368 protein-coding genes, 6 tRNA genes and 3 pseudogenes (1 of these 377 only partly in view) are annotated in these 382,126 nt (G+C 56.2%); 141 read left to right on the top strand and 236 right to left on the bottom strand.

Annotation, left to right across the window (positions count from 1 at the left end; translation table 11 throughout):
- Positions 1–1,084, top strand: a 1,084-nt coding sequence (locus PHA01_RS14715) for an ISNCY family transposase (RefSeq protein ID WP_271896642.1), incomplete at its 5' end; no start/stop codon positions are given.
- A 101-nt stretch (positions 1,085–1,185) separates the two neighbouring features.
- Positions 1,186–1,527: pseudogene (locus PHA01_RS14710) on the top strand (IS30 family transposase); the annotation flags it as partial.
- Positions 1,528–1,705: 178 nt separating this feature from the next.
- Here the strand turns inward: PHA01_RS14710 and mctP are convergent.
- From mctP to PHA01_RS14675, 7 genes are read right to left on the bottom strand one after another with little or no spacing between them, the layout of a single operon-like run.
- A complete protein-coding gene (mctP, locus tag PHA01_RS14705) occupies positions 1,706–3,178 on the bottom strand; it encodes a monocarboxylate uptake permease MctP (protein ID WP_271896640.1) in 1,473 nt (490 codons plus the stop codon).
- Entirely contained in the window at positions 3,168–3,362 is a 195-nt protein-coding gene (locus PHA01_RS14700) for a DUF3311 domain-containing protein (RefSeq protein ID WP_271896638.1), read from the bottom strand. The genes mctP and PHA01_RS14700 overlap by 11 nt, the downstream gene beginning before the upstream one ends.
- 24 nt (positions 3,363–3,386) lie before the next feature.
- A complete protein-coding gene (locus tag PHA01_RS14695; RefSeq protein ID WP_271896636.1) occupies positions 3,387–4,250 on the bottom strand; it encodes an efflux RND transporter periplasmic adaptor subunit in 864 nt (287 codons plus the stop codon).
- Positions 4,247–4,456 (bottom strand): DUF1656 domain-containing protein, encoded by a 210-nt coding sequence (locus tag PHA01_RS14690; protein ID WP_271896634.1) that lies wholly within the window; start codon positions 4,454–4,456, stop codon positions 4,247–4,249. Before PHA01_RS14690 ends, PHA01_RS14695 begins: the two co-directional genes overlap by 4 nt.
- A 7-nt stretch (positions 4,457–4,463) precedes the next feature.
- The gene (locus PHA01_RS14685) at positions 4,464–6,536 is read right to left on the bottom strand and encodes an FUSC family protein (protein WP_271896632.1); all 2,073 of its coding nucleotides are present in this window, start codon (positions 6,534–6,536) and stop codon (positions 4,464–4,466) included.
- A complete protein-coding gene (locus tag PHA01_RS14680) occupies positions 6,533–7,012 on the bottom strand; it encodes a MarR family winged helix-turn-helix transcriptional regulator (protein ID WP_271896630.1) in 480 nt (159 codons plus the stop codon). The genes PHA01_RS14685 and PHA01_RS14680 overlap by 4 nt, the downstream gene beginning before the upstream one ends.
- Before the next feature lie 54 nt (positions 7,013–7,066).
- Positions 7,067–8,647: a CYTH and CHAD domain-containing protein gene (locus PHA01_RS14675; protein WP_271896628.1), complete on the bottom strand. Its 1,581-nt coding sequence runs from the start codon at positions 8,645–8,647 to the stop codon at positions 7,067–7,069.
- A gap of 362 nt (positions 8,648–9,009) precedes the next feature.
- Here PHA01_RS14675 and PHA01_RS29275 point away from each other — a divergent pair, with 362 nt between their 5' ends.
- The 6 genes from PHA01_RS29275 (at position 9,010) to PHA01_RS14645 (ending at position 14,655) form a co-directional block, all read left to right on the top strand.
- The gene (locus tag PHA01_RS29275; protein ID WP_334312023.1) at positions 9,010–9,324 is read left to right on the top strand and encodes a SixA phosphatase family protein; all 315 of its coding nucleotides are present in this window, start codon (positions 9,010–9,012) and stop codon (positions 9,322–9,324) included.
- Positions 9,325–9,482: 158 nt separating this feature from the next.
- Positions 9,483–9,686, top strand: a complete 204-nt coding sequence (locus PHA01_RS14665; protein WP_271896626.1) for a hypothetical protein — start codon at positions 9,483–9,485, stop codon at positions 9,684–9,686.
- 92 nt (positions 9,687–9,778) lie between these two features.
- A complete protein-coding gene (mazG, locus tag PHA01_RS14660) occupies positions 9,779–10,600 on the top strand; it encodes a nucleoside triphosphate pyrophosphohydrolase (protein WP_271896690.1) in 822 nt (273 codons plus the stop codon).
- A 284-nt stretch (positions 10,601–10,884) separates the two neighbouring features.
- Positions 10,885–12,234: a hypothetical protein gene (locus tag PHA01_RS14655; RefSeq protein ID WP_271896624.1), complete on the top strand. Its 1,350-nt coding sequence runs from the start codon at positions 10,885–10,887 to the stop codon at positions 12,232–12,234.
- A 10-nt stretch (positions 12,235–12,244) separates the two neighbouring features.
- Entirely contained in the window at positions 12,245–12,568 is a 324-nt protein-coding gene (locus PHA01_RS14650; RefSeq protein ID WP_271896623.1) for a hypothetical protein, read from the top strand.
- Positions 12,569–12,717: 149 nt separating this feature from the next.
- The gene (locus PHA01_RS14645) at positions 12,718–14,655 is read left to right on the top strand and encodes a hypothetical protein (protein ID WP_271896621.1); all 1,938 of its coding nucleotides are present in this window, start codon (positions 12,718–12,720) and stop codon (positions 14,653–14,655) included.
- Positions 14,656–14,784: 129 nt separating this feature from the next.
- On the opposite strand, the gene hflX is transcribed toward PHA01_RS14645, so the two are convergent.
- The 7 genes from hflX to PHA01_RS14610 form a co-directional block, all read right to left on the bottom strand.
- On the bottom strand, positions 14,785–16,194 hold the full coding sequence (gene hflX, locus PHA01_RS14640) for a GTPase HflX (protein ID WP_417020967.1): 1,410 nt from the start codon (positions 16,192–16,194) through the stop codon (positions 14,785–14,787).
- A gap of 8 nt (positions 16,195–16,202) precedes the next feature.
- Complete coding sequence (hfq, locus tag PHA01_RS14635) at positions 16,203–16,442, bottom strand: RNA chaperone Hfq (RefSeq protein ID WP_008129219.1); 240 nt, start codon at positions 16,440–16,442, stop codon at positions 16,203–16,205.
- 122 nt (positions 16,443–16,564) lie between these two features.
- Positions 16,565–17,431: a D-amino-acid transaminase gene (locus PHA01_RS14630; protein ID WP_271896617.1), complete on the bottom strand. Its 867-nt coding sequence runs from the start codon at positions 17,429–17,431 to the stop codon at positions 16,565–16,567.
- Positions 17,432–17,443: 12 nt separating this feature from the next.
- Positions 17,444–18,547, bottom strand: coding sequence for a lactonase family protein (locus tag PHA01_RS14625; protein ID WP_271896615.1), 1,104 nt, complete (start codon positions 18,545–18,547; stop codon positions 17,444–17,446).
- 8 nt (positions 18,548–18,555) lie between these two features.
- Complete coding sequence (locus PHA01_RS14620) at positions 18,556–19,320, bottom strand: MBL fold metallo-hydrolase (protein ID WP_271896613.1); 765 nt, start codon at positions 19,318–19,320, stop codon at positions 18,556–18,558.
- Positions 19,321–19,431: 111 nt separating this feature from the next.
- Positions 19,432–20,793 carry a nitrogen assimilation response regulator NtrX gene (ntrX, locus tag PHA01_RS14615; RefSeq protein WP_271896611.1) on the bottom strand — a complete coding sequence of 454 codons (1,362 nt, stop codon included), beginning with the start codon at positions 20,791–20,793 and terminating at the stop codon, positions 19,432–19,434.
- A gap of 1 nt (position 20,794) precedes the next feature.
- Positions 20,795–23,059 carry a sensor histidine kinase NtrY-like gene (locus tag PHA01_RS14610; protein ID WP_271896609.1) on the bottom strand — a complete coding sequence of 755 codons (2,265 nt, stop codon included), beginning with the start codon at positions 23,057–23,059 and terminating at the stop codon, positions 20,795–20,797.
- Positions 23,060–23,342: 283 nt separating this feature from the next.
- Here PHA01_RS14610 and PHA01_RS14605 point away from each other — a divergent pair, with 283 nt between their 5' ends.
- The 3 genes from PHA01_RS14605 (at position 23,343) to PHA01_RS14595 (ending at position 25,937) form a co-directional block, all read left to right on the top strand.
- Positions 23,343–24,317 (top strand): aldo/keto reductase, encoded by a 975-nt coding sequence (locus PHA01_RS14605; protein WP_271896607.1) that lies wholly within the window; start codon positions 23,343–23,345, stop codon positions 24,315–24,317.
- Positions 24,318–24,507: 190 nt separating this feature from the next.
- Complete coding sequence (locus PHA01_RS14600; RefSeq protein ID WP_271896605.1) at positions 24,508–25,296, top strand: GGDEF domain-containing protein; 789 nt, start codon at positions 24,508–24,510, stop codon at positions 25,294–25,296.
- A 131-nt stretch (positions 25,297–25,427) separates the two neighbouring features.
- Positions 25,428–25,937, top strand: coding sequence for a DUF1993 domain-containing protein (locus tag PHA01_RS14595; protein ID WP_271896603.1), 510 nt, complete (start codon positions 25,428–25,430; stop codon positions 25,935–25,937).
- 60 nt (positions 25,938–25,997) lie between these two features.
- Here PHA01_RS14595 and PHA01_RS14590 read toward each other — a convergent pair whose 3' ends face one another.
- The 4 genes from PHA01_RS14590 to dusB form a co-directional block, all read right to left on the bottom strand.
- Positions 25,998–26,474, bottom strand: coding sequence for a YfbU family protein (locus tag PHA01_RS14590; RefSeq protein WP_271896601.1), 477 nt, complete (start codon positions 26,472–26,474; stop codon positions 25,998–26,000).
- A gap of 200 nt (positions 26,475–26,674) precedes the next feature.
- Positions 26,675–28,135, bottom strand: coding sequence for a nitrogen regulation protein NR(I) (gene ntrC / locus PHA01_RS14585; protein WP_224506676.1), 1,461 nt, complete (start codon positions 28,133–28,135; stop codon positions 26,675–26,677).
- A 2-nt stretch (positions 28,136–28,137) separates the two neighbouring features.
- Positions 28,138–29,292 carry a two-component system sensor histidine kinase NtrB gene (locus PHA01_RS14580; RefSeq protein ID WP_271896598.1) on the bottom strand — a complete coding sequence of 385 codons (1,155 nt, stop codon included), beginning with the start codon at positions 29,290–29,292 and terminating at the stop codon, positions 28,138–28,140.
- Positions 29,292–30,281, bottom strand: coding sequence for a tRNA dihydrouridine synthase DusB (gene dusB, locus PHA01_RS14575; RefSeq protein ID WP_271896596.1), 990 nt, complete (start codon positions 30,279–30,281; stop codon positions 29,292–29,294). The genes PHA01_RS14580 and dusB overlap by 1 nt, the downstream gene beginning before the upstream one ends.
- 202 nt (positions 30,282–30,483) lie before the next feature.
- Between dusB and PHA01_RS14570 the strand changes: the two genes are divergently transcribed.
- Positions 30,484–31,677 carry a bifunctional 2-C-methyl-D-erythritol 4-phosphate cytidylyltransferase/2-C-methyl-D-erythritol 2,4-cyclodiphosphate synthase gene (locus PHA01_RS14570; RefSeq protein ID WP_271896686.1) on the top strand — a complete coding sequence of 398 codons (1,194 nt, stop codon included), beginning with the start codon at positions 30,484–30,486 and terminating at the stop codon, positions 31,675–31,677.
- Positions 31,674–32,165, top strand: a complete 492-nt coding sequence (locus PHA01_RS14565) for a CinA family protein (RefSeq protein ID WP_271896594.1) — start codon at positions 31,674–31,676, stop codon at positions 32,163–32,165. Before PHA01_RS14570 ends, PHA01_RS14565 begins: the two co-directional genes overlap by 4 nt.
- Positions 32,166–32,174: 9 nt before the next feature.
- Here the strand turns inward: PHA01_RS14565 and PHA01_RS14560 are convergent, their stop codons facing one another.
- The 19 genes from PHA01_RS14560 to tpiA all read right to left on the bottom strand — a co-directional run bounded on the left by PHA01_RS14560 (position 32,175) and on the right by tpiA (position 48,762).
- On the bottom strand, positions 32,175–32,408 hold the full coding sequence (locus PHA01_RS14560; protein WP_271896592.1) for a hypothetical protein: 234 nt from the start codon (positions 32,406–32,408) through the stop codon (positions 32,175–32,177).
- A gap of 76 nt (positions 32,409–32,484) precedes the next feature.
- Entirely contained in the window at positions 32,485–32,937 is a 453-nt protein-coding gene (locus PHA01_RS14555) for a type II toxin-antitoxin system RatA family toxin (RefSeq protein ID WP_112529215.1), read from the bottom strand.
- A 3-nt stretch (positions 32,938–32,940) separates the two neighbouring features.
- On the bottom strand, positions 32,941–33,906 hold the full coding sequence (gene lipA / locus PHA01_RS14550) for a lipoyl synthase (RefSeq protein ID WP_112529217.1): 966 nt from the start codon (positions 33,904–33,906) through the stop codon (positions 32,941–32,943).
- Between the two features lie 10 nt (positions 33,907–33,916).
- Positions 33,917–34,195, bottom strand: coding sequence for a GlsB/YeaQ/YmgE family stress response membrane protein (locus PHA01_RS14545; protein ID WP_271896589.1), 279 nt, complete (start codon positions 34,193–34,195; stop codon positions 33,917–33,919).
- 72 nt (positions 34,196–34,267) lie between these two features.
- Positions 34,268–34,531, bottom strand: a complete 264-nt coding sequence (locus PHA01_RS14540) for a hypothetical protein (protein WP_376772172.1) — start codon at positions 34,529–34,531, stop codon at positions 34,268–34,270.
- 21 nt (positions 34,532–34,552) lie between these two features.
- Entirely contained in the window at positions 34,553–35,998 is a 1,446-nt protein-coding gene (gene lpdA, locus PHA01_RS14535) for a dihydrolipoyl dehydrogenase (RefSeq protein WP_271896587.1), read from the bottom strand.
- Positions 35,999–36,015: 17 nt separating this feature from the next.
- Positions 36,016–36,654 (bottom strand): SGNH/GDSL hydrolase family protein, encoded by a 639-nt coding sequence (locus PHA01_RS14530; protein ID WP_271896586.1) that lies wholly within the window; start codon positions 36,652–36,654, stop codon positions 36,016–36,018.
- Positions 36,655–36,662: 8 nt separating this feature from the next.
- Positions 36,663–38,024 carry a pyruvate dehydrogenase complex dihydrolipoamide acetyltransferase gene (locus PHA01_RS14525; RefSeq protein ID WP_271896584.1) on the bottom strand — a complete coding sequence of 454 codons (1,362 nt, stop codon included), beginning with the start codon at positions 38,022–38,024 and terminating at the stop codon, positions 36,663–36,665.
- 15 nt (positions 38,025–38,039) lie between these two features.
- Positions 38,040–39,428 (bottom strand): pyruvate dehydrogenase complex E1 component subunit beta, encoded by a 1,389-nt coding sequence (locus PHA01_RS14520; RefSeq protein ID WP_271896582.1) that lies wholly within the window; start codon positions 39,426–39,428, stop codon positions 38,040–38,042.
- Positions 39,429–39,441: 13 nt separating this feature from the next.
- Positions 39,442–40,473 (bottom strand): pyruvate dehydrogenase (acetyl-transferring) E1 component subunit alpha, encoded by a 1,032-nt coding sequence (pdhA, locus tag PHA01_RS14515; protein ID WP_224506686.1) that lies wholly within the window; start codon positions 40,471–40,473, stop codon positions 39,442–39,444.
- Between the two features lie 128 nt (positions 40,474–40,601).
- A complete protein-coding gene (locus tag PHA01_RS14510) occupies positions 40,602–40,934 on the bottom strand; it encodes an FtsB family cell division protein (RefSeq protein WP_271896579.1) in 333 nt (110 codons plus the stop codon).
- A 158-nt stretch (positions 40,935–41,092) separates the two neighbouring features.
- On the bottom strand, positions 41,093–42,370 hold the full coding sequence (eno, locus tag PHA01_RS14505) for a phosphopyruvate hydratase (RefSeq protein WP_271896577.1): 1,278 nt from the start codon (positions 42,368–42,370) through the stop codon (positions 41,093–41,095).
- A gap of 149 nt (positions 42,371–42,519) precedes the next feature.
- The gene (locus PHA01_RS14500; RefSeq protein WP_271896575.1) at positions 42,520–42,879 is read right to left on the bottom strand and encodes a PRC-barrel domain-containing protein; all 360 of its coding nucleotides are present in this window, start codon (positions 42,877–42,879) and stop codon (positions 42,520–42,522) included.
- Positions 42,880–42,983: 104 nt separating this feature from the next.
- Positions 42,984–43,817: a 3-deoxy-8-phosphooctulonate synthase gene (gene kdsA, locus PHA01_RS14495; RefSeq protein WP_271896684.1), complete on the bottom strand. Its 834-nt coding sequence runs from the start codon at positions 43,815–43,817 to the stop codon at positions 42,984–42,986.
- Complete coding sequence (locus PHA01_RS14490; protein ID WP_271896573.1) at positions 43,814–44,710, bottom strand: VOC family protein; 897 nt, start codon at positions 44,708–44,710, stop codon at positions 43,814–43,816. The genes kdsA and PHA01_RS14490 overlap by 4 nt, the downstream gene beginning before the upstream one ends.
- A 24-nt stretch (positions 44,711–44,734) precedes the next feature.
- Positions 44,735–46,363 (bottom strand): CTP synthase, encoded by a 1,629-nt coding sequence (locus PHA01_RS14485; RefSeq protein ID WP_112529239.1) that lies wholly within the window; start codon positions 46,361–46,363, stop codon positions 44,735–44,737.
- 146 nt (positions 46,364–46,509) lie between these two features.
- A complete protein-coding gene (locus PHA01_RS14480) occupies positions 46,510–47,190 on the bottom strand; it encodes a L,D-transpeptidase (protein ID WP_271896571.1) in 681 nt (226 codons plus the stop codon).
- Positions 47,191–47,402: 212 nt separating this feature from the next.
- Positions 47,403–47,885: a preprotein translocase subunit SecG gene (gene secG, locus PHA01_RS14475; protein WP_271896568.1), complete on the bottom strand. Its 483-nt coding sequence runs from the start codon at positions 47,883–47,885 to the stop codon at positions 47,403–47,405.
- Positions 47,886–47,997: 112 nt separating this feature from the next.
- On the bottom strand, positions 47,998–48,762 hold the full coding sequence (gene tpiA / locus PHA01_RS14470) for a triose-phosphate isomerase (protein ID WP_271896566.1): 765 nt from the start codon (positions 48,760–48,762) through the stop codon (positions 47,998–48,000).
- Positions 48,763–48,914: 152 nt separating this feature from the next.
- Between tpiA and PHA01_RS14465 the strand changes: the two genes are divergently transcribed.
- The 5 genes from PHA01_RS14465 to PHA01_RS14445 are packed head-to-tail and all read left to right on the top strand — an operon-like array spanning position 48,915 to position 54,355.
- The gene (locus PHA01_RS14465) at positions 48,915–50,804 is read left to right on the top strand and encodes a SurA N-terminal domain-containing protein (protein ID WP_271896564.1); all 1,890 of its coding nucleotides are present in this window, start codon (positions 48,915–48,917) and stop codon (positions 50,802–50,804) included.
- A 12-nt stretch (positions 50,805–50,816) separates the two neighbouring features.
- Positions 50,817–51,836: an anthranilate phosphoribosyltransferase gene (gene trpD / locus PHA01_RS14460; protein ID WP_271896562.1), complete on the top strand. Its 1,020-nt coding sequence runs from the start codon at positions 50,817–50,819 to the stop codon at positions 51,834–51,836.
- 2 nt (positions 51,837–51,838) lie between these two features.
- Positions 51,839–52,657, top strand: a complete 819-nt coding sequence (trpC, locus tag PHA01_RS14455; protein WP_271896560.1) for an indole-3-glycerol phosphate synthase TrpC — start codon at positions 51,839–51,841, stop codon at positions 52,655–52,657.
- Complete coding sequence (gene moaC, locus PHA01_RS14450; RefSeq protein WP_271896558.1) at positions 52,654–53,145, top strand: cyclic pyranopterin monophosphate synthase MoaC; 492 nt, start codon at positions 52,654–52,656, stop codon at positions 53,143–53,145. The genes trpC and moaC overlap by 4 nt, the downstream gene beginning before the upstream one ends.
- 1 nt (position 53,146) lies before the next feature.
- On the top strand, positions 53,147–54,355 hold the full coding sequence (locus PHA01_RS14445; protein ID WP_271896557.1) for a molybdopterin molybdotransferase MoeA: 1,209 nt from the start codon (positions 53,147–53,149) through the stop codon (positions 54,353–54,355).
- Positions 54,356–54,360: 5 nt separating this feature from the next.
- On the opposite strand, the gene PHA01_RS14440 is transcribed toward PHA01_RS14445, so the two are convergent.
- From PHA01_RS14440 to PHA01_RS14415, 6 genes are all read right to left on the bottom strand, one after another.
- Complete coding sequence (locus PHA01_RS14440) at positions 54,361–55,416, bottom strand: Gfo/Idh/MocA family protein (protein WP_271896555.1); 1,056 nt, start codon at positions 55,414–55,416, stop codon at positions 54,361–54,363.
- The gene (locus PHA01_RS14435; RefSeq protein WP_271896553.1) at positions 55,416–56,198 is read right to left on the bottom strand and encodes a ThuA domain-containing protein; all 783 of its coding nucleotides are present in this window, start codon (positions 56,196–56,198) and stop codon (positions 55,416–55,418) included. The genes PHA01_RS14440 and PHA01_RS14435 overlap by 1 nt, the downstream gene beginning before the upstream one ends.
- A 32-nt stretch (positions 56,199–56,230) precedes the next feature.
- Complete coding sequence (locus PHA01_RS14430; protein ID WP_271896551.1) at positions 56,231–57,238, bottom strand: ABC transporter ATP-binding protein; 1,008 nt, start codon at positions 57,236–57,238, stop codon at positions 56,231–56,233.
- Between the two features lie 12 nt (positions 57,239–57,250).
- On the bottom strand, positions 57,251–58,081 hold the full coding sequence (locus PHA01_RS14425; RefSeq protein ID WP_271896549.1) for a carbohydrate ABC transporter permease: 831 nt from the start codon (positions 58,079–58,081) through the stop codon (positions 57,251–57,253).
- A complete protein-coding gene (locus PHA01_RS14420) occupies positions 58,081–59,031 on the bottom strand; it encodes a carbohydrate ABC transporter permease (RefSeq protein ID WP_271896547.1) in 951 nt (316 codons plus the stop codon). Before PHA01_RS14420 ends, PHA01_RS14425 begins: the two co-directional genes overlap by 1 nt.
- A 99-nt stretch (positions 59,032–59,130) precedes the next feature.
- Positions 59,131–60,393, bottom strand: coding sequence for an ABC transporter substrate-binding protein (locus PHA01_RS14415; protein ID WP_271896545.1), 1,263 nt, complete (start codon positions 60,391–60,393; stop codon positions 59,131–59,133).
- A gap of 322 nt (positions 60,394–60,715) precedes the next feature.
- Here PHA01_RS14415 and PHA01_RS14410 point away from each other — a divergent pair, with 322 nt between their 5' ends.
- A complete protein-coding gene (locus PHA01_RS14410; protein ID WP_271896544.1) occupies positions 60,716–61,744 on the top strand; it encodes a substrate-binding domain-containing protein in 1,029 nt (342 codons plus the stop codon).
- A 118-nt stretch (positions 61,745–61,862) separates the two neighbouring features.
- Positions 61,863–62,582, top strand: a complete 720-nt coding sequence (gene lexA / locus PHA01_RS14405) for a transcriptional repressor LexA (RefSeq protein ID WP_112529405.1) — start codon at positions 61,863–61,865, stop codon at positions 62,580–62,582.
- Here the strand turns inward: lexA and PHA01_RS14400 are convergent.
- A complete protein-coding gene (locus PHA01_RS14400; protein ID WP_271896541.1) occupies positions 62,579–64,879 on the bottom strand; it encodes a ComEC/Rec2 family competence protein in 2,301 nt (766 codons plus the stop codon). The genes lexA and PHA01_RS14400 overlap by 4 nt on opposite strands.
- 290 nt (positions 64,880–65,169) lie before the next feature.
- Between PHA01_RS14400 and gltX the strand changes: the two genes are divergently transcribed.
- Positions 65,170–66,597: a glutamate--tRNA ligase gene (gene gltX / locus PHA01_RS14395; protein ID WP_271896539.1), complete on the top strand. Its 1,428-nt coding sequence runs from the start codon at positions 65,170–65,172 to the stop codon at positions 66,595–66,597.
- A gap of 144 nt (positions 66,598–66,741) precedes the next feature.
- Positions 66,742–68,034 carry a citrate synthase gene (gene gltA, locus PHA01_RS14390; RefSeq protein ID WP_112529278.1) on the top strand — a complete coding sequence of 431 codons (1,293 nt, stop codon included), beginning with the start codon at positions 66,742–66,744 and terminating at the stop codon, positions 68,032–68,034.
- Positions 68,035–68,084: 50 nt separating this feature from the next.
- Here gltA and lpxB read toward each other — a convergent pair whose 3' ends face one another.
- From lpxB to PHA01_RS14320, 14 genes are all read right to left on the bottom strand, one after another.
- Positions 68,085–69,263 (bottom strand): lipid-A-disaccharide synthase, encoded by a 1,179-nt coding sequence (gene lpxB / locus PHA01_RS14385; RefSeq protein ID WP_271896537.1) that lies wholly within the window; start codon positions 69,261–69,263, stop codon positions 68,085–68,087.
- Positions 69,263–70,156, bottom strand: a complete 894-nt coding sequence (locus PHA01_RS14380) for an LpxI family protein (protein ID WP_271896536.1) — start codon at positions 70,154–70,156, stop codon at positions 69,263–69,265. Before PHA01_RS14380 ends, lpxB begins: the two co-directional genes overlap by 1 nt.
- On the bottom strand, positions 70,140–70,967 hold the full coding sequence (gene lpxA / locus PHA01_RS14375) for an acyl-ACP--UDP-N-acetylglucosamine O-acyltransferase (protein WP_271896535.1): 828 nt from the start codon (positions 70,965–70,967) through the stop codon (positions 70,140–70,142). Before lpxA ends, PHA01_RS14380 begins: the two co-directional genes overlap by 17 nt.
- 8 nt (positions 70,968–70,975) lie before the next feature.
- A complete protein-coding gene (gene fabZ / locus PHA01_RS14370; protein WP_271896534.1) occupies positions 70,976–71,461 on the bottom strand; it encodes a 3-hydroxyacyl-ACP dehydratase FabZ in 486 nt (161 codons plus the stop codon).
- Positions 71,454–72,509, bottom strand: a complete 1,056-nt coding sequence (gene lpxD / locus PHA01_RS14365; RefSeq protein WP_271896533.1) for a UDP-3-O-(3-hydroxymyristoyl)glucosamine N-acyltransferase — start codon at positions 72,507–72,509, stop codon at positions 71,454–71,456. The genes fabZ and lpxD overlap by 8 nt, the downstream gene beginning before the upstream one ends.
- Before the next feature lie 53 nt (positions 72,510–72,562).
- Complete coding sequence (gene bamA, locus PHA01_RS14360; protein WP_271896532.1) at positions 72,563–74,938, bottom strand: outer membrane protein assembly factor BamA; 2,376 nt, start codon at positions 74,936–74,938, stop codon at positions 72,563–72,565.
- A 229-nt stretch (positions 74,939–75,167) separates the two neighbouring features.
- Positions 75,168–76,307 carry an RIP metalloprotease RseP gene (gene rseP / locus PHA01_RS14355; RefSeq protein ID WP_271896531.1) on the bottom strand — a complete coding sequence of 380 codons (1,140 nt, stop codon included), beginning with the start codon at positions 76,305–76,307 and terminating at the stop codon, positions 75,168–75,170.
- 43 nt (positions 76,308–76,350) lie between these two features.
- Entirely contained in the window at positions 76,351–77,181 is an 831-nt protein-coding gene (locus PHA01_RS14350) for a phosphatidate cytidylyltransferase (RefSeq protein WP_271896530.1), read from the bottom strand.
- 37 nt (positions 77,182–77,218) lie between these two features.
- Positions 77,219–77,938 carry an isoprenyl transferase gene (locus tag PHA01_RS14345; protein WP_271896529.1) on the bottom strand — a complete coding sequence of 240 codons (720 nt, stop codon included), beginning with the start codon at positions 77,936–77,938 and terminating at the stop codon, positions 77,219–77,221.
- A gap of 147 nt (positions 77,939–78,085) precedes the next feature.
- Entirely contained in the window at positions 78,086–78,646 is a 561-nt protein-coding gene (gene frr, locus PHA01_RS14340) for a ribosome recycling factor (RefSeq protein WP_112529298.1), read from the bottom strand.
- A 43-nt stretch (positions 78,647–78,689) separates the two neighbouring features.
- Positions 78,690–79,412 (bottom strand): UMP kinase, encoded by a 723-nt coding sequence (pyrH, locus tag PHA01_RS14335; protein WP_112529300.1) that lies wholly within the window; start codon positions 79,410–79,412, stop codon positions 78,690–78,692.
- A gap of 88 nt (positions 79,413–79,500) precedes the next feature.
- On the bottom strand, positions 79,501–80,424 hold the full coding sequence (gene tsf, locus PHA01_RS14330; RefSeq protein WP_224506714.1) for a translation elongation factor Ts: 924 nt from the start codon (positions 80,422–80,424) through the stop codon (positions 79,501–79,503).
- 118 nt (positions 80,425–80,542) lie between these two features.
- The gene (gene rpsB / locus PHA01_RS14325) at positions 80,543–81,349 is read right to left on the bottom strand and encodes a 30S ribosomal protein S2 (protein WP_271896528.1); all 807 of its coding nucleotides are present in this window, start codon (positions 81,347–81,349) and stop codon (positions 80,543–80,545) included.
- Positions 81,350–81,525: 176 nt separating this feature from the next.
- Complete coding sequence (locus PHA01_RS14320) at positions 81,526–82,347, bottom strand: cell envelope integrity EipB family protein (RefSeq protein WP_417020966.1); 822 nt, start codon at positions 82,345–82,347, stop codon at positions 81,526–81,528.
- A 119-nt stretch (positions 82,348–82,466) separates the two neighbouring features.
- On the opposite strand from PHA01_RS14320, the gene PHA01_RS14315 reads away from it, so the two are divergent.
- Genes PHA01_RS14315 through PHA01_RS14290 form a run of 6 tightly spaced genes read left to right on the top strand, consistent with a single transcriptional unit; the run spans position 82,467 to position 85,841 of the window.
- Entirely contained in the window at positions 82,467–82,931 is a 465-nt protein-coding gene (locus tag PHA01_RS14315; protein WP_271896527.1) for a RidA family protein, read from the top strand.
- A gap of 2 nt (positions 82,932–82,933) precedes the next feature.
- Positions 82,934–83,653 carry a glycerophosphodiester phosphodiesterase gene (locus PHA01_RS14310; RefSeq protein ID WP_271896526.1) on the top strand — a complete coding sequence of 240 codons (720 nt, stop codon included), beginning with the start codon at positions 82,934–82,936 and terminating at the stop codon, positions 83,651–83,653.
- Positions 83,654–83,705: 52 nt separating this feature from the next.
- The gene (gene relB / locus PHA01_RS14305; RefSeq protein ID WP_271896525.1) at positions 83,706–83,933 is read left to right on the top strand and encodes a type II toxin-antitoxin system RelB family antitoxin; all 228 of its coding nucleotides are present in this window, start codon (positions 83,706–83,708) and stop codon (positions 83,931–83,933) included.
- Positions 83,917–84,186, top strand: coding sequence for a type II toxin-antitoxin system RelE family toxin (locus PHA01_RS14300; protein WP_271896524.1), 270 nt, complete (start codon positions 83,917–83,919; stop codon positions 84,184–84,186). The genes relB and PHA01_RS14300 overlap by 17 nt, the downstream gene beginning before the upstream one ends.
- Before the next feature lie 33 nt (positions 84,187–84,219).
- Positions 84,220–85,404, top strand: a complete 1,185-nt coding sequence (locus tag PHA01_RS14295; protein WP_271896523.1) for a GNAT family N-acetyltransferase — start codon at positions 84,220–84,222, stop codon at positions 85,402–85,404.
- 11 nt (positions 85,405–85,415) lie between these two features.
- Complete coding sequence (locus PHA01_RS14290; RefSeq protein ID WP_271896522.1) at positions 85,416–85,841, top strand: HIT family protein; 426 nt, start codon at positions 85,416–85,418, stop codon at positions 85,839–85,841.
- Here PHA01_RS14290 and PHA01_RS14285 read toward each other — a convergent pair.
- The 5 genes from PHA01_RS14285 to PHA01_RS14265 all read right to left on the bottom strand — a co-directional run bounded on the left by PHA01_RS14285 (position 85,833) and on the right by PHA01_RS14265 (position 90,355).
- Positions 85,833–86,180 (bottom strand): AzlD domain-containing protein, encoded by a 348-nt coding sequence (locus tag PHA01_RS14285; protein WP_271896521.1) that lies wholly within the window; start codon positions 86,178–86,180, stop codon positions 85,833–85,835. The genes PHA01_RS14290 and PHA01_RS14285 overlap by 9 nt on opposite strands.
- On the bottom strand, positions 86,177–86,932 hold the full coding sequence (locus PHA01_RS14280; RefSeq protein WP_271896520.1) for an AzlC family ABC transporter permease: 756 nt from the start codon (positions 86,930–86,932) through the stop codon (positions 86,177–86,179). Before PHA01_RS14280 ends, PHA01_RS14285 begins: the two co-directional genes overlap by 4 nt.
- Before the next feature lie 66 nt (positions 86,933–86,998).
- Positions 86,999–89,467 carry an ATP-dependent Clp protease ATP-binding subunit ClpA gene (gene clpA, locus PHA01_RS14275; protein WP_271896519.1) on the bottom strand — a complete coding sequence of 823 codons (2,469 nt, stop codon included), beginning with the start codon at positions 89,465–89,467 and terminating at the stop codon, positions 86,999–87,001.
- 6 nt (positions 89,468–89,473) lie between these two features.
- On the bottom strand, positions 89,474–89,827 hold the full coding sequence (clpS, locus tag PHA01_RS14270; protein WP_112529322.1) for an ATP-dependent Clp protease adapter ClpS: 354 nt from the start codon (positions 89,825–89,827) through the stop codon (positions 89,474–89,476).
- A 195-nt stretch (positions 89,828–90,022) separates the two neighbouring features.
- On the bottom strand, positions 90,023–90,355 hold the full coding sequence (locus tag PHA01_RS14265) for a phasin family protein (protein ID WP_271896518.1): 333 nt from the start codon (positions 90,353–90,355) through the stop codon (positions 90,023–90,025).
- Positions 90,356–90,601: 246 nt separating this feature from the next.
- Between PHA01_RS14265 and PHA01_RS14260 the strand changes: the two genes are divergently transcribed.
- Together PHA01_RS14260 and PHA01_RS14255 are read left to right on the top strand one after the other, a co-directional pair.
- Entirely contained in the window at positions 90,602–91,975 is a 1,374-nt protein-coding gene (locus PHA01_RS14260; RefSeq protein WP_271896517.1) for a D-alanyl-D-alanine carboxypeptidase, read from the top strand.
- 50 nt (positions 91,976–92,025) lie between these two features.
- Positions 92,026–92,295 (top strand): hypothetical protein, encoded by a 270-nt coding sequence (locus PHA01_RS14255; protein WP_271896516.1) that lies wholly within the window; start codon positions 92,026–92,028, stop codon positions 92,293–92,295.
- Here the strand turns inward: PHA01_RS14255 and PHA01_RS14250 are convergent.
- The gene (locus tag PHA01_RS14250; protein ID WP_271896515.1) at positions 92,292–92,729 is read right to left on the bottom strand and encodes a DUF1489 family protein; all 438 of its coding nucleotides are present in this window, start codon (positions 92,727–92,729) and stop codon (positions 92,292–92,294) included. The two genes, PHA01_RS14255 and PHA01_RS14250, sit on opposite strands and share 4 nt — an antisense overlap.
- 208 nt (positions 92,730–92,937) lie before the next feature.
- Positions 92,938–94,338, bottom strand: coding sequence for an L-serine ammonia-lyase (locus PHA01_RS14245; RefSeq protein WP_271896514.1), 1,401 nt, complete (start codon positions 94,336–94,338; stop codon positions 92,938–92,940).
- Between the two features lie 220 nt (positions 94,339–94,558).
- Between PHA01_RS14245 and PHA01_RS14240 the strand changes: the two genes are divergently transcribed.
- Positions 94,559–95,278 (top strand): DUF599 domain-containing protein, encoded by a 720-nt coding sequence (locus PHA01_RS14240; protein WP_271896513.1) that lies wholly within the window; start codon positions 94,559–94,561, stop codon positions 95,276–95,278.
- On the opposite strand, the gene PHA01_RS14235 is transcribed toward PHA01_RS14240, so the two are convergent.
- On the bottom strand, positions 95,273–96,472 hold the full coding sequence (locus tag PHA01_RS14235) for an MFS transporter (RefSeq protein ID WP_271896512.1): 1,200 nt from the start codon (positions 96,470–96,472) through the stop codon (positions 95,273–95,275). The two genes, PHA01_RS14240 and PHA01_RS14235, sit on opposite strands and share 6 nt — an antisense overlap.
- 339 nt (positions 96,473–96,811) lie before the next feature.
- Between PHA01_RS14235 and PHA01_RS14230 the strand changes: the two genes are divergently transcribed.
- Complete coding sequence (locus PHA01_RS14230) at positions 96,812–97,783, top strand: acetyltransferase domain-containing protein (protein ID WP_271896511.1); 972 nt, start codon at positions 96,812–96,814, stop codon at positions 97,781–97,783.
- A gap of 3 nt (positions 97,784–97,786) precedes the next feature.
- Here the strand turns inward: PHA01_RS14230 and PHA01_RS14225 are convergent, their stop codons facing one another.
- From PHA01_RS14225 to PHA01_RS14200, 6 genes are all read right to left on the bottom strand, one after another.
- A complete protein-coding gene (locus PHA01_RS14225; RefSeq protein WP_112529338.1) occupies positions 97,787–98,173 on the bottom strand; it encodes a MerR family transcriptional regulator in 387 nt (128 codons plus the stop codon).
- A gap of 115 nt (positions 98,174–98,288) precedes the next feature.
- Entirely contained in the window at positions 98,289–99,698 is a 1,410-nt protein-coding gene (gene mgtE, locus PHA01_RS14220) for a magnesium transporter (protein ID WP_271896510.1), read from the bottom strand.
- Between the two features lie 49 nt (positions 99,699–99,747).
- A complete protein-coding gene (locus PHA01_RS14215) occupies positions 99,748–101,193 on the bottom strand; it encodes an aldehyde dehydrogenase family protein (RefSeq protein ID WP_271896509.1) in 1,446 nt (481 codons plus the stop codon).
- 261 nt (positions 101,194–101,454) lie between these two features.
- Positions 101,455–102,045 carry an anthranilate synthase component II gene (locus PHA01_RS14210; RefSeq protein ID WP_271896508.1) on the bottom strand — a complete coding sequence of 197 codons (591 nt, stop codon included), beginning with the start codon at positions 102,043–102,045 and terminating at the stop codon, positions 101,455–101,457.
- The gene (pabB, locus tag PHA01_RS14205) at positions 102,042–103,442 is read right to left on the bottom strand and encodes an aminodeoxychorismate synthase component I (RefSeq protein ID WP_271896507.1); all 1,401 of its coding nucleotides are present in this window, start codon (positions 103,440–103,442) and stop codon (positions 102,042–102,044) included. The genes PHA01_RS14210 and pabB overlap by 4 nt, the downstream gene beginning before the upstream one ends.
- Before the next feature lie 165 nt (positions 103,443–103,607).
- Positions 103,608–104,030: an Lrp/AsnC family transcriptional regulator gene (locus PHA01_RS14200; RefSeq protein ID WP_271896506.1), complete on the bottom strand. Its 423-nt coding sequence runs from the start codon at positions 104,028–104,030 to the stop codon at positions 103,608–103,610.
- A 166-nt stretch (positions 104,031–104,196) separates the two neighbouring features.
- Here PHA01_RS14200 and rocF point away from each other — a divergent pair, with 166 nt between their 5' ends.
- On the top strand, positions 104,197–105,186 hold the full coding sequence (gene rocF, locus PHA01_RS14195; RefSeq protein ID WP_271896505.1) for an arginase: 990 nt from the start codon (positions 104,197–104,199) through the stop codon (positions 105,184–105,186).
- A gap of 20 nt (positions 105,187–105,206) precedes the next feature.
- Positions 105,207–106,415: an ornithine--oxo-acid transaminase gene (gene rocD, locus PHA01_RS14190; protein ID WP_271896681.1), complete on the top strand. Its 1,209-nt coding sequence runs from the start codon at positions 105,207–105,209 to the stop codon at positions 106,413–106,415.
- Between the two features lie 255 nt (positions 106,416–106,670).
- On the opposite strand, the gene PHA01_RS14185 is transcribed toward rocD, so the two are convergent.
- Genes PHA01_RS14185 through PHA01_RS14175 form a run of 3 tightly spaced genes read right to left on the bottom strand, consistent with a single transcriptional unit; the run spans position 106,671 to position 112,823 of the window.
- Positions 106,671–109,115 (bottom strand): GcvT family protein, encoded by a 2,445-nt coding sequence (locus tag PHA01_RS14185; protein ID WP_271896504.1) that lies wholly within the window; start codon positions 109,113–109,115, stop codon positions 106,671–106,673.
- Positions 109,112–111,559, bottom strand: a complete 2,448-nt coding sequence (locus tag PHA01_RS14180) for a GcvT family protein (RefSeq protein WP_271896503.1) — start codon at positions 111,557–111,559, stop codon at positions 109,112–109,114. Before PHA01_RS14180 ends, PHA01_RS14185 begins: the two co-directional genes overlap by 4 nt.
- 31 nt (positions 111,560–111,590) lie before the next feature.
- Entirely contained in the window at positions 111,591–112,823 is a 1,233-nt protein-coding gene (locus PHA01_RS14175) for an aromatic ring-hydroxylating oxygenase subunit alpha (RefSeq protein ID WP_271896502.1), read from the bottom strand.
- Between the two features lie 151 nt (positions 112,824–112,974).
- On the opposite strand from PHA01_RS14175, the gene PHA01_RS14170 reads away from it, so the two are divergent.
- Positions 112,975–113,883 carry a LysR substrate-binding domain-containing protein gene (locus PHA01_RS14170; RefSeq protein ID WP_271896501.1) on the top strand — a complete coding sequence of 303 codons (909 nt, stop codon included), beginning with the start codon at positions 112,975–112,977 and terminating at the stop codon, positions 113,881–113,883.
- On the opposite strand, the gene PHA01_RS14165 is transcribed toward PHA01_RS14170, so the two are convergent.
- The gene (locus tag PHA01_RS14165) at positions 113,870–114,361 is read right to left on the bottom strand and encodes a thioesterase family protein (RefSeq protein WP_271896500.1); all 492 of its coding nucleotides are present in this window, start codon (positions 114,359–114,361) and stop codon (positions 113,870–113,872) included. The two genes, PHA01_RS14170 and PHA01_RS14165, sit on opposite strands and share 14 nt — an antisense overlap.
- Before the next feature lie 84 nt (positions 114,362–114,445).
- Positions 114,446–115,426: a GlxA family transcriptional regulator gene (locus tag PHA01_RS14160; protein ID WP_271896499.1), complete on the bottom strand. Its 981-nt coding sequence runs from the start codon at positions 115,424–115,426 to the stop codon at positions 114,446–114,448.
- Positions 115,427–115,505: 79 nt separating this feature from the next.
- Here PHA01_RS14160 and PHA01_RS14155 point away from each other — a divergent pair, with 79 nt between their 5' ends.
- The 6 genes from PHA01_RS14155 to PHA01_RS14130 are packed head-to-tail and all read left to right on the top strand — an operon-like array spanning position 115,506 to position 122,466.
- Positions 115,506–116,411, top strand: coding sequence for a beta-keto acid cleavage family enzyme (locus tag PHA01_RS14155; protein ID WP_271896498.1), 906 nt, complete (start codon positions 115,506–115,508; stop codon positions 116,409–116,411).
- Between the two features lie 6 nt (positions 116,412–116,417).
- Positions 116,418–117,482 (top strand): carnitine 3-dehydrogenase, encoded by a 1,065-nt coding sequence (locus PHA01_RS14150; RefSeq protein ID WP_262293396.1) that lies wholly within the window; start codon positions 116,418–116,420, stop codon positions 117,480–117,482.
- A 4-nt stretch (positions 117,483–117,486) separates the two neighbouring features.
- On the top strand, positions 117,487–118,650 hold the full coding sequence (locus tag PHA01_RS14145) for an acyl-CoA dehydrogenase family protein (protein WP_271896497.1): 1,164 nt from the start codon (positions 117,487–117,489) through the stop codon (positions 118,648–118,650).
- An 11-nt stretch (positions 118,651–118,661) separates the two neighbouring features.
- Positions 118,662–120,740 carry an acetate--CoA ligase family protein gene (locus PHA01_RS14140; RefSeq protein WP_271896496.1) on the top strand — a complete coding sequence of 693 codons (2,079 nt, stop codon included), beginning with the start codon at positions 118,662–118,664 and terminating at the stop codon, positions 120,738–120,740.
- On the top strand, positions 120,737–121,519 hold the full coding sequence (locus PHA01_RS14135) for a carnitinyl-CoA dehydratase (protein ID WP_271896495.1): 783 nt from the start codon (positions 120,737–120,739) through the stop codon (positions 121,517–121,519). The genes PHA01_RS14140 and PHA01_RS14135 overlap by 4 nt, the downstream gene beginning before the upstream one ends.
- Entirely contained in the window at positions 121,516–122,466 is a 951-nt protein-coding gene (locus PHA01_RS14130) for an alpha/beta hydrolase (protein WP_271896494.1), read from the top strand. Before PHA01_RS14135 ends, PHA01_RS14130 begins: the two co-directional genes overlap by 4 nt.
- Here PHA01_RS14130 and PHA01_RS14125 read toward each other — a convergent pair.
- The 9 genes from PHA01_RS14125 to PHA01_RS14085 form a co-directional block, all read right to left on the bottom strand.
- Positions 122,463–124,121, bottom strand: a complete 1,659-nt coding sequence (locus PHA01_RS14125; protein WP_271896493.1) for an ABC transporter ATP-binding protein — start codon at positions 124,119–124,121, stop codon at positions 122,463–122,465. The genes PHA01_RS14130 and PHA01_RS14125 overlap by 4 nt on opposite strands.
- Positions 124,121–124,945, bottom strand: a complete 825-nt coding sequence (locus PHA01_RS14120; protein ID WP_271896492.1) for an ABC transporter permease — start codon at positions 124,943–124,945, stop codon at positions 124,121–124,123. The genes PHA01_RS14125 and PHA01_RS14120 overlap by 1 nt, the downstream gene beginning before the upstream one ends.
- A 10-nt stretch (positions 124,946–124,955) precedes the next feature.
- Complete coding sequence (locus tag PHA01_RS14115; protein ID WP_271896491.1) at positions 124,956–125,915, bottom strand: ABC transporter permease; 960 nt, start codon at positions 125,913–125,915, stop codon at positions 124,956–124,958.
- A 9-nt stretch (positions 125,916–125,924) separates the two neighbouring features.
- Entirely contained in the window at positions 125,925–127,514 is a 1,590-nt protein-coding gene (locus tag PHA01_RS14110; protein WP_271896490.1) for an ABC transporter substrate-binding protein, read from the bottom strand.
- Positions 127,515–127,649: 135 nt separating this feature from the next.
- Positions 127,650–129,653, bottom strand: a complete 2,004-nt coding sequence (locus PHA01_RS14105) for a CocE/NonD family hydrolase (RefSeq protein WP_271896489.1) — start codon at positions 129,651–129,653, stop codon at positions 127,650–127,652.
- 192 nt (positions 129,654–129,845) lie between these two features.
- A complete protein-coding gene (locus PHA01_RS14100) occupies positions 129,846–130,697 on the bottom strand; it encodes an ABC transporter permease (RefSeq protein ID WP_271896488.1) in 852 nt (283 codons plus the stop codon).
- Positions 130,697–131,410, bottom strand: a complete 714-nt coding sequence (locus tag PHA01_RS14095) for an ABC transporter permease (protein ID WP_271896679.1) — start codon at positions 131,408–131,410, stop codon at positions 130,697–130,699. The genes PHA01_RS14100 and PHA01_RS14095 overlap by 1 nt, the downstream gene beginning before the upstream one ends.
- Positions 131,411–131,531: 121 nt before the next feature.
- Entirely contained in the window at positions 131,532–132,314 is a 783-nt protein-coding gene (locus PHA01_RS14090) for a transporter substrate-binding domain-containing protein (RefSeq protein ID WP_271896487.1), read from the bottom strand.
- 59 nt (positions 132,315–132,373) lie between these two features.
- Positions 132,374–133,192, bottom strand: a complete 819-nt coding sequence (locus PHA01_RS14085) for an ABC transporter ATP-binding protein (RefSeq protein ID WP_271896486.1) — start codon at positions 133,190–133,192, stop codon at positions 132,374–132,376.
- A gap of 174 nt (positions 133,193–133,366) precedes the next feature.
- Here PHA01_RS14085 and PHA01_RS14080 point away from each other — a divergent pair, with 174 nt between their 5' ends.
- The 5 genes from PHA01_RS14080 (at position 133,367) to PHA01_RS14060 (ending at position 138,808) form a co-directional block, all read left to right on the top strand.
- Positions 133,367–134,236, top strand: coding sequence for a dimethylarginine dimethylaminohydrolase family protein (locus tag PHA01_RS14080; protein ID WP_271896485.1), 870 nt, complete (start codon positions 133,367–133,369; stop codon positions 134,234–134,236).
- Complete coding sequence (locus PHA01_RS14075) at positions 134,233–134,895, top strand: TetR family transcriptional regulator C-terminal domain-containing protein (RefSeq protein ID WP_210003613.1); 663 nt, start codon at positions 134,233–134,235, stop codon at positions 134,893–134,895. The genes PHA01_RS14080 and PHA01_RS14075 overlap by 4 nt, the downstream gene beginning before the upstream one ends.
- Positions 134,895–136,082, top strand: a complete 1,188-nt coding sequence (locus PHA01_RS14070) for a pyridoxal phosphate-dependent aminotransferase (RefSeq protein WP_271896677.1) — start codon at positions 134,895–134,897, stop codon at positions 136,080–136,082. The genes PHA01_RS14075 and PHA01_RS14070 overlap by 1 nt, the downstream gene beginning before the upstream one ends.
- The gene (locus tag PHA01_RS14065; protein ID WP_271896484.1) at positions 136,079–137,665 is read left to right on the top strand and encodes a 5-guanidino-2-oxopentanoate decarboxylase; all 1,587 of its coding nucleotides are present in this window, start codon (positions 136,079–136,081) and stop codon (positions 137,663–137,665) included. The genes PHA01_RS14070 and PHA01_RS14065 overlap by 4 nt, the downstream gene beginning before the upstream one ends.
- A 141-nt stretch (positions 137,666–137,806) precedes the next feature.
- Positions 137,807–138,808, top strand: a complete 1,002-nt coding sequence (locus tag PHA01_RS14060; protein WP_271896483.1) for an ABC transporter substrate-binding protein — start codon at positions 137,807–137,809, stop codon at positions 138,806–138,808.
- Between the two features lie 50 nt (positions 138,809–138,858).
- Here the strand turns inward: PHA01_RS14060 and PHA01_RS14055 are convergent, their stop codons facing one another.
- The gene (locus PHA01_RS14055; RefSeq protein ID WP_271896482.1) at positions 138,859–140,901 is read right to left on the bottom strand and encodes an NADH:flavin oxidoreductase; all 2,043 of its coding nucleotides are present in this window, start codon (positions 140,899–140,901) and stop codon (positions 138,859–138,861) included.
- Between the two features lie 1,145 nt (positions 140,902–142,046).
- Here PHA01_RS14055 and PHA01_RS14050 point away from each other — a divergent pair.
- Positions 142,047–143,639 carry an arylsulfatase gene (locus PHA01_RS14050; RefSeq protein ID WP_417020971.1) on the top strand — a complete coding sequence of 531 codons (1,593 nt, stop codon included), beginning with the start codon at positions 142,047–142,049 and terminating at the stop codon, positions 143,637–143,639.
- 71 nt (positions 143,640–143,710) lie between these two features.
- Here the strand turns inward: PHA01_RS14050 and PHA01_RS14045 are convergent, their stop codons facing one another.
- From PHA01_RS14045 to PHA01_RS14025, 5 genes are all read right to left on the bottom strand, one after another.
- Positions 143,711–144,112, bottom strand: coding sequence for a hypothetical protein (locus PHA01_RS14045; RefSeq protein WP_271896480.1), 402 nt, complete (start codon positions 144,110–144,112; stop codon positions 143,711–143,713).
- 83 nt (positions 144,113–144,195) lie between these two features.
- Complete coding sequence (locus PHA01_RS14040; RefSeq protein ID WP_271896479.1) at positions 144,196–144,669, bottom strand: histidine kinase; 474 nt, start codon at positions 144,667–144,669, stop codon at positions 144,196–144,198.
- 45 nt (positions 144,670–144,714) lie between these two features.
- The gene (gene ppk2 / locus PHA01_RS14035; protein ID WP_271896478.1) at positions 144,715–145,539 is read right to left on the bottom strand and encodes a polyphosphate kinase 2; all 825 of its coding nucleotides are present in this window, start codon (positions 145,537–145,539) and stop codon (positions 144,715–144,717) included.
- Positions 145,540–145,543: 4 nt separating this feature from the next.
- Positions 145,544–147,289 (bottom strand): SulP family inorganic anion transporter, encoded by a 1,746-nt coding sequence (locus tag PHA01_RS14030; protein WP_271896477.1) that lies wholly within the window; start codon positions 147,287–147,289, stop codon positions 145,544–145,546.
- A gap of 297 nt (positions 147,290–147,586) precedes the next feature.
- Positions 147,587–147,671: transfer RNA gene (locus PHA01_RS14025), tRNA-Leu, on the bottom strand.
- Between the two features lie 229 nt (positions 147,672–147,900).
- Here PHA01_RS14025 and lipB point away from each other — a divergent pair.
- Complete coding sequence (gene lipB, locus PHA01_RS14020) at positions 147,901–148,638, top strand: lipoyl(octanoyl) transferase LipB (protein ID WP_271896675.1); 738 nt, start codon at positions 147,901–147,903, stop codon at positions 148,636–148,638.
- Positions 148,639–148,750: 112 nt separating this feature from the next.
- Here the strand turns inward: lipB and PHA01_RS14015 are convergent, their stop codons facing one another.
- Together PHA01_RS14015 and PHA01_RS14010 are read right to left on the bottom strand one after the other, a co-directional pair.
- A complete protein-coding gene (locus PHA01_RS14015) occupies positions 148,751–150,763 on the bottom strand; it encodes an acetyl-CoA carboxylase biotin carboxylase subunit (RefSeq protein ID WP_271896476.1) in 2,013 nt (670 codons plus the stop codon).
- Positions 150,764–150,982: 219 nt separating this feature from the next.
- Positions 150,983–151,897, bottom strand: coding sequence for a DMT family transporter (locus PHA01_RS14010; RefSeq protein ID WP_271896475.1), 915 nt, complete (start codon positions 151,895–151,897; stop codon positions 150,983–150,985).
- A 524-nt stretch (positions 151,898–152,421) separates the two neighbouring features.
- Here PHA01_RS14010 and parE point away from each other — a divergent pair.
- A complete protein-coding gene (gene parE, locus PHA01_RS14005; RefSeq protein ID WP_271896474.1) occupies positions 152,422–154,497 on the top strand; it encodes a DNA topoisomerase IV subunit B in 2,076 nt (691 codons plus the stop codon).
- Between the two features lie 612 nt (positions 154,498–155,109).
- Positions 155,110–155,505: a RidA family protein gene (locus PHA01_RS14000; protein ID WP_271896473.1), complete on the top strand. Its 396-nt coding sequence runs from the start codon at positions 155,110–155,112 to the stop codon at positions 155,503–155,505.
- Between the two features lie 374 nt (positions 155,506–155,879).
- On the opposite strand, the gene lpdA (PHA01_RS13995) is transcribed toward PHA01_RS14000, so the two are convergent.
- The 5 genes from lpdA (PHA01_RS13995) to PHA01_RS13975 all read right to left on the bottom strand — a co-directional run bounded on the left by lpdA (PHA01_RS13995) (position 155,880) and on the right by PHA01_RS13975 (position 162,420).
- Positions 155,880–157,277, bottom strand: a complete 1,398-nt coding sequence (lpdA, locus tag PHA01_RS13995; protein WP_271896472.1) for a dihydrolipoyl dehydrogenase — start codon at positions 157,275–157,277, stop codon at positions 155,880–155,882.
- A gap of 3 nt (positions 157,278–157,280) precedes the next feature.
- Positions 157,281–158,582, bottom strand: a complete 1,302-nt coding sequence (locus PHA01_RS13990) for a dihydrolipoamide acetyltransferase family protein (RefSeq protein WP_271896471.1) — start codon at positions 158,580–158,582, stop codon at positions 157,281–157,283.
- A 4-nt stretch (positions 158,583–158,586) separates the two neighbouring features.
- Positions 158,587–159,600: an alpha-ketoacid dehydrogenase subunit beta gene (locus PHA01_RS13985; protein WP_271896470.1), complete on the bottom strand. Its 1,014-nt coding sequence runs from the start codon at positions 159,598–159,600 to the stop codon at positions 158,587–158,589.
- A gap of 3 nt (positions 159,601–159,603) precedes the next feature.
- Positions 159,604–160,854: a 3-methyl-2-oxobutanoate dehydrogenase (2-methylpropanoyl-transferring) subunit alpha gene (locus PHA01_RS13980; protein WP_271896469.1), complete on the bottom strand. Its 1,251-nt coding sequence runs from the start codon at positions 160,852–160,854 to the stop codon at positions 159,604–159,606.
- A 423-nt stretch (positions 160,855–161,277) separates the two neighbouring features.
- A complete protein-coding gene (locus PHA01_RS13975; protein ID WP_271896468.1) occupies positions 161,278–162,420 on the bottom strand; it encodes a DUF2336 domain-containing protein in 1,143 nt (380 codons plus the stop codon).
- 158 nt (positions 162,421–162,578) lie between these two features.
- On the opposite strand from PHA01_RS13975, the gene PHA01_RS13970 reads away from it, so the two are divergent.
- On the top strand, positions 162,579–163,037 hold the full coding sequence (locus PHA01_RS13970; RefSeq protein ID WP_334312026.1) for a MaoC family dehydratase: 459 nt from the start codon (positions 162,579–162,581) through the stop codon (positions 163,035–163,037).
- Positions 163,037–163,903 carry an HpcH/HpaI aldolase/citrate lyase family protein gene (locus PHA01_RS13965; protein ID WP_271896673.1) on the top strand — a complete coding sequence of 289 codons (867 nt, stop codon included), beginning with the start codon at positions 163,037–163,039 and terminating at the stop codon, positions 163,901–163,903. Before PHA01_RS13970 ends, PHA01_RS13965 begins: the two co-directional genes overlap by 1 nt.
- Here the strand turns inward: PHA01_RS13965 and PHA01_RS13960 are convergent.
- Complete coding sequence (locus PHA01_RS13960) at positions 163,892–164,506, bottom strand: flavin reductase family protein (protein ID WP_271896466.1); 615 nt, start codon at positions 164,504–164,506, stop codon at positions 163,892–163,894. The two genes, PHA01_RS13965 and PHA01_RS13960, sit on opposite strands and share 12 nt — an antisense overlap.
- Before the next feature lie 8 nt (positions 164,507–164,514).
- Positions 164,515–165,108, bottom strand: a complete 594-nt coding sequence (locus PHA01_RS13955; RefSeq protein ID WP_271896465.1) for a nitroreductase family protein — start codon at positions 165,106–165,108, stop codon at positions 164,515–164,517.
- A 134-nt stretch (positions 165,109–165,242) separates the two neighbouring features.
- Between PHA01_RS13955 and PHA01_RS13950 the strand changes: the two genes are divergently transcribed.
- Entirely contained in the window at positions 165,243–166,271 is a 1,029-nt protein-coding gene (locus PHA01_RS13950; RefSeq protein ID WP_271896464.1) for a hypothetical protein, read from the top strand.
- Here the strand turns inward: PHA01_RS13950 and PHA01_RS13945 are convergent, their stop codons facing one another.
- The 4 genes from PHA01_RS13945 to PHA01_RS13930 all read right to left on the bottom strand — a co-directional run bounded on the left by PHA01_RS13945 (position 166,272) and on the right by PHA01_RS13930 (position 170,131).
- Positions 166,272–167,090, bottom strand: a complete 819-nt coding sequence (locus PHA01_RS13945; protein ID WP_271896463.1) for a lysophospholipid acyltransferase family protein — start codon at positions 167,088–167,090, stop codon at positions 166,272–166,274.
- Between the two features lie 97 nt (positions 167,091–167,187).
- The gene (gene thrS, locus PHA01_RS13940) at positions 167,188–169,176 is read right to left on the bottom strand and encodes a threonine--tRNA ligase (protein WP_271896462.1); all 1,989 of its coding nucleotides are present in this window, start codon (positions 169,174–169,176) and stop codon (positions 167,188–167,190) included.
- A 137-nt stretch (positions 169,177–169,313) separates the two neighbouring features.
- Positions 169,314–169,679 carry a membrane protein insertion efficiency factor YidD gene (gene yidD / locus PHA01_RS13935; RefSeq protein ID WP_271896461.1) on the bottom strand — a complete coding sequence of 122 codons (366 nt, stop codon included), beginning with the start codon at positions 169,677–169,679 and terminating at the stop codon, positions 169,314–169,316.
- A 5-nt stretch (positions 169,680–169,684) separates the two neighbouring features.
- Positions 169,685–170,131, bottom strand: coding sequence for an iron-sulfur cluster assembly scaffold protein (locus PHA01_RS13930; protein WP_271896671.1), 447 nt, complete (start codon positions 170,129–170,131; stop codon positions 169,685–169,687).
- Between the two features lie 272 nt (positions 170,132–170,403).
- On the opposite strand from PHA01_RS13930, the gene folE reads away from it, so the two are divergent.
- The 3 genes from folE to PHA01_RS13915 all read left to right on the top strand — a co-directional run bounded on the left by folE (position 170,404) and on the right by PHA01_RS13915 (position 172,764).
- The gene (gene folE / locus PHA01_RS13925) at positions 170,404–171,030 is read left to right on the top strand and encodes a GTP cyclohydrolase I FolE (protein ID WP_112531326.1); all 627 of its coding nucleotides are present in this window, start codon (positions 170,404–170,406) and stop codon (positions 171,028–171,030) included.
- 17 nt (positions 171,031–171,047) lie between these two features.
- The gene (hisI, locus tag PHA01_RS13920; RefSeq protein WP_271896460.1) at positions 171,048–171,470 is read left to right on the top strand and encodes a phosphoribosyl-AMP cyclohydrolase; all 423 of its coding nucleotides are present in this window, start codon (positions 171,048–171,050) and stop codon (positions 171,468–171,470) included.
- 325 nt (positions 171,471–171,795) lie between these two features.
- The gene (locus PHA01_RS13915) at positions 171,796–172,764 is read left to right on the top strand and encodes a patatin family protein (RefSeq protein WP_271896459.1); all 969 of its coding nucleotides are present in this window, start codon (positions 171,796–171,798) and stop codon (positions 172,762–172,764) included.
- Between the two features lie 6 nt (positions 172,765–172,770).
- Here PHA01_RS13915 and PHA01_RS13910 read toward each other — a convergent pair whose 3' ends face one another.
- Together PHA01_RS13910 and PHA01_RS13905 are read right to left on the bottom strand one after the other, a co-directional pair.
- Positions 172,771–173,202: a CBS domain-containing protein gene (locus PHA01_RS13910; RefSeq protein ID WP_271896458.1), complete on the bottom strand. Its 432-nt coding sequence runs from the start codon at positions 173,200–173,202 to the stop codon at positions 172,771–172,773.
- Positions 173,203–173,312: 110 nt separating this feature from the next.
- Positions 173,313–174,047 (bottom strand): rhomboid family intramembrane serine protease, encoded by a 735-nt coding sequence (locus PHA01_RS13905; RefSeq protein ID WP_271896457.1) that lies wholly within the window; start codon positions 174,045–174,047, stop codon positions 173,313–173,315.
- Positions 174,048–174,357: 310 nt separating this feature from the next.
- Here PHA01_RS13905 and PHA01_RS13900 point away from each other — a divergent pair, with 310 nt between their 5' ends.
- The 3 genes from PHA01_RS13900 to PHA01_RS13890 all read left to right on the top strand — a co-directional run bounded on the left by PHA01_RS13900 (position 174,358) and on the right by PHA01_RS13890 (position 176,673).
- The gene (locus tag PHA01_RS13900; protein ID WP_271896455.1) at positions 174,358–174,990 is read left to right on the top strand and encodes a PAS domain-containing protein; all 633 of its coding nucleotides are present in this window, start codon (positions 174,358–174,360) and stop codon (positions 174,988–174,990) included.
- A 106-nt stretch (positions 174,991–175,096) separates the two neighbouring features.
- Positions 175,097–175,705, top strand: a complete 609-nt coding sequence (locus PHA01_RS13895) for a PilZ domain-containing protein (RefSeq protein ID WP_271896453.1) — start codon at positions 175,097–175,099, stop codon at positions 175,703–175,705.
- Between the two features lie 371 nt (positions 175,706–176,076).
- Positions 176,077–176,673, top strand: a complete 597-nt coding sequence (locus tag PHA01_RS13890; protein ID WP_417020965.1) for a transglutaminase-like cysteine peptidase — start codon at positions 176,077–176,079, stop codon at positions 176,671–176,673.
- A 48-nt stretch (positions 176,674–176,721) separates the two neighbouring features.
- On the opposite strand, the gene PHA01_RS13885 is transcribed toward PHA01_RS13890, so the two are convergent.
- Positions 176,722–177,249, bottom strand: coding sequence for a gamma carbonic anhydrase family protein (locus PHA01_RS13885; protein WP_271896451.1), 528 nt, complete (start codon positions 177,247–177,249; stop codon positions 176,722–176,724).
- A 136-nt stretch (positions 177,250–177,385) separates the two neighbouring features.
- Between PHA01_RS13885 and PHA01_RS13880 the strand changes: the two genes are divergently transcribed.
- The gene (locus PHA01_RS13880) at positions 177,386–178,111 is read left to right on the top strand and encodes a hypothetical protein (RefSeq protein ID WP_271896449.1); all 726 of its coding nucleotides are present in this window, start codon (positions 177,386–177,388) and stop codon (positions 178,109–178,111) included.
- Positions 178,112–178,138: 27 nt separating this feature from the next.
- Here the strand turns inward: PHA01_RS13880 and PHA01_RS13875 are convergent, their stop codons facing one another.
- The 5 genes from PHA01_RS13875 to PHA01_RS13855 all read right to left on the bottom strand — a co-directional run bounded on the left by PHA01_RS13875 (position 178,139) and on the right by PHA01_RS13855 (position 181,478).
- Positions 178,139–178,345 carry a DUF3126 family protein gene (locus PHA01_RS13875; RefSeq protein WP_099999261.1) on the bottom strand — a complete coding sequence of 69 codons (207 nt, stop codon included), beginning with the start codon at positions 178,343–178,345 and terminating at the stop codon, positions 178,139–178,141.
- Positions 178,346–178,453: 108 nt separating this feature from the next.
- Positions 178,454–179,278 carry a serine O-acetyltransferase gene (cysE, locus tag PHA01_RS13870; protein WP_271896446.1) on the bottom strand — a complete coding sequence of 275 codons (825 nt, stop codon included), beginning with the start codon at positions 179,276–179,278 and terminating at the stop codon, positions 178,454–178,456.
- Positions 179,279–179,490: 212 nt separating this feature from the next.
- On the bottom strand, positions 179,491–180,246 hold the full coding sequence (locus PHA01_RS13865; RefSeq protein ID WP_271896444.1) for an alpha/beta fold hydrolase: 756 nt from the start codon (positions 180,244–180,246) through the stop codon (positions 179,491–179,493).
- Positions 180,247–180,257: 11 nt separating this feature from the next.
- Positions 180,258–180,743: a DUF192 domain-containing protein gene (locus PHA01_RS13860; RefSeq protein ID WP_271896442.1), complete on the bottom strand. Its 486-nt coding sequence runs from the start codon at positions 180,741–180,743 to the stop codon at positions 180,258–180,260.
- A 153-nt stretch (positions 180,744–180,896) separates the two neighbouring features.
- Positions 180,897–181,478: a cold-shock protein gene (locus tag PHA01_RS13855; RefSeq protein WP_271896439.1), complete on the bottom strand. Its 582-nt coding sequence runs from the start codon at positions 181,476–181,478 to the stop codon at positions 180,897–180,899.
- Between the two features lie 268 nt (positions 181,479–181,746).
- Here PHA01_RS13855 and PHA01_RS13850 point away from each other — a divergent pair, with 268 nt between their 5' ends.
- Both PHA01_RS13850 and PHA01_RS13845 read left to right on the top strand, forming a co-directional pair.
- Positions 181,747–182,187: a VOC family protein gene (locus PHA01_RS13850; protein ID WP_112531313.1), complete on the top strand. Its 441-nt coding sequence runs from the start codon at positions 181,747–181,749 to the stop codon at positions 182,185–182,187.
- A gap of 129 nt (positions 182,188–182,316) precedes the next feature.
- The gene (locus PHA01_RS13845) at positions 182,317–183,849 is read left to right on the top strand and encodes an acyl-CoA carboxylase subunit beta (protein WP_271896437.1); all 1,533 of its coding nucleotides are present in this window, start codon (positions 182,317–182,319) and stop codon (positions 183,847–183,849) included.
- Positions 183,850–184,388: 539 nt separating this feature from the next.
- On the opposite strand, the gene PHA01_RS13840 is transcribed toward PHA01_RS13845, so the two are convergent.
- Both PHA01_RS13840 and PHA01_RS13835 read right to left on the bottom strand, forming a co-directional pair.
- Positions 184,389–185,195, bottom strand: a complete 807-nt coding sequence (locus PHA01_RS13840) for an alpha/beta fold hydrolase (protein WP_271896435.1) — start codon at positions 185,193–185,195, stop codon at positions 184,389–184,391.
- Positions 185,196–185,211: 16 nt separating this feature from the next.
- On the bottom strand, positions 185,212–186,417 hold the full coding sequence (locus PHA01_RS13835; RefSeq protein ID WP_417020970.1) for an N-acetylmuramoyl-L-alanine amidase: 1,206 nt from the start codon (positions 186,415–186,417) through the stop codon (positions 185,212–185,214).
- 976 nt (positions 186,418–187,393) lie between these two features.
- Here PHA01_RS13835 and PHA01_RS13830 point away from each other — a divergent pair.
- The 8 genes from PHA01_RS13830 to PHA01_RS13795 all read left to right on the top strand — a co-directional run bounded on the left by PHA01_RS13830 (position 187,394) and on the right by PHA01_RS13795 (position 196,330).
- Positions 187,394–190,309 carry an Rne/Rng family ribonuclease gene (locus tag PHA01_RS13830; protein ID WP_271896431.1) on the top strand — a complete coding sequence of 972 codons (2,916 nt, stop codon included), beginning with the start codon at positions 187,394–187,396 and terminating at the stop codon, positions 190,307–190,309.
- Between the two features lie 171 nt (positions 190,310–190,480).
- Positions 190,481–191,866 carry a M48 family metalloprotease gene (locus tag PHA01_RS13825; RefSeq protein WP_271896429.1) on the top strand — a complete coding sequence of 462 codons (1,386 nt, stop codon included), beginning with the start codon at positions 190,481–190,483 and terminating at the stop codon, positions 191,864–191,866.
- Between the two features lie 49 nt (positions 191,867–191,915).
- Positions 191,916–192,716 (top strand): DsbA family protein, encoded by an 801-nt coding sequence (locus PHA01_RS13820; RefSeq protein WP_271896427.1) that lies wholly within the window; start codon positions 191,916–191,918, stop codon positions 192,714–192,716.
- A gap of 124 nt (positions 192,717–192,840) precedes the next feature.
- Positions 192,841–193,284: a type II 3-dehydroquinate dehydratase gene (gene aroQ / locus PHA01_RS13815; RefSeq protein WP_271896425.1), complete on the top strand. Its 444-nt coding sequence runs from the start codon at positions 192,841–192,843 to the stop codon at positions 193,282–193,284.
- 36 nt (positions 193,285–193,320) lie between these two features.
- The gene (gene accB, locus PHA01_RS13810; RefSeq protein ID WP_271896423.1) at positions 193,321–193,788 is read left to right on the top strand and encodes an acetyl-CoA carboxylase biotin carboxyl carrier protein; all 468 of its coding nucleotides are present in this window, start codon (positions 193,321–193,323) and stop codon (positions 193,786–193,788) included.
- A 10-nt stretch (positions 193,789–193,798) separates the two neighbouring features.
- Positions 193,799–195,160, top strand: a complete 1,362-nt coding sequence (accC, locus tag PHA01_RS13805; protein WP_262295637.1) for an acetyl-CoA carboxylase biotin carboxylase subunit — start codon at positions 193,799–193,801, stop codon at positions 195,158–195,160.
- Positions 195,161–195,163: 3 nt separating this feature from the next.
- Positions 195,164–195,778 carry a leucyl/phenylalanyl-tRNA--protein transferase gene (aat, locus tag PHA01_RS13800; protein ID WP_417020964.1) on the top strand — a complete coding sequence of 205 codons (615 nt, stop codon included), beginning with the start codon at positions 195,164–195,166 and terminating at the stop codon, positions 195,776–195,778.
- Between the two features lie 138 nt (positions 195,779–195,916).
- The gene (locus PHA01_RS13795; protein ID WP_271896421.1) at positions 195,917–196,330 is read left to right on the top strand and encodes a VOC family protein; all 414 of its coding nucleotides are present in this window, start codon (positions 195,917–195,919) and stop codon (positions 196,328–196,330) included.
- Between the two features lie 19 nt (positions 196,331–196,349).
- On the opposite strand, the gene PHA01_RS13790 is transcribed toward PHA01_RS13795, so the two are convergent.
- From PHA01_RS13790 to gatB, 5 genes are all read right to left on the bottom strand, one after another.
- On the bottom strand, positions 196,350–196,796 hold the full coding sequence (locus PHA01_RS13790) for a DUF2155 domain-containing protein (RefSeq protein ID WP_271896419.1): 447 nt from the start codon (positions 196,794–196,796) through the stop codon (positions 196,350–196,352).
- Positions 196,797–196,877: 81 nt separating this feature from the next.
- Positions 196,878–197,276, bottom strand: a complete 399-nt coding sequence (locus tag PHA01_RS13785) for an NADH:ubiquinone oxidoreductase subunit NDUFA12 (protein ID WP_112531299.1) — start codon at positions 197,274–197,276, stop codon at positions 196,878–196,880.
- Between the two features lie 72 nt (positions 197,277–197,348).
- Positions 197,349–197,831, bottom strand: a complete 483-nt coding sequence (locus PHA01_RS13780; RefSeq protein ID WP_271896416.1) for a GNAT family N-acetyltransferase — start codon at positions 197,829–197,831, stop codon at positions 197,349–197,351.
- Positions 197,828–198,337: a GNAT family N-acetyltransferase gene (locus PHA01_RS13775; RefSeq protein ID WP_271896414.1), complete on the bottom strand. Its 510-nt coding sequence runs from the start codon at positions 198,335–198,337 to the stop codon at positions 197,828–197,830. Before PHA01_RS13775 ends, PHA01_RS13780 begins: the two co-directional genes overlap by 4 nt.
- On the bottom strand, positions 198,338–199,840 hold the full coding sequence (gene gatB, locus PHA01_RS13770) for an Asp-tRNA(Asn)/Glu-tRNA(Gln) amidotransferase subunit GatB (RefSeq protein ID WP_271896412.1): 1,503 nt from the start codon (positions 199,838–199,840) through the stop codon (positions 198,338–198,340).
- A gap of 154 nt (positions 199,841–199,994) precedes the next feature.
- Here gatB and PHA01_RS13765 point away from each other — a divergent pair, with 154 nt between their 5' ends.
- The 5 genes and pseudogenes from PHA01_RS13765 (at position 199,995) to PHA01_RS13745 (ending at position 205,384) form a co-directional block, all read left to right on the top strand.
- Positions 199,995–200,672 carry a FadR/GntR family transcriptional regulator gene (locus tag PHA01_RS13765; RefSeq protein WP_271896410.1) on the top strand — a complete coding sequence of 226 codons (678 nt, stop codon included), beginning with the start codon at positions 199,995–199,997 and terminating at the stop codon, positions 200,670–200,672.
- Positions 200,669–201,959 (top strand): annotated as a pseudogene (locus PHA01_RS13760) (CynX/NimT family MFS transporter). Before PHA01_RS13765 ends, PHA01_RS13760 begins: the two are co-directional and overlap by 4 nt.
- 79 nt (positions 201,960–202,038) lie before the next feature.
- Positions 202,039–203,982, top strand: a complete 1,944-nt coding sequence (locus tag PHA01_RS13755; RefSeq protein ID WP_271896408.1) for an elongation factor G — start codon at positions 202,039–202,041, stop codon at positions 203,980–203,982.
- A gap of 272 nt (positions 203,983–204,254) precedes the next feature.
- Positions 204,255–204,812, top strand: coding sequence for an ankyrin repeat domain-containing protein (locus PHA01_RS13750; RefSeq protein WP_271896665.1), 558 nt, complete (start codon positions 204,255–204,257; stop codon positions 204,810–204,812).
- A 47-nt stretch (positions 204,813–204,859) separates the two neighbouring features.
- A complete protein-coding gene (locus PHA01_RS13745) occupies positions 204,860–205,384 on the top strand; it encodes a YHS domain-containing (seleno)protein (protein ID WP_271896406.1) in 525 nt (174 codons plus the stop codon).
- A gap of 8 nt (positions 205,385–205,392) precedes the next feature.
- On the opposite strand, the gene PHA01_RS13740 is transcribed toward PHA01_RS13745, so the two are convergent.
- Together PHA01_RS13740 and PHA01_RS13735 are read right to left on the bottom strand one after the other, a co-directional pair.
- Entirely contained in the window at positions 205,393–207,606 is a 2,214-nt protein-coding gene (locus PHA01_RS13740; protein WP_271896404.1) for an adenylate/guanylate cyclase domain-containing protein, read from the bottom strand.
- Positions 207,607–207,742: 136 nt separating this feature from the next.
- A complete protein-coding gene (locus PHA01_RS13735) occupies positions 207,743–208,363 on the bottom strand; it encodes a TetR/AcrR family transcriptional regulator (protein ID WP_271896403.1) in 621 nt (206 codons plus the stop codon).
- Between the two features lie 237 nt (positions 208,364–208,600).
- On the opposite strand from PHA01_RS13735, the gene PHA01_RS13730 reads away from it, so the two are divergent.
- The 3 genes from PHA01_RS13730 to PHA01_RS13720 all read left to right on the top strand — a co-directional run bounded on the left by PHA01_RS13730 (position 208,601) and on the right by PHA01_RS13720 (position 210,666).
- Positions 208,601–209,446, top strand: a complete 846-nt coding sequence (locus PHA01_RS13730; RefSeq protein ID WP_271896401.1) for an NmrA family NAD(P)-binding protein — start codon at positions 208,601–208,603, stop codon at positions 209,444–209,446.
- Positions 209,443–209,934, top strand: a complete 492-nt coding sequence (locus tag PHA01_RS13725; RefSeq protein ID WP_271896399.1) for an anthrone oxygenase family protein — start codon at positions 209,443–209,445, stop codon at positions 209,932–209,934. The genes PHA01_RS13730 and PHA01_RS13725 overlap by 4 nt, the downstream gene beginning before the upstream one ends.
- Before the next feature lie 84 nt (positions 209,935–210,018).
- On the top strand, positions 210,019–210,666 hold the full coding sequence (locus PHA01_RS13720; protein ID WP_271896397.1) for an FMN-binding negative transcriptional regulator: 648 nt from the start codon (positions 210,019–210,021) through the stop codon (positions 210,664–210,666).
- On the opposite strand, the gene PHA01_RS13715 is transcribed toward PHA01_RS13720, so the two are convergent.
- Together PHA01_RS13715 and PHA01_RS13710 are read right to left on the bottom strand one after the other, a co-directional pair.
- Positions 210,660–211,961, bottom strand: coding sequence for an epoxide hydrolase family protein (locus PHA01_RS13715; RefSeq protein ID WP_271896395.1), 1,302 nt, complete (start codon positions 211,959–211,961; stop codon positions 210,660–210,662). The two genes, PHA01_RS13720 and PHA01_RS13715, sit on opposite strands and share 7 nt — an antisense overlap.
- Positions 211,962–211,989: 28 nt before the next feature.
- Positions 211,990–213,177: a M14 family metallopeptidase gene (locus PHA01_RS13710; protein ID WP_271896393.1), complete on the bottom strand. Its 1,188-nt coding sequence runs from the start codon at positions 213,175–213,177 to the stop codon at positions 211,990–211,992.
- A 574-nt stretch (positions 213,178–213,751) separates the two neighbouring features.
- Between PHA01_RS13710 and PHA01_RS13705 the strand changes: the two genes are divergently transcribed.
- From PHA01_RS13705 to PHA01_RS13690, 4 genes and pseudogenes are all read left to right on the top strand, one after another.
- Positions 213,752–214,915: a DUF262 domain-containing protein gene (locus PHA01_RS13705; RefSeq protein WP_271896391.1), complete on the top strand. Its 1,164-nt coding sequence runs from the start codon at positions 213,752–213,754 to the stop codon at positions 214,913–214,915.
- A gap of 10 nt (positions 214,916–214,925) precedes the next feature.
- A complete protein-coding gene (locus tag PHA01_RS13700; protein WP_271896389.1) occupies positions 214,926–215,603 on the top strand; it encodes a hypothetical protein in 678 nt (225 codons plus the stop codon).
- A gap of 145 nt (positions 215,604–215,748) precedes the next feature.
- A pseudogene (locus PHA01_RS13695) lies at positions 215,749–216,524 on the top strand (alpha/beta fold hydrolase).
- A 138-nt stretch (positions 216,525–216,662) separates the two neighbouring features.
- Entirely contained in the window at positions 216,663–217,439 is a 777-nt protein-coding gene (locus tag PHA01_RS13690; RefSeq protein WP_271896387.1) for a bestrophin-like domain, read from the top strand.
- 20 nt (positions 217,440–217,459) lie between these two features.
- Here the strand turns inward: PHA01_RS13690 and PHA01_RS13685 are convergent, their stop codons facing one another.
- The 8 genes from PHA01_RS13685 to PHA01_RS13650 all read right to left on the bottom strand — a co-directional run bounded on the left by PHA01_RS13685 (position 217,460) and on the right by PHA01_RS13650 (position 226,827).
- Positions 217,460–217,663: a hypothetical protein gene (locus tag PHA01_RS13685; protein ID WP_271896385.1), complete on the bottom strand. Its 204-nt coding sequence runs from the start codon at positions 217,661–217,663 to the stop codon at positions 217,460–217,462.
- A gap of 238 nt (positions 217,664–217,901) precedes the next feature.
- Positions 217,902–219,146: a Y-family DNA polymerase gene (locus PHA01_RS13680; RefSeq protein ID WP_271896383.1), complete on the bottom strand. Its 1,245-nt coding sequence runs from the start codon at positions 219,144–219,146 to the stop codon at positions 217,902–217,904.
- 157 nt (positions 219,147–219,303) lie between these two features.
- The gene (gene recJ / locus PHA01_RS13675) at positions 219,304–221,094 is read right to left on the bottom strand and encodes a single-stranded-DNA-specific exonuclease RecJ (RefSeq protein ID WP_271896381.1); all 1,791 of its coding nucleotides are present in this window, start codon (positions 221,092–221,094) and stop codon (positions 219,304–219,306) included.
- Between the two features lie 76 nt (positions 221,095–221,170).
- Positions 221,171–221,779 (bottom strand): hypothetical protein, encoded by a 609-nt coding sequence (locus tag PHA01_RS13670; RefSeq protein ID WP_271896379.1) that lies wholly within the window; start codon positions 221,777–221,779, stop codon positions 221,171–221,173.
- Positions 221,780–221,929: 150 nt separating this feature from the next.
- Complete coding sequence (glpX, locus tag PHA01_RS13665) at positions 221,930–222,919, bottom strand: class II fructose-bisphosphatase (RefSeq protein WP_112530389.1); 990 nt, start codon at positions 222,917–222,919, stop codon at positions 221,930–221,932.
- 177 nt (positions 222,920–223,096) lie between these two features.
- Positions 223,097–224,413, bottom strand: coding sequence for a homoserine dehydrogenase (locus tag PHA01_RS13660; RefSeq protein ID WP_112530387.1), 1,317 nt, complete (start codon positions 224,411–224,413; stop codon positions 223,097–223,099).
- 72 nt (positions 224,414–224,485) lie between these two features.
- Positions 224,486–225,703: an LL-diaminopimelate aminotransferase gene (locus PHA01_RS13655; RefSeq protein ID WP_114429919.1), complete on the bottom strand. Its 1,218-nt coding sequence runs from the start codon at positions 225,701–225,703 to the stop codon at positions 224,486–224,488.
- Between the two features lie 761 nt (positions 225,704–226,464).
- Positions 226,465–226,827 carry a hypothetical protein gene (locus PHA01_RS13650; RefSeq protein ID WP_271896374.1) on the bottom strand — a complete coding sequence of 121 codons (363 nt, stop codon included), beginning with the start codon at positions 226,825–226,827 and terminating at the stop codon, positions 226,465–226,467.
- Positions 226,828–226,945: 118 nt separating this feature from the next.
- On the opposite strand from PHA01_RS13650, the gene phaC reads away from it, so the two are divergent.
- From phaC to PHA01_RS13635, 3 genes are all read left to right on the top strand, one after another.
- Positions 226,946–228,766, top strand: coding sequence for a class I poly(R)-hydroxyalkanoic acid synthase (gene phaC, locus PHA01_RS13645; protein ID WP_271896372.1), 1,821 nt, complete (start codon positions 226,946–226,948; stop codon positions 228,764–228,766).
- Between the two features lie 249 nt (positions 228,767–229,015).
- Entirely contained in the window at positions 229,016–230,326 is a 1,311-nt protein-coding gene (locus PHA01_RS13640) for a D-Ala-D-Ala carboxypeptidase family metallohydrolase (RefSeq protein WP_271896370.1), read from the top strand.
- Positions 230,327–230,473: 147 nt separating this feature from the next.
- Positions 230,474–230,548, top strand: a tRNA-Glu gene (locus PHA01_RS13635).
- Between the two features lie 143 nt (positions 230,549–230,691).
- On the opposite strand, the gene PHA01_RS13630 is transcribed toward PHA01_RS13635, so the two are convergent.
- From PHA01_RS13630 to PHA01_RS13610, 5 genes are all read right to left on the bottom strand, one after another.
- Entirely contained in the window at positions 230,692–231,021 is a 330-nt protein-coding gene (locus PHA01_RS13630; protein ID WP_271896368.1) for a hypothetical protein, read from the bottom strand.
- A 198-nt stretch (positions 231,022–231,219) separates the two neighbouring features.
- The gene (locus PHA01_RS13625; protein WP_271896366.1) at positions 231,220–231,426 is read right to left on the bottom strand and encodes a hypothetical protein; all 207 of its coding nucleotides are present in this window, start codon (positions 231,424–231,426) and stop codon (positions 231,220–231,222) included.
- Positions 231,423–231,629, bottom strand: a complete 207-nt coding sequence (locus tag PHA01_RS13620; RefSeq protein ID WP_271896364.1) for a hypothetical protein — start codon at positions 231,627–231,629, stop codon at positions 231,423–231,425. Before PHA01_RS13620 ends, PHA01_RS13625 begins: the two co-directional genes overlap by 4 nt.
- Positions 231,630–232,292, bottom strand: coding sequence for a hypothetical protein (locus tag PHA01_RS13615; protein WP_271896362.1), 663 nt, complete (start codon positions 232,290–232,292; stop codon positions 231,630–231,632).
- 66 nt (positions 232,293–232,358) lie between these two features.
- Entirely contained in the window at positions 232,359–232,676 is a 318-nt protein-coding gene (locus tag PHA01_RS13610) for a hypothetical protein (RefSeq protein ID WP_271896360.1), read from the bottom strand.
- A 147-nt stretch (positions 232,677–232,823) separates the two neighbouring features.
- Between PHA01_RS13610 and PHA01_RS29270 the strand changes: the two genes are divergently transcribed.
- Positions 232,824–233,075 carry a helix-turn-helix domain-containing protein gene (locus PHA01_RS29270; RefSeq protein ID WP_334312022.1) on the top strand — a complete coding sequence of 84 codons (252 nt, stop codon included), beginning with the start codon at positions 232,824–232,826 and terminating at the stop codon, positions 233,073–233,075.
- Positions 233,076–233,425: 350 nt separating this feature from the next.
- On the opposite strand, the gene PHA01_RS13605 is transcribed toward PHA01_RS29270, so the two are convergent.
- Entirely contained in the window at positions 233,426–233,962 is a 537-nt protein-coding gene (locus PHA01_RS13605; protein WP_271896358.1) for a hypothetical protein, read from the bottom strand.
- A gap of 793 nt (positions 233,963–234,755) precedes the next feature.
- On the opposite strand from PHA01_RS13605, the gene PHA01_RS13600 reads away from it, so the two are divergent.
- Positions 234,756–235,052: a hypothetical protein gene (locus PHA01_RS13600; protein ID WP_271896356.1), complete on the top strand. Its 297-nt coding sequence runs from the start codon at positions 234,756–234,758 to the stop codon at positions 235,050–235,052.
- Positions 235,053–235,182: 130 nt separating this feature from the next.
- Here the strand turns inward: PHA01_RS13600 and PHA01_RS13595 are convergent, their stop codons facing one another.
- Positions 235,183–235,374: a hypothetical protein gene (locus tag PHA01_RS13595; RefSeq protein ID WP_271896354.1), complete on the bottom strand. Its 192-nt coding sequence runs from the start codon at positions 235,372–235,374 to the stop codon at positions 235,183–235,185.
- A 181-nt stretch (positions 235,375–235,555) separates the two neighbouring features.
- On the opposite strand from PHA01_RS13595, the gene PHA01_RS13590 reads away from it, so the two are divergent.
- The 3 genes from PHA01_RS13590 (at position 235,556) to PHA01_RS13580 (ending at position 237,032) form a co-directional block, all read left to right on the top strand.
- Entirely contained in the window at positions 235,556–235,807 is a 252-nt protein-coding gene (locus PHA01_RS13590; protein WP_271896352.1) for a hypothetical protein, read from the top strand.
- 206 nt (positions 235,808–236,013) lie between these two features.
- Positions 236,014–236,271, top strand: coding sequence for a hypothetical protein (locus PHA01_RS13585; RefSeq protein ID WP_271896350.1), 258 nt, complete (start codon positions 236,014–236,016; stop codon positions 236,269–236,271).
- A gap of 482 nt (positions 236,272–236,753) precedes the next feature.
- Entirely contained in the window at positions 236,754–237,032 is a 279-nt protein-coding gene (locus tag PHA01_RS13580) for a DUF982 domain-containing protein (protein ID WP_271896348.1), read from the top strand.
- A gap of 311 nt (positions 237,033–237,343) precedes the next feature.
- On the opposite strand, the gene PHA01_RS13575 is transcribed toward PHA01_RS13580, so the two are convergent.
- From PHA01_RS13575 to PHA01_RS13560, 4 genes are read right to left on the bottom strand one after another with little or no spacing between them, the layout of a single operon-like run.
- The gene (locus PHA01_RS13575; protein ID WP_271896346.1) at positions 237,344–237,673 is read right to left on the bottom strand and encodes a hypothetical protein; all 330 of its coding nucleotides are present in this window, start codon (positions 237,671–237,673) and stop codon (positions 237,344–237,346) included.
- Between the two features lie 54 nt (positions 237,674–237,727).
- Positions 237,728–238,036 (bottom strand): hypothetical protein, encoded by a 309-nt coding sequence (locus PHA01_RS13570; protein ID WP_271896344.1) that lies wholly within the window; start codon positions 238,034–238,036, stop codon positions 237,728–237,730.
- The gene (locus tag PHA01_RS13565; protein ID WP_271896342.1) at positions 238,036–238,512 is read right to left on the bottom strand and encodes a lysozyme; all 477 of its coding nucleotides are present in this window, start codon (positions 238,510–238,512) and stop codon (positions 238,036–238,038) included. The genes PHA01_RS13570 and PHA01_RS13565 overlap by 1 nt, the downstream gene beginning before the upstream one ends.
- Entirely contained in the window at positions 238,502–238,723 is a 222-nt protein-coding gene (locus PHA01_RS13560; protein WP_271896340.1) for a DUF7940 domain-containing protein, read from the bottom strand. The genes PHA01_RS13565 and PHA01_RS13560 overlap by 11 nt, the downstream gene beginning before the upstream one ends.
- A 138-nt stretch (positions 238,724–238,861) precedes the next feature.
- Here PHA01_RS13560 and PHA01_RS13555 point away from each other — a divergent pair, with 138 nt between their 5' ends.
- Positions 238,862–239,722 (top strand): methyltransferase domain-containing protein, encoded by an 861-nt coding sequence (locus PHA01_RS13555; RefSeq protein WP_271896338.1) that lies wholly within the window; start codon positions 238,862–238,864, stop codon positions 239,720–239,722.
- On the opposite strand, the gene PHA01_RS13550 is transcribed toward PHA01_RS13555, so the two are convergent.
- The 15 genes from PHA01_RS13550 to PHA01_RS13480 form a co-directional block, all read right to left on the bottom strand.
- Positions 239,719–241,767, bottom strand: coding sequence for a right-handed parallel beta-helix repeat-containing protein (locus PHA01_RS13550; RefSeq protein WP_271896336.1), 2,049 nt, complete (start codon positions 241,765–241,767; stop codon positions 239,719–239,721). The genes PHA01_RS13555 and PHA01_RS13550 overlap by 4 nt on opposite strands.
- A gap of 112 nt (positions 241,768–241,879) precedes the next feature.
- On the bottom strand, positions 241,880–242,098 hold the full coding sequence (locus tag PHA01_RS13545) for a hypothetical protein (protein ID WP_271896334.1): 219 nt from the start codon (positions 242,096–242,098) through the stop codon (positions 241,880–241,882).
- Between the two features lie 2 nt (positions 242,099–242,100).
- Positions 242,101–246,264 (bottom strand): hypothetical protein, encoded by a 4,164-nt coding sequence (locus tag PHA01_RS13540; RefSeq protein ID WP_271896332.1) that lies wholly within the window; start codon positions 246,262–246,264, stop codon positions 242,101–242,103.
- Positions 246,264–248,804 carry a lysozyme gene (locus PHA01_RS13535; RefSeq protein WP_271896330.1) on the bottom strand — a complete coding sequence of 847 codons (2,541 nt, stop codon included), beginning with the start codon at positions 248,802–248,804 and terminating at the stop codon, positions 246,264–246,266. Before PHA01_RS13535 ends, PHA01_RS13540 begins: the two co-directional genes overlap by 1 nt.
- A 4-nt stretch (positions 248,805–248,808) precedes the next feature.
- Positions 248,809–249,381 carry a hypothetical protein gene (locus tag PHA01_RS13530; protein WP_271896328.1) on the bottom strand — a complete coding sequence of 191 codons (573 nt, stop codon included), beginning with the start codon at positions 249,379–249,381 and terminating at the stop codon, positions 248,809–248,811.
- Positions 249,381–251,858 (bottom strand): phage tail protein, encoded by a 2,478-nt coding sequence (locus tag PHA01_RS13525; protein WP_271896326.1) that lies wholly within the window; start codon positions 251,856–251,858, stop codon positions 249,381–249,383. The genes PHA01_RS13530 and PHA01_RS13525 overlap by 1 nt, the downstream gene beginning before the upstream one ends.
- Positions 251,858–252,418, bottom strand: coding sequence for a phage connector family protein (locus PHA01_RS13520; protein WP_271896323.1), 561 nt, complete (start codon positions 252,416–252,418; stop codon positions 251,858–251,860). Before PHA01_RS13520 ends, PHA01_RS13525 begins: the two co-directional genes overlap by 1 nt.
- 77 nt (positions 252,419–252,495) lie before the next feature.
- A complete protein-coding gene (locus PHA01_RS13515; RefSeq protein ID WP_271896321.1) occupies positions 252,496–252,927 on the bottom strand; it encodes a hypothetical protein in 432 nt (143 codons plus the stop codon).
- A 14-nt stretch (positions 252,928–252,941) separates the two neighbouring features.
- Complete coding sequence (locus PHA01_RS13510; protein ID WP_271896319.1) at positions 252,942–253,853, bottom strand: phage capsid protein; 912 nt, start codon at positions 253,851–253,853, stop codon at positions 252,942–252,944.
- Positions 253,854–254,127: 274 nt separating this feature from the next.
- The gene (locus PHA01_RS13505; RefSeq protein ID WP_271896317.1) at positions 254,128–254,997 is read right to left on the bottom strand and encodes a hypothetical protein; all 870 of its coding nucleotides are present in this window, start codon (positions 254,995–254,997) and stop codon (positions 254,128–254,130) included.
- Positions 254,998–254,999: 2 nt separating this feature from the next.
- Positions 255,000–255,269, bottom strand: coding sequence for a Bbp19 family protein (locus tag PHA01_RS13500; protein ID WP_271896315.1), 270 nt, complete (start codon positions 255,267–255,269; stop codon positions 255,000–255,002).
- Positions 255,266–256,876 carry a portal protein gene (locus PHA01_RS13495; protein WP_271896313.1) on the bottom strand — a complete coding sequence of 537 codons (1,611 nt, stop codon included), beginning with the start codon at positions 256,874–256,876 and terminating at the stop codon, positions 255,266–255,268. The genes PHA01_RS13500 and PHA01_RS13495 overlap by 4 nt, the downstream gene beginning before the upstream one ends.
- Before the next feature lie 3 nt (positions 256,877–256,879).
- A complete protein-coding gene (locus PHA01_RS13490) occupies positions 256,880–257,089 on the bottom strand; it encodes a hypothetical protein (RefSeq protein WP_271896311.1) in 210 nt (69 codons plus the stop codon).
- A 1-nt stretch (position 257,090) separates the two neighbouring features.
- Complete coding sequence (locus PHA01_RS13485) at positions 257,091–257,333, bottom strand: hypothetical protein (protein WP_271896309.1); 243 nt, start codon at positions 257,331–257,333, stop codon at positions 257,091–257,093.
- Between the two features lies 1 nt (position 257,334).
- The gene (locus PHA01_RS13480) at positions 257,335–257,874 is read right to left on the bottom strand and encodes a hypothetical protein (RefSeq protein WP_271896307.1); all 540 of its coding nucleotides are present in this window, start codon (positions 257,872–257,874) and stop codon (positions 257,335–257,337) included.
- Positions 257,875–257,905: 31 nt separating this feature from the next.
- Here PHA01_RS13480 and PHA01_RS13475 point away from each other — a divergent pair, with 31 nt between their 5' ends.
- Positions 257,906–258,178, top strand: a complete 273-nt coding sequence (locus tag PHA01_RS13475) for a hypothetical protein (RefSeq protein WP_271896305.1) — start codon at positions 257,906–257,908, stop codon at positions 258,176–258,178.
- Here PHA01_RS13475 and PHA01_RS13470 read toward each other — a convergent pair whose 3' ends face one another.
- Positions 258,179–259,573 carry a phage terminase large subunit gene (locus tag PHA01_RS13470; protein WP_271896303.1) on the bottom strand — a complete coding sequence of 465 codons (1,395 nt, stop codon included), beginning with the start codon at positions 259,571–259,573 and terminating at the stop codon, positions 258,179–258,181.
- Positions 259,563–260,018: a terminase small subunit-like protein gene (locus PHA01_RS13465; protein WP_271896301.1), complete on the bottom strand. Its 456-nt coding sequence runs from the start codon at positions 260,016–260,018 to the stop codon at positions 259,563–259,565. The genes PHA01_RS13470 and PHA01_RS13465 overlap by 11 nt, the downstream gene beginning before the upstream one ends.
- 542 nt (positions 260,019–260,560) lie before the next feature.
- Here PHA01_RS13465 and PHA01_RS13460 point away from each other — a divergent pair.
- Positions 260,561–260,863 (top strand): hypothetical protein, encoded by a 303-nt coding sequence (locus PHA01_RS13460; protein WP_271896299.1) that lies wholly within the window; start codon positions 260,561–260,563, stop codon positions 260,861–260,863.
- 38 nt (positions 260,864–260,901) lie between these two features.
- On the opposite strand, the gene PHA01_RS13455 is transcribed toward PHA01_RS13460, so the two are convergent.
- Together PHA01_RS13455 and PHA01_RS13450 are read right to left on the bottom strand one after the other, a co-directional pair.
- Positions 260,902–261,288 (bottom strand): hypothetical protein, encoded by a 387-nt coding sequence (locus tag PHA01_RS13455; protein ID WP_271896298.1) that lies wholly within the window; start codon positions 261,286–261,288, stop codon positions 260,902–260,904.
- Between the two features lie 331 nt (positions 261,289–261,619).
- Positions 261,620–261,853 carry a hypothetical protein gene (locus PHA01_RS13450; RefSeq protein ID WP_271896296.1) on the bottom strand — a complete coding sequence of 78 codons (234 nt, stop codon included), beginning with the start codon at positions 261,851–261,853 and terminating at the stop codon, positions 261,620–261,622.
- Between PHA01_RS13450 and PHA01_RS13445 the strand changes: the two genes are divergently transcribed.
- Positions 261,854–262,708, top strand: coding sequence for a TIR domain-containing protein (locus PHA01_RS13445; protein WP_271896294.1), 855 nt, complete (start codon positions 261,854–261,856; stop codon positions 262,706–262,708). It begins immediately after the preceding gene.
- A gap of 265 nt (positions 262,709–262,973) precedes the next feature.
- On the opposite strand, the gene PHA01_RS13440 is transcribed toward PHA01_RS13445, so the two are convergent.
- Complete coding sequence (locus PHA01_RS13440; protein ID WP_271896292.1) at positions 262,974–263,528, bottom strand: hypothetical protein; 555 nt, start codon at positions 263,526–263,528, stop codon at positions 262,974–262,976.
- Positions 263,529–263,639: 111 nt separating this feature from the next.
- Here PHA01_RS13440 and PHA01_RS13435 point away from each other — a divergent pair, with 111 nt between their 5' ends.
- Entirely contained in the window at positions 263,640–263,906 is a 267-nt protein-coding gene (locus PHA01_RS13435) for an Arc family DNA-binding protein (RefSeq protein ID WP_271896290.1), read from the top strand.
- A gap of 7 nt (positions 263,907–263,913) precedes the next feature.
- Here the strand turns inward: PHA01_RS13435 and PHA01_RS13430 are convergent, their stop codons facing one another.
- The 6 genes from PHA01_RS13430 to PHA01_RS13405 all read right to left on the bottom strand — a co-directional run bounded on the left by PHA01_RS13430 (position 263,914) and on the right by PHA01_RS13405 (position 269,091).
- Positions 263,914–264,741, bottom strand: a complete 828-nt coding sequence (locus PHA01_RS13430) for a ribonuclease H family protein (protein WP_271896288.1) — start codon at positions 264,739–264,741, stop codon at positions 263,914–263,916.
- Between the two features lie 219 nt (positions 264,742–264,960).
- Positions 264,961–265,794: a hypothetical protein gene (locus PHA01_RS13425; protein WP_271896286.1), complete on the bottom strand. Its 834-nt coding sequence runs from the start codon at positions 265,792–265,794 to the stop codon at positions 264,961–264,963.
- A gap of 558 nt (positions 265,795–266,352) precedes the next feature.
- Positions 266,353–266,673 (bottom strand): winged helix domain-containing protein, encoded by a 321-nt coding sequence (locus tag PHA01_RS13420; RefSeq protein WP_271896284.1) that lies wholly within the window; start codon positions 266,671–266,673, stop codon positions 266,353–266,355.
- Positions 266,674–266,771: 98 nt separating this feature from the next.
- Entirely contained in the window at positions 266,772–266,981 is a 210-nt protein-coding gene (locus tag PHA01_RS13415) for a helix-turn-helix domain-containing protein (RefSeq protein ID WP_271896282.1), read from the bottom strand.
- Between the two features lie 233 nt (positions 266,982–267,214).
- Positions 267,215–268,570: a site-specific integrase gene (locus tag PHA01_RS13410; RefSeq protein WP_271896280.1), complete on the bottom strand. Its 1,356-nt coding sequence runs from the start codon at positions 268,568–268,570 to the stop codon at positions 267,215–267,217.
- Between the two features lie 341 nt (positions 268,571–268,911).
- On the bottom strand, positions 268,912–269,091 hold the full coding sequence (locus PHA01_RS13405; RefSeq protein ID WP_271896278.1) for a hypothetical protein: 180 nt from the start codon (positions 269,089–269,091) through the stop codon (positions 268,912–268,914).
- A 303-nt stretch (positions 269,092–269,394) separates the two neighbouring features.
- On the opposite strand from PHA01_RS13405, the gene sfsA reads away from it, so the two are divergent.
- The 4 genes from sfsA to PHA01_RS13385 all read left to right on the top strand — a co-directional run bounded on the left by sfsA (position 269,395) and on the right by PHA01_RS13385 (position 272,566).
- Positions 269,395–270,096, top strand: a complete 702-nt coding sequence (gene sfsA, locus PHA01_RS13400; protein ID WP_271896276.1) for a DNA/RNA nuclease SfsA — start codon at positions 269,395–269,397, stop codon at positions 270,094–270,096.
- A 17-nt stretch (positions 270,097–270,113) separates the two neighbouring features.
- On the top strand, positions 270,114–270,944 hold the full coding sequence (map, locus tag PHA01_RS13395) for a type I methionyl aminopeptidase (protein WP_271896274.1): 831 nt from the start codon (positions 270,114–270,116) through the stop codon (positions 270,942–270,944).
- A 12-nt stretch (positions 270,945–270,956) separates the two neighbouring features.
- Entirely contained in the window at positions 270,957–271,760 is an 804-nt protein-coding gene (gene radC / locus PHA01_RS13390) for a RadC family protein (protein ID WP_334312021.1), read from the top strand.
- 86 nt (positions 271,761–271,846) lie between these two features.
- The gene (locus PHA01_RS13385) at positions 271,847–272,566 is read left to right on the top strand and encodes a 3-keto-5-aminohexanoate cleavage protein (protein ID WP_271896272.1); all 720 of its coding nucleotides are present in this window, start codon (positions 271,847–271,849) and stop codon (positions 272,564–272,566) included.
- A 10-nt stretch (positions 272,567–272,576) separates the two neighbouring features.
- Here the strand turns inward: PHA01_RS13385 and PHA01_RS13380 are convergent, their stop codons facing one another.
- Positions 272,577–273,221 (bottom strand): HD domain-containing protein, encoded by a 645-nt coding sequence (locus tag PHA01_RS13380; RefSeq protein ID WP_271896270.1) that lies wholly within the window; start codon positions 273,219–273,221, stop codon positions 272,577–272,579.
- Between the two features lie 115 nt (positions 273,222–273,336).
- Positions 273,337–274,761, bottom strand: a complete 1,425-nt coding sequence (gene tig, locus PHA01_RS13375) for a trigger factor (RefSeq protein WP_183663684.1) — start codon at positions 274,759–274,761, stop codon at positions 273,337–273,339.
- Here tig and PHA01_RS13370 point away from each other — a divergent pair.
- From PHA01_RS13370 to PHA01_RS13345, 6 genes are all read left to right on the top strand, one after another.
- Positions 274,760–275,152, top strand: coding sequence for a hypothetical protein (locus PHA01_RS13370; protein WP_271896267.1), 393 nt, complete (start codon positions 274,760–274,762; stop codon positions 275,150–275,152). The genes tig and PHA01_RS13370 overlap by 2 nt on opposite strands.
- A 179-nt stretch (positions 275,153–275,331) precedes the next feature.
- On the top strand, positions 275,332–276,498 hold the full coding sequence (locus PHA01_RS13365; protein WP_417020969.1) for an efflux RND transporter periplasmic adaptor subunit: 1,167 nt from the start codon (positions 275,332–275,334) through the stop codon (positions 276,496–276,498).
- Positions 276,495–279,662, top strand: coding sequence for an efflux RND transporter permease subunit (locus tag PHA01_RS13360; RefSeq protein WP_271896261.1), 3,168 nt, complete (start codon positions 276,495–276,497; stop codon positions 279,660–279,662). Before PHA01_RS13365 ends, PHA01_RS13360 begins: the two co-directional genes overlap by 4 nt.
- Before the next feature lie 190 nt (positions 279,663–279,852).
- A complete protein-coding gene (locus tag PHA01_RS13355) occupies positions 279,853–280,275 on the top strand; it encodes a hypothetical protein (RefSeq protein ID WP_271896259.1) in 423 nt (140 codons plus the stop codon).
- Positions 280,276–280,278: 3 nt separating this feature from the next.
- Complete coding sequence (locus PHA01_RS13350) at positions 280,279–281,508, top strand: HlyD family secretion protein (RefSeq protein ID WP_271896257.1); 1,230 nt, start codon at positions 280,279–280,281, stop codon at positions 281,506–281,508.
- A gap of 94 nt (positions 281,509–281,602) precedes the next feature.
- On the top strand, positions 281,603–282,238 hold the full coding sequence (locus tag PHA01_RS13345) for a dihydrofolate reductase family protein (RefSeq protein WP_271896255.1): 636 nt from the start codon (positions 281,603–281,605) through the stop codon (positions 282,236–282,238).
- A gap of 4 nt (positions 282,239–282,242) precedes the next feature.
- Here PHA01_RS13345 and PHA01_RS13340 read toward each other — a convergent pair whose 3' ends face one another.
- The 8 genes from PHA01_RS13340 to PHA01_RS13305 form a co-directional block, all read right to left on the bottom strand.
- Positions 282,243–282,527: a hypothetical protein gene (locus PHA01_RS13340; RefSeq protein WP_271896253.1), complete on the bottom strand. Its 285-nt coding sequence runs from the start codon at positions 282,525–282,527 to the stop codon at positions 282,243–282,245.
- Between the two features lie 258 nt (positions 282,528–282,785).
- Entirely contained in the window at positions 282,786–283,115 is a 330-nt protein-coding gene (locus PHA01_RS13335; RefSeq protein WP_271896251.1) for a cupin domain-containing protein, read from the bottom strand.
- A gap of 11 nt (positions 283,116–283,126) precedes the next feature.
- Positions 283,127–283,882, bottom strand: a complete 756-nt coding sequence (kduD, locus tag PHA01_RS13330) for a 2-dehydro-3-deoxy-D-gluconate 5-dehydrogenase KduD (RefSeq protein WP_271896249.1) — start codon at positions 283,880–283,882, stop codon at positions 283,127–283,129.
- Positions 283,879–284,721: a 5-dehydro-4-deoxy-D-glucuronate isomerase gene (gene kduI, locus PHA01_RS13325; protein WP_271896247.1), complete on the bottom strand. Its 843-nt coding sequence runs from the start codon at positions 284,719–284,721 to the stop codon at positions 283,879–283,881. The genes kduD and kduI overlap by 4 nt, the downstream gene beginning before the upstream one ends.
- A gap of 30 nt (positions 284,722–284,751) precedes the next feature.
- The gene (locus tag PHA01_RS13320; RefSeq protein WP_271896663.1) at positions 284,752–285,489 is read right to left on the bottom strand and encodes an ATP-binding cassette domain-containing protein; all 738 of its coding nucleotides are present in this window, start codon (positions 285,487–285,489) and stop codon (positions 284,752–284,754) included.
- On the bottom strand, positions 285,489–286,496 hold the full coding sequence (locus tag PHA01_RS13315; protein ID WP_417020963.1) for an ABC transporter permease: 1,008 nt from the start codon (positions 286,494–286,496) through the stop codon (positions 285,489–285,491). The genes PHA01_RS13320 and PHA01_RS13315 overlap by 1 nt, the downstream gene beginning before the upstream one ends.
- Positions 286,497–286,577: 81 nt before the next feature.
- Positions 286,578–287,528 carry a sugar ABC transporter substrate-binding protein gene (locus PHA01_RS13310; RefSeq protein WP_271896242.1) on the bottom strand — a complete coding sequence of 317 codons (951 nt, stop codon included), beginning with the start codon at positions 287,526–287,528 and terminating at the stop codon, positions 286,578–286,580.
- A 125-nt stretch (positions 287,529–287,653) separates the two neighbouring features.
- The gene (locus PHA01_RS13305) at positions 287,654–289,168 is read right to left on the bottom strand and encodes an aldehyde dehydrogenase family protein (RefSeq protein ID WP_271896661.1); all 1,515 of its coding nucleotides are present in this window, start codon (positions 289,166–289,168) and stop codon (positions 287,654–287,656) included.
- A gap of 126 nt (positions 289,169–289,294) precedes the next feature.
- Here PHA01_RS13305 and PHA01_RS13300 point away from each other — a divergent pair, with 126 nt between their 5' ends.
- On the top strand, positions 289,295–290,011 hold the full coding sequence (locus tag PHA01_RS13300) for a GntR family transcriptional regulator (protein WP_271896239.1): 717 nt from the start codon (positions 289,295–289,297) through the stop codon (positions 290,009–290,011).
- 56 nt (positions 290,012–290,067) lie between these two features.
- Here the strand turns inward: PHA01_RS13300 and PHA01_RS13295 are convergent, their stop codons facing one another.
- Together PHA01_RS13295 and PHA01_RS13290 are read right to left on the bottom strand one after the other, a co-directional pair.
- The gene (locus PHA01_RS13295; RefSeq protein WP_271896237.1) at positions 290,068–291,054 is read right to left on the bottom strand and encodes a methyltransferase; all 987 of its coding nucleotides are present in this window, start codon (positions 291,052–291,054) and stop codon (positions 290,068–290,070) included.
- Positions 291,055–291,211: 157 nt separating this feature from the next.
- Positions 291,212–292,723: a mechanosensitive ion channel family protein gene (locus PHA01_RS13290; protein WP_271896235.1), complete on the bottom strand. Its 1,512-nt coding sequence runs from the start codon at positions 292,721–292,723 to the stop codon at positions 291,212–291,214.
- 200 nt (positions 292,724–292,923) lie between these two features.
- On the opposite strand from PHA01_RS13290, the gene PHA01_RS13285 reads away from it, so the two are divergent.
- Positions 292,924–293,006, top strand: a tRNA-Leu gene (locus PHA01_RS13285).
- Between the two features lie 208 nt (positions 293,007–293,214).
- Here the strand turns inward: PHA01_RS13285 and PHA01_RS13280 are convergent.
- Both PHA01_RS13280 and PHA01_RS13275 read right to left on the bottom strand, forming a co-directional pair.
- Complete coding sequence (locus PHA01_RS13280) at positions 293,215–293,790, bottom strand: GDYXXLXY domain-containing protein (protein WP_271896233.1); 576 nt, start codon at positions 293,788–293,790, stop codon at positions 293,215–293,217.
- The gene (locus PHA01_RS13275) at positions 293,787–294,914 is read right to left on the bottom strand and encodes a DUF2157 domain-containing protein (protein WP_271896231.1); all 1,128 of its coding nucleotides are present in this window, start codon (positions 294,912–294,914) and stop codon (positions 293,787–293,789) included. Before PHA01_RS13275 ends, PHA01_RS13280 begins: the two co-directional genes overlap by 4 nt.
- Before the next feature lie 253 nt (positions 294,915–295,167).
- Between PHA01_RS13275 and PHA01_RS13270 the strand changes: the two genes are divergently transcribed.
- Entirely contained in the window at positions 295,168–295,314 is a 147-nt protein-coding gene (locus tag PHA01_RS13270; protein WP_100001090.1) for a DUF1127 domain-containing protein, read from the top strand.
- A 151-nt stretch (positions 295,315–295,465) separates the two neighbouring features.
- On the opposite strand, the gene PHA01_RS13265 is transcribed toward PHA01_RS13270, so the two are convergent.
- The gene (locus tag PHA01_RS13265; RefSeq protein ID WP_334312020.1) at positions 295,466–296,029 is read right to left on the bottom strand and encodes a hypothetical protein; all 564 of its coding nucleotides are present in this window, start codon (positions 296,027–296,029) and stop codon (positions 295,466–295,468) included.
- An 82-nt stretch (positions 296,030–296,111) separates the two neighbouring features.
- Here PHA01_RS13265 and PHA01_RS13260 point away from each other — a divergent pair, with 82 nt between their 5' ends.
- The 4 genes from PHA01_RS13260 to trmFO all read left to right on the top strand — a co-directional run bounded on the left by PHA01_RS13260 (position 296,112) and on the right by trmFO (position 299,577).
- Positions 296,112–296,594 carry a DUF1801 domain-containing protein gene (locus tag PHA01_RS13260; protein ID WP_271896227.1) on the top strand — a complete coding sequence of 161 codons (483 nt, stop codon included), beginning with the start codon at positions 296,112–296,114 and terminating at the stop codon, positions 296,592–296,594.
- Positions 296,595–296,641: 47 nt separating this feature from the next.
- On the top strand, positions 296,642–297,055 hold the full coding sequence (locus PHA01_RS13255) for a DUF1801 domain-containing protein (protein WP_271896225.1): 414 nt from the start codon (positions 296,642–296,644) through the stop codon (positions 297,053–297,055).
- 77 nt (positions 297,056–297,132) lie between these two features.
- Positions 297,133–298,080, top strand: coding sequence for an aldo/keto reductase (locus PHA01_RS13250; protein WP_271896223.1), 948 nt, complete (start codon positions 297,133–297,135; stop codon positions 298,078–298,080).
- Positions 298,081–298,167: 87 nt separating this feature from the next.
- Positions 298,168–299,577 carry a methylenetetrahydrofolate--tRNA-(uracil(54)-C(5))-methyltransferase (FADH(2)-oxidizing) TrmFO gene (gene trmFO / locus PHA01_RS13245; protein WP_271896221.1) on the top strand — a complete coding sequence of 470 codons (1,410 nt, stop codon included), beginning with the start codon at positions 298,168–298,170 and terminating at the stop codon, positions 299,575–299,577.
- Between the two features lie 3 nt (positions 299,578–299,580).
- Here the strand turns inward: trmFO and PHA01_RS13240 are convergent, their stop codons facing one another.
- The 4 genes from PHA01_RS13240 to yajC all read right to left on the bottom strand — a co-directional run bounded on the left by PHA01_RS13240 (position 299,581) and on the right by yajC (position 303,511).
- Complete coding sequence (locus PHA01_RS13240) at positions 299,581–300,417, bottom strand: phytoene/squalene synthase family protein (protein ID WP_271896219.1); 837 nt, start codon at positions 300,415–300,417, stop codon at positions 299,581–299,583.
- Positions 300,418–300,444: 27 nt separating this feature from the next.
- Positions 300,445–300,834: an Mth938-like domain-containing protein gene (locus tag PHA01_RS13235; RefSeq protein ID WP_271896216.1), complete on the bottom strand. Its 390-nt coding sequence runs from the start codon at positions 300,832–300,834 to the stop codon at positions 300,445–300,447.
- A 5-nt stretch (positions 300,835–300,839) separates the two neighbouring features.
- Positions 300,840–303,107, bottom strand: a complete 2,268-nt coding sequence (gene secD, locus PHA01_RS13230) for a protein translocase subunit SecD (RefSeq protein WP_271896214.1) — start codon at positions 303,105–303,107, stop codon at positions 300,840–300,842.
- 62 nt (positions 303,108–303,169) lie between these two features.
- Positions 303,170–303,511 (bottom strand): preprotein translocase subunit YajC, encoded by a 342-nt coding sequence (yajC, locus tag PHA01_RS13225; RefSeq protein ID WP_106716339.1) that lies wholly within the window; start codon positions 303,509–303,511, stop codon positions 303,170–303,172.
- Between the two features lie 432 nt (positions 303,512–303,943).
- Here yajC and PHA01_RS13220 point away from each other — a divergent pair, with 432 nt between their 5' ends.
- On the top strand, positions 303,944–304,807 hold the full coding sequence (locus PHA01_RS13220; RefSeq protein ID WP_271896657.1) for an ATP-binding protein: 864 nt from the start codon (positions 303,944–303,946) through the stop codon (positions 304,805–304,807).
- Between the two features lie 54 nt (positions 304,808–304,861).
- On the opposite strand, the gene PHA01_RS13215 is transcribed toward PHA01_RS13220, so the two are convergent.
- The 15 genes from PHA01_RS13215 to PHA01_RS13145 form a co-directional block, all read right to left on the bottom strand.
- Complete coding sequence (locus tag PHA01_RS13215) at positions 304,862–306,175, bottom strand: peptidoglycan DD-metalloendopeptidase family protein (RefSeq protein WP_271896210.1); 1,314 nt, start codon at positions 306,173–306,175, stop codon at positions 304,862–304,864.
- Between the two features lie 116 nt (positions 306,176–306,291).
- Complete coding sequence (locus tag PHA01_RS13210) at positions 306,292–306,945, bottom strand: protein-L-isoaspartate(D-aspartate) O-methyltransferase (RefSeq protein WP_271896208.1); 654 nt, start codon at positions 306,943–306,945, stop codon at positions 306,292–306,294.
- The gene (gene surE, locus PHA01_RS13205; protein ID WP_271896206.1) at positions 306,942–307,700 is read right to left on the bottom strand and encodes a 5'/3'-nucleotidase SurE; all 759 of its coding nucleotides are present in this window, start codon (positions 307,698–307,700) and stop codon (positions 306,942–306,944) included. Before surE ends, PHA01_RS13210 begins: the two co-directional genes overlap by 4 nt.
- Positions 307,701–307,715: 15 nt before the next feature.
- Positions 307,716–308,999 carry a serine--tRNA ligase gene (gene serS / locus PHA01_RS13200; protein ID WP_271896204.1) on the bottom strand — a complete coding sequence of 428 codons (1,284 nt, stop codon included), beginning with the start codon at positions 308,997–308,999 and terminating at the stop codon, positions 307,716–307,718.
- Between the two features lie 66 nt (positions 309,000–309,065).
- Positions 309,066–309,845 carry a twin-arginine translocase subunit TatC gene (gene tatC / locus PHA01_RS13195; protein ID WP_417020968.1) on the bottom strand — a complete coding sequence of 260 codons (780 nt, stop codon included), beginning with the start codon at positions 309,843–309,845 and terminating at the stop codon, positions 309,066–309,068.
- Between the two features lie 41 nt (positions 309,846–309,886).
- Positions 309,887–310,528 carry a Sec-independent protein translocase protein TatB gene (gene tatB, locus PHA01_RS13190; RefSeq protein WP_271896200.1) on the bottom strand — a complete coding sequence of 214 codons (642 nt, stop codon included), beginning with the start codon at positions 310,526–310,528 and terminating at the stop codon, positions 309,887–309,889.
- 62 nt (positions 310,529–310,590) lie between these two features.
- Complete coding sequence (locus tag PHA01_RS13185; protein WP_271896198.1) at positions 310,591–310,818, bottom strand: twin-arginine translocase TatA/TatE family subunit; 228 nt, start codon at positions 310,816–310,818, stop codon at positions 310,591–310,593.
- A gap of 171 nt (positions 310,819–310,989) precedes the next feature.
- Positions 310,990–311,712 (bottom strand): SMC-Scp complex subunit ScpB, encoded by a 723-nt coding sequence (gene scpB, locus PHA01_RS13180; RefSeq protein WP_271896196.1) that lies wholly within the window; start codon positions 311,710–311,712, stop codon positions 310,990–310,992.
- A complete protein-coding gene (locus PHA01_RS13175) occupies positions 311,705–312,511 on the bottom strand; it encodes a segregation and condensation protein A (protein WP_271896655.1) in 807 nt (268 codons plus the stop codon). The genes scpB and PHA01_RS13175 overlap by 8 nt, the downstream gene beginning before the upstream one ends.
- Before the next feature lie 55 nt (positions 312,512–312,566).
- Positions 312,567–313,586: a beta-N-acetylhexosaminidase gene (gene nagZ, locus PHA01_RS13170; RefSeq protein ID WP_271896194.1), complete on the bottom strand. Its 1,020-nt coding sequence runs from the start codon at positions 313,584–313,586 to the stop codon at positions 312,567–312,569.
- Positions 313,587–313,657: 71 nt separating this feature from the next.
- The gene (locus PHA01_RS13165) at positions 313,658–314,077 is read right to left on the bottom strand and encodes a DUF2442 domain-containing protein (RefSeq protein ID WP_271896192.1); all 420 of its coding nucleotides are present in this window, start codon (positions 314,075–314,077) and stop codon (positions 313,658–313,660) included.
- Entirely contained in the window at positions 314,061–314,309 is a 249-nt protein-coding gene (locus tag PHA01_RS13160) for a DUF4160 domain-containing protein (RefSeq protein ID WP_271896190.1), read from the bottom strand. The genes PHA01_RS13165 and PHA01_RS13160 overlap by 17 nt, the downstream gene beginning before the upstream one ends.
- Before the next feature lie 162 nt (positions 314,310–314,471).
- Positions 314,472–317,033, bottom strand: coding sequence for an SPOR domain-containing protein (locus PHA01_RS13155; protein WP_271896188.1), 2,562 nt, complete (start codon positions 317,031–317,033; stop codon positions 314,472–314,474).
- A gap of 110 nt (positions 317,034–317,143) precedes the next feature.
- The gene (argS, locus tag PHA01_RS13150) at positions 317,144–318,901 is read right to left on the bottom strand and encodes an arginine--tRNA ligase (RefSeq protein WP_271896186.1); all 1,758 of its coding nucleotides are present in this window, start codon (positions 318,899–318,901) and stop codon (positions 317,144–317,146) included.
- Positions 318,902–319,101: 200 nt separating this feature from the next.
- Entirely contained in the window at positions 319,102–320,310 is a 1,209-nt protein-coding gene (locus PHA01_RS13145) for a deoxyguanosinetriphosphate triphosphohydrolase (protein ID WP_271896184.1), read from the bottom strand.
- A gap of 158 nt (positions 320,311–320,468) precedes the next feature.
- On the opposite strand from PHA01_RS13145, the gene erpA reads away from it, so the two are divergent.
- The 3 genes from erpA to PHA01_RS13130 all read left to right on the top strand — a co-directional run bounded on the left by erpA (position 320,469) and on the right by PHA01_RS13130 (position 324,292).
- Complete coding sequence (gene erpA, locus PHA01_RS13140; protein WP_162701933.1) at positions 320,469–320,804, top strand: iron-sulfur cluster insertion protein ErpA; 336 nt, start codon at positions 320,469–320,471, stop codon at positions 320,802–320,804.
- A gap of 37 nt (positions 320,805–320,841) precedes the next feature.
- Positions 320,842–321,621 (top strand): exodeoxyribonuclease III, encoded by a 780-nt coding sequence (gene xth / locus PHA01_RS13135; RefSeq protein ID WP_271896182.1) that lies wholly within the window; start codon positions 320,842–320,844, stop codon positions 321,619–321,621.
- Positions 321,622–321,823: 202 nt separating this feature from the next.
- Positions 321,824–324,292, top strand: coding sequence for a phosphocholine-specific phospholipase C (locus tag PHA01_RS13130; protein WP_271896179.1), 2,469 nt, complete (start codon positions 321,824–321,826; stop codon positions 324,290–324,292).
- 59 nt (positions 324,293–324,351) lie between these two features.
- Here PHA01_RS13130 and PHA01_RS13125 read toward each other — a convergent pair whose 3' ends face one another.
- From PHA01_RS13125 to PHA01_RS13115, 3 genes are all read right to left on the bottom strand, one after another.
- Positions 324,352–325,146: a tetratricopeptide repeat protein gene (locus PHA01_RS13125; RefSeq protein WP_112530299.1), complete on the bottom strand. Its 795-nt coding sequence runs from the start codon at positions 325,144–325,146 to the stop codon at positions 324,352–324,354.
- A 536-nt stretch (positions 325,147–325,682) separates the two neighbouring features.
- Positions 325,683–326,963, bottom strand: coding sequence for an OmpP1/FadL family transporter (locus PHA01_RS13120; RefSeq protein ID WP_271896177.1), 1,281 nt, complete (start codon positions 326,961–326,963; stop codon positions 325,683–325,685).
- A 390-nt stretch (positions 326,964–327,353) separates the two neighbouring features.
- Positions 327,354–330,140: a valine--tRNA ligase gene (locus PHA01_RS13115; protein ID WP_271896175.1), complete on the bottom strand. Its 2,787-nt coding sequence runs from the start codon at positions 330,138–330,140 to the stop codon at positions 327,354–327,356.
- Between the two features lie 262 nt (positions 330,141–330,402).
- On the opposite strand from PHA01_RS13115, the gene PHA01_RS13110 reads away from it, so the two are divergent.
- Positions 330,403–330,666: a hypothetical protein gene (locus tag PHA01_RS13110; RefSeq protein WP_271896173.1), complete on the top strand. Its 264-nt coding sequence runs from the start codon at positions 330,403–330,405 to the stop codon at positions 330,664–330,666.
- A 22-nt stretch (positions 330,667–330,688) separates the two neighbouring features.
- On the opposite strand, the gene PHA01_RS13105 is transcribed toward PHA01_RS13110, so the two are convergent.
- From PHA01_RS13105 to PHA01_RS13095, 3 genes are all read right to left on the bottom strand, one after another.
- Entirely contained in the window at positions 330,689–331,480 is a 792-nt protein-coding gene (locus PHA01_RS13105) for a PopZ family protein (RefSeq protein ID WP_417020962.1), read from the bottom strand.
- 203 nt (positions 331,481–331,683) lie between these two features.
- Positions 331,684–333,078, bottom strand: coding sequence for a TolC family outer membrane protein (locus PHA01_RS13100; RefSeq protein WP_271896169.1), 1,395 nt, complete (start codon positions 333,076–333,078; stop codon positions 331,684–331,686).
- Between the two features lie 141 nt (positions 333,079–333,219).
- Positions 333,220–333,876 (bottom strand): protein-L-isoaspartate O-methyltransferase family protein, encoded by a 657-nt coding sequence (locus PHA01_RS13095; RefSeq protein WP_271896167.1) that lies wholly within the window; start codon positions 333,874–333,876, stop codon positions 333,220–333,222.
- 344 nt (positions 333,877–334,220) lie between these two features.
- Here PHA01_RS13095 and PHA01_RS13090 point away from each other — a divergent pair, with 344 nt between their 5' ends.
- Positions 334,221–334,772 (top strand): GGDEF domain-containing protein, encoded by a 552-nt coding sequence (locus PHA01_RS13090; protein WP_271896165.1) that lies wholly within the window; start codon positions 334,221–334,223, stop codon positions 334,770–334,772.
- Between the two features lie 195 nt (positions 334,773–334,967).
- On the opposite strand, the gene PHA01_RS13085 is transcribed toward PHA01_RS13090, so the two are convergent.
- Together PHA01_RS13085 and PHA01_RS13080 are read right to left on the bottom strand one after the other, a co-directional pair.
- Positions 334,968–335,600, bottom strand: a complete 633-nt coding sequence (locus tag PHA01_RS13085) for a sulfotransferase family 2 domain-containing protein (RefSeq protein WP_271896162.1) — start codon at positions 335,598–335,600, stop codon at positions 334,968–334,970.
- 345 nt (positions 335,601–335,945) lie between these two features.
- Entirely contained in the window at positions 335,946–336,818 is an 873-nt protein-coding gene (locus PHA01_RS13080) for an NmrA family NAD(P)-binding protein (protein ID WP_271896160.1), read from the bottom strand.
- Positions 336,819–337,198: 380 nt separating this feature from the next.
- On the opposite strand from PHA01_RS13080, the gene PHA01_RS13075 reads away from it, so the two are divergent.
- Positions 337,199–337,420 (top strand): hypothetical protein, encoded by a 222-nt coding sequence (locus PHA01_RS13075; protein ID WP_271896158.1) that lies wholly within the window; start codon positions 337,199–337,201, stop codon positions 337,418–337,420.
- A gap of 73 nt (positions 337,421–337,493) precedes the next feature.
- A complete protein-coding gene (locus PHA01_RS13070) occupies positions 337,494–337,856 on the top strand; it encodes a hypothetical protein (protein ID WP_271896156.1) in 363 nt (120 codons plus the stop codon).
- A gap of 225 nt (positions 337,857–338,081) precedes the next feature.
- Here PHA01_RS13070 and PHA01_RS13065 read toward each other — a convergent pair whose 3' ends face one another.
- From PHA01_RS13065 to PHA01_RS13055, 3 genes are all read right to left on the bottom strand, one after another.
- Positions 338,082–339,101: a DUF2806 domain-containing protein gene (locus tag PHA01_RS13065; RefSeq protein WP_271896153.1), complete on the bottom strand. Its 1,020-nt coding sequence runs from the start codon at positions 339,099–339,101 to the stop codon at positions 338,082–338,084.
- 182 nt (positions 339,102–339,283) lie between these two features.
- Positions 339,284–339,357: transfer RNA gene (locus PHA01_RS13060), tRNA-Cys, on the bottom strand.
- A 176-nt stretch (positions 339,358–339,533) separates the two neighbouring features.
- A complete protein-coding gene (locus PHA01_RS13055) occupies positions 339,534–339,782 on the bottom strand; it encodes a hypothetical protein (RefSeq protein WP_112530278.1) in 249 nt (82 codons plus the stop codon).
- 238 nt (positions 339,783–340,020) lie between these two features.
- Here PHA01_RS13055 and PHA01_RS13050 point away from each other — a divergent pair.
- The 3 genes from PHA01_RS13050 to PHA01_RS13040 all read left to right on the top strand — a co-directional run bounded on the left by PHA01_RS13050 (position 340,021) and on the right by PHA01_RS13040 (position 341,642).
- Positions 340,021–340,095: transfer RNA gene (locus PHA01_RS13050), tRNA-Asn, on the top strand.
- 336 nt (positions 340,096–340,431) lie between these two features.
- Positions 340,432–340,908 carry a hypothetical protein gene (locus PHA01_RS13045; protein WP_271896151.1) on the top strand — a complete coding sequence of 159 codons (477 nt, stop codon included), beginning with the start codon at positions 340,432–340,434 and terminating at the stop codon, positions 340,906–340,908.
- A 404-nt stretch (positions 340,909–341,312) separates the two neighbouring features.
- Positions 341,313–341,642 carry a DUF982 domain-containing protein gene (locus PHA01_RS13040; protein WP_271896149.1) on the top strand — a complete coding sequence of 110 codons (330 nt, stop codon included), beginning with the start codon at positions 341,313–341,315 and terminating at the stop codon, positions 341,640–341,642.
- A 318-nt stretch (positions 341,643–341,960) separates the two neighbouring features.
- Here the strand turns inward: PHA01_RS13040 and PHA01_RS13035 are convergent, their stop codons facing one another.
- Positions 341,961–342,182, bottom strand: coding sequence for a hypothetical protein (locus tag PHA01_RS13035; RefSeq protein WP_271896147.1), 222 nt, complete (start codon positions 342,180–342,182; stop codon positions 341,961–341,963).
- 408 nt (positions 342,183–342,590) lie between these two features.
- On the opposite strand from PHA01_RS13035, the gene PHA01_RS13030 reads away from it, so the two are divergent.
- Positions 342,591–342,833 (top strand): hypothetical protein, encoded by a 243-nt coding sequence (locus PHA01_RS13030; RefSeq protein WP_271896145.1) that lies wholly within the window; start codon positions 342,591–342,593, stop codon positions 342,831–342,833.
- Between the two features lie 87 nt (positions 342,834–342,920).
- Here PHA01_RS13030 and PHA01_RS13025 read toward each other — a convergent pair whose 3' ends face one another.
- On the bottom strand, positions 342,921–343,127 hold the full coding sequence (locus PHA01_RS13025; RefSeq protein WP_112530266.1) for a hypothetical protein: 207 nt from the start codon (positions 343,125–343,127) through the stop codon (positions 342,921–342,923).
- A gap of 123 nt (positions 343,128–343,250) precedes the next feature.
- Here PHA01_RS13025 and PHA01_RS13020 point away from each other — a divergent pair, with 123 nt between their 5' ends.
- Complete coding sequence (locus PHA01_RS13020) at positions 343,251–343,559, top strand: DUF6665 family protein (RefSeq protein WP_224507013.1); 309 nt, start codon at positions 343,251–343,253, stop codon at positions 343,557–343,559.
- 30 nt (positions 343,560–343,589) lie between these two features.
- On the opposite strand, the gene PHA01_RS13015 is transcribed toward PHA01_RS13020, so the two are convergent.
- Complete coding sequence (locus tag PHA01_RS13015; RefSeq protein WP_112530262.1) at positions 343,590–343,838, bottom strand: DUF2171 domain-containing protein; 249 nt, start codon at positions 343,836–343,838, stop codon at positions 343,590–343,592.
- Positions 343,839–343,984: 146 nt separating this feature from the next.
- Between PHA01_RS13015 and PHA01_RS13010 the strand changes: the two genes are divergently transcribed.
- Positions 343,985–345,490, top strand: a complete 1,506-nt coding sequence (locus PHA01_RS13010) for an NAD(P)H-hydrate dehydratase (protein ID WP_271896141.1) — start codon at positions 343,985–343,987, stop codon at positions 345,488–345,490.
- 53 nt (positions 345,491–345,543) lie between these two features.
- Entirely contained in the window at positions 345,544–345,951 is a 408-nt protein-coding gene (locus tag PHA01_RS13005; RefSeq protein WP_271896139.1) for a hypothetical protein, read from the top strand.
- A gap of 296 nt (positions 345,952–346,247) precedes the next feature.
- Here PHA01_RS13005 and PHA01_RS13000 read toward each other — a convergent pair whose 3' ends face one another.
- The 4 genes from PHA01_RS13000 to PHA01_RS12985 are packed head-to-tail and all read right to left on the bottom strand — an operon-like array spanning position 346,248 to position 350,930.
- A complete protein-coding gene (locus tag PHA01_RS13000; RefSeq protein ID WP_271896136.1) occupies positions 346,248–347,255 on the bottom strand; it encodes a Csu type fimbrial protein in 1,008 nt (335 codons plus the stop codon).
- Positions 347,252–349,681 carry a fimbria/pilus outer membrane usher protein gene (locus tag PHA01_RS12995; RefSeq protein ID WP_271896134.1) on the bottom strand — a complete coding sequence of 810 codons (2,430 nt, stop codon included), beginning with the start codon at positions 349,679–349,681 and terminating at the stop codon, positions 347,252–347,254. Before PHA01_RS12995 ends, PHA01_RS13000 begins: the two co-directional genes overlap by 4 nt.
- Complete coding sequence (locus PHA01_RS12990; RefSeq protein ID WP_271896132.1) at positions 349,668–350,384, bottom strand: fimbrial biogenesis chaperone; 717 nt, start codon at positions 350,382–350,384, stop codon at positions 349,668–349,670. Before PHA01_RS12990 ends, PHA01_RS12995 begins: the two co-directional genes overlap by 14 nt.
- 27 nt (positions 350,385–350,411) lie before the next feature.
- Positions 350,412–350,930, bottom strand: a complete 519-nt coding sequence (locus PHA01_RS12985; protein WP_271896130.1) for a Csu type fimbrial protein — start codon at positions 350,928–350,930, stop codon at positions 350,412–350,414.
- Positions 350,931–351,386: 456 nt separating this feature from the next.
- Here PHA01_RS12985 and PHA01_RS12980 point away from each other — a divergent pair, with 456 nt between their 5' ends.
- Together PHA01_RS12980 and PHA01_RS12975 are read left to right on the top strand one after the other, a co-directional pair.
- On the top strand, positions 351,387–352,643 hold the full coding sequence (locus PHA01_RS12980; RefSeq protein WP_271896128.1) for an SAM-dependent methyltransferase: 1,257 nt from the start codon (positions 351,387–351,389) through the stop codon (positions 352,641–352,643).
- A complete protein-coding gene (locus PHA01_RS12975; RefSeq protein ID WP_114428936.1) occupies positions 352,640–352,996 on the top strand; it encodes a hypothetical protein in 357 nt (118 codons plus the stop codon). The genes PHA01_RS12980 and PHA01_RS12975 overlap by 4 nt, the downstream gene beginning before the upstream one ends.
- A gap of 170 nt (positions 352,997–353,166) precedes the next feature.
- Here the strand turns inward: PHA01_RS12975 and PHA01_RS12970 are convergent, their stop codons facing one another.
- Positions 353,167–353,652 (bottom strand): Lrp/AsnC family transcriptional regulator, encoded by a 486-nt coding sequence (locus PHA01_RS12970; RefSeq protein WP_271896124.1) that lies wholly within the window; start codon positions 353,650–353,652, stop codon positions 353,167–353,169.
- A 152-nt stretch (positions 353,653–353,804) separates the two neighbouring features.
- On the opposite strand from PHA01_RS12970, the gene ald reads away from it, so the two are divergent.
- A complete protein-coding gene (gene ald, locus PHA01_RS12965; RefSeq protein WP_271896122.1) occupies positions 353,805–354,920 on the top strand; it encodes an alanine dehydrogenase in 1,116 nt (371 codons plus the stop codon).
- Positions 354,921–354,968: 48 nt separating this feature from the next.
- Here ald and PHA01_RS12960 read toward each other — a convergent pair whose 3' ends face one another.
- The 8 genes from PHA01_RS12960 to PHA01_RS12925 all read right to left on the bottom strand — a co-directional run bounded on the left by PHA01_RS12960 (position 354,969) and on the right by PHA01_RS12925 (position 361,965).
- On the bottom strand, positions 354,969–355,442 hold the full coding sequence (locus tag PHA01_RS12960) for a DUF1203 domain-containing protein (protein ID WP_271896120.1): 474 nt from the start codon (positions 355,440–355,442) through the stop codon (positions 354,969–354,971).
- Positions 355,443–355,574: 132 nt separating this feature from the next.
- Positions 355,575–356,009, bottom strand: coding sequence for a hypothetical protein (locus tag PHA01_RS12955; protein ID WP_271896118.1), 435 nt, complete (start codon positions 356,007–356,009; stop codon positions 355,575–355,577).
- A 97-nt stretch (positions 356,010–356,106) separates the two neighbouring features.
- Complete coding sequence (locus PHA01_RS12950) at positions 356,107–356,634, bottom strand: GNAT family N-acetyltransferase (RefSeq protein WP_271896116.1); 528 nt, start codon at positions 356,632–356,634, stop codon at positions 356,107–356,109.
- Positions 356,635–356,637: 3 nt separating this feature from the next.
- Positions 356,638–357,489: a 3-mercaptopyruvate sulfurtransferase gene (gene sseA, locus PHA01_RS12945; protein ID WP_271896114.1), complete on the bottom strand. Its 852-nt coding sequence runs from the start codon at positions 357,487–357,489 to the stop codon at positions 356,638–356,640.
- Positions 357,490–357,491: 2 nt separating this feature from the next.
- Complete coding sequence (locus tag PHA01_RS12940) at positions 357,492–358,238, bottom strand: alanyl-tRNA editing protein (protein WP_271896112.1); 747 nt, start codon at positions 358,236–358,238, stop codon at positions 357,492–357,494.
- Complete coding sequence (locus PHA01_RS12935; RefSeq protein WP_271896110.1) at positions 358,238–359,272, bottom strand: cysteine synthase A; 1,035 nt, start codon at positions 359,270–359,272, stop codon at positions 358,238–358,240. The genes PHA01_RS12940 and PHA01_RS12935 overlap by 1 nt, the downstream gene beginning before the upstream one ends.
- Before the next feature lie 168 nt (positions 359,273–359,440).
- The gene (locus PHA01_RS12930; RefSeq protein ID WP_271896653.1) at positions 359,441–360,772 is read right to left on the bottom strand and encodes a DEAD/DEAH box helicase; all 1,332 of its coding nucleotides are present in this window, start codon (positions 360,770–360,772) and stop codon (positions 359,441–359,443) included.
- Positions 360,773–361,101: 329 nt separating this feature from the next.
- Entirely contained in the window at positions 361,102–361,965 is an 864-nt protein-coding gene (locus PHA01_RS12925; RefSeq protein ID WP_271896108.1) for a DMT family transporter, read from the bottom strand.
- A gap of 113 nt (positions 361,966–362,078) precedes the next feature.
- Here PHA01_RS12925 and PHA01_RS12920 point away from each other — a divergent pair, with 113 nt between their 5' ends.
- Complete coding sequence (locus PHA01_RS12920) at positions 362,079–363,503, top strand: aminotransferase-like domain-containing protein (protein ID WP_271896106.1); 1,425 nt, start codon at positions 362,079–362,081, stop codon at positions 363,501–363,503.
- Here PHA01_RS12920 and PHA01_RS12915 read toward each other — a convergent pair.
- The 4 genes from PHA01_RS12915 to ade are packed head-to-tail and all read right to left on the bottom strand — an operon-like array spanning position 363,479 to position 367,628.
- The gene (locus tag PHA01_RS12915) at positions 363,479–364,015 is read right to left on the bottom strand and encodes a DUF1697 domain-containing protein (protein ID WP_271896104.1); all 537 of its coding nucleotides are present in this window, start codon (positions 364,013–364,015) and stop codon (positions 363,479–363,481) included. The genes PHA01_RS12920 and PHA01_RS12915 overlap by 25 nt on opposite strands.
- Positions 364,012–364,557 (bottom strand): DUF1697 domain-containing protein, encoded by a 546-nt coding sequence (locus tag PHA01_RS12910; RefSeq protein ID WP_271896102.1) that lies wholly within the window; start codon positions 364,555–364,557, stop codon positions 364,012–364,014. The genes PHA01_RS12915 and PHA01_RS12910 overlap by 4 nt, the downstream gene beginning before the upstream one ends.
- 9 nt (positions 364,558–364,566) lie before the next feature.
- A complete protein-coding gene (gene ilvA / locus PHA01_RS12905; RefSeq protein ID WP_271896100.1) occupies positions 364,567–365,826 on the bottom strand; it encodes a threonine ammonia-lyase IlvA in 1,260 nt (419 codons plus the stop codon).
- On the bottom strand, positions 365,823–367,628 hold the full coding sequence (gene ade, locus PHA01_RS12900) for an adenine deaminase (RefSeq protein WP_271896098.1): 1,806 nt from the start codon (positions 367,626–367,628) through the stop codon (positions 365,823–365,825). Before ade ends, ilvA begins: the two co-directional genes overlap by 4 nt.
- Before the next feature lie 244 nt (positions 367,629–367,872).
- Between ade and PHA01_RS12895 the strand changes: the two genes are divergently transcribed.
- The 3 genes from PHA01_RS12895 to PHA01_RS12885 all read left to right on the top strand — a co-directional run bounded on the left by PHA01_RS12895 (position 367,873) and on the right by PHA01_RS12885 (position 370,894).
- Complete coding sequence (locus PHA01_RS12895; RefSeq protein WP_271896096.1) at positions 367,873–368,850, top strand: tripartite tricarboxylate transporter substrate binding protein BugD; 978 nt, start codon at positions 367,873–367,875, stop codon at positions 368,848–368,850.
- A 70-nt stretch (positions 368,851–368,920) separates the two neighbouring features.
- Positions 368,921–369,382 carry a tripartite tricarboxylate transporter TctB family protein gene (locus PHA01_RS12890; protein WP_271896094.1) on the top strand — a complete coding sequence of 154 codons (462 nt, stop codon included), beginning with the start codon at positions 368,921–368,923 and terminating at the stop codon, positions 369,380–369,382.
- A 9-nt stretch (positions 369,383–369,391) separates the two neighbouring features.
- Positions 369,392–370,894 (top strand): tripartite tricarboxylate transporter permease, encoded by a 1,503-nt coding sequence (locus tag PHA01_RS12885; protein WP_271896092.1) that lies wholly within the window; start codon positions 369,392–369,394, stop codon positions 370,892–370,894.
- A 4-nt stretch (positions 370,895–370,898) separates the two neighbouring features.
- On the opposite strand, the gene PHA01_RS12880 is transcribed toward PHA01_RS12885, so the two are convergent.
- Entirely contained in the window at positions 370,899–372,395 is a 1,497-nt protein-coding gene (locus PHA01_RS12880; protein ID WP_271896090.1) for an ArnT family glycosyltransferase, read from the bottom strand.
- A gap of 201 nt (positions 372,396–372,596) precedes the next feature.
- Here PHA01_RS12880 and PHA01_RS12875 point away from each other — a divergent pair.
- The 4 genes from PHA01_RS12875 to gpt all read left to right on the top strand — a co-directional run bounded on the left by PHA01_RS12875 (position 372,597) and on the right by gpt (position 375,139).
- A tRNA-Leu gene (locus tag PHA01_RS12875) sits at positions 372,597–372,682 on the top strand.
- 111 nt (positions 372,683–372,793) lie between these two features.
- Complete coding sequence (locus PHA01_RS12870; RefSeq protein ID WP_271896088.1) at positions 372,794–373,543, top strand: competence/damage-inducible protein A; 750 nt, start codon at positions 372,794–372,796, stop codon at positions 373,541–373,543.
- Positions 373,544–373,652: 109 nt separating this feature from the next.
- Entirely contained in the window at positions 373,653–374,495 is an 843-nt protein-coding gene (locus tag PHA01_RS12865) for a universal stress protein (RefSeq protein WP_224507067.1), read from the top strand.
- 146 nt (positions 374,496–374,641) lie between these two features.
- Complete coding sequence (gpt, locus tag PHA01_RS12860) at positions 374,642–375,139, top strand: xanthine phosphoribosyltransferase (RefSeq protein ID WP_112530208.1); 498 nt, start codon at positions 374,642–374,644, stop codon at positions 375,137–375,139.
- A gap of 4 nt (positions 375,140–375,143) precedes the next feature.
- On the opposite strand, the gene PHA01_RS12855 is transcribed toward gpt, so the two are convergent.
- Positions 375,144–376,184 (bottom strand): magnesium and cobalt transport protein CorA, encoded by a 1,041-nt coding sequence (locus PHA01_RS12855; RefSeq protein ID WP_271896085.1) that lies wholly within the window; start codon positions 376,182–376,184, stop codon positions 375,144–375,146.
- A 222-nt stretch (positions 376,185–376,406) separates the two neighbouring features.
- Between PHA01_RS12855 and PHA01_RS12850 the strand changes: the two genes are divergently transcribed.
- The 3 genes from PHA01_RS12850 to PHA01_RS12840 all read left to right on the top strand — a co-directional run.
- Positions 376,407–376,901, top strand: a complete 495-nt coding sequence (locus tag PHA01_RS12850; RefSeq protein ID WP_271896083.1) for an NUDIX hydrolase — start codon at positions 376,407–376,409, stop codon at positions 376,899–376,901.
- 635 nt (positions 376,902–377,536) lie between these two features.
- Positions 377,537–381,340, top strand: a complete 3,804-nt coding sequence (locus tag PHA01_RS12845; protein WP_271896081.1) for a vitamin B12-dependent ribonucleotide reductase — start codon at positions 377,537–377,539, stop codon at positions 381,338–381,340.
- A 414-nt stretch (positions 381,341–381,754) separates the two neighbouring features.
- Positions 381,755–382,126, top strand: the 5' portion of a protein-coding gene (locus tag PHA01_RS12840) for a Panacea domain-containing protein (protein WP_271896079.1). Its footprint extends 117 nt past the window's final position; 372 of the gene's 489 nt are visible here — the first part of the coding sequence; the start codon lies at positions 381,755–381,757; its stop codon lies off the right edge, out of view.

Here is a 382,126-nt window from a genome sequence, read left to right as displayed (position 1 = left end):
CTGGTCATCACGCAAGAAGCGTCGTCTGCAGTTCCATCCGCCGCGGCTGCGGCGCGAGTGTTATGGCGAGCTGATCCAGATCGACGGCAGCGAGCATCGCTGGTTCGAGGACCGCGGTCCGCCGTGCACGCTGCTGGTGTTCATCGACGATGCCACCAGCCGCCTGCAGCAATTGCTGTTCGTCGCCTCGGAAAGCGCGTTCAGCTATTTCGATGCACTCGAACAGTATTTGACCCGTCATGGCCGGCCTGTCGCGTTTTATTCCGACAAGCATTCGGTGTTCCGGGTGGCGAAGAAAGATCCAGAGGGTGGTCAGGGCATGACGCAATTCGGCCGGGCGCTGTCTGAACTCAGCATCGAGATTCTCTGCGCCAATTCGAGCCAGGCCAAAGGCCGGGTCGAACGGGCGAACCGCACGCTGCAGGACCGTTTGGTTAAGGAGCTGCGGCTGGCGGGGATCTCGGACATGGCGGCCGGCAACCGGTTTCTTGACGGTTTTACCGAGCGCTACAATGCCAGATTTGCCACATCACCTGCCCGAGCCGACGATCTGCATCGTCCCCTGAACATCGACGTTCACCGGCTGCGCGATGTGCTGTGCAAACGTGAACAGCGTTATGTCGGACGGCAACTGGCTTTTTCCTACGAGCGGCAGCGGGTGATCCTGGAGGCGAATGGGGTCAGCCGTGGGCTCGTCGGCAAATATGTCGACGTCTATGCCTTTGCCGACGGCCGTTTCGACGTCCGCTGGAAAGGAATGACCCTGCCCCACACGATCTTCGACAAGGAGCAGCGCGTGACCCATGCGGCCATTACCGAAAGCAAGCGGCTGAGCGATGTGCTGGCCTTCATCAGGGAACGGCAGGATCAGCTGCCGCCGCCAAGAGTGAAGACCAACAGCGAGGTTATCGGCTATCAAAAACGTGGACGCAAACCGCCCGGACGAAAGGGCTGGGTCGATCAAATGGTCGAGCGACGAGCCGCTGAACGGGCCTCTGGCGCTCCATCAAACGCCGCCGCTCCGGGCTGCGATAGTGAGGTCTCCGCCCTGCCCGGTGACGCGCCTCGGCGCCTGTCAGGATGACATTTCTACTTTGCAGAACACGCGACATTTCTACTTGGTTGCAACATTGGGACCCATGGGGGTGGGTTCAAGGATGAAGTGCGACTTGCGATAGATATGGGCTGATCCAGGCGCTGCAATCCCTGCCCCATCTCGCCCGCCGTTCGATCACCCTCGATCGTGGCACCGAGTTCACCGATTGGCCTTACCTGCAGGCAGGCATCGGAACGCAAACATGGTTCTGTGATCCGCAGTCGCCCCGGCAAAAAGGCACCGTCGAAAACACCAACAGACGGGCCAGGAAATGGCTGTCGAGAGAGGTTGATCCTCTGTCTCTCAGCGACCGTGATCTAACGGAAATCTGCAACAGACTGAATGCAACACCACGCAAATGCCTTGGCTATAAAACGCCAGCAGAAGTCTTCCGGCAAAAACTGCTCGCACAGACACGGCGGGCAGGCTAGCTTTCAGATATCGCAAGTCGCGCTTCAGATGGAATCTACAGAAGAATGTGCTCCATTTTTGAAGTGCGTCGCCCAAGTGATGGCCGCGCCACCTCGCCGCACTCTTAGGCGGAGAAACTCGAACGACACCGTTCGAGTTTCTTGCAATGCAAGCCCAGGCTTGCGCATATCCCTTTGTTTAGGCCGCAACCTCCACCTTCGTCTTGAAGCTACTGAGCGCGGCTGCAACCGCAATGTTGGCTATAAGTGCCAAGAGCCCGATATAGACCGTGAACGGCGCACCTCCGAGGCTGATTAGCTGTAACGGCTTTAGACCGTTGATCCAGACAAGATACGTGCCACCGAAGAAGCCCACGAACCAGCCAGCAAGTAGCCCGGGTGCGCGGAACCAATTCGAATAGAGGCCGAATACCAGTGCCGGAAGGGTTTGGAGTATCCATATTCCGCCGAGAAGCTGCAGATCGAGCGCGAACTGTGTCGGAAGGAAAGCGATGACCATCAACGCGCCGATCTTGACGACCAGCGATGTTACCTTGGCGACCTTCGCCTCACCTTCGTGTGTGACCGCCGGATTGACGTAGGCCTTCCAGAAGTTCCGGGTAAATAGATTGGAAGCGCCAATGCTCATGACGGCGGCCGGAACGAGAGCACCGATTGCAATAGCGGCAAAAGCAAAGCCCGCAAACCAGCTTGGAAACAATGTCTGGAAAAGTGCTGGCACAACCTGGTTCGGGCTCGACACGTTTAGATGTGCTGCGTGCCCCATATAGCCAAGCAGTGCAAGAAGTCCGAGCAGCAGAGTGTATGCGGGCAAGAGTGCAGCATTTTTGCGGATCGTGTTGCTGCTGTTCGATGCGAAGATGCCTGTCAGAGTATGCGGATACATGAAGGCCGCAAGCGCCGAGCCGAGCGCCAAGGTTGCGTAGGCGACGTATTGGCTTCCATCAAGAAGCAGACTTCCCGAACCTTTGGCCTTGAAAGCCGCATCCGCCGAAGCGAACACATTGGCATAGCCTCCGAGCTTGGACGGTATCAGGGCAACCGCAGCGAACACCGCGATATAGATCATGATGTCCTTGACGAAAGCGATCAGCGCAGGTGCGCGCAGGCCCGCCGAATAGGTGTAAAGGGCCAGAATAATGAACGCGACGGCCAAGGGCAGTTCCCCGGTCAGACCTAACGCTTGCAGAACCGCCGCCATGCCGACAAGCTGCAGGGCGATATAAGGCATCGTGGCTATGACACCGGTAAGAGCAACGGCCAGTTCCAGGGCACGTGATCCATATTGCCCGTAAACCACATCACCGGCAGTAACATAACCGTTGTCCTTGGCGCGCTTCCAAAGGATGGGCATCACCATGAATACGAATGGATAGACGATGATTGTGTAGGGTAACGCAAAGAAGCCATAGGCACCGACTGCGTAGACAAGCGCCGGAACGGCGATAACGGTGTAAGCCGTGTAGAAGTCACCGCCAACGAGGAACCAGGTGATCCAGGTTCCGAAGTTGCGGCCCCCTAGCCCCCATTCGTCCAGATGTCCCATGTTTTTCGGAGCGCGCCAGCGCGACGCAACAAAACCGAGGACTGTGACGAGGGCGAAGAAGAAAATGAATACGGACAGCGCGACAGGATCAATATTAGTCGTCATGGCGCGTGCTCCGGTACGCAATCCAGGTCAAAAATGCGGTGATCGGCACCCAGGCAAGCTGGTACCAATAGAAAAACGGAAATCCGAAAAGCTCCGGGTCGTGGAAATTATAGAATGGCACCCAAAGCAATCCGATATACGGAATGAGCAGAAGCCAGAGCACAGGTCGTGAGCGTTTTTCCATCGTCATTTCCTCTCCAAGTCCAAGTCAAGGTGTTACCGCAACGGTCGCAGTCATACCTGCCACCAATTGAGTGTTTTCAGGTAGGTCGTTGAGCGCTATCCTGACCGGAATACGCTGAGCGAGACGAACCCATGTGAAAGTTGGATTGATGTTGGCAAGAAGGCCGGAACCTGCCGTTCGTTCGCGATCTTCGATCCCTGCCGCGATGCTATCGACATGACCTTCGATGGTACCAGGCCGTCCCATCAGTTTGACCCTCACCGGATCGCCAATGTGAATGCGCGAGAGCTTCGTTTCTTCGAAATAGCCCTCCACGCGGAGTGAATCCGTATCGACGAGCGCGATTTCGGCACTTCCTGTCGTGACATAATTGCCCGGGCGAAGGGAAAGATTGCTGATGGTGCCGTTGACGGGCGCCCTCACCTGCGACCGTTCCCTGTTGAGGCGGGCAAGATCGAGATTAGCTGACGCTTGGAGAAAACTCGCTTGAGCTTGCGCTTCAGCGGCCTGGGCTTCTTCCTTCTGTTGCTGCGATATCACCCCGCCGAGTTGTTCGCGACGCTTGCGGTCACGCGTCGCTTGGTCCAACGTCGCCTTGGCCCCTGCAACTGCAGCTTCTGCCTGCTCTTCGGCAATCTGGAAACGCTTCTCGTCTACCTTGAACAACACGTCGCCTTTCTTGACGATGTCATTGTCTTTAACAAGCACTTCACTCACCAGCCCTGATACGTCTGGTGCAACCGCAACAATGTCGGCGCGGACACGCGCGTCACGCGTCCAAGGGTCATTCATATAATGATTCCAAAGCTCGCGGCCGACGAACAGGGCGCAAACAACCAAGGACAGGGTGACGAGCACGCGCCCTGCAGTTTTCAAATTTTGATTCATGACAATAACCGTTGGGTCAGGAAAGTGATGGCGCCGAGTGTGACGACGTAAAGTGCAACATCGAACAACCCCCGATGCCAGACGATTGCATAAAGGCCGATCCATGAAAGCGCCCGGCGCAAAACCACGTTGAACAGAAGCGTAACAAGCATCAATCCGAGAAGTCCGGGTACGTAAACGCCATAGATATCAAGCTCAGCTAACATTCTGTTTTTACTCCGCGGCCATCAGCATTTCTCGTGCGGATGGTCTCATATCGGCGCCTGGAGGAGCGGACGGCGCAGCCGCATAGGGAAATAATGCCCGTCGTAGGCCGACGAGCGCGTCCAATACCTTGCGTCCACGAACATTCTCTTGAAAGCTGGAGAACACGAGAGCGCTATCCAATTGCTCCTGCAACTTTGCACTCGGCCTCACTGCCTCACGTCGTGCCACGCGCTGCCGGAACAACTCGGCAATCCCTGAAAGGACTGCGTTCACTTGGGATTGTTCCTCCCCGGTCAAATGTTTACGCTCCCGCTGGATTGCGAGGATGTTGAAGCCCATGCGCACTTCTGCAAAGCCATCGATATCCGACAGGTAGCGATCGTCCAGGGATGCCAACCTTGGTATGAGCTGCCCCATCCGGTCCAGCATTCGCCCAGAGAGCTTTTCATAGTCGCTTCGCTTCAATCCGGCGGCAGTTTCAGCGAGATCAGACCAGCCAGCACGGACCAGGCGACGGGCAGCAATCTCGGCACCAAACGGCCTTGCAAGTTGCGTCCAGACCAGAGCGAAACCGATGCCGGCCATCGCAGCAATCCCTTCACTGGCAAATGTAATAAAATCAGCGCTGAGGCGGTTCTGCATTGCGACGAAGGAAGCGGTGTTCACCGTGAGGAGCATTGCGAGCATATTGAAATGTGGTCGCGGGATCAGCGTCCCGATGAAGAGGAATGCTGGTGCAAAGACCAGCACAAGCATTTCGTAACCACTGATCGCCGGAAGGATCGCAAACAGATAGACGAAGGATGCCACGAGACTGACACCGCACCACATGAACATTGCTGATATGAAAGGTGCCGGCCTGTCCATGGCAGCAAAGAATGAACAGGCAACAGCCGTCATCATCACGAAGCTTGCTCCGCTCTGCCATCCAATCTGTATCCAGATCAGACCAGCAACAAGGGTTGCTGCGACGACGGAACCCGACGAAAAGAACATCATGGCGTAGTCGTAGTAGCGGTTACGTCCAACGACCTGGCGATGGCGGAAGGCTGGGCGCCACCGTCCGGAATACTGACCCTTGGCTATTTCTTCACGAAGGGTCAGGCAATCGTGCCAGAGGTTAACAATTTCCAACAATCGGGCAAGTGCACTCGAAAGTATCAGCCTTCCCCACTCCGCAGACTCATCGGACGATTCCAGCCGTTTGATCTGTGCCGCAAAATGATCCGGACTTTTCTCTGACGCTGATGTTCCGGATGTCAACCAACCGGCGACCTCGCAAAGAAGCGCGCCGAGTTCCGGAGTCAATTGCCGGCCATCAGCCTTAAGGGCATGGAGCCTGTCCGCCAACGACGAAAGCAGAGGCAGAAGCATCATGAGGCGTCCACGCAGTTCTTTCGCATGCCGGGCAACGTCGCGGGTGCCCGCATCATAGGTCAGCTGGCTAATAACGAGATCAAGTCCGGCTATATCCGATGCCAACTTCTGACGTCGTGCTGGCGTAGCCGGAACAGCACCCTCCCCGCGCAATATCTCGTCCGCCCAGTCCGCGGCATCATCGAGCCATGCAGAAATTCTGGCGCCGAGAAGTGTTCCAACGCTGCTGGGAAATACAAGCAAGCCCACGACAGTCGCGCAGGTAATGCCGATAATGATCTCCTCAGTTCGCGCAAGCGCTGTATCGAAGATCAATTCCGGCGTCATTACTGTTGGAAGCGCAATGAGCGGTAGTGAATAACCTGCCAGCATGAAAACATAACTGCGCGGCGTTCGGTCGAGCATGGATATGTACAGTAGACAACCGGTCCACAACGCGACGACAAGCGATAAGAGTTCTGGAGCATTAACAAAGAGCGGCACAAAAAACACCGCGGCGCTCGCCCCGATAATCGTGCCAAGTGCGCGATAAAGACCTTTGGAACTCGTCGCGCCTGCAAGCGGATTTGCAACCACGTAAACAGCCGCCATGGCCCAGTATGGTCGAGGCAAATCGAACCACAGCGCGATATAGAGGGCCATCATTGATGCGAGAAAAGCTTTGGCCGAAAATACCCACTCCCGCCAGGACGGAAAAGTCACGGTGTCAGCTCCGCCTCGCTCGCCGGAGGCCCTATCGTGGTTGAATTGCTGGCGCGATCAAATGCATCAAGTACTCGCAACGCGGCTTCAAGGTCTTCCTTGCTGACATCAGCAAGGATCTGGGCGCGCAAACCAACGAGGATATCCTCAAGTTCTGCTGTGAACTGCTTACCCTTTTCGGTAAGCCAAAGCGTCTTGGCGCGGCGATCGCTACTATCTTCTTTCCGGATAACAAGTTCCGCCGCCTCAAGCTGATCGAGCAGACGGACCAATGACGGCCCCTCAATTCCAACATATGATGCAAGGGTAATCTGCCGCACGCCGCCGCCTAGCCGCCCAATCCAGATCAGGGGCGCCGCCGTGGCTTCAGAGATATTTGAAGCCACAAGCGCCTGATCTGTAATGCGCCGCCATTGCCGCCCTGTCTGAAGCAGGCTCGCTGTAAACGCTCTACGAAGATTATCAATCTCGTTCATATAGAAATAATTAGCATACGAATAATTAGATATCAATCTTTTAGTTCGCTGGGCTTACCAGAATTGTGGGGTTCGTTTGAACTTGCCCCACCTGTTGTTCATCCGGCTGGCGCTCGTCATTTCGAGATGTCCCTGCCAGCCGACCACGGCGCCAATGGCACGATGCAGGTCGGGACTTTCCGCACGTTCCTGGATATTCGACAGAAGGGTCCGCGAAGTTCTGATATCATTGGCTTCGCCCAGAACATCCTGCAGTCGGGACAGCTGCTTGAGATATTTTCCTGTCGGTCCCCGGTCTACATAAAGTGGCAAGAAGAACTCTGTAGCATAGCGCAGTTTCTTCAAGGTCAGTCGCAGCCTGTGCCGCGCTTCGGGCCGAAGATGGCGAAAATGCCGCCCGCTCTTGAGTGCCTTTCGCTCGATACGGGTGAGAACTTTGGACGCAAATTTCGTAAGTGGCTCGGCAAGTGTCCGCAGATCCTCGCTGGCAACCTCGTTTCGCCAGCTTTTCCGCTGAATAACGAGCCCCAGTGACAAAAGAAAACGGTTGGTTTGCGAGTCAGCGATGTTATCGCGCACAATGCCATAACCCTCATTCCGGAAGGGCACGCTCGCGGCGCGCAAGCTGGAGAAGTCGATGTCCGGCAGATTGCTCTTCTCGATATCGGCGAGCGTTGAGTCGATAAAAACATCCCAGTTGCGTGCTGGTCCCAACGTTCGTGCAAACCGCCTCGCTTCGCCATCGAGCGCCAGCAGTGATGGCGTCTCAAACTCGCGCCGCAAAAAATACAAGGCCGTTCGCAGACGTCGTAACGCCACACGCAACTGATGGACGCCTTCGCCGCCGTTTTCTGCCGGAGACAGATTCGCCTGTATCTGTTGTTGGCAGTTCGACAGGAGTTTGGCGATGCCTTCATCCACGGTATTTTGGCAGCCGAGATTAGACGAGGACGCCTTCACAGCCACTGAATCAATACCAAGAGCGAGCGCATAGCCACGCGCGGATTTGCTCTGTGTTTCAAGGCACAGCGGCGAGATATCCATCAGACCAAGGCCGAGTTGGTAGAGTGCCGCTGCCCTGCCCTGTTTCAGTTCAAGTTCGACCTCGCATAGCGGCTCCTGTTGCGATCCGGCTTCTATCACGCCATCGTCAAACGCGACCTCGATCTGTCCCTCAGATACATCCACAGTCACCCGATGCCGGCGCACTTTGGTGACAAAGATCGGCACAAATTGATCGACAGCGATTTTGTCGAAAATCCCATCGATTTCCGACACTGGCAGCGCACCGAGATCGGGGGTCAGTGTCTCGACCGGCGCCTCCCATTCATTGCGTGTCAGTGGATCATCCACGGATACTCGCTTGATGGTTTGCACCAGGTACTTGCCGCTGCGCCGAACTCGCAGGGAAATGCCGGCACCAAACAACTTATGGTCAGCCGTATCGTAATACGTTGTTTCCAACCGGCGTATCGTACCCTTGTTCCGGGAATCTTGCAGAATAACAGGGGATGTTCGAATCTGGTCGAGCGAACCTGGAGAGGCACGCAGCTTCAATTCGACTTCGACCGGAGCCGGTGGAGAAACAACATCGACATCTTTGATGCTGGCTCGCTTCTCCTTACCACGATCCACCGCGATCATCCTGTAAAACGCCTTTCTTATTTCCTTCCCATCTCAATTCTATACTATCCCGTAGGACCCAAATTGGTAGATGAGTCTAGCGTTTCCTATTTGGGCCGATAGTCGCGATCTCAACCAGTACGGTAAGACTGATGATGCGCAGGCTAATGCTTCTTCGTCATGCCAAGTCGGACAGGCCCGACAACGTTGACGACCATGCGCGCCCTCTTGCGGAACGCGGCCGTCGGGCGTGCCCGTTGATGGGCGCTTACATGGTGGAGCAAGGTCTTCTACCCGACCTTGCCATGATATCGACAGCCCGACGCACCATGGAAACATGGGAACTTATCCGAGCTGTTTTCCCGAAGGACATAATGCAGATCGACGAGCCGCGCCTCTTCGATGCTTCCGCCAAAGCGATCCTTGACATCATCCACCAAACGAGACCTGACGTTAAGGCGTTGCTGGTCGTCGGACATAATCCCGGACTCCATGAGCTTGCTCTCAAACTGATCAGAACGGGAAGTCAGAAAAATCTATCCCGATTGCAACAAAAATACCCAACTGCGGCGCTGGTAGTGATCGACCTCGGTGCCAGAAATTGGAACGTCATAGCTGAAAGCACCGGTCAACTCGAACGGTTCGTGACGCCGAAGTCGATCAGCAGCGGATTATCCGGATTGGTGTAGTATGTGTCATCGCTACAGGCGGCGTGAATCCGTTAAGCTACAAGAGCGGGAGGGTGTCAGCCATACGCAAGGTGCTAATCATTGCCCTGCTCTTCGCAGCTCCCGCGTTCGCTCACGACGCTCCGCTTGGCTGGGCGTATGGTGCCGAATGTTGCAGCATGACCGACTGTTGGCAAGAGAAGGATGGTGCCATCCTGGAAACGCCAAATGGCTACCGTGTTATCACTACCGGGGAACTGATCGCCTACGGTGATAGCCGTATCAAACCGTCGAAGGATCAGTTTTTCCATCGCTGTACCGTCGGCGCCGATCCCAAGGCAAGGCGATCGATCTGCCTCTATGTTCCGCCAAGATCGTTGTAGAGCGCTACCCCATGGCGTGCACGTTGTGGACAAGCAATCGACGGCAGCGCTTCGTCATGTTCGCCGCCAATGACTTGGCCTATTCTACGTTCATGAAACCATCACGCGAGATAACCCGCTTGCTCGATATCATGGCTGCTTTGCGCACGCCCGTAACGGGCTGCCCCTGGGATCTGGAGCAGGATTTCAAATCCATCGCGCCGTATACGCTCGAGGAGGCATTTGAAGTCATCGACGCGATCGAGCGCAATGACATCGACGATCTGCGTGAGGAACTGGGCGATCTGCTGCTGCAGGTTGTTTTCCATGCACGCATGGCCGAGGAGCTCAAGGCGTTCGATTTTGGCGATGTGGTTCAGGCCATCACCCATAAGATGATCCGTCGTCATCCACACGTATTCGGCGAAGAAGCCGCGCGCGGCGCAGGTATGGCCAAAGGCATGTGGGACAAGATCAAGGCCGAGGAAAAAGCCGAGCGCCGCGAACGCCGTGCCGCGCTCAATCCAGGTCTGGCCGAAGCCGATGGTTTTCTCGACGATATTCCCCATGGCTTCCCCGCGCTGATGCGGGCTTTGAAACTGCAGCAGAAAGCCGCGAAAGTCGGTTTCGACTGGTCAGAGGCTGCGCCAATCCTTGACAAGATCGAGGAAGAGATCGGCGAACTGAAGGAAGCAATCGCCAGCGGCGATCGACAAGATACCGAAGAAGAATATGGCGACCTGCTCTTTGCCCTCGTCAATCTCGGCCGCCACCTCAAACTCGAGCCTGAAAGCGCTCTGCGCGGCACCAACGAGAAATTCCGCAAACGCTTCCATTACATCGAACGCAAACTGGCCGAACAGCAACAGTCTCTCGACGCGGCGACGCTAGAGGAGATGGAAGCGCTGTGGCAGGAAGCCAAGACGGCGAAATAGCGCCGTTCTCATGCATCATTGTTAGGCATTTTCGAAATGCCGAATAAACATTGGGCATTCGCTGCATCCCATCACAACTGTTGCTTGGTGATTTTGGCCGGGTAGCGTGAATTTAACGCGTCCAAATGGCCCGTCTTGGCTTGAATTTGCGAATCGGCTCGAGCGAAGCAAAATTCGGGCCCAGTATGTTCACTTGGCACGTTAATTGCTCTGAAAGCGTGTGGTTCGATTAAACCACGAAACGCTAAGACCAATATTTCAGCAAATTTGCTCTGGAGACATAGATGAAAGACATTTTTGAAACGGGCCGCAAGCCGGCTCGTGATGCCGATCAGCCCTCCCCGATGCGACGGAGAATTTTGAAGGCCTGCGCCTATTTGCCGACAGCGCCGCTGCTGGCGATGCTGGGCGGGTGCGATGACAACAGCAGCGCGCTGGTTGGCGACACATCCACATTTACGCCCGGACAAGAACAGACGATTGAAGCAGAGATAACCAGGCGCCTGAACCTTAGAATTCCGCCCTTCAGCACAACTGATCCGGTGAAATTACCGGAGAAGAAACTGGACACGCTGACAACTGGCTCCGTCGAGGTCACCCACGTGCCGGACAAAGCGCCCGCACCCTCCAAGCCCAAGAAAGTCGGCATATATTGCCTTGAGTATGATTCATTCACCCAGATATCCACGCGGCGGGAAGTGCCCGAAGGAACGCCTGGCTCTGTCAAGGTAACCAATCCTGCGAAGGCTGCGTTGGTCGAGGAAGCCGCCAAACTGGGCGAATCGGCCTTTGGAATTGGTAGCATTTCGCTACCCGATACTATCAGCATTGAAGACATCGAGACCTATCTGAAACGCGCGCTGGACAATCGCTTCGCGCTTCTCTACCGGGCGATGGTGACGGCCTTTCAAAAGCACCCCCCCAAGGAATTCGATGTCAGCTTCTTCACCGCGCCGGAATTCTACTGGAACGTGCCTTTCAATGATTTTCTCGACGGGAACGAACTGCAGGCGGCAGCGGATTTGTGCCAGAAAACCGTGACGAGCAATGCCAGAACGCTGATCGCCAAATTTCCGGTAAGCCAGTACGGCACTATCGTCTTGCTGCCCGGCACCATCGCGACGCTGAAGCCGACCAAGGAGGCCGTGAAACAAGACGGTACCCCCGTGGGCGAAACCACCTATCTTGCTTCCAATCATCTTACCTGCACCCACAACCTGCCGCTTGATGACACAAAATATCCCCGGCCTGCCTATATGATTTGGCCTAAACGGATGGTGTCACATATAGATTTCGGCTTTTGTGGCTATAGCGAGGACGGCTTACTGCCGAATCCGGCCCATTTGGGTATGGATAACCCGTTCGTAACGTGTGCGCTAACAACCGAAGGAAAGCAGGTGCCTATCATGATCGAACACGTCTCTTCATCCCGCGCACAGTCATTCGATGCGAATGGCAAATTGCTTTCCAACAGGTTCAACAACAAGATCGTCGAGGATTTGCCCTTTGGCGTCGATATTTGTCTGGATTATTCCAGCGCAAGCATCCAGCTAGATCCGGTCCGCATAAGTCAGCTTGATAGGCGGATGGGCGGAAGCCTGGAAATTGAATTGGACCAAAGGAATCGGGAATGATTTGGGAACGATGGACTACACTGATATCCCCGCGCTCGATTCCGTTAGTCAGAACCAGCAGGATATGGCCAATCAAAACCAGCAGAATGCCAATAATCAAAATCAGCAGAATGCGGAAAGGCCGGAAAAGGGCGTTATCCTCGTCGATCAGACAGATGCGTTTGTTGCCCCCAAGGATGCGGACACAAAAGACATCCCGACAATTATGGATGAAATGAACTCCGGCACTGTCAAAATCTGGTCACTGGATGTTGACAAGCCTGCGGAAGACCTGGTCGCCAGCAATCCCGTGGCCACAAAAAACGCTGACAAGACCATCCAGTTCATAAAATAAGGGGCATCGCGCCATAGGTAGCCAAAAGGTGGGGCGGTGACGCCCCGCTTCAAAGCTCAACGACGATCCTTGCTCTGACAAATTTGTGGTTCGATTAAACCACGAAACGCTACGGCCAATATTTCAGCAATTTTGCTCTGGAGACATAGATGAAAGACATTTTTGGAACGGGCCGCAACCCGGCTCGCGATACCGATCAGCCCTCCCCGATGCGACGGAGAATTTTGCAGGCCTGCGCCTATTTGCCCACGGCGCCGCTGCTGGCTATGCTGGGCGGTTGCGATGGCGATAGTAGCGTCCCATCGAGTGACACGTCGACATTCACGCCACCGGTTGCGCCGCCGGTGAAGCCTCCAGTCACGGAAACCGTCATATATGAGAAGCTGGACCTCAAAATCCCGCCTTTCAGTGACCAGGATCAGGGAACTAACCAAACGTTCAAGAACCTGCTACTTCCCATCGAGGAAGAACCGCGCCAACCAGTCGTCCAACAGGTGCAGCAGGGTAACATTATCCAGGTTCCCGGCCAGGCGCTACTTCCCGTCCAGGAAGAGCCGCGCCAACCGGTCGTCCAACAGGTGCAGCAGGATAACATTATCCAGGTTCCGGGCCAGGCGCCACTTCCCATCGAGGAAGAGCCGCGTGAAACGGCCATCCAGCAGGTGAAGCAGAGTGACGTCATCCAGGTTCCGGCCCCTGCGCCTTCCAAACCGAAGAAAGTTGGCATCTACAGCCTGCAATATCATTCGTACAAGCAGGTTTCCGCACGCCGGGAGGTTGCGGCGGGAACGCCGGGAGCGGTCATAGTGGCTAGTGAGGCGAAGACTTACGAAGGGATCGAGAGCTATTTGAAACGCTCATTGGATAACCGGTTTGCGCTGCTCTATCGCGCCATGATAACCGCCTTCGAAAAACGGTCGCCAACAGAATTCGATGTAAGCTTTGTTACGGCCCCGGAATTCTACTGGAATGTGCCTTTTGGCGATTTCTGGACCAAGGAGGAGCTGGAATTCGGTGCTGATTTGTGTCTGAACACGGTTACGAAGCACGTCCAGACATTGATCAAGAAATTTCCGGCATGGAAATACGGGCATATCGTCATGTTGCCGGGCACGATTGCCATGCTGAAACCAATGGCTGATCCCCGCAAACCGAATGACACGAAAATTGACGGCACGATCTACGAGGCGTTCAATCACGTCGTGTGTACGCATAATTTGCCGCTGAACGATGGTGCGAAACGGCCCGCCTATATGATCTGGCCCAAACGGACGGTGTCGCATATCGACTTCTATGACGAATTAGCCGGTTCTAGTTGTGGTGATCCCATGGCGGGCACGTTAAAACCCAATCCACTTGGTCCTGACCTGGTACATCCGATGATGGCGCATGTGAAAAACCCGATATACGAATGTATCATAAGTGTTAAGCATAACCTTAAAGTAAAAATCGGCTATGTCACCTCTTCAGTTGGTCGCTCATATGATTCTGATGACAAGTTAATCTCGGGAAAGTTCCAGAATAATATCATCGATGGCTTGCCGTTTGGAATTGATATTTGCATGGACTATTATGAGGCCAGCGTCCAAAAGAACCAACATCGCATCTCTCAGATCGACGAGCGCAATTTCAAGCTGGACTTTGTGCTTTCCGCCGGCATCGATCTACTTGTCAGCACTTATGACAATACGCCCTATATCCAATATGCGATACACAACGACGGAATAGGGCGCGAAAAGGCTGGGTTGGTTGAAGTCTGGAAACTCACCTGGACGCCTGGGAAGCCCTCAGTAACCCAAAAAAGACTCATCTTTGGAAAGTGGATGGACTGGATTGATAGATTCCCGAGCAAGGCGACCAAGGAAGACTCGCAGCCACTTGAAAGCCAAATCGCCATCAACCAACGCGAAATTTTTGATGCACCAGCGGGTTCCGATACGAAAGATATCCCCAATATCCTCGATAAAATGAATGCCGCCCTTGTGAGCATCTGGCAGCTGGACGTGGTACAGCCGGTCGAAACAGTCGTTGCCAGCAATCCGGTGCCAATAACGGTGGCTGACAAGACGATCCAGTTCATAAAATAAACCGGCATCGCCCATCAACATCCAACAGGTGAGGGCAGCATTGGCTGCACCTCGCCAGGCGCAATGTGAAATAGCCAGTTATGGAAATGGAAGTTGTGGCAGGAAGCCAAGACGGCGAAAAAAATCGCCTTACCTGCTGTTCCTGCTCAACATCTTCTCGTCGAGCATGGCTTGCGAGTTGACCGTCATATCCATCGTCAAGGCGATTGAACCGTCATCGAGATCCTTGCGCTTCACATTGCTGGAGTGCTGATAAATCCAGTCCATGAGCCGCATCTGGTTGTGCTGTAGAGTAACCTTGACCTTGGTGAGCTTGCCGGCGATCCGGTCCTCGATTTCCTTGAGCAGGTCGTCCACGCCCTCACCCGTGATCGCCGAGACCGGGATCGGATGTTCGTTGCCAACTGCCGCGGCGCTCAAGCGCTGCGCCGTCTCGCGGCCGGCATCATCCAGCAGATCGATCTTGTTCCAGACTTCGATGATGCGCTTCGTATCGCCACGCTCGATGCCGAGGCTCGTCATGATTGCATGAACGTCTTCGGCCTGTGCTGCAGTGTCCGGATCGGAAATATCGCGTACATGCAGGATAAGATCCGCCTCGACCACCTCTTCCAGTGTCGCACGGAAGGCGGCGACCAGATGGGTCGGCAGGTTGGAAATGAAACCAACCGTATCCGAGAGAATGATCGTTTCGCCATGTTCGAGCTTGATGCGCCGCAGCGTCGGATCCAGCGTGGCGAAGAGCATGTCTTCGGCAACGACCCCTGCTCCGGTCAGGCGATTGAACAGCGTGGATTTTCCGGCGTTGGTATAGCCAACAAGGGCAACCACCGGATGCGGCACCTTCTTGCGTTTGGCCCGGTGCAGCGTACGCGTGCGAACGACCGTCTCAAGCTCGCGCTTGATGCGCAGGATCTTTTCCTGCAGGGCGCGTCTGTCGGCCTCGATTTGCGTTTCACCCGGGCCACCAAGGAAGCCGCCGCCACCGCGCTGACGCTCCAAGTGGGTCCAACTACGAACCAGACGGCCCTTCTGATAGGTCAGGTGCGCGAGTTCCACCTGCAGCGCACCCTCCTTTGTTTGGGCGCGGCGGCCGAAGATTTCGAGAATAAGCCCGGTCCGGTCCAGGACCTTGGCATTCCATTCTTTTTCGAGATTGCGTTGCTGTACGGGCGTCAAGGAATGGTCGACTATAACCAGTTCCGCATGTGAAGCCTCGATGATCTCGCCAATTGCCGCTACCTTGCCGGTCCCGAGCAATGTAGCCGGGCGCGGCGCAGAAACCTGCACGATATCCGAATGGACAATGTTGAGGTCGATCGCTCGCGCAAGCCCCTCGGCTTCTTCGAGCCTCGCTTCATCGCTGCGCTGGAACTCATGCTGGAATTGCGACCGATTGGTCTCGCCATTGCCACTATTACTGAAGCGTTGTGGCAAAATTGGCACGATGACAACCGCACGCGTAGCTTCCCTGGCGGTTTCGCTGTTATCAGCAATCCCACCAGTTTTCTGTGCGTTACGCGTAAAGTCCTTGGTCAAATGTGGTATCAGTCGCTCTCTTCAACTTCGAACATCTGCACGGGCTGGCTCGGCATGATGGTCGATATAGCATGTTTATAGACGAGCTGTGAATGGCCGTCGCGGCGCAAAAGAACGCAGAAGTTGTCGAAAGATGTAACAATTCCAGTCAGTTTTACACCATTAATGAGGAATATTGTCAGAGAAATCTTCTGTTTTCTGACTGAATTCAGAAAAAGGTCCTGAAGATTCTGCGATCGTTCAGCCATTGTTTTTGTCCTTTTATGCGATCAGCAAACGTGTCTCATACAAAATTCTGCGGCGGAAGCAAACTTTCTTTGCTCCAGCAGGAGGTGAAAAATAGCGCTCTGTTAGTCCCCTCACTCTCCGGTTAACAGGATGGCGTTTTTTCCGCAATGTCAAAAAACGCTTCCCGCAAGGAAAGTGTAGTTGTTCCAGGATGGCCATTTGCTACCGATTCGCCGTCAATCGCAACGATTGGCATGACAACTGTTGACGCAGCGGTCATGAAAACTTCCTTGGCCTTCTTTGCTTCATCGACCGAGAAGCCCCTCTCTTCGATCTTGAGCCCCAACTTTTTTGCCACGTCGAAAATGGTGGTGCGAGTGATACCGCGCAAAATTCCGCTTTCGGCCGGACGCGTGACCAGAACACCATCCTTGGTGACGATCCAGGCATTCGTCGCAGCGCCTTCCTTCACGATACCATCCTCATCGATGAACCATGCTTCCTGGGCGCCTTGGTCCTTCGCCTGCTGGCGAGCCAGCACATTTGGCAACAAACCGATGGACTTGATGTCGACACGCTCCCAGCGGTTTTCTGGCGTAGTTATCACCTTGATGCCTTTGGCTGCCCGAGCGGCCGATGCGGTAGGGCTGGTACGCTTGGCAGTGACAACAATAGCTGGCGGCGTATCCAGCGAGGGAAACACGTGATCGCGCCTGGCAACGCCGCGCGTGACCTGCAAGTAGACAAGACCGTCGTTAACCCGGTTCCGTCGGACGACCTCCTTGATAATGACCTGGAGTGCCTTGCGAGCCATTGGCCAGGAAATCTTCAATTCAGAAAGCGAACGATTCAACCTGTCGAGGTGGCGGGTCATATCCATGATATTACCGCGTGCTATCTCGCAGACTTCATAGACACCATCGGCGAACTGATAGCCGCGGTCCTCGATGTGGATACCAGCTTCGGAATGCTGGACATATTGACCGTTTACATAGGCAATGCGCGACATCGCGGCTCCTTTTTAGTGGAATGTACCGAATACGATGCGCATGGGCGTCTCCAGCGCAACGCGTTTACCGGTATCCTCAAGCGCACCGGTATGAATATCGCGTCTGAAAATGGCGATGCCGCCGCCCTTCTGATTGGCGACCAGCATGAACTTGCCGGACGGGTCAATTGCGAAATTGCGCGGGCCAATGCCTTGCGATGGTGTCCAACCGATCAATGCAACTTCACCCGAAGCGGCGATAGCATAGCTGACAATGCTGTTGTGACCACGGTTGGATCCGTAGAGGAACCGGCCATCGGGGCTCGCGGCGATTTCCGCGCAGGTATTGGTTCCCGTGAAGCCCTCCGGCAGTGCCGGCAATGTCTGGATCATCGTGAGCGCAGCGTTTTCCGGATTGTAATCCAAAACTGAAACAGTGCTATTCAACTCGTTGATGACATAGGCAATTTTGCCATCTGGGTGAAATATCATATGACGCGGGCCCGCCCCTTCGGGCATCTGCGTAAATGGTGTTGCGGCAAGTGACAGGCTTTCGCCCTTCTTTGGCAACATATAGGCCATGATCCGGTCGAGCCCGAGGTCGCAGACAAAGACAGTATGATTGTCGGGGCTTGCAACCGCACAATGGCCGTGCTGGCGCTTCTCGGTCGGCAAGATTGCGTTTTGGCCTTCGTGGATCGCAGCGGCAAAGGCAGGCTCCAACCCGCCGTCTGCTCGTAGCGCAAAGGCAGTAATCGCATTACCTGGCCGCGCGCCCAATTCAGCGACTGTGTAGTTCGACGCAAAGATCATTTCGCCGGTCTGGTCGAAACCGAGATGGCAGGTAGTGTTACCCAACGTCGATTGCATATTGATATAGGACAGCGCACCGGTCGACGGATCGATATCGAAGGCTGCTGCGAGATTCTCGTTCCACGCCGGAACTTCCGCAGCGGCGTAGAGCCGCTTGCGCTTTTCATCAATCGCCAGATATCCTGGATTGTCGATCGCCAGATATTCGCTAGCAAGCGTCATATCTCCCGTCTCACCATCGAATTGAAAGACGCTGATTCCCTTTCCCTTACCGGGCAAGGCATTGCGATTCAGGTTACCGACAAAAGCAAAGGTTTTTGGCATTGTTGATCTCATGCGTTTGGGGCGGAGAGGTGGAGAACCTCTCCATCGCTGGGAATAAGCAGCTTATGCTTAGCGATGTCGTGGGCGTTCGCATAGTCCTGCAGATCATCGCGGGAAACGGTCGCGTGATCCAACGCTTCCATATGCGTCGCAATGATTCTCGTATCTTCTGGAGCAATACGGCAGATCTCGATAGTCTGTTCGGCATCCATGACAATCAGCAGATCGTCCCATTCGGCACCGCAGGAATGGGTGATGATGATGTCTGGGGCAGATGTAGCGATTGTTTCGCGCACGGGCGGATAGAGGATCGTATCGCCAGCCCAATAGATCGATGGTTCGCCGTCTGCCTCGATCGTGAGGCCAATGACGTTTCCCATCTTTTCGAGCACAGGACCAGAGCCGTGATTGCCGTCGCGGCGAATTAAACGAATACCCTCATATGTCAATCTCTCAGTCAGTGGCGTCACGTCGGTGAAGCCGAATGACCGGATCTTTTCCTCGTCGCCTGGTTGGCAAACGAGAGGCAAATGTTTGGGAACCAGCTCCTGCGCGATCTTGTCGAAATGATCCGCATGCAGATGCGAAACAATGACGAGTTCCACTCCGGCAAGGATTTCATCCGTCGATACCGGAAGTTCGACCATTGGATTGGGTGAGCGGCCGGTGAAGGACGGACGGCTGTGCTTCGACCCGAAATCCGGATCAATCAGGATGGTCGTACCGGCGTAGTCAAGTTTCAGCGTTGCGTTGCGGAGGAGTTGCAATTTCATGGGGTTGCTTCTCTTTCTGGTGATGTTCCACGACATAGCATAAGGCGTTCAAGCAAATCGGGAGCAAGGATGTGCCCGACGTCGAAGGGCCGCCACAACTGGATGCTTTGATCAGACACCGAGGGACTTGAGCTTGCGGTGCAGTGCTGACCGTTCCATACCAACGAATTCGGCCGTGCGTGAGATGTTTCCACCAAAGCGATTGATCTGGGCGATCAGATATTCTTTTTCAAACCGCTCGCGTGCTTCGCGCAACGGCAGCGCCATGATGTGCTGGTCCGATTCCGTAGGTGGTTTTGGCAGTGTATCACCAATCTCGGCGGGCAGCAGATCAGCGGTAATCACCGATTCAGGATCGTCGCCCCGGGCAAGAATGATCAGGCGCTCGATATTGTTGCGCAGCTGGCGAATGTTGCCCGGCCATGAATGGGACTGCAGCACGGCCATTGCATCGGGGCCAATCTTTCGCGGCTTGATACCGGCCTGATCGGCGATCTGCCCCATAAAGAACTCGACAAGTGCAGGGATATCGTCACGCCGGTCAGCCAATGGCGGGACGATAACTGGAACGACCGCGAGCCGATGAAACAGATCTTCACGGAAACGTCCCTCGGCAATCATTGCCTCGAGGTTCTGTGCGGTCGAAGAAAGAATACGAACATCGACCTTGATCCGCTTGGTGCCTCCCACCCGCTCGAACTGCTGGTCCACCAAAACGCGCAGGATCTTGTTTTGGGTCTCCCGCGGCATGTCAGCTATCTCATTCAGATAGAGAATGCCGCCATGCGCTTCTTCCAGGGCGCCCACCTTGCGCTCACCACCATCGGATTCGGTGCCAAATAATTCGACTTCCATTCGTTCCGGTGTGATCGTTGCCGCGTTCAGATTGACGAAGGGTCCTTTGGAACGTGTCGAAAGGGCATGAATGGCACGCGCGGTCAGTTCCTTGCCTGCACCGGAAGGGCCTGTGATCATGATGCGGCTGTTGGTTGGCGCAACCCGTTCAATGGTCTGGCGAAGATGGTTCATGGAGAGCGAACTACCGAGAAGTTCAAAGCTTTCGCTCGAGCGCTTGCGCAGGTCGGAGACCTCGCGGCGCAGCTTCGATGTCTCCAATGCCCGCTCGGCAATCAGGATCAAACGGTCAGCCTTGAAAGGCTTCTCGATAAAATCATAGGCACCGCGGCGAATGGCCGAAACGGCTGTTTCGATATTGCCGTGGCCAGAAATCATAACAACCGGAATCTCCGGATGCCGCAGCTTGATCTCGTCCAGTAGCGCCAAGCCATCCAGGCGGCTGCCCTGCATCCAGATGTCGAGGAAAATCAACCGAGGTATGCGGTCGTCTATCGAAGCGAGCGCGCTATCCGCGTCGGACGCAACGCGGGCCTCATAGCCTTCGTCACTGAGAATGCCAGCCACAAGTTCACGGATGTCGACCTCATCGTCGACCACAAGAATGTCAGATGCCATATTAATTCACCTGTTTTGCCGATTTATCGGTCTCTGCTTCGACCGTTGTAACGGTCTGTGTGGTTGGAAAAGTCATGCGGATCATGGCGCCCCGGCCCCCGTAAAAATCTTCCGGCGCGTCATGCAATTCGAGATGTCCAGCGTGGTCCTCGACAATCTTTTTGACGATAGCAAGACCAAGTCCGGTACCCTTTTCGCGTGTCGTCATGTAGGGCTCGAGCAGCCGCTGGCGATGTTCGCGCGGCAGGCCTTTACCATTATCAAGTATCTCTACGACGATCGCCGCATCATCCTGTCTGGATCTGACAAGAATGTGTCCGTTCGCATGAGTCTCTTTCGCAATGGATTCAACGGATTCAGCAGCGTTCTTGATGACATTTCCGAAAGCCTGCCCCATCAAACGACTGTCGAATTGGCCGATGAGCGGGGTATTGCCAAAGTCGCGCTCGAAACGGATATCGCTGCGGCTGACCTCCACGAGGAAGGATGCCTCGCGCAGAGCCTCGCGCAAATCCATCGTTTTGATCTCCGGCTTCGGCATACGCGCGAAGGAAGAAAATTCATCGACCATGCGACCTATATCACCGACCTGCCGAATGATCGTTTCGGTACATTGGTCGAAAACTTCCCGATCTTCGGTAATCACCTTACTATAGCGGCGGCGCAGACGTTCGGCAGAAAGTTGGATCGGCGTCAGTGGATTCTTGATCTCGTGAGCGATGCGCCTTGCAACGTCAGCCCATGCAGACGAACGCTGCGCCTCGACCAGATCGGTGATGTCATCCACGGTCACAACGTAGGAATGATCAACCGATTCAGCATCTTCTACGGTAATCTGGACGTTGAAGGTCCGCGCGCTGCCGCGACGCGACATGGTCACCTGCTCGCGATAAACGGAGCGGCCCGTTGCATGCGCGACTTCGAAAACCAGTCCGATCTCCGGAACGAGCGCTGTCAGGTTCTTGCCAATCGCGGTTGCCGGGTCGAGCGATAGCATCGTTTCAGCAGACCGGTTGACAATGCCTATGACACCATCACCATTCACACTGATAACGCCAGCAGTCACACCCGAAAGGACCGCTTCGGAGAACCGTCGCCGCTCATCGATCTGATCTTTGGCGGCAACGAGATCACTGCGCTGCGTCCCCAACTGCCGAACCATTGTATTGAACGTCTGCGACAGAGAACCGATGTCCCCGTCGTTGCGATGCACGGGAACCGAGACATCGAGATTGCCCGTGGCCACGTCATCAGCAGCACCAATCAAAAGCCGGATGGGGCGCACGAGCCTGTCTGCAACAGCGATGCCAGTCCAGATCGCCGATAGGAGCAACGTCAGGGTCAGGCCGAAATAGAGCAGCGCAAAAAGGATCTGGGTGGTGACCCCGTCGCCGGCGGATGCTTGTTCGTCGGCGGTTCGTTTCTCCATCAGTCGGCTCGAACTGAGAATGTCCGCATCGACGGGCCTGACGGTATAGAGAAACAGACCCGGTATTTCACGCATCATGATGACTGCACTGAGAAGATTGGTTTGTTCCGGCGGAATAAGCACGGGTTTGCCGTCCGATGCGGTCTCCAATACCGACCTTGCTACTGCAGGTATGGCGATGTCGGTCTTGATGTCGGCGCGTACAGCGGTTTCACCATTTGACCTGACAAGTGACGCGCCAAGAAGCCCCCGCCCCAGCGCCTGTTGCGTGAGCAAACGGGTAAAGCCACTGCGATCAAGATTATAAAGCGTGCGCTGGCCATCAAGGTCATTGACCATTTCCAGCGTTGTGCCCTGCAAATTGCGGGCACTTTCCTGAATGTAGGAATTGGCAAGGCTGATCGACGAATTCACGATGGTCGTACTTCGCATCTCGAACCAGCGATCAAGTCCAAGATCGAGTGTAATGGACGCGACAATAGCGACGATCATTGCCGGCACGGCGGCGACGAGCGAAAACAGCACGATTAAACGCACGTGTAGGCGAGATGCGGCTTTCCCGCGTGTTCTGGCTCGCGCAATGCGGTAGGCTTCGCGTCCAATAAGCATCATGAGCGCCGCGATGAGAGCCGCATTGATACTTGTAAGCAGCAACGTGGTCTGGCTGTCCGGGTGGATCGGCGTCATTCCGGTCAGGATCAGAAAAGTGACGCCCGTCGTGAGGAGCGCGAGAACAACCGTGGCAATTCCGGCCCTTGAATAAAACTTCTGTATGCCGCCGCTTGTCGCGCCAGCTGCCGAATTTCCAGATAGATTGACCGAATTCGATAAAAGCATTGCTGTCGTGATTCCCAACACGTGGCACTCATGCAACACATTGTGGCGGAAATGCAACGTTTTGTCTCCGTACAACACGGAATATTCGACACTCACCCACAATTACAGGATCCGTAGCGGGACAACCTCGCGTCAATTTGTTGTTACAGGTTCATATCGGCATTTCAAAATTGACAAAACGGCTTACGACTGTGGAGACATCATCCATTTGCCGCCTTGCAAGAGCCGCCAGCAACAGGCTCTAATGTTTGTGCTTAGACTTTCTAGATAATGGAGAACTGAGATGGAATATGTACGTTTCGGAAACACCGGCCTGGAAGTCTCACGTATATGTCTCGGGTGCATGAGTTACGGCGAGCCCGATCGCGGCAACCATGCTTGGACGCTTTCAGAAGAAAAAAGCCGGCCATTCATCAAACAAGCGCTGGAACTTGGTATCAATTTTTTCGATACGGCAAACGTTTATTCAGACGGCTCCAGCGAGGAGATTGTTGGCCGTGCGCTCACCGATTTCAGTACGCGCGAAGAAGTTGTCATCGCCACAAAAGTGAACAGCAGGATGCGCCAAGGGCCGAATGGCGCAGGCCTTTCCCGCAAAGCCATCTTCGCGGAAATCGATGCGAGCCTGCGGCGCCTCGGTACAGACTATGTCGACCTCTACCAGATCCATCGCTTTGACTACGAAACGCCTATCGAAGAGACATTGGAAGCTCTTCATGAAGTCGTGAAATCCGGCAAGGCGAGGTATATCGGGGCATCTTCCATGTATGCCTGGCAGTTCGCTCAAATGCTTGCGACCTCCAGCCAGAAAGGATGGACACGCTTTGTTTCCATGCAAGACTACGTGAACCTGCTCTATCGGGAGGAAGAGCGGGAGATGTTACCGCTGTGCAAGGCTGAGGGCATTGCTGTCATTCCATGGAGCCCCCTCGCCCGCGGCCGGCTCACACGTGACTGGGACGAAACGAGCGCCCGTTCTGAAACCGATGAATTCGGCAAAACGCTTTATGCCGGTACTGAAGATGCTGACAAGAAGGTTGTAAGTGCAGTCGCAAAAATAGCGGAGCAACGGAAACTTCCCCGCGCGCAAATAGCACTTGCCTGGGTTTTGACTAAGGTTACTTCGCCTATAGTTGGCGCCACAAAAGCATCACATCTAGGTGATGCTGTTGCATCTCTTCAAATAAAATTATCTGGTGACGAAATTTCTGCACTGGAAGCGCCCTATATTCCGCATCGGGTCATGGGCTTTGTTTGATAGGAAATAGTTTTTAACGCTTAAGCGATAATTTGAGCCACAGGCGTGTTTATAAAACATGTGGCTGAAATAGTTTGCCTCAGTTGAACATCCGATAAAAAATAACAACAGTTAAAATTACACTCTTCGTAAAGAGCTTTCCTTATGGTCCTGTCGATATATGGAATAAGAACACACTCGGCGGACGGCAATGACGACCTACGATTTATGGATGACAAAATTCGGCGACTTGCCACCTTTAAAACAGGTCGCGATCATGGTCGGCATGGCGATTGCCGCCTCGGATTTGCTAACGGTTCTTTTCTTCCTGGTCGTAAGACTGGATCGTCTCGATGTGGCGCTCACCGTCACGACAATTATTGTTATTATCGTGAGCGTCCCGCTCGGCGCTTTTCTCGTCGGGCTCAATTATCGTCTGAAGCAAACCGCCTTAAGGCTCGACCTCGCCCTACGCAAAGATGATCTCACCGGCCTCTCGAACCGTAACGAATTCTACATGCAGGCGCAGAAACAGATTGCCTTGTGCGATCGGGAACAAAGTGCCGGCGCGGTCCTCTATATCGATGCTGATCATTTCAAGTCGATCAATGACCGGTACGGCCACGCCGTTGGCGATGGGGTGCTCCAGGAAATTGGAATTCTCATCCGGTCCACCATCGGCGAGTGGGATTTCGCCGCGCGGTTCGGCGGCGAAGAGTTCGCCATTTTTCTGACCGGTGCGGACCTTGGAAAGGCCGATTGGATCTCGCATCGGATTCTCACGGGTGTTCGGGATATCTCAAAATATCTCCGGATAAACGATCTCGACGTCACGGTAAGCGTTGGGATATCAATCCACCGACCTGGACAGGGTCTGGAGGAGGCGTTGGTTGCTGCTGACAAGTGCCTCTATGCGGCGAAGAACCAGGGGCGGAACCGTATAGTTCATGCCGATGATAGTCCCGCCACAATTTTTGAACCCAAGCTTCGCAAGATTTAGCGACCGGGTGGCCTTGAAAAAGAGAGCCTGCGACGTATTTGCGCTTGGCACTACCGATGTCACAACACGATAATCAATTCATCTCGATCATCGATTCTGCTAGTTCTGAAATGCTTCAAAGGAGCACGCCTATGTCCCTATCCATGCACAAGATTTCCGTTCCGGCATTTGTCCGTGGTTTCTCCGTTCTTTCATCACTGATCGACAAGGCCGAGGCATTCGCAGAAGAGAAGAAAATTGCTCCGGCCATTCTCGTCAACGCACGTCTGGCGCCCGATATGCTGCCGTTCGCCGGCCAAATCCAGCGGGCCAGTGATACATCGAAGGGCGTAATCGCCCGCCTGACGTCAGTCGAAGTTCCGAAATTCCCCGATGAGGAAGCTGATTTTGCCGAACTGCGCGAACGCATCGCCAAGACAATTGCATTTTTGGAGAGCGTCGATCCTTCAGCGCTTGATGGCACTGCGGATAAGGAAGTTACGCTGAAATTCGGCAAGTTGGGGGTAACGTTGAGTGGCGAAGACTACATTTTGAAATTCGTCCTGCCGAACTTCTATTTTCATGTCACGACAGCTCAAAACATTCTGCGCCACAACGGCGTGCCTGTCGGGAAACTCGACTACATCGGCTCATTGGGTTGAGCGTCAAGCCTGAATGATTGTGGCCGGCATTGCCGGCCACTTCATTTATATCTGTGTAGATCAAGCGACCAGATGTTCGATCTGGTCAGGGGAAAGCTCACGCTTTCTGCCAATTTCGTCCCAGCGCTTCAGCATGGTGCGATATTTCTCGAGCTGCAATTCCGGCCGGTTGTCAGGGCTGTTCGAGACTTCCTGCGGGAACTTCAGGATGTTGCTGAGGAAGTCGGCATAAGCGAAACGCTCGTCAGGCTGGCCGGAGCCAAAGCCAACAAACTCCGTCTTGCCCGGCATGTTGCTGGCCGCACCCCCGCTCGAAGCCTTTATTGCGCGAAACAGCGCAAGGATATCGTCCATTTCCTGAGCTTCTTCCTTGCTCAGTGTCCTCGTTGAAATTCCGAGATCTTCATAAAGACTCTCGAAACCCTTCTCCACGACTTCCTGATGCCGCGTGTAGAGGCTCGATTTTTGAGGATCAAGTTTCTTCAAGATTTCGTACTGATTGAACAACATCAATCGTTCTGCAAAACTGAACACCATGCACCTCCGTATGATCCAATGGCAATTGGGCGCTAACCGATTGCGTTTAATTCACGAGATTTCTGGTGATTACTCTGCACATACCCACCTTAAAAAGGCTCTGTTGCAGTAGTTACAATTTTATCTTCCGTTGATATTGTTAGAACTGGTGAATAATTTACTAATACTTAACGATTTCTTAAAGAGTAGAGACTGCCTATTCAGCGTTCGCTCTTGGTGCTCTTATAGATGTTGACGCCCAGTTCGCGGATTTTCTTGCGCAATGTATTGCGATTGAGTCCCAGCAATTCGGCGGCCTTGATCTGATTCCCATGTGTAGCCGTCAGGCAAGAAAGGATGAGTGGATATTCCATCTCCTCCAACACGCGTTGATAAAGACCGACGGGTGGCAGGTCGTCCCCATAGGAAAGGAAGTAGCGCTGCATGTTCAGTTCGACCGCCTGGCCGATAGTGACATCCTGGTCAGCCATCGAATTCGAAGATGGCTCGGTCGGCCGCAGATCGGCCTTGAGTTCTGCCTCAATGACGTCCGCATTAATCTCTTCCTGGGGGTAGAGAGCGGCAAGACGGCGGACAAGGTTTTCCAGTTCGCGCACGTTACCTGCCCAAGGGTAACGTCGCATAAGATCGAGGCCATCGGCCATGATACGTTTTTCAGGCAGACCGTCTTTCGCCGCCATCTTGAAAAAGTGCCGTACGAGATCCGGAATATCTTCGCCGCGTTCGCGCAAGGGTGGCAGACGCAGTGGCACGACATTGAGACGATAGTACAAATCTTCGCGGAAAAGGCCTTGATTGATCAGGGTGCGCAGATCCTTATTGGTGGCAGCAACAATGCGCACGTCGGTCTTGATCGGTGTGCGCCCGCCGACGGTCATGTATTCGCCCTGCTGCAAAACACGCAAAAGCCGCGTTTGTGCTTCCATCGGCATATCGCCGATTTCGTCGAGGAATAATGTGCCGCCGTCCGCCTGTTCAAAGCGTCCGCTCGACCGGTTCTGCGCGCCAGTGAAAGCCCCGCGCTCATGGCCGAACAATTCCGACTCGATAAGGTCACGCGGAATCGCTGCCATATTGATAGCGACAAACGGACCTTTGCGCCGGCGGCCATATTCATGCAGAGCCTTCGCCACCAGCTCCTTGCCAGTTCCGGACTCACCGGAAATCATCACCGTCAGGTCGGTCTGCATCATGCGCGCCAATACCCGATAAATATCCTGCATCGCCGGCGAGCGGCCGACCAGCGGCATTGTATCGGGTTGCTCGTCGGCAGCCCACTTCTCCGGCTTTTTCTTCGGTTCCGAAAGTGCCCGACCAACGATGCTGACCAGTTCCGTCAGATCGAACGGTTTGGGCAAATATTCGTAGGCTCCCGCCTCAGAGGCTCGAATGGCGGTCATGAAGGTGTTTTGCGCACTCATGACGATGACGGGCAGATCAGGCCGCGATTTTTTGATGCGTGGCAGAAGATCGAAAGCGTTTTCATCGGGCATCACCACATCGGTGATTACAAGATCGCCATCACCCGCCGATATCCAGCGCCACAAGGTAGCCGCATTCGACGTTATGCGGACGTCATAGCCTGCACGGGAGAGCGCCTGATTGAGGACCGTTCTGATTGCTGCGTCGTCATCTGCGACGAGAATACTGCCCAAACTCATAATCAGGACCCTGCTTTCTTCGTATATGGACTGTCGTCTGCATGGTCGTCATCGAGCGGACCGCTCTGCCACGCAGGCATGAGAATTCTGAATGTCGTCTTGCGCGGCACGGAATCGCATTCGATAACACCGCCATGGTCACCGACAATCTTGGCGACCAGGGCAAGGCCAAGTCCGGAACCATTGGGCTTCGTGGTTATGAATGGGTCGAAGAGATGCGGCATGATATCGGGCGTCACACCTGCACCCGTGTCCGAAACACAAAATTCGAGTGGCAGCGATACCCGAGTACGCATACCTGGAACAGACAGGCGGATACCTGGACGGAACGCGGTTGAGAGCGTGATTTCACCTGGCTCGTTGGAGCCAATGGATTCAGCTGCATTTTTAACGAGATTGAGGAACACTTGAACGAGCTGATCGCGATTTGCGAACACGTAAGGCAACGACGGATCATAGTCCTCGTGAAACTTGATATGGCTGGCAAAACCATTCTTGGCGATGGCTTTGACGTGATCCAGCACCACGTGAATATTCACCGCTTCCCGCTCTATCGGGCGTTCGTCGGAAAAAACTTCCATGCGATCGACGAGTGACACGATCCGGTCGGTCTCGTCGGTGATCAACCGTGTCAGCGCCCGGTCATCGTCGGAAAGGCCGGTCTCAAGCAATTGCGCAGCCCCCCGGATGCCCGAGAGCGGGTTCTTGATTTCATGCGCCAGCATGGATGCAAGGCCGGTAACGGAACGCGCGGCGCCGCGATGCGTCATCTGCCGATCGAGTTTTTCCGCCATCGAGCGTTCCTTGAAAAGGATGACGATCGAACCCGGCGATTCACTGACAGGAGTGACATAGAGATCGACAATCCGGTCTTGGCCGAGCCGTGGCGACGAGACATCGACGCGGTACTCATTAACGGGTGATGGGCTGTCGCGCACTTGCTTGACCAGCGCCAGCAGTGGGCTGCCGAACGGCAGGAGCATATCGAGCGTGTTGCGGCTCAAAATGTTGGCGCTTGAGCGGAAGAACGCTTCAGCATCGGCGTTGGCATAGGAAATATAACCTGCATCATCGAGCATGATCACCGGGTGCCGGATCGAATTCAGAACGATGCCCGCCAACCGGTCGCCCAGCATAGATTTATCCGATGCCGTCATCAGGCCACCTTCCTCATTTCTTCTGTATTTGTGAGCGCAGCGTGGAGACGTCGTGCAACCTGTTGGGGATTGGTTTCGGTCATGATCGATGCGCGGACAAGGGGTCCTACGTCGAATCCGTGTTTGTCGAGATACCAGCCAAGATGTTTGCGCGCATGGCGAATACCCGTGGCCTCGCCGTAATGCGAGAGCATCGCTTCGTAATGAGCGACTGCATAATCGGCGATCATGTGGCTGGCATCTGGTCCGCTTCCGTGAACGATTGTCCCTGGCAGCCAAGGTTGGCCGTAAGATCCGCGCCCTACCATAACAGCATCAGCTCCGGAGGCCTCGAGAATTGCCTTTGCATCGGCGCGGTTCTGGACGTCGCCATTGGCCACGAGAGGGATCGAAATGGCGTCCTTGACGGCACGAATAGCGTACCAGTCGGCTCTGCCTTCATAGAACTGGCAGCGTGTGCGGCCGTGCACGGTGATCATCTTGACACCGGCCTGCTCTGCACGCGCAGCCAGCTCCGGCGCATTGATGCTGGCGTCATCCCAGCCAAGCCGCATTTTCAACGTAACTGGAACCCGCACAGCCCCGATCGTTGCATCGATCAGTGTCAAAGCGTGATCGAGATCGCGCATGAGTGCCGAGCCCGACAAGCCACCTGTTACCTTTTTGGCGGGGCAACCCATATTGATATCGACGATATGAGCGCCCTCGCCTTCGGCGATCCGCGCTGCTTCAGCCATCCATCGCGTTTCACGGCCTGCGATCTGCACAACGTGCGTGCCCAATCCATCACCCCTGAGGCGCAATAGGTTGCCGCGTTCGCGCGTGCAAAGCTCTGCACTTGCAACCATTTCCGAGACGACCATGCCGGCTCCGGCCTGCCACGCCAACTGGCGAAACGGCAGGTCAGAGACGCCAGACATTGGCGCCAGAAACACGCGGTTCCGCAAATGTACCCCGCCGATATCCAGTGGTTGATCCAATTCGATCACGCGATTCTGCCTGTTTCGTATGCAATTTCGTAATAGCCTATCCTTTAGACAGATCGTTGCCTCTTCGCAAGGCATTGCGCACCGTGAATGGCCGGATTTCGACCCGGGCGTTGCTAAAGTTCTGGTCTTTCCGTTTGGCAAAGGGTAACGCAGTCTGCATCGAACGGAGAGAAGCGTGCCGGGGCAGTCTGACAATAAGGAAATGCGGGTAGCTGCGGTCATTGTAGCGGCCGGACGCGGTGAACGCGCAGGTCAAAGCGTTGAAGGACCAAAGCAATACCGCAAGATTGGCGGAGAGGCCGTTCTGGCGCACACGATGCGCGCATTTCTCGATTGCCCGTTGATCGACCACGTCGTTGTGGTAATCCACAAGGAAGACAATGCGCTGTTCGCCTTGGCTCTTGGAGATCATGCCGCAAGAGTTACTGCGGTAACAGGGGGGCCGACCCGCCAGGAATCGACACGTCTCGGGCTTCTGGCTCTCAAGGAGCAAACACCGGATCACGTGTTGATTCACGACGGTGTTCGCCCCTTTATCTCGACAGATCTACTGGAGCGGGTCATTTTCAATCTTACCCCGCATATTGGGGTCCTGCCGGTCCTTGCCGTGTCGGATACGTTGAAAGCTGCCGGACCGGACGCGATGGTCAGCGCAACGGTACCGCGCGCAGGCCTCTATGCAGCGCAGACTCCGCAAGCTTTTCCCTATTTGCCGATCCTCAATGCGCATAACGCAGCATTTGCAGCCGGCCGATCCGACTTCACCGACGATTCGGCCATCGCCGAATGGCATGGCCTGCCGGTGCGGATCGTTGAAGGATCAGTCGACAACACGAAATTGACCTGGGCAAAGGATATCGAAATGGCCGATGATCGCCTGTCGCAGAAGTATTCCGCATTTCCGGACGTGCGCACTGGAAACGGCTATGACGTGCATGCTTTCGAGCCGGGCAATGGCGTGATGCTTGCCGGCGTATTCATCGAACATGATCAAAAACTGTCCGGGCATTCGGACGCCGACGTAGCCCTGCACGCTTTAACTGATGCTCTGCTCGCAACACGCGGCGCAGGCGACATCGGCACACATTTTCCGCCGTCCGATCCGCAGTGGAAGGGCGCCGCCTCGCATATCTTCGTGGAGCATGCGGTAAAAATCGTCAAGGAGGCCGGCGGCCGGATTGCCAACGCCGATGTCACACTGATCTGCGAGGCGCCGAAAGTAGGCCCGCACCGTGCGGCGATGACCGCAGCATTGTCGAAAATGCTGGGAATTTCCGCGGATCGCATTTCTATCAAGGCTACGACCAACGAGAAGCTCGGCTTTATCGGCCGCAAGGAAGGCATTGCAGCCATTGCGACGGCATCTGTGATCTACCCGGGAGGGCTGCCGGAATGAGCGGGCTAATCGCAGAAGCCAAGGCAATTGCGGTCCTTGAAGGCTGCCGTCGCCACGGCATTCTGCTGGCCACAGCTGAATCCTGTACCGGTGGTTTGATCGCAGCGTCGCTGACAGATATCGGTGGCTCCTCCGATGTCGTGGATCGCGGGTTCGTCACCTATTCCAACGAAGCCAAGCACGAGATGATTGGCGTCCCGGCCGAATTGCTCGCCAAACACGGCGCGGTATCTGAGGAAGTCGCTTTGGCTATGGCCTCGGGAGCCCTTGGCCATTCAAATGCCGGGATCGCCATCTCCGTTACGGGGATTGCAGGTCCCGGTGGCGGCTCCGACGCCAAGCCCATAGGACTTGTCTGGTTTGGATTGGCGCTGAAGGGAAAACAGCCCATCACCGCGCGCCATCTGTTTGTTGATCACGGTCGCGCATCAATCCGCGATGCGGCCGTCAATGCTGCGCTTGATATGCTTTTGCGGGCGCTACGGTAGGACTATCGGTTACGCAGCAGATGGTAATAACAGCATCAGCGCGCCTATTGCAGCAACCACAAGGCCGGGCCAATTCGCTTTCAAACCAAGAAAACGCAGACCACGATGGCGCGGTTCAAGACCAGCAGAATCACTGTTGCGCGAATGGGATTCACTCATCTCACCGCGATAAACCGCAATTCCGGCCATATATAAAAGCCCGCAAACGACGAATAGCGCACCGATCAGTTTGGTCGTTAACATCACAACCTCCTTGCGATTAACGTAACGGATAGCTTGCGGTTTCGTTCCTGCGGTGCGGGCTGGGCAGCGTAGCGGATCACTTGCCGTAGATTGAGTCCGCCCTTTTTTCAAAAGCTTCGGTGAATTTCCTGAAGGCTATGTCGAACATCGACCCCATGAGAAAACCGAGCGTGCGGCTCTTGAATTCATAATCGATATAGAATTTCACCGCTGAATGTTCCGGATTTTCATCCGGGACGAATTGCCAGCGATTATCGAGATAGCGGAATGGCCCATCTATGTATTTGGTGATGATGACTTTCTCTTCGGGCTTCAAAAGAACCTGGCTGGTGAAGGTCTCACGGATCAGCTTATAGCCGACAGTCATGTCGGCAATCAGTAACGTCTTTCCATGACTTTCCTTGCGTGAACGCACTTTCAGACTCTCGCACATCGGCAGAAACTGCGGATAAGTCTCAATATCGGCGACCAGATCAAACATCTGTTCGGCGCGATGCTTCACATGGCGGGTCGTTTCAAATTTCGGCATCGGTCACGCGCGGTTTGCGTGCAGCGCCTCGCGTGCAGCCTTCAGCCTGGCAAAATCTTCACCGGCATGATGCGATGAACGTGTCAATGGGCTCGACGCAACCACCAGGAAGCCCTTGGTTTTGGCAATCGTTGCATAGGATTTGAATTCGTCCGGCGTTACATAGTTCAGCACGGCGTGATGCTTGCGCGTTGGCTGCAGATACTGGCCGATCGTCATAAAATCCACATCCGCCGAGCGCAGATCATCCATCAGCTGCAGCACTTCGTTACGCTCTTCGCCAAGACCCACCATGATGCCGGATTTTGTAAAGATCGTCGGATCGAGTTCCTTCACCCGCTGCAACAGGCGGATCGAGTGGAAGTACCGCGCGCCCGGACGAACTTTGAGATAATTGGACGGAACGGTCTCAAGGTTGTGGTTGAAGACATCAGGACGGGCTGCCACGACAATTTCCAAAGCGCCTTCCTTGCGCAGGAAATCCGGTGTTAGAATCTCGATGGTCGTGCCGGGCGAAATACGGCGGATGGCATGGATCACATCGGCAAAATGCTGAGCGCCACCATCGGCAAGATCGTCACGATCGACCGAGGTGATAACCACATGCTGCAAGCCCATCTTCAAGACGGCCTTACCCACATTCTCGGGCTCGTTTGGATCAAGCGCGGTTGGCAGACCAGTCGCGACGTTGCAGAACGCACAGGCACGTGTGCAAATTTCGCCCATGATCATGAATGTTGCGTGTTTCTTGTCCCAGCACTCGCCGATATTGGGGCAGCCTGCCTCTTCGCACACCGTGACGAGATTGTGCGAGCGCACAATATCACGCGTTTCCGAATAGCCTTTCGACACGGGCGCCTTGACTCTGATCCAGTCTGGTTTCTTCAGAATCTCCGAATCCGGGCGGTGCGCCTTTTCCGGGTGACGCAGGCGCCGCTTTTGATCGATCGTGTCGAGTACCGTTACCATTATAAAAGTCCTAGCTTGCGGGTCTGGCTTTGCCGAAGACCCACAGGATGAGAATTGCGCCAAGTGTCGCAACGATCAGGTTTCCAAAAAAGCCGTAGAAATTGAAATCCAGCAGACCTGCCAGCGTGCCGCCAACGAAAGAACCGGCAATACCGACAAGGATATTGGTCAAAAGTCCATGATTACGGTTCGTTGCCTTTTCCGCGATATAGCCGGCGAGGAAGCCGATAAGCAGCATTCCAAAGAAACCGACACCGGGCATGCCCATGATACCAACTGGCTGATCCATATGCTTCTCTCCCCACCCTTGTTTGCCGCAATCGCGGACGCAAAACCGCTTCACACTTTTGCTGCAATTGCTTTAGCGCCCTGATGCAATGGCAATGGCGCGCAACACCAAAGCCCATATAGCACCGAAAAGAAAACCACCCAACCCGCAAGCAAAGGTAACAATCCAGACACCAAGCCAACCGCCGATTGCCGTTCCATTGATGGATATGGTGTTGCCTGAAACCAGACTCAAGGCGGACGGCACAAACCCGAGCCCAAGGCCGATCAAGGTCGACCATTTGAGGATCGCCCATGAAAGGTTGATCCAGGGTCTGCTATCCTTGATGGTGACCAAAAGCCAAATTCCCTTCGTTGCTTACGCGTTTAACACACGGCCATAGGCATCCAGCACGCTTTCCTTCATCATTTCCGACAAAGTCGGGTGCGGGAAGACAGTGTGCATTAATTCCTCTTCGGTCGTTTCGAGGTTCATGGCGACGACGAAGCCCTGGATAAGTTCTGTGACTTCCGCACCGACCATGTGAGCGCCGATCAGCTGGCCTGTCTTCTTATCGAAGATCGTCTTCACCAGACCCTGATCTTCGCCAAGCGCAATCGCCTTCCCGTTTGCCGCAAACGGGAAACGCCCAACGCGAACCTCGCGGCCATTTTCCTTGGCCTTCGCTTCAGTGAGGCCAACGGACGCAACCTGTGGCTGGCAATAGGTACAGCCAGGAATCTTGTCCTTTTCAATAGGATGAACGCCGGGGAAGTTTGCAATCTTCTCGATACAGATCACACCTTCATGCTCCGCCTTGTGCGCCAGCATCGGTGGGCCGGCAACGTCGCCAATAGCATAAACGCCGGGCACGTTGGTCTTGCCATAACCGTCGATGACGATGCAACCACGATCGGTCTTTACGCCCAAAGCCTCGAGCCCGAGATTTTCGATATTTCCCTGAACACCAACCGCCGAAATCAGTCGGTCCGCAGTGATCTTCTCTATTTTGCCGTCCTTGGTCTCGACATGCGCGGTAATTGAATTCGCGGCTTTATCGACCTTCGTCACCTTGGCGTCGGTAATGATCTTCATACCCTGCTTTTCGAACTGCTTGCGAGCGATCCCGGAGATTTCGGCATCCTCTACAGGCATAACGTTTGACAGGAGTTCCACGACAGTCACCTCTGCGCCCATGGAGCGGTAGAACGACGCGAATTCGATCCCGATCGCACCAGATCCCATGACCACGAGTGATTTCGGCATCTCCGGCGGCACCATTGCTTCAAAATAGGTCCAGATCAGCTTTCCGTCTGGCTCAATGCCCGGCAGTGCGCGCGGGCGAGCGCCAGTGGCGAGAATAATATGATTAGCCGAGTAAGTACCTTCTCCCAACGTATTCTTTGGGAGTGGCGGCTGTGGCTCCATCGGCTTTTTCGAGGTCTTCGAGACAACGATCTCGCCTGGCTTTGAAAGCTTGGCCTCTCCCCAGATCACATCAACCTTGTTCTTCTTCATCAGGAATCCCACGCCGGCATTGAGTCGACCCGAAACACCGCGTGACCGCTGAACGACAGCTTTGACATCGGCGGAAATCTTTCCCTCGATGGTCAAGCCGTAATCCTTGGCATGCTGGCCATAATGAAAAATCTCTGCCGAACGCAAAAGGGCCTTGGTCGGGATACAACCCCAGTTCAGGCAGATGCCGCCAAGATGTTCACGCTCGACGATTGCGGTCTTGAAACCGAGCTGTGCGGAGCGAATGGCGGTAACGTAGCCGCCCGGGCCCGAACCAATGATGATCACGTCGTAATTATTGGCCAAGACCTTGGTCCTCCTGCTTAAAGCTCGAGTATATCTCGAACGATGGGTACAATGGCTTTACCGATTGCCCGTGTATTCTCTGCATCAAGATGTACGCCATCTAATGGCGATGTTCTGGCGACCGAGCCTGCATCGAAAAACGCACAATCGGCAAGTTCAGCGGCATTCTTGTAAAAGACAGCGAGCAGGCGTGACTGTTCGATGCCCTGTTCGAAAGTCCGTTGGAAGTCCAGTTCGTCAATCGCCGTTAGGGCCGGAGGCGACATGATCAAGATTTTCGGCGGCTTTGCGTTCATTTGATACGGCGCCGTGCGAACGATCTCGATCAAACGTTGCATGCCGCGTTTGGTGCCTTGTGCGTTGCCGCAAATGAAATTCTTCATGTCATTGCTACCGAGCATGATAATCACGAGATCGAGCGGAAAATGCGCGCCGAGTACTGTGGTCAGCGTCTTGGCGCCGTTGCGCTCGAAACCGGACAAATGGTCGTCAAAAGCCGTCGTGCGGCCATTCAAACCATCGGTAACGACGTGAACTCTGTTCCCGAGTTCAGTTTGAAGGACCTCCGGCCAGCGATCCTTGAGCGCATGGCGACCCGATCCATCGGGAACGTATCCCCAGGTCAGCGAGTCGCCATAGCAAAGGACCGTTTTCATGGTACCCCTCAAACCAGCATGCCCATCGGGTTTTCAATGTGGCGCTTGAAGGCCTGAGCAAGTTCTGCACCCAAGGCGCCGTCAACAGCACGGTGATCGGTCGAAAGCGTTACGGACATAACGGTTGCAACTTTGATCTCGCCCTTCTTGACTACCGCCCGCTCCTCGCCGGCGCCGATGGCAAGAATGGTTGCGTGCGGTGGGTTGATGATGGCCGCAAAGTCCTTGACGCCAAACATGCCAAGGTTAGAGACGGCTGTCGTTCCGCCCTGATATTCCTCGGGCTTGAGCTTGCGGTCGCGAGCGCGCTTGGCAAGGTCCTTCATCTCATTTGAAATGGCGGAAAGCGTCTTTTCTTCAGCCTTGCGAATGATCGGCGTGATCAGGCCTCCGGGAATGGAGACAGCGACGCCAACATCCGAATGCTTGTGCTTGACCATGTTAGCTTCCGTCCAGGAGACATTCGCCTCAGGAACATCGCGCAGCGCCAACGCCATCGCCTTGATGATCATGTCGTTGACGGAGAGCTTGTAGACTGGAACATCGCCCTTTTCCGTTTTGCGCATTGGTGAAGCGGCGTTGATCTGCGCGCGAAGAGCCAAAAGCGCATCGAGCTCACAATCCACCGTCAGATAGAAATGCGGAACAGTCGACTTGGCTTCGAGCAGACGCTTGGCGATGGTTTTGCGCATGCCGTCATGCGGTACGAGCTCGTAAGAGCCTTGCTCGAACAACTTGAGCACTGCATCGTCAGACATCGGCTTCGGTGCCGCCGGCGCTGCGGGGGATGGGGCGGCTCCCGCAGCAGGAGCCTTGGCGCTACCACCGGAAATCGCCGCCTCGACGTCCTTCTTGATCACGCGGCCATGCGGGCCCGAACCTGTCACAGCGGTAAGATCGATACCTGCATCCTTGGCAATCCGCCGTGCAAGCGGCGACGAAAATGGACGATCGCCAGTCTTCGCAGGTGCGGAAGCTGCCGCCGGCGCCGGTGCAGCGGCCACCTGCGGTGCTTCAGCCTTCGCGGCTTCAGGTGCAGCTGCAGCCTTCTCGTCTTTTTTCGGTGCTTCCGCTTTGGCTGGCGCCGCTGCGTCGCCGCCGCCTTTGGCAGCTGCCGCGACGTCCTCGCCCTCGCCCGCCAGAATGGCGATCAGCGCGTTAACCTTGACGCCTTCAGTACCGGCAGGAACAACTATCTTGGCCACAGTTCCTTCGTCAACCGCTTCCACTTCCATCGTCGCCTTGTCGGTCTCGATTTCGGCGATGACATCACCGGACGTGACCTTATCGCCTTCCTTGACCAGCCATTTGGCAAGATTGCCTTCTTCCATCGTAGGAGAAAGCGCCGGCATGGTGATATTTATCGGCATATCGAGTTCCTCCCCTTAGGCGGTGTAGGTCACAGCTTTGACGGCGTCGATGATTTCCTGAACATTGGGCAAAGCCAGCTTTTCAAGGTTTGCCGCATAAGGCATCGGCACATCCTTGCCGGCGATTGTCAGGATAGGTGCATCGAGATAATCGAAGGCCTGCTGCATGACGCGGGTTGCGATTTCCGTGCCAACCGAAGACTGCGGGTAACCCTCTTCAATCGTGACGCAACGTCCCGTCTTCTTCACCGATTCAATGACTGTTGGAATGTCCATCGGCCGGATCGTCCGCAAATCGATGATTTCCGCGTCGATACCCATCTTCGCAAGCTCGGCTTCCGCCTTTACCGTGTAATTCATGCCGATGCCGAAGGAGACGAGCGTTACGTCCTTGCCCTTCTTGTGAATACGGGCCTTGCCGATCGGGAGAACAAAATCGTCGAGCTTCGGCACATCGAACGAGTGACCGTACAGTATTTCATTTTCGAGGAAGATCACCGGATTTGGATCGCGGATGGCGGCCTTGAGCAGGCCCTTCGCATCGGCAGCCGAATAAGGCATCACGACCTTCAGACCCGGAATATGGCTGTACCAGGCGGCGTAACATTGCGAGTGCTGGGCAGCGACACGGGCGGCAGCGCCGCTTGGACCACGGAACACCATTGGTGCGCCCATCTGGCCGCCAGACATATAAAGTGTCTTGGCCGCGGAATTGATGATCTGGTCAATTGCCTGCATGGCGAAGTTGAAAGTCATGAACTCGACGATCGGACGCAGACCCGTCATCGCGGCACCTACACCAACACCGGCAAAGCCGTGTTCTGTGATTGGCGTATCTACAACGCGGCGCGGGCCGAACTCGTCGAGCAAGCCCTGCGTGATCTTGTAGGCACCCTGATATTCAGCAACTTCCTCACCCATAACGAAGACGTTGGGGTCGCGACGCATTTCTTCCGCCATCGCGTCGCGCAGCGCTTCGCGGACAGTGGTGGAAACCATCTCGGTACCCTCGGGAATATCCGGGTCAGCAGCCACTTCGGCCTTTGGCGCTGCAGGAACGGACGCAGCAGGCTTTTCCGCCTCTCCTTCCTGTTTCGGCGCTTCTTCCGCAGGCGCTTCAGCATTCGCCGCCTTGGGCGCGCTTACGGCATCGGCACTTTCGCCTTCACCAAGCAAAACGGCAATCACCGCATTGACTTTTACGTTGTCGGTGCCTTCCGGAACGAGGATCTTGCCCAGGGTTCCTTCATCGACAGCCTCGACTTCCATCGTCGCCTTGTCGGTCTCGATCTCAGCGAGCACATCACCGGAAGTGACCTTGTCGCCTTCTTTTTTCAGCCATTTCGACAGTTTGCCCTCTTCCATAGTCGGCGAGAGCGCGGGCATCAGAATTTCTACAGGCATGATAGCGCCTCCCTTAGAGCAGAATGTCGGTGTAAAGCTCGGATGGATCCGGCTCAGGATCGGACTGGGCGAAATCGGCGGCATCGGCCACGATATCGCGAACGTCCTTGTCGATCTTCTTCAGGTCGTCCTCAGTGGACCATCCGTTTTCGATCAACCGGTGCTTCACCTGCTCTATGGGATCATGGTCGGAGCGCATTTTCTGCACTTCGTCCTTGGAACGGTATTTGGCCGGATCCGACATGGAATGGCCGCGATACCGGTAAGTCTGCATTTCAAGAATCATCGGCCCCTTGCCGGAACGTGCCCAGGCTGCGGCCTCTTCACCTGCGGCATTGACCGCACGCACGTCCATGCCGTCGACTTGAATTCCGGGAATATTGAATGAGATACCGCGCTTGGAAAAATCGGTCTCGGCCGAAGCGCGCGAAACCGATGTGCCCATCGCGTAACGATTGTTCTCGATGATATAGATAACCGGCAGCTTCCACAGGGAAGCCATGTTGAAGCTTTCGTAGACCTGGCCCTGATTGGCAGCACCATCGCCAAAGTAAGCCAGCGAAACATTGCCGTTATCGCGATAGCGGTTGGCGAAGGCGAGACCGGTACCGAGCGAAACCTGCGCACCGACGATGCCGTGACCGCCGTAGAAATGCTTCTCCTTGGAGAACATGTGCATTGAACCGCCCTTCCCCTTGGAAAGGCCGCCGCGCCGTCCTGTCAACTCCGCCATGACACCGCGCGGACTCATGCCGCAAGCCAACATGTGGCCATGGTCGCGATAGCCGGTGATAACCTGATCACCTTCCTTCAGCGACATTTGCATGCCGGTGACGACAGCTTCCTGACCGATGTAGAGATGGCAGAAACCACCGATGAAACCCATACCGTAGAGCTGACCGGCCTTTTCTTCAAAGCGGCGGATCAGCAGCATGTGCCGGTAGGCTTCTAATTCTTGTTCCTTGGTAAACTGGATCGGTTTTGGTGCTTTAATAGCGGAGGTCTGCGCAGAACGCGCAGGGCTTTTTTTCGCCCTCGTGGCCATATCTCACTCCCTGTGAATTGGTCGCACGAGAATAGCAGCAGGGGCGGAACTTACAATATGCAGAATCGAATAAGTGCTATGCAAATAAGATGTTCAAAATACAGGGAAAAACGTCGATTAACCAGAGTTCAGTTAATAGATAAATCGCCGGAGCCACGCATGATAGTGACTTCGTCCGGCCGAGATACATTCAACCCCTTGCGGGCCTGTTCGTCTAGCATATCCTTCTCGATCGTACCATCATGCATAAGTTGAACCTGGCGTTCAAGCTCGGAACGCGTTGCCTTGACCGCGTCGAGTTGCGCCTGCAGCAACTGGGTCTGCTCTTGCAGTTTGATAGTCGAATAGAGTCCATATTCGCCATGATATGCGTGAAAACCAAAATAGGCAAAAAACAGAGTAGAGAGCAACGGAACGATCAACCGCCCCCGTTTGGTTTTTTTTCGCTGTTTTGTCCACATTTCCATAGACCCGCAAACTCAAGGTATCAGACTCGATCGCCCGATTTTTCACCAGTCCATAAGACAATGTTTTGCTTAACAGGCGATTACCAAGGGCGCAGGACAAAATGAAAATGGCGGGCATTACGCCCGCCATTTTGCCGTAGATAGACAGTTTATCAGGCGCTGCGGAAGATACCGCGCCCTGCATAGCTTGCCTGCGGTCCGAGCTCTTCCTCAATGCGGATGAGCTGATTGTATTTCGCAACCCGGTCTGAACGGGCGAGCGATCCGGTCTTTATCTGTCCGCAATTGGTTGCAACGGCGAGATCTGCGATGGTCGTATCTTCAGTTTCTCCCGAGCGATGCGACATAACCGCGGTGTAGGCAGCACGATGTGCTGTATCGACGGCGTCGAATGTTTCAGAAAGTGTGCCGATCTGATTGACCTTTACGAGGATCGAGTTCGCGACGCCCATCTTGATGCCATCGCGCAGGCGGGCAGAATTGGTGACGAACAAATCATCGCCAACAAGCTGGCACTTGTTACCAACGAGCTCTGTCAGATATTTCCAGCCATCCCAATCGTCTTCAGCCATGCCGTCTTCGATGGTGATGATCGGATAATCGCCAACAAGCTTGGCGAGGTATTTCGCCTGGGTCTTTGGATCGCGCGATTTCTTCTCGCCCTCATAGACGTAGTTATCGTCCTTGAAGAATTCGGTCGAGGCGCAATCAAGACCAAGCGCGATTTCTTCACCTGGCTTGAAACCCGCTTTCTCGATGGACTCCATAATGAAATCGAGGGCGTGCTGTGCCGTCTTCAGGTTCGGCGCAAAACCGCCTTCATCGCCGACATTGGTGTTGTGGCCCGCATCTTTCAAGCGCTTCTTCAACGTGTGGAACACTTCCGAGCCATAACGAACTGCCTCGGCAAAGGTAGACGCGCCGACCGGCAAGATCATGAACTCCTGGAAGTCGATCGGATTGTCCGCGTGAGCGCCGCCGTTGATGATGTTCATCATAGGTACAGGCAGTACATGGGCGCTCGGACCGCCGAGATAGCGATAGAGCGGCAGGCCTGACGCTTCAGCAGCGGCTTTGGCAACGGCAAGGGATACGCCAAGAATCGCATTGGCGCCGAGACGGCTCTTGTTCGGCGTACCATCGAGATCGATCATCGTCTGATCGATGTGGATCTGGTTTTCCGCTTCCATGCCGCCAATTGCATCGAACAACTCACCATTGACCGCGTCGACAGCCTTTTCAACACCCTTGCCGAGATAGCGGGTACCACCGTCGCGCAATTCGACTGCTTCGTGCGCGCCGGTCGACGCACCTGAGGGGACGGCTGCGCGGCCCATGGAACCATCTTCGAGAACGACATCGACCTCAACAGTCGGGTTCCCGCGGCTGTCCAGAATCTCGCGGCCAATAATATCGACAATAGCAGTCATGGAGTATTCCCTTTCAATGAGCATTGAGCCTTGGGCTGGCCACTGAATAGCGAATGAACATGACAAGGAAAATCCCCACAAAGACGAATTGTGGATCAAAACAGAAAAAAGGCCGTCAATGACGGCCTCAATTCATAAGATTGTGCCTGTTAAGCTGCTACATCGTTGTAATAGGTGAACGACCTCTCACGGACCTGACGACCATCATTTTCGGTCAGTTCGGTTATGCCATGAGCTGGGGCTTGTTCCAGCTGTTCCTTGGTGAATGGCACAACATACCCACCCGTCGCTTCATCGAAGTCGAGGAGCTTCCACGGCACGGCATGATATTTCTCGCCAATTCCAAGGAAGCCACCAAAACCGACGACTGCGAACATGATACCGTCCGTGGTCTTGTCGAGCATGACATCTTCGATTTCACCAATCTTGTCGCCGCTGCTGTTGTACACATTGGTACCAATGACGCGCGACGCACGAATAGCTTTCGTATGTCCTGAGCTGGTTGGCATTTGCTCTTCTCCTCTTTTGCTTTGCCTATGAGGATAATGAGCAAGGCCGCATCGCGGTTGCATCAAAACTTAATTTTCTGCGAAGGAACTTTTAGGCTGCAGGCTCAAGCCCTCTTGGCAATCCGGTCAAATTCCAGGAGCTTTTCGAGAAGCCGCGGCATCTGGTCGAGTGGGACCATATTCGGGCCATCTGACGGCGCATTGTCCGGATCCTGATGCGTTTCGATGAATACACCTGCAACACCGACAGCCACAGCGGCGCGCGCCAGCGTTTCGACAAACTCGCGCTGACCGCCTGTTGAGCCACCCTGCCCGCCCGGCTGCTGCACCGAATGGGTCGCATCGAAAATTACCGGGGCCCCGAAACCTGCCATGATGGGTAGGGAGCGCATGTCGGAGACAAGCGTGTTGTAGCCAAAGGAAGCTCCCCGCTCAGTGACCATCACGTTTGGATTGCCGCTCTCTGTCACCTTGGCAATGACATTCTTCATGTCCCATGGCGCGAGGAACTGGCCCTTCTTGATGTTGACGATCTTGCCGGTGTTGGCAGCCGCGACCAGAAGATCGGTCTGCCGGCAAAGGAAAGCCGGGATTTGCAGGACATCGACCACTTGGCCAAGGATAATACATTGCTCTTCCGTATGGACGTCAGTCAGCGTCGGCAGACCCAGCTCACTACGGATATCGGCGAATACCGGCAGCGAGTTCTCCAATCCGAATCCACGCTTCCCGGTTAGCGATGTGCGGTTCGCTTTGTCGAAGCTAGACTTGTAGACAAGGCCGATCCCGAGTTTTCCTGTCAGTTCCTTCAACGCTCCGGCCATGTCGAATGCGTGCTGACGGCTTTCCATCTGGCAAGGCCCCGCGATGAGAGACAATTGGCCAGTGTTGGAAAAGGCAACATTGCCGGCGGAAACCGTAGAATTCAGGGACATCAGGAAGCCTCAAATACGATGGCTGCGCCCTGTCCTGGTGCCTTGTGCACAATCAGGCGGGAGCCGCGCTTTTCGAAAGGAATATCGTTGCTGATCAGCAAAGTTTCAACCGCAGCGAAGTCGCGCACTGCCAATACAAAGGCTTGAAGCCGCAAGCCGCGCTCGGTTTCCGATGCCTCGATGTCGAGGAATGAGCGCAAGCCCTGAGGTGTCAACACTGTCACGTTGGCGTTGGCGGCACGCATATCCATACCGAATGAATGCGCATTGACGTCGCGCTGGCTCATGATCTCCTGCAGCGGATACTGGAAATCCGTCGGATTGACTTCCGACAGGATGACTTCGCGTAGTGCAACCGCACCGTTCTGGTGCGTCTGCAGCGACGTGCGATCAACCTTGGGCGTGTTCACCCGCTCGCAAGTGAAGAAGAAAGCGTCTGGCGCGCGGAGGTCAGCCGCAAAAGCCAAGCGGAATCCCGCGATGTCCTCTTTCCCGTCCGGCGTTACGAACGGACGCGAGAAATTGAGGATATCGCCGGCGGAAATGCCCGCTTTGATGAAAGCCTTGTGATCGCCAATTGCGTCGTACGTACCCATTACCAGAGCAGAGAAGCCTTCATTGCCATTGCGGAACCGCCAAGCCTGATCGCGAGCGACAAAGACATTGCCGTTCCGCGCCTCTTCTTCGCAAGTCTCTCGCTGGCCAACCGCCAAAAACTCGAGAAAGCAGTCATCGCCAAAGAAAACGCAAACATTTTCGGTGCCAAATGGATGCTTGCCGACCGGGGCAACGACAAAGCCAAGTTGCTCCATACGTGCCCGAGCGAAGTCAAGGTCAGCAGTAGGAAGAACCAGATGGTCGACAGGACGCGGGGTACGAGGAGATGAAATGGTCATGTCAAATCGCCCCCACGATTTTTGTCACACTAGCCGGTTCTGCGCCATTGCAGCATTGATGAACGAGGCAAAAAGTGGATGCGGCTCGAACGGACGAGACTTCAATTCCGGATGGTACTGAACCCCGATAAACCAGGGATGGTCGGGATATTCGATCGTTTCGGGCAAGACGCCATCCGGCGACATGCCAGAGAACACGAGGCCGCACTCTTCCAGGCGATCCTTATAATCGATATTCACTTCGTAGCGATGACGGTGGCGTTCCGAAATATCGGTTGACCCGTAAATATCAGCAATGCGCGTGCCGGATTTAAGCAGGGCTTCGTAGGCACCAAGCCGCATCGTTCCACCCAGATCACCGGTCTGCGCACGCTTCTCCAGCATGTTGCCCTTGAGCCACTCCGTCATCAGACCGACAACGGGTTCGCTGGTCGGGCCGAATTCGCTTGAAGATGCTTTCTCGACCCCTGCCAGTGATCTGGCTGCTTCGATCACCGCCATTTGCATGCCGAAGCAGATACCGAAGTACGGCACCTTCTTCTCCCGTGCAAATTTCGCCGCCAGAATCTTGCCTTCTGAGCCGCGTTCGCCGAAGCCGCCGGGCACCAGAATGCCGTGTACCTTTTGCAGATAAGGAGCCGGGTCTTCCTGCTCGAAAATTTCCGATTCAATCCAGTCGAGATTGACCTTCACCTTGTTGGCCATGCCGCCATGGTGCAGCGCTTCGATCAACGACTTGTAGGCATCCTTGAGGCCTGTATATTTACCGACAATGGCAATCGTTACTTCGCCTTCCGGGTTATGGATACGCTGGCTTACCTCGTCCCAGCGTTCCATGCGCGGCTTTGGGGCTGGATCGATGCCGAACGCAGCAAGGACTTCGGAATCAAGGCCTTCCTTGTGGTAAGCCATCGGCACGTCGTAGATCGTATCTACATCGAGCGCCTGAATAACCGCAGATGCGCGCACATTGCAGAACAACGACAGTTTGCGACGTTCTGATTCTGGAATCTCGCGATCGGCCCGAATCAAAAGGATATCCGGTGCGATGCCAATTGACCGCAGTTCCTTGACCGAGTGCTGCGTCGGTTTGGTCTTGAGTTCCCCTGCCGCCGGAATATACGGCATCAACGTCAGGTGAATATAAACAGCGGTGCCTCGCGGTAAATCATTGCCAAGCTGGCGAATAGCCTCAAGGAACGGCATCGCTTCAATATCGCCGACCGTACCGCCAATCTCGCACAAGACGAAATCATAATCCTCATTGCCTTCGACAATGAAATTCTTGATCTCGTCGGTAACGTGCGGGATCACCTGAACAGTCGCGCCGAGATAGTCTCCGCGGCGTTCCTTTTCGATGATGTTCCGGTAGATCCGCCCAGTGGTGATATTGTCCTGTTTGTTGGCAGGACGCCCGGTGAAGCGCTCATAGTGACCAAGGTCGAGGTCAGTTTCAGCGCCATCATCGGTGACAAAGACCTCACCATGCTGGTAAGGCGACATCGTGCCGGGGTCTACGTTGAGATAAGGGTCGAGCTTGCGAATCCGTACACGGTATCCACGAGCCTGGAGGAGTGCCGCCAAAGCGGCAGCAGCGATGCCTTTTCCGAGGGAAGAAACCACGCCGCCAGTGATGAAAACATATCGGGCCATGGGCTTATCTCGTTAGTCCTTTGCAAGTGATTTGGCCACAAAAAAATTCGGCCCGAAAGCCGTTTTCCCCGCCCCAATCATTTTCCATTCCAAACGAAACGGCCAGACGCGAGGTCTGGCCGTTCCAACAAATTCAACAATAGTTCTTACAGAACAATAACTTCCGTGCCAATGCTGACGCGGTTGTAAAGATCGATCACATGGTCATTGACCATACGGAAGCAACCGTTCGATGCGGAACTTCCAATGCTCGACGGCACGATCGTCCCATGAATGCGGATATGCGTGTCCTTGTTGCCCTGCGACAAGTAAAGTGCGCGCGCACCGAGCGGATTGCCTGGGCCGCCATCCATTCCGTTTTCATATTTGGCGTAGTGGGCAGGTTCCCGTTCGATCATCTCTTTGGTCGGAATCCAGCGTGGCCATTCACGTTTCGTCTGGACCACGGCTGTACCCTTGAATTCAAGGCCTTCCTTGCCGACTGCAATACCGTAGCGGCGAGCCGTGTACGAGCTTTCGACGAGGTAGAGGAACTTTGCCTTCGGATCGATCACGATCGTGCCCGGCTTGTAGCCCGTGAACTCGACGTCCTGCGGCATGTATTTCGGGTCGATCCCGTACTTGTTCTTGGCTTTGGCAGACTGCACCGGCTTGCGAACTTCGGCGACCTCGATCGGCTGCGCAGCCGCTTGGGCATCAGCGTCGGCCTTGTCATTGCCGCCAAGCCCGAATGGATTCAGAATTTTTTTGATAATTGGTTCTGCGGATGCCGGGCCCGACAAGGCCAGGAGCGACATTCCTATGAGCAGAGAGCGACGTGACAGCATAGTTTTAAAGTTCCCGCGTAGATTGCAAAACGCCATCAGCAGCGTTTGCGAGGCCCCCAAGGCCAATCTGATATCGCGATATCCGAAGACCAGTTTCTTCTCAATGCAAATCGCTGTGAAGAATACCACAGATTCATTGTTCGCATCAAAAGGTTGCGGAAGCGCAACACATTTTACGCGCTTCCGTCAATCAAACGATTTAGCGGTCCGAATTACTGCGAATTCGGGACCGGATTTGCCGGTTGTGCGGGCGTAACCGGAGCTGTCGGCGCAGGTAGCGTCGATTCGGGCGCCGGAGCAGTGGTACTTGGCGCTGCCGAACCGGCTGCCGGCGCATTGGAGGCAGGCGGCGTCGCATTATTGGACGAAGCGCCACCCAGCTGGTTGAGAATGCCACCGCTCGTCGGAGGCTGCTGGCCTGCGGGCTGAGTACCTGTGGTCGTGGGGATACGGTTGAGAATGTCAGTCGGATTTTCACCGTAGCGGGCCATGATGCCGAGCGCCAAGGACGTAATGAAGAAACCCGTTGCAAGGATCGCCGTCGCCCGTGTCAGCACGTTTGCAGCGCCTCGGGCCGTCATGAAGCCGGAGCCACCACCAATTCCAAGACCGCCACCCTCGGAGCGCTGCATGAGCACGACCCCGACAAGGGCAAGTACAATCAGAAGATGAATCACGATGACGACGGTTTGCATGGGGTATTTTCTGCTTTCTAGGGGTCGGACGCGGCTCTTTACACCGTATCGGCCAATAAACCAAGCCCGTCAGGTGACAGTTTTCTTGCGCTTTTCGCGGTTTTTCCGTCGCTCAAAGAGAATGATACGCCTCACAGATGGCGAGGAAGTCCGCTGCTTTCAAGCTCGCGCCACCAACAAGCGCGCCGTCGACATTTTCGACCCCCAGAAGCTCCACCGCGTTGGCCGGCTTTACTGATCCACCATAGAGGATGCGCATCTTGGCGCCTTCACCACCGAAACGCGTGCTCAACGCCGAACGGATAAAGGTATGCACTTCGTGTACATCCGTGGCGGTCGGTGTCAGACCCGTCCCAATGGCCCATACGGGTTCATAGGCTATAATGCTGTTGTCGGCGTTGGCACCATCAGGAACCGAACCCGAAAGTTGTGTAGCAACCACGTCGAGCGTAGCGCCTGCCTGGCGCTGCGCTTCTGTCTCGCCAATACAGATAATCGCTACAAGCCCCGCGTCCCACGCTGCCCTTGCCTTTGCATCGATCATTTCGTCCGTTTCGCCATTGTCCGCCCGGCGTTCGGAATGTCCGACAATCACATGGGATGCGCCGGCATCTTTCAACATGTCCGCCGAGATACAGCCGGTATACGCACCTGACTTTTTTGTGTGGCAATCCTCTCCGCCGATACTCAACGCTTCGCCCTCGACGGAATGAGCAGCACGGAAGACAAGCGTTGCTGGCACACAGATCAACGCGTCGATCTTCTCGCCGATCGCGGAATTCGGCCTGTTGACGATGATACGCAGTTCCTCGAGCGACTCTCCGGTACCATTCATTTTCCAGTTACCAGCAACGAGCGGACGGACATCTGGGGTCATTGAGTGTTCCTTAGGCGATTGTTTTGGCAATTTCTCAGGCATTTGCCTGTCTGAGTAGCAAATTCACTCGATAAAGCAATCGACACAAGCCTTCCATGACGCTATTCCCCTATGGATTCAATTAAGCCTCTCGACTGATACGGTGACTTTTAATGCTCGACTCTCTCCGCAATGTTGCACAGACCTGGGTGGTCAAAGTGCTCATGGGCCTTCTCGTGATCAGCTTTGCCGGATGGGGTGTTTCCAACACGATCCTCGGCGCCATCGGTGGCAGTGCAGCCATTCGCGCCGGACATTCCGAAGTATCGCCAGTTGATTACCGCTTGGCCTACGACCGCCAACTGGCTGCGCTATCGCAGCGCTTCGGTCAGCGCCTCACGCGCGAGCAGGCGGATGCCATCGGAATTGGTCATCAGGTGCAGGGCCAGTTGGTTGCCGGCGTGGTTCTCGATGAACAGGCGCGCACCATGTCGCTCGGCCTGTCAAAGGATCGTTTGGCACAGCTCGCCGCTGAAGATCCGGCATTCCAGGGCGCCGATGGCCGCTTCAATCCAGCACAGTTTGATATGGTGCTTCGCAACGCCGGTATGAGCCCGCAAAGCTATCTCGACAACCGCGCACAGGTCGCTCGCCGTCAGCAGATCGTCGAAGCCGTTGCCGATGGCGTCAAGGCGCCTGACACCCTTCTTAAAGCGGTTGCTCTTTATAAGGGCGAGTCACGCACGATCGATTACGTCGCCATGCCGAAGAGCTTCGTGAGCGACATTGCCGATCCCAGCGATGCGGATTTGAAGACATATTTCGATGCAAACAAGGAAGTTTACGGCGCGCCGCAATACCGCAAGGTAAGCTATGTCAAGCTCGAGCCGAAGGATATCGCCAATCCGGCTTTGGTGACACCCGAAGAGATCAAGACTGAATATGATAAGAACATTGCGCGCTATTCGACGCCTGAAACGCGCACCATCGAACAGTTGACGTTTGCAAATGAAGATGCAGCAAAAGCTGCACATGACAAGATCGCAGCCGGAACCAGCTTCGACAATATCGTCAAGTCGGAAGGCAAGACCATGGATGACGTCCGCCTCGGCACATTCCCGAAAACCGGCCTGCCCGACCAGTCCATTGCCGATCCGATCTTCGCGCTTCAGGCAAACGGTGTCAGCGATGTGCTGAAGGGTGCATTTGGGCCGGTTCTCGTTCGCGTATCGGCTATCAACCCGGAAGTCACCAAGCCTCTCACCGAAGTCGAGAAGGATATTCGTGAGACTATAGCTCTGACGCAGGCGGCGTCCGCGATCGCGGACGTGCATGATGCCTATGAGAATGCGCGGGCTGACGGTGCGAGCATGGCAGAGGCCGCAGCAAAGCAGAACCTGAAGGTCGTAACGATTGATGCAGTCGATTCCAGTGGCCATGGTGCCGATGAAAAGGAAATTGCCAATCTGCCGTTCGACGAGAACCAGTTGGCTGCAGTCTTCCAGGCGGACGTCGGTTTCGACAATGAACCGTTCAATCTCGGCACGAATAGCTATCTATGGTACGACGTCGACAGTGTAACACCTGCCCGCGAGCGCCCGCTCGATGAAGTAAAGCCGCGCGTTGTCGCTGCATGGAAGGCGGCTGAAGCCGAAAAGCGTCTCAACGAGAAAGCCGAGGAGGTTCGTAAACGCGTCGCCGGCGGCACATCGCTCGACGATATCGCGGCAGAATTCAAATTCACCAAGGATACGAAACGCGGCATTACGCGCCAGAGCAAGGATACGGATCTCGGTGAAGGCGGCGTTGCATCGGTCTTCGATGGTCCGGAAGGACTTGTTGGTGTGACGGAATCGGCGTCCGACGGCTCGAAACTCATCTTCAAGGTCGCAGAGTCGATCGAACCGGCGAATGTCGGACCGGAAACCCTGACGACCGTGGAACGCGACGCATTCGGTTCTCGCATTGCCGACGATCTGCTCGACCAGCTCGTCGCGCAATTGCAGACTGTATATCCAGTGTCCATCAACCAGACCGTCATCAATCAGGCACTTGCACGTTAGGTCAGACAGAAAATGGCTGAATTAAAGCGTTTCATCGGCATAGCGGCTACGGGCAAGGCGCTCTCGCAGGAGGAAGCCGTCGAGGCATTCGACATCATGATGTCGGGACAGGCAACACCTGCGCAGATCGGTGCGCTGCTGATGGCGCTACGGGTGCGTGGTGAGAATATCGACGAGATAAGTGGCGCTGTTTCCGCCATGCGTTCCAAGATGCTGAAGGTGAATACCTCTTCGAATGCCATCGATATTGTCGGAACAGGTGGCGATCAGTCGGGCTCCTATAACGTGTCGACCTGCGCCGCATTCGTTGCCGCCGGTGCTGGTGTTCCCGTCGCCAAGCACGGCAATCGTGCCTTGTCATCGCGTTCCGGCGCCGCCGATACACTCGCTGCTCTTGGCATCAACATCGAAATTGGCCCAGAACTGATTGCCACCTGCATTGAACAGGCCGGGATCGGCTTCATGTTCGCGCCGATGCATCATCCGGCCATGAAGCATGTTGGCCCCGCACGCGTCGAGCTTGGCACACGCACCATCTTCAATCTGCTTGGTCCTTTGACGAATCCGGCAGGCGTAAAACGTCAACTTGTCGGCGTATTCGCACCTGAATGGGTCGAGCCCATAGCGCATGTTCTGAAAAACCTCGGATCCGAAGCCGTATGGGTCGTGCATGGCGATGGTCTGGACGAGATCACCACAGCCGGCGTGACCAAGGTGGCGGCGCTCGAAAACGGAAAAGTTCGCACTTTCGAGATCGATCCTGAGTCCTTTGGTTTGCGGCTGGTGGATCCGCAGGATTTGAAGGGTGGTACGGCCGATGAAAATGCGGTGTCCCTTCTTTCGGTACTCGACGGTGCGCACGGCGCTTATCGTGACATTACCCTGTTCAATGCGGGAGCGGGACTTGTAATTGCTGGTGTAGCGGCCGATCTCAAGGTTGGCTTAGAAATGGCTGCACATTCGATCGACAGCGGTGCTGCCCGAAATGTGCTTAAAAAGCTGGTTCATGTTTCCAATAGCGAGGCACTTTGACCATGGTTGATATTCTTCGCAAGATCGAAACCTATAAGCGCGAGGAGATCGCTGCTGCCAAGGTGCGTGTCACGCTTGATGAACTGAAGGTGCAGATAAAAGACCAGGATGCGCCGCGTGGTTTTCTCGCTGCCCTGCAGAAGAAACGCGCCGCCGGAGAGTTCGCACTTATCGCCGAGATCAAGAAGGCGAGCCCATCGAAAGGCCTGATCCGTCCGGATTTCGATCCACCAGCCTTGGCGAAAGCCTATGAGGCCGGTGGGGCCGCGTGCCTCTCCGTGCTCACCGACGCGCCATCCTTTCAGGGCGCTCCGGAGTTTCTCCAAGCCGCTCGTGCCGCAACCAAGCTACCCGCCCTGCGCAAGGATTTCCTGTTCGATACCTATCAGGTCTATGAGGCGCGAAACTGGGGTGCCGATTGCATTCTCATCATTATGGCAAGCGTTGCCGACGACGTAGCCCGTGCGTTGGAAGAAACGGCCGTTGCGCTCGATATGGACGTGCTTGTCGAAGTGCACGACGAGGCGGAACTCGAGCGCGCGCTGAAATTGAATTCGCCATTGCTCGGCATCAATAATCGTGACCTGCGCACGTTCAACGTGGACCTGGCCGTATCGGAACGCTTGGCGAAAATGGTACCGTCGAGCAAGTTTCTGGTCAGCGAGAGCGGTGTGTTCACGCATGCCGACTGCCAGCGGTTGGCCAAATCCAACATCGGCACATTTCTGGTCGGCGAAAGCCTCATGCGCCAGGATGACGTGGCGGCGGCCACGAGAGCACTATTGCAGGGCACTGCGGACAAGCAGACAGACGCGGCATGACAACACCCAAGCTTACGCATCTCGACGAGACGGGCGCCGCCCACATGGTCGATGTCGGCGCCAAGGTTGATACGGAACGGGTGGCGGTTGCCGAAGGCTCGGTGAAAATGCGGGCGGAAACGCTGGCGCTTATCAAATCCGGCAATGCCGCCAAGGGCGACGTAATTGGAACGGCGCGGATCGCCGGGATCATGGCGGCGAAAAAGACCCATGATCTGATCCCGCTTTGTCACCCGCTGCTGTTGAGCAAGATATCCATCGATATCGATGCCGATGAAGCGTTGCCGGGCCTGCACGTCGTCGCAACGGTCAAATTGACTGGCAAGACCGGCGTCGAGATGGAAGCGCTGACCGCTGTTTCTGTGGCATGCCTGACGATTTACGACATGGCAAAGGCTGCAGACAAGGCGATGGTCATCCAGGATATCCGCCTTCTGCAGAAGACCGGCGGAAAGTCCGGAGCATGGTCAGCAGCACATGAGAGATAATATGTCAGGACTTCTTCCAGTTGACGAGGCACTGAGGCGTATTCTCGCCAGCGCAGAGAAACTCGAAGCAGAGCTTGTCCCTCTTGCCGCCGCCGGTGGCCGTGTTCTCGCTACTGATGTTCATGCCAAACGGCAGCAGCCCCCCTTTGCGGCCTCCGCCATGGACGGATACGCGATTCAGGCCGCAGACGTGGCGACAGTTCCAGTCACGTTGAAACTGATGGGACAATCGGCAGCAGGGCATGCGTTTTCCGGCACTATCAAAGCAGGTGAAGCTGTTCGCATTTTCACTGGAGCGCCGGTTCCCGAGGGTGCTGACAGTGTCGTGATTCAGGAAAACACGGTTCCGGGAGATCGCCAGGTCGAGATCAAAGAAACCGTCACATTCGGCAGGAATATCCGTAAAGCCGGTCTGGACTTCGACGAAGGCGATCTGCTGCTTGAGGCGGGGCGCGTTCTTGATTCAGCCGCGCTTGCCCTTGCCGCCGCAGCCAATCATCCAACGCTTGAAGTGGTTCGGCTGCCTCGCGTGGCCATTCTCGCTACCGGCGACGAATTGGTCACCCCAGGTGAGAATTATCGGCCGGATCAGATCATTGCCTCCAACAGCTATGGACTGGCAGAGATCGTGCGCCTGGCTGGCGGGGTGCCGATCGATCTTGGTATAGCCGAGGACCGGCTCGAAGCCTTGAGCGATGCACTCGATGAGGCCGTGGCGGCCAAGGCAGATATTCTGGTCACGCTTGGCGGTGCTTCGGTCGGAGATCATGACCTCGTTCAGCCTGCGCTCGCTGCCAAGGGCATGGAACTCGATTTCTGGAAAATTGCGTTGCGCCCAGGCAAGCCGCTGATGTTTGGCCGTCTGCAGGACATGAAAATTCTCGGCCTGCCCGGCAATCCGGTCTCGAGCCTGATTTGCGCGCATATATTCCTCATCCCGCTGATCCACGCCATGCTCGACTTGCCCCATGCGCCCGATCTTCGTTCGGCAGTTCTTGGAACCGACATGGGCACCAATGACCAGCGTCAGGATTATGTTCGCGCGCGCATCACCAAAGACGATAACGGACAACTGATCGCGACGCCCTTTGTTATGCAGGATTCATCGATGCTGAAGTTTTTGGCGGACGCCAACGGCCTGATTGTCCGTGAACCGCATGCGCCCGCGATCAAGGCGGGATCGGCATGCAGCGTGATGATGTTACGCTGATGCTACTAGGCTGATCCTTCGAGACGGTGTTCCTTGCGGTCGACTTCGGTGACGGTAGCAAGGTCGATTGCCTTCTGCAATTTGGCCGCGTGACGGAATGACGGTTCGAGCGTTCGTCCCTGCCCCACGGCTTCGACAAAGCGTTGGTAATTGGTCGGCACCGGCTCGACATCGATTTCCTTCCAGATCGCCGTCTCGATATCGTCGCCAAGGCAAACGAAGAGCTTGGATCCGTCATGGCGATGCTGGATTTCAAATGAACCCTTGTCGCCATAGACACGCAAACGCAATTCATTGACGTGTCCGGTGGCCCAACGACTTGAATGCACGACGCCCAAGGCACCATTGGTGAAGCTCACCGTCATGGTAAAACTGTCATTGGCATCAAGTTGATATTCGCCGATCCTGTTCCCGTCGGCTTTGTCAAAAGCTTTCAGACGGCAGAAAACCTCGTCGATTTCCGTGTCGGTAGCGTAGACCACGAAATCGAGAATGTGGACGCCCACATCGCCGAGGGTGCCGTTGGAGCCATGTTGTTTCGACAAGCGCCACAGCCACTGGCTTTCCGTGCGCCAATCGCCCCAGACTTTTGATACGAGCCAGCTTTGGAGGTAGGACGCCTCGACATGCCTGATCTTGCCGATCTGGCCGCTTGTCACCAGCCGGCGGGCAGTTTGCAGCTGTGCGACATTGCGATAGGTCAGGTTGACCATGCCGACCAGATTGGCGTTTTCGGCCGTCTCGGCCATTTCCATGGCGTCATGATAGTTAGTTGCCAGAGGTTTTTCGCAAAAGACGTGCTTGCCGGCGGCAAGACATTGCATTGTCGTGGAGTGATGCGCGCTGTCGGGGGTTACATTGGCGACGGCATCGAACTCCCCCCAGGCGAGTGCATCCTCAAGTGACGTGAACGCCCGTTCGAATGAGTATTTGTCACGGAACGCTTCCGCTCGGCCCTTGTCGACGTCAACCGCACCGGCAAACGCGACGCCTTCAATATCGATGAAGTTTCTGGCGTGGGCGCTCGCCATGTGGCCAGTCCCCAGGATTAATAGACGCATCAACGAAAGCCTTCCTCACCAGACTCGTGCAAACTGCCGCCGCGTGCCGTGATAGGTTCCAAAGCTTTCTCAACCGGCACATTCGGCGCCTCTGTAATATTCGGAAAGCGCAGTGGATTATACGCCCAGTTCACCGCATTGCGCAGCACGAGCCCGACAGTTTCATCATGATAGGTCGGATAGGTCTCATGTCCCGGGCGGAAGTAAAAAACATTGCCTGCGCCCTTGCGATAGGTCAGCCCCGAGCGAAAGACTTCGCCGCCCTGGAACCACGATATGAATACCGTTTCCAATGGTTCCGGCACAGAGAATGGTTCGCCGTACATTTCCTCGTTTTCCAGCTCGAAAAATGCTGGCAATCCCTTGGCGATTGGGTGGCCGGGGTTAACAACCCAGAGACGTTCCCGCTCTCCCGCCTCGCGCCAGTTCAACGCGCAGGGTGATCCCATCAATCTCTTGAAAATCTTCGAAAAATGCCCCGAATGCAGAACGATCAGTCCCATTCCCTCCCAGACCCGCTGGGCCACGCGCTCGACTATTTCGTCGGCAACGTCGCCGTGAGCACGGTGTCCCCACCAGACGAGGACGTCGGTCTCTTCCAGCACCTCGCCCGTCAGGCCATGCTCCGGCTCCTGCAGGGTTGTGGTTTTGACGCTGAGGTTGGTATCGCTCTTCAAAAGCTTGGCGATCTGGTTGTGCATGCCTTCCGGATAGATCTCGGCAACTGTTTTATTGATCTGTTCATGGACGTTCTCGCCCCAGATAAGCGTGCGAATTGCCATTGGTCTTTCCTTATCTTTGGTATGGAGATTTATCAATTTGCCGCCGGGCGGCCCGATTGGTCGAAACGGTGGATGTTGTTGTTAACGGGCGCAACGCAAAGCAGTTCCCCCGGCTGTTGGTGTGCCGAGCCGTCCTGCCGTACCACCAAGGGTTCCTTGGCGCCGATATCGATATAGAGGAAGCTCTCGGATCCTAGATTTTCCGCCAAAAGAAGCTTGCCTTTCCAGAGACCGTCCTTGTCCTTGATTTCCAGATGCTCCGGCCGCACTCCCAATATGTCGGTCTTGTAGGCATCCGCGAATTGCTCAGTGAGGAAATTCATCTTGGGTGAGCCTATGAAACCGGCAACAAAAATCGATTGCGGCTTCTCATAAAGCTCCAATGGCGTGCCAACTTGCTCGACATTGCCATCCCGCAGAACACAAATCCGGTCTGCCAACGTCATGGCCTCCACCTGATCATGCGTTACATAGATCATCGTCGTTTCATGCATCTTGGCGTGGAGCTTGGCTATTTCAAGACGGGTCGCGACCCGCAGCGCGGCATCGAGATTGGACAGCGGCTCATCGAAGAGAAAGACCTTGGGATCGCGAACAATTGCCCGGCCGATGGCGACCCGCTGGCGCTGGCCGCCGGAAAGCTGCTTGGGGAGCCGGTCGAGATAATCCGTAATCTGCAGCATTTCCGCTGCCTTGTGCACCCGCCGCTTGACATCGTCCGCGCTGCCCTTGGCTAGTTTCAGGCCGAACGCCATGTTGTCATAGACGGTCATATGCGGATACAGCGCATAGGATTGAAACACCATGGCGATACCGCGCTGGGACGGCGTCAGACTGTTGACGATCTTCTCATCGAACGCGAGCGTCCCGGACGTGATATCTTCAAGCCCCGCGATAAGTCGCAGAAGCGTCGATTTTCCGCAACCCGACGGGCCAACGAAAACCATGAACTCGCCGGGCTCGATTTCAAGGTCCACACCTTTGATGACGTCGAACGTGCCGAAGGATTTTCGGAGATCTTGCATTCGAATAGTTGTCATTTGAAGCGCTCCTTAGCCTTTGACACCGCCAGCCGTCAGGCCGGAAATAATCTTGCGTTGAAAGATGAGGACGAGGACGACCAAAGGTACTGTGACAATCACCGAGGCTGCCATGACGATCCCCCAAGGTACCTCGTGCGCGCTTGAGCCCGTAAAGAGCGCGATGGTGACCGGCACCGTGCGGGTTTCCGTCGAAGACGTGAAGGTCAACGCGAAAAGGAACTCGTTCCAGGCCGCGATGAAAGCAAGCAATCCGGTCGTTACCAGTGCAGGCCACATCAGAGGCAGGAACACCCTTGTTATGATCACCCAGGGCGTGGCGCCATCGACGATTGCAGCCTCTTCGATCTCCACAGGCAGATCACGCATGAACGTCGTGAGTACCCATACCGTAAATGGCAAGGTGAAGATCATGTAGGAAAAAACCAAACCGCCGAGCGTGTTATAGAGACCCAGAAGCCGGATGACTTCAAACAGCCCGGCCAGGACGGCTATCTGCGGGAACATGGAAACTGACAGAATCGTCAAAAGCAATAACGACCGCCCGCGAAATCGAACCCTGGATAAAGCAAAGGCTGCTGTAACCGCCATCAGCAGGGAGAGGGTCACGACGCATGCCGATACAATGATGGAATTCAAGAGGTTGCGGGCAAAACTTCCCGAAGCGATAACGTTCACATAATTCGCTACGGAGAATGACGTCGGCCAATATTCGATTGTGAAAATCGCACTGCCGGTCCTAAAACTCGTGATGATCGCGTAGTAAAACGGGAAAACCGCGCAAACAACGATCACAACAACAAGCGCATAGAACGCCGTGTTCTTGATGATGGACATCGGCATCAGCGCTCTCCTCCGTCCAGCCTTACACGGCCAATCCAGATCGCCAGCATGGTCATGAGCGCTATAATCAGAAATAACAGGGTCGACTGCGCTGAACCATAGGCGAATTTATCGAAGTCGATCAGATTCTCGCGCGCCAGAACCGACATCGTTTTGGTCTGGGCACTGTTAGGCGTCAATACATAGATCAGATCAAAGATTCGCATTGCATCGAGCAGCCGGAAAATGATCGCCACCATCAGCGCTGGCTTCACCAGCGGCAATGTGATCCGAAAGAACTGCTTGACGGGATGAACGCCATCGATGCGCGCCGCTTCATAAATGTCACCCGGAATCATCTGTAGACCCGCAAGGATCAAAAGCGCCATGAATGGCGTGGTTTTCCACACATCGACGATCAGCACAGCGATCATTGCGGTATCGGAACTTGCAGTCCAGGCAATCGGATGGTCGATCAGGCCGACGCGCATGAAGAGATCGTTGAGGATGCCGAATTGATCATTCAGCATCCATCCCCACATTCGCGCTGATACGATGGTCGGGATCGCCCAAGGAATAAGGATCGCCGCACGCACAATGCCCCTGCCCTTGAATTCCGCATTGAGGACGAGTGCTATGACCATTCCAAAAACGGCCTCCAGCGAGACGGAAATTACGCTGAAGCGAACCGTGTTCCAGACAGCATTCCACCACGCCGGATCGACCAGCAGACCGGAATAAATCGTCCGCCCGCTTTTGAGCTGTATCCACGAGAGATAGTTCTTGAAGCCTACCCACTTGGCCGCATCGATGTTGGTCAGCGAAGCGTCAGTGAAGGAAAAATAGATCGTTCGGAGCAGCGGCCAGCCCGCAACAACCGCCAAAGCCAAAATCATGGGAAGAAGAAACAATCGCGCTGAGCGCGAGCGCTGACGCAAGAGTTCCGAACGTACAGAGGGAGACGCTGTCATCAAGTTCCTGCCCGATGGTTACATTCAGGGTTGATCAGGCAAATCGGTGCACACGGTCTAAGATAGGTCCAATCGCACCATGCCGTCGACTGGCAGAGGTTACCAGCTACCCCCCCGAAGTTCCGTCAGCTTGGCTTCCAGAAGCTCAAGATTATCTGCAGCAGTTCCGTTGCCGGACAACGTGTCATGGACCGCGCTCCAGAACATGGACGAAACTTCGTTGTATTTGACCTTCGTGGGTGCGGATGGACGAGGCACTGCCGTCTCGAATACCGGCTTCCAGTTCGTGATTACCGGTTGAGCCGCGGCAATATCCTTATCGTCGTAGAGAGCCTTCAGCGTAGGCAAATTGGCGATTTCGATTGCCCGTTCCTTCTGTTGTTCAGGCGCAGCCAGGAATTTGACCAGTTTGATCGCTTCCGCCGGTGATTTTGTATATTTCGAGATGGCGAGATTCCAGCCGCCCAACGTCGCTGCAGAACTCTGCCCCTCTTTCGAGCTCGGCAGGGTCGTCACATCGAACTTGCCCTTGATCGCGCTGTCCGGGCCGTTGCCCAGTGCATAGGCGTAAGGCCAGTTGCGCATGAAGACGGCATTCCCCGTCTGCCAAACACCGCGGCTCTCCTCTTCGGTATAGGCAAGGACACCCTTTGGAGAGATCGTATCGATCCACCCCTTTGCCCTATCGATTGCCGCGACTGCTTCTGGATTGTTGATCGAGATCGTACCGTCAGGCTCGATAATCTGGCCGCCACCAGAAGACTTGATCCATTCAAGTGCGTTGCAAGTCAGGCCTTCATAGGCGTTGCCCTGGAAAACAAAGCCGTACATCGCCTTGTTACCAGCTTGGCGCTCGCCCTCCTGGATTTCCTTGGCGGTCGCAGCCATCTCGTCCCAGGTTTTGGGAACCGGCTTCTTGTATTTCTCCAGAAGATCCTTGCGGTAGTAGAAGGCCGGCGCGTCCGTGTACATCGGCATGGCAACGAGTTTGCCATCAACCGTCTGGCTTTGGATCATCGATGGAAAGTGTTGATCGACGACGTCCTTCATGGCCTCTGTCAAATCGAGAAACTGGTTGGCCAATTGCGGCGCCCAGATCACATCCGTGCGGTAGACATCGATGTCCGTATTCCCTGCGGCGAGCCAAAGCCTGTACTGGCCAAACTGGTCGGAGCTGTTTGCAGGCATCGCGACTATTTTGACTTTGTTGCCTGTTTCCTTTTCGAAACGATCGAGCTGTTTGCGCAGGAACTCGCGCCCGTTACCCGTATCACCTGAGACGATTGAAAGGTCGGCGGCGAATGCGCCCGAACAGATCAACATTGTAGCCAAAAGGCTCGCAAGGATTGATTTCGCTCTCATGATTTCCTCCCGTAAATCCAAGATGGAACAACGCGCGTTGGCGGTGGGCTGTTCCAATTTATGAAAACTCCTCCTCAAACACTTTGAAACATTAACGTAAAATACAAATCCAAAGCGCTTTGGGTAAAGGGTGGCAAAGGCCGGCCCTGCTGTCAAGTTGGAATATCTGAGGTCTGTAAGAATCCAGCGGATAATGGGCGTCTGATTTCTACCCGTAACCATCTTGAGTTGAAATTACTTCCAAAGCGCTTCGAAATTACGCTATGGTTAAGTTCTAAATGTCGTCTGATAAACTGAAATTAGTAGTCCTGGATCGTTTGATATGAAACTCAAGGAACTGGCCGAACGACTTGGCCTCTCGCAAACGACGGTCAGCCGCGCACTCAATGGCTATCCGGAGGTCAACGAGGCAACCAGGGAGCGGGTTAACAAGGCCGCCCTCAAGTTTGGCTATAGCGCCAACGCCAATGCGCGCCGCCTGGCGATGGGGCGCGTCGGCGCGATTGGAATTGTCGTGCCTATTCACAGCAGCGAGCGTTTTGGCCCGCATACCAGCGAGTTCTTGTCCGGCCTTGCGGAGCGTGTCTCGCGTGACGAAATCGATTTTCTGATCACCCCCCTGATCAACAATGACGAGATTTCCGCCTATAGGCGCCTGATTTCCAGCAAGCGCGTCGACGCAATGATTGTCTCGCACCCTTCCCTTGTCGATGAACGCGTTGCCATGCTTGCCGAAGCGCAATTTCCGTTTGTGCTTCACGGGCGGACTAACATAGATACACCGCACGCTTGGCTAGATATCGACAATAAGGGTGCCTTCTATCAAGCAACGTCGCATCTGCTCGATCTTGGCCACAAGCACATTGCCATGATCGATGGTCTCAAGGGTTTCACCTTCTCGGAACACCGTGAGGAAGGTTATCGTAATGCGCTTAACGAACGCGGTATTTCGATCGACCCCAATTTTATCGTGCATGATTGTTTTTCCGACGAGATCGGTTTCCGCGAAACACAACGTTTCCTGTCCCTGAAGCCCCATCCAACCGCCATTCTCGCTGGATCGATGATGACAGCGTTGGGCGTTTCCCGGGCAATCCGCGCCAGGGGCTACCAGCTTGGCAAGGAAGTTTCGATCATCGCCCATGATGACGTTTTTCCCTACCTCAATGCCAGCAACATGGTTCCGGCGATGACAACGACACGTTCTTCGATAAGAGCTGCCGGTACGAGGATCGCAGAAATGCTCGTCCGCCTGCTCGATGGCGAACCACCGGAAACCATCCACGAAGTTTGGCCGGTTGAGCTTATTCTACGCCAATCCAGCGGCCCGCCGGTTATTCCGGCTAAGTAACAGCTGACCCGCGTTTCTCGGCTTCCATACACCACATATTAATCCTTGTGGAACACAACTGGAACAGATAGTGTTTGTTCTGGTTTTGTTTTTTCCGATTCCACGCAAAGGATCGCCGATGCTCACGCGTAAACAACATGAACTTCTGCTCTTCATTCACGAGCGTTTGAAGGAGACAGGCATCCCACCTTCGTTCGACGAGATGAAGGATGCATTGGATCTTGCGTCGAAATCCGGCATCCACCGGTTGATCACTGCCCTCGAAGAGCGCGGCTTCATTCGTCGGCTTGCAAACCGTGCGAGAGCGCTGGAGGTTTTGCGTCTGCCGGACTCCATCGCTCCCGGCCTCAACGCCCAACGGAAATTCTCGCCGAGTGTCATCGAGGGAAGCCTTGGCCGAAATGTCGCCCCCGCCCGGCCACAAGCGCGTTCGTCCGACGATATAAGCGCGTCGACGGTCGTCAGCATCCCGGTCATGGGCCGCATCGCCGCTGGTGTGCCGATTTCCGCAATCCAGAACCAGACCCATATGATCGGCCTGCCCCCGGACATGATTGGGAGCGGCGAACACTACGCGCTTGAAGTCAAAGGCGATTCGATGATCGAGGCTGGGATTTTCGACGGCGATACGGTCGTGATCAAGCGCGGTGATACTGCCAATCCGGGCGAGATCGTTGTCGCACTGGTCGACGACGAAGAGGCAACGCTCAAGCGCTTTCGCCGTAAGGGAGCGTCGATTGCCCTCGAAGCAGCGAATCCAGCTTATGAGACGCGGATTTTCGGCCCGGATCGCGTTCAGGTTCAAGGAAAGCTTGTCGGTCTGATACGGCGATACTAGCAGCCCGGCTTTTCGCAGCCTGATGCCTCACCGCTATCGGCATTCACACGCTTACGGGATTTGTAGTCCTCGATATTGTGCGCGGCACGCGAATACATTCGGTAGGCGTTCCAAGGCCGGACCGGTGGTCCTACAGCATAATTGATGGTGACGGACTGAAGACGCCGCACGCGCGAAGCGTTTGCCTCGGCGAGGATTACCTCTGGTGAACCATTTTCGCTATTTGTGAAGGGTAGCCGAACAAGTTCTCCTGATTTCAAAGTTATCTCTGCGGTACCATGCAGCGCGAGATCGCGCTTGGTAAGTACGACTATGTTCGGGTCCTCGCAAGTCGTGGTTCCGGCCGAGTACGCCAGAATAACGATATCGCCCTCGTCGCAGGCAGACGACCTCTGTGCAGCTTCGTCCGTATAGGCGATTATCAATCCGCCCGGCTCGCGTGCGGTACACACTTTTTCAAAACACTCAAACTGCATTTCTTTGGAAAATGCACCGGCCTTCAACGGCTTTGCCACCTCGTTTATTCCATAGCCCTGCTGCCAATTGTTAAGAGTGAATGCACTGCCGGATGTTCGATTGACCGCTAGATTGCCATCATCAGTGCGCAATGCGACCAGTTTTCCGTCCTCTGAAACAATGATCTGCGGCTCCTGCGCTCGCATCATCAGCAAGGCCGCGCCTAACAATAACGGTATGCCGCACAGCCGAAGACGCGTTGACAGGAACAGCAACATCACAAGACCAATGCTCATGAGAATCAAGGTGCCTTGCGGCATAAGGCCGAGATTGCCGCTGGGAGAGCGCGCAGCGACCATTTTTGCAAGAGCGATGACGACCTCGATGCCCTGTCCCATGACCGTAAACGGTAGCCAATCAAGATCGAATGGCATGGCTAGCAAACCGAGCACTGCGAACGGCATAACAGCAACTGAAATGACCGGCAGCGCGAGAGCGTTACCGATAAGGCCGAATGGTGCCGTATTGTTGAAATGATAAGCCGCAAAAATTGAGCTCGCAGTCCCGGCTACCACGGATGTCATGGCAATCGCGCCGATATGGTTCACGGCCTTTATCGGCAGCGCCAAAAGCAAATGGCTGGACGCACCTTTCCGGAAGGCCAGCCTTCCCTGACGCCGGGACCACCAGCTATAAAATGCAATCAAGGCGGCAGTCGCCGAATACGACATCTGAAAGCTTGGCCCAAGGATTTCGTGCGGTGAGATCGCCGCGGTGATCAACGCCGCAATAGCGAGATTGCGCATCGATATCGCCGCCCGGTCAACAGTCACGGCCAGGAGCATTACAGCGAGCATGACGAAGCTGCGCTGGGCCGCGACGTCGGAGCCCGACAGCAGCAAATAGAATGCGGAGCCCACCAAGGCGATCGCCGCCGAGAGTTTCTTCACGGGAAACCGCGCAGAAAATCCGGGGAAGAACGCCATGATCGCGCGTAGCGAGCCGATGATCGTTGCCGCTACCAGTGCCATGTGGAAGCCGGAGATTGACAGGATATGCGAAAGTCCGCTCAAGCGAAAAGCGCTGTTGGTGTCATCGCTGATGCCATCGCGCTGGCCGGTGATCAACGACGCAGCGATGTCACCCGGTTCGCCTCTGATGTTATGCAAGATGCGCTGGGTGAGTTGCTGTCTGATATTTGCAATCACCAGCAAGATTGAAGCAACTGGTCCTGTGTCCGAAGCCACAGGCACTGTTTCGAGCTTTCCCAGCACAAATCCACTGGCACCGACACCTCTGTAGTAATTATAGAAGGCGAAATCATAATTACCCGGCCGCATCGGGCCCGACTGCGGTCGCAGGTGAACGAGACCTTTGAGACCATCGCCAACCTTGAGATTGCGGGGGACTGATCTCGCCGAGACAGTAACGCGGTCCGGGCCGTATTTTAATGCCGGTCGCGCTGTCGAAATCACATCCATGGTGAGACGCCATCCACCCTTGGCATCTCGCGACATGGCTTTGACACGGCCCGTCATCCGCGTCGTGACTTCCGAGCCGAGCATTCGGGTCCCGGCCCGGATCGTTTCGACTTTGCCAAAGAACATACCGGCCACCAGGGCGATCGCGAATAGAAGAACAAGCCGCAACATGGGCCGTGCCTGCGCCAAGGCATGGCAACCGACGAGGAAGGTTATCCCTGAAAGAATGGCACTGAGTCTCGGTTCGACAGCCGCGTTAAAATAAAAAATCGCACCGATACCCGCAAAGACAGGTAAGAACAGAAACAGCGTACCGCGATCGACCTCGCAGTTGAATGCCTTGGGAATTGCGAGACGCACAGACTGAAGTTGCGTTCGCGCAGAATTGCAAAGTCCACGTAGCCTCGCAGGCCAGTTTTCCTTTTCAACGACTAAATCAATGGTCCGCGTTTGAGTCGCGATTTCATAGCCGCCGCTGTCGGGACGGAGAAAAAACTGCTGTTCTCTGGTCTTTGTTCTGGTGGCAGGACCTTCCATTTGCTTTCCGGTTCTGCCAGTGCCCTTGCACAGCAGCGGTGCTATGCTACATGAACGCCAGATCAATTCGATTGGACGTTCGGCTAATACGCCGGGCATCTGCTGGAGAACTTATGTCATCTTCCGTTGTCACCCGTTTCGCACCTTCCCCGACCGGTTATTTGCATATCGGCGGCGCCCGCACCGCTCTGTTCAATTGGCTTTATGCCAAGCATACCGGCGGCAAGATGCTACTACGCATTGAAGACACAGATCGAGAACGCTCTTCGGAAGCAGCCGTAACCGCCATTCTCGACGGCTTGAAATGGCTGGGTCTTGATTGGGATGGCGATGCCGTGTCGCAATATGAGCGCGCGCCACGTCACCGCGAAGTTGCACAGGAGCTCGTCACCAGGGGTAAGGCCTATTATTGCTATGCTTCACAGGCCGAGCTTGAGGAAATGCGCGAGAAAGCACGCTCTGAAGGCCGCCCACCACGTTATGACGGGCGCTGGAGGGATCGCGATCCCAAGGAAGCACCGGAAGGTATCAAGCCGGTCATCCGCATCAAGGCGCCACAGACGGGTGAAACACTCGTCCGCGACCAGGTTCAGGGCGATGTTCGGTTCCCAAACAAGGATCTCGACGATTTCATTATCCTGCGCTCCGACGGCAATCCGACCTATATGCACGCGGTCGTAGTCGATGATCATGACATGGGCGTCACCCATATCATCCGTGGCGACGATCATTTGACCAATGCCGCGCGACAGACGGTTATCTACGATGCGATGGGCTGGGATGTGCCGGTCATGGGTCACATTCCCCTCATTCATGGCGCAGACGGCGCAAAATTGTCGAAGCGGCATGGTGCGCTTGGGGTGGAGGCTTATCGCGCCATGGGTTATCTGCCGGCGGCGCTGCGCAATTATCTCGTTCGTCTCGGCTGGAGCCACGGCGACGATGAGATTATGTCCGATCAACAGATGATCCAGTGGTTTGAAATCTCGGATATCAACCGGGGCGCATCGCGCTTCGATTTCCAGAAGCTCGAGGCGATCAACGGCCACTACATGCGCATCTCGGACGATGCGGACCTCGTCAAAGCCCTGATCGATATACTACCGGAGATCGAGGGTGGCCCGGAGATGCTATCGCGCTTGGATGACAACGTGAAAAAGCAATTGCTTGCCGCGATGCCGGGTCTGAAGGAGCGCGCGAAGACATTGGTCGAGCTCGCAGATAGCGCAAAGTATCTTTTCGCGAAGCGGCCGCTTGCACTTGATGAAAAAGCGTACGCCTTGCTTAACGAGGAGGGCCGGAGCATTCTTTCCGGCGTACTTCCGGACCTTACTGCGGTTGATGAATGGAGCGCTGAGCCGCTCGATGCTGCAGTGCGGGCTTACGCGGAAAAAACGGGGCTGAAACTCGGTAAAATCGCGCAACCCTTGCGCGCAGCTTTGACTGGAAGAGCAACGTCTCCGGGTGTTTTCGATGTATTGGCAGTCTTGGGAAGGGAAGAATCCCTTGGGCGCATAGAGGATCAGGCAAAAGGGCAATAGCACGCAAATTTGAGAGCATTTTTGCATTGCAACATCGTACCTTTCGAGTACGGTGTCGTGCCTGACAAGATAAGATTATGGCCTCATTCGAGGTAGATGCTTTTGCGCTGGATCAGCGCAAGTCGAAGCAAGAAAGGAACGGCAATGTCTGAAAACAGCGTCAACATCGACCTGAATGGTCACGAATTCTCCTTGCCAATCAAAAAGGGGACCATTGGACCGGATGTCGTGGACATTGGGACATTATACAAGAACACCGGCGCCTTCACGTATGATCCGGGGTTCACATCCACCGCTGCTTGCGAGTCGCAGATCACCTATATCGATGGCGATGAAGGTATCCTGCTGCATCGGGGTTACCCGATCGAACAGCTGGCCGAACACGGCGATTTTCTTGAAGCCTGCTATCTATTGCTCTACGGCGAATTGCCGACAAAGAGCCAGAAGGCGGACTTTGACTTCCGCGTCACCCGGCACACTATGGTGCACGAGCAGATGTCGCGCTTTTTCAGTGGTTTCCGCCGCGATGCGCATCCAATGGCCGTCATGGTCGGTTGCGTCGGCGCTCTGTCCGCGTTTTATCACGACTCGACAGACATTTCCGATCCGCATCAGCGCATGGTCGCTTCGATCCGTATGATCGCGAAAATCCCGACCCTCGCCGCGATGGCTTATAAATATCATATCGGCCAGCCTTTCGTTTACCCGAAGAACAATCTCGATTTCGCGACGAACTTCCTTCACATGTGCTTCGCTGTTCCCTGTGAGGACTATGTGCCAAATCCGGTTCTTGCACGTGCAATGGATCGTATTTTCATCCTGCACGCCGATCACGAGCAGAACGCATCGACGTCCACCGTTCGCCTGGCCGGTTCGTCGGGCGCTAATCCCTTCGCTTGCATCGCTGCGGGCATTGCCTGCCTCTGGGGTCCGGCTCATGGCGGCGCCAATGAAGCAGCGCTGCAGATGCTTGGGGAAATCGGCACCATGGATCGCATTCCCGAGTTCATCAATCGCGCCAAGGACAAGAACGATCCGTTCCGCCTGATGGGCTTTGGTCATCGCGTCTACAAGAATTACGATCCGCGCGCGAAGATCATGCAGCAGACGACGCGCGAAGTGCTCGCCGAACTCGGCATCAAGGACGACCCGCTGCTCGACGTTGCCATGGAACTTGAGCGTATTGCGCTAACCGATGAATACTTCATCGAAAAGAAGCTTTATCCAAACGTCGACTTTTATTCCGGTATCACATTGAAGGCGCTTGGCTTCCCCACCACCATGTTTACCGTGCTGTTCGCTGTTGCGCGCACCGTCGGCTGGATTGCCCAGTGGAAAGAGATGATTGAAGATCCGCACCAGAAGATTGGCCGCCCGCGCCAGCTTTACACAGGTGCGACGCCGCGCGATTATGTGAGTGTCGAAGATCGCAAATAGTCACCATCATATGGTCAAGAAAGGCGCCCATCCGGCGCCTTTTTTATTGGTCATTTGTGTGAAGCAAATTCCAGCACTTTTTCTGCGGCAATCTCCCCGGCGGGACGCTCAGTCTGCATTAGCTTCGCAACCTTGTCGAAACTTTCAAGCTGCGCGCTGCGCCGGTGGCCCGGGACCAACAATTGCTCGATTTGACGGGCAATAGGGCCGGGTCGGACAAAAATATTGAAATATTCCGGAACAACCGGCTCATCTGCGATGATATTTGGAAGCGCCGCACTCCATACCTTGATCCTTGGCGCAATAAATGTCCGCGCCAGCCAGTCCGGCTTATACGAAAGGACTGTGGGAATACGCGCCAGCGCCAGTTCCAGCGAAACCGTTCCGGATGCCGCAAGCGCAGCGTCGGCCTCAGCGAAGGCTTTCAATCTCTCCGCTTCACCCACAACGATGCGAGGCTTCACTGTCCAGCTTGCAGTCAATTGCCGGACAAGTGGCTCGACCTTCGGCAGCGTCGGCAGAACGACGTTGATGCGATTGCCGCGGTTTGCCAAAAGATCGATGGTCTCGCCAAATGGTTCGGCGAGACTGATGATTTCGGAGCGGCGCGAACCCGGCAGCACAACAAGGTTCTTCTCAGCCCGGTCCCCCAGGCTAGCGTCGCGCGCGCGGTTTTGTTTTGCGGCTTCCAGCAACGGCGCATGCGATACCAGCCTGTGCCCGACATAGGTCGCAGGCGGGCCATCCAGATCCTTCAGGGCTTGCACCTCAAACGGCAGGATCGCCAGCACATGATCGATATAGGCGCGCATTGCCTTGGCGCGTTCCGGCCTCCAGGCCCACACCGAAGGGCTGATGTAGTTGATGATCGGGATCGAAGGATCAGCCGCCCTCACCTTGCGCGCGACGCGATGGGTAAAATCGGGACTGTCGATGATCACGAGACAATCTGGCTTCGCTGCGACGATTGCCTTCGAAAGCTGGGAGATCCGGTGCAGGAGTTGCGGCAGTTTTTGAATAATGGCACTCAGGCCGACGAGTGCGATTTCATGCTGGTCGAACAAACTGTCGAGTCCGAGTGCGGCAAGATGCTCGCCGCCGACACCTGTGAGCGTCACCTCGCCTGCATATTGCCGGCGCAGCGATTCCACTAGATCGGCGCCCAGCAAATCCCCGGACTCTTCCCCCGTGACAATGGCAAGGCGCAGGGGTTTCGGCGCGGCGGTCATCAGGAGGGTTCCTGTTCGAAGGTCTCGATGAATAGTCCGGCTTTGTCGGCCGCGGCGATAGTTTCGCCGTAGCCGAGAATCAGTGTGCGACGCGCCTCGATGGCAATACCCTTTAGCCCCGCCTTGACGGCATTCTCGACGGTGCTGACCCCGATGGCCGGCAGGTCAGCACGCACTTCCTGTTGCGGCTTGGCGCATTTGACCAGAACGCCGCCCTTGCGGTTGATACGCTTGGCATGCCGCAGATCCGCCACGCGTTGCAGCATGGCATCCGTGCCTTCGACACCTTCCAGCGCCACAACACGACGTCCGATGGCGATTGCTGCTTGGCCGATGTCGAGCGAGCCGATCATGATTGCAGCCTGCCGCGCCGCATTCATATTGGCGACGCTTTCTTGGTCAGCGCGCTTGCGCGTCAGCGTGCCTGGAACTGGCGCAAGGATGTCTGGAACGATCTCGTGGGCGCCGAGAACGCGAAAACCATAGGATTCGATTGTCGCGATGACGGCGCGCAACAGGCCGTCATCGCCCAGCCGGAACGCCCGCAGGAAACGATAAAGCGCAACCAGATTGCCGTTTCCCGGTCGAAGTGCAGCACGGAACTCTGGCCTGTGACGAATGCCGCCCGCGAGGACGACATTCGAAATGCCCTCGGCCCTCAGGATCTTCACAAGGCCGCCGAGTTCGACAATCGAAATCTCGGCGTGCTCACCCTCGTAGAGCTCAGGTTCCGCCTCGCCTTTGATCGCAACAATCAGGGGATTGCCGCCAAGCTTACGCAAACTTTCGGCGACGGCGACTGGAAGCTGGCCATTGCCGGCGACAATGGCGGTCCGTCCCGCTATGGGCGGCTGCAAAGCTGTCGATGGCGGTGTTTTAGCTGTTGTCGTCACTGTCACTGATCTCGATTGCGGAATCGAGTGGCGGCGTGCAATAGGCGCGCTTGGTATCAGTGGTAATGAAATCGACCAGATCGGCTACGGCGGGCGAATCCGGGAATGCCACGCGCACATCATCGGCGCGGCTCTTGATCGATTTCGTGCGGTCGAACAACATGCGGACGGCATGCCGCAGATTGTGGATTTCCGGACGCGCCATCCCCGATCGCTTCATCCCGATGATATTCAACCCGCCGAGATAGGCGTGGTTGCCGATAGCCATACCATAGGGAACGAGATCGCTTGCCAAGGCAGCAAGACCGCCAATGAAGGCATGATGCCCGACACGTACGAACTGATGAATACCCGCACCTCCGCCGATAATGACATTGTTGCCGATGGTGACGTGCCCGCCGATCATCACATTGTTGGAGAAGGTGACATTGTCGCCAATCACGCAGTCATGCGCGACATGCGAATAAGCCAGGAACATGCAATTGTCGCCGATCGTGGTAATGCCACGGCTGCCATCCGTACCGCGATGCATGGTCACGCCTTCTCGGATCACGCAGTTCTTGCCGATGATGAGTGTCGTATAGCCGCCCTTGTGCTTGGTATTTTGCGGGTCACCCCCAAGAACAGCATTGGGATAGACCTTGGAACCACTCCCAAGCGTTGTCGGCCCCATGATGACGACGTGGCTGATAAGTTCGACGTCATCGCCAATGACGGCTTCAGATCCGATGTGGCAAAATGGTCCGACAGATACCCTGTCTCCGATTTTTGCGCCCTGCTCGATAATAGACGACTGATGAATGCGAGACATAAAAAGGTTCAGACTCCAGACTCGTCTTCATCGGGAAAGCCGACCATGGCAGCAACTTCCGCTTCGGCAACCTTCACGCCGTCGACTTCGGCTATGCAGGCATACTTGTGGATGCTGCCGCGCTGCTTCAGCTTCGTCACCCGCAGCTTCAGTTGGTCGCCAGGAACGACTGGCTTGCGGAATTTGGCGTTATCGATGGTCATGAAGAAGACCTTGCCCGGCTTGCCGCTGCCATTGTGAAAGAGCACGATCGCGCCGGCAGTCTGAGCCATGGCCTCGATGATCAAAACACCCGGCATGATCGGTAGTTCGGGAAAATGACCGGCAAAATGCGGCTCGTTGATGCTGACATTCTTGATGCCGGTGGCCGACACGTCACGGTCGATATCGACGATGCGATCGATCAGCAGAAATGGATAACGATGTGGCAGATTCGCCAGAAGTTTCTGGATGTCCGCAACTCCGAGGCTCTCCGCTTTCACATTATCACTCATCTGAACCGCTCTCCTTCTTGGTTCGCGTCATCGCACGCACGCTCGCGATTTCGCGGAACCACTGCTTGAACGGCTGAGCAGGCGCGCCAGCCCACCTCTCACCGTCCGGTATATCGTTCATCACGCCGCTCGCCGCGGCGATCTCGACGCGTGAACCGATGTTGACATGATCCTTGATCCCGACGCTTCCACCGAGCATCGTCATGTCACCAAGGACCACACTGCCCGAAATGCCACATTGCGCAGCAATAACGCAATGCCGCCCTATACGCACATTATGGGCGATTTGCACGAGATTATCGATTTTCGTGCCTTCACCGATAGTCGTGTCAGCCAGAGCACCACGATCGACCGTTGTATTGGCACCGATCTCGACATTGTCCTGAATAATAACGCGACCGAGTTGCGGCATCTTGTCGAGCCCCGCTCTGCCAGGCACATACCCAAAACCATCCTGGCCAATTCTTACACCCGGATGCAGCAAGACGCGATTACCCAAAAATGCGTACTGAACCGAGCAACTCGGAGCGATATAGCAATCGCGACCAATCTTGCACCCATTGCCGATGACGACATTGGCAGCAATCACGGTGCCGGAACCGATGGAAACGTTGCTGCCGATGATGGCGCCCGGCTCAATCGTAACGTCAGTTTCGATCTCTGCAGACGGATGGACAATCGCGTGGGTCGATATACCGGTTTGCCCGCTCCACAAATGCGCATTGACGGCATTGGGATAGAGCGCGCGGCCAATGGCAGCAAAATCCTGCTGCGGATGACGGGTTACGATGATGGCGACGTTCTTGGGAACGCTTGCCTTTATTTCGTCGGTACACAGTACGCCGGCAGCCTTGAGGTTACCGAGATCCAGGGCGTGTTTCTTGTTTTCGATAAATACGACCGCATCGGGACCTGAATCCGAGAGCGAAGCCAACCGCTTGACCGGCCGATTTGCCAATGAACTGTCCACGAGAACGCCATTGGTCAGACCTGCGATCTGACCAATTGTTACGTCCAACAGTGGCTCATAAAAGATAGGATCGGCCATCGGCTACTTTCTCCCCCGGGGAAACTTGCTCCCCCCGGGAGGTCAGCAATCTATCAGAACTTGCTCGACATGCCGAAGTTGAAATTCTGAACCTGATCGCCTTCAACCTTTTTGACCGGCACAGCATAATCAAAGCGCAGCGGACCGAATGGAGACGCCCACATGATACTGGCACCGACCGATGCACGCCATTCCATTTCGGTTGTGCCTGCAGCTTCTGAAAGGTCGTTTCCATACAGGGTGGCCGCATCAGCGAACAAAGCACCACGGATGCCTATGCTTTCTGGAATAACAGGCATCGGGAACTGCGTTTCCAGCGATCCGCTGAAGTAGGTCGTACCGCCGAGGAAGCTGCCGTCGTTATCATCCACCGACAAATCTCGTGGACCGATACCGGCATATTTGAAACCGCGGATCATTTCGCTGTTGTTCTTGAACAGGTCGAACACCCGCAGGTCTTCGTCGCCAAAGCCGGCGATATAACCCGCGCCAACACCGACCAAGCCGACAACGTCCAGCTCATCGGACAGTGTCTTGTAATACTGACCTTTGAACGTTGTCTTCAGGAAGTTGGCGTCGCCGCCGATACCCGCATATTCCTGATTGAACTTCGCGTAGATACCGTCATGCGGGTTCTTTGTATCGTCGATCGTATTATATGTCAGCGACCAGCTAACCGAAGACTTGATCCACGGGCTTTCCTCTGCAGCATCGATGAAAGCCTGAGAAATTTCGGTTGGATCCGGAATATTCGTGCCCGGGATCATCGCGTCATTGTCGATGTCATACTCTTCTTGCGTGAGGTTGTAAGCAACGCCAGCTGTCAGATCATCGGTGATCGGCAGACCGAAGCGAATGGTACCGCCGGTCAAATCCGTCTCGTACTTGTTGTTCACGCCTGACTGACGCTTGAAGATATCAAAGCCGGCTGCAATGCGCTGACCGAGGAAGTATGGCTCGGTGAACGACAGCGAATAGGAACGGTTGTTATCAAGACCGCCACCAGCGGCAATACGGACGTACTGGCCACGACCGAGGAAGTTGCGCTCGGTTATCGAGGCTTCAACCGTCGGTCCGGGGTTTTCACCACCGGTCGTATAACCGCCACCGATGGAGAATTCACCGGTCGATTTCTCGATGACGTCAACGACAAGCACAACCTGATCGGGCTGCGAACCGGGTGCCGTCGAGATGTTGACTGTCTGGAAGAACTGCAGGGCTTCGAGGCGGCGCTTGGCACGCTGGATCAAAACCTGATTGAAGGCATCGCCTTCACTGACATCGAATTCACGGCGGATGACGAAATCGCGGGTCTTCTCATTGCCGCGGATTTCAATGCGCTCGACATAGGCGCGTGGGCCCTGATCGATGGCATAGGTCACGGAAATCGTATGATTCTCGAAATTGCGGTCACCGCGCGGCTCAACCTTGGCAAACGCGTAGCCCTGACCGGCAACCTTCTCGGAAACCTTGATGATCGAGTCTTCGACTTCCTTGGCGTTGTAGGTATCGCCTTCCCGCGTCTTGACAAGGCCGTTCAACTGCGAGGTATCAACACCCTCGACCGAGCTTTCGATCTGAACGCCGCCGAACTTGTACTTCTCACCTTCTTCGACTGTGATGGTGATCGTGTAGTCGTTGGTCGCTGGATCGAGGTCAGCCGTGGAAGAGATCACACGGAAATCCGCGTAACCGCGATTGTAATAGAACCGGCGAAGCGCTTCCTCGTCTGCGCGAAGGCGATCTTCGCTGTAAACGTCGTTCCGTGTCAGCCAGGAAAGCGGAGTGGACTTTTTGGTCGAGATAACGTCGCTCAGGCGGCGATTGCCAAAGGCCTGATTGCCGACGAAATTGATCTTGGCAATCTTGGTGCGATCGCCTTCATTGATCTCGAACACGACGTTGACGCGTCCTTCGCCCAGATCCATCGTCCGGCCGGAGACCGTGGCATCGCTGCGGCCAACATTGCGGTAAGCAGCACGCACAGCCTCAACATCGGCATCAAGCGTCGCCTGGTCGAAAGCGGCGCGCGGCTTCAACTGCACGGCATTTTGCAGCGCAGGATCCTTGATCTTCTTGTTGCCTTGGAAAATGACCTGGTTGACGACCTGATGCTCATTGACCTGAACGATCAGTGTTCCACCTGACTGGCTGATGCGCACATCGCTGAACAGGCCGGTGCCGAACAGACGCTTGGTCGCCGCATCGATGTCTGCATTGGAAAAGGGCTTGCCGGGCGTAATCCCCAGATTGTCGCGAACCGTCTGGGCATCCACACGTGTGTTACCACGCACTTCAATGCGGCTTACTGTTGCTGCCTGTGCTACTGTTACGCCTGCCACCGTGGTTACGATTGCACCCGAACTCACAAGAGCCGCTGATATGGCGAGCGCTGACGCTGCACCAACAAATTTTGAACTTGCCGCCATAGGCCTTATGAACCTTCGTTTCTCGTTGTCCCCGGGCGAGACCCCGGAATAAGCACTTACTCGCACACCGTCATAGCCGGTTTTTACATACACGCAAGGCTTACGGTTAAAATCTGTTTACTTCACAAGAAAGCGTGGCATCCATGCCACGCCAATCGAAGCTTATAGTAAACAGATCATATCGATTGACCAGCCAGCGCCTCAAATTTTCATCAATGTTTAACGTTTGCTACCGGCAAGCAAAAAGATCGTTAAACACAACAAACCCCATGAATCCTAAGACTAAAAAGAATCCGGCGCGAAAGAAAATCTCTTGAACCGCCGGCCTGACAGGCCTGCCAATGACGGCTTCAGCTGCGTAGAAGACCAGATGCCCGCCATCAAGAGGCGGCAAGGGAAACAAATTGAGCAGGCCGATACCGATGGAAAGCATCGCCGTTAGCTGGATAAGCCAATCAATACCCTGGCTCGCCGCTTGCCCTGCCATTGTGGCGATCTTGACAGGCCCTCCCAATTGGCACTTGTCTTCACGACCTGCGAAAAACCGGCTGAAAAACTGACCGGTGCGAGCGATGATAAACCCGCTTTCACGCACAGCCTGAACAACTGATTCGACAGGGCCGTATTCGATCCGCCGGAAATTACCCAACTCCTGATTGTTGACCACGCCGATCACTGCAATCTTGACGGTGTTCCCTAGCGGGTCCTTTTGCTCCAGCAGCTCGGGTGTCGCGGTCAGTTGAACTTCCTGGCCCTTGCGCTCCACCACGAAATTCAGGGCGTCGCCGGCTCGCGAAGACACATGACGCTGAACGTCCGAAAAGGTCTCGACTTTGTCGCCGTCTACGCTGATGAAACGGTCGCCGGGCTGGAATCCGGCAATTGCTGCAGGACCACCGGGACGAACTTCCGCGACCATAGGGTCCGCGACCATCTTGCCATAAAGAGAAAAGAAGACCGAAAAAATGGCAACCGTGAGCAATATGTTGAACGCCGGACCGGCAAAGACGGTGGCGGCACGCTTCCAGACCGGTTGGGTATGGAAGGCAACAGCCCGCTCTTCCGGTGTCATCGCTGCAGCCGGCTTTCCTACGGAGCTGGATACCCCCTCGTCGCCGGCAAATTTGACGTATCCGCCGAGCGGAATTGCCGAAAGCTTCCAGCGCGTGCCCTTGCGATCGGTGAATCCGATCAACTCTGGCCCGAAGCCGACGGAGAATGCCTGGACACCAATTCCGCACCACCGACCGACAAGGTAGTGACCCATTTCGTGGACGAAAACCACGACGGTCAGAACAATCAGGAATGGCAGAATCGTCCCGATCAAAACGCTCTGGGTACCGAAGAGAGTATGCAGTGTTTCTATCAATATATCCTCCGGGCCAATCAGATGGCCCTGTGGGTTCGCTCGTCTAGAAAAGAATGTCGTACGGCGTTTCCGGTGTCACCAGAATTGCCCCGATGACGTATAGCAATGCTGCAGCAGCTACAAGCCCGTCGACCCGGTCCATCACACCACCGTGACCGGGGATGAGTTGGCCGGAGTCCTTGATGCCAAATCGACGTTTCACCCATGATTCGCCAAGATCGCCGATCTGGGCGATGATCGACAATAAAAGCGCGATCAGCGGAACGGAAACGCTGCCCGCCGGCGTGATAAAGGCAGCAAAACCGACGCCGGCCGCTACCCCTGCTGCTGCGCCGCCAATTGCACCTGACCAGGTCTTGTTGGGCGAGAAGCGCGGCGCTAGTTTTGGCCCGCCAAGCGCCCGTCCGTTGAAAAAGGCAAAGATATCGGTCGCCCAGACGACGGCAAACAGGAACAGGATTGCCGCAAACCCATCGCCTGTGTCACCGCGCAACAATGTCAGCGCAATGGCTGGAAAACCGGCGTAGATGAGGCCGAATGCCGGCCAATAGCCATTGGCACGCCCGCCTATTGCTGCAACAAGCGCTGCGCCTGCGAACAGCACGCTAATCATCGTCAAGACATCTTGGGTGAAGAGAAGGACCACCATCACACAGATAAGGCACACCCAGGCCAGACCGCGGGTGACGGATGTTGACCGCCCGAATGTGATGACTTGCCATTCGTAAAACACGCTCAAACCTATGGCACAGGCCAGAATACCGAAGGCAAATCCGCCGAGCGAGGTAAGAACAACCGCAATGATAACAAGGACAATCGCGCTCAGAATGCGTTTTTGCAGATTGGAAAGACCACTAAAGCCAATTCCGATCATATCGCACCGGTCTGCCGCAGGGGATTGGCCTTAAAGGTCACAGGGCGATTTCCTGCGCCGCCACACCGCCGAAGCGCCGTTCGCGCATATGGAACGTTTCTATGGCCTCGGCCAGATGGGAAGGCCGGAAGTCGGGCCAATAGCAGGGCAAGAACATGAATTCGGAATAGGCTGCCTGCCAGAGAAGGAAATTCGACAGGCGCATTTCGCCGCTGGTCCGGATAATCAGATCGGGGTCCGGGATATCGGCTGTATCCAGCCGCACCGATATGGCTTCGGGCGTAATGTCTTCGTGGGTGATAACACCCGATGCAACGTCCGCAACGAGCCGCTGAACAGCGCGGGTTATCTCATTGCGGGAACCGTAATTGAAGGCAATAACCAGCGTGAGTCCGGTATTTCTGACCGTCAGCGTTTCCGCTTCATCGAGGAGGCCGCGAATATCCTTGGCCAGATCCTGCCGTTCTCCAATGATCCGCACCCGCACATTCTCTCTGTGCAGATCAGCGAGGTCGCGCCTGATGAAGAGTTTCAGGAGACCCATGAGATCGGTAACTTCCGAGCGCGGCCGCGACCAGTTTTCGGACGAGAACGCAAACAGCGTCAGGAAGGGTATATCCATCTTGCCCGCAGCGCGGATAACCTCACGCAGCGCATCGACGCCAGCCTTGTGGCCGGCCGTCCGTGGCAGTCCCCTCGCCTTTGCCCAACGGCCATTTCCATCCATGATGATGGCAATGTGGCGCGGATTGGACATTGGCTTCGACCTCCAGTGGACTGATTACGCTATTGTCGGTTCGGACACTTTTGAGAATTTTACCCTCATGAGGCGTGTGGGTTGGTATTCGAGAACCGGAGCACTGGAAACGCAACACATATCCATCAAGTGGTGATCAAAAGTTTCTCAAACCTGCATGATTTCCGCTTCTTTGACAGCAACGACTTTATCCATTTCTGTAATGGTGTCATCTGTCAGTTTCTGGACTTTTTCGGACAGGACACGATTGTCGTCCTGACTGATATCGCCGTCCTTTTCCAACCTCTTCAATTCGTCCATGCCGTCGCGGCGAACGTGACGCGCTGCGACCTTGGCATGCTCGACATATTGGTGGGCGATCTTGACCAGTTCCTTACGGCGCTGCTCATTGAGTTCAGGCAACGGAATACGCAAATTGTTGCCGTCGGTAATCGGGTTGAGACCAAGACCGGATTCGCGGATCGCGCGCTCAACCTTGCCAACCATCGACTTGTCCCAGACGGACACTGCAAGCATTCGCGACTCTGGCACGGTGATATTGGCAACCTGATTGAGAGGCATCTGCGAACCATAGGCCTCGACTGTGATGGGCTCCAGCAGGCTTGCCGAAGCGCGACCGGTGCGCAACCCGCCGAGATCGTGTTTCAGTGCCTGTATGGCACCGTCCATGCGGCGCTTCAGGTCGTTAAGATCGAGTGCATCACTCATGCTCAATGCTCCTTATTCTTGGCGGAACTGCCCGGCAGAACAATCAATGGTCCGATACGACCGTTGCGCGTCCTCTACCCTGTAGCACTTCTGCAAAACCACCCTTTTCGTGGATCGAATAGACGATTATTGGGATATTATTTTCACGTGCAAGAGCAACAGCCGTTGTATCCATCACCGCGAGCCCGCGATCCAGCACGTCCTTGTGGGTCAGATGATCAAACCGCACAGCATTTGGGTCTTTTTTAGGATCGGCCGAATAAATTCCGTCGACTTGGGTGCCCTTGAACAGGGCATCGGCCCCAATCTCCGCTGCACGCAGGGCAGCTGCGGAGTCTGTCGTAAAGAAGGGATTGCCAGTGCCTCCGGCAAAGATCACAACCTTGCCCATGTCCATATATTCGGTCGCCAGCCGCTGCGAAAATGTCTCGCAGAATTCAGGCATGGTGACCGCTGAAAGGACAACCGTATCGATGCCGATCTTCACCAATGAAGTGCGCAGCGCCAGGGAGTTGATCACCGTTGCGAGCATGCCCATGTGGTCGCCGGTCACGCGGTCTCCGCCTTTGGAGGCAACTGCTACGCCGCGAAAGATATTGCCGCCGCCGATGACGACGCCAACCTGGACGCCTAGCGCACGAGCTTCCGCGATATCGCTGGCAATTCGATCGGCGACAGCAACATCAATGCCGAAGCCCTGATCGCCCATGAGAGCTTCCCCTGAGGCTTTGAGCACAACGCGTTTATAAACTGCCGTACCAGCCATGGAACCTTCCTCAACGTCGTTTCGAATTCCGGATACACGAAGGGCATCGCGTTGTCACGCGATGCCCTTTGATTTCAGTTGTCTAAGATTACTTCTTCACAGCTGCAGCAACTTCCGCTGCAAAATCGGTCTCTTCCTTCTCGATGCCTTCGCCAAGGGCAAAACGGACGAATGCCGTGATCTTGGCCGGTGCACCGATCGTCTTTTCGGCTTCTTTAAGAGCAGCCTCGACGGTCAGATCGGGATTGATGACGAAAGCCTGCGAGAGAAGCACAACTTCCTCGTAGAATTTGCGCAGACGGCCTTCGACCATCTTCTCGATGATGTTTTCGGGCTTGCCGGATTGGCGGGCCGACTCTGTGAAGACCGCCTTCTCGCGCTCGACAGCAGCTGGATCGACCTCGGCGGCAGTCAGGGCAAGCGGGTTGGTGGCCGCGACATGCATTGCGACCTGACGGCCGAAAGCCTGTGCGACATCTGCGTTGCCGGCGGTTTCGATCGCTACCAGAACGCCGAGCTTGCCGAGACCGTCGGAAACAGCATTGTGAATATAGGTTGCGACAACGCCTTCGTTGACCGTCAGGGCTGCCGAGCGGCGGAACGACAGGTTCTCACCGATTGTGCCAACGGCATCCTTGATTGTGTCGACAACCGACTTGCCCGATGACGGATAGGTCGCAGCGGCAACGGCAGCGGTCGAACCGTCCGTCGTCAATGCCACATTGGCAACGTTGCGGACAATGTCCTGGAACGCGTCGTTACGGGCTACGAAATCGGTCTCGGAGTTGACCTCGACAACGACGGCCTTCTTGCCGTTCGATGCGACGCCGACGAGACCTTCGGCAGCCGTACGTCCAGCCTTCTTGTCTGCCTTCGAAATACCCTTGGCACGCAGCCAATCGACAGCGGCTTCCATGTCGCCATTGGTTTCAGTCAGGGCCGTTTTGCAGTCCATCATGCCGGCGCCGCTGATCTCGCGAAGTTCTTTTACTTGTGCAGCAGTAATGCTCATTCTAGTCGCCTCTTCTCAAAGCGAAGGCATACTGGAGAAACCAGCATGCCAACTTTGCGGCGCGCTATGCGCCAATCGAATCATTGTTAATCACCCGATACGACGGGTGTATGAAACCTCAAGCGGAGGCTTCACCTTCCTGAGCAGGAGCTTCCGCTGAAGCTTCAGCCGGAGCTTCGAGCGCAGGCTCGACAGGAGCTTCTTCCTGTGCACCGATATCCATGCCCAGCGAACCCTGCTGACGCAGAATGCCATCGAGAGCAGCCTTGGCGACCAGATCGCAATAAAGCGAAATCGCGCGCGATGCGTCATCGTTGCCGGGGATCGGGAAATCGATCTGATCCGGATCGCAATTGCTATCGATCACGGCGACAACCGGGATACCAAGACGCTTGGCTTCCTGGATGGCGATGGCTTCCTTGTTGGTATCGATGATGAAAATAAGATCCGGAACGGAACCCATGTTCTTGATACCGCCAAGTGCGCGGTTTAGCTTCTCGCGTTCACGGTCGAGGTTCAGGCGCTCCTTCTTGGTGAAGCCCTGTGCATCGCCGGAAAGAAGCTCGTCGAGCTTGCGCAGACGCTGAATGGAATTCGAAATCGTCTTCCAGTTGGTCATCATGCCGCCGAGCCAGCGCGCATTGACGTAGTACTGGGCCGAACGGGTTGCTGCATCGGCAATGATGTCCGAAGCCTGACGCTTGGTGCCAACGAACAGAACGCGGCCACCACGGGCTACGGTGTCCGAAACCTTCTTCAGCGCTGTATTGAGCAGCGGATAGGTCTGGGCCAGGTCGAGAATGTGAATGTTGTTGCGGGAACCATAAATGTATGGTGCCATTTTCGGGTTCCAGCGATGTGTCTGGTGGCCGAAGTGAACGCCAGCTTCTAGGAGCTGACGCATGCTGAAATCAGGCAATGCCATCTCTTGTATTTCCTTTTCCGGTTGAACCTCCACGGGAAGAGGCGGGAAACCCGCCACCGGAGGCCATATCGGATTTCTCCCGATATCAACCCAAATCCCGTGTGTGGAATGAAGCGGCTGTTAATGGATAATTGTCACAAACGCAAGTGCGAGGCCGATAAAAGGCATCAACAGGTCTACTTCGTGCATTTCGGGGCGTCGAACAGCTGCAGATTGACGAGCTTCCCTGTCATCGAGAAGTCGCCATAGTCCATCTTGAGATCGCGCGTCACGCCATTGCGATACATCTTGAAATTGATGCGGTAGCTCGGCAGCCCCTCCGTCTTCTCATTGTCGTCGAAATAAGCGATTGAAACCGGCCAAGTCGTTTCTTTTGCCAGTGGGCCCATATTCTTTGTCTCGTCGTCATCGGAAACCGCAGATTTGCCAATAACGACCGTCGTCGCTATGACCTTGTCGGCATCTTCCGATCCGTCGAACAGCTTTGTCTGGTAGAAAACTTCTCCGGCCAACGCCTTGGAGATCAAATCCTGCATGTGGCGTGTTGGAAACTGCGACAGCTCGAGATCTTCTTTGCTTGCCTCCGGCTTTGTCAGCGAAATTTCCGTCTTGTCCTTGAGCAGTGCAGCGTCGCCCCGCACCTCCTTGGTCAGGCTCTGGTCGACGAATGTCTTATTCACGAAGCGGAATTTGTCACCGTTGCCGGACTCGAATGTCGTCGTCTGCTGGTCAGTCACCCGTTGAGGTTGTTCTTCCATGTCGACGCGCGTGACAAAGCGGAAGTTCGTCGTATACCCCTCGCAGTCCGAGCCGTTGAATTCATAGACCATGCGGCCCGTCAAACCCGTAATGCCGCTACTGTCCTGCGCACTATCCAGTTTGAGATCGTAAATGGCGCGATGCGGAACAAGAGTCGCGGTTCCAGCCGCAAAAGCCATGGATGAGCCGGTCAGGCCCAAGGCACCGAGACTGAAAACAACAACAGGTAGAACGCGCATCGACAAGATTCTCCAATATTTGAACGTGCATATTAAAATAACTCTTGGCGGAAGCGAGGCAAAAATCGCAACTTCTTGCACAATCCCTCGCGATTCCGAAAACATAAGGAAATTATCCCATGATTAGCACCATCGAAAAACGCCTACAGGAGCTTGGCATCACGCTGCCTGTCGCAGCGGCACCGGCAGCCAATTACGTTCCATTCGCCCAGACCGGCTCACTTCTTCTGACGTCAGGGCAATTGCCGCTGGCAGGCGGAAAGCTCATTCACACCGGACTTTTGGGCGCCGAGCTGAACGTCGCACAGGGTCAGGAAGCGGCCAAAGCCTGCGCGATCAATATTCTGGCGCAGGCGAAAGCAGCGCTGGGCGATCTCGAACGGCTCATGCGGATCGTGAAAATTACGGTTTTCGTCGCATCGACACCGGATTTCGTCGAACAGCACCTCGTCGCCAACGGCGCTTCGGATCTGCTCGTCGCCGTGTTGGGTGATGCAGGCCGTCACGCACGCTCGGCTGTGGGCACGGCCGCCCTGCCCCTGAACGCACCTGTTGAAATTGAAGCCATTATCGAGGTTCGTTGAACATGCCTTCTTTTGACTGGTTGAAAACCGTGCCGATCGCACATCGCGGTCTGCACGATCTGAACAAAAAGCGCTGGGAGAATACTCTCTCGGCGTTTGACGCCGCCGCGGGCGCCGGCTTTGCCATCGAATGCGATGTCCATCTCTCTGCCGATGGCAAAGCCATTGTCTTCCACGACGGCACGCTGGACCGTGTGACGGGGAGCAAAGGCAATATTGACGAGCTGACAGCCGAACAAGCCGGCAAACTTCGTGTCGGCGGCACACAGGATCATGTACCGACGCTGGCTCAGGCCCTGAAGTTGGTTGACGGCCGCGTGCCCATCGTCATCGAACTCAAGGGAATTCCCGGGCGCGACGAGGGCTTGGTAAAGGCGGTTGCCAACGATCTAGCCGAATATGACGGCCAGGCAGCGATCATGTCCTTCGATCACCACCTGATCCGTCGTTTCGGCAAAGATGCGCCGGGCATTCCCGCCGGACTGACCGCCGAGGGCGTTCGCGATGAAGATATCGAAGCGCACTTTTCCATGCTGGCGTACGATATCGATTTCGTCTCCTACAATGTCCACCATCTGGAAAACCGTTTTGTCGAATTCGTCCGGGGGACGATGGACATGCCCGTCATCTCCTGGACGGTAAGGAGCATCGCCGAAAAGGCCATCAGCGACGCCCTTGTCGATCAAATCACTTTTGAGGGATTTGACCCGCGTACTGCTTGAGGCAGGAGCAGGTTTCCTCTATATGGTATACGTGTAAACCAAGGACTGTGCCATGAGCAAACAAACAGCAGTAAGGCTTCCTGACGAGACCTATGAGCGGTTGCAGGCATTATCTGCAAGGACGGGACGCACAACTACCTTCTACATTCGGCAAGCAATCGAAGAACATTTGGAAGATCTTGAAGACCTATACCTAGCTGAGCAGGCCTTATTGCGCCTGAAACGTGGTGAAACTGAAATCATAAGCGGTGAGGAATTCTGGCGTGGCTTGGTCGATTGAATATGATCGCCTGGCCCGTAAATCAATAGAAAAACTGGATATGCAAGCGCGTATTCGTATCTACAAATATCTAAATGACCGAATTGCCAACCTTGCCGATCCACGCCAAACAGGGAAGGCGCTGCAAGGTTCCGAACTTGGAAATTTATGGCGGTATCGCATTGGCGACTATCGCATCCTATGTGACCTGCAGGATCATCGGCTTGTAGTGTTGGTTGTGGAAATCGGCCACCGGCGCGAGGTCTATCGCTAAACACTGTCCGGAGTCAGGAAACTTATTTCAAAAATGCCAAATCTTGATCGAGGCGATTTCACCTTGCGCGTCTGCGATGGCGTTGGCGCGTTTACGCAAACCGAGTGGTCCGAGCTTTCAGGGACATCGCGCGATGCACCGGATTACAATCCTTTCCTGTCGCATGCCTTCCTGTCTGCGCTCGAAGATTCCGGTTGCGTCGCACGCAAAGCGGGCTGGCTGCCGCAGTTTTTGCGTCTCGAAGATGGCTGTGGCACTCTGATCGGTGCCGTCCCCTGTTATTTGAAGAGCCACAGTCAGGGCGAGTATGTCTTCGATCACGGCTGGGCCGATGCGTTTGAGCGTGCCGGCGGGCGCTACTATCCGAAATTGCAGGCGAGCATCCCCTTCACCCCGGCTACAGGGCCGCGTTTGCTGGTTCGGCGTGATCGGGATGGCGATGCGGTTCGCGCTGCTCTCGCGAATGGTCTGCGCCAGCTGACCATTCAACTCGGCGTTTCGTCAGCCCACTCCACCTTCGTCAATGAAACGGATCTACCTGCCTTCACCGACGCGGACTTCCTGCATCGGATAGACCAGCAGTTTCATTTCTTCAATGAAGGCTATTCGACCTATGACGATTTTCTGGAAACGCTCGCCTCGCGGAAACGCAAGGCATTAAAGAAGGAACGCCGCGAGGCCCTCGCCGACGATATCAGCATCGACCGACTGACCGGGGGCCAACTCACCCAGGAAATCTGGGATACTTTTTTTGCATTCTATATGGATACCGGCAGCCGCAAATGGGGTCGCCCCTATCTCAATCGCAAGTTTTACGCGCTGATCGGCGAGCGCATGCCCGACGATATCGTGCTGGTGATGGCGCGGCGCGACCGGCGCTACATTGCTGGAGCGATCAATTTCATCGGATCGGATCGACTCTTCGGCAGGCATTGGGGCTGCATCGAAGATCACCGTTTTCTGCATTTCGAGGTCTGTTATCATCAGGCGATCGACTTCGCCATCGAACGGAAACTTCATGTGGTCGAGGCGGGTGCCCAGGGTGAGCACAAGCTTGCACGCGGATATCTGCCTGTGACAACGCATTCGGTGCACTATCTTGCCCACGCAGGATTGCGTCGCGCCATCGATGATTTTTTGCAGCGTGAACGCGAGGATGTCGCCTTGATGAGCCATGTTCTCAACGAGCACACGCCCTTCAAGAAGTCTGACCAGTAACGAGGTACGCCATGACCGCACCCTATGATGCAAACAATATATTCGCGAAGATCCTGCGTGGGGAAATCCCATCGCACAAGCTCTACGAAGACGAGGGAACCTATGCCTTCATGGACGTCATGCCCCAAGGCAAAGGCCATTGCCTGGCGATAACCAAGGCGCCATTCCGCAATATTCTGGATGTTGACCAAGCCAGTCTGTCAGCCGTCATCACCACCACACAGAAGCTTGCACGCGCAGTCAAAACGGCCTTCGATGCCGATGGCGTCACTGTCATCCAGTTCAACGAACCGGCCGCCGGACAGACGGTTTTCCACCTGCATTTCCATGTCATTCCGCGTTTTGACGGCGTCGCGCTGCGGCCGCATACCGGGGAGATGGAAGATCAGAACGTCCTCGCCGAAAACGCAGAGAAAATCAGGCAGGCTTTAGGCTAACAACAATCCGCAGAGCAGAACGGCTTCGCCGGCAATCACGCTGATGATCACACGTCTGCCGAGCGCGAGATATGCAACGAAGCCTGCCGCGGCTGCACCTATCCGAAGAAACACGGAGGTCTCCGCCAGCGCCCCGCTTGGGTAGAGGATCAATTGGGCGATGACCCCGGCGACAAGCGCCGTGGCGACGGCCCGCACTGCGATCAAAGCCTCGGACTCTTCACTGACCCGGCCACCGATGAACACGCCGATGAACCGCCAGACATCGGTGGGCAACCACCCTGCAAGCAGGATGAACAGATAGGGCCACCACCAATCAGTTAGGCTCTGCCAGGTCATCTGGTGGCTCTCCTCTTGGCCAGATGCACATAAGCCATGGTCACAATCCCTCCGGCAACGCCGGTCAGCAGCAGATCATAGGCCGGCGCGATGGAATGAATGACCGGGAACAGCAGCAGGCCGGAGACCATAGCGACATGGATCGATCGATCACGCGCCGAACCCCACAGCGAGGTCAAAAAATACATTGGCGTCAAAAAGAACAACGCAGCGAAAACCATTGGTGGAAAGTCGGTCGAAAGAAAATAAACAATGGCCACCACGAGGGTGTTGGTCAACGTCAACGTAATGCCAAGACCGGCGAAATAACTCGTTCGCATATCGCGTGGAACGTGCTTGAGCCGGTCCATGCCCATTACCCAAGCGGTGACAGCAATGAAATGCGACAGGAACAGCAAGGTAATCTTCCGGGTCTTGGGCCCGCGCATTTCCGGTACGAAGGCCGCTACCATTGGCATCAAGCGGATCGACGACAGGCCGACCGCAATTGCCGCGCCAAATAGGGAATAACCGCCCGCAATTGCACCGATCAGAACGATATTGGCCGGAAGAGCCCAGATGATGGCGACCATGAATGTCGCCTGCAGCAGGGGCACGCCATTTTCACTGGCAAAGCCAGCAAAGCCTACATGCGCTGTCATCAGGATCAACGCAGGAATGCTGGTGATCAGAGATGCGCCTGACAGAAACCACGAAAAACGGGTCCTCAGGTTCTCATCCGCATGGTGGGAGGGCAATCCGGAATCAGCCATGCCTCAGCGATAAACGGAAGAGCGGATGCCATCAAGAAAAAGGCCACCCGAAGGTGGCCTTTTTGATTATTTCTTCCGCGGCACTTTTGGCACCGACGCCTTGGGTGGCAGCGAAGCGACGTTCCTGGTGGCTGACACATCGGCTCCCGCTTTTTCAAGCGGCTTCTTCGGTGCCGGCTTCTTCTTCGCCAATGGCTTCTTTTCGACCGGTATTTCCTTCTTCGGCTTCACCACCACTTCGTCGGCGATGTAGTCGAGAACCAGACCTTTCGAACCATCAGGCTTCTCGGCAACCGAAACGCGGACTGTACCGCCCTTCTTCAGCCTGCCAAACAGCACCTCATCGGCCAGCGGCTTCTTGATGTGCTCCTGAATGACGCGGCCAAGCGGCCGGGCGCCCATGCGGTCATCGTAGCCCTTCTCGGCAAGCCATGCGATGGCCTCCGGCTGCAGATCGAATGTCACACCGCGGTCGGCAAGTTGTGCCTCGAGCTGAATGACGAACTTCTGCACCACCTGATGGATAACCGGAACCGGCAACGCACCGAACGGAATGATCGCATCGAGACGGTTGCGGAACTCCGGTGTAAACAGCCGGTTGATCGCTTCCATGTCATCGCCTTCACGACGCGACGAACCGAAGCCGATTGCCGCTCTCGCCGCATCGGACGCGCCCGCATTGGTCGTCATGATCAGAATCACATTGCGGAAATCGATCTGTTTGCCGTTGTGATCCGTCAGCTTGCCATGATCCATGACCTGCAACAGGATATTGAACAGGTCTGGATGCGCCTTTTCGATTTCATCGAGCAGCAGCACGCAATGCGGATGCTGATCGACGCCGTCGGTCAGAAGGCCACCCTGATCGAAGCCGACATAACCGGGAGGTGCACCGAGCAAGCGCGATACCGTGTGACGCTCCATGTATTCCGACATGTCGAAACGCAGGAGTTCCACACCGAGCGAGGCAGCCAATTGCTTGGCGACTTCGGTCTTGCCGACGCCGGTCGGACCGGAGAACAGGTAGGACCCGATTGGCTTTTCCGGCTCGCGCAGGCCGGCACGTGCCAGCTTGATCGATGACGACAGCGCTTCGATGGCAAGATCCTGACCGTAGACAACGCGCTTCAGTTCCGCCTCTAGATTGGAGAGCACGGCTTCGTCATCTTTCGAAACAGTCTTCGGCGGGATGCGGGCCATCGTGGCGATGGTTGCTTCGATTTCCTTGACGCCGATCGACTTCTTGCGTTTCGCTTCCGGCAACAGCATCTGGCTGGCACCGGTCTCGTCGATGACATCGATCGCCTTGTCCGGCAATTTGCGGTCATTGATGTAGCGCGCTGAAAGTTCCACCGCCGACTTGATCGCCTCCACGGTGTACTTGACCTTGTGGAAGTCTTCGAAATACGGCCGAAGGCCCTTCATGATCTCGATAGCATCGGGGATCGACGGCTCATTGACATCGATCTTCTGGAAACGCCGTACAAGCGCCCTGTCCTTCTCGAAGAACTGGCGGAACTCCTTGTAAGTCGTTGAACCGATGCAACGAATGGCACCCGTCGAAAGCGCTGGCTTCAAGAGATTGGAAGCGTCCATAGCACCACCGGACGTGGCGCCGGCACCGATAATCGTGTGGATTTCGTCGATGAACAGGATCGCACCCGGAAACTCTTCGAGCTCCTTGATGACCTGCTTCAAACGTTCTTCGAAATCACCGCGATAGCGTGTTCCTGCAAGCAATGTGCCCATATCCAACGAGAATACCGTCGCATCGCTGAGGACGCTTGGAACCTTGCCTTCGACGATGCGCTTGGCGAGACCTTCGGCAATCGCGGTTTTGCCAACACCGGGATCGCCGACGTAAAGCGGATTGTTCTTCGAACGGCGGCACAGGATCTGGATCGTCCGGTTGATCTCCTGATCACGGCCGATAAGCGGATCAATCTTGCCAGCTTTGGCGCGATCATTCAGGTTGATGCAGTAGGCCGACAGGGCATCCTGCTTCTTCTTGGTCGCACCCTCTTCCGACTCGGCAGCATGGCTGTCTTCGTTGGGGCTCTCGGCTCCGAGCGGGGTGCGCGGCTCCGAGGCGCCAGGGCGCTTGGAGATTCCATGGGAAATGTAGTTGACCGCATCGTAGCGGGTCATCTGCTGTTCCTGCAGGAAGAAAGCCGCATGGCTTTCGCGTTCGGCAAAAATAGCAACAAGAACGTTGGCTCCGGTCACTTCTTCGCGGTTGGACGATTGGACGTGGATGACCGCACGCTGGATAACGCGCTGGAAAGCCGCAGTCGGCTTCGAATCCTCATCGTAACCGGTGACAAGGTTATCCAGTTCGTTGTCGACGTAGTCGGTCACAGTTCGCGTCAGTTGAGCCAAGTCGACATTGCACGCACGCATGACACTGCTTGCATCCTGATCATCGATCAGCGCGAGAAGCAGATGCTCCAGCGTCGCATATTCGTGATGATGCTCGTTGGCAATTGTCAGCGCCTGATGCAGGGCGCGCTCCAGACTAGGTGAGAAAGATGGCATGAAACCTCACTTTTTCTCCATCACGCATTGCAGCGGATGTTGGTTTTGCCGCGCATAGTCCATGACTTGGGTCATCTTGGACTCCGCGACCTCATAGGTAAAGACACCACATTCTCCGACCCCATGATTATGCACATGGAGCATGATGCGTGTGGCATCTTCTCTGTTCTTCTGGAAAAACCGCTCCAGGACGTGAATGACGAATTCCATGGGTGTGTAATCGTCATTCAGAAGCAACACGCGATAAAGACTGGGCTTTTTCAGTTTGGGTTTGGTCCGGGTTATGACAGCCGTTCCCCGGCCGGGGCCGTTGCCGCTTCCCTTGTCCTCATCCTGCATCATGGGTGAAAACCGCTTCATCTCTTCCGATACCCGCATTCTCATAGTGTGTAGCTTTATGCATTCTATGTAGGTCGCTCTGGCTTGATTTTAAGCCCTCTCCTGAAGCTTGCAATATCAAGTTGCGGTTGCAAAGGCCGAATTGCCCCGCAGAAATAAAAAAAGCCCGATTGCGCGTGGCAGCCGGGCTTTTTTTAGTGACGAAGTAGATGATATTTACTTCGTCACCTTCGCTACGGCTGCCTCATAGGGCTTGTAGGCTTCCTTGGCGAGATCGGCATAGAGCTCACCGAATTTCGTCGCCTGAGCAACAAAGGCTTCATATGCCTTTTTCGAAAAGACGCTGTGGGTTTCAAATATCTGTTCAGGCGACTTGATGGTAGCCAGCTTTTCGATGAGTGCGCTGCTCTCTTCGAATGATTTTTTGGAATAGTCGGCCGCCTCATTGGCGATCGTGTGCAACCCATGGGTGAGAGCCGAAACGCTCTTCATCGCGGTATTGGCAAATTCCTTGCTCGATTCATTCAGAGTTTCGAACGGAGTGGCCATTTGTAGATCCTTTCAAAGTTGAAATTTCCTACCCACTCACAGGTAGGGTGCGGTGCACAAAAAGTCAAATTCATACCGCACTGCAATATTCATCTAAAATTTAACCGAAATATCGCGGAAAAGATGAACGGCTCGGTTACCATAAACAGTTTGGTAACGCTGGTTCGACTAAAGTCCACGAATTCGTTCTGATGTATCAGGGTCATCAGGAAAGTTTCTACGCGCATATTCGAGCAGGTGTTGATTGTGCATCATAAGGCCCACCAAGGTTCCAACTACGTACAAAAATTGGGTTATGCATTTCTGGCTCTGCTGTTAGGCGCCGGGATAAACATCGCCGAGTCGCCTTCGGCAGCCGCAGCTTCGAAAGAAGCGGCTATCGTCGTCGATGCCAATACGGGCAAGACGCTGTATTCATCCAATGCGGATGCACAGCGCTACCCGGCATCCCTGACGAAAATGATGACGATTTATATGCTGTTCGATGCAATGGCATCCGGCAAGGTTTCCAAATCAACGCCAATTCCAGTTTCCGCCTATGCGGCAGCGCAGCCGCCAACGAAGGTTGGCTTCCAGCCCGGACAGACGATCAGCGCGGAAGCTGCGATTCTCTCGCTCATCACCAAATCGGCAAACGACTCGGCCACAGCCATCGCGGAATTCCTCGGCGGCTCTGAACCACGCTTTGCAGTGATGATGACCAACAAGGCCCGCCAACTTGGCATGCGAAATACGCAATTCCGCAACGCAAACGGCTTGCCCGACCCCAACCAGCATTCGTCCGCGCGCGACCTCGCATTGCTGGGCGTCGCTCTTCGTGAGCATTTTCCACAGTATTACAGCTACTTCTCCACTCGGAGCTTCAGCTATCGTGGCCGCCGTATCGTTGGCCACAACCGCCTTCTCGGCAAGATACAGGGTGTTGATGGTATTAAGACCGGCTATACCCGCGCTTCCGGTTTCAACCTCGTTTCGTCGGTCAGCACTGACGGGAAGAAGCTCGTCGCCGTCGTCATGGGTGGGTCCAGCACGCCAGCACGCGATGCCCAGATGGCCGGTCTCATTGCCAAGTATCTTCCGGCGGCGTCGCGCCGTGATGGCGGCAATCTGATTGCTTCGCGCAAGAACAGCAAGGTCGAGGTCGCAGCTATTGAACTCCCCGCGAGCGAAGAGGCACCAATCCCCGTTCAACGTAAGCAGGCAATGGCCGAACAGCCAGCAGAGGTCGTGACGGCCTACGCAGAACCCGCACCAACTCCATCGCCAGCCGAACGTATTTTGCATGTCCCTGCTCCGTCGCCGAAGGTTGAAATCGGCGAAGGCGATGTGGACGAGGTCGATCCGGTGACCACCGCATCGGCGCCTTCGGGCGGCTGGATGGTGCAGATCGCTTCGGTCGGCAGCTCGGAGGAAGCCAAGGCAATGCTATCCAAGGCCGCCGCGCAGGTTGGCGGTCCGATCGCAGCACTCTCGCCCTATACGGAAAAGTTCCAGAAGGGTTCGACAACCTATCACCGCGCTCGCTTTGCCGGCATCCCCTCCGCCAAAGAAGCCAACACTGCTTGTGCCGCACTGAAACGCCAGAAATTCAACTGCTTTGCCATTGCTCCGCAATCGTAAGGCACGCGATCTGAAAGACCCCGATTTGTATAGCGTAAAGGGTTTTGCGAATGTCCAGTACCACAGAAATACATAGCCAGGCTGATCTGACAGCCAGAGAAACCAGGCCATTTTTCGGCGGCATGCAGGCCCTGCAACAGGCTGCAATGAAAATTGCTGACCTGCGCCGCGGCAATTCTGCCTTCAAGACCATGGATCTGGTGAATGTCCTGCTTTGTCAGGCTGCGCGCACGCGGCGCGCCGCAATGCCGCCTGTCCGGCTGCGTTTGCACTCTGACAGCCGCAACGGCGTGTCAGCGGTAAGACTTCGGGTTTCCTAGAGCAAGCCTAGAGCCGCAAGCTCGTTGCGAAGTTCTGGCGGCAGTTTTGCCCGCCCCATCTTGCCGTGTCCTTCATCGAATGGCGCGTCTTCACTGGTCAGGTAACGCCAGCCCTGAAATGCCCGGCGAGGCTGCCATTCCGTTGGAATGATGCGCGGGTCGAGCACAAGGTGGCAGCGCGATATACCTTCATCGTCGGTAAAGGTCCTGATATCCGTCAGTCGCTGGCGGCATTGGACATTGCCTTTGATCACCCAATAGAGCGATCCGCCGTCGAGCAGTTCCTCGACGCGCTTTGGTACCATGCGGGTCGTGTGGAATTGTTCAGCCGGCAACCCTGCCCGTCTGCGTTCGTCGAGTTTGAAATCGATCCACGCCGCGAGTTCTTCGATCGCGCTGCATCCGACGCAGAGTTTTACGAGATTGAGGGCCATGCTCTAGCATTTACGCTTTCAGGTTGTGGCGTCAACCATAATGGCGGCTTCTCCACAAGCGCCGCAAAAGACCTGTTGAGAGTTCAGCCTGATGATTTAGCTGGTGCGGTTTTCGAGTACGGGAGCGCAGCGGACTTGTTGGTTCGTGAGCACCGGAAGCGCAGAAAATCGCGTCAGATGACCAACAGGGTGGATTGGCAAAGGTCTTTTAACACTCGACGACATTGACGGCCAACCCGCCAAGACTGGTTTCCTTGTAACGTTCATTCATGTCGACGCCGGTCTGCCGCATCGTTTCGATGCAAGCATCCAGCGGCACGAAATGCGTGCCATCGCCCTTGACCGCCAGCGAAGCTGCTGTAACCGCCTTCACCGCACCAAGCGCATTGCGCTCGATGCAGGGCACCTGCACAAGACCAGCAACTGGATCGCAGGTCATGCCGAGATGATGCTCCAGTGCGATTTCAGCGGCATTTTCGATCTGTTCAGGCGAACCGCCAAGCACTGCGGCAAGCCCGGCGGCAGCCATAGCGGAAGCGGAACCCACTTCGCCCTGACAACCGACTTCCGCACCGGAGATCGAAGCGTTGGTCTTGATCACCCCGCCGATAGCCGCCGAGGTCAGCAGGAAATCGCGGATGCCGTTTTCGTCGGCATCGTCGTGGAAATGCAGATAGTAGCGCAGCACCGCAGGAACGACACCAGCAGCGCCATTGGTTGGCGCCGTCACGACGCGCCCGCCCGCTGCGTTCTCCTCATTGACCGCCATCGCATAGACAGAGAGCCAGTCATTGGCGAGCAGCGGATTGATGCGGTTTTGCCGCCACTCTTCCTGCAAGCGATCGTGCAGATAGCGTGCGCGCCGCTTGACCTTGAGGCCGCCCGGCATGATGCCCTCTTGCTCCAGGCCGCGATCGATACAGGAGCGCATCGCAGCCCAGATCCGGTCGAGACCCGCGTTCAGCTCATCGCGGCTCATGAAGACTTCTTCGTTGCTGCGTTTCATTTCAGCAATGGAAAGGCCGCTTTCCTTCGCCATGCTCATCATCTGAGCGGCATTCTTGAATGGGAACGGTACCGGATGTTCCGGCTTCGGCGCTGTGCGGGTTTTCGCAGCCTCCAGCTCTTCTTCGGTCACGACGAAACCGCCGCCAACCGAATAGAAAATCCGGCGCAAGAGCAGCCGGTCATCGACGTCATAGGCTTCAAATGCCATGCCGTTGGCGTGACCTGGAAGCGGCGTCCGCCGATCCATGATGAGATCGGTCGCCGGATCGAAGCGATAGGACGGATGGCCTTCGGGCGAAATGCGCTTGGTCTGTTTCACGGTCTCAAGCAGTGCGTCCATCTCGTTTGGATCAACGGTCGCCGGCAACAGGCCGCACAACCCGAGAATGACAGCCCGATCGGTCGCGTGGCCGATGCCGGTAAAAGCCAGCGAACCATGCAGATGCACGCGCAAACGATCGACCTTGACGCCCGTCGGCCGCGGCCATTGCCCGCTCTTGAGTTCCTCAAGAAACAGGCTGCCAGCAGTCATCGGGCCCATCGTATGGGAACTCGACGGACCGATGCCGATTTTATACAGATCGAAAACCGACAGAAACATTTAGCGCCTTTGAATTGGTGAAATCACCTGCGTCGCATAATGGCCTGCTGGCGACATTTGCCGCAGCCCGCAACCGACTTCACCTTGCGTTTATACGACATAGGTCAGCAGGCGCAAAAGTCAAAGAAAAAGCCTGTAAACGCCTATCCACGAGATTTGCGAACCGGTCAGATTCACGTACATTCGCATTTCATCAGTTGTTGCGCCACAGAGAGATCCAATGGAAGCTGCCCCGAACACATCCTATTGGCTCGACATATTCGCCCTGGTTTATTTCTTCGTCGTCTGGGCGCTCTATTCCCATACCACCGCAAACGGGTTTTTAGGGAAAAAATCACTGACCTACGAGATGAACCAGGCGCGGCGGCAATGGATGGCGACCATGGCGACACGCGAATTGCGTATGATCGACACGAGTATCATGATCGGTTTGCAGCAGGGCACCGGATTTTTTGCGTCAACCTCCATTCTGGCCATCGGCGGGTGTTTCGGCTTGTTGAATTCATCCGGCCGCGTTCTGACGCTGTTTCACGACCTGCCGTTCCTGGGCAATACCACCCAGCAATTGTTTGAGACAAAAATCCTCGGGCTTCTCGTTCTCTTTGCCTATGCATTCTTCAAATTCGCCTGGTCATATCGTCTTTTCAACTATTGTTCGATCTTGATCGGCAGCGTTCCGATGGCGCGCGACAAAGGCCCTGACGATCCGGTTGTGCTTGCGGGAATCAATCGTGCGGCGGGGATCAACATCCAGGCCGGCCAGCATTTCAACAGCGGCTTGCGCGGTATTTTCTTTTCCATCGGCTATCTCGGATGGTTTCTGCATCCCGTGCTGTTCATGATCACAACGACGCTGGTCGCCATTGTGCTGCTGAGACGCCAGTTCTTTTCCAGGGCGCGGGACGTGCTGATGCAAAACAGCGTCAGCGCCGACCTATAGGCCGCGCGGCAGATAGCGCCAGACGAACACGGCCGTGAATATCATCAGCATCGCAAGCGCGATGAAGATCGAGCCGAGATGGAAAAACGTCAGGATGATCGAGTAGAAAAACGCAGGCAATATCTCGGAAAAATCGAGATAAGTCCGGTAAACCGCCGTCATCTGCGCCCGCTCATGCGGATGGACTGCGCGAATGAACGTCGTTGAGCCAAGCGTGTCGATAGCCACACAGAAAAACGCTCCAAAAAGCAGCATGATGGCAGCCACCATGGGAAATCTTTCGCCGGCAAGGCCCGCTCCTATGAGTGCCACGGCCAGCAATACGAACACACCGGAAATCGTCCGCATCAGTCCCTTGGCCATGCCAACCTTGCCCCAGAGGATAGAGCCGAGCAGAAACAAATTGCCGAGCGAAACCAGAAGACCGCCGGCAAGATTGCCTTGCCCTGTCGCCACCATAAGGATCGGCCCATAGACGAAAAACGTGCTCCAGTAGCACGAGCGCGAAAAGGCGATCAGCCAGGCCAGCCGCAATCTCGGCTGCACAACGAAGCGGCGCACATTGGCGATAGGATTGGCCGGACGGCTCGGGCCCTTCTGCAGCGCCGGATTGTCGCTGAGACGGAAATACCAGAACAGCGTCAGCAGCAGCAGCGAGAAGCCTATCGACAACAGGAACGGCGCGACCATCCCGACTTGTGTATAGAGGAAAACACCGAGAAACGGACCAGCAGTCCAGGCAAACGTCGCCGTCGCCATTCGCACGGACTCGGCGCGGACCAGTTCACCCCTCTTGATGTGATCCATGATGTAGAGGCTCAGCGTGATCGACAAGGTTCCTGAGCCGAACGTGCGCAGGAATAGCCCTGCCGCCTGCCCCGGCAGCGTATCAAGCGCGAAGGCAAAGCACCCGAGGATCAGGGATACGGTTCCGGCCGTGTAGACCCAGCGTCGCGGAATACGGACAATGAGCAGCGGGATCGACAGCGTCGAAATCAACCCGAGCAATGACATGCAGGTGTAGAGGATGCTGACCCCGCGCTCGCTCTGCATGAGATCGTAGGTCTGGATCGGCACGACACTGGTGATGATCGCCCGTGCCATTGATTCGATACCAAAGAGGATCGCGAAGACCCGCGCCGTCGGGCGCTTGGCCGTGGTAATCCAGATAGGATGGCGAACCTGATTGATCACTGGGATGACTTTGGGGGCATTGATTCGAGCGTCGCCGCAAGTTTCGGCTCCACGACGGGCGATAGCAGTCAATCAAGCGACATAATATGTCCGTTTCACAGAAACCTTTGAATATGTGAGAAAAACTTCCGTTGGATTTTGTCAGCCATGTCGCCTAGCCTGCGCCGGTTGCTGCACTAGGACCCGTTGCGATTCGCATTGTGACGCGCCGAAAATGGTGGTTTTCGAGCACCGGAGCGCAGCGTACATTAAGGTACGTGAGCACCGGAAGCGCAGAAAAACGCCATTTGCAGGCCGTCATAGCGCGAATCGCAACGGTCCTGATCGAGTTCCCTGCACATGAATAAAGCTGAGACTGTAAATGCCCCCTCCAAGACGCGCCTCGGCAAGCTGGACGTGTTGCGCGGTATCGCCCTTATCGCCATGGCGACCTACCACACGGGTTGGGATTTCGAGTTTTTCGGCTATCTCGAACCCGGAACAACCGGTCACGGCGCATGGAAACTCTATGCCCGGGTCATCGCCTCGACCTTCCTCGCGCTAGTCGGCTTCAGCCTTGTGCTGGCGCATGGTCGCGGCATTCGCTGGCGCTCGTTCGGCATTCGCCTTGTCCAGATCATCGCTGCCGCGCAGGCGATCACGCTCGTCACGATGTACGTCACGCCGGAGACCTTCGTGTTTTTCGGGATCCTGCACGAAATAGCGGCGGCAAGCGTTCTGGGGCTGTTGTTTTTGCGATTGCCTGCGCTGGTTATTGCTGCGGCAGCAGCGGCGGTCATTGCCCTTCCGCATTATTTCGTCGCACCGGCATTCGACGCGCCAATATTCTGGCCGCTCGGCCTCTCGGAAATCATCATAAGATCAAATGATTACGTGCCGATCTTCCCATGGTTCGGAGCAGTTCTTGTTGGGATGGCGCTCGCCAAGACGATGCAACATTTCGGTGCGCTCAAATTGCTTGCCGGAAATATCGCTCCATCCTGGCTCGATCGCGGCCTGCGCTTCATCGGCAGGCACAGCCTCGCCTTCTACCTGATCCACCAGCCAGTGATCATCGCCTGTGTTTTTCTTGTTTCACAACTGTTCCCGCCGGCGGTTCCAGCACCACGCGAGGTCTTCGGCAACGCCTGTGTGCAGAGTTGCCAGAACGACAACGACAAGGCTTTCTGTGAGAAGTTCTGCAATTGCGTCATCGGGCAAACCGAAGCGCAGGGCATCTTCGATGAGATGTTTGCGGGAAAGCGCGATCAAAACGATCCGCAGATGCAGCAGATCGCCGGCATCTGCACGCAGGAAAACATGCCGCAGTGATGTTTACGTATTAACGCCCAACTCAGCCAGCCGCTCGATACAGCCTTCCTCGACCTGATCGAGTTCAGCCAGGGTTTCCTCGATGTCGCGGCGCTTCTGGCGCAGCTCTGCACGCTTTTCCTCGACGCGCTTCATCATCAGATGCAGCTGTCCCATTTCTCCGGGCGGCTCTTTGTACATCTGGATTATCTCTTGGATCTCGGCAATGGAGAACCCGAGCCGTTTGCCGCGGAGAATCTGTTTGAGCAAATGCCGGTCGGACGGCCGGAACAGTCTCGTCCGTCCGCGTCTGACCGGATGAATTAGATCCTCATCCTCGTAGAACCGCAATGTGCGCGTCGACACGCCAAACTCCCGCGTCAGTTCAGTAATGGTGTAATATTCGCGCATTGCAGACACAGCCCCAGTTGTATCGATTGAATCTTTTGCTCACGCAATTACGTAAAAGTCAATTGCACGATTGTATTCGGTTGTAAACTTTAGTCCATATTTCACCAAACGGATGTTATTTGAAGCCGAACCACCAGGTTGCCAGGCCGAGAAACGATGAAAAACCAACGACATCAGTCACCGTGGTGACGAACACCGCCGACGCAATGGCCGGGTCAGCACCGAAACGATGCAGCAACAACGGAATCAGAATACCACCAAGTGCGGCTGCAAGCATGTTGATGACCATCGCCGCAGCAATGATACCGCCAATATTGATATTTGCGAACCAGAGACCGGCGATAACACCGATCATGATCGCGAAAATAACACCATTGATAAGCCCCACCGAAGCCTCGCGGCGGATGATGCGGCCAGCATTGTAGATATCCATGTCCCGCGTCGCCAGCGCCCGGACCGTCACGGTCATCGTCTGCGTGCCTGCATTGCCGCCCATGGATGCCACAATCGGCATAAGCACAGCCAGAGCCACCATCTGCTGGATGGTGCCGTCAAACAATCCGATTACGGATGCCGAGAGGAAAGCAGTGAACAGATTGACGACCAGCCAGGGCGTGCGCGAGCGCGACGTGGATAGCACGGAGTCGGACAGTTCTTCGTCGCCGACGCCGCCCAGACGCAAGATATCTTCCTCGGCCTCTTCCTGAATGACGTCCACGATGTTCTCGATGGTCAGAACACCGACAAGCCGGTCGTTTTCGTCCACCACCGCCGCCGACAACAGATCGTATTGCTCGAAGATTTGTGCGGCTTCTTCCTGGTCCATGGTTGCCGGGATCGCATGCCGCGTCTCGTGTGTGATCTCGTCGATCTTGACGTCGCGCCGGGTACGCAGGATGCGATCGAGGTCGATGGCGCCCAGAAGCCGGAACATCGGATCGATAACGAATATCTGCGAGAACGACTCGGGCAAGTCGTCATTGTCGCGCATGTAATCGATGGTCTGGCCGACAGTCCAGAATGGCGGCACCGCGACAAACTCGGTCTGCATGCGGCGTCCGGCAGTTTCCTCCGGGTAGCCAAGCGAACGGCGCAGGCGAACCCGTTCGGTAAACGGCAGCTGCGCCAGGATCTCGTCGCGGTCTTCCTGCTCGAGATCTTCGAGAATGTAGACCGCATCGTCGGAATCGAGTTCCTGAACGCCTTCGGCGATCTGCCGGTTCGGCATCGCATCGACGATTTCAAGGCGAACCGCCTCGTCGACTTCCGTCAGGGCGGCAAAATCGAATTCGTCGCCCAGAAGTTCAACGAGGGCTCTGCGTTGATCTGGCTGCAGAGCCTCGAGGACGTGACCAAGCTCCGACTGGTGCAGCTTGCCGACATGCGACCTTAGAAACAGAACATCCCGGTCCGCGATGGCGGCGCCGACACGCGCCAGATAGGAGGTGCGGACAGCACCATCCTCACCATAGATGTTGACATCGTCGTCTTCAGGTGCGGATTCCGGGAGAGTTTCTGTTTCCATCTATCCGCACCTGCCTTCCTGACAAATATGGCGTCTCGTCAGTTAAGATTCAGGCAGCGTTATCTTCCCAACCGCTGATCGCCTTCACTTCAAGAAAATCCTCGATCCCGAAGTGACCGCCTTCCCGCCCGATGCCCGACTGTTTGTAGCCGCCGAACGGAGCGTCTGCCGCATGGTCGGCACCATTAATACGCACCATACCAGCACGCAACTGCTTCGACACACGCTTGATACGCTCGCGATCGCCTGACTGGATATATGCGGCGAGACCATATGGCGTGTCATTGGCGATCTCTACCGCTTCTTCCTCCGTGTCGAAGGGGATCATCGCCAATACCGGTCCGAAAATTTCTTCACGGGCGATTACCATGTCATTGTTGACGTCGGCAAAAACCGTCGGACGGACGTAGTAGCCGCGATTGAAGCCTTCAGGGCGTCCGGTACCGCCGGCAATCAGCCGCGCGCCTTCCTTGATCCCCTGCTCGATCAGTCCCTGCACCTTGTTGAACTGCATCTCAGATACGAGCGGGCCCATGTGATCGCCGTCCTGCGATGGATCGCCGACTTTGGTGGCCTTGGCGGTCTCGGCAGCGATTTCGGTCGCCTTGCTATAGACCGAGCGCTCCACCAGCATGCGCGTTGGCGCATTGCAGGACTGTCCGGTATTGTTGAACACATGCTCGACGCCGCGCTTGACTGCAGCTTCAACATCCGAATCTGCAAACACGATGTTCGGCGACTTGCCGCCGAGCTCCAGCGATACGCGCTTGACCGTATCAGCCGCGGCCTTGGTCACCGCAACACCAGCGCGGGTGGAACCTGTGAACGACATCATGTCGATGCCGGGATGAGCTGACATGGCGGCACCAACCGATGGGCCATCACCATTGACCAAATTGAACACACCGGCTGGCAAACCCGAGGCATCGACCATCTCTGCGAAAATCACCGATGAAATCGGAGCAATTTCGGAGGGTTTGAGGATAACGGTACACCCTGCGGCAATCGCGGGGACAACCTTTAGAACCACCTGGTTCATCGGCCAGTTCCAAGGCGTGATCAGGCCGCAGACACCGATCGGCTCATAGGCAAGCCGGACCGTGTCGTGACCGTTCAGCGGCCGCTCAAACTCGAACTCTTTGAGTGACCGGATGAAAGCCTTGATATGGCCGGTCCCGGATGCAGCCTGTTCATCCAACGCCATTGTGATCGGCGCGCCCATTTCGGACGAGATCGCCTTGGCCATATCGGCGATGCGCGATTTATAAACGACAAGCAGTCTCTCAAGCCATGCGAGGCGTTCTTCGCGGCTGGTGACGCTCCATGTGGTGAAAGCCTTGCGCGCGGCGGATACGGCTTTGTCGACATCTGCTGCAGAACCCAGCGAGATCACGGCAAATGCCTGCTCGTCGGCCGGATTGATCACCTCAAGCTCTTTCGCCACTACCGGCGCTATCCACTTTCCATCGATATAGAAATCAGTCTTGCGAAGCATGGTCTGTCTCCTGCCTGTGGCTCTATGGATTATTTTGACACTGCGCCGGATAAGTGACGGCGTGGTTCAGTTGAGTGTGTAGCGGATGATTGACGTTGCGACCAACAGGAATATCGAACAAAGAGGCAAAAATAGCGGCGCCTTGGAGTTTATTGAGATTTGCTACAGGAGGGGTCGAAAATGGGCTTATCGAGAACCGGAGCCCAGTGAACTTTTGGGTTCATGAGAACCGGATCGCAGAAAATCACCATTTGCACGCCGTCATGGCGCAAATCTCTTGAACCGGCGCGAAAGCCGCAGGAAATTACCCAGCATGGCATGGCCATATTCCGTCAGTACTGATTCAGGGTGGAACTGCACACCATAGGTCGGGTGACTGATGTGGGTGAGCCCCATGATCTCGCCGGCATCGGACCGCGCGGTCACCGACAGATCGCTGCCATCCTTGACGGACTCCACGATCAGCGAGTGATAGCGGCCGGCGCGGAACGGGCTCGGCAGCCCCTTGAAGATGTCTGTCCCGCCATGATTGATGGCCGAGGCTCGCCCATGCATCGGTTCTTGCGCCCGCACGACCTTGCCGCCAAAGACTTCGCCAATACACTGATGGCCGAGACAGATGCCGAGAATTGGCACCTGTCCGCTCAACGCCTCGATAATGTCCATCGATTGCCCGGCTTCGCGCGGCCCGCACGGCCCCGGCGAAACGACAATTGCTTCGGGTGCGAGCTGCTCGACTTCCGCCGCCGTAATCGCGTCATTGCGGACCACCTGCGTTTCGACGCCAAGTTCAGCAAAGTAGCGTGCCACGGTGAAGACGAAGGAGTCGTAATTGTCGATGATCAGGATCATGGGGCATCACCCTGATCGAAGACGGCAAAGATGCGCGCTGCCTTGTCCAGCGTTTCCTGATATTCCGCAGCAGGATCGGATAGCGCTGTAATACCGCCGCCCGCCTGAAACACGGCCCGTCCACCCTGAAACAGCACGGTGCGAATGCCGATATTGCCATCGAAATTGCCGTTGAAGCCGATGAAACCAATCGAGCCGCAATAGACGCCCCGCGCCTCGCGCTCGATCTCGGTGATGATCTCCATCGCCCGCAGCTTTGGCGCGCCTGTGATTGACCCGCCCGGGAAAGCCGCTCTGATCAGATCCATCAAGGATTTGCCCTCCATCAGCCGCCCCGTGACGGCGGAAACCAGATGATGAACGCTCGCATAGGTCTCAAGCCCGCAAAGGACGGGTGTCAGCACGGAATGCGGACGGCAAACGCGGGAAAGGTCGTTGCGCATCAAATCGACGATCATCAGGTTTTCGGCGCGATCCTTCTCCGATTTGAGGAGTATGTCTGCCAACTCTTTGTCTCTGTTAGGATCTGATGACCGCGGCATCGTACCCTTGATCGGGCGCGTCTCGACCTGATCGCCTTGCACCGCGACAAACCGCTCCGGTGAGCTTGACGCAATCACGATATCGCCGTGATCCAGATAGGCGGCAAAAGTCGCGGCATTACGCCGGCGCAGTGCTCTATAGAACTGCCACTTTGCAAAGCCTTCCGGCAGATCGGTGATAAATCGCTGCGCGATGTTGGCCTGAAAGATATCGCCGTCGAGGATATATTCCACCACCCTGGCAACGGACTGCATATAGGCCTCACGCTCGAAATTCGATCGCCAGGACGCCCGCGCTATCCGCTGCCCGACATTCGAAGCTTCTTTCTTCGGCTCCTCTCGCAGAAGCCGCAGGAACGATTCCGAACGCTCGATACTTTTCCTTTGCCGGGCCGCCTCGTCCGCCTCCGGCAATCCCGATGACAAAAGCCAGGCTTTTCCGGCCTGATGATCGAACGCCACCACCACATCGTAAAAATACCAGGCGGCATCCGGCATCAAGCCTTGCGCCGGCGCATCCGGCTGCGGCAAGCGCTCCAGCAATCTCCCGAATTCATAGGAAAAATAGCCGATTGCGCCGCCCTGAAATGGCGGAAGACCGGGCTGATCGTCGAGCCGATAAAGGTCGAGATAGTGCGAAATCGCCTCGAGCGGATGTCGGTCGACGGCGGTGCCATTCCAGTTCGGCACCCCCTTTTCGACGACGAGTTTGCCAAACGGATCGGCGGCCACATAGGAATAGCGTCCAAGGGTGTCGTGACGCATGGCACTGTCGAGAAAGCTCAGTCCTCCGAGAGCCCGCAATCGCTCGGCGGCTTCGACAGGTTCCAGCCATGGAATCTCACGAATGTGCAAACCACTCCTCCTTAACCGCTAGGCACGGATATATTGAGATTCGCGTCAAGACGAGCCGAAAATGGTGATTTTCGAGAACCGGAGCGCAGTGAACTTTTGGGTTCATGAGCACCGCATCGCAGGAAAGTGCCATTGCAGGTCGTCTGGCGTGAATATCAGTATATCCTAGCTCTTGCGCGTCGACAGAAGGATACTTGTCTCCGTCGAGGTGATTCCGTCAATATGGCGAATGTCGCGCAACGTCTTGTCGAAAGCCTCGAGGGTCTCGACTTCGATTTCGGCAACGATATCCCAGCGGCCGTTCGTAGTATGCAGCGCGCGGATTTCCGGAAAGCCCTGTAATCGCCGCACAACCTTTTCTGCGGCCTGCCCCGCCACCTCAATCATGGCAACGGCCCGGACGCCATAAATGCCCGCCCCCGCCTTCAGGTTGACAGTGAAGCTCTGGATCGTACCGTTTGTGGTCAGCCTATCGATACGCGTGCGCACCGTTGCGCGTGAAATACCCAGAATCGTTGCCATGGAAGAAACCGGCATGCGGCAATCATCCCGCAGCAAAGACAATAATTTGCGGTCCACATCGTCCATTGTTTTCCAATCTGATCAAGTCGATTGATCAAAATGCACATTAATATGCGCATTGCTATCAGGATGCTGTCTTTTTGTCACCGCGTCGAAGTGCCAATATCACGGCCGAAACGTGATATTCTTTGTTAGATCTCAGACCATTCAAACGCGAAAGTGGTTGTTGCTGATGAACATGCAGAACAATTTCGAGGACACGCATAAGCAGAAGCTGACTGTAATTGGCGCGCCGATCGAAGAAGGCGCCGGAAGGCTTGGCGCATTGATGGGCCCCGCAGCGCTGCGCACTGCCGGGCTGATCCATATGCTCGAAGACCTCGGCCACCCGGTGGAAGATCGCGGTGATCTCCGCTTGCCGAAAGTATTGCCTGTTGTTCCGCCCGTCCAGGGTCTTGCGCATTACATCGAGAAAATCGCTGCCTGGTCTCGTATGCTGGCCGTCGAGACCTATGACGCGATGACAAACGGCACGTTACCGGTAATTCTTGGCGGCGATCACAGCCTGTCTATGGGATCGATTGGCGGCATCGCGCGCTATTGCGAAGAGCACAACCGCGAATTGTTCGTGCTTTGGCTGGACGCGCATTCCGATTTCAATACGCCCGCCACCTCACCATCCGGCAACATGCACGGCATGTCCGCGGCGCTCCTTTGCCGCGAACCCGGCCTTGAAGGCGTCTTCGGTGATGAGCCGCATGGTTTCGTCAAACCGGAAAACCTGCATCTCTTCGGCATTCGCTCCATCGACAAGACTGAACGCGTGCTTCTGCGTGAGCGCGGCATCGATGTCATCGACATGCGGCAGATCGATGAATTCGGCGTTGTCAAACTGCTGCGCCGCATCATCGAGCGCGTACAGAAGGCCAACGGCATCCTGCATGTTAGTTTTGACGTGGATTTCGTCGATCCGTCTTTTGCACCGGGCGTCGGAACCACCGTTCCTGGCGGCGCGACCTACCGCGAAGCGCATCTCGTCATGGAGATGCTGCACGATTCCGGCGTCGTCGGTTCGCTCGACGTGGTTGAGCTCAACCCATTCCTGGATGAGCGCGGCAAGAGTGCCCTGCTCCTCGTCGATCTCGTTGCGAGCCTGTTCGGCCGGCAGATTTTCGACAAACCGACATTATCCGAACAGAGCGCTGCCGCTCTGAACGTATGACACAATAGGAGGATACTTTGCTGCACACAGCCGCTGATCTGATCTCGACGGAATCCCGCCTTGGGGCGCATAACTACAAGCCGCTTGATGTGGTGCTGGAGCGCGGCGAAGGCGTGTACGTATGGGATATCGACGGCAATCGCTACCTTGACTGCCTCTCAGCCTATTCGGCCGTCAACCAGGGCCATTGCCATCCCAAAATCCTGAAAGCCATGACGGAACAGGCTGGCAAGCTGACGCTCACCTCCCGCGCCTTCCGCAATGACCAGTTGGCCTTGTTCTACGAAGAACTCGCCGCCCTCACCGGCTCGCACAAGATCCTGCCAATGAACAGCGGCGCAGAAGCTGTCGAAACCGCCATAAAGGCCGTGCGCAAATGGGGTTACGAGGTCAAAGGCGTTCCGGAAAACGCCGCAGAAATCATCGTCTGTTCGGATAATTTCCATGGCCGTACCATGGGTATCGTCGGCTTCAGTACCGATCCTTCGGCCCGCGATAATTTCGGCCCGTTTGCGCCGGGTTTCAAGGTCGTGCCCTTCGGCGATATCGACGCGTTTGCCGCGGCACTGACCCCTAACACCGTCGGCTTTCTTGTCGAGCCGATCCAGGGCGAAGCCGGTGTGATCATTCCGCCGAAGGGCTATTTCACCAAAGTGCGCGAACTCTGCACCGAGAATAACGTCACGCTTATCCTCGATGAAATCCAGACTGGCCTTGGCCGCACCGGTGCTTTGCTTGCCGAAGCGCACGAAGGCATCGAAGCAGACGTAACGCTGATCGGCAAGGCGCTCTCCGGTGGTTTTTACCCGGTCTCGGCGGTCCTTTCCAACAGTGATGTTCTCGGCGTACTCAAGCCCGGACAGCACGGCAGCACCTTTGGCGGAAATCCGCTCGCCTGCGCTATTGCCCGCGCGGCGCTGCGGGTGCTTACCGAAGAAGACATGATCGAGAATTCGCGCATCGAAGGCGACTATTTCCTGCAAGAGCTCAAAGGCATTCGCAGCAATATCGTGCGCGAAGTACGCGGGCGCGGGCTGATGCTGGCGGTCGAATTGCACCCCGAAGCCGGCGGCGCCAACCGTTTCTGCTACGAGCTCAAGGCGCGCGGCATTCTCGCCAAAGATACCCATGGCGATACGATCCGCATTGCTCCGCCGCTGGTCATAAAGCGCGATCAGGTCGATTGGGCGCTGGAACAGTTCAGTGCGGTGCTCACCAGCATGAATTGAGCTGGGATTGGTTGTTATGGTGATTCGCCGTGGCACCTCCCTCTCCGTCATCCTCGGGCTTGACCCGAGGACCCACGGCAAAGAAGGAAGAGCAGCACTCACAATCTCGAATTGATCCAGATAGTGCAGCCCGCATTGAGCCCGTGAATTGCTGGAATGCGTTTGCGTGAGTGTCGATCTCAGCGCTCCTCAGCCATGGGTCCTCGGGTCAAGCCCGAGGATGACGGAACGGGAGGTGCAGGGCGGTAGCCACCCCTACACCCTCACCCGCTCGGCCTTGGGATCGTACATCGGCCGCAGCGAGGCCTCGGCCTTCACCCGCACACCGGCTATCTCGATCTCATAATCGGAAGCCAGTACCTGTTCGGCGCTTTCGCCCCTGCTCGGGACATAGCCGAGTCCGATCGCGCCGCCGAGATAATGCCCGTAATTGCCGGATGTGATCGTCCCCACAATCTTGCCGTCACGGACGATTGCCTCATTGTGAAACAGCAGCGGCTCGGGGTCGTTCAGGCGGAATTGCACCAGACGGCGATCAAGCCCTGTGTCCTTCTTCTTCAGCACCCCCTCGCGACCGATGAAATCGCCCTTGTCCGCCTTCACGGCAAAGCCGAGCCCCGCTTCCAGCACATGGTCCTCGTCGGTGATATCGTGGCCGAAATGCCGGAAGGCTTTTTCGATACGGCACGAGTCCAGCGTGTGCAGTCCGCACAGTTTCAAGCCAAGGTCCTTTCCGGCTTCTTCGATTGCCTCGAAAACATGTGCCGTCTGATCCGTCGAGACATAAAGTTCCCAGCCGAGCTCGCCGACATAGGTCACGCGGTGTGCTCGTGCCAAACCCATACCGATTTCGATCTCGCGTGCCGTTCCGAACGGATTGCCTTCGTTCGAGAAATCACTCGGGCTGACCTTCTGGATCAGCTCGCGCGATTTAGGGCCCATCAAACACAGCACTGACTCTGCCGCAGTCACGTCTGTGACGACCACGAACTCGTCCTTGAGGTGCTTGCGCATCCAGGCAAGGTCACGTTGCAGCGTCGCGCCGGGCACCACGGCAAAAAACGCCGTGTCCGAGAGCCGCGTAATAGTCAGGTCGCTCTCGATCCCGCCGCGATTGTTGAGCATCTGAGTATAGACGATGCGGCCCGGCTCGACATCGAGCTGATTGGCACAAAGCCGCTGCAGGAATGCCAGTGAATCACGGCCCTCGATACGGATTTTTCCAAATGAGGTCATGTCGAACAGACCGACATTGTTGCGAACCGCGAGGTGTTCGTCGCGCTGGTTCTCAAACCAGTTCTGCCGCTTCCACGAATAACGGTATTCGCGCTCCTGACCCTCTTTGGCAAACCAGTTGGCGCGCTCCCATCCCGCAACTTCGCCAAACACCGCTCCCCGCGCTTTCAGATGCTCGTGAATGGGCGAGCGCCTGATATTGCGCGATGTTGCCATTTGCCGGTACGGGAAATGATCGGCATAGAGCAGGCCGAGCGTCTCCGAGACGCGCTCCTTCAGGTAGCGCCGGTTCTTCTGGAAGGGCTGCGCCCGTCGAATATCCACCTCCCACAGGTCGAATGGGGCTTCGCCGTCGTTTATCCATTGCGCAAGCGCCATCCCGGCGCCGCCAGAGGAAACGATGCCGATGGAATTATACCCCGCTGCAACCCAGTAGCCGCCAAGCTCCGGCGCTTCGCCGAGATAGTACCGGTCGTCAGGGGTGAAGCTTTCGGGACCATTGAAGAATGTATGGATACCGGCAGTACCGAGCATCGGCATGCGGTTGACGCCCATTTCAAGGATCGGCTCGAAATGCTCGAAGTCTTCCTGCAACTGGTCGAAACAGAAATCCTCGGAAATACCGTTCATTCCCCATGGCTTGGCCACCGGTTCGAAAGCACCGAGCATCATCTTGCCGGCATCCTCCTTGTAGTAGGCGCATTCATCGGGAACGCGCAGCACCGGCAGACGCCCGAGCCCCTCGATGGCTTCGGTGACGAGATAGAAGTGCTCGCAAGCATGCAGTGGCACGGTCACACCCGACGTTCCCGCCAGATCGCGCGCCCACATTCCCGCGCAGTTGATCACGACATCGGTCTCTATCGTGCCGTGATCTCCGCCTTGCGCCCAGGTCACGCCGGTTACACGGCCATTTTTCTTGAGAACTTCGGTGACCTTGACGTTCTCGACGATCTTCGCGCCGCGCTGCCGCGCACCCTTGGCAAGAGCCATGGCGATATTGGCCGGATCGCACTGCCCATCGAGCGGCAAATGCACCGCACCAACCACATCCTCGATGTTAAGATGCGGATACATCTCCTTGACTTCGCGCGGAGAAATCTCGCGCACATCGACATCGAATGCTCGCGCCAACGACGCCTGCCGGTATATCTCGTGCTTGCGTTCCTCGGTCAGCGCGACGGTGATCGAGCCAACCTGACGCATGCCGGTGGCGACCTCGGTTTCTGCCTCGAGCTTGACGTAAAGGTCCGCCGAATACTTGGCGAGCCGCGTCATGTTCTGCGAGGCGCGCAACTGGCCGATCAGTCCCGCCGCATGCCATGTCGTGCCGGAGGTCAGCTGTTTGCGCTCGAGCAAAACGATATCGCTCCAGCCGAGCTTGGCCAGATGATAGGCGACGGAACAGCCGGAAATGCCGCCACCGATGATGACGGCGCGGGCCTTCGTGGGAAGTGAACTCATGCCCGAATTCTTTCGTTCTTTGGATCCCATAGCGGTTGGTCAGGATGAACTATCGCCCTGAAGCGCTCACCGAAGATTTCCACCTCGACTTCGGTGCCAGGTTCAGTGAGTTCCGTCTTCAGCATGCCGAGCGCGATGGACTTGTCGATGCGGTGGCCCCAACCGCCCGATGTCGTCTCTCCAACGATATTGCCATCGTGCCAGAGCGTCGACATGTAAGGCGCGTCGCAATCGCCGGCGTCAACAGTCAGCGTCACGAAGCGCTTCTTCACGCCCTGCTGCTTTTCGCTTTCGAGTGCAGCCTTGCCAATGAATTCCGGCTTTTCCCACTTGATGAAGCGTTCGAGCCCGCTTTGCAGCGGTGTGTAATCCGTTGACAGGTCGCCCTTCCACGCGCGGTAACCCTTTTCCAGACGCAGCGAATCCAGTGCGAACATGCCAAAGGGCTTGATCCCGTATTTCTGACCCGCCTCCCACACCGCGTCGTAGATTGCGGCAGTATCGGCCACCTTGGTGTGGACTTCCCAGCCGAGCTCACCGGCAAACGATACCCGTACCAATTGGCAATAGCGCCCGGCAATCTGCGTCGTCTGATGCGACAGCCAGGATTTTTCGAGATCGGCATCGCAGATATCGCGGAACAGATCGCGCGCCTTCGGCCCGGTCACGATCTGGCAGGAGAAGTCTTCCGTCACATTACTGATGCTGATTGCACTGCCTTTCGGCAAATGGTTGAGCAGCCAGTCACGATCATGCCATTCGGCAACACCGGCGGTGATCAGAAAGAACACGTCCTCGTCGATTGCCATAATCGACATCTCAGTGACCACGCGGCCCTTGTCATCGGAAAAGTAGCCAAGGCCGATACGTCCGGGTTTCGGCACGATGCCTGTTATCAACGTCGCCAGCCATGCGCGCGCGCCCTCACCGCTTACTTTGAAGCGTGAGAAACCCGGCAAGTCTAGAACGCCGACAGCATCGCGCACCGCATGGCATTCTTCGCGAATACGCTGCTGCCACGGACCGTCGCGCAGGAATGTCTGTGTGGAGTCTTCGGACGTATCGTCGCCCGGTTGCGCATACCAGTTGGCACGTTCCCAGCCATTATAAGCCCCGAACTGCGCACCGAGCTTGGCGATGCGGTCATGGATCGGTGAAAGCTTCTTGTTGCGTCCCGCCGGCCATGTGTGGCGCGGGAAGTGGATGGCGTATTCGTGACCGTAGACTTCAACACCCTTGGCAACGCAATAGTCAGGATCGGTGAACGCGGTGAACCGGCGCGGATCGCACGACCACATATCCCACTCCGTCGCGCCCTCCGTCACCCATTCGGCGAGGACCTTGCCCGCTCCGCCGGCCTGCGCAATACCGAATGTAAAGACACAGGCCTCGAAAGCGTTGGGAACGCCCGGCATCGGGCCAATCAGCGGGTTGCCATCCGGCGCGTAAGGGATCGGACCGTTGATGATCTTCGACAGGCCCGCCGTGCCAAGGATCGGAACGCGTGCAATAGCATCGGTCAGATACCATTCGAGCCGCTCCAGATCGTCGGGGAAAAGCTGGAACGAGAAGTCGTCGGGCATCGGATCGTCGGAAGTCGCCCAATGCGCCCGGCAATTGCGCTCATAGGGGCCGAGATTCATGCCGTTCTTTTCTTGCCGCAGATAATAGGACGAATCCACGTCGCGCAGCAGTGGCAATTTCTGGCCATGTTCACGCGACCAGGCGGCAATCTCCGGGATTTCGTCGAACAGCAGGTATTGATGGCTCATAACCATCATCGGCACGTCGCGGCCGAACATCTTGCCGATTTCCTGCGCGCGATATCCTGCAGCATTGACCACGTATTCGCAGCGAATCTCGCCCTGAGGCGTCGAGATGACCCACTCATCGTTGTCGCGCCTGGCACCTGTTACAGGGCAAAAGCGGATGATCTTGGCGCCGAGATCGCGAGCGCCCTTGGCAAGAGCTTGCGTCAACTGCGCCGGATCGATATCGCCGTCGTTGGGATCGTAGAGCGCGCCTTCGAGCTCATGCGTCGCAATAAACGGATAGCGCCCGTTGATCTCATCGACCCCCAGCACATCGATATCCATGCCCTGATAGCGGCCCATGCTCTTCACCCGCTGGAATTCCCGCATCCGCTCCTTGGTATGCGCCAGCCGCAGCGATCCGGTGACATGGTAGTTCATGGGATAGTCGACTTCGGCGGCCAGCCCGCGATAGAGCTCCGCCGAATAGCGCTGCATGTTCATCACCGACCACGAGGCCGAAAACGTCGGCACATTGCCCGCCGCATGCCATGTCGATCCCGATGTCAGCTCATTCTTTTCAAGCAGCACGCAATCGGTCCACCCCGCTTTGGCGAGGTGATAAAGCGACGAAACGCCGACCGCCCCGCCACCGATGATGACGACGCGCGCCGACGTTGGAAAATCAGACATAAGCAGTCCCCTGTAGTCTCATGCTTTTCAATTATGGCCGTGCGATTTCATCGAGGTACCACTGGATGTACCGCAGTTCATTATATTCCATCGGCGCAATCGGTCCCGGCACGAAATAGTGCGAACGGACGCCGCGCGCCGTATGCTCGATGATCGTTTTGTCCTCGGCGGTCGTGACCTTCCACAGCCAGGTCAGCTTTTTGAGGTCGTAGTCCTTGCCTTCTTCAGCATCGCCGCGCACCAGCCAGATCAGTTCCATCTCACACGTGTCGACGCTTTTCGGAATGAACCGATAGATCATGCCGTGGTCCGGATAGCACACAAGGAAGCTCGTGCCGCCAAGATGGATCGAGGTAACGCCGCCGTCGAACTCCGAGAAGCGCCCCATCAGTGGCCCGACAGGCGAACCATCTTCGCTGCCGCTGGAAACGCCGTCGTAGAGCGCATAGCGGAACGTATGAATCGTTTCCTGGCCGTGCGCCGAACTCTGCCAGTGATCGCCAGTCGCAATGTCGATGCCAAGCGCACAGGTGCGCTGTTCCATGCGCGCATTCAGCTCAACGATCTTCTCGGCTGGCTGCTCCAGTGCATGCGTTTGCGAGTACTCAGGGTGGGCCGGTCCACAGTGATAACATTCCACGTAATTTTCGACCGCAAGCTTCCAGTTGGCATCAACGGGATAGGTCTCGCGGTGCGCAACCTTGGCATCCGCCCAGCCGTACTGCCCGCAAGTTGTACGCAGCGACTGTTCGATAATGGAAAAATCCAGTGGTTCGTCGGCAAAACAGATGAAGATCAGTCCCTCGGCCACCCTCACATGCAGCTTCTTCAAGCCATGGGCGCTCCGATCGAAATCCTTCGGCATTAGCCGCGCGGCGCGCAGACTGCCATCATTGGTGTATGTCCAGGCATGATAGGGACAGACGAAGAAGCGCGCATTGCCCTTTTGCTTGGTGCAGACCTCGGCACCGCGATGGCGGCAAACGTTCAAAAAGGCATGGATCGCGCCGTCTTCGGTGCGTGAAACAATCACCGCCTCGCTGTCGATCTTGAAAAGCTCGAAATCTCCGGCATTGGGAATGATGCTGGCGTGACCAATACAATGCCAATGACGCCGGAACACCCGTTCCATATCACGCGCATAGACGTCAGGACCCATATAGAACGCACGAACAAGCCCGTGACCGGCTTTGTGCCCGGCGATCAGTTGATCGATCTTGTCCAGAGACGGCGCAATTTCCGCTAAGGCTTGTTCTGCACCCATCTCATTCTCCGAAAGGATTGTTCCCGGACGCCGGTTGTTTTTGAAGAGGCGCCGCAGTTTAGAATGATTCCGCATTGCGCCGCATTCAAGCGATCGTTACTCATAAAGACATGAATTATTCTCAAGCATCCAACGACGCGGTTTCCAGGCCATGATGTCCAAACCCAGAATACCGCCGCTCGGCTCGTTGCGGGCGTTTGAAGCGTCAGCGCGGCTGTTGAGCTTCCGGCTTGCTGGAGAGGAACTTGGCGTGACCCAATCCGCCATCAGCCACCGTATCGCCGAACTTGAAACCATCCTCGGCGTCAAGCTGTTCGAACGCCTGCCACGCGGCGTGTCGCTGACTGACGCCGGCACGCTCTACTATCCCTATATGCGTGATGCCTTCGAACGAATTGCGCGCGGTACGGCGCTGATCAATCGGATCGGCACGACCGACGATTTGGCGCTCGAGACCTATGCGACCTTCGCCATCCGCTGGCTGATCCCGCGCCTGACGGACTTCCGCAAGGTCAATCCCAATCTCGCCATCCGCATCGGCACGAGCCAGCTCGATTGGGAACTCAACATCGATAGTTCCGACATCGGCATCATCCATACCACCCGGCCGGAGCGGATGAACCTGCACTACCGCCTGTTGGTCAAGGCGGAAATGCGACCCGTGTGCAGTCCGCAAGTGGCCGCGCGCATCGAAGGCGACGTTGGAGCTCAAGCTCTGGCCAAGGTGCCACGCCTCGCGCTTTATACCTCCCCCGAGGATTGGGGCACATGGCTGGAGGCGGCAGGCATCGCCGATACCGCGCAAGCCGTAACGTTGAAGTTCGACACCTATCTTGCCGCCCTGCAGTCCGCTTTGGATGGTCAGGGCCTCGCCGTGGCACCGGACTTTCTGGTGGCTGACGACATCCAGGCTGGGCGGCTTGTCGCCCCGTTCCCGCTGAAAGTTCCGCAGCCCGGCGCCTGGTACATGATCTGCCGCAAGGAGCGCGTCGGCGAAACCCGTATCCGCCAATTCGAGCGCTGGCTGGTTGAACAGTTTGGCGGGACTACTTCCGCTTGATCCCGATCGAGCGGCCAACCCGCGCAGGTATTGGCAGCTGGGAATGAGCCTCCTTGTAGCGCTCTAGCGTCGCCAAAATATCGTCGGGAAACGGCACGACCTTTGGGCCGTTCATATCCACATGCAGTGACATCACCTCGGCGGTCGCCGCCACCCAGCCATCCTTGTGCACGATCTCATTATACGTGTGCAGACGCTTGGCATCGAAATCGATCAACTGGCTGGTAACCGTCACGATATGATCGAGATGAATTTCCTGCACGTAGCAGATATGCACTTCGGCGGTGTAGATCGTCAGCTTGCGTTCGGCGGCATATTTCGGGCCGAAGCCCAATTCGGCAAGAAACTCGTCGCCGCCCCGGTCGAAAACCACGTTGTAATACGCCATGTTCAGGTGACCATTATAGTCGATCCACTCCTTCTCCATGGCAATCGGCACGGACCGGTACAGTTGACCTGGCAAATTCTCGGCTGACATTCTGGGCTCCTGATTGGATGGCGCAACTATTCGATCGCGGTTTGAAACACGAAGTCCGTAACGCTGCTTTGTCAAAAGCGACGCTCAATGAACAGGGCGGAAAGCACTTGGCGGCTTGCCTTCGAAATTGCGGAAGGTTCTGGTGAAAGCCGATGCCGATGAAAAACCCGTGCGCGCGGCGATATCTGCCAGCGGCGATTTCGTATCGGTAATCAAGCGCCGCGCCACTTTCAGTCGCAGCCGAAGGTAGTACCGGCCGGGCCCCTCGCCCACAGCCTTGGCAAAGATCTTCTCAAGACTTCGGGCGCTCAGGCCAGAGCGCTTGGCAATGGCGCCGATGGTCAATGGCTGTTCGATATGGCGCTCCATCAGGCGAATAGCGCCCGCGAGCTTTGGATGCACGTCGTCGAGCCGTCCCAGCGAAACCAGTGGCTGCGCATCGTTCGAGGCATGTGTCCCGTCATAGATGAACACACTCGCCACATCGAGCGCGACAGACATGCCGTAGCGCGAGCGGATCAGATGCAACATGAGATCGAAGGTTGGCGAGGCCCCGCCGCTAGTGAAAACCGGCCCATCGATGACGTAGCGGTCTGGCCGAATGTCCGCATCTGGAAACTCGGCCGTAAACTCCTCCATGTCCTCCCAGTGCGTTGTCGCCTTGCGTCCTGAAAGCAGGCCTGCCCGCCCGAGCAGCCAGGAACCAGCTTCGATGCCGCCGATCATCCGATATTTGTGAACTGCACGGCGCAAATGGGCTGTGAAAGTCGTGCGTGCAATGTCAGATGTGCCGAAACCACCAACCACCAATAATATATCGCCTTTTTCTGATGCATCGAATGAACCGGATACGGCAATCGGCAGACCACACGTCGTCATTGTCGGTTCGCCATCGAGTGATACAATTCGCCAGTTGAACAGGTTTGCGCCTGACACCCTATTCGCAGCACGCATTGGATCGATTGTTGAAGCCACGCACATGAGCGAGGCACCGCTGAAAACCACAACGGTCACCTGCAGCGGTTTGGAACTTGGCAAAAAGAGTGGCGATGTTTCGTTATTCATCAATTCCTATTCGTATATTGCAAAGCATCGCTTGGCAATCGGGGCATGATCAGGCCAACAAGAACATGGGAGCTTTACAATGGGACTCACCCCCAACCGCGAAGTATTCATCACCTGCGCCGTGACCGGTGCGGGCGATACCACAGGCCGTTCCGACAAGGTTCCGGTCACCCCGCGCCAGATCGCCGATGAGTGTATCGCAGCAGCCAATGCTGGCGCAGCCATCGCGCATATTCACGTGCGTGACCCCAAGACCGGCAAGGGTTCGCGCGATGTCGCGCTCTATGCCGAGGTCGTGGAGTACATCAAGGCGTCAGGCGTCGATATGGTCCTCAACCTCACAGCAGGCATGGGCGGTGATCTTACGCTCGGCAGCGTCGAGCAGCCAATGCCGCCTTCGGCCAACGGCACCGATATGGCCGGCGCGACGGAACGCCTTGAACATGTGGCAAAGTTGCGCCCGGAACTCTGCACGCTCGATTGCGGCACGATGAATTTCGGCGAAGGCGATTATGTCATGACCAATACGCCTGCCATGCTCAAAGCCATGGCGGCGCAGATCAAGGCCCTTGGCGTGCGGCCGGAGGTCGAAATCTTCGATACTGGACACCTGCTTCTGGCCAAGTGGCTTTACGATCAGAAATTGCTTGAAGATCCGGTCATGGTGCAGCTTTGCATGGGTATTCCGTGGGGTGCACCGGATGACATCAACACGCTGCTCGCGCTGACGAACAACCTCCCGTCAAACTGGACCTTCTCGGCCTTCTCCATCGGCCGCAACCAGATGCCCTATGCGGCGATGGCGATGCTCGCAGGCGGCAATATCCGCGTCGGCCTTGAAGACAATATCTGGCTCGACAAGGGCGTTCTTGCCACCAATGGCCCGTTGGTGGAACGCGCCGTGAAGGTTGCTGAAGGCATGGGTGCTCGCATTCTCGGACCGAACGAAGTCCGAGAACGCATGAAATTGACGAAGGGCTGGTAAGAAATCATGGCAGGTATTCGCAAGGCCGCGGCAATCGGCGGCGGAGTTATCGGTGCGGGCTGGGTAGCGCGTCTCCTTCTTAATGGTATCGACGTGTCGATCTTCGATCCGGATCCGGAGGCCGAGCGCAAGGTCAGCGAAGTGATGAAGAATTCACGCCGCGCCTACAAGACCATGGTGCCGGGCGGCTTGCCAAAGGAAGGCAAGCTGACATTTGCCAAGTCGATCGAACAGGCCGTTGCCGGTGCCGACTTCATTCAGGAAAGCGTGCCGGAACGGCTCGACCTGAAGCACAAGGTGCTCGCAGAAATCGATAAACATGCGGCGGTCGATGCCATCGTTGGTTCTTCGACTTCGGGCATCCTGCCGTCGGACATGCAGACGGCGATGAAGCATCCTGAACGGCTGGTCGTCGGTCACCCTTACAATCCCGTCTATCTCCTCCCCCTGGTCGAGATCGTCGGCGGCAAGCAGACCTCGCCGGAGGCTGTCGAAAAGGCACGCGAACTCTACACCTCGATCGGCATGAAGCCGGTCGTCATCCGCAAGGAAATCGAAGCCTTCGTCGGCGACCGCCTGCTCGAAGCCGTCTGGCGCGAATCCCTGTGGCTCATCAAGGACGACATCACGACGGTCGAAGAACTCGACGACATCATCCGCTATTCGTTCGGCATTCGCTGGGCACAGATGGGCATGTTCCAGGTCTACCGCGTTGCTGGTGGTGAAGCCGGCATGCGCCACTTCATCGCGCAATTCGGTCCATGCCTGTCTTGGCCGTGGACCAAGCTGATGGACGTGCCGGAACTTGACGAGGAACTGGTCGACAAGATCGCCAATCAGTCGGATGAACAGGCGCATGGCCTGTCGATCCGCGAGCTCGAGCGCATCCGCGACGATAACCTCGTGGCCATAATGGAAGCGCTTTCCAAGCAGAACAAGGGCAAGGGCTGGGGTGCAGGCGCACTTCACAACGACTACACCAAGCGTCTGTCGAAGCTCGCGCAGAAGCCTGCCGTTTCCAAGGCAGCCACCAAGGCGGTCGCCAGCAAGCCCAAGAAAAAGAAGGGGTAACGCCATGGATTTCGGTCTTTCGGAGGAGCAAAGGCTGATCGTCGATACGACACGCGCCTTTGTCGAAAACGAACTCTATCCGCACGAAGCAGAGGTCGAGCGTACCGGCGTCCTCCGCAAGGAACTGGCCGACGAACTGAAGCAAAAAGCAATCGAAGCCGGACTTTATGCCGCCAACATGCCGGAGGAGGTCGGTGGTGCCGGTCTCGATACCGTGACGTGGCTGCTCTACGAAAAGGAACTTGGCCGCGCCAATTATGCGCTGCACTGGACCTGCGTCGGACGTCCTTCCAACATCCTGCTTGCCGGCACCGACGCGCAGAAGGAAAAGTACCTGTTCCCCTGCATCCGCGGTGAAAAGTCGGATTGCCTCGCGATGACCGAGCCGGGCGCCGGTTCCGACCTGCGCGGCATGAAGGCGACCGCTGTCGAGAAAGGCGGGGACTGGGTCGTCAACGGCACCAAGCACTTCATCAGCCACGCCGTCGAAGCGGATTTCGTCATTCTCTTCGTTGCATCCGGCGAAGAAGACACGCCGCGCGGCAAGAAAAAGAAAATCACAGCCTTCTTCGTCGACAAGGGTCATCCCGGCATGACCATCCGCGAAGGCTATCGGAACGTTTCGCACCGCGGCTATACCAATGCCATCATCGAATTCGACGATTGCCGCCTGCCGCAGGAACAGATCCTCGGCGAAGTCCACAAGGGCTTCGAGGTCGCCAATACCTGGCTCGGCGCGACCCGCCTGCAAGTGGCAGCAACCTGTCTCGGCCGCGCCGAACGGGCGCTTGGCCACGCCATCGAATATGCAGCACAGCGCCAGCAGTTCGGCCAGCAGATCGGCAAGTTCCAGGGCGTATCGTTCAAGCTCGCCGATATGGCGACGGAATTGAAAGCTGCAGACCTGCTCACCTTCGAAGCTGGCTGGAAATTCGACCAGGGCACAGTCACGGATCAGGACATGGCGATGGCCAAGCTCAAGGCCACCGAAATGCTTGCCTTTGTCGCCGACGAGGCTATCCAGATCCATGGCGGCATGGGCTTGATGGATGACCTGCCGCTCGAGCGCATCTGGCGTGATGCACGCGTCGAGCGCATCTGGGAAGGAACATCCGAAATCCAGCGGCACATCATCTCGCGTGCCCTGCTCCGCCCCCATGGCGCGTAACGGAGCATTCAATGGCACCGCATAAGCTCGATCGTCTGCTACGACCGAAAACCATTGCTGTCTTCGGCGGTCTGCAAGCCGCCGAAGTCATCAAGCAATCCCAGAAAATGGGCTTCTCCGGCGAGATTTGGCCGGTGCATCCCAAACATGACGAAATATGCGGCCTCAAGGTCTACCGTTCCGTCGCCGATCTGCCGGGCAGTCCCGATGCGGCCTTTGTCGGCGTCAATCGCTTTCTCACGCTTGATATCGTGCGCGACCTGCGTGAAGCCGGCGCGGGCGTCGCTGTCTGCTATGCCTCAGGCTTTCTCGAAGCAGGCGCCGACGATGCCGATGGCGCAAGGTTGCAGGAAGAACTCGTCGAAGCGGCGGGCGACATGCCGATCATTGGGCCCAACTGCTACGGGCTGATCAACTACTGCGATGGCGCACTGCTCTGGCCCGACCAGCATGGCGGGCGGCGGCTTGGCCCGGATGAGCGCGGCGTCGCCATCATCACGCAATCGTCCAACATCGCCATCAACATGACGATGCAAACACGCGGCCTGCCCATCGCCCACGTGATGACGGCGGGCAATCAAGCGCAGACCGGTCTCCCGGATATGGCAATTGCGCTTCTCGAAGATGAACGCGTTACCGCGCTTGGCCTCCATATCGAGGCGTTCCAGTCGGCGCCAAAATTCGAACTCCTTGCCAAGCGCGCCCGCGAACTCGGCAAGCCTATAGTCGCGATGAAAGTCGGGCGTTCGGCGCAGGCGCGGGCGGCGACCGTCTCGCACACCGCCTCGCTGGCGGGCTCGGACGCAGCATCGGATGCGTTTCTCAAGCGGCTAGGCATAGCCCGCGTCAACTCGATTGCATCCTTCCTTGAAACATTGAAGCTTCTGCATGTGCACGGCCCGCTCGACGGCATTACTCTGAGCTCGATGAGCTGCTCCGGCGGCGAGGCTTCGGTCATGGCCGATAGCGCCGAGGGACGAGCGGTCAACTTTCCGGAACTGACGCCCGAGCACCGGGCGCGGGTCAAGTCCACGCTCGGAGCATTCGTCGCCGTCGCCAATCCGCTCGATTATCATACGTTCATCTGGAACAATGAGCCGGCACTGACAGAGACATTCACCGCCATGGTTTCCGGCGGCTTTTCCCTAAGCTGCCTCGTCCTCGATTTTCCGCGCAAGGATCGTTGTTCGGACGTGGATTGGTGGTCGACCGTTCGAGGCTTCGAAAACGCGCTGCGAATCAACAAGGCCAAAGGCGCCATTGTCGCTTCGCTATCAGAAAACATTCCGGAGGAATACATGTCCGGCCTGATGGCTAAGGGAATTGCGCCGCTCTGCGGCATAACGGAAGCTTTCGATGCGGCGGAAGCTGCAGCCTTTATCGGCAAGGCGTGGAAGATGCCGCTTGCGGAAGCCGTGGCGGTTCTAGAGGACCAAGCGGAAGGCCGCACACGCACCCCGGACGAAGCCGAAGCCAAGGCCGTTCTCAAGAGTGCGGGGCTTCCGGTGCCAGAGGGACAGCGTTGCACCACGACTCGCGAGGCTGTCGCCATTGCCGACGCACTCGGATATCCGGTCGCCCTCAAGGCGCTCGGCATCGCCCACAAGTCCGAACAGAACGCCGTTCGGCTCAATCTGAAAGATGCCGATGCGGTCAGGTCCGCCGCCGATGATCTTGCTGGTCTTGGGTCCGGCCTGTATGTCGAGCGGATGGTCACGGGCGCTGTCGCCGAGCTTATCGTAGGCATCATCGATGACCCGCAATTCGGCCCAGTGATGACACTCGGCACCGGCGGCGTTCTGGTGGAATTGCTGCAGGATACGGCAACCTTGCTCTTGCCCTCGATCCGCGAGGATATCGAGACGGCACTGCGCTCGCTGCGCATGTTCCCGTTGCTGGATGGCTATAGGGGCAAGCCCAAGGCTGATCTTGGGGCGGCAATCGATGCAATCATGGGCATTGCCGCATTCGCCGTGAACAATTCTGGCCGAATTATCGAACTTGATATCAATCCGCTGCTGGTCTGCAGGCAGGGCGACGGTGCGTGGATCGCCGATGCGCTGTTGGTGACAAAGGGAGAGCTGAAATGAACGATGTAGTCAGGACACGCCGCGAAGGCGGCATTCTCGAAGTCACGCTGGACCGGCCAAAAGCCAATGCGATTGATCTGACGACGAGCCGTCTGATGGGCGAAACGTTCAAGAAATTCCGTGACGATCCCGAACTGCGTGTCGCCATCGTGCAGACCGAGGGCGACAAGTTCTTCTGCGCCGGTTGGGACCTGAAGGCTGCAGCTGGCGGCGATGCGGTCGATGGTGATTATGGCGTCGGCGGGTTTGGAGGTCTGCAAGAACTGATCGACCTCAACAAGCCTGTCATCGCGGCTGTCAATGGCATGGCAGTCGGCGGCGGGTTCGAACTCGCCCTCTCCTGCGATCTGATCTATGCCTCCGACCATTCCAGCTTTGCCCTGCCGGAAATCCGCGCGGGCACCCTCGCCGATGCCGCAACCGTCAAGCTGCCGAAGCGTATCCCTTATCACGTCGCCATGGATTTACTGCTAACAGGTCGCTGGATGGACGTTATCGAGGCGCACCGTTGGGGGCTGGTCAATGAGGTCTTGCCGAAAGACAAGCTGATGGAGCGGGTTTGGGAAATCGCCCGCATGCTCGAAAGCGGGCCACCGCTGGTATTCGCCGCCATCAAGGAAGTGGCGCGCGAAGCCGAGAGCATGGGTTTTCAGGAAGCCATGAACTGGATTACCAAGCGCAAATTCCGTACAGTCGACACGCTCTACGCATCCGAAGATGGCCAGGAGGGTTTCAAAGCCTTCGCGGAAAAGCGTGAGCCCGTCTGGAAGGGGAAATGACCACCGACTATTCTATATTGATCGACGAGGAAACCTGGGCGTTCATCGAACGTACCAACAGTTTCTACCCACCCGATGCCATCGAGCTTTCGATTGCCCAGCAGCGGGAGGTTTACGACACCATGTGCCGGGCATTTTTTGCCGGCTATCCCGAAATGATGTCGGCGACCGACCAGTTCATCGATAGCGGCAATCACAAGATCCCACTTCGCGTCTACGAAAAACGCGACTGCGATCCGAAAGCCATCTGCCTCTATTTTCATGGCGGCGGCTTCGTCGTTGGCGGTCTTGAAAGCCACGACGATGTCTGCGCCGAATTGTGCGACGGGACAGACTTCCGCGTGATCGCGGTCGATTACAGGCTTGTTCCCGAACACCTGCATCCATCCGCGTTCAGGGATTGCCTTGCCGCCTTCGAGCACGTCGCTTCGACTTCAGATTTGCCGATAGTCCTGTGCGGCGATAGTGCCGGCGGGAATCTGGCGGCGGCGGTCGTGCACCATGTGCGCCGCCACGAACGCGCGCCCATTGGCCAGGTTCTCATCTATCCCGGGCTGGGAGGGGCGACCGATCAAGGCTCTTATGTGACCCATGCGGAAGCGCCGATGCTGACGACGCGCGACACGCTATATTATTTCAATCTCAGAGGCGGCGGCTTCAACTGGTCGACCGACCCGCGCTTCGCGCCGTTGAATGATCCGGATTTTACCGATCTGCCGGCCACCGTCGTGATTTCAGCCGAATGCGATCCGCTATCGGACGATGGCCGGCATTATCGCGACAAGATCATTGCAGCCGGCGGCAAGGCGATCTGGAACAACGAACCCGGTCTGGTGCACGCCTATCTGCGCGCGCGCCACAGTGTGGAGCGCGCCCGCTCCAGCTTCCGGCGTATCGTCACCGCCGTGCACCTGCTTGGCCAGGGCCGCTGGCCCGGCCAGCTCTAGTTCCCGGCGCTGGCCATACGGCGATGTTTCATCGCGTTTTCGAGCCATCCTAGCTCCATCTCCGGAACTGACGACAACAACAGATCAGTATAGTCGTCGAAAGGCGGCGCCAGGACTTCCGACTTCGGTCCGTAGCGAACCACCTCGCCGCGATACATCACCGCGATGGAATCGGCGATGGATTTCACCGTTGCAAGATCATGCGTGATGAAGAGATAGGCGACGTTCTCATCCTTCTGCAGATCGAGCAGCAGTTTCAATATGCCGTCCGCAACCAGCGGATCCAGCGCGCTGGTGACCTCGTCGCAGATGATGAGCTTCGGCTTTGCCGCCAGCGCCCGCGCGATGCACACGCGCTGTTTTTGACCGCCGGAGAGCTCGGCTGGGTACCGATCGGCAAAGCCCTTGCCCATCTCGATCTTTTCGAGGAGCTCCGTGACATGCCTGTCGCGCTCCCTGCCCCTCATCTTGAAATAGAACTCGAGCGGCCGGCCGATAATCGTGCCGATGGTCTGGCGCGGGTTCATGGCGGTATCCGCCATTTGATAGATCATCTGCAACTCGCGCAGATCGTTGCGCGTACGGTTCGCCAGCCGGGGTGACAGGGTCCGTCCATCAAAGGTTATGCTTCCCTCCATCGGCGGCAACAGCCCGGTTATCGCGCGGGCCAGCGTGGATTTACCCGAACCGGATTCACCAACGACAGCCAGGGTCTGGCCAAGATGGATATCCACGGAGACGTTCTTCAGGACCTTCACCAGCCCGCCGCCATAGGCCGCCGTGACATTGTTGACGACCAGGATCGGCGCGTCGGTCGGGTTGTTTTGCTCGTGCGGGATATGGTGTACCGAGACCAGCTGGTTGGTGTATTGCTGGCGTGGTTCCTTGATGATCTGGTGCGTATCGCCGTATTCGACTTTCTTGCCGTGCCGCAAGACGATGATGTCATCCGCCACCTGCGCCACGACGGCGAGATCATGGGTGATGTAAAGGGCCGCTACATTCGTATCGCGGATCGCATCCTTGATCGAAGCCAGCACATCGATCTGCGTGGTCACATCGAGCGCGGTTGTCGGCTCGTCAAACACGATCAGATCCGGCTCCGAGCATAGCGCCATAGCGGTCATGGCCCGCTGCAGCTGTCCGCCTGACACCTGATGCGGAAAACGCTGACCAAACGTCTCCGGATTGGGCAGGCCAAGCTTCTTGAACAGCCCGATCGCACGTTTCTCGGCTACGGCCTTCGAGCAAATGCCGTGCAGAAGCGCTGCCTCGACCACCTGATCCATCAGCTTGCGCGCAGGATTGAAGGCAGCGGCAGCAGATTGCGCGACGTAGCAGACTTCACGTCCGCGGACCTGCCGTAGCAATCTTGGCCCACCTTTCAATATGTCGCGTCCGTTAAGCAAAACTTCGCCGCCGGTGATCCGCACGCCGCCGCGGCCATAGCACATGCTGGAAAGGCCGATGGTCGACTTGCCTGCACCGGACTCGCCAATGAGCCCCAGCACTTTGCCGCGCTCGACCTTCACCGAAACATCGTCGACAATGACGACATTGCGCGGCGGTTCTCCGGGAGGGTAGCTCGTCGCCTCGATACGCAGATTGCGGATATCGAGCAGGGTTCCACTTCTGTCTACGGGACGTTTGGCCATTAGCCGCGCCCTCCCTTCAGGCTGGTGGTGCGATTGAGGATCCAGTCGGCAACCAGATTAACCGAAATGGCAAGGATGGCGATGGCCGCAGCCGGAATGAGCGCCGCCGGGATGCCAAAAACGATGCCTTCCTTGTTTTCCTTGACCATGCCGCCCCAATCCGCGTCCGGCGGTTGCACGCCAAGACCGAGGAACGACAGCGCCGAGAGAAACAGCACCGCGAAGATAAACCGCAGCCCGAGCTCGGCGATCAGCGGCGTCAGTGCATTCGGCAGGATTTCCCGGAAGATGATCCACATGCGTCCCTCGCCGCGCAGTTTTGCCGCCTCGACGAAATCCATCACATTGATATCGACAGCGACAGCGCGCGCCAGCCGGTACACCCGGGTGGCATCGAGCAGGCCCATCACCAGGATAAGCGTAACGACGTTGGCAGGCAGCACCGAAAGCACGACAAGCGCGAAGATCAACGTTGGAATCGCCATGATCAGATCGACGAAGCGCGACATGAGCTGGTCGAACCAGCCGCCGATAACCGCTGCCGCAAAACCCAGCACCGACCCCAGGATAAACGACAATGCGGTCGCCATTGCGGCGATGAAGATGGTAATGCGCGCACCGTAGATCATGCGCGACAGCAGATCGCGCCCCAGATTGTCCGTGCCGAGCCAGTACTTTGCAGAACTTGGCTCCCACACATCGCCGACCGTTTCGCCAACAGAGTACGGCGCAACCCAAGGGGCGAAGATCGCCGCGAAGAGAAACAACGCTGTGATGATGAGGCCAATCCATGCGCTGATCGGTATGGTCTTTATATTCAGCATCTGCCGGGCCTCACTTCGGATGTCTGAGGCGGGGATTGGAAACAATCGCCACGATATCAGCAACAATATTGAGGCTGATATAGACAGCCGCGAAAACCAGCCCGCATGCCTGAACGACCGGGACGTCGCGTTTGGCAACGTGATCGACCAGATATTGTCCCATGCCGGGATAGACAAAAATCACCTCGACGACGACCACGCCGACAATCAGGAATGCGAGATTGAGCATGACGACGTTGACGATAGGCGCGATGGCATTGGGAAAGGCATGTCGCGTGATGATCTGGAATGGCGTCAGCCCTTTCAGTTCAGCCGTCTCGATATAGGCAGATTGCATCACGTTGAGAATTGCCGCTCTGGTCATACGCATCATGTGTGCGAGAACGACCAGCGTCAGTACTGTGACCGGCAGGGCAATGGCGCTCAGTCGTTCACCAAATGGCATCCCCGCGTAAACCGTCGACACACTCGGAAACCATTGCAGCTGTACGGCAACGAAATAGATCAGCAGATAACCGGTGAAGAATTCCGGCAATGATGTCGAGGCGAGACCAAGCCCGGATATGATCTTGTCTACGGGGCCGTTGCGATAGCGCACGGCGAGAAGCCCGAGGCCGATTGCCAGCGGAACCGAAACCACCGCCGCCGCCGAAGCGAGGAACAGCGTGTTCCACAGCCGGTCCTTCAGCGACGTGGCGATGTCCTGCCCGCTGGAGAGAGCCGTGCCGAGATTGCCGGTCAGGATACCGCCAAGCCAACGGAAGTAGCGGATATAGGCCGGATCGTTGAGGCCCATGTCACGCCGCAAATTTTCGAGAGCTTGCGGCGTGGCGGATTGTCCAAGAATGGACTGTGCGACGTCTCCAGGCAGGATCTGCGTACCGACGAATATCAGCACCGAGACAGCAAGGAGAAGGAGTACGCCCATCGCAATGCGCTGGGCGACCAGTTTAAGGACAGGCGTACTCATCCGCCGAGCCTACGCGATCAGCCAGCAGCGCGACAATGCGTAACCGCCGCTCATCTCCTGATTGCCGTCCGGCACCCAGCCGCCAACCTTTTTGCTCGTCGCATCGATGAAGTCGTTGAACATCGGCACGATGACACCGCCTTCGTCGCGTACGATGACATTCATGTCGCGATACATGGCCTTGCGCTTGGCTTCGTCCAGTTCGCCGCGCGCCTGCAACAGCAGTTTGTCGAACTTCTCGTTGAAGAAGCGTGTGTCGTTCCAATCGGCCTTGGAATAATAAGCCGTCGAGAACATCTGGTCCTGCGTCGGCCGACCGCCCCAGTAGGATTCCGAGAACGGCTGCTTGTTCCAGACCTGCGACCAGTAACCATCGCCAGGCTCGCGCTTGACTTCGATGGTGATGCCAGCCTTGGCAGCGCTCTGCTGATAAAGCTGCGCCGCATCGATTGCGCCGGGAAATGCAACATCGGAAGTACGAAGCAGCACCGAACCTTCGTGGCCGGACTTCTTGTAGTGGAATGCCGCCTTGTCGGGATCGTATTTGCGCTGTTCGAGATCGTCCGAAAACAGCGGATACGCCTTGTTGATCGGCGTGTCGTTACCAACGGAGCCGTAGCCGCGCAGAATGGTCTTCACCATCTCTTCGCGGTTCATCGCATATTTCAGTGCCATACGCAGATCCATATTGTCGAAGGGCGCGGTGTTGCAGTGGGCGATGAAAACGTAGTGCCCCTTGCCCGCGACGTTCTGGATCGTAACGCCCGGCACGCGCTTGACGAGATCGACGATCTTCGGCTCGACGCGGTTGATCATGTGTACCTGGCCGGACTGCAGAGCCGCGGTGCGGGCAGTCGCGTCGTTGATGACGATGATTTCGATCTGCTCGGCGTGGCCACGCTTGTCGCCGTCCCAGTAGTTCGGGAATTTCGTCCCGATATGACGAACGCCCGGCTCATCGGTCACCACCTTGTATGGTCCCGTACCGATACCTGCAGTCGGCTTGTCCTTACCGCCGCCCGGCTGGATCATAAGATGGTAGTCGTCCATCAGGAACGGTAGATCGGCATTTGCTTCTTTCAGTGTGAAAACAACAGTATCGCCGTCTTTCTTCACGCTTTCGATGCCGCCCATGATGCCGAGGGCGCCGGATTTCGAATTGGCATCCGAGTGACGTTCCATCGTGGCGACGACATCGTCCGGCGTCATCTCCTTGCCGTCATGGAACTGCACACCCTTGCGGATCTTGAAGGTCCAGACCTTGGCATCGTCCGAAGAACCCCATTCCGTTGCGAGCTTCGGATTGAGCTTGCCGTCGGGTTGGATTTCCACGAGCTGTTCGCCCCACTGGCGGCCGAACTTGTAGGGGACCTGGCTCTGCCACGTCGCAGGATCAAGACTGTCAGTGGAAGCGCCGCCCTGCATGCCGGCTTTCAACGTTCCGCCCTTGACCGGACCTTCGGCAAGCGCGGCACTTGAAAGCAGGGAGTTGGCGAAGACGGTGGTGACACCAAGTGCCGCGGCGCGGCCGAGAAAGTCGCGGCGCGAAAGCTTGCCAAGTGCAACCCTGCGGCTGAGATAATCGAGTTCGTTTGACATATCTATTCCCCTTCTTCTGCTTGCGACGCCCGGCGTCCCAATTCTGGTTTTTGTGAATTATGCGACCTGATATCCGTAAATTTCAACCCTTTAAGTTTGGTATTTAAGACAACGCTGCAGATACAGCGTTCAAAGTCAGATGTGATTGCGTGCAATCGTCTCGGTAAAATCGCGCTCGAACACCGCATTGTCGTTTTCGTATGCTTCGATGCGCCCAGTCAGATAGAAATTGTGCTTGTCAGACCGCATCGTCGTGAAAGTCTCGGTGCGGATGCGCCAGTTGTCGCGCCCTGAAATCTCGGTCCAATGAGTTTCGCCATAGGCGGAAAGTGGATCGTCGGCGTTGATTTCCCAGCGCTCGCGCGCAACGCCGCCATGGATCAGTCCATGATCCTTGTCTCGCGCTTCGCCGAAATCGTCTTCAATCACCAGACTGATCTTGCCTGTGACCTGATCATGTTCGATCGACCGGCTGTTGCCGCCGGTGCGCAAGGTTTCAAGCTGCCACGGCGACGCGGCTTCCGGCTCCGGAAAGGTCCATTCGTCGCCTGTCGCCAGCTCCCGCGAAGGAACGCTGATCTGCCCACCCTCTATCGTGAGGCTTACACTTTCCGGTGAGGGCCAGACCATCGGCCAATAGGACGACGAGACGGCCACCCGCAATATGTGCCCGGCCGGTATGCGATAGGCAATATCGTCAAGCTTGAAGCGGATGTCGATCGCTTCTCCCGGCACAAGCGGCTCCGGCTTGTCGTGCCCGCTGCGATGGCACAGATTGAATACGCCATAGGTGATGCGGGTCGACGCACCATCCGGATGCACATCGCAAAGCCGCACCGCGACCATAGCAACCGGCTTGTCGCTCGACAGCGTCAATTTGATCTCCGGCGCGCCGACAATATCGATGGGCTTGTCCAGAACCGTGCCATAGCAAACCGACAGCGCATCGTCGCGGCGCTGGTCGCCGGGCATTTCCGGTCCGAGCCAGATCGCGCAATATTCGCCGCCCATCATGCCGCAATCCTGCGGCGACGCCACGAGATGGGAAAAGCCGTCAGATACCTCGGCGGCAAGGGATTTGTCGGCTTGCAGATGCAGCACTTCGGGAGCAATCGCCTTCGATGGCCATTCCTGTTCGGCAATCCAGCGACCCGGACGTTCCGTGTACCAACTCCTTGGGCGCACCGAATCCATCAGATAACCACGATAGGCCGGATCGTTCTCGACGCCGGTATCGATATCCTTGAGCCAGCGATCCCACCAGCGCAGCGCCTCCTGCAGGAAGCCGATGCGCGGTTCCGGCACGGCAAAGTGCGGATATTTGTGCACCCAGGGCCCGATGATGCCCTTGACCGGCGCGGTTATGCCCGCCATCAGCCGCGGCACGGCATTCTTGTACGCATCGCCCCAACCGCCCACGGCCAGTGTCGCCGCCTTGATCGCCGAAAAGTCCTCGCAGACCGAACCGCGCTGCCAATAGGCGTCGCGCGTCTGATGGTTCAGCCAGACGGTCGGCAGGAAAGGCTCGTTGTCGAGCCGGTCGAGCCACATATCGCGCCATTTCTCGCCAGCGAGCGCCGGGTCTGGTGCGCGCGACGAGTAGGCAAGCATCGTTGCGCCCCAGCCGAGATTTTCGTTCAGCAGCAGGCCGCCCTTATAGTGAATATCGTCGGCATAACGGTCATCGGTCGAGCAAAGCGTGATGATCGCCTTCAACGCTTCCGGCTGCAGCGCCGCCACCTGCAGCGAATTGAAGCCGCCCCAGGATATGCCCATCATGCCGACCTTGCCGGTCGACCAGGACTGCGCTGCTATCCACTTGATCACCTCGCAGGCGTCGGCCAGTTCCTGCTCGGAATACTCGTCCTCCATCAGCCCTTCGGAATCGCCATTGCCGCGCATGTCGATGCGCAGGCAGGCGTACCCGTGGCCAGCGAAATATGGATGCGTGAGGTTGTCCCGGGCGGTGGTGCCATCGCGTTTGCGATAAGGGAGAAATTCGAGAATTGCAGGAACCGGGGTCTGCTCGGCACCGTCTGGCATCCAGACTCTCGCCGAAAGTCGGCAGCCGTCAGGCAGGATGATGCCCATATCGGCGTGCTCGTGGATATTATGCTGAAAAGTCTCGACTGTCCGCATTATCACCCTTCGCCTCGTCAAAGAGTCGAAAATGGCGAATGCTCACCGGCTTTGCACCGCCGGTGATACGCGTCCCATTTTCTCGTCTTTTGCGAGGTGTTCCTTTTGCCCACACTATGCGCATCTGCTCAGCGACACGCCTCCAACACTTGCGACATAAGTCCCGTCATTTGCGCCACCACCAGAAAACGCTCAACCAAGCTTCGACGGTATCAATCTTTCCACGCGCCGGAATAGCATGACGATGATGCCCGTGATCACGAGATAGCCCGCCGCCAGCAAAAGCAGCGGTTCGTAGGTAAGAAACGTGTCCTGCCTGACGCGCGATGCAACCGAGTATAGATCGACAACGGTAATCGTCGCGACCAACGGTGTGGATTTCAGCTGCAGCACGGCTTCGCCTGCCAGTGTCGGCAGCGCCCTGTGAATGGCTTGCGGCAGCCAGATACGGCGGAAGATGGTAAAGCGCGGCATGCCGAAAGCGCGCGCGGACTCCAGCTGCCCCTTGGGAACACCCGCAAAGGCACCCCGCATCACTTCGCCCTCATAACCGGCGTAGGACAGCGTCAGGGCAAGGACCGCATAGGGCCACGCCTGCCGCAGGTAAGGCCAGAGCTCGGATCCCCGGATCCAGGGATATTGCGGGAACAGCGACCCGAGGCCGTAATAGAGCAGCCAAAGCTGGACGAGCAGCGGCGTACCGCGAATGACAGTGCAGAACGCACGCGCCGGAATAGCTAGGAACGCCGGGCCGGATGCCTGCGCCAATCCCAGGGGAACCGCCAGCAGGAAACCAAGGACGACCGTCACGACCAGTATCCAGATCGTCCGCCACAGACCCTGCAAGATCAGACCGCCATATTGCGGCAGCCAGTCCCAACGCATGAACAACGCCGCCGAAGCCACAAGCGCCAACCCGATCAGAATAAGCACGATGCGATGCGGCGGCAGCTTACTTGCCAGACTGCTTGCGTCCTTTTCCTTGTGAATCGGAAAGGTCTCGATCGGGACTTCGATTTCGGTTTCGCCAAGCGCATTGGACATCAGCGCGCCTCCTTCACGGAAGGCATGCCGCGCCGCGCACGTTTCTCAACCCATTCCAGGATGACACTGGAGAACAGCGTAATGAACAGATAGAGCGCACCGGCGGCGAGGTAGAACGTCATGTAGGCTTTCGTCGTCCCGGCAGCCTGCCGTGTTTCCAGTGTCAGTTCGCTGAAGCCAACCACTGCAAGCAGCGCTGTATCCTTCGTCGAAATGAGCCAGAGATTGGCAAGTCCGGGCAACGCGTGCGGCAGCATGGCCGGCAGCGTGACGCGGCGCATCATCAGCACAGGCGACATGCCGTAGGCCCTCGCCGCCTCGATCTCGCCTTGCGGGATGGCTTTGATTGCGCCGCGCAGCACTTCCGTCGCATACGCGCCCTGCACAAAGCCGAGCACGACGATACCGGCGACGAGACCACTGATATCGACGCGCTGATACCCCAATCCCTCAAGGATACGATTGATCAGGTCCGTTCCCGCGTAATAGAGCAGGATAATCATCACCAGTTCGGGAATTGCCCGTACCAGCGTCGTGTAGACTGCCGCCAGGTCGCGTGCGATCGGACCGCCATATAGTTTCGCGTATGAGCCGAATGTTCCGATAATCAGGCCCATGCCGAACGCGCCGAACGCGATCTGCAGCGACCGCACCAGCCCGCGCAAGAGATTGGCACCCCACCCTGGCGCAACAGGAGATAGAAGATCGAACATGCCGGTAATTCCGGCGGGGATAATCGATGCGTCGGCCAAGCCGTCCTCGATTCAGCGTCAAATGCGGGTTTCGAACAATAAAAAGGCCGGAGTTGGAAACCCAACGCCGGCCCAAACTCAATCAGCCGCCATACATGTCGATGGTGAAGTACTTCTTCGAGATTTCGTCATACTTCCCGTTGGCCCTGATTTCTTTGATCGCCGCGTTGAACTTTTCCTTCATCGCAGTGTCGCCCTTGCGCAGGCCAACGCCAACGCCAGGTCCAAGGATATCCAGATCATCGGCGACCTTGCCCTTGATGTCGCAGCAAGCCTTGCCTTCAGGCGTGTCAGCAAAGGTTTGCAGCGCCAGTCCATCGGCCTGGGTGGCGTCGATACGTCCGGCTGCCAGATCCTGGTTGGCCTCATCCTGCGTCTGATATTCCTTGATCTCGGCGCCAGTGTCAGCGAAATGCTTCTTCGCATAGGCCTGGTGCACGGTCGAAACCTGCACGCCAAGGATCTTGCCCTTCAGACCTTCGGGTGTCGCGTCCATCTTCTCGTCCTTGGAGCCGAGAATCAACGTCGGGGTATTGTAGTACTTGTCCGAAAAATCGATCGTCTTCTCGCGTTCCGCGGTGATCGACATCGAAGCTGCGATGATGTCGATCTTCTTCGTCGTCAGCGCCGGAATGATACCGTCCCACGAAACCGGCGTGATGACGCAATCAAGCTTGGCCGCCTCGCACATTGCCATGGCGATGTCGATTTCCCAGCCCTGCCATTTGCCGGATGCATCGGGCGCCGCGAAAGGCGGATAGGGTTCGGCGGCGATGCCAACCTTGACCTGCTCGGCATTGGCTGCGCCAAGGCCGGCAACCACAAGCACAACGGCTGCTGCCGTTGTTTTCAGAAAAGACTTCATTCTCATCTCCATTGGTTCAACTGTTCCCCAGGGTTGCTCCCTGTATTGCTTTTAGTCACTTATGAAACAGTTCGGATAAACTGCTTCAAACGTTCAGATTTCGGCGATCCGAATAGTTGTTCCGGAGGCCCTTCCTCCTCGACGATTCCATTGTGCAGGTACATCACATGGCTCGCCACTTCGCGGGCGAACTTCATCTCGTGGGTGACCAGCAACATCGTCCGGCCCTCTTTCGCGAGGTCGGCTATAACCTTCAGGACCTCGCCGACAAGCTCGGGGTCGAGCGCCGATGTCGGCTCGTCGAACAGCATCACACGCGGCTGAATGGCCAGCGCCCGCGCGATTGCGCCGCGCTGCTGCTGTCCACCGGACATATAGGCGGGATAGACATCGCGCTTGGCAGAAAGACCGACGCGCTCGAGAAGCTGCTCGCCAATGGCCATCGCCTCGTCGCGCCTCATGCCAAGCACATGCACCGGCACTTCGATGACATTCTGGATCAGCGTCATGTGCTGCCAGAGATTGAAATTCTGGAACACCATGCCGAGCCGGCTCCGAATGCGCTCGATCTGGCGGCGATTGGCCGGCACCTGGCCGCCATGGCCGTCACTGACCATTTTGACATCTTCGCCATTGATGCGAATGACGCCGCTGGTGGGATTTTCAAGGAAATTTATGCAGCGCAGGAATGTCGACTTACCCGAGCCACTGCCGCCGATCATGGCGACGACATCGCCGTCCTTGGCGGACATGGAAACGCCTTTGAGCACTTCAAGCGCGCCGAACCGCTTGTGCAGGTTCTCGATGTGGATAGCTTCAGCCTGTTCAGCCGCGCCGGGTTGGAGAGGATCCGCCGCAACGGCTACATTCGCCGTCATTCCGGGATTCCCGCGCATAGCTGTCGTGCTTGCTCAATCATCAGTTATTCGATCCGCCTCTTTTGTCAGCATGGGTCTTGATTGCCCGAATTTAGCCCATCACACCACTTGCGCTCTAATTATGCAAGCGTATAAATACACCGACCAGCAATTTTTCGAGAGCACCCCCAAAAGATGACATTCGGTTCGCAGTCCATGGCCCTTCCCTTGAAACGCGTCATAATGCGCATGCCGGACAGGGTCATGGCCGGCGCCGAACGTGACGTCTGGCACTACGGGCCGCAGTTCGATCCGCGCCGTGCGTCCGAACAACACAAGGTCTTCGCCGATCTTATCGCCCGGTCCGGTGCCGACATCACCTGGATACGCGACGGCAACGACGCGCTCTCGGATTCGATATTCACCCATGATCCTTCGCTCGTCACCGATAAAGGCGCGGTGCTCCTGCGCATGGGCAAGAAGCTGCGCCTCGATGAACCCGATCTGCATCACGCGACCTACCGCGAGATGGATGTCCCTGTTCTCGGCCGCATCGAAGCGCCGGGCACCGTCGAAGGCGGCGATTGCGTCTGGGTCGACAGCAAGACCTTGGCCGTCGGGCGCGGTGTCCGCACCAACCAGTCCGGCATCGAACAGCTTTCAGCCATCCTGAAACCTCTCGGCATCACTGTCCTTGGCTTCGATCTGCCGCTCTGGCATGGCGAAGAAGCCTGCCTGCATCTGATGTCGATCATTTCCCCATTGGCCGAGGATCTGGCGCTGGTGCACCTACCACTGCTGCCTGCCGCCTTCTACCAGCTCCTGAAGGAGCGCGGCATCCGCCTCGTCGTGGCACCGGAAGAAGAGTTCGCCGCGAGCAACGGGCTTAATCTGAATGTGTTGCCGACCGCACCCTACGAGGTGATCGCCGTCGCCGGTTTTGAAAAGACCAAAGCTGCCATGGAAGCTGCGGGTTGCACGGTCACCACATTCGAAGCCGATGCCCTGTGCATCGCCTGCGAAGGCGGCCCCACCTGCCTGACCCGCCCCGTCTGGCGCCAATGACGGAATCCCGCTCTACCACACGCAAGAGCTTCCGCCGCGAGGGCGAAGACAAACGCCGCGAGGATCTGATCGCGGCGACCCTTGAATGTGTGGCTGAGCGCGGTCTTGCAGGAGCGACTGTGCGCGAGATCGCTCTGCGCGCCGATGTGACCGCTGGTCTCATCCGCTATTACTTTCCGGCCAAGGACGATCTTATCGGCGCTGCCTATCGCGCCGTCATGAACCGCATGACGGTTCAGGCAAGCGATGCATTGAAGAGTGCCGCCGATGATCCGCGTGACCGTCTCAATGCTTTCGTGAAGGCCAACCTCGGCCAACCGATCATGGACCCCAACAATCTTTCCCTGTGGGCGGGATTCATCGGCATGGTTCACGCTGATCCCGCCATGGCTTTGGCGCACCGCGACGGATACCTTGGTTTCCGCGACGAGCTGGAAGCGCTCATCCGCGAAGCGTTGCTGGCCGCCGGCAAGCCGGCTGAGCCAATTCATACCCGCCGCCACGCCATCGCCGTCAACGCGATTATCGACGGGCTATGGCTTGAAGGTTGTCTTGCGGGTGATATTTTTGCTGAAGGAGAGTTGGCCGAGACCGGTATAGCCGCTATCGAAGCCGTTCTTGCAATTTCTCTCAATCCTGAAAAAGGAGGCGCGATATGATGCGCTATGCGTCTGTCACCGACCGTCTGGCCGGACTTGGATCCGACAAATGGGCTGTCCATTTCCGCGCCCGCCAAATGAAGCAGGCGGGACACGACATCATCGAATTGACGATCGGCGAGCCTGATATTCCGACGCCAACCGACATGATAGACGTCGCCGAACGGGCGATGCGTGCTGGCCGCACCGGCTATTCCAGCGGTCGCGGCGAGCCGGCTTTGCTTGCCGCGCTTTCGGCGAAATACACCGCGCGCACGGGACGCCAGATTGGTCCGGAAAACATCATGTGTTTCTCCGGCACGCAAACTGCCCTGTCGATGGTCATGATGGGACTTGCCGAGGAAGGCGACGAGATCATCACCGGCGATCCGCTCTATGCGACCTATGACGGCGTTGTCCGGGCAACCGGCGCGACGCGTGTTTCCGTCCCGCTGCGGCCCGAAAAAGGTTTCCGCATGCAGGCCGCAGACCTTGAAAAAGTCATCACGCCGCGGTCGAAGGTTCTCCTGCTCAACACGCCGCACAATCCGACAGGCGCCGTGCTGAGCGCCACGGAGATAGCCGAAATCGGCGAAGTCTGCATCAGGCACAATCTCTGGATCGTGTCCGATGAAGTTTATGAACTGATGATCTACAACGGCACGTTCGCGTCGCCGCTGGACCGGGCGGAACTTGCCGATCGCACCATTGCCGTGGCCTCCATCTCCAAATCCCATGCCGCGCCGGGTTTCCGCAGCGGCTGGTGCATCGCCCCCAACGAATTTACGGAGCGTCTGCTGCCACTGTCCGAATCCATGCTCTTCGGCGGACAGCCCTTCATCGCCGACATGACGGCCTATGCTCTCAGCCGCCCATCCACCGCGGCGGCCACGATGCGCGAGAGCTTTCTGCGCCGCGCCCAGCACATTTCGGAACGTCTGGATGGCAAGGCGGGCATCGTTGCCAAAATCCCGCAAGCCGGCATGTTCATTCTTGCCGATATTCGCGCCACCGGGCTGTCTGGCCAGGAGTTCGCCATGCGCCTTCTCGAAGAGGAGCTCGTCGCGGTCATGCCGGGCGAGTCCTTCGGCGACAACCTTGCCGGCTATCTTCGCATGAGCCTCAGCATTGCCGACGACAAGATCGACGCAGCCTGCGCCGGTATCGTCCGCCTCGCATCGCGGCTGCAACAACGGAAATCCGCATGACCACTGTCGGTGAAGCCCTCGTCCACCTGCTCGAAACCTATGATGTCGATACGGTTTTCGGCATTCCCGGCGTCCACACCATCGAGCTCTACCGCGGCCTCGCCGGCTCGAAGATCCGCCACATCACGCCGCGCCATGAACAGGGCGCGGGCTTCATGGCCGATGGCTATGCGCGAGCCACCGGCAAGCCTGGCGTTGCTTTCGTCATCACCGGTCCAGGCATCACCAATACGATAACCGCCATGGGTCAGGCCCGTGCCGACTCGATCCCGATGCTGGTCATCTCCGGCGTCAACCAGCGCGATTCGCTGGGCAAGGGCATGGGTTTCCTGCACGAACTGCCCAATCAGCGCGCCATGTTGCAGACTGTCGCGATGTTCTCCCATCGCATCGAGAAGCCCGACGAGCTGGCCATCGTGCTCGCCAGAGCCTTTGCCCTGTTTGCCTCGCGCCGTCCCGGTCCCGTCCATATCGAGATTCCGCTGGATGTGATGGCGCTGCCACTGGATGACGCGGAACGCCTGTCCTCCGATGCACCGATCCCGCACGCTTCGGCCGAGACCATGGCGGAACTGACGCGCCTTTGCCTCGGCGCCGAACGGCCGGTGATCCTGATCGGCGGCGGCGCCAAGGCTGCTGCCAGCGCCCTGCAGGCCCTGGCGGAGAAGCTCGATGCGCCTGTCATCGCGACGACCAACGCACGCGGCATCATGCATGCGCACCCCCTGCTCATACCGGCCGGTCCCAGTCTGAAGCCGTGCCGTGCCTTGCTTGCCAACAGCGATCTCGTCATCGCGATTGGCACGGAAATGGGCCCGACGGATTATGACATGTACGGCGATGGTGGTTTTCCTGAGCTGAAACGGCTCGTGCGCATCGATATCGACGCGGGACAACTCGACCGCCATCCGGCCTTCATGCCGATCGAGGCATCGGCAAAGGAAACGGTCGAGGTACTTGCGGCCGCCCTGCCCGAGCGTCGCAATTCCCATTCCGGCGTAGAGCGCGCACGGCAGACGCGCGATGCAGCCTGGGCTCATATCGGCCCGCGCTACCAGGGCATGGTCCGTTTCCTCGATACCTTGCGTGATACTTTGCCGGGTTCGCTCATCGTCGGCGATTCCACGCAGGCCATTTATGCGGGCAATCTGTACTACGATCACGACCGCGTTGGCGGTTATTTCAACGCGGCGACCGGGTTCGGAGCGCTTGGCTTTGGCCCGCCGGCCGCCATTGGCGCATCGCTGGGACAGCCGGAAACATCGACGATCTGCATCGTCGGCGATGGCGGCTTCCAGTTCGTCCTCGGCGAACTCGGCGCGGCGGTCGATGAGCGTGTGCCCGTCATCTTCATTGTCTGGAACAATCAGGGCTATCAGGAAATCGAACGCGCCATGATCGAGGTCGATATCGACCCGGTTGGCGTGCGTCCATCGGCACCGGACTATCTGAAAATCGCCGAGGCATACGGCGTCCCGTCAAAGCGTCTGGACAGTCTCGAAAAACTGCCTGCCGCCTTGCTCGAAGCCAAGGCGAGCGGAGCGCCATATCTCATTGAAATCGATGAGAAACTGTTTGATTAGCCCAGTGCCCGAGAACTTACCCAAGAATTGATGGCGGCGTCGCAAAAGACCAAGCCTTTGCCGCATCCGAGCTTCTTGCCACTCGAGTGCGAGACTATCGTTGAACAAGCTTTTCACACCAACAAAAACAAGGGAACTCTGATGAAAGCATTATTGATGAGCGGCGTCATGGCGTTCGCGTTGCTCGGCGCCGCAGGCGGTGCATCGGCTGCCGAGTGCGGCAACGTCACGATCGCCAGCATGAACTGGCAGTCGGCGGAAGTTCTCGCCAATCTCGACAAGATCATTCTCGAATCCGGCTATGGCTGCCAGGCCGAAATCATTCAGGGCGACACGATCCCTACCCTGACCTCCATGACGGAAAAGGGCCAGCCCGACATTGCCCCTGAAGGCTGGGTCGATTTCATGCGCGATATCATGGACAAGGCGGTTGCCGACGGCAAGCTCGTCTACGCCTCCAAGTCGCTCTCCGACGGCGGTGTCCAGGGCTGGTGGATCCCGAAATATCTCGCCGACGCCCACCCCGACATCAAGACCATCGACGACGCGCTGAAGCATCCGGAACTTTTCCCCGCGCCTGAGGATCCCTCCAAGGGCGCCGTGTTCAACGGGCCTGCCGGCTGGGGCGGCACTGTCGCAACCACACAGTTCTTCAAGGCCTATGACGCCGAAAAGAAGGGCTTCACGCTCGTCGATACGGGTTCCGCCGCCGGCCTCGATGGCGCGCTGGCAAAAGCCTACGAGCGCAAGGAAGGCTGGATCGGCTACTATTGGGAACCGACTGCGCTCCTTGGCAAATATCCGATGGTGAAGCTCGACCACGGCGCGAAATTCGATGCCGCCGAATGGAAGCGCTGCAACACGGTTGCCGATTGCCCGGACCCGAAGAAGAACGATTGGGAAATCGCCGAAGTCGATACGGTCGTTACCAAGAAATTCAGCGAAACGTCCGGCCCCGCGATGGATTATCTCAAGGCCCGCTCGTGGGACAACAAGACCGTCAACACGCTTCTGGCCTGGATGACCGACAATCAGGCGACCGGTGAAGACGGCGCGAAATACTTCCTCAAGAACAATGAGCCTGTCTGGACAAAATGGGTTAGCGAAGACGCTGCCGAAAAGATCAAGGCAGCAATCAAGTAAGCGGACAGCCGATGCCGACCATCTCTCCCCTTGTGGGAGAGAAAGCCCTGCTAAAATCGTGTCGCGTATCTCAGCCCGTCATAGATCGCCGCGTGGATGTTGCGGGCGTGGACGGCATCGCCGATCCGCAACAGATCGAACGTGCCCTCTCCCCGCGTGGGAAAGATCGCGCCGCCATTGACCAGCCGGTCATAATCCACGGCGCCGCCATTGCGCGACAATGGCTTCAACTCGCGGTAGAGATCGTCGATCGGCAAGGTCCCATGCTCGACAACCACCTGATCGACCAGACGTTCCTCGCGATACTCCGGCGCAAAATCCGAGCCGAGCGTCGCGACAAGCTGGTTACCGTTGCGCGTGACGCTGACAAGCCGCGTGTTGATCGTCACGCGCACGCCCTTTTCCTGGAAAGCGCGCATATAGGGCACGTGGTTCATGCCGCCCATCTCCGGCGCGAAAAACCGCTCGGGACTGACAAGTTCGAGCTTTGACCCAGCACGCGCGATCATTTCCGCCGCGCTCATGCCCTGGTGCCCGCCATTGTCGTCATAGAGCAGCACATTTTCGCCCGGCTTGACGGCTCCGGCCAGAATATCCCAGCTCGAGACCACCAGGTCGTCGCCCGCCGTCAATGGCGGGTTTTGCGGCAGGCCGCCTGTCGCAATCACCACCACATCTGGCTCGAGCCCAAGCACGTCGCCGGCTTCGGCCCAGACATTGTAGCGCAGCGAAACACCGAGCCGCTCGAGTTCGTCAAGGCGCCAATCGACGATGCCGATCATCTCCTTGCGCCGCGGATTTTGTGATGCAAGCCGCACCTGACCGCCCGCCTGATCCGATGCCTCCAATACCGAGACCCGGTGACCGCCCTCGGCGGCAACGCGCGCCGCCTCGAGCCCTGCCGGACCGGCACCCACGACCACCACATTGCGCGGCGTCTGCGCTTTCGCAATAACATGCGGCATGGTCTGCTCGCGCCCGGTCGCCGCATTGTGCACGCAGAGCGCCTCGCCGCCCTCATAGATCCGGTCGAGGCAATAGGTGGCGCCGACGCAGGGTCGGATGCGATGTTCATCGCCCGCCATGATCTTGCGCACGATATGCGGATCGGCGAGATGCGCCCGCGTCATCCCGACCATGTCGAGCTTGCCCTCGGCCACCGCATGGCGCGCCGTCGCCACATCGGCGATACGCGCCGCGTGAAAGGTGGGGAATTTCGTCTGCTGGCGAATTTCACCGGCAAAATCGAGATGCGGCGCGGACCGCATGCCCTGGATCGGGATAACCTCGTTCAGCGCCGCGTCCGTATCGATATGGCCGCGAATGATGTTCAAAAAGTCGAACTTGCCGGATGCTGCGATGCGCCGGGCGATCTCGACGCCCTCTTCCTTGGAAAGTCCCTGCTCCCAATCCTCGTCCGCCACCATGCGAATGCCGACGATGAAATCCGGGCCGACCGATTTGCGCACCGCATCGATCACCGCCCAGGTGAAGCGCAGCCGGTTGTCCAGCGAACCGCCATACTCATCGTCGCGAAGATTGGTGGCTGGCGACCAAAAACCGTCCATCAGATGCCCATAGGCCTCGAACTCGATGCCATCGAGCCCCGCCGCCTGCATACGCTGCGCAGCAGAGGCATAATCGCCGATGATCCGCTCGATATCCCACTCCTCCGCTTCCTTCGGGAACGCGCGGTGCGCAGACTCCCGTATCGGGGAAGCCGAAACCACAGGCAGCCAGTCCGCCTTGTTCCAGCTTGTGCGGCGGCCAAGATGCGTCAGCTGGATCATCACGGCAGCGCCGTGCTCATGGCAATCATCGCTGAGTTCGCGCAGCCAAGGCACGATCTCATCCTTGTAGGCATGGAGATTGCCGAAAGCAGGCGGCGACTCGCGCGAGACGACCGCAGACCCCGCCGTCATCGTCAGCGCGATACCGCCCCTGGCCTTCTCGGTGTGATAGAGCCGGTAGCGCTCCTTCGGCATGCCGTCTTCGGAATAGGCAGGCTCGTGACTGGTCGACATGATGCGGTTTTTGAGCCGCAGATGTTTGAGCTGATAGGGTTGCAGCAGCGGATCGTCATGTGATGGCAATGAACCAGATTCCCTTTGTCCAGATTCCCTCTGTCTGGAATGATCCTAACCTTGTCGCCGCGTGTTCAGTTTCTCTCCCGCGACGTGTTCTGGTACGGGGCCGTCACCTGATATATCGCCATTGCAGCGAGCGAGGAAGAATAGTTAACTTGACTGGCATGTTGAAAAGCGCGTCGCTCATCTAAATGTGTTGGGCTATTGACTACGCGCCCACCGCCTGCCAACTGCTTCTGCAGCCTTCGTAGCCATCCGGAGCATCCATGGGATGACGTGATATTCTCCAATACGGTACATGCGGTACGCCCCTCCCGCGCCGGCAGCCATCATCAAACTAAGCCACAGAACCTGCGGCACACCCAAGCCCGCGAGTATGGGACAAACAATTGCTATTACGGCCAGAAGCGATACATACCAAAGCAAGTCATTTTTAAGCGGAGTTTTGTGCAACTTACCAGTCCTATCAGCCGTCCCGGCATGGTGCTTGTTTTAGGCGCGTCTCACAACTCGAACTTCTCGTGACAGTAAACGAATGATTATGTTGAAGCGGGCGAAACTTCTGTCAACATCAAAGAACGCACATTGACGAGAAGAAAAGATGTCTGAAACGCCTGATCCTGGTAAAAATGCGGAATGGCGCCGTAGTCCCAAGCTAACCAAGATTTGGATCAGCATGCGCATATCGTGGTTTCTGATTTGCGTGGTAGTTGCGACCACAGTTGGAGCACTGTACGGCTACGAAACCTATGGGTGGTTTGGTGCTGTTGGGACGAGCCTTCTTGGTCTTATTCTCGGAACTATCGTCGGTGCCGCCCCGCAAATATTATTGATGTGACGAGTGCCCCTGGACGGGCGTCGAGTTCGACGGACTCCTAACGCCCCTGATGTTACCGTAACGTACTTGATCCTTTGACAATCCCCAACGAAGAATAATCCATCAGGCCAGCCGCCAAGCTCGTTAATGTCAACGCAGCATGCGTCTTCGCACGGCTGGATCACAGAGCATACGCGCCGCGGCTCTACCAATTTTATAACAAACCGCAATACGTCGTTTTGCTTTTGCCTGATCACGGGGAGAGATCACAATGGCAGACAAGGACAACCCAAGCAGGCGCGATATCCTGCTGACAGGCGGATCGCTATTCGCCATGTCGGCAATCGGCGCTGTCGCGAATACGGCAGTCGGCAAGATCGCCAATGCGCAAGGATCAGCCAAGAAACCCAACATCGTCGTCATCATGGCTGACGATATCGGCATCTGGAATATCGGTGCCTACAACCGCGGCATGATGGCCGGACGTACACCCAATCTCGACAAGCTCGCCGCTGAAGGGATGCTCTTCACCGACTATTATGCCGAAGCGAGCTGCACGGCAGGCCGCGCAAACTTCATCACCGGCGAACTGCCGGTCCGTACCGGCATGACCACCGTCGGACAGGCTGGCTCGCCCATAGGTATACCAGCCGAGGCACCGACCATTGCGACTGTGCTGAAGTCCATGGGCTACGCTACAGGGCAATTCGGCAAGAACCATCTCGGCGATCTCAATAAGTTCTTGCCGACCGTGCACGGCTTCGACGAGTTCTTCGGCTACCTCTATCATCTTGACGCCATGGAAGACCCCGCTCACCCCGGATATCCGCAGGAACTGCTGAACGTCGTCGGCCCTCGCAACATGGTCCACTCCTGGGCTACGGATGTGGACGATCCGACGGAAATGCCGCGCTGGGGCAAAGTCGGGAAACAGAAGATCGAGGATGCCGGGACGCTGTATCCAGAGCGGATGAAGACTGTTGACGACGAAATTCGGGACCTTTCGTTCAAGTTCATCGACAAGGCCAAGTCCGACGGCAACCCGTTCTTCCTCTGGCTCAACCCGACGCGCATGCATATCGTCACCCATCTTTCGGAAAAATACGAGAGCATGCGCAATTCCGAGAACGGCTGGACCATCCACGAAGCTGGGATGGCACAACTCGACGACATCGTCGGTGCCACCATGCAAAAGATCAAGGATATGGGCGACGATGATAACACCATCGTCATATTCACCACCGACAATGGCACCGAAAACTTCACTTGGCCGGATGGTGGACAGACCCCGTTTTACGGTGGCAAGGGCACGACCTTTGAAGGCGGCTTCCGCGCACCGGCCATGATCCGTTGGCCCGGTCACGTTCCGGCAGGCTCGATCGCAAATGGCTTGTTCTCCGGCCTCGACTGGTTTCCAACCCTCGTCGCTGCCGCTGGCGATCCAAACATCATCGTCGAGTTGAAGGCTGGCAAGGAACTCAATGGCCAGAACTACAAGGTTCATCTCGACGGCTATGACCAGACCAGCATGATCACCGGATCGGGTAAATCCAACCGCCACGAGATCTGGTATTTCGCCGAAAGCACACTCGGGGCAGCCCGCATCGACGATTATAAATACACGTTCAAGGAACAGCCGGGCGGCTGGCTAGGTGACACGGTGACCTTGGGTGCACCGACCGTCGTCAACCTGCGCCTGGATCCGTTCGAGCGCACGGCATTCTTCAAGGGCGGGAATAACGGCTCGCTCGAATACATGGAATGGTACAAATTCGAGTTCTGGCGTTTCGTTCTTGTTCAGCAGAAGGTGGAGGAGCTGGCGAAGACCGCCATCGACTTCCCACCGATGCAGACTGGCGCCAGCTTCGGGCTCAGTGCCGTCAAGGCGCAGATTGCAGAGGCCATGAGGAAACAGGCCGGGCAGTAAACTTCTTTATAATTGCTGGACGGTCGGTGGGCCGTTCAGCTTCAATCGTCCCCACCGAGAATCTCCCTCAGTCAGTTGCAGCCCCTGTTGAGAAAGAACTTTTCCACCGATTTGAGAGCGCTGCCTGAATACTCCATTGGATCCAGATCGGCTATCAAATCGGAGAACGCGAGATTTGCGTTGGGACTGTCGATATATCTTTGAAGCAGTGCGCAATGTTTGTTTTCCTTTGCAACACGCAGGGCGATAGCTTCAAGGAACCCGATACAAAAACCGTGTCTCAGCTCATCTTTCCTGTCTCTGCACATTGCCTGAAGTTTGGCGAAGGTCGGCTCGTCCGCGAGTGCAGGGTTACCGAAGCTCGCGCCAAGCACGAGGGTCAGGGCAATCGTCATAGCAATGATCCGACTGACCCTTGTGCTCGCGCTTTCTCTCTTACCGACCTTCTCGGCATCGTGGACTACAGACGGCATTTTCCACCTCCCGGCTTCTGGGCAAATATCGTTTACCGCCTGCAGCGGTCATCTTATGGATCGGCGATATCAACAAAGCCGCCTTAAACGCGATCTGAACCCCAGTTCAGGAAGAAGCCGACATCGCCGGGCATTCCGTTGGGGAAGCTGATGACCATTGCCTTGAGCTTGAAACCCTGCGGCTTGGCAAATTGCTGATAGCGTTCATAAAACTCCTTTGCCTTGCCTTGCAGCGTTTCCGGCCAGTCTTTGTCGCCGCTGTTTATTGCGCGACCGCTGTCCGAACAAAGATCCGATGAAAAGCTATAGACCATAGCCTCGAATTTTCCCGCCTGGACAGCATTTGCCACAAGCCGGCGAACCGCGAGAACGTCTGCTTCGCTGACGTGGTTCTTGAGGAAATCTTCAGCGAAGTCGGTAGCCTTCTTCTCCTGTACTGCCTTTGCTTTCGCCTGTTTTTCGTCTTCCTCCCTTGCACGCCGTATGACTTCCTTGCGAATTTCCTCCGCGCTTGGGGGCATCGCGTTCATATCTAGATGTTCTTTTTTCTCTGGCATCTGCTTGATCCTTTCGTTGACGAAGTTGCTCGACGGATACCGTCTTCAAAGCACGTCGGGGACCACGGCGGGGGTAGCCTCTGGCGCGATATAGTCGTTGGGCCGCTTTTGCCGCTTGCCGAGATTCGGCGCGTCAAACTTGACCCGTTCGTAAGGGATCGACTTGAGGATGTGCGAAATGCAGTTGATGCGCGCGCGCTCCTTGTCGTCGGATGGCACAAGCCACCACGGAGCATCGCGGCCGTCCGTCATCCTCAGCATTTCGTCGTAAGCGCGGGAATAGTCCCACCAGCGTTGATACGACGTGACATCCATCGGACTGAGTTTCCATTGGCGCAAGGGATCGTCGATGCGACGGCGGAACCGGCGCTCCTGCTCTTCTTCGCCGACGGTCAGGAAATATTTGAGCAATATGATGCCGCTTTCAACGATCGTGGCTTCATACTGCGGGACAAGTTCGAGAAAGCGCCGCACTGTCTTTTCGGAAGTAAATCCCATGACCCGCTCGACGCCCGCGCGGTTGTACCAGCTTCTGTCGAAGATGATGATCTCTCCCGCCGCGGGAAAATGTTGAAGGTAGCGCTGCATGAAGATCTGCGATTTCTCCCGGTCGCTTGGCGACGGAAGCGCAATGACGCGAAACACGCGCGGGCTGACCCGTTCCGTGATCCGCTTGATCATGCCGCCTTTCCCGGCTGCATCGCGGCCTTCGAACAGGATTATAACGCGGGCGCCGGATTTCTTCACCCATGCCTGCAAATGCGCGAGCTCGATCTGAAGCTTTTTCATTTGCTTTTCGTAGCGGTCCTTGCCGAGCTTCTTGTGTTCGACATGCTCCTCTTCCCGCAATGTGTTGTCGTGTTTGTTCATCACATTATCCTCCCTCTGGTGTCTGCACTTGAAGTCCTGTTGAAGCTGCAACCGGCCGCTCGGAAAGTCCGTTCTGCCTGGCATTGAAGCCGCGTATTGCATCCTCCACATCCTCGAAAACATACTGGGGCCCGATACTCTCTAGCAGACCGCTCCGTTCCAGCATCTTCTTCACCTCGGCGTGCAACTCGGCGATGCCCAGTGTCATTCCATCCGCTGCCAGATCGCCTCTGATGTCATCGAGCATGGCAAGGGCGGTGCTGTCGATCTGGGCAATTGCACTGGCGTCGATAACGAACCAGCGGGTCCCGGCAGGTAAACCGGAGGCAATGGTTCTGATGCGCTCCCGAACGTAGTCGGCATTGAAAAACAACAGGCTGCCCTGGATTATATAGAGGGCCAGACCTGGGATCGGGCGAGCCTGAGGGAAGCGGTGCAGCTTGTAGAGGCCTTCACGACTGCCGAGACGGCCGAGTAGAGCGTCCCGCGGAAACATCATCTGACGCACGAGGTGAACAAGCGTTGCGGCGATAGCGATCACCACCCCGGCCAGTACACCGAAGCTTATGGCGCCCCACATTGTGATAAGCGCAAAAACGAACTCGGCGCGGCTGATACGCCAGATGTGTCTCAACTCTGCGATATCGATCAGGCTGAGAGCAGCGGCTACCAGAATGGCACCGAGTGCGGGGATGGGGAGAATCCGCATCGCATCGCTGAAATAGAGTAGCGTCGCTATCAGCGCTGCAGCCGAGACGAGCCCCGCCACCTGAGATTTTCCACCTGTCGAAAAACAGATCGCCGTCCGGGAGTCCGAGACGCTGATTGGAAATGCCCCGAAGAGGCCAGCGGCAATGTTGCCCGCGCCCAGCCCGATCAGTTCCTGATTGGCGTCGACATGTTCACCGGAGCGCCCTGCGAAACTGCGGGCCGCAACAATGCCCGATCCAAAGCTCACCAGAAAAACAGCGGCCGCACCCAGCACAATTCGATCCAGTGGAAGAGCAGCTACAGAAGGTATCGAGATGGATGGCAGCGCAAAGGGGATGTCGCCGATAACGGCAATGCCCATCTGTTGGAAATTGAAAAGTACCGACAGGATGGCCGAAACCACGACGACAATGACCGGGCCCGGTACGGGCAGGCGGGAAACCCTGACCACCTGCAAAAGAATGAACATGGACAATCCGAGCAGAAGCGATGGCCAATTTATGGCGGCGCTCTCGTTGATGAGTTCAACGAATGGCGCTATGAGCCCGTCCGATTGAATCGACAGCCCAGTCAGGCGGCCGATCTGTCCAACGATGATCGATACGGAAATGCCGGCGAAGAACCCGACGAGGATCGGGCGCGAGAGAAACGTTGCCACAACGCCGAGACGCAAAAGACGAGCTGCCAAGCATATCACTCCCACAACGAGGGCGATCAGCGATGCAACCATGGCACGATCTACCGATGCGTCCGCCGGCAGGGAGACGACGATCGATGTTACGGCCGCTGCCAGCACGGTCATGGTAGCCGCGTCTGGCCCGACAATCAGTATCCTGGAAGGACCGAACAACGCGTAGCCTATCGGAGCCGCTATGCTTGCATAGAGCCCCGTTTCCAGAGGCAAGCCGACGATCGCCGGGTAGGCAATGGCACTTGGCAAGCCAACTGCGGCGACCGCGAGCCCGGCCGATATGTCACTCGGCAGCCAACTGGCTCGATATCCCCTCAGGCTCCTGAAAACGGGGATGGACAAGGTCATGGCCTGGACCTCTGGCTTGCGGCAACTATCATTGTCAATGCTCCAGGAAACGCTTCCGATCCGACTGCTCATTCGCAGTTTCAACGACGCAGCTATAGTCTGCGGGAGATCTGGCGTTCCCGTAGCCTCATTCATGTTTACCGGAGGCGCAAGTACGTTACGGTAACAACGTCTGCAGAAGGCTGAGCTCCCGCACGGAGGGTCTGCCATACCCGCGGGTGAATGGGGGCCAAAATGCAAAATGGCGGCACGAAGCCGCCATTTTTGCAATACAATCATCACTTGATGAAAGTGAAATGGTGCGGTCGAGAAGACTCGAACTTCCACGTCTTGCGACACAGCGACCTCAACGCTGCGCGTCTACCAATTCCGCCACGACCGCACTGTGGTAGAAGCCGAACATGTCGGCTTGGCGCTAGTAGCAAATAGGTTTCAGCTAAACAAGCCCTATCGTCGACTATCGCAATTGTTTTTCATCAATGCGGGCGAAACACGCCCAAGCTGCATTCGACTGGAAATCCGCTGCGAAAAGGTCCATATCCGGCGCACCCATTCTGAACATCGTCAAACGTTCGGCGCAGGCAACCATAACCGGATATGAAATTCGCATCATGAAGACCAACCGCGACGATCTCGCCCCCGCATTCCTCGCCCGGGACTTGTCGCCCCCCGTCGAATGGCTGATCACCGATGGCCTCACAGATTATGATGCGGCACTTGCCTTCATGGAGAGCCGCGTTGCGGCGATCAGGGACGGCACGGCGCGCGAGCTCGTCTGGCTCGTCGAGCACCCGCCGCTCTATACGGCAGGCACCAGCGCCAAGGCGGGTGATCTCCTCGTCTCCGACAGATTTCCCGTTTACGCCACAGGCCGCGGCGGCGAATACACCTATCATGGTCCGGGCCAGCGCGTTGCCTATGTCATGCTCGATCTGAAGCGGCGGCGTGAGGATATCCGTGCCTTCGTCACCGCGCTCGAACAATGGATCATCGCCACCCTCGCCGCGTTCAACGTCAGGGGCGAGCGGCGCGAGGATCGCGTCGGCGTCTGGGTGATGCGGCCGGAGCGGCCTGCCCTGTCCGATGGCTCACCGGCCGAGGACAAGATCGCCGCCATCGGCATCCGCCTGCGCAAATGGGTCAGCTTCCATGGCATCTCGATCAACGTCGAACCGGAGCTTGCGCATTTCGACGGCATCGTGCCGTGCGGCGTTCGCGGGCACGGCGTCACCAGCCTTGTCGATCTCGGATTGCCGGTGGAAATGCACGACCTCGACCGGGCGCTGTACGACGCGTTCGAGGATGTGTTTGGCGCGGCGCAGAGACCTTTTGAGAATTCAGCCCTATGAGTCAGCTGGTGTGATTCCCGAGAACCGGAGCGCAGCGGACTTATTGGTCCGTGAGCACCGGAAGCGCAGAAAGTCGCATCAGATGGCCGTCGGGGTGGATTGGTAAAGGTCTCTAGATGAATTCCATGATCACCGCATCCACCGCCAGGCTGTCGCCCTGCTTGGCGTTGATCACCGACACTGTCAGATCGCGGTCGGCACGCAAGACGTTCTCCATCTTCATCGCCTCGACGATGGCCAGCGTTTCGCCCGCCTTGACCTCCTGACCCTTCGTCACATTGATCGAGACGATCAGCCCGGGCATCGGGCAGAGCAAGAGTTTGGACGTATCCGGCGGTATCTTCACCGGCATCAGCTTTTCCAGCGCCGCCACGTGCTTCTGCATGGCGTGCGCGATGATCGACATGCCTCTCCAATCGATGCGCATGCCATTGAGCACCGGGCGCAATTGCGCCTTCACCGCGCGCTTGTCGATATAACCGCTCCATACGGCGTCGCCGGGCTGCCAGTCGCTGCGAATGGTAACGACATCGCCGTCACGAATTGAAAGTTCGATCTTCGAAGGCGGTTTGGCCGCACAATTTGCGATCGTGATCGGCACATAATCGTCCTTGATCCGCACCTCCCATTCCGTGCGCATCTTGCCCGTGTGCGGCCGCAAACGATCCGACAATCGATCCAGCCGCTCCTTGCGCACGAGTTCGACAGCCAGCGCGATCGCTGCCAATATATCGAGATCCTCCGGTGACGGCGAAATCGGCTTGAATCCATCCGGAAATTCCTCTGCGATGAAGGCGGTCGAAAGCCGTCCCTCGCGCCAGCGCGGGTGCTGCATCAGCGCAGCGAGAAACGGGATGTTGTGCGCGATGCCATCGACAACGAATGTATCCAGCGCATCCGCCATCGCATCGATGGCCTCGAGCCGTGTAGGTGCCCAGGTGCAGAGCTTGGCGACCATCGGATCGTAGAACATCGAGATTTCCGAGCCCTCGGTCACGCCGGTGTCGTTGCGGATGATCGCCTTGCCTACCGGCCCCTCCGCCGGCGGGCGATAGCGGGTCAGCCGCCCGATCGATGGCAGGAAATTGCGATACGGATCTTCCGCGTAGAGCCGGCTTTCGACAGCCCAGCCGTTTAGCTTCACATCCGCCTGTCTGATCGCGAGCTTTTCACCGGCCGCAATGCGGATCATCTGTTCGACCAGATCGATCCCGGTGATCAGTTCGGTCACCGGGTGTTCCACCTGCAGGCGCGTGTTCATTTCGAGGAAATAGAAATTGCGGTCCTTGTCGACGATGAACTCGACCGTTCCGGCACTCTGGTAGTCCACCGCCTTGGCCAGCGCCACCGCCTGCTCGCCCATCGCCTTGCGCGTCGCCTCATCCAGAAAGGGTGACGGCGCTTCCTCCACCACCTTCTGGTTGCGGCGCTGCACCGAACATTCGCGCTCGCCAAGATAGATGGAGTTGCCGAAAGCATCAGCCAGCAACTGGATTTCGATGTGACGCGGATCGACGATGAACTTCTCGATGAAGACCCGCTCATCGCCGAAGGAATTGCGCGCCTCGGAGGTCGCGCGTTCGAAACCGTCGCGCACTTCCGATTTGCTCCAGGCGATGCGCATGCCCTTGCCGCCGCCGCCTGCCGAGGCCTTGATCATCACCGGGTAGCCGATCTCCCCCGCAATCCGCTCCGCATGGGCCGGGTCGGTGATGACGTCAAGAAAGCCTGGAACCGTGCTCACCTTGGCTGCGTTGGCGAATTTTTTCGACTCGATCTTGTCGCCCATGGCGATGATCGCCTTGGGTTTTGGCCCGATGAAGATGATCCCCTGCTTTTCCAGTGCCTCGCAAAAGGAAGCCCGCTCGGAGAGAAACCCGTAGCCGGGGTGAACGGCTTCCGCACCGGTCTCCTTGCATGCTGCGATGATCTTGTCCGCCACGAGATAGCTTTCGGCAGCAGCAGCCGGCCCGATATGCACGGCCTCGTCGGCCATCTCCACATGCACCGCATCGCGATCCGCATCGGAATAAACCGCAACCGTGGCAATCCCCATCTTGCATGCAGTTTTAATGACGCGGCAGGCAATCTCGCCGCGGTTGGCAATCAGTATCTTTTTGAACAAAACGAACCTCCCAACAGGTCTTTGTTTCTATTGCCAAACTTCGTTCTACTCAACTGCTTCTTGTCAGTTATGCGCAGGCTCGCTAGAGCCCGAACCAAAATCCGCCAGGGGGTGGCGAAAATGGTGGTTTTCGAGCACCGAAGCGCAGCGTACGTTTTGGTACGTGAGCATCGGAGCGCAGAAAAACGCCATTTGCAGTCCTCCATGGCGAATTTTCGTTCAGGCTCTCGCTTCGCGCTTTTTCCCTTCGCGCCAGATCAGATAGGCGCCGGAAGCAACGATGATGGCGATCCCCAGCCACTTCGATGCGGTGGGAAATTCCCTGAAGACAAAGAGCCCGATGAGCACTGCCATGACGATTTCGAGGTATTGAAACGGCGCCAGCAGCGAGGCGGGGGCAAGCCGAGAGGCGGTGGTGATCAGCTGGTGTCCCGTTGTCGCAATAACACCCATCGCGAACAGCAAAGACCATGACAGGGCATTGGCAGGAAGGCCGAATGTCATATCGCTGATTTCAAAGGCAGCGCCGAAGAACAGCGCGACGAGAGTCGTCAGCGTACCGCCTACCCCCGCATATAACTGCATGACGAGCGTTGTGTCGGCAGTGCCATAACGTCGGTTCAGGATAAGATAGAAGGCAAACGACGCTGCCGTGCCGAGCGGCAAAAGCGAAACCCAGCCGAAGAGTTCCCAACTGGGCTGAATAACGATCAGCGTGCCGATGAAACCGACAGCGACGGCCGTCCACCTGCGCCAGCCGACATGTTCCTTCAGCAGGATTGCCGAAAGAGTCGTCAGCATCAGCGGTTCAACGAAGAACACCGCTATGGCGTCTGCCAGCGGCATGTATTTGATCGCCGCATAGAAGCAAAGCCCGCCGACACCCATGAGAACGCCGCGAAACAGATTACCCCAAAGCTTGACGGGCCTTAAGGATTTGACCCCGGTCATGGCAATAATAATCATCGCCGCAAGCATGGCCTGAAATGCAAAACGGAACAGCGTTACGGTTGCCGGCGAGACGCTGTCCACCGTCGAAAGCCATTTGGCAATGGCATCCATCACGGGCAGGAAGAACATGGCCGCCGCCATCATCGACACACCCTGCACCTGTTGTGAGGTTGTATTTTCCATGTTCATCATTCCCCTGGACGCCGCGGCGGCATGGCTTGCTGGGATATCGCCTCTGCCAAAAAAAGCAATCGTGATCGTGGGTGCATGGGTCCCTCCACCTTCTCCGTCATCCTCGGGCTTGACCCGAGGACTCTCGGCTGAGGAGCATACGTCCACCCCCGCGCAACATATTCCAGTAGGGTTGAAGCTAATGTCACCAGCAAAAAACTTACTGGAATCCGTAGAGCCAGGATAAATCGCTCGGTGCTTCCTTGTCGTGGGTCCTCGGGTCAAGCCCGAGGATGACGGAGAAGGAGGTGCTACGTGGAAAACGTTTTGTTGAGCACGTCACTCTCATCGAAAGGATGACAATACACCGCCAACCCGCTCGGTCAGTTTTTCAGCCGCACTTGAATGTAAGCGCTCGGGCGTATAGTTCTGTGGGTGAATACCGGAACAGACAGCGAACTCCCATCGCGTTTCGCCATGAAGCGTGCAAATATCAAGGGTGATTCGAATCTCTATGAAGTTGGCCGAACAAGACCATGGATGACAATAACGACCTCTTTTCAGCGATCGTAAAAACCGCCCGCGAACGGCAGGCGGCGAGTGAACCCGCACGTTCTGATCAAGTTGCCAAGCCTGCCCCTGCCGCACCTGTCAAATCCGCACGCACGACGCCTGAAGCCAGCGGCAATTACAATGCCGCCGACATCGAGGTGCTGGAAGGGCTAGAGCCGGTTCGCCGCCGTCCGGGCATGTATATCGGCGGCACCGACGAGCGCGCGCTGCATCATCTGTTCGCCGAAGTCATCGATAATTCCATGGACGAGGCTGTTGCCGGTCACGCCAATTTCATCGATATCGATCTCGACGAAAACGGCTATCTGTCGGTCACGGATAATGGTCGCGGCATGCCGGTCGATCCGCATCCGAAATTCAAGGACAAATCCGCCCTCGAAGTCATCATGACGATGCTGCACGCCGGCGGCAAGTTCGACTCCAAGGTCTACGAAACCTCGGGCGGTCTGCATGGCGTCGGCGTTTCGGTGGTCAACGCACTCTCGGACCACGTCGAGGTCGAGGTCGCGCGCAACCGCCGCCTTTATCGCCAGCGCTTTTCGCGCGGCAAGGCGCTTGGACCGCTTGAAGAAGTCGGCGAAGTGCAGAACCGTCGCGGGACGCGTGTGACCTTCCATCCAGATGCCGAGATTTTCGGTCAGGGCGCCAAGTTCGATCCAGCGCGGCTTTACAAGATGGCGCGCTCGAAAGCCTATCTCTTCGGCGGCGTAGAGATCAGGTGGAATTGCGCGCCGTCACTGCTCGATCCGAAGGATCCGACGCCGGACAAAGCCGTCTTCCATTTCCCGGGCGGTCTCAAGGATTATCTTGGCGCCTCGCTCGGCAAGGATTTTCAGATCACGCGCGAGATGTTCGCCGGTAAGACGGAAAAAACCAGCGGCCATGGCGCCATGGAGTGGGCTGTCGCCTGGTATGGCGGCGATGGTTTCGTCAATTCCTATTGCAATACCATTCCGACCGGCGAAGGCGGCACCCATGAAGCAGGGCTGCGTATCGCCCTCACCCGCGGCCTCAAGGCCTATGCGGAACTCACCGGCAACAAGCGCGCCTCGATCATCACCACCGATGATGTGATGATCTCGGCTGCCGCGATGCTCTCGGTGTTCATCCGCGAGCCGGAATTCGTTGGCCAGACCAAGGACAAGCTGGCGACCGTCGAAGCGCAGCGCATCGTTGAAAATGTCATTCGCGATCCGTTCGATCATTGGCTTGCCGCCTCGCCGCAGGAAGCATCGAAGCTGCTCGACTGGGTGGTGGACCGGGCTGAAGAGCGCGTCAAACGCCGCCAGGAAAAAGAGGTCAATCGCAAATCAGCCGTCAAGAAGCTGCGCCTGCCGGGCAAACTTGCCGATTGCAGCCAGACCGGGGCGCTGGGCGCCGAGCTCTTCATCGTCGAGGGCGACAGCGCTGGCGGTTCCGCCAAGCAGGCGCGCGATCGCGCCACGCAGGCCGTGCTGCCACTCCGCGGCAAGATTTTGAATGTGGTCAGTGCCGGCCGCGAGAAGATGACAGCCAATCAGCAGATCGGCGACCTCATCCTGGCGCTCGGTTGCGGCACGCGCTCCAAATATCGCGATGAAGATCTGCGCTACGACCGCATCATCATCATGACCGACGCTGACGTCGATGGCGCGCATATCGCTTCACTGCTGATCACCTTCTTCTATCAGGAAATGCCGGAGCTGATCCGCAACGGCCACCTCTTCCTCGGGGTTCCTCCGCTCTACCGTCTCGCGCAGGGCGGCAAGGTCGCCTATGCCCGCGACGATGCGCATAAGGACGAACTCATGCGAACGATGTTCACCGGCAAGGGCAAGGTCGAGATCGGCCGATTCAAGGGCCTTGGCGAAATGCGCGCCGACCAGCTCAAGGAAACGACGATGGACCGCAAGAAGCGCACCCTGCTCCGTGTCCAGATCGACGAGGAATGGGCCAACGAAACCAAGCTCGCCGTGGACGATCTGATGGGCACCCGCCCCGACGCACGCTTCCGCTTCATCCAGGACCGCGCCGCCTTTGTTGAGGAACTGGATATTTAACGCTTCGGCGATAGGCCTTGATGAAGATCTTCCTTCACACCTTCTGCGTGACAGCGTTGGTACAGAAGTCCTATTGATAAACGTTTAGCAATCAAATGAACGGGACAGCAACCGATCCCGCGCTACAACAAGCCCCTCGATATAACCAAGAGGGTTCCCATGACTATTTGGTTTTTGACACTTGTGATACTTGTTGCGGGACTAATCGCGATCGTACGAATGGTCGTTCAAGTCCAAAAAAGCCTCATCGCCGGAGACTACTCATGGAGAAACTTCGGTTTACTCTCTCTCGCATGGTTCGCAGTCACGATACCTAGCATTCAATCAAGTTGTTCTGACGTCGGCTGTCAATGGAGCGTGAAATTCGGTTGGCTTATAAGTTTGTTTTATGACCTTGTGCCCGTAGCGGGATTGGAGCCCACCGCCCGTACGCTGCTGCTGGTCATGTGTGGCTACGTTATCTTGACAATCTGTTTCTTGGGCCACTGCCTTGGGTGCATGCTTTATGGTATCCGAAGGCTGTTCCAACTTGCGACTTAGGCAGGGCCAACCCGCCCGATTCCATTGCTCAATTGAATTTGGATCCTCGTCGCCGTGAACGGAGGCAATCCAATGGCATTGAAAAGTATCAATCCTGACGGCATCTCGACCCCACAGACCTACAGTCATGTCATCGTTGCCACAGGCAGCCGAATGGTTTTCATCGCCGGACAGGTGGCGGAAGACAGCCAGGGCAACCTTGTTGGTCGCGGTGATATGGTGGCGCAGGCCCGTCAGGTCTTTGCAAATATCGGGCGGGCGCTTGCCGCCGCCGGCGCCGAACCTCGACAGGTTACGAAGCTGACAATCTTCGTCGCCAATTACCAGCGCGAGCACCTGGCCATGATCGAAGAAGGACGGGTTGTGTTGTTCAAAGATCACAAGCCAACCGACACTCTGGTCGGTGTCGCTGCGCTGACCAACCCCGATTACCTTCTGGAAGTCGATGCAGTGGCGGTATTAGAGTGATATACATCAAAAGTATTAGTCCTTGAAGTATGCCCCGAACAGGAGTACATCATAAAGACTAGGCGCGGCTCCTCCTCCCTGCTTTTGGCGCGCGCCTGGTTCCCCCCATTGAGCCGGACGCAAGTCCGGCTATTTTTTAAGCCGAAAAGCTCTGGAAAAAAATTAATCGAACGCTCGTTCAATTAATTCTCCGGCGATACGCGTTTGTCCTGGCGGTTTTTTGGCATTTGATCCCTATGAACCGCTATTTCAAAACTTTTTTGGTGCAAGTCCGAGCAATACCTGCGCAAGGAATCCCGATTCCTATGCAAGAATCCCCGAAACCGGCGCAAGATTTTCAACCGCCGGCTTCAATTTGATTGCGCTCAGTTGCGTCAGATATGCAGCGCGTGTCCGAGCGCTTTGAGGGCGGCTTCCTGAAAACCTTCGCTCTGCGTCGGGTGGGCGTGGATCGTTCCGGCGATATCTTCCAGTCGCGCGCCCATCTCCACGGCAAGGGCAAACGACGCCGAGAGCTCGGATACACCTTGCCCGACCGCCTGGATTCCGAGGATAAGATGGTTGCCGGCAGCAGCGACGACACGGACGAAACCCTCCTCGCCTTCCTGTGTCATGGCGCGGCCATTGGCGGCGAAGGGAAACAAGCCGATCTTGATTTCGTGTCCGGCTTGCTTCGCCTCCTCGGGAGAAAAGCCAACAGAAACAATCTCCGGATCGGTAAAACACACCGCGGCGATGGCGCGTTTGTCCCAGCTGCGGTTTTCGCCGGCAATGATTTCCGCCACCATTTCGCCCTGCGCCATGGCCCGGTGTGCGAGCATGGGTTCGCCGGTCACGTCGCCTATGGCATAAACGCCGCGCATCGAGGTGCGGCACTTATCATCGATTCTGACGAACTTTCCGTCCATATCGAGGTCGATTTCCTCAAGACCCCAGCCGGTCGTCACCGGCTTGCGGCCGACGGTCACCAGCACCTTGTCAGCCGGGATTCTCTCGTCCTTGCCGTCAGCGGTTTCGATCAACAGCGCATCACCCTTGGTGCTCATGCCCTTGGCTTTGGCCCCGGTCAGTATCGTCATGCCTAACTCATTGATATGCTTGACGATTGGCCGGGTCAGCTCCGCATCGTATTGCGGCAGGATCTTGGGCAATGCCTCGACAACCGTCACCTTGGAGCCCAGTTTGGCAAAGGCGGTCCCGAGTTCGAGACCGATATAGCCGCCGCCGACCACGACCAGCTTCTCAGGGATTTTCTGTAGAGCCAGCGCCTCTGTCGAGGAAATGACATCGCCGCCAAACGGCAGCGACGGAATCTCGACAGGCGCGGAACCCGTTGCAATCACTACGTTTTCTGCCCTGATGATCTGCTGGCCCGTCAGCGTTTCGACCTCCACGGTCTTGCCGTCGCGGAACCTGGCTTTGCCGGTGACGATCTTGACATTGGCCTTCTTGAGCAACCCGGCGACGCCGTTGTTCAGGCGGCTGACAATCCCGTCTTTCCAGGCGATGGTCTTCGAAAAGTCGATCGCCGGCTCACTTACGGAAATACCGAGAGGCGTATGATTGGCGGCGAAATGCGCAACCTTTTCAAACTCTTGCGCGGCGTGGATCAGCGCTTTGGAAGGTATGCACCCGACCATCAGGCAGGTACCGCCAACCTTCGCCGCTTCGACGATGACCGTATCGACATTCAGCTGACCCGCCCGAATGGCGCAGATATAGCCGCCGGGACCCGCGCCAATGACCAGCAATTTGCAGGAAATATCCTTCATCGCTCAACCTTCCACAAAAATCAGCGCTGGTGTTTCAAGCAGCGTCTTGATTCGCTGAATGAAAACAGCAGCATCCCAGCCGTCGATAACGCGATGGTCGAAACTCGACGACAGGTTCATCATCTTGCGGGGGATAAAGTTCGTTCCGTCCCACATCGGCCGTGTCATGATCTTGTTGACGCCAATGATCGCCACCTCCGGGTAATTGATCACCGGCGTCGTCACCACCCCGCCCATGCTGCCGAGCGACGTGATCGTGATCGTCGATCCGCTCAGTTGCTCGCGCGTCGCCGTACCGGTTTTGGCCGCATCTGCCAGCAAATTGACCTCGGCGGCGCAATCCCACAGCGTGCGCGCCTCGGCATGCTTGACCACCGGAACCACCAAGCCGTTCGGCGTCTGCGCCGCTATGCCGATGTGAACACCGCCATGCTGGTGGATAACATTGGCTTCGTCGTCGTAAAGCGCGTTGAGCTGCGGCTGATCGGCAATTGCCCGCACCATCGCCCGCATCAGAAACGGCAAAATGGTCAATTTCGATTGCTCGGCGCGCTTGTTGGCATTGAGTGTCGCGCGCAGTTCCTCCAGCGATGAGACATCGATTTCTTCGACATAGGTGATGTGCGGAATGTGCGATTTGGCAATCGCCATTTTCTCCGCAATCTTGCGGCGCAGACCTACTACCTTGATTTCCTTGACGGAATTGTCGGGAGAAAGTGCCGTGACACCGGGCTTTTGCGATCCCCGCGCGAAGAAGGCCTCGAGATCCTCATGGCTGATGCGCCCCGCCGGCCCCGTGCCGCTGACTTGACGAAGGTCCACGCCGGCCTCTTTTGCCCGCAACCGAACAGCTGGAGACGCGAGCGGCTTCTCGCCTTCATCGCGCGGCGCATTGGCGCTAAAACGACTTGTTGCAACCGACGTTTTTTGCGCAGCGGGAGGCGTTATCGGCTTTGGTTTTTCGGCTGGAGCTTTCGGCGCTTCGGCCTTTTTCTCCGCCTCTGGTGCCGGCGCCTCGGCCTTCACCGGTTTGGCTGGCGTGGCCTCGACCACGTGGCCTTCGCCTTCAATCTTCAAGCGGACCAGCGGCGATCCGATGGCAAGGATCTGACCGATTTCGCCCCCGAGCCAGATGATTTCGCCGTCCACTGGCGACGGAATCTCGACCGTAGCCTTGTCCGTCATCACAGCGGCAAGCACGGTGTCCTCGCGCACCAGATCCCCAATTTTGACATTCCATTCAACGAGTTCGGCTTCCGCAACGCCTTCACCGACATCCGGCAGCTTGATGATATACTCACCCATAGCGCTATCCCTCCAGCGTTTCGACAAGCGCGCGTCCGAGGCGCACGGGTCCGGGGAAATAATCCCATTCCTGCGCGTGCGGATAAGGCGTATCCCACCCGGTCACCCGCACGACCGGCGCTTCGAGCTTGTAGAAACAATGTTCCTGGACCAATGCCGCGAGTTCTGCACCAAAACCCGAGGTTAACGTTGCTTCGTGCACCACGACGCAGCGGCCAGTCTTCGAAACGGATTCAACAATGGTTTCGAGATCGAGTGGCAAAAGCGTGCGTAGATCGATGATTTCCGCGTCTATGCCGTGTTCCTCTGCAGCGGCTTCGGCCACGTAAACCATTGTGCCATAAGCAAGAATCGTGAGCTTCGAACCTTCGCGGCGCTTGATCGCCTTGCCAAGCGGTACCGTATAGTGACCGTCCGGAACTTCGCCGAGATCGTGCTTCGACCAAGGCGTTACCGGCCTGTCATAGTGACCGTCGAATGGCCCGTTATAGAGGCGCTTGGGTTCGAGGAAGATCACCGGGTCGGGATCTTCGATCGCCGAAATCAGCAAGCCCTTGGCGTCATGCGGATTGGAGGGAACGACCACTTTCAGCCCGGAAACGTGCGTAAACAGTGCCTCAGGGCTCTGACTGTGGGTCTGACCACCAAAAATACCACCGCCAACCGGCATTCGCACGACGATCGGGCAGGTAAAGTCGCCATTGGACCTGTAGCGCAGGCGTGCCGCCTCCGAGACGATCTGATCATAGGCCGGATAGACATAATCTGCGAACTGGATCTCGATGCAGGGCTTCAACCCATAGGCTGCCATGCCGATTGCCGCGCCGACAATGCCCGCTTCGCTGATCGGCGCATCGAAGCATCGCGTCTTGCCATATTTTGCCTGCAGTCCCTGGGTACAGCGGAACACGCCACCGAAAAAACCCACATCTTCACCGAACACGACAACATTGTCGTCGCGTTCCATCATGATATCCATCGCGTCGCGAATGGCCTCGATCATAGTTTTACGCGGCATCTATCAGACTCCTGCCTGCTGGCGCTGGCGACGCAGATGCGGCGGCATTTCCTCGTAGACGCCCTCGAACATATCGCGGGCGGACGGCTTGCCTCCCGCATGCAATGTGCCGAAGCTTTCCGCTTCTTTTTGCGCGGCAACGACAGTGTCGAGAATTTCCGCCTCCGTCTGCTTGTGACGATCATCGGACCAGACACCGCGCCCGATCAGATGGTTCTTGAGCCGGATGACCGGGTCACCCAGTGGCCAGGCATCGGATTCTGTCTTGGGCCGGTATGCCGATGGATCATCGGAAGTGGAATGCGCGCCGGCGCGGTAGGTAACATACTCGATCAACGTGGGCCCGAGATTGCGCCGGGCGCGCTCGATCGCCCATTTTGCCACTGCAAAAACCGCCAGATAGTCGTTACCGTCCACACGCAGAGCCGGAATGCCAAATCCGAGACCACGCGCCGCAAATGTGCCCGAGCCGCCTCGTGCAATGCCCTGAAAAGTAGAAATTGCCCACTGGTTGTTGACGATATTCAGCACGATCGGCGCTTTGTAGGTCGACGCGAACACCAGCGATGCATGGAAATCGGATTCGGCCGTAGACCCATCGCCAATCCATCCTGCCGCAATCTTGGTGTCATGCTTGATGGCCGATGCCATCGCCCAGCCCACTGCCTGGATATATTGCGTCGCAAGATTTCCGGAGATTGAAAAGAAGCCATGCTCTTTCGACGAATACATGATCGGCAGCTGGCGGCCTTTAAGTGGATCACGCTCGTTGGAGTAGATCTGGCACATCATCTCGACCATCGGATAGTCATCTGCAATCAAAAGGCCAGCCTGCCGATATGTGGGGAAATTCATGTCACCGGGCGCAAGCGCCTTACGGAAGGCGCAGCTGACGGCCTCTTCACCAAGATGCTGCATATAGAACGAGGTTTTGCCTTGCCGCTGGGCGATCTGCATCCGCGCATCGAATGTGCGCAGCGTCATCATATGGCGCAGTCCCTCAATCAATTGATCGTCGGTTAACAGACCGGCCCAAGGGCCGACCGCTGCACCGTCGCGGTTTAGAACGCGAATGATCGAGAAAGCCAGATCGCGTATGTCCTCGGGATTGGCGTCGACTTCCGGACGCCGTATCGCGCCGGCCTCATCAAGCTCCACATTGGAAAAATCTGGCGCACCGCCAGGCCGCACCGCCGGTTCGGGCACGTGCAGGCTAAGCGGACCAAATTCACCAGGGGAACCATCATCGGACATAATACAGACCTCCCAATCACGCGTATCGTGCCATACACTACCATGAAAAATCACGCGGGCAGCATTGGCTTTTCCAAGGAATTCCGGACGGTTACCGCGCTTTTCTGATGAGATATTCCGTATAACACCCTGAACTTGTTGAAAGTTCCGGCGAATATTTTATGGGCGGGTGAAATCGAGCCCGGCAAAAAAGCAATTTTTCGCCACTTCACCGGCAGCGCGCGCATTTATGCGATCAAAGCCTGAATGGATTTTGTAATGAAATGTTCGGCGGAAGGGCCAGAGCCTGACCGAAAATTCGACAGGGGGTGGCGAAAATGATGCTTTCCGAGCACCGAAGCGGAGCGTACGTTGGGTACGTGAGCATCGGAGCGCAGAAAAGCGCCATTTGCAGCCCGCCTTGGCGAATTTACGTTCAGGCTCTTACGCAGCGGCAATTGCCGTTGCATGATCGCGCGCATCTTCCCGAATTGCCTCGAGATATATCCTCTTGAGCAGCGATAGCATGTCGTCATTGGCAGCCGCAGGAACAGCACCATTGGTAGCCGGCGCGACGTGCTCGATCATTCTGCGCACGATTTCCTGGGAATTGATGACCAGTTTGCCATTGGCAACGCCGTGCCAACTGTTAAGCGCCACGCGCAGCGGCTGATGCGTGCTCGCGGGAAGCCCCGCAGCATTGAACAATGCGCACAACACCGTTGCCCGGCCATCGATCAGAAGGCTACGCACGCGCGCCAGGCTGTAGCCCGAGAGCATAACAAGAATCGCACCGAAGAAATCGATCTTTCCGCACGCAACGATCCGGATGACGAATGCAGTTGTGAGGTCACCGCGCAACTGCAGGTGCTCGATCAGCGCCGGGTATTCCTCAGCGGAGGTCTCCGCCACAAGGCTGATCGAGGCCTTGACGCAAGCTTCCTGCGTAACGCGCCTGGCCCGGCGCTCGCCCATCAATGCCACGACAATATCCATCTGACACAGCGCCTCAGCAATGCAGATTGCCAATGCATGGCGGCAATCGGCAGGCAATCGCTCATCTTCTACCAGGAGCGCGCGAATTTCAGCCACATGACCCAGGCGCTCGATCAAGCGGCGAAAGCTGATGTGAGCTATCTGCGCTTGGGTGTTGGCCAGAAGCTCCAGCACAGCAATCGTCTCGCCGATTTCAATGATTGCAGCGCTGACCGCAATTGACACCTTGGGCCTCGCCGCTATGACTTTCTGTGCGTCGCCGCTTCCGCCCGCAACACAATCGATCAGATCGGCGTCGCTGAGAAGCACGGATCGCGCCAGCATATAGGTGGCGATCTCAATTTGATCGCGAGCAAGACCGGCGACGATGTGAATTGGGGCATGCGCGCTTGTAGAGAACACGTCGGCAAGCGCCAATCGCACTTTTGGCGAAGGATCGTCCAGGAGCAGCGTCAATACGGTCTCTGTGGCACAACGTTCGTCGAAATCGAGGTCGGAATGCAGGTAAATATGAGCCAACGCAGCCGCTGCATGGCAACGCTGCGTAACCGAAACATTATCGATCATTTTCAGATAGTGCTGTACCGACATTTATCTTGCGCCCCACAGTCTTTGCTACAATAGACTTTAGTAGCAAAAGGTTTACGAACGGTTCACCATATCGATTAACCATAACACGGCGGCAGCACGCACGTGTTGCGATCCCGGTAAAGCCGACCTAGACTCCTGCAAAAGAGGAGACGCGAGAAATCATGGCAGGGCTATTTCTGGAAGACTTTGAAATCGGACATGTATTCCAGCACCCGCTGCGCAAGACTGTCACCGAGAGCGACAACATGCTGTTTTCGGTCATGACCCTCAATCCGCAGCCGCTGCACATCGATTTCGAATATGCCAGCAAGACAGAGTGGGGCAAGCCGCTGGTGAATTCGTTGTTTACACTCGGCCTGATGATCGGCATTTCGGTCAATGACACAACTGTTGGCACTACGATTGCCAATCTTGGTATGTCCGACGTGACGTTCCCCGCCCCGCTGTTTCATGGCGATACCGTGCGGGTCGAAACGCAGGTGATCTCGGCGCGGAAATCCAAATCAAAACCGGATCGTGGCATCGTCGAATTCGAGCACAGGGCTTTCAATCAATTCGGTGTACTTGTCGCGAAATGCACACGGCAAGCCATGATGAAATCGAAGGCCGTCGCCTGATGCGCTCGCTCTTGTTCGTTCCGGGCGATTCGGAAAAGAAGCTGGAGAAGGGCCTGACCAGTGGGGCCGACGTGCTGCTGATCGACCTTGAGGATTCGGTGAGTGTCGAGCGCAAGCAAGCGGCACGAGAAATCGCCGCCGAATTTCTCACAGCAAGCCGAGGCAGGCCCTCGCCGCGCCTGTTTGTTCGCATCAATGATCTTGCCAGCGGTCTCGCCGATGACGATCTTGCCGCCATCATGCCATCCCTGCCCTTTGGCATCCTCTTGCCAAAATCCAACAGCGGCAAGGATGTGACGCGGCTTTCGGCCAAGCTCAACGTTCACGAAGCCCGTGCAGGCGTTGAGGAAGGCTCGACACAAATCATCGCCATCATCACCGAAACTGCGATCGGGACACTCTCGGCGGCAAGTTATCCAGGCGCATCAACCCGTCTGATTGGCTTGAGTTGGGGCGCTGAAGACCTGTCCGCCGCAATCGGCACTCGCATCGCCCGCGACGAGTCCGGGCGTTATACGGATATCTTCCGGCTGGCTCGGGCAGTGACGATCCTAGGCGCATCGGCGGCAGATGTTGCCTCGATTGACACGGTCTATATCAACTATCGCGATGACGAAGGGCTCACGCGCGAATGCACTGAGGCTGAACGCGACGGGTTTACCGCCAAGCTGGCCATTCATCCGGCGCAGGTACCGATCATCAATCACGCGTTTACACCGTCGCCGGAGTCCGTGGCGCATGCCCGAAGGATAATCGACGCGTTTGCCGCTGATCCGGTTGCCGGTGTGATCGGTATCGATGGCGAGATGGTCGACCGTCCGCATCTGCGACGGGCGGAGCGGCTTATTGCACGCTCAACCCGATGATTCATCCCACCTTGGGCGAAACATCTGGAAGGTGTCGGAAACAGAGGCGAAATCCATATAGCCGAGGCGTGAAACCGGCTGGGCTTTCGTCATGTCCACGAGGCCGTTGGTCAGGATTTCCTCGCTGATGTGCACGCCAACCACTTCGCCGATGACCATGATCGAAGCCACCGGGTTACCGTGGCGATCTTTCGGATTGCGGATTTCAGTCACGACGCATTCCAGCGTTGAAAAGGCTTCAGCCACACGCGGCGCATTGATCATCGTACATTCGACCGGGGTCAGTCCGGAGTACTCGAACTCGCTGACGCCCCGCGGTGCATTCACCGACGTTGCGTTCATGGCAACGGAAAGGTTTGCGCTGACCAGATTAGCGGCGAACTCACCCGTCTCTTCGATAAAGGAGACGCTGTCCTTGTAGCCTTCGGAACAAAACATGATGAGACAGGGCTTGGTGCTGATCATGTTGAAAAAGGAGTATGGCGCGAGATTGACCTTGCCGTCCTTCGAGCGGCTGGAAATCCATCCGATTGGTCGCGGCGCAACAATAGCCTTCAACGGATCATGCGGCAGGCCGTGGCCATCCTCGTATTTGTAGAACATCTAGGGTCCTAGCCTTCCCACGGGCCCGAATACTCAGACAGTATATCCTTGATCTCGGGTCGCGGACGTTCCGGCACCTTCTGGGCGCAAGTACCTATATGAACGAAGCCGGTTACGCGCTCATGCGGCGCCAGACCAAGCAGTGTGCGGCCCTTTTCATCGGAAGCGTACCAGTTGCTGATCCAGTTGGTGGCATAGCCAAGCGCGTTGGCCGCAAGAGAAAGCTTCATCGCCGCGGCGCCGGAAGACAGGAACTGCTCCCATTCCGGAATATGATGCTCGACTGGCGAGAAAACCACGCCAATCACCAATGGCGCGCGGGCAAACCGCTTGAGTTCCTGATCGCGGCGCTGCTCGGTCAGCGGACCTTCACGCTCTTCGGCAAGAGCGGCGAGATATTTGCCGATCTGAACACGCGCTTCTCCCCGGTAGAGGATGAAGCGCCAAGGAGTGAGGCGGCCATGATCAGGCACCCGCGACGCGATACGAATCATCGTTTGGATTTCATCGTCCGAAGGCGCCGGAAGTCCAATGGCCGAGATCGGCGTCGAACTGCGGGTTGACAGGAATTCTATGATCGAATTGGGAGTGGATGTATCCATGTTTTAAAACGGCGGTCCTGATTTAAGTCGTATACTTGTTTGCGCGGACAATGTGGTGGTTTCATCGGTCAAGTAAAGGTAGCACGCTAAGAAAAAGCCTTGAAATTGCCATCGGCTTCGGATCAAACCGTTTCATGGGTGTATTCCAATTTATTTCAACGGGCGGCAAGTCCCTAAAATATGCGTTGCTGCTTGTAACCATGGCGTTCACCGGCATCTCCTGCGCATCCGCGCAGGCACTTGCGCCGGATTTTCCTGATGTCCCGGCGCTCGATATTCCCAACATCCCCAATCTTAAAGGGTACGCCAACCCGAAGGCTTCCGAGAACAACCCGTTTGCCAACGAACCGGAACTCGTGCTGTCAGCCAAACTTTCCGATAATGGTCAAGCAATCCCGCGCGGTCTCGTCTGGCGTGTATTCTCACCGGAGCCAGGCGGCGACGGCAAGCTGGCATTGCTGGCGACTGCCAAGGGCGGAACGACCTCGTTCAACCTTGCTCCCGGCAGCTATTTGGTACATGTAGCTTTCGGACGTGCAGGCGCGACGAAGCGCATTACCATGACCCGCGCCAAGCGTACGGAAACGATGATCCTCGATGCCGGCGGGGTGAAACTCAATGCGACGCTTTCAGGCGGCGGGCGCATACCGCCGGATCAGCTGCGGTTTTCCATCTATGAAGATCACGCCGACCAGAGCGGCGAACGTGCGCTGATCATCCCGGACGTCAAACCCGATAGCGTGGTGCGCCTCAATACCGGCACCTACCAGATCGTCTCCAACTACGGCACCGCGAATGCTGTGATCCGCTCGGATATCCGTGTCGAGGCCGGCAAGATCACCGAAGCCAACGTGGAACACCGCGCCGCATTGCTGACGATGAAGCTCGTGCGCGAGGCTGGCGGTGAGGCGCTGGCCGATACTGCCTGGTCCGTCCTGACGACGTCCGGCGACATCGTGCGGGAAAGCGTCGGCGCCTTTGCTTCCATTGTCCTGGCGGAAGGCGAGTATGTCATCATCGCCAAGAACAAGGACCGCATCTACCAGCGCGATTACAAGGTCGTCGCCGGCCGCAATCAGGATGTCGAAGTGATCGCATCCGAAGCTGCGAGCTCACCAGCAACGACGAACCAACCGGCCGAGGGCGAAGAGCCGCTTGATTGATTAATAGGCTCTGTGCTCCAGCGAAAAAACCGCATTGTAAAGATGTTCGAGCAGTAGCTTGCGGTCTTCCAGCGGCTTCAATTCGTCCCAGGCGATAACCTGGCCGATCCGCACATTGATTGCCTTACCGGACAATCTGCGAAATTCGCGTATCAGCAGCGAAATGCGCAAAGTCATCGAAACTTTGCTCGCGAGATGGAAGAAGCGCCCGTTCTGTCCGCCGAAATAGACCGGGATCACCGAGGCCTTGGCTTGCTGCACGAGCTTTGCCGGAAAGATCTTCCACGGCAGATCCTCTGCCCGGCCAAAGCCCTTGGGCGCCGTTGCAACCCCACCGGCCGGAAAGACAACGATCGTCACGCCTTGCTTCAAAAGCCGCACGGCCTCGTGACGGGTCGCCATATTCATCGTCACGGCTTCCTTCGTTTCGTCGAAACAGACAGGAAGCGCATAGGGGCGAATTTCCGGCACCTTCATCAGATCATTGTTGATGAGAACGCGGAACGGCCGACCGAGCTGCTCGGCCAATGCCAAAGAAGCAATGCCGTCGCCGATGCCAAAAGGATGGTTGGCGATGATCACCAATGGCGTATCGGGCAGATTTTGCGGTGGCCACTGGTCCTGAACATCGAGACGGATGTTGATCAGATCCATCATGCGACAGAAAACATCGATACCTGCGGGGACGATGTCGCTCCGCCATGTATTATAGAGCCCGGCATAATAGTTGCGACCGGAAAGGCCTTCGATGGCCCGAATGAGCCATTGGGTCAGGCGGGTCTGCGTGTCGTTGGCATAAGAAAGCTCTGGAAACTGCACGTGGACTCCGCAGAATATTGAAACGGCCTGAATTTTCTCAACACTGTATGACAGCGTGATGAAGCCATCACGCTGTCATATTTCATGCTCGCTTAGATTACTCGGCCGCCGCGCGCAACAGGTCCGGAGGTGTCGCTTCGCTCCTAAGCTGCTGGATCGCATCATCCAGCTTCAACGAGGTCTGGTTCTGCGAACCGAGGCGGCGCATATTGACCGAACGCTCTTCGGCTTCGCGCATCCCGCAAACAAGTATGACCGGCACCTTCTGCAAGGAATGCTCGCGCACCTTGTAGTTGATCTTCTCGTTGCGGAAGTCGGTGATGACTTGCAGCCCGGCGGCCTTCAGCTCCTTGGCGACCTGCTTGCCATATTCGTCGGCCTCGGAGGTGATCGTTGCAACGACGACCTGCACCGGCGCAAACCATAGCGGCATGTGACCCGCATAGTTCTCGATCAGGATGCCGAGAAAGCGTTCCATGGAGCCGCAAATGGCGCGATGGATCATCACCGGCTGCTTCTTCTCCGACGTGGAGTCGATGTAGAAAGCGCCAAAACGTTCCGGCAGGTTGAAATCCACCTGCGTCGTGCCGCATTGCCAATCACGCCCGATAGCATCCCGCAGCACATATTCGAACTTGGGACCGTAGAAAGCACCCTCGCCCGGATTGATCGATGTCTTGATCTTGCCGCCAGACTGTTCCTCGATCGTCTTGAGCACCTGGCTCATCACCTCTTCAGCGCGGTCCCATAGTTCATCCGAACCGACGCGCTTGTCGGGACGCGTCGATAGTTTCACCGTGATGCCTTCGAATCCGAAATCGGCATAGGTCGTGAGGATCAGATCGTTGATGCGCAGGCACTCCGCCGCCATCTGCTCGTCGGTGCAGAAAATATGCGCATCGTCCTGCGTGAAGCCACGCACGCGCATCAGGCCATGCAACGCGCCCGAAGGCTCATAGCGATGCACGTTGCCGAATTCCGCAAGTTTTACCGGCAGATCGCGGTATGACTTTAGGCCATGCTTGAAGATCATGACATGGCCCGGGCAGTTCATCGGCTTCAGCGCGAACACTCTCTCGTCATCGGTCTCGTCACCGGCGACCGTGACCTTGAACATATTGTCCCGGTACCAGCCCCAATGTCCGGAAGTCTCCCACAACGATTTGTCGAGCACCTGCGGTGCATTGACTTCACTATAACCATGGCTATCCAGCCGCCGCCGCATGTAGCTGACGAGGCTCTGGAACATCTTCCAGCCCTTCGGATGCCAGAATACAACGCCCGGCCCCTCTTCCTGGAAGTGGAACAGATCCATTTCGCGGCCGAGACGGCGGTGATCGCGCTTTTCGGCCTCCTCCAGCATATGCAGATAGGAGTTGAGATCGGCATCATTGTTGAAAGCCGTTCCATAGATACGGCTCAGCATCGGATTGTTGCTGTCACCGCGCCAATAGGCTCCCGCAACCTTCATCAACTTGAAGGAATTGCCAATCTGGCCAGTCGAGACCATGTGCGGGCCGCGGCAAAGATCGTACCAATCGCCTTGGCGATAGATCCTCAGGTCCTGGCCTTCGGGAATGGCATCGACGAGCTCCACCTTATAGGCTTCGCCTTTTTCGGCGAAAACCTTGCGCGCTTTTTCGCGCGACCAGATTTCCTTTGTGAACAGCTTGTTACGGGCAATGATCTCCCGCATCTTCTTCTCGATCACCGGCAGGTCATCTGGCGTGAATGGTTCGTTCTTGGCGAAATCGTAGTAGAAGCCATTCTCGATCACCGGTCCAATGGTGACCTGCGTTCCGGGAAACAACTCCTGCACCGCCTCGGCGAGGACGTGGGCACAATCATGCCGGATCAACTCCAGCGCGCGCGGGTCTTCCCGCGTCAGGATTTCGATCGCGCCTGAACCCTGCAACGGATCGGACAGATCGCGCACAGTGCCATCCACCGCATAGGCGACAGCTTTCTTGGCAAGTGATTTGGAAATGGATTCAGCAAGTTCCGCACCGGTCATGGCAGCGTCATATTCGCGCTTCGAGCCATCGGGGAATTGCATGGATACAGTTTTGGCAACTGTTTGTGACATCGATTTTCTCCTATCCAGTCCCGCCAACGATTGCGGGTGGTATCCAGCTTGCCGGAAACCGCTCCGGCGGGCGCACTTCTAAATGCTGTTTTGTCCGGCGTAAAGTACTTAAAGCACAACGCCAATCACGTGATCATTCAAGACCTAGGGCGATGAAGGCTCCAAAAGCGCCAGGGCATATACCATACGAAACGCCCGTCCAGTGCGGTCGGGACCGGATCGAGCCCATGTGTGCCGCCCGGCCCACAGCGGACAAACCGGAAGAGACCCATCCAGCCTCCGGTCCACAGGCCATAGCGGGCGACGGATTCGTAAGTATATTCCGAGCAGGTGGGAATGTGGCGGCAGGAATTTCCAATAAATCCGGACAAGGTGAGCTGGTAGAGCCTGATCAGCCCTGTTCCCAACAAGCGTCCTGGCGTTTTCCGCCATGATCCTTGCCAGTTACGCGAATATTTGCTGGCAACCTTCGGCATATGATCATGTGCCGGTTTTTCACACATTGGTTTCAGGCTGCGGCTTCGGCGTTTTTCTTCTCGATCTGGTCAAGGCAATCCACCACCGCGTCAAAGGTCAGCATCGTGGAATTATGGCGCGCTTTGTAGTCGCGCACCGGCTCAAGAAACTTCAGATCTTCGAACCTGCCGTCCGGCGGCGTACCGTTTTCCTTCAGCATTTTGAACATTCTGTCCCTGACGTCGCGCAGTTCCTGTGCCGTCGCGCCTATGACATGCCGCGCCATGATCGACGACGAAGCTTGCCCCAACGCGCAAGCCTTCACATCATGGGCAAAATCTGAAACGACGCCATCCTCCACCTTTAGGTCGACGGTAACAGTCGAGCCACAAAGTTTTGAATGGGCGGTGGCCGATGCATCCGGCTGCTCAAGGCGCCCGAGCCGCTGGATGTTTCCGGCAAATTCCAGGATGCGCGTGTTGTAGACGTCATTGATCATCATGAATGCCCGTTTTTCGACACAGTGTTCACCGCAAACGCGTCATTGTGCATCGCTTTGACCCTATGAATTCCGATTTCAATCTCTATATAGTATTCGAGCGTACCAGCACAAAGTCGCATGTATTAAATTTTCGCGATGCGCTATTGTGTTGGTCGGGGCTGGAAACGTCTTCCAGTCTGCCTTCAATACACCGTCCGTTCCGATGGAGCGACTATCGTGTATTGCCGTTTAACTCGTCGCTCCTTTGAGGGCGGCTACGGGAGATCGCGATGGATGCTATAATCAAGGTCCTGCAATCGGCAGCCGCCAAGCAGGACAATAATCGACGCCCCACCCAGGAAGAAGCCGAAGCAGCCGTTCGCACGCTATTGCTTTGGGCTGGCGACAATCCGGACCGCGAGGGTCTGTTGGATACGCCGCAACGAGTGGCCAACACATACAAGGAATTGTTCTCCGGTTATGCGCAGGACCCGGCCGATGTGCTTGGCCGTACCTTCGAGGAAGTCGCCGGATACGAGGACATGATCCTCATTCAGGATATTCCGTTCTTCTCGCACTGCGAACATCATATGGTGCCGATCATCGGCAAGGCGCATGTGGCATACCTGCCCGATGGCGAGAAGGTCGTTGGCTTGTCGAAAATCGCCCGCGTAGTCGACATGTTTGCGCATCGCCTGCAGACGCAGGAGAGCATGACGGCGCAGATTGCCAATGCTATCCAGGAGTCGCTGCGCCCGCGCGGCGTTGCGGTCATGATCGAGGCAGAACACATGTGCATGGCTATGCGCGGCATCCGTAAAGCCGGTTCGACGACGACCACGACAACCTTTACCGGATCGTTCAAGACTGAAATCAACGAGCAGGTACGGTTCATGACACTCGTCAGGGGCCGGTAGTTTCCAGAATTGGTATTATGCCGAACGATTTGTTCTCCGCTTCCCTGAGCGACAAACATGACAATGAAGAAGGCGCGGTGTTTGCACCGCGCTTCGATGCGTCCGGATTGGTCACGACGGTCGTTACAGATGCCCGTGACGGCCAACTGCTGATGGTCGCGCATATGAATGCCGATGCGCTGAAATTGACGCTGGAAACTGGCATCGCGCATTATTGGTCGCGCTCGCGCAAATCCCTCTGGAAAAAGGGCGAAACATCCGGAAATTTGCAGACGGTAGTCGAAATGCGCACCGACTGCGATCAGGATGCCTTGTGGCTGAAAGTAACTGTCGCCGGGGATGGTCCGACCTGCCACACCGGACGCCGCTCTTGCTTTTATCGTCAGATCGTGACGACGAATGGAACATCATCATTGGTAATGCAGTTAGAGACAAAATAGAGGCCTTCCTGGGCCATGAAACCACTACAGGATCGATAATGGCGCCTGGAATGGTAAGAAGGTGCGAGGACGTGAAATGGATTTCATCGCCTCAACTCCTTCTATCCCAAAAGATGGCCTCACACCATTTCGACCCCATATTGAGTTCACGACCTAGCCATACGGACAATAATGGTCAGGAAAACCTCTATGCCTCGCAACCGCCATCATCGTCTTTTGTAATCCCATTTCATTGGTTGGCTAATGGGTCACAAATCCGCAATATTCATCCTTTGGATACCAATACAAAGGAATATGAAAGAGCAGTGTTTCAGGAGTATATGTCATGCTCGAATGGGCATCGCGCCGCATGCGCGCGGCAGAACCGATCGGTATCGATAACACTCCGGACGTGCCAGTAATCACGCCGGAAGTGCCTCGCGACCGCAAGACCCCCATTGCGCTTGCGCTTGGTGGCGGCGCTGCCCGCGGTTGGGCGCATATCGGCGTACTGCGTGCCCTTGATGAGGCTGGCATAGAAATTTCCATGATTGCCGGAACATCGATCGGCGCCCTTGTTGGCGGTTGCTATCTGGGCGGCAAGCTTGATCAGCTTGAGGATTTTGCCCGCAGCCTGACCAAGCGAGGCCTTTTCAGCCTGCTCGATCTGCGTTTTCGGGGCAACGGCCTTTTCGGCGGCATGAAACTCGATCGCCGCCTGCGCGAACACCTTGAAGAACTGGCTATTGAAGATCTGCCAAAGCGCTTTATTGCCGTATGCACCGAGATCAATACCGGTCATGAAATCTGGTTGACACGAGGCAGCCTGATAACCGCGATGCGCGCTTCCTATGCCCTGCCCGGCGTATTCGAACCCGTAGAATGCAACGGCAGGACACTTGTCGATGGCGCGCTGGTAAACCCGGTTCCCGTTGCGGTCTGCCGGTCTTACGAGCATCCGCTGGTTGTCGCCGTCAACCTGCACTATGACCAGTTTGGCCGTGCCGCTGTCATCAAGCATGCAGCGGAAGCTCCCAATCCTGGCTCAGGCGATGGCGAAGCAGTTCGTGCCCACCCTTCCTATTCCAAGCGGCTGGGCATCACCGGTGTCATGATGGAATCGTTCAACATAATCCAGGACCGGATTTCACGTGCACGTATGGCAGGCGATCCGCCTGACATCATGCTGATGCCGAAGATCGGTCATGTTGGTCTCGCTGAATTCCATCGTGCCGACGAGGCGATCAAACTCGGTTATGAAGAAACCATGGCGCGCGTCGGCGAACTGGAGCGCATGCAAAAACTCGTTTTTTGAACCGTTTCAGGCAGTGGCGATATAGCTGCGAATTTCTTCCGACTCGCGCTCCACTTCCTCGATACGAAGTTTGACGACGTCACCGATCGAGACAATTCCGTGCAAATGCCCGTCCTTTTCCACGGGAAGGTGGCGAAACCGGCCTTGCGTCATGATTTCCATGACCTGATTAATCGTGTGCTTCTCACTGCAGACCTTGACCTTCATGGTCATGCTTTCCGAAATCGGCTTCCATAAGGCATCGGCGCCCTGGGCGGCAATTTGCCTGACAACGTCGCGCTCGGACAAAATGCCCTTGATGGCATTGTTCCCGTCACAAACGACAATTGCACCGATCTTGTGCTTGGCGAGGATCGTAATTGCATCGCCGAGCGTCGTCTCCGGCGGCGTGCTGAATACGTCATAGCCTTTTCGTTCGAGAATCAGTTTTACAGTCATGTACATCCTCCTTGCACATTGGCTTCTCGATCACCGTATCATCCCCCGGATACATCCGATGATCTAATTTATGGTGCGCGTATGCGCTGCCTATTGCAACTATTTTGCAATTATACCATCAATTCCGGATCCATTCGACCATTGTCACGCCTGTCGAACAAGGAAATGCCCAGGAAGCCGACAAGGAAGCCGCCAATATGGGCTTCCCAGGCGATTGTCGCAGAACTATCGACGCCGACGGAAAGCATTCCGGTCAGAATATTGGTGACAAACCACACACCGAGAAAGGTTAGGACGGTTCGCATCCGAAGCGCCACCCCGATAGGCAGGATATCGCCGACGAAGGCCGCCGAATTGCGCAAGGGGGAGCGGCGGAAACCGAAGCGCGCCGCCGCACCCATCATGCCAGAAATCGCGCCGGACGCCCCCACCAAAGGTGCAATACTGTCTGGATAGACAGCAAAATGCGTCATCACGGCGGCGATCGACGTTACGATCCAGAACAGGGTCGTCCGCAACGGACCAATCCGGGCCGCCAACGGTGACCCGAAGGCAGCCAGCCAGATCATATTAAGCGCTATATGGGCGACGCTCCCATGCATCAGTGAGTAGGTCACGGTTGTCAGCCAGGCGGCTAGTGACGTGAACCCGCCATACTCTGAAAAACGGGCTGGAATGAAAGCAAAGTTCAAAAGAAATTCATTGTTCTGCTCATCGCTCAGGACATAGGTTTCCAGAACGAAGACGATGCCGCATAGGCCCATGATGGCCAATATGACACCCGGAATATTGAAGATCGGCTCGCCCCTTGTGGACCGGTTCCGGATATCGGATGGATCGTTCATTCTTGTTCATGACCTTTGTTGCTAATGACGAACGCTATCTGGTTCGGGTCTCGGGTGCAAAGCCCCATGAACAGAAAAAAGGCCGCTCAGTGGGTCTGGGCGGCCTCGAATTTCAGGATAGTTGATCATGCAAACTCTAGTGTAGACACTGTCTCACAGCGCGGCTCGCGGCTCAATCGAAACCACTTGTTAACCTTAATCGGCTGCCGCGGTGGAGACTACGCCTTCTTTGGTGGCGCCAGCAGATTGTCAGTGACAGAGTCCCGATGTCAGGAAGAATCGCGTTGAGCGCCGAAAGCAGATGAACCCTATGCGGCATGATGGAACAAGCGAGCTTTTTGCCTATTGGAACAGGCTGCGCGGCACCCGCGCCGCGCCGGAGCGCCGGGAGATTGCACCCGCTTCGATCAGGAAATATCTCGCCGATACCTTTATCGTCCAGGCAATCGGATCTGGCGAGCCGCGCTTCCGCCTCGCCGGAACCCGCATATGTTCGGTCTATGGCCGGGAATTGAGGGGCGCGTCGTTTGGCTCACTCTGGCAGATAAAGGACCGAAGCAATATCGTACGCCTCATCAAGAACAGCATGACGAACAAGTCCGTCGTTCAGCTGACGTACGAAGGTAAGAGTACTCGTGGCCGCCGAGCCTTGTTCGAATTGATTCTGTTGCCACTCGCCAGCGAGGCCAATGAACGGCATCTCATGGGGATGATCATCTCCCTCGGCAGGCCCTTCTGGCTCGAATCCGATCCTATCGTCGAAAACCGCCTCCAATCGATTTCAATTATCGACCCGCGTTACCCGGCGCGCAGTTTGGCCGGTGACTCCATTTTTACAGCTCCGGAGAATACGGCATCCACAACCCTGCCCGCCACGCGGACGATCATCAGCCGCAAGGTCAGGCATCTGGTCGTCTTCGACGGCGGAAAAATCAGCAGTTAGGTTAGCAATTTCTAAGCAACAGCCAGCATCGTTACCTTCGCGTTAAGACTTGTGACGTAATCTTTCAGCATCAGACACTGTCGATTCCCATATCTGGACAGCCTTCATGCAATTGTACCGTGACGTTTCGAGCCCCAATCTTGCCGCCGCGGGCAAGTACTATAGCGTGAAAGTGCAACTATATGGTCGCTTCATGCTGGAGGATCGTACCGAGCACGTCTGCCAGATCGATGAAATGTCGCCCGGCGATGTCATCATCACCACGGATGTGATGGCGAATAATGGCGAGCGGGTTGTTGCCTACATTGACCATATCGGCCGCGTCGAAGGTACGATCGAGCGCATGGTCAACGGCGGGTTTCAAGTTTCGCTGACAGCGTCGGATCGCAAGAAGAACAAGATTGCTGCGCAACTGACGTGGCTCGCCAATAAACATGAGCTGGACATGCCGGAGGACCGGCGTCACCAACGCGTTGCGCCGCGCAATCCCATCACGACACTATCGATGGCCGATGGCAGGCAATATCCTTGCCGCATCCTCGATCTTTCCATATCGGGAGCAGCCGTTGAATTGCGCATGCGCCCTGCCCTGAACAGCCAGGTTATCCTCGGTTCCATGCGTGGCCGCGTCGTGCGTCATTTCGAAGAAGGCATCGCAATCGAATTCGCAACCGTGCAAAGCCGCGAAGCGATCGATATTGCCTTCGAAGGGTAAAACCCTCTGTTCCTACGATCAATTCGTTCAACCCGATGCAATCGGCTGCATTCCGTTGTTATTTTTTTCATATGCCGGATATTTGTTTGACAAATTGCCGCCAAACTTCGGCAAGGTATCGCCTATCCGCAATCGGGCATTAAACGATCGTAAAGCAATGAATAGTCACATCAATGAATGCTTAATGGTATTTGACTTGTAGAAATACAATATATGTCGTATTTAAATAAAATAGTAATGTATATTAATACTTAGTTATAGTCCAATTAGTTTATTTTTTGCTACTAACTTGATTCATATTTACTCATCGACATTTCCGCTCGGTCAAACTCTCTCTGCCATTGTCACCTCAACCGGGGAGACGACGGGAAATGATAAAAAATACAATCTTGCTTGGCGCGGCGTTCTTTTTGATGTGCATGACCGCACAAGCCGATTCGAGCATGGCATTCATGAAGACAGGCGGGCGTACGTCTCAGCCGATCGGACATTACGAATTTTGCCAAGCCTACCGAAACGAATGCAACATAAAGAGCAGCGATGACAGCCCTGCGCATTTAACGCCGAAGATCTGGAATCTCATGGTTCAAATCAACAGCCAGGTGAATGCACAGATCCAGCCCGCGACAGATATGGACATCTGGGGCAAGGCGGAAGTTTGGTCATATCCGACGACCGTTGGCGATTGCGAAGACTACGTCCTTCTGAAGCGGAAGCTGCTCAATCAGAGCGGCGTGCCGATCAGCGATCTCCTGATCACTGTCGTTCGCCAGATGAACGGCGAAGGCCATGCGGTTCTCACCGTTCGTACGGATCGTGGCGATTACGTTCTCGACAATCTTGAACTAAGCATAAAGCCATGGAACGAAACCAGCTACGACTATCTGAAGCGTCAGGCGGCGAACAATACCGGCGCATGGGTCTCGATCAATGACGAGCGCCAGCTGCTGGTCGGCAGTATCAAATAGGGATTTCGACATTCAAAGCCGGCCCAGATCGGGGCCGGCTTTTTGCTGTCAATCTATCTCCAGGCCCCGCATGAAGCGTCTGCCATTCTCGACATAATGTGCGGCCGAAAGCCTGAGGCCTTCGATCGCCGTCTCGTCTAACGTCCTTATGACCCTTGCCGGCGAACCGACGATCAATGAATTGTCCGGAAACTCCTTGCGCTCGGTCACAAGTGCGCCTGCGCCGACAAAGGAATTCTTGCCAATTCTTGCGCCGTTCAGGACGATGGCGCCAATGCCGACCAGCGAATTATCGCCGATGGTACAACCATGCAGCATGGCGCGATGTCCAATCGTGCAGCCCTCGCCAACTGTCAGCGGATAGCCCATATCCGTGTGCATGGCTGTATGTTCCTGAACATTGGTGTCGCGACCGATGCGAATCAGCTCGTTGTCGCCGCGCAGTACCACGCCAAACCAGATATTGGCGTTTTCACCCAGGAACACCTTGCCGACAATTGTAGCGTCCGGCGCAATCCAATTGGACGCCCGATGCTCAAATTCCGGTGAGTGCCCGTCAAGTATGAAAATCGGCATAACTTCTCCTTGGATTCGCATGGCGAGCTTAGCGAAGGGCGGGAGGCTTGGCGAGGCCACCTTCACTTTCGATTAACCATAAATCAGCACTTGTCGCGTTAAGTTGAGTGCACTCAACACGGTTGGTCCGAAAGTCATGCAGTATCGAGCACAGAGAATAGAGCCTATTCTTGGCACCCCACTGCTGCGACGCGTCTTTTACCCCATCGCAACGCTGGCGATCCTATCGCTGTTTTTGGCCGTCGCCGCTCACTATCTCGGCCACACGATCTCGCTTGGCGGGCATACGGAAGACGCGACGCCTCGGGAGATCGTCATTGGCAACAATGTGCTTGAGCTTCCGGCAAACACGATCCGCTTCGACAGGCAGCGACGAAACGGAGATACCGAACGCGTCGATCTATATCTGCATTGGCCGGATATGCTGGGTTACCAGCCGGCATTCCTGTCGGATTTCAACGGAGCGGGGCCGGAAAAGCGGCTACTATTCCTGACCTTCGAGCCCCGCGCTACCACGCAGGATATGTCCGGGCGGTACGGTCAGATCTATAGCACACTGACCGAGGGTCCCGGCTCGAAGGGTTCGGCTGGATCAACGATACAGAAGTTTCGCGCCGATAGTGGCTTTGTGAATGAGGAGCTGATGGTTTCGACGGAACAGGCAGGACACATGCCATTCGTTGCCCGCTGTCTTGACGAGGAAACCTCGAAAACCAACCTTGCAGCGTGCCAGCGGGATATATTTCTTGGTGAGGATTTGCAGCTAACCTACCGCTTTCCGAGGGAAATGCTTGGAGACTGGCAAAAGCTGGATCAGCAAATACGAACATTTGCCGAAGCGCATCTCAAAGGGCGGAAGTGACGCTGGAGCGCCACTCGCTCAAGTGACTCAGAGATCCATCTCGAGGATCGCCATCGAGAAATTGTAGGAGAGTTCACCCTCGTCCTCATCCTTGTAGATCAAACCAAGAAACTCGTCGCCGAGATAGAGTTCGGCGGAATCATCCTTGCGTGGACGAGCCTTTACAGTGAGTTCCGTATTTCTGAATGTCCGCTTGAAATAGCTGTCGAGTTTCTTCAGTTCTTCGGGTTTCACGGAGGTCTCCTGTCATATGAATTTGACGCGCTTTTGGCACGTCAAACTCATTCCTGTAAAGGCTTGATTGAAATGGCGTCCGACGTGGAGAGCCGTGAAGCCTCAGTCTCAATCGAAATTTGTGACCAACTGGTCCATGGCGCGCGAGGGCTCGGCACAGCCCGTCTCACCAACAATACGTGCAGGAACGCCGGCAACCGTGACATTATGCGGAACAGGTTTTAGCACGACGGAGCCTGAGGCTACTTTCGAGCAATGACCAATTTCAATGTTACCGAGAATATTGGCGCCAGCGCCGATGAGAACGCCATGACGGATCTTTGGATGCCGATCGCCGGTTTCCTTGCCCGTACCACCAAGCGTGACGCCCTGAAGGATCGAGACATTATCTTCGATGACCGCGGTCATACCGACGACAATACCAGTCGCGTGATCGAAGAACACTCCCTGTCCCATGGGAACCTGCGGGTGGATATCGGTCTGGAAAACCGAAGACGAACGGCTTTGCAGGTAGAGCGCAAAATCTCTGCGCCCTTCCTTCCATAGCCAATGGGCAAGCCGATGGGTCTGGATTGCCTGGAAACCCTTGAAATAAAGCACGGGTTCGATGAAACGGTCGCAAGCAGGATCGCGATCATAGACGGCCTGGATATCGACGCGCAGTATCTGTGACCAGGACGGTGTTGCCTCCACCATCGCCGTAAAGGTCTGGCGCAGCAATTCCGATTCCACATCCGGATGATCAAGTCGCTGCGAAATCCTATGAATGACCGCTTCTTCAAGCGATTGATGGTTGAGGATTGTCGTATAGAGGAACGTTGCCAAAAGCGGTTCGTTACGGACAGCCTCCTCGGCTTCGGCGCGGATTGCGAGCCAGATCGGGTCCATCTGCTTGACCGATCCGGTCATCTTTATCGGACTGCTTGCGGACATTTCCTACTCCAGGCATTCGGCCAATAATATTTTCTCAAACAACGAGCATAAGGCAAAATTGGTTGCTTGACACGTTGATTTCCAGATAGATCGCGCAAGAAATTTTGAACCTGCGATTGATTTGGCTGATGTCAGGCCCTGTTATTTCAAGATTGCCATAGCTCATGCGGCATTGTCCTGCAAGGAACGAACGTCCGGAAGCTCGCGCTTCGTTAAATGCTGTGGCGTTTGAGGAAGTCCAGAACGGCCTGCTTGAACACCTTGTCACCGACCGCGAGCATATGGTCCCGGCCTGGGATATCGATCGCCTCACCATGCGGCATCAGCGCGGCAAGATCATGCGGATTTCCGCCAATATCGTCTTTGCCGCCGACGGCGACGAGAGTTGGCTGGGTAATGCGGGCCATGTTTTCTGCGCTGATTTCTTCCTTGGAGGTGATAACGCAGGCCGCCAACGCGATTTTGTCGCTCTTGGTCTTGTCGGCAAACATCCGGAACATTTTTCCGCGCGGATGCGTGATCGCCTCCGGATCGGCCGACATAAGCGCTTCAGCGATAGGCGACCAATCTCCGGCACCTTCGACCATGCCAATGCCGAGACCGCCAAAAACAAGATCATGCACGCGAGCGGGATGTTCGAGTGCAAGGAACGCACTGATGCGCGCGCCCATGGAATAACCTATGACATGCGCCGTCGGAATGCCGAGATGATCGAGCAGCGCGGCTGCGTCGCCCGCCATGAGCGTCGGCGTATAGAAGGCCTTGTCGTGCGGCTTGTCCGATTGGCCATGACCGCGATTGTCAATTGCGATGGCGCGGTACCCAGCAGACGTCAGTGTTTGCATCCAGCCGGGTTGGACCCAGTTGTAAAGCGAGGACGAAGCAAAGCCATGGATGAGCAGGATTGGCTCGCCCTCACCCTCATCCAGATAAGCAAGCTTCAGTCCGTCATTTTCGAAAAACTGCATTGTTGGATCCGTTAGTGCGCAATCGCCTCTATAGCGGGATGCCGCACCTTGTCGCCAATTGTCAAGCCGAGACGCTTCGCGGTGCCGGCTTTGACCTCGACAACGAAACGCACCGGGCCGCCCGACGAAATGATTGAGCGGGAAAATGGCACTGCATTTTCACGAATAGCGGAAATACGGCCATTGTCGTCCAGAAAGAGCATGTCGAGCGCGGAGGGCGTGTTCTCCATCCACATGGTGACAAGACGGGTGTCGTCGAAAACAAACAGCATGGCGCTGTTGTCTTTCAGATCAGTGCGAAACATCAGGCCGCGCTCGCGCTCTTCGTCAGTATCGGCAATTTCTACCTGGAACGGAATGTCACCCCTGGCGCTGTTGATCGTCAGCGCCGTGTGGTCGATGGGGAGATGCATAGGCGCCTGATCGAGCGCCAGAGCAGGAATCGCTGAAAACAGCAGAAAAACAACGACGGCGAAAACTGATTCCAGGCGATACATCAATTGCTCCAGGGTGCGTTAGGATTCGCGATCATGACGAGGCGAAAACGGCGATTTTCGAGAACCGGAGCGGAGCCTACTTGAAGTACGTGAGCACCGGAAGCACAGAAAAGTGCCGTTTGCAGACTGTCATGGCGTGAATATCAACATACGCTAGTGGGAAGACGGCAACTGGGTGCCAATGTCGGGATGAATTTCCGAGGCCATCAGGCCCTTCTCGCCATGGCCGAAGCGGATCAGGACAACCTGACCCGGACGCAGTTCGGTCAAACCGAAATGCCGAAGCGTTTCCATGTGAATGAAAATATCCTCGGTCCCCTCGCCGCGGGTAAGGAAGCCGAAGCCCTTCGTACGATTGAACCACTTGACCAGGACACGCTCAAGCCCGCTCGACGGTGTGACCGTCACATGCGTGCGGACGGGTGGCATTTCGGTCGGATGAACAGCGGTCGCGTTGTCCATGGATTTGACGCGGAAGCACTGCATGCCGCGCTCGCCCTGCTTGACTTCGCAAACGACACGCGCTCCCTCTAGCGCGGTCTGGAAGCCATCCCGGCGCAGGCAGGTAACATGGAGAAGAATGTCAGGGAGATCAGAATTGTCGGGAACGATGAACCCGTATCCTTTGGCCACGTCAAACCATTTTATTGCGCCCGAAACTTCGATAAGGTCCAAACTGTCGCTTACGCCTTCGTCGGCGGGGGACGGCCGGGCTGATACTGTTCGGTCAGACATGAAGCGAAGCCCCTCCTCTCCAGCGAGGTACTGATTCTCTGCTTGAAGAATAACACCTGTCCAACGTCGAAGAGCAAGTATCATCTGCATGTTTTGTTGAAAACCACACGCGAAACGCGTGTTTATCCTCAACGATGTTGCTCTCGGCTACATCACAAGTTTGTGGAGCTAAACAGGAAGTGTTACGAAAACTGGACGGCGTTCAATCCGTGCAACATTGCCGGCTGCCGTCGACTTTCAACCCCATGAAAGAAATCAAAGGCAAAAGATGCGCTATCTTCACACAATGGTCCGTGTCCGGGACATCGATGAGTCACTGGATTTCTATTGCAACAAATTTGGCTTGGAAGAGGTTCGCCGCACCGAAAATGAGAAGGGACGCTTCACCCTGATCTTTCTCGCGGCATCGGAAGACAAGGCAAGATCGGCCGCGGAACGGGCTCCTGAGCTCGAATTGACCTACAATTGGGACCCGGAGGAATATACCGGCGGGCGCAATTTCGGGCACCTTGCCTACGTTGTCGACAATATCTATGAGACTTGCCAAAACCTGGCGGACAAAGGCGTCGTGATCAACCGGCCGCCACGCGATGGCAACATGGCGTTCATCCGCTCGCCGGATGGAATCTCGATCGAGCTTATCCAGAAGGGCCCCGCGCTACCGCAACAGGAGCCTTGGCTGTCGATGCCGAACACCGGCACCTGGTAAAACCTTAGCTTACGAATACAACTTAAACGCGTACCCGTGCATCGTTCTGCGACGCTCGGGTACGCCAAGACAAATTCCTTCCCCGCGCCGCGCTCTCCTGTTATCAAACGACAAAACGAGGAGGACGCCATGAAGGATGTGCTGATCGAGCTTGAGCGCCGCAGGAACATTGCGCGCGAAGGCGGCGGGAAGGTGCGGATTGAGGCGCAGCACAAGCGCGGCAAGCTCACAGCACGCGAACGCATCGACATTTTTCTCGACGAAGGTTCATTCGAGGAGTTCGACATGTTCGTCGAACACCGCTCGACCGATTTCGGCATGGAAGATACGAAATTCGCCGGCGATGGCGTCGTCACCGGGTGGGGCACCATCAATGGCCGCACGGTCTTCGTCTTTGCCAAGGATTTTACGGTTTTCGGCGGATCGCTTTCCGAAGCCCATGCGGAGAAGGTTCAAAAAATCCAGGACATGGCGCTGCGCAATCGTGCCCCGGTCATAGGGCTCTATGACGCCGGCGGCGCCCGTATTCAGGAAGGCGTGGCAGCTCTCGGTGGTTATGCGGAGATTTTCCAGCGCAACGTGCTCGCCTCCGGCGTCATCCCACAAATCTCTGTCATCATGGGGCCTTGCGCTGGCGGCGACGTCTACTCGCCTGCCATGACCGACTTCATCTTCATGGTGCGCGACACCTCCTATATGTTCGTCACCGGCCCCGACGTCGTAAAGACTGTCACCAATGAAACGGTAACGGCGGAGCAGCTCGGAGGCGCATCGATCCACACGACCAAATCCTCGATTGCCGATGGCGCCTATGACAACGATGTCGCCGCACTCCTGCAGATGCGCCGGCTGATCGATTTCCTGCCTGCGTCCAATACGGCCGAAATTCCTTCGGTCGAGTGCTATCAGTCGATTGGCGAAATGGACTACTCATTGGATCGGCTGGTGCCGGACAATGCCAACAAGCCCTACGATATCAAGGAGCTGATCCGTAAAACTGTCGATGAGGCCGATTTCTTCGAGATCCAGGAGAATTTTGCAAGAAACATCGTTGTCGGGTTTGGCCGCATCGAAGGCAGCACCGTCGGTATCGTCGGCAACCAGCCCATGGTTCTTGCGGGCGTTCTCGACAGTGACGCCTCCCGCAAGGCAGCGCGCTTCGTCCGCTTCTGCGATTGTTTCAATATCCCGATCGTGACCTTTGTCGACGTTCCAGGCTTTCTTCCGGGGACAGCACAGGAATATGGCGGCTTGATCAAACACGGCGCCAAGCTGCTGTTTGCATATGCCGAGGCGACCGTGCCGAAGATCACTCTGATCACCCGCAAAGCCTATGGCGGTGCCTATGACGTCATGGCGTCAAAGCATTTGCGCGGCGATATCAACTACGCATGGCCATCGGCCCAAATCGCCGTGATGGGCGCCAAGGGGGCGGTCGAAATCATTTATCGCAAGGATATTGGCGACACAGAAAAGATCGCAGCGCATACGAAGCGCTACGAGGATCGTTTTCTTTCGCCATTTGTCGCTGCGGAGCGGGGCTATGTTGATGAAGTTATCATGCCCCATTCAACCCGCAAGCGGATATCAAGGGCACTTCGCATGTTACGCAACAAGGATCTCGAAAATCCTTGGAAGAAGCACGATAATATTCCGCTCTGAACGTATGTTATGATCTGAATTGGACTATGGTTTCAGCGACGGAAGCTGAAACCACCATTGGATTCCCGCAAAATCTGGGAAATCGTGCGCTTGTCGCAAGGCTCGCTTAACTTCTTGGTCGCCTTGACGATCGTCTTGACAGTGGCCACTTGTGCCATCTTCAATACATTTGTTTCATTTGATGATGATGTGTCTTTGGTTATTGTTATCATTCTTCGAACACCCTCCATTAAAGCCGCTCTTTACGCGAGCAATCCTTACCGCAACCGGATTTATATTCCGTTGCACTGCACACTATGTACGAGAACTAAACCGATTTAACAAATCACTATTTGTATCGGATTTTGACTTCTATTTGAATGAAACCAATGGATTGATAAAAGGTTCCTTCACCAGTGCATAAAACAGCTATTCGTTTCAAATCGTCATGCTGCAGCGCAATACTTATGTTCCCGTATGTAAAAAACTTTGCGTAAATTACGCAAACGGCAACTAACTGCAACGGTCTGGTTGAGCCATAACGCGAGCATTCTCGTTCTTCAGGCCAGAACCTTGTCGAGGAAAGCCCGCATTACGCTGTTGAATTGCTCTGATCTCTGTAGCGGTGCGAAATGGCTCACACCAGGCAGGATGAACAGCTCCGCCGCCGGAATACTCCCGGCGAGATATTTGGCGTGTTCGAGCTTGATAAACTCATCATGCTCGCTTTGTACGATCGCAACAGGTGTATGGATGCCGGCCAAATCGCGCGCAGTATAGTTGGGCTCGGTTTTCATCATCAGACCAACCGCATCGACAAACGCCATGAATTGATCCGGCGTGGCCGACAGCTCGGCGTAGTCCTTGGCGTGACGGCTGAAACATCGGTCGATGACCGGGCTGGGTATGATTTCCTTTGTGCCGCTGGGATCCATGTTGCAACCAAAGAAGAATACACCGGCAATTCGTGCAGGAGCTTGCATGGCGAGGACGAGGGCTATGCACGCGCCGTCGCTCCAGCCCACGACGGCAGCCTTTTCGAGGTGCAGTGCATCCATCACGGCTAGAACATCGGACGCCATCAACTCATAGGTAAACGGCCGCAAATCGCGCGTGCTGCGTCCATGACCCCGGCTGTCAATGAGGATAACGCGACGGCCCGAGCCGACCACCATTGGAACCTGATAACCCCAATTGCCGCTATGACCGAGGCCCCCATGCAGCAGGATTACGGGCGAACCGGCGCCGTATGTGGCGAACCAGATCCGCGCGCCATCGTGATCCACGTAATCCTGATCGCTTGTGACCGGCAAGGGCGCGGCGCCATGCGCTTCGAAATTCTCGAGGTCGTCGTCGTTCGGCAGCATTTAAACAAAGCCCGCCCTAGTTCAGTGCTCCGGCCGTCTTCATGTTGGCAAATTCGCCGACAGCCGAGGCAAGTCTTTCCGCTACATGGCTTCGCCACACCGGATCAAGCATGAGCTTTTCGTCTTCGGCGTTGGAAAGATAGCCAATCTCGACCAGAACAGACGGCACATCCGGCGCACGAAGCACCTGAAACCCTGCAAAACGATGCGGGTTGTTGATCATGTTGACGTCTTTCTTGAGTGACTTCACCACAGTCTTGGCAAAGCTCAAGGAGAACGTGTGGGTTTCACGCCGCGTCAGGTCCATGAGAATATCGGCGATTTCCGGTGTCTCGTTATCGTAGGCGATGCCCGCCACCGCATCGGAACGGTTTTCACGATCGGCCATGGCACGTGATTCCGCGTCCGACGCCTTGTCCGAAACAGTATAGACGGTAGCGCCGCGTATACTGCCGCGATTGATCGTATCCGCATGAATCGAAATGAAAAGGTTTGCCTCATATTGGCGGGCGATACGAACCCGTTCGGTCAGCCGCAGGAAAGTGTCGTCACTGCGGGTCATCTCCACGCGCAGACCCGGCAGCTTGGCAAGCTCATCGCGCAATTGCTGGGCAAACATCAAGGTAACGTTCTTTTCCATAATGCCGCTTGCACTTTCCGCGCCACTGTCGATACCGCCGTGGCCAGGGTCGATGACGATAGTAAATGGTTTCGGCCCCTTGCTTGCCTCATCTGGCGCCGAGGTTGCGAGCCGGTCGCCCTTTGGAGCCGCATTCGTCGACGCAGTGATTGCATTTTGTGTCTTCAATGTTTCTGCAAATGCACGGTCCGACGAGGCGACGAAATCGGCCACCAGCCGGTAGCCAGGACTATTGTCATTCTTGACGACGTTGAGCTGCTCGACCACAAATGGCCCCTTGAGTGTAAAGATAAGGCGCGAACGCTGATCATCGATCAATCCGTAGCGTACATCTGTTATCAGGCCACGCGGCTCCACAGATTTCTTGTCAAAGGCGAAAACCGCTTTCGGAATGTCGATCGCCAGCCGGTTCGGCTGATCAAGCAGCATTGTCGATACATCAGGCTCGCGATCGAAATTGATGACGACACGCGTGCGGAGCTCATCGCCGGCGGCTTGATAAGTCAGTGCGGCCAACTCACCTGCTGCATGAGAGGGTTTGCCCGCCTGCACAAAGACAAGAAGGCCAAATACGGCAGCCATGAATATCCGACAGATCACGCTCATCTCGCTTGGCCCGCCGATGGACAGGCTTCCCCTCTCCATCGTTGTATCAGACATGGCTCACATTGGAACCCTGCCGAGAACACACTATATATAAGCAATAGGTAGGGAAGCATGGTTAATATTATCTTATGGAATCCTAGAGCGAGGTTCGACCATATTGAATCGTTCTGCCGGAGAGAATTCGGTTCAAGGTCAAGGGGTTTGGCGAGGCCGATGCCTTGCCATCGGACGATGCCGAAGCCCGATGGATTTGGCCCGAATTCTCTCGGCCCTTCGGGTTTCCGGCTGGCGGCCAGCCATTTTGTCAGGCGGCGTCGGACGATGGAAGAGCATCGACCTCGCCACCTTCCGCGTGGACTGTCTCGCCATCCGAGAAACAGAACGGGTTCAATATGGTCGAATCTCGCTCTAGTGTGTAATGCGCGGATGACACGAATATGAAGAAGGCCTTGTCATAACGCGGCGCAGCTCCTAAAAGCAAAGGTGGGTTACTTTTCTGCCGTCCAGAATCGGGCTCTTTGATGTCACGGTAAATGACCGGCTGACAATGAAGACAGGGCTTGGAGCGGCATCGGCGAATTCGCTGTGGGTAACCAAAAAAGAATTTAGCGCGAGCCGACAGGGATTGTCGGCAACGCTTTTTGTGAACGGCAGATCGCGCAGCCAAGGCGCATCGAGCCAGCCCTCTCGGGGGTATTAACAGTGTCGGCACAGCTGAGAAGCGTGCCATTCGTAGAGGTCGTTTCGTCAGGAACAGGAATGTTTGTTACAGACGTGAATATAACCGGCTTGCAAGCCGCGGCTGCCCGAGGGCAACTCCGCGTGTCGCCGTGTCTGTCTGTTTCTGCGAACTTTAATATATCCGGCAAACGTGAAGACGCGGCGCCAGAAACCTTGAAGGTTTCCTGGCTGTCTCGCGTTGGCAGCGTTTCGGCCGGGGAGAAGAAGTATAATGTCGGACAAAATGCTAATAGACGCCTCCCACCAGGAGGAAACACGGGTTGTCGTGGTTCGCGGCAATCGAATTGAAGAATTTGACTTTGAATCTGAACATAAGAAACAAATCAAAGGCAATATCTATCTGGCGCGGGTTACGCGTGTAGAACCTTCCCTTCAGGCTGCATTCGTCGAGTATGGCGGTAATCGCCATGGCTTTCTCGCTTTCAGCGAAATTCATCCTGATTACTACCAGATCCCGGTCGCCGACCGGCAGGCTCTGATCGATGCCGAGGCGGAAGCCGCAAGCCAGGACGAGGATCACGAGGAGAACGCCAGCGAACAGCGTAGCCGTGATCGCAACGATCGCGGTACACGCAATCGCCGTCGCGGGCGCCGTGGTCCACGGCAGGAAGACGACGCACCCAAGCTCGACGCTTCCGACGAAGACGTCGCCACTTCCGATGACGAGGGCGAAGCCTCCGCACAGGCCGCTTCGCACGAATCAAGCGACGACTCCACGCCGGAAGGTGGCAGCCAGACGATGGCCGCCGCCATTGAAGCAGATGTGATCTCGGAAGCCGTCAATACTGGCTCTGCGGACGAAGCTACAGCAAGCGATGATGAAAGGCCGGCATCTGATGATGTCGGCGAAAGCAATTCGAGAAGGTCGCGCAACCGCTCGAACGAGGACAAAGACGAGGTCCACGACGAACTCGATGAAGTCGAATCGGTTGGCGCCGAAGATGCGATGGAAGAAGTTCCGACGCATCAGCGCTTCCAGCGCCGTCAGTACAACATTCAGGACGTCATCAAGCGCCGGCAAATCCTGCTCGTTCAGGTCGTCAAGGAAGAACGCGGCAACAAGGGTGCAGCCCTCACGACCTATCTCTCGCTCGCCGGCCGGTACTCTGTCTTGATGCCAAACACCGCACGTGGTGGCGGTATTTCGCGCAAGATCACCAGCATCCAGGATCGCAAGCGCCTGAAGGACATCGTCAAGGATCTCGAAGTGCCGAAAGGCATGGGCGTGATCCTGCGCACCGCTGGCGCCATGCGCACCAAGCCGGAAGTCAAGCGCGACTACGAATATCTGATGCGGCTGTGGGAGAATGTCCGCAGCCTGACACTTGCATCGTCTGCACCGACTCTCGTTTATGAGGAAGGCAGCCTGATCAAGCGTTCGATCCGCGATCTTTACAACAAGGACATCACCGAGATCGCTGTTGCCGGTGAAGAAGGCTATCGCGAGGCCAAGGACTTCATGCGCATGCTCATGCCGAGCCACGCGAAAGTCGTTCAGCCCTACCGTGAACCGACGCCGATCTTCGCCCGCAACGGCATCGAAGCACAACTCGATCGCATGCTGCAGCCGCAAGTGACGTTGAAATCGGGGGGCTATATCATTATCAACCAGACCGAAGCGCTGGTTGCGATAGACGTGAACTCCGGACGCTCGACACGCGAACATTCCATTGAAGACACGGCGTTACAGACAAATCTTGAAGCAGCGGATGAAATCGCGCGTCAACTGCGGCTGCGCGATCTTGCCGGCCTGATTGTCATCGACTTCATCGATATGGAAGAAAACCGCAACAACCGGGCGGTCGAAAAGCGGATGAAGGATTGTCTGAAAGATGATCGTGCCCGCATCCAGGTGGGCCGCATCTCCCATTTCGGCCTGCTTGAAATGTCGCGTCAGCGCATCCGCGCCAGCGTTCTGGAATCAACGACCCAGGTTTGCGCCGTTTGCGGTGGCACGGGACACGTACGCTCCGCCTCCTCTGTCGCGTTGCACGTCATGCGCTCGATCGAGGAGTATCTGCTACGTCATTCGCAGAACAACATCATCGTTCGCACGACTGTCGCGACCGCACTCTATGTCCTCAACCACAAGCGCCAGAATCTCGCCGATCTCGAAGCACGTTTTGGCCTGACCATCAGCATTGAAGCCGATGATAGCGTTGGCGCCCAGCACTTCGCCATCGACAAGGGCTCGATAGCCCTTGGCCCGATTGTTCCGTTGACCGAGACACCAACTCTAGGCATCGCCGATGATTTCGACGAAAGCGATCCGGTTATCGAAGATACGGATGATGACGCCGCCGAGGTGCAGACCGGTGAAACCGCAAGGAGCGCCGACAATGATGACGCTTCTCGCAAACGCAAGCGCAAGCGGCGGCGGCGCGGTGGTCGCGATCGCCAGGAATCGGCAGGTGCCGAGCATGGCCAGCAGGTCATCAGCGATGACGATGACACCGACCAGCCAGCGGTCGAAGGCGAAGATGCTGCTGCAGCCAAAGCACGCGAAGAAGAAAACGAGCGGCGCAAGAAGCGCCGCCGGGGACGTCGCGGCGGGCGTAAGAACAAGCGCTTCGATGATGGCGACGATGCGGAAAATCGCGTAACCGCCAAGACGGTGCCGGATGCCGAGCCGGTATTCGTGTCGATCCCATTGCCCGACTTCTCCAAGCCGAAGACGATTGAAGCGATCGCGGATGCGGCTGAAGCTGCTTCGGTGCCAGTGACGGCTGAGGTGCTTGCTGCCCAAGAACCTGTGGCAATCGAAGAAATCCTTGCAAAGAAGCCGGCAAAACGCAGATCGCGCTCCAAGGCAGCAATCGAAGCAGCCGAGATCGCCGTTGCTGAAGTTCTAGCCGAAGCGGAACCCGAAGCCCCTGTAAAGCCGAAACGCGCCCCGCGTAAATCGGCGAAAAAGGCTGATGCGCCCGTTGTAACTGAGGCCTCCGAGCCAGCCGCCACTGTTGAGCCGGTAGAGGCAAAGGTTGAGCCCGCAGTAGAATCTACACCAGCACCGGCACCCAAAGTGGTTGAAGTCAGCACGCCTGTCGTCACCTCGACCGGCAAGGAAAAGAAATCCGAAAGCGAACCGGCCAAAAAAGGCTGGTGGCAGAAGAAAGGCTTCTTTTGAAAAGCGCTGAACTTTAAAAAGTGATTTTGAAAAACCGGCCCGCGTGCCGGTTTTTCTTTGTTGAGCTTATGGTTGGCAGCCAACTGGCTTTTCACAATTCAAGGAGTTCTAATAAGCTCACTTTCCTTCAAACATCGATTTCGGTACGAATACGATATGGTAGCGTTTCAAATGACTGGTTTATTTCGACCAATAGCAAATTTTGTACGTGGCGCGATTGTTGCAGGAGCCGCAAGCGCGCTGTGCTTGGCACAAACCGCCATTGCGACTGCCCAGTCTTCATCGGTGCCGATCGTACGGGATGCCGAAATCGAGGCGCTGGTCACCGACTATGCGACCCCGATCATCAAAACCGCTGGTCTTTCCAGGAACGCGATCAGAATCGTTCTGGTCAATAACAACAGCTTCAACGCCTTCGTCGATGGCAGGCGTATCTTCATCAACACGGGTGCCCTGCTCCAGGCGCAGACGCCCAATGAAATCATCGGCGTTCTTGCGCATGAAACGGGTCACCTAGCCGGCGGTCACGAATTCAAGCTGCGCGAACAATTGGCCGCTGCCAAGACCATGGCCGTTGTTACAAGCCTGCTCGGTATCGGCGCTGTCGTCGGCGGTGCTGCCGGCGGTGCGAACGGTCTGTCCAAAGCGGGTATGGGTATCGCGATGGGTGGTCCCGAAGCCGCCATGCGCAACCTTCTCAACTATCAACGCTCCGAAGAAATGGCCGCGGACCGTTCAGCCATCACCTATCTCGCCAGCACGGGACAATCAGCCAAGGGAATGCTCACGACGTTCGAGCGCTTCTCCAATGCGCTCGCATTGACGGGAACCAGCGTCGACCCCTACCGTATCAGCCATCCGATGCCCCGGGAACGTATCGCAAACCTTGAAGTTCTCGCTCACGCCAGTCCCTATTATGACAGGCTTGATAGTCCGGCGCTCCAGCAACGTCATGACATGATGCGAGGAAAGATTGCGGCCTATACCGGGGGTGGTGCAAGTGTATTGCAGACCTTCCCCAAGGATCCGCGCAATATCGGTGCGCGCTACGGCGATGCCATTGCAACCTATCTTAACGGCTCTTCGCAGTCCGCGCTTTCAAAGATCGACGGTTTGATCAAGGAACAACCAAAGAACCCCTATTTCCAAGAGATCAGAGGCGAGATCCTGTTGAAGCAGAACAAGGCGACCGACGCGGCAAAAGCCTTTCAGAAGGCAAATGCGCTCGATCCGCGCAAATCCAGTTTGATCCGCATGAGCTATGGGCGGGCTCTCATGCTCTCGGGCACGCCGGATAATCTCAAGGCGTCCATAAAGGAAATCAAGGCTGGAATTGCCAGCGATCGCGAATATCCGTCAGGTTATGGCTATTTGGCCCAGGCCTATGCCCAGACGGGCGACATGGTCAGGTCCGATCTCGCCAGTGCAGAACAGAAATACTATTCAGGCAAGATCCAGGACGCACAAATCTTTGCCATTCGTGCACAGCGCGGCTTGAAAAATGGCACGCCCGAGTGGATACAGGCTCAAGATATCATCAATGCAAAGCGCAAGTGAGACGCGGCAACACGCGTTCCGACAGAATTTTGAAAAAGGACAGTTCATCATGACAAAAGTCGCCCTGATCGGTGCCGCCGCCTGCATTGTTGGCGTTGCCGCCCTCGCTCTTGGCTATCAGGCCGGCCGGTCTGATGTCGTTGTCGCCAGTGCTGCGCCGGAGATGATGTCGTCAACCACTGCGTCCACGACTGACAGAGCTGAAATCGAAGGGATTGTGCGGAATTATCTGATCAATAACCCCGAAGTCATGATCGAGGTCCAGACCGCTCTCAACGCCAAGCAGGAAGCCGCGCAGAAGGAAGCTTCGACTGAGGTCATCAGCGAAAACCGGGACAAGATCTTTCAATCGCCGATGGATGCGGTCTTCGGCAATCCGAAAGGCGATGTCACGATCGTTGAATTCTTCGACTATAACTGCGGCTACTGCAAAAAAGCCTTGCCCGACATGGATGCCCTCCTGAAAAGCGATCCAAACCTGCGCTTCGTGATGAAAGAATTCCCGATCCTTGGTGCTGATTCAACACGAGCGCATATCGTCGCCAAGGCATTCAAAGCGCTCATGCCGGACAAATATCTCGAGTTCCACCGTGATCTTCTCGGTGGCGAAGGACGCGCAACCGAAGCGTCAGCGATGGCCATCGCGGTCAAGCTGGGCGCAAACGAAGCCCAAATCCGCGAGAAAATGCTCTCTCCCGAAGTCACGAAGGCTTTCAATGAAAACTTCGAACTGGCAAACAGCCTGAGCATTACCGGAACGCCGTCCTATGTCGTAGGCAATGAAGTGGTGCCCGGCGCACTTGGTGCGGATGTCCTTGCGGAAAAGATCAGCCATATTCGCAACAAATAGCCTGAATATTTACTTTTGCTTGGCAAAACCCTTTGTGGACAAGCAATAAGGGTGCTTTGCGGGCTTTTCGCTTGCCGATAAGCCGTCTATATGGGACCACCAATTCGCTAACCACGCGGTAATCATGAAACAGCAGATCTTTATCCTCAACGGCCCGAACCTGAATATGCTTGGAAAGCGTGAGCCAGGAATATACGGCGCTGCGACCTTGAGCGATATCGAAGGTCTGTGCCGTGCCGAAGGTGAAAATCTGGGCATCGACATCGTGTTTCGCCAGTCCAATCACGAGGGTGATCTGGTCAGCTGGATTCAGGAGGCAGGCGAACAAAAGGCATTGGTGCTTATCAATCCTGCCGCCTACACGCATACATCCATCGCATTGCATGATGCCATCCGCGCTGCCGCCGTCACGCTGGTGGAGGTTCATCTTTCCAACATTCACGCGCGCGAGTCATTTCGCCATCACTCCTACGTTTCCCCTTTGGCTAAAGGGGTGATATGTGGCTTCGGGGTCGATGGCTACGTGATGGGCCTGCGCGCACTCGTCAAGCTGGCAGCGTCGCAATAGCGTACCGCCAAACAGGTATAAGGGGCTTGAAAAAGCATGGCTAACAGAACCACCGGGATCGACAAGGTCATGATCCGCGATCTCGCGGAAATCCTGAACGAGACCGACCTCACGGATATCGAGATCGAGCAGGGCGACCTTCGCATTCGCGTATCGCGGCAGATAACGGTGCAGGCCGCAGCTCCGGTCTATGCCCAAGCCCCGGCGGGCGCGGCTCCCGCCCCGGCGGCAACGGTCATTCCAGTCGCGTCTGCTGTCGCCGATCCTTCGAAGAATGCAATTCCTTCGCCGATGGTCGGAACCGTGTATCTTTCCCCTGCGCCTGGTGCCCGCGCCTTTATCGAGGTCGGTACGCAGGTCAAGGAAGGCCAGACGCTTCTGATCATCGAAGCCATGAAGACGATGAACCAGATACCGTCTCCACGTTCTGGTACGGTTACCGCCATCCTCGTCACAGACAGCCAACCCGTCGAATATGGTGAGTTTCTGGTTGTGATCGAGTAGCGAGAGCATGATGTTTCAGAAAATACTCATAGCCAATCGCGGCGAGATTGCCCTGCGTGTCCTGCGCGCCTGCAAAGAGCTCGGTATCCAGACGGTCGCCGTCCACTCGACCGCCGACGCCGACGCCATGCATGTGCGGCTTGCCGACGAAAGTGTTTGCATCGGTCCGCCTCCTTCCCGCGATAGCTATCTGAATATCCATCAGATCGTTGCGGCGTGCGAAATCACCGGCGCCGATGCTATTCATCCAGGTTACGGCTTCCTGTCGGAGAACGCCAAGTTCGCCGAGATCCTCGAAGCGCATAACATTACATTCATCGGCCCGACTGCCGCGCATATCCGCATCATGGGCGACAAGATCGAAGCCAAGCGCACCGCAAAACGGCTCGGCATTCCGGTCGTTCCGGGTTCCGATGGCGGCGTGACCGACGATAAGGAAGCCGCGCGCATCTGTGCTGAAATCGGGTACCCGGTCATCATCAAGGCTTCGGCAGGCGGCGGTGGTCGCGGCATGAAAGTCGCGATGAACGAAGACGAGCTTTCAGTCGCCCTGTCGACCGCCCGCACCGAGGCCGGTGCGGCCTTTGGCGACGATGCCGTCTATATCGAAAAATACCTCCAGCAACCGCGCCACATCGAAGTTCAGGTCATGGGCGATGGCTTTGGCAAGGCCGTCCATCTTGGTGAACGCGATTGTTCGCTGCAGCGCCGGCACCAGAAGGTTTGGGAAGAAGCCAACTCGCCTGCCCTCAATTCCGACGAGCGCGAGCGCATCGGCATGATCTGCGCCAATGCCATGGCCGATATGGGTTATCGCGGCGCCGGCACCATCGAATTTCTTTACGAGAATGGCGAGTTCTATTTCATCGAAATGAACACCCGCCTTCAGGTCGAACATCCCGTAACCGAGGCGATAACCGGCATCGATCTTGTGCACGAGCAGATCCGCGTTGCCTCCGGCGGTGGACTATCGGTAACGCAGGAGGATATTCGCTTCTCCGGTCATGCCATCGAATGCCGCATCAATGCAGAAGATCCGCGGACATTCACGCCGTCGCCGGGTACGATCACCCACTGGCATACGCCGGGGGGCCTTGGCATTCGCGTCGATTCAGGCGTTTATACCGGCTACAAGATCCCGCCGTACTATGACAGTCTCATCGGCAAGCTCATCGTTCATGGCCGTAACCGCGTCGAATGCATGATGCGCCTGCGCCGGGCGCTCGACGAGTTTGTTGTCGACGGTATCAAGACCACGCTGCCGCTGTTTCAGGATCTGATCAATAATCCCGACATTGCCAATGGTGATTATGATATCCATTGGCTGGAACATTATCTGGCTGGTGACGCAGCAGACGCTGCAGAAGAATAAGGCATGACGGGTAAGAACCCGCAAGAAGCATTCAGAATAGACCCCGAATTGTTGCTGCGCGCCTATGCAACCGGGGTTTTTCCCATGGCCGAAGAGGCGGACAATCCGGAAATCTTCTGGGTACGTCCGGAAAAACGCGGCGTCCTCCCCTTCGAGAATTTTCACGTCTCGCGTAGCCTGCGCAAGACAGTGCGCCAAGGCCGTTTCGACATTCGCTACGATACCGATTTCGGCGGCGTTATTGCCGGTTGTGCCAGCGGCAGTGGCGAACGCGCCCGCACATGGATCAATCGCCCGATCCGCGAAGCCTATGGCAGACTGTTCGACCTTGGCTATTGCCACACCGTCGAAGCCTGGCGCGACGGAAACCTTGTTGGCGGACTGTACGGGATCGCACTGGGATCGGCATTTTTCGGCGAAAGCATGTTCTCACGCGAGCGGGATGCTTCGAAAGTCTGCCTCGTCCATCTGGTCAGCCATTTGATCGAAAAAAATTTTACGCTGCTCGACACCCAGTTCACCACCAATCATCTGGAAACCTTCGGCGCAGTCGAGGTCCCCCGGCGCCAATACCAGAAGATGCTGGAAAATGCCTTGGCACAGCCGGCTGAGTTCTAAAAACCGTCGCAGATCTGGTCGTATGCTCCTTTGTCGGAACCCGACCAATGTTCAAAACATTCGTGAGAAGAATGTCGGGGAGCTGCAATTCCGTTCGTCCTTGAAACGGAACAACCCAAAGCCACAAGGAGAACTATCGTGAGACTCAATGCTTATTTGAACTTCGACGGTCAATGTGAGGAAGCCTTCAAATTCTACGAGAAAGTGCTGGGCGGAAAGATCGAGTTCATGGTTCGCTATGACGAAATGCCCGAAGGCAACACATCGGCGGCGGAACTGGCCAAAAATATCATGCATGTCAGCATGAAAGTCGGGGATACGATGCTGATGGGATCAGATGCACCGCCGCCTTATTTTCAGAAGGCACAGGGCATGACCGTGAGCATCAACACGGATAAACCTGATGAAGCAGACCGTGTGTTTGCCGAACTCTCTGAAGGCGCGACCAGCATCATGATGCCGATTGGAGAAACGTCCTGGGCTCAGCGCTTCGCCATGTTCGTCGATCGCTACGGCACCCCTTGGATGATCAACTGCCCAAAGGCGATGTAAGCCACTGGCTTTGCTGAAATTAGTTCTGGGTTCCGCCCGTCTGGGCGGCATCCGGGGCTGGAACGTCCGACTTCTGTTTGCAGGCCTTCAGCCACACATCGTACACCGGGTGCTCGACAGCATTGAGGCCGGGGCTATCGGCAAACATCCAGCCGGAAAAGATCTTGCGGATTTTGCGGTCCAGCGTGATCTCGTCGACTTCGACAAATGTATCTGTCTTCGGCGTCTCCGTATCGGGACGCGTGTAACAGACATGCGGCGTCAATTGCAGCGCACCGAATTGCACCGTCTCGTTGATGTAGACGTCGAAGGTTGTGATTCGTCCGGTGATCTTGTCGAGACCGGAAAAGACGGCAATCGGATTTGAAATCTTGTCGGTCGACTGGGCCGATGCTCCGGAGACAGCACTGCATAGACCAGCAGTGATCAGCCCGACGGCAAGAGAGCGAAATTTCCGACTGATCATGTCATTTCCGGTTAAGCGCGCACAAGAGGATTTCGATTCCAGCCTGTCGATAAAGAGCAAATGTGGCAGAAGAAGACCCGACTAGGCGCCCGGTGTCCAGGCATCGTAATCGCCGGTCACGGTCGGCCGGTTATCGCCATGCGCAATCGAGCCCTGCGGTCGATAGGCAGCGGCGGAACCGGTGAGATTCGCCTGGTGATTCTTTTCCCAAGGATATGGCTTATAGTTTTCCTGCGATGGCGCAGTGTCAACCCTGTGGTGTATCCAGCCGTGCCAGCCGGCAGGAATAGCCGAAGCTTCCGCATAGCCGTTATAGATTACCCAGCGTCGCTTGCGCCCTTCCGAATCGAAGGTGCCCTCGTAATAGACGTTGCCGAACTGATCTTCGCCAACTTTCGTGCCTTTGCGCCATGTGAAGAAGCGGGTACCGAGTGTCGGTCCATTCCACCACGTGAAAAACTGGGTCATGAAGGTCTTCATAGCAATCCTGCTTGGAATGTTGCCATTAGCAACTCATGGGTTTATGGCCGTATCATTGCCCGATAGCAAGGGTCAAGTTGACGCTGGAGCCAAGCGCATTTTGAATCCCGCATGGCTCTTCTCGAAACCAAGCCGTTCGTAAAAACGGTGGGCATCCTGGCGCTTGGCATTCGATGTCAGCTGCACCAGCGCGATGTCACGCTCGCGCGCAACATCAAGGCAATGCCGGATCAACTTCGCGCCAATTCCCTTGCCGCGCATGTCGGCTCGCGTCTGCACCGCTTCGATAGCCATGCGCTTCGTTCCCCGACCCGTGAGCGACGTAATAAAGGTCACTTGTGCGGTGGCAACCACCTCATCCTTGAGAACGCCGACGAAGAGAAGGTCGTTTGGACTGGCTTCGATCGCGGCAAAGGCACTTGCATAGGCCGGCAACGCCGAAGAATCGGTTGTATCGCCGTGACCACCGATCGGATCATCTGCAAACAGCGCTATCAGTGCTCGCAGGTCATCGATCGTTGCCTGCCGGAACGTCACATCAATTTCTGCTGTCACGGTGCGAGCTCAAATCCAGTCAGAGATTTCTCCAGCACGACCACGGAAATACCGGAATTCGGTTCACCCCAGTTTTCGATCCGGCTGTTGGTCCGCTCGAATCCCCTGCTTTCATAAAAGCTCAGAGCCTTTTGATTTGATTCGATAACTTCGAGCTGCAGCGCGTAGACACCGGGAAAGGCACTCTCCATTTCTGCCAGCAGCAACGAACCCACACCCTTCTTCTGATGTTCGGGATGCACATAGAGCTGGTTGAGGATCGAAAGCTTGTGATCCTTCTGCGACGCGTAGGCCATTCCCATGATATCGGCACCATCATCGGCGATGATGAATTCCGAATAGGGTTTTGCCAACTGCTTCTTCAACGCATCAAGCGAATGATAACGATCAGTGATCGCCTTCACCTTTTCGACGCCGTAAACATCGTCATACGTCGCGTGCCAGGTCAGGGCGAGCATGTCGCGCACCGCGTCCAGATCTGCCTTCGTTGCGCTGCGAACCCACATCTATTCGGTTATCCCGAGTTTTGCCTTGACCATGTCGCTGAGAACCTGAGGATTGGCCTTGCCGCCTGTCGATTTCATCACCTGTCCGACAAACCAGCCGGCAAGGCTTGGCTTTGCCTTGGCCTGCTCCACCTTGTCAGGGTTAGCGGCGATGACATCGTCGATGGCTTTTTCGATCGCACCGGTATCCGTGACCTGCTTCATGCCGCGGCTTTCCACGAGTTCGCGAGGATCGCCACCTTCGTTCCAGACGATCTCGAAAAGATCCTTGGCGATTTTGCCGGAAATCGTGCCTTCCTTGATCAAATCGATCACCGCGCCGAGCTGTTCCGGCGACAAAGGCGATTCCTCTATGCCTTTGCCGGCCTTGTTCAAGGCCCCGAGCAGATCATTGATCACCCAGTTGGCGGAAAGCTTGCCATCGCGACCCTTGGCGACAGCTTCGTAATAATCGGCAATGGCCTTTTCCGTCACCAATATGGACGCGTCGTAGACGGAAAGCCCCAGCCCCGAGATGAGGCGCGCCTTCTTGTCGTCGGGCAGTTCCGGCAGGTCGGCCTTCAGTTCTTCGACATAGGACTGTTCGAATTCGAGCGGAAGCAAATCGGGATCGGGGAAATAGCGATAATCATGCGCCTCTTCCTTGGAGCGCATCGAGCGTGTCTCGCCCTTTACCGGATCGAAGAGCCGTGTTTCCTGATCGATGGAGCCACCATCTTCAAGGACGGCGATCTGGCGGCGCGCCTCATATTCAATGGCTTGGCCGACAAAGCGGATCGAGTTTACGTTTTTGATCTCGCAGCGTGTGCCGAATTCACCTCCGGGCTTGCGCACCGAAACGTTGACGTCAGCCCGCATTGAGCCCTCATCCATATTGCCGTCGCATGTGCCGAGGTAGCGCACGATCGTGCGCAGCTTGGTGAGATACGCTTTCGCTTCATCGGAGGAGCGCATGTCCGGCTTGGAGACAATCTCCATCAGCGCCACGCCGGACCGGTTCAGATCCACATAGGACATCGTCGGATTCTGGTCATGCAGCGATTTGCCGGCGTCCTGTTCCAGATGCAGACGCTCGATGCCGATTTCGATATCCTCGAACTCGCCTTTTTTATCGGGGCCGACCGAGATGATCATCTTGCCTTCGCCGACGATAGGCTGCTTGAACTGGGATATCTGGTAACCCTGCGGCAGGTCGGGATAGAAATAGTTCTTGCGGTCGAAAACCGATTTCAGGTTGATCTGCGCCTTGAGGCCGAGCCCCGTGCGGACTGCCTGACGCACGCACCATTCGTTGATCACCGGGAGCATTCCCGGCATGGCGGCATCGACCAGCGAGACATTCTCGTTCGGCTCAGAGCCGAAAGTGGTCGATGCACCGGAAAACAATTTCGAGTTGGAGGTGACCTGCGCATGGACTTCCATGCCCACGACGATCTCCCAATCGCCTGTGGCACCTGAAACAAAACGCTTGGGTTCCGGCGTACGCGTATCAACGAGAGTCATGCTGGTGTGTAATTCCTGGCTAAATATTTGTCCTTATTGGCTAGTGCAATCTGCAGCATGAGGCAAGTGTTTCTCCAATTTGGATGCGATTGGGTTGACACAGCAATGACGATGGTATTCATTAAGTCATCAGATGACTTTAGGAATTATCCCGATGCAACCCGCTTTGCGTACCAATCTTGCAGACACCGCGATTCAGAATATTCGCGCTGAAATCAACGCCAATCGCTGGCAGGTTGGGGCACGCATCCCGAATGAGGCCACACTTGCCGACATGTTGGGCGTCAGTCGCGGCACCGTGCGGGAAGCTGTTCGCGTCCTCGTTTCTCAGGGCATCCTTGAAACGAGGCAGGGCTCAGGCACCTATGTCCGCTCGGTGATCGATGCGGAGGACAGTCTGCTCCGAATCCGGCGGACCGGGCTTCGCGATCAGGTCGAGACGCGTTGTGCGCTCGAAGTAGAGGCCGCGCGCCTTGCGGCAACGCGACATACACCGGAGATCGTCGCAGAACTTCGGCAAATGCTTGGCGATCGCGGCGAGTACAATCCCGCCGATCATGATCGCTATGTCGAACAGGACCTTGCATTTCACAAGGCGGTTGTTGCCGCTTCCGGAAACAGCGCACTCATCGAGGTCTACGAGTTCTTCTCGACTTCGACCCAGGAAATCATCAAAGCCACGGTGACCGGCGAACTCCCCGAACCCGACATGGCTGCTCATTCCGCGATCATCGATGCCATCGCCTCGGGCGATCCGGAGAAAGCAACGCTCACCACCCGGGCTTTCATGGCTCCCATTCTCCTTGAACTCGATCGGCTTCTCGCACCATGAACCAGCATACATCCCCCAGCTCCGGACCACAGGATATCGCCAGCGAGCAATTGATCGATGCCGAAGCCGACAGCGTTCCACAGCCCAGGCCTCCGGTTTTTGCGAGCCGTGCCGCGCAGATCGTCACGGGGTTGAGCCTCGTCCTCATCGCCTTCAATCTCCGTCCGGTCTTTTCCAGCGCGTCTGCCCTCTTGCCGGAGATCATCGAACAGACGGGGCTGTCCTCTTTTGGCGCCGGCGTTCTGACAACCCTTCCCGTCGTCTGTCTTGGCGTCTTCGCCCCACTCGCGCCAAGGCTGGCACAGCGCATCGGCGCGGAACGAACGCTGCTGGCCGTGCTGCTGCTCCTTGCCTTGGGTACCGCGTTGCCGTGGCTTCGGCTCGCTGCCATTGCTGTTCTTCGGGACTGCCCTTGCCGGTTCCTGTATCGCTGTCGGCAACGTTCTGCTTCCGGGCCTTGTGAAACGCGACTTCGCCTCACGAACCGGCATGATGACTGGCCTTTACACCATGGCGCTCTGTGCAGGAGCAGCCAGCGCAGCTGGTTTCACCCTGCCCTTGCAGCGCGTGCTCGGCGGCTCTTGGTCCTTGGCGCTTGGTGCATGGGCATTGCCGGCTATATTCGTTGCGGTGATTTGGTTTCCGCATGCCTTCTTGAGGAAAGTCCGCACGAAACATGCCGGGTTCAGGGTTGAAGGTCTCTGGCGCGATCGACTTGCCTGGCAGGTCACCCTGTTCATGGGACTGCAATCGGCTTTGGCTTACTGCGTCTTCGGCTGGTTATCGCCGATCCTGCGCGAGCGCGGGCTCGACGGCGTTACAGCGGGCGTCGTGGTATCCGTGTCGGTCATGGCGCAGGTTTTTGCCTGCCTCCTCGTTCCGTCGATCGCGGTCCGCTGCAGAGATCAGCGTCTCCTCAATGTGGCGCTCGTTGCGCTGGCGGTCATAGGTCTGCTCGGTTTTCTGTTCGCACCCTTGTCAACGGTCTGGGTGTGGGCCTTCGTCCAAGGGCTTGGTCAAGGCGGACTGATTGCCATAGCCATGACCATCATCGTTTTGCGATCACCGAATGCACATGTGGCCTCGCATCTTTCCGGCATGGCGCAATGCATTGGCTACATGCTTGCCGCGACGGGTCCGCTTCTGGTCGGGCTTATTCACAGCCTCACCGGGAGTTTCGCCGTCACAGCTGGGCTATTCGTCCTTCTCGGGCTTGGAGCGGCCCTGTTCGGTTGGGGCGCCGGGCGATCGACCCACGTTGGCGCGAAAACAATCGAACTCTCATAATGTCTTCCGCTCTAGCGCTTTAGGGCGGTCTGGGGCATCCTAGTGTTGGAGATTGTTGTTCGTGGCAGGGAGGAACGCCATGCGCTGCTTTACGGTACTCGGTCCCTCGCAGGCCGGGAAATCCACGCTCGTGGAGAAACTGGCCGCACTGGAAGGTGCATCGAAAAAATCCATCTCTCCATACGGATTGGGCCTGACGGAATTCGAGTTCGGAAACGAAGCGTGGTGTGCGCTGGATGCGCCTGGCTCGGGTGAGGCTCTCGTTCACGCCCAGCACGCACTTTTGGCTAGTGATGCCTGCATCCTATGTGTGTCGCCAAACCCCGAGGAAGCGGTTCTTGCGGCTCCCTATTTACGGGTGATCGAAGCTTCGGGAACACCATGTATCCTGTTCGTCAACCGGATGGACGAACCGAGGGGGCGGCTGAGAGACGTCATCGCCTCGCTTCAGGACTTCGCCAGCCACACTTTGCTCCTGCGGCAGATCCCGATCCGCGAAGGTGACAGGATCGTCGGCAGCTGCGACCTTATTTCGGAGCGTGCCTGGCGCTACCGCGAGGGCCAGACATCGGCCCTTGTCGAAATTCCCACCGATGTTGTGGAACGCGAGCACGAAGCGCGGGCGGAACTTCTCGAATCTCTCTCCGAATTCGACGACTGGCTGTTGGAGGAACTCATCGAAGATCGCGAACCGGCCAGCGATGCTATTTATGCCATCTCTTCGCGCGTCCTGCGGGAAAACCGGATCATCCCCGTTCTCGTCGGCGCGGCAAGCCATAGCAACGGCATCATGCGCCTGATGAAGGCACTGCGTCACGAAGCCCCGCAGAACGATATTCTTCGCGCACGCCTTGCAGCGGCCGCCAACGTCAAAGAAGGCGGTTTAGTCGGCGTGAGCTTTCACGCCTATCACCGCCAGAACGTCGGCAAGACGGTGCTTGTCCGTGCTCTCGGCGATGGTCTCAAGCAAGGATCCCTCCTTGCCGGCTCCCGTTTGGGACCAGTTCAGGATCCTGGAACCGGCAAACCCGTTCCAGCGGCGATACTCCCCGGCGACGTTTTCGCCACGGTAAAATCCGACCACCTGCCTGTTCCGTCGCTGCTGACAGCTGACACCGCCATCGCGTCACCGGCATGGACAACGCCGCCGACACCCATGCTGGAACGCATATTGGTACCCGACAGCGAACGGGACGAAACCAAACTCTCCGAAACGCTGGCAAAGCTCGCAGAGACCGATCACGGCCTCAAGGTCACGCAGGAGGAAGGGACCGGCGCCCAACTGATTTGTGTTCAGGGACCCGTGCATTTGCGCGATCTCTGCAAGACCCTGGCGGAAGTCTTTCATGTCAACGTGACCGACCGCCAACCAAGCCCTGTTTACCGCGAGACGATCTCGAAAACATCCGATGTTCACTACCGCCACCGCAAGCAGACCGGCGGTGCTGGACAGTTCGCCGATGTGAAACTGAGCATCCACCCGAATGAACGAGGCGAAGGATTCAGCTTCGGCGAAACAGTCAAAGGTGGTGCTGTTCCGCGCAATTTCATTCCCGCAGTCGAGGCCGGAGCTCGCGAAGCGATGGAGAAAGGCCCGCTGGGTCTTCGGGTCATCGATGTTGGCGTGACATTGACCGACGGCCAGCACCATTCCGTCGACAGTTCCGAATTCGCATTCCGGGCAGCGGGAAAAATGGGGGTTCGCGACGCGCTGGCCCAGGCATCCGCCGTGCTGATGCAGCCAATCTTCCGTGTGGAGATCCACATCCCCTCCATCTATTCCGGCAGTCTCGTGCCGATCGTCTCCGCCTTCAAGGGCCAGGTCCTTGGCTTCGATCGGGACGAAACCGCCAAGGGATGGGATGTCTTCCGCGCGCTCATCCCCGGCAGCGCGCTCGACGAACTGGCGCGCTCGTTGCGCTCCGCGACGCAGGGAATCGGCACATTTTCGAAGAACTTCGATCATTTCGAAGAACTTTATGGGAAAGAGGCCGATGCTATCATCAGCGCTCACGCAAGTTGAATACTCGGCTAGGAGTCCGCTTGGAAAGTCGCTGCGGCGAGGTATATGACGCGGTTTTCGAGAACCGGAGCGCAGCGTACATAAAGTACGTGAGCACCGGAAGCGCAGAAAACCGCGTCAGATAACCGCCGCAGTAGAGTTTCAAACGGACTCTAATCCCTACGGGTTAATTCCGGTCTAGGGCCCAATGTGATACCTTCCGCCGTTCCGCTCATGGATGCTGAGACGGGAGACGTTCGGTGAACTTTTTTTGCGTTGCATTTATCGGAGGAATGTTGGGGGTCTCGTCCTCGCTGGCGGGGCCGCTGCATGACGCCGCCAAAAATGGCGATGTCGCAACCGTTAAACAATTGCTGGATCAGGGTGCCGACATCGCGCAACCGGACGACGCCGGCGAGCCGGTTCTGCTTATCGCGTCGCTGGCCGGAAAGCCGGACGTGGTGGCTACTTTGCTTGAACGCGGCTCGAACATCGAAATTCGCAACAAAGGCGGGCTGACGGCGTTGCACGCTGCTGCCTATGGCGGAAATCTCGATACGGTAAAGTTGCTGGTTGAGAAGGGTGCGGCGGTCAATGACGAAAAGAACTTCTATCACATGACACCTCTGCATGCGGCGGCCGAAGAAGGTCATGCCGATGTGGTCGCCTTTCTATTGGCCAACAAGGCTGAAGTCGAACCAAAAGAACGTAACGGTTATACGCCACTCACCCAGGCTGGATGGCGGGAACATTGGGATGCGGCTGCCCTGCTGATGAAGGCGGGCGCTGAATGCCAGAAAGCCGATCTGGTCGGTCAATGGCTTTTTACCGAGTGCACCAAGCGTAAATGACAGCTGGTCGCCGGTAATGCCGCACCGGAACTAAGGGAGAAACTGAAATGCTGGAACACCGCTTGAAACGCAAGTTTCAAATTGCTGCATCTATGGCTGCGGCCGCAATGCTGCTCTCCTTCACGCCACCTGCCGGCGCCGAAGAACTCGTCAACACCGGCTATTTCGGCGACGTGGCGATCAAGGGCTATGACCCGGTCGCCTATTTCACGCAGAACCAGGCGGTCCAGGGATCCGATAAGTACTCGTACCGCTGGCTTGGCGCGACATGGCAGTTTGCCAGCGCAGAAAATCGCGACCTCTTCATCGCAGAACCTGCAAAATATGCCCCCCAATATGGCGGCTATTGCGCAGACGGCGTTTCGTTCGGGACGGTCACGACCAACGTCGACCCAAAAGCCTGGCGGATCATCGAAGGCAAACTATACATAAGCTATGATCCGGGAGCAGCGGACGGATTTGAAAAGAACCCGACCAAGCTCACCGACTCACGCAAGCACTGGTCGGATGTGGAGCACACGCTCGTCGCGGAGAAGTTGCAGACGGATTGGCAGAAGGCCCCCGCCAACTGACAGGTACCTCAAGGTGTGATGGAAAAATACATCAATGCCCGCGGCGTGACGTGAACATATTTCGCGTCACGCTGCTCAGGGGCCGTGTTGCGGTAAACATAGCCGCATACCATCCGGTCCAGGAAATAGCCCCCGAACCGCTCGCATAGACGGTTGCCGCGAACTTCGATCAAGCCGGTGATATTCGTGTTGGCGCTGCGGTATGCGGTGTTTCCGGCCGTGTCGAAATACTGGATGAATTCGGTGCCGTTCTTGTGCTTGCCCGTCCAGGTCTTGTTATTGACCATCGCGCTCAATTCCGCCTCGCCGATCTGGTCGGCTGGATTGGCTTCAAAGCCGAACGGCCATTCAGGCACCCCGGCAGCGCGCAGCCCGTCCAGATGATGGCGCAGATCGTCTTCCCGCCAATAGTCATAGAGATAACCGTAATATGTCAGATTGGTATCCGGAAACAGCTCCAGCAATTTTCCCGTTTCCCGGGATGCAAGCGTCTGGTCGCCGCGATCCACATAGGCAGCGGCGAGATATTCACGTGCGGGCTCCGCCTTGGGAAGAGCATCGCGTGCGGTCTCCATCAGGGGAATCGCCCGTTCGCTATCGCGCGCGGTGTAAAAAACGATGCCAGCAAGCAACTGAAGGCTTGGCGGCGGCGTAGGATCGAGCCGCAGCGCCTTCTCCATCTCGGTTATCGCCTGCGCGCGGCTGCCGGTTTGTGCCAGGATAAGGGCGAGATTGCCGACAATCTCGGCGTCGTTCGGCTGTGCAGCCACCGCCCGGCTGGCGGAATCCCTCGCCTCCACCTCGCGCCCATCGACCAGCTGCAGAAGCGCGAGCACCGTATGCGCGCGCGCGTTGTTTGGGTCCAGTTTCAGCGCCTGCCCCGCTGCGTCGTAGGCAATCTTTCGCGCCACCGCGGCAGACCAGAGATAATTGTAATCGTTGCGCCAGACATCCACAGCCACGCGGGCGATCCCGGCATGGGCATTGGCAAAATTCGGATCGAGATCGAGTGCCTTCTGGTAATATGACAGTGTTCGCCGGTAAGTCTCGACGTCACTGTAATAAAAACCTTCCTGTTCCGCTCGAAGATAGTAGTCATAGGCCTCGAGATTCTCGGTCGGTATTCGCGCCAGCTGGTCGCGCTCGCCTTCGCTCAACTTGACTTCAAGCGCAGAAATGATCTTGCCGATGACATCGTCCTGAACTGCGAAAAGGTCGGCATACTGGCGGTCATATCGCTCGGCCCACAAGGAAAGACCGGTAAGCGCATCGATCAGCTTGACGTTGATCCGCAGTCGGGAATCTGCACGCTGCAAGGTCCCTTCGAGAACGTAATGAACACCGAGTTCCGCAGCCACATCCTGAATCTTTCCAGCCGTATCCTGGATGGCGAAAACCGAATGACGTGCGATCACGAACAGGCCAGAGACCTTTGAGAGCTCTGTGATGAGATCGTCTGTCAGTCCCGCCGCAAGGTGGTCATGATCCGTGTCGCCGCTCACATTGATGAAAGGCAGCACCGCCACCGAAGGCTTGTCCGGCAACGGATAGGCAAATCGCTCGACAAGTGACGCAGGCTGGAACAACTGCGCAGGTTTCCACCACAGCAATCCTGCACCGAGCAAGGCCAAAACAAGGACTGCAATGGCCGGCAGGCGCCATCGGCGTCGGCTTTTTCGCGCGCCGACCGTCTTGCCCGCTCCAGCAGGGTCGAGCACAACGCGATATATACGGATTGGCTCTGCGATATTTTTGACCATCTGCTCGCCAAGCGAGACATAGCCAACCGGGAGCTTCGATTTCACCTGATCATAGGTCGTTCCGGAAATCGCAATGCCGCCCGGTTCCGCGAGCGCCTGTATCCGGTCGGCAATATTGACGCCGTCGCCGTGAATATCCCCGCCCTCGACCATGATGTCCCCAAGATTGACACCAATGCGAAAAAACAGACGCTTTTCCTGTGCGGCGGCAGCATCGCGCTCAGCCTTTTCGCGCTGCACCTCGACCGCACAACGCAAGGCGGCGACCACGCTCTGGAACTCGACCAGCAGGCCGTCACCCATGGTCTTGACCAGCCGCCCATTATACTCGGCGATAGCCGGCTCGAAGACTTCGCTGAGGTCGGCCTGAAAACGGGCGCGCGTTCCCTCCTCGTCAATCTGGCTCAAACGGCTGTAACCGACGACATCAGCGATCAGGACGGCTGCAAGACGGCGCTCCATGCCCCCGGGCCCCTTAGAACAATTCCAGCGATTTTCCGTCCGGAATTGCGTAAAAACAAGGAGCACAACGGCTCCCGCCCTATCTTATAGCAGGTTGACTGGCGATACCATTGCGGCGGCAGAGGTTCCTGCCATCTCACCCCTCCATCATCTCTCGCAGCACCATGCGCTTGAAATGCCCGACTAGCGCGTCGCCCTCTTGGCGTTCAACCGAGATCGCAAGGCGCATCGTCGCCTCGCCGAGCTGCATGATCAGAAAGCTCGACGCCTCCAGTTCGTCGCGGTCCGGCTTGGGGTCGACGCGCGCCCGCGCCGCCGCGAGCACCGCGCCATTGATGCGGCTGTCGGCAAGACTGATATCGCGCAGCGCCTTGTCCGCCTGCGTCCCCGACCAGATGTCGCGCATCACCGGCTCGGCAAGGAACATCGCGTAATAGACATCGATCAATTCACCGAACGCCCGCCGCAAGCCTTCCTTGCCCTGCACGTCCTGCAGGCCTTCCGCGATACATTGCTGGCCAAGCACATTGTAGCGCTCCGCCAGCGTGCGGATGATCGCGCCCTTGTCGGGAAAGTACTGGTAGAGCGAACCGATCGAAATCCCCGCCATTTCCGCCACGTCGCTCATGCGCATGGCATCGCTGCCGCTTTGCTCGATCAGCGTCGAGGCGCAGCCCAATATGCGCTTCACCCGCTCGCGGCTGCGTTTTTGTGTCGGCTCGCGGCGTATGTTCTCGATCGGTCCAATCTCATTCATGAGCATTCCTCACATTTTGCTTGACTCCTATAATATGAGGATTTATCACATTTGCAAATATGAGGATTACTCATGTTTAAGAGTCCGTTTAGAAAGTCGCTGCGGCGAGACACATGGCGTGGTTTTCGAGAACCGGAGCGCAACGTACTTAAGGTACGTGAGCACCGGAAGCGCAGAAAATCGCGTCAGATGACCGCCGCAGTAGAGTTTCAAGACGGGATCCAAGAGGAGATGAAAATGACTACCTTCCGCACCTCGAAATTCCCCGTTCTGATCATCGGAGGCACCGGCAAGACCGGCCGCCGCGTCGCTGAGCGCCTGACAGCACAGGGCGTCCCCGTGCGTATCGGTTCGCGCAATGCCAGCCCCGCCTTCGATTGGGAGAACCGCGAAACCTGGGCACCCGCCCTCGAATGCGTCTCGGCCGCCTATATCACCTATTATCCCGACCTCGCCGCCCCAGGCGCTGCCGAAGCCATAGGCGATCTCGCCCGCCTCGCTGTCACCAAGGGCGTCAAGCGTCTCGTCCTTCTCTCCGGCCGCGGCGAGCCCGAAGCCCAGCGCGCCGAAGCGATGCTGCAAGCCTCCGGCGCCGATTGGACCATTGTCCGCGCCAGCTGGTTCATGCAGAACTTCAGCGAAAGCATGTTGCTCGGCCCGATCCTCGCCGGCGAAATGGCGCTGCCTGTCAGCACGGTGCGCGAACCCTTCATCCATGCCGAGGATATCGCCGATATCGTCACCGCCGCGCTCACCGATGATCGCCATATCGGCCAGCTCTATGAGGTCACCGGCCCGCGCGCCTTGACCTTCGCCGAAGCCACGGCCGAGATTGCCAAGGCCACCGGGCGCCCTATAAATTACGCCACCATCAGCCCGGAGGAATTCATGCAAGGTCTCGAACAGGAACAGGTACCCGCCGATATCGCGGCGCTCATCAATGAGCTGTTCACGGTGGTGCTCGACGGGCGCAACGAATATCTGACCGACGGCGTCCAGAAGGCGCTCGGTCGCGCGCCCCGCGATTTCACCGCCTATGCCCGCGATGCTGCTGCGACCGGCATATGGGAGACCGCAAAATGATCGCCCTCATCCCGCTCCTCACCCTCCTTGCCGCGCTCGGCAGTGGCCTGATGGCCGGCCTGTTTTTCGCCTTCTCTAGCTTCATCATGACGGCGTTGGCAAAACTGCCGCCCGAACATGGCATTGCGGCCATGAACTCCATCAACGTGACGATCCTCAATGCCACGTTCGGCCTCGCCTTCTTCGGCACGGCGCTGCTTTGCCTCGGCCTTGGCATCGCCAGCGTCCTGCGCTGGGCCGAGCCTGGCTCCGCCTGGCTGCTTGTCGGCAGCGTGCTCTACCTTGCCGGTGTCATCGTCGTCACCATGGCGTTCAACGTGCCGCTGAATGATGCGCTCGCCGCCGTCTCGCCAGCGAGCCCGGAAGGCGCAGCTTTGTGGACCCGCTATCTCGCCGAGTGGCTGCCGTGGAACCATGTCCGTACGTTCGCCAATATGGGCGCGCTCATCGCCTTCATTCTCGCTTATGGCAGGCAGGCCACCGCGTGAACCCCGACCAAGGCGGCCTCGTCCGCCTTGTGCAAAGCCCGGTCCTGATGCACACTCCGACGCAAAATACCGAGGAGCATACCGATGTACCAGCCGCCGCATTTCCGCGAGGAGAGGCTCGAAATCCAGCATGCGCTCATCAAGGCGCATCCGCTCGGCCTGCTGATCAACAGCGGCGAAGATGGCCCGAACGCCAATGCCATTCCCTTCCTGCTCGATGCAGGGGCCTCGCCAAAGGGCACGCTCTTCGCCCATGTCGCGCGCGCCAATCCGCAATGGCGTCAGCTTGCAAATGACGGACGCGTGCTCATCGTCTTTCAAGGCCCGCAGACCTATGTGACACCGTCCTGGTATGCGACGAAGCAGGAGACCGGCAAGGTGGTGCCCACATGGAATTATGCCATCGTGCAGGTGCGCGGTACGGCAAAAATCATTGAGGATCGCGACTGGCTGCGGACCCATGTCTCGCAGCTCACCGCCCGCAACGAAGCGCCGCGCGCCGCGCCATGGGCAGTGGATGATGCCCCGGAAACCTATATCGACTCGCAGCTGAAGGGTATCGTCGGCATCGAGATCGAAATCGCCGAAATCGAAGGCAAGTGGAAGGTCAGCCAGAACCGCCCGGAAAACGACCGCACCGGCGTCGCGGATGGGCTCGAAGCCGATCAGCACACGACGGAGGCGCGCGCCATGGCCGAGTTGGTGCGGGCTGGTGGTACGAAGTCCTACTGACGCAGCGATTTGAACGCAGCCCGCAGCTCCGCGCCGAAAAGCTCCGGCTGTTCCCACGCGGCGAAGTGACCGCCCTTGTCGACCTCGTGGAAGTAGATCAGGTTGCGATAGGCGCGCCGGGCCCATGTCTCCGGGGCGCGATAGTTTTCGAAAGGAAATACCGTGATCGCCACTGGCAGCGCTATTTCGGAGGTCATCTCGCCGGCCGATAGTGCGGGACTGCGGCCACCGCCATATTCCCAATAGAGCCGGCCCGAAGAGGTCGCGCTGTTCGTTAGCCAGTACAGCGTGACGTCGTCCAGCACTTCGTCGACAGATTTTTCTGGATCGTCGTTGCTGTATGTCCATCTGGAAAAGCCCGGATGCCCGAGCATCCATGCGGCGAGGCCGGCTGGCGAGTCCGTTATGGCATAGCCTACCGTCTGCGGCCGCGTACCCATCATCGTCGCATAGGACCTGTTGCCCATTTTGCCGGCCGCGGCGAGTGCGTCGAATGTCTCGCGTTCCTTCTCGGTCAATCCCTCAGGCGCGGGCCCGCCAACGGCAAGCACTGCCGCAATCTCGGGCGGTACGATCGCCGGCAAGTTGATGTGGATGCCGAGCAGACCTTCGGGAGCCTGGCGAGCCATAGCGCTCGAGACTGGCGAACCCCAGTCGCCACCCTGGGCGACATAACGCGTATAGCCGAGGCGCTTCATCAGCTCCGCCCAGACCTTGGCGGTGCGGTCGGGCCCCCAGCCGGTATCCGTCGGCTTGCCGGAAAAGCCATAGCCGGGCATAGACGGAATGATCACATCGAACGCATCCTCCGGCTGCCCGCCATGGGCGGTCGGATTCGTCAGCGGATCGATGATCTTGAGTTGCTCGAACACGGATCCCGGCCAGCCATGGGTGATGATCACAGGCAAGGCGTTTGGATGCTTCGAGCGAACGTGAATGAAGTAGATATCGATCCCGTCGATTCTGGTGGTGAATTGCGGCAGGGCATTCACCCTGGCTTCCACCTTGCGCCAATCGTAGTCGCTGCCCCAATATTCGACCAAAGGCTTGAGCTTCGCGAGCTGTATGCCCTGGGATTGATCGGTCACCGTCTCCGGGTCGGGCCAGCGCGTCTCCTGGATCCGGCGTTTGAGCTGGGTGAGCTCCTCCTCGGGCACATGGATGGTGAACGGCCTTATCGATGTATCTTCGGCTGCCTGCGCATTTGCCGCGGTCACAGCCGGCGGCGCACCGCCAACGGCGATAACAAAGAACCAAAGCGTGACTGCCGCAAGCGTCTTGACAAGACTTGTCATTACATTCCCTCCCCTTTTGATCGGCGAACTATTCGGGATAAGTCTCGACATCCTCCGGCGGCGCCTTGTGGTACAGAATAAATGCCAAGGGATTGCCGGGCTCGGACGATACATCGCTGCGCAGGCCCGCCACCTCTCCGGCCACGCTGGTGGTGTACTCCGCAACCACTTCGCCGAAGCTGTTGCGCTGGATGGCTACCTTCTGTCCGGCTTCGACCTTGTCGTTGAGCTTGACCAGATGCTCGACGAACCCGCCCTCCGTTGCCAGAATCGGAAATGCGCTGTTGCCGACAAAAACAGCCGCGTCCTTGCCAGTGCGACCCATTGGTCCGGCGAGGATGCCATGGTGTTTGAGAACGTTCATCGTGCCTTCCACGAACTGGGCGATCATTTCGAGGTCCAGCACCCGAGCAGCGCCGACCTCCGGGCAAAAGGACGGGATGCCCGCATCGATAAACGCATTATGCAGGACGCCGGGATAGGTGTGATTGTCGAAAATCTGCCCGACGGGATAAAGATCCACGATCGCCTTGATCTCGGGCACATCCATGCTGGCAATATTGAATGCGGAAACCTCGAAACCGGTTGTCCCGGTGTGGAAGTCGATCGCGACGTCGGCGTTGGGCCGGAAAAGCCGGTTGAAAAGCAGCCCGGCGTGCCGGCTGGTCGCGGTGACACCGTTCTCGTTTCCGGGCCAAACCCGGTTCATGTCGACGAGATCGGGGCCCCTGCCCGAATTGGGCCATCTGCGCTGCATGGCCTCGATGGCCGGGCCAGACACGTCCGTGACCGCCATTACCGTGCCGGACATCTGCGCCGGATCGAGCTGGTTCATCACGGTGTGGACCGTATGCACTGAACTCATCTCGTCGCCATGGACGCCGCTCACCAGAACGACGCGCTTGCCCGGCTTTGCCCCCTTGGCGACAATCACAGACGCATACCGCTGCTGGCCCGTGGGCATCTGCACACCCTGAAAGTACAGGAAATGCTTCTTGCCGGGCTCGAGGTCGTTGACGTCGAGCGTACTGACGACCTTCTTCCCCTGCACCACATCACCGGTATAGACGGTTGCCTGCGGCGCAGCCGGTGCCGCTGTGTCCTGGGCATTCGCAGCGCCAGCGCTGGCGGCAAGGGCAGCCGACACGCCGACGGTGGCAATGGATGCGATCATGAAGTCGCGGCGATCGAGGCCTTCTTTAGGCTTGTCCGACATGATGGGAGGTCCTTTGTGATTTGAAAAACCAGGTTAGAACATCGGCATGGACATCGGTCACAAAATCCCGGCGACCACGCCTGAGCGTTTTCATGCAAATCCCCGACCGAGGCACAGACAGTTACCACGTTGGCCGTGACGGTTTCTTGTAGCGCTCCTCCTCGCCGGCTCAGCTGCAGCGCTGCAATGCATGACAGTCGGCACCGCAAAAATGTTTTAAACAATGAACCCGTGTCTGGAGGAAACGGCAAGTACGTAACTGTTAAGTTGCGGTGGTCACGACGGGATCGACGGCAAGTGGAAGGTCAGTCATAGCCGCTTGGATCGCACCGGCGTGGCGAAGGGTAATGCAGAGGCAAGAGGCTGACGGGCTGGTGCCGGTAGTTAAAATTTATCTTATTAGTATTGAGAAGCGAAGCACGTCAGGAAATACTTTTGCTTTCACTGCTAGCGCCGCGTCTTTCAATACAATTTCCAAAATGGCGCACGGTAGAATGTTTTGTGCGATTGCCAAATATGAAGTAAGACATGCCTTCGACTCGTGCGTATATTTCAACAGCATGCGGAGCAAATAATGGCAGTGGAAGAAGACGACGTTCTAGACTCTGTTGGAGAAATAACAGAGGACGACCTCAATATAAAATCCAATGATTTTCGTGAGATGGTAGTTGCACCGACCGATTGGACAATTAGCGTTCTAGTTGACCTTCTTAAACGGAAAAAGATCGATTTGCAGCCCAACTATCAACGTCGAATAGCGTGGACAGTGGACAAAATGTCCAAGTTCATTGAGAGCCTATTCCTGCGCCTTCCTGTTCCTCAAATCGTTCTCGCAGAAACAAGTCCGGGCCGATTTGCGGTCATCGATGGAAAACAGCGGCTAAACTCACTGGCACGTTTTTGCCTTGATATTGATAGTCCGCTAACTCTGAAGGGCTGCGAGTACAGGCAAGATCTCGACGGATTGACCTACGCTAAGATGCAAAGCCGTGACGATTTAGAAGGATCCGTTGATGCGTTTCAATCGCACACCGTCAGAACAACGGTAGTCAAGAATTGGGGTTCCGACGAACTTCTCTACCTACTGTTTCTTCGGTTAAATCAAAACAGCGTTACACTTTCACCTCAGGAGTTGAGGCGCGCGCTCTATCCCGGTGCGTTTCTAAATTGGCTAGATGAAAAAACCTCCACGTCGCCTGGAATGCAGCAGATATTTGCACGAATTCCAGATTTTCGTATGAGGGATATGGAATTGGCGACCCGCTTTTTGGGGTTTCACCTATACGGCAGCTTATACGCAGGAAATATGAAGCAATTCCTCGACAACGTTACTGAACACATAACGGCTCACTGGAAAAATCTCGCTCCCCAAATAGAGGACGCCTGGACGAAATACGAAGAATCTATCTCCACGACGGTTGCTATTTTTGGGCCGGACGCATTCAAAATGTGGCAGCGCGACAGATTCTTACCGACAAAAAACCGAGCTGTAATGGACGTTATGACTTATTATTTTTCCGCCGGCGATACATCTCATACTGCCAGACAAAACTCGGCTGCGGTAAAAGACGCGTTTAAATCACTCTGTGATCATGACGATGACTTCCGTCGATCTTTGCAAGTCTCTACGAAGACTGATGAAGCAACAAACATGCGGTTCACACAGTGGGGACAGACCCTACAGGCCGTCCTAAACACTGGGGTACGTGACTACCCTTCAACCCTCCTTCAATACTAGCGTTTTGACCATGGTGTCGCCCGCATTCAAGAGTCTTGACGTTCGCCTGCGTTATCTCTCATCTAATTTACCGCCTGCACCTGCCACTCCAGGGAGATTAACTGACGTAGAGAAAGATACTGTAGCTGCTTATGCCGTAATGACGTCCGCCGCTTGTGAACAGTTTATGGAAGATCGATGCATCCAGATCGCTGACGATGCGGTGAAGCTGTACAATGACAAGAGTAAAATAAACCGTGTCGCAAAACATCTATGCCTATTGCCATTCGTGGAAGTTACAAAGCATGAAAAAGACTTTGCAACGTTGACTGCTGTTATTGGGAGTCCGGGTTTCGGAATCGCAATGTCGAAAGCATTTAAGACTTCCGCTGCAGTCGAAATTGCGGATGTGCTGAACGCTGGATATAAACGTTATAAACAAGCCGTAAATAGAAATCATGGCATTGCTTTCAAATATCAGTTGAAGCTTTTGGCAATGATTGGCGTCGACATCAACGCTTTCGATCCAACCTTTAAAAGCAGAATAGAGCAGCTGTCCGCTCTGAGAGGTGAAGCTGCTCATAGATCGATTGTAGCTGCTACAACGATACCCGCACTGGCGGATCTGCCGATATGGACGACTGATCTTATAGTAGGATACAAGTCATTGGATAAAGTTCTGTCTAAGCTTCGCAATATAGCGACCTAGACCGTCACAACGCTGTAGCTTACTCTCAACTTTGTAATTTCTGACAGTGCCATTTTCGCCGACGGTCCATCCCTGCTACCATCCTTCCAGCGAATGCAGCCGTAATGACAGAATTCCCCCGGCAGCTGATAGGATAGGAATCGCTATGACCCTTATGACCCTTCGTGTGTTTACCGCAGCACTTGCATCAAGTGCCGCCCTTGGCCTTCTTCCAAAACGGTGCTCGCCGACGACATCGTCAAGGCAAAGAACGTGGTGCTTGTCCATGGACTGTTCGCGGACGGTTCCTGCTGGGTTGACGTCATAGGCCGCCTTCAGGAAGCAGGGTTGAACGTGACCTCGGTGCAAAATCCGTTGACGACGCTTCCGGAGGCTGTTGCCGCTGCCAAGCGGGTGCTTGACCGCCAGGACGGGCCGACCGTTCTTGTCGGGCATTCTTTTTCCGGAATGATCGTCACGGAAGTCGGGGTGCATCCGAACGTCTCCGCGCTGGTCTATATCGCCGCCCGCGCTCCGGATGCCGGCGAAGACTATACCGCTCTGGCCAAGACCTATCCGACACCCCCGGCCACTGCTGGCATCGTTTTCGATGGCGATGAGGGCCGGCTAAGCGAGCAAGCATTCCTCCACGACTTCGCGGGCGACGTGCCTGAGAAGCAGGCAAAAGTTCTCTTTGCCGTACAGGCGCCTTTCAACAAGGCACTGCTGGCTGGCAAGACGACACAAGCCGCATGGCGATCGAAGCCGAGCTTTTACGCAGTCTCCAAGAATGATCGCACGATCAATCCCGATCTCGAACGCTTCATGGCAAAACGCATGGGCGCGAAAACGATCGAGCTCGAATCCAGCCACGTTTCCATGATCTCGCAACCAGAGGCCGTGGCGGCACTCATCCTCGAAGCGGCTGGCATAGGCTCGTAAGGCTGATCCCAGTAGCGTTTCCGCCAAAACCCCGTACATTGCTCCCCGGGGAATACCATCGGTTGTATCGGTTCGTTGCGTTTGTGCTTTTCAACGCGCGCGACAACCACCGAACCAACCGTTTGGCGGGAGGCACGCATGGTGTTGGGGATGTTTATCGGGTCCATTTTCGTCGGCGGAACGGTCGCGCTGACGCTTACCTGCTATCTCCTCATGCGGTGGATGAGTGGCAATGAGCATGAGACCCATGAAAAGGACCTGGCGAGTTCGGTCGTCTTCCGTATCTCCGCCCTGCATGGGCTGATACTGGCGCTGGTTTTTGCGCAGGAAATGTTCAGCTACCAGCAACTCCGGCTTCAGACCGCCACCGAGGCCAATGCCATCGCCGACATCTATTTCGATGCCGGGCGCTATGGCGAAACCGAGAAGGTGAAGATCCAGAAAGAGCTTTCCGACTATATCCGCGTCGTCATCGTCAAGGAGTGGCCGGAACTTGGCCGGAATAACCGGCTTTCGCCGGAGGCCTGGACACAATGGGATGAAGCCTATCGCGCGATCCTCGATCTGGTGCCGACAAATCCGCGCCAGCAAAGCCTGCGAAACCACATGCTCGACCGGATTTACCTTGTCTCGGAAAGCCGCACCAAGCGCGAGAGTACGGTTGCCGATGCTCTCAGCGGCATATTCTGGTTCGCCGCCATTTCCGGGATGATCTTCATTGCAGTGGCCTATTATTCCTATCCGCCGACGCGCCGAAATGTCATCCTGATCTCACTTTTCGGCGCCTATACCGGCGTTATCCTGTTCCTCATCTACGCGTTCTCCAACCCCTACACGCAGCCGGCGGAACTCAGCCCCGGCCCGTTCCTGAGATTGCAGGAACAGATCGCGGCCCTACCGCCGCCGGCGGGTTGAGCTCCGCATCGCGCATGATATCAGTGCCGGATGCTGTGGGTCTGTTCGTGCGTCCTGTTGCTGTCGCGAAGGGTGCAATCATAATAGCCGGATGCACAGGACCGGGCCGGGTTCATGAAATAGTTTTCCACACGGGACTGCCAGCTGTTGCGCGAGCTCGTGCTATTGCAGCCGGCAAGCATGGATAAGGCCACAAGGGCGGCAGCCAGTTTCACAATACCCATATCTGTCTCCTCTTGTGCGGGTTCGGACTTGCACCCGCTTTAGCATGGTTATCTCTCCCCTTGTGGGAGAGAAAGCGATTTCAGCATCTTAGCCCTTGCTAAGTGCTAGAAATCGCCAGAGAGGGGATTTGTCTCACTGAACTACCCCCTCTCTTGGATTTTCCAAGGATTTAGCAAAGAGGCTAAATCCAGGAAAATCCTTTCTCCCCCACAAGGGGGGAGATAAGCACCACGCCCCTCAAAAATCTTCCGCTTCCGGTATCCGTCCGAACGCGATCTTGGAGCCGATATAATTGCCCGGGCCGTTGTTCGGGCCAAGGTTGAGCGCCTTCGACCCGTGCCGCACGCGTATCTTGTCGAGCACGTCCGACACGCGTTCCCACTGGCCGCGCTGCCTCACACTCGCGCCGGTGTCAAAGAGGTCGCGGCTCGCCTCGTCCTCGGCAGACAGGTCATGCAGCACCACCGTGACCGAGGTGATATTGCGCATCTCACCCGCCGCAATCATATTCGCGTGCAAATCATTGAGACAATTCAGGAAAGTATGATCGTCGCGCGCCGGGCGGAACTGGCCCTCCAGCGTCACGCGGCTGTCGCGTCTGACGCCGACCGTATAGCTCATCGCCCCGGCGCGGTAATGCGAGCGGCGCAGGCGGCGGGCGGCGCTCAGGCTCAGCAGCCTTGCGCATTGCAGCACTTTTTCCGGCGCGCGCCAGTCCGGTGGCAGGTTGCGGCCGTGGCCGAACATGCGCTTGATCGTCTCCGGCTTTTCCACCGCGTAGCCATGCAGCGCTGCAACGAAGCGCTCGCCTTCGACGCTGTTCCAGATGGCGCGGGCATGCTTCGGCGCGAGGTCCCACAGGCCCCTGATGTCGCTGACGCCAGCCTCGCCGAGGCGCGCCGTCATGCCTTTGGAGATGCCCGGCAAGTCGCGCAATTCCAGATCGAACAGGCGCCCCGGCAGATCCGCATGGTCCAGCAGCACGAAGCCATCCGGCTTGTCCATTTCCGCCGCGATCTTGGCCAGAAGCTCATTGACGGAAATGCCGATCGAACAGGTGAGGATCGGACCGATCTCGTCATGCAAGGCGCGCTTGATCCGCGCCGCCAGTGCCGACGCGTCACGGGCTTCCGATTGCAAGAGGTTGCAAGCGACCTCGTCGATGGAGCGGACGGCGGCGATCGGCACGCAGCGCTCGATCGTCTCAAGGATGCGATTATGCAACTTTACGTATATGTCCGGTCGTGCCTCGATGAAGACGATGTCCGGGCATTTCTGCTTCGCCTCGGCAACGCTCGTCCCCGTCTTGATGCCGAACGGCTTCGCCTGCCGGCTGGCGGCGATGACACTCGTATGCGGCGAGTCCAGCGGCACCACTGCAACCGGGCATCCTTGCAGCGCCGGATTGAGCTGTTGTTCAGCGCTGGCAAAGAAGCTGTCAAAATCCAGATAAAGCTTTTCGGTATGGGTCGGTTTACGCATGGTCACAAGTTCTCAGCTGAGAACAAAACTAGAACATGGATCGCAAAAAAATGAAACCCGAATCTGCAAAAAGTGAGGATAAGTTTTACCGATTCTTACGCAAGAATCGTCGATTCTCACTCAAAAAAATCTCAAACTGGACCAAGAATTTCGGATCTCACACGGCTTTTGCCGCGTCGAGGATGCGAAATTGGGTGGTGGTCGAACCATTCCAGTGATTGAGCGCAAGGTTCCCAGCCACATGCAGCGACTGACCTAACTCCTTGAAAAGAAAGTCTCCGAGCGAACTTCCAACCGCCCGAAACGCTATCGCATTGATGCGTCTGCCGTCCGCACCCTCCAGCGTTGCCTTGACATGGCTCGTGCCGACCGTCCTCGCATCGACCAGCCTGTGATGCGGCAAAACCAGCACTGGTTGGGGGTGTCCGGAGCCAAAGGGACCCGCCCTTTCCATGGTCTCGTAGAGTGGCACGGTCGCCCCGGCAGCGCTCAACGCGCCATCGATGGCAAGCGATGCGTTGCCACGCAATTGGCCGACCATCTCGCTAGCGCTTTCCTCGAAAAACGCCCGTAAAGCCGCCATTTTGTTGCGTTCCACGGTGATTCCGGCCGCCATCGCGTGACCACCGCCTTTGACCAGAAGCCCCTGCTCGACCGCGTTTCGCACCAGTTTTCCGAGGTCAAAACCATTGATCGACCGGCCCGAACCGCTCCCAGTACCATTGGCGTTGAACGCGATCGCGAAGGCCGGTCGCCGCGTCCGCTCTTTCAGCCGCGCCGCGATCAGTCCGACGATGCCGGGATGCCAATCATCGCTGGCGGTGACCAGTACCGCCGGTCCGGACCCGGCGGAGAGTTCGACCATCGCCTCGGCCTCTGCCTGTTCCAGCATGATGGTTTCCATGGCCTGGCGTTCCTGATTCAGGCGGTCGAGTTCTTCGGCAATACGCATCGCTTCGCTCTGATCGTCGAGCGTCAGCAGCCTTGCACCCAGCCCGGCATCACCGATCCTCCCGCCAGCATTTATCCGGGGACCTATTAAGTACGCGAAATGAAAGGCATTTAGCGGCTCGCCAATGCGCGACACCCGTGCCAGCGCCGAGAGACCCGCATTCTGCTGGGCGCGCGCAACGAGTATGCCTTTGACCACGAAAGCGCGGTTGAGCTCCTTCAGCGGCACCACATCGCACACTGTCGCAAGCGCCACGAGGTCAAGCAGCGACAATAGATCCGGGCCGAGAACGCCCAGGTTGACGTGCTGCTCGCGCAGCACCCGCGACGTCTGCACCAGCGTCAGGAAGACAACCCCGGCAGCGCAAAGATGGCCCTGCCCTGACAAATCGTCCTCGCGATTGGGATTGACCACCGCATGGGCCGCGGCCGGCAGTTCGCCGCCGACCTGATGGTGATCGAGCACCACCACGTCGGCACCGGCGTCCTTGGCCGCCGTGATCGCCGCCGCGCTGTTGGTGCCACAATCCACGGTGACGATCAGCGATGCCTGCTGCGCCAGTTCCTGCATGGCGGTGGGATTGGGGCCGTAACCTTCGAAAATCCGGTCCGGGATGTAAATCCGGTTGGCAATGCCATAGTGCGTGAGAAAACGCGACAGGATCGCCGAAGAACAGGCGCCATCCACGTCATAATCACCAAAAATGGCGACTTTCTCGCGGGCTGCGATCGCTCTGGCGATGCGCTCGGCGGCCTTGTTCATGTCGGTCAGCGAAGCAGGATCAGGCATGAGGCTCTTGATCGTCGGCTCCATGAAGGCAACCGCCTCGTCGAGCCCGACGCCCCGGCCTGCCAAAACCCGCGTCACCAAGTCCGGAAAGCCGTGGTTTTGCGCCATCGCCAGCGCGATATTGGCTTCGCGTTGCCCCAGCCGGTCGATCCATTTCAGACCAGTTGCCGATTGTTCAACGCCGAGGAAAAGCCGTTCAGGAACCATCGCTCCGGTTAATCACTCGGCGGCATTGAATGCAATGCTTCGAAAGACCTATCCAACGGCTTTTGCCGGTGCTTGCTCAGTTCCCAGGCGGCAGCGCGAGGGAACTCACGGTGGACGCGACAGACGACGCGAAGTCCGTAAGCTGGCGGTCGACGAGTTCCTTGGAACTCAGTCGGTAGTTTATCACGGGTTGGATGAGCAGATAGCGGCCAAGAACACCCGTAGCGCAGACCAAAAAATCATCCTTTTTCTGCGGATCGTCGGAACTGACGCAGGCCATGGCCCGGTTGCCATAGCTGACATTTGTCCGCTGCGCGATCTGGCCGGGCTGGGTGCTATGATATTGAAAAGCCTGATCGAGAAGGCTGCGCACCACGGGATCGTCCGGTCCGTCCCTGACCGGATAGATGCCCGGCACATTGCTGGCCCTGACACCATTGATCGAGACTATGGCACGTGCATCCAGCCCACCATATTCGACTGTCGCACTGAAATTCTGCGGATCGCTGGTGCGGCTTATCACGGTGAACGGGCCGGATGTGTCAGGCAGACTGATCAGAATGTCCCCAGAACGATAACCTTGAATAAGGTCAGGATCGGCTTCCTGTGCATGGAGTGTCGAGAACTGTGTCGAGCCCACGGCCATCAACAACGCGCAACCGACAATTCTGTGCTGGATATTCATGGTTGTCCCGCCCGAATGAATTCCTCTCAGAGCAAAATAGCAAAAATACTGTCGTTCCAATAGGGTACAGAGACATTTGTCAGTAAACAGGCTTAAAATAAAACTGCCGGCTCTTTCGAACCGGCAGTCGAGGCGGTCGGAACGATGTTCCTACTGGAACTTCGCCATATCCTGATGCTTCGCCTTAATTTCGCGGACCGTCTGCGAATGGGAACGCATGACGACGGTGTGGGTCTGAATGTAGTCCCGCGCAAATTTCACACCCGACAACATATTGCCATCGGTAACACCCGTTGCGGCAAACAGCACGTCGCCCTTGGCCATCTCTTCCATTGTGTAGATCTTCTTGGGATCGCTGATGCCCATCTTGGCGGCACGGGCGATCTTGTCATCGCTATTCAACTGTAGGCGACCCTGCATCTGACCACCGATGCAACGCAGGGCAGCCGCCGCGAGCACGCCCTCCGGCGCACCACCGATGCCGATATAGATATCGATGCCAGTTTCATCGGGATCGGTCGTATGGATGACGCCGGCCACGTCGCCATCGCCGATCAGGCGGATGGCAGCGCCGGTCGCGCGCACTTCCTCGATCAGCCGAGCATGACGTGGCCGATCCATGATGCACGCTGTGATTTCATTGATCGGCACGCCCTTGGCCTTGGCCACAGCCATGATGTTTTCGATGGCAGGTGCGTCCAGATTGATGATACCGGCGGGATAGCCGGGTCCGACGGCGATCTTTTCCATGTAGACATCGGGTGCGTAGAGAAGATTACCCTTTTCGGCAATGGCAATAACGGCGAGCGAGTTGGGCAGGTTCTTGGCGCAGATTGTCGTGCCTTCCAGTGGATCGAGCGCGATATCGACTTCCGGTCCATTGCGCGTACCGACTTCCTCGCCAATGTAGAGCATCGGCGCTTCGTCACGTTCTCCCTCGCCGATTACAACTGTACCTGCGATTGGCAGGCGATTAAGTTCCTGGCGCATCGCATCAACGGCCGCCTGATCCGCCGCCATCTCGTCGCCACGTCCGCGCAGACGTGCTGCAGCAACGGCTGCGCGCTCGGTTACGCGCACGAGTTCGAGCGTCAAAATGCGGTCGAGACCCGCTTCATTCTGGTCGTTGGTTTTCAGCATAGTAATCCCTGCGTTGGTGTGGACACGCCGCATTCCGGATGAATACGGCCTTCCATAGCATTGCTATGCAAACCTTTTGTCAAAGTCGAAACGCAGCGGCAAGACCTGCGCGACAAGAAAACCGCCTTGCCGAAAAAGCTAATCGATTAAACGCGATAGGAGGCGTTTCTCCCAGCTTTACCCCGCCCGTTCGATACGGATCATCTGCGGTTTGTCGGTCGCATGCCCATCCTTGACGATACCTTCGAGCGCCTTTTTCACCGCCGCCTCGGTCGTCTCATGCGTCACGAGAATAACTGTCTTTGTCGCTTCCGGCTGGTCGGTGGCGCTCTGCCGCTGAACAATCGATTCAAGCGAAATGTCATTGTCGGCCATGCGTTTGGCGATGGCGGCGAACACACCGGCCCGATCGTGCACCGTCAGGCGAATAAAGTAACCGCCTTCATGCGCACGCATCTTGGCGCGTTTATACGGCGCGAGAGCTTTGGCCGGTGTTCCAAACACAGGCCCATGCTGGAAGCCCGGCCGGCTTTTCGCAATATCGGCGAGGTCGCCAATGACGGCGGACGCCGTTGCCGCACCACCTGCCCCAGGCCCGGATAGAAGCAATTCACCCAGGAGATCGGTCTCGATCGCGACCGCATTGGTGACGCCATGTACCTGTGCGATGACCGATTCGACCGGCACCATCGTTGGATGCACGCGTTGCTCGATACCGCTCTCGGTCTTGAGCGCCACGCCCAAAAGCTTGATGCGATAGCCGAGTTCATCAGCCGCTTTGATATCCGCCAGCGAGATATTGCTGATACCTTCGAGATAGATATCGTCGGCCGCAATTTGCGTACCGAAAGCAAGACTGGTCAGGATCGCAAGCTTGTGCGCCGTGTCGTTGCCTTCGATGTCGAAGGTCGGATCAGCCTCCGCATAGCCGAGGCGCTGCGCATCGGCGAGGCAATCCTCGAAGGAAATTCCCTCGTCCCACATCCTCGTCAGGATATAGTTGCAGGTGCCGTTCATGATGCCATAAACGCGCGAAACCGTGTTGCCTGTCAGGGATTCGCGTAAGGCCTTGATCACCGGGATACCACCAGCGACCGCCGCTTCGAAATTCAGGAGAACACCCTTGTCTTCCGCGATTTTCGCAAGCGAAACGCCGTGCTTGGCAAGGAGGGCCTTGTTGGCGGTGACGACGTGACGACCGGATCGCAATGCGGCTTCAACCGAGGCACGTGCTGGTCCTTCATCGCCGCCGATCAGTTCGATAAAGACATCGATGTTGTTGGACTTGGCCAACGCAACCGGATCGTCGAACCACGTCGCGGACGAGAAATCCACGCCGCGATCGCGCTTGGCGTCCCGCGCCGATACGGCGGTGACGATGATTTCCTTGCCGCACTGACGCGTGAGCATTTCACCCTTGTCACGCAATATTTTCAAAACCGAGGCACCAACAGTACCTAGTCCGGCGATTCCCACGCGCAGCGCTTCACTCATTATTCAATTCCCTGAATTTTCATTGAGACGGCGCCGAAACGGCGCCGCAAATTTCAGTGCCGGCAACGCCGGTCAGCGATGCGCATTCAACGAAATGACGTTATGCAATTTCTCTTCCGCGGTTGAAAGAAACCGCTTGAGATTGCGCGCGGCCTGACGAATGCGATGCTCATTCTCAACAAGCGCGACGCGGATATAATCATCGCCATGCTCACCGAAGCCGATGCCAGGCGCGACCGCGACGTCCGCGTGTTCGATCAAGAGCTTGGAGAACTCCAGCGAACCGAGGCTGCGGAACTTCTCCGGGATAGGTGCCCAGGCGAACATGGTCGCAGCCGGTGCGGGTATATCCCAGCCGGCACGGCCAAAGCTCTCCACCAGCACGTCACGGCGATGCCTGTAGACATTGCGCACCTCCGCAATGTCCGAACCGTCACCATTCAATGCCGAGGCAGCAGCAACCTGGATAGGCGTAAATGCGCCATAATCGAGATAGGATTTCACACGCGTCAGCGCCGAAATCAGCCGCTCGTTGCCGACCGCAAATCCCATGCGCCATCCGGGCATGGAGAAAGTCTTGGACATTGAGGTAAATTCAACCGCCACATCGATCGCGCCGGGAACCTGCAGGATGGAGGGAGGTGGCGCACCATCGAAATAGATTTCCGAATAGGCCAGATCCGACAGAATGATGATTTCATTCTTGCGGGCGAACGCCACCACATCCTTGTAGAAATCCAGCGACGCAACATGCGCGGTCGGATTGGACGGATAGTTGAGAATCAGCGCTAAAGGCTTCGGAATGGAGTGGCGGACACCGCGCTCCAACGCCGGAATGAATTGGTCATCGGGCAGTGCCGGGATCGAGCGGACGACACCGCCCGACATGATGAAGCCAAAAGCGTGAATGGGATAGGTCGGGTCCGGACAAAGCACCACATCGCCAGGAGCGGTGATGGCCTGCGCCATATTGGCAAAGCCTTCCTTCGAGCCCAAGGTCGCAACGACTTGCGTATCGGGATTGAGTTTAACGCCGAACCGGCGATCGTAATAGGCCGCCTGCGCTCGGCGTAAACCCGGGATGCCCTTTGATGACGAATATCGATGCGTGCGCGGATCCTGGACAGCCTCGCACAGCTTGTCGACGATACTCTGGGGTGTCGGCAGGTCCGGGTTGCCCATGCCGAGATCGATAATGTCCGCACCCGCCGCTCGCGCGCTTGCCTTCAGGCGATTGACCTGTTCGAAAACGTACGGTGGCAGGCGGCGAACTTTATGAAATTCTTCCATAGGGTTGGGTCCGGTTAAAAGGGTTCGTTATGGGCGTGCGCTATACACCGAAACAGCACGGGGGTCGAGCAATCATTGCGCGTATGTGGTCGCATGTGCTTCCCCCTTGCCACGCCCGCTTTCGCGCCTGGCCATTGCTTGCATGCTGGGAAGACGGGCGGTCGTCGAAGCGCGTCTTTGTAGATAAATAATGCGATCCGAAGACCGCCCGTCCGGCGTCTTTTGATCCCGTCCGTTCCGCTTGGGAGGCCTCGACTTTGAGTGAATTGCTTCACCCGCTGCCGAAAGCCCCTTTCGAAGTGCTCGTCCAGCACACGCCAGTCGTAGTACCGGCAGGGGAACCCTTGGACGGAACTTCCCCGGACAGCGGGTCCGTTACCCGCCATCGGAGGCGCCGATCCTCTCCCCACTTCGAACGGCTCCGGAAGCAGTTCCCCGTGGAGAGGACGGGACTAGAATAAGCGAGGTTTTGGGGGCGTGGATAAACAGCCACGATTATTTTTTGAAGTAACTGAAATTACGAGAAGAACCCCTCCCTGCTGCTGCGCAGCCTCCCTCCCCACAAGGGGGAGGGTTAGATCGTCGCGCCTGTCATCGCTGCACGCGCGAAACAGGAGGCGCTGCAGGATAATGCGCTGTTACCCTCCCCCTTGTGGGGAGGGAGGCTGCGCAGCAGCAGGGAGGGGTTTTTGGGGACGCGCCATCAGGAGTGAAAACTTATCCCCAATTTCCGGATGTTCCAGCGTGCAAGTGAAACGAGATCACTGAGGTGTGGAAGACGACGACTTCCCCTCGATCTCCTTTAGATCGGCTTCCTGCTGTTTTTTCAGGAGTTGCATCTCGGCCTGCCTACGGGCCGCGACAGCGGGATCCGAGGACGGGCCGGCTTGTCCAGACTTGGCGACGGAAAGCCTTGATCGCAGCGCATCCTTTTCCTCCGGCGTGAACTGCGTGGTCTCGCCTTTTGGATCAGGTGTGAAATGCGGATAGGCACCGGTATTTACCGGCCCGGTCAGAGGCGAATTGGACATGGGCGCCGGGGGCGGACTGGCGCAGGCACCGAGGCCGGCAATGAGGATGGCGCCAACAGAGAAGCGCATAATGTTTTTGACCGAAATGTTCATTATGTGTCCTGACTGCGAAAAACGATTTCATCATTGCCGTAACAATTGCACGTTAGAGGGATAGCACCGATTTATGATATGATGTCAATATCGCGCATCGACGGGAGGAAGCGACTATATGGATAATCAAGGCGATAAGAGCGGCAAGACCCCGAACCTTGATAATTATGTCGTCAAGGATCCGGAAGCCTTTGCGCGCAATGTCGCCCATATGATCGAGCAGGCCGGGAAAGCGGCTTCCGCCTGGGTCGAACCGCGCGAAAAAGGCCTGAAGCGTGACACGCTCGCCGACCCCGTCACGGACGTGGTGAAGACACTTTCAAAAGTTTCGGAATATTGGCTTTCCGAGCCGGCCCGGGCCCTTGAAGCGCAGACCAAACTTTTTTCCAGCTATATGGTGATCTGGTCGAATTCCATTCGCCGCATGAGTGGTGAAGAGGTTGAGGACATTGTCACGCCCGACAAGGGTGACAAGCGTTTCGCCGATGAAGACTGGGGCAAGAACGCCTTTTTCGATTTTCTCAAGCAGGCCTATCTCGTTACTGCACGTTGGGCGGGGGATCTCGTCGAAAACGCCGAAGGACTTGACGATCATACGCGGCACAAGGCGGCATTTTACGTCAAGCAAATCACCACGGCGGCATCACCGAGCAACTTTCTCTTGACCAATCCGGAGCTTTACAAGGAAACCGTTGCCAGCAATGGCGAAAATCTCGTTCGCGGCATGAAGATGCTGGCCGAAGACATTGTCGCCGGAGGTGGCGACCTTCGCTTGCGTCAGTCAGATCTTACGAAATTTGCACTCGGAGACAATGTTGCAACCACTCCAGGCAAGGTTATCGCCCGCAGTGAAGTGGCGGAAATCATTCAGTATGAGCCAGCCACAAAGGACGTATTCAAGCGCCCTCTCCTGATTTGCCCGCCATGGATCAACAAATTCTACATTCTCGACCTGAACCCCGAGAAATCCTTCATAAAATGGGCGGTGGAACACGGCCACACGGTGTTCGTGATTTCGTGGGTCAATCCCGACCATCGCCACGCCTTGAAGGACTGGACGGCCTATATCAATGAAGGCCTGCGTTTTGGGCTCGATACGGTCGAGAAAGCCACGGGCGAAAAGGCCGTGAACGCCATCGGCTACTGTGTTGGCGGAACCCTCTTGAGCGCTGCCCTCGCTCTCTTTGCAAAGGAAGGCGAAGAGCGAATCAAGAGCGCCACCCTCTTTACAACGCAGGTGGATTTCACCCATGCGGGCGATCTCAAGGTCTTCGTTGACGAAGATCAAATCCAGGCGCTGGAAAAGGCAATGTCGGCGGAAGGTTATCTGGACGGAACGCGCATGGCGACGGCGTTCAACATGCTCCGTTCTGGCGACCTGATATGGCCCTATGTGGTCAACAATTATATGCGCGGCCGTGATCCCGTGCCGTTCGACCTGCTTTACTGGAATGCCGATGCCACAAGGATGAGCGCGGCAAACCATTCCTATTATTTACGCAATTGCTATCTCGACAACAATCTGGTGCGCGGCATGATGAAGCTCGCTGGAGAGAGCCTCTCGCTCGCCGATGTCAAAATCCCGATCTATAATCTCGCGGCCAAGGAAGATCATATCGCTCCCGCGCTTTCCGTCTTCACGGGCTGCCGTTATTTCGGTGGGGATATCACCTATGTCATGTCGGGCTCGGGTCACATAGCGGGCGTCGTCAATCCACCCGCCAAGAACAAGTATCAATATTGGACGGGCGGCAAGCCTGTCGGCGCATTCGATGAATGGCTGGCAAAGGCGAAAGAACATCCCGGTTCCTGGTGGAATCATTGGGAGAAATGGATCGAAGCGCAAGACGGAGCACGCGTTCCCGCACGCAAACCAGGTGAAAATCACATGGAAATTCTTGCCGAAGCGCCGGGAACATATGTACGCGTGCGTGTCTAAAGCAGTCGATTTGTAACGGTGGAAAACCGGAAAGAACACGTAACGACAATGGCGAGAAAGTGGCCGATCACTTTTTCGCCTCATTCTGCCTATACTTGAAGCCTTGTGCAGATGACAAAACTTCATTAACTCTGGCGACTCTCTGCCGGTGTTATTTGCACTTCAATAGAACTTCGCGAGCTTTCTGCTCTTATAAAAGCGGACCGGACTGAACACGACACGGCCGGAAAAGACGAGACGGGGGAATCGTTGAAATTACTGCCAGCTTCAGTTTATGCCCTTCGGGCGAGTACGGTTGCATGCGTCATTGTGCTTTCCGCCATGGCGGCTACATCGTGTACCTCGACGGTCTCAAGCCCCGGAGCAACGGCTGCCCTGGCTCCCTCCAGCGATGCCACAACACACACAACTGAAAGCGCGATGCCGTCGGGTGGCACCCAAGCGCTAACCCCCGAAGCGCTGGCTCTGGCCGGTAGCACTGAGACAAGTGCGCTTCAGGCCATAAATCAAACCGTCAAACCTGCGAATGGCAAGGCGTCGCCGGCAACGACCACTGCAGAAGCCCAGAAAGGCTCAGAACAGCAAATCGCGGCCACAGCCACTCCCCCACAGCCCCCCGTCAAAACATCGCTTTTTGGTTCGAGCGCTCCTGCCAGCACAGAAGAGACACAGGTTGCAAGTGCGGCGACAGTGGCAGCGCCCGTCAAGACATCGCTGTTCGGAAATCCGATGCGGGGCGAAGGCAACATACAGCCGAAAAAAGCACCGCAGCAAGCTGCCGAGGTTCCGGCAGCTGACGCAGACAAGACCGTAGCCAAGGCCGATGACGCTCCTGCATCCCCGGAGCAAGGCATTGCGCCTGAAACGACGCGTCCAGCGACGGCAGCAAAGAACAACGGCGCGCTTATGCGACTGTTCTCCAATAATCTGTCGAAGCCGGCCGGAAAGCGCCTGGTCGCGGTTATCGAACCGAAATCGCCAGCCAAACTGCGTTCAGTCGATACGTCGTCCCATGCAGCATCGCCGCTTCCCGCCGCCAGTTCCTTTGCCGGCCAGACCCAATATGTATCATCCTCACTACCCGGCGTGCGGCCCAATGCGGGCATCCAGATCATGCAGCGCGACAGTCTTTATGACGATGACGATGTTGAAGCCGCAGCAGCTCCTGTGATTCTTGCCTCGGCCGCAGGCCTGGCGCGTCTCGCGCCGAACGGTCTCAAGGTTCAGCGCGAAAACGTTCAGGTTGCCTGCCTGAAGCCGCAGCTCGTTGGTATGCTGAAAACAATCGAACGCAGATACGGCAAGTCCGTAATTGTGACGTCGGGTTATCGCAGCCCGCCCTATAACCGGCTTGTCAACGGCGCGAAGGCATCGCTGCACATGTCCTGCGCTGCCGCGGACATACAAATTCCCGGGGTTTCCAAGTGGGAATTGGCCAATTTTGCCCGCTCGATGCCCGGACGGGGCGGTGTCGGTACCTATTGTCACACCGAATCAGTTCACGTCGATATTGGACCAACGCGGGATTGGAACTGGCGCTGTTCACGCAGGGCCGGCTGAGTTGCCAGCACAAAATACTGTCCCTCGCAGGTGGTGCAGCACCAATGCTGGGTTGATGAACGGCACAAACGTCACTTTTTCGAAAAAAGAACGCTTTATGGGCTTGCGGCGCAAAAACTGTTTCACTATAAGCCGCTTAACCGAGCGGCGCCCATCGTCTAGCGGTTAGGACGGCGCCCTTTCACGGCGCAAACAGGGGTTCGATTCCCCTTGGGCGTACCAGGTTTTTCAAGCACTTAGATGCATTCACCGTAAATCCTTGTAATATTCATGTAATAAGTCTTTTCAGACAAGCGTGAAAAATTGTCACGCTTCATGCGATTTCCCTACCCTCTTCAGTGCCCTCCCTTTGAGAGCATTGCAGACTATTCGTTTGCAGAAAATCCCTGGACAACGGTTTGCCACCCGCCTCCTGCGAGGATGGGATCGCCCCTCGTTACACCTCTATTGGCCGTGCAGATGAAATACAAATCAGACTGCGAAGCACGGAGAATTGCTATTACCTCCTCGCCATGCACCCCATCTTTCTCGCCCACGACCGAATGCAACTGTTTTCCATTGTGAGCGTACGATATCGAGTAAATCCGTTCGTCTGCAACCGGCCCGCTTACCTTCCCGACATACTCCTTGATTGACTCGTACATCCGTTCCGTTTGGTCCTTGTCTTTTGCATGGGGTATAAAAAATGCTGGCATTTGCTCCTCCATATTCCCCAAGTTCTTCCTTCTAATAGTTCTCACAACGAGAAAAAGCTAGGAACGACGGGCTCACCGTCCGCCGTTCGAATTTCTTCAGGTAGCGGTGGTCGGTACAGCGTGCTCTAGAATTGCGTACGTTCTACCGTGTCCCGCACATCGAGGATGCCCGCCCACATCCTTGAATGCAACCGTAGTTCATCCGGCAAGGTGCGGGAGGGCTTCAATCGCGTCATGCGTTTGGCCTGCCAAGTCTAGGGCCAACAGCATCGTGGAGGCCACACTGCCCTGTAGCGCGGTCATGCCGTCGCTTGACGGTTGCCCTTCCATGTAACTGACAGCGGCAGCGCAAACGTTCAGCAGCGCCATTGTCGTGTAGGAGCGTTCGATATCGGTGAGAGTCATGGCTGCACCACTCCTGCTGCGTACACATCAGACGCCATGTCCAATGCGGTTTGGTTGCGTTCCTTGATGACATCGAGGAGGCGATGAAACGCCCCCTCGTGTTCTCCGCCCCCACCATCAAACGCTAGGTGAAGGGCGGTAATCAGATCCGCGTTGTTGTCCAGCAGATCAATGACGCCGAGAATACCGGTAGGCTTTTCCATTTAGGCGACCCCCTCTACTAGAGAGGATTGGATTGCTGCGTCAAAATCCTCGTCGTCTATCAGGGTGTCACGGACTTCCGGTTGAGTAAGATAAAGTCCCTTCATCCGGTATTCTTCGAGGGTCTGGCACCGATAGGAGCAGATGTCATGCAATGCTGCGATATGGGCTGTATGTGCGTCTTCGTAAGCTTGAAGTGCCTTTGTGAGACCAAACTTGCGCTTGCGTTCTGTTTCCTGCTCATAGGCTGCATCGACTGCAAGCAAGTCCTGAGCCGCTGCCCGGTCCAAAGCTTCCCGCGCCTGTTCGGCCAGCTGTGGCGCAATCTTTTCCAGCGAGGCCAAACGCCCGCGCTGTTTGAAGTAATCGGCTGCAATATTCTCTTTGGCGGTTGAACCGTCGCCGCTCAACTCGTAAGCGCCGCCAAGGGATTTAGACACAAGGGGCCTACCGCCGTTAGCATTTACATAAGCCCTGTAGGCATCTTCCTTGCGGCTTAGCTGGGCGGCAACCTTTCCGAACTTATTCCAAGAAACTTTGTGCGCTTCAATCATTGCAGCGAGAGGGCTTAACTGCACCTCGTGAGCAGTTGCAACGGTGACGACGGTCGCGGCAGCTCCCGCGAACGGGAGAGCGGCGATAACTGTTCTGCGATTGATATTCATGACTTTGCACCTTTCAAGGTAGCTGGACTAAAAAACTGGAATGCAATGAAAGCTGTTGCGTCAGCTTTAAAGTCGCGGCCCCTCTACAAACTTGGCGAGAACGGTATCGCGGTATTTCGCTTCCTCTGCCTTGCGTTCACGCTGACGGGCTTCATAGTCAGCCCATGTCTCCTTGCGTGCTTCCCGCATCTTTTCGGTTTCCGGGCGCATTGCATGGATGACCACGCCGAGAACCAGCGGCTCGCGTACTCTGTTGTCGTCGGTAAAATCGACATCCCACTTAGTGAGATCCGGATGCATCTCCACGATTGCCCTCTTCATCTCTTCGAAGTGGTAGTCGCGGCGTTCCTTGGCGGTTCTCATCTTTTGTATTTGCTTAACCATAAAACTAACCCCTTGTGACTATCGGTCTAATTCTGCCCTTGTTAACACTATGAACGATTGTAACGTTCGTTTTTCAGTGCTAACGTGCTATTTACATACTCCACATAAAGAGCGTTTACAATAGCAAACGTGCGAAAAAGGAATGTTATGATTTCTCCCGAGCAATGCCGAGCCGCCCGAGCCCTGCTAAATTGGACCCAAGACGAGCTGGCACAGCGTGTTTCCATCGCTGCAGCGTCTATTCGCGCGTTCGAAAAAGGACGGGAAATGAGAGGATCGAACCAGAAGCTATTGCGGATGACGTTTGAAAAGGCGGGGATTGAGTTCCTTGATGAAAACGGCAAGGGAGCCGGTGCACGTCTGGCAAAGCCATCGTCATGGGAAGCTGTTCAACCATGATTCGCGCGGTAGCAGAGCCAAAGGCAACGCCACGGGGCCGCATGTCGGAGAAGCGCCGACAGCACATTTTCACCGAGAACTTCGGCGTCTGTTGCTTGTGTAACGTGAAGATTGACCGGCGCGGTGAACGCTGGATCGTTGAGCATAAAATACCGCTCGGATTATCCGGTAAGGACACCAACCCGAATTGCGCACCAGCACACTATGAATGCGCCCAGGAAAAGACCAAGGGCGATATGCAGCTGATCAACAAGGCAAAACGAGCCAATGCAGCCGCCACCGTCCGAACACCGGAACGGAAAGCAGCAGAGAAGAAATATGATTGGAAACTCCGGAGGTATCTAAAACCGTCAGTCCAGATTTGACCATTCAAATTCGATTTCGCCACCGAGCGCTTTAATAGCCCTGCCAATCGCTTTATGATTTGGCTTAGCACCAAGCCACCCGGGCCTTGTAAAATACCTGCCCGTTCCACTCATTTTGTCCAACGTTGGCATCGAAATGTCCATCAAAAGACAACGTTCCCGGATCTTGTCAATTAGATAGTCGCCAGACGATTTGTAGGATTTCGCACCCTTTATTCCATTGGTCTTGGCAGCAGCACGCACCTTAGCATCGCTCGCAAACGGGAATGCTTTCCGCAGCTCGTTCCAATCGCCCTTCGGATAGAGCTTTCGCAAAAGTACGATTTCCCGACCTTTCCAGATATGCCGCTCTCTTTGCTCTTGTGGGCTTCTGCATTTCGCTCGGATGGCCTCTCTGGTTCGCGTCGGCAGTGCTGCGAGCATCAAATCATAATCTGGGTACAGGCTTCGACAAACCTGTAGTTCGCCATCAGTCCACCACCGGGCGTTACTCATCGGGCCATTTGACTGTAACTTTTCCATCGAGAACTTTGGATGCTGTATAGAGAGAACTGTATGAAGGCTTGTTTCTCGATGCCTTCTTGAACGCCGCCCTTGTCCCGCACTCCTCGTCTAGATCAACTAGTGTCAACCGGAGATCGAAACAACGGTCCCGAACTGAATCCAAAGCGGCATATCCGGTACGCATGTACGGTTTTCGATTGCGAGTGAACCCGCTTTTTTCGGCTCTTTTCGTGATGCGCCTCCACGAAAATCCAGGAAATGCCAGTAGTAGCTCCGTCTTAGTTGCCGGACCAAACATTCTTCTAAGTTTTAAGAGCTCGGTATCGGTCCAGCGAGGCTGCTGTTTAGTAGCGATGCCAATTGCTATGCACCGGTTATGGATAGCGCAGCGGGTTCGATTTGGCAGCAATTCACACAGTTTGTCGTAGTCGGGATGATGGGTCCGAAGGATACCATCCTGCCATTCAGGCCACAGGAAGTGGCCCTTACAGGTGACCCCGGTTTGTAGCTGCCTCTCGCGCATTCGCTGCGCCAAAGCCGCATTTCTTGCAAGCCTCCGAGCATCCATTGCGATTCTCCCGCCTCAGGGTGGCAAGGAGAGCAGAACAATGCAAACGACCGAGGCAGGTTATGCCCGAAATCCACAGCGGCCTCGTCAATACGGCGTCGCGCTAAGGCCAAGCTGCTTCGATCCACACGCCGAGCACTTCAGCTTTGGTGCCAAGTCCTTGTGCATGGCGCTGTGGTTTCTTCCGAGCTGCTGCGCCAGGACCTTCAAATCCATCTTTCGTGAGTGATTGCACCCTCGACGATGACAAAACACCCAAAGCGTATATCCGCGATCGATCATCGCACCGATGGTGCCGTTTTCGCTGGTATCCATCTGCACTTGAAGGGGTTGCGGCTTCGCCTTCCGTTCAAATATGTCCTCGTATGGAAGCACTTCGCAATCCGTGCTGTTGCAGTCTTTGCATCTGAATTTGAGGCTTCTGATTTCACGACCGTGACCAAACATTTCGCTGAGACTACCCGCAGTAAAGCTCGCAGCCTTGTTGCACCTCCGGCAGCGGGATCGCACGAGCATGGCATGGCGAGCCGCCTGCCCTAATGTTTTCATTGTCCGCGTCATAAGAACAAAATGAGAACATAGTGCTGGCTCGTCAAGGGTCGAAGACGCCACAGTACGCGGCCTGAGGACGTCAATCGATCCATCCCGCCATCTTATTCGCAATGAAGGGCTAGAGACCGCCGCTCTTTGGCCGGGACTGCGCCTCTTCGGCATCGTCTAGGCGCTTTAGAAGTTCATCGAATAGCGGGTCGTCGCTGGGCGGCTGGCGACGCGCGTCTCCGATGTAGTTCTGAAATCCTTCGTGCCGGGCTGTCTGCCGCATTCCCTCGGCATTGCGGCGTTCGTCTCTGCTCTTGTTCACAGAATTGTCCTCCAGCGGACACAACCTCCCGCTGCGACAATCGTTCCCTTAATTGTCCACCCAAAGACCTTTGACTTGAGGAGATTTCCGACGATAGATATGGAACGTCACCAGCCACAAACATTAGGCTACTGGTGCTTGAGAGATGCTTCGTGCTTTCGCCTATGACGGGGAAAGGGCAATGTTTAGCAAACTCGAAAATCTCATCTATTCGACTGAAGACTGGGCCACTATGCAGACCGCGCACCGTATGGCATCGGCCATTCTCAACCGTGATCCGACGACGCATGAAAATGCAGAGCGACTGGCCCGGTGCATCATGAAGCTGTTTGACCAAGGCATGCGCGACGCAAAGGATATCGCCCTAAAGGCGGCGGAGCAGGAAGCGTCAGTCTCTGCGATTGGCGACGAACGCGACGGCGGGATCAGCTAGGAATCGCAATGAGACGGCCCGACACACGGCTAACCAGCAACATCGCACGTTACCGCGCGTCTTGTGCTAATTGTCCACCAGCGGACATAGTATTGACGCACCCCGAAATGAGTTTTTTAATATCTGGGTCGCTGGACCTAGTAGTGGCGCCCTGCGATTGAGAGATGCCAAGTGCTCCCGCCGTAATACAGTGCGGGAGGAAGGCTATGCCCCGTCATTTCAGGAATATTATCTATTACAGCGAAGATTGGACTGTAATGGAGGGTGCGCTTCTGAAGGCCACCAGAAAACTGCACAAAGCTCAGGGCCTTGAAGATTCGGATCGTCTCGCGCGAAGGGTCATGACGCTGTTCAACGAGGGTCTTCGCGACGCAGAAATCATTGCCCGAGCAGCTGCCAATCAGGAAATGTTGATTGGCAAAGTAGCATCGCTCCGAAGTTCGGCAAGATACCCCAATGCCTAACGATGTTAGCCAACGCCTCGACAGCAAACTCGAATGCCCGAAGTGCCAAACGATCTACCTTACGTTCACCCAAGATTTGGCGCTGACCACACCAATCGTTTGTAGCTCTTGCGGAGAATACATGGGTACGTGGGGTGATCTGGAGACAGATTTTTACGCTCAAGGCGGCGGCGACGGCGTGTTCGAATTGCGCGACGGCCAGATCATACGCAGGGGATGATCCTATGCGAATAGATTTCGATGACGGTCCAGGAGACGGGCGGAGTGAATTGGCTTTTCACCATTACTTCGCGCTCTTCTGTATCGGCCTTGTCCTTGCTGGCGTAGCCTGCTGGTTGATGTGCTTAGAAAAAATGGAACCAATGATTTTTTAATCCAGGCTGTCAGATAATGAATATTGACTATCCCGCCTTCGGGAACAGAGTCCGGAAGCGAGGCGTTTGGCCGCGATGGAAGAACGACACTTCAAAGAAGTTCGCATCATGACAAGCCATCCGGGCCGGATGCGCGTCGTAACCTCGGCACTTCAAGCCGCAGAGATGATACTCACAGACTGGCCGATCGAGGAAACCGAGATACTGACCGCTGCGAAACACGCATTGCTATCCTGTTTGGAAGGCAACCTCTCCCCAGGTTCGGCAAGATTTGCCTTCATCCAGGCAGCCAAAGAAGCTGGCAACTACGTTGACGAGCCTGAACGCGGACCACCAACTGGTAAAGCCTTCAGGTGGAGGAAGCTAAAGGCACAGCGGCGAGCATAGAGACATCTGGATTCCAAGTTGAACCTTCGTCTGAGCCTTCATGGGCCTTTGGTCCATATCGCCCCTGCCGTTTTGAGAGTAGTTTGAATGCGCTGGCGGCCCCTCACCAGCAGGCCTGATAAACAGGGCATTGCTCTTCAAATGACGGGCCTAACCGAGGCTCGAGCCTCCGGTGATTTGCGTTCCGGGGGTTCGAGCTTTTCCTTTTGTTAACCATGCAAGCGCACGCTTTGAATGCTGGCTATGGTGCCCACCGCGTCGGCACCCGGCCTGCTCTTGTAATGTGTATCCGGCAGGTCGGGACACTGATTTCAGTTGAACAGCGCTACAATCTTTTGCCAAAGCGCCCCGGCGATTGCGCCAATCAGACCAGCAGTCAGCGCCACTAGAAGCCCCATGCCAATAAAGCGCTCCCGCCATCTGGAAAACTCTGCAACAGGCACCTCAATCGTAGCCATGCGTTTGTGTAGTTCATCGACATTACGATCCGTCGCATCTGACTTCCTGTTTATCTGGTCGAGTTTTTCATAGGTCACGCGGCGAGAGTTAGCGGCGTCCTGCTGTTCTGCGATAATGAGATCCAGTTTGCCCTCGATCCGGCCTATGGCTCTTTCTTGGCTAGCTTCAGTCATTTCCAACATGCTTTCAATTTGCCGTAGGCATTGTGCGATACGATGGACCGGCCAGCGGCCATGTCATTTCCTGCGAGGTACACGGCTGTCCCCGACAGGACGCTTATCTTTCTCCACCCCGCGCAATTGGATGACGCATTCGTTTGGCATGCCGCCAAGCTGCAAACAGAGAGCGATAGCATCAAGAGTTTGAACTTTGTCATCGATTTCGGCTCTTTCCTTGTATGACTTGGCAGTCTCGACAGCGACCGCCACAGCGGCTTGCTGACGGCCTTGATAGGTTCCGTAGAGATAGACAGGGCCAGCAGCGAGGAACGCGCCCGCAGCCACACCGGCAACGACTTGGCGATAAGTCCAGAGGAGTGCCAACATTATTGCAGACCCTCCAGGCACAGCTTGCGTTCATCGATCCGGCGATTGATAAGGCCCTGAATGACGCGCTTGCCGCCCCGGCGATAATTCATGAAAGCGTCGCAGGCACCTCGAAGGTCCCCAGCATTGGCAAGACGCACCATGCTCGATTTGCAGAACCCGGCAACGCCGAGATTGTACGTGCCCGAGATGAAGGCCACGTAGGTTTTGGCCGGCAGCTTGTCCGGTTCCTTGACGCAGGAACGCATACCGCCTTCATATTCAACCAGGGCCGCTCCGAACATCGTCCGGCATTCAGCTAGGCTATATTCATCGCCCATCTTCACGCCACGGGTTTCTCCCATGCACACGGTTGGGATGCCCAGAATATCGCGATAGGCCTTTGTCTTCGTTCCTTCCAATCCGCCAACGAAAGCAGCAGCGAGCAGCCCGGTAGCCGTCAGGATACCGGCAGAATTCATCAATCTACTTTTCATCGGATAAGCCTTTCTGTACGACGAACCGCGCATAGACCGCAGCGACGACCGCAAAGAACGTCAGCAGGGCGAAGGTGCGCGGCGGGATAGGGAGTAAGCCGCCAACCAACGGCAGCACGGCTTCAATGCCAGACAGCAGACCAGCGAGCAGCATCAAGCGGACGCTCCACGCATAGCGAAGAACGGCCCGCCAGTTTGGGACGAGTTTCATGGTCGTTTCCTATTTTCGGAAGACAGACGGCATTGACCAAGGCCACATGGCCGACAGGATTGCGGATATGCACTGCCTGGCGTAGGTTTCCATTCCGTGTTTGCGGGGGAGCTACCATGCTTGGAGAAGGGGGCAATAATGACGTATATCCGGAGTTTGGTGCGAGGTTTTGCTACGACCGCTACTCCGACCTTACGCCACCTATCGACAGAACGATTGCTGCGCCACTGGCATGAATTCGGTGTCAAAGAAGGCCGATCAGCATCACCTTATGCCTTGCGCGAAAACTTCGTTCCACTCATTAGAGAAACAAACAACATACTGGAAATCGGCCCGTTCTTCCGCCCGATCATTGCCGGGGAAGGAGTCCGCTATTTCGACGTGCTTGATCAAGCGCAACTCAGGGAGCGCGCCGCGATTTTTGGCGAGCCTATTGATCAAATCCCCGCAATGGATTGGGTATCTCCAACGGGCGATTTGAGTATCGTAGACCAGAAATTTGACGCGGTAGTAAGTTCGCATTGCATTGAGCATCAGCCCGACCTTATCGACCATTTGGAAAAGGTTGCCGACCTGCTAGATCCTGGTGGCAGATATTTCCTTATCATCCCCGACAAGCGGTATTGCTTCGATCATTTCATTCCAGAGACGACCGTAGAAAAAGTGAACGCGGCCAGAGGAAGGAAGGTTCATACCTTGCTAAGCCTTATCGAGCATAGAGCCTTCACCACGCACAACGACGCGGCCCGGCATTGGGCTGGTGATCACAGCGATCCTGGCCATTGGGGATCGATACATCAACGCACCGCGACCGCCCTCAGAGAATATGAAGAAGCGGCGGGAAACTATATCGACGTTCACGCGTGGCAGTTCACGCCTGATAGCTTTTCAAAAGTAATGACGGACCTTTTTGAGGCCCGCCAGATACCATTGAGACTAGAAGATGCATATCCAACGCCACAAGGACGGCTGGAGTTTTGCGCAGTGCTGACGCGTTAAGGTAGGTTGTCGAGCGACCTGTTGGTTCCAATGCCAGACAACAGCGCACCAACGCCGCCAGAGGCCATGTTGTAACCCCGGTTATCCTTCACCGTATAGTCTGATGTTCCTGCTTGGCACCAAACCACCGCGTTACCGCCCTGCTGCTGGTTGTTCGTAATTTCCATAGCGCCAGAAGCGGCCAGCAAAACGCCGGTCCCGCCTGCTGGACTTAACGGAGCCAGAAAGCAGATATGGTTGTGATGCACCAGATTATAAGAGCTATTCTGACAGTTGATGCCCACGTATGCGCCAGCCCATCCAGATATAGCATAGATCAGATTATCGCTGACGAAAGACTGAGATACGTTGTTTAGATATATACCGCCAAAATAGCTGGATACGTGATTGCCCTTATAACTGTGCATAGGGCGCAGAGCGGGGCAGTTAATGTAAGCACCCCATCCACAAGCTATGAAATTGTTATTGAGAACGTTAATTCCCTCGCAATTTCCTATGACGGTCAACCCCTTCTCGAAGGCGTGAATTCCGTTGAACGACACTTCACACTCAATCGACAATCCGTTGAAGCGAATTCCAAAATTACCAGTGCCGGGTACTGCACCGGCTCCATTCCCATGGATCACATTCTTGAGAATGGTAGCTTTCCAAGCCTCGGTAACATCGATGCCGCTTGTCCAGTACGTAGTACCAAGATTTGACGCGATAATCTCGCAGTTCTCGACATGCAGAGTACGCCATGCAGAGGAGGCAACATTAGGCCACGTCCCACGAATAGCTGTACCGGCAGCTGCAACATCGGCGATTAGAGATAGGTCCGTTACATCAAGCTGGTGTCTATTACTGTTTGTCGTGAAGTTAATTCCAGCGAAGCCGGCAAATGTGAACCGGATGGCTGAAACTTTCTGACCAGCCCCACTAATGAACAAATCCTTGTTGGTCGATCCGATTACCCATTGGCACCAGTAGGTTGTAGCAGATAGCTTCACAGGCTTCCCGAAGTCACACGCGGCCTGTAGTGCGGGATAATCGTCGGTGACATTATCGCCAATCGCACCGAACCACTCAGGGCGAACATGATCGGCAACACCGGAACGAACCCATGCGCCGGCAGACGACGCAATTGCCGTCGCCTTGACATAGACACCCTCTGCAGTATCGGCGGCGACTTGCGTCGAAAAGTTACCCGCCGTCCATTTGAACAGACCGGACCGGCCACCTTCGAGCAAAACCGCGCAAACGTCCTTCGTGGTGTCTCTCGCCTTCAATGCGGTCCGTGTCAGGACATAAACCGGCACATCGAGAAAAGCGCGAACGTCTGCATCGAGCGTCGCTGTGAAAATAGTAGCGCCCGCAACTCCAGCGCCGAGCGCTGCTGTAGCGTCCGCGACTGTCGCGGCACCAAGCATGGCTAGACCTGTTGCGCCGAGTGAAGTCGAAGATAGCGTATCGAGATTGTCAGCATGGGGTTGCCCGTCGATGTAGTCTAGTATTTCTTCCGGGTTGTCGGCAGCAAAAACAACCGCACCAGCGGTACCGGCAACGCCGACGGAAGTTGCATCCTTGTTTATAATGGCCGTACCGTCAGCGTTCCAACCAAGGATTTTCCCGGCCTCAGGCTCGGCCACTGTAATATTGGATGCGGAAGAACTTTCCTTGAGAACCAGCGCACGCCCCGCCCTCTCCGCAATCATCTGGTTTTGCATCGAGAGACGATCCAGCGCCTTCTCGTGAGCAACGGCAGGAAATGGATCGTTCGGAACGTAATCGGCAGCCTGTGTCAGGGCCTCATTGCGCAGGATGGTTATCTTTGTGCTAGTAGGCAGGACGACAGTCGGAAGAACCGCACCCGTTGCTGCCTGGTTGGCGCCGCCACCTGTGACCGTGTAATTCGTGCCAGAGACCCACAGCGTGTCTACTCCAGCCGCATCGGTATAAATCACCTTTGGCGGGAATGCGGTCAGGAATTCGAACGGAACCGGAAACGAGGCAGTAACACCATTACCAGCGTATTGAACGCGGGCAGTCTGGGTTGAAATCGTCATGATGGGCAGGCCCTATAAAAAAAGCCCCACTCGAATGAGCAGGGCTTATTGCGGAAACGAAAAAGGCCCGCCGAAGCGAGCCTTACATGGTTGGTTTAGTGGTTCAGATCAATCAGTCGCAGACATCGCCATTACTGAAACCATCCCAATCGGTGTGGCATTCTGTGGAGGCGAAGCTGGTTGTGAGCTTCGGCGTTCCCATCATGACGATGACGCAGCAGACCGCGAAGGCAGCACCGAACATTGCTGCCTTTCTCAAGTTCTCTTCCACAACAGCCCCAATTGCGAACAGGGCCAGGATGAAAGCGGTAAATCCGAAGAACGCCCCCACGGCTATTTCCTTGTATCAGGAAGACCTAGGGAGTTACCCGCTGACTCTTCCACTTGGTTCAAAATAGAACGTAAGTAGAACAGATTTTGTAGAGGAATCAACTGGCGAACTTTATGAAGGTCGCTTTTGCTTGTATCTCCAGCGAAAACGGAACCGGAAACTTGGAAGATATCTGCCAAAGCATCGGCAGAAGGTCCGAGAAATGCGCCCGTCACATTGCGGCTGGCATAGCGGGAAACCTGCTTTCCAGTGATTGCAGAGAGCCCTACCCGACCTCGTGTTGCCTTCTCAGCGATGTTGTTCGCATCCATGAACCATCCAGCCACGCCGGACTTGTCGAACGCCTCAACCACCCACACGGCGGGATCGTCCGAAACTTCCCTACCGGCAATTGATTGCTTTGCATAATAAGTGAAGGCGCCGAGCCCCATCATAACCAGCAGGCCTTGAAGGGTCGCGGCGTCACGCTGTTGTAGACCCGCCAGCATGGTACGCTGCATCGAGGAGACACCGAAGCTTTTGAACTGACCAACGGTCTTGCCTAATTCGGTACTCATCCAGAGCGGCTTATCCTGCCCAGGCGTGACAACGATACGATCCACTTCGCGAACGACGGCGGTGCGAAATGCTTCGCGCGCTTCCCTATCGCCCCAATCAGCGGCTTTCGCCAGCATGACATTCCCCTGCTTATCGCCGTGCGTGGCGAACTCCTTGGCGATCCGCTCAGCTAGATCGGAGTCAATACCGCCAGCAGCGAGCTTGCTCACGTCCTTGCCTTCCGGCATGCCCTTGGCGACACGTTCAGCAGCGTTGAGAATGTTTGTCATGGTGACAAGGCCGCTGAATTGCTTAATCGCAGCGTTCCACGGGGCCATGAGAGAGACAACGCCGTACTTGTGCGTCAGTTCATCAATGCCCCGCTCTATACGAGAGTGACGACCATAGGTGTCAGTGATATCTGCCATCGCCATGGCACGGCTATCAAGCACCATATCCAACGCAGTGCCGGCCAGTTTCACCTCTTCACCAGCCAGACGAACGGCGTTGAAATTGGTAATGAGCGGAATGAAACCGTCACGGAATGTGCTTGTCAGGCCATGGTTGAAGACAATCTTGCCGAGGTCCGGAAAAGCTGAAATCGTCATGCCGCCAAGCAGGCGCAGATAGTTCAGGTTGCGAGAGATGCGACCGGCACGCAGCACCAAGGAATCAGGATTCGACGGCAAGGCATACTGACCGCGCAAACGGTCCCTGATCCCCTCCACGTCACGAACGGAAGCTTTGCGAGCCTTCTCCAGCTTGGTGCGCTGTTTGTCATCCGTGGCCTGTGCTATGCGCCGGTCAGCCTCATCATGAATCTTGCGGATTTCCTCTTTCATCGTCGGATCACCGAACTTCTTGGAAATCTCGATATCTGCAGACATGGTACGGGTTTGCGCCCGCAACACCTTCTCGATATCCAGTTCCATGAAATCCTGAATCTTCGCGCTTTCAATCTTGAGCAGGCGTTCCTTCAATGGACCACGTGGGCCGGAAACAATGGCGTCATATGGGATGCGCCCGTCAGTGTTGCCGATGATAGTATTGATTGTTTCGTCAACGAGGTCTGAAATCTCCAGATCCGATAGATTGGCGAATTCGTCAGTCTTCTCGATAACATGGGCAGACGGTATCTGCGCTTTCAGCTTTTCCGCCTTGGCATGCATCTTCTTGATTTCGAGATTGGCAGCGTTTAGGTCTACCTTCTTCGCGGCCAGCTCCATCAGCATTTCATCGTTAGCTTTGCCGTCCGCAGCCAGCCGCTCGATAGCATCGACACGCTTCTGCAGGTTGCGTTCTGTCATGCGCTTCTTGAACATCCTGCGCTTTGTCGTCGCGTAATCGACCATCATGGACACACGCGGCGAGGCATTGGCCAAATCAGCCACTTCCGACAGCTCAGCCTCAAGCGCATTCACTTCGTCGGCAATGATAGCCGCTTCGCTTGCGCTGATATCGCGCTCATTCTTCAGCCCGTCCGTTACCTTGTCGAAGTCTTCAATTTCCGTTTCGAGACGCAGGATGCGAGTATCAATGTTATCAACGTGTTTCTCAGCATCGTTGACACGCTTTACGAAGTCGCGAACCTGTTTGACCGTCGCATCAGGACCAAGTCCTACGCTATCGAGCCAACGAGCAGCCGCGTCTTGCACAGCCTCAGAGATGTACGCAGCGTCAGCGGCCTCACGCGTCAGGAGCGGCGAACCGCCGACTTCCTGCTGTATGGCATTGAGCACGTCAGCCGGATCAACATAGCCGTTGTCGCCTGCGTTCAGATTGTCGCGAAAGATATCCTCTTCCGAATGAACGAAGTTATCCACGGCCCCTATGCCGCTGTCCTTCCTGAACAATCCCGGGTGCGCCTTGGCTGTGATGCCCAATGCTTTCAGTTCCCCCTCAAGCGGGCTTCCGATACGCACCCCGCCCTTTTCCTTCAGGATGGCAAGGATAGGAAAACGCTCAGCATAAGGCGGCTTCTTGTTTGCCTTGGCCTCTGCAGCCCGAGCCTCCCGAATATGACCGATTGCACTGGCATTCTCATCCGAGTTGCGCAGGGCCTCCATCAGTCCGGTAGGCGCACGCTCTTTCAGAAGGTCGTTACGGGTGTTCTGTTGTCGCTGGAGATTGCTCACCTTATTGCGGCGAATGTCCTGCCTTTGGTTAATTCGGTCCTCGATACCGCTCAGACGCTCGAAAGACTGGTTATACCGCTCGACCGTCATGTCACTCGTGACGACACGCTTCGCAACGGCATTCTCTTCCGCTGTTCGCAGCGCAGATTCGCGGCCATTGATGAAGTAATCACGCAGGATTTTGCCGAACTCGTTACGCTTCGCAATGATCCGCTCTTTGTTGTACATGCGGAAAAGATGGCTTGCGTCCTTGGCAACCTTCACATCTTCCGGCAGCAACCCGGCCTCGATAGCAGCGCGTTTCATCGCGTCATCGACTTCGCGGTAGACCTTGGCAGCTTCAGCCACTTCAGGAATGGCATGCTGTTCAGCATCAAATGCGGCCTTGCCCACCTCTTCCTTAAACTCTCGATAGGTCATCTTCTCGCTGGAGCCGCGCAGACGGGCAAATTCAGACTGAATAGGGCTAAGGCGAGTCTGCCAAGCAGTCGGCTCGGGAGCATTGTGGAAATAGCGGGCATACATAGTGTCGATATCGCGCAAACTGGAATAGACCGGCGCGTGCCACATCTTCATTCTGGTTTCGACGGAACCACCACGTTCGGTCGCAACACCGGCAGCATTGTCCGCATATTCCAGCGGCGTCTCAGCAAGACCGCGCACAGTCTGCCTGGCACTATCGAAATCCGAAAGCTGCAGGCGGATAAGCGGATCCTGTCGATTGACCAACGGAATATTGCGGATAAGCGCTTCGTCCTTCAGGACCAGCGGCCCCGTGTCGCGAGCAGCAGCGCCACCCGAGGACGCACCAGTTCCGGCGTTCGCATAGGCGGCGTCAAACTCCCTGTACCCGCCTTCCTGTGTTTCAATCTTCCTGCCGAGTGCAGTCGCCTCGTGCGGCTTCAGATACCGCCCTATCAGCGTGCCAAGAGCGCCGCCGAGCAAGATGGAGCCACCGATGTTGTAAACCGACTCCTCGCCCGTCCTCGCCCGTTGCGTGAGCTGCAAACCAGTCTCGGAAACAGCAGCATCGATACCGGCACCAATGGCGGCGCTGGAGGCGGTGCGCAAAAGGCTACCACCGGCACCGGCAAGACCACCGCCAATAGGCAACAGTGTAGGCAGATCGAAAACGCCAGCAGCCATAGATGCAACCATGCCCATGCCGCCAGCAGCATCGATCGTACGTTTATCCTTCAGCTCACGGTCTATCTGCAGCTTTTGTGCGTCAGACGCCTTCTTGTTGAAAATACCCGCGAAGTCAGCAACATATGGCGCGTACTTCGGATCGTTTTTTACATCGTCAATAGCGTCATACCCATCCTCAATCTGGTAAGGATCAGGCGCACCACGGGAAGACAGGTATGAGCCGATGACGTTCTCAGTACGGAAAGCGGCCCCGAAGGTTTCGCTCAACGTAGGATCATCTGGAGCAGCCACAGGCGCAATGTCCGTTAGATTTTGCGGCTGATAGCCTTCATCAATGAACGGCATTATTTACCCTTGTTCTGCAAAAATTTGACAGCGGGTGTTGCCCGAGGTCCATCAATGAAGGCATCAAGTCCAGCCTTACGCGCGGCCATCGGATCAGCCTGCATTTCTGCCTCGCGCCTGTTGATATCCTGGCTGACTCTCGCAATGGACTCTGCTTGCTTCTGTTCGGCGTTCTGCCGCTCCATCTGCATCATCACCTGCGTGGAGGCATTTGGACGCCACAGCTTGCCCGGTATCGTTTGCAGCACGCCGTTCTTGTCAGGATAGAACACGGCATAAGCGGGCATTTCACCACGCTTAATCATGGCATCCGTTTCAGGTGTGGTAACGAACTGGACCTTTGACGTGTCTACATAAGGATCGATGGCATAGAGGTCCTGGTAGAGCTGCGTTTTGGCATACTGAAAAGAGCTACCGCCCTGTATGGCAGGCCAATAACGCTCGGGTGGGTGTTTCATGACGGTAGGCTTACCGGTCATATCGGTGACGCCGTAGAGGCGCTTCATCTCTTCACGAGCGCGGTTCTTCGCCAGCTCCGCGTCACCATTGGCTTCATAGAATTTCTCTTCGGCTATGGCCTGGTATTCAGCCTGGATACCGAGGCGCTGGCCTTCGTTGAAGCCGACCGCAGGTTCAGTGAACGGCAGATAGCTGTCATCGAAAACGGCCCCGAGGTCTTCGGTTTCAATCTGCTTACGGAACTCCTTCGCAGCTGGTTCAAGCGCTTTGCGGTCTCGCATCTTGTCGGGGTTGTTGTTGTCGGCAATCTTCTGTGCGGCCTGCTCAGGCGACAGGTTGAGATTGTTCACATAATAACCGAAGTCATCCGCAGCTTTCTGGACCTGCGCCCCGCCCTCACGACGAGATAGTGCAGCCGGGTTAATCTGGCTAATCCGGCTAGCCTGCTGTGCAGCCGCCGCGATATCGACCGGATTTGTGCTTTCCAGCCCACGGCGCAGCTCATTCAACAGGGTTTGTGGAACTACACCGGACTGGCGAACGATTTCCTCACCAGCCAAACCCTTTTGTTCAGGAGTTGCTTTAGTAACGATGGCATCATATGCCCCATCAAGTGCTTTACGCGCCTTGTCGTTATAAGGATCGACGCTCAGCGTCTTGTTTGCCAGACCGCCGAGAGCGGCATTGATTTCCATCTGGTCTTTGTTCTGACCACGGAACGTCGTCAGCAAAGAGGCCTTGTCATCATCACGCAGGGCCGAACTCAAGATAGCGTCTTCCGACATGATGGTGCCGGTTTTTACACCAAGCTCCATAGAACCCTTGAGCTGATTATACAGGTTGGTTTGATTGGCAGAATTGTTTGCTTCTGCCCTGTTTTGGAGAGCGCCCAACTCGTCAACGCTCAACGAGCTGTATGCAGGATTTCCCGCAACATCAGCAGGGCTCTGCGGAATAGCACCACCGCGAATGATAGCCGCCTCTGTCACACGCCGCTTGTTGTTTACGCCGCCGTTGTGAGAGCCAAGACCTTCAACGGTAACGGCCACCTGCTCGACATCACCAGTCTTGATAGCGGCAAGCACCGACTTAGGTGATGATCCATAATTATATGCGACTGACAGGATAGCGGCCTTAGCATTTGGCGGCATCTTCCCCCAAGCTTCAGGGCCAACCTGCCCAATAATCTGTTGTTCTTCCTCTTTCGTGCGGCGCGCTAGGTCACGTTCGGCATCATCACGATTGATTGTCATACCCTGGTGGACGGACTCAATTCGGCCATCGGCATGGGTGACCGTGTCCGATCCATAGCCAACGCGCCAGTGATCCACATCCCAATAAGGCTTGGCCCGAAAGCCTTCAGCCTTGCGAAGAATCTTCGAAACATCGCCGCCAGCACCACCTGTGCCGGTTTCCTGCATGAATTTGTCAGGCGCATATTCAACGAGGCTCTTTGCACGAGCAAGCTGCAGCGTCTTTTCAGCCGAAGTCTTGGCAACCTGTTCCTGTTCAGGCGTCATCCACTGTTTTGCACCTGCAAAGTCATCATCCATGCGCTTTTTGACCACGTCATACTGCGACGGATCGGCATAGACGGCCTGTGCATGGGCATTGATAGCAGCGCTGAAATCGGTTGTGCGTTTGGCAAGCTCGCTCTCTGCCTGAAATTTGGCAGCGCGGCCCGTCACATCGACGCCGAAGGTATCAGCCCACTGCGAATACATCTGTTTTGCCCGAGGGCTCGGCGCTTCCGCTTCCTTCGATGCACGATATTCCCCGAATTTACCCTGTACGGTAGGCGTGAAGTTGGCAGCGCCATCCGTTGCCTGCTTTTGCAGGTCCATTTCCTGTGCGGAAATGTCGGTTGCCGTCTGGGCACGAGCCTTCGAGAACCAGGTGTTATCCTGGGTTTCACGTACCTTCGCTTCTATCGCGGAGAAATCGTTCCCCAAGTCAGCGACAGCAGCGCCCGCCCCCTGCAATGCACGAGATGGAGCCGTGAATGCACCAGCATCAGCAAAAGAGCCTGTCGAACCACCGGCAAGACCCTGGCGGCGTTCGTAGGTAGGGAAACGCGCCATTCAGTTAAACCCCGTATCTCAAGGCCTGACGGTTACCGGCCATCTTGCCGAGTCCCGTCAGAAGAGTTGTGCCTGCACCAATGATCGAGGCGTTTTTCTGTGCCTTGCCTTCAGCACGAGAGAGCGCTGCCTGATTGCGATTGGCCATTGCGGAGCTTTCGCCACCATAGAGCCGGGCCAGTACGTCCATTTCTGCATTGCCAGAGGTGTCACCGAGTACGGCAACCGGCGAGCCAGACGACACACTGAGACCGTTCGCAGCCTGTGCGGCCAATTGAGTGCCAAGGATGCGCTTTTTGTCGTCACGGATCAGACCGGCCTCGTATTGCGCACGCTGCTGGTCAGCGAGAGCGTTGTTCTCCGAAATCTTGGCGTTGTATTCCCCAACCTTTTCTGCCTGTTGTCCAGCCTGTAGACCACCGACTACGGACAGCCCCGTGCCGAGGAGAGACAACGCTGTGCCGAGACCGCCACCAGCGGCGGCAGCGCCACCTGCAGCTGCACCAGCACCGGCGGCAGCTCCGGCTCCGGTACCAAACAGAGCCCCGAGCGGAGCAAGAAGAGCGGGAAAGCACATTAGCCGTTCACCTTCAATTCGTAGATCATGCCGAGGAGTTGGAAAGGCGTCGGATCGGAATGCTCGACGCGGATGCGCTTGCCGGTATCCCAACCAATTTGGACTTGAACCCGCTTGTCACCCGTAAACAGCGGTGGGGAAGTGTTCATTGGATCGCCCGTCGTGCGCCAATAGATCATCTCAAGTCTTGGGCTATCCGCCCCACCCACAGAGCCGCCGAGGGAACGATTGACACGCAGATAGATATCGGAGATTGAACCCGTGCGAGTTTGCGCTGTGCCGCCCGCTGCGCCCATTTCCGGCGACAGCGTTTCCATGATCGAAGTGTATGGAAGCCCGACACAGGCCTTGGTCACCGTGTAGTCGTTCGAGAGAGTGATGTCGCCGGAGACGACCGTGTATTCACCGAGATAGGAGCCGTCGCCCCATACCTGCACCTGCTGACCTTCAAGATGGTCAAGGCCTGTCAGCGTGTTCACTGCAGAACCGGAATAGCTCAGGAAGCTATCGAGGAATGTCGCATCCTCTTTGGAAGCAGTTGGCGCAAGGCCAAGCGACAGGCGCTCGATATATTGTTTGGTCACGCCGTTGATGGTGCGCTTGACGACAGCCCACATTTCATCGCGGGTTTGACTTGGAATTGTCGCAACGCTTTCAATGCGAGGAGCACTGACCCCGAACGAACCACCGGCAACGTGGGAATGGAAGGCAACAACGTCCTGCTCACGTTCGTAAGTCAGACCGGCCCAAGTTCCGTCATCCTTCGAAGCCCAGACAATCCCGTCCGGGTTTTGCGCAAAGCACAACTGCTTAACACCAGCCCGAGGAATATGCTCCGAGAGCAAGGATAGATCCTGGCTGACATACCCGTCATCCTGAAAGGAATAGGCTATCTCGCGAATGTCCTGACGGTAATAGCCCGAGTAGACACCGACATTGCCGATGCGAACGGGCAGAACATCAGATGCACCGTAGTTCGTTTCACGGCGCTGGATGATGTTCGCGGGTCCAAAGGCACCCGTCTGTGTGTTCGGTCCAATTGTGCGGATCGCAGCGGTCGTGCCAACGAGCAGAGTCGTGTTTTCCGACAGCCATTTTATCTCATTGAGGCTCTCAGACGTGATGGTCGCGTTAATTGCATCGCTATCGACGAGTGGCGTTGACTCCCCGAAATTGGTGAAGTCATCAACCTGGCTAAACCATACCGTCTGCGGCTGGTTGACGGTGCGAGCAAATACCAACCTGCCTTGAAAGAAGCTTACGCTGGACGGCCAGCCCGTAATTTCACTCCACCCGCCAATGGCCCAATTGTTGATGGGCGACAAGTCAGGCAGGGCGTGAATATACAGCCGGATCATCACCACGGTGGCTGACGAACGCGAGACGATACGCGCCCAGCGCCATTTGCCATCAGGCCCCATCAATCGGAGGGAGCGGCCTACATCGGAGGCTTGAAACCCTGCCCCGTCATTAATACCGTTTGTGCTCGACGCCGTGAGAGGAAAGGCCGGCTGGGTATCGCCGGACTCATGAAACCCGATTTCAGCGATGCGGGTTTCGCTGCCAGAGGTACGGCTGGTCCCGTACCATTCGATCTGATAGCGCTGATAGGCAGTCTTGTTGGTGAACTCGTAGAAACGGCGTTCGCCGCGCGCCCATCCGGTTTCACCCTGACGAGAATCTAGAGAGACCCAGGCAACGCCGTTCCAACCGCGTATGTCCCAAGTAGCAGGTGTCGATGTTTCATCGATAATGCTGGAGCGAATCCAATAGGCATCGACTACCTTCTGACCGCCCGGAAAGGCATAAGAAATCGTCCCGGCGTTGTTGGAGCCGTCAACAAACTCGGACGATTTGGAACCATCGAATATGCGCCACGGGTCAGTACCGGCTGTTGTCGATACAGTACCGGAGGGCGCTGTGTTGCTGGTCATCTTGGGAACAGCAGAAGCGTAATCGCCGGGTGTAAGAAACGTTGCCGTGGTGTTCAGGTCCAGGAACGGCCCGTCCTGAAATTCCATTGTGGCGAGAGCGAACGATATGGCGGACAAGCGGCTGAGTGTGCGCGGGGCAAAGTCCGGATGCGTCAAATATAGAACGTCCGCCGACTGTGCATACTGAAGCTGCCAAATGTCGTCCTGGTCCCACGGTGTCACCACTTCGAGCGGCACGCCGGGAGAACTCTCGACTATACCGCCATTGGTATAGAAGCGCACATACAGGTGACCGAATTCAAGAATGTAGGCCTGCGTCACGGAATAGATGAACGGGATCAGGCGGACGTTCTTGTATGAGTCCTTGACCTCGTTGATGAACTCAAGACCACCGCGCTTGTAGATGCCGCCATAACGCTGAACGATGAAGTTCTGCAGGACCTGCGAGCCATTGCCATACTTCGCCACATCAACGCGGGCAAACAGCAGTGGCGACGTTTCACCAGACGAAAAGTTCGTCTTGATGGCTGTTACAGCGGGCATCAGAAGCGCGCCCCGAGCCAGGTGTCAGCCTCAATATTGCGTGGCTGACCTTCCTTGGCGTCCATGGTGCGCGCCATGCGGATCTTGTCGTTGTAGATTTTCCAAGCGCTTTCCGTCAGCGTGGAATTTTTGGTCAGCGGATATGCGATTTCAGCAGCAAGACGCTGTGCGAACACGTCAACGAACTGTGCGTCCATGAGGTTCGGGTCAGTGACCTTGGCAATGTATTCCAGGTAAACAACCGAGAGGTCACAGAGGAGGAAGAGCCCCTCGATCCTGTAATCATCGGTATAGGCATCATTGATGCGAACGACCTTGAGCCAGTCGTCAGGCAGCGCAAATCGATGGGCAAAGCCGTTGACCGGCGCTGTTACATCGAGAGCGAGAGACTTGCGCTTTATAGCAAAGTTCCACTCGTGCTCACGCAGCAGCGAATTGAGAACGATATCGTAGTGAAGCGAGCACAGGCGAGCGCCGGTCGAACCCTCACCAATATCGGTGATGGCTTCACCGCCGAGGCGTGACACGGCAATGTTGGAAAGTTCAGTGGGGGAAGTCATTCAATCGCCCTCACGCCAAAGAAAAAGGGCGACCCCGAAGGACCGCCCTGTTCATTGTCGTTTGTGGTTTTGGTTGCTTACGTTGCGGAGAAATACAGGTCCACGACCAGCGTGCCGGCAGCCGGAAGGGCCGCGACACCGATGGTTAGGATGATATCTTCGTAGGCCGTAAGACCCGTCTGACTGCCAGTCTGTGCAGCAGTGCCGAACGCGGTCGGAGTATCTACGGCGGTAAACACAGCAGCGGCCTTATACTTGGCAGCAGTACCGGCAACACCGATAGCGACGGTCGATGTACCGAGAGTAACGGTAGACACCATCGAGCCGCCATCGAAGTAGGAACCCACAGGGATACGGGCCAGGGTGATTGTGTCACCCGAAGCCTGCGATGCGAGCGTGATAGTCGCACGGTAACGGCGGGAGTTACCGCCGTGTACCGCACTATTTGCCATCTTTGCCGGAGTGTTGTTCAGGTAAAGAGCGGCTTCCGTGGAGAAAGTGTTAGCCATTTCGCAGGCCCTCCTTAAATGTCGAGGATCGGGTTTGCACCCGGATCGCAAGGGATGTAGCCAACACGCTTCTCTTCCATGCGGGTTGCCCCAATGGTCATGGATGCGAAGACCTGTGTGGCGTAGTTCTTGTCGGCACGCTCACCAATTTTCGCCGTCATGTCCTGCCCGAGGGCAAGAAGAAGACCGGAGGCCGTGTAGAACGGAACCTTCGTATCGCCGTTGGCATCTGTGGTGAGGCGGTTGCAAGGGATGAGAGTGCAGCCGCCGATGCGCGAAACAATGCCATCCACGAGTGGGAGAGCTTTGTTATAGTCGCCGGAAACAACGCGTTCATCCTTCAGGAGCGAAGAAATCTGATCTGCGTTTACGGGGACAAATACTTCTTCATCAGGATCGACATCGTTGCGACCAAGAAGCTTTTTGGCTTCGATCAACTTGGCGAGATTCAAGCCGGTATCTGCAGCAGTCACTCCAGGCCAGACCGTCTGAATTGGCACAATCATGCCACTGTCAAACGCTGTGGAGGTGGAACCATCAACGCCGGTATAAGCAACGCTGTCTACAGCGGAGATGATAACGTCATCGATAGAGCGACCGAGAGCCCACATAGCTGCCTTCGAATAGTCGGAAGCAGGGTCGATGAGCATACGGATACGGTCTTCCTGATCGATTAGATCAGCCCAGTCGTAGTCGGCTAGCGATACACGACGGCGGGAATGAGGAGTATCCATGCGGGGAGTGTCGCCGTGGCGAGTGGTGCGGACCTGAGCGGCAACAGCGCCAATCTGGTCGAAGAAGGCATTCTTGCCGACTACGGTTTCCAGACGGACAGTGCTGCGGAGCTTGGAGCCCTTCTGTTGCACAAGATGATAGACGTTTGCCTTATACTGTTCGACAAACGCCGTAGTGATTTGAGTGGACATGGGTCCAATCCTTTTCAAAACGGGTGATGTTTGGGGGGCTTGTCGAACGTTGTCCGGCTCGAAACCGGGCGTCACATTGCGCTACGAGCGCGGCGACCTGTGTACAGGCTTGAGTGCAGGGGCAACGGCCTTGTCTGCTGGTATTGCTGGTGTTTTCGTGGCTTGCGTCACGAAGTCATAGAACGCTGAAGCGCGGTCTATAATTGCGGTTGGATCGGGGTTTATTAGCCCGTCAGGCCGTGCCAGTTTCAGGCAGGCAAGTCGTATGTCAGTCTCAGTCGCCATGACGCTTTTCGAACAGGCGGGTGTATTCCGCCGTACGTTGTGCGTGGTCAGCATGAGCCTTGTCGAAGAGTGCAACGCTGTGTGTGTTGCGGAAGTCTGTGATAGCCTTGTCGAGGTCAGCCGGAGTGCTTTCGCGCTCACCGCCGTTCCCAATCAACTGGCTTTCACCCATGGTCTTGCGGGCAATCGTATGGAAGGCCTTGGCAAGTGCCGGATGGTTGCCGAGACCTGTGGTTTCCAGATACGCAGCGAACTCATCACCGCCGTATTCCTTCACCGCAAGCTTGGCTTCCTTCAGGTTCTGGTCGAAGGCACGGCCCCATTCAGTCCGAAGCTGTGTTTCCTGGGTGGCCGCAGTCGATGCCGACAAATCCGTCTTGGCAACTGCGCCCTCGCCCATCCACCTCATGAACTCTTCACGGACCAGACCCGCTTGATGTTTGTTCAATCCGGCCTTGTGAACGACAGCAGCGAGGCGCTGGTCATTCTCGGGAGAGTATTCCAGTCCAGCCGGCAACTCCTTCGGAGGCTCGAAGCCGTAATCCTTGGGATCGTCAGGACGGCCAGCGGCTTTAACCCACCGTTCCCATCCTTCCTGGTCACCTTCTTTCGGTATAGCAACCTTGTCCGTACCCAACATCTTCTCAAGGTTGATATAGCTCTTGGCCAGACCTTCCTGAGTTTCAAATTTAGTCAGCGAAGGACTTGCACGAATGTCTTCCGGCAGGGTATCCCGCCAGTTGGTCGTTGTCGTGGAGGTTGTCGTTGTGGCAGCAGTTTCTGCTACCGTATTACCGGCCTCGGCTATAACAGCTTCAGCCACGTTCCCCGCATCAGCGGACGTGGTTACATCGGTCAAAGTTAGTTTCCTTGTGCTTGATCCGCTATCCTGCGGAGGTTCTTTACCTTGAAGCGCTCCGCCTCATTCACGAGCAGAGACACCAGTTCGATACCCGGCGAACGCTGACCATCGTTGTACGAAGTGCCATGCGGGTCACCCGGCATGAATGACGGCTGATAGATGTGGCAGAAGTCGAGCAGATACCCGATGAGCATTTCACCCTCGGGCGTCCCGTTCACAACACGGGCAGCAATTGCCACCTGTTCCTTGTCCCACTTGCGTTCGGTCATTGAACAGTGCCAGCGTTCTGAGCTTCAGCGAAGGACTTGGCACCCTGCCCGACCTTGGCGAAGGCATCAGCAGCCATCGCAGCAGGACCGGCAGCAGCAGCCATCGCACCGTTCTGGGCTTTGGCCGCAACGGCTTCATCGTCTTCGAGCAAGTCAGGATCGGCATTCAGTTCCGTGAATACCCACGGCAGGATGGCATCACCCTTCAAGCGGGAAAGCGAAGGCGATCCGCTATCGGCAACAGCAGCCATTTGACCGGCGATGGTCAGGGCATTCAGTACACGCTCGACCTTTTGGCCACGCTGTGCCAGCGCAATAGGCGAAACGTACTCAACAACCCATTCCTGGTCATCGAGCTCTTCAGGCTGTTCAGGTAGCTTGCCCATGCGAAGCAGCAGACCGAAGATCCGATTAATGATGGGTCCGAGCAGTTCACTTTCCATGCGGCCAAGGATCGGGCCTAGAAGGCGCATGCGCTCTTCGGTGCGCTGCGTGACTTCCGTTGCGGTCATCTTGGCGTCGCCAACCATCTGGAGCTGATCGACAAAGAATGTCGTCATGATCCGGTTGCGAAGATCCTGCATCATCTCAAGCGAGATGTTCAGGTTACCGCCAGTCAGCAGCGGCGTAATCTCACGCTCGCCACGATAAAAATTAAGCCCGCCAGGAACAGTCCGGACAGGCCCTAGCATTCCATCATCAGGAACCAGCAGAGGCGGATCGACCTGCTTCTGTGCACCCTTGATGGTGGTTTTCATCATCTCCTGCAGCATCTTGATATCGGGCAATGCCGACATTGCAGGAGAGCGGCCATAGACTTCGCCGGAAACCTTGTACCAGCGAGGAACGGCATACGGGAATTCTTCAAACCCGCCTTCGTTCAGGACAGCCTTTGCCTTGCGCTCCATGTAGATGGAGGCATACGGCATGTTGAGTGCGTCTTTCTTGGTGTAGTCATGGTCTTCGCGAGGGCAGACAGCGTGCAGCAACTCCACCTTCTCGTTCACCTTGCCATCGGCATGCATCTTCTTGATAGCGTCCGAGCACTTTTCGCCCCATGTCTGGAAACATTGCCGAACAGTCATTTTGAAGCAGCGGATGACGGTATCGACTACGCCCTCTGCATTCTCATCAATGACGCATTCACCAAGGAAGCGGCTTTGAAAGAGCAGATTGTCGTTCTTCGCCTTGCCGATGAACATGACGGCAGTACCGAAGGCGGCATAGTCCAGATACAACTCATGCAGGTGCGTCGTGATTGAGGAGGACGGCGAGTGCATGTAGCCGAAAATGATATCTTCAACGTCAGCGAGGTACCGCTTGACGGCAGTGTTTGCCATCAGCTCGGCGTTCTGCAGCTTCAGTGAAAACCAGCGTGATGCTGGGTTTGTCGCCATGCCATGCAAGCCAGCGGCCAGGAGCTCAAGCGCATTCGTGCCAGTTGCGTCGAAGATGTGCGTCTGTCGCTTCTCACCCGGTGTTCTGGTCGTGGTGAAGTCGGCACGGCGTGGAAACACGAAGTCTGCCACTTCCTGCCAGTGAGACAGAAACGTCTGACGTTCGCTATTCAGCGCGTCAAATCGTGCGAATAGCGTCTCTGCGTTCATGTTCTATTGACCCAACAGGGTTTTCTTCTTCGCGGTGCCAGCAACATCGGCATCGGTCAGATTGGTCAGCATCGTGGAAGCACGGCCTGAGGTCGAACCAGCAAGCGCACGCTCACGAGCAGTGTTCGCCGCTTCCAGTGTTGCCTTGTTCGGATCAGGAGGCGGAGGAGCCTTGGCGGCCTCAGGTATCTTGGGAGAAGATGCGAAGCACATATCAGAACACCATCAATGAGAAGGAAGCGACGGCGAAGACCAGCGATGCAATCACGCAGGCTTCGTACATAAAGGCCCTGCCAACGAGCAGAGCATTGGAAGAGGCATAGGCAGCAGCGGCAGACAGGAGCGCCGCACCAGCGCCGTAGGGATTGCCGTTGACGGAGTGAAACAGGATCAGGCCACCAACACCTAAAGCCCCGTACACAAGGCACAGGGCGACAGCGTAACGCTCGTGATTCATGCTATTTCCTTGTCCAGCTAAACATGACGTAGTCAGCCCCATCGCGTCCGTAGGAGCGAAGGATTGCTTCATCCGTGGCACCCAGGGCACGAAGCCATGAATGCGCTTGTGAGTGATCCATGCGGCTTGGCGCTTCCAAGCGGTGCACTTGCCGTGCCAGCAGGTATGGCTTCAGCACCTTCAGCGCATAGCGCGTCAGTGACAGGCCAACCTTGTTGAAGTCGTCAGTACCATAGGCCCAGGCATCCCAGACGTGAGGCCATGGCTTGGGAGATACACCAATCACAGCGGCAGGTTTGCCATCGTAAAAGGCTATTGCGGCCTTGCCATAGGACGCCACACAAAGGGTTTCAGCAGCGATCCACAGTGGATTGTCATGGCTGCGAATGCCGAAGATTTCCCGCTTGTCACTCTCCCGCAATTTCAAGCAGACGTAATCGAGGTCAGAACGGGTAATCGGCTGCAAACGCATTTTAGTATTGTGGCTGTCAATGGTCAGTGGACAACGCTCCGTTCCCTTGCTTTTGGGCAATTCGGTCATACACTCGCCTCATCAACAACGAGGAACGCGCATGGCAACGCCACCAAAAGTCTTGTATAATCCCCACACGCCTGACGTATTTGCCGACAATGCCATCGGTACCCACATTTTGAACGGTACCGTTCGCGTTACATTTGCCGTCACACGTGGCAACCATTCGGATAAGGCTTCTTTGGATCACGTTGTAATTGGCCGGCTCGTTATGCCAACTGAGGCAGCAGCAACAATGGCAAGAGTTATTCTCGACCACATTGATCGTACGAACAGTCAATCCGACGCGCCGGAAAATGTCACCGTCCAGTAATCAAAACGGTTCGTAGTTCATGCCAGCCGTGGCCGGTCTGTTGTGACCTTGGCTAGGCCGATGAAACGGGTCGTAGTCTTCAGCTACAGCCTGTCTTGGTGTCTGGTCTCTCCGGTCCTCGATGAGGCCGGGGAATAGTTCAGTGAAGCCCCACACGAGTGCGTCCATTCGGTCAGGTGAATAACCCTGCCCGTTCCGGTCGAAGTCGGCAGTAAAATTGCACATCTGGTCTTCGAGCGTTTCGAAGTCACCCACATGCAGGATACGGCCACGAGCATAAAGCGCCGCAATAGGTTCAGCCCTCACATACTTGCCACGGGTTGCATGAACCATCTTGACGGTAAGATTGGGAGCCTGAGCCTGAATGACAGCCTCGACCATCTCACCACCTTGATTTACCTCGGCAACGATGCAGTCAGCCTTGTAATATTTGTAGAGCGTGATTGCGGCTTTCGCCCAATCTTCCGGCTTGAATACCCCGGACCCGTCAGCCAGTACGTAGCCCTGCCCCTTCTCGTCTATCGCAACGACAACAATGCCGGTTTCATCAGAACCCGGTATCGACTTGGCTGCAGGATCGATCGCAACCACGATACGGCGGAACACTGGCAGTTCATTGTCATGCCGCAGGAACAGCTTCTGAATTGAAGCACGGTTCCAGAGAGCGTCTTTGCTATCACCCGAGTATTCACCGAGATAGAACCGACGCCTTGCCGCTTCCGGCATTGTCGCCAGCGTATTGATGTAGCCAGGAGGCAGGTTCTCTTCGTTGTCCTCCGGATTGGCTACGCCAAACACATAGTCGAAGCGGTTGACCGGGCGTTTACTCTCAGGCTCGACACCCTGCACGAACAGCTTGTGCGTCCAATGGGCTTGAGTTGTCGGATTAAGATCCACATAGCTCTTGAGAGGCAACGATGAGCCGGTGTCAGGCCCTGTGGTCACCTCGACCTTTTGCGCCAAACGAGAGGCAAGCGTGGTGTGTGCGTCATAGCTTATCTCAGACGCTTCATTCTCGTAGATAGTCGCGTATTCCTTGCCGAGGACCTTATCAACCCGCTCTTTGTCATCCAGACCAGCTAGCCAGATTTCAGATTCATTTGGAAACAGGAACATTCCGTCCTGCTCATAATATTTGTACTTCACCTCGGGATAGGCCAACGCCAATGCCTTGGGCATGGTGTCGGCACCGATCGATTGCTTGACCGCAACGCCATGCTTACGGAAGATACCGTGACGCGATCCTGCAGCCCGCAATGCTCGGGTGTTGATCCCGTGGCAATACAGGAACGTCTTGCCGGAGCGTGAGCCCCCGTAGATCAATGAGTGCTTCGCAGCATTCAGGAGCAGACTGTCCCGCAGGACCTTCTGCTTGTCCGTCAGCTTAAAGGGCACTGTCTTCCTTCGCGATGGTCACAACCATGCCGGAGTGCTCGATATCCAGCTTCTCACCATATTTCTTGGGACGGAGCTTCCCGGCCATCCACTTACGGGCATCGACACGGAGTTGGGAGCGGCGAATTGCTTCCCCGTTTTCCTTCCAGCCGAGTGTTCCGCCCTCACCGTCCTTGCGTTCCATGAAGTCATTGGAACCATCATCGGCAATCGTCAGAATTTCATCGAAGAGCGTGTCAGCCTGGGCATCTCGCGCACGCGCGTATTGCTCCGCGAAGGCTTCCACACGAGACAGCCACTTAAACACCGTGGACATTGCCGGCATGTTCTCATCCAGGCAAATCTCACGGACACTCTGGCCGCACGCTATACGCTCGCAGATGATATCAGCAGTTGGTTGCTTGAACTCCAGCGGGCGCTTGCCGGGTTCCTTGGTTCTAACCATTAGCAACTCGCTTGCTTTCTTAGTGGATAGGCTGTTGATTGCCCTCAAGGCCTTGGAGGAGGCCGACTATGACAAGCACTACATGCCCTATCTCAGACGAACCGGTTGAGGTGATCCCGACCGTTGGCGATTACGCAGAATTTGATTGCCCAAGTTGCGGTCGCTTCCGCATATCTCGAACAGCATTGAAGCTGGTTGCCAAACGCTCACGCAGGAGGCGAGAAACGTTGTTGGACAAGGCAAGGGCCGACGCTCAAGGTGGCGATGGCATACCCTTTATCAGGAACATTTTCTAACCCACGAAGGATGCTCGCATGCTCAAATTTACGTCCGCGCACGGAAAAGCTGTTTATGTAAACCCAAACACGATTGTTGCGGTCGAAAAGTTTTCCGACTCTAAACACACCACAATTCACACACTGGGAAACCAGTCGCCGAGCCACTTCTGCATTATGGTGGAAGAGGAACCAGAGGCTGTCGCCACTCAGTGGGGCGAAGCCATGAGGCAACTCGCTTAGTCACACAAATGCGTAGGGGGACGAATGATTATCGACACAGCTTGTCAGGCTTTGCGGGAAGGCAAGTGCCTCGAGGTTCATTACAAAGGCACGACTCGTATTGTGGAAGTGCATGCCGCCGGTGTTAAAAAGGATCAGCACCAAGCAGTTTTCGGTTGGCAACTTCGAAATATGAGCAAGATTAACGACGAGCCAGATTGGCGGCTGATGAGCGTGAAGGACATGAGCTCAGTCCGCCTTTTGGATCAAATTTCTGATGCACCTCGAAAAGGTTACAAGCACAACGAAGCAGGCTTAGAGCGATTCATCTGCCAAGTTAGAAGCTAGCTAGACTGTTCGACCAGAACTCTTGCTCCGAGCACTGCTTAAGCCTGTCCGTGCTGCTCGTTCGTACGGTTCCTGATTTGCTCTTCTAACGAAGTAGACCGTCTGCCTCGGTTGAAGCGAATCCAACCCGTAACGATGGCAACAGCAAGTGCTGCGACGAAGACATAGTTATGTGCCCGTCCTTCGCTCGCTGCACCCGGAACTACGGTCATCCAGGATGCTATTACGTTCGGCGCGGATCCCACGACCGCCCCAATTGCTGCCCACATGATTTCGTCTACAAAATCCTTTGTCTTTTCGCAAAGCATAGTGAGCTCTTCATCTGAGATACTGTGGCGAATTAGGTATTTTGGCACACCCGTATAAACCTGAATGGCGGAACTAAGACCAGTGTCGATATTTATCTCAGCTGGCTCAGTCATCATCCCCGCTCCCTGCAGAGGAAGATGGTGGAACCAACCCAACCATCACGGCCATAAATGAGCGCGTATACCCACAGTTGTCACAGAATAAGACCACAAATGGGTACGAGGGACCACCCAAAGACGTTGTTCGTGGGGTATATATTGGGCCACGAATAAGATGGTTCGCTACACCCCACTTGTTTGTTGAACAAACCGGGCACTTTGGATCACCGTGACCTTTCGTACTGACCCAATTTAGAAGCTTCTCTTTGTCACTCTGGTCCAAAAGACCCGTTGTTTCGTCCATCACCACCCCCGCAAAATTAATCTTGGCGAGGATTACACGTAATAATTAAAATTCAAAACTGATGGTCTCACATATCGCGGGTGCACGGCGGCCAGCCGGTCCATTATCGATTGCAGCTATCGGCGGTATCTGCTTGGGAATGATGATTGCATTGTGAGGGAGACGGCAGCCGCTTCTCTTGAGCGCTTCCGCTTCCCATTCGTATAGTGCCAACCGGTCTGTGCCCTCCGCTATCATGGCAGACTTGGCACTCTCGATGATAGTAAGCAGTTCGCGCATATGGATGCCTCGTTAACTAATTCGGTGCCAATGCCTTGCCGTCGGCTGATCAGCCGATTAATGGTCAAATCTTATGCGGGGGGAGTTGAAATGAAGGTGTTTGCCAGCTGGTCGGGTAGCGAAAGTCGAGAAGTAGCCGAACTGTTACGAGACTGGGTACCCAGCGTAATTCAGGACGTTGAGGTCTATGTTTCCTCCCAGGACATTGCAAAGGGCGAGCGCTGGCTCAGCAATGTTGGTAACAATCTTGCGGAGATTGATTTTGGCATCGTTGTGGTTACCAAGAAAAACCTCACCGCGCCCTGGATAATGTTTGAAGCTGGCGCATTGTCCAAATCAGTCAAGGGCCGGTTGATTCCGCTGCTCTGTGGCATCGATCAAATTGAGACAGCCAACAGCCCTTTGTCACAATTTCAATACGTCCGGGTGATTGAAACTGAAATGCTCGATATGTTCAGATCGATCAATCCGTTCACTGCTAACCCGCTCGATGCGAAAAGACTTGAAAAAACATTCGCCAAATTTTGGCCGGATTTTCTGGACGCCTACAAACAGATCGATCTGTCTGAACCTAAACCCGCAAAAAAGGAAAGCGAGAACGAGAAACTTTCAAACATCGAGAACGCAGTTTCCGAAATGATGATTGAAATGCGCCGACTTCGATCACTGACTAGTGATTTTGTGCCCTCGACAATTAATCCGGACGAAAAACAAGTTTGGAATTGGTTGATCAACACAAAAATCGACAATGCGGAACGGACAGCGACGCTAAACAAGCTGCGCCTCATGAACTCCCCAGCATATCGAAACGAACTTCTCAAGCGGAAACACGGAAAGCCGCCTGAAGACGAATAGGACATGGGCGGGCCGGTCGTTACTGCGGCATGCCTTTGGCAAAGAGGCCGGAACGAATCACCGGCGATAGAGCGGGCACACCGCTGGCCAAAGGTTTACACTTACGGCATTGAAGCCGCCGCCCATTTTGGACACTGGCGAACATGGCTAGACACCAGCGACCAAACGAAAAACCGGCTGTGTGGATCGACCCAACACAACCGGCTAACGTATTGTTATGACTATCTCAATTCTACTAAAACCCTATCAGAACTTGCACACAATATCAAGCGGCATGACGGGAATGTTCGTGATTTGTTCGGGGAGCAAGGCACCAGTGTTCCGCCAGCTTGTTGAGGCTCACTTGTACTAAGATCCCTGCCTTGTCTGTAGCCCGCCGAGGTAGCCGAAGCTCGGACAACGCATTGCCCTTTACCGCAACCTCCCAGAGGATCTTGAAGGCATCAGGGCCGACAGCCCTATCAAGGAATTTGTGACAGTCCTCTAACTGCTGCTGGGCGTTGATCCGTCGATCACTGGTACCGCCCCCTGAGCGCGCCCCGTCCACGCGGACCTGGCTGTAGTCGATTGCTCGCGCTCCAGCAGCGCCGCACGTTTCGCCCAGGGCCCTGAAGCGTCCAGCGGCCTCATATTGAACGTCGTCTATCTTGCCCTTGTTGTGCATCGAGACGATAGCGCTTTCCAATACATTCAGCCGTGCCGTTGTCTTCCGAGGGTTAGCGGACTTCCCATCATGTGCGCGCGAATAAAGCGGGTTATCAACCTCCACCTCAACGAGGCGGGATTTCAGTGTGCCGATGTCTAGGTCTAGGCTGGCCATGTATGCTTAGTCCTCACTGTTTCTCAACGGTGCAAATCACCATGCACCAAATTAGTGTCACACCAAATTAGTGTCAAGACACTGACACCAGAATGGTGTTATGAACAGGGGATGGCTAAACAGGATGAATGGACGCGGATTACGTTGAGGATACCGCCCGAGCTTCACGAGAAGCTTACGGAGGCGGCTCGTACCAGTTCGATGAACGCTGAAATTATCCGGCGTCTCGAATACACCATTGAGGTGGACCGGCAGAATCAAGAAATTGGGGTGGAATACGAGGAACGAACGCCTGAAGAAGAAGAGGCGATAAAGCGGATCATTCACGCTTCGATTAATAGCATCGCTGGCGTCTTAAAGCCGAACCGCCGCAGGTAGAATTACACTAGAGGACGTATGTTAGTTGCTGTCGAAGGAGACACAACTGGTCTCCGTCGATTGCCTCCCGGGCGTCGATCATTTCTAATCTACCGAGATCCGCCAACTCGTCGGCACGCTCATTGCCTTCTATGCCGGCATGTCCCTTCACCCACTGCAACGTGATCGGAGCCTGCTGTAATGCCGCATCTAGTGCTTGCCATAGGCCTACGTTCGCGATTGCCTGTTTCTCGGGTGCGGCATTCTCACCTTTGCGCTTCCAGCCCATCTTGGCCCATTTGATGCGCCAGTCGTTGCAGCCATTGACTGTGTAGAGGCTGTCGGAACGCATTGCGACCGGTTCGACCTTTCCTTGCTCAATGAACCAGCGCAGCGCCAGCAGAGCAGCCGTGAGCTCCATGACTTGGTTTGTGGTGTTTCTTAACCCACCGTATTCGGAGTGGATTTCCTTGCCATCCCGATAGACGACAAATGACCACCCCCCATCGCCGGGATTTGGGTGGCAGCAGCCATCGCAATAGATCACCAAGCCTTCCATGGGCAAAAACGCAGTGATGTGCTTCTGCTCGGCCTTTTTCTTCTTCGCCTTGCCGAGGGACTTTCCACGTGTCGGGACCTCTCGGGTGGTCGTGGTGCCAGCACAGATAATGCCCTGTAGCTTCTGCATCAGCGGAAAACACGATTCTCCCTTAGGTGGAAATTTGAGCCGCTGGTTTGCGAGGTTCTGCACAAAGAAGGCCGCCTGACGCTCGGTCTTGATTGACCCGATATCGACAGATTGAGCGCGAAGCCAATCGCGCAACGGGAAGAGCCCACCTGGCCATTCGTAACTCATGCTCTACCTTTCTTTGGGAGATTGTCAGCGAGGGCAGAAAATTTTTGCAAAATTTTCTCTTCCTGCACCGAATTTGGTCCAAAACAGTCTCAATAGACCCGAAGACCGTCCAAACTACACACAGTAACCAGATAGGAAGAGAGCGGAGATACCACACCTTCTCCATATGTAAGACGTTTTGAGGTTATGTCTTTGATTATACTCGACATAATTCTCACATCAATTACTGGTCACTTGGAGCGATTCGAACCCCGCTTCATAAGCAATCCGCAACATAGTTTCTTCGAGCCTTTGAGCCTGTGACGCTTGAACAAGAAAGCTGTCATGGACTGGAAGCACTGTTACCCCGGCCATCATCATGACATGCATGACTGACTCAGCTAGGTCACTGTCGAGCCGCATCAACTCAGCACCCTTATCTGTGTGAAATGCGCTTGCGATACGGTGATGACGACTCTTGATGGCTCCCATCAATTCGGTTGCGGCCTTCTTGGCGTCGTCAGTCCCGGGAGCGCAGACCACTTCCATTTCTTTGGCGTGCGCAATTGCATCTCGCGCCTTGCCTCTGGTCTTCGCGTTTAAAAGGATCAACAAAGCCCTTTTCACCAATCTGCGAGGCCAACCATCTATGGAATAGCAGTCATCAGGCAGAGGAGCCCCGGCTTGTGCATACAGGATCGCTGGGTGCAATGTCTTGTAGTCAATCTCGATGACTGGTTCGCCACCAATGGTGATCTGTTTTCTCGCTTCCTGGTTCATTGACTGCCAGCTTCCTCCAAGGGCATAGAAACGACCTCCCCTGTTAAACGTTCGGTTGAAAATACGGACCATCGCCCCCGGCAGAACTCCGGTGAATAGGGTGGCCCTGATTGCTTCATTCATTTCCCTGAGTCGTTGGCGCATCCGTTTGGTCTCAGGCGAGTCCTGATAGCCCGCTGGAATGCCGTTGGCATCGCGCAGCTCGATCGTTTCGCGCGGAATCGCTAACTCCAATGGCGGGCCGTTTTGGATAATGCTGTTTGCCCGAGCGACAAGTTCCGGTGTCGGAGTCATTGAGCTCTGCCAATGCCGGTGACCAGGACGAACTTTATCGTGAAAAATGAGATGACTGTTTGCTATGTAGTCAACGGACTGGGTCACGTTTGCGTAGGTAAAGAGCCTGCAGCGGTATCTTGGGAGATTGGTGTAAAAGTTTCGGTTGCGCGAGTACGAGACCGGCCCATCAGCTGTTGCCAGCGACATTATAATGGAGGCTGTGGTTTCGCTACCGCCGAACTCCCGCCGGAGCTCTGCTAGATGCTCCTCATGCCTCCATCGGAGAACAAGCGGTACCTGCCGATCCCGTTCTAGCCGACTACCGTTTGCTTCCATAAAGTAATGTCCCCTCGAGGATGGCTTGCTGTGGGTACATGGGTGAAGTCTTGGCCCTATTCGCCCCTATGGCGTGATGATGAGATGGGACAAAAGCACACGAAAATCATGTTCTTACAAGGCTAACAGAGTGATCATCCCCTGTTCATTCGCACCAATTCTGTTCCGTTTTCGTTCGCTGAGCAGTTACACCGATGTTCAGAGATCTAAAGGGCAAGTTTTGGCTTGCCCTTCGATCTTTCAAGCTGCGTCTTCGAGAATGCGAACTAAAGAGCGGAGGCGATAGCGAGCATGCGACCCAGGAAATTGACCGTCATGTTTTTCGTCTATCGTCTCGATAGCAAAACCGAGTCGTCGGCACCAAAACACGTAGTGGGCTATGCGAGGCGCAGGGCGCTCGATGGAGGTAAGGCCTTTGTCGCCAACCTCGATGAGGTTGCGCATCATCCAGGCATACCGGCCCTTGAGGGTGATAGGCTGGCCATCCGGATCGATCACGACACGGATGGAATAGCCGCCACGCTTTGGCTTTCCAGAATCACGATTGGGTGTTAGTGTCATTGTGCTGTTCTTTCTTTTGGGGAGAGTTCGGTTTCAGCTCTGTTGACAGCCTCACGTCGCCAAACTTGACGGCTGTCAGCAGAGTTTTCGTTTGTCGGTCAGGCTGCATGCGAGCCCCCTACCGGAAGAGCGGCAAGCCACTTCTCCGCGTCAGTCCGCAAGATCAATGTGCGGCGTCCAAGTTTCCGGTGCACAATCTTTCCTGCTGACATTTCTTTGTAGAGTGTCGCGCGGCAGATGCCTGCCCATGCGCAGAAGTCGTTGACTGTAAAAGCGGCTGGACCGCTGTTCGGTGAAGTCGTGTTCATTTGGTTCCTTCTGGCGATTAGCCATAAAAAAAGCGCCAGTGGTCCTGTTGAGGATCGCTGACGCCTGTCGTTCCAATTTACCCGGCTCAGAATGTAACGGGTGAGTCCCGAGACAATCTCTGCATTTTAGGAAAATGACCGAATTTTTTGTACAAGTCAATGGCACATACCCATAGACATAGCGTTGTACACTAACAATACTACCACATATTGTGAATACAGGACGTATTTCGTTACTTCCCGGCAATGCGAACAACGTTGTCACGATCCGGCATTAGATCAATCACAGCTCCAGCGGCCAGCGTGTCCAAAGCATCGACAATAGCAGCCGAGTAATGCCTTTCGATCATCTCAGAGCTGGTATCATGCAAGGCCGCTACGAGCCGCACAGGAAGCCCCGCGCGAAGCTGCCGAACGATGGAAGAGTGACGGAAGCTGTAAGGCACCACGTCGATAGGCAGCCCCGCAGCGGTCGCTATCAAGCGCCATGGCCGTGACAGCTCAGTTGCGTTGAGCCAAGGACCGCGCTCATCCTTGACCCAACGAGCCAACTTCCTGTCTTCACCGCTCACTTGCTTGTGTCGCCAGCGCATCAGAAGTGGCTCAGGTCCGCGCCGACCGGCGACGGCAGGCACCAGAGCGTCGATCACATCAGATCCCACTCGGATAGCTGTGTGCGTGCTTGTCTTTACGCCCCTGCCCTTGCGGCTTGTCGGCACCATCAGCCGAGACTTGCCCGGCTGGAGGTCGGCAACCGTCATGCGGGCAACCTGAGAGAAGCGGGCCCCGGTCGAAGCAAGCGCCAGGATCATGCGCGCCAGGTCGCCTTCCCATCCGCCCTCTTCATCAACACGCATCGACTGGATTATCAGCTTGCGGATTTCACTATCGGTAAGGGCCTGTTTTTCACGAGCGATAGGAGCAGTCGCTTCCTCCGTAGAGAGCCCGTTCTTGATGACGATAGGAAGTTGCGCAGGAAGTCGAGTACGGTATGCAGCAGCAGCACCGTTGAGAGCAGCTTTCAGGTCATTGATTATACGGCGCACGGTTGAAACGGAAATGTCAGCCGGACGGCGACGACGCCATGCCGATAGATCATCCTCCAGCAAAACATGCAGAGGGGTCTCTGCAATCGGGTCTTTCAGGACGTGTTTTGTCAGCCGCCGCTTTGCGTCATGTTGACGCCCACCCTTTGCCTCTTTGGCTTCTCGGAGCAGAAGGTAGTTATCCACCGCTGATTTCACGGTAAGCACTGGACCGCGTGCGCTGGCAAGCTCAGAGGCGCGAATCGTTTCTACCTTTTTGATTGCTGCAAGCTTGGCTTGATCGAAGCTGAGACAGTCAACGCCATCGGCTTCCAGCACATCATCCGCCGCCGCCAGCGTTTCACGTCGATATCCCAATTCGGCAACGGTCTTTCCCTTCCGGTAAATTTCACCGTACCAGCGGACTAGCCAGCGCCCTGCACGTTTGCCGCGCCGGTAGCCGAGGTGCACGTCAGCATCCAGAGCACGCCAATGCTCGCCCTCTGACAGCTTCAACCTTGAGTTTCGCGTGGAAACTATTGCCTCGACTAGATTTTTTGCCATTGCGCGCTTGATCCTGCGATTTGGAAAACCGTGTAATATTCGTGTAATAAGCACGCACGGCCACAGCAAAACAATAGCAGACAACGCCCTCAGAAACCAGAACCGAAAGCGAACACAGGATAAACAAATGTGGAAACTGGTGGATATTCGGGCGCGCGTCTAGGTCGGACAGCGCGCCCTTTCACGGCGCAAACAGGGGTTCGATTCCCCTTGGGCGTACCAGGTTTTCTCTCGAAAATTCAATTGCTTGCCTGCAAGAGCTCTCATCTCGGGATGTTTGCCTGCAACAGAAAACGGCCAACTCCGGGTGAGCTGGCCGTCTGGTGTTGTCTTGCTGCAGCCTAGTTGGCAGGCGCTGGTTTTGCAGGATCCGGGGCGGGTGTGGCTGGTGCCGGAGCAGGTGCTGCCGGTTCAGATGTCGTCGCGGGCGGCGTGGCATTACCTTCAGATGGCTTGTTGTCGCAGGCTGCCAAACCAAGTGCAGCGAGAGCAACAAACGGTAGGAAAAACTTGAGTTTCATCACGTCTCCTCCTGATGAGTTTCGTCCCTTTGCGTAGCATGTGACACTCTTGCTGATTAGAACAGCCCGGTTCTTTCAAGCTTTGTCACCGCCTGTTAGACAAAGTTATGAGACCCGAATCGGCAGCTGACCTATTATCTCAGCACTGCCACATTGATTTGCGGCAGCAGGGTCCAGTTAGACCTCCAAGCTGGCCCGATTCTCCCACCCCAGAGCAAACTCAACCTGCCTTTCAGAGGCAGGTTTTTTTATACGCCGTGCCGGGGCGTTGTCGCGGTCCATCATGTCGGCTACATCCTCCGCATGATATTCGCTTCCCCTCTCGTCACCGGCAGGCTGGTTCAACGCTACAAGCGTTTTCTCGCTGACATTATTCTTGACGACGGCAACCCGATCACGAGTTCAGTTCCCAATACCGGCTCCATGCTTGGCCTGACGGACCCGGGCATCAGGGTGTGGCTGTCGATTTCAGATGGCTTGAAACGCAAATATCCGCACACTTTGCAGCTGGTTGAAGCGCAAGGCATCATGGTTGGCATCAATACGGGCCTGCCAAACCGCATTGCCGAAGAAGCGATCCTGTCGGGTCTCCTGCCCTCATTGAGTGGCTATGCGGAGTTAAAACGCGAGCAAAGATACGGCTCGAATTCGCGCATCGATATACTCTTGCGTGACCCAAATCGTCCCGACGCCTATGTCGAGGTCAAGAACGTACATTTTTCAAGGTCTGCCGGACTTGCAGAATTTCCCGATTCTCCAACCGCACGAGGCGCAAAACATCTGGATGAGCTTGGCAACATGGTTGAAAACGGTCATCGTGGTATCATGCTCTATGTCATCCAGCGCGGAGACTGCGAACGTTTGAAAATCTGCGGCGATCTCGATCCTGTTTATGCAGCGGCTTTCGAACGGGCGATGCGGCGTGGGGTTGAAGCTTACGCAGTAAAATGCCACATCACACCCAGGGGTATCGCTGCTATCAGCACGATGCCAATTATAGATTGACGCCAACCGGAAAGAATATGGTCACCTATCTCGACGCACAGAGCGCACCCTTGAAAAATACCGGGCAAATCAGGCTGCACGGCCCGGAAGGGTTTGAGGCCATGCGCAAGGCTTGCCTGCTAACCGCACGCTGCCTAGATGAACTCGCGTCCATCGTTGCGCCGGGCGTCACGACCAACACCATCGATCGTTTTGTCTTCGAGTTCGGTGCGGATCATGGTGCTCTGCCTGCCACGCTCAATTATCGCGGTTATACGAAGTCCAGCTGTACCTCGATCAATCACGTGGTCTGCCACGGTATCCCCGACGACAAGCCGCTGCGGGAAGGCGATATCGTCAATATCGACGTGACCTATATCCTCGATGGCTGGCATGGCGATTCCAGCCGCATGTACCCGGTTGGCGAAATCAAGCGCGCGGCCGAGCGTCTGATGGAAGTCACGCATGAGAGCCTGATGCGCGGCATTGCGGCCGTGCGTCCTGGCGCACGCACCGGCGCTATCGGCGCAGCCATCCAGACCTATGCGGAAGCAGAACGTTGCTCGGTTGTGCGGGATTTCTGCGGCCATGGTGTCGGCCGGCTTTTCCACGACGCGCCGAACATTCTGCATTACGGCACGTCGAATGAAGGCGTCGAACTGCGCGAGGGCATGATCTTCACCATCGAGCCAATGATCAATCTCGGCCGTCCGCATGTGAAAGTGCTCGCCGATGGCTGGACAGCCGTTACGCGCGATCGTTCGCTTACCGCGCAATATGAGCATACGGTCGGTGTCACCAAGGACGGCTGCGAGGTTTTCACCCTGTCTCCTGCCGGCCTGTTCGCGCCGGGCCTGAAACTCGAATAGGATGGTAGCTCAATGAGCGAAGAAAAGCCGGAACAGACTTTCTTCCTCAACGAGCCCTCCGCAAAACTCTCCCCCAAACAACCACCCGTTGCAGCCGATAGTGCTGTCCGCAACGCGGAGCAGAAGAGCGATCCTGAAGAGGAGCTTCCGCACTACCATGGGCACCGCGAGCGGGTAAGACAGCGGTTTCAAAAAGTCGGGCATGCGGGATTTGCCGACTACGAGATGCTGGAAATATTGCTGTACCGCTCGATCAGGCAAGGCGATACGAAGCCCTTGGCCAAGGCCCTCCTGGCTCGCTTCGGATCACTGGCAGAGGTCCTTGGCGCTCCGGAACATCTTTTGCGCGAAGTGAAAGGATGCGGTCCGGCGGTAGCCTTCGACCTCAAGCTCGTTGCCGCGCTGACCCACCGCGTGATCCGCAGTGACATTCGCGAAAAGACGGTGCTAAGCTCATGGAGTAAGGTCATGGATTATTGCGTCGCTGCGATGGCATATGAGTCCCGCGAACAATTTCGCATCCTGTTTTTGGACAAGAAAAATGCTTTGATCGCCGATGAAGTGCAACAGGTCGGGACGGTCGACCATACACCAGTCTATCCGCGCGAGGTCATTGCGCGAGCGCTGCAACTCGCTGCTAGTGGCATCATCCTCGCGCACAACCACCCTTCCGGTGACCCTACCCCCTCAAAAGCCGATATCGAAATGACGAGGACGATCGCCAATATCGGAGCACAAATGGGTATTATCGTGCATGATCACATCATCATCGGCAAGAACGGCCATGCCAGCCTGAAGGGCCTTAAACTTTTCTGACGCAACCGCAAACGCGATCAAAAATGTGCGGTCGATACGAATTCCGCTATGATAAATCCCGTCGAGATCTCATCGGAGTGCAAATCATGCTGCAAGCCTGTTTGAACGGCGGACGAACCCGCGACTTTCATGCTGCTGTCCCTTTTACCGCGGCAGAACTCGCCCATGATGCGGCGCAAAGCGTTGCTGCTGGCGCACGGGAACTTCATGTACACCCACGCGGTGCGGATGGTGCCGAGAGCCTCGAGCCCGATGATGTCGCAGAGGCAATTCTGGCAATCCGCACCAGCGTCCCCGGTGTTCCCGTCGGACTATCCACCCACTGGCGCATTCCGCCCGGGGGCAAGGCTCGGCAAAAGCCGATCGAGCGATGGTCTGTGCTGCCGGATTACGTTTCCATCAACCTCATTGAAGAGGACGCAGCGGAATTGATCTCGCTTGTCCTGGGTAAAGGCATGGGCATCGAAGCAGGCCTGTGGTCCGTGAGCGATGCGGAACGCTTTATTGCTTTATCCACCGCCCCTAGATGCCTGCGCGTGTTGATCGAAATCAATGAACAGGACGCCGAAGAAGGTCTCTCCGCCGCAACCGGCATCATATCCGTCCTCGAGAAAGCCGATTTTACGCTTCCAATTCTGTTGCATGGCGATGAAGCCAGTGTATGGCCGATGTTCAGAGAGGCGATGGCACGCGGCTATGACAGCCGCATTGGCCTTGAGGACGGCAGGCTGTTGCCTTCTGGCAAGATGGCCACCGACAATGCCGATATCGTCCATGCCGCCATGATGATGCTAAATCCAGCCTGATCGAGATGGCCTAAATTTCTTCGAGAAATTCATCAAAGAAGCGGCGAAGCCGTTGCTGCCGCGCCTGCGCAATTTTTGCACCCGTTTCGGTATTGAAGCCTGCCACCAATTTAAAAAGTTTGGTGTGGAAATGGTCCAGGGCGAAACGCCTGTCGTCAAAGCCACGATCAAACGCTTGCGGATCATCCGGATCGTAAAGACCGCTACTCATCCTGCCGGCAATGTAGAAACATCGCGCCACGCCAACCATGCCAATTGCATCGAGTCTGTCGGCGTCCTGCACGATTTTCGCTTCCAGCGTCGTCGGCTTGATACCGGCAGAGAAACTGTGCGCCTCAATAGCATGTGCTGTGGCCGCTACCTGCGACAAAGACCAACCAAGATCAACAAGCACTCTGGACGCTTTTTCCGCAGCAAATCTTGAGGCCTGAGCGCGCAAGGGTGAGTTCTTCTCAACCGAAATGCAGTCGTGCAGGAGCGTCGCCGCCACCAATATTTCCTGATTGCCTCCTTCCGCAGCCTGAATTGCCTGCGCGTTTTTCCACACGCGCAAAAGATGTGAAAAATCATGCGAACCATCGCTTGAGCCATCAAGCGTGTGGGGCAAAAGGCCCTCGGCAAGAGTTTGATACGGCGCAAACGCGGCAATGGTCATATGGTGCGATCCGGGAATCAAATGAAGAGGTTCCCGTATCATGCATGAACGCTGCGCTATCCGGACATAAAAAAGGCCGCTTGAAGCGGCCTTTTTTGGATGCTGTGGAGAGGGCTTATGCCTCGTCGTCTGTCTTCTTCTTCGCGGCCTTTTTCGGCGCCGCCTTCTTGGCAGGCTTCTTGGCTTCATCCGACTTGGCGTCAGCCTCGTCATCGGCCATCAGCGCTTCCTTGGTCACCTTCTTGTCGGTGACGTTGATGTTCGACAAAAGGTGATCGACTACCTTTTCCTCGAAGATCGGAGCGCGCAGATTGTTGACTGCTTCCGGCGTCTTGCGGAAGAATTCATAGATCTGCTGTTCCTGACCGGGATACTGGCGAACCTGATCGTAAACAGCGCGCTGCAGCTCGTCTTCGGTCACTTCGATACCAGCCTTGTTGCCGATTTCTGAAAGAACGAGACCGAGACGCACGCGGCGTTCAGCCAGCTTGCGATACTCGTCGCGAGCCTCTTCTTCCGTGGTGTCTTCGTCTTCGAAGGTCTTGCCAGCTTCCTGCAGGTCGTGACCGATCTGTGCCCAGATGTTGTTGAACTCGGCATTGACCAGACGTTCCGGCGACTCGAACTGATATTCGCTGTCGAGCGCGTCAAGTATCTGGCGCTTCACCTTTTGACGGGTGAACTTGCCGTACTGGCTTTCGATCTGCTCGCGGATGACCTGACGCAGGCGGTCGGCGCTTTCGATGCCGAGCTTCTTGGCAGTCTCGTCGTTGATTTCGAGTTCGCCCGGCTTGGCAACTTCCTTGACAGTTACGTCGAAGGTCGCATCCTTGCCTGCAAGATGCGCGGCCTGATATTCGGCCGGGAACGTGACCTTGATCTGCTTTTCATCGCCGGCCTTGGTTCCGATCAACTGATCTTCGAAGCCCGGGATGAACTGGCCGGAACCGAGGACCAGCGTCGCATCGCTGTCCGCGCCACCATCGAAAGGAACGTCGTCGACCTTGCCGAGGTAGTCCATCGTGATGCGGTCGCCGCTTTCAGCTTTGCCCTTCTTCGTCTCGAACGTCTGGGCAGAGCTCGCAACACGCTTGACCTGCTCTTCGACTTCCTCGTCGGAGACGTCAACAACTTCGCGCGTGACGTTGATCTTGGAGGTGTCCTTGATCTCGATGGCAGGCAGAACTTCATAATTCAACGAGAATTCGAAATCGGCCTGACCGCTCAATACCTTGTCCGCTTCCTTCTCGTCTTCGGTCATGACGACCTCAGGCTGGGTAGCCGACTTTTCATTGCGCTCGGCAAGGATCGTGCGTGAAGAATCGCTCAAAATCTCGTTGACGACTTCAGCCATGAATGACTTGCCGTACATCTTGCGCAGGTGCGCCATAGGCACTTTGCCTGGACGGAAACCATTGATGCGCGCTTTTGCGCTGGCGCCTTGTAGGCGTTCGGAAAGCTTTGCTTCCAGATCCTTGGCCGGAACAACGACCTTGATCTCGCGCTTCAGCCCTTCATTGAGCGTTTCAGTAACCTGCATGTCCAAACCTTCACTTTTTAACATTCGTCCCGCCGTCACCGGCTCTTTCGCCAAATTGCGGGAGAAAAACTCATGCCGTCGTGGCTTCTGGTTCGGATGGAGTGAGCCAAGCTCCGCCATCCGCGTTGATTTTATTGGTTTATTTCTAACTCAACTTCGTTTTATAGCATCGATTGTACCACACAATCCGGCACAAAGTTACGGAAGAAACAGTACCCTTACCGACTGGTCGCTCCCTTTACTTGCCTTACGTATAAAAATCAATGGTAGAGCCTTTGCGGGGGATGAAATTGCTTGTCACCAGCCCATTGCCACCCGCGATTGCAGGGTGACAACGAAATCGAACTGTGCAAATCTGCCCTTACGGGGTTTTGCGACAGATCAATTATGACTACGCCTTGGCCGAAAGTCGTCGTATTTAAATCAGGTCGAAGCCCTTTGAATTGACTTGCAATAATTAGATTGATCGTCCGTGGAAACCTGTCTTCGAGCTATTTCAATCGATTGAGCAGATTGGCATTTTTCCCCGTACGACACACAGGAAGTCTCATTGCCATGGAGGCCTATCCCTTGTCACGCGCGTTGTTTACAGCCTTAAAACTTGGTTTTACCGCCGCCGCGTTGTCGGCATCGGTAGCTCTCGCTCAGGAAGCCGCGGCTCCACCGCCTCCTCCGACTGTGACCGTTGCAAAGCCGGTCGTGCGCGACGTAGTAGACAGCGATGAGTTTATCGGCCGCTTTGAAGCCGTCGACCAGGTTGCCGTCCGTTCACGCATCGATGGCTATCTCGATACGGTTCATTTCACCGATGGCGCTTTGGTAAAGAAAGGCGACCCGCTTTTCACAATTGATCAGCGGCCTTATGTCACCGCGCTGGAGCAGGCCAAATCGTCGCTCGAAGTTGCCAAGACAACGTTGACTTATGCTGAGGCACAGTACAAGCGGACGCAGTCGCTCACCGGCAGCGGCACGCTGTCAGTATCGACGCTCGATGACCAGCGGCGCGCTTTCCTGGCGGGCCAGGCCAGTGTGGCCGGCGCTCAGGCGGCTGTCGACGGTGCCCAGCTCAATCTTACATATACTCAGATCACTGCCCCGCAGGATGGGCGCATCGATCGCCGGTTAATTTCAGTGGGCAATCTGGTCAATGCCAATGACACGATCCTGACCACGATTGTCTCACTTGACCCGATCGATTTCTATTTCGACGTCGACGAGCGGAACCTGCTCAACTACGCGCGGACGGCGCGCGAGCGTGGTAGCAACTTGCAGGAAGGCGGTGGCGGCCTCGACGTTACTGTCACACTCACTGACACCAACGAACCGCCGGTGAAGGGCAAACTCGACTTTGCTGAAAATCGGCTTGATGACGCGACAGGCACGATGCGGGTTCGCGCACGCTTCGCCAACCCCAATTTCATCCTGCAGCCAGGGCTTTTCGGTCGTGTCGAAGTGGCCGCTTCGAACACCTATAAGGGGATTTTGGTTCCTGACGAAGCCGTCGGCTCAGACCAGAATGAACGTGTTGTCTTTGTCGTCGCTGAGGACGGTACCGTCACGAGCAAGCCGGTTCGCCCGGGTCCCAAGCTTTATGGCTACCGCGTCATTCGCGAGGGGCTGACCGGCGACGAAACAATCGTCATCAATGGGTTGATGCGCGTTCGCCCAGGCGGCAAGGTTAAACCCGAACTCGTCCAGCTTCCGCCAGAGGCGAAGACGGCGGAGGCCAGTCAATGAGGTTTGCGCATTTCTTCATCGATCGGCCGATCTTTGCATCTGTCCTTTCGATCGTACTGCTGCTTGTCGGCAGCATTGCCTATACACAGCTCCCCGTCGCCCAATATCCAGAAATCGCTCCGCCGACCATCGTGGTGCGCACGTCCTATCCGGGCGCCGATGCGGAAACCATAGCGAATACGGTGGCGACGCCGATCGAGCAGCAGATCAACGGCGTCGAGGACATGCTTTACATGTCATCCTATTCGACAGCCGACGGCTCGATGTCGCTGACCATCACCTTCAAGCTTGGTACCGATCTCGACAAGGCACAGGTCCTTGTGCAGAACCGCGTCGCGATCGCCGTGCCGCAGCTGCCGGAAGATGTCCAGCGCAACGGCATAACCACGACGAAAAGCTCGCCCGACCTGATGATGGTCGTGCACGTGCTTTCGCCGGATAACCGCTATGACCAGCTCTACGCGTCGAACTATGCCAACACCCGCATCCGCGACGTGCTGCTACGGCTCGACGGCGTCGGCGACATCACCATTTTCGGTGAGCGCCAATATTCGATGCGCGTCTGGCTCGATCCGCAGAAACTGGCCGCCTATAGCATGACATCGGGCGATGTGGTGCAGGCCTTGCGTGACCAGAACGTACAGGTCAATGGCGGTGAAATCGGCGGCCCGCCAACGTCTGGCACAAACGCCTTTCAGTATACTGTCACGATGCAGGGCCGGTTCGAGGATGCCAGGCAATTTCGCTATGTGATCGTCAAGACTGGCGCAGATGGTCGCCTCGTCCAGTTGCAGGATGTAGCCCGCATTGAACTTGGTGCGAAGGACTATGTGACCAACAGCTACCTCGATGGCAGTCCCGCCGTTGCGCTCGGCATTTTTAGCCGGCCCGGCACCAATGCGCTTGCAGCTGCGGCGACCATCAAATCGACGATGCAGGAGCTTGCCAAGGATTTCCCTCCAGGCCTCAAATACGACATCGTCTATGATCCGACGGAATTCATCGCTGAGTCGATCAACGATGTTTACACGACGATCTTCGAAGCAATAATTCTCGTCGCGCTTGTCGTGCTCGTCTTCCTGCAATCGTGGCGTACCGCAATCATTCCCATCGTTGCGATCCCGGTCTCGTTGATCGGCACGTTCGCCATTCTTCTGGCATTCGGCTTTTCGCTGAATATGCTGACCTTGTTCGGTCTCGTTCTCGCCATCGGTATCGTCGTCGACGATGCGATTGTCGTCGTCGAAAACGTGGAACGAAACCTTGCCTCCGGCATGACGCCAAAGCAGGCGGCACATACCACCATGGATGAAGTCGGTACCGCTGTGATCGCCATCTCGCTGGTACTGATCGCAGTGTTCGTGCCGACAGCTTTCATTCCCGGCATTTCCGGCCAGTTCTACCTGCAGTTTGCCGTGACGATTTCTGCGGCGACAGCGATTTCGGCTCTCAACTCGCTCACGCTTTCGCCCGCCCTGGCAGCAATTGTCCTGCGTCCACACGATCACGCGGTTTCCAACAATCCGCTCGCGCGTTTCGGGCGAAGCCTCGCCAACGGCTTCAACAGAGGCTTCGATAGAATGGCATCGGGCTATTCCTGGATCGTGAGGCACCTTGTGGGATCAACGCTCGGCCTCCTCGCTTCGCTTCTCGTGTTCGTCGGACTGCTCGGAGCCACATGGTACATGTCCAATCTGGTGCCGCGCGGCTTCATTCCCCAGATGGATCAGGGCTATGCCATCGTCGTTATCCAGCTGCCGGACGGAGCTTCCCTCGCCCGCACAGATGCGGTGGTCCAGGAGGCTTCGAAGATTATCCGTGGCATCCCCGGCGTCAGAAACTCGGTCGCCTTCGCCGGCTTCAGTGGCGCGACCTTCACCAATGCTTCGAATGCCGGCGTCGTTTTCGCGCCGTTCCAGCCGTTTGACGAGCGGATCAAGAACGGGCAGTCGGCGACTTCGATCATTGGCCAAATCTATGGAAGTCTGCAGAGCATTCAGGAAGCCTTCATCATCGCCGTGCCGCCGCCATCCATTCGCGGTGTCGGCAACGCCGGTGGTTTCAAGATGCAGCTCCTCGATCGCGACAGTTCCGATATGCGCCGCGTTCTGGGCCTGGCCCAACAGATGATGGGAGAAGCCAACCAGACACCAGGTCTTACCGGCGTCTACACGACGTTCTCCGCCTCAAGCCCGCAATACTTCCTTAATATCGACCGCGACAAGGCTCGGGCGTTGAACGTGCCCATTCCGAACATCTTCGAGGCGCTATCGATCAATCTCGGTACGTCTTATGTGAACGATTTCAACGCTTACGGCCGTGTTTATCAAGTACGCGCGCAGGCCGATCAGCAATTCCGCGTGGATCGCGCGGACATTCTCGCGCTGAAAGTTCGCTCGGCGACTGGCGCGCTGGTCCCGTTGGGTACGCTTGTCGAAATCAGGGATACAACCGGTCCATCGCTCGTGCAGCGCTACAATATGTACGTGTCGGTGCCGCTCCAGGGCAATTCTGCCCCCGGGGTTTCTACCGGTACAGGGCTCGATAAGATGGAGGAGCTCGCGGCGAAAACCTTGCCGCCCGGCACAACCTTCAACTGGACCGAGCTTGCATTGCAGGAGAGAAGCACGGGGAACACAGCGATACTGATTTTCGGACTTTCCGTGGTCTTCGTCTTTCTTGCGCTGGCCGCGCAATATGAAAGCTGGGTTCTACCGCTGGCGATCATTCTGATCGTTCCATTGGCCGTGCTGGCTGCACTCATCGGCGTGCACCTGCGAGGTATGGATAACAATATCCTGACGCAGATCGGGCTCGTCGTCCTGATTGGTCTGGCGGCGAAGAACGCGATTCTCATCGTCGAATTCGCCCGGCAACACCAGGAGGATGGTGCCACCCCGGTCGAAGCGGCTATCGAGGCCAGCCGTCTGCGCCTGCGTCCGATCCTCATGACCGCCTTCGCCTTCATCTTCGGCGTTGTTCCGCTGATGATCGCACAGGGACCAGGTGCCGAAATGCGCCAGTCGCTCGGTACGGCGGTATTTTCCGGCATGCTCGGCGTTACGTTCTTCGGCCTGTTCCTGACACCGGTGTTCTACGTCGCACTCCGGTCTTTCGGCCGCAAACGTAAAGTGGTGGTGGAAGAAGCCCCCGCCGCGCACTAACAAAATAGCGCGAGGCTTTTCGAGCCTCGCGCCGCTAAACAGCTGCTCCCAACAGCTGCTCCCCGCTTAGTTACTGTTACGTACTTTCTTCGAAATTCATCAACATGCATGCTGCGCTTGCACGGACAATATTGGCCGCGCGGGATGAATGGTCGATTGCGGCCACGAAGCACCGAGGGGAACGGAACAAATGGCCGACGCAATACACCCGGCAGCGATAGAACACCTGCCGGTTTTTATCACCGCCCCTGGTCAAACCGACTGGCTGTTCAACGTGGTCGTCATATTCCTGTTGGCAATGGTCCTCATCGTCGGCAATTTCTACTTCCGGCTGCATGCCCTACCCGAGCAAATGGCGCATCGTGGGAAAAAAGTGCAAATGGAGATTGTAGCGGTCCTTGCGCTTATTTCCTTGTTTACCCACAACCATATCTTCTGGATCGCCGGCCTGTTGCTGGCATTGATTGATTTTCCGGATTTCTCCTCGCCGATGGTTTCAATTGCACAGTCGCTCGAGAAACTCTCTGGTCGCGATAGAACCAGCGAGGAGCAGGCTATCGTCTCGTCCCCCGAACCCGAGCTGAAATCTGACACAACAGGCGGGGGTATCTGAGTTATGTTAGAGCTACTTCTCTGTTCGCTGCTCACAGTCTTTCCGGACTATCTTTTCCGCCGTTATGCCCAGGGAAGACGTCTCGGTCGCGAGATTACTCTTTATACGGTGTGGTACGAGCTTCGCTGGGGCATCACTGCGTGTCTCCTGCTGACGGTATCGTTGATTACCGTTATTTTTTACTATCATCCATCAACCAAGAACGTCACCGCGATATTCCGCACCGTGAGCATCCTTCCCGAAGCCACCGGCCGTGTCGCCGAAGTGTTCGTGGGCCTCAATTCAAAGGTGGAAGCTGGGGACGCACTGTTCCGGCTTGATAGTTCGGCACAGGAAGCGGCGCACGAAACGGCACAGCGCGCCATTGACGAAGCAACTGCCGCGATGGCGGTTGCACGAACGGAACTGGCGGCAGCGGATGGGCTCATTCAGCAGGCGCAAGGCGCATACCAGCAGGCTCTGGATGAGCTGGCGACCAGGCAAGAGCTTTTACGGCGCAAGGCAGACGTCTCGGTTCGAGAGGTCGAGCGGTTGCAAATCACCGCTGACGGTCGAAAGGGAGCGCTCGACGCTGCTATCGCCAACAAAAGCACCATCGAGATCAAGCTCTCATCCCTCCTCCCGGCGCAGAAGGCAAGTGCAGAAGCAGCGCTTGCGCAGGCACAAGTAGAGATCGACAAAACGCTGGTTCGGGCGGGTGTCGCAGGTACCGTCCAGCAGTTCGTGCTGCGGCCTGGCGATATCGTAAACACGATGATACGGCCGGCCGGCATCCTTGTTCCGGAGGAAGCTGGACGCGTGAACCTGGTTGCCGGCTTTGGCCAGATAGAGGCTCAGGTGATGAAAAAAGGCATGATTGCCGAGGCCACATGTATTGGCAAACCCTTTACGATCATTCCCATGGTGGTGACCGACGTTCAGGATGTGATTGCCGCCGGGCAACTCCGCGCATCAGACCAACTGATAGACGTGCAGCAGATTGCCAAAGGAGGTTCACTGACGGTATTTCTGCAGCCGCTTTATGCCGGTGCGCTCGATGGAATTCCGCCTGGCAGCAGTTGCATTGCCAATGCCTATACCAATAACCACGACGCGCTTGCGGCAAAGGATATCGGCACGGGGAAATGGTTGTTCCTCCACATGGTCGACACCGTCGCCGTCGTGCATGCCATGATCATTCGAATGCAGGCACTGATGCTGCCCGTCCAGACCTTGGTATTGGGCGGCCACTGAGCAAATTTTTTCTCAATGAATGTCGGGATCGGAGGCCTCGACACGTCCTTTGCCGGACAACAGGCGCGAATGAAGCCCGCCTGAAGGAGGAAAAATGAGAGAGCTGATTTTGTTCATGCACATATCTCTGGACGGCTACGTTGCTGCCGCTGAAAAGACCTCGCAGCCAACCGCAGGTGGCGATAGCGGATCTGAGGATGATGGCACGGTCGATGATCAAGGCATCATGGACACGGTAGTACCCAAGCTGACCAGCGGCTCGGACACACTGCTGCTCGGGCGGCTCGTGGCAGACGAACTGCTCGGCTATTGGCTGACAGCGGAAACCAAATATCCCGATCTATCGAGCGGCTACCGTGCCTATGCCCGCTGGGCAACAGGCGCACACAAGGCAGTCATCTCAAACACCGAGGAGCGGCTGCCTTGGGAGAATAGCGAGCTGCTGCTGGTAAAGAATGATGAAGACATGGTGCGGACCGTTTCGGCGCTCAAGCGGCAGCCTGGCAAGAACATTGTATTCCATGGCGGCGTGAGGACAGCGCAAAATCTGGCGCGGCTCAATCTGATCGATGAATATCAGCTCGTCGTAGAACCAGAGGCGCTGGGCGATGGCAAACCACTTTTCAGAAACCTGACAGACAAGCTCAAGCTAAACCTCGTCGAAGCAACGGCGCTAAAAGCCGGGGACGTTTTTCTGAGGTATCGGCCGGCAACGGTCTCAAAAGCCTAGCATGCTATTGCTTATAACCCTTTGCCTGCATGCATGCACTGACAAGATTGGCCTGTTCCTTAGCTCTGGCAGAACCGTCAGTGGCTAGGGCAGCGGTTGAACCGGCAGCCTGATATTTGCATTCCGCCATATCCTTGTTCGCGGGTGTGACAGGCTCTTCGCTATGGACCCACTTCTTCTCGGAAGACGCGCATGCCGCGAGGAACAGTATTGGAATAACAAATAGCAAAATCCGGCTCTTGGAGAGATTTTTGGAAGTATTGGATGAATCTGAAACCGCATTGGACATCGTGAGAATCCTCTATTTAATTTGCCTAGTGACCAAAGTCAGGCATAAATCTTTTCTGTATGCTCCCCATGAAAAGCAAGACTGTACCAAGGCGGCAAACTACATTGCATTTGGTGCCTGACACAACCCCGGTTGCGATATTTGACGGGAGAAGCCCGATCGCATTAAGGAAACTGACCCCAATCGAACCATGCCCACTAACATCCGTACTCGACGGTACCCGTCGCCCCGGTGAGTGAAAAAACGGTTTCGGACGCCTTACAGAAAATCGTCCCGTCTCGGCGTGAACGTGTCAATCAGCAAACCATCCTCAAGCGCCACAACGCCGTGAACGAGATTAGGGGCGACGATGAAGCTGCTGCCGGTGGGCAGCGTCGTGGTCACGCCATCGACAGTCACCTCGAAGGCACCTTTCGCCACATAACTCACCTGGGTATGCGGATGGGAATGGAGCGCGCCGATCGCGCCCTTGTCGAAGCTGAAGGCGACGAGCATCATTTCCGGGCGATGCGAAAGAACGGCGCGGCGATTGCCGGGCGAGGTTTCCGTCCAGGCCAAGTCGTCAGGCAAGGTGTGATAGTTAGACATCTGTACTCTCATTATCGCGCCAGCCATCCGCCGTCGACGGGAAGGACCGTGCCGTGCACATAGTCCGAAGCGTGGGATGCAAGGAAGACGGCCGCTCCAGCCATATCGTCCGCCTGCGCCCAACGTCCGGCCGGAATGCGTTTCAGGATATCGGCATTGCGTTCGGCATCCGCCCGCAGCGCCGCGGTGTTGTTGGTCTCGACATAGCCAGGGGCAATGGCGTTGACGTTGATACCATGGGCTGCCCACTCGTTTGCCATCAGCCGCGTCAGGCCTGCAAGGCCGCTCTTTGCCGCCGTGTAGGATGCAACACGAATGCCGCCCTGGAACGACAGGAGCGAGGCGATGTTGATGATCTTGGCAGGCCCCTTCTCCGCCATCGCCATCCTGGCGAAGGACTGGCAGAGAAAGAACGCCGATTTCAGATTGGTGTCCATGACGGCATCCCAGTCCTCCTCGGTAAAATCGATCGTATCGGCCCGGCGTATGATCCCGGCATTGTTGACCAGAATATCCGGTCCCTTTCGAATGGCTGCTGCTCGCTCGACGACAGTGCGCACATCGTCCATCCTGGAGAGGTCGGCCAGAAGAGGATGAAACGACCGGCCGCCGGCTGTTACGAGGGCTGCGGTTTCTTCCATCGGCGAGCGCCCGACGCCGATGATGTCTGCGCCGGCACCTGCTAGACCGACCGCAATCGCCTGGCCGATGCCCGTGTTGGCACCGGTGACGATGGCGCATCGGCCGGAGAGATCAAACGGGTTCATCTCAAACTTTCCATCGGGACCTTGTCCATGTCGGTGAAGCTCATGTTATCTCCGGCCATCGCCCAGATGAAGGAATACCGCCCGGTGCCGGCACCGGAGTGAATGGACCACCCGGGCGACAGCACCGCATCATGGCTTTTCAGTACGAGATGCCGTGTTTCGTGCGGTTCACCCATAAAATGGAAGACACGAGTCGCCTCCTCCATGCCGAAGTAGAGATAGACCTCCATGCGCCGGTCATGCACATGGGCGGGCATGGTGTTCCAGACGGAGCCGGGCTCAAATGTCGTCAGACCGACCAGAAGCTGGCAGCTTTCACAAACATCCGGATGCACATATTGGTTGATCGTGCGGGCATTGGCTTCCTCAGTCGAGCCCGTGCGCACCTTCTTGGCCATGTCGAGCTTGATCAGAACGGTCGGACAGGCGCGATGTGCCGGCGCACTCAGGAGATAGAATTCGGCCGGATTTGCCGGATCGTCGCTGCGGAACGACAACGTACCCTGCCCCATGCCGACATAGAGCGCGTCCTGGAAGCCGAGCGGATAGTCGACGCCGCCGACAATCACCGTGCCCTTGCCGCCGATGTTGAGAATGGCGGCCTCGCGGCGTTCAAGGAACTGGCTGGTCCCGGTTTCCTTGACCTGGTCGATCACGAGGTCTTCCCCCGCCGGGACGATACCACCCACGATCATCCGGTCGAGATGGCTGTAGGTGAGATTGATCTGGCCTTTCGAAAAAAGCCCCTCAATCAGGAAGTCCTTGCGCAGGCCTTGCGTGTCGCGCTTGGCAGCGTCTTCTGGACCAACGACCTGGCGCACGTTTACGGAAATTATCACAGCATTTGCCTCTTGCAGTTTGATGGAAGGTCAGGTGAGGACGACATATTCGGTGAGTTGGCTGATGGTGGTGTCCGCCTTGTTCACATCGAACACTTTAGTCCCATGGCTCATGATCACAAACCGGTCGCATACCTGGTAGGCGTGGTAGAGATTGTGCGTCACCAGCACGCTCGACACTCCCTCAGCTTTCAGCTTCAGCACCTGCGCCAGCAGGGCTTCCGTTTCGCGCACGGACAGTGCCGAGGTCGGTTCATCGAGAAGCAGAACTCGCCGCTTGAAAAAGACCGCGCGCGCGATGGCGACGGCCTGCTTCTGCCCGCCGGATAGGTCCCCTACCAGCTTATCGGGAGAATCGATACCGGAAATGTGGACAGCCTTTTCCAGCACCTCCATAGCGATATCGCGCATCTCGACCTGTTTAAGAAAGCCGAAGGCATCGGTGCGCTCGCGGCCCATGAAGATATTGCGGGTAATCGAGAGCGAGTCGACCAGCGCGGTATTCTGGTAGATCGTTTCGATGCCCGCATCGGCGGAGTCGGACCGGCAGGTGAACAATGTCTTTTCGCCGTCGACGCTCAAGTAGCCGGAGGTCGGCTTATATATCCCCGAAATGAGGTTCACGGTAGTCGACTTGCCGGCGCCATTGTCGCCCAGAAGGCCGACGACTTCGCTTGAGCCGATGTGGAAGCTCAAGTCCCTAAGCGCCGTCAGCGCTCCAAAGCTCTTGGAGATATTGTGCAGTTCGAGAAGATTGGGTGCCGACATCATGCGGTCCCCCGACGTTCGATGAGATGATTGAAGGCGGCGGCGATCACGATCAGCGTTGCGATGAACATGTCGAGATAGAAGCCGGGGGCCCTGAGCAACAGAAGCACATCGGTGATTGTGTGGATCAGCATGACCCCAAGGAAGATGCCGATGATCGAGCCGCGGCCACCGCGCAGGGAAAGCCCGCCGATGACACAGGCGGCAATCGCCTGAAGCTCCAGCCCGGCGCCCTGCCCCGGCTGGACGCTTCCGACACGCGCCGTGGCGATGATGCCGGCGACCGCCGCCATGCCACCGGCAATGGCGAAGGCAACCAGCTTGACGCGGTCAGTGTTGATGCCGATGGCCGTTGCCGCGGCAGGATTACCACCAGTGGCGAACACATGATTGCCGAATTTGTGACGGTGCAGCAGCAAATAGAAGCCGACAACGAACAGGACGATCCAGATGAAGGCGGCATTGATGCCAAGGAGTGTCCCGGCAAAAAGGCTCGAAAAGGCAGGTTCCGGATCAAAACGCACCTGAACGGCGCCGTTGTAGAGCAGCACTGCGCCGCGCCAGAACAGCAGGCCGCCTAGCGTGACGATGAAGGATGGCAGGCCCAAGCGCAACGTGATCGTACCGTTGAGAAGTCCGATCATCACCCCCAACAGAATGCCGAGCGGCGCTGCAATGAAAGCACTCATGCCGCCATCGACGAGGCTCGCCATCAGGACCGCCGTCAATGTGTAGACGGAGCCGACGGATAGATCGAACTCACCAGCAATCATCAGGATGCCAGCACCCAGCGCAAGGCAGCCCAACACCGGAATGGCCTTCATCAGAATCGTCAGATTCTGCGGTGACAGGTAACGGAAGTCGTCGGGATAGGCGAGCGCACCGACGATGCAGACGATTTGGAGGGTCGCGAAAACCAGGAGAATGGCTCCGGCCGGCATGGTCATGATCTGCTTCAGCAGCGATTGTTTTTTCGTGCGCGATTTCGGCACGGCACTGTCGGTCATGGCGTAGGTCACTGTCGTTACTCTGTTCCAGGGATAAGCGGGCCTTCCGGCTGTCGCCGGAAGGTCTTCACGCGCTGCGCTCTATCGGTAGCTGCCGATCAGCGGCTTGACCGAGCTGATGCGCGATTTATCGAGAAAGGCGCCTTGGCCCGTATCGACATCGGTCGGGGTCAGACCGTATTTTTTTGCCAGCGCGATCTGGGCAATCGGATAGTACCCCTGCAGGTAAGGCTGCTGGTCCATCGTCGCGAACATGGCGCCGGATTCCACGGCATTGACGATTTCGACCGCGAGATCGAAGCCGCCAAAGGGGATCTTGACGCCAGCATCCTTGATGGCGCCTGCGCCGACAGTCGAGGTAACAGATCCCGTGCCGAACAGCGCCTTGACTGTCGGGTTGGCGATAAGGAACTGGGCGATGATGTTCTGTGCTTCGGCCGGGTCAAGCCCGGAACGAACAGTCTCCACCTTAATGCCCTTTTCCTTCATCGCCTTCTCAATGCCACCACCACGCGCAACCGCGAAGCTGGCTTCGGGAATCTCGCGCGGATTGAAGACGACGTCGCCTTCCTTCAGGCCGAACTGCTCGATCATGCGATTGCCAAGCTCGACGCCGGAGGCAAACTCGTTCATGCCGACATAAGCCTGGCGGCAATTGCCCTTGGCGCCCTCCAAGTCGTCATTGTTGAAACCGATGACGATGATGCCCGCCTTGACGGCGGCGCAAATGCTGGCATCGAAAGCATCCGAACTGGAGATTGCGACGGCTATGCCGTCGACGCCGCTGACCGTAGCGCTCTCGATCAGGTCGTTCTGACGGACTGGATCGTTGTTGGCATATTGCACGTCGAGATCGACGCCGAACTGAGCCGCGGCATCTTGTGCGCCTTTGACGACGGGGTTAAAGAACTGGACACTCGGATCAAGGTAGATAATCATCGTTGCCTTGACGTCGGCCGCAAGGGCGGCGGATGTGAAAGCCATAGTTGCGCACGCCGCAAGCATTGCGGTTTTCAGTCTGGTCAATTTCATTTGCGTATCCTCCCTTTGGATGTGCAATCGGGGTCGAAAGACCCCATGTCTCGGCTGGCGGGCTCCGACCAAAGATCGCGCCAGCCGAGATTTTCCTCCTCTACCTCAATTTCCGGCGAGCTACCTCACCCGAACCAAGGATCCGGCCGGCCCAAGGTCACGTGAATGCCCTTGAACTGCGAATACTCATCAAAACCGTAGCGGCCTAGCTCGCGCCCAAGACCACTCTTCTTGTAGCCGCCGATGGGCAGCTCGGGCGCGCCGTCGATGACGCTGTTGATCCAGCAACGCCCGGCCCGAATGCGCCGGATGCTCTGGAGCGCATTCTCCAGATTTGTGGACCAGACGCCGGCCGACAGGCCGAACTCCGATGCATTCGCCAAGGCGACCGCCTCATCCGCCGTCCTGAACGTCAGCGTCGACAGAACCGGTCCGAAGATTTCTTCGCGGGCAATCGACATGTCGGCGGTGACACCGGAAAAAACCGTGGGGGCATAGTAGATTCCAGCGCCCTCTCCGACCCGTGCACCGCCGAGCAACAGCTCAGCGCCCTCGGCCTGTCCTGCTTCGACATAGGAGTGCACTTTGGCGGCATGTGCTTCCGAGATCATGGCGCCGATTTTCGTTCGCTCGTTCAAAGGATCACCGAAAGAGACCTTGCGGGAAATATCGAGGAGACGGTCGAGGAGCGCATCGCGGATGTCCTCCTGCACCAGAAGGCGGCTTCCGGAAATACAGCATTGCCCGGCATTGTGGTAGACGCCATAAGCAATGCCGTCGGCCGCTGCCTCCAGGTCGGCATCGGCAAAAACGATTTGAGGGCCCTTGCCGCCCAGTTCCAGGCCTACGCGCTTGACGCTGCGCGCGGCGATCTCGCCAAGCTTCGTGCCGACCCTCACAGACCCCGTGAAGGCGACCATGTCTGTACCGGGATCTTCCGCCAGGATTTGGCCGGCCGGATCGCCGTAGCCAGTAACGACGTTGAAGACGCCATCCGGAATACCGGCTTCGCGGGCCAGTTCCGCCATGCGGATAGAGGTGCCGGAGGTGAATTCGGACGGCTTCAGCACCACCGTGCAGCCACCACCAATCGCCCATGGCACCCGCTCGGAGGCGATGATGAAGGGGAAGTTCCAAGGCGTGATGATGCCGACCACACCAACAGGCTCTCTCAGCACAAGCCCGAGACGGTTGTCACCGATATTATTGTGGGTTTGGCCTTCCAGAGCCCGTGCCTGACCCGCCGCATACGACCAGAGATCGGCGCAGAAGGCGATTTCGCCGCGTGCCTGGGCGATCGGCTTGCCAACCTCGAGGCTTTCGATCAGGGCGATCTCTTCCACATGGGCAAGAATGAGCTCTGCCGTCTTGAACATCAGGCGCGACCGTTCGGCGCCCGACATGCGCGGCCATGGCCCCATGTCAAAGGCGCGGCGGGCGGCCGCGATCGCTGCGCGAACATCGTCGGCAGACGCGTCCGGCCAAGTACCGACCACGATGCCGGCATGGCCCGGGCTTACCCGATCTATGATCTTGCCCGAGGTTGCATCTACAGACTTGCCATCGACAAGCATCCGGTAGCGGGATTTACTCTGCAAACGCGGATCACTAGAGTTGGGGCTTATGAAATTAGATTGTATCGTCATCAACCAACCGGGATTTATCGCCCCGGCTCCTCCATCCTGGCTCGGCATGTCGAGCGCCGTGCTTGTGCTGCCGCTATGTTGTATGGTACTGTATGGTGGTTAAAAACAAATGTCAACGAGATGACGGTAGCGAAAAGCATGAACCTTGAGACATTGAAGATCGAGCCGATGAAGATCGAGACGGGGGAAACGACCGCCGCGCAGGTCGAACGGGATTTGCGCGAGGCAATCATCCGTCTCGATCTCGCGCCCGGTTCACGCCTGTCCGAGCAGGAGATCGCGTCTCGTCTCGGCGTTTCCCGCCAGCCGGTCCGCGAGGCGCTGATCGCCCTTGGAAAATCCAAGCTCGTCGAAATCCGCCCCAATCGCGGAACCGTCGTGGTCCGCATCTCGGCGCGCCAGATGATGGAGGCCCGCTTCGTGCGCGAGGCGATCGAGGTTGCTGTTGTCCGGCGCGCCAGCGAAAGCTTCGATACGTGGACGCGGCGAAAGATCGACAGCATCCTCGAGCGCCAGCGAGTGGCAATGACCGACCAGGATCACAATGCCTTTCGCCGGGAGGACGAACAGTTTCATATCGCGATTGCAGAAGGCGCCGGCTGCGGTCTCGCTTGGAACGCGATTTCAGACATCAAGGCGCATATGGATCGGGTTTGCAATCTGCAGCTTCGCAACCCGGCCTCTATGAACAACCTTATCGAGCAGCACGAGAAGATCGTCACCGCCATCGACGCCCGAAACGCCGATGCTGCAGCCGATGCCATGAGAGCGCATCTGAACGGCATTCTGAATGATCTACCACAGATCGAATCTGACAATCGTGAGCTGTTCGAATAGCGCCGTACAGTGCTGCTTACGAATACCCAAATCTTACACACGGCTGCCAGCCACGATCAGCCCGTGAGGCGCGCGCGAAACAACGTACAGCCGTCCGTCAGGCGCGACCTGGAGATATCCCGGAATCCAGCCTCGGTCATCCACGCGCGATACTGACCTTCGGTGTACGATTCGCCGTGGCGATAGAGGTTCAAGAATGTGAGATTCAAAAAGACACCCTCAGGCGGGCCGAGGCGGTCATCATCGACGACGCCCCACCCCGCAATTGCGATCTCGCCCCCTGGTGTGAGGCAACGCGCGGCGTTCAGGATCGAACTACGCGCTTGGTCCGGCGGCAAGACCTGGACTACAGCCTTCAGGATCGCCAGATCGTGCCGACCGATCGATGGTGCGACAGTTATGTCTCCCTCTTCGACAACCACGTCGTCGGCACCGTATTCTGACAGGATAGCTGGCGCGACGGCCGCGACCGTTGGGAGTTCCATCAGCGTCGCCGCAATCTGCGGCCGCCCCTCGCGAAGTCCGACGAGAATGGTCCCGGCGCCCCCGCCGATGTCAATCACCGAACCGATCCCCGAGAGGTCCATCACTTGGGCAAGATGTCGGCCGAAAATCACCCCGCCCGGTGCGAGCATGCGGCTGAAGGCCACCGCGGCCTCAGGCCCCGCTTCGGAAAAGTCGTGCAGCGCAGCCGGCCGGTTCTGTCGCAGCGACTCTGCGGTCAGCAGGTCGGCTCCCCAGAGCTCGCGCAGGAGCGCATGATCGCCGCCACGATAGGTCGGCTTGGACGCGTCGAGGAAGGCCAAGGCTTCGGCTCCGTTGCGAAATTGACCGTCCTTGACTTCGAGGAGGCCGATGCTGGCGAGCGCGTAGAGGAGCCGCGATAGACGGTCGGGCTCGATTTTGAGTGCGGCCCCAAGCGTGTCAGCAGTCATAGCGCTGCGACCGAGCCAAGTGAAGATGCCAAGGTCCAGCCCGGCGCGAAGTGCCAATGCGCGGGGCACCGCTGCGATCAGGTTGTCAATCCGATCAGAATCCACCACGTCACATCCCCTTCCGCGATCTGGTTACTCGAGCGCCCACGTCAGTTTGGTTGCACTTCATCCTGATGCCGGTTTCGTTCAAAACCGATCACCGTCGATAAACGTTAGTTTGAAAATGCCGATAAAAGGCAATTTTTTGCGAATTTGGATTGTAGCACTACTCGGTTCTCTCGACATGCGAGATCTCAAATAAATGCCTGATCTTTTTAACCAGTCCGGGCATGGCATGGATGCCGGCAATCTCAGTACTGTTCTCGAACAAATGCTTTTCTGCCTCTGCTCGTCTGCACAAAATGAGGCTGAGTTCATCGACGAGACTTGGCCTGTCATGGAGCAGCGGCGCCAAGGTCGATTTCTCGATTTCATAAACAACTGTAGAGGCGAGCGCACGCACCGTGCCCGGCTCCCCCGCGCCAGCCAGAAGGCTGGCCTCGCCGAAATAATCGCCCGGCGCCAGTTTGGCGAGTTGAAGCTGCCTGTGGCCTTCTTCGCGTGTGACGGCCAGAACTCCGCTTCGAACGATCACCAGCGACTTCATCTCACTGCCCTGCTCAGCAATCACATCCGATTTACGGAAGGTTCGACGCGACATGGATTTGGCAAGAACTTCCTTTTCGTCGTCGGTGAGCGTTTTGAAAAGCGGAAGGGCGTCGAGGAGTCGCATTTGGCTGGAGCGGCTGCTCGTGGCAGGTTCCGTCTTTGCGCCAGATGCTGGTTGAACGATGGACGTTGCCAAGGGCATGCCAGCCGCCAGGCTGTGGCGATAGATCAGATCGAATATTTCGTTCTGGGCAGTCCCCGCCAGAGCGATATCCGCAACCCGGAACGACAGCTCCAGCTCGACGGCTGAGCCGTCCAGCGATTTTATCTGGATGCTCGGTTCCGGCACATTCAATATCGTCGTTGAACTCAAAAGGACAGCGCGCATAATATCCACGATGGCCCCCGGCGCCGTCGTTGCCGCGAAGCGCACGGTAAGGCTGACCCCGTGGCTGCGATCGGGGTTGCTTACGTTGATAAGCCTTGCCTTGGCCAAGTCGCTATTGGGGACAACGACGAGGTCGTTTTTAGCGTTCAGCAGGTGCGTTGCCCGCCAATTGGTTTCAACTACCCTGCCCTCGGTGCCGTCGCCGAGAACGATCAGATCTCCAATGACATAGGGCCTGCCGAGATTGAGGGCGATGCCGGAAAAGACGTCGCTCAGGGTGCTTTGCAGTGCCAGGCCAAGAATAATGGCAAGCACACCGGATGTCGCGATCAGTGTGCCCACCGGCAGGCTGAAGACGTTGGCAACGACTGAGAGGACCGCTCCAAGATAGATAATGCCGACGACCAGGTCCTGGATAAGCCTCCCCTCCCGCGGACGCCTTTCAAAGATCAGGAACACGCGCGCAAAACCGACAAGGGCCCAGGCGGCGTTGATCCACCAGATCACCTTTGCAATCCCGATGAAAACTTTCTGGACAGCCGAGGCTGTAGCTGGTCCCGCCTCGTAGGGAACAATGCCGTGATAAAGCAGCAGGGTGGTCAGGACGATAAAGAACGTTACCTGAAAAGTAAGGTGCAATCGCGGATTGTTGCGCAGCGCCACCCGCGAGACGAAAGCCCCGACTGCCGCTAGGGTCCCTGCCTGAATGATCGGATCGGTGATCAGCTCAAAAAATGTCATCTGCCTTTGACGCTAGAACGCTTTGCTGCGGCTCACAAGTTGGTTCTTGCAGAGATGAAACGATCACTTCACCCACCCCCGTTCCATGCTGGCCCGACCGCGTGCACATTCGATAAATTCTGCCGGAAGTCAGGCTTTTTCCTTTGACCCTTGGAAAGAGGGTGATATAGGGACCGGCGCTTGAGGCTCATGCTTCATCTGCGGATATGGCGAAATTGGTAGACGCACCAGATTTAGGTTCTGGCGGGAGACCGTGGGGGTTCGAGTCCCTCTATCCGCACCATAGTTTTCGAGTTCGCTCCGCCTAGATTTCCGAGAAGATTCAAGCACGGCCTAGAGACCATCGCCGTTAGTCAGTTCCTCGAAGCAAAGTCCTTAGCTGCCGCGAGTGAGCAGTGCTCATGCTCCGCACCATGTCAGCGCATAATTTCGAGCAGATATTGGCACTGCCCTCTGAACGAAACTTCACATTTAACGTTCGGTTCTCGAACCTAATAAATGGGCTCTTCGTAGAGTATGTTGCCATTGTCTTTCAACGCGCGGATCTGCGCATCGCCCGCGCTTGAGACGGCAACCACCGCCTCGATCTTTCGTTCCTGTTGTTGAGCTTCGATCGCCCGTCCCTGGCCTTCCGGCACATAGTAGCGCTCGATGCCATAGGTGACGCGGAGAGGGCTATAGGCCGCCGCATTGGCAAAGCTGGACGTGCGGCCACGCAGCTGCACTTCGCCAGATGGCACGTCCTTGCGCTCCTGCCATGAGGCGCCAGCGAACGTCCACACGCCGCCGTCGCCCTCTTTCACAGTTACATAGACATCGGCAGGTCCATCGGTTGCGGGAATCGTTCCGCTGATCTTGCCCGCCTCGATATTGGAGATGGCATAGCGAAGCGTGACATAGTCGCCGCGCAAAAAATCGTGCGGATCGACGGGTTCGCTTTGCAATGTGATGTCGGTGCCATCGCGCAGAATCGAAACGTGCTGCTGGACCATGGCGTAGAGCACACCGGACTGCATAAGCGCCACTGCGGCACCTAGCCAGAGGAGGCGATTGATCTTTATTGTCATGCCGTTGTCTGCCTTTTCGGATTCCTTTTCTGAAGACGCCGCTCCATGCGGATGACAAAGGCGGCGAGAAGCAGAACCAGCACACCGGCGCTCAGGAAGAAGCTCGCGGTCCCGATCATCGTGCCGATAGTCTCGAAAGCCAGATAGAGAACTTCCAGCGAGAAGACCGTATAGGCAATCCACCGCACCGCAAGATTACGGTGGCCCGAAAGCACAAGACCCGCGATCGAGCAGCCGAGGATCGCAAATCCTATCAGGACCTGACCGGGAATCGCTTCGTCGGCAAATTCATTGCTGGCGATATCGAATTGGAAGAACAACAGCGCCACGAGCACCATGAAGAAGCCATACGCGCCCAGGGGCTCTGTCCAGCCGGTCATCCGGTCCAGGAGACCGGGGCGCACGGCGTCCATCATGAAGCATATGGCACCGATCAGCCCCGCCACCCACAAGACCATGACCTCGTTGAGGTCGATTCGGACGACAAGCACGTAGGTGATGAGCAACAGGGCGATGAGATGCTGTGCGGCCCTGCCCTTCGTGTACCAGATCAGCCCTGCACTGATGAAAAGCAGGACGGGCACCAGCCAGACATAGTTGAAAGGCTCGCCCGTGGACCGATCGAGCGAAGAGAACAGATAAAGGCCTGTAATGGCGACGCCCGCCGAGACAAGCACGGGCGAGCGCAGGAACAATGCCGCAACCATCGTGCCGGCGACCCAGAGGAGCACGGCATCCGATACATCGCCCGACAGGTGGTACATTTGGCCAATCAGCGCAATTCCGGCACCAAACGTGATCGCGGCGATCAGGTAAAGCGCCTGACCGAAGCGCCGGTCGCCGAGACTTTCCCGCCACGCGCCGCCAACATAACCGAGCCAGAGCACCGATATGATCAGGCCAACGCGAAACAGCCGGGGCATCGCCTCCCAATTCGCCGCGACGAGCGAGATGATCGCCGCACCGAGAAGAACCGCACCGAGCACCGCGAGGATACCTCCAAGGCCAAAGCCGGAGCGATGATCGTCTAGGTCTTTGCGAAGCCGTTCGGCGACGATCTCATCGATCACCCCGTCCCGCTGCCAGCGCGCGATATGTTTCCTCAATCCAATGGTGAGTGCCACGGATGCTCCCTTGAGTCTACTCAGGTGAAGGTAACGCGACTGACTACGAAAACGCAATTGCACGGCGGTGCACAAATTCAACTCAAAACCGCCTCTGGTGCGCCGCAACAATTAACGCGAATTAATGTTGCAATGCAGCAATTGCATAGCTGACCTGCAAACTTGGCTCTGCAACTTCGGGACGTCATCCACTATCTTCCACTCAACGATCAAGAGTGATCAATCAAACAAAAAACCGAAGTGGTGAAATGAAATGAACCTTATCCGCTCTTACAGCAACTGGCGCCGTTATCGTGACACGGTTTCCGAGCTGAACCGTCTGTCGACCCGCGAACTCAGCGATCTGGGCATTGCCCGTTCGGACATCCCGTTCGTCGCCAAGAAGTCTGCAGTACGCTAATCGAATACAAGAATATCGCCGGGCTTTATCCTCCTCCCAAAGTTCCCGCGATCGAAGACCGGCACTCCTCCTCCCGGCCGGTCTTTACAAAACGACACCCACCGCACCTCCTCCCGCGGTGGGTGTTGTTGTTTCTGAAACTCTCTACTGTCTATCTCTGCCCGCCATATCCTCGGCGGTGCCATTCCGACAAAAGCATCACGTCAGGCGGTCCGCCTCCCGGTTCATACCAGGAGTCGACGGCCCACGACGTTCCAGAATCATCTTTGAGAACGGCGGTAAAATGTGGGTAGCGGCCGTCGACGAAACTCCCGCGCGAATCTCTCCTTGCAACGCGATGATGGTGCAATAGTCCGGCGCCTTGCAGGTAGCGGAGAAAATGGTCCGTATTGGTCGACTCATCGACACAATCCATCTGGCCTCTCTCGCGACCCTTGCCAAAATCCATCTTTGGCCGATCGACGACCCCGATAACAGCGACGCTGCGCTGCTCAAATATTTGCACCGCACGGCGAACAGCAGCGCGTTCGGCCGCAGGCGAAACGCGTCCTCCCGCCATGATGGAAGCAATCCGCGAGCGATCTGCCGGTGTCAATGTCACCGGCGTTTGAAAGGTACAGCCATAACCGTTGCAGACGCGGAAACTTTGCGCCTCGGCATGCCCGTACAACGCAGCGAACAGAAACAGGGTTAAACACGGGGTCATGGTACGCATGGGACGACTGTAACGGGACTTATTCTTGAAACCTACAGGATTCGCTGTTTATGGTTGCCGTACTAAAAGCGGAGGAAGCAACATGAAAACGAGAGAGAGCGAAAACTCTTCCTTGCTTGCCAAGAGCAAGAACCCCACGCCAACGACGCAGCCGGTCCTCCTCTCAGGCGGTAATCCTCAGATCGCAAAAGGCTACGGCGACGCCCCGGTGCAGGCCTACATCGCTGCCATGCCGGGCTGGAAAAGCGATGTCGGACGCCGTCTCGACGCGCTCATCGTGCGCAGCGTGCACAGCGTGCCCAGCGTGCACAGCGTGCACAAGGCAGTCAAATGGAACTCGCCCTTCTACGGGTTGGAGGAAAAGACCTGGTTCCTTTGTCTGCATTGCTACACGAAGTACGTCCAGGTGACTTTCTTTCGTGGTACGTCGCTCACTCCCGTCCCGCCCGGCGAATCCAAGCACAAAGAAGTGCGGTATCTCAACATTTATGAGGGCCAGCTCGACGAAGAGCAGTTCGTCGACTGGGTGAAGCAGGCCAGCCAACTACCCGGCGAAAAAATGTGAGCAAAACGACCTGATTGCATGACAACCACACGAGGGAGGCGATACCGATGAAGAAGAGCGACCTGAAGGACGGAGAAGGAGGGCACTCCCCCTCCCAGCTGATAGATGCGAGAATCAAGGAGCTGAGCGATTGGCGGGGCAAGACACTCTCCCATGTCCGCGCGCTCATCAAACAGACCGACCCTGACGTGGTCGAGGAATGGAAGTGGCGAGGCGTTCCGGTCTGGTCTCACGATGGAATAATCTGCACCGGTGAGACCTATAAGAGCGTGGTGAAGCTAACTTTCGCCAAGGGCGCTTCGCTCGAAGATGCTTCGAGGCTGTTCAACTCCAGCCTTGAAGGCAACACCAGGCGCGCTATCGACTTGCACGAGGCGGAAGAAATCGATGAGGACGCATTCAAGGCGCTCATCCGCGCCGCAATAGCGTTGAACGAGTCAAAGACCCGTAAGGCCTCGTGATTTCCACAACGCTGGAAACATGCTCCAAACGGGCCTACAGTTTGCATAACCAGCTTTAATCTCCCGGAGTAAAAAATATGGAAAAACGTCGTCTTGGCCGCAAAGGCCTGTCCATTGCGCCATTGGTTTTGGGAGGTAACGTTTTCGGCTGGACTGCCGACAAAAAGACCTCCTTCGATCTGCTTGACCGCTTTGTCGATGCCGGTTTCAATGCGATCGACACGGCGGATGGCTATTCTCGCTGGGTGCCCGGACATGAAGGCGGCGAATCCGAAACGATCATCGGGGAATGGGTCAAAGCACGTAATGCGCGCGACAAGGTCGTTATCATTACCAAAGTCGGCTCCGACATGGGTCAAGGCAAGAAAGATCTGTCTGCCGCTTACATCGCCAAGGCAGTCGAGGCATCGCTGAAGCGTCTGCAGATCGATGCAATCGATCTTTACCTGTCGCACTGGCCTGATCCCGATACACCTTACGAGGAAACACTCGGCGCCTACCAGAAGTTGCTGAGAGAGGGAAAGATCAAATCGATCGGCGCCTCCAATCTCGATGCGGACCAGCTTCGGGCAGCGATCGATGTCTCGGAAACCAAAGACCTGCCGCGTTACAATGTGCTGCAGCCCGGCTACAACCTCTACGATCGTAGCGAGTTCGAAGGCAAGTTGCGCGATCTCTGCATCTCCGAAAACATTGGCGTCATCACGTATTTCGGGCTCGCCAGAGGCTTTCTTTCGGGCAAATATCGCAGCGAAACCGACTTGGGTAAAAGCCAGCGCGGCGACGGCATCAAGCAGTATCTCAACCCGCGTGGTACTCGCATTCTCACAGCACTGGACAAGGTATCGGCCAAGCACAACGCCAAGCCAGCCGAAGTCGCGATTGCGTGGATCATCCAGCGCAAGGGTGTCACGGCACCGATTGCCAGCGCCACCTCCCTCGAACAGCTGGAAAGCCTCATCCGTGCCGCAGCACTGAAGCTCGACAGCAACGACGTGGCGGAACTCGACCAAGCCAGCGCCTGATCCATCCCGATTATCAAAGCCGCCGCTCAGTTAAGTTGCGGCGGCTTTTGCATTGAAGCGCGGCACCAAAACGTCTATTGGAAGCGCATGTCACACAAACCAGTTCATATCGTTGGCGGCGGTCTCGCCGGTTCCGAAGCATCATGGCAGCTTGCCGAGGCGGGTATTCCCGTGATCCTGCACGAGATGCGCCCAGTTCGCGGCACGGATGCACACAAGACACAGGATCTGGCAGAACTCGTCTGTTCCAATTCGTTCCGCTCCGATGACGCCGAAACCAATGCGGTCGGTGTCCTGCATGCGGAGATGCGCCTCGCCAATTCGCTGATAATGGCTTGTGCCGATGCGAACCAGGTGCCGGCCGGCAGTGCGCTGGCTGTCGATCGCGATGGCTTTGCTGAGGCCGTCACCGCGCGCATTGAAGCGCATCCCCTGATCACCATCCAGCGTGAGGAAATCACCGGTCTACCGCCGGCTGACTGGGACAAGATTATCATCGCTACCGGCCCGCTGACAGCGCCATCGCTTGCCGAAGCCATCGGCAACGAAACCGGCGCCGACGCCCTCGCCTTTTTCGACGCTATTGCGCCAATCGTGCATTTCGATTCCATCGATATGGATACCTGTTGGTTCCAGTCTCGCTATGACAAGGTTGGACCGGGCGGCAATGGCAAGGACTACATCAACTGCCCGATGACCAAGGAGCAGTACGAGGCGTTCATTCAAGCGCTTGTCACAGGCGACAAGACCGAGTTCAAGGAATGGGAAGGCACGCCTTATTTCGACGGCTGCCTGCCGATTGAGGTCATGGCCGAGCGCGGACCGGAAACCTTGCGCCATGGCCCGATGAAACCGATGGGCCTGACCAATGCGCACAATCCCACTGTCAAAGCCTATGCAGTCGTTCAGCTACGCCAGGACAATGCCCTCGGGACGCTCTACAACATGGTCGGATTCCAGACCAAGTTGAAATATGGCGCCCAGACCGACATCTTCAGAATGATCCCGGGGCTGGAGAACGCCGAGTTCGCACGGCTTGGCGGGCTGCACCGCAACACATATCTGAATTCGCCACTTCTGCTCGATCCGACCCTGCAGCTTAAAACGCGGCCGGGCTTGCGTTTTGCCGGCCAGATCACCGGGTGCGAGGGCTATGTCGAATCCGCCGCCATCGGTCTGCTGGCGGGCCGGTTTACCGCGGCTGAAAGGCTTGGCCAAGCCTACACGCCTCCGCCTTTGACGACAGCTTTCGGCGCGCTCCTCGGCCATATCACTGGCGGGCATCTCGTGACCGATGAAGAACAGGGCAAGCGCTCATTCCAGCCGATGAATGTCAATTACGGGCTGTTTCCGCCAATGGAGGCGCCGAAGATTGAAGGCAAGCGTCTGCGCGGCAAGGAGAAGTCGAATGCCAAGAAACGCGCCATGAGCGCGCGTGCGCTGGCTGACTGCCGTACATGGCTCGGCCTACCGGCAATTGCAGAAGCCGCGGAATAGGTCCTAACGAGTAGACGCCCTGAACATCGCCCATTGGCGGCGGAGCGGCGAGATGTCGGCAATTTCCGTGGCAGCATTCATGCCGCTGGCTTTCAGCTTCCTCAGATAGGTCGGGGTAATCGAGGCTGGCAGATAGGCCGGGCGAAGTGTCGCCGGCAACGTCTTCGCAGCGTTTTCGAATTTTGCGAAATGATCCCCGGCAAGCGCGATCATCGCGTCGATCGCACGTGTGACCGCTGATTGATCGGAGCCATCCAGCAACACCGTCCCACTGCAGCCAACGGCCACCAGAATATCGGCGGGAATGTAAATCTGACCGCGGCGGCGATGCAGTGGCAAGAGGCGCAGCAGACCTGTGATCGCCTGCGCGACGCCGGCATGGCCAGCCACGTTGGCGTGTTGAGGCGCCTTGGCGGCATCCAGGATCAGGGAGGCGAGTTGGATCAGCGCCGAAGCCGTCTCGCCGCAATATCCTTCCAGATCGTTGCGGCTTGGCATCGGGTCATTGTAGAGGTCGAATATCCGCGCCTCACAATAATTGTCGAAGGCAGTACGCGGCAGATCATATGTTTTGATCGTACCCAAAAGCGCCGCGGCGACGGGATTCCCCGACGCTTCACCAGGCTCCGTTCCATTGATGAGATCGCGCCACCATTGCAGCCGGATTTCACCCGGCAACGGGTCATGAATCAGATCACGAATGCGGGCAATTTCAGTGTTGAAGGCAAAGAGCGCTGCCAATCCCCCACGCTTGTCTTCCGGTGCATAGAGCACGGAAAGGTAGCGATCCGGATCGGCAGCTCGCAACAATTGCAGGCAGTGAGTTTCATTGGCGTTCATAATGCTGAGATATAGAGATGCGCTGGGTTATTCCACTGCAATCAACGCAGCGGCCACTGCGCGATCCTCCGCCAACAGCACATTGTAAGTCCGCACTGCTGCACCCGTGCTCATCGGATCGGACGATATACGGTGCTTGCGCAATTCGTCGCGCAGTTCCTGCGGCAGCCGCCGCAAGTCGGTCCCCATCCCCACCAGCAAAATTTCGATATCGTCAGCTTGTTCAAGCACAAGCGAGAAATCGGCGATCGTCAGGAGTGGCAGGGTTTTCGGCTGCCAGCCATGAATGCCGGATGGGAGACAGAGTATGGAGCCGCGATGCGACATATCCGCGAAGCGAAAGCCGCCATTGCCATAGGCATCGATGGGTGCACGCCCAGGAAAGTGCGCATCCCGAATTTCAATGCCTTTGACCAATTAAATTACGCTCCATTCTGGCCGGACACCGCCGACGGTCCGTTTTCCGCGACATCCCTGCCCCTGAGGCCAAACAGCATCAGCAAGGGGCCGGCAACGAAGATCGACGAGTAGGTTGCGACGATGATGCCGACTCCGAGGACCAGCGAGAATGATTTCACGTCATCTCCACCATAGAGATAGAGAACGATCAACGCCAGAAACGTTGCAAGCGATGTCAGAATCGTGCGCGACAGGGTCTGGTTGATCGATGCATCGAGAAGCGCCGACAGCGACATGCTGTTGCCGTATCGTCGCAAATTTTCGCGCACGCGGTCGTAGATGACGACCGTATCGTTGAGTGAGTAGCCGACTATCGCGAGCAAAGCGGCGATACTCCAGAGGTTGAACTCCATCTGGAAGACGATGAACATACCAAGCAGTAGCAGTACGTCGTGGATTGTTGCGAGAATGGCGCCAAGTGCGAAATGCCATTCAAAGCGCAACCACACATAGACAAAGATCACCGCCAAGGAGAGTCCGACAGCGAGCATTCCGGCGTGTGACAGTTCACTCGATACGGATGGCCCGATGACGTCAATGCGGCGGAAATCGAAGTCGTCCTGCAATTCACCCCGGATTTTGACACCGACGGTCTGCTCGGCATCCTCGCCCTCACCCTGGCTGCCCACAGTAATCAGGGCGCGATCATCCGATTTGAATGGTTCGATCTTGATGTCGCCAATGTTCAAATCTTCCAGTCGGCTATAGACATCGTCGAGATCGATCGCACCCTCGTGCGATTGAATCTCGACCATCGTGCCGCCCTTGAAATCGATACCGAAATTCATGCCGACAATGGCGAAAAGCACGATCGCCGCAATGCTCGACAGCGCCGAAAAGCCGAGCGTCAGAAAACGCAGCTTCATGAACGGGATTTTCGTATCATTTGGAACGAGCTTCAGGAGTGCGCCGGGAACTTCCTTCGGACGCGCCCATTGAACCCACACGGATACCAGCCAGCGTGTCAGCGTGAAGGTCGTGAATAGTGTCGTGACGATACCGATCGTCACCGTCAGCGCGAAACCGTGCACCGGCCCCGAGCCGAGAATGAAAAGCACGAGTGCCGCGATCAGTGTGGTGACATTGGCGTCGACGATTGTTGCAAGCGCCCGCGAAAATCCCGAATCGATAGCCTGAATAACGGAAAAGCCAGCGCGCCTGTCCTCGCGAATGCGTTCATAGATGAGCACGTTGGAATCGACGGCCATGCCGATGGTAAGCACGATACCGGCAACACCCGCGAGCGTCAGCGGCGCACCGAAGAGCGTCAGCACTGCCAGTATCAGGATCACATTGACGACAAGGGCAATGTTGGCGATGACCCCGAGAAGGCCATAGGTCAAAAGCATGAAAACGATGACGAGAACTGCGCCAATAAGAGCAGCAATCTTGCCAGAGGCTACCGCAGCCGCTCCGAGATCAGTGCCGATCGTTCTCTCTTCGAGCACGGTGACACTCGCCGGCAGCGCGCCTGCCCGCATCACAAGCGCCAGGTTACTTGCGCCCGAAAGGTCGAAATTGCCGGAAATCTGACCTGTATTCCCGGGTATTTCCTCACTGATGACCGGAGCTGAAAGCACCTGATTGTCGAGAACGATAGCGAAGGATTTGCCGACATTCGCCTTGGTCGCCTTCGAGAACCGGTCAGCGCCAATGCTGTCCAGTCTGAAGGTGATCACAGGCTCTTGGGTGGACGTATCTATCCCGGCCTGCGCATCGACGAAATTCTTGTTTGAGACAAGCGGTTCTTTCTTGACCAGATAGGCAACGGGCGGATCGTCGAACGAATACACCACCTCATCTCCTTCCGGCGGCGTGCCGTCGATCGCCTGCTGAACCGGTACGGAATCGTCGACCATCTGGAAATGCAGTTCGCCGGTGAGGCTCAGGATGTCCTTGAGCAGTTGCGAGTCGTAGAGCCCGGGGACTTCGACGAGTACACGGCCATTCCGCTGGCCTTCGACGTTTGGATTGGTGTAGCCGAGCTCACTGAGACGGCGGTTCAGGATTGCGATCGTTGCGTCGGTGTCGGGCAGATGGTCCTTGTCGACCTGCAGGCGTAGCCGCGAACCACCTTCAAGGTCGAGACCCAGCGCCAGCTGCTTCTTCGGCAGCCAGTCCGGCAAGGTCACCAATTGATCCTGTGTGAAGAGATTTGGCAGCGCCAGAACAACGCCTGCTAGAACAACAGCCCAGATGAGTACAGTCTTCCAGCGGCTAAAATAGAGCATGCAGTCGCAACCTTGGAACTAGAATCAGAAGGGCGGCTCATTGGCCGCCCCCTCACTATGCCTTATTTCTTGTTGTCGGCAACCGGCTCGCCTTTGACCCGGACGTCGGCCACCATTCCCCGCAGGACGCGGGCCTTGACGCCGTCGCCGATTTCGACATCCAGCTCGCCGGTATCTTCATAGACCTTGGTAACCTTGGCGATGAAACCGCCACCGGTAATGATCGTGTCACCGCGGCGGATATTCTTCAGCTGCTCCTCGCGCTTCTTGGCAGCGGTACGCTGTGGGCGAATGATCAAGAAGTACATGATCACGAAGATCAGAATGAACGGCAGGATGCTCATCAGCATTTCCGGCGCGCCGCCGACACCCGTTGCCTGTGCATATGCGGGAGTTACGAACATTGAGACAACCTCCAGAGAAAACCAGATTTGAAAGAACTTGAGCCAGCGCAATACAATGTTTGGGGCGTCAAAAGCAACCGTACAAAACTGTGTGTCCTGCTTTTCGAATTATCTTCAACATGATAGAGCAAATTTTGTCTATTCAGAACCGTTCTGCCGGAGAGAATTTGGTTCAAAGTCGAGGGATTTGGCGAGGTCGATGCCTTTCCATCGGACGAAGCCGAAGCCCTATGGATTTGGAGCAAATTCACCCGGCCCTTCGGGTTTCCGGCTGGCGGACACCCACTTTGTCAGGCGGCGTCGTCCGATGGATAAACATCGGCCTCGCCACCTTCCGCATGGATTGTCTCGCCATCCGCGAAACAGAACGGCTCTCAATAGACAAAACTTGCTCTAGTCGCATATATGCATGAAAATGAAGGCTCGATGAGTATGTCCGATGAATTGTTGACAGATAAACTTGACCGGCTGATTGCGGTGCTGGAGCGCATGGCACCGCCAAAAGCTCAACCGGTCGATCTCGATGTGGCGGATTGCTTCGTGTGGAATCCCGACAAGCTCACCTTTGACCCGGTCAGCAAGGTCAACCGCGTGGACATTTCATTGATCCGCGGTGTCGACAATGTCCGTGATATCCTATTTGACAATACGAAACGCTTTGCCGACGGTTTGCAGGCAAACAATGTGCTGCTGTGGGGCGCGCGCGGCATGGGCAAATCATCGCTGGTCAAGGCGGTGCATGCCTCTGTCAACGCTGCTGCACCGACCGGCGGCCACCCGCTCAAACTCGTGGAAATCCACCGCGAAGATATCGACAGCCTTCCTGCCCTGATGGCGGCCATCAAGGACACGGATTACCGGTTCATCCTGTTTTGCGACGACCTCTCCTTCGATCACGACGACACATCCTACAAATCATTGAAGGCAGCATTGGAAGGCGGCGTCGAAGGCCGGCCGGACAATGTCATCTTCTACGCCACATCGAACCGGCGTCATCTTCTGCCGCGGGACATGATCGAGAACGAACGTTCGACCGCGATTAATCCATCGGAAGCGGTTGAAGAAAAAGTTTCGCTTTCGGATCGCTTCGGACTTTGGTTGGGCTTCCATAAATGCAGCCAGGACGACTATCTCTCGATGATCGATGGCTACGCGGCATATTTCGATCTGCCGATGAAGCAACCGGAATTGCATGCGCAGGCGCTGGAGTGGTCCACGACACGCGGGGCACGGTCCGGCCGTGTCGCCTGGCAATTCATCCAGGATCTTGCCGGACGTCTCGGCAAGAAACTTTAGACGGCAAAAAAGCCCGCACCTTTCGGCGCGGGCTTCAATCAATCTGCTGATCGATCAGGATTCGAGATATTTCGTCGGGTCAACCGGCGTCGAGTTCTTGCGAACCTCGAAGTGAAGCATCGGCGTCGTTGCGTTGCCGGTCATGCCCGACACGCCAAGCTGATCGCCCCGCTTGACCTTCTGGCCGCGCTGGACATCGAGCTTGCTGGCATTGCCATATACGGTCACAAGGCCGTTGTCATGGCGCACCAGCACCGTGTTGCCGAATTCCTTCAGGCCATCGCCGGAGTAGATGACCACGCCGTTTTCAGCCGCCTTGATCGGCGTACCCTCAGGCACAGAGATGTTGATCCCGTCGCTGCCCTTGCCATAGTTGGCGACAACCCGGCCGCGAACCGGCCAGCGCATACCCGAAACGCCGGTAGCCGACGGTGCTGCGGCAACATCCTTGTCCTTATCCGCGTTCTCGATCACCTTCTCGCTGGCCTGTGGCGGCGTATAAGGCTTGGCCGAAGTATCGGCTTGCGGAGCTGCAGCAGCCTGCGTCGCGGCACTTGCGACCACCTTCGGCTGTTCTGCAGGCGGTGTCGAAGCTGTCTTGACCTGATCGACCGTTCCGCCCTTCGGCTTCATGGTGTTGGCGACATTCTGAGCAAGCGCGGAATTGGACGGTGGAATGATGAGAGCCTGACCAACACGGACGGTGCCATCCTTCATGTTGTTCGCCTGCTTGATCGCCTCGACATTGCTACCGGTCTTGCGCGAGATCGCATGCAACGTGTCACCGCTCTGGACTGTATATGAGCCCTGGCCGGTTGGCTTTGCAACAGTGGTCGCGGTAGCTACCTGCTTGGTCGCCTGCGGCGTCTGTATGACGGCGACGTTGTTCGAATGCACCGGAGCGGGCTTTACAGGCATCTTTGCTTCACGGCCATCCGGAGTTTTCAGCGTACCCGAAGCCGACCCCAACGGTGCGGCCTGCATTGGCTGCGCTGAAGCGACCTGCTGCTGGCGCAGTGGAGCGGCGCTGGCGACAGGTGCAAGTGCCGGGCGCGTTGGCTGCGAGGAGACTGGCGGCAGCGCCGAAGTGCTTGCAGCCCCGACGGGCGGCAGGCTGCTGCGCTGGACACCGCCGCTGCGGCTGACAGAAGCGGTCTGCGTTGAATCGACGGGAGGTGTATAAGGTTGTAGCGTGTTGTTGGACGCTTGCATGACTGATCGTTGATTGTCGCTATAGCCGGAACTGAAATCGGCACTGGTGAAACGCTGCACGCCCGAGCTGCAGCCTGCCGCGATACCGGCTATCGAGAGAATGGCGGCATTCAGAGCCAGCCGCCGTGACGCTTTGTCTAGTGTACTCAAACGCATCGCATATCCCGCCCGTACTCAATACAAGAATATTGGACTCATTAGATCGCGTTAATGTTACTCGACCGTTAAAGAGCGAATAAAATTTGTAAAAAATTCACCAAACTCGTAAACGCTCAGAGCGCCGAGGCGACACCCTCCATCAGGGGCAATAGGCGCACGGGCATCAAATCGTGGCGCTCAAAACGGCTGCCGATTTTCGACAGCCGCGCCATTACCTGTCTGCCATCGAGCGGGCCGATCGGTGCAATCATGACGCCGTTTGACGACAGGAGATCGACGAACTGGCGCGGCATACTTTCGAAAGCACCCCAGACGATGATACGGTCAAATGGACCGTCATGTACAAGGCCGTGCCTGCCATCCGCATGCTTGACGAAAGTATTTTCGATTTTCAGAGCCTGAAGCCGCTGATGCGCCAGTTCAACCAGAGTGCGATAACGCTCGAGCGACAGAACACGGCCCGCTAGCCGCGCCATCACGGCCGCTGTAAAGCCAGAACCGGTGCCGATTTCCAGCACACGGTGCGTAGGCTCAAGATCAAGGGAATTGATCAGCTGCGCCTGCAGATCGAGCGCTTCGATGAACTCACCGCATTCGATCGGCAGCGTCCCGGCGCCGTAGGCAAGGTTGCCTAGATTGCCGTTGATAAAGGCCATGCGGGGCGTCGCCTCAAAGGCGCTGATCAGACGCTGATCCGACAGGCCCAAGGCGCGCATGCGCAGTACGAAAGCCGCAAATCCTTCACGTTCAGACATCGCAACCTTCATGCAATGGCACTCGCAAGGGTTGCGAGCGTGTCATGCGCCGTCAGGTCGAGCTGCAGCGGCGTGACCGAAATGAAGTTCTTGGCGAGTGCGGCCACATCGCTGTTTTCGGCCGGCACATCCTTGCCGCGGCCATAGCGCAGCCAGTAATAAGGTAAGCCGCGTCCATCATGGCGCTCTTCTATGGTGAGGCCATGCGAAAGCTTGCCCTGCGCCGTAACCCGCGTTCCGGCGATCTCCTCAGCGCTGCAACTCGGGAAGTTGATATTGATGAGAATGGTCTTTGGCAGTTCGACATCAAGCACCTTTTTCAGGATCGCGGGCGCCCTCTCCTCGACGACCTCCCATGGCAGCACGCGTGCGCCGCCATCCAGATTATACTCCTGCGACAAGGCAATGGACTTGATGCCGAGCAACGTGCCCTCGATGGCGCCTGCCACAGTGCCCGAATAGGTGACGTCATCGGCCATGTTCGAGCCGGAATTCACACCGGAAAGGATCAGATCAGGTGCGTCTGGCATCAGATGCTTGACGCCCATGATAACGCAATCGGTCGGCGTGCCGCGTACGGCAAAGTGCCGGTCATCGATTTTGCGCAGACGCAACGGGTTGGACAGCGTCAGCGAGTGCGCCAGACCACTCTGGTCCGTTTCCGGCGCAACCACCCAGATATTATCCGAGAGCTGGCGGGCAATGCGTTCAAGCACGCTCAGACCTTCCGCATGAATACCATCATCGTTGGTCAGAAGAATGCGCATTTGCCCCAGTCCCTCTTATGCTGCTTTTTCGATCCGCTTCAGTCCACCCATATAGGGTACAAGGGCTTCAGGAATTGTTACGCTGCCGTCCTCATTCTGATAATTTTCGACAACGGCAATCAGGGCGCGCCCCACAGCGGTGCCTGAACCGTTGAGCGTATGAACGAAACGCGTCGACTTCTCGCCTTCAGGCCGGTAGCGGGCATTCATGCGGCGCGCCTGGAAATCACCGCATACCGAGCAGCTGGAGATCTCGCGATACGCCTTCTGTCCCGGCAGCCAGACTTCCAGGTCATATGTCTTCTGCGCGCCAAAGCCCATGTCGCCGGTGCACAGCGTCATGGTGCGGAACGACAGGTCGAGCCGCTTCAAAACTTCCTCGGCACACGATGTCATCCGCTCATGTTCCTCGATGGCATGCTCGGCGTCGGTGATCGATACCAGTTCCACCTTCATGAACTGGTGCTGGCGCAGCATGCCGCGCGTATCCCGTCCGGCCGAACCCGCTTCCGAACGGAAGCACGCCGTCAGCGCCGTCATGCGGATTGGCAGATCGCGAATGTCGAGAATTTCCTCGCGCACCAGATTGGTCAGCGGCACCTCGGCGGTCGGGATCAAGTAGCGGCCATCAGTGGTACGGAACAGATCTTCGGCGAACTTCGGAAGCTGGCCTGTGCCATAGAGCACGTCGTCATTGACCAGCAGCGGCGGGCTTACCTCGGTATAGCCATGTTCGGTCGTGTGCAGATCGAGCATGAACTGCCCGAGCGCACGTTCGAGCCGTGCCAATTGGCTCTTCAATACGGTAAAGCGGCTACCAGCAATTTTTGCCGCACGCTCGAAATCCATGTAGCCGAGCTTTTCGCCGATCTCGAAATGCTCTTTCGGCTCGAAGGAAAAATTCTTGAGGTGTCCGACGCGGCGCGTTTCGACATTGCTGGCCTCGTCCTTGCCAACCGGCACGTCAGCAAGCGGGATGTTGGGAAGCACCGACAATGCAGCGCTCAGCGCTCCATCGAGCTGGCGCTCTTCTTCTTCCGCTGACGTCAGGAATAGCTTGATCTCCGCAACTTCGGCCTTCAGACGATCGGCGGTTGCCTGATCCTTGGCACCCATCGCCTTGCCGATCTCCTTCGAGGCGGCGTTGCGGCGTTCCTGCGCTTCTTGCAATTTGGCGATGTGCTGACGGCGCTTTTCGTCGAGCTCGATCAAACGGGACGATGCCGGCTCGTTGCCTCTTTTGGCCAGAGCTGCATCAAGCGCTTGCGGATTCTCTCGGATCCATTTGATATCGAGCATGGGAATAAAGCCGTATTGGTGTGAGCAAAGAAATTTAGGCGTAAAGGCCCGGCGAAACGATGACCGTCAGGACGAGACTTCGCTGGACTCTGATTTTGCTTCAGCCTCATCTGCCGCACGCTTCTTTTCGACCAGACGCGCCATCCAGATCGAAACCTCGTAGAGAAGGATCGTCGGGAGTGCAAGACCGATCTGGCTGATCGGATCGGGCGGCGTGATAACGGCGGCCACGATAAACGCAATGATGATGGCGTATTTGCGCTTCGACCTCAGCCCCTCGTAACCGACGAGACCGACGCGCGCCAGGAGGGTCGTCACAACCGGGAGCTGAAACACCAGACCGAATGCGAAAATCAGCGTCATGATAAGGCTGAGATATTCGGAAACCTTCGGCAACAGCGAAATCTGGACTTCACCCGCTCCGCCAGTCTGCTGCATGGCCAGGAAGAACCACATGACCATCGGCGTGAAGAAGAAATAGACAAGTGCCCCGCCCATGAGGAAAAGGATCGGCGATGCAATCAGGAATGGCAGAAACGCCATTCTCTCGTTGCGGTAGAGTCCGGGCGCCACGAACTTGTAGATTTGCGATGCGATGACCGGGAATGCGATGACGATACCGCCGAACATGGCGACCTTCACCTGCGTGAAAAAGAATTCCTGTGGGGCCGTATAGATGAGTTGCGCCTTGGCCGGATCGAACCCCGCCCACAAGATTGCCCACTGATACGGGATGACCAAAAGGTTGAACAACTGCTTGCCGAAATGAAAGCATACGAGGAACGCGATGAAGAACGCCAGAAGTGCCCAGATCAGGCGCCGGCGTAACTCGATCAGGTGCTCCATCAAGGGGGCCGAGCTTTTATCGATTTCGTCGTCAGCGCTGCTCAACTCTTTGTCCCCGTGTCGACAGCCTTGGCCTTCGGCTTCGCTGTTCTTTTGGCAGGTGTTTTGGTCGGTGCAGCCGTTGCAACTTCTGCAGCAGGGGCAGCGCCTTTCTTGGACGCAGCCTTCGAAGCGTCTGCGACTTTCTTGGCTGGCGCTGCCGGCTTGGCTTTGGTTTCAGCGGCAGCCGCAACCGGCTTCTGTCTTGACCTTGCAGGCTTCTTTGTCGCTGTTTCAGCGGCAGGCGCGGCCGAAGCGGCTAAGGGTTCCATCACCTGCGGTTGCAACTGTGTTGCCCCTGGCGCAGCTGGATCGGGCACGGCGACATTATCCTTTGCAGTCACTGTCGCATCCTTCAGCGTGGAACGGATCTCCTCACCGATCGTGCGCACAGGATCGAATACCTTGCGAATGTCGTTGCGAGGATCGAGGCTCTTGGCATCATTGATGATTTCACGTACGTCATCGAGCTCGGCCTCTTTCAAGGCCTCGTCAAACTGCTTGCGGAATTCGCCGGCCGTTGCCCGAAACTTTGCGGTCGCCTTGCCGAAGGCACGCAGCATCTTCGGCAAATCCTTCGGTCCGACCACCACGATCATGACGATCACGATCACCAGGATTTCCGACCAACCAACTTCAAACATTCATCATGCTCCAGCCACGACGCGGCAACACACCCGCGCGAAGGACAAGATTATCCTTGGATTCAAGACTTTGTAGTCTTTTCCTTGACTGAATTCACCGGCTGGCTGGTCTGATTATCAATCGTTTTCGAATTGTCGGCAGTGTCAGACGTATCGTCGCTCATGCCGCTCTTGAAATTCTTGATACCCTTGGCAACGTCACCCATGAGTTCCGGGATCTTGCCGCGACCGAAAAGAAGGAGCACGACCGCAAGCACGATAAGCCAGTGCCAGATTGAAAAACTACCCATTTGATCCTCACATTCGCCCAACAGTTTGAGCTGATCTATGTCTTTTCCCCGTGCTTTTCAAACACAAGTCTCTTCTGCTCTTTCACATTCATGTAAACGCAGCGCAAGTCCGAAGTGAACTCTGCGTCACGAATTTTGATGTTGGCAAGCGATTATAACAGAAAGCTTGTCTCAATCATGTTCGATGCGGGGCGTCAAAAGACCGAGTTCCTCGAGGTCGATGTCCGTCAGTGGATCTTCATCCTCGGTCAGTTCATCCGGATCATTGACCGGGATCGGGATGGCAAAATTCGTCGGCATGCGCGTCGAAAGCAGACCGGCCCCGCGCAACTCGTCAATCCCCGGCAGATCGCGCACTTCCTGCAGGCCGAAATGGTCGAGGAATGAAGCAGTGGTCCCGTAGGTAATGGGACGGCCGGGCGTGCGGCGGCGCCCGCGGAACTTGATCCAGCCCGTTTCCATCAGCACATCGAGTGTGCCCTTCGAAGTCTCGACACCGCGAATATCTTCAAGCTCCGCGCGTGTCACCGGCTGATGATAGGCGATGATCGCAAGGACCTCGAGAGCTGCACGCGACAGCTTCTTTTGCTGCACGGCCTCCCGGTTCATCAGGAAGGCGAGATCGGCAGCCGTGCGAAATGCCCATGCGCCACCCGTCTGCCGCAGATTGATGCCGCGCTTTGAATAGATCTCCTGCAATTCGCCAAGTAGCGCAGCTACGTCGACACCGGACGGCAGGCGCTCACGCAGGGCCTTTTCCGTTACGGGCTCCGCCGATGCGAACAATATGGCCTCGGCCATGCGCAGCGCATCGGAAAGCGAAACCGCTGAGTTCCAGTTGCCGGCCGGCAACTCGAGTTCATCATCTTCGATGTTATGAATGCTATCAGCCATTTGCCACATCCTTCAGCGGCTCGGTCTGCTTATCAAGCCTGTTGCGCAGATAGATCGGGTTGAACGCGCCAGTCTGGCGAATTTCCAGATGCCCTTCCCGGACCATTTCCAGGCTGGCAGCAAAAGAGCTGGCCATGGCGGTCGCCCGCTCCGCCGGTGAAAAGATGAATTCCATCAGGTAATGATCGAGCGCTGTCCAATCCTTCATCTCACCAACAAGCCGCATCAGGATTTCGCGCGCATCCTTCAGTGACCAGACCGTACGCCGCGCGATCTGCACATGCGAAGTGGCCCGCTTTTGCCGCTGTGAAGCGTAGGCGGTCAAAAGCTCGTAGAGCGTCGCCGCATAGGCGTTGGTTTGATCGACAATCACAGCCTCGGGCATGCCACGGGCAAAGACATCGCGGCCGAGCCGGTTACGGTTAATGAGCTTCGTTGCCGCGTCGCGCATTGCTTCCAGCCGCTTCAGCCGGAACTGCAGCGTCGCCGCCAACTCCTCACCGCTTTCGCCTTCGTCGCCAGGCGCCTTGGGGATCAGAAGCTTGGATTTAAGGTAGGTAAGCCACGCCGCCATGACCAGATAATCAGCGGCAAGCTCAAGTCGCAATGCCTGCGCCTGCCGGATGAAGATCAAATACTGCTCGACCAGCGCAAGCACGGAAATGCGAGCAAGATCGACGCGCTGATTGCGCGCCAGATGCAGCAATAGATCAAGCGGGCCTTCGAACCCCTTGATATCAATAACAAGCGATGGTTCGCTGGCTGCGCGATCGACCTGACTTTCCCACAGCGCTTCCATGGGTGCCGTGTCGTTGCCATTTATCTTTTGCTCGCTCGCCAAATTTCTCTCGCTTCTATGCCACCGCCTCGAACGTGCGCTGGAACTCCTCCCGGAGTTCTTCCTCGTTGGAGGTGTCCGGTTCTTTTCGATATTCGATTGCTCGCTGCGCCCGCTCGAACGCCTTGCCCTCAAGCTCCGGAGTGCAAGCCGCAACTGCCTTCATCTGATCCATGATGCCGTGGCAATGAAGCACGATATCAAGCCCCGCCGCAAAGATTGCTTTGGTCCGGTCGAAATAATCCCCAGAAAGTGCATTCATGGAGACATCGTCGCTCATCAGCAGCCCGTCGAAACCTATATAGTCCCGGATGATCTCCTCTACCACCTTGCCCGATGTCGTCGCCGGGTTCTTTGGATCAACGGCCGAAAAGATCACATGCGCGCTCATCGCCATCGGCAGGTCAGCCAAAGCCCGAAACGGCGCGAAATCATGTTCGGCAAGCTCCTCAAGCGCCGTCGCGACCGTCGGCAATTCGTGATGCGTGTCGGCAAAGGCGCGGCCGTGCCCAGGTATGTGCTTGATCACTGGCAGCATGCCGCCTGCGAGCAAGCCATCTGCGGCGGCTCGGCCCATGGCCGTCACGATCTCAGGATGCTTGCCATAGGCGCGGGTGCCAATAACGTCATTGGCGCCTTCGACCGGAACATCGAGCACCGGCAGGCAATCGACATTGATTCCGAGCTTGAGGAGATCAAACGCATGCAGGCGCGACAGGAGCCAGGCGGAACGCAATCCGAGTTCCTCGTTTTCCCGGAAAAGCGCGCCGAGTTGCGACCCTGAGGGATAATCCGGAACGAGCGGCGGTCGCAGGCGCTGCACGCGCCCGCCTTCCTGGTCAATCAGCACCAGTGCGTCGTCACGGTTCACCAGATCACGCAGATGCGCACACAGGTCTTCGATCTGTGCCGGCTCGCTGATATTGCGGGCAAAAAGAATAAAACCCCACGGCCGCTCATCGCGAAAGAACGCGATTTCGTCTGGGGTCAGTTTCAAACCGGTCATCCCGGCAATCCATGCTTTTGATTCGCTCATAACGGGAGTCTACTTCAAATCACTGCCTATCGCACAGGCTTCGCTGAACATTTGCAAAAGCTTTAGCAAGATCAGCCGCTAGCCGTTTTTCGCGGACGCCCACCCTTTGCACCATTCGCCCTAGCTGCAGCCGACTTTGCGGGTGAAACGGCCTGGCCCGCCACGCGAGCAAGTTCCCGGGTCACCCAGGCCCGTGTACCGAAAATGCCTGACACAAGAGCAGGTACATATAGATCAACGTCCAGCTTGGGCCACTGCAAGTTCAGGCCAGCCCCATCGACCCGGATATCAGCGAGGTCCTCATCACTCGCATTCTGCAAATCCTGCACGAAATGGAATGGAAATGCATAGCTGCATCCATTTATAAGATCTAACACCACGCGCCGGGTTGCACTGTCATATCGAGCCAGCGACGCCCGAGGTTCCCTCATTAGTGTTTCTTGTCCCCTGGCATTTGCCAGATCGAACTGCGCGTCAGTCAAGTCTGCCATGGATACGCTCCCATTCCCGTTTGAATATATCACGGAGCTCGCAAACCTCCGCCATCAACCGCTTCATGTCCGACCGCTTGATGCCTATGCTGTAAATCAATTCGGGGGCACCGCCCAAACCATTGAGATTGATCTTCGCTTGGCCCGTCCCGATAATATGGATATGTGCTGGTTCGTGGTCGACGGTGTAGATCACAAAACGAAATCCGTAAGCACGGTGGATAACAACCATAAAAAATATAATCCCATCTGTTGGGTTTTACAATCTGCGTAATGACAATTCCATCAGCCTAAAAAGCAAACAATATTCGATCAGGTTATCAGCCGATTGCACTCGCGCAAACAAAAAGGCTCCGCCAATGGCGGAGCCTTTTCAATAAGATGCGCGAGGTTTTTACTGCGTAACGAAGCAGCTGCCGCCTGCAGTCTTGTATTTCGCGCACAGGGCGTTCGCATCGCTCTTGGAGCCAGCCGGAATGCGGACACGGAAGAATGTGCCCTTGCCGGCAATCTCGGCCTGTTTGATATCGACACCGCGGCCGCCGATCACACCCGCATATTTCTGGGAGAGCGAAGCATATGTCTTCTGCGCGCCCTCGACATTCGGTTGCGAGGCAATTTGGATGAGATAGCTCCCCGCAGCCGGAGCGGCGGAGGCCACCTGCTGGCCCGCTGCATTCTTTGGTGGAACGCGATCGACAATATCGATCGGTTGATCTGCCGGACGCGATTCAACAACCGGAATATTCTTCGGCGTAACGGAAGCAACCGTTTCGGGAGTGATCTTCTTGGTTGCGACGGGCTTCGGAGGCAACTTGCCCGCGGCCGGAGCCGGTTTTGCCGCTGCAGTTGGTGCTTCGGGTGCCGGTGCAGCAGTCTGTACCGGCGCAGCCGTCGGGGCGTCCTGCATCAATGCGCCAATTTCGTCGTCGCCAGTTGTTGCCGGCGCTGCGGATGCATTTGCGTCGAGCGGAGCAGCGGGACGGTCAGCTGGAGGAGCGGCAGGGCCTGCGCTCACCGGATCAGCCGGTTCTGGAATGGAGGCGACCATCGTGCCATCCGGTTTGACGACCATAGTCTGCACCTTGCGCGGTGCAATCGCACTGTTGCGTTCCGCCGGCGCAGCGTCGGCGGTGTCGTCTGCAGTGGCAGGATCAACACGCGCCTCCACCTTGTCGCCCGCAGCAGGCGCATCAGTGGGGGGCGCATCGGCGGCGAGCATATCCGTAACGGACGCGCCTCCATCCTCATCGGCTGGAAGATCGATAGGATCCTCCCGTGTTGTTACGAGCTGATCCTGCTTCGGCGCTTCCGGAGCAGCCGTCGAGCTCTTGTCGTAAACCGCTTTGTCCTGATTTGGCACTACGGCCGTGCTGGCGGTTTCCGGCTGGACCTTGATCGGTGTCTTGTCTGCCATGATGACGACCGGTTCGCCGTTCGAACCGCCGGTCCATTTATAGGCGACGGCGCCGGCGACCGCGAGCAAAACAACAGCCGCTGCCACGCCGGGAACAAACAGGTTACTACGGCGACGCGCAGGTGTTTCCTTTTGCCCATAGGGCGTAGCGGCTATATCGACATTGTCCTGGCGAGGATCATAGCCAAAATCCAGATCCTCTTCCGGACCGTAGGCGGGGGTTGCCCGGCTTTGTTGTGAGCTCGCAGCGCCGATAGCGGCAGCGCCGGCTGCTACTGCATAGCCTGCCGGATTGTATTTGTTCTGATCTGCCTCGTTCCCGAATACGTCTGCGAAAATATCGGCGTATCGGTCCTTCTCGGGCTCCTGTGGGGCAGGATCCTCTGCCGGGACATAGGCGCCGCGCGAATCGTCCGCTTCGATCGAACCGAATACCTCGGCAAATTCATTATCGAGCTCGTTCAGTCCATTGTGCTGCGGAACGTCGTCCTCATAGTTCACGGCCGGAAGATCGAGCGACTCGGTATAATCAACGCGGCTTTCTGTAACCGCCACCGTATCGACATCGGGTGCTGCAGTAATCGCCGACGCTGCGCGATCGAGCTCGTCGGCATAATCGCTGAGCTCATGAACCTCGGGCAATTGCGGTGCGCTGGCAACAGGCATGGCAACAGGTACTTCGATCTGTTCACGAACCGGCGTCGAGGATTGCTCCAGGTTTTGATAAAGCGGGAAAACCGGGGCTGCTTCTGCAACTGGTTCGCTGTTCTCGTCTTGATCCGCCGTTACGTCGAAATCATCGAGCGCCGCCATCAATTCGTCGGTATCGAAATCCTCGATCTCCGAATCCTGAACCTGCTCTTCTTCGGCAGCTTCGTAAGCTACAGGCTCTGGCTCGGGAACCTCGTGGACGACTGTTTCCGACACATGGGATGGCTGCTGGTATGATGTTGTCCGGCTGATCGACGGGGCAATCTCTGTTCGCCCCGGAACCTGTGTCTGCGATCCATAGCCCCAGGAAGCATTTGCCGAACGCTGCACTGCTGGCTGCGCCGATCCTGCAAGCAAGGTTTCGAGCTCATCCTCGAGACTGAGTGATGGCGTTGCGAGCACGGGGCGCTCTTCGTAATGGGAGATGGCAACACCAACACCCTCGCCCGCTTCGCTGTCCGCGTAAACCGGGTCCGGCTCGTAATCGGCATAATCTGGTTCTTCATAGGCGGCTACGGATTCGTTCGCGACTTGGTGACTTTCGTAAGGCGGTTCCGCATTCAACTCGCGCTCGATGGATTCCTGAAAATCCTGAGCGGCAAGCTGATCGTCGTGGGCATCATTGTCAGCGGACTGAGGCGCGGCTGGTTCATCGAAGCCCCCCATCAGCTCGCGTTCGAGATCCATAGCAAAATCATCGTTGGATCCGTTAGTCGACCCTTCCTCTTCAACCGTTCCCATGATACGGGAAAGTTCCATCAGAGGGTCGTTATTACCTGATCGCGAATCATCCTGCCGGTGAGAACGCTGAATATTGTTGTCCGCCATGGCGTTAATCCTGTACTCTCAACTGTGGGACGTCCGAAAACGTCACGCATTGGCCTTACCAGCGCAATGTGGGCAAAAGTTGACAGGATTGCTACGCTTTTCAGCGTATATTAACGCATTTCGGTCGGGGCGTCCGCACCTATTATTGACAATCCGGACGTCAAGACCTTCGAAACAACCTGCACCAGCCCTAGCCTGGCTTGGGACAAGTCTGGATCGTTAACCTTAATAAAACGTAAGTCCGGGTTTTCGGTTCCCCTATTCCACTGTGTGTGCAGCGAACTTGCAAGGTCGTAGAGGTAGAAAGCGAGCCTGTGCGGCTCCTGATGCAAAGCCGCTGTTTCGATCAGCCGGGGGTATTCCGCGAGCTTGCGGATGAGCGCGATTTCGCTCTCATCCGTTAGCAAACCGAAGTGTTGCGCGCTCGCCGCCAACTGGATTTCGCCGATCCCCAGCTGTTCGATCGCCTGCCGGAAAACCGAATGGCATCTGGCCGAAGCATACTGAACGTAGAAGACGGGATTGTCCTTGGAATGTTCGGTGACTTTGGCGAAGTCGAAATCGAGCGGCGCGTCGTTCTTCCGGTACAGCATCATGAACCGCACTGGATCCCGGCCTACTTCCTCCACCACATCGCGCAAGGTCACGAACTCGCCCGACCGTTTCGACATCCGCACGGGTTCGCCGTTGCGATAGAGCTTGACGAGCTGGCAGATCAATACAGTCAGCTTCGCCGTTCCGCCGGAAACAGCCCGCGCCAAAGATTCCAGCCGCTTGACATAACCGCCATGATCCGCGCCGAGCACATAGATCATCTCGTCGAAATGCCGGTCGTACTTGTCCTTGAAATAGGCAACGTCGGCCGCGAAATAGGTGAACTGGCCGTCGGACTTGACCAGCGGCCGGTCGATATCGTCGCCCACATCGGTCGACCGGAACAGCGTTTGCTCCCGGTCTTCCCAATCTTCCGGCAATTGGCCCTTGGGCGGCGGCAGTTTGCCCTTGTACACATGCCCCTTCAGCGTCAGGTCGTTGATGGCAGACCGGATCAGCTTGGCATTGTTGGCATGCAGCGTCCGCTCGGAGAAGAACACGTCATGATGAACGTTGAGCGAGGCGAGATCGTCGCGGATCATCACCATCATCGCATCGATCGTTCGGTCCTTGACGATGACCATCGCCTCATCTTCCGGCATTTCCAGGAGCTTCGTGCCATAATCGGCGGCAAGCGACTGACCCACGGGCACGAGATAATCGCCAGGATAGAGCCCTGCAGGAATATCGCCGATCTGTTCGCCGAGCGCCTCGCGATACCGCAACATCACAGAGCTTGCCAGCACGTCGATCTGCGCGCCGGCATCATTGATGTAATATTCCTTGGCAACGTTATAACCTGCAAACTTGAGCAGGTTGGCCAGTGCATCGCCGACCACCGCACCCCGGCAATGGCCGACATGCATGGGACCGGTCGGATTGGCCGAGACATATTCGACATTGACCCGGTGGCCGTAACCGAGCTTTGACCGGCCATAGTCGAGCCCGGCGCCCAGCATTACGGCAAGTTGCCGGTGCCAATAGGTGTCCTTGAGCCGCAGATTGATGAAACCGGGACCTGCCACATCGACGGAGCCGACGTCGGGATCATTCTTCAGCGCATCTCCGATTCTGACAGCAAGTTCGCGGGGGTTTTGGCCAACCGCCTTGGAGAGCACCATCGCAGCATTCGTCGCGATATCGCCATGGCTGGGATCGCGCGGCGGTTCGACACCCACGCGCGACAGATCCACAGCAGCACCATCTGTGGTTTTTAAATCAAGCGCTTGCAGGGCGTTCTTAATCCGCGCGTCGAAATCGGCGAAGATGTTCATGACGTCATACTCATTCGGGGTTCATAGAAAAATCAACGGCTGTTGGCCGAATTGCGTTAGAGACCTTTGAAAATTCAGCTTGATGAGACAGGTGGTGTGATTTTCGAGAACCGGAGCGCAGTGGACATTTTCGTCCATGAGCACCGGAAGCGCAGAAAGTCGCATCAGATGTCCATCAGGGTGGATTTGCAAACGCGTCTCTAGGCCAAATCGGGCGTGTGGTCAAACAACCGTCGGTGTTCCCGCACAGCATATGTATCGGTCATCCCTGCCAAAAAATCCGCTACCAGCCTTGCGCGCGCAGCCAGATCGCCCTGTTTCTCGCTCTCGCGCCAGCCCTCGGGCATACACTGAGCGTCTGCAAGATAGGCATCAAACAACTCTCTCACAATTCTGTCAGCGGATTTGCGCACGCGCACCACGTTGTCGTGGAAATAGAGGTTCTTGTAGAGAAACGCCTTGAGCATCTTCTCCTGCTCGCGCAGCGGCGCTGAAAATCCAACGATCGTTCGCCCGGCACCGTGAATATCGTCGACTGTCTGCGGCTTGACCGTTTCGAGATTGGCCTGCGCCGCACGTATCACATCTTCGACCATGATCGTGATTTGCCTCCGGACAATCTCATGCGACGTACGTACATCATCAAGAGTTGGATATTTCTGCCGGACGGCGTGCAGGATATCGCCGATTATCGGCACGGCTTCGAGCGCTTCGAGCGTAAGCAGACCTGAGCGCAATCCATCATCGATGTCATGGGCGTTATAGGCGATATCATCGGCAATTGCCGCACATTGCGCTTCCAGCGAGGCAAAGCGTGCAAGTTCGAGATCATGCTGCGCGTTATATTCGAGGATTGCAGCCGGCACCGGGTGCTTCAGCCCGTTGCCCAGAGTATCGGTCAGCGGACCATTGTGCTTGACCAGTCCCTCCAGAGTTTCCCAGGTCAGGTTCAGCCCATCAAACTCGGCGTAGCGCTTTTCGAGATTTGTCACGATGCGCAACGACTGCGCGTTGTGATCGAAACCGCCGAAGTCATGCATTTTCTCGTTGAGCGCATCCTCACCCGTATGACCGAACGGCGTATGGCCGAAATCATGCACCAGGGCGATTGCTTCGGCCAGATCCTCATCGAGCCGCATGGAACGCGCGAGCGCCCGGGCGATCTGCGCCACTTCGATCGTATGTGTCAGCCGCGTGCGATAGTGATCACCCTCGTGCGCGATGAAAACCTGCGTCTTGTGCTTCAGCCGCCGGAACGCGGTTGAATGAATGATACGGTCGCGATCACGTTGAAACACCGTGCGCGTCGGGCTTTCGGTTTCGGGCACCAGCCGTCCGCGGCTTTTCTCGGGATCACAGGCGTATGGCGCCCTCTCCCTGTAACCGAAACCGATACCCTGCATGGACATGATTGAAATATGTGCCTTCCCATCTTCCGACTGCTGACAACGTTGACTTCACAGTCGCCAATTCTTAGCTATGGTGTATGATGAACGGCAAGGCGTGACATTACAATGTCAATGCTTTGTTGAGCGTAGCGGAGCAATCCGCGAAGGAACCGTAAAGAATGACCGAAGTGCTAAGTGTTTCTGTCTCCGATGCCGCTGCAAAGCGCATCTCGGCGATTCTGCAGTCAGATCCGGAAAAGACCGCCTTGCGCATTTCCGTCGAAGGCGGAGGCTGCTCGGGTTTTTCCTACAAATACGATCTGGTTGACGCACAGGACGTCGATGACATCGTCATCGAGAAACTAGGCGCCAAGGTGCTGATCGATCAGATTTCCCTGCCCTATATTGGCGGTTCGGAGATTGATTTCGTCGACGATCTGATGGGCCAGTCGTTCCAGATCCGTAATCCAAATGCGACCTCTTCCTGTGGTTGCGGGACAAGCTTCTCCGTCTGACATCACCTTGCCGCCGTTGCAACCAGAGCGCAAATCCATGAAAATCGTTACCTGGAACATAAACGGCGTCAAAGCCCGGATCGAGGTGCTGACGACATGGCTGCAGGAGTCCAATCCGGACATTGTCTGCCTGCAGGAAATCAAATCCGTCGATGAAGGTTTTCCGCGCTTCGAGCTGGAAGCGCTTGGCTATCATGTTGAGACGAATGGCCAGAAGGGCTTCAACGGCGTCGCCATTTTGTCGAAGCAGTCCCCCGACGAGGTCAATCGCGGTCTTCCTGGCGACGACGCCGATGATCACGCGCGCTTTATAGAAGCTGTATTTTCTACCGAAAAGGGCGCGCTGCGCGTTGTTTCCCTGTATCTGCCGAACGGCAATCCCATCAACACCGAGAAATTTCCCTATAAAATCGGCTGGATGGCGCGGCTGGAACGCTGGGCGGAGGAGCGGTTGGCCCTTGAAGAGCCACTTATTCTGGCTGGCGACTACAATGTCATCCCCGAGCCTATCGACGCAAAAGTCCCGGAAGCCTGGGTCAATGATGCCCTGTTCCAGCCGGCGACACGCCAATCTTTCCGACGGCTCGAAAACCTGGGCTTCACCGATGCAGTTCGCAGTGTTACCGACAAGGGTGACGTCTATACATTCTGGGATTATCAGGCGGGTGCCTGGCAGAAGAACAACGGAATTCGCATCGATCACCTGATGCTATCGCCGGAAGCCGCGAACATGCTCGAATCCGCCAGTATTGAAAAACATGTCCGCGCCTGGGAAAAACCGTCGGATCATGTGCCGGTCGCGATTTTCATCACCTGATACGCAACGAATTTATGACGGTTTCCTTTAGACCTTCGGTGAATTGACCGGGGTTCTTTCGCCTTTTACCTGTGCGCCAAATTGATTGTGCGCAGTGGGAATTTTTCTCCAAACACTTTTTTGATCCGATGCTCCGCCTGTTTTCCGGCGGCTTTTGTTTTCAGCGCCTTGGCGCCTTTTAACTTTTTAGGACTTGAGAATTATGAGTGAAGTCGATCGGCGTAAGTTTCTGAAAATGATGGGCGTAACCACAGCGGGCACCGCGGGGCTCAGCATGATGCCTCCTGCGATCAGCCAGGCGCTGGCCATCGAGCCCAACAGGGTCACCGGTACCATAAAAGATGTCGAGCATGTGGTGATCCTGATGCAAGAGAACCGCTCTTTCGACCATTATTTCGGCACGTATAATGGCGTGCGCGGCTATTCAGACCCGCGTCCTGTTCAATGGATGGGCGGCGGCGGTGAGATGCACCCTATCTGGCTTCAAAACAGTGGGCGTTTTAGCACCACAAAAATCATTCAGGATATCGGAAAGACGGTACAGGACGTTGCAAATCTGCCCACCGACCTGCGCTGCGGCGTTGACGACAACACCGCTGTGATCGGACCATTTCATATCGACTACAGCAAAACCGGCGAGGTGATACGCTCCACCTGCCATTTGGTATATTCGGGGATTCAGGCCTGGAACAATGGTAATTATAACAACTGGATAGAAGCCAAGCTCGATGTTCTCGTCATGGGATATCTGAAACATCAGGACGTGAGCTATCACCGCCACCTCGCCAATTCATTCACAATTTGCGATCATTATTTCTCGTCCGTGCATGGCAACACCAATCCGAACCGGCTGCACCTTTTCTCCGGAACGGCTTCTGATCCGGCTGCATCAAAAGGCGGCAGAGATGCCTATGAGAAAGGTTTGGGCTCTGCCCTGTTTGGACCGGAAGGCGGTACCGGTTGCGGCTGGAAGACTTACCCTGAACGGATCGAAGAGCATAATGCCAAGCAGCAGGACGCGAAACGGAAGGTAAGCTGGCGCGTTTATCAAGGTGGGACAGGTGATCCCGGTTCGAAAACCGATAATTACGGAGACAACAGCCTCGAATACTTCAAGGCGTATCGTAACGATCCAGTGAAGGGCTGCTACTGGAGCGCTGGTAAATGTTTCACGCCCGACAAAAAAGGATGCTTCAAGGAAAAGATCGACATCGATTACGACAAACTGGCTAATTTGACGAAAAACGGTGCTGTCAATCGTACCCTGGAGCAATTTGCTTCCGATGCGCGAGACGGCAAATTGCCCAATGTATCGTGGATCGTCCCGCCCGAGTTCTATTCGGAACACACAGGAGCCAACGCGCCTACACACGGTGCCTATTACATCAACAAGGTGCTGAGCGCCCTCGTCGCTAACCCGGATGTCTGGAGCAAAACCGTATTCATCATCAACTATGATGAAAATGACGGGTTCTTCGACCATATCGTGCCACCAATGCCGCCCATCGCCGCCGCCGACGGCAAAGTTTCCCCCTCTTTGCAGAAAAGTCTCACGCACGAGATTCAACGCGATCCTGCCATTGGCAAAGATCATCCCATTGGTTTTGGGCCACGGGTACCTTGTTTGGTCATCTCACCCTGGTCCAAGGGGGGATGGGTCTGCTCGCAGGTTTTCGACCACACTTCCGTTCTGCAATTCCTGGAAGCGCGTTTTGGCATTAAGGAAACCAATATCAGCGCCTGGCGGCGTGCTGTGTCTGGTGATCTGACCTCGGCATTTGATTTCGCCAAGCCAGACACGGCAATAGCGGAACTTCAGACAAGCGAAATCATCACGAAGGATTTCCAGCTCCGAGGCCCAAGGGGCGCCAAAAGCCGTCCCATGATTGACCAGGCAACCAGACTGATTGCTCCGAAAGTGGAAAATCCGAGCAATCTGTTTAGTCATAAGACATCAAACGATAGTGGCAGCCGCAAAGCGCGGCCTCTACCCTATGATTTCAGTGTGAAGGCCTCACCTGTTACCAATATGAAGGATAAGGCGAAGAGCGCCTTCACTCTTGATTTCACTAACAAAGGCAAGGCTGGCGTCTTTTTCTACGTCTATGATGACGAAACGAATTTTTCCAACGAGCAAAGGTTCGCCCCCAAGCGCTATACCATAGTGACCGGCGAACCGCTGAACGCAATGTTGCGCACTTACTATTCTCAATATGGATTCTCGGTTTATGGACCCAATGGCTATCTGTTCCAGGCCAAAGGCACCTGCGATACGGGGGTCGACGATAGTATCGGCATATCCATCGAAAATCTGAAGAACGGCCTTGTCTCGGCCAAATATGCGGGCGCTGGCGGTATTCTGTTGAAAATCAACTATGAAGGGCTGTGGAAAAACAACTATCTGAAAATCTCCACCAAATACGGGAAGATATTAACGGACGATGGGAAAAAAACCTGGGTCAACTACCTTGTGCCCCTGCCAAAGGATAAGACAAAAGGCTCCATCGAGCTTGAAATTGCGACGCTGGATGGTTGGTACGACGTATCTGTAGAATTTGCCGACTCGGAAGGCTCAGCGGATGATCGTTTCCTGCGGCGTTATGCCGGCCACATGGAGAATGGGAACCCCAGCACAACCGACGTCTTCCTGACATATAACCAAATGGTCTGATCTACCGTTCCACCCGGAACATATGCCGACAGGTCTTGTCGGCAGGCAACCATTCCGGTTCAAAAATCGCCGGTCTTGACGATGTCCTCGGCCAGCACCATCGCGGTGCGCCGGTCGGCCTCGTCGGATATGGAAAACGCCTGCTCCTGGACATCGCGGATCCAGGCTTTGTCCTGCTTGTTGGCGTGTTCCAGAGCCGCGGTCATCATCGCGAGGCCGCGCACGGTCTTGCCGGCCTGAAACAGCAGATTGCCCAGCATGGCCTGCGCACCCGCATTGCCTTTTTGCGCCGATAGACGGAACCAGCGTGCAGCCTGGTTGGGGCTGGCTTGTCCGCCCTCGCCTTTCATCAGCATTTTGCCGAGCTCGAATTGCGCGTCGGAATCGCCGAAATTCGATGCTGCCTGCAGATAAAGATCGCGCGCCGCACTTGGGTTGGAATTAATCGGCGAATTCGGGATGCCACGTTTGACATAACCTGCCAGCGCGACCAGCGCATCAGCGACGTAGCTTTCGTTCTCTGTGCCCTGATCGGCGCCTTCATGGACGACCTGCTCGAACATCTTGTAGGCTTCGTAGTCATCTTCCTTGACGCCGTCGCCTTCCGCATACATGCGCGCAAGTTTCCAGTTGGCGCCCTGATGTCCCTTTTCAGCGGCAAAACGTAGTGCTTTGACTGCCTCGTCCTTATGGCCGTTCTTATATGCGGAGAAACCAAACTTGAAGAGTGCGAACGGGCTGGAGTCTTCCTTCACCTCATTTTGCGTATCGAAGGCGAAACAAGGCATGGTCATAGCGCTCATCAAAAGGCCAAACCCGACAATTGGACCAAAAAAACGATCAGCGATGAGCATGACTATAGTCTTCCTTTGCCCTCACCGTGAGTGTCGCAGCGTTACCGCGCGCCATACGAACGGTTCGAGCCCAAATCCCGCCAGCGCGCGTCATCGCGTCAACCAGCAACGGGAGGGCCAAATCTCGCATGCCATTCCAGCGAACATTTGACCGCTTTCCGGCAATAGTAGGGCCAGAACGAAAGAAAACACTTGTGTCGAAAGCATACGATTGGCGCGATGACGCAACAATCGTGGAAGGGCCGTGTATCAACTTACGGCTCGAAGTTTTTGCCCATGAAACAAGTATCGTGTCCATCATTTCCCCAAGCGGAACATCTGTACCGTTACTCGATGTAATCAACCACCAAAGGTTGCCGCCCTTTCGAGTTGCTCCGGGTTTGTGGCGCAAAATGGGCAAATTCTGTCCTCTCCAGAGCCTGGACGATCATCGCGCCACAGTGTTGCTGAATCGTCACAAAATTTGATCACCCGAAGCAGGCGGGTATGAAAAAGCCCGGCGCTTGGCCGGGCTATTTCGATTTTCGCAATTTGGCTTAGAACTTGATTTTGCCTGCGAGAGACAATGCGCCGACGAAATCATCACCGAAATCATAGGTCACGTCGTTGCCGCAGCCGCCGGTCTTTGGGCAAGCCGTCGGGCCATAGGAACCAGCTGCCAGCATGCCAACAGCGCCGCCTAAACGAAGCTCGACATTTTTGTTGGGTGCGTAAGACACGCCACCAGAAAGCAGATACGTATCGGTCTGGGTGGTCAAACCGGTCGACGTGCCGCGATCCCAGCTAAGCTGCGCCGATCCACTCCACTTGTCGTTGAATTTGTGGCCGATACCGGCAGCGACCGTCCAGCCATCCTGGAACATAAGATCGAGCGTCGTCAGCAGAACTGGCGATGTCGGGCCGCAACTCACAATGCCCTTGGTCGAAGTCGGGCAGAACGAGACCACATTAAGAACGCTCCAATCTACCCATTTGACCGAGCCGAATGCCAGCCAGTCAGGTGCGATACCCGTCTGGAGCTTGAACTCTAACGATTGTGGCATCGTAGCCGTGCCGTAAACGTCCGTAATCTTGTTGGCAAAAGGATTTGTCGGCAGTGGCGGAAGGCCCGTCAGGTCGACGGTACCATTGATCTGGCCAAGGTCGATCTCGGCATTGTAGATAAGGCTTGCACGGAAGGCGATTTCCGGAATTTCGTACGCAGCACCAATGCGCCAGCCCCAGCCATCCGCATCGAGGTCAAGCTTGCCCTGACCATCGAACAACGCAGCAGCCGGTCCGAAGGCTGCCGGGCCCACGACCAGACGGTTCTTATAGCCTGAAACTTCCTGGTAGGATACGCCACCGATCGCACGGAGCTGACCCTTGCCGACATCAAACTTGTACGAACACGTCAGTCCATAATCATCGCTCCTGATGTCGGTCTCGATGTTCTGGTTTGCACCGACCCAGTCCGCACCGGGATTGGTATGGACGCCCCAAGGCTGGCTGTAGGAGGCAAGGCAATCCGCATCGGGTGTGAGGCCAATCTTTGCGCCGAAGCGAGGAACTACATAGCTCGGAGTCTCGTGTGTCGACGTGGAGCCGCCACCGATACCATTTGCTCCCAGCCCGTCGGCCCGGTTTGTGTCAACGGCATTCTTGATCTTGCGATCCGGCGTGACATAGATAATACCGGCTTCCGTAGCATAGCGTTCCTGATCGAAAAGCAGATCCCAATTGTAGCCGCCGCGCTCCAGCCCCCCGGCCTGTGCTGCAGACGCCACGCTTGTCAGAAGCAACGCTCCACCCAAAATCGTTGAAATAGCCCTAGACATTAAGTCCCTCCCCGAAGCCTTAAAAACTTCCTGATCCCCACACAGTTCAGGAAAATTGTTACCAATACGTAATACCTAACAAATCGCGGCGTGCACGCAATCACCAGAAAATCACCGGTTTCGCGTATCGAACGCTCCAAAATCGGAAATTGCCGCAAAATCGCGAGCGCGAGACGAAAATTTCGCGAATTTCGCGCTAATCCGAAATGATTAGCGGCCAAATCGATGGATTTTGGGCCGAAAAGCGCCCTTGTTGCTCAAATGCAACGGCGGCCAAAAATGACGGAATTGGGGCTTTTGCCGGGCCGAATTGGGGAAGTTACCACCTTTCAGGGGGGGAAAACCCGTTGGACGCGCGCCGGATTCGCTCCGGCGCGCTGGTGCAGCCCTTCAGCCTGCTTCGCGAACCCTGCGGATGGCCGTTTCGATCTTCTCGGCAGCAGCCTGAAGTTCTAACAACCGTTCGCGTTCCGCTTCTACGATTTCCGGTTTGGCATTGGCGACGAATTTCTCGTTGCCGAGCTTTTTGCTGATCTTGTCGCTCTCATCGGCGATCTTGCCGGATTCCTTGGTCAGACGCGCGATTTCCGCATTGACATCAATCAGACTGCCGAGCGGCAACGAAGCCGTCGCCTCGCCGATAACAAATTGCGCCGAACCCTTCGGCGCGTCATCTGCAAGGGTAATCGTCTCGACGCGTGCGCGCCATTTGATCGAGGCGTCGTGACGCTGCAAGCGTTCCTTTGTTACTTCATTGGCGCCGATGATAACGAGCGGCGCAACCGCCGATGCCGGGACGTTCATCTCCGCGCGTACCGAACGTATCCCGGTGACCAGATCGATCAGCCAGTTGATGTCCGCTGCCGCCTCGGCGTCGACGAAATCCGGATCCGGCCAGCCTGCGTGGCACAGCAACGTCTCACGGCTCTTGCCCTCGCCCGCCGTCAATGCCCAGAGCTCTTCGGTCATGAACGGCATGAACGGATGTAGCAGCTTGTAAATCTCATCGAGAACATGGGCAGCGCAGGCCTGCGCCTCCGCCTTGGCTTCCGCATCCTCGCCGTTGAATACCGGCTTCAACAATTCGATGTACCAGTCGCAGAACTGGTTCCAGACAAAGCGATATGCCGCAGTTGCCGCCTCGTTGAAGCGATAGCTGGCAATACCATCAGTGACATCACGTACCGCATTGGTGAGCTCGGTCAGAATCCAGCGATTGATGTTGAGCTTGGCGTTTTCTGGACGGAACGAGGCATCACGGGCAACGCCGTTCATTTCGGCAAAACGTGTCGAATTCCACAGCTTCGTGCCGAAGTTGCGGTAGCCGGCAATGCGGCTCGGGTCGAGCCTAACATCACGCCCCTGCGCCGCCATGATGGCAAGCGTGAAACGCAGCGCATCCGCGCCATATTCGTCGATCAGTTCCAGCGGGTCGATGACGTTGCCTTTCGACTTCGACATCTTGGCGCCATTCTTGTCGCGAACCAGCGCATGCATATAAACGGTGTGGAACGGCTCCTCCCCCATGAAATGCAGGCCCATCATCATCATCCGGGCTACCCAGAAGAAGATGATGTCAAAGCCGCTGACGAGAACACTGGTCGGATAGTAGGTAGCAAGCTCGGGCGTTTTGTCCGGCCAGCCCAGCGTCGAGAAAGGCCAGAGTGCCGAAGAAAACCAGGTGTCGAGCACATCCTCGTCACGGGTCAGGATTTCACCGGGCTTGAGGTTTTCCAGAAGGTTCTGGACATGGGCCTTCATCGGCCCTTCATGCGCCAGATAATGCTGGACCGCTGCACTCAGCGCTTCTTCTTCCGTGCGTTCCACGAACACCTGTCCATCGGGTCCGTACCAGGCCGGAATTTGATGACCCCACCAGAGCTGGCGCGAAATGGCCCAGGGCTGGATGTTTTCCATCCATTCGAAATAGGTTTTTTCCCAGTTTTTGGGCACGAAGGTGGTGCGGCCTTCGCGCACGCTGGCAATCGCCGGCTTGGCAAGCTCGCCCGCATTCACATACCACTGATCGGTAAGATAGGGTTCGATCGGCACATCGCCGCGATCCCCGTGGGGAACAGCGTGCGTATGATCCTCGACTTTTTCGAGATAGCCGCGCTCGTCCATCATGCTGACGATCAGCTTGCGCGCCGCAAACCGGTCTTTGCCATCAAGCGCATGAACCAGCTGGTCGAGAAGACTCGATTTCTCAAGATCTTCAAAAAAGTCATTGTTTTCCTTGAGGAAAATCGAGGCATCCGTGTGCAGGATATTGATCTGGCGCAAATCGTTACGCTTGCCGACTTCGAAGTCGTTGAAATCATGCGCCGGCGTTATCTTGACCGCGCCGGAACCCGCGGCCGGATCGGCATAATCATCGGCAACGATCGGAATATGACGCCCGACCAGCGGCAGGACTACGTTGTTGCCGACCAGAGCATGATAGTGCTCGTCATCGGGATTAACCGCGACACCCGTATCGCCCAGCATGGTTTCGGGACGCGTCGTCGCAACCACGATGAAGGTGTGCGGGTTTTCCGGGTCGAAGGCCACGTTCTCGAGCGGATAACGGAAGTGCCATAGATGACCTTTGATTTCGCGCGACTCGACTTCTATGTCGGAAATTGCAGTCAGAAGCTTCGGATCCCAATTGACCAGTCGCTTGTCCTTGTAGATCAGGCCTTGCTTGTAGAGCGTGACGAAAACTTCGAGTACGGCTTTCGACAAGCCTTCATCCATGGTGAAGCGCTCACGCGACCAATCGCACGATGCACCGAGGCGCCTGAGCTGACCGGCAATGATGCCGCCGGACTCCGACTTCCACTCCCATACCCGTTCGACAAACTTTTCCCGGCCCATCTCCCGGCGGCCCGGCTGTTGCCGCTCCATCAACTGCCGCTCGACAACCATCTGCGTGGCGATGCCGGCATGGTCCATGCCCGGCTGCCAAAGCACGTTCTTGCCGCGCATGCGCTCGAAACGAACCATTATATCCTGGATCGTGTTGTTGAGCGCGTGGCCCATATGCAGCGAACCTGTCACATTCGGCGGCGGTATGACGATAGAAAATGCCTCGGCGCCTGGCTTGGAACCGGCTCCGGCCTTGAAGGCGCCGGCCTCGTCCCAGCGTTTTGCGATTTCAGGCTCTACGGCCGCGGCATCATACGTCTTCTCAAGCATGCGAAAGTGTCCGTCATTTGCGGAAAGGGGATTGGCTACCGGTGTAAACCCAATGGCCGGAGATAAGTCAATGCTGACGTGTCGTTAACCCAATCACACGGAAAGCGGGAGATTCAACTTTTGGACAATTGCCTTACTACAACCACAACGATTACTTGGGCGAAATTCACCCGAGAGGTTTTTCATGAGAGTGCTCAATTCAATTCTACTGTTCGCGGCATCGCTGGCCATCACCGCCTGTACCTCGTCTGGTATGCGGAGCATGGACTACAAGAAGAACCTCTCGGATCCTGTCGCTAAAAGGACGCTGCTGGCGCAATGTATCAGCGACTTCAACCGCCAGTCACAGAACAAGCGCGCAAACATGGCAGTTGTGATGCGCATATCGGAAAAAGATGCCCCATCCGTGTTTTGCAAACGTCTCGTTGATGGCATCGCCAGCGGCCGGATAACGACTTCTGACGTTGAGACCACCAACAGCCAGCATGTATCGCCCAAGGTGCTTAAAGTTATCCTGGGTCAGTAACCAGAGCGCTGTCGCTAGCGAGCTACCGCCGCCCGCCGCGCGCCACGCGCTCGATCTCTTCACGCACGAGACGTTCAACCAGCGTCGGCAGATTGTTGTCGAGCCATTCCTGCAGCAGAGGCCGCATGAGTTCCTGCGCGATCTCGTCGAATGAGCGCCGCTGTTCGCTCCTGACCGCGAATGACAGGTCATCAAATGCAGCGCTAACCTGGCGCTCGGCGGTCTCGGACAGGATCGGTTCAAGAGTGCGCTGCAGATCCAGAGACACTCCGTCATCTCCGCTATCGGCTGATGATTCAGTTGCAGACGCCGTCGGCGAGGCCTCGTCTGGTTCTGCGAAACCGATTTCGCTCGCAACCTCGACAGGTTCAGCAACAAAGTCCTGTTCCGGCGTCGGCTCCGGAGCGGCTTCTGGCGTTAGAAAACCCTCCGGAATGTCTAAAGCAGGCGTGACGGTATCTTCGACTGGTTTTGTCCATGGTTCAGCCGGAGCCAAAGGTGCTGTCCGTGCAGATTCCCGCTCGGCAACCTTCGATTGCGGTGGCGATGCCGGGCGTCCCAATGCCGTCTCGTTGGACCGGGCTGCTGGCGGCGGAACGGCGATACCTTCGCGCGGTGGAAGCTCGGCTTCTTCGCTCAAGTGCGCCGCAGGCTGCAGCTCGGCAGCAGTAGCCTGCGGCGGCTCATCGGAGTTGACTGGCTGAGGCACGACTTCATCCGGCCGCCCCGTATCGCTCTCCTCGATGATGCGACGGATCGATGCGAGAATCTCCTCCATTGAGGGTTCCCGGGCCACGCTGGATGATTGTGCCATGATACTTTTGCCCACTACATCTTGTTTCATTGCGCTGCAACGAATCTGTATCCAGTGTAGAGGCTTGCATTGCGTTTGAGAATCCCCGCGAGGTTCGTTTGGGGCTAACCCACAGACTTTTCTGAAAACGGTCCCTGAAAAGCAATTTGCCGCTAGGAGTTAACCCGACGGCAAATAGTATTTCTGTTCAAATGACAATGAGATCAGCGGCCGTCGGGCGTGCGCAGGCCGATCCACTTGTCCTTCACTGCATCGTAATGCTCCTCAGGGTGGTATTCCGCGACCTGCAAGCCGATTTGGCCCGGGTTTAGGCGCCCAACGGCCAGGAGAACGGCGTAGCTCGCCACGACACTGTCACGTTCGGCCTGCGCCAGGCTGACCTGTCCGGTCAACACATCGGCTTGGGCATTCAACACGTCGAGTGTCGTGCGCTGGCCCACCTTGCGTTCTTCGATAACGCCGTTCAAGGCGAGTTCCGCGGCCGCAACCACTGATCTCTGAGCAACGATCTGCGCTTTCGCCGATTCCATGGTCGAATAGCCGTTGGCGATCGCCTGACGGACAGCGTCGCGCTGTACATCAACTTCGATGCGCCGCTGTCCCAACGTTTCCTTGGACTGGCGAACCAGTGCCGATGTCCTGCCGCCGCTATAGATCGGGATCGTCATCTGGATCCCGGCGGAGGCCGATGTCGAGTCCGTGGTATTGGTGCTCAGACCGCCCTCGAAGATTTCGTCGCGCGTAATCGAACCCTGGAGGCCGACCTGAGGCAGGAGCTGACCTTCCTGCGCCTTCACATTATATCCAGCTGCATCGACGGCATATTGCGTAGCCAGGATCGCCGGATGATTATTGGTGGCGATGCTGAATGCCTGATCCATTGATCGCGGCAGCGATTTCGAGGCCATCGCCGCGGCCTTGAGGCGGCCCGGCTCGGCTCCGACGATCTGAATATAGACAGCTTCGGCATTCTTTTCGTCGGATTTCGCAGCGGCTAGCGTTGCGATGGCAGAGGCTTTGGAAGCCTCGGCTTGCGCAACGTCGGTACGCGTTCCCTCGCCAACATCGAAACGTGCGCGCGCGGCGCGCAACTGTTCGTCGAGGAACTCAAGGTTTTTCTGCCGCAGGATGACGATCTGACGGGTGAGGTAGACGTCCATGAATGCCTGTGCGGCTTGAAACAGAGTGTTCTGCTCGCTGTTGCGCAGGTTCTCGCGCGCGGCCAACACCTGTGTTTTTGCAGAAGCCACATTGTTCTTCGTGGTGAACCCGTCGAACAGCAGCTGGTTCACGGTGATGCCGAACGTCCCTTCGTCAGTGCGTCCATGAAGACCGCCATCAAGCCGGCGCCAGGTCGACGTCAAAGACGCATTCCCGTTTATCGTCGGACGATATGCCGATTTTGCAACCGCAACACCTTCGTCGGTGACACGTACGCCGGCCCTGTCCGCATTGACGGTGGAGTTTCTCTCGTAGGCCTTTTCCATTGCCCCGAATATCGTCTCAGCCATTGAAGGCGTAGAGGTTAGTACCGTGGCTGACAACAGCGCTGCGGTTAATAATCGCTTGCCCGCTATGAACACTATAAACCCCTTCATTCTCTCAATATTCCGACCGAACCATTCGGTTCGACAGTGTGCCTTAGATAGCTATCAATTTCCGGGTTGGCCACAGCGGCATTTCCTAAAATGCAAACAAAGTGGCCGACCGTTGCACTTTTGTCTCATATGCAGCGGGTTTCAGAACTCGAACTCGGCTATTTTTTTGAAGCCGGGGAGCGCTTTGACCGCAGAATTGAATGCACGGCGTCCCGAAACGATTCCATCGTTTTTTACGTAAATCATTGATTTCCCAGAGTTTCCCGCCCCCTCAACAACCACGAGCCTTCCGCCGTTCTTCAACTGATCAAATAATGACGCAGGAACGTGATCAACGCTACCCTCAATTAGAACTACATCATAGGGCGCCTCGGACGCGTGGCCACCTTGGAGCGGCGCATTAACCACGACGACATTATCGAACCCGAGGCTCGCCAGATTCGAGACCGCCTGTCCCGCAAGTTCGGCGTCACATTCGACCGCTACGACCGAACGCGCGACCCGCGACAGGACAGCTGAGGAATAGCCGGTGGCACATCCGATATCGAGCACTGCGTCTTCTGGCTGAATGTTGGCGAGCTGTGCCATCTTGGCGAAAGGCGAAGGTTCCATCAGATAACGGCCATCCGCAACAAGGACGTCATCGTCGATATAGGCGAGAGGCATGCGGAAACTTGGCACGAACTTCTCGCGCGGCACGTCAAGAAAGGCCTGGAGCAAGGGTTTGTCGGTCACATCAGTCGTGCGCAACTGATTGTCGACCATCTTGATCCGCAGGTCTTCAAAATTCAGCGTCATGGTCTACAAGCTCTCTTCAAGGCACCCGCAACGCAAAGCGCTTGCAAGCGCGTGACATGCTCCTGACGATCGGTACGGACCTTACGGCCTTTATGGTTACCCATCCGTGACCAGAAGCGATAATTATCAGACGATGTGGCAAAAATTTCCATCAGCGTCAATGAATGACTAACGCCGCACGCTGATGCCGCTTCCGATAATTTTCCGATGCGGCATCCGCGCACCACCCACAGTGATAGTTCTTTTAACCCTAGGGTTAATCCGGGATTGAATAGATTGGCTGCACCTGTCATTCTATACTTGCAGATGGGAGTCGTTCTGCGAACGGTAGGAATGCAAAGCAGATGATTGAGATCAAGGGATTCAATGACTTCCCTATAAGCCAGGATGAGTTGACCGGGCTGGCAGACAGAGCTGCACTTGAAGACCATCTCGATAGTCTTTGTGGTTCCTATGCCCAGAGTGACTTCGATGATCGCTTGCAATTCGCTATTCTTTGTATTGATCTCGACGGTTTCAAGAAATTCAACGATCAATACGGACGCGCCGAAGGCGATAGTCTTTTAAAACTTGTAGCAGATCGCCTGCAAGCATGCCTGCGCAAGAATGATGTTGTCTATCGCATGGGCGGCGATGAATTTGCCATTGTCCTGTTGCAGGCGACGTCCAACGAGGTCGCCAGCGTGGCCGACCGTATTATCGGATCGGTGTCGCAACCCTATGATCTCGGCGGTCCCGAGCCCGTGGCCATCAGCGTCACGATTGGAGCTGCCCTCGCACCGCGTGACGGCGATACGCCGGAAAGCCTGCTCTGGTGCGGTGATGCTGCGCTCTATATCGCCAAGAAGGCCGGCAAAGGCGTCTATCGCCGATATTCCGAGCGGCGTTCGAGCTAGCCTTGAACCAGATTCCCTCTGGCAGAATGATTTCCCTTTGTAGATTCTCCGCTCAAGGGGCTGTTGAAATTCGTGCTATGACGCGACGAAAATGGTGGTTTTCGAGCACCGGAGCGCAGCGTACTTTAAGGTACGTGAGCACCGGAGTGGAGAAAACGCCATTTGCAGGCCGTCAGAGCGTGAATAGAACAGGCCCTAAAATTCGTATTCGAATTTTTCGAGATCTCGCTTCCAAATCTGCTCGACGAGCTTGCGCTCGACCGGCGTGTAATACTCCTGATAGGCACCGCGCTTGCTGGCATTCTTGCGCGTCAGTTCCGGAGACTCGTCCAGGTCCAGCCGGGTGACGATATCGGCGAACGCCTCCTCCATCCGTTCGAAGCGGTAGACCTGGTCCACCAAAAGCTTGCCGTCGAAATCGCACAGCATCGAGCTTTGATCGCGGGGGCGCCACAATGCGCGGCGGCGCTCCTGGCGCAGAAAATCCGCGAAACTCTGCTTCTGGGCGTCTTTATGGCGATGATGGTTGTCCTGGCCGCGTACGAAAGCGTAGCGCGAGACAGCGAGATCATAAGGATTGCGCACGAGCCCGAATTTGAAGGCCCCTTCGAAGAAAGGGCGTGGCAGTTTCAGCTTTGCCCAGCGCACCGAGGCATGCGGGCCGAACTGAATGTCGACATCTTCCGCGACAGGCAGGTGCGACAGAAGCCGCCGCCATTGGCCGGAGGCTTTCTTCACGGCATAGGGGCGCAGCGCCCGCTTCAATGCTTGGCCACCGGTCTTTGCAACATGGACAAAGATAAAATTTTTCTCGACAGAAACGAACATCCACCACCTTCTCAAGGATCGCGGTCCACACGATGATGCAAATTTGTAGGTGCAGTCGTCCGCCAGGAAGGCCGAACTCAGTATAAAGCGTCAACCAGCCTGCAATAGACAGATACAGTAGCAGTCTTGAACGCAGACCATCGGCAAGCGAGATATGAGGAGAGCCCCCTCTCACGTTGTCTAATCTGCGCAACGGCGCTCGTAAGCTTGTCCCCTACATATTGCATGGCACTACCCCCAGGAAAGATGCCTATAGACGAAAGTATGACACCTTCTGAACTCACGTCAAGAAAGGTCTGGACTGGAGTTGAGCGCATTACACGCTCGAGGTGATCATCTGGTCTCTCACGCCTTTTCCACATGATGCGTCCCGTGAATGAGTCCAGCTATGTAAGTTTGAAGCGAAGTAGTGCCTCGCAACGGGTGATCCGGCATCGCCGCTCCATCAAGCGTCGCGCCGGTCATTCGGGCGTAGGACCTGGCTGCGGCCTCGGAAAAACCGAGCTTCCTATAAGCACCCACCCATTCCTCGCGAGGTATCACAGCCACCTTGACCGGTTTTTCAAGGACATTTGAGAAGGCACGGGCCACCTCGCCAATCGAGTAGCGCTGGGGGCCTTCGACATAGTGAATGCCTGTCTTTTCCGGCGGCTCCCTCAGGAAGCGGGCGGCCGCCTTGCCAAGGTCCGCAGGCGCGACCATCGGCAACACAAATTCTTCCGGAAACATCGAAGGAAGAGTACCGCCGCTGGCAGGCTTCAACATCGCATCCCAGTTGCTCATGTAGTAGGCGGCACGCTGAACCGTCACCGGGATCGGCAGCTTGGTCAACGCCTGCTCGAAATCGTAAAGAACATTGAGATCGCCACACCGTTCGCCGGGCTGCGCCCCGTAGGTGGATTCGACGACAACCTTTTCCAGTCCCGAGCCGTCAAGTGCAGCTACGATAGCCTGGACGGTTTTGTGCTCTTCCACATCCGTATCTGTCGAGACGGCCGCAGGGGGATTGAGCAGAAATGCCCGCTTTCCACGCCGGAAAACAGCAGCCAGCCCTTCTCTGTCGATCACGTCGACAATCGCCGCGTTTGCGCCCTTTTCTTGCCAATCCCTGGCTTTCTTTTCGCTGCGCGTCACCACCGTGACGCTTTCGCCGTCGGCGAGAAGCGCATTTGCAACCTCGGATCCGACGTGACCGGTGGCACCTAGAACAATGAACATTTTTGCGCCTCCCTTCAAAACATCAAGCCAACGTTTGGGAGGCATTTTGGTTCGATTGGTCGACTCTCTAGGCGTAGAACGGCGGCGAACCCGTTTGTTCTTTCCGTCAAATCGACTCGACGACCAGACGGTTGCCTTGAAAAGACAGCACGCATCAATATCGATAGGGGTGCTGCACGCCCAGTCGAGCGGGTGGTCCCGCCGCACTTAAGAAAATCAATCACTTATGAAAAGGGTTTTGGTGAATGGAGGCTTCGCCCGGAACGAGCGTATTGAGCAAATGCATCAGTTGCGCTCTTGCCTTTGGCCACCGCCTGGGCGAACTTCTCGTGCCATGCGTTCTTCAGGACTGGCATGGAGCAAACCTTTAGGGGGAACCAATGAACTGGGCGGCGCAAAGACAGGAATTCATGGACGAAATCAAAAAGTTTAAGGAACTCCTCGATCCGCTTGTGAACGGCAATGTTCGTCTATATCGCGCCGAGGGCAATGATCCGCGTGTCGACATCACCGATGAAATGCGTGTGGACTACGAGACTAACATCAGGAATTACCAAAGGCTCATCGAGATTGTGGACGAGCAGGTCGCATCAGGGCGCTAAGGGCGAAGCCAAGGTAGGGACGCCGGAGTTGTCTCGACGCCAACCGATATTCAGTGGACAAAGGACGGCCGGCATGGAATTGGATCCACAAGTCGTCGCGTCTGGAGCAAATGCGGCCAAATCCGCTATAGATGCCTTGCGAGCTCTGCTCGGCATTTACACTGATGCGACGAAGTCTCTCCCTGCAAAGGATCAGCAAACGGCTACTCTTGCGATCGAGAAATCGATTGAACAGTTGGACATCGCTGAAGCCCAAATCGCCCGTGCACTCGGGTATGAACTCTGCAAGTGCCAGTTTCCCCCTACAGTGATGCTAACGGTCGGACACTCTAACGCTCGCGGCAATAAGCCTGGTCCAATCTACGAGTGCCCAAAGTGCGGCTATGACACCGCCGCTCCTTTTAGCTTTATTCGCACTGCGCCACCAAGAGAGTAGTCTCGCTTACCCATTTTCACCGGGTAAAATGACACCGTCCTTGCGGCCCCGGTTTCCGGCGATCCGTTACGAATGAAGGGTCTGTATCCTGTCGCGACTTGGGCAGGTCGGAATGTCGCCGCAAACGTCATAAGGATCGATCTCCGATTCATGATGGTGCTGCAAATGGAAACGGCGACCCGAGGGCCGCCGCAAGCGCACTATGATGTGCGGGAGACATGCCGTTTACGCAGGCGCGGAGACTGTTTGCCACTGGCCATTTGAACTTTTTGCGTACAGTCGTACGTGGCCAGACGGTGGGTAGTCCTTCAGTTTTGCATAAAAACTGAGCCCAGCTACGTTTTCGTCGGTGGGTATTATCGTGCTAAGTGCTTTGCCTACGTCGGTCAGTAGGTAAACAGGCACAGCCGGTCCACCTTCGCTATCCTTTATCGGGGCTGCGGTGCCGTAGGTCAAAGCAACGCTTTGTTCAAGGCCAACTAGGTAGGTTCCAAACGGAAACAACCATAGCTTGGCGCCCCCATTGTCCTGGCGACCCCCGTTGAATCGCGTTACATGCCCCGCCATGCCTGGGTCAACTAACAGTCCAGCAGATACCAGCGAAACTTGTTCTTTAAACTCGAGCTCCGGCATAATGGGCTGGAGCAATGTCTCCCCGACACGATATTGTACAATGCGTTCGAAGAGACTGGCTGTTCGAGAGTCCAGTTCATCAATCACGCGCATCACCTTTGTAGAGAAGGTTCCCGGCTTCTTGACCTCTGATGCCAGAACTTTGCCCCAGCGCTCCCGTAATTGGTCAGTAGAAGCATCTTCGGCATACCGTTCGAAACGGTCAGAAAATTCAGGACTGAGCTCATCAGGACCGGACGAACTATCAACCTCACCCGGAGGGTCACGGCTCAATTGCTCCAACGCCGCTTCAATAACTCCATCCTTGTTCAATTGGCGTCGAGTATCTTGCTCGAACGTTGCCGCGAGAATGCTTTCGGCAAATCGTTCATCTGTTTCAACGCGCTTCAACAAGGTTTCGGACGCCCTTTTAATAAGCGATAACTCGATGTCGATCTTCTGACGACCGATCTGGACGAGCCGCTCGCCTTTGAAGCCTCGTCGTTCGAAGAAATTGGCCGCCATTCTGTCGATGACTGCTATCGCTCGAGATTTTGTCTTGAATTCCACGCCGGCATCTTTAAGCGCTAGCGAAACAGATGTTTCTTTATCAAGATGATCTTCGGTGGCCACGTTGCTCTTTCCCGCACTAAATTCCATTGGGAACAACTATCCAGCAATTCAATATCGCTTGCTAGTCACCGGCCGCGACCATCCCCTTCTATCTTATATGTATGAACTGGGGTGGGATTCCGCTCTGTCCCGCCTCAAAAATTAGATAGATAAATCAAGGAGTATGGGTGAAAAAGGTTTGTTGGAGGCCTCGCCCGGAATCGAACCGGGGTGCAAGGATTTGCAGTCCTCTGCGTAACCACTCCGCCACGAGGCCTCAACATCAAAATAGCTAATGAAATTAACTACTTATGGAAGTGACGAAATTTCATTCCGAACTGCGTCACTTGCGGCATTCCGAATAGCCGTTTTTGTTTTGTGCCGCAATACGTAAAATGAGAAGCCACAAACAATCCTAACTGTCGCGATGTCACTTGTGCGGAACAGAACTCTTCAGCCTTTGTCCTTGTCCGATGCGAACCAGCCGCTTTTCCAGCGACGGCCGAGCTTCACTTCGATCTGACGGCGTTTACGCCGTACCAGCGCCGAATCCTGTGAAAGGACGACCAGACCGAGCGGGACCATCCAGAAACCGAGAACAGGCAGGAAACCGAGCGCACCGCCGGCAACCAGGGCGCCGCCAAGCGTGCGACGCATCGCCACCGATTGTGGAACAGGTATGTGGCGGCCAAAAATGCGCATATGCCGGCGCTTCCTGTGGCCGTGATGCGAGGAATTCGCCTGGTTTTCCTTATCTTTCGGGTCTTCAGACAAAAATCTTCTCTTTCGATTAAACCATATCCAGAGCCGGATGTAGGAACGCCTTCGCCCCATGTCATCATTCTGTTATGCACATAAGTCGAAAAAAAAGCGAAATGGTCCTTTGCAAAAGCGAAACCCTTTTGCTATAGGCCACTTCGCTGATGAAATAAGCAGCTATTCCCCGGTAGCTCAGTGGTAGAGCAATCGGCTGTTAACCGATCGGTCGCTGGTTCGAATCCGGCCCGGGGAGCCAGTCAAATCAAAGGCTTAGCGAGAAATCGCTGAGCCTTTTGCTTTTCAAGGCCTCCTGGGGCAACGTTTGGGGCAACATTGTAACAAACCCGAATGCATCCTCACTGATCACGGAGCATGGCGACAGGCTACATTATTATCTGAGAATGAAGCATCGCAGGCTTCTGGGACATTCCCTACACATCAGCCGCGCCATGAGAGGGTTGCTGTTCCCACGGAGGCGATACCGCGACGCTCATGCCATGGAACCACAGGCCTGAACGGCCTCAGTTGGGCTCACCAATTAATCAGACATTTACAGGTTCTGGTCTCAATGCTTCCTAACCGGGAGACAATCATGAAGTCCACAATCGCCTTGCTTTTCCTTATCCTATTGACAGCTTGCCAGACAGCACAAGGAACCAATTCAAGGTTCGCGCTGTCGAACACAAACGGCCCCGCCTTTATGGTTACGGGGAGTTCGGCGGAATCCTCCCAGCAATTCAAGAAGGAAATGACGTACACGGCTCTTAAGGAAGGGCAAAGACGGGGCTACCCGGTTCTTGCGCTTGTCAGCAACTCGCCCTTAAGGACGGAAAACGGTTTGCATAGGATGACCGCCTCGTACATGGGGTTAGATAGTTTCGCTGAAGCCGGAAAGAGGCAGGCGCTTGACGTGAACTCATATATTGAAACAAATAACGTTTCTGATCGCAGGCAAACAACAAATCCGAGCAAATACGGTGGTGGTCTGTTCTACCCGACCACCGCGGAGGGACGCGCCGCCGATGCGGCGTTGAAGGGTTTATCCGAAGCTTTGTGGGGCCCACATTAATACCGGTGGCATAACCGTCCTTGCGAGATCGCCCCCAATAAGCCGTTGAACCACGCAGCCTGAACAGCCTGTCAGACGATGCGGGCCGCTCAACTACCAAAACCACGGGTAGGAACGACCAGTGGAAGCCGGGCACCGCCTCTGGTTACGGATTTGCGTTCGGCGTTGTTTGGCTGGTACTCTGTCCTTGGTTGCGTGAGCACAGGGCGATATGCTGGCTGACACAGGGCGCGATATGGGGAATGGCAAAAACCTTCAGAGCTATTTGAAAATGAAGCACCGACGGCGTTTGCGAAATTCCCTGAGACGGATCAGTCGGGCGATGAAAAAATTGCTGCCCAAGCGAGGGCGGAATCGTCCTGATTGGTACCAAGTGACTATCGAGATCTACGGAACCGAGTCCCTTGGTTCTCCGTTCGGGTCCGATGGATGATCGACTGTTCAACCCTGTGAGGATCATGACCAGCCAGCCTGGCAGGATGCGCGTGATCACCTCCGCATTGCGTGCTGCCGAGTGCATCCTGAATGATTGGCCAATTGAGCAGGGAGCGAAGCTTTCCGTCGCGAGGGAAGCTCTCCTGGCCTGTCTTGAACGCAAGCTCTCCCCCGGAGCCGCACGCGTCGCTTTCATCGAAGCGGCAAAAGAAGCTGGCAACTATGTCGATGAACCAACGCGATTGCCGCCGGCAGGAAGAGTGAAGAAGTCGCATAGGGCAAGGCGGCGGCTTTCATAGAGAAAACGGGCAACTTTCCATTGGCCACCAGCGTTGTATAATATTGGAAGTTTGGGAAGGAGTGACCACCATGGGAGCATCATCACAACACTTTGTCCGGAGAATGCCAACGGCGCCGGGCCATCTTATGGATGCGAGCAAGCAACACATGCCCAAGACCAGGCATGAACCGGAAAGGTTATCCGACGTGCTAAAACGCTCGAAGGGTGCTTACTCCATCAAGAAACACACCGCCTTCAGTAAGGTAAAGGTCGTAAAAACTCCGGACTTGTAATCCTCCGGACGATACGCTTTCCGATGATGGGTGCGACGAGCTCCTCAACAGGAGCCCGCACCGGCCTCGCGAGCCTTGTCCTCGACTAAAGCATCGATCGCGCGCTGAACCTCCAGCAGTCCCCATCCGGCAGCAAGCGCCTCCTGTGCGATGGCGTACATCTCGTTCGATGAAACCTTGTCAAGGAACTGATCGCGCATCGCCTCGCGCCATTCTGCTTCGCGCTGTTCATCGTCTTCGGCAGATCGCGGGGATGCAATACGCATGGCACTCACTCCTACGGAAAATGCATGGTAGCGAATCACTTCTGAAAACGCAAAGACTGTCAAGTCCGGGAGCTCAGGATATCGTTGGCATATCTTTATCGAACGGCATGGCGTGCAGCTTGGCAAAGCAATAGATTTGCGGGTAAACGCCACAGGATAAACCTCGCCCGCTCCACACCGATCGGATTTTCACCAATGAACATGCTGGAACCTTTTTGTCGTGCATTTGTTGAACAATCACAGCGACTGATTAACAGCAGTCGGGAGGACTCAGAATGTCAATGAAATCACTTGTAATCGCTGCCGTAGTCGGCCTGACCGGTTTAGCGGCTTCCGGGTGCGTCGAAACCACCGGTCCCTACTATGGCGGATACAGTGGATATGGCGGCTATTACGGAACCACCATTTATGACGACGGATATTATAACGGACCTCGCTATTACAACAACAGGTCCCGTTACTACAATAACCGCCGTTATGATGGAAACCGCGATGACTGGCGCCGTCGCCATGACAATTCAGGCAGCCGTGACGATTGGCGTCGCAGGCAAGAAGCCCGAGCAGACCGTCCCGATACGCCGCGCCCTGCAAGGCCGTCACGAAATGACAGTCGGCCGCCAAGCCAGCCCGATATATACGTTCCTCCAGTGAGCAGACCTGGCGGATATATGGGTAATCAGCAACGCTAGTTGAAACGATAGGTGGGCGCCGTAAAAAAACGACGCCCAAATTGTTTCTTCAAACATGCTTGGGCGGTTCTCTCACCTCGTCGGGGTTGGGCACCGGCATTTCGTCAGGCAAACGATCGGGTGGTGGTTCCTCCACCGGAATTTCGCTTGGCGGACCAGGTTCTGGCGGCAGTTCTTCGGGCCGCGGCGCGGGGCCGGGATCGGTTGGCCGGTTCGTATCTGGTCCTGGCTTCGGAATTGGTGCTGGATCACCCATATCGTACCTCCTTCGTATCAAAGGTAATCCCGCGCGTCCGCTAATGTTCCGCTGCTTCTTGCGCGCACAAAGGCTTTATGCTCGAATCGGCACCATCCCGTAGCCAAAAATTGATAGTTCGCCATGTCATTCAGACCGCCGCAAAGCATCGCCGCCAGGTTCGACCGGGACAGCCCGCCAAACGCCCTTGATATGGAAATCATGGCGGAAATGGCCGCCGCGCTTGGCCGTGCTGGAGAAAAGGTCGAACAGACATTGGAAAAGCTCCACGCAGCACCGGAGTCCGGGCGACTTCCCGAGCTCAAAGCGGCAGCGCGCGCCGTCCACGCCTATTTCATCCAGCGCGAACTATGCGGCCTGCGCAATCACGACGACGCGATCCGCCACTACGGCATTCCGCGCGCGGTGCTGGTACGGTTGGGTGCCGTCTGACAGGCCTGAAGAGCTCTTCAGGCGGTAAGTTTACTTTTCGGATTTCTCTTCTTCAAACATCACTGCCACATCAGAATTGGCCGACAGCCGAACCTTGTTGCCTTCCACTTCCGCGACCAGCGACGTTGAAATGTAATGGTGATGGCCCTTGTGCGATCCCTCCCCGCTATCCTTTTTCGTCAATTTGATGCGCGCTCCATCCACATGGTCCACCGTGCCGACATGGACGCCGTCCGCTCCGATGACTTCCATATGTTCTTTGATGCCTGTTACAGCCATGACTTACCTCCGAAAGTTGCACGACAGGAACGCGCGAAATGAACTTTGGATGCATTGCTGCGTTGAAGGGTTACGCGGCAGTTGCGAAACCTTTACCTTGATCGCAGAAATTCCTTTTCGATCATATGAATAGGTCCTGATCCTAGATGACCCACGAAATTTTGACGCCCGGAGAGATGGGTGAAGCGGACAGGCGGACGATCGCGGCCGGTCCTTGCGATGGTTACGGCCTGATGCTGAATGCCGGGGCTGCCATTGCTCGCCATCTTCTTGCGAACCATGGCGACGCGACCGGATTTCACGTGCTGTGCGGACCTGGGAACAATGGCGGTGATGGCTATGTGATTGCGCGCCTGCTCGCCGAGAGCGGTGCGACGGTAGACGTCTGGTCAGCCGGCGCACCAAAGCCGCAGACTGACGCCGCACGAGCATTTCAGGACTGTCCGCTCCAGCCGCGGCCTATCGGGGAATTTCGGCCGAACTCCGGCAGTCTTGTTGTCGATGCGCTGTTTGGCGCAGGATTGAACAAAGAGATCACAGGCGAAGCGGCGGGCGCGATCGGGCATGCCAACGAAGCCTCGGTAAAGCGTGTTGCTGTAGATGTGCCTTCGGGGCTTGATGGCTTGACCGGCCAGCCGCTCGGTCCGGTCTTCCAGGCGACAAGCACAATCACTTTTTTTCGCAAGAAACCTGGCCACCTGCTGTATCCGGGGCGGCATCTGTGTGGCGCGTTGATCGTGGCGGATATCGGCATAAGCAAGGACGTCCTGTCAGACATCCAACCACGCTGTTTTGAGAACACGCCTGAGCTTTGGCGAGGCTTGCTTCCGGCGCCGGAAACCGACACCCACAAATACAAGCGCGGTCACGTCGCGGTATTTTCCGGCGGTGCGACCGCAACAGGCGCCGCGCGGCTCGCGGCGTTGGCGGCAGCAAGAAGCGGCGCTGGCGCAGTGACGCTTCTCTCGCCGGGGGAAGCGCTAGGCGTCAACGCCGCCCACCTCACCTCGATCATGCTCAGCCGCTGCGACCACCCGGAAGATTTGCGATCTTTCATCGAAACACGGAAGGCCTCAAGCTTCGTGCTCGGACCGGGTTTCGGTATTGGTGAAAAAGCCCGCGAATTTGCCCTCGCCCTGCTGCGGAACCAGGCTGCGAAACTGGTCTTTGATGCGGACGCGATCACATCGTTTCGCGATCATCCCGACATCCTTTTCAACGCCTCACGCAGCGCACCGGAAGTCCGTCTGGTGCTGACACCGCATGACGGTGAGTTCAGGCGCCTGTTTCCCGATATTGACGAGAAGGACCTGCCTTCAAAGGTCGAACGGGCCCGTGCCGCCGCTGCCCATTCCCATGCGATCGTCATCTACAAGGGCGCCGACACTGTTATCGCATCGCCTGATGGACGCGCTGCAATCAATACCAATGGAACGCCGCTTTTGGCCACCGCAGGTTCGGGCGATGTTCTCGCAGGTCTTGCCGCAGGTCTGATGGCGCAGGGCATGCCTGCATTTGAGGCCGCCTGTGCGGCGGTCTTCATTCACGGCGCGGCGGCACGCAGGCTGCGTTTCGGCCTGATTGCCGAGGATCTTCCTGCAGCAACGGCCTTCGTTCTTTCAGATTTGTTGGGGAATTTGGTTCAGGAGTGATGTCACGGATTTCAGCAACCGCAGATTGATAGATCGATATTGAGGAGATGGACATGAGAGTTTTTTTTCGAATGATTGCCCCGATGTTACTGGCTGGATTGGCAGGATGCGCCGCAATTTCATACGCCAAAGATAATTATGCGGGAATTTCACCCCAGCAGTACAAAGCGGCCAATGGCGACAGATACACCATCTATGACAATATCGCGCAAAGCCGGCTAATGATCGGACCGGCAGGCAGCGCGTCTGCAACTGAAGGGTTCGTCAAAGGTCTTGGTCTGAGTTCCACACCTCCCGTGGTGTACCGCGATGCTGCCGAGCAATATTTGCGGTCTACCGAGCGCAACTGCACTGCGCAGGATGTCACACTTATCCTCGATCCGCGCTATGAGGTGCGCTATCGCTGCGACCGTACACGCGGACCGTCCGATGTGCTGCTTGGCCCGGCGCGACCCGGATAGTTTGGATTTGTCGTGATCCATTAACCCTGTCTTTACCTTGATCATTCACCTTGTTCTCAAGCGCGATTTGTACGGCGTACGCGCTTCCATATTTCTGCCATGCGTCATCATTCCGTCGTAATGGCCAGCTATTAGTTGCATATAGCGAATAGCTTATTTCCATTTTTGACCACGGATGTACTGGCACTGGTGTAGAGGTAAGCTTAGGAAGGTCGGGTAGCTCCCGGCCTTTTGCTTTTTCATCGCCGCAGTTCGATACCTCAAACGCGCCGGTCGCCTGCGTATCGTCGTGTACATCAATTATACTCGAGCGTAACGACCACGTTGTCCGTATAGGTTCCCGGCGAAGGGGTCGCCTGCTTAGGGACGCGGGCATAGATCGGAATTACCCTTTTTTTGCCTTCGCCTTGCTGATCTTTCAAAAAACCTGTCGTTGCGTTGTCGCCCCAAGGCTGGAGTCGTTTGTCGTCGCTGTAGAGATTGTAGCTGATCTTCTCATTGCCATTCGCCATGTTCCGGGTCTTGTTAACGTCGCCCTGACCGCCCCATCCGAGTTTGACGGCATATTTCGTGCTTGCGTCGCAATTCACCGTCACGGCACCCTGCTGATCGCGGGGCTGGTCCAGATCTTGCCAATTTCCGAAGTCGATATGCTGACTGACGTCCAATGCACAAAATGGCTTGACGTGAACGCGGACCTGCATGGTGGCGGTTACAGTGTCGCCCCCGGTAAAACTGCAGCCGGAAGGAAAAAACCATCCGGGAAATAGGAATCCCCCGACTGGAATGTAACGGAATTTAGCCTGCACAGTATCCGTATAGACCCCCTCCTCGATGCCCTTCGTGTCCAGGATCGAACCATATATGGGGAAGGATGAACTGGAGGGTACCCATTCATTTATTTTGACGAAATTGAATGGCAACACCATCTCATTGGAAACCTCGGTGCCAGCCGTGTAGGGAAAAGCTTTATTGGCCCCCCCGGCCAGCTGATAACCGATTTTCTTGCCATTGGGTCCGCTCATGTAACGGGTCGTTGAACTGCCAGTCGTGCCGGCGTCCAGCGACATGCAAACACGAACTGGTTGTTGAAAGAAGCCTAGGACACTTATAAGGACGTAGCTGCTGCAATCGACATCTATCTGCATTTTCTGCTCGCTGGTCCTGCTGAGAAGAGGATCCATGCTGAACTCCAGAACGCCGGACCTGTCGAACGTGCATTTCAATTGATTGGCTGCCGACGCGGTTCCCGCTGCCAGCAACAGTACGAACAAGCACATCAACGGCAGCAGAAAACGTTTCATTGACACACCACATTCTTGATTGCGACCTGGGTTCCCGGCTGCGGGCTATAGGCGAACGCCGCATGGCAGGTCTGACCATTGACGAATTCCACGCTCACATTGTTGTTGCGCGACAGCCCCTCGATAAAGGCCTCGCCATCATAACCAACGACGAATGTCGCATCCGACCCATCGATCCGGCCGAGGAGCCCGGCGTCAAGCGGCTTGCCGCCCGCATCAGTCAGCCCGACCAGCGCCGCGGCCGCGGCTTCCTTGACGTGGAAGTCGACGACGACACCGCCACTATTGGCCGGCACCACCACTGTGCGCGTATCGCGCACCACGGCATCGACTGGCAGGTTTTGCGGGTCGATATCGATCTGGTTCGGGTCCCAGGAATTGAGATCCGGCACGATCAGCCGCCCGCTGCTGTTGGTGTATCCAACCACATTGTTGCGCGACCTGACCTCGACATTGGCCGCGCCAACGTTCACGACGGCGAAGGCATCATCGATGCGGTTTGTGGCGAAGACGCCGCCGCCGGCAACGGCAATGGCGCCGTCCAGCGAGCCGCTGGCCCGTACCGCATCGCCATATTGCTGGACCCAGCCGTCGACGCGCGCATACTTGCTGCGATAATTGCCGCCAACCGAGCGGTTTGCTGTCTTGCCTTCGCTGGTGCGCACGTTCCAGCCGTAGCTTCCCTCCTCGCGGGTCGCCGACTTTGAAACTTCGGCGAAGCCGGCAATGTCTTTGCCGTTCTGATCGACACCGGTCGAGCCATAAATATCATTGTCGAAGGATACGGAGAGGCCAGCATAGACGCCGAAACTGTCGCTGTCGTCGAGATCCTTGAAGGCGGAGGCGTAGAACGAAGCGTTCTTCCACAGCGAAGTGCTATAGGACGTGCTGGCGGTACGGGTTTTGTCGCCACCATCCGTTTCGATCTGGGTAAAGGACAGGTTGATGTTGGAGCGGCTGAACAGCGTCGGCAGGCTCAGGCTCACCTGGTCCACCGCGCGCGGCATGCGAGCCGAGAAAGTACGCGAACCTGGATAGTAGTAGTTATATTGTTCGCGAATGCGCTCATTGTCGGCACTCACCGAAGCGATGTCGTCATAATTGCCGTAGCTGCGCTGCATGCGGCCATAAAGCGAAAAATCATCGTAGCGCAATTCGAGCGAGCCGTTGAGCAGCGTGCCGGTTTGCCCATCGTGCTGGCTGCCGGCGGCGGCAAGCGATGTCGCGCCCCAGCGGCCGAGCGGAAAAGTCACGCCAATGCCGCCGTTCAGGAGATCGGCGCCGCCCTCGACATGTCCCTCCAGCGTCAGCCAGTTGGTCAGGCCATAACGCATGGTCGCGGTGCCGAAAACATCGCTGGCATAGTCATTGGATTCACTGCCGTAGTTACGGCGCGGAAAGCCGACCTCCGCCGAGAAATCAATCAATCCCTTGGCGAGCTGTTCGCTCGATGTGTAGAAGGGCAAAGTGGTCCTCGTCTCGCGGCCGAGCGTGTCGCGGATGACGACCTGTGCCTCGCCGGAACCAGTAATGACTGGAAGGTTGGCGAGTTCGAACGGACCTGCCGGAATGTCGGACGTATAGGTCTTTACATTTTGCGAATAGACTTCAAGGGTCGAAGGCACGGCGGCCGAGCCCGAGACGACCGGCATGGGCAGCGTCACCAGATCGGAGCGCAAGGCAAAGTTGCGTTCCACCTGCATGCCGCCGAGATAGACCGAGCGGGTCCATGGCAGGCTGCGGCTGACGAAATCGCCGGCATTGTAGGTTATCATCCGTTCCGGGTCGGAATAGTTCCACGTCGTGTTGAGACGCTTGAAGCCTTGGAGTTCGCCGTCGGAAAGACTGGCCGTAAACGATTGATTGACCGTGCCTAACGGGCTGAAAAACCTGGCGTCGAAGCCGCCGGAAATACCCTGAAACGGCTTGATATCCGCATCGGTCAGATCGTTTGAGCTTGAATAGAGCGTATAATTGAGTACCGCGCCCGTGCTTGATGTCGGCTTAGGACGCTCGCGTTCGCTGCGCTCGGCATCGAGATCGATCTTGCGCGGCACACGCGCCGCATCTGTGGCGACAACATAAATGCTCTGCGTTTCCGGCACCACATGATATTCGATGCCGGGCAGATCGTTGAGGTGGATTGACCCGTCCCGCCTGATCGCTCCCTTGAGCGGCTTGATGCCGACCTCTTCCAGCTCATCGGGCTTCGCCGTCAGACTGCCGTCCGGCAATTGTTCGAACGTGCCGACAAAATCCGTGTTCACGTCATTGATGAAAACGGCAAGCTGCAGCCCTTGCGCGCCGCGGGCTTCGGTTGCTGCGGTGACATGTGGATCAGTGGGCGGCAGCTCTTGCGCCTGCCCTGCCCCGACGAGACTGACAGAAAGGCACAGGGCTAACCAGCCGCGGCTAATTGCTGACATCGACATTGGCTTCTACCGGCCCTTTGTCAGTCTCAAGCTTCAGGATAGCGGGACCGGCAGCCAGGCCCTTTGCATTACCGAGCTCGAACTGTGCCGAGCCGCCGGCGGTTACATAGCCTGCAACATCTTTCTTGATGGCAATGATCCTGCTGTTCTGCAGCAGCTGAACATCCTTCACGCGCAGCTTCGTCGCGCCGGTATTGGTTCCCGACAGGAGATAGCCGCCATTGCCTCGCCGGATATTCCAGGTCACCTGCCCCGCTGGCGTCTCGGCAGCCCTGAAGAACACGGGCAGCGAGAACCGCACCGTGAAATTGACGTTGCCATTCTTCATCTGCGAAGGATCCGGCAACTCATCGACCAGAACGCGGTAGCTTTCCTCGATGGCGACCGGCTTCTTGCTCACGCGTACGACGCGTAAGGTATATTGATTGTTTGCCCCAACCTGCGCGACCGGCGGGCTTGCGACCACGTCGGTTGTCGGATCGAGCCTTTCGATACCCATGACCTGGCTCCAGCGGAACACCCGCACCTGGACCTTCACAGGCTTGTTGTCGCCATTCCTGAGCGTGATGACACCGGCAGTTTCCGGCAGCACCTTTTCCAGACGGGTGGGTGAAACCTGCAGGGAGGACGCACCGGCAACACTGGTTTGCAACGCGCACAGGCCAAGAAGGCCCATGCCGTATAACAAGGATCGCATGGCGTCCTCCTGTGATGTGCAGATTGGTTAGTTTGCTGTAACGGTTATCGCGACAGTATCCGTGTAGACACCGGCAACCGGAATTGCTTTCGACGCGGGCACTCTACCGAATATATTCACTTTCGTGAGGACACCAGGAGCTGTCGCCGGCGTAGTAGCTGGATAATCCTTCAAATCCCACACGGTTCCTCTGCCAGCATCGGTGTAGAGGTTATAAGCAATCTTATTGGGGCCGCTGGTCAGTTTACGGTCGTTGACAGTGGTGCCGCCGCCCGATCCATTACCGAGACCAACCCTGAATCCTTTGTCACCCGTGCATGCGACATCGAAACTTGCTGATTCATCGATATTCTGACTCAGCGTCGTCCAGGTGCCAAAATCCAGCGAAATATCGGTATTGTTCGAGAAAACACTGCAGCCATCGACAATAGTAAGCTTCACGTTGAGCGTGCCGGTTTTGGATGCAGCAAATGCAGAACCGGTGAGACCGAATGAGGCCGCAAGGACAGCGGCGCATGCGATGCGTATGGGGAAACGAGGTGTCATTAAAAAATTCCTTGATTAATTGATCACATAAAAATGACCCCTACTAATTGGGAGGGGCGTTTGGTTAACATGAGGTGAAGCATGTTTCAGGTCAAGAAGCGTCCCGGTCAAAATGCGAAGTAAGTCCAATTTTGTTGAAAATCATCTGGCGCCTGTTACCAAATAAACACATAACAACTTCTACGTGTTTCTGGATATTATACTTTAGTCTATTGTCCAAAACGTTTTATGCGAGTCTCCATTACCACACTTATGGCCGCCGCCGGATCGACGCTTGATGGGGATCAAAAAATCAAGTGGCGGTTTCACCCTGTTGCGTGGCCCATGTTCAACTACCAATTGCGAATCCGGGATGCTTTGTTATCGTTGTTCGAAACCGCCGCTCTGCAAAAATCAACTTGAACATTTGTGACATTCCCGTGAATAATGCCTGTGGGATGCGGGACAGTTAAACAGATGCTGAATAAGACGATACTCGGGGATGCGGTGACCCAGACAAGATTTCTGACACCGGAAAATGTCAGCGCGGTGCTGAAAGGCCTGCCGCTCAAGGCACAGGCGGCCTTGCGCGCTGCGGCGCACCTGCCGCGCGGCACCTTGACCATCACCACGCCCGACCGAAACGTCTTCAAGGTGGGTGGGCGCCAGCAAGGCCCCGATGCCTCGGTTGTACTCCACAACTGGAACTTGCCGCGCAGAGCCTTTGCCGGCGGCACCATCGGCGTTGCCGAATCCTATATGGACGGCGATTGGGACAGCCCCGATGTAACCACGTTCCTCGAGCTCTTCGTCGTCAATGAAGAGGTGGGTGAAGACCTTGCCGGCGGCTCCAACTGGTTTATCAACGCCGTACAGCGCCTGCGCCACTGGCTCAATGACAATACGAGGGGCAGGTCGCGCAAGAATATCTCGGCACATTACGATCTCGGCAATGCTTTCTACAGAGAATGGCTCGATCCGACGATGACCTATTCCTCGGCGCTCTTCGCTGAAGGCGTCAATGATCTCGAAGCAGCCCAGACCGCCAAATATAGAGCGCTCGCCAACAATATCGGCATCACCGCCGGATCGCGGGTACTGGAGATCGGTTGCGGCTGGGGCGGCTTTGCCGAATATGCCGCGCGTGAGATCGGCGCACATGTCACCGGGCTGACCATCAGCCGCGAGCAATTCGACTATGCGACGCAGCGCATCGCAAAGGCCGGGCTTTCCGGCATGGCCGAAATCAAATTTCAGGATTACCGCGACGAGACCGGCAAATATGATCATATCGCCTCGATCGAGATGTTCGAAGCGGTTGGGGAGAAATACTGGCCGGTGTTCTTCGGCAAGGTCAAGGATTGCCTCAATCCGGGCGGCAGTGCCGGCATGCAGATCATCACCATTAATGACAAGAGCTTCGATCGCTATCGGAAACGGCCGGATTTCATCCAGCGCTATGTCTTCCCGGGCGGAATGCTGCCGACACCGGAGAGGCTGAAAAGCCTGGGCAAGGAGTTCGGCTTGGACCTCTACCGCGAAAATATCTTCCCGCAGGATTATGCCCGCACACTGGCCGAATGGCGCGAGCGCTTCTGGGGTTCGTGGGACCAGCTGCGCAATCTCGGCTTCGATGGTCGCTTCAAAAAGCTCTGGGAGTTCTACCTGTTTTACTGCGAGGCGGGGTTTCGTTCCGAATATATCGACGTGCGGCAGGTGTTTTACAAATCATGACCAATTCGCTCGATGAATCATTTGAGCGTATCTGGACAATCGCCGAATCGCTGCACCTGCCTGAGCTTGTGCGCAGCACGACCCATGGCACACCCTCGCTGAAGGTTAAGACCTCGTTCATCGGGCGTATGAAAGATTGGGAGACCTTTGCAATCCATTGCCCGCTGGAGGAGAAACCGCTGCTGATGGAGAGCGTTCCGAATATCTATTTCGAGACCGACCACTACAAAGGCTGGCCCTACATCCTCATGCATCTGGAGGCTGTTTCCGACGCGGAACTTGGCCATCGGATCAAACTTGCCTGGCATGCCAAGGCGCCGGCGAAGGTCAAAAAAACGCTCGCAGCGGGGTGAAGGTCGCGGGAAACCGGTTTGAGAACGACTAAACCAAATCCAGAATATTTTTTACGCAGAAAAGTCCCGAACTCACGCAAGAAACTGCGATTCCTACATAAGAAACTGCGATTCAGACGCAGAATTTTCAACGCTGGGATGAAATTTGGTTGTGGCGACGCGAAATAGCGTTAGCTGGCAGTCTCAATAAGCGCCGTTTCAACGCCCAGACCGGTGCGATCCGCCACTTCACGCAAAGCAAAGGATGAGTTTATCTTCGTAACGTGCGGCATGGCCGACAACCAGAATTTGTGTATACGCTCGTAATCCTCAAGATCTTTTGCAGCAATGCGCAAGAGATAGTCATATTCGCCCGACATCAGATAACACACCAATACATTGGGGCACAGTTTTACTGCGGTCTCGAATTCACGCAGCTGCTTGTCCGCCTGTCCGGACAGGGAAATGTTGACGATGACGATAACCGGGTGACCGAGCATCTTGTTGGAGAGCCGTGCATGATAGCCACGGATGACGCCCGATTTCTCCAATATATCCAGCCGCCGCGAGCACGCGGACTGCGATAGGCCGACCTTTTCGGCGAGCGTTGCGTTCGACATGCGGCCATCTTTCTGCAAGCCGTCGAGAATAGCGATATCAATCCTGTCCAATGACATTGTTCGAACTTTCCACTTATATCCAGACGTTTTGCGCAAGGATATTCGAAAAATCACGTGGCGTCGAGCCGTCTTGGCAAGGACATGCAACGCGATTTGTGCTGTTATATTTGCCTCAAAAGGGAACATCTAAAAAGCTAACAGGAGACGTTATGCGCATCGGCTGCCCAAAGGAAATCAAAAACCATGAATATCGCGTCGGCCTCACTCCGGGCGCCGTACGCGAATACATTGCTCACGGCCATGAGGTCGTCGTCCAGTCCGGAGCTGGCTTAGGGATAGGCGCCGACGATGGAGCCTACCAGGCGGCAGGTGCGAAAGTCGTCAAGACCGCCGAAGAAGTCTTCCAGCAGGCGGACATGATCGTCAAAGTGAAAGAGCCGCAGCCCTCCGAATGGGCGCAGCTTCGTGAAGGTCAACTGCTTTATACATATCTCCATCTCGCTCCGGATCCCGAGCAGACCAAAGGTTTGCTGGCATCGGGTGTCACTGCTATTGCCTATGAAACTGTCACTGACGACCGCGGCGGTCTGCCGTTGCTTGCACCAATGTCCGAAGTTGCCGGGCGCCTGGCCATACAGGCCGGTGCGACGGCGCTTCAAAAGGCCAATGGCGGCCGAGGTGTTCTGCTTGGCGGCGTGCCCGGTGTGCTACCCGGCAAGGTCACCATTATCGGTGGCGGCGTCGTTGGCATCAACGCGGCGATGATGGCGACCGGCCTTGGCGCCGACGTTACTATTCTTGATCGCTCCATTCCGCGCTTGCGCCAGCTGGATGACATCTTCCGCGGGCGTATTCACACGCGCTACTCGACCATCGAAGCCCTTGATGATGAAGTGTTTTCTGCTGATATCGTTGTCGGTGCCGTATTGATTCCGGGTGCCGCCGCTCCAAAGCTTGTCACGCGCGAGATGCTCTCGGGCATGAAGAAGGGCGCGGTTATCGTTGATGTTGCGATCGATCAGGGCGGCTGCTTCGAGACATCGCATGCGACCACGCATTCTGAGCCGACTTACGAAGTCGACGGTATCATCCACTACTGTGTCGCCAACATGCCGGGCGCTGTGCCGGTCACGTCCGCACATGCCTTGAACAATGCGACTTTGCAGTACGGCCTGCAATTGGCCGATCGCGGCGTCAAGGCCTTGATCGACAATCCGCACCTGCGCAACGGCCTTAATGTCCACAAGGGACGCATCACCAACCAGGCGGTTGCCGAGGCACTCGGCCTCGAGATGGTCGAAGCGAAATCGGCAATAGCAGCCTGATATTGCAGCATAAAATCAAAAGCCCGGATATAATTTCCGGGCTTATGATTATGCAAGTTCAATCCGGCACTGGAAGCAATTGTTTCTTGCTGACCGCATATGGACATAGGCGATATCGTCCCGTATCAGCAATTCTTCGGCCCGGACGGTAATGCCATCCGTCTTGATTACACCTCCGGTGCCGTAAACGATACGGTCCTGGCAGGAATAGCTGCGAAGTATATAATCGCTATTCTCGTTGAACATTTCCGGTAGTTCTGGGGTTTCCGCGTGACGCTCACATGCGTCCGCGTGCAGGAAGATGGGACCTGTTTCAGCGTAGGGTTGCGGCGCCGGAAATGGTCGGTGCGACAAGACCAGATATTTTTCACCCGCCTTTACGTTCTGCAAACAATGCCGGCAAGGAACGCCATCGCCGTCGGATGTATAGGCTTCAGGTATCTGACCATTCGCGTCAGCCCCACCCGCTTGATAGTGACGGGCCAATGTTGTCGTCATGGCAATAAATCGGATTGGTCTCATCAGTGCCTCCTTTATTAAAGCAAGGAGACACCGAATTTTGACTGCAAACCACCCGATTCTTGCTCTGATAGATGAAGCGAAACGATTATGGCCAGATCTCTAGTTGAGTGACTCAAATTCGGATCCAAGCGATTATTTGGAAATGTTGAAGCGAAGGGTCACATAGTCATAAGAGTCATTGCCAGCGACTTGACCGGAAATTGTGACGGTATCGGTGCCAACAAAACCAGATGCAGCCTTATAGATAACAGATGCCATCAATATCCTGTGTGAATTACACTTGCTTAATGGATGGCCAGCTGCGTAAGCCGAGTGGCCGTATCCTTGGGAAATCACAATAGTTCCGTGTGAGGGCTTCGATATCAATTTCAAGGTTGGAACTTTGGCACTGGAACAATCAGGATTCACTTTGTAAAAAGTATATCCGAACTTTTGGCCCGATTTGATCGATATTGTTTCTACACCAGACCCAGTTTTCGTAGCTTTTGGGTCCGCCGTTTGGCAACCAGCTATTAGTAATCCCGACGAAATCGCCATCATGCTCAACGATATGTTCTTCAGCTTCATCTCAACCCTCTACAGACCGATTCGTGAAGCGATTCATAGAGAGGTATTTCGTACCAAGCTAGGGAACTATGGTTGAATAGTATACTTATACAGCAATCTAATCCCAAGCATCAATTTCTGCTTCTGCAAAACTGACAGGTTTAAAACCCATTCTTTGATACATTTGCAGCGCGCGCGGACTATCCAGCGTATTTGTTTCGATGATCACCTTTTGCGGGCTGCTCATCCATGCCGTCAAAATGGCTTCATTCAGGAAGAACTTGGCGAGCCCCCTGCCCTGGAACTCCGGTACCAAGCCGAAATAAAGGATTTCAGTGACGGCCTGCTCCTCATCGAGGACAAGTTCAAAAAAGCCTGCCGGGGAACCATCGGCGTAAAGGACATGTATATCGACATTGCTGCGATGGATGATTGCTGCCAACTCTTCATCACTGAGACGACGATGCACGGACCAATGATGCGGCTTGCCGACCTGTTCATAGAGGAAGCGATAGAAGGGCAATGAAATCGTCGTCGCGCGCATGAGTGCCAGTTTAAAACTGACGGGCGTCGGTACGGACTGCGTCGGCCGCTCCGTCATCTCCAGATGTGTCACGCGCGTCTTTAATATTCGTGGCTTCGTCATGGCTTATGCTTCGCCGGTAGCGACGGGAGTGTCTTTGGTTCCGCCCCATTCACTCCACGAGCCATCATAGAGAACATTATCCTTGTGGCCTACGGATTCGAGTGCAAGCGTAATCACGGCGGCTGTTATTCCGGACCCGCAACTTGTCACGACCGGCTGAGACAAGTCCACACCGGCATCATCGAAAATCTTTCTCAAGCCACTGATTTCCTTCAGATAGCCATTGTCAGCGAGACTAGACGCCGGAACGCTTCGTGCGCCGGGCATGTGGCCGGACCGCAGGCCGGCGCGTGGCTCTGGATCGACACCCTTGAAGCGCCCAGCCGAACGCGCATCCGCGATCTGCCTTGACTTGCTTTCAACGATCTCGCGCATATCGTCAAAACTTGCCACCTTGCCTGCGTCAAAGCTCGGGACAAAGGCCGAGGGGGCAATCCTGGTCACCTCGTCGGTGACAGGCCTGCCGGCGTTTTTCCAATTGTCGAATCCACCGTCCAGGATTGAAACGTTCTTTGCGCCAAACGTGCGCAACATCCACCAGACGCGCGGCGATGTCGTCATTCCAGGTCCATCATAAACGACGATCGTATCGTCGTTGGTGATTCCCATGCTGCTGACGGCTGCTGCGAAAGCTTCCGCGTTGAGGAGAGTGTGCGGCAGCGATGAATCCGGATCCGACATCTCTTCGTGGTCGAAGAAAATCGCGCCGGGAATGTGACCAGCCTCATATTCGGCTTTGGCATCCCGCTTTTGAACGGGAAGATACCAGGATGCATCAAGAATACTGAGACCGGGCTGGCCGAGTCTTTCCTGCAGCCAATCGGCTGAAACCACAAAAGGGCTCTTGTCTGCCACGTTCATACTCCCTCTGGCAACGGACCGAAGCGGATGCGGAACCGCCTGTTTTCCTTGCCTTTCTTTTCGATTTTTCCGATGTGGATCACGCCAACTTCACCGGTGGTCGCGACATGCGTGCCGCCGCATGGCTGCGAATCGACCGAAGCATTTTCACCAATACAAACCAGCCTGATACGCCCCGTCCCTGTTGGCGGCCTTACATTCTTGGACTTGATCAGGCCGGGATTTGCAGCGAGTTCGTCGTCCGTAATCCACCGGGTGAAAATCGGATGATTGGCGTTCACCAGTTCCATCATCTTCTCGGTAACGCTTTCCTTGGTCACACCCGCGTCCGGCAGATCGAAGTCAACGCGGCTGTCGTCTTCGCTGACTGCCGCACCTGTGATCGGAAACGGGCAGACGACGCTGAGCAGGTGGCAGGCCGTATGCATCCGCATCAGTCTGTAGCGCCGGTCCCAATCGAGGCGCAGGGTTAGCTTTTCGCCGATGGCCGGGACGGGTTGATCGGGCGCCGGTACGTGGATGATCTCTTCCTTGGTCTCACCGGTAACCGTTGCAGCGATGCTGATCGTGGAGCCATCGGAGCGAACGAAAACACCGGTATCGCCGGGTTGACCGCCCGATGTGGCATAAAACACGGTCTGATCGGTCAGGATGCCGCCCCGCTCGCTTATTGCCAATACTGTCGCTTCGATTGCTTTCAGATAAGAATCTTCGCGAAAAAGAATAGCCGTATCGTAAGCCATCAGGATACATTCTCGAAAGGAACGGATATATTTGTCTCTGCTTCCATCCATGCCGGTACTGGCAAGTCCTTGGAGCGCAAGAACTCCGGATTGAACATTTTGGACTGGTAGCGATTGCCGTAGTCGCACAGCACCGTCACGATAATCTTGTCCGGTCCCATATCCCGCGCCATGCGGATCGCGCCGGCAATGTTGATCCCCGACGACCCCCCCAAACACAGCCCCTCTTCCTCGACGAGGTCGAAAACAATTTCGAGAGCCTCAGCGTCGGGGATCTGATAGGAAAAATCTGGCTTAAACCCTTCAAGATTGGCCGTGACACGGCCCTGCCCGATGCCCTCGGTAATGGAATTTCCCTCGGATTTGAATTCGCCGGTCGTATAGTAGGAGAACAATGCCGCGCCCAGTGGATCGGCAAGTCCGATCTTGATATTCGCGTCCCTGGCTTTCAGCCCCTGCGCTACCCCGGCCAGTGTGCCGCCCGAGCCCACCGCGCAGATAAACCCATCCACCTTGCCATTCGTATCGCGCCATATCTCTTGTGCCGTTGTTTCCACATGCGCCTGGCGATTGGCGACATTATCGAACTGGTTGGCCCAGACGGCGCCATTCGGCTCGGTTTTTGCCATCTGCTCCGCGAGACGGCCGGAGACCTTTACATAATTATTGGGGTTCCTGTAGGGGACAGCGGGCACTTCTACCAACTCGGCACCGAGAAGGCGGAGGGCATCTTTCTTTTCCTGGCTCTGCGTTTCGGGAATAACGATGACAGTGCGGTAGCCAAGCGTCTTGGCAACCATTGTAAGCCCAATACCCGTGTTACCCGCTGTACCCTCGACGATCACACCACCTCGCCTCAGAAGTCCGCGTTCCTCGGCGTCACGAATTATGTAGAGCGCCGCGCGATCCTTGACGGACTGGCCCGGATTCAGGAATTCGGCCTTGCCGTAAATTTCGCAGCCAGTGAGGTCGGAAGCCTTCTTGAGACGAATGAGCGGCGTGTTTCCGATGGTGTCGATCACTGAATCATACATAGGCCAAGTCCTTCATTCTGCTTGGCTTGAACCTATTTGTCTCGATCAAACCGTTCAAGCATAGAATTTTTCAAACCAGACGATATGCGGATATTTGTTTCAGGGATGTATATGAAAAGGCCGCCGACACGATGTGCCGGCGGCCTGATAATACGTCAATAGAAGCTGTTAAGCAGCCCTTGCGCCGAAGCCTTTTTTGTTCCGGCGGAATGGGCGCTTCTGTGCGGGACCACCTGCATCATTGCTCCACACCTTTTCACCACGTGGTTCACGCGGCTTGCCAGCAGACTGGCCGCGATGCGGCTTTTTGCCAGGCGCACCGTTACCGCCTTCGCGACGCGGCGGGCGCTGATCACTATTGGCAGCACGAGCAGGCAGGCTCGAAAGGTCGATCGGCGAATCCGCCATTGGCAGACGCATGCGTGTAACGCGTTCCACGGCCTTGAACTTGGAAGCCTCTTCCGCCGGATCATAAAGCGTGATCGCCTTGCCAGATGCGCCGTTGCGGCCTGTACGGCCGATCCGATGGACATAGCTCTCTGGCTCGTCCGGCAGATCGAAATTGATCACGTGGCTGATACCGACGACATCGATGCCTCGTGCGGCGATATCGGTTGCGACCAGAATGCGCACGGAACCATCCTTGAAGCCGTTCAACGCGCGCTGGCGCGCATTTTGCGACTTGTTGCCGTGAATGGCCGCAACATTATAGCCGTCTTTCTCCAGAACGCGTGTAACCGCGTCAGCTCCATGCTTGGTCCGGGTAAAGACGATAACCGATGACAAGTCCTCATCCTTGAGCATGGCAGATAGAACCTGCTTCTTCTGCTTCGTCGGAATCATGTGTACGACCTGTTTGATCTCGGCGGCCGTTGTGCCCTGCGGCGCAACTTCCACACGAACGGGATTGCGCAAAAGGCTTGCAGCCAATGTGGCAACTTCCTGCGGCATTGTCGCCGAGAACAGAGCCGTCTGGCGATCACGATGAGTGCCCTTGGCAATGCGCTTCACATCATTGATGAAGCCCATGTCGAGCATGCGGTCAGCTTCATCGAGCACGAGCCAGCGCGTTTCCGAGAGATCGACACGATTGTCGCGCACAAGGTCGGTCAAACGACCCGGTGTTGCGATCAAGACATCGACGCCGCCCTGCATCTTGTTGATCTGGGCAATGCGTGAGACACCACCAAGAACGAGCGCGGTCGAAATGTGTGCGCCTTTCGCCAAAGTACGGAACGTTTCTTCGATCTGTACGGCAAGTTCGCGGGTTGGAGCGAGGATGAGCGCACGGGCGGTCTTGCCTTTGCGCTTATCACCGATGGTGAGGATTTTCTGCAGGATCGGCAGGGCGAATGCCGCTGTCTTGCCGGAGCCTGTTTGGGCGATACCAAGAATGTCCTGACCGGCGAGCTGTGCCGGAATGGCCTGTGCCTGGATGGGCTTGGGAGTAGCCATTCCAGCTGCCTCGACTGCTTTGAGCAGGATGGCATTCAGACCCATGGCGGCAAAGCCGTTTGTTTCAATAGTTTCCAATTCAATCTTCTTTCATTGGCCAGCGCGAATGATCGCGGGCCAGACAACGCATCACAGGGCGCAACCTGCGTGCAATAATTTTGGGATAAACGACGAGACGCGAGGAACCCTGCACCAATGGCTTCGGATTCATGCGACTTGCGCAGCCGTGCCCATCGCATCATGCGGATGGATCTCAGACGCCACGAAGTCCTTAACTGGAAGACCGGTTTGCCCGGTCCAAGCGCCTGACCGGCATATGGGCCTTCTTATGCCAAAAAGCAAACGATTTTATTGTGCGGCGCAAAAGGACCAAGCTATTTGGCGAAGCGCTTGGCACCCGCAACGCACAATATCACTGCAACAGTGACGGCGATCATCGGCCAACTGACGGATTCGTGCAGCAATGTCGCAGCGAGAACGAGACCGAAGAAGGGTTGCAGCAACTGCAGCTGACCGACAGCCGCAATTCCGCCTTGAGCCAGCCCGCGATACCAGAAAATGAAGCCTATCAGCATTGAAAAGAGCGAGACATAGAAGAGGCCAATCCAGGCGGGCTGTTTGATGATGCTCAAATCCGACGGGAAGACATAGAGGGTCAGGGGTAGCATAACTGGCAACGAAAGGACCAACGCCCAGCAGATCACCTGCCAGCCCCCTAGTTTGCGCGACAACTGCGCACCTTCTGCATAGCCAAGCCCGCAAACGACAATGGCCGCGAACATCAACAGATCGCCGGTTAGCGATGCCGCGAAATTCTGCGTCAATGCGAATCCAGCAACGAGTAGGCTGCCCGCACAGGAAAACAGCCAGAACAAAGGACGCATGCGCTCGCCGCCGCGCAATACACCAAAAATGGCGGTTGCAAGCGGCAAAAGCCCGATAAATACAATGGAATGAGCCGATGTGATATGGCGTAGCGCCAGCGCTGTCAGAAGTGGAAAGCCAACGACGACACCCATGGCAGTGATGAATAACGGGCCGAGATCCGTCCTCATCGGACGCTTTTCGCGGAAGGCTAGTAGCAGGGCAAGCGCCAGCGCAGCTGCAATCGTGGCACGCGCACCGGTCACGAAGATGGGATCAAATCCAGCAACGGCCGCACGTGTCGCCGGCAACGACCCACTGAAAATAAGTACGCCGATAAATCCGTTAATCCAGCCGCTTGTTATCTTGTCCATATTTTCTCTGCCATGCGATCACATTGTAAGCTGTATCCACCTAGTGCCGTAGATTTTCCAGATACGGTACAGTACAATACACGCAAACTGTCATGGGATGACAAGCAGTACAGATGGACAAAACCGTTGAACTCAAGCTCGAAGGCGGTACGCTGGTCAATCGCGTGATGCACGAGGTTCGGCAACGCATTGCCGGGCGCACACTCACGCCGGGAGCAAAGCTCCCCTCAATACGCAGTTTTGCCGAGACGTTGTCAGTATCGAAATCGACAATTGTCGAGGCGTATGACCGGCTCGCGGCCGAAGGCATCATCTTGTCGCGACGCGGCTCAGGCTTTTATGTCGCCGGTCATCTGCCGCCTCTGTCACTGGCCGAAATCGGGCCGCGGCTTGACCATGCCATTGATCCACTTTGGGTGTCGCGCACATCACTCGATGCAAATATCAGCATGGCAATGCCCGGCTGTGGTTGGCTGCCCTCCTCATGGATGCCTGAAGCAGGAATTCGCCGGGCCTTGCGCGCCATGGCAAGGGCGGATGAGTCATCCCTCACCGACTATGCATCGCCGTTAGGGTTGCTACTATTGCGCCAACTCCTTGCGCGCCGCATGGATGGACATGGCATTGAGGCGGTTCCAGACCAGATCATGTTGACGGAATCAGGCACGCAGGCGATCGATCTTCTTTGCCGTTTCCTGATTGAGCCTGGGGATGCCGTCATCGTGGACGACCCGTGTTATTTCAATTTCCACGCCCTACTCAAGGCGCATCGGGCCAAGGTGATCGGGGTTCCTTACACGCCAAACGGTCCCGACCTGGAGCAATTTGCGGAAGCGCTTTCGGAGCACCGGCCTCGCCTTTACATTACCAATTCCGCCTTGCACAACCCCACCGGCGCAGTGCTTTCGCCCGTCGTCGCCCATCGGCTGCTCAAGATCGCAGAACAGCACGATCTGACAATCATCGAAGATGATATCTTTGCCGATTTCGAACATGAGCCGGCACCTCGGCTTGCTGCGTTCGATGGGCTCGATCGCGTCGTGCATATCGGCAGCTTTTCCAAATCGCTATCGGCATCTGTTCGCTGCGGCTTCATCGCTGCGCGGCGCGACTGGATCGAAGGGCTGGTGGATTTGCGCATCGCTACATCCTTTGGCGGCGGACGCCTGGGTGCAGAACTCGTACTGTTCATGCTGAAGGATGGAAGCTATCGCAAGCACATGGACAGTCTGCGCACGCAACTGGCAAAGAGCATGGGCGAAACGATAGCCAAGCTGAAGCCGCTCGGCCTGGTTCCCTGGATCGAATCGCGCGGCGGCATGTTTCTTTGGTGCAAACTGCCGGAAGGCGTGGACGCCGCAAAGATCGCGCAACGCGGTCTGGCAGAAGGGGTGATTTTTGCGCCAGGCAATGTGTTCAGCCAGTCGCAGGCCGCATCTTCCTACATGCGTTTCAATGTAGCGCAGTGCAATGACCCGCGTATTGTCACGGTACTGGAAAGGCTGATTGCCGATCAGACTGCTTCTGCCAGTTTTTGAAGAGCCAAAACAGTTCGCCAGTTACGTGCGGTGAGCGGCACTTTCAGCACCTTGTCGAGCGCGAGGGCAAGTTTCGAAATGCCAAAGCCGTCGGGCGTATAGAGGTAAAGAACACGGTTCCTGACAGTAAAACTTTCGGTCTCACTCGCCTTGCTGGCAAAATTTTCGAGCGCGGTGTCAGTCGGGTCGTCGTCAAGAATGACGGCGTGAAGCGATTTTGGATTTTCCTGCGCTTGGGGATAAGGATTTTTCGCGATCATACAGTTCCATTCATCAATACTGCGCATGGAGACACGCGATTCGAAACCAAATGTTTTCACAAAAATGCCCGAAATTGCCTCGGCAATCTGGCGAGCCGTCTTGTTGGACTTGAGAACAACGTTGCCGCTTTGTATATAGGTTTGCACACCCTCGAAGCCCGCCTCGACAAGTACGTTCCGCAGTGTTTCCATCTTAACTTTTTTGTTGCCGCCAACATTGATGCCGCGAAACAGCACAATATAAGTAGTCACTTCGCATCCCCCGCCATTTGCTTAGCCAAATGGGCCAACTTGAGGACTGTATTCCAGTTTCTCGCTGTAGCTGCAACTTTCAATGTTTTTTCAATTTTAGGATGCAGTCTTGCATTCGAAACACCTTGAGGTGTGTAGTAATACAGCACCCTGCCTCTGATCTCGAACTGTTCCGGCCCTATAGCTTTTTGTTCCAATGCCTTCACCGCCTCTGCATCAGGTGTCCGCTCCAGAACATAGGCATGAAGTTTAGCCGGTTCACTCACAGCCAGCGGGAATGGGTTTTGGCAAATGAGCTTGGCCCATTCCGCCCTACTAACGATCATGATGTGCTTGGAGAAGCCAAAATGCTCCAATGCGGTCGTAGCCACACGCTTAGCGATGCGCTTCGGCCTATCGTTTGAGGTAAGAACGACATTGCCGGTATTGATATAGGTTACAACGGACTCAAAGCCTTCCTCGACCAAGGCCGCTTTCAATGGCTGCACGGGAAGCAACGTATCACCGCCGACACCACGAAACAGGATGATCCAGCAGGTCACGATGCCACCTCAGATAATCAATCCGGCAATGGTCTCATTATCGGTGATGTCCTGATATGCCCAACCTGCCTCATCGAAACGTTTGAACAGCATGTCGAAATTGAGCTTGTTCTTGGTTTCGATACCAATGAGGACGGAACCGAAATTACGCGCGGACTTTTTGAGGTATTCGAAGCGGGCAACGTCATCGTCCGGTCCCAAAAGGTCAAGAAACGACCGCAAAGCGCCGGGCCGCTGGGGAAATCGGAAGATAAAATACTTCTTCAGTCCCTCGTATCGCAGTGACCGCTCTTTCAGTTCCGGCAGGCGTTCAAAATCGAAATTGCTGCCGGATATGACCAGAACGATCCGTTTGTTCCGGATATCGCTCTTCTTGAAGTCCTTGAGCGCATCGATGGCAAGAGCGCCCGCTGGTTCCACGACGATGCCCTCGATGTTGAGCATCTCAAGGATAGTCGAGCTCAGACGATTTTCTGGAATCAAAGTCACAGAGTCTGCCGTGAAGCCTTTGAGTAACTTGAAGTTTTCACGGCCGATCTCCGCAACTGCGGCGCCATCAACGAAATTGTCCACGGTGTCTAGTTTGATACGTTTGCCTGCTTCGAGACTGCGTTTCAGGCTCGGCGCACCGGCTGGTTCAACGAAGCGGAAGCGGGTCTCCCATCCGAGATCGGCAAGATAGCGTGTAACGCCGCCGGAAAGCCCGCCACCTCCGACAGGCAGGATCATCAGGTCGGGCTTGCGCTTGTCCGGCAGCTGCGCGGCGATTTCATGCGCCACGGTTGCTTGTCCTGTGATGATATCCATGTGGTCGAAAGGCGGAACCATGATAGCCCCGCTCTCCGCAGCATAGTCCTGTGCAGCGGCATAGCATTGATCGAAGATATCCCCGAACAGTCGAATTTCGATGAACTCGCCGCCGAAACTGCGCGTCTTGTCGATCTTCTGTTGCGGCGTAGTTACCGGCATGAAGACGACACCCTTTTTGCTAAAATGCCGGCAGATGAAGGCAAAGCCCTGCGCGTGGTTTCCAGCCGAGGCACAAACGAAGGACGAATCCTCCGACTTGTGCTCGTTCAAATAATGAGAGATGAAATTGAACGCGCCCCTGATCTTGTAGGACCGCACAGGCGACAGATCTTCGCGCTTGAGCCAGATCTGTGCGCCGTATTTCTGGGAGAGATAGTGGTTGAGTTGGAGCGGTGTTTCGGGAAACAGCACGCGCATTTTTTCCGTCGCGCGATCCACGGCCTTGATGAATGCAGTCATAGGAACAGGTCAACCTTCGTAAATGTCCGGACATCGATAATCCCGACATCAGATATACGCAATTCCGGAATGACCACCAGCGCCAGCAGCGAATGCTGCATGTAGGCGTTGTTGAGTGTACAGCCCATCGCGCGCATAGCGTTGACGAGCTTGTCCGCCTTTGCTGCGACGATTTCTGCGCGCTGGTCAGACATCAGGCCGGCGATCGGCATTTCCACCATGGCAAGTTCTCGGCCCTTGGAAAACAGCACCACACCACCGCCAACTTCACCAAGCCGATTGGCAGCTTTCGCCATATCGTCTTTGTTGGTGCCTACCACAATCATGTGATGGCTGTCATGAGCGACGGTTGAGGCCATAGCGCAGTCGAGGGTATAGCCAAAGCCGGAGACAAAGCCGTTAACTACCTTCCCCGTTCCACGATGCCTCTCGACAAGAGCAATTTGGCAGACATCATTGCGCCGATCCATCTGGACGATGCCGTCGGAGACTGACAACTCCGCTTCCAATGCTTTTGTCGGCGCCTGATTTTCGATGACCCCTATCACACGCGCGGTAATCTGCTTTGTGGGTTTCGGAGACTTGATATCGAAATCCTTGGCCTTCAAATTTTTCCCGAGCTTGATCGTATTCTTGGCGAATGCCGGATAGTTGTAGGCCGGAATCTCAGCGACGAGCTTACCTTTCTCCGCCACAAGCACGCCCCGCGCGTAAACACGGTCGATCGTCAGATTTGGCAAGTCCGATACGATAAGGAAATCTGCAAGTCGTCCCGGTGTGATCGAGCCGACCTCCCGCTCCAGCCGAAAGTGCTGCGCTGTATTGAGTGTCGCCATCTGGATCGCCGTCACAGGTTTTAGCCCTTGGGCTATGGCGTGACGCACAACACGGTCCATATGACCTTCGTTTACAAGCGTGCCGGAGTGACTGTCATCAGTGCACAGGATAAAATTGCGCGGATCGAGACCCTGCTCCGTAACCGCTTTGATCTGGCGGGCAACATCATACCAAGCGGATCCAAGACGGAGCATAGCCCGCATGCCCTGACGCACACGGGCAATGGCGTCCTCCATGCGGGTACCTTCGTGATCATCTTCAGGACCACCGGCAACATATCCATGAAAGGCACGTCCAAGCTCAGGCGATGCGAAATGCCCTCCAACAGTCTTTCCGGCGTTTACGGTGGCGTCAATGCCACCCCGCATTGTTGCATCGTTGTTGGCGACGCCAGGAAAGTTCATCACCTCGCCGAGACCGATGATATTGGGCCATGTCATCGCTTCGGCAACATCATCCGGGCTTATAGAGGCACCTGCATTCTCCAATCCGGGTGCCGATGGAACGCAACTCGGCATCTGCACGTGCACATTGATCGGCATGGCAAGCGCTTCGTCGTGCATCAGGCGGACGCCATCGAGCCCTAACACATTGGCGATCTCGTGCGGATCGATGAACATCGACGTAGTGCCATGAGGAATGACGGCCCGCGTAAACTCAGTCACCGTGACCATACCGCTTTCGACATGCATATGCGCGTCGCACAGACCAGGCACCAGGTAACGTCCACCCGCGTCAACGACCTTCGTTTTCGGCCCGATGCAGTGCTCCGCTCCTTGCCCAACAAAGGCAAAGCGCCCAGCCACGATGGCAAGATCGGTACCTGCAATGACTTCTCCGGAATAGACGCTTACCAAACGACCGTTGCGGACAACCAGATCCGCATGCTCGCGGCCCATCGCAACATCCACAAGCAATGGCGCTGATTCCGTCCATGCTGCTGGTTTGGCTGCCTGTTTGCTCATCGTCATCACTCCGATCGCCTGATCTCTTCGAATATGCATATACCAAAAAACAACGTGACTGCGCTGTTCACAGTAGAATTCTCAAAAAATTCGGGGAAATCCATGAATTGCTTGACAGAACCACGATCGTTGCGTCCGATAGGTCTCATGCGCCGCGTCGAAAACGGAATTGCCAATGACCGGGGAGAAAATGTTGGCATGTCTGACTGCGGCAATTCAAAGCGTTATTCTGGGAGGAAATTTAATGCTCAAACTCTTTACATCACTCGCCACTACAGCCGCCATTGCTCTCATCTCGGGTAGTGCATTTGCGCAGGGTTACCCGGAACGCAGTATCACCATGGTCGTGCCGTTCGCAGCGGGCGGCCCCACAGATACCGTTACCAGACTTGTCGCCGAAAGCATGTCGAAGGACCTCGGTCAGCAAATCATCGTTGAAAATGTCGGCGGAGCAGGTGGCACGCTTGGGGCCTCCCAGGTAGCAAAGGCAGAGCCGGATGGATACACGCTGTTGCTGCATCACATCGGCATGGCAACCAGCGCCACGCTATATCGCAAGCTGCCCTATGACACGCTAAACGCCTTCGAATATGTGGGGCTTGTCACAGATGTTCCGATGACCATTGTAGCAAAGAAGGACTTCGAGCCGACGGATCTCAAAGGCCTTGTTGAATACGTCAAGGCAAATGCCGACAAGATCACCCTTGCGAATGCCGGTATTGGCGCCGCCTCCCATCTTTGCGGGATGTTGTTCATGAGCGAGATCAAGACGCCGCTGACAACTGTACCTTACAAAGGCACTGGTCCTGCCATGACAGATCTCCTGGGTGGTCAGGTAGATTTGATGTGCGACCAGACAACCAATACAACCAAACAGATCAAAGGCGGTACGATCAAAGCCTACGGAGTCACATCGGCCAAGAGACTTGACGCCCTTCCCGACCTTCCAACCGTCGCCGAAGCCGGCCTGCCGGGCATGCAGGTAGGTATTTGGCACGGTATTTACGCACCGAAGGGAACCCCTGCAGAGGTAACGCAGAAACTTTCGGCATCCCTGCAAAAGGCATTGAAAGACCCCAACGTCGTCGCTCGCTTTGCTGAACTGGGCACGGTGCCATCGACTGATGCGGAAGCAACGCCTGCAGGGCTGAAGTCGAAGCTTGAAAGCGAAGTGACCCGCTGGAAGCCGGTCATAGAAGCGGCCGGTCAATACGCTGACTAGTAGACCATGGGCCGGGAGTGGGAGAGCGCTTCTGGCCCCTCTTATGGAGTGAAACGGCGGCGGGGAACATATGAAAGATCTTAGTTTTAGTTTGCGCGATTTGATCTGCGGCGTACTGTTTATATTTATAGGCCTTTTCTTTGCGATACAGGCATATGGCCTTGAACTTGGCACAGCACTCCGCATGGGACCAGGTTATTTTCCGTTTGTATTGGCCGGAACCCTTATCCTTCTTGGCATAATCGTCATCATTCAGGGTACTCAGCTACAGCATGAACCAATGGGGCCAATTGCGTGGCGCGGACTGCTATTCATTTTGCCGGCACCGATCCTGTTTGGCCTCACCGTCCGGGGATTGGGCTTCGTGCCATCACTTTTTCTGACGGGATTGGTCGCGGCTTTCGCAAGTACGAAGATGCGCCCCGGAACCGCGCTCCTGCTGGTTGGCGGCCTGACATTGTTTTCTGTAATCGTGTTCAGTTATGCGCTCGGCCTGCCCTTCCGGCGTTTTGGCCCCTGGCTTGGGCAGTAAGGGCGCAAAATGGATCTTCTTAACAATCTCGTTCTCGGATTTGCGACTGCAGCTTCGCCCTACAACCTTTTGTTCTGCTTCATCGGGGTCATCCTCGGTACGCTTATCGGCGTGCTTCCCGGTATCGGTGCGACTGCGACGATCGCCATGCTTTTGCCTATCACCTTTCAGCTCGAACCAGTCTCGTCACTCATTATGCTGGCGGGCATCTACTACGGCGCACAGTATGGCGGCTCAACTACCGCCATCCTGATCAACATGCCTGGCGAATCCTCGTCGGCAGTCACTGCCATCGATGGATACCAGATGGCGAGAAAGGGCCGCGCAGGGGCTGCACTTTCAATTGCGGCTATAGGTTCGTTCTTTGCCGGAACAGTGTCGACCATCCTGGTAGCTGTGTTTGCTCCACCATTGACAGCCGTCGCTTTGAGATTCGGGTCGCCGGAATACTTCTCGTTGATGATCGTCGGCCTCGTTTCCTCCGTCGCTCTCGCCCATGGTTCCGTCGTCAAAGCACTCGGCATGGTTGTTCTTGGCCTGCTTCTCGGGCTCGTTGGGACAGATATTTATACCGGTACGCCACGATTCAATCTCGGAATTCTCGAATTGTCTGATGGGTTGAATTTCGTTGCGCTCGCAGTCGGCGTATTCGGCATCGCCGAAATTCTTCGGAACCTTGAAAACGAGCATGACCGCGATGTGATGATCAAAAAGGTCACCAACCTCTGGCCCACGCGACAGGATTGGAAGGAAATGACCGCACCGATCTTGCGCGGAACTGTAATTGGCTCCGCCCTCGGCATCTTGCCCGGTGGCGGAGCAATCCTTGCGTCCTTCGCATCCTATACGGTCGAAAAACGTATATCCAAAACGCCCGGCGAATTTGGCAAGGGTGCCGTCGCCGGGGTGGCAGGCCCTGAATCAGCTAACAACGCCGGCGCGCAAACATCGTTCATCCCGATGCTGACGCTTGGCATTCCTGCCAATCCGGTCATGGCCTTGATGATCGGCGCCATGATCATTCAAGGTATCGTTCCAGGTCCCAACGTTGCCACCGAACAACCAGCCTTGTTCTGGGGGATCATTGCCTCCATGTGGATCGGGAATCTCATGTTGATTCTGCTTAATCTGCCGCTGATTGGGCTTTGGGTTAAGCTGTTGACCATCCCCTACTACATGTTGTTTCCCGCCATCATCGCCTTCTGTTCAATCGGCGTTTACAGCGTCAATTCCAACGTGTTCGATCTATATGCTGTCGCCTTCTTTGGCCTTATCGGTTACGGGCTGGCAAAACTCCGCTGCGAACCGGCACCCCTACTGCTCGGCTTTGTGCTTGGACCGCTTCTGGAGGAGCATCTTCGCCGGGCGATGATCATGTCGCGCGGCGATCCCATGACCTTCCTCAATCGCCCTATCAGTCTTGGGCTCTTGTTACTCGCAGCAGCCGTTCTCGTGGTCGTGCTGCTGCCAAGCATCCGCAAGAAGCGCGATGAGGTTTTTGTCGAAGACTAGAGCCTCACTTTGCTGGAACGATGAAATAGCTCACTCGCGCTGACTGATCGGGGTAATATTTATACGTGAGATCCACCTGTTTGACGTCTGCTGGCGGCGCGGCGATACCGGCGCCGTTCAGCAAACTCAACACTGCCGGATTCATCCCATCGCCGAACCAGACAAAAAGTGCCGGGAAGCGGATGCGTGATACGGCATTCGGCATTTCTAGATGCACCGGAATGATTGAACTGTCGAAAAGACGCAGATTTCCCGGTAATTGAGGACCATTTGACACAACGGTCTGGTAGGTTCCCGCGGCGCGCGTCACGGCGAAAAGCTTCGCATAGTCCAGCTGGCCAATAGACGGTGCCTTACCATCACGAGCGTACAGAATATTAACCGCCAATCCTGGAATTACGATCAGGCCGCAGATCGCACCGACGATCGCGAAGCGTTTCAACGGCAAGTCGGTTGGAATATAGCGCCCCAAGAGCATTGCCAGATAAAGCGGGCTCAAGAACAGAACCGGCTGGAGCCAGCGATCTTTCACCTCGGCAGCACCGCTGATGAGAACCCCAACAAAAACAGCCGCCAGCGCAAACAGTAGGGTTCGTCCGACGAATTTTTCGGCGTCATTCCACGGACGAGGCGAGGAGATTCGTTCTGCCCGGCTTCGCCACCAAGCGATGGCGAAGAAAACCAGCGCTATTCCCGAGAAGAGAACACCATTGAGGAAGAGCTTCCACTCGCCGTGAAGACGACTGATAACGAAATTACCGCCCTCACCTATCTCGAATTTATGTGACCGCGCCAACAGGTTCTCTGTATGCGAAAGCGTCCACAGGCCTGTAGGTGCTATGGCTGCAATGAACACAAGCAGCACCAGAAAGCTCTTCCGCGTCAAAAGAACGGCTCGATATTCAGGAATGGAAAAACCAGCCAGAACGAGCCCGATGAGGAAGAAACTTGCGTTGAATTTTCCGAGCAGACCCGACGCGATGCCAAGCCCTAACAGCGCAGCCGAATGCCAGGAGCGGGATTTCATATGCCAGGCGAAGGCGAGAAATGCCCAAGCGCAGCCGGTGGTGCCTCCGACGGAGTGCGTCAGCGTCCGTTGTGATTCCCACGCTATTTGAGGCAGCAGGAATATGCCTAGCATGCCAGCAGCAGCTACCGATTTAGACAGGCCGAGCAGACGTGCGCCGAAATAGACACTGATAAATGAACTCGCAAGCATACCGAACTTGACGAGATAGATGGTAAACATGCTGATTCCAAAGAAATTTCCAGCGATGCTGTTTATCCAGGTATAGAGTGGCGCCTGCGACCCACCATATCCCCACTGCAGAGCACCGACATAGGCTAATTGCTCCGCGTCATCCACACCCGCGCCATTCGAAATCGTCGTCAGAAAAAAGACCTGGAACGCAAAATAGAGAAGAACCAGCAAGAGTGCCGGGTTTCGCGACGCTGCTTTCGTCAAAGTTGCGAGGGGAAATTGAAATGGAACAGCGGACATAGCGATTTCTTTGCTTCGAAGACCTCGCGTTCTAGTCCAGGTCGCAGCCCAAATCCACCAGAGATTGAGACCTTAGGTGTAAGGTGTTGGTTTAACCAAATGCCGGCGTCAGCTTGAAATGGCGCTTTTCGACCGAGCTTATCAGTCATATCGCAAATCACCGTTGACGGAATCGCCTTAACCGTTGAAAAGCATAAATGCGCGGACGTGGTGAAATCGGTAGACACAACAGACTTAAAATCTGTCGGCCATAGGTCATGCGGGTTCAAGTCCCGCCGTCCGCACCAGCGCTCAAGTGCCGCTGGTTTTGACCTTTGCTCCTTCGGCTTTCCTGAGCGAAATGGCTTGCGACGATCCGTTTGGAGATTTACGGTCGCCTTCCCGCTAGGAGATTTTTTATGACTGATGAAGTTGTGACCGCAGCCATGCTGGCGATCGGCGATGAGTTGCTGTCAGGTCGGACAAAGGACAAGAACATCGGTCACCTAGCTGATATTCTCACAGCCGTCGGTATCGATCTCGAAGAAGTTCGCATAGTTCCGGATGAAGAGGATCGCATTGTCGAAGCGCTGAATGCCCTGCGGGAACGTTATGAATACGTGTTCACGTCCGGCGGGATCGGACCAACGCACGACGACATAACGGCTGATGCAGTTGCAAAAGCGTTTGATGTCCCTTGCGAACACGACGCGGCAGCGATGAAACTCATGGGCGATAATTATGCTGCACGCGGGATGGAATTCACCGAAAGCCGCCAGCGCATGGCGCGGATGCCACGCGGCTCGGCCCACATCGCCAATCCTGTTTCGACAGCACCTGGTTTCCATATCGGCAATGTCTACGTGATGGCAGGCGTCCCTTCAGTTTTTCAGGCTATGCTGGACAATGTGATTCCGACATTGAGAGTGGGTAAGAAGCTGTTGTCCCGTTCAGTGAACTGCCCATTTGGCGAAGGTGCGATTGCCGTTCCACTCGGCAATATCCAGGCTGCTCATCCAGATACGATTATCGGTTCTTATCCCAAATACGAAAACGGCAAATTCTCGACAGAACTGGTGATCAGAGCTCGCGACGAAGTAAAACTTCTTGCGGCTGAATCAGCCGTGAAGGAGATGGTTGCAAATATCGCCGCTCAACCCGCACAATGAAATGCTTTTGAAGCACGCAAGTTGTCCAAAATGCAAAAGCAACTATTGCGCGAAAGGCGTATAATGTTGCCTGATGCGTTCAAGGACGCAACAACCTATGGAGGCCAACATGGCATTTCGGACGATCATCGCTTTCATTCGCAGCGAGCGTGAGGCAAAGAAGGTTATAGGCGCCGCAAGGTTGATCGCTTCGTCCAGCGAACGCACACATATCATCGGCCTCTATACGATCCCCTCGCCGATTGTTTATGCCGATCCCACAGGTTTTGCCGACACGACATTGTTCGAAGCCCATGAACAGCGCCACAAGGAAAACTCCGAAGCGATTTCAGCTCTTTTTGGGGCGGAGATGTCGACTGGAACCATCTCCCATGAGTTCCGTATTGTACGATCCGAAAGCAGCAGCCCGTCCGCCGGTGTTACGCAAAGCGCCCTGCGAGCCGATATTATAATTGCCGGTCAACCTGATCCTGATGATCCAGATAGTGTCAACGACGTCACCGATCCGCTGGTCATGGAAAGCGGCCGACCTGTTCTGTTTGTCCCTTACAAAACCAAACTGCCGGAAAAGATCGATCGTGTCGTTGTTGCCTTCAATGGCAAGCGCGAAGCATCGCGCGCTGCATTCGATTCACTCCCCTTGCTACTCAAGGCTGAAAGTGTCGATATCGTCTGGGTTGATCCAAAGAAATCCAACGATCCGAATGTCGATATCCCCGGCACACCGCTTTCTGATGCGCTTCGTCGCCACGGTGTCAATGTACATCCCCACACCATCAATTCGAACGCCGAATCTGCCGACAAGGTACTGCGACGCTGGATTGCGGAAAACAATGCGTCATTGTTCGTAATGGGAGCTTATAGCCAGTCTCGATTAAAGGAATGGGTCTTCGGCGGTGTAACCAGCTCCATAATGGCTGATATGCCCTGCCTGACATTGATGTCGCGCTGAACAGGCCGCAATAATCACACTTTTCTCGTCAGAACGGATGGCGGACAACGCAAGCGGCTTGCCAGCGGCTTGCTTTTACCGCTATTGCGGGATGCATTCCTGGCGGATTTTCCGCTACATTGCATTTTTCTGATGGAGTGCGCGCCATGTCCCTTCCCGACAAAGCTTTTCCGGTCTCTTGGGACCAATTCCATAGGGATGCCCGCGCCTTGGCCTGGCGTGTTGCCGGCATGCAGCGAGAATGGCGTGCCATGGTCGCGATTACGCGCGGTGGATTGGTCCCGGCAGCCATCATCTGTCGCGAGCTTGGCATTCGTATGATCGAGACGGTGTGTATTGCATCCTATCACGACTACGACGAGCAAGGCGAACTCAAGGTCCTGAAGAATGTTGATCCACGGCTTCTCGAGAACGAAGGCGAAGGCATTCTGGTCGTTGATGACCTGACCGATACAGGCAAGACCGCTGCCATCGTGCGCGAAATGATGCCGAAAGCGCATTTTGCTACCGTTTATGCGAAACCCAAGGGGCGCCCGCTTATCGACACGTTTGTGACGGAAGTCTCGCAGGATACATGGATCTATTTCCCGTGGGATATGGGCCTGACCTACCAGGAACCGATCACCAAGGGCCATGGCGGATAACATTCTAAAGCCAGCCGCTCTTGCGGAACCGCCAATATAGGGTCAAGCACACAAGTCCGATCGCACCCAACACCCAGTAATACCCATTGGGAGAATCAAGCTCTGGCATGTGCTTGAAATTCATGCCGTAAATGCCGGCGATAGCAGTCGGCACAGCCAGTATCGCCGCCCAAGAGGCCAAGCGCTTGGAAATCACCGTTTCCTGACTTTGGCCAACGAGTAAGCTCGCTTCAAACGCAAAGGCTAAAACCTCACGCAAACCATCGATCTTCTCCTGAACGGTGCGGACGTGATCGGTGACATCTCTGAAATGAGGCTGCATCGCTGTCTGTATCTGCGGCAGATCCGTATTGCTTAATCGTCCACACACGTCGACAAGCGGTCCAATCGCATTGCGCAGCCGCAAAAGATCCCGGCGCAACATGTACAGGCGTTCGATATCGCTGCTGGTCATAGGTTTCGCGAGTACACGGTCCTCGATCGATTCCACTTCATCATGAATTGCTTCCAGCACCGGCATGTAATTGTCGACGATAAAATCCAGAATTGCGTAGAGAATGAAATCTTCACCTTTTGCCAGTGCATAAGGTGACGTCTCCCAATGCTGCCGCACGGCCGCATACGACGTCGACGCTCCGTGGCGAACGCTGACGATATATCCTTTACCAAGGAAAACATGCGTTTCACCAAACTCTACACGGCCATTGATCAGTTGTGCCGTTCGCGCCACGATAAAAATTGCATCACCATACTGCTCGAGCTTTGGACGCTGATGAGCGTGTTCCGCATCCTCAATAGCCAAGCTATGCAGGCCGAATTGCTTTTGAACCCGGTGCAGAAGTTTGCCGTCCGGCTCTAACAATCCGATCCAGACGACGTGTCCCTCCTTTTGAGTCCACGTTCCTGCTTCATCGATCGAGATGTCTGCTATGCGCTGACCGTTGGCGTAAACACATGACGCTACAACACTAACGTTTTCATCCTCTGGTGAATCTGTAGCACCGAAAGGTCGCGAAGCCTCTTCGAACGACGATCTGGAAGTCATTGTCCCTCCCATTTGTGGTTTCACACAGGTTATCCCTTGTGATCCAACCTTTCCAGCTATCCCTTAGTCGGGCTCTGACCGCGCCCCGCTGGAAATTTCGATCCATTTTTTTTGCACTGCTGTTCAAAAAAATGTCATAAGTCGCATATAAGCAGCAAACTGTAGCCAAAGAACGATTGCGGATTATTCGAATCGGTTCACACTTGCTGAAAACAAGCTGAAATGAGCGGAACATTGAACGTAACCTATCTAAACGAAATCGTATCGGACAAGCGGATCGAAATGCCGGATGGCAGGATCTGCCAGGTCGCTGCACTCGTTTATCGCCTCAAGAAAAATCGACCTGAGATCTTGTTGATTACAAGCCGAGGAACCGGCCGCTGGGTTCTGCCCAAGGGTTGGCCACAGGTCGGCAAGACGTTTGCACAGTCCGCGCAGAGAGAGGCCTATGAAGAAGCAGGCGTGCGCGGCGACGTGGCGCCCTTTTCTATCGGTGCATATACGTACGAAAAACACGATGTGTGTGATGGTGAATCCGGCGATTTCATCGTTGATGTTTTTCCTATGCATTTTTCGCACCAGGAAAAGAATTGGCCTGAGCGCGGCGAACGTCGGCTCGATTGGGTAAGCGTCAACGAGGCCGCCCAACGGGTGGAAGAACCCGGGCTGAAAAACCTTCTTGCAAGCTTTGATCTTGGGGCTTTAGCCGATCACTGAGAGCCGCGACGCTTACAGTGCACTTGCATCTCATTCAAATTTTCCCAGTGTGATGGCCTTTCCCCAGAAACTTTGCACACCGCTAGCCGGCAAAAATTTCTTTAGGTTTCTCCCCGTTATCCACATATGTGACACACAAGATATTGCGGTCACAATTATGTAAAAAACTATGACTTGACGCTTGCACGCGAGTCATTTTTTATGGTGAACGGCGTTGCGTTAGTGGCGTGACCGGAGTGTCTGTAACCGGCCTTTTTCCAGTTTATCCAGTGTTTACCAGAGCTTGCACTCCAGCGCGCGTGCAAGGGGTGGATCACGTCTGGACGGAAAAAACGCCTGCACGCAAGTCGATTATTTTGTTGGGTAAATGGCCAATTAACACTATATTTAGTGTTTACAGGCAGAATATTTACCAGATAGTGTGACAGTCCTTAAGGGGTAAGAATCACACAACAGGCGTCAGAGTTAGGGCCACCAAGCCCGGAAATGACGCGGGGAACCGCGTCGATCAAGGGCGAAGGTGTAGCAGCCGGTTTCAGGGGTTGGAATCGGTCAGGGCGGAATTGTGTCCATTCGCGCACAACTCTTCACATGGCGCCTGATGGATACTATATATAGAGACAAGGACGAGAAAGATGCGGATCGAACGGCGTTTTACCAAAGAGAATCAATCAGCCTATGCGGAGATCGAATTTCGTGTAGCGACGAGTGAGATCAAGAACCCGGACGGATCAATCGTTTTCCGTCTGGAGAATATCGATGTTCCGGCCCAGTTCAGTCAGGTGGCCGCAGATATTCTTGCACAGAAGTATTTTCGCAAGGCGGGTGTGCCTGCCAAGCTGAAGAAGGTTGAGGAAAACTCGGTTCCTTCTTGGTTGTGGCGCTCGGTTGCCGATGAAGAGGCCTTGGCGGCGTTGCCTACCGAAGAACGCTACGGCTCCGAGATGGATGCGCGCCAGGTCTTCGATCGTCTTGCCGGCACCTGGACCTATTGGGGCTGGAAGGGCAAGTATTTCGATAGCGAAGCCGATGCCCTCGCCTTCCGCGACGAACTTGCCTACATGCTCGCCACCCAGCGCGTCGCGCCTAATTCGCCGCAATGGTTTAATACAGGCTTGCACTGGGCTTATGGCATCGATGGTCCCGGTCAGGGCCACTATTATGTCGATCCGGACACCGGCAAGCTGACCAAGTCCAAATCTTCTTACGAACATCCGCAACCACATGCTTGCTTCATCCAGTCTGTCGCGGACGATCTGGTCAATGAAGGCGGCATCATGGACCTTTGGGTTCGCGAAGCGCGCCTGTTCAAATATGGCTCCGGCACAGGCTCAAACTTTTCCTTCCTTCGCGGCGAAGGCGAAAAACTGTCCGGTGGCGGTCGTTCCTCTGGTCTGATGTCATTCCTGAAGATTGGCGATCGCGCTGCCGGCGCTATAAAGTCAGGCGGCACGACACGCCGTGCCGCCAAGATGGTCGTCGTTGACGTGGATCACCCTGATATCGAGGAATATATCGACTGGAAGGTGAAGGAAGAGCAGAAGGTTGCAGCTCTCGTCACCGGTTCCAAGATCGTCAAGCAGCACCTCGCTGCTATTATGAAGGCTTGCGTCAATTGCGAAGCCGACAATGGCGACTGCTACGAGCCAACCAAAAATCCAGCGCTGAAGCGTGAGATCAAGGCCGCCAAGAAAAATCAGGTTCCAGAGAATTATATCCAGCGCGTCATCCAGTTTGCCAAGCAAGGCTACACGGATATCGACTTCAAGACCTATGATACCGACTGGGATTCAGAAGCTTATCTGACGGTAGCCGGGCAGAACTCCAATAATTCTGTTTCGCTCAAGGACGAATTCCTGCGCGCCGTCGAAAACGACGGTAACTGGAACCTGACCGCCCGCAAGGACGGCAGGGTAATGAAGACATTGAAGGCACGCGATCTTTGGGAAAAGATCGGTTATGCCGCTTGGGCATCGGCTGATCCAGGCTTACACTTCAATACCACGATGAATGACTGGCATACCTGCCCGGCTGCTGGTCCGATCCGCGCGTCCAACCCATGCTCGGAATATATGTTCCTGGACGATACGGCTTGCAATCTGGCCTCGATCAACCTCCTGACCTATCGCGGCAAGGACGGCAAGATCGATGTTGCCGGCTTTGAGCATTCCGCTCGTCTGTGGACGATCGTACTCGAGATTTCCGTGATGATGGCGCAGTTCCCCTCCAAGGAAATTGCTAAGCTCTCCTATGAGTATCGCACGCTCGGTCTGGGTTACGCCAATATTGGCGGCCTGCTGATGACTTCGGGTATCCCCTATGACAGCGCCGAAGGCCGTGCGATCGGCGGTGCACTTACTGCGATTATGACCGGCACCGCCTATGCTACATCCGCCGAGATGGCTAAGGAGCTCGGTGCGTTCAATGGCTATGCCCCGAATGCTGCCAACATGCTGCGCGTCATCCGCAACCATCGCCGCGCCGCGCATGGCGAAAACCAGGGCTATGAAGGCCTCGCTGTAAATCCTGTCGCTTTGATTGCGGCTGACTGCCCGGATCAGGATCTGATCACGCATGCAAAGGCGGCATGGGACAAGGCACTGAAGCTTGGCGAAAAGCATGGCTACCGTAACGCGCAAGCTACAGTTATCGCGCCGACAGGTACCATCGGCCTCGTCATGGACTGCGATACGACAGGCATCGAGCCGGACTTTGCGCTGGTCAAGTTCAAGAAGCTGGCTGGTGGCGGCTACTTCAAGATTATTAACCGTGCCGTGCCCGAAGCTCTACGTACACTGGGCTACTCGGAGAGCCAGATCGCCGAGATCGAAGCTTACGCTGTTGGTCATGGCAATCTCAACCAGGCGCCCGGCATCAACCCCGGTTCGCTGAAAGCCAAAGGCTTCACGGACGAGATCATAGCCACGCTCAACACGGCTTTGAAGTCGGCCTTTGACATCAAATTCGCGGTCAACAAGTGGACGATTGGCGAAGATTTTGCGAAGAATATTCTCGGTTTCACTGACGAGCAGCTCAACGACATTTCCTTCGAGATCTTGCCGGCACTCGGCTTTTCCAAGAAGGAAATCGAAGCCGCCAACATCCACATTTGCGGTGCGATGACGCTTGAAGGCGCTCCCTTCCTCAAGGAAGAGCACTACCCGGTTTTCGATTGCGCCAATCCTTGCGGCAAGATCGGCAAGCGATACCTTTCGGTCGACAGCCATATCCGTATGATGGCAGCCGCTCAGCCCTTCATCTCCGGCGCGATCTCCAAGACCATCAACATGGCGAACGAAGCAACCGTCGAGGATTGCAAGTCTGCTTATATGCTCTCCTGGAAGCTGGCGCTGAAAGCCAATGCGCTCTACCGCGACGGATCCAAGCTCTCACAGCCGTTGAATTCTTCGTTGCTCGCCGATGATGACGAGGATGAAGACGATGCAATCGAGGCGCTGATCGAAGCGCCCGCAGCGGCCCGTGCCGTTCAGGTCACAGAAAAGATCGTAGAGCGTATTGTCGAACGTTATGTCCATGATCGTGAGAAGTTGCCGAACCGCCGCAAGGGTTACACCCAGAAGGCAGTCGTTGGCGGTCACAAGGTCTATCTGCGGACGGGTGAGTTCGACGATGGCCGTCTCGGCGAAATTTTCATCGACATGCACAAGGAAGGCGCCGCCTTCCGGGCAATGATGAACAACTTCGCCATCGCCATCTCGCTGGGGCTGCAATACGGCGTGCCGCTGGAGGAATATGTGGAGGCTTTCACCTTCACGAAATTCGAACCGGCAGGCATGGTTCAGGGCAATGATGCAATCAAGAACGCTACGTCGATCCTTGACTACCTGTTCCGCGAACTGGCTGTTTCCTATCTTGACCGCCATGATCTTGCCCATGTCGACCAGTCCGACTTCTCCAATACCTCGCTTGGCCGCGGTATTTCCGAAGGCAAGACCCAGCCAGTCTCGAAGGGCCTGACACGCGGCGCTTCTCTGACTGTCGTTTCGCCCAACAAGGCTGATCCCAAGGGTTTTAGCAGCGCAGGGGGAACAGGCGCCGTTAACGCGCCCAAGGCAACTGCGTCATCAAATGTCACGACCCTCGCCAGCCGCACTGTAACTGCGATCGCTGCAAAACCAACGATTGCAGTGGTCAGCCAGGAATCGACAGCCTTCAAGCGCGACTATGAGGAGCGTGCAAAGGATCAGGCAGAAGCAACTCCGGCGTCAGCCCTGTTCGAGGACACGGATGCAGAAGCCGCAGCTGAAGAAGCCAAGGCTGAAGCCGAAGCAAAGAAGGTGATGTCGGATCGCCGAATCAAATCGATGATGCAGGGCTATACCGGCGACAGTTGCTCGGAATGCTCGAACTTCACGATGGTTCGTAATGGGACGTGCTTGAAGTGCGACACCTGTGGAAATACTTCCGGGTGCAGTTGAGCCTCGAATAGGTGGTGGGAGACCCAAAGTTCCGTGTTTAGGAGCCAAAGTTCCGTTCTGCCTCCAGTGAAGTCAAAGACTTAACGGAAAATACTTCCAAAGAAAAATGGCTCCCCTAAGACGTTGGGGAGCCCTAAATGACAAAGCGGCATTTTAGTTTGGTCCGAAAGGGCACCTGCAAGAAATGCAGCTGATGCGGGAGCACTTCCGGAAGAACCCGGCGAAGTTAGTCTGATGCTCTGTCAGGAAACACATAGTTCATACTGATAAAGCCAAAAGATCGCTCAAATCGCTGCCCCAATTTCCTGGGTCAGCAATTTTTTCTCGAGAATTATTGTCCGTCAGGGAATAATCTACAGGGGATAGAAGGCTGTACACATTGCGAACAAAACGAGAATGACATACGTTGGAGCCATGTCGTATGATGTTCGCGCAATCGCTAATTTCGTCCTGGACGTGGCCGAGGTCGAACGCCGAGCAGTGTCAAATCTGCATATCAACAAGATCGTTTACTTCTTGCATGCCGATTTCCTCGTTGCATTTTCGCGTCCGTTATTAAGTGCAAAGATTGAAGCCTGGACGCACGGACCTGTATTTCGTGAACTTTACCGAGAGTTCAAAGAATATGGTAATTCTGAGATTACTGGTCGAGCTAGATATCTTGATCCTGATACCGGCCAAAAAGTGAAAGCATTGTATGCCTTCGACGCAGATGAAGAGGTTTTTCTAAAAGACTTGGTTAAGAAATATATAGCCATGAAGCCGGGCGCGCTCGTCGCACAGTCT

The organism is Candidatus Phyllobacterium onerii, from assembly GCF_028331445.1.
In the GTDB taxonomy this organism is placed as follows: domain Bacteria; phylum Pseudomonadota; class Alphaproteobacteria; order Rhizobiales; family Rhizobiaceae; genus Phyllobacterium; species Phyllobacterium onerii.
This window is presented reverse-complemented; position numbering and strand designations above follow the sequence as displayed.

What these genes read in the sequence shown, in the direction of transcription:
- PHA01_RS14500 (WP_271896575.1), bottom strand. Translation starts at nt 42,879, where the DNA reads ATGCCAACCAGCTCAGGACATACGAAAGCTATTCGTGCGTCGCGCGTC.
- lpxD (WP_271896533.1), bottom strand. Translation starts at nt 72,509, where the DNA reads ATGGCCGATCCTATCTTTTATGAGCCACTGTTGGACGTAACAATTGGT.
- PHA01_RS13775 (WP_271896414.1), bottom strand. Translation starts at nt 198,337, where the DNA reads ATGTGGGTTCGCAGCGCAACGAAGGCAGATCTGGACGCGGTGCGCGAC.
- mgtE (WP_271896510.1), bottom strand. Translation starts at nt 99,698, where the DNA reads ATGGAAACAGAAACTCTCCCGGAATCCGCACCTGAAGACGACGATGTC.
- PHA01_RS14185 (WP_271896504.1), bottom strand. Translation starts at nt 109,115, where the DNA reads ATGAGTTCACTTCCCACGAAGGCCCGCGCCGTCATCATCGGTGGCGGC.
- PHA01_RS14610 (WP_271896609.1), bottom strand. Translation starts at nt 23,059, where the DNA reads ATGCTTTTATCGAATTCGGTCAATCTATCTGGAAATTCGGCAGCTGGC.
- PHA01_RS13360 (WP_271896261.1), top strand. Translation starts at nt 276,495, where the DNA reads ATGAGGTTTGCGCATTTCTTCATCGATCGGCCGATCTTTGCATCTGTC.
- surE (WP_271896206.1), bottom strand. Translation starts at nt 307,700, where the DNA reads ATGCGCATTCTTCTGACCAACGATGATGGTATTCATGCGGAAGGTCTG.
- PHA01_RS13835 (WP_417020970.1), bottom strand. Translation starts at nt 186,417, where the DNA reads ATGGCTGCCGTATTTGGCCTTCTTGTCTTTGTGCAGGCGGGCAAACCC.
- PHA01_RS13605 (WP_271896358.1), bottom strand. Translation starts at nt 233,962, where the DNA reads ATGGAAAAGTTACAGTCAAATGGCCCGATGAGTAACGCCCGGTGGTGG.
- PHA01_RS12930 (WP_271896653.1), bottom strand. Translation starts at nt 360,772, where the DNA reads ATGGGTCTGAATGCCATCCTGCTCAAAGCAGTCGAGGCAGCTGGAATG.
- PHA01_RS14210 (WP_271896508.1), bottom strand. Translation starts at nt 102,045, where the DNA reads ATGATCCTGATCATCGACAATTACGACTCCTTCGTCTTCACCGTGGCA.
- PHA01_RS13125 (WP_112530299.1), bottom strand. Translation starts at nt 325,146, where the DNA reads ATGCTCATCGCTGATCGTTTTTTTGGTCCAATTGTCGGGTTTGGCCTT.
- PHA01_RS13315 (WP_417020963.1), bottom strand. Translation starts at nt 286,496, where the DNA reads ATGACCGACAGTGCCGTGCCGAAATCGCGCACGAAAAAACAATCGCTG.
- PHA01_RS13825 (WP_271896429.1), top strand. Translation starts at nt 190,481, where the DNA reads ATGACTGGTTTATTTCGACCAATAGCAAATTTTGTACGTGGCGCGATT.
- PHA01_RS14620 (WP_271896613.1), bottom strand. Translation starts at nt 19,320, where the DNA reads ATGAAATTGCAACTCCTCCGCAACGCAACGCTGAAACTTGACTACGCC.
- PHA01_RS14520 (WP_271896582.1), bottom strand. Translation starts at nt 39,428, where the DNA reads ATGCCTGTAGAAATTCTGATGCCCGCGCTCTCGCCGACTATGGAAGAG.
- PHA01_RS12990 (WP_271896132.1), bottom strand. Translation starts at nt 350,384, where the DNA reads ATGCGATCCTTGTTATACGGCATGGGCCTTCTTGGCCTGTGCGCGTTG.
- PHA01_RS13715 (WP_271896395.1), bottom strand. Translation starts at nt 211,961, where the DNA reads ATGACAAGTCTTGTCAAGACGCTTGCGGCAGTCACGCTTTGGTTCTTT.
- PHA01_RS13905 (WP_271896457.1), bottom strand. Translation starts at nt 174,047, where the DNA reads ATGAACGATCCATCCGATATCCGGAACCGGTCCACAAGGGGCGAGCCG.
- trpD (WP_271896562.1), top strand. Translation starts at nt 50,817, where the DNA reads ATGGCTGAATTAAAGCGTTTCATCGGCATAGCGGCTACGGGCAAGGCG.
- rocF (WP_271896505.1), top strand. Translation starts at nt 104,197, where the DNA reads ATGAACATGCAGAACAATTTCGAGGACACGCATAAGCAGAAGCTGACT.
- PHA01_RS13340 (WP_271896253.1), bottom strand. Translation starts at nt 282,527, where the DNA reads ATGTCCAATGCGGTTTCAGATTCATCCAATACTTCCAAAAATCTCTCC.
- PHA01_RS14285 (WP_271896521.1), bottom strand. Translation starts at nt 86,180, where the DNA reads ATGACCTGGCAGAGCCTAACTGATTGGTGGTGGCCCTATCTGTTCATC.
- PHA01_RS13465 (WP_271896301.1), bottom strand. Translation starts at nt 260,018, where the DNA reads ATGGTTAGAACCAAGGAACCCGGCAAGCGCCCGCTGGAGTTCAAGCAA.
- PHA01_RS14255 (WP_271896516.1), top strand. Translation starts at nt 92,026, where the DNA reads ATGTCCAGTACCACAGAAATACATAGCCAGGCTGATCTGACAGCCAGA.
- PHA01_RS13975 (WP_271896468.1), bottom strand. Translation starts at nt 162,420, where the DNA reads ATGTCGGTACAGCACTATCTGAAAATGATCGATAATGTTTCGGTTACG.
- PHA01_RS14290 (WP_271896522.1), top strand. Translation starts at nt 85,416, where the DNA reads ATGACCGCACCCTATGATGCAAACAATATATTCGCGAAGATCCTGCGT.
- accB (WP_271896423.1), top strand. Translation starts at nt 193,321, where the DNA reads ATGGCTAACAGAACCACCGGGATCGACAAGGTCATGATCCGCGATCTC.
- phaC (WP_271896372.1), top strand. Translation starts at nt 226,946, where the DNA reads ATGGATAATCAAGGCGATAAGAGCGGCAAGACCCCGAACCTTGATAAT.
- PHA01_RS13725 (WP_271896399.1), top strand. Translation starts at nt 209,443, where the DNA reads ATGATCGCCCTCATCCCGCTCCTCACCCTCCTTGCCGCGCTCGGCAGT.
- PHA01_RS29275 (WP_334312023.1), top strand. Translation starts at nt 9,010, where the DNA reads ATGCAGATCGACGAGCCGCGCCTCTTCGATGCTTCCGCCAAAGCGATC.
- sfsA (WP_271896276.1), top strand. Translation starts at nt 269,395, where the DNA reads ATGATATTCGCTTCCCCTCTCGTCACCGGCAGGCTGGTTCAACGCTAC.
- PHA01_RS14115 (WP_271896491.1), bottom strand. Translation starts at nt 125,915, where the DNA reads ATGAGTACGCCTGTCCTTAAACTGGTCGCCCAGCGCATTGCGATGGGC.
- PHA01_RS14150 (WP_262293396.1), top strand. Translation starts at nt 116,418, where the DNA reads ATGGCAGGTATTCGCAAGGCCGCGGCAATCGGCGGCGGAGTTATCGGT.
- erpA (WP_162701933.1), top strand. Translation starts at nt 320,469, where the DNA reads ATGACCGAAGTGCTAAGTGTTTCTGTCTCCGATGCCGCTGCAAAGCGC.
- PHA01_RS13720 (WP_271896397.1), top strand. Translation starts at nt 210,019, where the DNA reads ATGTACCAGCCGCCGCATTTCCGCGAGGAGAGGCTCGAAATCCAGCAT.
- PHA01_RS13015 (WP_112530262.1), bottom strand. Translation starts at nt 343,838, where the DNA reads ATGGCTGTAACAGGCATCAAAGAACATATGGAAGTCATCGGAGCGGAC.
- PHA01_RS13570 (WP_271896344.1), bottom strand. Translation starts at nt 238,036, where the DNA reads ATGTTGGCACTCCTCTGGACTTATCGCCAAGTCGTTGCCGGTGTGGCT.
- serS (WP_271896204.1), bottom strand. Translation starts at nt 308,999, where the DNA reads ATGCTCGATATCAAATGGATCCGAGAGAATCCGCAAGCGCTTGATGCA.
- PHA01_RS12940 (WP_271896112.1), bottom strand. Translation starts at nt 358,238, where the DNA reads ATGGCTTACGATACGGCTATTCTTTTTCGCGAAGATTCTTATCTGAAA.
- secG (WP_271896568.1), bottom strand. Translation starts at nt 47,885, where the DNA reads ATGCAAACCGTCGTCATCGTGATTCATCTTCTGATTGTACTTGCCCTT.
- PHA01_RS14480 (WP_271896571.1), bottom strand. Translation starts at nt 47,190, where the DNA reads ATGCTGTCACGTCGCTCTCTGCTCATAGGAATGTCGCTCCTGGCCTTG.
- lipB (WP_271896675.1), top strand. Translation starts at nt 147,901, where the DNA reads ATGAAGACCAACCGCGACGATCTCGCCCCCGCATTCCTCGCCCGGGAC.
- argS (WP_271896186.1), bottom strand. Translation starts at nt 318,901, where the DNA reads ATGAACATCTTCGCCGATTTCGACGCGCGGATTAAGAACGCCCTGCAA.
- PHA01_RS13830 (WP_271896431.1), top strand. Translation starts at nt 187,394, where the DNA reads ATGTCGGACAAAATGCTAATAGACGCCTCCCACCAGGAGGAAACACGG.
- PHA01_RS13355 (WP_271896259.1), top strand. Translation starts at nt 279,853, where the DNA reads ATGGCCGACGCAATACACCCGGCAGCGATAGAACACCTGCCGGTTTTT.
- PHA01_RS14680 (WP_271896630.1), bottom strand. Translation starts at nt 7,012, where the DNA reads ATGAACGAGATTGATAATCTTCGTAGAGCGTTTACAGCGAGCCTGCTT.
- moaC (WP_271896558.1), top strand. Translation starts at nt 52,654, where the DNA reads ATGACAACACCCAAGCTTACGCATCTCGACGAGACGGGCGCCGCCCAC.
- rpsB (WP_271896528.1), bottom strand. Translation starts at nt 81,349, where the DNA reads ATGGCATTGCCTGATTTCAGCATGCGTCAGCTCCTAGAAGCTGGCGTT.
- PHA01_RS13585 (WP_271896350.1), top strand. Translation starts at nt 236,014, where the DNA reads ATGCCCCGTCATTTCAGGAATATTATCTATTACAGCGAAGATTGGACT.
- PHA01_RS14060 (WP_271896483.1), top strand. Translation starts at nt 137,807, where the DNA reads ATGAAAGCATTATTGATGAGCGGCGTCATGGCGTTCGCGTTGCTCGGC.
- PHA01_RS13440 (WP_271896292.1), bottom strand. Translation starts at nt 263,528, where the DNA reads ATGGCCAGCCTAGACCTAGACATCGGCACACTGAAATCCCGCCTCGTT.
- PHA01_RS13420 (WP_271896284.1), bottom strand. Translation starts at nt 266,673, where the DNA reads ATGACACTAACACCCAATCGTGATTCTGGAAAGCCAAAGCGTGGCGGC.
- clpA (WP_271896519.1), bottom strand. Translation starts at nt 89,467, where the DNA reads ATGCCATCTTTCTCACCTAGTCTGGAGCGCGCCCTGCATCAGGCGCTG.
- PHA01_RS14315 (WP_271896527.1), top strand. Translation starts at nt 82,467, where the DNA reads ATGATTAGCACCATCGAAAAACGCCTACAGGAGCTTGGCATCACGCTG.
- PHA01_RS13700 (WP_271896389.1), top strand. Translation starts at nt 214,926, where the DNA reads ATGGTGTCGCCCGCATTCAAGAGTCTTGACGTTCGCCTGCGTTATCTC.
- PHA01_RS14280 (WP_271896520.1), bottom strand. Translation starts at nt 86,932, where the DNA reads ATGGCTGATTCCGGATTGCCCTCCCACCATGCGGATGAGAACCTGAGG.
- PHA01_RS13865 (WP_271896444.1), bottom strand. Translation starts at nt 180,246, where the DNA reads ATGCAGTTTTTCGAAAATGACGGACTGAAGCTTGCTTATCTGGATGAG.
- PHA01_RS12855 (WP_271896085.1), bottom strand. Translation starts at nt 376,184, where the DNA reads ATGACTTCCAGATCGTCGTTCGAAGAGGCTTCGCGACCTTTCGGTGCT.
- PHA01_RS13620 (WP_271896364.1), bottom strand. Translation starts at nt 231,629, where the DNA reads ATGGAAAAGCCTACCGGTATTCTCGGCGTCATTGATCTGCTGGACAAC.
- PHA01_RS14320 (WP_417020966.1), bottom strand. Translation starts at nt 82,347, where the DNA reads ATGCGCGTTCTACCTGTTGTTGTTTTCAGTCTCGGTGCCTTGGGCCTG.
- PHA01_RS13910 (WP_271896458.1), bottom strand. Translation starts at nt 173,202, where the DNA reads ATGACTGTAAAACTGATTCTCGAACGAAAAGGCTATGACGTATTCAGC.
- PHA01_RS14135 (WP_271896495.1), top strand. Translation starts at nt 120,737, where the DNA reads ATGAACGATGTAGTCAGGACACGCCGCGAAGGCGGCATTCTCGAAGTC.
- PHA01_RS13785 (WP_112531299.1), bottom strand. Translation starts at nt 197,276, where the DNA reads ATGAAGACCTTCATGACCCAGTTTTTCACGTGGTGGAATGGACCGACA.
- PHA01_RS13750 (WP_271896665.1), top strand. Translation starts at nt 204,255, where the DNA reads ATGTTGGGGGTCTCGTCCTCGCTGGCGGGGCCGCTGCATGACGCCGCC.
- PHA01_RS13095 (WP_271896167.1), bottom strand. Translation starts at nt 333,876, where the DNA reads ATGACGCTGAATTTTGAAGACCTGCGGATCAAGATGGTCGACAATCAG.
- ppk2 (WP_271896478.1), bottom strand. Translation starts at nt 145,539, where the DNA reads ATGAACAAACACGACAACACATTGCGGGAAGAGGAGCATGTCGAACAC.
- PHA01_RS13380 (WP_271896270.1), bottom strand. Translation starts at nt 273,221, where the DNA reads ATGACCATTGCCGCGTTTGCGCCGTATCAAACTCTTGCCGAGGGCCTT.
- PHA01_RS12890 (WP_271896094.1), top strand. Translation starts at nt 368,921, where the DNA reads ATGAAAGATCTTAGTTTTAGTTTGCGCGATTTGATCTGCGGCGTACTG.
- PHA01_RS14440 (WP_271896555.1), bottom strand. Translation starts at nt 55,416, where the DNA reads ATGCGTCTATTAATCCTGGGGACTGGCCACATGGCGAGCGCCCACGCC.
- hfq (WP_008129219.1), bottom strand. Translation starts at nt 16,442, where the DNA reads ATGGCTGAACGATCGCAGAATCTTCAGGACCTTTTTCTGAATTCAGTC.
- PHA01_RS14435 (WP_271896553.1), bottom strand. Translation starts at nt 56,198, where the DNA reads ATGGCAATTCGCACGCTTATCTGGGGCGAGAACGTCCATGAACAGATC.
- PHA01_RS13155 (WP_271896188.1), bottom strand. Translation starts at nt 317,033, where the DNA reads ATGGCGGACAACAATATTCAGCGTTCTCACCGGCAGGATGATTCGCGA.
- xth (WP_271896182.1), top strand. Translation starts at nt 320,842, where the DNA reads ATGAAAATCGTTACCTGGAACATAAACGGCGTCAAAGCCCGGATCGAG.
- PHA01_RS13515 (WP_271896321.1), bottom strand. Translation starts at nt 252,927, where the DNA reads ATGGCTAACACTTTCTCCACGGAAGCCGCTCTTTACCTGAACAACACT.
- PHA01_RS13405 (WP_271896278.1), bottom strand. Translation starts at nt 269,091, where the DNA reads ATGAAACTCAAGTTTTTCCTACCGTTTGTTGCTCTCGCTGCACTTGGT.
- PHA01_RS13850 (WP_112531313.1), top strand. Translation starts at nt 181,747, where the DNA reads ATGCGCTATCTTCACACAATGGTCCGTGTCCGGGACATCGATGAGTCA.
- PHA01_RS14160 (WP_271896499.1), bottom strand. Translation starts at nt 115,426, where the DNA reads ATGAATAACGAAACATCGCCACTCTTTTTGCCAAGTTCCAAACCGCTG.
- eno (WP_271896577.1), bottom strand. Translation starts at nt 42,370, where the DNA reads ATGACTGCTATTGTCGATATTATTGGCCGCGAGATTCTGGACAGCCGC.
- PHA01_RS13085 (WP_271896162.1), bottom strand. Translation starts at nt 335,600, where the DNA reads ATGTTCGTTTCTGTCGAGAAAAATTTTATCTTTGTCCATGTTGCAAAG.
- PHA01_RS14525 (WP_271896584.1), bottom strand. Translation starts at nt 38,024, where the DNA reads ATGCCGATAAATATCACCATGCCGGCGCTTTCTCCTACGATGGAAGAA.
- ntrC (WP_224506676.1), bottom strand. Translation starts at nt 28,135, where the DNA reads ATGAGTTTGGGCAGTATTCTCGTCGCAGATGACGACGCAGCAATCAGA.
- tatC (WP_417020968.1), bottom strand. Translation starts at nt 309,845, where the DNA reads ATGGAGCACCTGATCGAGTTACGCCGGCGCCTGATCTGGGCACTTCTG.
- PHA01_RS14125 (WP_271896493.1), bottom strand. Translation starts at nt 124,121, where the DNA reads ATGGCCAAACGTCCCGTAGACAGAAGTGGAACCCTGCTCGATATCCGC.
- hisI (WP_271896460.1), top strand. Translation starts at nt 171,048, where the DNA reads ATGCCGAACGATTTGTTCTCCGCTTCCCTGAGCGACAAACATGACAAT.
- PHA01_RS14350 (WP_271896530.1), bottom strand. Translation starts at nt 77,181, where the DNA reads ATGATCGGAATTGGCTTTAGTGGTCTTTCCAATCTGCAAAAACGCATT.
- PHA01_RS14230 (WP_271896511.1), top strand. Translation starts at nt 96,812, where the DNA reads ATGAATAAAGCTGAGACTGTAAATGCCCCCTCCAAGACGCGCCTCGGC.
- PHA01_RS14465 (WP_271896564.1), top strand. Translation starts at nt 48,915, where the DNA reads ATGCTCGACTCTCTCCGCAATGTTGCACAGACCTGGGTGGTCAAAGTG.
- PHA01_RS13630 (WP_271896368.1), bottom strand. Translation starts at nt 231,021, where the DNA reads ATGCCAGCATTTTTTATACCCCATGCAAAAGACAAGGACCAAACGGAA.
- PHA01_RS14565 (WP_271896594.1), top strand. Translation starts at nt 31,674, where the DNA reads ATGAGCGGGCTAATCGCAGAAGCCAAGGCAATTGCGGTCCTTGAAGGC.
- PHA01_RS13320 (WP_271896663.1), bottom strand. Translation starts at nt 285,489, where the DNA reads ATGTCGGCACCCAATCTTCTCGAACTGCACAATATCTCCAAGAGCTTT.
- PHA01_RS14605 (WP_271896607.1), top strand. Translation starts at nt 23,343, where the DNA reads ATGGAATATGTACGTTTCGGAAACACCGGCCTGGAAGTCTCACGTATA.
- PHA01_RS13370 (WP_271896267.1), top strand. Translation starts at nt 274,760, where the DNA reads ATGTCCAAACCTTCACTTTTTAACATTCGTCCCGCCGTCACCGGCTCT.
- PHA01_RS14600 (WP_271896605.1), top strand. Translation starts at nt 24,508, where the DNA reads ATGACGACCTACGATTTATGGATGACAAAATTCGGCGACTTGCCACCT.
- PHA01_RS14690 (WP_271896634.1), bottom strand. Translation starts at nt 4,456, where the DNA reads ATGTTAGCTGAGCTTGATATCTATGGCGTTTACGTACCCGGACTTCTC.
- PHA01_RS13250 (WP_271896223.1), top strand. Translation starts at nt 297,133, where the DNA reads ATGGAAAAACGTCGTCTTGGCCGCAAAGGCCTGTCCATTGCGCCATTG.
- PHA01_RS13625 (WP_271896366.1), bottom strand. Translation starts at nt 231,426, where the DNA reads ATGACTCTCACCGATATCGAACGCTCCTACACGACAATGGCGCTGCTG.
- PHA01_RS14630 (WP_271896617.1), bottom strand. Translation starts at nt 17,431, where the DNA reads ATGTCGCGCATTGCCTATGTAAACGGTCAATATGTCCAGCATTCCGAA.
- PHA01_RS13160 (WP_271896190.1), bottom strand. Translation starts at nt 314,309, where the DNA reads ATGGTTGTTATCCACCGTGCTTACGGATTTCGTTTTGTGATCTACACC.
- PHA01_RS14655 (WP_271896624.1), top strand. Translation starts at nt 10,885, where the DNA reads ATGAAAGACATTTTTGAAACGGGCCGCAAGCCGGCTCGTGATGCCGAT.
- lpxB (WP_271896537.1), bottom strand. Translation starts at nt 69,263, where the DNA reads ATGACCGCCGCGCCGAAACCCCTGCGCCTTGCCATTGTCACGGGGGAA.
- PHA01_RS14090 (WP_271896487.1), bottom strand. Translation starts at nt 132,314, where the DNA reads ATGAAGTCTTTTCTGAAAACAACGGCAGCAGCCGTTGTGCTTGTGGTT.
- relB (WP_271896525.1), top strand. Translation starts at nt 83,706, where the DNA reads ATGAGCAAACAAACAGCAGTAAGGCTTCCTGACGAGACCTATGAGCGG.
- PHA01_RS13960 (WP_271896466.1), bottom strand. Translation starts at nt 164,506, where the DNA reads ATGTTCTACAAATACGAGGATGGCCACGGCCTGCCGCATGATCCGTTG.
- PHA01_RS13185 (WP_271896198.1), bottom strand. Translation starts at nt 310,818, where the DNA reads ATGGGTAGTTTTTCAATCTGGCACTGGCTTATCGTGCTTGCGGTCGTG.
- PHA01_RS13555 (WP_271896338.1), top strand. Translation starts at nt 238,862, where the DNA reads ATGACGTATATCCGGAGTTTGGTGCGAGGTTTTGCTACGACCGCTACT.
- PHA01_RS13845 (WP_271896437.1), top strand. Translation starts at nt 182,317, where the DNA reads ATGAAGGATGTGCTGATCGAGCTTGAGCGCCGCAGGAACATTGCGCGC.
- PHA01_RS12985 (WP_271896130.1), bottom strand. Translation starts at nt 350,930, where the DNA reads ATGACACCTCGTTTCCCCATACGCATCGCATGCGCCGCTGTCCTTGCG.
- PHA01_RS13915 (WP_271896459.1), top strand. Translation starts at nt 171,796, where the DNA reads ATGCTCGAATGGGCATCGCGCCGCATGCGCGCGGCAGAACCGATCGGT.
- PHA01_RS13255 (WP_271896225.1), top strand. Translation starts at nt 296,642, where the DNA reads ATGAAGAAGAGCGACCTGAAGGACGGAGAAGGAGGGCACTCCCCCTCC.
- PHA01_RS13550 (WP_271896336.1), bottom strand. Translation starts at nt 241,767, where the DNA reads ATGACGATTTCAACCCAGACTGCCCGCGTTCAATACGCTGGTAATGGT.
- PHA01_RS14580 (WP_271896598.1), bottom strand. Translation starts at nt 29,292, where the DNA reads ATGACGGCATCGGATAAATCTATGCTGGGCGACCGGTTGGCGGGCATC.
- map (WP_271896274.1), top strand. Translation starts at nt 270,114, where the DNA reads ATGGTCACCTATCTCGACGCACAGAGCGCACCCTTGAAAAATACCGGG.
- PHA01_RS14425 (WP_271896549.1), bottom strand. Translation starts at nt 58,081, where the DNA reads ATGCCGATGTCCATCATCAAGAACACGGCGTTCTATGCGCTTGTTGTT.
- PHA01_RS13655 (WP_114429919.1), bottom strand. Translation starts at nt 225,703, where the DNA reads ATGGAAGAATTTCATAAAGTTCGCCGCCTGCCACCGTACGTTTTCGAA.
- PHA01_RS13485 (WP_271896309.1), bottom strand. Translation starts at nt 257,333, where the DNA reads ATGAATCACGAGCGTTACGCTGTCGCCCTGTGCCTTGTGTACGGGGCT.
- gltX (WP_271896539.1), top strand. Translation starts at nt 65,170, where the DNA reads ATGTCATCTTCCGTTGTCACCCGTTTCGCACCTTCCCCGACCGGTTAT.
- gpt (WP_112530208.1), top strand. Translation starts at nt 374,642, where the DNA reads ATGTCCCTTCCCGACAAAGCTTTTCCGGTCTCTTGGGACCAATTCCAT.
- PHA01_RS13740 (WP_271896404.1), bottom strand. Translation starts at nt 207,606, where the DNA reads ATGGAGCGCCGTCTTGCAGCCGTCCTGATCGCTGATGTCGTCGGTTAC.
- PHA01_RS13055 (WP_112530278.1), bottom strand. Translation starts at nt 339,782, where the DNA reads ATGCGCATTTTTGGCCGCCACATACCTGTTCCACAATCGGTGGCGATG.
- PHA01_RS13765 (WP_271896410.1), top strand. Translation starts at nt 199,995, where the DNA reads ATGCAACCCGCTTTGCGTACCAATCTTGCAGACACCGCGATTCAGAAT.
- clpS (WP_112529322.1), bottom strand. Translation starts at nt 89,827, where the DNA reads ATGAAGCGGTTTTCACCCATGATGCAGGATGAGGACAAGGGAAGCGGC.
- PHA01_RS13690 (WP_271896387.1), top strand. Translation starts at nt 216,663, where the DNA reads ATGGTGTTGGGGATGTTTATCGGGTCCATTTTCGTCGGCGGAACGGTC.
- PHA01_RS14030 (WP_271896477.1), bottom strand. Translation starts at nt 147,289, where the DNA reads ATGACCTTGTCCATCCCCGTTTTCAGGAGCCTGAGGGGATATCGAGCC.
- PHA01_RS13110 (WP_271896173.1), top strand. Translation starts at nt 330,403, where the DNA reads ATGGACTACAAGAAGAACCTCTCGGATCCTGTCGCTAAAAGGACGCTG.
- PHA01_RS13900 (WP_271896455.1), top strand. Translation starts at nt 174,358, where the DNA reads ATGCGGCATGATGGAACAAGCGAGCTTTTTGCCTATTGGAACAGGCTG.
- PHA01_RS13130 (WP_271896179.1), top strand. Translation starts at nt 321,824, where the DNA reads ATGAGTGAAGTCGATCGGCGTAAGTTTCTGAAAATGATGGGCGTAACC.
- PHA01_RS13575 (WP_271896346.1), bottom strand. Translation starts at nt 237,673, where the DNA reads ATGTTGGAAATGACTGAAGCTAGCCAAGAAAGAGCCATAGGCCGGATC.
- PHA01_RS13685 (WP_271896385.1), bottom strand. Translation starts at nt 217,663, where the DNA reads ATGGGTATTGTGAAACTGGCTGCCGCCCTTGTGGCCTTATCCATGCTT.
- PHA01_RS14075 (WP_210003613.1), top strand. Translation starts at nt 134,233, where the DNA reads ATGACGGAATCCCGCTCTACCACACGCAAGAGCTTCCGCCGCGAGGGC.
- PHA01_RS13105 (WP_417020962.1), bottom strand. Translation starts at nt 331,480, where the DNA reads ATGGCACAATCATCCAGCGTGGCCCGGGAACCCTCAATGGAGGAGATT.
- PHA01_RS13025 (WP_112530266.1), bottom strand. Translation starts at nt 343,127, where the DNA reads ATGGGTGATCCAGCACCAATTCCGAAGCCAGGACCAGATACGAACCGG.
- PHA01_RS14570 (WP_271896686.1), top strand. Translation starts at nt 30,484, where the DNA reads ATGCGGGTAGCTGCGGTCATTGTAGCGGCCGGACGCGGTGAACGCGCA.
- PHA01_RS13745 (WP_271896406.1), top strand. Translation starts at nt 204,860, where the DNA reads ATGCTGGAACACCGCTTGAAACGCAAGTTTCAAATTGCTGCATCTATG.
- PHA01_RS12870 (WP_271896088.1), top strand. Translation starts at nt 372,794, where the DNA reads ATGACTGATGAAGTTGTGACCGCAGCCATGCTGGCGATCGGCGATGAG.
- PHA01_RS13260 (WP_271896227.1), top strand. Translation starts at nt 296,112, where the DNA reads ATGAAAACGAGAGAGAGCGAAAACTCTTCCTTGCTTGCCAAGAGCAAG.
- PHA01_RS14245 (WP_271896514.1), bottom strand. Translation starts at nt 94,338, where the DNA reads ATGTTTCTGTCGGTTTTCGATCTGTATAAAATCGGCATCGGTCCGTCG.
- PHA01_RS13840 (WP_271896435.1), bottom strand. Translation starts at nt 185,195, where the DNA reads ATGCTGCCGAACGACGACGACCTCGAGAATTTCGAAGCGCATGGCGCC.
- PHA01_RS14430 (WP_271896551.1), bottom strand. Translation starts at nt 57,238, where the DNA reads ATGACAACTATTCGAATGCAAGATCTCCGAAAATCCTTCGGCACGTTC.
- PHA01_RS14445 (WP_271896557.1), top strand. Translation starts at nt 53,147, where the DNA reads ATGTCAGGACTTCTTCCAGTTGACGAGGCACTGAGGCGTATTCTCGCC.
- PHA01_RS13385 (WP_271896272.1), top strand. Translation starts at nt 271,847, where the DNA reads ATGCTGCAAGCCTGTTTGAACGGCGGACGAACCCGCGACTTTCATGCT.
- PHA01_RS14225 (WP_112529338.1), bottom strand. Translation starts at nt 98,173, where the DNA reads ATGCGCGAATATTACACCATTACTGAACTGACGCGGGAGTTTGGCGTG.
- PHA01_RS12885 (WP_271896092.1), top strand. Translation starts at nt 369,392, where the DNA reads ATGGATCTTCTTAACAATCTCGTTCTCGGATTTGCGACTGCAGCTTCG.
- PHA01_RS13210 (WP_271896208.1), bottom strand. Translation starts at nt 306,945, where the DNA reads ATGAAGGTTGCGATGTCTGAACGTGAAGGATTTGCGGCTTTCGTACTG.
- PHA01_RS13450 (WP_271896296.1), bottom strand. Translation starts at nt 261,853, where the DNA reads ATGCGCGAACTGCTTACTATCATCGAGAGTGCCAAGTCTGCCATGATA.
- lexA (WP_112529405.1), top strand. Translation starts at nt 61,863, where the DNA reads ATGCTCACGCGTAAACAACATGAACTTCTGCTCTTCATTCACGAGCGT.
- trmFO (WP_271896221.1), top strand. Translation starts at nt 298,168, where the DNA reads ATGTCACACAAACCAGTTCATATCGTTGGCGGCGGTCTCGCCGGTTCC.
- yajC (WP_106716339.1), bottom strand. Translation starts at nt 303,511, where the DNA reads ATGTTCGTAACTCCCGCATATGCACAGGCAACGGGTGTCGGCGGCGCG.
- PHA01_RS12895 (WP_271896096.1), top strand. Translation starts at nt 367,873, where the DNA reads ATGCTCAAACTCTTTACATCACTCGCCACTACAGCCGCCATTGCTCTC.
- PHA01_RS14085 (WP_271896486.1), bottom strand. Translation starts at nt 133,192, where the DNA reads ATGACGGCGAATGTAGCCGTTGCGGCGGATCCTCTCCAACCCGGCGCG.
- PHA01_RS13500 (WP_271896315.1), bottom strand. Translation starts at nt 255,269, where the DNA reads ATGACCGAACGCAAGTGGGACAAGGAACAGGTGGCAATTGCTGCCCGT.
- PHA01_RS14595 (WP_271896603.1), top strand. Translation starts at nt 25,428, where the DNA reads ATGTCCCTATCCATGCACAAGATTTCCGTTCCGGCATTTGTCCGTGGT.
- PHA01_RS14490 (WP_271896573.1), bottom strand. Translation starts at nt 44,710, where the DNA reads ATGACCATTTCATCTCCTCGTACCCCGCGTCCTGTCGACCATCTGGTT.
- PHA01_RS13890 (WP_417020965.1), top strand. Translation starts at nt 176,077, where the DNA reads ATGATAAAAAATACAATCTTGCTTGGCGCGGCGTTCTTTTTGATGTGC.
- PHA01_RS12970 (WP_271896124.1), bottom strand. Translation starts at nt 353,652, where the DNA reads ATGTCATTGGACAGGATTGATATCGCTATTCTCGACGGCTTGCAGAAA.
- pdhA (WP_224506686.1), bottom strand. Translation starts at nt 40,473, where the DNA reads ATGGCCACGAGGGCGAAAAAAAGCCCTGCGCGTTCTGCGCAGACCTCC.
- PHA01_RS14295 (WP_271896523.1), top strand. Translation starts at nt 84,220, where the DNA reads ATGCCAAATCTTGATCGAGGCGATTTCACCTTGCGCGTCTGCGATGGC.
- PHA01_RS12880 (WP_271896090.1), bottom strand. Translation starts at nt 372,395, where the DNA reads ATGTCCGCTGTTCCATTTCAATTTCCCCTCGCAACTTTGACGAAAGCA.
- PHA01_RS14010 (WP_271896475.1), bottom strand. Translation starts at nt 151,897, where the DNA reads ATGGAAAATACAACCTCACAACAGGTGCAGGGTGTGTCGATGATGGCG.
- yidD (WP_271896461.1), bottom strand. Translation starts at nt 169,679, where the DNA reads ATGTGTGAAAAACCGGCACATGATCATATGCCGAAGGTTGCCAGCAAA.
- frr (WP_112529298.1), bottom strand. Translation starts at nt 78,646, where the DNA reads ATGAGTGATGCACTCGATCTTAACGACCTGAAGCGCCGCATGGACGGT.
- PHA01_RS13590 (WP_271896352.1), top strand. Translation starts at nt 235,556, where the DNA reads ATGTTTAGCAAACTCGAAAATCTCATCTATTCGACTGAAGACTGGGCC.
- folE (WP_112531326.1), top strand. Translation starts at nt 170,404, where the DNA reads ATGGATGCTATAATCAAGGTCCTGCAATCGGCAGCCGCCAAGCAGGAC.
- recJ (WP_271896381.1), bottom strand. Translation starts at nt 221,094, where the DNA reads ATGGTTCCTGAACGGCTTTTCCTCGGCGTTGAACAATCGGCAACTGGT.
- PHA01_RS13090 (WP_271896165.1), top strand. Translation starts at nt 334,221, where the DNA reads ATGATTGAGATCAAGGGATTCAATGACTTCCCTATAAGCCAGGATGAG.
- PHA01_RS13885 (WP_271896451.1), bottom strand. Translation starts at nt 177,249, where the DNA reads ATGCCGATTTTCATACTTGACGGGCACTCACCGGAATTTGAGCATCGG.
- PHA01_RS14530 (WP_271896586.1), bottom strand. Translation starts at nt 36,654, where the DNA reads ATGAAAACGGTCCTTTGCTATGGCGACTCGCTGACCTGGGGATACGTT.
- PHA01_RS14555 (WP_112529215.1), bottom strand. Translation starts at nt 32,937, where the DNA reads ATGCCGAAATTTGAAACGACCCGCCATGTGAAGCATCGCGCCGAACAG.
- PHA01_RS13965 (WP_271896673.1), top strand. Translation starts at nt 163,037, where the DNA reads ATGCGCTCGCTCTTGTTCGTTCCGGGCGATTCGGAAAAGAAGCTGGAG.
- PHA01_RS14415 (WP_271896545.1), bottom strand. Translation starts at nt 60,393, where the DNA reads ATGAGAGCGAAATCAATCCTTGCGAGCCTTTTGGCTACAATGTTGATC.
- PHA01_RS14215 (WP_271896509.1), bottom strand. Translation starts at nt 101,193, where the DNA reads ATGCTTCGCAAGACTGATTTCTATATCGATGGAAAGTGGATAGCGCCG.
- PHA01_RS14700 (WP_271896638.1), bottom strand. Translation starts at nt 3,362, where the DNA reads ATGGAAAAACGCTCACGACCTGTGCTCTGGCTTCTGCTCATTCCGTAT.
- mctP (WP_271896640.1), bottom strand. Translation starts at nt 3,178, where the DNA reads ATGACGACTAATATTGATCCTGTCGCGCTGTCCGTATTCATTTTCTTC.
- PHA01_RS14040 (WP_271896479.1), bottom strand. Translation starts at nt 144,669, where the DNA reads ATGCCAGAGAAAAAAGAACATCTAGATATGAACGCGATGCCCCCAAGC.
- PHA01_RS14045 (WP_271896480.1), bottom strand. Translation starts at nt 144,112, where the DNA reads ATGCCGTCTGTAGTCCACGATGCCGAGAAGGTCGGTAAGAGAGAAAGC.
- gatB (WP_271896412.1), bottom strand. Translation starts at nt 199,840, where the DNA reads ATGACTCTCGTTGATACGCGTACGCCGGAACCCAAGCGTTTTGTTTCA.
- PHA01_RS14345 (WP_271896529.1), bottom strand. Translation starts at nt 77,938, where the DNA reads ATGTCCAATCCGCGCCACATTGCCATCATCATGGATGGAAATGGCCGT.
- ntrX (WP_271896611.1), bottom strand. Translation starts at nt 20,793, where the DNA reads ATGGCATCTGACATTCTTGTGGTCGACGATGAGGTCGACATCCGTGAA.
- PHA01_RS13425 (WP_271896286.1), bottom strand. Translation starts at nt 265,794, where the DNA reads ATGACTCCGACACCGGAACTTGTCGCTCGGGCAAACAGCATTATCCAA.
- PHA01_RS13035 (WP_271896147.1), bottom strand. Translation starts at nt 342,182, where the DNA reads ATGCGTATTGCATCCCCGCGATCTGCCGAAGACGATGAACAGCGCGAA.
- PHA01_RS12865 (WP_224507067.1), top strand. Translation starts at nt 373,653, where the DNA reads ATGGCATTTCGGACGATCATCGCTTTCATTCGCAGCGAGCGTGAGGCA.
- PHA01_RS14420 (WP_271896547.1), bottom strand. Translation starts at nt 59,031, where the DNA reads ATGACAGCGTCTCCCTCTGTACGTTCGGAACTCTTGCGTCAGCGCTCG.
- PHA01_RS14410 (WP_271896544.1), top strand. Translation starts at nt 60,716, where the DNA reads ATGAAACTCAAGGAACTGGCCGAACGACTTGGCCTCTCGCAAACGACG.
- PHA01_RS13265 (WP_334312020.1), bottom strand. Translation starts at nt 296,029, where the DNA reads ATGCGTACCATGACCCCGTGTTTAACCCTGTTTCTGTTCGCTGCGTTG.
- PHA01_RS14175 (WP_271896502.1), bottom strand. Translation starts at nt 112,823, where the DNA reads ATGGGTGCAGAACAAGCCTTAGCGGAAATTGCGCCGTCTCTGGACAAG.
- PHA01_RS13930 (WP_271896671.1), bottom strand. Translation starts at nt 170,131, where the DNA reads ATGATCAATGACGTCTACAACACGCGCATCCTGGAATTTGCCGGAAAC.
- PHA01_RS14110 (WP_271896490.1), bottom strand. Translation starts at nt 127,514, where the DNA reads ATGTCAAACGAACTCGATTATCTCAGCCGCAGGGTTGCACTTGGCAAG.
- PHA01_RS12980 (WP_271896128.1), top strand. Translation starts at nt 351,387, where the DNA reads ATGCTGAATAAGACGATACTCGGGGATGCGGTGACCCAGACAAGATTT.
- ilvA (WP_271896100.1), bottom strand. Translation starts at nt 365,826, where the DNA reads ATGACTGCATTCATCAAGGCCGTGGATCGCGCGACGGAAAAAATGCGC.
- PHA01_RS14080 (WP_271896485.1), top strand. Translation starts at nt 133,367, where the DNA reads ATGACATTCGGTTCGCAGTCCATGGCCCTTCCCTTGAAACGCGTCATA.
- PHA01_RS14545 (WP_271896589.1), bottom strand. Translation starts at nt 34,195, where the DNA reads ATGGATCAGCCAGTTGGTATCATGGGCATGCCCGGTGTCGGTTTCTTT.
- PHA01_RS13100 (WP_271896169.1), bottom strand. Translation starts at nt 333,078, where the DNA reads ATGAAGGGGTTTATAGTGTTCATAGCGGGCAAGCGATTATTAACCGCA.
- PHA01_RS13290 (WP_271896235.1), bottom strand. Translation starts at nt 292,723, where the DNA reads ATGACATTTTTTGAGCTGATCACCGATCCGATCATTCAGGCAGGGACC.
- PHA01_RS12995 (WP_271896134.1), bottom strand. Translation starts at nt 349,681, where the DNA reads ATGTCAGCAATTAGCCGCGGCTGGTTAGCCCTGTGCCTTTCTGTCAGT.
- PHA01_RS14180 (WP_271896503.1), bottom strand. Translation starts at nt 111,559, where the DNA reads ATGTCTGATTTTCCAACGTCGGCGCGCGTCGTCATCATCGGTGGCGGG.
- PHA01_RS12955 (WP_271896118.1), bottom strand. Translation starts at nt 356,009, where the DNA reads ATGAAGCTGAAGAACATATCGTTGAGCATGATGGCGATTTCGTCGGGA.
- PHA01_RS13215 (WP_271896210.1), bottom strand. Translation starts at nt 306,175, where the DNA reads ATGCGTTTGAGTACACTAGACAAAGCGTCACGGCGGCTGGCTCTGAAT.
- bamA (WP_271896532.1), bottom strand. Translation starts at nt 74,938, where the DNA reads ATGGCGGCAAGTTCAAAATTTGTTGGTGCAGCGTCAGCGCTCGCCATA.
- PHA01_RS13240 (WP_271896219.1), bottom strand. Translation starts at nt 300,417, where the DNA reads ATGAACGCCAATGAAACTCACTGCCTGCAATTGTTGCGAGCTGCCGAT.
- PHA01_RS14265 (WP_271896518.1), bottom strand. Translation starts at nt 90,355, where the DNA reads ATGGCCACTCCGTTCGAAACTCTGAATGAATCGAGCAAGGAATTTGCC.
- PHA01_RS14240 (WP_271896513.1), top strand. Translation starts at nt 94,559, where the DNA reads ATGGAAGCTGCCCCGAACACATCCTATTGGCTCGACATATTCGCCCTG.
- accC (WP_262295637.1), top strand. Translation starts at nt 193,799, where the DNA reads ATGTTTCAGAAAATACTCATAGCCAATCGCGGCGAGATTGCCCTGCGT.
- lpdA (WP_271896472.1), bottom strand. Translation starts at nt 157,277, where the DNA reads ATGAAGGATATTTCCTGCAAATTGCTGGTCATTGGCGCGGGTCCCGGC.
- PHA01_RS14250 (WP_271896515.1), bottom strand. Translation starts at nt 92,729, where the DNA reads ATGGCCCTCAATCTCGTAAAACTCTGCGTCGGATGCAGCGCGATCGAA.
- PHA01_RS13310 (WP_271896242.1), bottom strand. Translation starts at nt 287,528, where the DNA reads ATGAAATTGACCAGACTGAAAACCGCAATGCTTGCGGCGTGCGCAACT.
- aat (WP_417020964.1), top strand. Translation starts at nt 195,164, where the DNA reads ATGACGGGTAAGAACCCGCAAGAAGCATTCAGAATAGACCCCGAATTG.
- PHA01_RS14100 (WP_271896488.1), bottom strand. Translation starts at nt 130,697, where the DNA reads ATGTCCAATGCGCTTGGCGAAACCGAAATCGAAGTCCCGATCGAGACC.
- mazG (WP_271896690.1), top strand. Translation starts at nt 9,779, where the DNA reads ATGAAACCATCACGCGAGATAACCCGCTTGCTCGATATCATGGCTGCT.
- PHA01_RS13565 (WP_271896342.1), bottom strand. Translation starts at nt 238,512, where the DNA reads ATGAAAAGTAGATTGATGAATTCTGCCGGTATCCTGACGGCTACCGGG.
- PHA01_RS13650 (WP_271896374.1), bottom strand. Translation starts at nt 226,827, where the DNA reads ATGAACATTTCGGTCAAAAACATTATGCGCTTCTCTGTTGGCGCCATC.
- PHA01_RS14650 (WP_271896623.1), top strand. Translation starts at nt 12,245, where the DNA reads ATGGACTACACTGATATCCCCGCGCTCGATTCCGTTAGTCAGAACCAG.
- PHA01_RS13950 (WP_271896464.1), top strand. Translation starts at nt 165,243, where the DNA reads ATGGGTGTATTCCAATTTATTTCAACGGGCGGCAAGTCCCTAAAATAT.
- PHA01_RS13535 (WP_271896330.1), bottom strand. Translation starts at nt 248,804, where the DNA reads ATGGCGCGTTTCCCTACCTACGAACGCCGCCAGGGTCTTGCCGGTGGT.
- PHA01_RS14105 (WP_271896489.1), bottom strand. Translation starts at nt 129,653, where the DNA reads ATGCGGACAGTCGAGACTTTTCAGCATAATATCCACGAGCACGCCGAT.
- PHA01_RS13350 (WP_271896257.1), top strand. Translation starts at nt 280,279, where the DNA reads ATGTTAGAGCTACTTCTCTGTTCGCTGCTCACAGTCTTTCCGGACTAT.
- PHA01_RS12935 (WP_271896110.1), bottom strand. Translation starts at nt 359,272, where the DNA reads ATGTATGATTCAGTGATCGACACCATCGGAAACACGCCGCTCATTCGT.
- PHA01_RS13955 (WP_271896465.1), bottom strand. Translation starts at nt 165,108, where the DNA reads ATGGATACATCCACTCCCAATTCGATCATAGAATTCCTGTCAACCCGC.
- PHA01_RS12850 (WP_271896083.1), top strand. Translation starts at nt 376,407, where the DNA reads ATGAGCGGAACATTGAACGTAACCTATCTAAACGAAATCGTATCGGAC.
- PHA01_RS13120 (WP_271896177.1), bottom strand. Translation starts at nt 326,963, where the DNA reads ATGTCTAGGGCTATTTCAACGATTTTGGGTGGAGCGTTGCTTCTGACA.
- PHA01_RS14140 (WP_271896496.1), top strand. Translation starts at nt 118,662, where the DNA reads ATGGCACCGCATAAGCTCGATCGTCTGCTACGACCGAAAACCATTGCT.
- PHA01_RS13530 (WP_271896328.1), bottom strand. Translation starts at nt 249,381, where the DNA reads ATGTGCTTTCCCGCTCTTCTTGCTCCGCTCGGGGCTCTGTTTGGTACC.
- thrS (WP_271896462.1), bottom strand. Translation starts at nt 169,176, where the DNA reads ATGTCACAAACAGTTGCCAAAACTGTATCCATGCAATTCCCCGATGGC.
- PHA01_RS13615 (WP_271896362.1), bottom strand. Translation starts at nt 232,292, where the DNA reads ATGAATATCAATCGCAGAACAGTTATCGCCGCTCTCCCGTTCGCGGGA.
- PHA01_RS13075 (WP_271896158.1), top strand. Translation starts at nt 337,199, where the DNA reads ATGAACTGGGCGGCGCAAAGACAGGAATTCATGGACGAAATCAAAAAG.
- nagZ (WP_271896194.1), bottom strand. Translation starts at nt 313,586, where the DNA reads ATGAGCGAATCAAAAGCATGGATTGCCGGGATGACCGGTTTGAAACTG.
- PHA01_RS13070 (WP_271896156.1), top strand. Translation starts at nt 337,494, where the DNA reads ATGGAATTGGATCCACAAGTCGTCGCGTCTGGAGCAAATGCGGCCAAA.
- PHA01_RS12960 (WP_271896120.1), bottom strand. Translation starts at nt 355,442, where the DNA reads ATGAGACCAATCCGATTTATTGCCATGACGACAACATTGGCCCGTCAC.
- PHA01_RS13600 (WP_271896356.1), top strand. Translation starts at nt 234,756, where the DNA reads ATGACAAAACACCCAAAGCGTATATCCGCGATCGATCATCGCACCGAT.
- PHA01_RS14645 (WP_271896621.1), top strand. Translation starts at nt 12,718, where the DNA reads ATGAAAGACATTTTTGGAACGGGCCGCAACCCGGCTCGCGATACCGAT.
- secD (WP_271896214.1), bottom strand. Translation starts at nt 303,107, where the DNA reads ATGCTCTATTTTAGCCGCTGGAAGACTGTACTCATCTGGGCTGTTGTT.
- ade (WP_271896098.1), bottom strand. Translation starts at nt 367,628, where the DNA reads ATGAGCAAACAGGCAGCCAAACCAGCAGCATGGACGGAATCAGCGCCA.
- PHA01_RS13010 (WP_271896141.1), top strand. Translation starts at nt 343,985, where the DNA reads ATGACCCACGAAATTTTGACGCCCGGAGAGATGGGTGAAGCGGACAGG.
- PHA01_RS13430 (WP_271896288.1), bottom strand. Translation starts at nt 264,741, where the DNA reads ATGAGTTACGAATGGCCAGGTGGGCTCTTCCCGTTGCGCGATTGGCTT.
- PHA01_RS14625 (WP_271896615.1), bottom strand. Translation starts at nt 18,547, where the DNA reads ATGCCAAAAACCTTTGCTTTTGTCGGTAACCTGAATCGCAATGCCTTG.
- parE (WP_271896474.1), top strand. Translation starts at nt 152,422, where the DNA reads ATGGATGACAATAACGACCTCTTTTCAGCGATCGTAAAAACCGCCCGC.
- PHA01_RS14050 (WP_417020971.1), top strand. Translation starts at nt 142,047, where the DNA reads ATGTCGGCAATCGGCGCTGTCGCGAATACGGCAGTCGGCAAGATCGCC.
- PHA01_RS14070 (WP_271896677.1), top strand. Translation starts at nt 134,895, where the DNA reads ATGCGCTATGCGTCTGTCACCGACCGTCTGGCCGGACTTGGATCCGAC.
- PHA01_RS13520 (WP_271896323.1), bottom strand. Translation starts at nt 252,418, where the DNA reads ATGACTTCCCCCACTGAACTTTCCAACATTGCCGTGTCACGCCTCGGC.
- aroQ (WP_271896425.1), top strand. Translation starts at nt 192,841, where the DNA reads ATGAAACAGCAGATCTTTATCCTCAACGGCCCGAACCTGAATATGCTT.
- fabZ (WP_271896534.1), bottom strand. Translation starts at nt 71,461, where the DNA reads ATGAGTGATAATGTGAAAGCGGAGAGCCTCGGAGTTGCGGACATCCAG.
- PHA01_RS14510 (WP_271896579.1), bottom strand. Translation starts at nt 40,934, where the DNA reads ATGTGGACAAAACAGCGAAAAAAAACCAAACGGGGGCGGTTGATCGTT.
- PHA01_RS14120 (WP_271896492.1), bottom strand. Translation starts at nt 124,945, where the DNA reads ATGCTGAATATAAAGACCATACCGATCAGCGCATGGATTGGCCTCATC.
- PHA01_RS13680 (WP_271896383.1), bottom strand. Translation starts at nt 219,146, where the DNA reads ATGCGTAAACCGACCCATACCGAAAAGCTTTATCTGGATTTTGACAGC.
- PHA01_RS14165 (WP_271896500.1), bottom strand. Translation starts at nt 114,361, where the DNA reads ATGTCAGCCGAGAATTTGCCAGGTCAACTGTACCGGTCCGTGCCGATT.
- trpC (WP_271896560.1), top strand. Translation starts at nt 51,839, where the DNA reads ATGGTTGATATTCTTCGCAAGATCGAAACCTATAAGCGCGAGGAGATC.
- PHA01_RS13705 (WP_271896391.1), top strand. Translation starts at nt 213,752, where the DNA reads ATGGCAGTGGAAGAAGACGACGTTCTAGACTCTGTTGGAGAAATAACA.
- PHA01_RS13895 (WP_271896453.1), top strand. Translation starts at nt 175,097, where the DNA reads ATGCAATTGTACCGTGACGTTTCGAGCCCCAATCTTGCCGCCGCGGGC.
- PHA01_RS13045 (WP_271896151.1), top strand. Translation starts at nt 340,432, where the DNA reads ATGAAGTCCACAATCGCCTTGCTTTTCCTTATCCTATTGACAGCTTGC.
- PHA01_RS12920 (WP_271896106.1), top strand. Translation starts at nt 362,079, where the DNA reads ATGGACAAAACCGTTGAACTCAAGCTCGAAGGCGGTACGCTGGTCAAT.
- PHA01_RS13860 (WP_271896442.1), bottom strand. Translation starts at nt 180,743, where the DNA reads ATGTATCGCCTGGAATCAGTTTTCGCCGTCGTTGTTTTTCTGCTGTTT.
- PHA01_RS13270 (WP_100001090.1), top strand. Translation starts at nt 295,168, where the DNA reads ATGAACCTTATCCGCTCTTACAGCAACTGGCGCCGTTATCGTGACACG.
- PHA01_RS14200 (WP_271896506.1), bottom strand. Translation starts at nt 104,030, where the DNA reads ATGGACGATGTGGACCGCAAATTATTGTCTTTGCTGCGGGATGATTGC.
- PHA01_RS13820 (WP_271896427.1), top strand. Translation starts at nt 191,916, where the DNA reads ATGACAAAAGTCGCCCTGATCGGTGCCGCCGCCTGCATTGTTGGCGTT.
- PHA01_RS13220 (WP_271896657.1), top strand. Translation starts at nt 303,944, where the DNA reads ATGTCCGATGAATTGTTGACAGATAAACTTGACCGGCTGATTGCGGTG.
- lipA (WP_112529217.1), bottom strand. Translation starts at nt 33,906, where the DNA reads ATGGTAACGGTACTCGACACGATCGATCAAAAGCGGCGCCTGCGTCAC.
- PHA01_RS13755 (WP_271896408.1), top strand. Translation starts at nt 202,039, where the DNA reads ATGCGCTGCTTTACGGTACTCGGTCCCTCGCAGGCCGGGAAATCCACG.
- PHA01_RS14590 (WP_271896601.1), bottom strand. Translation starts at nt 26,474, where the DNA reads ATGGTGTTCAGTTTTGCAGAACGATTGATGTTGTTCAATCAGTACGAA.
- PHA01_RS13335 (WP_271896251.1), bottom strand. Translation starts at nt 283,115, where the DNA reads ATGTCTAACTATCACACCTTGCCTGACGACTTGGCCTGGACGGAAACC.
- PHA01_RS13495 (WP_271896313.1), bottom strand. Translation starts at nt 256,876, where the DNA reads ATGAACGCAGAGACGCTATTCGCACGATTTGACGCGCTGAATAGCGAA.
- PHA01_RS13790 (WP_271896419.1), bottom strand. Translation starts at nt 196,796, where the DNA reads ATGATCAGTCGGAAATTTCGCTCTCTTGCCGTCGGGCTGATCACTGCT.
- scpB (WP_271896196.1), bottom strand. Translation starts at nt 311,712, where the DNA reads ATGGCTGATAGCATTCATAACATCGAAGATGATGAACTCGAGTTGCCG.
- PHA01_RS14065 (WP_271896484.1), top strand. Translation starts at nt 136,079, where the DNA reads ATGACCACTGTCGGTGAAGCCCTCGTCCACCTGCTCGAAACCTATGAT.
- cysE (WP_271896446.1), bottom strand. Translation starts at nt 179,278, where the DNA reads ATGTCCGCAAGCAGTCCGATAAAGATGACCGGATCGGTCAAGCAGATG.
- PHA01_RS13030 (WP_271896145.1), top strand. Translation starts at nt 342,591, where the DNA reads ATGACGACGGATATTATAACGGACCTCGCTATTACAACAACAGGTCCC.
- PHA01_RS13560 (WP_271896340.1), bottom strand. Translation starts at nt 238,723, where the DNA reads ATGAAACTCGTCCCAAACTGGCGGGCCGTTCTTCGCTATGCGTGGAGC.
- PHA01_RS13175 (WP_271896655.1), bottom strand. Translation starts at nt 312,511, where the DNA reads ATGGAAGCGCTGTGGGAAAGTCAGGTCGATCGCGCAGCCAGCGAACCA.
- PHA01_RS13115 (WP_271896175.1), bottom strand. Translation starts at nt 330,140, where the DNA reads ATGCTTGAGAAGACGTATGATGCCGCGGCCGTAGAGCCTGAAATCGCA.
- PHA01_RS13445 (WP_271896294.1), top strand. Translation starts at nt 261,854, where the DNA reads ATGGATGCCTCGTTAACTAATTCGGTGCCAATGCCTTGCCGTCGGCTG.
- PHA01_RS14665 (WP_271896626.1), top strand. Translation starts at nt 9,483, where the DNA reads ATGACCGACTGTTGGCAAGAGAAGGATGGTGCCATCCTGGAAACGCCA.
- PHA01_RS13080 (WP_271896160.1), bottom strand. Translation starts at nt 336,818, where the DNA reads ATGTTCATTGTTCTAGGTGCCACCGGTCACGTCGGATCCGAGGTTGCA.
- PHA01_RS13005 (WP_271896139.1), top strand. Translation starts at nt 345,544, where the DNA reads ATGAGAGTTTTTTTTCGAATGATTGCCCCGATGTTACTGGCTGGATTG.
- PHA01_RS14145 (WP_271896497.1), top strand. Translation starts at nt 117,487, where the DNA reads ATGGATTTCGGTCTTTCGGAGGAGCAAAGGCTGATCGTCGATACGACA.
- PHA01_RS13020 (WP_224507013.1), top strand. Translation starts at nt 343,251, where the DNA reads ATGTCATTCAGACCGCCGCAAAGCATCGCCGCCAGGTTCGACCGGGAC.
- pyrH (WP_112529300.1), bottom strand. Translation starts at nt 79,412, where the DNA reads ATGGCTGGTACGGCAGTTTATAAACGCGTTGTGCTCAAAGCCTCAGGG.
- PHA01_RS13610 (WP_271896360.1), bottom strand. Translation starts at nt 232,676, where the DNA reads ATGGTTAAGCAAATACAAAAGATGAGAACCGCCAAGGAACGCCGCGAC.
- PHA01_RS13165 (WP_271896192.1), bottom strand. Translation starts at nt 314,077, where the DNA reads ATGGCAGACTTGACTGACGCGCAGTTCGATCTGGCAAATGCCAGGGGA.
- PHA01_RS13670 (WP_271896379.1), bottom strand. Translation starts at nt 221,779, where the DNA reads ATGAATATCCAGCACAGAATTGTCGGTTGCGCGTTGTTGATGGCCGTG.
- PHA01_RS14485 (WP_112529239.1), bottom strand. Translation starts at nt 46,363, where the DNA reads ATGGCCCGATATGTTTTCATCACTGGCGGCGTGGTTTCTTCCCTCGGA.
- radC (WP_334312021.1), top strand. Translation starts at nt 270,957, where the DNA reads ATGAGCGAAGAAAAGCCGGAACAGACTTTCTTCCTCAACGAGCCCTCC.
- PHA01_RS13435 (WP_271896290.1), top strand. Translation starts at nt 263,640, where the DNA reads ATGGCTAAACAGGATGAATGGACGCGGATTACGTTGAGGATACCGCCC.
- tpiA (WP_271896566.1), bottom strand. Translation starts at nt 48,762, where the DNA reads ATGACCCCAGATGTCCGTCCGCTCGTTGCTGGTAACTGGAAAATGAAT.
- PHA01_RS14310 (WP_271896526.1), top strand. Translation starts at nt 82,934, where the DNA reads ATGCCTTCTTTTGACTGGTTGAAAACCGTGCCGATCGCACATCGCGGT.
- gltA (WP_112529278.1), top strand. Translation starts at nt 66,742, where the DNA reads ATGTCTGAAAACAGCGTCAACATCGACCTGAATGGTCACGAATTCTCC.
- tsf (WP_224506714.1), bottom strand. Translation starts at nt 80,424, where the DNA reads ATGAGCATTACTGCTGCACAAGTAAAAGAACTTCGCGAGATCAGCGGC.
- PHA01_RS13480 (WP_271896307.1), bottom strand. Translation starts at nt 257,874, where the DNA reads ATGACCGAATTGCCCAAAAGCAAGGGAACGGAGCGTTGTCCACTGACC.
- PHA01_RS13475 (WP_271896305.1), top strand. Translation starts at nt 257,906, where the DNA reads ATGGCAACGCCACCAAAAGTCTTGTATAATCCCCACACGCCTGACGTA.
- glpX (WP_112530389.1), bottom strand. Translation starts at nt 222,919, where the DNA reads ATGCTGAAAACCAACGACCAGAATGAAGCGGGTCTCGACCGCATTTTG.
- PHA01_RS14000 (WP_271896473.1), top strand. Translation starts at nt 155,110, where the DNA reads ATGGCATTGAAAAGTATCAATCCTGACGGCATCTCGACCCCACAGACC.
- PHA01_RS13735 (WP_271896403.1), bottom strand. Translation starts at nt 208,363, where the DNA reads ATGAATGAGATTGGACCGATCGAGAACATACGCCGCGAGCCGACACAA.
- PHA01_RS13990 (WP_271896471.1), bottom strand. Translation starts at nt 158,582, where the DNA reads ATGGGTGAGTATATCATCAAGCTGCCGGATGTCGGTGAAGGCGTTGCG.
- PHA01_RS13525 (WP_271896326.1), bottom strand. Translation starts at nt 251,858, where the DNA reads ATGCCCGCTGTAACAGCCATCAAGACGAACTTTTCGTCTGGTGAAACG.
- PHA01_RS13300 (WP_271896239.1), top strand. Translation starts at nt 289,295, where the DNA reads ATGACGGTAGCGAAAAGCATGAACCTTGAGACATTGAAGATCGAGCCG.
- tig (WP_183663684.1), bottom strand. Translation starts at nt 274,761, where the DNA reads ATGCAGGTTACTGAAACGCTCAATGAAGGGCTGAAGCGCGAGATCAAG.
- PHA01_RS12845 (WP_271896081.1), top strand. Translation starts at nt 377,537, where the DNA reads ATGCGGATCGAACGGCGTTTTACCAAAGAGAATCAATCAGCCTATGCG.
- PHA01_RS12925 (WP_271896108.1), bottom strand. Translation starts at nt 361,965, where the DNA reads ATGGACAAGATAACAAGCGGCTGGATTAACGGATTTATCGGCGTACTT.
- PHA01_RS13415 (WP_271896282.1), bottom strand. Translation starts at nt 266,981, where the DNA reads ATGAACACGACTTCACCGAACAGCGGTCCAGCCGCTTTTACAGTCAAC.
- lpxA (WP_271896535.1), bottom strand. Translation starts at nt 70,967, where the DNA reads ATGTCTCGCATTCATCAGTCGTCTATTATCGAGCAGGGCGCAAAAATC.
- PHA01_RS12950 (WP_271896116.1), bottom strand. Translation starts at nt 356,634, where the DNA reads ATGACGAAGCCACGAATATTAAAGACGCGCGTGACACATCTGGAGATG.
- PHA01_RS13455 (WP_271896298.1), bottom strand. Translation starts at nt 261,288, where the DNA reads ATGATGACTGAGCCAGCTGAGATAAATATCGACACTGGTCTTAGTTCC.
- PHA01_RS13660 (WP_112530387.1), bottom strand. Translation starts at nt 224,413, where the DNA reads ATGAGTGAAGCGCTGCGCGTGGGAATCGCCGGACTAGGTACTGTTGGT.
- PHA01_RS13510 (WP_271896319.1), bottom strand. Translation starts at nt 253,853, where the DNA reads ATGTCCACTCAAATCACTACGGCGTTTGTCGAACAGTATAAGGCAAAC.
- ald (WP_271896122.1), top strand. Translation starts at nt 353,805, where the DNA reads ATGCGCATCGGCTGCCCAAAGGAAATCAAAAACCATGAATATCGCGTC.
- kduD (WP_271896249.1), bottom strand. Translation starts at nt 283,882, where the DNA reads ATGAACCCGTTTGATCTCTCCGGCCGATGCGCCATCGTCACCGGTGCC.
- PHA01_RS13000 (WP_271896136.1), bottom strand. Translation starts at nt 347,255, where the DNA reads ATGAAACGTTTTCTGCTGCCGTTGATGTGCTTGTTCGTACTGTTGCTG.
- PHA01_RS12975 (WP_114428936.1), top strand. Translation starts at nt 352,640, where the DNA reads ATGACCAATTCGCTCGATGAATCATTTGAGCGTATCTGGACAATCGCC.
- PHA01_RS13490 (WP_271896311.1), bottom strand. Translation starts at nt 257,089, where the DNA reads ATGTGCTTCGCATCTTCTCCCAAGATACCTGAGGCCGCCAAGGCTCCT.
- PHA01_RS13710 (WP_271896393.1), bottom strand. Translation starts at nt 213,177, where the DNA reads ATGTCGGACAAGCCTAAAGAAGGCCTCGATCGCCGCGACTTCATGATC.
- PHA01_RS13580 (WP_271896348.1), top strand. Translation starts at nt 236,754, where the DNA reads ATGACAAGCCATCCGGGCCGGATGCGCGTCGTAACCTCGGCACTTCAA.
- PHA01_RS13460 (WP_271896299.1), top strand. Translation starts at nt 260,561, where the DNA reads ATGATTATCGACACAGCTTGTCAGGCTTTGCGGGAAGGCAAGTGCCTC.
- PHA01_RS13985 (WP_271896470.1), bottom strand. Translation starts at nt 159,600, where the DNA reads ATGCCGCGTAAAACTATGATCGAGGCCATTCGCGACGCGATGGATATC.
- tatB (WP_271896200.1), bottom strand. Translation starts at nt 310,528, where the DNA reads ATGTTTGAAGTTGGTTGGTCGGAAATCCTGGTGATCGTGATCGTCATG.
- PHA01_RS14695 (WP_271896636.1), bottom strand. Translation starts at nt 4,250, where the DNA reads ATGAATCAAAATTTGAAAACTGCAGGGCGCGTGCTCGTCACCCTGTCC.
- PHA01_RS13980 (WP_271896469.1), bottom strand. Translation starts at nt 160,854, where the DNA reads ATGTCCGATGATGGTTCCCCTGGTGAATTTGGTCCGCTTAGCCTGCAC.
- PHA01_RS14130 (WP_271896494.1), top strand. Translation starts at nt 121,516, where the DNA reads ATGACCACCGACTATTCTATATTGATCGACGAGGAAACCTGGGCGTTC.
- PHA01_RS13540 (WP_271896332.1), bottom strand. Translation starts at nt 246,264, where the DNA reads ATGCCGTTCATTGATGAAGGCTATCAGCCGCAAAATCTAACGGACATT.
- PHA01_RS13345 (WP_271896255.1), top strand. Translation starts at nt 281,603, where the DNA reads ATGAGAGAGCTGATTTTGTTCATGCACATATCTCTGGACGGCTACGTT.
- PHA01_RS13410 (WP_271896280.1), bottom strand. Translation starts at nt 268,570, where the DNA reads ATGGCAAAAAATCTAGTCGAGGCAATAGTTTCCACGCGAAACTCAAGG.
- PHA01_RS13145 (WP_271896184.1), bottom strand. Translation starts at nt 320,310, where the DNA reads ATGTCCATGCAGGGTATCGGTTTCGGTTACAGGGAGAGGGCGCCATAC.
- PHA01_RS14155 (WP_271896498.1), top strand. Translation starts at nt 115,506, where the DNA reads ATGGGACTCACCCCCAACCGCGAAGTATTCATCACCTGCGCCGTGACC.
- PHA01_RS13880 (WP_271896449.1), top strand. Translation starts at nt 177,386, where the DNA reads ATGCAGTATCGAGCACAGAGAATAGAGCCTATTCTTGGCACCCCACTG.
- PHA01_RS13855 (WP_271896439.1), bottom strand. Translation starts at nt 181,478, where the DNA reads ATGTCTGACCGAACAGTATCAGCCCGGCCGTCCCCCGCCGACGAAGGC.
- PHA01_RS13280 (WP_271896233.1), bottom strand. Translation starts at nt 293,790, where the DNA reads ATGACAATAAAGATCAATCGCCTCCTCTGGCTAGGTGCCGCAGTGGCG.
- PHA01_RS14560 (WP_271896592.1), bottom strand. Translation starts at nt 32,408, where the DNA reads ATGTTAACGACCAAACTGATCGGTGCGCTATTCGTCGTTTGCGGGCTT.
- PHA01_RS14095 (WP_271896679.1), bottom strand. Translation starts at nt 131,410, where the DNA reads ATGTTCGATCTTCTATCTCCTGTTGCGCCAGGGTGGGGTGCCAATCTC.
- PHA01_RS13730 (WP_271896401.1), top strand. Translation starts at nt 208,601, where the DNA reads ATGACTACCTTCCGCACCTCGAAATTCCCCGTTCTGATCATCGGAGGC.
- PHA01_RS14170 (WP_271896501.1), top strand. Translation starts at nt 112,975, where the DNA reads ATGATGTCCAAACCCAGAATACCGCCGCTCGGCTCGTTGCGGGCGTTT.
- PHA01_RS29270 (WP_334312022.1), top strand. Translation starts at nt 232,824, where the DNA reads ATGATTTCTCCCGAGCAATGCCGAGCCGCCCGAGCCCTGCTAAATTGG.